Annotated in this window: 363 protein-coding genes, 1 tRNA gene, 1 other RNA gene, 5 pseudogenes and 2 riboswitches (1 of these 372 cut by a window edge); of the genes and pseudogenes, 136 read left to right on the forward strand and 234 right to left on the reverse strand. The window is 51.3% G+C overall.

All coding sequences use genetic code 11. The features are described from left to right. The 5 genes from J2X61_RS03045 to J2X61_RS03065 form a co-directional block, all read right to left on the reverse strand. On the reverse strand, nt 1-204 hold the start of the coding sequence (locus J2X61_RS03045) for a response regulator transcription factor (protein WP_310185826.1). It extends 477 nt beyond the left edge of the window; 204 of the gene's 681 nt are visible here — the first part of the coding sequence; the start codon lies at nt 202-204; its stop codon lies beyond the left edge, outside the window. A 27-nt stretch (nt 205-231) separates the two neighbouring features. Beyond that, on the reverse strand, nt 232-930 hold the full coding sequence (gene queC / locus J2X61_RS03050; protein WP_274465888.1) for a 7-cyano-7-deazaguanine synthase QueC: 699 nt from the start codon (nt 928-930) through the stop codon (nt 232-234). Nucleotides 931-989: 59 nt separating this feature from the next. Continuing rightward, nucleotides 990-1,670, reverse strand: coding sequence for a 7-carboxy-7-deazaguanine synthase QueE (locus J2X61_RS03055; RefSeq protein ID WP_274465889.1), 681 nt, complete (start codon nt 1,668-1,670; stop codon nt 990-992). After that, on the reverse strand, nt 1,670-2,143 hold the full coding sequence (queD, locus tag J2X61_RS03060) for a 6-carboxytetrahydropterin synthase QueD (protein WP_274465890.1): 474 nt from the start codon (nt 2,141-2,143) through the stop codon (nt 1,670-1,672). The genes J2X61_RS03055 and queD overlap by 1 nt, the downstream gene beginning before the upstream one ends. A gap of 63 nt (nt 2,144-2,206) precedes the next feature. Beyond that, entirely contained in the window at nt 2,207-2,494 is a 288-nt protein-coding gene (locus J2X61_RS03065; RefSeq protein ID WP_274465891.1) for a hypothetical protein, read from the reverse strand. Between the two features lie 206 nt (nt 2,495-2,700). Between J2X61_RS03065 and J2X61_RS03070 the strand changes: the two genes are divergently transcribed. Further along, nucleotides 2,701-3,330 (forward strand): nitroreductase family protein, encoded by a 630-nt coding sequence (locus tag J2X61_RS03070; protein ID WP_274465892.1) that lies wholly within the window; start codon nt 2,701-2,703, stop codon nt 3,328-3,330. 56 nt (nt 3,331-3,386) lie between these two features. On the opposite strand, the gene J2X61_RS03075 is transcribed toward J2X61_RS03070, so the two are convergent. Next, complete coding sequence (locus J2X61_RS03075; protein WP_274467422.1) at nt 3,387-4,466, reverse strand: hypothetical protein; 1,080 nt, start codon at nt 4,464-4,466, stop codon at nt 3,387-3,389. Nucleotides 4,467-4,624: 158 nt separating this feature from the next. Here J2X61_RS03075 and J2X61_RS03080 point away from each other — a divergent pair, with 158 nt between their 5' ends. Continuing rightward, entirely contained in the window at nt 4,625-4,708 is an 84-nt protein-coding gene (locus J2X61_RS03080; protein ID WP_274467423.1) for a YjcZ family sporulation protein, read from the forward strand. A gap of 56 nt (nt 4,709-4,764) precedes the next feature. Here J2X61_RS03080 and J2X61_RS03085 read toward each other — a convergent pair whose 3' ends face one another. The 7 genes from J2X61_RS03085 to J2X61_RS03115 form a co-directional block, all read right to left on the reverse strand. Then, nucleotides 4,765-6,201, reverse strand: coding sequence for a glycosyltransferase (locus J2X61_RS03085; RefSeq protein WP_310185836.1), 1,437 nt, complete (start codon nt 6,199-6,201; stop codon nt 4,765-4,767). Nucleotides 6,202-6,208: 7 nt separating this feature from the next. Beyond that, entirely contained in the window at nt 6,209-7,936 is a 1,728-nt protein-coding gene (locus J2X61_RS03090; protein WP_310185840.1) for a hypothetical protein, read from the reverse strand. Between the two features lie 120 nt (nt 7,937-8,056). After that, nucleotides 8,057-8,863, reverse strand: a complete 807-nt coding sequence (locus J2X61_RS03095) for a Cof-type HAD-IIB family hydrolase (RefSeq protein WP_310185843.1) — start codon at nt 8,861-8,863, stop codon at nt 8,057-8,059. A gap of 91 nt (nt 8,864-8,954) precedes the next feature. Further along, nucleotides 8,955-15,836: a PKD domain-containing protein gene (locus tag J2X61_RS03100; RefSeq protein WP_310185845.1), complete on the reverse strand. Its 6,882-nt coding sequence runs from the start codon at nt 15,834-15,836 to the stop codon at nt 8,955-8,957. 47 nt (nt 15,837-15,883) lie between these two features. Further along, the gene (locus J2X61_RS03105; RefSeq protein ID WP_310185848.1) at nt 15,884-16,927 is read right to left on the reverse strand and encodes an S-layer homology domain-containing protein; all 1,044 of its coding nucleotides are present in this window, start codon (nt 16,925-16,927) and stop codon (nt 15,884-15,886) included. A 171-nt stretch (nt 16,928-17,098) separates the two neighbouring features. Beyond that, nucleotides 17,099-17,851 (reverse strand): pseudouridine synthase, encoded by a 753-nt coding sequence (locus tag J2X61_RS03110; RefSeq protein ID WP_310185850.1) that lies wholly within the window; start codon nt 17,849-17,851, stop codon nt 17,099-17,101. A 6-nt stretch (nt 17,852-17,857) separates the two neighbouring features. Then, nucleotides 17,858-19,444, reverse strand: coding sequence for an RsmB/NOP family class I SAM-dependent RNA methyltransferase (locus J2X61_RS03115; RefSeq protein ID WP_310185852.1), 1,587 nt, complete (start codon nt 19,442-19,444; stop codon nt 17,858-17,860). 150 nt (nt 19,445-19,594) lie between these two features. On the opposite strand from J2X61_RS03115, the gene J2X61_RS03120 reads away from it, so the two are divergent. Beyond that, nucleotides 19,595-20,104, forward strand: a complete 510-nt coding sequence (locus J2X61_RS03120) for a thioredoxin family protein (protein WP_274465903.1) — start codon at nt 19,595-19,597, stop codon at nt 20,102-20,104. Between the two features lie 69 nt (nt 20,105-20,173). On the opposite strand, the gene J2X61_RS03125 is transcribed toward J2X61_RS03120, so the two are convergent. The 15 genes from J2X61_RS03125 to J2X61_RS03195 all read right to left on the reverse strand — a co-directional run bounded on the left by J2X61_RS03125 (nt 20,174) and on the right by J2X61_RS03195 (nt 35,411). Continuing rightward, complete coding sequence (locus tag J2X61_RS03125; RefSeq protein ID WP_310185854.1) at nt 20,174-21,277, reverse strand: GerAB/ArcD/ProY family transporter; 1,104 nt, start codon at nt 21,275-21,277, stop codon at nt 20,174-20,176. 11 nt (nt 21,278-21,288) lie between these two features. Beyond that, nucleotides 21,289-21,522: a hypothetical protein gene (locus J2X61_RS03130; RefSeq protein ID WP_274465905.1), complete on the reverse strand. Its 234-nt coding sequence runs from the start codon at nt 21,520-21,522 to the stop codon at nt 21,289-21,291. Between the two features lie 4 nt (nt 21,523-21,526). Next, entirely contained in the window at nt 21,527-22,723 is a 1,197-nt protein-coding gene (locus J2X61_RS03135) for a Ger(x)C family spore germination protein (RefSeq protein WP_274465906.1), read from the reverse strand. 15 nt (nt 22,724-22,738) lie between these two features. Continuing rightward, nucleotides 22,739-24,349, reverse strand: coding sequence for a spore germination protein (locus tag J2X61_RS03140; RefSeq protein ID WP_274465908.1), 1,611 nt, complete (start codon nt 24,347-24,349; stop codon nt 22,739-22,741). Nucleotides 24,350-24,553: 204 nt separating this feature from the next. Beyond that, entirely contained in the window at nt 24,554-25,339 is a 786-nt protein-coding gene (locus J2X61_RS03145; RefSeq protein WP_274465909.1) for an ABC transporter permease, read from the reverse strand. Nucleotides 25,340-25,358: 19 nt separating this feature from the next. After that, on the reverse strand, nt 25,359-26,174 hold the full coding sequence (locus J2X61_RS03150; RefSeq protein WP_274465911.1) for an ABC transporter permease: 816 nt from the start codon (nt 26,172-26,174) through the stop codon (nt 25,359-25,361). Next, nucleotides 26,171-27,175 carry an ABC transporter ATP-binding protein gene (locus J2X61_RS03155; RefSeq protein ID WP_310185859.1) on the reverse strand — a complete coding sequence of 335 codons (1,005 nt, stop codon included), beginning with the start codon at nt 27,173-27,175 and terminating at the stop codon, nt 26,171-26,173. Before J2X61_RS03155 ends, J2X61_RS03150 begins: the two co-directional genes overlap by 4 nt. After that, nucleotides 27,168-27,593: a DUF309 domain-containing protein gene (locus J2X61_RS03160; protein ID WP_274465913.1), complete on the reverse strand. Its 426-nt coding sequence runs from the start codon at nt 27,591-27,593 to the stop codon at nt 27,168-27,170. Before J2X61_RS03160 ends, J2X61_RS03155 begins: the two co-directional genes overlap by 8 nt. A gap of 3 nt (nt 27,594-27,596) precedes the next feature. Further along, a complete protein-coding gene (yjbM, locus tag J2X61_RS03165) occupies nt 27,597-28,394 on the reverse strand; it encodes a GTP diphosphokinase (RefSeq protein WP_274465914.1) in 798 nt (265 codons plus the stop codon). Between the two features lie 26 nt (nt 28,395-28,420). Then, nucleotides 28,421-29,518, reverse strand: coding sequence for a quinone-dependent dihydroorotate dehydrogenase (locus tag J2X61_RS03170; protein WP_274465915.1), 1,098 nt, complete (start codon nt 29,516-29,518; stop codon nt 28,421-28,423). Between the two features lie 153 nt (nt 29,519-29,671). Continuing rightward, complete coding sequence (locus J2X61_RS03175; protein ID WP_274465916.1) at nt 29,672-30,505, reverse strand: PRD domain-containing protein; 834 nt, start codon at nt 30,503-30,505, stop codon at nt 29,672-29,674. An 85-nt stretch (nt 30,506-30,590) separates the two neighbouring features. Further along, entirely contained in the window at nt 30,591-32,015 is a 1,425-nt protein-coding gene (locus J2X61_RS03180; RefSeq protein ID WP_310185863.1) for a PTS transporter subunit EIIC, read from the reverse strand. A 165-nt stretch (nt 32,016-32,180) separates the two neighbouring features. Further along, a complete protein-coding gene (locus tag J2X61_RS03185) occupies nt 32,181-33,020 on the reverse strand; it encodes a carbohydrate ABC transporter permease (protein ID WP_274465918.1) in 840 nt (279 codons plus the stop codon). Between the two features lie 42 nt (nt 33,021-33,062). Then, nucleotides 33,063-33,968: a carbohydrate ABC transporter permease gene (locus J2X61_RS03190; RefSeq protein ID WP_274465919.1), complete on the reverse strand. Its 906-nt coding sequence runs from the start codon at nt 33,966-33,968 to the stop codon at nt 33,063-33,065. Between the two features lie 84 nt (nt 33,969-34,052). Next, a complete protein-coding gene (locus tag J2X61_RS03195) occupies nt 34,053-35,411 on the reverse strand; it encodes an ABC transporter substrate-binding protein (protein WP_274465920.1) in 1,359 nt (452 codons plus the stop codon). Nucleotides 35,412-35,780: 369 nt separating this feature from the next. On the opposite strand from J2X61_RS03195, the gene J2X61_RS03200 reads away from it, so the two are divergent. Continuing rightward, the gene (locus J2X61_RS03200; protein WP_274465921.1) at nt 35,781-35,915 is read left to right on the forward strand and encodes a hypothetical protein; all 135 of its coding nucleotides are present in this window, start codon (nt 35,781-35,783) and stop codon (nt 35,913-35,915) included. 137 nt (nt 35,916-36,052) lie between these two features. On the opposite strand, the gene J2X61_RS03205 is transcribed toward J2X61_RS03200, so the two are convergent. From J2X61_RS03205 to J2X61_RS03235, 7 genes are all read right to left on the reverse strand, one after another. Next, on the reverse strand, nt 36,053-37,600 hold the full coding sequence (locus tag J2X61_RS03205; protein ID WP_310185868.1) for a L,D-transpeptidase: 1,548 nt from the start codon (nt 37,598-37,600) through the stop codon (nt 36,053-36,055). Between the two features lie 794 nt (nt 37,601-38,394). Then, complete coding sequence (locus J2X61_RS03210) at nt 38,395-39,993, reverse strand: stalk domain-containing protein (RefSeq protein ID WP_310185870.1); 1,599 nt, start codon at nt 39,991-39,993, stop codon at nt 38,395-38,397. Between the two features lie 26 nt (nt 39,994-40,019). Further along, a complete protein-coding gene (locus J2X61_RS03215; RefSeq protein ID WP_310185872.1) occupies nt 40,020-41,825 on the reverse strand; it encodes a FecR family protein in 1,806 nt (601 codons plus the stop codon). A gap of 26 nt (nt 41,826-41,851) precedes the next feature. Continuing rightward, nucleotides 41,852-43,699 carry an adenylate/guanylate cyclase domain-containing protein gene (locus tag J2X61_RS03220; RefSeq protein ID WP_274465928.1) on the reverse strand — a complete coding sequence of 616 codons (1,848 nt, stop codon included), beginning with the start codon at nt 43,697-43,699 and terminating at the stop codon, nt 41,852-41,854. Nucleotides 43,700-43,862: 163 nt separating this feature from the next. Further along, nucleotides 43,863-44,096 carry a ferredoxin gene (locus J2X61_RS03225; protein WP_126141398.1) on the reverse strand — a complete coding sequence of 78 codons (234 nt, stop codon included), beginning with the start codon at nt 44,094-44,096 and terminating at the stop codon, nt 43,863-43,865. A gap of 66 nt (nt 44,097-44,162) precedes the next feature. After that, the gene (mobB, locus tag J2X61_RS03230) at nt 44,163-44,669 is read right to left on the reverse strand and encodes a molybdopterin-guanine dinucleotide biosynthesis protein B (protein ID WP_310185878.1); all 507 of its coding nucleotides are present in this window, start codon (nt 44,667-44,669) and stop codon (nt 44,163-44,165) included. 9 nt (nt 44,670-44,678) lie between these two features. Next, the gene (locus J2X61_RS03235; protein ID WP_310185880.1) at nt 44,679-45,980 is read right to left on the reverse strand and encodes a DNA polymerase IV; all 1,302 of its coding nucleotides are present in this window, start codon (nt 45,978-45,980) and stop codon (nt 44,679-44,681) included. Between the two features lie 213 nt (nt 45,981-46,193). On the opposite strand from J2X61_RS03235, the gene cimA reads away from it, so the two are divergent. Then, nucleotides 46,194-47,813, forward strand: a complete 1,620-nt coding sequence (gene cimA / locus J2X61_RS03240) for a citramalate synthase (protein ID WP_310185882.1) — start codon at nt 46,194-46,196, stop codon at nt 47,811-47,813. 55 nt (nt 47,814-47,868) lie between these two features. On the opposite strand, the gene J2X61_RS03245 is transcribed toward cimA, so the two are convergent. Beyond that, nucleotides 47,869-48,402: a TlpA family protein disulfide reductase gene (locus tag J2X61_RS03245; protein WP_274465932.1), complete on the reverse strand. Its 534-nt coding sequence runs from the start codon at nt 48,400-48,402 to the stop codon at nt 47,869-47,871. A gap of 135 nt (nt 48,403-48,537) precedes the next feature. On the opposite strand from J2X61_RS03245, the gene J2X61_RS03250 reads away from it, so the two are divergent. Together J2X61_RS03250 and J2X61_RS03255 are read left to right on the forward strand one after the other, a co-directional pair. Next, nucleotides 48,538-49,848 carry an MFS transporter gene (locus J2X61_RS03250; protein WP_310185885.1) on the forward strand — a complete coding sequence of 437 codons (1,311 nt, stop codon included), beginning with the start codon at nt 48,538-48,540 and terminating at the stop codon, nt 49,846-49,848. A 46-nt stretch (nt 49,849-49,894) separates the two neighbouring features. Beyond that, complete coding sequence (locus J2X61_RS03255) at nt 49,895-50,326, forward strand: M67 family metallopeptidase (protein WP_310185887.1); 432 nt, start codon at nt 49,895-49,897, stop codon at nt 50,324-50,326. On the opposite strand, the gene J2X61_RS03260 is transcribed toward J2X61_RS03255, so the two are convergent. Genes J2X61_RS03260 through J2X61_RS03270 form a run of 3 tightly spaced genes read right to left on the reverse strand, consistent with a single transcriptional unit; the run spans nt 50,320 to nt 53,602 of the window. Beyond that, the gene (locus J2X61_RS03260) at nt 50,320-51,054 is read right to left on the reverse strand and encodes an exonuclease domain-containing protein (RefSeq protein WP_274465936.1); all 735 of its coding nucleotides are present in this window, start codon (nt 51,052-51,054) and stop codon (nt 50,320-50,322) included. The genes J2X61_RS03255 and J2X61_RS03260 overlap by 7 nt on opposite strands. Before the next feature lie 44 nt (nt 51,055-51,098). Then, nucleotides 51,099-52,178, reverse strand: a complete 1,080-nt coding sequence (locus J2X61_RS03265; protein ID WP_310185889.1) for a DUF294 nucleotidyltransferase-like domain-containing protein — start codon at nt 52,176-52,178, stop codon at nt 51,099-51,101. 38 nt (nt 52,179-52,216) lie between these two features. Further along, nucleotides 52,217-53,602, reverse strand: a complete 1,386-nt coding sequence (locus tag J2X61_RS03270) for an ammonium transporter (protein WP_274465938.1) — start codon at nt 53,600-53,602, stop codon at nt 52,217-52,219. A 306-nt stretch (nt 53,603-53,908) separates the two neighbouring features. Between J2X61_RS03270 and J2X61_RS03275 the strand changes: the two genes are divergently transcribed. Beyond that, nucleotides 53,909-54,349 carry a MerR family transcriptional regulator gene (locus tag J2X61_RS03275; RefSeq protein WP_274465939.1) on the forward strand — a complete coding sequence of 147 codons (441 nt, stop codon included), beginning with the start codon at nt 53,909-53,911 and terminating at the stop codon, nt 54,347-54,349. Nucleotides 54,350-54,370: 21 nt separating this feature from the next. Next, a complete protein-coding gene (locus J2X61_RS03280; RefSeq protein WP_274465940.1) occupies nt 54,371-55,063 on the forward strand; it encodes a zinc metallopeptidase in 693 nt (230 codons plus the stop codon). Between the two features lie 53 nt (nt 55,064-55,116). Here J2X61_RS03280 and gltC read toward each other — a convergent pair whose 3' ends face one another. Then, entirely contained in the window at nt 55,117-56,001 is an 885-nt protein-coding gene (gltC, locus tag J2X61_RS03285; RefSeq protein ID WP_274465941.1) for a glutamate biosynthesis transcriptional regulator GltC, read from the reverse strand. Nucleotides 56,002-56,159: 158 nt separating this feature from the next. On the opposite strand from gltC, the gene tpx reads away from it, so the two are divergent. Then, nucleotides 56,160-56,678 carry a thiol peroxidase gene (tpx, locus tag J2X61_RS03290; protein ID WP_274465943.1) on the forward strand — a complete coding sequence of 173 codons (519 nt, stop codon included), beginning with the start codon at nt 56,160-56,162 and terminating at the stop codon, nt 56,676-56,678. Between the two features lie 48 nt (nt 56,679-56,726). On the opposite strand, the gene J2X61_RS03295 is transcribed toward tpx, so the two are convergent. Beyond that, entirely contained in the window at nt 56,727-57,116 is a 390-nt protein-coding gene (locus tag J2X61_RS03295) for a DUF1499 domain-containing protein (protein ID WP_274465944.1), read from the reverse strand. 149 nt (nt 57,117-57,265) lie between these two features. Continuing rightward, a complete protein-coding gene (locus J2X61_RS03300) occupies nt 57,266-58,615 on the reverse strand; it encodes an Nramp family divalent metal transporter (RefSeq protein ID WP_274465945.1) in 1,350 nt (449 codons plus the stop codon). Between the two features lie 161 nt (nt 58,616-58,776). On the opposite strand from J2X61_RS03300, the gene J2X61_RS03305 reads away from it, so the two are divergent. Then, nucleotides 58,777-59,283: a GNAT family N-acetyltransferase gene (locus J2X61_RS03305; protein WP_274465946.1), complete on the forward strand. Its 507-nt coding sequence runs from the start codon at nt 58,777-58,779 to the stop codon at nt 59,281-59,283. A 156-nt stretch (nt 59,284-59,439) separates the two neighbouring features. After that, the gene (gene xylB, locus J2X61_RS03310) at nt 59,440-60,972 is read left to right on the forward strand and encodes a xylulokinase (RefSeq protein ID WP_310185894.1); all 1,533 of its coding nucleotides are present in this window, start codon (nt 59,440-59,442) and stop codon (nt 60,970-60,972) included. A gap of 63 nt (nt 60,973-61,035) precedes the next feature. On the opposite strand, the gene ssrS is transcribed toward xylB, so the two are convergent. After that, nucleotides 61,036-61,217: non-coding RNA, 6S RNA (gene ssrS / locus J2X61_RS03315), on the reverse strand. Nucleotides 61,218-61,267: 50 nt separating this feature from the next. Continuing rightward, a complete protein-coding gene (locus tag J2X61_RS03320) occupies nt 61,268-62,110 on the reverse strand; it encodes a YesL family protein (protein WP_310185896.1) in 843 nt (280 codons plus the stop codon). Between the two features lie 209 nt (nt 62,111-62,319). Between J2X61_RS03320 and J2X61_RS03325 the strand changes: the two genes are divergently transcribed. After that, nucleotides 62,320-62,403, forward strand: coding sequence for a YjcZ family sporulation protein (locus J2X61_RS03325; protein ID WP_274467425.1), 84 nt, complete (start codon nt 62,320-62,322; stop codon nt 62,401-62,403). Between the two features lie 67 nt (nt 62,404-62,470). Here the strand turns inward: J2X61_RS03325 and cshA are convergent, their stop codons facing one another. Then, complete coding sequence (gene cshA / locus J2X61_RS03330) at nt 62,471-64,066, reverse strand: degradosome RNA helicase CshA (RefSeq protein ID WP_274465952.1); 1,596 nt, start codon at nt 64,064-64,066, stop codon at nt 62,471-62,473. 281 nt (nt 64,067-64,347) lie between these two features. Between cshA and J2X61_RS03335 the strand changes: the two genes are divergently transcribed. The 5 genes from J2X61_RS03335 (at nt 64,348) to J2X61_RS03355 (ending at nt 67,278) form a co-directional block, all read left to right on the forward strand. Next, nucleotides 64,348-64,884 (forward strand): DUF4178 domain-containing protein, encoded by a 537-nt coding sequence (locus tag J2X61_RS03335; protein ID WP_274465953.1) that lies wholly within the window; start codon nt 64,348-64,350, stop codon nt 64,882-64,884. 52 nt (nt 64,885-64,936) lie between these two features. Then, nucleotides 64,937-65,626, forward strand: coding sequence for a DUF4247 domain-containing protein (locus J2X61_RS03340; RefSeq protein ID WP_274465954.1), 690 nt, complete (start codon nt 64,937-64,939; stop codon nt 65,624-65,626). A 150-nt stretch (nt 65,627-65,776) separates the two neighbouring features. Continuing rightward, the gene (locus J2X61_RS03345) at nt 65,777-66,601 is read left to right on the forward strand and encodes a YitT family protein (protein WP_274465955.1); all 825 of its coding nucleotides are present in this window, start codon (nt 65,777-65,779) and stop codon (nt 66,599-66,601) included. Between the two features lie 162 nt (nt 66,602-66,763). Next, complete coding sequence (locus J2X61_RS03350) at nt 66,764-66,922, forward strand: hypothetical protein (protein ID WP_396135395.1); 159 nt, start codon at nt 66,764-66,766, stop codon at nt 66,920-66,922. 122 nt (nt 66,923-67,044) lie between these two features. Next, nucleotides 67,045-67,278 (forward strand): Sec-independent protein translocase subunit TatA/TatB, encoded by a 234-nt coding sequence (locus tag J2X61_RS03355; protein ID WP_310185900.1) that lies wholly within the window; start codon nt 67,045-67,047, stop codon nt 67,276-67,278. Nucleotides 67,279-67,335: 57 nt separating this feature from the next. Here J2X61_RS03355 and J2X61_RS03360 read toward each other — a convergent pair whose 3' ends face one another. Continuing rightward, nucleotides 67,336-68,496 (reverse strand): MFS transporter, encoded by a 1,161-nt coding sequence (locus J2X61_RS03360; protein ID WP_310185902.1) that lies wholly within the window; start codon nt 68,494-68,496, stop codon nt 67,336-67,338. Nucleotides 68,497-68,598: 102 nt separating this feature from the next. Here J2X61_RS03360 and J2X61_RS03365 point away from each other — a divergent pair, with 102 nt between their 5' ends. After that, nucleotides 68,599-69,783, forward strand: a complete 1,185-nt coding sequence (locus J2X61_RS03365) for a putative glycoside hydrolase (protein ID WP_274465960.1) — start codon at nt 68,599-68,601, stop codon at nt 69,781-69,783. Nucleotides 69,784-69,855: 72 nt separating this feature from the next. Then, a complete protein-coding gene (locus J2X61_RS03370; protein WP_310185907.1) occupies nt 69,856-70,815 on the forward strand; it encodes a D-2-hydroxyacid dehydrogenase in 960 nt (319 codons plus the stop codon). 57 nt (nt 70,816-70,872) lie between these two features. On the opposite strand, the gene serS is transcribed toward J2X61_RS03370, so the two are convergent. The 5 genes from serS to J2X61_RS03395 all read right to left on the reverse strand — a co-directional run bounded on the left by serS (nt 70,873) and on the right by J2X61_RS03395 (nt 75,508). Further along, nucleotides 70,873-72,156, reverse strand: coding sequence for a serine--tRNA ligase (gene serS, locus J2X61_RS03375; RefSeq protein WP_310185911.1), 1,284 nt, complete (start codon nt 72,154-72,156; stop codon nt 70,873-70,875). Nucleotides 72,157-72,468: 312 nt separating this feature from the next. Next, nucleotides 72,469-73,437 carry a 6-phosphofructokinase gene (gene pfkA, locus J2X61_RS03380; RefSeq protein ID WP_310185913.1) on the reverse strand — a complete coding sequence of 323 codons (969 nt, stop codon included), beginning with the start codon at nt 73,435-73,437 and terminating at the stop codon, nt 72,469-72,471. A 33-nt stretch (nt 73,438-73,470) separates the two neighbouring features. Continuing rightward, nucleotides 73,471-74,577 carry a tetraprenyl-beta-curcumene synthase family protein gene (locus J2X61_RS03385; RefSeq protein WP_310185916.1) on the reverse strand — a complete coding sequence of 369 codons (1,107 nt, stop codon included), beginning with the start codon at nt 74,575-74,577 and terminating at the stop codon, nt 73,471-73,473. Further along, nucleotides 74,528-75,160 (reverse strand): hypothetical protein, encoded by a 633-nt coding sequence (locus J2X61_RS03390; RefSeq protein ID WP_274465964.1) that lies wholly within the window; start codon nt 75,158-75,160, stop codon nt 74,528-74,530. Before J2X61_RS03390 ends, J2X61_RS03385 begins: the two co-directional genes overlap by 50 nt. A gap of 33 nt (nt 75,161-75,193) precedes the next feature. Next, nucleotides 75,194-75,508 (reverse strand): hypothetical protein, encoded by a 315-nt coding sequence (locus tag J2X61_RS03395; protein WP_274465965.1) that lies wholly within the window; start codon nt 75,506-75,508, stop codon nt 75,194-75,196. A 179-nt stretch (nt 75,509-75,687) separates the two neighbouring features. On the opposite strand from J2X61_RS03395, the gene J2X61_RS03400 reads away from it, so the two are divergent. From J2X61_RS03400 to J2X61_RS03455, 12 genes are all read left to right on the forward strand, one after another. Further along, on the forward strand, nt 75,688-77,022 hold the full coding sequence (locus tag J2X61_RS03400) for a multi antimicrobial extrusion protein MatE (RefSeq protein WP_274465967.1): 1,335 nt from the start codon (nt 75,688-75,690) through the stop codon (nt 77,020-77,022). Nucleotides 77,023-77,044: 22 nt separating this feature from the next. Beyond that, on the forward strand, nt 77,045-78,223 hold the full coding sequence (locus J2X61_RS03405; RefSeq protein ID WP_274465968.1) for an MFS transporter: 1,179 nt from the start codon (nt 77,045-77,047) through the stop codon (nt 78,221-78,223). Between the two features lie 25 nt (nt 78,224-78,248). Beyond that, a complete protein-coding gene (locus tag J2X61_RS03410; RefSeq protein WP_274465970.1) occupies nt 78,249-78,941 on the forward strand; it encodes an ABC transporter ATP-binding protein in 693 nt (230 codons plus the stop codon). Continuing rightward, on the forward strand, nt 78,938-80,287 hold the full coding sequence (locus J2X61_RS03415) for an ABC transporter permease (protein WP_310185927.1): 1,350 nt from the start codon (nt 78,938-78,940) through the stop codon (nt 80,285-80,287). Before J2X61_RS03410 ends, J2X61_RS03415 begins: the two co-directional genes overlap by 4 nt. 13 nt (nt 80,288-80,300) lie before the next feature. After that, nucleotides 80,301-81,401, forward strand: a complete 1,101-nt coding sequence (locus tag J2X61_RS03420; RefSeq protein WP_274465972.1) for an efflux RND transporter periplasmic adaptor subunit — start codon at nt 80,301-80,303, stop codon at nt 81,399-81,401. Nucleotides 81,402-81,481: 80 nt separating this feature from the next. Continuing rightward, nucleotides 81,482-82,129 (forward strand): nitroreductase family protein, encoded by a 648-nt coding sequence (locus J2X61_RS03425; protein ID WP_274465973.1) that lies wholly within the window; start codon nt 81,482-81,484, stop codon nt 82,127-82,129. A gap of 313 nt (nt 82,130-82,442) precedes the next feature. Next, nucleotides 82,443-83,543 (forward strand): amidohydrolase/deacetylase family metallohydrolase, encoded by a 1,101-nt coding sequence (locus J2X61_RS03430; protein ID WP_310185932.1) that lies wholly within the window; start codon nt 82,443-82,445, stop codon nt 83,541-83,543. After that, nucleotides 83,521-84,624: a DgaE family pyridoxal phosphate-dependent ammonia lyase gene (locus tag J2X61_RS03435; RefSeq protein WP_274465976.1), complete on the forward strand. Its 1,104-nt coding sequence runs from the start codon at nt 83,521-83,523 to the stop codon at nt 84,622-84,624. The genes J2X61_RS03430 and J2X61_RS03435 overlap by 23 nt, the downstream gene beginning before the upstream one ends. A gap of 2 nt (nt 84,625-84,626) precedes the next feature. Then, nucleotides 84,627-85,382 carry a 2-dehydro-3-deoxy-phosphogluconate aldolase gene (gene dagF, locus J2X61_RS03440; protein WP_274465977.1) on the forward strand — a complete coding sequence of 252 codons (756 nt, stop codon included), beginning with the start codon at nt 84,627-84,629 and terminating at the stop codon, nt 85,380-85,382. Then, nucleotides 85,375-86,391, forward strand: a complete 1,017-nt coding sequence (locus tag J2X61_RS03445) for a sugar kinase (RefSeq protein ID WP_310185936.1) — start codon at nt 85,375-85,377, stop codon at nt 86,389-86,391. Before dagF ends, J2X61_RS03445 begins: the two co-directional genes overlap by 8 nt. Before the next feature lie 54 nt (nt 86,392-86,445). After that, nucleotides 86,446-87,117, forward strand: coding sequence for a GntR family transcriptional regulator (locus J2X61_RS03450; protein WP_274467428.1), 672 nt, complete (start codon nt 86,446-86,448; stop codon nt 87,115-87,117). Between the two features lie 84 nt (nt 87,118-87,201). Continuing rightward, nucleotides 87,202-88,527, forward strand: a complete 1,326-nt coding sequence (locus J2X61_RS03455; RefSeq protein WP_274465980.1) for a GntP family permease — start codon at nt 87,202-87,204, stop codon at nt 88,525-88,527. A gap of 133 nt (nt 88,528-88,660) precedes the next feature. Here J2X61_RS03455 and J2X61_RS03460 read toward each other — a convergent pair whose 3' ends face one another. Together J2X61_RS03460 and J2X61_RS03465 are read right to left on the reverse strand one after the other, a co-directional pair. After that, on the reverse strand, nt 88,661-88,858 hold the full coding sequence (locus J2X61_RS03460) for a cold shock domain-containing protein (RefSeq protein WP_028556542.1): 198 nt from the start codon (nt 88,856-88,858) through the stop codon (nt 88,661-88,663). Nucleotides 88,859-88,985: 127 nt separating this feature from the next. Continuing rightward, a complete protein-coding gene (locus tag J2X61_RS03465) occupies nt 88,986-89,702 on the reverse strand; it encodes a methyltransferase domain-containing protein (protein WP_310185947.1) in 717 nt (238 codons plus the stop codon). A gap of 200 nt (nt 89,703-89,902) precedes the next feature. On the opposite strand from J2X61_RS03465, the gene J2X61_RS03470 reads away from it, so the two are divergent. The 5 genes and pseudogenes from J2X61_RS03470 (at nt 89,903) to J2X61_RS03490 (ending at nt 93,961) form a co-directional block, all read left to right on the forward strand. Then, a complete protein-coding gene (locus J2X61_RS03470) occupies nt 89,903-90,148 on the forward strand; it encodes a hypothetical protein (protein ID WP_274465982.1) in 246 nt (81 codons plus the stop codon). 286 nt (nt 90,149-90,434) lie between these two features. After that, a pseudogene (locus J2X61_RS03475) lies at nt 90,435-91,076 on the forward strand (TerC family protein); the annotation flags it as partial. A gap of 282 nt (nt 91,077-91,358) precedes the next feature. Then, nucleotides 91,359-91,541: a hypothetical protein gene (locus J2X61_RS03480; RefSeq protein WP_274465984.1), complete on the forward strand. Its 183-nt coding sequence runs from the start codon at nt 91,359-91,361 to the stop codon at nt 91,539-91,541. A gap of 246 nt (nt 91,542-91,787) precedes the next feature. Then, complete coding sequence (gene pepF / locus J2X61_RS03485; RefSeq protein ID WP_274465985.1) at nt 91,788-93,578, forward strand: oligoendopeptidase F; 1,791 nt, start codon at nt 91,788-91,790, stop codon at nt 93,576-93,578. 71 nt (nt 93,579-93,649) lie between these two features. After that, nucleotides 93,650-93,961, forward strand: a complete 312-nt coding sequence (locus J2X61_RS03490) for a LapA family protein (protein ID WP_310185949.1) — start codon at nt 93,650-93,652, stop codon at nt 93,959-93,961. Here the strand turns inward: J2X61_RS03490 and J2X61_RS03495 are convergent. Next, the gene (locus J2X61_RS03495; RefSeq protein WP_310185951.1) at nt 93,958-94,773 is read right to left on the reverse strand and encodes a DUF92 domain-containing protein; all 816 of its coding nucleotides are present in this window, start codon (nt 94,771-94,773) and stop codon (nt 93,958-93,960) included. The genes J2X61_RS03490 and J2X61_RS03495 overlap by 4 nt on opposite strands. A gap of 165 nt (nt 94,774-94,938) precedes the next feature. Here J2X61_RS03495 and J2X61_RS03500 point away from each other — a divergent pair, with 165 nt between their 5' ends. After that, nucleotides 94,939-96,126 (forward strand): HD domain-containing phosphohydrolase, encoded by a 1,188-nt coding sequence (locus tag J2X61_RS03500; RefSeq protein WP_310185954.1) that lies wholly within the window; start codon nt 94,939-94,941, stop codon nt 96,124-96,126. Nucleotides 96,127-96,181: 55 nt separating this feature from the next. Here J2X61_RS03500 and J2X61_RS03505 read toward each other — a convergent pair whose 3' ends face one another. Both J2X61_RS03505 and J2X61_RS03510 read right to left on the reverse strand, forming a co-directional pair. Then, nucleotides 96,182-96,808, reverse strand: coding sequence for a fumarylacetoacetate hydrolase family protein (locus tag J2X61_RS03505; protein WP_310185956.1), 627 nt, complete (start codon nt 96,806-96,808; stop codon nt 96,182-96,184). Nucleotides 96,809-96,826: 18 nt separating this feature from the next. Then, complete coding sequence (locus J2X61_RS03510) at nt 96,827-98,104, reverse strand: CapA family protein (protein ID WP_310185959.1); 1,278 nt, start codon at nt 98,102-98,104, stop codon at nt 96,827-96,829. Nucleotides 98,105-98,259: 155 nt separating this feature from the next. Between J2X61_RS03510 and J2X61_RS03515 the strand changes: the two genes are divergently transcribed. Together J2X61_RS03515 and J2X61_RS03520 are read left to right on the forward strand one after the other, a co-directional pair. Further along, nucleotides 98,260-99,036, forward strand: a complete 777-nt coding sequence (locus tag J2X61_RS03515) for a metallophosphoesterase family protein (RefSeq protein ID WP_310185960.1) — start codon at nt 98,260-98,262, stop codon at nt 99,034-99,036. Nucleotides 99,037-99,105: 69 nt separating this feature from the next. After that, a complete protein-coding gene (locus J2X61_RS03520; RefSeq protein ID WP_274465991.1) occupies nt 99,106-99,315 on the forward strand; it encodes a hypothetical protein in 210 nt (69 codons plus the stop codon). Nucleotides 99,316-99,361: 46 nt separating this feature from the next. Here the strand turns inward: J2X61_RS03520 and J2X61_RS03525 are convergent. Beyond that, a pseudogene (locus tag J2X61_RS03525) lies at nt 99,362-100,006 on the reverse strand (O-methyltransferase); the annotation flags it as partial. 111 nt (nt 100,007-100,117) lie between these two features. On the opposite strand from J2X61_RS03525, the gene J2X61_RS03530 reads away from it, so the two are divergent. Continuing rightward, nucleotides 100,118-101,257: a THUMP domain-containing class I SAM-dependent RNA methyltransferase gene (locus J2X61_RS03530; RefSeq protein ID WP_310185962.1), complete on the forward strand. Its 1,140-nt coding sequence runs from the start codon at nt 100,118-100,120 to the stop codon at nt 101,255-101,257. 88 nt (nt 101,258-101,345) lie between these two features. Here J2X61_RS03530 and J2X61_RS03535 read toward each other — a convergent pair whose 3' ends face one another. From J2X61_RS03535 to J2X61_RS03560, 7 genes and pseudogenes are all read right to left on the reverse strand, one after another. Continuing rightward, nucleotides 101,346-102,122, reverse strand: a complete 777-nt coding sequence (locus tag J2X61_RS03535) for a metallophosphoesterase (RefSeq protein ID WP_274465996.1) — start codon at nt 102,120-102,122, stop codon at nt 101,346-101,348. Between the two features lie 265 nt (nt 102,123-102,387). Continuing rightward, nucleotides 102,388-102,678: pseudogene (locus J2X61_RS36295) on the reverse strand (lysozyme inhibitor LprI family protein); the annotation flags it as partial. Between the two features lie 15 nt (nt 102,679-102,693). Further along, nucleotides 102,694-103,017 (reverse strand): hypothetical protein, encoded by a 324-nt coding sequence (locus J2X61_RS03540; RefSeq protein WP_310185964.1) that lies wholly within the window; start codon nt 103,015-103,017, stop codon nt 102,694-102,696. Nucleotides 103,018-103,512: 495 nt separating this feature from the next. Further along, the gene (locus J2X61_RS03545; RefSeq protein WP_310185966.1) at nt 103,513-104,481 is read right to left on the reverse strand and encodes a hypothetical protein; all 969 of its coding nucleotides are present in this window, start codon (nt 104,479-104,481) and stop codon (nt 103,513-103,515) included. Nucleotides 104,482-104,765: 284 nt separating this feature from the next. Continuing rightward, complete coding sequence (locus tag J2X61_RS03550) at nt 104,766-105,002, reverse strand: hypothetical protein (RefSeq protein WP_274466000.1); 237 nt, start codon at nt 105,000-105,002, stop codon at nt 104,766-104,768. A gap of 102 nt (nt 105,003-105,104) precedes the next feature. Then, complete coding sequence (locus tag J2X61_RS03555; protein WP_274466001.1) at nt 105,105-105,605, reverse strand: NUDIX domain-containing protein; 501 nt, start codon at nt 105,603-105,605, stop codon at nt 105,105-105,107. 23 nt (nt 105,606-105,628) lie between these two features. Continuing rightward, nucleotides 105,629-106,966: a DUF2252 domain-containing protein gene (locus J2X61_RS03560; RefSeq protein WP_310185969.1), complete on the reverse strand. Its 1,338-nt coding sequence runs from the start codon at nt 106,964-106,966 to the stop codon at nt 105,629-105,631. 197 nt (nt 106,967-107,163) lie between these two features. Here J2X61_RS03560 and J2X61_RS03565 point away from each other — a divergent pair, with 197 nt between their 5' ends. After that, nucleotides 107,164-107,739, forward strand: coding sequence for a CBO0543 family protein (locus J2X61_RS03565; protein ID WP_274466003.1), 576 nt, complete (start codon nt 107,164-107,166; stop codon nt 107,737-107,739). A gap of 76 nt (nt 107,740-107,815) precedes the next feature. Here the strand turns inward: J2X61_RS03565 and gloA2 are convergent, their stop codons facing one another. From gloA2 to J2X61_RS03605, 9 genes and pseudogenes are all read right to left on the reverse strand, one after another. Continuing rightward, the gene (gene gloA2, locus J2X61_RS03570) at nt 107,816-108,223 is read right to left on the reverse strand and encodes an SMU1112c/YaeR family gloxylase I-like metalloprotein (protein ID WP_310185972.1); all 408 of its coding nucleotides are present in this window, start codon (nt 108,221-108,223) and stop codon (nt 107,816-107,818) included. A gap of 72 nt (nt 108,224-108,295) precedes the next feature. After that, entirely contained in the window at nt 108,296-109,210 is a 915-nt protein-coding gene (locus tag J2X61_RS03575; RefSeq protein WP_274466005.1) for an exopolyphosphatase, read from the reverse strand. Between the two features lie 135 nt (nt 109,211-109,345). Continuing rightward, a complete protein-coding gene (locus J2X61_RS03580) occupies nt 109,346-109,645 on the reverse strand; it encodes a hypothetical protein (protein WP_274466006.1) in 300 nt (99 codons plus the stop codon). A gap of 107 nt (nt 109,646-109,752) precedes the next feature. Continuing rightward, a riboswitch (cyclic di-GMP riboswitch) is annotated at nt 109,753-109,845 on the reverse strand. Nucleotides 109,846-109,947: 102 nt separating this feature from the next. Then, nucleotides 109,948-111,174, reverse strand: a complete 1,227-nt coding sequence (locus tag J2X61_RS03585) for an MDR family MFS transporter (protein ID WP_274466007.1) — start codon at nt 111,172-111,174, stop codon at nt 109,948-109,950. Between the two features lie 477 nt (nt 111,175-111,651). Next, nucleotides 111,652-111,933 (reverse strand): annotated as a pseudogene (locus tag J2X61_RS36565) (IS91 family transposase); the annotation flags it as partial. A gap of 25 nt (nt 111,934-111,958) precedes the next feature. Next, nucleotides 111,959-112,747 carry an ABC transporter ATP-binding protein gene (locus tag J2X61_RS03590; protein ID WP_274466008.1) on the reverse strand — a complete coding sequence of 263 codons (789 nt, stop codon included), beginning with the start codon at nt 112,745-112,747 and terminating at the stop codon, nt 111,959-111,961. Between the two features lie 13 nt (nt 112,748-112,760). Then, nucleotides 112,761-113,999 (reverse strand): MFS transporter, encoded by a 1,239-nt coding sequence (locus J2X61_RS03595; protein WP_310185975.1) that lies wholly within the window; start codon nt 113,997-113,999, stop codon nt 112,761-112,763. A 57-nt stretch (nt 114,000-114,056) separates the two neighbouring features. Beyond that, entirely contained in the window at nt 114,057-114,764 is a 708-nt protein-coding gene (locus tag J2X61_RS03600) for a FadR/GntR family transcriptional regulator (RefSeq protein WP_310185977.1), read from the reverse strand. Nucleotides 114,765-114,892: 128 nt separating this feature from the next. Then, the gene (locus J2X61_RS03605; protein ID WP_310185978.1) at nt 114,893-115,939 is read right to left on the reverse strand and encodes a glycine-rich domain-containing protein; all 1,047 of its coding nucleotides are present in this window, start codon (nt 115,937-115,939) and stop codon (nt 114,893-114,895) included. Between the two features lie 163 nt (nt 115,940-116,102). Between J2X61_RS03605 and J2X61_RS03610 the strand changes: the two genes are divergently transcribed. Next, on the forward strand, nt 116,103-116,993 hold the full coding sequence (locus J2X61_RS03610; protein ID WP_310185980.1) for a TIGR01777 family oxidoreductase: 891 nt from the start codon (nt 116,103-116,105) through the stop codon (nt 116,991-116,993). A gap of 118 nt (nt 116,994-117,111) precedes the next feature. Next, nucleotides 117,112-117,606 (forward strand): glutathione peroxidase, encoded by a 495-nt coding sequence (locus tag J2X61_RS03615; RefSeq protein ID WP_310185984.1) that lies wholly within the window; start codon nt 117,112-117,114, stop codon nt 117,604-117,606. A 51-nt stretch (nt 117,607-117,657) separates the two neighbouring features. On the opposite strand, the gene J2X61_RS03620 is transcribed toward J2X61_RS03615, so the two are convergent. Both J2X61_RS03620 and J2X61_RS03625 read right to left on the reverse strand, forming a co-directional pair. After that, on the reverse strand, nt 117,658-117,879 hold the full coding sequence (locus J2X61_RS03620; protein WP_127454674.1) for a YuzB family protein: 222 nt from the start codon (nt 117,877-117,879) through the stop codon (nt 117,658-117,660). After that, a complete protein-coding gene (locus J2X61_RS03625) occupies nt 117,879-118,181 on the reverse strand; it encodes an iron-sulfur cluster assembly accessory protein (RefSeq protein ID WP_274466014.1) in 303 nt (100 codons plus the stop codon). The genes J2X61_RS03620 and J2X61_RS03625 overlap by 1 nt, the downstream gene beginning before the upstream one ends. A 247-nt stretch (nt 118,182-118,428) precedes the next feature. On the opposite strand from J2X61_RS03625, the gene J2X61_RS03630 reads away from it, so the two are divergent. From J2X61_RS03630 to ytvI (J2X61_RS03640), 3 genes are read left to right on the forward strand one after another with little or no spacing between them, the layout of a single operon-like run. Continuing rightward, nucleotides 118,429-118,788: a winged helix-turn-helix transcriptional regulator gene (locus tag J2X61_RS03630; protein WP_127454678.1), complete on the forward strand. Its 360-nt coding sequence runs from the start codon at nt 118,429-118,431 to the stop codon at nt 118,786-118,788. A gap of 31 nt (nt 118,789-118,819) precedes the next feature. Continuing rightward, entirely contained in the window at nt 118,820-119,566 is a 747-nt protein-coding gene (gene map / locus J2X61_RS03635; RefSeq protein WP_274466016.1) for a type I methionyl aminopeptidase, read from the forward strand. Nucleotides 119,567-119,587: 21 nt separating this feature from the next. Next, a complete protein-coding gene (gene ytvI / locus J2X61_RS03640) occupies nt 119,588-120,700 on the forward strand; it encodes a sporulation integral membrane protein YtvI (protein WP_274466017.1) in 1,113 nt (370 codons plus the stop codon). A gap of 50 nt (nt 120,701-120,750) precedes the next feature. On the opposite strand, the gene J2X61_RS03645 is transcribed toward ytvI (J2X61_RS03640), so the two are convergent. Further along, on the reverse strand, nt 120,751-121,536 hold the full coding sequence (locus J2X61_RS03645; RefSeq protein ID WP_274466018.1) for a helix-turn-helix domain-containing protein: 786 nt from the start codon (nt 121,534-121,536) through the stop codon (nt 120,751-120,753). Between the two features lie 124 nt (nt 121,537-121,660). Here J2X61_RS03645 and J2X61_RS03650 point away from each other — a divergent pair, with 124 nt between their 5' ends. The 3 genes from J2X61_RS03650 to J2X61_RS03660 all read left to right on the forward strand — a co-directional run bounded on the left by J2X61_RS03650 (nt 121,661) and on the right by J2X61_RS03660 (nt 124,720). Further along, nucleotides 121,661-123,907: an FAD-dependent oxidoreductase gene (locus J2X61_RS03650; protein ID WP_310185988.1), complete on the forward strand. Its 2,247-nt coding sequence runs from the start codon at nt 121,661-121,663 to the stop codon at nt 123,905-123,907. Between the two features lie 197 nt (nt 123,908-124,104). Continuing rightward, a complete protein-coding gene (locus J2X61_RS03655; RefSeq protein ID WP_274466020.1) occupies nt 124,105-124,284 on the forward strand; it encodes a hypothetical protein in 180 nt (59 codons plus the stop codon). 256 nt (nt 124,285-124,540) lie between these two features. Continuing rightward, nucleotides 124,541-124,720, forward strand: coding sequence for a DUF2524 domain-containing protein (locus tag J2X61_RS03660; RefSeq protein ID WP_274466021.1), 180 nt, complete (start codon nt 124,541-124,543; stop codon nt 124,718-124,720). Between the two features lie 45 nt (nt 124,721-124,765). Here the strand turns inward: J2X61_RS03660 and J2X61_RS03665 are convergent, their stop codons facing one another. From J2X61_RS03665 to J2X61_RS03700, 8 genes are all read right to left on the reverse strand, one after another. Beyond that, entirely contained in the window at nt 124,766-124,975 is a 210-nt protein-coding gene (locus tag J2X61_RS03665; RefSeq protein ID WP_274466022.1) for a hypothetical protein, read from the reverse strand. Nucleotides 124,976-125,040: 65 nt separating this feature from the next. After that, the gene (locus tag J2X61_RS03670; RefSeq protein ID WP_274466023.1) at nt 125,041-125,931 is read right to left on the reverse strand and encodes a M14 family metallopeptidase; all 891 of its coding nucleotides are present in this window, start codon (nt 125,929-125,931) and stop codon (nt 125,041-125,043) included. Nucleotides 125,932-126,250: 319 nt separating this feature from the next. Next, complete coding sequence (locus J2X61_RS03675; protein WP_310185990.1) at nt 126,251-126,583, reverse strand: hypothetical protein; 333 nt, start codon at nt 126,581-126,583, stop codon at nt 126,251-126,253. A 248-nt stretch (nt 126,584-126,831) separates the two neighbouring features. Then, nucleotides 126,832-127,641 carry a glutamate racemase gene (racE, locus tag J2X61_RS03680; RefSeq protein WP_274466024.1) on the reverse strand — a complete coding sequence of 270 codons (810 nt, stop codon included), beginning with the start codon at nt 127,639-127,641 and terminating at the stop codon, nt 126,832-126,834. A gap of 111 nt (nt 127,642-127,752) precedes the next feature. After that, a complete protein-coding gene (locus tag J2X61_RS03685) occupies nt 127,753-128,760 on the reverse strand; it encodes a polysaccharide deacetylase family protein (protein ID WP_310185993.1) in 1,008 nt (335 codons plus the stop codon). 86 nt (nt 128,761-128,846) lie between these two features. Further along, entirely contained in the window at nt 128,847-129,266 is a 420-nt protein-coding gene (locus tag J2X61_RS03690; protein ID WP_274466027.1) for a disulfide oxidoreductase, read from the reverse strand. A 105-nt stretch (nt 129,267-129,371) separates the two neighbouring features. Continuing rightward, on the reverse strand, nt 129,372-130,535 hold the full coding sequence (locus J2X61_RS03695) for a glucose 1-dehydrogenase (RefSeq protein WP_274466028.1): 1,164 nt from the start codon (nt 130,533-130,535) through the stop codon (nt 129,372-129,374). Between the two features lie 16 nt (nt 130,536-130,551). Then, nucleotides 130,552-132,588: a glycoside hydrolase family 15 protein gene (locus J2X61_RS03700; protein ID WP_310185995.1), complete on the reverse strand. Its 2,037-nt coding sequence runs from the start codon at nt 132,586-132,588 to the stop codon at nt 130,552-130,554. 168 nt (nt 132,589-132,756) lie between these two features. Between J2X61_RS03700 and J2X61_RS03705 the strand changes: the two genes are divergently transcribed. Further along, nucleotides 132,757-133,428, forward strand: a complete 672-nt coding sequence (locus tag J2X61_RS03705; RefSeq protein WP_274466031.1) for a helix-turn-helix domain-containing protein — start codon at nt 132,757-132,759, stop codon at nt 133,426-133,428. 126 nt (nt 133,429-133,554) lie between these two features. Further along, the gene (locus J2X61_RS03710; RefSeq protein WP_274466032.1) at nt 133,555-134,673 is read left to right on the forward strand and encodes a phosphodiester glycosidase family protein; all 1,119 of its coding nucleotides are present in this window, start codon (nt 133,555-133,557) and stop codon (nt 134,671-134,673) included. Between the two features lie 122 nt (nt 134,674-134,795). Here the strand turns inward: J2X61_RS03710 and J2X61_RS03715 are convergent, their stop codons facing one another. Beyond that, nucleotides 134,796-135,167, reverse strand: coding sequence for a YtxH domain-containing protein (locus J2X61_RS03715; protein WP_310185999.1), 372 nt, complete (start codon nt 135,165-135,167; stop codon nt 134,796-134,798). A 14-nt stretch (nt 135,168-135,181) separates the two neighbouring features. Further along, complete coding sequence (locus tag J2X61_RS03720; RefSeq protein WP_274466034.1) at nt 135,182-135,628, reverse strand: DUF948 domain-containing protein; 447 nt, start codon at nt 135,626-135,628, stop codon at nt 135,182-135,184. A gap of 171 nt (nt 135,629-135,799) precedes the next feature. On the opposite strand from J2X61_RS03720, the gene J2X61_RS03725 reads away from it, so the two are divergent. Then, complete coding sequence (locus tag J2X61_RS03725) at nt 135,800-136,432, forward strand: bifunctional 4-hydroxy-2-oxoglutarate aldolase/2-dehydro-3-deoxy-phosphogluconate aldolase (protein ID WP_274466035.1); 633 nt, start codon at nt 135,800-135,802, stop codon at nt 136,430-136,432. 47 nt (nt 136,433-136,479) lie between these two features. On the opposite strand, the gene J2X61_RS03730 is transcribed toward J2X61_RS03725, so the two are convergent. Together J2X61_RS03730 and J2X61_RS03735 are read right to left on the reverse strand one after the other, a co-directional pair. Then, on the reverse strand, nt 136,480-137,112 hold the full coding sequence (locus tag J2X61_RS03730; protein ID WP_310186003.1) for a helix-turn-helix transcriptional regulator: 633 nt from the start codon (nt 137,110-137,112) through the stop codon (nt 136,480-136,482). Between the two features lie 84 nt (nt 137,113-137,196). Then, entirely contained in the window at nt 137,197-137,628 is a 432-nt protein-coding gene (locus J2X61_RS03735) for a DUF86 domain-containing protein (RefSeq protein ID WP_274466038.1), read from the reverse strand. A 347-nt stretch (nt 137,629-137,975) separates the two neighbouring features. Between J2X61_RS03735 and J2X61_RS03740 the strand changes: the two genes are divergently transcribed. Then, on the forward strand, nt 137,976-139,214 hold the full coding sequence (locus J2X61_RS03740; protein WP_274466039.1) for a Gfo/Idh/MocA family protein: 1,239 nt from the start codon (nt 137,976-137,978) through the stop codon (nt 139,212-139,214). A gap of 100 nt (nt 139,215-139,314) precedes the next feature. Beyond that, nucleotides 139,315-140,340, forward strand: coding sequence for an acyltransferase (locus J2X61_RS03745; protein ID WP_310186006.1), 1,026 nt, complete (start codon nt 139,315-139,317; stop codon nt 140,338-140,340). Between the two features lie 11 nt (nt 140,341-140,351). On the opposite strand, the gene J2X61_RS03750 is transcribed toward J2X61_RS03745, so the two are convergent. Next, entirely contained in the window at nt 140,352-141,017 is a 666-nt protein-coding gene (locus J2X61_RS03750) for a tetratricopeptide repeat protein (RefSeq protein ID WP_310186008.1), read from the reverse strand. 174 nt (nt 141,018-141,191) lie between these two features. Here J2X61_RS03750 and J2X61_RS03755 point away from each other — a divergent pair, with 174 nt between their 5' ends. Next, nucleotides 141,192-141,458, forward strand: a complete 267-nt coding sequence (locus tag J2X61_RS03755) for a hypothetical protein (protein ID WP_274466043.1) — start codon at nt 141,192-141,194, stop codon at nt 141,456-141,458. A gap of 16 nt (nt 141,459-141,474) precedes the next feature. Here the strand turns inward: J2X61_RS03755 and J2X61_RS03760 are convergent, their stop codons facing one another. Next, nucleotides 141,475-141,876, reverse strand: coding sequence for a hypothetical protein (locus J2X61_RS03760; protein ID WP_310186010.1), 402 nt, complete (start codon nt 141,874-141,876; stop codon nt 141,475-141,477). A 59-nt stretch (nt 141,877-141,935) separates the two neighbouring features. Further along, the gene (locus tag J2X61_RS03765) at nt 141,936-143,762 is read right to left on the reverse strand and encodes an SgrR family transcriptional regulator (protein WP_310186013.1); all 1,827 of its coding nucleotides are present in this window, start codon (nt 143,760-143,762) and stop codon (nt 141,936-141,938) included. A 116-nt stretch (nt 143,763-143,878) separates the two neighbouring features. On the opposite strand from J2X61_RS03765, the gene J2X61_RS03770 reads away from it, so the two are divergent. Beyond that, a complete protein-coding gene (locus J2X61_RS03770; RefSeq protein ID WP_167060732.1) occupies nt 143,879-144,028 on the forward strand; it encodes a hypothetical protein in 150 nt (49 codons plus the stop codon). Here J2X61_RS03770 and J2X61_RS03775 read toward each other — a convergent pair. Both J2X61_RS03775 and J2X61_RS03780 read right to left on the reverse strand, forming a co-directional pair. Then, nucleotides 144,003-144,521, reverse strand: a complete 519-nt coding sequence (locus tag J2X61_RS03775; protein WP_274466046.1) for a VanZ family protein — start codon at nt 144,519-144,521, stop codon at nt 144,003-144,005. The two genes, J2X61_RS03770 and J2X61_RS03775, sit on opposite strands and share 26 nt — an antisense overlap. Nucleotides 144,522-144,537: 16 nt before the next feature. After that, the gene (locus tag J2X61_RS03780; RefSeq protein ID WP_274466047.1) at nt 144,538-144,825 is read right to left on the reverse strand and encodes a hypothetical protein; all 288 of its coding nucleotides are present in this window, start codon (nt 144,823-144,825) and stop codon (nt 144,538-144,540) included. 198 nt (nt 144,826-145,023) lie between these two features. Here J2X61_RS03780 and J2X61_RS03785 point away from each other — a divergent pair. Next, nucleotides 145,024-145,096, forward strand: a tRNA-Ala gene (locus J2X61_RS03785). 239 nt (nt 145,097-145,335) lie between these two features. Here the strand turns inward: J2X61_RS03785 and J2X61_RS03790 are convergent. Further along, the gene (locus tag J2X61_RS03790; RefSeq protein ID WP_310186016.1) at nt 145,336-146,559 is read right to left on the reverse strand and encodes an MFS transporter; all 1,224 of its coding nucleotides are present in this window, start codon (nt 146,557-146,559) and stop codon (nt 145,336-145,338) included. 168 nt (nt 146,560-146,727) lie between these two features. Here J2X61_RS03790 and J2X61_RS03795 point away from each other — a divergent pair, with 168 nt between their 5' ends. Beyond that, entirely contained in the window at nt 146,728-147,291 is a 564-nt protein-coding gene (locus tag J2X61_RS03795) for a TetR/AcrR family transcriptional regulator (protein WP_274466049.1), read from the forward strand. Nucleotides 147,292-147,355: 64 nt separating this feature from the next. On the opposite strand, the gene J2X61_RS03800 is transcribed toward J2X61_RS03795, so the two are convergent. The 3 genes from J2X61_RS03800 to J2X61_RS03810 form a co-directional block, all read right to left on the reverse strand. Then, complete coding sequence (locus J2X61_RS03800) at nt 147,356-147,751, reverse strand: ester cyclase (protein ID WP_274466050.1); 396 nt, start codon at nt 147,749-147,751, stop codon at nt 147,356-147,358. Between the two features lie 47 nt (nt 147,752-147,798). Continuing rightward, nucleotides 147,799-148,146 (reverse strand): ester cyclase, encoded by a 348-nt coding sequence (locus J2X61_RS03805; RefSeq protein WP_274466051.1) that lies wholly within the window; start codon nt 148,144-148,146, stop codon nt 147,799-147,801. A 109-nt stretch (nt 148,147-148,255) separates the two neighbouring features. Then, on the reverse strand, nt 148,256-148,801 hold the full coding sequence (locus tag J2X61_RS03810) for an NADPH-dependent FMN reductase (protein ID WP_310186019.1): 546 nt from the start codon (nt 148,799-148,801) through the stop codon (nt 148,256-148,258). A 192-nt stretch (nt 148,802-148,993) separates the two neighbouring features. Here J2X61_RS03810 and J2X61_RS03815 point away from each other — a divergent pair, with 192 nt between their 5' ends. After that, the gene (locus J2X61_RS03815; protein ID WP_310186021.1) at nt 148,994-149,752 is read left to right on the forward strand and encodes an ArsR/SmtB family transcription factor; all 759 of its coding nucleotides are present in this window, start codon (nt 148,994-148,996) and stop codon (nt 149,750-149,752) included. Nucleotides 149,753-149,841: 89 nt separating this feature from the next. Here the strand turns inward: J2X61_RS03815 and J2X61_RS03820 are convergent, their stop codons facing one another. Further along, nucleotides 149,842-150,678 (reverse strand): Rpn family recombination-promoting nuclease/putative transposase, encoded by an 837-nt coding sequence (locus tag J2X61_RS03820; protein ID WP_274466054.1) that lies wholly within the window; start codon nt 150,676-150,678, stop codon nt 149,842-149,844. Between the two features lie 179 nt (nt 150,679-150,857). Between J2X61_RS03820 and J2X61_RS03825 the strand changes: the two genes are divergently transcribed. From J2X61_RS03825 to J2X61_RS03885, 13 genes are all read left to right on the forward strand, one after another. Beyond that, on the forward strand, nt 150,858-151,133 hold the full coding sequence (locus J2X61_RS03825; RefSeq protein WP_310186023.1) for a hypothetical protein: 276 nt from the start codon (nt 150,858-150,860) through the stop codon (nt 151,131-151,133). Nucleotides 151,134-151,282: 149 nt separating this feature from the next. Further along, the gene (locus J2X61_RS03830) at nt 151,283-151,741 is read left to right on the forward strand and encodes a DUF2243 domain-containing protein (protein ID WP_274466056.1); all 459 of its coding nucleotides are present in this window, start codon (nt 151,283-151,285) and stop codon (nt 151,739-151,741) included. Nucleotides 151,742-151,874: 133 nt separating this feature from the next. Further along, nucleotides 151,875-152,177 (forward strand): hypothetical protein, encoded by a 303-nt coding sequence (locus J2X61_RS03835; RefSeq protein ID WP_310186025.1) that lies wholly within the window; start codon nt 151,875-151,877, stop codon nt 152,175-152,177. Between the two features lie 522 nt (nt 152,178-152,699). Beyond that, nucleotides 152,700-153,362 (forward strand): FusB/FusC family EF-G-binding protein, encoded by a 663-nt coding sequence (locus J2X61_RS03840; RefSeq protein ID WP_310186027.1) that lies wholly within the window; start codon nt 152,700-152,702, stop codon nt 153,360-153,362. 326 nt (nt 153,363-153,688) lie between these two features. Beyond that, nucleotides 153,689-154,213, forward strand: a complete 525-nt coding sequence (locus J2X61_RS03845; RefSeq protein WP_274466059.1) for a cupin domain-containing protein — start codon at nt 153,689-153,691, stop codon at nt 154,211-154,213. A gap of 127 nt (nt 154,214-154,340) precedes the next feature. Further along, nucleotides 154,341-156,176, forward strand: a complete 1,836-nt coding sequence (locus J2X61_RS03850) for a UbiD family decarboxylase (RefSeq protein ID WP_310186030.1) — start codon at nt 154,341-154,343, stop codon at nt 156,174-156,176. Between the two features lie 123 nt (nt 156,177-156,299). Further along, nucleotides 156,300-157,049 (forward strand): MerR family transcriptional regulator, encoded by a 750-nt coding sequence (locus J2X61_RS03855; RefSeq protein ID WP_274466061.1) that lies wholly within the window; start codon nt 156,300-156,302, stop codon nt 157,047-157,049. A gap of 113 nt (nt 157,050-157,162) precedes the next feature. After that, nucleotides 157,163-157,384, forward strand: a complete 222-nt coding sequence (locus tag J2X61_RS03860; RefSeq protein WP_310186032.1) for a hypothetical protein — start codon at nt 157,163-157,165, stop codon at nt 157,382-157,384. Between the two features lie 259 nt (nt 157,385-157,643). Further along, entirely contained in the window at nt 157,644-159,431 is a 1,788-nt protein-coding gene (locus tag J2X61_RS03865) for a cache domain-containing sensor histidine kinase (protein ID WP_310186033.1), read from the forward strand. Continuing rightward, nucleotides 159,409-161,007 carry a response regulator gene (locus tag J2X61_RS03870; protein ID WP_310186035.1) on the forward strand — a complete coding sequence of 533 codons (1,599 nt, stop codon included), beginning with the start codon at nt 159,409-159,411 and terminating at the stop codon, nt 161,005-161,007. Before J2X61_RS03865 ends, J2X61_RS03870 begins: the two co-directional genes overlap by 23 nt. An 89-nt stretch (nt 161,008-161,096) precedes the next feature. Further along, nucleotides 161,097-162,467 (forward strand): ABC transporter substrate-binding protein, encoded by a 1,371-nt coding sequence (locus J2X61_RS03875; RefSeq protein WP_310186037.1) that lies wholly within the window; start codon nt 161,097-161,099, stop codon nt 162,465-162,467. Between the two features lie 138 nt (nt 162,468-162,605). Continuing rightward, nucleotides 162,606-163,508, forward strand: a complete 903-nt coding sequence (locus J2X61_RS03880; protein WP_310186039.1) for a carbohydrate ABC transporter permease — start codon at nt 162,606-162,608, stop codon at nt 163,506-163,508. A gap of 18 nt (nt 163,509-163,526) precedes the next feature. Further along, nucleotides 163,527-164,414: a carbohydrate ABC transporter permease gene (locus J2X61_RS03885; RefSeq protein WP_310186041.1), complete on the forward strand. Its 888-nt coding sequence runs from the start codon at nt 163,527-163,529 to the stop codon at nt 164,412-164,414. Between the two features lie 1,426 nt (nt 164,415-165,840). On the opposite strand, the gene J2X61_RS03890 is transcribed toward J2X61_RS03885, so the two are convergent. Further along, a complete protein-coding gene (locus tag J2X61_RS03890; RefSeq protein WP_310186043.1) occupies nt 165,841-168,099 on the reverse strand; it encodes an FAD-dependent oxidoreductase in 2,259 nt (752 codons plus the stop codon). A gap of 203 nt (nt 168,100-168,302) precedes the next feature. On the opposite strand from J2X61_RS03890, the gene J2X61_RS03895 reads away from it, so the two are divergent. The 7 genes and pseudogenes from J2X61_RS03895 (at nt 168,303) to htpG (ending at nt 176,038) form a co-directional block, all read left to right on the forward strand. Continuing rightward, the gene (locus tag J2X61_RS03895; protein ID WP_310186045.1) at nt 168,303-169,073 is read left to right on the forward strand and encodes a helix-turn-helix domain-containing protein; all 771 of its coding nucleotides are present in this window, start codon (nt 168,303-168,305) and stop codon (nt 169,071-169,073) included. 27 nt (nt 169,074-169,100) lie between these two features. Further along, a pseudogene (locus J2X61_RS03900) lies at nt 169,101-169,616 on the forward strand (TerD family protein); the annotation flags it as partial. Between the two features lie 138 nt (nt 169,617-169,754). Next, a complete protein-coding gene (locus J2X61_RS03905; RefSeq protein ID WP_310186271.1) occupies nt 169,755-170,369 on the forward strand; it encodes a vWA domain-containing protein in 615 nt (204 codons plus the stop codon). A gap of 40 nt (nt 170,370-170,409) precedes the next feature. After that, nucleotides 170,410-171,081 (forward strand): NAD-dependent epimerase/dehydratase family protein, encoded by a 672-nt coding sequence (locus J2X61_RS03910; protein WP_274466073.1) that lies wholly within the window; start codon nt 170,410-170,412, stop codon nt 171,079-171,081. Between the two features lie 1,253 nt (nt 171,082-172,334). Continuing rightward, nucleotides 172,335-172,787 carry a MarR family winged helix-turn-helix transcriptional regulator gene (locus J2X61_RS03915; protein WP_274466074.1) on the forward strand — a complete coding sequence of 151 codons (453 nt, stop codon included), beginning with the start codon at nt 172,335-172,337 and terminating at the stop codon, nt 172,785-172,787. Continuing rightward, nucleotides 172,784-173,983: an MFS transporter gene (locus J2X61_RS03920; RefSeq protein WP_274466075.1), complete on the forward strand. Its 1,200-nt coding sequence runs from the start codon at nt 172,784-172,786 to the stop codon at nt 173,981-173,983. Before J2X61_RS03915 ends, J2X61_RS03920 begins: the two co-directional genes overlap by 4 nt. Nucleotides 173,984-174,160: 177 nt before the next feature. Then, on the forward strand, nt 174,161-176,038 hold the full coding sequence (htpG, locus tag J2X61_RS03925; RefSeq protein WP_274466076.1) for a molecular chaperone HtpG: 1,878 nt from the start codon (nt 174,161-174,163) through the stop codon (nt 176,036-176,038). 55 nt (nt 176,039-176,093) lie between these two features. Here the strand turns inward: htpG and J2X61_RS03930 are convergent, their stop codons facing one another. Continuing rightward, entirely contained in the window at nt 176,094-176,273 is a 180-nt protein-coding gene (locus J2X61_RS03930) for a hypothetical protein (RefSeq protein WP_274466078.1), read from the reverse strand. Nucleotides 176,274-176,359: 86 nt separating this feature from the next. Continuing rightward, a riboswitch (cyclic di-GMP riboswitch) is annotated at nt 176,360-176,458 on the forward strand. 50 nt (nt 176,459-176,508) lie between these two features. Between J2X61_RS03930 and J2X61_RS03935 the strand changes: the two genes are divergently transcribed. Beyond that, nucleotides 176,509-176,697, forward strand: a complete 189-nt coding sequence (locus J2X61_RS03935) for a hypothetical protein (RefSeq protein WP_274466079.1) — start codon at nt 176,509-176,511, stop codon at nt 176,695-176,697. A gap of 222 nt (nt 176,698-176,919) precedes the next feature. Here J2X61_RS03935 and nrdR read toward each other — a convergent pair whose 3' ends face one another. Continuing rightward, the gene (gene nrdR, locus J2X61_RS03940) at nt 176,920-177,399 is read right to left on the reverse strand and encodes a transcriptional regulator NrdR (protein ID WP_274466081.1); all 480 of its coding nucleotides are present in this window, start codon (nt 177,397-177,399) and stop codon (nt 176,920-176,922) included. A gap of 117 nt (nt 177,400-177,516) precedes the next feature. On the opposite strand from nrdR, the gene J2X61_RS03945 reads away from it, so the two are divergent. After that, a complete protein-coding gene (locus tag J2X61_RS03945; protein ID WP_274466082.1) occupies nt 177,517-177,741 on the forward strand; it encodes an alpha/beta-type small acid-soluble spore protein in 225 nt (74 codons plus the stop codon). Between the two features lie 88 nt (nt 177,742-177,829). Here J2X61_RS03945 and J2X61_RS03950 read toward each other — a convergent pair whose 3' ends face one another. The 5 genes from J2X61_RS03950 to polA form a co-directional block, all read right to left on the reverse strand. After that, a complete protein-coding gene (locus tag J2X61_RS03950; protein WP_274466083.1) occupies nt 177,830-178,402 on the reverse strand; it encodes a lytic transglycosylase domain-containing protein in 573 nt (190 codons plus the stop codon). Next, the gene (coaE, locus tag J2X61_RS03955) at nt 178,399-178,995 is read right to left on the reverse strand and encodes a dephospho-CoA kinase (RefSeq protein ID WP_274466084.1); all 597 of its coding nucleotides are present in this window, start codon (nt 178,993-178,995) and stop codon (nt 178,399-178,401) included. The genes J2X61_RS03950 and coaE overlap by 4 nt, the downstream gene beginning before the upstream one ends. 32 nt (nt 178,996-179,027) lie before the next feature. Beyond that, entirely contained in the window at nt 179,028-179,762 is a 735-nt protein-coding gene (locus J2X61_RS03960; protein ID WP_310186048.1) for an MntP/YtaF family protein, read from the reverse strand. Between the two features lie 104 nt (nt 179,763-179,866). Then, a complete protein-coding gene (mutM, locus tag J2X61_RS03965; RefSeq protein WP_274466086.1) occupies nt 179,867-180,727 on the reverse strand; it encodes a DNA-formamidopyrimidine glycosylase in 861 nt (286 codons plus the stop codon). A gap of 34 nt (nt 180,728-180,761) precedes the next feature. Continuing rightward, nucleotides 180,762-183,425: a DNA polymerase I gene (polA, locus tag J2X61_RS03970; RefSeq protein ID WP_310186049.1), complete on the reverse strand. Its 2,664-nt coding sequence runs from the start codon at nt 183,423-183,425 to the stop codon at nt 180,762-180,764. A 134-nt stretch (nt 183,426-183,559) separates the two neighbouring features. Between polA and J2X61_RS03975 the strand changes: the two genes are divergently transcribed. After that, nucleotides 183,560-184,309 carry an HAD family hydrolase gene (locus J2X61_RS03975; protein WP_274466088.1) on the forward strand — a complete coding sequence of 250 codons (750 nt, stop codon included), beginning with the start codon at nt 183,560-183,562 and terminating at the stop codon, nt 184,307-184,309. 8 nt (nt 184,310-184,317) lie between these two features. Here J2X61_RS03975 and J2X61_RS03980 read toward each other — a convergent pair whose 3' ends face one another. Then, a complete protein-coding gene (locus J2X61_RS03980; RefSeq protein WP_310186051.1) occupies nt 184,318-186,060 on the reverse strand; it encodes a GGDEF domain-containing protein in 1,743 nt (580 codons plus the stop codon). A gap of 193 nt (nt 186,061-186,253) precedes the next feature. Here J2X61_RS03980 and J2X61_RS03985 point away from each other — a divergent pair, with 193 nt between their 5' ends. Further along, nucleotides 186,254-187,849, forward strand: a complete 1,596-nt coding sequence (locus J2X61_RS03985) for an ATP-binding response regulator (protein WP_274466090.1) — start codon at nt 186,254-186,256, stop codon at nt 187,847-187,849. 96 nt (nt 187,850-187,945) lie between these two features. Here J2X61_RS03985 and phoU read toward each other — a convergent pair whose 3' ends face one another. The 5 genes from phoU to J2X61_RS04010 form a co-directional block, all read right to left on the reverse strand. Beyond that, nucleotides 187,946-188,605 (reverse strand): phosphate signaling complex protein PhoU, encoded by a 660-nt coding sequence (phoU, locus tag J2X61_RS03990; protein WP_274466091.1) that lies wholly within the window; start codon nt 188,603-188,605, stop codon nt 187,946-187,948. A gap of 26 nt (nt 188,606-188,631) precedes the next feature. Beyond that, nucleotides 188,632-189,399: a phosphate ABC transporter ATP-binding protein PstB gene (pstB, locus tag J2X61_RS03995; RefSeq protein WP_274466092.1), complete on the reverse strand. Its 768-nt coding sequence runs from the start codon at nt 189,397-189,399 to the stop codon at nt 188,632-188,634. 2 nt (nt 189,400-189,401) lie between these two features. Further along, on the reverse strand, nt 189,402-190,259 hold the full coding sequence (gene pstA, locus J2X61_RS04000) for a phosphate ABC transporter permease PstA (protein ID WP_274466094.1): 858 nt from the start codon (nt 190,257-190,259) through the stop codon (nt 189,402-189,404). Continuing rightward, complete coding sequence (gene pstC, locus J2X61_RS04005) at nt 190,256-191,092, reverse strand: phosphate ABC transporter permease subunit PstC (RefSeq protein WP_274466096.1); 837 nt, start codon at nt 191,090-191,092, stop codon at nt 190,256-190,258. The genes pstA and pstC overlap by 4 nt, the downstream gene beginning before the upstream one ends. 278 nt (nt 191,093-191,370) lie before the next feature. Then, on the reverse strand, nt 191,371-192,294 hold the full coding sequence (locus J2X61_RS04010; protein ID WP_274466097.1) for a phosphate ABC transporter substrate-binding protein: 924 nt from the start codon (nt 192,292-192,294) through the stop codon (nt 191,371-191,373). A 318-nt stretch (nt 192,295-192,612) separates the two neighbouring features. Between J2X61_RS04010 and J2X61_RS04015 the strand changes: the two genes are divergently transcribed. Further along, nucleotides 192,613-194,583 (forward strand): methyl-accepting chemotaxis protein, encoded by a 1,971-nt coding sequence (locus J2X61_RS04015; RefSeq protein ID WP_310186054.1) that lies wholly within the window; start codon nt 192,613-192,615, stop codon nt 194,581-194,583. 77 nt (nt 194,584-194,660) lie between these two features. On the opposite strand, the gene J2X61_RS04020 is transcribed toward J2X61_RS04015, so the two are convergent. Beyond that, nucleotides 194,661-195,500: an MBL fold metallo-hydrolase gene (locus J2X61_RS04020; protein ID WP_274466100.1), complete on the reverse strand. Its 840-nt coding sequence runs from the start codon at nt 195,498-195,500 to the stop codon at nt 194,661-194,663. A gap of 794 nt (nt 195,501-196,294) precedes the next feature. Here J2X61_RS04020 and J2X61_RS04025 point away from each other — a divergent pair. Then, nucleotides 196,295-196,615: a transposase gene (locus J2X61_RS04025; RefSeq protein WP_310186056.1), complete on the forward strand. Its 321-nt coding sequence runs from the start codon at nt 196,295-196,297 to the stop codon at nt 196,613-196,615. Between the two features lie 249 nt (nt 196,616-196,864). On the opposite strand, the gene J2X61_RS04030 is transcribed toward J2X61_RS04025, so the two are convergent. Beyond that, nucleotides 196,865-197,212 (reverse strand): Ger(x)C family spore germination C-terminal domain-containing protein, encoded by a 348-nt coding sequence (locus tag J2X61_RS04030; protein ID WP_274466102.1) that lies wholly within the window; start codon nt 197,210-197,212, stop codon nt 196,865-196,867. Between the two features lie 503 nt (nt 197,213-197,715). Here J2X61_RS04030 and J2X61_RS04035 point away from each other — a divergent pair. The 3 genes from J2X61_RS04035 (at nt 197,716) to J2X61_RS04045 (ending at nt 201,246) form a co-directional block, all read left to right on the forward strand. Beyond that, a complete protein-coding gene (locus tag J2X61_RS04035; RefSeq protein WP_274466103.1) occupies nt 197,716-198,975 on the forward strand; it encodes an MFS transporter in 1,260 nt (419 codons plus the stop codon). A 252-nt stretch (nt 198,976-199,227) separates the two neighbouring features. Beyond that, nucleotides 199,228-199,791 (forward strand): helix-turn-helix domain-containing protein, encoded by a 564-nt coding sequence (locus tag J2X61_RS04040; protein ID WP_274466104.1) that lies wholly within the window; start codon nt 199,228-199,230, stop codon nt 199,789-199,791. Between the two features lie 189 nt (nt 199,792-199,980). After that, nucleotides 199,981-201,246: a CynX/NimT family MFS transporter gene (locus tag J2X61_RS04045; protein WP_310186059.1), complete on the forward strand. Its 1,266-nt coding sequence runs from the start codon at nt 199,981-199,983 to the stop codon at nt 201,244-201,246. A gap of 460 nt (nt 201,247-201,706) precedes the next feature. Here the strand turns inward: J2X61_RS04045 and J2X61_RS04050 are convergent, their stop codons facing one another. The 13 genes from J2X61_RS04050 to motA form a co-directional block, all read right to left on the reverse strand. After that, complete coding sequence (locus J2X61_RS04050; RefSeq protein ID WP_310186061.1) at nt 201,707-202,471, reverse strand: PIG-L deacetylase family protein; 765 nt, start codon at nt 202,469-202,471, stop codon at nt 201,707-201,709. A gap of 1 nt (nt 202,472) precedes the next feature. Then, nucleotides 202,473-203,474: an N-acetylglucosamine kinase gene (locus J2X61_RS04055; protein ID WP_274466108.1), complete on the reverse strand. Its 1,002-nt coding sequence runs from the start codon at nt 203,472-203,474 to the stop codon at nt 202,473-202,475. Then, complete coding sequence (gene argH, locus J2X61_RS04060) at nt 203,474-204,982, reverse strand: argininosuccinate lyase (RefSeq protein WP_274466109.1); 1,509 nt, start codon at nt 204,980-204,982, stop codon at nt 203,474-203,476. Before argH ends, J2X61_RS04055 begins: the two co-directional genes overlap by 1 nt. An 8-nt stretch (nt 204,983-204,990) precedes the next feature. Continuing rightward, entirely contained in the window at nt 204,991-205,752 is a 762-nt protein-coding gene (locus tag J2X61_RS04065) for a creatininase family protein (RefSeq protein WP_310186063.1), read from the reverse strand. 86 nt (nt 205,753-205,838) lie between these two features. Continuing rightward, on the reverse strand, nt 205,839-208,337 hold the full coding sequence (locus J2X61_RS04070) for an NEW3 domain-containing protein (RefSeq protein ID WP_310186272.1): 2,499 nt from the start codon (nt 208,335-208,337) through the stop codon (nt 205,839-205,841). Between the two features lie 175 nt (nt 208,338-208,512). Continuing rightward, nucleotides 208,513-210,243 carry an ABC transporter permease gene (locus tag J2X61_RS04075; protein WP_310186065.1) on the reverse strand — a complete coding sequence of 577 codons (1,731 nt, stop codon included), beginning with the start codon at nt 210,241-210,243 and terminating at the stop codon, nt 208,513-208,515. 15 nt (nt 210,244-210,258) lie between these two features. Continuing rightward, a complete protein-coding gene (locus J2X61_RS04080; protein WP_274466112.1) occupies nt 210,259-211,341 on the reverse strand; it encodes an ABC transporter ATP-binding protein in 1,083 nt (360 codons plus the stop codon). 58 nt (nt 211,342-211,399) lie between these two features. Next, nucleotides 211,400-212,530, reverse strand: coding sequence for an extracellular solute-binding protein (locus J2X61_RS04085; protein ID WP_379239475.1), 1,131 nt, complete (start codon nt 212,528-212,530; stop codon nt 211,400-211,402). A 48-nt stretch (nt 212,531-212,578) separates the two neighbouring features. Next, nucleotides 212,579-213,736 carry an ROK family protein gene (locus J2X61_RS04090; RefSeq protein ID WP_274466114.1) on the reverse strand — a complete coding sequence of 386 codons (1,158 nt, stop codon included), beginning with the start codon at nt 213,734-213,736 and terminating at the stop codon, nt 212,579-212,581. A 798-nt stretch (nt 213,737-214,534) separates the two neighbouring features. Further along, nucleotides 214,535-215,101: a hypothetical protein gene (locus tag J2X61_RS04095; protein WP_310186069.1), complete on the reverse strand. Its 567-nt coding sequence runs from the start codon at nt 215,099-215,101 to the stop codon at nt 214,535-214,537. Nucleotides 215,102-215,190: 89 nt separating this feature from the next. Then, the gene (locus J2X61_RS04100) at nt 215,191-216,018 is read right to left on the reverse strand and encodes a protein-glutamine gamma-glutamyltransferase (RefSeq protein ID WP_310186071.1); all 828 of its coding nucleotides are present in this window, start codon (nt 216,016-216,018) and stop codon (nt 215,191-215,193) included. 636 nt (nt 216,019-216,654) lie between these two features. After that, a complete protein-coding gene (gene motB / locus J2X61_RS04105; RefSeq protein ID WP_274466118.1) occupies nt 216,655-217,461 on the reverse strand; it encodes a flagellar motor protein MotB in 807 nt (268 codons plus the stop codon). After that, a complete protein-coding gene (gene motA, locus J2X61_RS04110) occupies nt 217,458-218,252 on the reverse strand; it encodes a flagellar motor stator protein MotA (protein ID WP_274467433.1) in 795 nt (264 codons plus the stop codon). Before motA ends, motB begins: the two co-directional genes overlap by 4 nt. A 346-nt stretch (nt 218,253-218,598) precedes the next feature. Between motA and J2X61_RS04115 the strand changes: the two genes are divergently transcribed. Further along, nucleotides 218,599-219,462 (forward strand): aldo/keto reductase, encoded by an 864-nt coding sequence (locus J2X61_RS04115; protein WP_274466119.1) that lies wholly within the window; start codon nt 218,599-218,601, stop codon nt 219,460-219,462. 62 nt (nt 219,463-219,524) lie between these two features. Here the strand turns inward: J2X61_RS04115 and J2X61_RS04120 are convergent, their stop codons facing one another. The 8 genes from J2X61_RS04120 to J2X61_RS04155 all read right to left on the reverse strand — a co-directional run bounded on the left by J2X61_RS04120 (nt 219,525) and on the right by J2X61_RS04155 (nt 229,868). Next, nucleotides 219,525-220,271, reverse strand: a complete 747-nt coding sequence (locus J2X61_RS04120; RefSeq protein WP_310186075.1) for a LutC/YkgG family protein — start codon at nt 220,269-220,271, stop codon at nt 219,525-219,527. Continuing rightward, nucleotides 220,264-221,784: a LutB/LldF family L-lactate oxidation iron-sulfur protein gene (locus J2X61_RS04125; protein ID WP_274466121.1), complete on the reverse strand. Its 1,521-nt coding sequence runs from the start codon at nt 221,782-221,784 to the stop codon at nt 220,264-220,266. Before J2X61_RS04125 ends, J2X61_RS04120 begins: the two co-directional genes overlap by 8 nt. Continuing rightward, nucleotides 221,771-222,514 (reverse strand): (Fe-S)-binding protein, encoded by a 744-nt coding sequence (locus tag J2X61_RS04130; RefSeq protein WP_310186078.1) that lies wholly within the window; start codon nt 222,512-222,514, stop codon nt 221,771-221,773. Before J2X61_RS04130 ends, J2X61_RS04125 begins: the two co-directional genes overlap by 14 nt. 111 nt (nt 222,515-222,625) lie before the next feature. Then, complete coding sequence (locus tag J2X61_RS04135) at nt 222,626-223,393, reverse strand: DeoR/GlpR family DNA-binding transcription regulator (protein ID WP_274466123.1); 768 nt, start codon at nt 223,391-223,393, stop codon at nt 222,626-222,628. Nucleotides 223,394-223,414: 21 nt separating this feature from the next. Beyond that, a complete protein-coding gene (gene rhaB, locus J2X61_RS04140; protein ID WP_396135396.1) occupies nt 223,415-224,902 on the reverse strand; it encodes a rhamnulokinase in 1,488 nt (495 codons plus the stop codon). Further along, nucleotides 224,899-226,119 (reverse strand): L-rhamnose isomerase, encoded by a 1,221-nt coding sequence (rhaI, locus tag J2X61_RS04145; protein WP_310186082.1) that lies wholly within the window; start codon nt 226,117-226,119, stop codon nt 224,899-224,901. Before rhaI ends, rhaB begins: the two co-directional genes overlap by 4 nt. Before the next feature lie 34 nt (nt 226,120-226,153). Next, the gene (locus J2X61_RS04150) at nt 226,154-228,223 is read right to left on the reverse strand and encodes a bifunctional aldolase/short-chain dehydrogenase (protein ID WP_274466125.1); all 2,070 of its coding nucleotides are present in this window, start codon (nt 228,221-228,223) and stop codon (nt 226,154-226,156) included. A gap of 754 nt (nt 228,224-228,977) precedes the next feature. Further along, the gene (locus tag J2X61_RS04155; protein ID WP_310186085.1) at nt 228,978-229,868 is read right to left on the reverse strand and encodes a DMT family transporter; all 891 of its coding nucleotides are present in this window, start codon (nt 229,866-229,868) and stop codon (nt 228,978-228,980) included. 128 nt (nt 229,869-229,996) lie between these two features. On the opposite strand from J2X61_RS04155, the gene J2X61_RS04160 reads away from it, so the two are divergent. After that, on the forward strand, nt 229,997-230,866 hold the full coding sequence (locus J2X61_RS04160) for a LysR family transcriptional regulator (RefSeq protein WP_310186089.1): 870 nt from the start codon (nt 229,997-229,999) through the stop codon (nt 230,864-230,866). 249 nt (nt 230,867-231,115) lie between these two features. Here J2X61_RS04160 and J2X61_RS04165 read toward each other — a convergent pair whose 3' ends face one another. The 3 genes from J2X61_RS04165 to J2X61_RS04175 all read right to left on the reverse strand — a co-directional run bounded on the left by J2X61_RS04165 (nt 231,116) and on the right by J2X61_RS04175 (nt 234,156). Further along, complete coding sequence (locus tag J2X61_RS04165) at nt 231,116-231,730, reverse strand: SLOG family protein (RefSeq protein WP_274466128.1); 615 nt, start codon at nt 231,728-231,730, stop codon at nt 231,116-231,118. Between the two features lie 78 nt (nt 231,731-231,808). Further along, complete coding sequence (locus J2X61_RS04170; RefSeq protein ID WP_310186092.1) at nt 231,809-232,849, reverse strand: dienelactone hydrolase family protein; 1,041 nt, start codon at nt 232,847-232,849, stop codon at nt 231,809-231,811. Nucleotides 232,850-232,869: 20 nt separating this feature from the next. Continuing rightward, on the reverse strand, nt 232,870-234,156 hold the full coding sequence (locus J2X61_RS04175) for a Gfo/Idh/MocA family protein (protein ID WP_274466130.1): 1,287 nt from the start codon (nt 234,154-234,156) through the stop codon (nt 232,870-232,872). 149 nt (nt 234,157-234,305) lie between these two features. Here J2X61_RS04175 and J2X61_RS04180 point away from each other — a divergent pair, with 149 nt between their 5' ends. Then, the gene (locus J2X61_RS04180; protein ID WP_274466131.1) at nt 234,306-235,127 is read left to right on the forward strand and encodes a helix-turn-helix transcriptional regulator; all 822 of its coding nucleotides are present in this window, start codon (nt 234,306-234,308) and stop codon (nt 235,125-235,127) included. 129 nt (nt 235,128-235,256) lie between these two features. Here the strand turns inward: J2X61_RS04180 and uxaC are convergent, their stop codons facing one another. From uxaC to J2X61_RS04195, 3 genes are all read right to left on the reverse strand, one after another. Further along, nucleotides 235,257-236,657 carry a glucuronate isomerase gene (gene uxaC / locus J2X61_RS04185; RefSeq protein WP_310186096.1) on the reverse strand — a complete coding sequence of 467 codons (1,401 nt, stop codon included), beginning with the start codon at nt 236,655-236,657 and terminating at the stop codon, nt 235,257-235,259. Nucleotides 236,658-236,827: 170 nt separating this feature from the next. Continuing rightward, entirely contained in the window at nt 236,828-237,760 is a 933-nt protein-coding gene (locus J2X61_RS04190) for a VanW family protein (protein ID WP_274466134.1), read from the reverse strand. 504 nt (nt 237,761-238,264) lie between these two features. After that, nucleotides 238,265-239,074, reverse strand: coding sequence for a phytanoyl-CoA dioxygenase family protein (locus J2X61_RS04195; RefSeq protein WP_310186100.1), 810 nt, complete (start codon nt 239,072-239,074; stop codon nt 238,265-238,267). A 158-nt stretch (nt 239,075-239,232) separates the two neighbouring features. Here J2X61_RS04195 and J2X61_RS04200 point away from each other — a divergent pair, with 158 nt between their 5' ends. From J2X61_RS04200 to J2X61_RS04220, 5 genes are all read left to right on the forward strand, one after another. After that, entirely contained in the window at nt 239,233-240,006 is a 774-nt protein-coding gene (locus J2X61_RS04200; RefSeq protein WP_310186103.1) for a helix-turn-helix domain-containing protein, read from the forward strand. 68 nt (nt 240,007-240,074) lie between these two features. After that, nucleotides 240,075-241,307, forward strand: coding sequence for an aminopeptidase (locus J2X61_RS04205; protein WP_310186105.1), 1,233 nt, complete (start codon nt 240,075-240,077; stop codon nt 241,305-241,307). Nucleotides 241,308-241,522: 215 nt separating this feature from the next. Further along, a complete protein-coding gene (gene rocF, locus J2X61_RS04210) occupies nt 241,523-242,440 on the forward strand; it encodes an arginase (RefSeq protein ID WP_310186109.1) in 918 nt (305 codons plus the stop codon). Between the two features lie 121 nt (nt 242,441-242,561). Further along, on the forward strand, nt 242,562-243,251 hold the full coding sequence (locus tag J2X61_RS04215) for a DUF1361 domain-containing protein (protein ID WP_310186112.1): 690 nt from the start codon (nt 242,562-242,564) through the stop codon (nt 243,249-243,251). 16 nt (nt 243,252-243,267) lie between these two features. Further along, nucleotides 243,268-243,633 (forward strand): glyoxalase superfamily protein, encoded by a 366-nt coding sequence (locus tag J2X61_RS04220; protein ID WP_274466141.1) that lies wholly within the window; start codon nt 243,268-243,270, stop codon nt 243,631-243,633. A gap of 57 nt (nt 243,634-243,690) precedes the next feature. Here the strand turns inward: J2X61_RS04220 and aspA are convergent, their stop codons facing one another. Then, the gene (gene aspA, locus J2X61_RS04225; protein WP_379239489.1) at nt 243,691-245,109 is read right to left on the reverse strand and encodes an aspartate ammonia-lyase; all 1,419 of its coding nucleotides are present in this window, start codon (nt 245,107-245,109) and stop codon (nt 243,691-243,693) included. A gap of 443 nt (nt 245,110-245,552) precedes the next feature. Here aspA and J2X61_RS04230 point away from each other — a divergent pair, with 443 nt between their 5' ends. Continuing rightward, on the forward strand, nt 245,553-246,752 hold the full coding sequence (locus J2X61_RS04230; protein ID WP_310186114.1) for an ornithine--oxo-acid transaminase: 1,200 nt from the start codon (nt 245,553-245,555) through the stop codon (nt 246,750-246,752). An 84-nt stretch (nt 246,753-246,836) separates the two neighbouring features. On the opposite strand, the gene J2X61_RS04235 is transcribed toward J2X61_RS04230, so the two are convergent. The 3 genes from J2X61_RS04235 to J2X61_RS04245 all read right to left on the reverse strand — a co-directional run bounded on the left by J2X61_RS04235 (nt 246,837) and on the right by J2X61_RS04245 (nt 248,321). Next, nucleotides 246,837-247,439, reverse strand: a complete 603-nt coding sequence (locus J2X61_RS04235; protein WP_310186117.1) for a carbohydrate-binding family 9-like protein — start codon at nt 247,437-247,439, stop codon at nt 246,837-246,839. A 74-nt stretch (nt 247,440-247,513) separates the two neighbouring features. Then, nucleotides 247,514-248,008, reverse strand: a complete 495-nt coding sequence (locus J2X61_RS04240; RefSeq protein WP_310186120.1) for a DUF2663 family protein — start codon at nt 248,006-248,008, stop codon at nt 247,514-247,516. A 76-nt stretch (nt 248,009-248,084) separates the two neighbouring features. Continuing rightward, on the reverse strand, nt 248,085-248,321 hold the full coding sequence (locus J2X61_RS04245; RefSeq protein ID WP_274466146.1) for a cold-inducible protein YdjO-related protein: 237 nt from the start codon (nt 248,319-248,321) through the stop codon (nt 248,085-248,087). A gap of 155 nt (nt 248,322-248,476) precedes the next feature. Between J2X61_RS04245 and J2X61_RS04250 the strand changes: the two genes are divergently transcribed. The 7 genes from J2X61_RS04250 (at nt 248,477) to J2X61_RS04280 (ending at nt 256,887) form a co-directional block, all read left to right on the forward strand. Next, on the forward strand, nt 248,477-249,742 hold the full coding sequence (locus tag J2X61_RS04250) for an MFS transporter (protein ID WP_274466147.1): 1,266 nt from the start codon (nt 248,477-248,479) through the stop codon (nt 249,740-249,742). A gap of 127 nt (nt 249,743-249,869) precedes the next feature. Beyond that, nucleotides 249,870-252,239: a helix-turn-helix domain-containing protein gene (locus tag J2X61_RS04255; protein WP_274466148.1), complete on the forward strand. Its 2,370-nt coding sequence runs from the start codon at nt 249,870-249,872 to the stop codon at nt 252,237-252,239. 44 nt (nt 252,240-252,283) lie between these two features. Further along, entirely contained in the window at nt 252,284-252,631 is a 348-nt protein-coding gene (locus J2X61_RS04260; protein WP_310186124.1) for a hypothetical protein, read from the forward strand. Then, the gene (locus J2X61_RS04265) at nt 252,580-254,235 is read left to right on the forward strand and encodes a type 2 periplasmic-binding domain-containing protein (protein WP_310186125.1); all 1,656 of its coding nucleotides are present in this window, start codon (nt 252,580-252,582) and stop codon (nt 254,233-254,235) included. The genes J2X61_RS04260 and J2X61_RS04265 overlap by 52 nt, the downstream gene beginning before the upstream one ends. A 67-nt stretch (nt 254,236-254,302) precedes the next feature. Beyond that, complete coding sequence (locus J2X61_RS04270; RefSeq protein ID WP_274466150.1) at nt 254,303-255,232, forward strand: ABC transporter permease; 930 nt, start codon at nt 254,303-254,305, stop codon at nt 255,230-255,232. A gap of 16 nt (nt 255,233-255,248) precedes the next feature. Beyond that, on the forward strand, nt 255,249-256,124 hold the full coding sequence (locus tag J2X61_RS04275) for a carbohydrate ABC transporter permease (RefSeq protein WP_274466151.1): 876 nt from the start codon (nt 255,249-255,251) through the stop codon (nt 256,122-256,124). A 97-nt stretch (nt 256,125-256,221) separates the two neighbouring features. Next, nucleotides 256,222-256,887 (forward strand): COG1361 family protein, encoded by a 666-nt coding sequence (locus J2X61_RS04280; protein ID WP_310186129.1) that lies wholly within the window; start codon nt 256,222-256,224, stop codon nt 256,885-256,887. 71 nt (nt 256,888-256,958) lie between these two features. Here the strand turns inward: J2X61_RS04280 and J2X61_RS04285 are convergent, their stop codons facing one another. Together J2X61_RS04285 and J2X61_RS04290 are read right to left on the reverse strand one after the other, a co-directional pair. Next, nucleotides 256,959-258,716 (reverse strand): glycoside hydrolase family 2 protein, encoded by a 1,758-nt coding sequence (locus J2X61_RS04285; protein WP_310186130.1) that lies wholly within the window; start codon nt 258,714-258,716, stop codon nt 256,959-256,961. A gap of 419 nt (nt 258,717-259,135) precedes the next feature. Next, complete coding sequence (locus tag J2X61_RS04290; RefSeq protein WP_274466156.1) at nt 259,136-259,420, reverse strand: hypothetical protein; 285 nt, start codon at nt 259,418-259,420, stop codon at nt 259,136-259,138. Nucleotides 259,421-259,578: 158 nt separating this feature from the next. On the opposite strand from J2X61_RS04290, the gene J2X61_RS04295 reads away from it, so the two are divergent. After that, complete coding sequence (locus tag J2X61_RS04295; RefSeq protein ID WP_310186134.1) at nt 259,579-261,375, forward strand: DUF2339 domain-containing protein; 1,797 nt, start codon at nt 259,579-259,581, stop codon at nt 261,373-261,375. A gap of 203 nt (nt 261,376-261,578) precedes the next feature. On the opposite strand, the gene J2X61_RS04300 is transcribed toward J2X61_RS04295, so the two are convergent. The 8 genes from J2X61_RS04300 to phnX all read right to left on the reverse strand — a co-directional run bounded on the left by J2X61_RS04300 (nt 261,579) and on the right by phnX (nt 270,338). Then, nucleotides 261,579-262,412, reverse strand: a complete 834-nt coding sequence (locus J2X61_RS04300) for a hypothetical protein (RefSeq protein WP_274466158.1) — start codon at nt 262,410-262,412, stop codon at nt 261,579-261,581. Then, the gene (locus J2X61_RS04305) at nt 262,409-263,425 is read right to left on the reverse strand and encodes a hypothetical protein (RefSeq protein ID WP_274466159.1); all 1,017 of its coding nucleotides are present in this window, start codon (nt 263,423-263,425) and stop codon (nt 262,409-262,411) included. Before J2X61_RS04305 ends, J2X61_RS04300 begins: the two co-directional genes overlap by 4 nt. Nucleotides 263,426-263,474: 49 nt before the next feature. Then, nucleotides 263,475-264,263 (reverse strand): DeoR/GlpR family DNA-binding transcription regulator, encoded by a 789-nt coding sequence (locus J2X61_RS04310; protein WP_274466160.1) that lies wholly within the window; start codon nt 264,261-264,263, stop codon nt 263,475-263,477. A 46-nt stretch (nt 264,264-264,309) separates the two neighbouring features. Next, nucleotides 264,310-266,031 carry a putative 2-aminoethylphosphonate ABC transporter permease subunit gene (locus tag J2X61_RS04315; protein ID WP_310186137.1) on the reverse strand — a complete coding sequence of 574 codons (1,722 nt, stop codon included), beginning with the start codon at nt 266,029-266,031 and terminating at the stop codon, nt 264,310-264,312. Then, nucleotides 266,028-267,032: an ABC transporter ATP-binding protein gene (locus J2X61_RS04320; protein ID WP_274467436.1), complete on the reverse strand. Its 1,005-nt coding sequence runs from the start codon at nt 267,030-267,032 to the stop codon at nt 266,028-266,030. Before J2X61_RS04320 ends, J2X61_RS04315 begins: the two co-directional genes overlap by 4 nt. Nucleotides 267,033-267,155: 123 nt before the next feature. Next, a complete protein-coding gene (locus J2X61_RS04325) occupies nt 267,156-268,262 on the reverse strand; it encodes a putative 2-aminoethylphosphonate ABC transporter substrate-binding protein (protein WP_310186139.1) in 1,107 nt (368 codons plus the stop codon). 151 nt (nt 268,263-268,413) lie between these two features. Further along, nucleotides 268,414-269,517, reverse strand: coding sequence for a 2-aminoethylphosphonate--pyruvate transaminase (gene phnW / locus J2X61_RS04330; RefSeq protein ID WP_274467437.1), 1,104 nt, complete (start codon nt 269,515-269,517; stop codon nt 268,414-268,416). 23 nt (nt 269,518-269,540) lie between these two features. Then, the gene (gene phnX / locus J2X61_RS04335) at nt 269,541-270,338 is read right to left on the reverse strand and encodes a phosphonoacetaldehyde hydrolase (RefSeq protein ID WP_310186142.1); all 798 of its coding nucleotides are present in this window, start codon (nt 270,336-270,338) and stop codon (nt 269,541-269,543) included. A gap of 262 nt (nt 270,339-270,600) precedes the next feature. Between phnX and J2X61_RS04340 the strand changes: the two genes are divergently transcribed. Next, nucleotides 270,601-271,392 (forward strand): HAD family hydrolase, encoded by a 792-nt coding sequence (locus J2X61_RS04340; RefSeq protein WP_274466165.1) that lies wholly within the window; start codon nt 270,601-270,603, stop codon nt 271,390-271,392. Between the two features lie 72 nt (nt 271,393-271,464). On the opposite strand, the gene J2X61_RS04345 is transcribed toward J2X61_RS04340, so the two are convergent. After that, entirely contained in the window at nt 271,465-272,244 is a 780-nt protein-coding gene (locus J2X61_RS04345; protein ID WP_274466166.1) for a DUF975 family protein, read from the reverse strand. Between the two features lie 262 nt (nt 272,245-272,506). Then, a complete protein-coding gene (locus J2X61_RS04350) occupies nt 272,507-273,280 on the reverse strand; it encodes a phytanoyl-CoA dioxygenase family protein (RefSeq protein ID WP_274466167.1) in 774 nt (257 codons plus the stop codon). Between the two features lie 131 nt (nt 273,281-273,411). Here J2X61_RS04350 and J2X61_RS04355 point away from each other — a divergent pair, with 131 nt between their 5' ends. Next, nucleotides 273,412-274,281 carry an AraC family transcriptional regulator gene (locus J2X61_RS04355; protein WP_274466168.1) on the forward strand — a complete coding sequence of 290 codons (870 nt, stop codon included), beginning with the start codon at nt 273,412-273,414 and terminating at the stop codon, nt 274,279-274,281. A gap of 17 nt (nt 274,282-274,298) precedes the next feature. On the opposite strand, the gene J2X61_RS04360 is transcribed toward J2X61_RS04355, so the two are convergent. Beyond that, entirely contained in the window at nt 274,299-275,141 is an 843-nt protein-coding gene (locus J2X61_RS04360) for a phytanoyl-CoA dioxygenase family protein (protein ID WP_274466169.1), read from the reverse strand. Nucleotides 275,142-275,308: 167 nt separating this feature from the next. Between J2X61_RS04360 and J2X61_RS04365 the strand changes: the two genes are divergently transcribed. After that, a complete protein-coding gene (locus tag J2X61_RS04365; RefSeq protein WP_274466170.1) occupies nt 275,309-276,187 on the forward strand; it encodes an AraC family transcriptional regulator in 879 nt (292 codons plus the stop codon). A gap of 29 nt (nt 276,188-276,216) precedes the next feature. On the opposite strand, the gene J2X61_RS04370 is transcribed toward J2X61_RS04365, so the two are convergent. The 5 genes from J2X61_RS04370 to J2X61_RS04390 all read right to left on the reverse strand — a co-directional run bounded on the left by J2X61_RS04370 (nt 276,217) and on the right by J2X61_RS04390 (nt 283,220). Next, the gene (locus J2X61_RS04370; protein ID WP_310186149.1) at nt 276,217-277,299 is read right to left on the reverse strand and encodes a Gfo/Idh/MocA family protein; all 1,083 of its coding nucleotides are present in this window, start codon (nt 277,297-277,299) and stop codon (nt 276,217-276,219) included. Nucleotides 277,300-277,478: 179 nt separating this feature from the next. Next, the gene (locus tag J2X61_RS04375) at nt 277,479-278,777 is read right to left on the reverse strand and encodes a hemolysin family protein (RefSeq protein WP_274466172.1); all 1,299 of its coding nucleotides are present in this window, start codon (nt 278,775-278,777) and stop codon (nt 277,479-277,481) included. Between the two features lie 176 nt (nt 278,778-278,953). Then, nucleotides 278,954-279,670 carry a response regulator transcription factor gene (locus tag J2X61_RS04380; RefSeq protein ID WP_274466173.1) on the reverse strand — a complete coding sequence of 239 codons (717 nt, stop codon included), beginning with the start codon at nt 279,668-279,670 and terminating at the stop codon, nt 278,954-278,956. A 96-nt stretch (nt 279,671-279,766) separates the two neighbouring features. Beyond that, a complete protein-coding gene (gene pnpS / locus J2X61_RS04385) occupies nt 279,767-281,563 on the reverse strand; it encodes a two-component system histidine kinase PnpS (RefSeq protein WP_274466174.1) in 1,797 nt (598 codons plus the stop codon). Nucleotides 281,564-281,669: 106 nt separating this feature from the next. Further along, entirely contained in the window at nt 281,670-283,220 is a 1,551-nt protein-coding gene (locus J2X61_RS04390) for a fumarate hydratase (protein ID WP_274466175.1), read from the reverse strand. A 78-nt stretch (nt 283,221-283,298) separates the two neighbouring features. On the opposite strand from J2X61_RS04390, the gene J2X61_RS04395 reads away from it, so the two are divergent. Both J2X61_RS04395 and yfbR read left to right on the forward strand, forming a co-directional pair. Further along, nucleotides 283,299-284,432 (forward strand): polysaccharide deacetylase family protein, encoded by a 1,134-nt coding sequence (locus J2X61_RS04395; RefSeq protein WP_310186152.1) that lies wholly within the window; start codon nt 283,299-283,301, stop codon nt 284,430-284,432. A 21-nt stretch (nt 284,433-284,453) separates the two neighbouring features. After that, a complete protein-coding gene (gene yfbR / locus J2X61_RS04400; RefSeq protein ID WP_310186154.1) occupies nt 284,454-285,050 on the forward strand; it encodes a 5'-deoxynucleotidase in 597 nt (198 codons plus the stop codon). A 387-nt stretch (nt 285,051-285,437) separates the two neighbouring features. Here yfbR and J2X61_RS04405 read toward each other — a convergent pair whose 3' ends face one another. The 4 genes from J2X61_RS04405 to citZ form a co-directional block, all read right to left on the reverse strand. Beyond that, a complete protein-coding gene (locus J2X61_RS04405; protein ID WP_274466179.1) occupies nt 285,438-285,866 on the reverse strand; it encodes a hypothetical protein in 429 nt (142 codons plus the stop codon). A 335-nt stretch (nt 285,867-286,201) separates the two neighbouring features. After that, nucleotides 286,202-287,143 carry a malate dehydrogenase gene (gene mdh, locus J2X61_RS04410; protein WP_274466180.1) on the reverse strand — a complete coding sequence of 314 codons (942 nt, stop codon included), beginning with the start codon at nt 287,141-287,143 and terminating at the stop codon, nt 286,202-286,204. Nucleotides 287,144-287,198: 55 nt separating this feature from the next. Then, entirely contained in the window at nt 287,199-288,497 is a 1,299-nt protein-coding gene (gene icd / locus J2X61_RS04415) for an NADP-dependent isocitrate dehydrogenase (protein WP_274466181.1), read from the reverse strand. Nucleotides 288,498-288,714: 217 nt separating this feature from the next. Continuing rightward, on the reverse strand, nt 288,715-289,827 hold the full coding sequence (gene citZ, locus J2X61_RS04420) for a citrate synthase (RefSeq protein WP_274466182.1): 1,113 nt from the start codon (nt 289,825-289,827) through the stop codon (nt 288,715-288,717). A 325-nt stretch (nt 289,828-290,152) separates the two neighbouring features. Between citZ and J2X61_RS04425 the strand changes: the two genes are divergently transcribed. Continuing rightward, complete coding sequence (locus tag J2X61_RS04425) at nt 290,153-291,688, forward strand: Ppx/GppA phosphatase family protein (RefSeq protein WP_310186158.1); 1,536 nt, start codon at nt 290,153-290,155, stop codon at nt 291,686-291,688. On the opposite strand, the gene J2X61_RS04430 is transcribed toward J2X61_RS04425, so the two are convergent. Then, nucleotides 291,654-293,774, reverse strand: coding sequence for an RNA degradosome polyphosphate kinase (locus J2X61_RS04430; RefSeq protein WP_274466185.1), 2,121 nt, complete (start codon nt 293,772-293,774; stop codon nt 291,654-291,656). The two genes, J2X61_RS04425 and J2X61_RS04430, sit on opposite strands and share 35 nt — an antisense overlap. A gap of 173 nt (nt 293,775-293,947) precedes the next feature. Here J2X61_RS04430 and ytvI (J2X61_RS04435) point away from each other — a divergent pair, with 173 nt between their 5' ends. After that, the gene (ytvI, locus tag J2X61_RS04435) at nt 293,948-295,084 is read left to right on the forward strand and encodes a sporulation integral membrane protein YtvI (protein WP_274466186.1); all 1,137 of its coding nucleotides are present in this window, start codon (nt 293,948-293,950) and stop codon (nt 295,082-295,084) included. 49 nt (nt 295,085-295,133) lie between these two features. Here the strand turns inward: ytvI (J2X61_RS04435) and J2X61_RS04440 are convergent, their stop codons facing one another. From J2X61_RS04440 to J2X61_RS04475, 8 genes are all read right to left on the reverse strand, one after another. Next, the gene (locus tag J2X61_RS04440; RefSeq protein ID WP_274466187.1) at nt 295,134-295,529 is read right to left on the reverse strand and encodes an FxsA family protein; all 396 of its coding nucleotides are present in this window, start codon (nt 295,527-295,529) and stop codon (nt 295,134-295,136) included. Between the two features lie 13 nt (nt 295,530-295,542). Beyond that, nucleotides 295,543-295,998, reverse strand: coding sequence for an acyl-CoA thioesterase (locus tag J2X61_RS04445; RefSeq protein ID WP_310186164.1), 456 nt, complete (start codon nt 295,996-295,998; stop codon nt 295,543-295,545). An 831-nt stretch (nt 295,999-296,829) separates the two neighbouring features. After that, entirely contained in the window at nt 296,830-298,584 is a 1,755-nt protein-coding gene (gene pyk / locus J2X61_RS04450) for a pyruvate kinase (protein WP_274466189.1), read from the reverse strand. Continuing rightward, a complete protein-coding gene (locus J2X61_RS04455) occupies nt 298,577-299,551 on the reverse strand; it encodes an acetyl-CoA carboxylase carboxyltransferase subunit alpha (protein ID WP_274466190.1) in 975 nt (324 codons plus the stop codon). The genes pyk and J2X61_RS04455 overlap by 8 nt, the downstream gene beginning before the upstream one ends. After that, nucleotides 299,541-300,407, reverse strand: a complete 867-nt coding sequence (gene accD / locus J2X61_RS04460) for an acetyl-CoA carboxylase, carboxyltransferase subunit beta (protein WP_274466191.1) — start codon at nt 300,405-300,407, stop codon at nt 299,541-299,543. The genes J2X61_RS04455 and accD overlap by 11 nt, the downstream gene beginning before the upstream one ends. A 66-nt stretch (nt 300,408-300,473) precedes the next feature. After that, entirely contained in the window at nt 300,474-300,662 is a 189-nt protein-coding gene (locus tag J2X61_RS04465; protein ID WP_057307280.1) for a hypothetical protein, read from the reverse strand. 172 nt (nt 300,663-300,834) lie between these two features. After that, nucleotides 300,835-301,335, reverse strand: coding sequence for a phosphatidylglycerophosphatase A family protein (locus J2X61_RS04470; protein WP_274466193.1), 501 nt, complete (start codon nt 301,333-301,335; stop codon nt 300,835-300,837). Nucleotides 301,336-301,405: 70 nt separating this feature from the next. Continuing rightward, complete coding sequence (locus tag J2X61_RS04475) at nt 301,406-304,999, reverse strand: DNA polymerase III subunit alpha (RefSeq protein WP_310186171.1); 3,594 nt, start codon at nt 304,997-304,999, stop codon at nt 301,406-301,408. A 124-nt stretch (nt 305,000-305,123) separates the two neighbouring features. Here J2X61_RS04475 and J2X61_RS04480 point away from each other — a divergent pair, with 124 nt between their 5' ends. From J2X61_RS04480 to J2X61_RS04490, 3 genes are all read left to right on the forward strand, one after another. Next, nucleotides 305,124-305,456, forward strand: a complete 333-nt coding sequence (locus J2X61_RS04480) for a YtrH family sporulation protein (protein WP_274467438.1) — start codon at nt 305,124-305,126, stop codon at nt 305,454-305,456. An 86-nt stretch (nt 305,457-305,542) separates the two neighbouring features. Continuing rightward, nucleotides 305,543-305,944 (forward strand): sporulation membrane protein YtrI, encoded by a 402-nt coding sequence (locus J2X61_RS04485; protein WP_274466195.1) that lies wholly within the window; start codon nt 305,543-305,545, stop codon nt 305,942-305,944. A gap of 86 nt (nt 305,945-306,030) precedes the next feature. Further along, on the forward strand, nt 306,031-306,324 hold the full coding sequence (locus J2X61_RS04490) for a YtpI family protein (protein ID WP_274466196.1): 294 nt from the start codon (nt 306,031-306,033) through the stop codon (nt 306,322-306,324). Between the two features lie 13 nt (nt 306,325-306,337). Here J2X61_RS04490 and J2X61_RS04495 read toward each other — a convergent pair whose 3' ends face one another. From J2X61_RS04495 to J2X61_RS04510, 4 genes are all read right to left on the reverse strand, one after another. Beyond that, nucleotides 306,338-307,666 (reverse strand): DRTGG domain-containing protein, encoded by a 1,329-nt coding sequence (locus J2X61_RS04495; RefSeq protein ID WP_274466197.1) that lies wholly within the window; start codon nt 307,664-307,666, stop codon nt 306,338-306,340. Between the two features lie 190 nt (nt 307,667-307,856). Then, nucleotides 307,857-308,135, reverse strand: coding sequence for a hypothetical protein (locus J2X61_RS04500; RefSeq protein WP_274466199.1), 279 nt, complete (start codon nt 308,133-308,135; stop codon nt 307,857-307,859). A 121-nt stretch (nt 308,136-308,256) separates the two neighbouring features. Continuing rightward, the gene (gene nfsA / locus J2X61_RS04505) at nt 308,257-308,985 is read right to left on the reverse strand and encodes an oxygen-insensitive NADPH nitroreductase (protein WP_310186173.1); all 729 of its coding nucleotides are present in this window, start codon (nt 308,983-308,985) and stop codon (nt 308,257-308,259) included. 30 nt (nt 308,986-309,015) lie between these two features. Further along, nucleotides 309,016-310,014, reverse strand: a complete 999-nt coding sequence (locus tag J2X61_RS04510; protein WP_310186174.1) for an LLM class flavin-dependent oxidoreductase — start codon at nt 310,012-310,014, stop codon at nt 309,016-309,018. A gap of 171 nt (nt 310,015-310,185) precedes the next feature. Here J2X61_RS04510 and J2X61_RS04515 point away from each other — a divergent pair, with 171 nt between their 5' ends. Then, complete coding sequence (locus J2X61_RS04515) at nt 310,186-311,214, forward strand: NADH:flavin oxidoreductase/NADH oxidase (RefSeq protein ID WP_310186175.1); 1,029 nt, start codon at nt 310,186-310,188, stop codon at nt 311,212-311,214. A gap of 396 nt (nt 311,215-311,610) precedes the next feature. On the opposite strand, the gene J2X61_RS04520 is transcribed toward J2X61_RS04515, so the two are convergent. The 5 genes from J2X61_RS04520 to J2X61_RS04540 form a co-directional block, all read right to left on the reverse strand. Beyond that, on the reverse strand, nt 311,611-312,669 hold the full coding sequence (locus tag J2X61_RS04520) for an acyltransferase (RefSeq protein ID WP_310186176.1): 1,059 nt from the start codon (nt 312,667-312,669) through the stop codon (nt 311,611-311,613). Between the two features lie 123 nt (nt 312,670-312,792). Further along, nucleotides 312,793-313,365, reverse strand: a complete 573-nt coding sequence (locus J2X61_RS04525; protein WP_310186178.1) for a ferric reductase-like transmembrane domain-containing protein — start codon at nt 313,363-313,365, stop codon at nt 312,793-312,795. After that, nucleotides 313,346-314,377, reverse strand: coding sequence for an FAD:protein FMN transferase (locus J2X61_RS04530; RefSeq protein WP_310186180.1), 1,032 nt, complete (start codon nt 314,375-314,377; stop codon nt 313,346-313,348). The genes J2X61_RS04525 and J2X61_RS04530 overlap by 20 nt, the downstream gene beginning before the upstream one ends. 24 nt (nt 314,378-314,401) lie before the next feature. Next, the gene (locus J2X61_RS04535) at nt 314,402-314,761 is read right to left on the reverse strand and encodes a hypothetical protein (RefSeq protein WP_310186184.1); all 360 of its coding nucleotides are present in this window, start codon (nt 314,759-314,761) and stop codon (nt 314,402-314,404) included. 176 nt (nt 314,762-314,937) lie between these two features. Then, nucleotides 314,938-315,273 (reverse strand): YlbF family regulator, encoded by a 336-nt coding sequence (locus J2X61_RS04540; protein ID WP_274466207.1) that lies wholly within the window; start codon nt 315,271-315,273, stop codon nt 314,938-314,940. Nucleotides 315,274-315,433: 160 nt separating this feature from the next. Between J2X61_RS04540 and J2X61_RS04545 the strand changes: the two genes are divergently transcribed. From J2X61_RS04545 to J2X61_RS04565, 5 genes are all read left to right on the forward strand, one after another. Then, nucleotides 315,434-316,810 carry a YheC/YheD family endospore coat-associated protein gene (locus J2X61_RS04545; RefSeq protein WP_274466208.1) on the forward strand — a complete coding sequence of 459 codons (1,377 nt, stop codon included), beginning with the start codon at nt 315,434-315,436 and terminating at the stop codon, nt 316,808-316,810. A 9-nt stretch (nt 316,811-316,819) separates the two neighbouring features. Then, nucleotides 316,820-317,953, forward strand: a complete 1,134-nt coding sequence (locus tag J2X61_RS04550) for a YheC/YheD family endospore coat-associated protein (RefSeq protein ID WP_274466209.1) — start codon at nt 316,820-316,822, stop codon at nt 317,951-317,953. 99 nt (nt 317,954-318,052) lie between these two features. Next, nucleotides 318,053-319,417: a YheC/YheD family endospore coat-associated protein gene (locus tag J2X61_RS04555; RefSeq protein ID WP_274466210.1), complete on the forward strand. Its 1,365-nt coding sequence runs from the start codon at nt 318,053-318,055 to the stop codon at nt 319,415-319,417. Continuing rightward, a complete protein-coding gene (locus J2X61_RS04560) occupies nt 319,417-320,544 on the forward strand; it encodes a YheC/YheD family endospore coat-associated protein (RefSeq protein WP_274466211.1) in 1,128 nt (375 codons plus the stop codon). The genes J2X61_RS04555 and J2X61_RS04560 overlap by 1 nt, the downstream gene beginning before the upstream one ends. A 6-nt stretch (nt 320,545-320,550) precedes the next feature. Then, the gene (locus J2X61_RS04565; RefSeq protein WP_310186191.1) at nt 320,551-321,687 is read left to right on the forward strand and encodes a YheC/YheD family endospore coat-associated protein; all 1,137 of its coding nucleotides are present in this window, start codon (nt 320,551-320,553) and stop codon (nt 321,685-321,687) included. A 48-nt stretch (nt 321,688-321,735) separates the two neighbouring features. On the opposite strand, the gene J2X61_RS04570 is transcribed toward J2X61_RS04565, so the two are convergent. Next, nucleotides 321,736-322,095 (reverse strand): ArsR/SmtB family transcription factor, encoded by a 360-nt coding sequence (locus tag J2X61_RS04570; RefSeq protein ID WP_274466214.1) that lies wholly within the window; start codon nt 322,093-322,095, stop codon nt 321,736-321,738. Nucleotides 322,096-322,117: 22 nt separating this feature from the next. After that, nucleotides 322,118-322,966: a cation diffusion facilitator family transporter gene (locus tag J2X61_RS04575; protein ID WP_396135399.1), complete on the reverse strand. Its 849-nt coding sequence runs from the start codon at nt 322,964-322,966 to the stop codon at nt 322,118-322,120. 913 nt (nt 322,967-323,879) lie between these two features. Here J2X61_RS04575 and J2X61_RS04580 point away from each other — a divergent pair. After that, nucleotides 323,880-324,089 carry a hypothetical protein gene (locus J2X61_RS04580; protein WP_310186194.1) on the forward strand — a complete coding sequence of 70 codons (210 nt, stop codon included), beginning with the start codon at nt 323,880-323,882 and terminating at the stop codon, nt 324,087-324,089. A gap of 145 nt (nt 324,090-324,234) precedes the next feature. Here J2X61_RS04580 and J2X61_RS04585 read toward each other — a convergent pair whose 3' ends face one another. Together J2X61_RS04585 and J2X61_RS04590 are read right to left on the reverse strand one after the other, a co-directional pair. Further along, nucleotides 324,235-324,459: a spore germination protein gene (locus J2X61_RS04585; protein WP_274466216.1), complete on the reverse strand. Its 225-nt coding sequence runs from the start codon at nt 324,457-324,459 to the stop codon at nt 324,235-324,237. An 84-nt stretch (nt 324,460-324,543) separates the two neighbouring features. Then, nucleotides 324,544-325,212 carry an HAD family hydrolase gene (locus tag J2X61_RS04590; protein WP_274466217.1) on the reverse strand — a complete coding sequence of 223 codons (669 nt, stop codon included), beginning with the start codon at nt 325,210-325,212 and terminating at the stop codon, nt 324,544-324,546. Between the two features lie 243 nt (nt 325,213-325,455). Between J2X61_RS04590 and nagB the strand changes: the two genes are divergently transcribed. The 3 genes from nagB to J2X61_RS04605 all read left to right on the forward strand — a co-directional run bounded on the left by nagB (nt 325,456) and on the right by J2X61_RS04605 (nt 328,256). Continuing rightward, nucleotides 325,456-326,184: a glucosamine-6-phosphate deaminase gene (gene nagB / locus J2X61_RS04595; RefSeq protein WP_274466219.1), complete on the forward strand. Its 729-nt coding sequence runs from the start codon at nt 325,456-325,458 to the stop codon at nt 326,182-326,184. After that, the gene (gene nagA, locus J2X61_RS04600; RefSeq protein ID WP_310186199.1) at nt 326,181-327,353 is read left to right on the forward strand and encodes an N-acetylglucosamine-6-phosphate deacetylase; all 1,173 of its coding nucleotides are present in this window, start codon (nt 326,181-326,183) and stop codon (nt 327,351-327,353) included. The genes nagB and nagA overlap by 4 nt, the downstream gene beginning before the upstream one ends. A gap of 147 nt (nt 327,354-327,500) precedes the next feature. Then, on the forward strand, nt 327,501-328,256 hold the full coding sequence (locus J2X61_RS04605; protein ID WP_274466222.1) for a YdcF family protein: 756 nt from the start codon (nt 327,501-327,503) through the stop codon (nt 328,254-328,256). Nucleotides 328,257-328,269: 13 nt separating this feature from the next. Here the strand turns inward: J2X61_RS04605 and J2X61_RS04610 are convergent, their stop codons facing one another. From J2X61_RS04610 to J2X61_RS04620, 3 genes are read right to left on the reverse strand one after another with little or no spacing between them, the layout of a single operon-like run. Next, a complete protein-coding gene (locus tag J2X61_RS04610) occupies nt 328,270-328,839 on the reverse strand; it encodes a manganese catalase family protein (RefSeq protein WP_310186203.1) in 570 nt (189 codons plus the stop codon). Between the two features lie 15 nt (nt 328,840-328,854). Next, nucleotides 328,855-329,121 carry a spore coat protein CotJB gene (locus J2X61_RS04615; protein ID WP_274466225.1) on the reverse strand — a complete coding sequence of 89 codons (267 nt, stop codon included), beginning with the start codon at nt 329,119-329,121 and terminating at the stop codon, nt 328,855-328,857. Further along, the gene (locus tag J2X61_RS04620) at nt 329,118-329,345 is read right to left on the reverse strand and encodes a spore coat associated protein CotJA (protein ID WP_310186206.1); all 228 of its coding nucleotides are present in this window, start codon (nt 329,343-329,345) and stop codon (nt 329,118-329,120) included. Before J2X61_RS04620 ends, J2X61_RS04615 begins: the two co-directional genes overlap by 4 nt. 215 nt (nt 329,346-329,560) lie before the next feature. On the opposite strand from J2X61_RS04620, the gene J2X61_RS04625 reads away from it, so the two are divergent. Next, the gene (locus J2X61_RS04625) at nt 329,561-330,241 is read left to right on the forward strand and encodes a C40 family peptidase (protein ID WP_310186210.1); all 681 of its coding nucleotides are present in this window, start codon (nt 329,561-329,563) and stop codon (nt 330,239-330,241) included. A gap of 79 nt (nt 330,242-330,320) precedes the next feature. Here the strand turns inward: J2X61_RS04625 and ytvI (J2X61_RS04630) are convergent, their stop codons facing one another. The 8 genes from ytvI (J2X61_RS04630) to J2X61_RS04665 all read right to left on the reverse strand — a co-directional run bounded on the left by ytvI (J2X61_RS04630) (nt 330,321) and on the right by J2X61_RS04665 (nt 340,441). Further along, the gene (ytvI, locus tag J2X61_RS04630; protein WP_274466228.1) at nt 330,321-331,367 is read right to left on the reverse strand and encodes a sporulation integral membrane protein YtvI; all 1,047 of its coding nucleotides are present in this window, start codon (nt 331,365-331,367) and stop codon (nt 330,321-330,323) included. A gap of 14 nt (nt 331,368-331,381) precedes the next feature. Then, nucleotides 331,382-332,719 (reverse strand): hemolysin family protein, encoded by a 1,338-nt coding sequence (locus J2X61_RS04635; RefSeq protein ID WP_274466229.1) that lies wholly within the window; start codon nt 332,717-332,719, stop codon nt 331,382-331,384. Between the two features lie 30 nt (nt 332,720-332,749). Continuing rightward, a complete protein-coding gene (gene yfkAB, locus J2X61_RS04640) occupies nt 332,750-333,877 on the reverse strand; it encodes a radical SAM/CxCxxxxC motif protein YfkAB (protein WP_310186213.1) in 1,128 nt (375 codons plus the stop codon). Between the two features lie 118 nt (nt 333,878-333,995). Continuing rightward, a complete protein-coding gene (locus tag J2X61_RS04645; protein WP_310186216.1) occupies nt 333,996-336,221 on the reverse strand; it encodes an MMPL family transporter in 2,226 nt (741 codons plus the stop codon). 72 nt (nt 336,222-336,293) lie between these two features. Continuing rightward, a complete protein-coding gene (locus J2X61_RS04650) occupies nt 336,294-337,430 on the reverse strand; it encodes an HD-GYP domain-containing protein (RefSeq protein ID WP_310186219.1) in 1,137 nt (378 codons plus the stop codon). A gap of 117 nt (nt 337,431-337,547) precedes the next feature. Continuing rightward, the gene (locus J2X61_RS04655) at nt 337,548-338,360 is read right to left on the reverse strand and encodes an undecaprenyl-diphosphate phosphatase (RefSeq protein ID WP_274466234.1); all 813 of its coding nucleotides are present in this window, start codon (nt 338,358-338,360) and stop codon (nt 337,548-337,550) included. Nucleotides 338,361-338,466: 106 nt separating this feature from the next. Further along, complete coding sequence (locus tag J2X61_RS04660; protein ID WP_310186223.1) at nt 338,467-339,915, reverse strand: bifunctional metallophosphatase/5'-nucleotidase; 1,449 nt, start codon at nt 339,913-339,915, stop codon at nt 338,467-338,469. 79 nt (nt 339,916-339,994) lie between these two features. Further along, the gene (locus J2X61_RS04665; RefSeq protein ID WP_310186225.1) at nt 339,995-340,441 is read right to left on the reverse strand and encodes a hypothetical protein; all 447 of its coding nucleotides are present in this window, start codon (nt 340,439-340,441) and stop codon (nt 339,995-339,997) included. Between the two features lie 155 nt (nt 340,442-340,596). On the opposite strand from J2X61_RS04665, the gene J2X61_RS04670 reads away from it, so the two are divergent. The 3 genes from J2X61_RS04670 (at nt 340,597) to J2X61_RS04680 (ending at nt 343,477) form a co-directional block, all read left to right on the forward strand. Next, complete coding sequence (locus tag J2X61_RS04670; protein ID WP_274466238.1) at nt 340,597-341,298, forward strand: molybdenum cofactor biosynthesis protein; 702 nt, start codon at nt 340,597-340,599, stop codon at nt 341,296-341,298. A 67-nt stretch (nt 341,299-341,365) separates the two neighbouring features. Beyond that, entirely contained in the window at nt 341,366-342,394 is a 1,029-nt protein-coding gene (locus J2X61_RS04675; protein WP_274467440.1) for a ThiF family adenylyltransferase, read from the forward strand. A gap of 48 nt (nt 342,395-342,442) precedes the next feature. Further along, nucleotides 342,443-343,477, forward strand: coding sequence for an HD-GYP domain-containing protein (locus tag J2X61_RS04680; protein WP_310186230.1), 1,035 nt, complete (start codon nt 342,443-342,445; stop codon nt 343,475-343,477). Here J2X61_RS04680 and J2X61_RS04685 read toward each other — a convergent pair. From J2X61_RS04685 to J2X61_RS04750, 14 genes are all read right to left on the reverse strand, one after another. Beyond that, nucleotides 343,474-343,863: a DUF350 domain-containing protein gene (locus tag J2X61_RS04685; RefSeq protein ID WP_274466241.1), complete on the reverse strand. Its 390-nt coding sequence runs from the start codon at nt 343,861-343,863 to the stop codon at nt 343,474-343,476. The two genes, J2X61_RS04680 and J2X61_RS04685, sit on opposite strands and share 4 nt — an antisense overlap. After that, complete coding sequence (locus J2X61_RS04690) at nt 343,860-344,507, reverse strand: hypothetical protein (RefSeq protein ID WP_274466244.1); 648 nt, start codon at nt 344,505-344,507, stop codon at nt 343,860-343,862. The genes J2X61_RS04685 and J2X61_RS04690 overlap by 4 nt, the downstream gene beginning before the upstream one ends. Beyond that, nucleotides 344,504-345,700, reverse strand: coding sequence for a glutathionylspermidine synthase family protein (locus J2X61_RS04695; protein ID WP_274466245.1), 1,197 nt, complete (start codon nt 345,698-345,700; stop codon nt 344,504-344,506). The genes J2X61_RS04690 and J2X61_RS04695 overlap by 4 nt, the downstream gene beginning before the upstream one ends. Nucleotides 345,701-345,704: 4 nt before the next feature. After that, complete coding sequence (locus tag J2X61_RS04700) at nt 345,705-346,352, reverse strand: hypothetical protein (RefSeq protein WP_274466246.1); 648 nt, start codon at nt 346,350-346,352, stop codon at nt 345,705-345,707. After that, the gene (locus J2X61_RS04705; protein ID WP_274466247.1) at nt 346,349-346,570 is read right to left on the reverse strand and encodes a hypothetical protein; all 222 of its coding nucleotides are present in this window, start codon (nt 346,568-346,570) and stop codon (nt 346,349-346,351) included. The genes J2X61_RS04700 and J2X61_RS04705 overlap by 4 nt, the downstream gene beginning before the upstream one ends. A 122-nt stretch (nt 346,571-346,692) precedes the next feature. Next, nucleotides 346,693-347,772: a C40 family peptidase gene (locus tag J2X61_RS04710; protein WP_310186234.1), complete on the reverse strand. Its 1,080-nt coding sequence runs from the start codon at nt 347,770-347,772 to the stop codon at nt 346,693-346,695. 431 nt (nt 347,773-348,203) lie between these two features. Beyond that, complete coding sequence (sufB, locus tag J2X61_RS04715) at nt 348,204-349,601, reverse strand: Fe-S cluster assembly protein SufB (RefSeq protein ID WP_274466249.1); 1,398 nt, start codon at nt 349,599-349,601, stop codon at nt 348,204-348,206. 68 nt (nt 349,602-349,669) lie between these two features. Next, the gene (gene sufU, locus J2X61_RS04720) at nt 349,670-350,104 is read right to left on the reverse strand and encodes a Fe-S cluster assembly sulfur transfer protein SufU (protein WP_274466251.1); all 435 of its coding nucleotides are present in this window, start codon (nt 350,102-350,104) and stop codon (nt 349,670-349,672) included. Further along, nucleotides 350,091-351,317, reverse strand: coding sequence for a cysteine desulfurase (locus tag J2X61_RS04725; RefSeq protein WP_274466253.1), 1,227 nt, complete (start codon nt 351,315-351,317; stop codon nt 350,091-350,093). Before J2X61_RS04725 ends, sufU begins: the two co-directional genes overlap by 14 nt. After that, a complete protein-coding gene (sufD, locus tag J2X61_RS04730) occupies nt 351,314-352,609 on the reverse strand; it encodes a Fe-S cluster assembly protein SufD (protein ID WP_274466254.1) in 1,296 nt (431 codons plus the stop codon). The genes J2X61_RS04725 and sufD overlap by 4 nt, the downstream gene beginning before the upstream one ends. Before the next feature lie 91 nt (nt 352,610-352,700). Beyond that, nucleotides 352,701-353,531, reverse strand: coding sequence for a Fe-S cluster assembly ATPase SufC (gene sufC, locus J2X61_RS04735; RefSeq protein WP_274466255.1), 831 nt, complete (start codon nt 353,529-353,531; stop codon nt 352,701-352,703). A gap of 162 nt (nt 353,532-353,693) precedes the next feature. After that, nucleotides 353,694-354,266: a DUF1802 family protein gene (locus J2X61_RS04740; RefSeq protein WP_310186237.1), complete on the reverse strand. Its 573-nt coding sequence runs from the start codon at nt 354,264-354,266 to the stop codon at nt 353,694-353,696. Between the two features lie 120 nt (nt 354,267-354,386). After that, the gene (locus J2X61_RS04745) at nt 354,387-354,557 is read right to left on the reverse strand and encodes a hypothetical protein (protein ID WP_274466257.1); all 171 of its coding nucleotides are present in this window, start codon (nt 354,555-354,557) and stop codon (nt 354,387-354,389) included. Nucleotides 354,558-354,645: 88 nt separating this feature from the next. After that, nucleotides 354,646-355,086: a Dps family protein gene (locus J2X61_RS04750; protein ID WP_310186279.1), complete on the reverse strand. Its 441-nt coding sequence runs from the start codon at nt 355,084-355,086 to the stop codon at nt 354,646-354,648. Nucleotides 355,087-355,296: 210 nt separating this feature from the next. Here J2X61_RS04750 and mtnK point away from each other — a divergent pair, with 210 nt between their 5' ends. Beyond that, on the forward strand, nt 355,297-356,523 hold the full coding sequence (mtnK, locus tag J2X61_RS04755; RefSeq protein WP_310186240.1) for an S-methyl-5-thioribose kinase: 1,227 nt from the start codon (nt 355,297-355,299) through the stop codon (nt 356,521-356,523). After that, a complete protein-coding gene (gene mtnA, locus J2X61_RS04760; RefSeq protein WP_274466259.1) occupies nt 356,520-357,599 on the forward strand; it encodes an S-methyl-5-thioribose-1-phosphate isomerase in 1,080 nt (359 codons plus the stop codon). Before mtnK ends, mtnA begins: the two co-directional genes overlap by 4 nt. Nucleotides 357,600-357,648: 49 nt before the next feature. Here the strand turns inward: mtnA and J2X61_RS04765 are convergent, their stop codons facing one another. From J2X61_RS04765 to J2X61_RS04815, 11 genes are all read right to left on the reverse strand, one after another. After that, nucleotides 357,649-358,590, reverse strand: a complete 942-nt coding sequence (locus J2X61_RS04765) for an AraC family transcriptional regulator (RefSeq protein WP_310186242.1) — start codon at nt 358,588-358,590, stop codon at nt 357,649-357,651. A 30-nt stretch (nt 358,591-358,620) separates the two neighbouring features. After that, nucleotides 358,621-359,640, reverse strand: a complete 1,020-nt coding sequence (locus J2X61_RS04770) for a Gfo/Idh/MocA family protein (RefSeq protein WP_310186244.1) — start codon at nt 359,638-359,640, stop codon at nt 358,621-358,623. Between the two features lie 118 nt (nt 359,641-359,758). Continuing rightward, nucleotides 359,759-360,619, reverse strand: coding sequence for a M15 family metallopeptidase (locus J2X61_RS04775; protein WP_310186246.1), 861 nt, complete (start codon nt 360,617-360,619; stop codon nt 359,759-359,761). A gap of 185 nt (nt 360,620-360,804) precedes the next feature. After that, nucleotides 360,805-362,154, reverse strand: coding sequence for a homocysteine synthase (locus tag J2X61_RS04780; RefSeq protein WP_310186248.1), 1,350 nt, complete (start codon nt 362,152-362,154; stop codon nt 360,805-360,807). A gap of 649 nt (nt 362,155-362,803) precedes the next feature. Beyond that, nucleotides 362,804-363,010, reverse strand: coding sequence for a hypothetical protein (locus J2X61_RS04785; RefSeq protein ID WP_310186250.1), 207 nt, complete (start codon nt 363,008-363,010; stop codon nt 362,804-362,806). A 59-nt stretch (nt 363,011-363,069) separates the two neighbouring features. Further along, nucleotides 363,070-363,276, reverse strand: a complete 207-nt coding sequence (locus tag J2X61_RS04790) for a hypothetical protein (protein WP_310186253.1) — start codon at nt 363,274-363,276, stop codon at nt 363,070-363,072. A gap of 59 nt (nt 363,277-363,335) precedes the next feature. Next, nucleotides 363,336-363,530, reverse strand: coding sequence for a hypothetical protein (locus J2X61_RS04795; RefSeq protein ID WP_310186255.1), 195 nt, complete (start codon nt 363,528-363,530; stop codon nt 363,336-363,338). A gap of 937 nt (nt 363,531-364,467) precedes the next feature. Further along, entirely contained in the window at nt 364,468-365,190 is a 723-nt protein-coding gene (locus J2X61_RS04800; protein WP_310186282.1) for an amino acid ABC transporter ATP-binding protein, read from the reverse strand. A gap of 13 nt (nt 365,191-365,203) precedes the next feature. Next, nucleotides 365,204-365,851 (reverse strand): amino acid ABC transporter permease, encoded by a 648-nt coding sequence (locus J2X61_RS04805; protein ID WP_274466265.1) that lies wholly within the window; start codon nt 365,849-365,851, stop codon nt 365,204-365,206. Between the two features lie 85 nt (nt 365,852-365,936). After that, nucleotides 365,937-366,731 carry a basic amino acid ABC transporter substrate-binding protein gene (locus J2X61_RS04810; protein WP_379239629.1) on the reverse strand — a complete coding sequence of 265 codons (795 nt, stop codon included), beginning with the start codon at nt 366,729-366,731 and terminating at the stop codon, nt 365,937-365,939. 236 nt (nt 366,732-366,967) lie between these two features. Next, complete coding sequence (locus J2X61_RS04815; RefSeq protein ID WP_310186257.1) at nt 366,968-367,270, reverse strand: YunC family protein; 303 nt, start codon at nt 367,268-367,270, stop codon at nt 366,968-366,970. A gap of 173 nt (nt 367,271-367,443) precedes the next feature. Between J2X61_RS04815 and J2X61_RS04820 the strand changes: the two genes are divergently transcribed. Next, nucleotides 367,444-367,938, forward strand: coding sequence for a hypothetical protein (locus J2X61_RS04820; protein ID WP_274466365.1), 495 nt, complete (start codon nt 367,444-367,446; stop codon nt 367,936-367,938). 51 nt (nt 367,939-367,989) lie between these two features. On the opposite strand, the gene J2X61_RS04825 is transcribed toward J2X61_RS04820, so the two are convergent. From J2X61_RS04825 to J2X61_RS04850, 6 genes are all read right to left on the reverse strand, one after another. Next, nucleotides 367,990-369,837 (reverse strand): EAL domain-containing protein, encoded by a 1,848-nt coding sequence (locus J2X61_RS04825; protein ID WP_310186259.1) that lies wholly within the window; start codon nt 369,835-369,837, stop codon nt 367,990-367,992. 203 nt (nt 369,838-370,040) lie between these two features. Next, nucleotides 370,041-370,406, reverse strand: coding sequence for a DUF423 domain-containing protein (locus J2X61_RS04830; protein ID WP_274467445.1), 366 nt, complete (start codon nt 370,404-370,406; stop codon nt 370,041-370,043). A gap of 37 nt (nt 370,407-370,443) precedes the next feature. Continuing rightward, nucleotides 370,444-370,746, reverse strand: a complete 303-nt coding sequence (locus J2X61_RS04835) for a hypothetical protein (protein ID WP_274466367.1) — start codon at nt 370,744-370,746, stop codon at nt 370,444-370,446. A 91-nt stretch (nt 370,747-370,837) separates the two neighbouring features. Continuing rightward, nucleotides 370,838-371,758 carry an AEC family transporter gene (locus J2X61_RS04840; protein WP_274466368.1) on the reverse strand — a complete coding sequence of 307 codons (921 nt, stop codon included), beginning with the start codon at nt 371,756-371,758 and terminating at the stop codon, nt 370,838-370,840. 9 nt (nt 371,759-371,767) lie between these two features. Continuing rightward, entirely contained in the window at nt 371,768-372,097 is a 330-nt protein-coding gene (locus tag J2X61_RS04845) for a DUF1904 family protein (RefSeq protein WP_274466369.1), read from the reverse strand. A 35-nt stretch (nt 372,098-372,132) separates the two neighbouring features. Next, a complete protein-coding gene (locus tag J2X61_RS04850; RefSeq protein ID WP_274466370.1) occupies nt 372,133-372,576 on the reverse strand; it encodes a MarR family winged helix-turn-helix transcriptional regulator in 444 nt (147 codons plus the stop codon). Nucleotides 372,577-372,766: 190 nt separating this feature from the next. Between J2X61_RS04850 and J2X61_RS04855 the strand changes: the two genes are divergently transcribed. Further along, entirely contained in the window at nt 372,767-375,031 is a 2,265-nt protein-coding gene (locus J2X61_RS04855) for an AraC family transcriptional regulator (RefSeq protein WP_274466371.1), read from the forward strand. Between the two features lie 390 nt (nt 375,032-375,421). On the opposite strand, the gene J2X61_RS04860 is transcribed toward J2X61_RS04855, so the two are convergent. The 3 genes from J2X61_RS04860 to J2X61_RS04870 all read right to left on the reverse strand — a co-directional run bounded on the left by J2X61_RS04860 (nt 375,422) and on the right by J2X61_RS04870 (nt 378,902). Next, complete coding sequence (locus tag J2X61_RS04860; protein WP_310186262.1) at nt 375,422-376,993, reverse strand: extracellular solute-binding protein; 1,572 nt, start codon at nt 376,991-376,993, stop codon at nt 375,422-375,424. Between the two features lie 72 nt (nt 376,994-377,065). Then, the gene (locus J2X61_RS04865) at nt 377,066-377,935 is read right to left on the reverse strand and encodes a carbohydrate ABC transporter permease (RefSeq protein WP_379239630.1); all 870 of its coding nucleotides are present in this window, start codon (nt 377,933-377,935) and stop codon (nt 377,066-377,068) included. A 43-nt stretch (nt 377,936-377,978) separates the two neighbouring features. After that, complete coding sequence (locus J2X61_RS04870) at nt 377,979-378,902, reverse strand: ABC transporter permease (protein ID WP_274466374.1); 924 nt, start codon at nt 378,900-378,902, stop codon at nt 377,979-377,981. A gap of 219 nt (nt 378,903-379,121) precedes the next feature. Between J2X61_RS04870 and J2X61_RS04875 the strand changes: the two genes are divergently transcribed. Both J2X61_RS04875 and J2X61_RS04880 read left to right on the forward strand, forming a co-directional pair. Then, nucleotides 379,122-380,060 carry a hypothetical protein gene (locus tag J2X61_RS04875; protein WP_310186265.1) on the forward strand — a complete coding sequence of 313 codons (939 nt, stop codon included), beginning with the start codon at nt 379,122-379,124 and terminating at the stop codon, nt 380,058-380,060. Between the two features lie 116 nt (nt 380,061-380,176). Further along, nucleotides 380,177-380,416, forward strand: coding sequence for an NHLP leader peptide family RiPP precursor (locus J2X61_RS04880; protein ID WP_274466376.1), 240 nt, complete (start codon nt 380,177-380,179; stop codon nt 380,414-380,416). The last annotated feature ends 638 nt before the right edge of the window (nt 380,417-381,054 follow it).

The following is a 381,054-nucleotide window of genomic DNA, read 5'->3' on the forward strand; positions in this document are numbered from 1 at the left end:
CCTCAGCTCGCGGCAGAGCTCCCAACCGTCCATTAGCGGCATCATGATGTCGAGAACAGTGAGATCCACAGGTGTGGACTCAAGCACATCCAGCGCTTCGACACCATTGCCGGCCTGCAGCACGGTTAAACCTTCTCCCGCCAGATAGACGCGAATCAATTCCCGAATATCCGCATCGTCATCTACTACCAAGATTTTGGTCACGATTCGCCCTGCCTTTCTTTTGCTTGGTTACAGATAAGGAATAGGATCTTTGGCGCCCGCTTCTTCAAAGCCTTTCAATCGCAGGCGGCAGCTATCGCAAACACCGCACGCTTCCGCTTTCCCATTGTAGCAGGACGTTGTCAGCTCATACGGAACCCCGATTTTCAAACCTTCTTCAATAATCTTCGCTTTCGTCCAGTCAATCAGCGGCGTCTCGATTGTAATGCCTTTTCCTTCTACGCCCACTTTGGTCGCCAAGGCTATCACTTCTTCCACCTTATGAATAAATTCCGGGCGGCAATCCGGATATCCGCTGTAATCCAGCGCATTCACACCGATATAAATCGCTTCGGAGCCGGTCACTTCCGCATACGAAGTTGAGATCGACAGGAAGAGCAGATTACGGCCAGGTACGTACGTGACTGGAATTTCAGACTCACCGCCGCCTTCTCCGTTCATCACATTCGGCACATCGATCTTATCATCGGTCAGTGCGCTTCCGCCAAAATCACGCAAGAAATCAAGCTTAATGATTTTGTGACGGTGGCTGACCCCATAGTGCGCAGCAACTTGCTTCGCATTCTCCAGTTCAATCTTATGGCGCTGCCCATAGTCGAAAGAAATCGGATACAGCTCGTATCCCGCTTCTTGGGCTATTCCCATGCATGTGGTGCTATCCAATCCGCCGCTCAAAATAATAACGGCCCGCTTCTTATTCTCGCTCATACGGCCACCTCTACCTTAATTGATTTGTTTGTGAAAAAAGGGATTCCGTCCAGGCGCGGTTACACGCCGCGCATAGCCGGATCCCAAATGATTTTGTGCAGCTGCATATTCAGCTTAACGCCGGACAGCCCCGCTTCCAGCATGAGCTTGACGAGTTTATGAGGCGGCATCGTCTCCCAGACCGGGCTGAACATCGGCAGCGCCTTGGTCGGATGCTTCTCCAGCACGTCCACCGCGGTGCGGAAATCGTGATCGCTCCCGATCACGAACTTCAGCTCGTCCTGCTCGCGCAGCAGCGCGAAGTTGCTGACGAGCATCTGCTCCATCTCGCCGGAGTCGGGCAGCTTGAAGTCCATAATATATCGCACCTTCGGCGATGCGACACGCTCTACGAACATGGCGAGATCGATCGCGCCGTTCGTCTCAATGTGCAGGTCGTCGACCTGCTCAAGCGCTGCGAGCGCTTCGATCAATGCGAGCGATTTGTCCCCGTACAGGAGCGGCTCGCCGCCTGTCAGGCAGATATGCCGGGAGCGGAACGACGTCACCTTGCTGACAATCTCAGCAATCGTCATCACGTTCTCCGCTTCCGCCGGCGGGTAGCTGTACTTGGTATCGCACCAGGTACAGCGCAGGTTGCAGCCAAAAAGACGGACGAAGATCGTAGGGAATCCGGCACGGGTCCCTTCGCCTTCTACCGTCTCGAAGATCTCAACCATTGGAATGCGGATGTCTCGCATTACGCTTCCTCCTCCATCATGGCGCGAGTGATGGCTGCGTAGCTGGTCGGCGTCTCCCATAGGCGAATCTCTTCCAGTTGAATGGCAGGATGGAGACCTTCATCCAAGAGTGCTTGATGAATTTCTTCATACATCCAGACGACCATATTCTCCGCCGTTGTATTCATTGGCGGCAGCACATCATTCAAATATTTATGGTCTAAACGATCGACGACACGTTCTTTCGCTATACGTTTAATATCTCCAAAATCAATTGCGATCCCCCGGCTGTCCACCTTGCCGCGCATAACAACTTGCAGCTTGTACGTATGGCCGTGCAGATTTTTACATTTTCCCTCATAACAATGCAAATGATGCGCACTGTCAAACGTAAATTCCTTGGAAATCAAAACGGATTTGTGATGATATTTTAATTGGTTCTCTGTGATGTCACGCCCCAACATTTGTACATCTCTGGGGATTTCATAGCTCATATCTATCACCTCATAATTTTGAAAAAAACAGTACTCTACATTATATCACGGAGAATCCCCTTCTCACAATCTATCAATATCTGGCGTCTTGCGGCCTCGCTTCTTCTGCCAGTCCAAGTGGCTGGTGATCTCTTGTATCCGTTCGTTCTCCGAACGAAGATCCAATTCAATCATCGCCGTCAGACAAGCAATTTGATCGACCACGCTTTCCGGAAGCTCGACCTCTTCCAGCGATTTCACGATGTAGAGCAAACATTGCAGCGTTTCCTCCATCAGACTTTTCTTTTTGCCGGCAAGGACAACCTCAGTCAAAAAAATAAGGTGGTTCAGCTCTTTTTGCGCTAATTTCAAGAGGAACATCCCCTTTCCTGCTTCCATTATCCAACATTTTCCGACAACACGAAAGACCCCTTGACAATGTTAACTATAACATTTATGATTACAGTATTGATTGATGGATTCGTACACAGCTTTGCATCGCATTCAATCATTTGACAGAATGCTTTTAGAACACATCATACAAAATAAAAAGAAATCATTTTCCTGGAGGGAAACCGATGAGCACACAAGTTCAATCCGAAGTTTTGAAAGTTTTGGAGGAGCGTCACTCCGTTAAGCACTACCAAGCCGGACACCAAATGCCGAAAGAAGATCTGGAGCAATTGTTGACCGCTACTTCCTTGGCGCCATCCGCATGGAATCTTCAGCACTGGAAGCTTCTCGTCATTGACGATCAAGCGCAAAAAGAAAAACTGCTTCCTATCGCTTATGGGCAAAAGCAAATTGTTGAAAGCTCCGTTGTCATCGCGGTGCTTGGCGACCTTGAAGCGAACAAAAACGCTGAGCTTGTATTCGGACCTGCCGTTGAAGCCGGCCAACTGCCGAAAGAAGTGAAAGACAACCTCGTTGCTCAAATCAACGGCGCTTACCAATACCCGCAAGTTGCTCGCGACCAAGCGATTTCCAATGCTTCCCTTGCTGCTATGCAGCTTATGATTGCAGCCAAAGCTATGGGCTACGACACTTGCCCAATGGGTGGTTATGACGCTGCGAAATTCGTAGAAGCTTTCAACGTACCTGCACGTTATGTACCGGTTATGCTGATCAGCGTCGGTTTGGCGGCAACGCCTGCTCGTCCATCCGGCCGTCTGTCTCTGGATCAAATCACCGTGTCCAACACGTTCTAAATAGATAACGAAAAAGGCATGGCTCTCTGTTGAGAGCTCATGCCTTTTTCTATGCTTTAATGCAGCTGCTCCGTCTCGAACCAAATCTCATCGATCAGCTTATTGCGATATAGCATCGAAACGTTGAATGTTTCGTATTCCTTCTCCTTATCCAGCTCCTCGAGCAATAACGTCGCGATAAGCTCGCGATCATCGGAATCGCCGGGCTCGCGGAAATCAATGAACCCCGTCAACTGGCGGGAGCTAATGTCCACCGTAGCGGTGCCGATCGGCAAGCTGCCGTTCGATTGCTGATAAATTTCATAGGTCAGCGTATCTCCATCGTCCCTGGCCAGACTGATCGTATAATCATCCGGATTCAGCGGCGCGAACGTGTCGACTTCCATATCATCCACCAAGTCCAGCAGGTCAATATGGGTCAATTCGACCGTGTCGATGGTTTCTCCGTTATACATCATATTGAAAATGAACGAATCGGTTTCATCCTCATCGAAGTCGGCTACAACCAATTCCGTGACAGCATCCATCTCTTCATCGAACGGGTCGAATTGCCATGTGATCTCCCCGACTACATCAGAACCATAAATATGGGTGGTTACCTCAGCAACCAGCTCCGAATCTTGGTCATATACATGGTACTCCACCAAATTTCTGAATTCACCGACATTCACCAGCTCATAACCTAATTGGTGCACGCGCTGATCGACCATATGCATGCTCTCCGGTCCAGCCGCCTCGTCGATATCATTGAATCGCGTTTCATCATCATTGACCCACTCATAGTCGGCGTCATCATCATCCAAATAATAAGATTCGTCTTCATGCTCATCCTCTAGGACCATCCCCTTCTCCAAGGCATGATCCGTTGCGATCACGAAATCATAATCGCCGGAGCTCACGATCACTTCGCATTCGCCGATTCCCAATGCATCAATCACATCTTGGATATAGGACTGCACGAACTCGTAGACTTGTTCTACGTCCACTTGCGTAGCGGACTGCCGCTCCAGATGAATCGAGCCCCTGAGTCGATCCGATTCCCTGTAGACTAGCGTTAACGTACCGACAAACTCCCCATTATACATCATATCGCAGACTTCTCCGCCTGCCGTTTTCAGGTCGGGTCTAAGCATCATATCGGCCACGACTCTTTTCGCCTCCTCTACAGATCTTATGATTCTCCTGTAGATTGTCCCAACTTCGACCAAATTATGAGTATATAGGGTAAACGTCTATACACTTCTGTCCGTCAGTTCATATGCTATCCTATAGAGTCGAAAGGGAGGGATCTGACATGTCTGCTGGATACAATAATGTAGGTGCAATCTTAGTACTTTTCATCCTGCTGGTTATCATCACTAGCGCATTCGTTCTCTAATTTATTTAAAATGAAAGACTGCTCCGCCTTACTTTTGTAAGGGGAACAGTCTTTTTTTACTCGCTTGTGCCGTTAAGCCTCTGGCGTTCGGCTTCGATGTGGTGGAGTTTCGATTGGATCAAATTCGCTGTTCGCGGATGCCGCTTGGCAATATTCCGATAGATGCTCCTAGCCGTCGAGGATTTGCCGCCTCGATGAGCAATTTCTGCTAATGCATATTCGGCCTTCCACTCGGCAATTTCGTGATCTGCTGCAACGAAGCTTCTGTACGTCCGAAACGATTCTCTTGCACGCTTTAAGCCAGCCTCTGCCTCTTGATATAAAAGGTCCGCCTGCTTAATGCGGATAAGCGACAACAGATAATGAGCATCAGGGAAATCGGGCTGAATGGCCAATGCCTTTTGACAGCATGTCAAAGCATGTTCCCAATTTTGACGGCGGTAATAAATCTCGGTCAAGTATTTATACACATCGAGCATTCTTCCGAACAGTGGATTAGAAATACTTCTGCCCTCTGCCTCCATAAGCGCTTCAAGCGCCTCTTGTTCCTGGCCCGCTCCCAGCAGCTCGCGTCCAAGATAGAACCACGCCGCGGGATCTTCAGGATCTTCTTGAATCATAAGTCTCAATAATTTCACATTGCGGGCAAGCTTGTTCTTGCTCTTCATGATATCAGGTTCGTACCCGTCATGCAGAACTCTAATTTTCACCTTATGACGCCGGGCTTCAGCATTATATATACCTGTTTCCGTACTTACTTGCTCATGCACCCGCCCCCAGTATCGAAGGCCCCGACGTAGCGGAAACAAGCGCGCTTGTGCAAAATTATGTTTGACTTGCCCGTTGATGAGATTAACCTGCCATATGCATAGAATCGGAGGGATGGGCGAATGATGATAGATCGCTGCAGCTTCCCGAACATAGTGCCTGTCCTCCGTTGCCAGATATTCGTCGGCATCCATCCAGAAGACCCAGTCCGTGTTCATATGACGGAGCCCTTCATTTCGAGCTGCGGCAAAATCATCGACCCAAACAAACGGCACAATCGTGACGTTGGGATACTTCTGAGCAAGTTCAACCGTTCGATCCGTGGAACAATCAATGATCACGATCTCATCGACCGCTCCCTGAAGCGAATCCAGACAGCGCTCAATGGTAGCTTCCATGTTGTAGGTAATAATCCCCGCGGTAATGGTCACTTTCCTTGTATGCAGCAGGCCTGCAATGTCATCTCTCTCGTCGCCATCCGGTATTTTCTTTAGTGCCTCGAACACGGACACGACCCAAGCAGCTTCCGGATCGAGCAGCCAAGCGCGATTAAACACTTGCGTTGCTGCCCTCCCGCAGCCTTGATGCATCAGTGCTTCCCCTAGATAGACCCAGCTCTGAGCTTCTAGCGGTTTAACCCGAATTAGATCTTTCGCTGTGTATTCCGCTTCTTTGTATCTATGCTGTTGTAACTGCTCGATGATTGTCGCGGTAGATTGTTTCATGAGCCACCTAGTTTAAAATGAATGGTATTCTGTACACAACCGAATTGTTAGTTAATTTAATAATCGCGGTAGTACTGTTCGTATTAGAAGTATTGCTGTCTACTTCAACGATGTGGATACCGCTGTCGTATTCGTTGATTCTTAAATTAAAATCGGGTGTCGTTGAACTGACCGTAACATCTTGGCCGTCTTTGTACCAATTAAATAATGAATTAACATAAATGGACTCATTACTATAATAATTCAAAGGCCAGAGATTCACTCTATCTACATACGTTACGTGATTGGATAAATCCTTGCCAATAACCGTAAACTTATAAGGCTCTTCCTCTTCGTGATCAGCTGCATCGTGACTTGCGGCAAAAGATAACGTTTTCCCATTAGTAATCCCGTATGTCAGATAGGTGCTTCCGGTAACCGTCGGGTTAGGATTCTCATGATACACAGAGTACTGGACAGTTGCTCCCTCGTGCTGCGGGAACATTTGGTCCAAGTCAATATCCAGTGTGCTGTTCTCATAAATGGAGCTGGTTGTTAAATGATTGTCCGTTAAGTCCCAATTGTATTTAATTATGAAATAGATCGATTGCTGGACGTTGTCTGCCTTCAAATGATTTAATTTATAGACCGCTTTATGAGAAACAATCTTCACGCTGGTTCCATTGATCTCAAGCGGATCATGGGGATCTTCCGGGTCTTGATAATACTCGCCTATTTCCAAAATCTCTTTATCAAAGTATGAATTCTCATCGATATCATTAAAGTAATTATGTAAATCAAGGGTAATGGAAGCCCCGCCATCTAATTCGAAAATTTCGGAAGGCCGGACCATGAATGGAATGGTTCCTGTCGTCACCCCGCCATTGCTGTCATAGACCACAACAGGGAGATATACAGGCGTATCCGATGACTTTAGAGGGGTCAGTGTCTGTCCTGCAGACGTATTATTTACTCTTATGTACTCATTTCCTGAGGATGTAAAGACAGCATTGATATAATCGTAACTTTCGTTCTCCTCATCGTCGTCCGGATCTTCATAAAACTGTTCGATCTCAAACAAGGGCAAGTCCTCATAGTAAGCACTCACATTAATATCCTGACCAGTGTACATCTCATAAGGAGTTACATCGGTCTTGGCAACTGGAGCCTGATTGTCCGGATTGTTGAAGGGATCCTCTTTGTGAATCGTCGTAGAGGCTAGATCGATATGATCCATTAATTTTTGAATGCTCGTTTTATCCGGATACCTACTCGGGAAATTTTGGAGCAAAGAAACTATATGCTGAATAGTAAAATGTGAATTCGCCCCGGCACCAGCGTCAGGAACGATAACAACATTGAATTCATCTTCGTAAGTTCCCTCACCTTCATAAGGCGTTACGGTCACGGTAAAGGTGGCAAGTCCGGTTCCTGAATTGTCTACTAAAGGATTAGCGCTTATCTCAAGAATTCCATACCTTAACAGGTCTTCATTCACGCTGGCTATTGCAGAATTGTGATCAACTTCAAATCCTCTTGAGAAATAATACAGATTATTCAAATCAATGTATTTCTTGCCACCCGCAGGAATTACAATCGTTTGGAGCATATCTTCATGGTTAATCTCCGGAATCTCCGACTCCACGTTCGCCGCTGCAGGAACCGCCATGAACGGATACGCCATCAGTGCCGTACTCGCAATAGCCCCTACCCATTTCCCCTTCTTGCTATAGCCTTTCTTCTCTTTCCCTATCACTTTGCACCACCGCCATCTAGTATTCTTTCCCTCATTCTACCATAGCAGCCAATTGGGAAGAACCCCTCAAACGACAAAAATCCTCAAAAATCGAGGATTTTATGGGGAATTAATGGGAAATTAATATGATAAACAATACTTAACTAGGGCTTTATGCACACCCTCGTCGTTATTGGAAGCCGTCACGGCATCCGCGGCTGCCTTTACGCCTTCCGGCGAATTGTCCACTGCGATACCTAGACCGGCAAATTCCATCATTTCCAAGTCATTGTAGTAGTTTCCGATAGCTAGTATTTCGCTTGGCTCCACTTTCAAATCAGCAGCTAATGCTTTCAACGCATTCCCTTTATTCGCTTTGGCACTCATGACATCAATGAACAGGTCACCGCTGCGAATCATCCGCAGATCACCGTACAATTTGAGTTCATTCCATTCGCGCTCGACACGGTCCAACACTTCCGGCTGGCCGAATAAGGTAAATTTGACAATAGGCAACCCGAGTTCGGATACGTCCGTTACAAGCTTGGGACTAATAAGAAACTTCTCGTACATCTTCTTCTCATACTCGCCGATACGCTCAATGTACATGTTAAACGAGGTGCAGACATCGAAATGAATGCCCTCCTGTCTCACATAAGCGAGCATAGGGGCTATTTCCTGCAGAGTAAAAGAGAACTCATTGACCAGTTCCAGTCCACGCTCATCCGCATGCACCGTAGCCGCTCCATTATGCGTTATCATTGTTCCTTCTAATCCGAGCTGCTGAAGAATGGGAAGTGTACTGGCCGGCGCTCTCCCTGTACAGAGTACAATATGGCTTCCTTGGTCATATACGTCTTGAATGGTTGCAATCGTCTGCTCCGTCAATTCATGATCGTCGTTCAACAGGGTACCGTCAACATCCAGTGCGATTAATCGGTAGTTCAAGGCTCTCTCTCTCCCTCATACCATTTTTTCGACTAATTGTACCATAGGCATGCTCCGGAAAAAACAGCTATCCGAAGATAGCTGCTCTTCCTTAATGAACTCGATGAACGCCAACGGCTTTGTTCACATTACCGATGATGTTGATTGGAACTTCGTCTTGCTTCACGACGCCGTTCCGGTAACGAATCTGAAAACGGACGATCTGCAAGCCTAAAGGCAGGCCTTCCGTCAATGATTGGAATTTGGCATCAAATAATTCTCCCGTGAACAGGGTCGGATCCCCCGCCAGACCTGTTAATTTTACTGTTGCATATAGCGGTTTTCCATCCATTCCGATGGTTTCGATCCACGCCGTGACATCCTCGACGGGTGCCGGTGAGCTCTGAGCCGAGACAACGAGGATTTCTCCGGAATAAAAATCTTTAGGTGCCGCCGAGGTCTGATGCCCGCTCTTTTCATGAAAAAGTAGCCAATTATCCGTGTAAGTAACATCCGAACGTATCGTCAAAGGCATAGCAGCGATCAGCTTTGCCACCGAATGAGCAGCCCGGCCGTCCGACACGGTCAAAGTCACCTTATAGACGCCAGGGGCCAAGAAATGATGAGCAACATTTGGCGTGGAGAATGTAAGCGCAGAACCATTTGCCCGTACGATCTCCCAAAGATAGCTTAGCTGATCTCCATCCAGATCATAGGACGCATTGATGCTGTGAACGACATCCCCTTCCCAAACGGGCTTAGGCGTCCAATCAAATTCCGCAACCGGGGCACGGTTAATATAAAACCAAGTTTGCGGAGAGTAGTCCGACCAAGCTGCCCCATCATGAACCCTGACCCTTACGCGCAATTTCTGCCCAGCCGGGAGGTCTTGAGTGACTTGCCAGCTTCCGACGGAGGAAGCCGAACCTTGGTCGTGCTGCCCCGAATCTGCAACTACAACATCATTAGACTCGTTCGTAATTTGCAGCTGAAAATATTTGAAAATGGTCCCCGGATCCGAATCCGTCTGATTCCACTGAAACGTTGGCCGCAACTCGGAGAAAATCGTAGGCGCTTCCTGCGAGCCTGCCGGAATCGTCATCTCCGCTGCAGGCGGCCGATTCATCATAAACCACCCGGAGTTGGACCAATCCGACCAATACGTCCCATCGTTAACACGGACCTGCACTTGCAGAGTGTCCGTTCTGCCGGCCAGTAGGGATAACCCAAATTGTTCGCTCGGTTGAGCAGTCCAAGAGTTGGCTGCTGTTCCATAGCTGCAGCGATACCAAACGCTTGATTCACTATCCAAACTGCACCCGCGTGCATATCTACCGCTAACGAAAGCGGTATACGTGAATCCCCTGCTTTGGTAAGTAACTTGCCGGCCAGCGGCATCCAGAATTCGGTACTCATATCGACTGTACGCAGTCGGGATATCCGGATCGTTTTGATTCCAAGAAGGAGATAGCACTCCGCTTGTCACAAGTGTTGGATTAGCCTGCGTTCCATTCGGGAACGTTAGGGTTGCTGAGGGCGGGAAGCCTCTTGCGAAATATTTTTCATCCCATGCCGACCATTCGCCGTGTTCATCCTGTACTCTTATTCGTATCTTATAAGTTTTGTTTGATTGAACCTCAAGCGGATAGGCATAACTGAAAGACACGACTTGGCCATCGCTGCTCTCGTCATGCGTCCTTACCAGATTCGGGGATCTTTGACTAATCCATTTATATGGAGGATTGCTATAGGCATCAAAGCGATAATATTGAACGTCAAGTTCGGAAGCGACAATTCTGCTTTTTGCATCATAGTCTACAGCGTTCCAAGTAAATACAGGATTCAGAGCAGCCGCTCCTGAAGGTGCATTCATGTCTGTGCTCTTATGGCTCGTAATTTCAACAAAAGGAGCGTGGTTCTCTGGCGGTGCATTTAACCATAGACGGTCCTCCGCCCAATCGGACCAAGCACCATATTCGTCTTTGACCGCTACACGAAACGTGTACATCCCCATCTCCGTAGCCCTGTTTAATTTACCTCCCATCGTGCTTCCATCCGGCTTGATGTACTCGTACCGGCGTTCGGTAATGCCGCGAGTCGTTGAATAATCTATGCCCGTAGGCTCCGTGGAAAATGTTGAGCCGCTCAACCAACGATCCGGGTCATAGCTTTGATCGTCATAAGAAATACGATAATACGGATCCTGACTAACTCTTAGCACACCTACAGGTCTGCGGTGAACTAGAACATTTCTGAAATACGGTTCAGACTCTGAAATGTACGGGGCAAACGTTGGATTGGGATACTTATATGCGACTGGGGTCGGATCATCAGCGCCAATGTACGCTATCGTGTAGATGCCCACTTTATCTAATACTCTTTGCGGAGAACCTATGTAACTTTGCTGATGCAACGCCGATAACCCGCTTTTACCGTCACCTGCGTCTAGAAATTTCGAAGCGTTCGAATGCTCGTAGGTCCACTTGTCTCTACTAACCAAATGCTCGTCATTCTCAGGGTCATAGAAGTCCGTTTGGTACGTTAATTGTTCGCCTGCAATCCCCGTATCACTGATCACCGTGTTATCTATGAGCGGAATTTTCACATAAAAGTTCCGAAAATGCGAGCCATAACCGCCAATAAAGAAACCGTAAGTGCCTTCCCCTAATGTGGAATCATTAAGTTCCAGAATGGGAACCGTCCCCAGTCGAACCTTGATATTCCCTCCTCTAACGCTGACTTTCATGTTCGTAAAAGAAGTCGCAGGCAGCCAGACGGAAGTTGATTTTAATTCCGTTCGTACCCCTCCCTCGATCTTCGCAATGCTTATTTTGTTCGTTGTCATTTCCAAACGGTACATCGTATTATGGCTTGTGGCCCGAAAGATAAGACCTGAAGGGGCATTCTCATTCATATTGGCACTCGACTGAAGGAAGTCAAATACATAATCAGCATCTTTGACGTTGGCATCCTTTTTCAACGTTTGACCAATTTCGCTTGAGGCGTATCCGGCAGAATTTGCGGTGCTCCCCTTAATTTTGTAGTAATAAAATTTGCGTTCCGAAGCACTGTCATCCGAGTCATAGCTCGATACATAACTTCCCACACTGCATGCTCCGCAAGATTTCCACTTGAAATTCCATCGCCTTAACTTGTAGTGGTCTTCTTGAAGCACAACTTGAAATTCCCCGTCAGCACTTAAGCCGGCCTGTGCAATTGTATATTTATATATTTCATTTAATGTTTGATGATTGATGGTTGAATTTGTAGGCCTTAAGCTTTTGGTCGGAAAGGAAGCTAGCTGATTGGCGAATTTATCCGTTACGACGATTCGGTTAAACCCGTCTACGACATAGACATATCCGTCAGCGGAAACTGAATAATGAGCATCTACGAATGTGTCATTCGACGTATCTTCGCCGTCCCCGCGAATAATGCTGCCATCATCGATCCTGTATGTGTTCTTGTACGCAATATCCTTAAAGATAGCAAGCTTCCTCACAGCACCTGTGGACTTGTTGACGGATACCAAGTACTCGCTGACCTTACCTAAACGGTTGGCCGAGGAGCCCCAACTCCCTGAACTGTAGGTATCTGTCGTTAAAACTTTGGACTGTTCACGGTACATATAAACTTCTGAATCCTCATAGATTCCCGTAAAAGAAGGTGCCGGAATAATTGATGCTGCAGGTACCTCCAGTCCTGTTTCAACATCCACCCAGGTGCTTTTTTGGCACCAGCATAGGTAGCTGTAAGTATTCTCAACCATTACTTTCGTGCCATCATCGTTCAGCTTTAGAATGGACAGCGGAGCGCGCGTCCCCGTTTCCGTCGGGTCGCAGTCGCCTGAGCAACCATCATACGTATAGGAGCCGGACCGGCTCCATGAGACCGTACCGTCGGCAAGCTTGCGATAGAGTGTCCATGACTCCGAATAATTATCGTCATACCTCGATGTAACTAAATCAATCGAATAAGCCCCGCCTTTCGTATCATAGGCCAAGTATTTCCCAGGATTATCCGGTGTTGGTTTGACGGTGCCTAAACCGCCTTCCATACTTGTGGTTTTTCCATTAAAAAGCGGAATAGCGCCAATAGAGCCTACACCATATCTGTTACCTAGGAATTGCGTGTTGAATAACGAAGGTACAGGAAAGGAGTGCCATGCCGTATAGGCCGATCTCTCGTACTGCTCTGGTGTAATCGTCAGGCCGATCGCCGGACCGTAATATGGCTGCTTCCCATAATGGGAAGTTAGCCCGTTCGTGGCCGTATTGTAAGTAAAGCCAATGTCTTTCGCCTTATTCAGGCTTGGATTCGTTAATGAAGACCCTTGCCATTGATCCCCAAAGGCCATAAGCATCTCATTTTCTAAGATCGTATCGAACTTTGGAGGTTCAGGGTTGGAAGAGGTGACCGTGAAGGAAGCCTCGGGGGAATCGTTTTTAATATCGACGTCAAAAGTCCTTGTGTCCGTTAAGCCCCAATCTTCTTTGGCAGTAACCGTTAATTGATACTTTCCTACTTGCATAGCAGTTAACGAAGCGGAACCGCCTACCGAAATGGAGATCTCAAGCGGCATATGGTCATTAAATATCCCATCGTTATTCTTGTCATACACATAGCTAATTTTAGTTTCAACAATAACGTCGCCATCGGGACTATAAGACATATCTCGGAATGGAATATTCCCCCTCACAGCAAATAAGGGCAAGTTAATCACAGCTGCAGGAGGCTTATCTTCAACGACATTGATGTGCTTAATAGCCTTGTTTGCCGGTAAGCTTCGTACTCCACGGTTGTCCATAACCTCAAGTGAAACGGTCTCCACTCCGATGGTCGGATAAACAGAGCGTTTATTCGTCCAAAACTCCTGTACGATCGTTCTTCCTAGCGCAGCTTTACTGCAAGCGCCATTAATCGCATTTGCCGGTAGGGGTCTATGTTGAACAACTCGATTGGGGATATTGATACAAGGGATCGGTTCCGGTCTCATGATGTCGATCGTTGCCTCTTCTTCGGTACAAGCGCCTTTATCATCACACATTCGGGCAGAAATCGTATGTCTCCCTGCCGAAGTCGCGGTTAGCCATGTTAGCTTCTCCTCCCCTTTCAAATAGCCCAAAGCGGGGAAACTTTTGATCCAGGAGCTCGAACTATTCTGAAACAACCACTCGAACGTAACCGTGTCATCATCAGGGTCGTAATGATTAGGAGCAATTTCGGGAAGGAGCCTTGCATTTAACTTATCGCCGACAACGGCCTCCGCAATTGGAGTACGGCTGGTATAATCGTTTTCGGAATACCATCCGATTTCGAATTGCGGCGGTCGATTGGGCGGCCTGGAACCAATCGTAAACTTTCCCTCATAGAAATAAGAGGTTCCGCCACAGCTGTCCTCCAATTTATATTCGATATGGACTTCCCCGCTAGTTATATTTCCCGGATACCCCGTAAATCCCATCATGCCATATGCAAACAAAGACATATCACTTGTTGCCGTACTCGTTAAACGGCTCCAACCGTACTGAACGGAGGCTCCGGTCGCTTGCGACAAAATGAATCTGCCACGCACAGGGGTACAGCCCGTGGAAGGTATTTTCCAATCCGCTTTAATCCTATTGGATTCCTTCCAAGTTATAGCGGGCCGGTCTGCCGAGGTCTTCCCTATGTAGCCGCCGCCTGTAGGCCCGCACGAGGTTTGCGGGGTAATGATTGTGGTGATTGTGTTATTCGAAGCACTTGTTTCCGGAATGTCGTCATTGGCATCGACTGTGAGTGTGATGCTTTTGACCGTGTTGAATGTGTAGGGGATGATTTCCGTTAGGGGAACATTATTATTTAGTCCTGCTGTATAAATGAGGGTCTTGATAATCGCACCGTCTGCTGCTACCGTTACCGTGAATCTAGTTCCTCTCGGTATGTTGATTCCGATGTTTTTGAAGGTGATTTTCAAATCGGTGCTAATTCCTGTTTGAACACAGGGGTCTGGCTCAATGGAGAGCGCAGCCAGGTCGGCTTTGTTGGGTGGGGAGTACGTGACGTCGATAGACATTTGGTATTTGTAGGTGGTTCCACTCCATAGTCCTATTGCGTACATCGCATAGTTACGAAGCAATCCTCCTGAACCATCTGGGTCTGGGAAATCACGAATTTGATCTGGTGGTACAGATCCATCCAATAACATCATAGTACGAATCATCCCTGTGCCGGGAGTGTCACCTTTACCAAATGCCAACGGTTCAGCACCGTAGTCAGGGCTATACTTTTCAGCTTTAATGATTTGGATGCTGCTTTGATCGAGCTTATCAGGATCCGTAATATCAGCATCGGTGCCTGATAAGCTTGTAGAAGACTCCTGTAAAAACCATTTCATAGCTTTTGGTACCTCATAGGCAGTTGTGACAGCGTAACCTTCTTTATCATAATTAGTTACCTGATCGCCACTTGCACCTTTAGAGCTATATAGCGGAGATAGATACGTGTACCTTAAATCAGGTCCATAAGTGTTAACATTGTTGTAATTAAATAGAGTAGTTAAATAACGTAACCTTCCGTTCTTCGGAATACTACCTGGGTAAGGTGATGGGTTTCCTTTAACTCCATCAAACTCTACTGCAACAGTCTTACTCCCTTTATGTTCCCATATTTTTCCCAACGGTTGCCTATAAATTTGATGCATTGGATTTGTTTCGGACTTACCATAAACCTTAGTTTTAGCACCATTTAGATTGTTCACAGTTACTGAAGTTGAAGTAAAGGTCACGATTCCATTAGACTCAGTTTGATTATTTATAGTTACTCCGGTTATGTTACCACTAATTAAATCGCTTATATCTTTAGAAAATGACTTAGCCTGCGCTGAAGAATATTGAGGTAATACAGATAAGGAACTGTAGGTACCTTGTTCAAAATTATAATACAATCTAACAGTAGAAGCAGCTTGAGACCTATCAGCATTAAATAGTGGTATTAGTATTTCGATTAGAATCAAGAACAATATCACCCTATTGCTTAGTTTACGCAGTTAAGTCCATCTCCTTATCTATCTGCTAATGTAATATGTTTTCCTAGGATATCAAACATAATAGTCCGATTAGCAAATTTATTTGGCAGTGCATAAGCCACATAACCTTCATGCGTTTGAGGTTTTAAAAAACGCATCCATCCAGTTAACTCTTGGTCGGTTAGCAACAAGAAATCAGAGGTATCTAATTGTTTTAACACCTGTAAAGGTAATAAATCAGGAGCCCCAACGCCAGCTTCAGTAGCCACTACCGTAAAATTAGCCAAAATAACTTTGTTCTCTGTTTTACTGGTCGACTTTCCCCAGGTCGTCATATCAATAAGCCTCATATAAGGATCATCCGGATCGGCAGGATCAGCCACAATCAGTTGATTCATTCTGACCGTAACCCCTTCTGACCAAGTCCAAGTGGTTCCAATTTCCTTCGGAGTAAGACCCAGCATTGTCTTTACATTGCTGCCGGTCTCCGATATCTCTGCCGCACTGGCTGCATACTTATCAACCGGAAGCTTGTCCCCCTTCCTCGCAGCAAGCATACGCTCAATGATCGTAATTGCCTGAGCTCGCGTGCTGGTCCCATACATATCCAGGTCAGTCTTACTGACACCATGTATTAGCCCTAGTCCCGTGGACTCCATCATCGAGCCTTTCAAGTTTTTATTAACACTTCGCACGCTTACAACGGACATTTCAATTCTTTGCATCGGCTCATTATAGCGTTCTGGGAACTCTGCCGGGATCACGCCTTGCTCTTTCAAGCGCTCAACATAAGGTCGAAACCACCCCTCCCCTTCGACATGATTGATTTTCTCCCCTGTGGCCAAAGCCACCATTTTAATAAATTCCGCTCGGCTAATTGGCGCATCAGGCTTGAAAGTCCCGTCTTCATAGCCGTCGACGTACTCTTTATCGACTGCTGCTTGTATAGATTTTTGCGCCCAATGTTGTTCCGTATCTCTAAATTGTACCGAGTCTTGAGCAGATGAAATTATCGCATCATAACCAACGGAGAGACCACAAACTATCGATGCTCCCAGAACAACAGCCTTCTTCATCATTTAATAACCCCCCTCTTAATAAAAAATCTATTATTGACAAAATATGTATGGCCATACATGCAAAAAACCACCCAGTCATCGCCAATAAGCCGCGATAACATGGGCGGTTCTTCCGCACATTTCAAATGCTATATAACCAAAAATACCATATACTAGTAGGTTTGTAAACTTCTAATTTTGTAAGTCGTGGGCATTTCTCAGTGCTGTTAGCTCATCCGCCGTAAGCTCTCTAACTTGGCCTAAAGCCAACGTCGGGTCCAGCTCTATAGGCCCCATAGAAATTCGCTTTAAATATGCGACTTTCTTTCCAACTGCTAGGAACATTCTTTTCACTTGGTGAAATTTCCCTTCCATAATCGTCAACTCGATCTCGGAAGGTACCCCGCCATTTTTGTTACCGGGGCTTATTATTTTCAGTACACCGGGAAGCGTTTCATACCCGTCATCCAAGGTTACTCCTTTGGCAAATGCCTCGACATCCGCCTCATTAACCTCCCATTCCACTTGGGCATAGTAGGTTTTCGGAACGTGCTTGCGTGGGGAAAGCAGATTGTGAGCGAGCTTCCCATCGTTGGTGAGAAGGAGAAAGCCCTCCGTATCCTTGTCCAACCTGCCTACAGGAAAGACCTCGAATGGCGCATACGACGCATCCAACAAATCGACAACCGTACGGTCGCGATTATCTTCCGTAGCGGAAACAACGCCTTGCGGCTTGTTCATCATCAGATAAACAAATTCGCGGTAAAGCACCGTCTCTCCGTTCACCTGAATCGTATCCTTATCGGGATTGATCTGCATCCCGCTGTCTTTGATTTTCACGCCATTGACATAAATCGCGCCTTCCTTAGCCAAGCGTTTCAGCTCAGAGCGCGTGCCGACACCTACATGGGCGAGTATTTTATCGAGCCTCTGCGTTTGTTTCATGACCGATTAGGTCCACCTCCAGCCGGGCGGGTATTCGTTCTTTAGCATCCCGTCCAGCCATTTGCCCCAACCGACGGGATGCCCATCCAGGCAGACAAGGCAATAGCCTTTGGCTGCCTTCGTTTCTTGCGAATCGCGGACAATCTCGCTCTCCGCGACCTCGAGCGTCTCGCCCTTCAAATACCGAAGGGCTCGCTCGTCGCTCGAAGCCAAGCTCAGCGTTCGCTTGGCTTCGTGCATGCGCAGTCCCATAGCTAGCGCATGGGACGGCTCGAATCGGCCGCGGTGCAGCGCGCCGATGTACCAGCCCGGCCGCACGACTTTCAGTCCGTGCAGCTCGGGCAACCCCGCCGGCGACGCGTACGCGTGGTCGCCGTAGCATACGAGCCGCAGAGCGGCGAAGGGATCGCTGCGCAGCAGCTCGCCTTCGAACGCCTGCAGCGGCTCCAGACTTACGCGCGGCTCAACCGCCGCCGCGCGCCCTTTGCCCCGCAGCGCCTCCCGGCCGCTGCGCCCCGATCCGCCCCGCGCCTCCGCTCTCCACGTCTCCGACGTTTCCTTCACCGCTCTACTCCGCGCCTCCGCTCTCCACGTCTCCGACGCTTCCTTCACCGCTCCGCTCCAAGCCTCCGGCGCCTCTCCCCCCGCTTCAACGCCCTCCTTGCGAACCACGGCCACATAATGGCCCTCTCCACGCAAGCGGTGAGGCCATAATCGCGCCGTACCCGCAACCGCAGCGCGGGCCTTAGCCGAATACGACGCCTCGCACCAAGGAGCGCGGAGCCAGTCCGGCCGGCCGGGACTAAACCCCTGGACCGGTACCACGTCGAAAGCCGGATGCTTATCGAGAAATTCGGCAATTTGCGCCTCATTCTCCTCCGGAGAGAACGTGCAGGTCGAATACACAATCGTACCTCCCGGAGCCAGCATCTGTGCCGCCTGTCCGAGCAGCTCCCGCTGCATCGCAGCGAATTCCTGCACCGTATGACGCTCCCAGCCCTGCATCATTTCTTCTTCCTTACGGAACATCCCTTCCCCCGAACAAGGGGCATCGATTAAAATTTTATCGAAATAACCGGAGAACGCGGAGATCATCCGCTCCGGCCGCTCATTGAGCACGACGGCGTTCCGTACGCCGAAAAGCTCTAAATTTTTGACAAGCGCTTTGACCCGGTCCGAATGGTTGTCATTCACCACCAGCACGCCTTCGCCCTGAAGCTTCGCCGCGATTTGCGTGGACTTGCCGCCGGGGGCTGCGCATAAGTCGAGCACTTTATCACCCGGCCGTACCTGCAGCAGCTCCACCGGCGCCATGGCGCTGGGCTCTTGAATATAGTAAAGGCCGGCATGGTAATAAGGATGCTTGCCGGGACGTTCTCCCGCTTCATAGTAATAACCTTCCGAAGCCCATGGCACCGGCTCTAGCACAAACGGACTCTTATCTAAGAAGTCGCGCTTTGCAATTTTTCCTGTATTCACTCTCAAACCGAACGATCTCTCTTCATCGTAAGAGTCCAGGAATTGTTCAAATTCGTCCGGCCCTAATAAATCCATCATCTTATCCCTGAACAAGGGGGGCAGCTGCTTCGTCATCCGACATCTTCTCTTTCTTTCTTTTTATCTCCGCTATTATAGCTGAACTGTCACCAAACAGCCAATAATTTTCAAAATTCGCACAGGATATGCTATACTTTTTAGAGAAAATAGAACAAAGTAATCTAGAACATGATAGAGGTGTATGTAATGAAGAAGCTGCTTATTTACCTGGGCATTGTTGTCATTTTATTCGGGGGTCTATATTTCGTTAACCAGCAGTCTACCAAATCCACGGACAAAGCGAATGCCGGCAACCCATACGGCGTTGCGGCATCCAAGCTAAATCCGGAAACGGTCAAACAATTAACCGATCCGAACTATCAAAACCTCATTTTGCCGAAAGATCTGGACCAAAGATTGAAGAATAAAGAAACATTTTTCCAATATTACTACGCATCTACTTGTCCGCATTGCAAAGTAACGACACCGGTTCTAGTTCCCTTGCAAAAAGAACTGGGCATTGATGTGAAGCAATTTAACTTGGAAGAATTCAAGGATGGCTGGCAAAAGTATAACATCGAATCCACGCCGACGCTGGTTTACTACAAAGATGGCAAAGAAGTGGACCGGATGGTTGGCGGAGTGCCGGAACCGGGCTCGCAAGGCGGGAATACGCCGGAAATGTTTAAAGCCTTTTTCCAGAAATATAAAGGATAAATCGGCAAAGCAGCGGAAACGCTGCTTTTTTTGTTGGCCCCCTTTCCCTGTCCCCCTCTGCACCGGCAGTTAAGAGCTCCTTGTTTGCTTTTTTCGCCGGATAGCAGCCAAGAGAAGCAAAATCAAGGGAATCACGAACCCGAAGGTAGCGGAGTAGAAAACCCAAATTCTCGATGCGAACTGAATGAAATAAGCTGCATCCGGGTAAGCAACGACGGAGAGCACGACGAGACTCATTCCCAGTGGCAGATACAGCTGCCGAATCTCACTCATTCTGAATACTTCTCCCAGCGTCGTAGCCGATGCATACAAACACAACGTCAGTTTAAAGTAAATGGTTATAAACCATATCCCCGCCATGATGACTTCTAGCCGTTCCAAGAAATTGCCGATCGAAATTCTTCGTGCCAAGGAGAAGCTCGGATACATCTGTACCGATGTCAAATCATCGCCTAAGACAAGAATGGACAGCAGGGAAACGATGACGATTAAGCTGCCGCCGATCGCCACTCCGGTGAGAAATGATTTCCCCAGTTTTTTCGTTTGGCTTACGTAAGGTAAAATGGTAAAGAACAGAACAAGCTCCAAGTACGGGGTTCCGATCAAAGGGACCGAAGCGCGTACGACAGGTTTGATCCCTTGGCCGAGTATTGGCAGTATATTGCCTGCCTTCATTTGAGTCGGGAGGAGAATGAACATCAGGAAGAAGAAGGTGAGCACCCAAGGGAGAAATATTTCCGATGTCCGTGTAAACGTCTCCAACCCATTGCGTATGCCTAAAATAATGATAGCCAGGAAAAAAATATGCGTAAATTGCAGAGGTGTGTCCACGAGCACTTGTGTGGAGATGAAGTCGCCTAGGTTGCGAAGCACCAGGGCAGCAAGGATGAAAAAAAAGCAGAAGTAGAGCAAAGAGACGGCTTTGCCAAGCCACTTCCCCAACAGCTCTTCGCAATTACCGACCAATGTGTTCTGAGGCAGCTGGCGCCTGAGGAATGAGTACATGGTGACTAGCAGCAGCCCCACAATCAACCCTAAGATGGCCGCAATCCAGGCGTCCTCCCTGGCATCATAGGCAAGTCCGGAAGGCGCGATTAGGATGGAGCTGCCGATTGTGAACAGGATCGTCAATATCGTAAATTGGTGTACCCCAATCCTGCCTTTCTCAAACATGTCGACCACCTCTATTGTAGTATGCCGAAAACAAAATCACTGACAGGCTGGTAGATGTACGTTATCCAGTCCAGCGGATTCGGGATGTGAATTCTGCTGATTTGCAAAATGCTAAGTATTGTCCCGAAGATGAGCAATACCGAGAACACCCAGCTCTCGACTTTCATCTTCTTCCGCAGCATGCCGGGAAGCTCCAGCAGACCGATGAGCACGGCTACGACAAGAATCAAAAAAATGATCCCCACGCGATCACTCCTTCGGGCGTATGATAATGGAGTTGTTCGTCGTGCCAAGACGGCGGATCTGCACTTCCGTTGAAATTTCCACCGGCAGCTCGGCGAAAATATCCGGCCAATCCCGTTTAATTTTCGCCCAGGTTTTCGGTGAAGCATCTTCAATGGCCTCCCCGAAAGCAAATATATCCGTCTTATTTTCCTTTGCCTTCCGAATCACAGCATTCATGATTGACTTGAGCGTATCCGCGGCAATTTTCTCCAGCTCTTGTATCGTAGCGGGGTCCAACAAATTAACTTCACACTGTACTTCGCTAACGTTTTGTTCCAGGAAGACATGAATGTGTACTTTGGGCTTGCCGTTAATCACATGTCCTTTCACTTTTGTTTTGGAACGGATGACTTCTACCGTTAACGTCCCTCCTTGCGGGCATTGCAGGTGCCCCATTGTACTTTTTACATTTCCCTTAATATAGTTGTATCCCTTGCTTTCGTTCTCATTGAGCCAATCGACCAGCTTGTCTTGCCTAAAGAGCGCCACTCCGGAATAATGCAGCTGGGTTCTTGGCGCTGTGTCGGATAGTAACGTCTTCAACTCTCCTTTCTCCTTCGCCCCTTCGATGCGTATCCCCGTCAGAACAGCATCGGTAGACGGCTCAGCCAGGCTTGTTATGAACTGGTCGATCCTTACGCTTACGGTAGGCGCCCATGCCTTTTCTGACGTTTCCAGCGTTTTGAACATGGCATTCGCCGGAATCCGTTCAATTGGCGTCAATATTTTTAATACTTCAGCGGCAGACGTATCCCTGGCCACAATGATATAGAAGTCGGACCTGATTTCATGATCTCTCGTAAGACCGTCGAGAACCTTGGCAACGCCTTCACGGGCAAGCTCCTCGCCAATGACGACGATTCGCAAGTGGGACGAGAATAATTTGCGCGGCGCCGTTGTCGTTAACTTGCGCGCAGCCTCAAGTGTCGATATCCCCTTTGCAGACAGCGTAGTAATGGGCGTGCTGTAGCCCGCTCCTTTTTTGGATGCCACCTCGTTAGGGTTAACGATTTGTGCTGTCACCAGGTATTCGTCTCCGCTTTTATCAAACCCCACGCCGACAGTAATCGCCAAGTCATTGAGTTCATGCCGGTCCCAACACCCGGAGAGCACAAAGCCAAGTAAGATAAGCGTACAGAGCATCCCCCCTAATTTTTTCACGTGGCAGTCCCACCCTTACTTTCGTTTTGGTTTCATCGTTGGGGTGTTATTTTCACGAATGATATTGTTTTGGCTAATGAAGCGCGGTCTTGAGAACAACCCCCATTGCGGCATGCGGAATATCGTGTCTTTCTGATCATCCAAGACAAACGGCGCCATCGGAGCCATATACGGCACCCCGAACGACCGCAAGCTGCACAGATGCTGAACCATAGCGATTAGACCGACGGTGATTCCGAATAGACCGAACATAGCTGCAAATATCATTAAAATAAATCGGATGATTCGCACCGGGATGCCCATACTGAACGCCGGAATGACGAAGTTAGCGATAGCCGTAATCGCCACGACGATAACCATCGCCGGCGAGACCAGCCCGGCATCCACGGCCCCTTGGCCGATAACCAAGGCGCCTACGATAGACACCGCTTGACCGACTGTCTTGGGAAGCCTCACCCCAGCCTCCCGAAGAATCTCGAAGGTGATCTCCATAAGCAGTGCTTCCACGAAGGCAGGAAAAGGGATGCCTTCCCGCTGCGCCGCCAAATTGAACAGCAATGAGCTGGGTAACAATTCTTGATGAAACGTAGTTATGGCAATATAGAATGATGGCGCCATCAAGGAGATGAAGAAGCACACATACCGCAGCATGCGAATCAGTGTGGCGAATTCGGCCCGCTGGTAATAGTCTTCCGCCGATTGAAAAAACTGTGTAAAAAAAACAGGCGCCTCCAGCACGAACGGTGTGCCATCCACAAGAATGGCTACTCGTCCCTCCAGCAGGCCCGCCGCGATGACATCGGGCCGCTCCGTATTGTATACGGTCGGAAACGGCGTGAAGGTCTCGTCTTGAATGAGCTCCTCAATGTTTCCGCTTTCCAGAATACCGTCGATATCGATACGCTCTAGCCGCTGCCTGACCTCACCAACGATTTTGTCATTCACGATCCCCTTGATGTACATGATCGATACCGTCGTCTGCGTGACTCTGCCGATGATCATGCTTTCCAGCCAGAGGTTCGGACTCTTAATCCTTTTGCGAATGAGCGAAATGTTCGTGCCGATCGATTCCGTGAATCCGTCGCGCGGTCCTCGGACCACCGATTGTGTCATCGGCTCCTCCACGGAGCGCTGTTCCTCTGCCGCTGTATTCACAGATAGTGCTTGTGCATAACCATCGACGAAGATTACGGTATCGCCGTTCAGCAGCCGATAGCACACTTCTTTGTAATCCATCACGGCTTTCGTTTCTCCGAAGGACTGAAGCGCGTTCTTCATCAAATCCGGCAGCTCATAGAACCCGGTCCCTGCGCTCTCCATGAATTCGGAGGCTTTGGCGCCCAGATCGTTCATGATGCTTTGAAACAGCGTTTTATTGATGAGCTGCTCCAAGAAAGCGTAATTCACTTTACAATTCGTTTCTAGTTCCAGATAAAGCTCTCCGGTTATCAAATCGGCGCTATAGCCGAAGGTTGTCTTGATTTGCTCGACGTTCAGCATACCATCGTGTTGAAGGGCAATCGAGGAAAGGACGGTGTCCTGCTCCTGAGCTGACTGCGTTGGTATTTTGTCGCGATTGAAGAGTTGATGTAGCGTTTTACTCCAGAAGTTTTTGATTATCGCCACCACCAAACCGTTTGAAATCAGACATGATCCTGCTTATGGGAAGTTTTCCCTAAAGACACAAGAATTATGTAGAAACTGTAAAAAGCAAAAAGCCCCGCACCTATCGGTGAGAAGGCATGAACATCCGAGCGGATGGGGGGCTGGGTCCATCGTTCCGTGGCGTCCGTTAGATTGATCAGCACCGGCGAGACGCCTGAAATGAAATTAACTGCTTGCACTCGTATAGTGCCTAAGAGCGAATCTCCAGAGCAAGCGTGTCAGTACAAAACAGACGAGTGCAATGCCGACGCTCAACACAACCTGCCAACCGTGGATCCGGCCAATGAGCGCCGAGGCGGGGAAGGTTGTAATGAAAGCAATCGGGAACATATACGTTAACATAACGCGCAGAAAGCCTTTGTACACAGAGACTGGGAAGCGCGCCGTTTCAAAGAAAGAGCTGAACAAATAGGACAAGTTGTCCACTTTCACCGCCCAGAAGGAGAACATCATCATGCCCATCCAGAGCGAATACACCACAACTAACGATGCCAGGAAGACGATGGCGAACTGGGCCAACTCCATCAGGCTGGGCATGGCCTGCATTTGCCATAAGGCATAGGCGACCAGACCAAGTCCTAACACCACATCCGACAATCGCCAGAAGACCAGATGCCTGAAACTAACATAAAACTGGCTGTCGACGGGTTTCGTCAGAACGAAGTCCAAGGTTCCTTTCCGGATATGATTAACAAGGCGGGTCATGTTGGGCTGCAATATAAACTCAATAAACCCGTGCACGGCGTTGAATATGCCCAGCAGTACAAGCACCTCATAGAAGTTCCAGCCGCCAATCTCCTGGGTTCGATAGAAATATAACTGTACCGTCAATATAGCCATCGCCAGCCAAAATACCGTTGACAACACATTGGCGGCGAAGTTGGCCCGGTACTCGAACTCCTCGACCAAGCAGGCCCGCATAAATTCCCTGAACAGCCGCAAATATTTCATCGAAGCTGCGCCTCCTTCCTTAACCGCCGACTGCGCCATATTTTTTGATACCGCTTCTCCATAACAGACGGAATACCCCCGCTAAAATAATGACCCAACCCAGTTGAATCATCAAATAATGAAGCACAGCAGACGAACCCGCTTCGATTTTCCCCGTCAGCAGCTCAACCGGAAAGCCGACCGTTACATAGAACGGAAGCCAAGTAGCAGCATCCTCCACCCAGGAGGGAAACATGCTAAGCGGTGCGATGCGGCCGGCAAGAAACAAGTGGATGCCTTCATATAAGCTGTAAATTGCCGTCGCCCGATTCGTCCAAAAAGCAAGCAGGCCAAACTCATAGCCGATAAGAAAACGGATCGCAGAAGACAGCACAATGGCGATGAAGAAGAGCACCATTATTTCCAAGGAAATAATTAGCCTGAGCATGGGAAAGCATGCTGCCGCTATCGTCCATGCCGGGATTAATAGAAAAGCGAAAAACAGCTTGTAAACGAGATTTTGCGAGATGCTCCAATGCACGGGGTGAAAAGGGCGCACGAGCTTCGTGGACAACGAGCCGTCCTGAATGCTGGCGTCGAGCTCCCATACGTCCCATGTGCTCGTAAGCCGATCAACGAGCAGGACGCCAAGGAAATATACCATGTAGTCATGCGCATCGTACCCGCCGACCGTCTGATTGTCGCTAATCGACAGCCAAACGGCCATGGATACGAGCGGTTGAATGAAGGCGCCGATCATCCAGATGAGCGATTCGCTGCGATAGGCAAACATGACCGCCCATTCCACCCGAAGCAGCACGCGGTATTTGTGCCAAAACAGCGCGAATGCCTTCATGCGTCCTCTCTTCCCCCTTCGGTCTTCGCTTCAAACGCCTGGGCGATGACCGATTCCATTGACGGGTCTTCAATCGTCAAATCCAGCACGTTCAGCGTAGACAGCAGTCTAGCGGAAAGCTCGGAAACCTGCTCTCTCGGTACATCCATATCGACATATGGAAATTCATAGTGAACCAACGTCCCCATTCCATCCGTCAGCTCCGTGATTGCTTGCGCCTCTGTACGTCCCGCCAATTGAAGGCGAATCCGTTTGTTCGGTGCATATCGATCGATGAGCTGAGCAATCGCACCGTCATACAGCAGCCTGCCCTTGCCGATGACGAGCACACGCTCGCATAACGCGGTCACATCCGCCATGTAATGGCTGGTGAGCAGGATCGTCGCCTTGTACTTGCGGTTGTAGTCTTGAATGAACCTGCGCATCACTTCCTGCATATTCACATCAAGGCCGATCGTCGGTTCATCTAGAAAAACAATCCGCGGCCTGTGCAGCAGCGCTGCGGCCAGCTCGCACTTCATTCGCTCTCCGAGCGAGAGCTGTCGAACAGGCTTGCGGATCACTTCCTCCAATTGAAGCAGCCCTACGAGATCGCCTAGCGTTTCTTCATAAACGTCATCCGGAATTTCGTAGATCACCTTGTTCACCAGGAACGTTTCCGCTGCGGGAACATCCCAGATCAATTGGCTCTTTTGCCCCATGACGAGGGAAATCTGTTTCTTGAACTCTTTTTTATGCTGAAAAGGAACAAAACCGCCGACATTCACTTCGCCATGGGAAGGATGCAGCAGTCCTGTCAGCACTTTCATCGTCGTTGTTTTGCCCGCTCCGTTCGGCCCTAAGAATGCCACGATTTCCCCTTCAGGGATGTGAAATGAGATCTCATCAACCGCTTTGACCGTTCGGAACTTCCGGTGAAACAAGCTCTTGAGCGAAGCGGCGAACCCGGGCTCCCGCTCGTGAACCTGATACCATTTGCTTAACTTGCGTACCTCAATCATCGCCTTCCTCCTCATGCCGGGGTGGATGCTGCTTCATGTCTTGGAGCAGCAGGTCGAGCTCCGGGTCTAGTATCCGAATGGTCAGATCGTATGGAGCGAACGGCTCAACATCCATTCTTTTCAATTTGGACACATACAGCGTACTTTCTTGCATGAGACTGCCCAAATCAATACCGAGCGCATCCGCCGGATAGGGCGCCAATTTATCCAAGCCTGCGCTAAACAATTTAATGGAACCGCTTACGTTTCCATTGGCATGATGATAAAGGCCCACTGCAATCTGCAGCAGACCTTGATATAGAGGGCTTCGGCCTTCTTCCAGCCAAAGCTCCTCCATGACTTCATGGCATTCGAAATAATCGCGAAGCTCATTGAAATAATACAAGTAAGCTACGTACAAACGATCGTAAGTTGCCATAGATCAGTTTTGTTCTCCTTTTTTGGCTCTGGAGATTGCGGCTTCAATATCGGAAGACAGATCGCTTAAGCCGTCCTCCGTTTCCCAAATCTCGTTGAATCTTAGCTGGAATTGGGCCGCTTCCCGAACTCGGTGATAGAAGTACAGCTCCTGGATGTTGCTAAGCACTTTATTAACCAAATTCGAATTGTCTTCAAACATTTTCTGCGACTCGACGATTTCTCCGCGAATGCTGGACATCTCCTGATCCAGCTGGTAAGCGGCTTCCGCCGCCTTGCTCAGCCGCGCTCTGACATCAGCCGGCAGTTGTTCTTTATATTTATAATTCAACGAATGCTCGATGGTTGCCCAGAAATTCATAGCAAGCGTTCGTATCTGAATCTCGGCCAAAATATGCTTCATCCCGAGTGCCGTCTGCACCGGGTATTCGATAATAATATGAAAGCTGCGATAACCGCTGGGCTTCTTATTGGCAATGTAATCCTTCTCGTAAACGACTCTCATATCCTGCCTGCTGCGGATAAGCTCGGCAAGGCGCTCGATGTCCGCTACGAATTGGCACATAATCCGGATGCCGGCGATATCTTCAATCCCGGACTCCAATTGGTCCATCGGCACGTTCAGACGCTTCGCCTTCTCCAGCATGCTCGATATTTTTTTGACACGTCCGGTGACGAATTCAATTGGCGCATATTCTTCCCTGCTCTTGAGCTCGCCTCGAAGCGTCTTGAATTTCACTTTCAGTTCTTCCGTCGCTTGTTCGTATGGCAGGAGAAATTTCTTCCAGTCTCGTCCATCCATCGATTTATCCTCCATTCCAGATGAAGTCAGTTATGATCTGCACCGATTGCTTGGGAAATATGAGTATATCCATCCTGTTTGAGTAAATCCTGGAGGCCCTTATTAATCCGGGTAAGGATCCCGGGTCCTTCATAGATTAATCCTGTATATACTTCAACTAAGCTGGCGCCGGCTCTAATTTTGTCATAGGCGTCTTGGGCCGTGAATATGCCGCCGGCTCCAATGATCGGCAGCTTGCCCTCCGTCAATTGGTAGACGCGGCTGATGACTTCCGTGGAGCGCTTCGTAAGCGGTCTTCCACTCAGTCCGCCAGCTTGCGAACGATTCTCATGCACAAGCCCTTCTCTGCTAAGTGTCGTATTCGTCGCGATAATCCCTGAAACACCGCTGTCCTTAATCGTATGGACGGTTAATTCCAGTTCATCGTCGGTAAGATCCGGCGCAATTTTGACCAAAATAGGCTTGCCCGTGTGACCGTGCTTCTTCTGTTGAAGCTGCATCTCGGCAGTAACCGCATCAAGCAATCGCTTCAAATCATTCCCATGCTGTAAATTACGCAGATCCGGCGTATTTGGTGAGCTGATGTTGACGACAAAGAAGTCGCCATATGTATACAACTCCCGGATACAAGCCCGATAATCCTCTTCGGCCTGCTCGTTGGGCGTCGTTTTATTCTTACCTATGTTAACCGCTACGGGAATGTCGCGTCTTCCTGTTTGCCGCAGGTTGCTCGCCATCTCTTCCGTCCCGACATTGTTGAAGCCCATTCGATTGATTAGGGCCTGGTCCTCGGGAAGCCGAAATAACCGCGGCAGCTCATTGCCCGGCTGAGGCTTCGGCGTGATCGTGCCTACTTCCATGAATCCGAAACCTAATTGGGAGAAGCCTTTGACCGCCTTCGCGTTTTTGTCCAGTCCGGCTGCCAAGCCAACCGGGTTGGCGAACTCCAATCCCCAGATCCGCTGATTCATCAGAGGCGAATGCGGCACTCCGTACATCGACTTGAGCAGCTGCGTTCCGCCTGGGAAGCGGCTTACCGCACTCAGCCCGTCAATCGTCAAATGATGCGCCTTCTCTGGATCCATACGAAACAAAAATGGTTTTGCTAACTTCTTATACAGCATGTCCTATGCACTCCGTTCTCTAATGACTCTAACAGTCAGTTTAGCTGACAACGTGCAATTATGCAATCCAATGTAAGGCTTAAGCTTTATTTTCAAACAAAAAATCCCTGCTCCATGAAGGTTGCAAGGAATTCGATTCTACCTGATCATTCATTATACTTCCGAGCGCTGCAGCAGCCTCTCCAGATGCATCGTCAAATATCCCGTTTCATCATCCGGCACTTCCATCTGAAGCAAATCGCTCAACCCAAGGGAAAGAACTTTCGCCTTCACGTAAGTATCTCCGTATTCTTCTTTAATTTTGTCTAATAGCGTATTCTGCAGCGTCTTTTTCTGTTTCACCCGTTCAATGACGCCTTTCAGATGGGAGATGAATCTCAGTGTGGAGAAGGAATCGTCGAATTGAAAGCCGAGCTCTTTGGCCGCCTCAATCGTCTTGGACACCATGCGGACGACCGCCAGGGAATCCGACGCTTGCTCCTTTTTGCGGGCGCTGTTGAAGTGCATCGTCAAGAAAGCAACTTCGTCCTCAGGCAGTGTAACGTCCAAATGCTCATTCAAGAATTCGACGGCTTTCTTGGCGACTTTATATTCCTCGGGATACATGTACCCGATTTCGTAGGCAAATGGATTCGTGATGAATATGCCGCGCTTCTGCCGCTCAACCGCAAAATTAATATGATCGACTAACGAAGCGTGGATCGTCTCCGAGAAGTCGCCTTCGAGCATGCTCTGCGCATAGGCGATCACCTCTTCGGTTATACCGATGATCTTGACGTCCACCGCATTCAATATTTGTTCGTAATTCTTCAGCACCTCTGACGTATGCAGAAGAAATTCTTGGGAAATTTCCGCTTCCGCAATCGGCATGCCCGGCGTCTTCTTGAAGCCGATCCCCTTGCCGAAAGCAATCGAGTTTTTCCCGGAAGTCAAATGCGCCATCACCACATTGTGGGAGAGAACATGTACAATCGTCCGTTCAATCATAAGACACCTCCAAATCTTTGTTTCGGGGTCCCCGCAAAGTAATCGGAATAGACTTCGAAGGCATACGTCACTTTGTGGGGTAAATTTAGGCTTGTCCTGATTTGTCCTTATGCGTGTGGAGCATAGGTTTGATCCGCTCGCGAATTTGTTCCGATTCCGTTCCGAATACGACGTGTACGTTGCCCTTACCGAGTCGAATAACGCCGATCGCGCCGAGCTCCTTCAGTTCGCTGTCCGCCACGAGTTTCTCCTCGTGGACGAGCAGACGCAGCCGCGTGATGCAAGCATCGATAGAAACGATATTGGACGGCCCGCCGATATGTCTTAAAATGCTCGTCGGACGATCCTCTTGCGGAGCCGCTGCCATTGAGACGTCTTCCGCATCCGCCATGGCCGCTTCCTCGCTGGAGGAGGCTTTTATCGGGAAGAAATGTAAATAGATGCGAAACGTTACGTAATAAAGAACGAAATACCCTGCGCCTGCAAGGAGAATATAGAAGGGATGACTGGACAAGTGCCAGCTGAGCACCAAATCGATGAACCCCGCCGAGAAGCCGAAACCCATTTTCACCTGAAGCACATGCATGAGAAGCATCGAAATGCCCGTCAAACAGGCATGGATCACGTATAATCCTGGAGCTACGAACATAAAAGCGAATTCGATAGGCTCCGTAACGCCCGTCAGGAAGCTGGTCAAGCCCGCGCTCAGCATAACCGGAACGAGCAGCTGCTTATTGTTCGTAGAGGAAGAGCTTCGAATCAGCGCTAGCGCCGCGGCCGGCAGTCCGAACATAATGACCGGGTAGAATCCTGTCATGAACATACCCGCACTCGGATCGCCCGCGAAAAACCTTGTGATATCGCCATGCACGATTTTGCCCGTAGCCGTTGTGTAATCCCCGATCTGGAACCACGCGATATTATTGAGGATGTGATGCAAGCCCGTCGGAATGAGCAGGCGATTCATGATACCGTAGATGAGTACGCCGACATTGCCGTTATCCACGATCCATAGCCCGAACACGCTGATGGCCCGCTGAACCGGAGGCCAGATCAAGCCCATGAGCAGCCCCAGAAACACCATCGACATCGCCGTAAGCAGCGGGACGAAGCGCTTCCCGCCGAAGAAACCTAAGGACCTGGGCAGCTGAATGTTCTGGAACCGGTTGTAGAACACGGCTGACAACACCCCGACAAGCATGCCCCCGAGCACACCCATATCCAGCTTTTCCGCCGAAGCGGTTCCCGTGTGAAAGAGCTGTAAAACATTGTTGAACACCAGATAGCCAACCGTTGCCGCGAGCGCAGCAATCCCTTCGCCGGAAGTTAGCCCGATGGCTATGCCAATCGCGAAAATTAACGGCAGATTATCAAAGATCGCACTCCCGCCGGACTCGCATACATGAGCCACCTGCATAAGGAATGGATCGCTGAAGGTCATTTTACCTATACGTAAAAGAATGGATGCCGCCGGCAGCACCGCAATCGGAATCATTAAAGAACGTCCCATTTTCTGCAACATATACATCGATCTCATCATCTGTCACCTATCAAGCCCACAAGTTTGGCCGTTTCTTGTTGGCTTTCGCCTATCCCAATTATAGTAGAAAGAACACCCTCCCGAAAGGATAAAATCCTCTAGGTTAAGGTGTTTTTTCTATGCAAAATTATACGGTTATTTCACTGCACCGGCCGTGATGCCGTTGGCAATCTGGCGCTGGAAAATGATATACACGACCAGCGTGGGAAGCGTCGTAATCAGCAAGCCTGCGAACAATGGCCCCCACTCTACGCGGTATTGCATCTCGGCCTGCATAACGGCAAGTCCGATGGGCAGCGTATATTTCGTCGGCTCGTTCGTCAGAACAACGCCCAAGAAATACTCATTCCAGTTGTTGAGCATATTGGTGATCATCACCGTAATGAGACCTGGCTGCGAAAGCGGCAGCATGACGCGGAAGAATGTCCCGTAGTGGGAAGTTCCGTCGATGATTGCCGCTTCCTCGATCTCCTTCGGCAGCGATTTGTAGAAGCCGACGAGCAGGAAGATGCCGAACGGCAGATTGAGCGCCGCATAGACAAGAATGAGGCCCAACCACGTATTGATCAGATGCAAATCGTTCAGCAGGAAGAACAACGGAATCAGGGCAAGCGCAAACGGAATCATCATCGAGGAGATGTAAATGGTGAAAAGAAGTTTACTTCCTCGGAATTCGTATCTGGCTAAGATGTACGCCGTCATGGCGGATAAAATCATCCCTAGCAGCGTGCTCCCCGCCGTGACTACAATGGAGTTCAGGAAATACGTGCTGAAGTTGTATTTGCTCCAAACATAGGAGAAATTCGACCACAGCAGCGGGAATTTCGGCAGCGCCCATGGGGCGTTCAAGAAAAATTGCTCATTATTTTTGAGCGCATCGAGCAGCGTCCATAGCAGCGGATACAGCACGGCGACGCTCCAAATCAACAGAATGATCCACACAATTAATTTAGCTAACGGATTTTTGATCTCCATCAGGTGGTGCCCCCTCCTCTAGAATCTCTTTCTGGGATGACCTTAATGCATTTCGACGGTTTCTTGGCGCATAATGCGCTGCAGGATAAGGGTGGTGATCAACGAGACGACCAGAATCATAACCCCGATGGCTGCTCCGTAACCGAAATGATATTGTTGAAAAGCCATCCGATACAGATAAGATCCCATCACTTGGGTCGTATTGTCAGGCTGTCCGCCATTCGTCATCAATTGAACGATGACGAAGGATCCGTTCAATGTCGTGATAACAATATTGACGATGGAAACCTTAATTTGCTCCCAGATGAGCGGCATGGTAATGTTGCGGAATTGCGACCATTGACCGGCTCCATCTATATTAGCTGCTTCATAATAAGAAGCAGGAATATTCACGATTGCAGCAATCATCAAGATCATATAAAATCCGATACCCGCCCAAATGGTAGGCGGCAATAGCATCCAAATCGTATGCTGAGGAAAGCCTAACCATGTAATCTCTACTTTTTGACTTGTGAAAAGCGATAAGAAAGCATTCAGGAATCCGATTTGCGGATTATAAATGAAATTCCATAGCACACCGATAACGACAACGGAAATAACATTCGGGATGAAAAAGATGGCGCGGAAGAAGCCGGAGCCCTTTACTTTGAAACGTGTTAAAGCAACCGCAAAGAACGTCGCAAGGATCATAATGCCGATGACTTTGCCTGCTACCAGGAAATAGTCATTGCCGATGGCTCGTAAGATAATTGGATCTTTGAAGAGCTCTTTAAAATTGTCTAAGCCGATAAATGTGCTGTTCTCCGACATTCCTGACCAATCGTAGAATGACTTCTGCAAAGCCTGTATCACAGGATAAATGGTAAATACACAGAAGAACACAAAAGTCGGAATGATGAATGAAGCGATGAATAAATTCCTTTTCCACACTTTTGACTTGGCCTTCATTCTATCCTCACCGTCCTATCATTGAAATGGCGGAGAACGCCGGGGAGTTTACCCGTTCGTCCTCCGCACCGCCTCATTCAATTGCTATTTCTTTTGCTTGGCTACGACATCCGTTACGCGTTTGACCCACTCTTCCGGCGTAATCGTGCCGATCGTCAGAGCAACCGTCGCATCCTGCATCGCTTTATCTACATCAGCGGCGAAGGAAACGTTCGGTACCACAACCGTGTCAGGCGAGGACAGGAATTTCGCAGCGTCCTTAACGAAGTTAGGCGCCTTGGACGAAGAAATGTCGCCTTTAATATTCGATGGCGCGCCGCTCAGCTCAGCCCATTGGGAAGCTTGCGTTTTGGAGAAGACGAACTGCATGAACGCTTTCGCCGCATCTTTGTTTTTCGCTTTTTTCGCAATGGCGAAAGTCGATGTGGATGTATTGGCTACAACTTTGCCGCCTTTATCCTGTGTGACGGATGGAATGAAGCCGAAGTCGAAGGAAGCCGGCACGTCTTTCGCCATTTCATTCGGGAGCCACAGGCCGTTCGGGATGAACGCATCTTTGTGCTGCAGGAACAAGGACTGAGAATCCGTGTGGTTGATTTGTACGGAAGCTTTGTCGATATAGCCTTTGTCGCGCAGCTGTACGATTTTGTTCAAGCCTTTGATAATGGCCGGGTTTTTCCATGCTTCCAGATTGTTGGTCGCCATATCTTGCAGCAGCTTGTAGTCGTTGTTATTGGCCGATACGATCGCCGGATACAGCACGGAGCCATTGATGTAGTAAGGATATTTACCGGTATGGATGAATGGATTAATGCCGGAAGCTTTGATTTTCTCACTTACAGCCAGGAACTCCTCGAAGTCCTTTGGCTCAGCCCAAGCTTTCTCTTTGAACAACGCTTTGTCGTAGAAAATTCCCCACGAGCTCATCACGAACGGTATGTTATAAATTTTGCCATCGAACTCTTGCGGCTTTTGCGCCAGCAAATCGATAATTTTCTCGCCGTCAACGTTCTTCGCTTCTTTGATCCAATCCGTCAAATCTTCAAGCTGCCCGTCTGTGACCATCTGGCGGTCGAACAGCTCAGGTCCGTCGATATATACGAAATCAGGCGGGTTCCCGGCGATCCAACGGGGCTTCATTTGTTCGTTGATTTTGGGTCCCGCACTTTCTTTAATTTTCAAATCCGGATTTGCCGCTTGGAAGTCGGCAATGACTTTCTTCCACCATTTGTCGCCATAACCGCCGACAAAGTATTGGATTTCAAAATCGCCAGTCAATTTCTTCGCTCCCGCTGCTGTTGGCGCAGCGCTTGCTGCCGTCGTCGGGGCAGCCGTTGCAGCCGGTTTCGCCGTCTCCGCCGGAGCAGCCGTATTACCGCATCCTGCGGCTACAAGTGCCATGGTTGCTGCCAAACCCATTGTTGACCATTTTTTCATGTTCATGTGTTCATCTTCTCCCTTTTTTAATCGTTCTGTTGGATAGCTGGCGTAGCGCAGATCCCGGTTTCTCATCTCTAAAGCTTGGAGCTACCAACCCCTTTCGTGCTATTGGCTTCAGGAAAAAAAATAAAAGGGCATAGTTATAGAAGAGGTCTTGCATTCTTCTAATAACTAATGCCCTTACGGTAACATGTTATTAAAACTCACATATTCAATTAAATTCACTGCCTGATGTGACTAAATATTACACCAAAATAACATCATCGTCAATAGCTCATTTGAAAATTTCTTTGCTTCCGCCAACTTCTATGAAAGCCCTTACTTATGATATGATAGGACATATCGTCTAATTCAAGAAGAAGGGTGATTCCAATGTCCAAACGTAAACCAGCAGCTGTCAATCGAAAAGCCAAAGAGGAGATCAATAAGAAAGCGATCATTTGGACAGGCTCGATTTTGCTCGTTGTCATCATTGTGATGACTGTTTTGATCATTTTGGACAAATAATTGCAAAATAAATGCTTGAATTCATCACATTTCGAATTGTAATCGCTTTCTAACTAAATGTCAACACAAATTGATAAAACCCGTCTGAATCCTGTTCAGACGGGTTTACTACGATGTACTGAATATCTACGTCCACGTTAGTCCAACCATTTGTACTTTTTGCCCGGATTGCTGTCATTCGTCTGCAGCGGCAATCCGAAGGTTTGATCGGGCTTCCCTCGACCCGCACCGACACCGGGAGAGCCGCCTCCGCTTCCGTCGCCTGCGCCGGGCGTCTCTGCAGGCAGGATCCCTTTGCCGATCGTTACTTTCGTCTGATGCGTCACCATATTGTACAGCTCCTCAACGTCCGCCTGCAGCATCCGTACACAACCATGCGACTCGTCCTTCCCGATGCTGGAAGGTTTATTCGTGCCGTGAATCGCATACAGCGTATCCGACAGCGTCATCCCGCGGCTCCCGAACTCCCCGTTCGACTTCCCGTTCGGATTGCGCACTTTCTCGCTGATATAGAACTCGCCTTGCGGCGTTTTGTCACCGCCAAGTCCGACCGGATAGCTGCGTAAAATATAGCTGCCGCTGACAAGCGCCAGCCGATGCTTCTCCGTATCGATCACGATGCGGAGCGGTTCCTGCAGGGGATCCGCAGAAGCTTTAGGCTGCGTGCTGCCGGGTGCACCACGCTCTTGAGCCGCAGGCGGAGACTGGACGGATTTATCATCCGCTGCCTGGCGCCCCGCTTGGGAAGCGGCTGCTTTCACGTTACCGAGCGCTTGCGGGAACAGCTCCTGCAGCTCTGGGGTTAACCCCGGCAGCAGGTTGTCCGGATACGGCTTCGTCAGCTGCGCGGCGCTCTCCGGCGGCGCTCCGTTCTTCGCTCCATAGGCTTGGATCGCGCTTTGAAGCACAATCGCTTGCTCCCGGTCACGCATCCATTGATCGATAGCGGGGGTAAGCGCCGTACTGTCGGCGAGCTGGCAGGAGCATACTTGCGATTGGTAAACCTTCAGCGCGGCAGCTCCACCGCCTTCCGGCTGTGTCATAACGCTGAGGAGCGGACTGACCGCCTTATGCCACTCCTTCCACTTGCCGTCCGCGCTTCGCGGCGCCTGCATGATGACGGCTTCGCCCGCTCCTGAACCGGAGGAGGCAAGCACTTGTTCCAGCTTCTTCGACCAATCCCCCTCCGCGAAATACAGCCTCGTCCGTGTCGGTCCCTCCTGCTTCGCCACAGGAGGTGTTGCAGAGGCTGCGGCATTGGCGTTAAGGCCGGCCCCCGCCTTCCCGGCTTCTTTAGGCAAGCCGCTATTGGCGGAATCGATGGCCGCGGGAACCGCCAGCAGCAGCAGAAGCACCATCAGCGGCATCCACCTGCCTTTGCCCTTCGCACGGCCGGCCGCTACCGCCTCTCTGGCGCCCTTGGAGGCCGCAGCGGGATATTCGGGCAGCGTACCTTCGATCGTAATTTTCTGACGCTCAAAGGCCTCGTAAATCTCGCCAGACTGTGCGAAACAATAGGCAGCCTTGCCCTCTTTGCCTTGTGCGGCGTATTCTCGGCCCAGCAAATACCAAGCCATTTTATGATCAGGATGATCCTTGACATATTTCTTCAGGTATAGAGGATCTTCGATCGGATTATGTTGGAAAAACTTTTCCAACCGCTCATTGTCATTCTTCCTGTTCAACCCGGATACCTCCCCATGTTTTTCCAGACTCTCTTTGATTTATCGGCAGCATGGACTCGGAGGTGAAGCCTAAATTAACAAGTCTTGATTTCTATGAGCATAGCGGCCAAATGAAAAAAACAAGACTCCTGATTTTCGGGGGCTTGCGGGGCGGGCCGGGCATGCGGGGCATGCAGGGCGGGCCGGGCATGCGCAGAATGAGGCGTAACTGAATTTCTCCAGTTATTCCATCCGATTTCTCCATAATCTGAGGCGCAACTGAAGGAAAATTTCCTGCTGATTCCACGAGAATTACCCCACCGAATCGTCAATCGCAAATTTTTAACTGGAGAAATTCCTTTAATACCGTCCCGAAGGCTACCAGGACCCTGGATTAACTGTTTTTTTCCAGTTATGCCACCCCAGCGCAGCACCAGAACAAACAAGTACATCCTTACGCTATCCAGTGGGCAGCAGCGGGCAGGTGCGGGCACTGTCGTACGATAAGGGGTACACCGCACCACTCACCAGTAGGTTAGCGGAAATACGATGCGTTATTTAGCCCTAAGAGGGCTCTTTGGGGGAAGATGCGGAAATACGATTCGCTATCTCGCGGTTGTGCCTTCAATTTCAGCGAAAAACCACTTAATAGCGAACCGTATTTCCTCTTCGTTCGCAGAATGGATGATTTTCGGCGAAATAGCGCACTGTATTTCCCTTGCGCCGATGGACGTACGACGTGGGAGCTTGCGGAGCAGAAAAGCCTGCCCCAATAAAATAAAGCCTGACAAGGTTCCCCTTGCCAAGCTCATTTATTACTTATATGTTTTCGTACGCACAATTGCCGTCTGTGTGCCGGCATCCCACTGCACGTCCAAGCCAATTTGCTCGGCGAAGAAGCGAATCGGCACATAAGTGCGGTCCTGCTTCACATAAGGCGAAGCGTCCGTAGCCTGCTTCACGTCAGCCTTCCCGGCTTGCTTGAGCACGACGCCTGTTTCCCCGATAGCCAATTCTACGGTTGTATCCCCTTTGACCAGCTGTACCACTTTGCGGCCGTCCAGCTCGTCATATTTCACTTCATAGCCGAACGTCTCGCTGATCGCACGAACGGGAACCATCGTCCGTCCATCTGAAAGCTCCGGTTGTGCGTCGAAAGCGATCGCTTGGCTGCCGTGAACGACCTTAATTCCCTCTTTGGCCAGGCTGGCAGGAAGCTGATATGGCGCTATTTTGCGCACTTTGTTGTTCGAGGCATCCGCCACGACGATATTGCCTTGTTCGGTCACAAGGACGTCTTCCGGGCTATAGAACTGCGCTGCACGCTCGACACCGTCCGCCTCCCCCGTCTGAACGGTCCCGGCAATCGTCGTAACCTTGCCGTCGAACAAATAGCGAACGGCATGATTCAAACTGTCCGCGATCAAGACGCCGCCTTCGGCTGTCACTGCGAGCCCTTTGGGGAAGTCGAACTTCGCCTTCGCCGCCTCGCCATCCGCATAGTCTCCGGCCGCGTATAATTCGTTAGCGCCATACGCTTGGGAAGAACCGGCGACGGTCTTCACGGTGCCAGCCTGCAAATCAACGTAGCGAATCAGCTGGTTGCCCGTATCGCTTACATAGAGATTACCTTTGCCATCCAGCACGAGACCGGAGGGCTCATTGAATTTCGCTGCGCTTAATGCGCCATCTCGGAATTCTCCTGCGAATGACGCCTCGCCCGGCGTAAGCCGCACGGCGCGGTTCGCAGGCGCACTCAGCGTAGTAACCGTGCCGTTCGCCGTAATCTTGCGAATCACATGGTTGAGCGAATCGGCAACATAGACGGTTCCATCCGCCGTTACGGCCACATCGCTCGGATGGTTGAAGCTGGCTGCCGCCCCTTGGCCGTCCTTATTGCCCGGCACGCCGTTACCTGCCAAGGTCGTCACTTGGCCCGCAGCGTCTATTTTCCGAATGGCGTTATTCCCGGAATCGGCGACATATACATTCCCTTGGCCATCGACAGCCAAGCCCTTCGGCGCGTTGAAGAACGCTTGAGACGCTTTGCCGTCCAGAAGCCCCCCTGTCGGGAATCCTTGCGCATTCTTGGTCACCACGACTTCAGGGCCAGCGAACGTCGTCACTTGGCCGTCTGCCAATCGGCGAATGAGGTGGTTGCGGGTGTCCGCGATCAGAATGCTGCCGTCCGGCAGCTGCAGCGTGCTGCCTGGCGCGCGGAAACCGGCCTTCAAGGCGTCGCCGTTCAAATCTTCGAAGTCGCCGATCCCGGCCAATGTCGTAACATCGGCAAGTATGCGCCCGCTATCCGAACGCAGCGCATCTCCCGATAAGCCTGCCGCCCAAGCGGACGACCCTCCCATTAAAGCAGCTGCCGCAAGGGAAGAAACGAGAATATGTTTGAAAGGTTTCATTGCTATCTCCTTTTCCTATCTATAGATTAAACGCCCATATCAATATTCAACGTCACCGGCTCAATGCTGGTTTCGGAGAACGGAATCGTTTGTACCGATGTCCCGTCTTTGCGGACAATGACAATTTTGCCTACCGATATCGCTTGTTGCCCGAAACCACGCAGCGGAATCGTAATCAGCTTTTGGGAATCTTTTACATCGATATTGCCTGCATTGCCGAAGTTAGTGACCGTATATACTAATTCTTTCTGCTCAGTACCTTCGTATTCTTTGATATAATCCGCATAATTAGTGCTGCTGTCTCTACCGAAGATTGAGCCGTTAATGAACGGCATGTCGTCGCTATAGAACGTATTATCGCCATACAGCAAATGAACTTCTACGGCATAAATATTTTTGGTATCTTTGAAATTGCTCATAAGGATATCCAAATTGTATTTATTCGGTGTATCACTAGTTCCAGCCATCGCAGCTTGCAAACTCACGGCAGGCACCGGTGCCGGCGGCGTTCCTGGATCCCCTCCGCCTGGGTTACCACTGCCGGGATTACCGCTGCCAGAGTCCGAACCGCCGCTCCCCGGATTCGTCTGAGGCTGATTCCCAGTCGTAGTTTGATTCAGATTCTTCAAAGCGTCTTGCTTCGCCTTCTCTTCGGCTGCCTTCACCGCTTCCAGCTGCTTCTTATTCTGCTCCTCGAGCAGCTTAAGCATCGCTTCCAGCTGCTTTTTCAACTCAGCTTCCTTCTTCTCGCGCTCCAGCTTATTTTTGAGCTTCGCAGCTTCCAGCTTTTTCAGCTGCTCCTGCTTCGCTTTCTCTTTCTCAGGATCGACTCCCGCCGTCTTGTCCAACTCTTTGACTTTACCTAAATCTAACTTCCTGTTATCCAGCGCAATTTTCTTATTCGCTTCATTGATGACTTTATCCATGTCCGATTTATCGATTTTATTTTCTGACAGCGCTTTTTTGGCGATATTGCCGACCAAGTTATCGAAATTTTGCTGCACCTTGTTCAGCTCTTCCAAGCTTTTGATAACAAGGTTCCCATCTTCGGTGACGATGCCTTGGCTTAATTCCTGCTTCTTCTTCTCAATAAATTCATCGTTCTCTTTGTCAATCTCCGCTTTATTCAGGATGAATGCTTTGATGACTTCCGGGGAAGCCTGTGCCACGAAATCCTCCAGATCCAGGAAATCCACTTTCAGCGCAAGATCGTCCGTTTCATCCCGGGAATCCAGCTCAATCTGCTGCGTCGGATACAAATAAGTAATCGTGGTATGCTGTTCGTTGTCAGTGCCAGTCGTTACTGTAGATGCAGATACTTTACCTGCCCCGACCGCCATTTTGATAGCCCCTGTTTTCGGATCGACGGAAACGAAAAACTGCGTTCCACGTACGCCCATTACTGCCGTTGGCGTTTCTACTTCAAATTCATCGTTCGATCCGGCCAGCGATTTGACTTTGACCCACATGGAGCCCGCCCAAACCTTCAGCTTGGACTTTTTGTTTCCATCGGACGAATTGAGATCGGATACGTTGATTTCCGCATTCTCGCCTAGCGTTACATCCGCATCCCCGCTGCTCAAATTCAAAGTAACCGACGAACCGGACCCCGTATACACGGTATCCCCTTGATTCAAGCTCATACTCTCGTAAGCGTCGTACGATTTGGAGCCTCCGCCTTTCTTCACGGTGACATCCCCGGATAACGAAGCAATGACGGCCACCCTCACCGTTTTGGCATCCGCCGGACTTGCGAACAGCCCGGAAATCAAGCTGACGACCAAACACAAGCTTAAGCATAATGAGACAAATGATTTCTTGGAAACTTCCACTCCGAATTCCTCCCCAATTTTCATTCTTACAGATTCCCGATCACTTCGTAGACAGCAACGGGCTTTTCTTTGCCTTTGACCTTAATTTCACCTATCGACTCTATGACGAAAAGATGCTTGACCCTTTCATAGGTTTGCTCGCTAATGAGAATTTGGCCCGGCTTGGCATTGGATTCCAAACGCGCAGACAAATTCACCGTGTCGCCGATAGCGGTATAATCCAAGCGTAAGTCCTCGGATCCGATGTTGCCGACAACAGCAGGTCCGCTGTTAATGCCGAGACCGAATTTCACGCCGATCCCATACTTCTCAATCAGCTTCTGCTCCAAAATGTTCGCCTGGGATTTCATTTCGATCGCAGCCCGAACGGCCATCTCCGGATGGTTCTCATATTCAATCGGAGCGCCGAACATCGCCATCACGCCGTCCCCAATGAATTTGTCGAGCGTTCCGTTAAATTTGAAAATCGCCTTCGTACATACATCCAAATATTCGTTCAACACTTGAATGACCTGCTCGGGCTCAAGCCGCTCAGACATAGGCGTAAACCCGCGGATATCGACGAAAATAAGCGAAATGTCCTTCCGGCTTCCGCCGAGCTTCACATCTTCACCGGATTGCAGCAGTTCATCGACAACGGATTTGGATACGAAGCGTCCGAAAATCCCCGTGACCCGGTTTCTTTCCTTGCGTTCTTCTAAGTAATGACTGACAAGCGACCATATGTAAATTAAAACAAGGGCAAACTGCGGATAAACAAGCGGCGCGAACGTAGAGCCCGCGATATAGAACGTTAACCAAACGCCGCCATACAGCACAAAGATGCCGATGAAAATGAACAGCGCGGTCTTTCCTCTGAATCTCTCAAATAAGAAAATAGCAAGCAGCGAAATAAGCAAAATCAAGCCAATCCCTACAGGCTTACTCGAATCTTGGTAAAACTTGCTCTCCAGCAGCGTTTGAATCATATTGGCATGGATTTCGATTCCGAACATTTTGACCGAAGAAATCGGCGTCGGATATTCATCCTGCATGGCCGTGACGAAAGGCCCTACCAACACGATGCTGCCCTGCAGAGGCAAAGGATTTTTGCTGTTCATCACATCCACGAACGAAAGCATCTCATAACCGGAGGTCGCATCCACCTTCTGCCTGGGCAGTGTGAAAAACTCTGTCGTCACTTGGTTTCTCTCATTGGTTGGCATGACGACATTCCCGCGCTTCCATGCTCCCGTCGTGTCATCTCTCTTGATTCTCTCGTGGTCATCCAGTACTAGATTCGCCAGAGCGACACTGAATGCAGGTATGTAAGTCCCGTTCTCATCCGGCAGTCCAACGGGCAGCTTGCGCGCTTTGCCGTCTTTGTCGACGAACACATTGATATGCGCCATCTGCTGCCGGTCGGTCGTTATTGTCGATGTCGGGTAATCGATTTTGTCAGGCACCAGATCTCCTGCCTGCTGCTGCTTGGAGGGATAGTTAATTTGTATGGGCAAGATGACATTATCGTATTTGGCCATCACATCAGCCAATGCCTTATCGTCTGAGGGGTTTTTGGAAGGTTCGGCCAAGACCACGTCAATGCCGATCGCCGCCGCACCGGATTGTTCCAGCTTCTCGATCAATTGCGCATATATCGAACGGTCCCACGGGAACTTACCGATCGCTTTCAGAGATTTCTCATCAATCTTGACGATTTTGATTCGGTCTTCGGGCTGGCGTTCTTCTACGGACTTCGCCTTGCGCAAAACATCCTGCAGAGGCCCTTCCACAAAATAAAACAAACCGCTCGAGTTGACCGTGTAGAAATATGTCGATAGCAGCATAATCAAAAGTCCTGCCACTACCGTCTTGATCCACTTCTTTTTACCCATATGAACCTCCTTATACCTACTAGATTCATTGTAAGATGGAGGTAGACAAATGGCAATGAATTCTTACATTTATATACAAATTGTAGCAAAAAAAAGCTCAGTTCCCGGTCAGGAACTGAGCTTTTTCGACATTTCGCAGATCGCCTCTACGAATAAGGTATGATTAGTTAAAAGGTGAATCCGCAACTTTGATGGAGTCTGTTGGGCAGCCATCTTGTGCATCCTGCAGATCATCGTACAGATCTTCAGGGATTTCAGTTACCCCTTTGTTGCCGTCTCCATCAAAAATCACTTCCGCCAAGCCTTCATCATCGTAATCATAGATGTCTGGTGCTGTAGCTCCGCAAGCGCCACAAGCGATGCAAGTATCTTTATCAACGAATGTATACTTTGCCATGATTCTACTCCTCCTCGAATTATCCTCATTGTAAAATATAATATAAATGAGGACAAAGTTCAAACCTTAATATTGATCTCCCTCAAAATACCTCTGAATAAAGTCGGCCAGAGCAGAAGCGTCGTTTACATCAAAAATCGGATAAGCCAAACCAGCCATTCCTTCCGCTTCCAGATCGGTGGCAATCGCGATAGGCTCCGGCTCTAGAACATGAACAATTCCTCTCTGCTCTATTGTACGGAAAATCGCGATCTTTGGATGCTTTTCCCTTTTAAAACCTTCAACAAAAACATAATCCAAATGATTCCATGCGCGGACCTGCTCTTGCAGATCGGGCTGCTGCTTCCTTTCGTAGACGTGAACCCCACCCGGGGATAAGGTCACAACCGCATCGGCCCCGGACTCGGCGAAAATAGTTGAATCCGCTCCTGACGCTTCTTTATAATGTCCATGCGCGTCATGTTTCATAACCGCAACCCGTTTGTTGCGCCGCTTCATCTCAACGACGAGCTTAGCGATTAACGTTGTCTTGCCGCTGTTCGAGTACCCCGCAAAGCCGATGCAATGCGCCATAAGCTGCCCTCACTTCTCCTCTTCTTGATGAAGGGGGTTGTTCCTCAAATGGTCCATTTGCAAGGAAGTCCCTCTTGCCCTGTGATTGCGGATGAGTGCGGAAGGATCGTCACTCACCATCCCGGCGGTCAGAATCGCATTCTCGCCGAATTTATCCCGGAGTTCATCCATGATCTTATTCAAGTTCTCGCGTTTGGGCTGTTTCTCGTAGTCAAATAAATCGAGCTGAACGAACGTCTCTTCCTTGCTCGTCAGATTTTGCAGGGTAATGCCCAGCAGCCTTACCGGGTTCCCCTCTTCCCACTGATGATCGTACAGTTGACACGAGGTTTTATAAATATCGTCCATGTGCTCCGTAGGTGTAGGAAGCGTTACGGATCTCGTAATCGTTCGCATCTCCGGATCCCGGATCGTGATTTGAATCGTAGAGGCCATCAATTCCTGCTTGCGCAGTCTTCTGGCCACCTGATCGGCAAGATTCAGAAATACGCGGTGAACGTCTTTTCTTTCTATATAATCCCGCGGCAGCGTAGTTGTGTGTCCGATCGACTTGCTCTGTTCTTGTTCCGGATTGACGGGAGCATGATCGATACCGTTCGCAGCCCGCTTCAGATGAGGACCTAGTACGCCGAAATGCTTCGATAATAAAGCCTCGTCGCCGGCCGCCAGCTGACCTAGCGTATGAATCCCGAGCCTCGTAAGCTTAACCGCCGTTTTCTTCCCGATACCAAATAAATAATTGCACGGTTTATCCCATAACATCCCCGGCACATCCCGCAAGCGCAGGACCGAAATGCCGTTAGGCTTTTTCATATCGGAGCCCATCTTGGCCAGCAGCTTATTAGGCGCAATGCCGATGGAGCAGGGCAGCTGGAGCTCTTTCATAATTCTTTGTTGTATTGCATTCGCAATATCCACAGGCGTACCGAACTGCTTGGATCCTGTAATATCGACGAAGCATTCATCGATCGACATGGATTCGACCATCGGCGAATAGCTGTAGGCAATTTGCATGAACCGCCGGGAGAAGCTGCGATACAGCTCGAAATCCGGGCGGATGAGGATCAAATCGGGGCATATTTTCAGCGCCTGCCTGACCTGCATGCCTGTCTTGATCCCAAGCGCGCGCGCCACATAAGATGAAGTCACGATAATGCCTTTGCGCAGCTCGACGCTGCCTGCGACCGCAATGGGCTTTCCTTTATACGTTTCCGGCTCCACAGCTTCATGTACCGAGCAGTAGAAGGCGTTCATATCGATATGCAAAATGACTCTCCCCGACTTGGGATAATGATGCTCCACCGTCACCATTTCACATTCCCCTCCTAGAACCAAAAACAAGTGTGAAAGCCATTTTCAGCATACAAAAAAATAAAGATTCAAGCAAACGCATTTTTGCGATATGATGACTTTATCCGTTGTATTATGGTATAATCGTAAATTATACATTAGCGCTTTAAAGCAAGCATATTCACCCGTACACAAGCAACTAAGTCACTTTGCTAGCTTTTGAAGGAGGAAGCCATGTCAACATCAGTCAAAATCTTCGATACTACATTAAGGGACGGAACTCAGGGAGAAGGCATCAGCCTATCGGTTGAGGATAAAATCAAAATCGCCCGCAAGCTCGACGAGCTCGGGGTTCATTATATTGAAGGCGGATGGCCGGGCAGCAACAGCAAAGATATCGAATTCTTTGAGCGTGTCCGCGACATGAAGTTCAACAACGCAAAGATTACGGCTTTCGGAAGTACAAGACGCAAGGATTCCGTCGCTTCGGAAGACATCAATTTGAATAGACTTGTGGAATCGGGCGTTCAAGTCGCGACGATTTTCGGGAAGTCGTGGGATTTCCACGTACATACCGCGATCCAGACGACACTCGAAGAGAATTTGGCGATGATTTACGACTCCGTGCACTATTTGAAAAGCTGCGGACTTGAAGTCATTTATGATGCGGAGCATTTCTTCGACGGTTACAAAAATAATCCGGACTACGCGCTGCAAACGATCACCAAAGCACAGGATGCGGGAGCGGATTGGATTGTGCTGTGCGACACGAACGGCGGCTCGCTTCCCGGCGAAGTAACCGCGATCGTGACAGCCGTCAAGCAGCATGTGAAGACGCCTGTAGGCATCCATGCGCATAATGATTGCGAATTAGGTGTCGCCAACTCTCTGGCTGCGGTGCAAGCAGGTGCCGGACAAGTTCAGGGTACGATTAACGGATACGGCGAGCGCTGCGGCAACGCGAATTTGAGCTCCATCATCCCGAATCTGCAATTGAAGCTCGGCTATCACGTCATCACGGAGGAACAATTGGCGACCCTAACGCCGGTTTCCCGTTATATCAGCGAGATCGCCAACATGCATATGCCGAACAATCAGCCTTATGTCGGCAACGCGGCATTCGCGCACAAAGGCGGCATTCACGTCTCTGCGATCCTCAAGGATGCCAGCACTTATGAGCATACCAAGCCGGAGCTGGTCGGCAACAAACAGCGCGTCCTCGTCTCCGAATTGGCCGGACAAAGCAACGTGCTGGTGAAAGCGCAAGAGCTGAATCTCGACTTCAACAAAGAGCACCAGAAGACCAAAGAAGTCATCGAGAAAATCAAGGATCTCGAGCACCAAGGCTACCAATTCGAAGGCGCGGATGCGACGCTGGAGCTGCTGCTTCGCGAAGCTTTCGAAGGACTCGAAGAGATTTTCACCCTGGAATCGTTCAAAATGCTGGTAGAGAAATCGGCGAACCAATCCGTCGTTTCGGAAGCAATCGTCAAAGTGAAAGTGCACGGAGAGACGATCTATACCGCGGCGGAAGGCAACGGCCCCGTCAACGCTTTGGACAATGCGCTGCGCAAAGCACTGATTCAGTACTATCCGGACATCAAGAACATTCACTTGTCCGATTATAAGGTTCGCGTCCTCGACGAGAAAGACGCCACCGCAGGCAAGGTCCGCGTCTTGATGGAGACGACGGATTTCAATTCAACCTGGAACACGCTCGGCGTATCCAGCAACATCATCGAAGCAAGCTGGTACGCACTGGTGGACAGCTTGCGCTACGCCCTCATTGGCAGACAGCGCGTCGAGCCGGCGAACAAAGACCAGAACGAGCGCCTCGGTCTCGTCAACCACTAATAAGCCAAAAGCTGCAAATCAGCCCGTTCTCGGGCCGATCTGCAGCTTTTCTTGTTTATCCCTTGATAAGCCCGGCAATCTTTTTATCCAATTCTTTGGGCGATACGACGTGGATAACTTCGCGAACGACTCCGTTCCGATCAATCAGGAAGCTCGTCGGAATCGCCAAGACACGATAGGCATCCGCATTCGTACCTTGTTTGTCAAGCAGCACCGGGAAAGGGTATTTATAAGTGTCCACGAACTTCTTAATATTCTCCATTTTATCTCCAGGCGTTACGTTCACCGCATAAAGATCGAATTGCCCCTGATATTTGTTATACACATTCACCAGATCCGGCGCTTCTTCCTCGCACGGACCGCACCAGGAAGCCCAGAAATTCACGAGCAGCGGCTTCTCTCGGGGACCGCCGATCGAGTATGTCTTACCGTCAAGTCCTGTCAACGTGAAGGATGGCGCCAAATAATTCACCTGGGGCGCCTGTTCGGTAGGCATAAGAGTTTGCTTATTCTCGCGCTGGGCGTTTTGATAGATCGCAATCCCTGCCAACACAAGGACCAAAGCGATCACAATTACATTTTTCTTCAAAATGCCTGTTCACCTCCACTCTGTCTATATTATCTCCAATTCGCCGAAATTTCCAACATCGGTTGTTCCCAAGTATGCTTTCCCCTCAATGGGGAAAAGTAAGGTCTGACAAACACATGGAAAGGAAGCCAACAGGTGAACAAAGCAGCCACAGCTAAGAAAAAATTCAAAAGCGGCTCCAATAACTGGACCAGCCATAACAGCACTAATTCTTCTAATAAGCCGAATTCCAAAGAATCATCCGGCAATGGGTCCGTTTGGCAATACATCGCCATTGCAACGATTCCCTTGGTGCTCGTGCTGGGCAACTCCATGCTGGTCCCGATCTTGCCGGATCTTCAAGACAAAATGGGCATCTCCCGTTTCCAAAGCTCGCTCGTTATCACCTTGTTCTCCATCGCAGCAGGCATCGTCATTCCCGTCTCCGGCTATTTATCGGATCGATTCACACGGAAGGCCGTCATCATTCCATCACTCATCATCTATGGCGCTGCAGGCATCCTGGCAGGCTTCGGGGCGGTGTGGAACTCCTACACCATCCTTATCATCGCCAGAGCCATACAAGGCCTTGGAGCGGCCGGAACAGCCCCTATCGCTATGGCGTTAGTCGGCGACCTCTACAAGGGAGGGGAAGCAAGTAAAGCATTAGGATTGATCGAAGCTTCCAACGGTACCGGCAAAGTTGTGTCTCCAATCTTGGGCTCCTTGATCGCCATGATCGTCTGGTACGCGCCTTTCTTCGCCTTCCCTGTGTTCTGCCTGCTTGCCCTGCTCGCCGTCATCTTCATGATCAAGGAGCCCCCCAACAAGAAGAAGGCCGATCGGCTCGGTGTCTACCTGGGGCATATTCGAGATATTATGAAGCAAAAAGGGCACTGGCTCATCCCCGCCTTTTTCGCGGGATCCATCACACTGTTCATCCTTTTCGGCGTACTCTTTTATTTGTCGCAAATATTAGAGGAGAAGCCGTACAACATCGACGGCGTTCGCAAAGGTCTTGTGCTGGCGATTCCATTGTTATGCATGGTCATCACCTCCTACACCACAGGCGCGAAGATCAAACAAAACGGCACCCTGATGCGCTGGTTGATGAATATCGGGCTGGTCATCATGACGATTTCACTAACGCTCGCCATCTTTCTGAACACCAATCTATACGTCTTCATCGGCTTGCTTTCTCTCAGCGGTATTGGAACAGGCCTTCTGCTTCCTTGTTTGAACACCATGATTACCGGTTCCGTCGAACGCGACCAACGGGGTATGATTACATCGCTATACAACAGCCTGCGTTTCATTGGCGTGGCTTTCGGGCCGCCTTTATTCGGTTGGCTGATGAACATGTCGCACAAAACTTTATTCATTACCGTTTCAGCTTTGGCGCTGCTCATGCTGGGTCTCGTTTTCTTCTTCATTAAACCGGATAAGCAAATGGGTCAGAAAGCATGATATACTAACCTTCAAACGAATGTTGCGCAAATTGGGGGGGATGCAGATGATCGTGCAATTTAAGAAAGAACTATACGAGCATCTGCTTTCCCACAGCTTGCAAATGCTGCCCGAAGAAGCTTGCGGCCTCCTGCTTGGTGAATCAGAACCAAGGCGGCATGCAACAACCCTTCGCGCCCAACGTTTCGCCCCATTAACCAACCATGCCGCCAACCCGCAGCGGCATTTTGAATTAAACCCTGCAGAGCTCCTTCCTTACCTCATGGATCGCAAGCATCCGGTCATCGGGTTGTTTCACTCGCATCCTGCAGCTCCCGCCATCCCGTCTCAGGACGATCTGCAAACGCTCTGGCACTCCCTCCCAAGCTATTGGATCTTATCCTTGCAGCAGCCGCACAAGCCGGACCTTCAGCTGTTCCAAATAAAAAAAGCCACATCGACCACGTATCACAAACTCGCGTTTGCAATCGATCAATGATGGCTTAATAAAGCGTACAAATCCCCTAATGTATCTACATTCCTTGCTTTGATCTCTTCCATGAACCTGGACCACAGCTGCGCCGTCATCAAGGAATCTTCCAGGGCGTGATGGCGTTGCGTAATCGGAATCTCATAAGCATGAAGCAGCGCATCCAAGCTCAAGTCTTTCCGTTTCGGCATCAGCCATTTGGCAATCATCATCGTGTCGAGCACGCGATGCGACAAGCTGACTTTGGACGTCCGCCAAAGCGCCGAATTCAAAAAGTTTTTGTCATGCCCGGTTGCATGAGCCACCAAAATCCGCTGCTGAACGAACTCGAGGAAATCGCTGAGCACACCGATCAGTTCAGGCGCATCCGCGGCCATTTCATTCGTTATGCCTGTCAATTCAACGATGTCGTCCGGGATTTTACGCTTCGGATTCACCATACTATAGAAGGTGTGATCTCTTTGAATGTCACCGCCAATGACGGAGACGCCGCCGAAAGAAATAATTTCATCGCCGTTATAAGGTGAAAACCCCGTCGTTTCCAAATCAAAAACGACAATTTCTATAGAGTGCAGCGGTATTTCAAACAGGGAATCTTTCCGCTGTTCTTTCAACATGGAGCGAATAAAAGCCATCTGCTGAGCACTTTGCACATCAAACATGGAAGTGATGGCAGGAGTAAGCCCCCCCATTTTGTACAAATGCCACATACGTCCGGCCGGCCGCATATCCTTCATCCCATTTCACCTCTCCAGCACAAGAAACATGCAATCCGATTTATCTAACCTTTTCTCTCTAAATGTGAAACAATCGACTTTTTCACATAACGCTGAAGCTCGACCCCCGCGCGCAGACATTGTTTTAACTCAAGCTTAATGTCCTTGGATAATTGATCGGCCGCTAACTTCCCGCGGGTCGTGTATAGATCGCCTTCAAGCTGAAACGGCGTCAGATCTCGGAGCTTAAGCGCAACGCCGAATGCTTCCCGCCATTCATCCGCCAGCCGCTCCGGAATGAACGAGCTTGCTTTGAGCCGTTCAATTCTTTCGAACGTTGAGGAGCTTGTGATTCCCGCTTGGATCGCCAACAGCCGAATGCCGTTTACGATAGGAATATAAGCGCCATATTTAATGTCGAAGCCGCCTGCGTCCTCGCCGTATCTTTCGGTAATCAACTGCCCGAATACACCAAGCGATATTTTGTGATGAAGCGTATTGGATAAGAGCTGATTCAAAATAGCTGGATTCTGTTTCACATAATCAAGAAATGTCTTATTGAGCTGTTCCACTAACACTGGCGAACCATATATACAGCGCATATCCGCCATGATGAGCAGATAACGCACATTTTCCCACACCGGTTCCTGCAGCCATTGCAGCAGCATCGCCTTATACTCCGCTGCCGGCTTGCGCCATTGCTTGTTGCTGGATACGACATTCCCCTCGCAAGGCGGATAGCCCAAAGCTTCGAGACCACGCAGCGTGCAATCTACCAATTTCGCAAAATAATCTTCAACTTCTTCCATAGTATGCTCTGTGCTTTCGCTGAAAATAAGACCGTTATCCTGATCGCTCCAAAGCGTCTGCTCGCTTCGTCCTCCGCTGCCGAATAACATAAAAGCATAGGGCACGGGCGGCTTGCCATGACCTTCATCCTCCAGCATATGTTCCGCCAGTTCGATCGTTCGCCGGATGAATGCGTCGTGTATCGCGTTGATGGTGCGGTTCATGTCAGGCGCATGAGCGAAAAGGAGATGCTCCCGAAACATCTCATGCACCTGATCTCTGGTTATCCGCATCTCATCGAACTGTTCCGATTGGTAGATACGTTCCAGGATCTGTTCCATTGAGAGATGTTTCATGTTGCATCCCCTTTGCTCAAGTAGAAAGTAATGTGATTTTAAACGGACATGCCGTTTTGAGCGGCTTTCTTCATTTGCTCCGGATAACCGTAGGAACCATGTTCAGACAAGTCCAGACCAATGATTTCTTCTTCTTCCGTAACGCGAAGACCGATTGTAGCTTTCAGAACTCCCAAGATAATGAAGGAAAGAACGAGAACGAATGCGAAAGCTCCGAACAAGCCAAGCGCTTGAACGCCTAATTGGTGCAATCCGCCGCCGTAGAACAAGCCTGCGCCGCCGATCCCGACTTTAGCCGAAAGTTCAGGCGTTGCGAAGAAGCCTGTGGAAAGCGTACCCCAGATACCTGCGATACCGTGTACGGAGAAAGCGTAGATCGGATCGTCGATACCGGCTCTTTCAAACCATTGCGCCGTGAAGAATGTAACGATACCTGCCACTGCGCCAATAACAATCGCCGCCCATGTATCTACGAACGCACAAGCTGCCGTAATCGCAACAAGCGCTGCAAGAACACCGTTCAACATACTAGGAATATCCGCCTTGCCGAAGTACATCCAGGAGATCACAAGCGCTGCAACACCGCCTGCCGCAGCAGCCATGTTCGTTGTCAAAGCGATGTATCCGAAGAAACCGTCGCCCATTGCGCTAAGCGTACTGCCCGGGTTGAAGCCGAACCAGCCGATCCACAGAATGATAACACCGAGTACGGACAACACTTGGTTATGACCAGGAATCAGGTTTGGCGTTTTATCTTTATTATATTTGCCAATACGAGGTTTCAACAAGATGGTGGCTACAAGCGCTGCTGTCGCACCTTGCAAGTGAACAACGGTCGAGCCCGCGAAATCCTGCATGCCGAGCTTGCTCAACCAGCCGCCGCCCCACACCCAGTGAGCTACGATCGGATAGATCACAACTGTAAACAAAATACCGAAGATGAAGTAAACCGGAAGCTTCGCTCTCTCTGCGAAACCGCCCCATGCAATCGCCAGGGATACACCCGCGAATGCTAATTGGAACAAGAATTTAATGCCGATCGGCACGTCGGAGAAGGAAAGCGCGCTGAACGACGCGGCCGCTTGATCTTCCAAACCGGTTACGAAGAACCCTGTCGTTCCGAAGAAAGCATTGCCGTCACCGAAGGCGAACCCGAAGCCTACTGCCCAGAAGGCGATGGCACAAATCCCGAACGTTAAGATTGTTTTACCGGCTACGTGACCGGCATTTTTCATTCGGGTAGAACCTGCTTCCAATAAAGCAAAACCCGCTTGCATGAAAATAACTAAGATGGCGGCTAACATAACCCAAACAGCATCGATTGCTCCTGTCAATTGGGGAATTGTCGCTTCATCCGCCGCGAATGCGAGAGTAGGAAACAACATCGACATGCCCCCAAAAGCTAACAACAATTTCTTTACCATACGACCACTTCCTTTAATGTTAGATTAAATAACATGCAATGCAACTCTTAATGTCATTATATACAGGTTATATGGGTTTGACAATAGGATTTTCGTTAATAAAATGAAAAAAACGAAAAATAACCTGACATCGAACAGGCATAATTCGTGTTTTCATTCATATTCGATTTAAAATGTTAAGATTTCTATCTCAGATACTTTTACCAACTAGTCCAAGCATCACGTTTGACTGTACGGTTTGGAATCAGTTATCATTACTGTAGAAGAAATTCGAAGACATGAAATTGAAGTAGAGGTGGATGACATATGGGGAATGAGAAGCTATATAAGATCGGGGAACTCGCAAAGCTTGCCGACGTCAGTTCTCGAACCATTGATTACTACACCAAGCTGAATCTGATTGAACCCGAGAAGAGATCCGATACGAATTACCGATTATATAGCGATGAAACTTTGCATCGACTTAAACGTATTGAATCTATGAAGAACGAGAAGTATACCTTAGAGGAGATCAAAGCAAGCTTGCAGCAGTGGAACAAAGTGTCCCAAGACGATGAAGTGAGAGATAAGCTGACATCGATCCAGCTTCATCTTGAACAGTTGAAGAAGGAAGCGAAGGAACTTGATCCGATTATCCAGCAGCTGAAGCCGAATCAACTCAAAAAGCTTTACCGAGTATTAACGCAGCCAACCGCGGCATGCATTGAAGCGCTAATCGTCCTGCTAGGTAAAAATCCGTTCTCATAACGAATTACGGAGGCGTGTGCAATGTTCTTTTTTCACCCAATGGATTTTCTCATTATTATTGCGTTCGTTCTTTCTTTGTGGGCTTCGTTTCGAGTTCGGGGAACATTCAACAAATGGTCGAACGTTCCTGTATACTCCGGCATGACCGGCGCGCAAGCGGCCAGACGGATGCTCGACGCCAACGGGCTCTACGATGTTCCGGTAGAAGCCGTACGAGGAACGCTAACCGACCACTACGACCCGATGGCCCGTGTAGTACGACTCTCAGAGCCTGTCTACTACCAGAGCTCCATATCGGCCGTCTCCGTCGCCTGTCACGAAGTCGGTCATGCCATTCAACATAAGGTCCATTATCCGATGCTTGTAGCAAGGCACTATATGTTTCCGGTCGTCAATTTCGCATCCGGCGTCGCGCCGCTGCTGATCCTTGCCGGCTTCATATTCCAACAGATTCCTTGGCTTCTCGGACTCGGCATTATTTTCTTCGCAGCCGCCGTCGCTTTCCAGCTGGTTACGCTGCCGGTCGAATTTAACGCAAGTTCCAGAGCCCGCGATTTGATGATCGCCGAGGGATTCATCTCCAACCAAGAAGAACGCGGCGTAGCCAAGGTCTTGAACGCAGCAGCGCTTACGTATGTTGCCGCCGCGCTTATCTCCGTCCTTGAGCTGCTGAAGTATATTATGATCTTCTCCGGTCGCAATAGCGACGACTAAACGACACAAGCTCTCCAATGCTGCGACTTTCCCGCAGACACGGAGAGCTTTTTTTATTGGAAATATTCATGCAAGAACCGCCTGAACACCTCAGCCACCAGCGGCAGCTTCTCGCCCTTGCGGCTGATTAACCCAACCGTACGGGTAACCTGCGGATCCGTAACGCGGATTTTGGCCGGCTGCATCTGTCCGCCTTCCATAAGCGCCATCGACGGCAATAGGCTGACCCCCATGCCCGCGGCAACGAGTCCGCGAATCGTATCGGTTTCTTCCCCCTCGAACTCGATCTTCGGCACGAATCCCGCCTTCAGACAAGCTTCCATGACAATCGTGCGGAGCGTGTATTCTTCGCTGAACATGACGAAAGATTCGTGCTTGAGCTGCTCGAGCCGAATGGACGTATAATCAGCCAAAATATGATTGGACGGTATGATCGCATACAACTCTTCGGTCAGTAAAATTTCCCCCGTCACATGCTCGTGCTTCTCCGGGAAAGGTGAAATGAACGCGAGGTCGATCTCTCCCCTGGTCACGTCGCGTATAAGCGACGTATACGTTCCTTGGCGCAGCCGGAACTTCACATTGGGGTGATCCTTCTTGAAGGACGCCACCACCGCCGGCAGCAAGTTGATAACAAGACTATGCGGGAATCCGATACGAATCTCACCGGCTTCAGGATCGAGAAACTCATGCATTTCCCCGACCGCCCGCTCCAAATCCGTTAAAATCCCTTCGATGCGGCTCAGGAACAAATGTCCTACGGAAGTAAGGTGCAAATTTCGCCCTTTTTGAACAAACAAATTAACGCCTAATTCTTGTTCCAACAAGTGAATTTGTCTCGAAACAGCCGATTGCGCCACATGCATTTCCTCTGCGGCCTGCGTCACGTGCTGCTTGCGGGCAACTTTCACAAAATATTGCAATTGTCTTAATTCCACTTGGTAAAATCCCCCGACTTTATCTCTCATAATGACGAATCCGGCAACTTGATGCAATTAAATTATAGCCTCACAGCATCAATTGGACAACCTTAGAGCAAAAAGCTTATAATAAGTAAGTTGTTATATCGATGGAAATTAAAGGAGGAACTGTTCACATGGCACAAGAACGTACTGGTGTTGCTACACTCAAAGGCAATCCAATCACCCTGGTAGGACCCGAAATCAAAGTAGGTGACAAAGCGCCTAACTTCACAGTTAACAAAGATTTGATGACACAAGTATCCCTGGCAGACTATGCAGGCAAAGTTAAGCTGATCTCCGTCGTTCCTTCCTTGGATACAGGCGTTTGTGACGCACAAACTCGCCGCTTCAACGAAGAAGCAGCGAAATTAGGCGACAATGTCGTTGTTCTGACAATTTCCGTGGATCTTCCATTCGCGCAATCCCGTTGGTGCGGAGCTGCCGGCATCGACAAAGTCATCACTTTGTCCGACTACAAAACGAAATCGTTCGGCGAAGCATACGGCGTATTGATTAAAGAAATTCAATTGGATATGCGCTCCATCTTCGTAATCGATGCTAACGATACGGTTCAATATGTAGAGTACCTGGGCGAAATGACAGCTCACCCTAACTACGAAGCTGCCGTTGACGCTGTACAAAAATTAGTGTAAGCCAAACAAATAAAACAGCAAGGAGGCCTAGCTTCCCTGCTGTTTTTATTATTGTTCGGTTTTATATTGAGCTAGCTTCCGGTCTAATTGTTTATAGATATCGATAATCGTGCGGTAGTTGGAACCCAGATCGCCCATAGATCCCCGGGAAGCCGAATAAATATCCACTGCGGTCTTCACGGGATTAATCGCGAACAACGTAAGCGTGACATCTTGCGTGCGTCCCGTCATGGTTTTGCGTTCCGCCAAAATTTCGCCGACATTTTGAACTTCGTGGAGCAGCTTATATCCCGGTGTTTTCTTCAGAACGGCAGTGACTTCTTCCCAAACTTGGTCCTTAGGAAGCTTGTAATATCTTGTTTTAAGCAAAGGATCTTTGGCTTTATCTCCGGTCGTTTCGTGACTGCGAAGTAATCCGATTAAAGTTCTCTTAAGCAAAAGCCTTTTCCCCCTTCAATGAAGTGCATTTAGACCGCTTGCCATCTCTACACTGTCCTCTATATTACCATTGTTTAGGCGTAAGAAAAAGAGGGAAAATGAAATCAATGGATAAGCCTCATTGAAAGGGGCAGATTGACACCCTATATTTAGCCAAAAAATGTGCTGTATAAGAGATAAGCATTTAACCCAGCAATCAGAACGGCAACGAACCAACTGAGCACGATCATCCACTTAGGGGTTACCAGCTCACCCATCTTCTTACGATCCGAAGTGAACTTCACCAGCGGGATGACGGCAAAAGAAAGCTGCAGCGACAAAATCACTTGGCTTAAAATAAGCAAATCCGTAGCTCCGCTATCCCCGTAAATACCGATTACAATGACTGCTGGCACGATGGCAATAATTCGCGTAATCAAGCGGCGCAGCCATGGCGTGAGCCTGATATTCAGGAAGCCCTCCATCACGATCTGGCCGGCTAGCGTACCGGTTAGCGTGGAATTCTGGCCGGAAGCAAGCAAAGCAACCGCGAATAAAATACTGGCCGCGCCTGTACCGAGCATAGGCCCGAGCAGGTGATAGGCATCCTGTATCTCAGCAACTTCACGGCCCGCCGAATGAAAAGCGGCGGCAGACAGGATAAGAATGGCTGCGTTAACGAACAAAGCCAGCATTAAAGCAAAGCTTGAATCAATCGTTGCGAATTTGATCGCTTCGCGTTTTCCTTCGATCGTCGGCTCGATTTTACGCGTCTGCACAATCGAAGAATGCAAATACAAGTTGTGCGGCATGACCGTTGCTCCAAGAATCCCGAGCGCAATATAGAGCATCGCAGGATTAGTAACGATCTCCGCTCTCGGAATGAAGCCGGAGGCGACTGCCGCTACATCGGGTCTTGAGAATATCAGTTCCATAATAAAACAGCCTGTAATAATGGCGATCAAGCTGATCACCATCGCCTCAATATAGCGGAAACCGCGTTTTTGCAATAAAAGGACTAAGAGTACGTCGACGGATGTCAAAATAACGCCATACACGAGCGGGATGCCAAAAAGCAAATTCAATGCGATCGCGGCGCCGATGACTTCCGCCAGATCACAAGCGGCAATAGCGAGCTCGCACAGCACCCACAAGACAAAAGAAACGGGTTTGCTATAGTGATCCCGGCAAGCCTGCGCTAAGTCGCGGCCTGTCACGATACCCAACCGCCCAGCCAGGGCTTGCAGCAGTATTGCCATTAGATTAGAAATTAAAATAACGGATAACAAGGTGTAACCGAACTGCGAGCCGCCCGCCAAATCCGTCGCCCAGTTCCCCGGATCCATATATCCTACGGCGACCAGATACCCGGGACCGACGAAAGCGAGCAGCTTCCGGAAGAAGCCGGCTTTCTTAGGTACGCGCATGCTCTGATGGACTTCAGGCAGGCTGGGCATCGATGAATCTCGTCTCCAACCTTTGCGTTCGGGTTTCTCTGACTCTTTGTATGCAGCTTCCATATCTAAATCCCTTCTTTCATCGGACCAATAAAGTTGTGTTAAGGAAACTTCTTGTTTAGAATTATACTATATAACGCTATACTATGCTACAGGTAAACACTTATGTGCTGGTGAAATAAATTTTCCCATGGGAAAAACTAAACATCAAGGAGTGAGATGACGTGCAAATACGTCCTGTTGCGAATGATCATGAAGTGCTGGAGGCTTATCATATTGAAACGATGGTTTATCCCGCACAAGCAGCCGCTACCCTGGATGCCTTCCGGATGCGGAAGGAAGTATTCGGCGGCTATTTCCTGGTTGCCATGACTGAAGCCGATTCCAACGGTCATCAAGAGCTCATCGGAGTGACGAACGGGGTGAAGCTCGAACATAAGGATTTGGCCGATGAAAGCATTAAACAAGGCGTCAGCCAAGCTGTTGACGGACGTTACTTCTGTGTGCTGACGATTGCGGTTCATCCGAGCTATCAGCGGCAAGGCATCGCTACGCAATTACTGGAGCAAATTATTGCGAGAGCCCGAGAAGACGGACTTGCAGGCATCGTGCTTATGTGCGAGGAGCATTTGATCTTATTTTACGAAAAGCAAGGATTTCGATACATCGCACCATCCGCCTCTGAACACGGAGGAATTCAATGGCATGAGATGCATCTGATATGGAAATGAATAGAAGCTGTAACCGCACGCCGAAAATCATCCGCGCAAGAAGAAGGAATTTCGCTTTTTCTTGCGAATATAATAAATGAATTATCTTTGTATATTTAATAAACAAACAAAGATTAGCGCAAGATTCCATCATAAACAACAAAGGGTGATAATATTATGTCGTATTTTATGGGTTTGGACTTAGGAACATCTGCCGTCAAGTGTATCCTGGTCGATGATTCCGGCGCCGTCGTCGGCAGCCACAGCGTTGAATATCCGCTCCAGCAGCCTCATCCCGGCTGGGCTGAGCAGCATCCGGAGGATTGGTGGAACGGCACGGTCGAAGGAATCCGTGCGCTCTTGGCCAAAACCGGCATCCCCGGCAGCGAAGTGGCCGGTATCGGCTTCTCCGGCCAGATGCACGGGTCGGTATTCCTCGATGAAGCGCAGCAGGTGATCCGCCCTGCGCTGCTGTGGTGCGATCAGCGCACCGCGGAGCAGTGCGCATATATCGAGGCGACCGTCGGCGAAGCCGAACTCGGCCGGCTGACGGGCAACCGGGCGCTGACAGGCTTCACAGCGCCCAAGGTCATCTGGCTCCGGCAGCACGAGCCGGAGAATTACGCACGCGTTCGGCACCTGCTGCTGCCGAAGGACTACGTCAGGCTGCGCCTGACGGGCGCGTTCGGCATGGACATGGCCGACGCCAGCGGCACGCTGCTGCTCGATGTCGCGAACCGCAGCTGGTCGCAAACCGTCGCCGCGCGCCTGGAGATCCCGCTCGCGTGGCTGCCACCGCTGTTTGAATCCGGCGACGTCGCCGGGCACCTGCTGCCGGAAGCGGCCAGCCTCACCGGCTTAACCGCCGGGACGCCGGTCGTAGCGGGCGGCGGCGACCAAGCCTGCGGCGCTGTCGGCGTCGGCGTCGTCCGCCAAGGCATCGCGTCCGTGGCGCTCGGCACGTCCGGTGTCGTCTTCGTACACGACGACACGTATCAAGTGGATGAAGCATACCGGCTTCATTCGTTCTGCCACGGTGTGCCGGGCAAGTGGCACCGCATGGGGGTTATGCTGGCCGCCGGAGGCTCGTTCCAGTGGTGGCGCAACCACTTCGCGCACGAGGAGCTGGAGCGTGCGCAGCAGGAAGGCAAAGACGTCTATGAAATCCTGACGTCGGAAGCCTCCACCGCGCCGCTTGGCAGCGAAGGCTTGCTGTTCCTGCCTTACCTGTCCGGCGAGCGGACGCCGCACCCGGACCCGAAAGCGCGCGGCGCTTTCATCGGTCTGAACCTGCGGCACGGCAAAGCCCACCTGACGCGTGCCGTCCTCGAAGGCATCACCTTCGGGCTTCGCGATTCGCTTCAATTGATTCGCGAGTCCGGGGTCGAAGTGACGGAACTGCGCGTGAACGGCGGCGGCGCCAGAAGCCCGTTCTGGCGGCAAATGATCGCCGACATCTTCGGCATCCCGGTCGTGACGGTGAACTCCACAGACGGCCCGGCATACGGCGCAGCGATCATGGCGGCGTCGGGTGTCCTTGGCGAAGAGATTACAACGCTCTGCGAGAAGTGGATTCAGGTCACGGACAGAGTCGAGCCCATCGCCGCCAATCAGCAGCAGTATGAGGCTTATTATCAGGTTTACCGCGGCTTATACGGCACGCTCAAAGATACGTTCCATCAATTAAGCGACCTTGCCGGTCACGCATAATCAACGCTAAAAAGCGGTTGAACAGGAAACCTCCTGATCAACCGCTTTATTCATGTGGACATAAAGAAACCCGCATATGCCGTCCGGTTTCTGTGCTTCAAACCCGCTCTCGCAGGTGGGTGTCCGCAGAAGTGTATTTGAGGTCCCCTTTCGAGGGCATGTCAGCCACACTTCGATATAGGTCTCCCTAGAAACAGTCATTGGTTTAAAACAACTTAAAACCGTTACGAACATCGCAGGATTCTTTTTGTATTCTTATTATAGTGCTGTACCGGTTGAAGATCAACTGGTAGGTTTATTCTTTATTCTTTTCGTCGTTTTTATGCAAAGAGATTTCAGTCCGTTTAGTCTCGGCATCCTCTTCATCCGATTGTTCCGAACCCTCTTCCAGACCTTCACCTTCCGCTTCTGCAAGCTTCTGCTGTTCCTTCTCCTCCAGCTCCTGCTGTTTGATTTGCAGTTTCGTGAAGCTGCGGTTAAATTGCCAGAAGGAGAAAGTCGCCATGATGCTTCCCATGAAGAAAACAACAAGGAAGAAGTTAAATTTAGTCACGCAAATGTAGAAAATGACGCCATTGCACAGCAGCAGGACGATCGAATTGATCGGATTGCCGATGGAGATCAGGACGGAATTTTTCAAGATTTGAAAAATTTTCATATGCAAGTGAACCATGATCGAGAAAAAATTAAACAAAGCGATAACCATAATGACCGTGAATGCGATAAAAAGTACGGCCAAAATCTTAAGTGTACTGCCCTGCTTCAAATAGAAGAAGTAATTCACGCTGATGATGACGAAAATGATAACGAAGAAAATGCCGCCAACCATGCTCTGTACGTAATTTTCTTTGTACCCGCGGAAAAATGTTTTGAGCAGAGGAACATCTTCTTCTCCTGTGACCCATTTGCGGGCAACGGTGAACATCGCCGCGGTTGCGGGGAACAAAGTAAACGGTGCCAAAATGGATATCAGCGGCAGCATTGCCTTCAATCCGTCAGGCGTTTGGCTGACCAGCCCCATGAACGCAAAAAAGAAAACCGGAATTGAGCATAACAGCCAAAGCAGATTAATCACCGATAAACGCATGATCCATTCCGATATTTTGTAAAGCCCACCCATTACTCCTCTAAACTCCAAAACCGCTTCCTCCTTAGCGTTTCCATAGCGGAAACTTTCTACGTTGATTGTCCATGTTATTGGGGTATAGCTTGTCCCGCATATATATAACTTTAATTATAGCCTATTTTCGAACATATAGGTAGCCGTCTAGTCATACTAGGTACTCCGGCATAGGATAGTATTGGCGATCCCAACGTCGCTAAATCTTGACCCGGGAGGTAGATACTATGTCAGCAGTCGGTACGTCCGCAGGTGCTGTATTGGTTCTGTTTATCCTACTCGTCATTATAACTAGCTCTTTCGTCCTCTAATACACGTATTTATTGCAAAAAGGCGGAGATCCTTCAAGGATCTCCGCCTTTATATGTTGCCAGACTCTTATTTATTTACCAAAGTGTCTTCGCTTTTGCGCGGAGCTCTGGAACGGTCACGATCGCGGTTAGCCGGGTTATTGCTGCCGTACTCGCGGTTTTTGGAAGAGTAACGACCTTCTCCGCCTTCGCGGTTCGAGCCGTATTCTCTGCCGTCTTTACGCGGATAGCGGGAGTTCGAGCTGGAACCGTAACCGCCTTGACGACGATCGCCGGAACCGGAACCGTAGCCGCCGCCAACACGTCTGCCTGCGCTGCGAACATCGAACTTTTTCTTTCTTGCACGGATCGGATCTTCCGGAGTCAACTCGATGACCGCTTCTTTCTTATCGCCTGTCAGAAGCTTCATTGCGGCAGCAAGCAGATTCACGGAATCATATTGCTCCAACATTTGAATCGCCAAGCCTTTGAACTCGGTGTGCCCATCGTTCTGCAGCATATCGAGAATGCGCTCAGCTGTCATTTTTTGTTTGCCTTCGATCGCTTCCGCCAAGCTAGGAAGCGGCTTTTTGCTAATTTTATGACGAGTAACTTTCTCGATGAAGTGCAGGTGGTCGATCTCTCTAGGTGTTACGAATGTCCATGCTGTACCCTCTTTACCGGCACGGCCTGTACGGCCGATGCGGTGAACGTAGCTCTCAGGATCCTGAGGCAGGTCGAAGTTCACAACGTGCGTTACACCGGAAACGTCGAGACCGCGAGCCGCAACGTCTGTTGCAACGAGCACATCGATGCTGCCGTCGCGGAATTTTCTCATCACGTTATCACGTTGATTCTGGGACAAGTCCCCGTGAAGACCTTCTGCTGCATAGCCTCTCTTCTGAAGAGCTTCCGCAAGCTCGTCTACGCGGCGTTTCGTACGGCCGAAGATGATCGCCAGCTCCGGAGCTTCCATATCAAGCAAACGGCTAAGCGCTTCGAACTTCTGTTTCTCATGCAATTCAATGTAAGCTTGATCGATCAGCGGCGCGCTGACTTGTTTCGGGATGACCGATACATGCTCAGGATTGCGCAAGAATTGTTGTGCCAATCTTTGGATATTCGCCGGCATTGTTGCGGAGAACAGCATCGTGTGGCGTTCTTCCGGAACGAGCTTCAAGATGGATTGGATATCGTCCATGAAGCCCATGTCCAGCATTTCATCCGCTTCATCCAGAATGACCGTTTGGACATCGTCAAGCTTGATCGTTTTGCGGTTGATGTGGTCAAGAAGACGTCCTGGCGTTCCGATGATGATTTGCGGCTTCTTCTTCAGAGCGCGAATTTGCTTCACAATGTCCTGTCCGCCATAAATCGGCAAGGAACGAATGCCTTTGAAACGGCCGAGCTTCTCAATCTCTTCCGCAACCTGGATGGCAAGTTCACGTGTCGGACACATAATAAGAGCGGAAATACGCTCTTCCTTCATATTAATTTTGTGAATAAGGGGGATACCGAACGCCGCCGTTTTACCAGTACCCGTTTGTGCTTGACCGATCAAATCCCGGCCTTCCATAGCCAGCGGAATCGTTTTTTCTTGAATAGGTGTGGATTCTTCAAAGCCCATCTCCGTAACCGCGCGTAGAATTGCTGGCTCTAAACCAAACTCCTGAAATGTTTTCAAATATATTCAATCTCCTTTTGTACAGGGCAGGCTAATGCCTTGTATCTTTTTTACCCTTAAGTACGACTTCCTATCCGTGTCTATAGTTTCTTGGTGGATTACACTTTCGATTCATCATCTTCCATGATCCAATTGGCCGCCCTTAAGAACATCTAAAGTATTATAACACAAGTCATACACACATTTCCAGAGGCTGCTTTCATTGATGAGAACGAAACCTTCCGCATAAGCTAAGCGTATTACTGAGTAGAACAACATTCGGAACAGAGGAGAGTTTTTCAATGTCCATTTTCAAACGAGTTAGCAGCATTTTACGGAGTCAAAAAGAAATTCCACCGACAGCGCCAGCCGGAAATCCGCTTGAAGATGCCAAAGTTGGAGATATTGTTAACGTGGATCTTGAAGAGTATGTGATCTCCGGCAAAGTGATTTATTTCGACCGCGGGTTTGCTCCACACCGCTACGCCTATTATTTGCAAAGCGGCAAAAATATTCAGTGTTTGATTGTGGAAAAAGGACGAACCTATGATTGTTTCCTTTGCAGCTTCATCGAGGGGGCCTTGGACGATCCTAATGATGTGCCTACGCGATTGGAACTCGACGGCGACGTAGCCTTCGACCTGGAATTCCATCGCAATGACGTGACGCGGACGGAAGGCAACACCGATTTCCGCAGCGGAGACGACGTCATTTTCTGGCGCTATTTCGGACCGGACCGCAGATTCTTCTTCCTCCAATGGCAGGATGGCAAATTTATCGCCATGGAAGGCGAACGCACGCCGGGCAACCAGATCAAATTTTTAAAATCGACGCACTAAACAAGCCTATGCTATCATGGAGTCATACCCCAAAAGGAGGGTTTACTGAAAAGTGAAAAGATGGACTTCCTGGCTTTCCTTCTTATTGATCATCGCCCTTCTGACCGGGTGTGGCGCTGATACCGTCCGCTATATTAAAGATGAATACCCGCTTGTTAGCGTTGAGGGCAAGGGCACGAATATGTCCAAGGTTTATGTGGCCGAAGGGAAAACCGTCCCTGCCGTCGCGAACGAGCTGGCCGCGCAAGAAACGCCGCAAGAGAAGAGCAAGGAATCGAACGACCAAATGTTCCTTGTTTATAACGATAAAGTGATCAACATCCAGAAAGACCCGAATGAAAGCCAGAATACGCTCATTCAGGTTGACAGCATCGAGTATGCCAGAACTCATTACGATTCTTCGTTCTTGCAAGGCTTTGTGACAGCGGCGCTGCTCCAAAACTTGTTCGGCGGAAGCTGGTATAATAGTAAGAAATCTTACGATTATCGCGGCTATACCCGAACGCCGACTTATAGCGCCGGCAGCGGCAAAGCGGCGACGCCGACCACCGACGTCTCCAAAGACAAGAAGCCGACGACATCCGACCGCACGGGAACGTTCAAAGGCGGAACGGCCAACCCCAGCTCGGGCAGCTCCTCGACAACCCGGCGCAACGACGGTTCGACGCCGAATAAGGTCACGAAGCCGTCGGTCAGCAAGCCAAGCACATCCAAGAAAACAGGCTCATTCAAGAGGCGTTAGCCCCTCTCCCTAAGCTGTTGTCCATCATTTGGACACAGCTTTTTTATTTCCGCATTCTTTTAATTAGACACTGGTTAAATAATGATTGAAGTTTTGAAAGAATGAATTATACTTGCATTATGCTGCATACTATTTTAGAGGTGATTTTTTTTGAAAAAAGCGCTGGATGCCGTCATCATTTTCGTTGGCGCTCTGCTCGTCGCGGTCGGCTTCAACATGTTTCTCATCCCTCACCAGCTGCTTAGCGGCGGGGTGTCCGGATTCGCCATGATCATCGGCTATTTCACGAATTGGAACATCGGCTTTTTATATTTATTTTTCAACATGCCTTTAATGATCTGGGGCTTGATCTCCATCGGCCGCAGATTCATCATGATCAGCGTCGCATCCGTCATTTTAACGACATGGCTGATGCAGATACTGCCCACCAACTATGTGGCCCAGGAGCCGATACTTGGGGCGGTATTCGGAGGTGTGCTGATCGGCATCGGAAGCGGAATCACCTTAAGAATTGGCGGATCCAGCGGAGGCTTCGACATCGTTGGCTTAATTTTGACGCGCAAATTCGAGTTCCCCTTAGGCACAATTCTTTCCGGTATGAACGGGATCGTCATTGTAGCTCTAGGTTATTTCAAACACAATTGGGACCTTGCCCTTTACTCCATGTTAGCGATTTATATATGCGGCAAAGTCGTCGACACCGTACATATCCGGCACGTTAAGGTAACGGCTTTCATCGTCACGAAGCAGAAAGAAGAATTGACGCAAGAGCTGCTGCAGCTTCCGAGGGGGGTTACGCTCCTCAAAACGGAAGGCGCTTATACCAAACAGCAGCATGATATGCTGATGACCGTTACAACACGCTATGAGCTAGCAGAGTTAAAACGAATTATTAAGAAAATAGATCCAAAAGCGTTCGTAAATATCGTTGAAACCGTTGGGATCGTTGGCGAATTCCGCAAGCTGAAGTCGTAAATCGTGAAACCAGCCTCTTTCATCCGGGTCGATTTGTGTTATAATGATTGTAATTTCATATAGTTCTGGCTTCATCGTGAGTGGTTCAGGCGTAGTTCTTATTCTAATCTTATGATTGGAAGGGTGATGCTTGTGGAGACAGTCAAATTATCCAGGATTGTAATGAAATTAACACCCGAGTTGTACCCCTTCTTAACCAGCTGCGAGCTGGACTCCGAGATTGTCCTCATGTTCGGTCTCGAGGCGCTTGAAGCGGAAGATGTCATGGAGATTATTCAGTTCAGCATTACGGAACATCATAAAGACGCCCTTTATCATTAAGGGCGTCTTTTTATCCATGATTGACATGCAAAGTTATTGAGTTTGTAATAATTAGGGACTATAGGTTATGATAAGGTCATGGTATAATAGACAAATAAGATAATCTACTGGAGGTGTCTAATATGGGAGCTCTATCTCCTTGGCACATCATCTTGATTGCAATAGTGGCCTTGCTTTTATTCGGGCCTAATAAATTGCCTGAACTTGGCAGAGGTTTTGGCAAAATGTTTCGTGAATTCAAAGATGCAACGAACGGGAACGGAAACGCAAACTCGGATGATCAGCCTGTACCGCCACGCAAAGAGATCAATGCTGCGGAAGTAACGACTACGGAATCAGGACAAGTTCACAAATAAGAACTAAGCACCCTTAGCAGGTACTTGCTGCCGGGTGCTTTTTTCATTACCTGATTTTCAGACCTTGCCGCGCATGACCGCTTGCGTACCAAGGAACATCACGGCGGCTATCGCGGACATGACCGTCGCAAAAACATACATACTCGCTCCACCCCACTGCTCACTGAGCCATCCCCCTACCGAGCCGCCGATAATGCCCGCCAATCCCATGAATACCATAGCCAGGATCGACTGCCCCGTCGACCCGAATTGCTCCGGCAGCAGCCTCACTACATACTGAACAGCCACGATCCATAGTACGGCGAAAGTAAGCATCTGCGTCACCTGCAATCCGATTAATACCCACGGATCGGTAATGACGGCATACAAAATCCAACGAATCGTATAGATGACGGCAACAATGCCTAGAACCGTCAGTTCGTGATAGCGATGAATGTATCGGTTAATGAGAGCAAACACCGGAATTTCACTGCACGCCGCTATCGCCCACGCCCAGCTGACCATCGCGTCTGTCGCTCCCAATTTATTGAGATACAGCCCTAATAAAGCATCGTTCATCCGGTGAGGAATGGAGATGATGAGGACCATCAGCATAAACCATAGAAAGCTTTTGCTGCGGAAAATAATGCCAATTGCATTCAACGTTATCCGCTGTTGTCCGCTGCTATGCTCGTCCTTAATGAAAGCAAGCAGCACAAACGGGAAAATCCACAGTACCCAGTAGAAATAAGGAATCCTGGCCACTCCGCCCAGTTCGTCGAGCAGCAGGCCCGAAATTAAAGCTACGCCCGAGAAGCCGATAGACCCCCAGACCCGCACGGAGCCATAAGACAATCCGCGGGATGCCGTTGACTTGACGACCAGATTGTCGATTAGCGGAATGGAAGGCAGCAGAAAGAAATACAAGAGCAGAATAAAGCCCAGCGTCAGGGTAAATCCGCTCGTCAGGAAGAGTCCGAAGCTTCCGAGCAAGGATAGCACCCACAGCATAAATACAATGTTCTTGACCGAGTTGAACCGGTCGCTGACATAGCCCCAGAAAGGTTGGGCGAAGATCGAAACGAACGGGCCGATCATCATTAACAGACCGATTTCAGCGGCGGTATAACCTTTTGTCTGCAAATACAGAGGTAAGTACGGCATCAATATGGCACTGGAAGCATAGTAAAAAAAGTTAACACCGGACAAAGAAACAATTTGCTTGTCGAGCTTCAACAACGTCTACCTTCTTTCTACATTCCTCTACAAATTTCCTCTGTGCGGAGTTTACCGCTTGCTTTATAATAAAGCTAGCACTACATAGGAGAGGACTTATACTTCATGGAAATTTTACTAGCTTCACTTGCCCTCATTTGGGGCAATGTTACTGCCGCTAACCCGGACGCCAGCTTCGAGCAGCTCGTCCAAGCCTCTTTGGACGCCAAGAATGCCGTTGCTATCGTCCAACCCGCTCCATCCCAAGATCCTGCTGATCCTCTCGCTCCCGTCAACAAGCAAGATCCGCAGAAAGACGCCCCCAAAGTCAAAGGTGTCTATGCCACAGCGCACAGTGCCGGCGGCTCCCGGCTCAACACCCTGGTTAAACTGATGGACGACACGGAACTCAACTCACTCGTCATCGATGTCAAGGATGATTGGGGATACATTACTTGGGAAACAGGCAATGCAGATCTTGATGCGATGGGCACCACACAGAAAATCATCGGCAACATGCCAGGTTTGATGAGCACTCTTACTGAACATAACATTTACCCGATTGCGCGTATCGTCGTTTTCAAGGATACGATCCTCGCGAAGAAGAAGCCCGAATGGTCTTTCGTGAATCCGGACGGCTCCGTATGGGGCAACAGCAAGAACCCGCCAGACAGCTTCGTCAATCCTTACAACAAAGAAGTATGGGACTATAATATCGCCGTTGCTAAGGAAGCGGTGAAAGCCGGATTCAAAGAAATTCAGTTCGATTACGTGCGCTTCCCGGAAGGCTTCGAGAAGAGAGCGGATACGCTCAAGTACACCAAGGACGAACGTCCCCGCATCGATGCCGTCGCATCCTTCGTCAAGTATGCCAAAGAACAACTGCAGCCGCTTGGGGTCCGCGTGTCCGTAGATATTTTCGGCTATGCGGCTTCAGTCCCTGCGGCAGAGGGGATCGGACAGGACTTTGAGAAGATTTCCCAGAACGTCGACGTCATCTCGCCAATGATATATCCGAGTCATTATAGCACAGGCTGGTTCGGTGCTAAAGTGCCAGATGCGGCTCCATATGTTACAATTAACGGAGCGTCCAAAGATACGACGAAAAAGCTGGAAGCCATTGACAAGAAAGGCTGGAAGCCGATCGTTCGGCCTTGGATTCAAGACTTCACCGCTTCTTGGGTTCCCGGTTATATCAAATACGGCAAACATGAAGTGGAAGAGCAGATTCGCGCGCTCCATGATAACGGAGTCGACGAATACCTGCTCTGGAACGCCAACAACAATTACACGGCGAATGTCAATTACTGAGCATACCTGCACCCTGAGGATCCGCATGCCTCAGGGTGTTCATGCATGAACCGCCGAAAGGAGCCAGAACAAATGAACATTGTCGCCATCACGGACATGGACCTGTCCCCGATGCAGGAGGGCATGCCGCAAGATTTGAAGGAACGCTGCCAATTTCATTGGTTCCGTTCGTCCAAGGAAGCGGAGGCGCATATCGCAGACGCCCATGTCATCATGACAGCCGGCCGCATGAATCCCGCATTCGCCTCCGCAGAGCGGTCACCGCAGTTGAAATGGGTACAAACGTTATCCGCCGGTGTGGACAAGCTGCCGCTTCAGCTGCTGGCTGAACGCCAAATTCCGTTAACCAATGCGCGCGGCGTACATACGATCCAAATGAGCGAATTCACGCTTAGCCTCATGCTGCAATGGGTCCGACGCTCGAATACGCTGCACGAATGCCAGCAGCGCAAAGAGTGGTTCCAAAGCATCCGCGTCGGCGAGCTGCACGGCAAGACGCTGGGCATTGTCGGCGCAGGCGCCATCGGAGAGGCTGTGGCCCGCAAAGCCAAGGCCTTCGACATGTCGGTCATCGGATTCAACCGATCCGGTTCGCCTTCGGCCGGCTGCGATGCCACGTACAGCGGCGACGAAGGCTTGCGCCGCTTATTCTCCGAGAGCGACTTCGTCGTTCTTCTGCTCCCCAGCACACCTAAGACGCGCGGCATCGTGACGAAGGAGCACCTCGCCTTGATGAAGCCGAGCGCCTTCTTGATTAATCTCGCTCGCGGAGATGTCATCGATGAAGGCGCATTAATCCGAATGCTGCAGGAAGGCACGCTGGCCGGCGCTGCGCTCGATGTGTTCCAGCAGGAGCCTCTGCCGGAAAGCTCGCCGCTATGGGCGATGGAGAACGTCATCCTTACGCCGCATATCGCCGGATCCTCCGCACATTATACGGAGCGCGTATCGTCTATTTTTTACCACAATTTACGGGCTATGCTGGACGGCGGCGACATGATGAATGTCGTTGATATCTCCGAAGGCTACTGAAACACGGCAACGCACCTTACCCAAGCGGAGTACCGCTTTGCGATAAGGTGCGTTTAATTATTTGCCGGGGATCGCTTCCAAGCCTCTCATATACGGGCGAAGCGCCTTCGGTATATAGATGGAACCGTCCGCCCGCTGATGGTTTTCCAATAATGGGATCAATATGCGAGGGGTGGCTACGGCTGTATTGTTGAGCGTATAGCAGTAACGAAGCGCATCTTGCGAATCCCGGTAACGCAACCCGCTGCGTCGCGCCTGGAAATCCAGCAGGCTCGACGACGAGTGCGTCTCTCCGTACGCTTGACGGCTGGGCATCCACGTCTCAATATCGTATTGCTTGTAGTTTTTGGCCCCCATGTCTCCGGCACAGACGGCAACGACGCGATAGGGCAGCTCCAGCAGGTGAAGGATATGCTCAGCGTTGCGGGTGATCTCATCCATCAAGCGATCCGCTGTATCCGGGTCATTCTCACAAACGATGACCTGTTCGACCTTCGCGAACTGGTGCACGCGGTACAAGCCGCGCACATCCCGTCCGGCCGAGCCGGCTTCTTTGCGGAAGCAGTTCGAAACCGCAGCCAATCTCAGCGGCCCCTCCGACAGGTCGACAATCTCGTTCGCGTAATACGAGATGAGCGGGCCTTCCGACGTGCCGACGAGCCATTTGTTCTCTTCCTGCAGCTCATAGGTTTGATCGCGCCCTCCTGGGAAGAACGCAGCGTTCACCAGCGTCTCTTCCCGGACCATCAAAGGCACGTCCATGACGGTAAACCCGCGGTCGTTCAACACATCAATCGCCAACTGCTGAACCGCTCTGTGCAAATACAGCCCCATCCCTTTGAGGTAGTAGTTGCGTGTCCCGGCCACCTTCACGCCTCGCGGCACATCAATGATGTCCAGGTCTTCGCCGATCTGCATATGATCGCGAGGCACGAAATCGAATGAAACCGGCTCACCGACGACTTTCACAACTACATTATCCCGATCCGTAAGACCTGACGGCGTCTCGGACGAAACCACGTTCGGCACCGCTAGCATAAGCGCCTTGAACCGCTCCTCAATCTCCCCGAGCTCCGCTTCAGCCGCTCCCAGTTCACCGTTCCAAGCTCGAACCCGGTCTTTCAACACCTCAGCCTCCGCCGGCTTGCGTTCTGCCATAAGCATCCCAATCTGAGGCGTAGCCCGATTCCGATCAGCACGCAGCAGGTCCACACGATGCTGCAGCCGTCTCTTCCGCTCATCGGCATCCAGCAGCTCTCCGAGCGGGAGGTCCACCCCTTTCCGAATAGCTGCCTCTGTCACTGCTTCCTGATTGTCACGAATCCATTTGATATCCAACATACGCCGTCACCGCTCCTTTTCATTATCGATAAAAAGACAAAGAACGCCCCTGTCCGAATTGGGACGAGGAGCGTTCTGCTCGCGGTGCCACCCAACTTGATGATCGCCTTGTACAGGCCATCATCCGCTTGGTTCCGCGATAACGGGCGGTGCCGGTCTATTTAGAGAATGGTCCGGGTCGTACAACAAACTCATTCCGATCATAAACGTCTCCGAGTTGGATGCTCTTCATTGACATAATGCCGATTTGTATATTGTTCGCTATTATAGACGAAACCCTTCGCCCGGTCAATAGGCGACCCTCACGTCACTTTATTGGGACAGACGGCTTGCCAGCTCGTACAGCTCTTTGTTAAACTCGCGCTTCGTATTGACAACCAAGTCGATGTCCGTAGCGACCAATTCGCCTTTGATCACGCCGCAAGCTTTGGAGGAATCGCCTTCCATCAGTCGACGAACCGCGAAATCGCCAAGTCGGCTTGCCAAGATCCGGTCGTTATGTGTCGGCGCGCCGCCGCGCTGAATATGGCCAAGCACCGTAACGCGCGGTTCGATGCCGACAGCTTCGGTAATTTGCTTCGCCACGCCTTCGCCCGTACCCGCACCTTCAGCGACCAGGATAATACTGTGGCGTTTGCCGTGTGCGAAGTTATCTTTCATCCGGTTCGCTACTTCGTTGATATCATACTCGACTTCCGGTACGATAATCGTCTCAGCGCCGCTGGCGAGACCTGCATAAAGGGCGATTTCGCCGCAATGGCGGCCCATCACTTCGACAACGGAAGAACGTTCGTGGGAAGTCATCGTATCGCGAAGCTTGTTGATCGCATCCACAACGATGCTGACCGCCGTATCGAAACCAATCGTGAAATCTGTGAACGGAATATCGTTGTCAATCGTTCCCGGCAAGCCCATCGTTTTGATCCCCAGCTTGCTCAGTTTATTCGCTCCCTGATAGGACCCGTCTCCACCGATGACGACCAAACCGTCGATCCCGCGTTTGCGCAAGTTCTCGGCGCCGATTTGCTGACCGTCCGGCGTCAGAAATTCTTTGCAGCGCGCCGTCTGCAGAATCGTGCCGCCGCGTTGGATGATGTCGCCGACGCTGCGCAAATCCATCTTGCGAATATCGTCGTTGATGAGACCATGATAACCGCGCTGTACGGCATAGACTTCAAGACCATGGAATAACGCGCTTCGTACTACCGCACGAACGGCCGCATTCATCCCCTGGGAGTCCCCACCGCTTGTTAATACTGCAATTGATTTTACTGCTGACATTTCATTTCCTCCTTCATTTCTTGTGAATGACATTCATGATGTCGTGCGGATAAACATGCTATTAATCCAGAAAAACAACCGGGTTAACGGACTATTTTTCATTAGACGCTTGGATACGTTCTTAACTTGTTGTTGTCCATTCACTTTCGGATCCGACAAATATAACGCGAGCAAACCTTCGATTATCATACGATGAAATCGCGGATGTTCCAAGAACAAAATTTTACTCCGCGCTTCCTGCACGATGAAGGCAATTCGCTCCACCGTATCGTCCATCGAATCGTAATAGCTGCAGAAATTCAAATCCCCGCCCTGAATATCTTCCTCTTGATCGATCAAATAGTCGAGTAAAATGTGCAATCCGCACACATACGGGAAATAGGCCTCCCGGATCGACGCCACTTGGTTCTCGCTTAAGTGGGGGTCGCAAGCGGCCAGAAACAGCATAAACATCCCTAATGTCGAGCCTGTCGCTGCTGCAAATTCATTCCAGGCAATTTGGCTGTACCGGTGATGATGAAGATTCCACCACGCCTGCAGCTCAGGTTCGCGCATATCCTTGCGAATATGCTTGTACACTTGCAGGTCGCAATACAGGGCAACGAATTCGCGCACCTGATCCGCCACCTGCCCATACGAAGGCAAGGCATCGATACAACGCTGGCAAGTCAGGACGAGATCTTGGAGATAATCCCCGTCCTCCTTCTCCTGCCGGTAAGCGTAATAGTCATGCAACGGCTTCGAAGGATCGACCGCATCAAGCATCGATTGGTGCAGCTGCCGAAAATCTTGAGGGTCCAGCGACGTACTGCGGTCGCACAAATTATCCAGATAATCGCTAATCGTCTGGAATGAGACAATCAGCGGAATTAATAGATGCCGCATCTGCAGGTTGGCAGCCGCGTACACCGCACCGCCCTGGCAGTGAAACTTCTTAGTCGCTATACTGGCTAGCGCTTGCGTTCTTAGCTCAGGATCCGGAATCCGCTCCGCTCTTGCTTTCCAACTGGAAAGGTGGGCGCCGACCTCCGGCAAAATATAGCGGTACACTCTGACCATCAACCGAAACGGACCTTGCGGAACTTTCGTGCTACTTCTGTCCAATTGCTTCAAGCAGACTTCCTCCACAACTTTGTTCATAGCAATATTGCAGCAGCAGCTGCATTTCGTACCGCTGAATATGCCTTAACCAGCTATCCACCGTCCCATTCTGAACAAGTGAAACCTGCAGCTCGACCACGTCAATGAACACGCAAGGGTTCCAAACCGGAGAAGTAATCAGCACTTCCAGCTTATGACGCATCGCCTCGTTATCCAGATCAGCCAAATCTTTGACAGTCAAATAATCCCGAACACACGCAATTAAATTGGAAAAAATAGGATGAGGGCCGACATCGTTGAACCAATATTTGGCGTTGCTGTAGTCGCCTTCCATCCGGTGCATAAGACCATGCCAATAACTGCCTGTCGCATTGGTAATTTCCTGGGCAATATCGTGAGATTTATCGAGGCTCTCATTGAGCAAATAAAGCCCCGCTTTAATAGCCAGGAAGTACATCTCTTGTTCCGGGCTGCCCTGGGCCAGCTTCGCCGGGAGCATCTCTTCGATTCTTTCATCCATCGCGTGATCCCATTCTTCTATCGGATACAGCGCCGGCAGATGCTCCAAGAGAGGCTTCGCAATAGCTTCCAACCAATTGGTTCCATCTTGATTGCTATGCATGTAACCCGTCACTCTCCCTTTCATTAAACATCCCTAATGGTGGGTCTTCGATTCCAGATCCTGATTGATCCGGAACCACAGGTGAAGATCATTTATGATCGATGCCAAATCAGCAATTTCGGAATTCAAACGACATGAAGTCAGGAAATCGTCCTCTTGATCCAACTGGTTTTGTTTCACAATAATCGAGGATTCCAGCTTCAAGATGCGATCGGGTATCGTGCCGCGGATTTGTTCCCATTGAAATAAAATATCTACCCGTATATCTGCAGGATACGTTTCCCAATCGTGCTCCAGAGCGGGAGTCTCTATGCCGAGTCTGGCATCATATTGAAAATAGCAGCTCATTCTTCTGAATTGCCTCCTTCCAGTAAAACACGCTGCGATAGTTCAAGAAACATTCTACCTTTAAATGTATCACTTCAAACCTTGGGTTTCCAGTTAAAATTGTATGTCATCTAGATTTCATTTTCTGGTATACTTAAATAACGTTTTTTAGCAGGGACATATAGTTAGGAGAGATACAGATGGCAGCCTCATCAATGAAAAGCACAATCTCATGGAAACAGCTTATCTCCTTTTTTCTCCCCCTCGGACTTTCTGCAACGCTCGTAACCCTCTCGCACGTAATCATCAACAGCACTTTGGCCCGGGCGGACAATCCCGAAGTCGTCATTGCCAGCTACGCGCTCCCGCTCAGTTTGTTAGGCTTAACCGAAAAGCCGGTCGTCCTGCTGAGGCAGGCTTGTTCGGCTCTCGTCAGAGACCGGATCTCTTTTCGCGCCATGGCGGCCGTGAGCTCCTATGTATTCGCATGCATCATTCTTATTGGTCTCATTATATGCTATACGCCGCTCGGAGAGTGGGTATTTCTTTATTTCTTTGGCGTCGAACCGGAGCTGCTGGACAGCACGCTCAGCGTGTACCGCATCCTGATGTATGTAAGCATCTTTTCCGGGCTCAGGTGCTTGTTCCACGGTATCATCATCTTCAACATGCGGACCAAATGGCTAACGATCGGCATGGGTGTGCGAATCGCCGCCATGTACCTGTTATCGCTTTACTTCATTACAACCGACAACGTAACGAGCGGCCGTGTTGGGGCCATTATTTTCCTGCTGGGCATGGTCATTGAAGCGGCCGTAGCCATCTGGGAAGGCTCCAGTCTCCTGAAGAAGGTCATCCCCGAGAAGGCGCCCAATCACGAAATCGAAACGAAGCGGCAAATTTTCACTTTCTACAGACCCCTCCTGTATTCTTCCGTCATTGCCGTCATCATCGGTCCTGCGATCAATGCAGTTTTGGGGAAAACGATGCAAGTCCATCTGGCGATATCGTCTTTTGCCATTGCCGGTTCCTTAACCCAGCTGGTCATCAGCTTTTTCTCCTATATCCACCAAATCGTCCTTAACTTCTACAGGAAGGATGCGCGGACCGTTGTCCGTTTCGTCTTGCTGCTTAGCTTCATTCCCGGCACTCTTATCGCTATTCTTGCTTATACGCCGCTTGGACCCTGGTTCATGTACCATGTGATGGGGGTCAACGCCGAACTGATGCACGCAAGCCTGCATGCGATGCGAATCTTCATGATCATGACGCTTGTCTTCCCTTGGCTGGATTATATGAACGGCATCATCATGCTTCGGGGACAAACCAAAATCATGGTTATCTCACAATCTGCGAATGCTGCCACGACGGTGATTACGTTGTTCATCGCCATTCTGACCGTGCCCGGCTGGAACGGGATGATCGGTGCTCTGGCCCAATCCGTCGGCCTCCTGGCAGAGCTGCTGGTCGTCGTTTATGTCCTCAGACGAACGTCTGAAATCAAACAACCGAGCCTGCCTTCAAAAAATTTGTAACGAAAACGAGTGATTACCCTTTATGCGTACGTCTAAATCTATACAGTCACAACATCAGCTGCTTCGTCTGTTCACATTTTCTTTTTTCATGACGATGGGGATCGTCGTTACCTTCTTCCCCCTGTATTTCGATTACAAAGGATATTCGAAGCTGCAAATCGGCTTGCTGTATGCCATTGGCCCGTTAATCGGGATCGCCACGAATTTGCTGTGGGGCTTTCTGAGCGACCGCTTCCAAACGGTGAAGAAGATTATGATCATATTGATCGCCGGACAATTGGTCACGGCCATTCTGGTGTTTACGGCCGGCTGGTTTTCCTTGCTGTATGTTTGCTTGGCGATGTTTTTCTTCTTCCAGCAGCCTGTCAATTCATTGAACGACAGCCAGCTTATGCTGAGCCTCCGGGCCAGCGGCAAAAGCTACGCATCCTTCCGCGTATGGGGGTCCATCGGCTTCGCCGTCTCCGCCGGAGGCTTCGGCATGCTGCTTAAGCATTATGGCACCGGGCTTACGCCAATCCTATGCTTGCTAACCATATCCTGCTCGCTGGTCATCGTCTTCTTCTTGACGGATGCCCGTCAAGGCGGCAAGAAGATGGCTTTCGGCGGCATGCTGAGCATGCTGAAGAATAAGAAATTCGTCTGGTTCCTGCTGCTGGTTATCGTCATGTCCGTTTCCCACCGTTTCAACGACGGCTTCCTGGCGCTTTATATGCGTGAGCTTGGCGCATCGGACTCGTTGATCGGCTATGCCTGGATGGCTTCTGCGCTAAGCGAAATCCCGGTGTTCTTCCTTCTTAGCAAGCACGGTCACCGGTTCAAGGAGCTTCCGCTTCTCGGCTTTGCCGGAATGATCTATGCTTTGCGCTTCTTCATGATGGGTTCCATCCATAACCCTGCCTGGATCATCGGAATTCAGCTGCTGCACAGCTTAACCTTCGGGGTATTCCTGATTACTGCGAACCGCTACTTAAGTCAAATTATTCCGGATGAATACCGCTCCTCCGGTCAAGCCATCTTCGCCGTAGCCTGGTCGAGCATCGCGGGATTGATCAGCGGAACGGCTGGCGGCTGGATCTACGATGCGGCGGGAGGAAGCACCGTCTATTTCATAGCGGCATGTTTATCCCTCGTTGCGACCGCCGGCTTCTTCGGCTCGCATCTGTTAGGGCAGGAGGGGCGTCTCCTCGGCCGCAAATAGGTTCTAGAAAGAAAGGATTGATAACGTGTTAGCCATTGAACGGTTATCTCACAGTTTCCGCACAGGGCAAGAAGATACCCCCGTTCTGCATGAGCTCAGCTTCCGGGTCGAGCAAGGCGAGATGGTCGCCCTGCTCGGCAGCTCCGGCTCCGGAAAGTCGACGCTGCTTAACTTGATGGCCGGCTTAATGAAGCCTACGCAAGGAAGTATCCTTATCGCCGGACATGCCATAGAACAGATGAGCGAAAACCGCTTGGCGGAATTTCGCCGGTCTCACATCGGATTCATCTTCCAATCTTATGAATTAATACCACATTTGACCGTTCGCGAGAACGTTGAGCTGCCACTTGTCTTCCAGAGCGTCTCCGGCGCTGAGCGCCGAGATCGCGCGATGGCTCTCCTGCAGCAGGTCGGCATCGGCGATAAGGCGGATCTATTTCCGTCGCAGCTATCCGGAGGGCAGCAGCAGCGCGTCTCGATCGCCCGTTCCCTCATCACGAAGCCGGCCATCGTCTTTGCCGATGAACCTACGGGCAATCTCGATACGAGAACGGAAGCGGAAATTATCGACTTGCTCATCGATTTGAATCAGAACTCCGGCATCACCTTCGTGATCGTCACCCACGAGCTCGAAGTCGCCCGCCGAACGCAGCGTGTGCTGCAGCTTCGCGACGGCCGCTTGCTGGAAGAGAACCTGCTGGCGGGTGAAGCCGGATGAAGCTGAAGGATTACGTTCGGCTGGGCTGGGACCAGCTGCGGCGCCGCAAGGTCGTAACCGCGCTCTGCACGGTCGGGATTGCCATCGGTTCCGCCTCCATTATGGTGGCGCTCGGCTTCGGCGAATCCATCCAGCATTACAGCCAGAAGCAGATGAGCTTCTATCTCAAAACCGATGAGATCACGATCATGGACCAGAGCGGCGACCCCAACAGCCCGGCGAAACTGACGGCAAATAAGCTCGATCTCATTCGCACGTTCCCCCATGTGAAATCCGTCGCCAGTTTTCAAGAGCTGGGACAATTCAGCTTCACCGTCGACGACGGCAAACAAAGTTATCTGCGTCTCGTTGCAACGGAGCTGAGCGAGCTGGAGGCCTTCGACTCCAAGTACCAGCAAGGCGGAGCCAATGCGCAGGAGAGCAGCATCGTGCTGAATTACGGCACTACCCTCGGTGTGCTTGACGCCAAAACGATGGAAGTTCGCAATAAGCTTATGCAGCAAAATCCGACCAAGGAGCAGGCGGAAACGTACCGCCAAATGGGCGCCATCCCTTACCCGCTTTATCAGAAGCATCTGCTCTTGAAGCCGAACGACTTCCAGGGACAGCCTGGGGGAACGAATCAGACGAATGCCGTGCAGGCCCAAGAAATCTCTCTCCGCGTTACGGGCATTCTGAAGAAACCGGAAGGGCTGCCGGACGCTATGCTCCAAGGCAACAAAACGGCCTATGTCTCGCCGCAAACCGGGCGGAACATCCTGGAGGCGCTCAATAAGGCATCGACCGACGGCCGGGTTCAATATTCCGAAGTAAAGGTCAAAGTCGACAGCAGCGCAAACGTGAAGCAGGTCGATGAGTGGATTAAGAAACTGCAGCTGCAGACGCAAACCAATCTCTATCAAGAAGACCGGATGAAAGGCGAATTCGTCATCGTCCGTTTGCTGCTTACAGGTGTCGGTCTCTTCGTCCTATTCGTCGCCTCCATCTCGATTGTCGTCGCCATGACGATGTCCACCCATCAACGCCGCAGACAGATCGGGATCATGAAAGTGCTGGGGGCGAACCTGAAGCAAATCCGCAATATGTTTATTGTGGAATCGTCGCTTCTCGGCCTGTTAGGCGGTCTTGTCGGCATCATTTTGTCGTATTGGGTCATCTGGGCCATCAACTTGCTCATTATTACGTTCGATTCAGGACCCGGAGAGACGGTCGAGATTCTCTTCCTGTCGCTGTGGATTCTCCCTGTCGGCATGTTCTTCGCTGTGATGACCGGCGTGCTGTCCGGACTGTACCCCGCCATTAAAGCATCCCGTACCGATGCATTGACGGCCATTAAACGAGAATAGGAGCTTGCTTAGCATGAGGAAAAAGAAATTCTGGATTCTGCTGGCAACCGGCATCGCCGTCTGCGGAATCAGCACTTTTTTATACATAGCCAGTCACCCCAAGGCGCCGAACCGGGCGGACGCCGATGCGGCGGCTGCCATGAACGCTCTGCAATTCAAGGTGACCAAAGAGGACTTGACGAACAACGTCGAGGTCAAAGGCAAGTCCTCTTACGAGAAAGAAACGCGAGTCTACGCTCCCTTCGGCGGCGAAATTAAATCGTGGCAAATGGCCGACGGCGCGCAGGTCAAAAAAGGACAGCTGCTGTTCGAGCTTGACGCCACCCCGCTTAGAAGCGAGATCGCCTCGCTGCAGACGACGCTCCGCAAGCAAAAGCTGGAAGCGGACCTCGCCAAATTCAAGGCTGCCGGCCCCGCCGGGGATACTGCCCTGCCGGCAGGCGCTGTCGGCGAGGACGACGCCCGCACTCGCTTCGCGGCAGCCGAAGAACGCAAAATTCAAGAACAGTTGAGTGAAGTGAATGATGAATCGATTCAACTGCAGTTGGCGAAGAAGCAGGAGAAGGTGGAGCAGGCGGCTTTCCTGGCGCCGGAGGACGGCATCTTCTTGTTCGAGGATTCCGCCAAAATTCCGAAATCGGTTGAGGAAAGCGAGCGAATCGGCAAAATCGTCGATTTGACGAAGCTGCAGTTGGTCTGTACGGTCGGTGAATTCGACGTCTTCCGGATTAAGCCGGGCATGCCCGTTCAAGTCAAGGTAGACGCCCTGAAGCAGAAAAAACTGCAAGGCAAAGTTGAAAAGGTGTCCAAATTCGCCAAAGCGGGTACGGAGCAAGGCACCGCGGCAGCTCAATTCGAAGTGACGATTTCACTGGAGCCGGACGAGCAGCTTATCGCCGGGCTCAGTCTGTCGGGTACGATCGAGACGGAGAAGAAAGCCGGAGCCGTCGTCGTTCCGACGCTGGCCGTCATGCATGAGAAGGATGTTTATTATGTCATGCTGCAAACGGCACAAGGCGTGGAGCGCCGCGAAATCGAGATCGGGATGGAAACACCGGAGAAAACCGAAGTGCTTAAGGGTCTACAGGACGGAGATACGGTTGTGCTGCAGTAGCAACTGCTTTATAATATAGTCTTAGTACCAAGTATCAAGTTTGACGACTATGAAGCAGCAAAGGCAGGTAATTGTTTTATATGAATTATGAGGATTTCAAGTCCGTCGTACTCGAGCGCCGCAGCGTTCGGAATTTTACTGAGCAGGAAGTCGCTACCGAAGATATTCGTGAAATTATCGACTGCGCCCGTTATGCGCCAAGCGATACGAATTCCCAGACGTGGAAATTTATTGCCATCAGAAATACAGAGAAGATTAAACATATCGAGAAATTGACGTGGGAGCAGCTGCACCTGCGTGCGGAAGCCGCCGAGCAGAAAGGCCTTTCCCGTGAGGCGCGCCTGCTGGTGAAATCATTCGGCCCGTATGCGACAGCCTTCTCCGACGCTCCCGTACTGATCATCTGCTTGGCAACGCCATATGAATCGAAATTCCGCGAACGGATCTTCGATCCGATTGAGCTTGTCGAGGATGCCGTCTGGGCGGAAGAAGGCATCAAGAGCTCTTGCTTGGCCTCTCAGAACCTCATGCTGGCCGCACATGCCAGAGGTCTTGCCACCTGTCCGATGACAGGACCGGTCCTGCTCGCCCAAGACCAGATTCGCGAGTATCTCAACATTCCGGGCGAATACCAGATCAATATGGTCATCTCCCTCGGCCATCCGAAGGAACGTCCGGGCAAATTGGCCCGCAAAGAAATTGATGATATTTTGCAAATCATCGATTAATAATGAAGGAGCTGCCGTGGTTCACGGTCAGCTCCTTTTCTATGATGAATTCGCCGCATATGCGGCGTTTTTTTATTTGGCAATAGGCTGACCGCTCTTCTGTGACCGCCTGCGAGGTCCGGTTTGGTTTCCAGCAGTTTTCTTCGTAAACATTATAACGTTATATTTACTTGGAACTTACTTTGTGCTATCTTAACATTATAACGTTATACATTTTACGAAACGTTTTATCCCTCTCCTACATAGTTGGAGGGCCATTCAGGAAATCTTAGTGAAAGCGTAACTAAAACGGCTTACAGAGAAGGTGACAGGCATGCAAGAGCGTTACGTCCTACACAATGTTAAGCATGTAAATGGAGAATCGGTTGATATTGTTATCGAAAACGGCAAGATTGCCGAATTGGCTCCTCCCGGGCAAGGACAAGGAAAGCCCATTCGGGATTATGCCGGCGCCTACGTCTCCAGCGGCTGGATTGACATGCATGTACATGCCTTCCCCGCTTTCGACCCGTATGGCGATGAAATCGATGAGATCGGAATCAAGCAGGGAGTGACGACGATTGTTGACGCAGGCAGCTGCGGAGCGGACCGCATAGCCGATTTGGCCGCCAGCCGGCGGAGCGCCGCAACGAATGTGCTCGCCTTCTTGAACATTTCCCGCATCGGCCTGCAGCGCATCGACGAACTCTCCGATATGTCCTGGATCGATAGCGCTGAGGCGGCCCGTGCCGTTAAGACGTATCCGGACATGATCGTCGGTTTGAAGGCGCGCATTAGCCAAAGCGTCGTTCGCGACTCCGGCATAGAACCGTTACGAGCTGCTCGAGAGCTGTCGGGGCTAACCTCATTGCCGCTAATGGTTCATATCGGATCAGGTCCCCCAAGCATCGAGGAAGTCGTTTCCTTGCTGGAGGAGAAAGATATCATTACCCATTATTTGAATGGGAAAGCCAACAATTTGTTTGACCAGAGCGGCAAGCCGCTGGACGTGCTGACCAAAGCGATCGCCAGAGGCGTTCATCTGGATGTCGGGCACGGTACGGCCAGCTTTTCGTTCCGAGTGGCGGAAGCCGCGAAGCGGCATGGGATCCATTTCGACACGATCTCGACGGACATTTACCGCGGTAACCGGTTGAACGGCCCCGTGTATAGTATGTCCAACGTGCTGGCGAAATTCCTGTATCTCGGCTACCCGCTCCAAGAGGTCATCGACGCCGTCACGAAGCGTGCCGCCGCATGGCTGGGCAAACCGGAGCTTGGGCGCATCCAGGTCGGCGATACGGCCAATCTAACACTTTTCGCAGTGAAAGATGAGCCGGTATTGCTGAAGGATTCCGAAGGCGATACGCGGACCGGAGAACAACTAATCCAACCCAAAGGAGTCGTTGCAAATGGCACACTCATTACATGCTAAATACGGTCTCAAGCGCGTCATCAACGCAAGCGGGCGCATGAGCATTCTCGGCGTTTCCGCACCGACGGACACCGTGATGGAAGCTATGAAACACGGCGGCCAGAATTATGTGGAGATCGCCGATCTCGTAGATAAAGCAGGCGATTATATAGCAGGCATCCTCGGCTCCGAGGCTGCTGTCGTCGTCAATTCCGCTTCCAGCGGCATCGCCTTGTCCGTGGCTGCAGTCGTTACCCGCGGCAATCGCCGTCTAAGCGAGAAGCTGCACCAGGAGCCTATTGCCAAGCGTGAAATTATTATCCTTAAGGGTCATAACGTTCAGTACGGCGCACCTGTAGAGACGATGGTGTACCTCGGCGGCGGCAAGCTGATTGAAGTCGGCTACGCCAACGAAGGTAAGGCCGAACACATCGAAGATGCGATTAACGAGCATACGGCGGCGATTTTATATGTGAAATCCCACCATGCTGTTCAGAAGAACATGATTTCCGTCGAGGAAGCCTGGGACATTGCACAGCGCAACCAAGTGCCTCTCATCGTCGATGCGGCGGCGGAAGAAGACCTCCAGAAATATGTGAAATACTCGGATCTTGCCATTTATAGCGGGTCCAAAGCCATTGAAGGTCCTACGTCAGGCATCGTCGGCGGCAAGCGCACCTATATCGAGTGGCTGAAAGTTCAGCTCCACGGCATCGGTCGCAGCATGAAGGTCGGCAAGGAAACGACTTTCGGCTTGCTGCAAGCACTGGATGAATACGGCGTCAAAGAAGACAGAAGCGAGCAGGAGAAAGCTTCCCTGCAAGCCCTCATGCCGCTTAACGAGCTGAACGGCGTCAACGTAACGATTGTACAGGATGAAGCCGGCCGCACGATTTATCGCGGACGCATTCATATCGATGCCGCTCGAGCAGGAACTACAGCCAAAGAAGTGAACGACGGGCTGCGTGAAGGCGAGATTGCCATCTATACACGCGACTACGGCGTAAGACAAGGTTATTTCGATATCGATCCGCGTCCGCTTCAAGGCGACGATATTGAGGTCATTGCCGCACAAATACGGAAACTTGCAGGGGGTAACTAAACATGTCTACTATGACCAAACGTCTCTATAAAGGCCGCGCCGCACTCAATGTGCTGGCAGGCAGCGTGGAGAATGCCAAAGAAGTATTCGAGGCTGCGGAAGGCTATGTGCTTGTCGGCGTGCTTTCCAAAGATTATCCGACCGTCGAAACGGCGGTAGCGGCGATGAAGGAATACGGCCAAGCGATCGACGAAGCCGTATCGATCGGTCTGGGCGCAGGCGATAACCGCCAAGCTGCCGTTGTCGCGGAAATTGCCAAGCATTATCCGGGGACACATATCAATCAAGTGTTCCCTGCAGTTGGCGCCACACGTGCGAACCTCGGCGGACAAGACAGCTGGATCAACTCGTTGGTATCGCCGACAGGACGCGTCGGATACGTGAATATCTCGACAGGTCCCGTAAGCGCAGCCCAGCCTGAGCAGGCCATCGTCCCTGTCAAGACAGCCATCGCGCTGGTGCGCGACATGGGCGGCAATGCACTGAAATATTTCCCGATGAACGGCCTTAGCCGGGAAGACGAGCTGCGTGCCGTTGCACAGGCTTGCGGTGAAGAAGGGTTCGCCCTGGAACCGACCGGCGGTATCGACATGGAGAACTTCGAAGCGATTGTGCGTATCGCCTTGGAAGCCAAAGTTCCGCAAGTCATCCCGCACGTCTACTCTTCCATCATTGACAAAGCGTCCGGGCATACAAGAACTTCGGATGTCCGCGAGCTGCTCAGCATCATGAAGAAGCTGGTTGATCTGCATGGCTAAACGAATTGCTGCTTTCGGAGAGGTCATGATGCGCCTGCAGGTGCCAGGGTATGAACTCTTGTCCCAAGCCAGCTCTTTGAACTACTCGTTTTCCGGAACGGGCGTGAACGTCAGCTCCGCCCTCTCCCGATTAGGCCATGCCGGGTACCTGATCTCCAGCCTGCCTGCCAATCCCGTGGGCGATGCGGCGGAAGCTTATCTGCGCAAGTTAGGCATCCGCACGGACTTTGTAGGCCGCGGCGGCAGCTACGTCGGCATGTATTTCCTAGAAAACGGATTCGGTGCGCGAGCGAGCCGGGTCACGTATTCCAATCGTCAAGAAAGCAGCTTCAATACCGCTCCCCTTGACGCTTATAATTTCGCCGAAATAGCTAACCATATCGATATCGTTCATTTCTGCGGCATCACGCTCGCGATGAACGACCAGGTGCGTCAGCATATGAAAGAGCTGGCCAAGGAAGTCAAAGCCCGCGGCGGCACCGTCGTATTCGACTGCAACTACCGGCCTGCCCATTGGGGAGAAGGCGGTTACGCCAAAGCCAAGCCTCATTATGAGGACATGCTGCACCTCGCCGATATTGTGATGATGAATGAGAAAGACGCCATGTACATTCTCGGCATGCCTACGCAACAGACGGACCGGCAGGAGCAGCTGCTCGAACTGATCCCGGCCGTCGCGCAGAAATACCGGATTTCCGTCATAGCGGGCACGCACCGGCACATCAACAGCGACAACACGCATTCTTTGCGCGGTTATATGTACAAAGATCAAACCTTCTTCTTTTCCAACCTGCTCACCTTTTCCATCTATGATAGAATTGGTGCAGGAGATGCCTACACAAGCGGTATCGTACATGGGGAAATCCAAGGCTTCCCCCCTGAACAAACCGTCGGATTTGCAGCTGCCGCAGGCATGCTGGCACATACGATCGTTGGCGATACGCCCATGTCGTCGGAGAGCGAAATCATGCGCGCGATGACGGAGGCTGTGGGCGATGTAGAAAGGTAGTGAAGAGTTCCGGTGAATTTATCCCGCAACAAAAGACCCTTATATATACAAATCATGAATATCCTAAAGGATCGCATCCTGCACGGTGTGTATCCTTTGGGCACCAACATTCCTTCCGAGCCGCAGCTGGAGCAGGAATTCAACGTCAGTAAGATCACCGTGCGCAATGCCATCAAAGAACTGGCGCAGGAAGGCTACTTGGAGAAAGGCAGCGGCAAAGGGACGAAAGTGATCCGCAACGCATCGCTGTCCAAGCTGTCCAAATGGAAACGGTTCACGGAGCTTCTCGTGGAAGAAGGCCACCAAATCCGTAAGCAACTGCTGCGTGCCGAAGTGATCCGCAATGAAGAAGGTACATTGCCTTACCGGCTAATGGGCGAGCAGTGCTTCTATATCGAGCGCCTGTATCTTCTGAATGAGAAGCCTTACATTCACTTCGCCAATTACTTATCCTTACGAATGGCCAAGCTTGAGCCCGGCGATTTGAACGACCAATCCTTGTACGAGCTATTGGAGGAGCAAGGGATTACCTTGGAGAAATATCGCGATGAGTTCGCAGCGGCTATTGCGCCTCCGCACGTAGAGGACGTTTTGCGCGTAAGCGCAGGAACGCCTTTGTTGAAAAGATTGCGGTACTCCTATGACGAATTGGGGAATTTGATCGAATTCAGCACAGGGCACTACAGCACGGACATGCACAATTATGTAGTTAACTACGACACCTAGGAATAATGAGTGTATACTCGGTTCCTTTTCTCGTCCAGACATTGATAACGCTTACTACACAATTATGAGAAGAGGGATTCTACCATGAATTTGTATTTGCTGACGGTCACATTGCTGGCTATCGTTATTGTCATTCTCGGCGTTGCTTGGTGGAAATGGCATGCTTTCATCTCCTTAACGGTCGCCAGCTTGTTCTTGGCGCTGATGGCCGGACTATCGATGGACAAAATCGTAAGCGCCTACGAAACCGGCGTTGGCGCCGTACTCGGGCACTTGGTGGGTATCTTGGCCCTAGGTACCATTTTGGGTAAAATGATGTCCGATTCCGGAGCCGGCACACAAGTCGCCAACTTCTTCATTCGCGTCTTCGGCGAAAAGCGGCTGCCCTGGGCCATGCTGCTCTCCGGCTTCATTATCGGCATTCCCGTGTTCTTCGACGTCGGGATCGTCATGCTGCTGCCTCTCGTTATCTCGATTCATAAATCGACAAAGCAAAATATTTTGCTCATCGGTCTGCCGGTCATCGCCGGATTATCCATCGTGCACGGTCTGGTACCGCCGCATCCCGGTGCGATGACGGCCATCGGGATTTTCAAAGCGGACATCGGCAAAGTGCTGATCTACTCGCTTATTATCGCGATCCCTGCCGCCGTTATAGCAGGTCCCTTGTTCGCCCGATGGGTCAGCAAGCGCGTCGTTCCCGAGAACGAGCCCGAGCTGCTCGATGCAAGCGAAGAGCCCGCGAAGCTGCCGGGCGCCGGCATTTCCTTTTTCATCATCCTGCTGCCCGTTCTGTTAATGGTCTTGTCCGTCATAGCGCCGTACTTGCCGGTTCCGGCCGGCATCCAGAAGTTTCTCGTCTTCATCGGAAATTCCGTCATTGCGCTGCTGATTTCCTGCTTCGCCGCCTTCTACTTCCTGGGCATCCGCCAAGGCATGAACAAAAATTATATCAATAAGCTTTCGCACGAATGCTTGCTGCCCGTCGGTTCGATCATTCTGATTATCGGTGCCGGCGGCGGCTTCAAACAAATTCTTATCGCCAGCGGCGTCGGAACGTCCATCGCCCAGATGTCCGAGAATATTTCCCTCTCGCCGATTGTTCTGGCCTTCATGGTCGCGGGACTGATTCGCGTCGCGACGGGTTCCGCCACAGTCGCCCTCACGACGGCTGCCGGTATCGTCTCGCCGATCGTTGAACATATGTCCGGCGTCAATCTGGAATTGCTCGTCATCGCGACGGGTGCAGGATCGCTGATGCTGTCCCACGTGAACGATGCCGGGTTCTGGATGGTCAAGGAGTACCTGGGCCTAACGGTTAAGGAAACGTTCAAAACCTGGACGGTGCTCGAAACCTTGCTGTCCTTCATCGCCTTCGGCACCGTGCTGATCGTCGATATGTTCGTATAAAGAAGAAGCCTGTACCTCTTCCGCAGAAGACAAGTACAGGCTTCTTACCACTGCAAAAAAGCAGCTCCCAGTAGGAGCTGCCTTCGTTGTTTGTGCTATGACACTCTATTTATAAGTGGGAAGACCCAGTTTCTTATAATTTTGTGACGTTAGCTGCTTGAGGACCACGGTTGCCTTGAGTGATATCGAACTCAACGGATTGGCCTTCTTCTAATGTTTTGAATCCTTCGCCCTGAATTGCGGAGAAGTGAACGAATACATCGTCGCCTCCATCAACGGAAATGAAACCGTAGCCTTTTTCTGCGTTGAACCATTTAACTGTACCTTTCAAGTGAACAACCTCCTAAAAATATCGCCATCTATGACGAATAAGGAAATTATACCATCAGATTTGGGATAAATCAACGCATAAAACGCAGTGGGCAAGCTAAAATTTGTTGATGTACCAACGTTTTCCACTATGCAGGACCGTGTTTCATTATGCTTAAATATTGATGAGAATTCGGCAAAAAAGGCAGCTTTGCCTCCCTTTTATCCACCAAATGCCCCTCGGTTGCCAGCTCATTCATCAGTTCGGAGAGCCTGCCGTACTCTTCCGTCCGGAAGCTGAGCAGCGGATAGATCCGGACTTGACCGCCCGGCTTACAGACGCGAAGCAGCTCCCGTACGGCGTCCAGATGAAACGTATAATCAAACTGTTCTTCATATAGAAAAAGGAAATGGCTGCAGCAAACGAAGTCAAAGCTGTCGCTCTCCAGGGGCAACGCCGGCAGTCCTGCGGCATGGTATCTCGAAGCACCTTCGGGACTGGAGAAATCCTCCAAGAACCGGTCCAACGCTTTCAATCGGCCCGCCGTGTGATTCGCCAAGGAACCATAGAACGTCCAGTCGTACACGTCCACCAGCTTCTCCATCTTGGCAGCGACAATCCCGATCTCCTGCCTGCCGTGCTCACCAATCGCTTCAGCCGTCAAAGCATACAGCGGATCGGCCGCTTCCGCCAGTACGCCGCGGCTTCTAGCTTCCATCGTGAACGAAGAAGCGCCCCCCGCAACATCCAGCACACGCTTGCCTCTCAGTTCATCCGTGTGCAGCATAAACATATTCTCATACTCGGCATACGATCTCGAGGTCATTGCGACCCCAACCTGCTCATAAATACGCTTAGTCTCCATGCTCAACTCTCCTCTTCTCGGCTCATTACATACGCTCAACTCATCTGTTCGCCCTTTCCCTCTGGAAAGGATTAGGAGAATTCTAACACGTCTTATTCCCTTGCGCAACACCGTTTTTCATGTCAGCTTGTTTGGAAATCCCCTGTTTTTATGATACGATGTCTTATATCTATAGCTTACTGCAGAAACGAGGAATTCCCATGTCCAAACAGCCCTTCAAGAAACATACGATCTACAAAAAAGATAAATGGAACATGCTCAATGTGGAAGTGCAAGGCTCCAAAATCGTCCTGACGGAAATTTCCGAGCAATGGGGAGAAGAATGCCACACATTCATCGGCAGACCGGCCATGATGCACTGGGCGAATGAGCGGTTCGCGAAAGACAAGTTCGAAGGAACCGAGGAAGAACGGCAGGCCATTATGGATGCTTTCAACGCTGTTTAGACAGCAGACAAGCTCTCCACTTTCATACCTTGACTTCCTGCTTGTCCTGTGTCTATAATAAAATCAATCTTATAGCACCACTCCAAAGGGGAGTAGCTGTTACAATAAAGTCGTCAATTCGGATCCTCATCAGGTCCCGGCTTTATTGGCAACGTCCAACGTTGTTAGCAAGACCTTTGCCAAAGTTTATTTGGTGAAGGTCTTTTTTGATGAATTAGAGCCTTCACCGGTCATCGGTGTTGGGCTCTATTTTTTTTCAAAAAAAATTGCTAAAGGAGTGTTGGTTATGGAATGGTTATCTGCTGGTTTTTTCGTTTCGCTGCTCACTATTATTTTGATTGACTTGGTACTTGCCGGAGACAACGCGATTGTGATCGGCATGGCGGCGCGCAATTTGAAGAAGGAAACGCAGAAGAAGGTCATTCTTTGGGGAACCGTCGGCGCCATCGTCATCCGTGCACTGGCCACGATGCTCGTTGTTTATCTATTGAAAATTCCCGGTCTGCTGCTTGCGGGAGGCATCCTGCTCCTCTGGATCTCCTATAAGCTGCTCAGCGAGAAGAAAAATCATGAGCAGATCGAAGCCAAGAACGGCATGTGGGCGGCGATTCGGACCATTATTATCGCGGACGCGGTAATGGGACTGGACAATGTCATTGCAGTGGCTGGCGCTGCGCACGGCGACTTCCTGCTCGTCATCATCGGTCTTCTGGTCAGCGTACCGATTGTCGTGTGGGGCAGCACGCTGTTCATCAGCTGGATAGAGAGGTTCCCGTGGATCGTTTATATCGGCGCAGGCGTACTGGCGCTTACAGCAGGCAAAATGATTACCGGCGAGAAATTCCTTGCCCCGTATTTTGAGTCCAATCCGCTTGGCAAATGGTTATTGATCGGTTTGTTGATCGTCATCGTGCTTGCCGCCGGCAAATGGACCAAAATGGTCGGGTACCTGGTGGAAGTCGGAGACCGCGGTCAATTGACGCTGCCCAAAGAATTAAGCGAAGAAGCGCAAATCGAACCCGAAGACCGGTTTACGGTTAAGATGGATTCCCGAGGCAAGCTGATTCTAGTTAAATCCGAGGACGACGAAGAGACCAATGAAACGATGCAGCATGCCGGGTAAAAAAGGAGTTTGCCGCTGTGCAGCGAAACTTACTATCATGCATTCGTTAGCAAGCGTCATACTCTATAGGGATAAGGATGATTCACCATGACCCAATCCGGTTCTATACTCACATTCATACTCGTATCCTTCTGTCTGGCCATCATTCTGATCATAAAAAAAGACAGTCTCCCTGCACCAATGAAACGGTACCTCGCCTTGCTGGCGATCGTCATGGTCTCACTGTCCTTCGTGCTCATCGTGGTGTCCTTCTTCGGAGCGGGAATGTAAATTTACTTCCCTCCAGCTTTTTCTTATAATCATAAATGAATGGGTTAACGGTCATACTAGGTGAAAACCATGATATGGGATTCGTTCCGAACCCTGACATGGGTACATGCCGGGAGCGTGACCGCAATGCGCTGGATCTATGTGACGGCCGCAATGGGGCTTCTGCTAAGCTCTGTTCCAGCAGCCGATCTGCATGCCAAGGAAAACAGGCTACCCCAAATTCAGAACAAGGACAGGAGGGCTCCGATGGCTCAACTATTGGAACGCAAGCAAGTACCGGCCGAACACCGTTGGAAACTGGAAGATCTATACGCCGACGGGAAAGCATGGGAGAAGGAATTTCAGGAAGTTAAGAGCTCGCTTGGCAAAATTAGCGCCTTCCAAGGAAAACTTAGCGATGCCGCTACGGTGAAACAATGTTTCCAGTTGGAAGACGAAGTCTCTCTCAAGACAGAAAGATTGTATGTGTATGCCAACATGAAGCACCATGAAGATACAGCCGAGCCCACTTACCAGGCCTTATCCGATAAAGCGAAAAAAATCAGCGTTGAAGTCGGCGAAGCGCTTTCCTTCATCTCTCCGGAGATTTTGAGTTTATCCGAAGAAAAGCTGCAGCAGCTGGTGAACGATCCTTCTTTATCGTTCTACAAGGACACGCTCGAGGAAATGATCCGGCAGAAGCCGCATACGCTGAGCAAAGAGCAGGAAGCGCTGCTGGCCCAGGCCGGTAATATGGCGGGAGCGCCGAGCACCATCTTCGGCATGCTGAACAACGCCGATTTGAAATTTCCCAAAATCAAAAATGAAAAAGGCGAAGAAGTCGAGCTGACGCACGGAAGCTACATTCAGTTCTTGGAAAGCCGCGATCCTGAAGTGCGCAAAAATGCATTCCATGCGGTGTACGAAACTTATCGCAGTCATCGAAATACGATCGGCGCTACACTAAGCGCGAATATCAATAAGAACATTTTCTATGCCAAAGCGCGCAATTATCCTTCTGTCTTGGAATCGACGCTATTCGGTGACAACATCAAGAAGGAAGTTTACACGAACTTGATTTCTACGATTCACGACTCTCTGCCGCAACTACAGCGTTACCTCAAGCTGCGCAAAAAGCTGCTGAAAGTCGATGAATTACATATGTACGACCTGTTCGCACCGCTTGTTGAAGAATTCAAAATGGATATCACCTATGCGCAAGCCAAAGAAGAAATCAAGAAAAGCTTGGCTCCGCTTGGTGACAACTATTTGAAAATTTTACAAGACGGCTTCGATAACCACTGGATCGACGTATATGAGAACAAGAATAAGCGCAACGGGGCGTACAGCTGGGGAGCTTACGGCACGCATCCTTACGTGCTGCTGAATCATAAAGACAACTTGAACAGTATGTTCACGCTGACGCATGAGATGGGCCATGCCATCCATTCGTATTTGTCCGATGAGAATCAAGAGTACCGCTATGCGCAGTATACGATTTTCCTGGCGGAAGTCGCCTCTACGTTGAACGAAGCGCTGCTCATGGATTACTTGCTGAAACGCGTAACCGATCCGAAGGAGAAGCTGTATCTGCTGACCTACTATGCCGATCAGTTCCGGACCACGGTATTCCGTCAAACGATGTTTGCGGAATTCGAAATGATTACGCATGAGAAATCCGAGCAAGGCGAGTCCTTGACACCGCAGGAATTCAGCGAGATCTACTATGGCTTGAATAAGCTGTACCATGGCAACGATATGGTCGTAGACCAGGATATCGAGATGGAGTGGGCTCGTATTCCTCACTTCTATAACAGCTTCTATGTATACAAATATGCGACAGGCTTCTCTGCCGCAACCTCTTTTGCCAAACAAATTTTGGATGAAGGCCAGCCTGCCGTCGACCGTTATCTCGGCTTCCTCAAAAGCGGCGGCAGCGATTACTCGCTGAACATTCTGAAGAAAGCCGGCGTCGACATGTCGACACCGGAGCCGATCAAGCAAGCGATGAGCGTCTTCAGTTCCTTGCTGGATCAGATGGAAGAACTAACGAAGTAAGAGCGAGCATGGAGGTTGAAGGCGAAGGCCTTCAACCTCTTTCTCCATTGAAATGAAAGGAGGCATGCCGGATGAAAATGCAATGGATTCTGATCTGCGCTTTATTATTCGCCCTGCTTACAGCCGTGTTCGCGGTCGTTAATGTCGAACCGGTCCAAGTGAATTTCATCTTCGCGCAGACATCCATCCCGCTTATTCTCGTTATTATCTCTTCCACGCTGCTTGGCGGCGTTATTGTCGCTCTGTTCGGCATGGTCCGCCAGTATAAGCTCCACCGCAGGGTGAAGCATTTGGAGAAACAGCTGCATGATGCCCTGCTCCCTCCCGTTGCGCCGCAGCCGGCACGGGACACGGCGGGCGAAGCCCCGCCGACCATCCACTAGGCTTGTCCCAGAAGCCATAAGAGGAGGCACACGATGCCTCCGGCCAGCGAAGACAAGGCATTGACCCCATCGTTGGTCATGAAGCTTATACCGCGTATTTGCAAGGCTCTCTGCTCGCAGTGAGTCTTTTTCTCTATCTCTTTGCCGCAAACTTGGCAGCGATACATAACTTGGAGCGTCGCGCCCAGCCAGGAATCCGTCAGCGAGCCCGCCAAGCCGGATATCGCTCCGAGCGCAGCCAGCACCGGCCAAGCTGCCGTTTCGTAGCCCAAGCCGCTCAGCGTACTCAACCATCCGCCGATTCCGCCGATACATGCGCCTCCAGCCAGCGAAGCCAGCAGCCCAAGCAGGCTGACACCGCCTGAAGTCCCTGGCGGAACACGCTTTCCGTTCACGATCGACCTTGGTGCAGACTTGCTCATCCCACCGATTTCCGTGGCCCAAGTATCCGCCGTCACCGTTGCCATCACCCCGACGAACAGCATCCACCAGACCGGATCCGGCCATATCGCGTTGCAGGCGCACAGCGCCAGACCCAGCCCGCCATTGGCCGCAACCTGTCCGGCATCGCGCTGGTCGCCTTTGGCATACCCGCTCTCCGCGGCAGCCTTGCGCTCATGCTTCAGCTTCGATAATACGCTTGAAGTGATGAAGAAGGCGATTAGCATCCCGAACCAAGCCAAGCTGCCCCATACAAACATCAAAGTGCCAAGCACTATGGCCGATAGCAGTCCCGATCCGGATAACGACCTGCGTAGATAAGCCGCTCCTGCAATTATCAGGCTTCCGCCGAGCCCCATGATCCATTCCATTCGCAACACCTCATTTCCCACTTTATTGTAGCACAGTGCGAACAGGCGCATCATCTTGCGCCATTTTCGACAAAATCAAGCAATCTTCGCGCAATCTTAGCAGGAACTTTATCTATTAACTAGAAATATATGATAAAATAGAATGCGATTAGATAGGAGGCTGACATGAAGCACGATCACATCCACAACAAGTCCCAGATGAAAAAAGACTTGGATCCGCAAGAAATGCTGCGCGTCATTTTCGATTACGCAGCCAAAATTGCCAATGAACGCGTATTGGAAAAAGTCCTCATGCTGATGGCTGATATGGGTCGTGAAATGATTGTCTCCGATCGTTGTACCGTATGGCTGCTGGATACTAGCCGTAACGAACTCTGGTCCAAGGTGGCCCACGGTTTGGACGAAATCCGTATTCCAAGCAGCGCCGGTCTTGTCGGTTATGCGGTTACCCACGACAAAGCTGTATTTATTGACGATGCTTATACGAACGAAGAATATAAAGAGTATTTGCAGAACGGCGCTCTGCGCACCGACCAGCAGACGGGCTACCGGACGAAGGCGCTGATGGTCATTCCTTTCCGCAACTCCCAAGGCGAAATTATGGGGGCCTATCAAGCGATTAACAAGCTGACGGCATGCGAGCAGTTCTCGGATAAAGATATGGAGTATTTAACCCTCGCCTCCTCTTACGCCGGCAAGTCGCTGGAATCCGCGCTGCTCACGAACGAAATCGAAGAAACGCAGAAAGAAATCATTTTCAGAATGGGCGAAATCGGCGAAAGCAGGTCCAAAGAAACCGGCAATCACGTGAAGCGAGTCGCGGAATATTCCTATCTGCTCGCTCTCGGCCTCGGCATGAGCCAGGAAGAAGCCGAACTGCTCAAGATGGCGTCGCCCATGCATGATATCGGCAAGGTCGCCATTCCCGACAGCGTGCTGAACAAGCCCGGCAAATTAACCGACGAAGAGTTCCGGTTAATGCAGAATCACACGCTTATCGGATATAATTTGCTCAAAAACTCCAATCGCCACATCCTGAAAACCGCCGCTATCGTCGCTTACGAGCATCACGAGAAATGGAACGGCCGCGGGTATCCGCGCGGGATCCAAGGCGAAGACATCCATATCTTCGGCCGTATCACAGCGATAGCCGACGTATTCGATGCACTTGGAAGCGAGCGCGTCTACAAGAAAGCCTGGGAGCTCGAACGCATCTTGCAGCTGTTCCGTGAGGAGCGAGGCGAACATTTCGATCCCGCGGTCGTGGATACCTTCTTCCAGCAGCTTCCAGATCTCCTTCGCGTGCGCGAGCAGTACGCCGATACGGCTCAAGAGGATCCGGCCGATGTATAAATAGAAAGGGCATGTCTCCCAAGTCATCGCGACTTCTGAGAATGCCCTTTTCATTTTAGACGTGAACGGTAACCGATCCGAATACTTCTTCGCCCCAGACCAGTTCCAAAAGATCCCCGTTCGCTACGGGCCCGACGCCTTCCGGCGTACCTGTGTAAATGATATCGCCGGCTCCCAGACCGTAGTGCTTCGCTATGTAGTCAACGATCGTCTGCAGATCGAAGATCATGTTGCTGATTCGGCCATTCTGAACCTCTTGCCCGTTCTGAAGCAGCTTGAAGTTGTTCTCCGCCAGCTTGGCAGCCCCTGGAAACGGACGGAACGAAGTAATCGGCGCCGACCTCAGGAAGCCTTTGGCAGGCAGCCACGGCTGGCCTTTCTTCTTAATGACGGACTGCACGTCCCGCAGCGTGAAATCGATGCCCAGCGCATACTTGTCGACAAGCTCGTCGACCTGAATCCCTTCGCGGTACGGCTTCGCAATGTGAAGGACAAGCTCCGCTTCATAGTGAATCTCGCCCTGGTCGCCAGGCAGCGTCAGTTCGCCGCCATCCATAGCGACGAGCGCGTGCGTAGGCTTCGTGAAAATCATCGGCTGATCGGGGACATCGTTCCCGAGTTCTGCGGCATGCGCCTGGTAATTGCGTCCAACGCAGTAAATATTGCGAATCTCTTGTGTCATACGGATAACTCCTCGCCTTTATTTCTTACTGACATTGCCTTGTGCGTCAATCTTCGATCCGATAGAAATCTGACTGAGTCTCTGGAACAGCTTCGTGCCGTCTTCCTCATTCATCGGTGTCGGCAGCGCAAATTTGGTCAAGACCGGTACCAGATGAATATCGCATGATTGATCCTTGGAGCATGATGCTTCCATTATAACCGTTTCCCAAGTTTTGGGATTATGATTCGTTGTAAATATGAAGTTGCCGAGGCTGTACGCGATCCATTTGCCTTTGTATTGTTCGATGCCTTGCAGAACGTGCGGATGACCGCCAACGACCAGATCGGCTCCCGCATCGATATACCGGTGGGCCAAATCCGTTTGATTCTTGTCCGGACGATCGGCTCTCTCAACGCCCCAGTGCGCGACGACGACGACGAGATCGGCTTGCGCCTTGGCCTTCTGGATCGCTTCGACCGGCAGCTTGTAGCTGTAGGTTTCCGCTACGCCGACATGTCCGGGTCCGGCCTTCCAGGAGGCCTCGGGCACGACACGGCTGAAGCCGAAGAAAGCGATTCGGAGCCCGTTTTTCTCCACGATCACAGGCTTGTACGCTTCTTCCGAATCTTGGCCCGCACCCATGCGTTGAATCCCCGTCTCATCGAGTGCGTCCATTGTATCCAGCAGACCTTCCGGTCCATAATCCATCACATGGTTATTCGCCAAATTGACCAGATCGACGCCTGAAGCTTTCAGTGCCGGCAGGGCCAGCGGTGACGAACGGTACACATAATCCTTCGTTTGAACCGTACCTCGCGTCGTTACAGGTGTCTCCAAATTGGCAATCGTCACATCCGGCTTGCTCAAATAGTCTTTCACATTCATATAAGGATAATCATACCCTTTGACCTTCAAAATATCTTCCACTTTCGAGGCCATGAGCACATCTCCTACAAAAGTCATCTTCACTTGCCCGCTGCTGCTCCCCGGCTTGTCCGGTTCGGTCGACGGAATTGCGGCAATAGCCGTAGAAGTCGGGCTGGGCTTGACACTCGGCTGTACACTTGGCTTAGCGCTAGCTGCCGATGTCGGTTGAGACGTTTCGGCTGCCACAGACGACGCGCTGGACGGATCCTGCTCTTCAGCCGACTGGCTGTTCATCGCCATATGGGAGATGCCCACTCCGATAGCAAAGCACACGATAGCAGCCAGCGTGAAGCCTCCAAGCACTTTCAGCGGAGTCTTCTTCTGCGGATTCTTCTGCGAAGAGTGCTCTTTCTTCACCCTGCGGTGACGCTCCTGTCTGGATTCCATTTCAAAACCTTCCCCTTTCCCCCTACAAATTATAGCAGATCAATCTATCAGAAGGTAATAGTCAAAGGCTCTCATTTTCATCCGGGCATCTGTATGGTATAACTGAAGAAACAAGGCGGTACGCCGCATGCGGCACAAGAAAGGGATACACGAAGATGGATAAAATCGCAATCATTTCCGATATACACGGGAATTTACCGGCACTGGAAGCCGTGCTTGACGATATCAAACAGCGTGGCATCGAGCGCATCTATTGCTTGGGCGATCTGGTTGGCAAAGGGCCTGATTCGGCTGCCGTCGTGGACGTCATCCGCCAGACATGCCAGGTCGTCATCCAGGGGAATTGGGACCTGGGGATCAATTTGCCGCAGGAGCTCCCCGCGGGCATCTGGCAGCAGCAGCAATTGGGAGCCGAGCGCCTAGCTTATTTGAAGGAGCTGGCTTTCTCCACCGATTTCTACTTGAGCGGTAAGCTGTTCCGGCTGTTCCACGCCTCCTCCCGAAGCGTGTACCATCGCGTGAAGCGTAAAGCTGACAAGAAGGAACGGCTGGCCATGTTTCATAATACCGAAATGACCGGAACGCCGGCCGGCGGCAAGCGGCCCGATATCGTCGGTTACGGGGATATTCACATCCCTTATCTCATCACGATGAAGAACCCTTCGGAGAAGCAGACTGCGCAGCGGACGGACAACGGTCTCATGCTATTTAACGTCGGAAGCGTAGGAATCCCTTATGATGGCATTCCACAGGCCTGCTACTGCATTCTGGAAGGTTATGCGGACCGGACGGAGTCAGCCGGTTTCTCCATTCAATACGTGCGCGTACCTTACGATATCGAACGAGCCGTGAAACAGGCATATACCGTCGATATGCCGGAAGCCGAGCGTTATGAGCTTGAAATTACGACGGGCTTGGTTCATAAATCGTAAAAATCATCATGGAAATGCTTTCCATTCTATGATAATATAGGTGTATCATTGAAAGTGAGGATGCCATCCATGAAGTTGAACTGGCGTAAAATTGCAGTTATCGTCTTATGTGCGGAGCTCCTGCTCATCTATTGGCACGTGATGTCGGCTGTACCTTTCAAGCAGCAGCGCCATGACTACCCGATTGCCTCCCCCAAGCCCCCGCTTCCACTAAACGACTTCGAACAGGCGGCACCTTCGCAGCTTAGCGAACCCATATCTTATCAAGTGCACAGCTAACGTAAAAAAGCTGCCTGAATGCCCAAGACATTCAGACAGCTTTTTTTCATCCCTTTACTCGTGCTAGCGCCAAGCCGTCGTAGGCCGGCAGAATCGTGCTCTCGAGCCGCGGATCGGTGGCGATAAGCTTGTTGAAGCTGCGCATCGCTTGAACGGAAGCTTTGGTCTGGGCGGCATCCACGACCTTGCCCCTCATCAGCGTATTATCTCCTGCGATCATGGCTCCAGGATTGGCCAGTTGTATCGCCAGCTCCAAATAATTCGGGTAATTCACTTTGTCCGCATCGATGAAGAAGAAATCAAACCGTTCGCCCTGCGCAAGCAGTTCCTTCAAATGGTGGAGCGCTTCGCCGATCCGGTACTCGACGAGCTCACCAAGGCCTGCCTCTGCGACATTGCTCTTGGCGACATCCGCGAACTCCTGCTTCAATTCCAGCGAGACGAGCCTTCCTCCCTCTTTCAGCCCCCTTGCCAAACAGATGCCGCTATAACCGCCCAGGGCACCGATCTCGAGCACTTGGCCCGCGCCAATCATCTTGACCAGCATGGTAAGCAGCCGGCCATAGCCCGGGGCAATCGAGATTTCGGGCATATTGTTAGCTCGTATCACTTCTTGGACCCGCTCCAGCACGGGATCATGCTCATATAAACTTTCCATATAGCTTTCAGGTGTTAAAGTGTCCATGCGCTTCCTCCTGCGCGATTTGCGCCTTTCGTTTGTAAGTGATTCCTATTTGTCCTATACTTGTTAATTGTATGAGTTTTATGAACGAAGCACAACCCGGATGGAAGGAAACTGAACATGTCACAACATATCGAACTACTTGCAACATGCCCGATGGGACTTGAGGCCGTCGTTGCCCGCGAGGTCCGCGATCTCGGCTATACCGACGTTACCGTCGAGAATGGCCGCGTACGCTTCATGGGAGACGAGCTCGCGATCTGCCGGGCCAATCTGTGGCTGCGGACAGCGGACCGGATTCTCGTGCTCATGGGCCAATTCAAAGCCGTCACCTTCGACGAGCTATTCGAAGGCACGAAGGCACTCGCATGGCCGGATTGGATTCCGAACGACGCCGAATTCCCTGTCCAGGGCCGCTCCCATAAATCACAGCTATCCAGCGTTCCCGCCTGCCAAGGCATCGTGAAGAAAGCCGTGGTGGAGAAGCTGAAGCTGCGCTACGGCACCGAATGGTTTCCCGAGAACGGCGCCCGCTACGTGATTGAAGTCGCGCTTCTGAACGATATCGCTACGCTTACTATCGATACCACCGGCCCGAGCCTGCATAAGCGCGGCTACCGTAAGCTCGTCAACGAAGCGCCGCTGAAGGAGACCATGGCCGCAGCCATGATCCTGCTCAGCCGCTGGTCGGTGGACCGGCCGCTGTACGACCCGTTCTGCGGGTCGGGTACGATTCCGATCGAGGCGGCGATGATCGGCTGGAACATTGCGCCGGGCTTGCGGCGCAGCTTCCCTAGCGAGGCGTGGGGCAGCGTGCCGCGCAAGCTGTGGGATCAGGCGCGCGACGAGGCGTTCGACTCCGTCCGCGACAACGTGCCGCTGCACATCGTGGGCAGCGACATCGATCCCTCGGCCATTGAGGTGGCCGAGGCTGCCGCGAAGTCGGCGGGGCTGACCAAGCAGTTCCAGCTGCGCGTGGAACCGGTGGCCAAGGCCCGCCCGCGCGGCGACTATGGCTGTTTGATCACCAATCCGCCGTACGGGGAGCGGCTTGGCGAAGCCAAGGATGTCGAGGTCGCGCTGCGCGAGCTTGGCGCGCTGACACGGCCGATGCCGTCGTGGAGCTTGTTTATTCTGAGCCCGAGCACACAGCTCGAGCAGTATATGAACCGCCGCGCCGATAAGAAGCGCAAGCTGTTTAACGGGCGGATTGAGTGCAACCTGTATCAGTATTTAGGGCCGTTTCCTCCGCGTCGGTAGGAAATCACGAAAACAGCGGCAGCTGAGACTTGTTAAAAAGTCTTAGCTGCCGCTGTTTTCATGTCCCGCAATGGGTGATGGAAAGTATTCACAAATAATGCATTGTTATTTCGCTTCTGACAAATAATCTGGCATTGATTCCTGTTTGCCCAATGCCTTTCGAAATATAGTAAGTCCCAAATTCGTTCTTATGGGATCCCTTATATATCCCCATTCTAGGCAGCTTACCTGCGTTTTTGATCTGAAAGAAAAATGGAATATTGAATTGCTTACCGTGGAGATGCCCGGCCATCAAATAATCAAAATCTTTGTTTAAATGTAGTACAATGTTAGGATCGTGGGTAATAATGAGTTTAGTTCTACGATCATCTACTGCTTGAAACGCAGCTTCAATGTTACTCTTGCCTGAATCGAAATCATCAATTCCAATTAGCTCAAATTGTTCCAAATGCAGCGACTCGTTTCTTAACAAATGAAGCCCATATTTTTTTAGAAGTTTCACAATATCTTTCACATTTTTCTGTTGATAATCATGGTTTCCAAGGACACAATATATGGGCACGTTACAGATCGTCATTGCTCTTAAGTACTCTTCCAGTCTAGGAAGACTTTTTCGGTGTTTTGTAAAATCACCAGTAATAAATATATAGTCGGGTTTTTCATCATTAATAATCGCAGCTATTCGGGATGGACTAATTCTTAATCTTTCAACATGCAAATCACTTATTTGCAAGATTCTCAAATTTAAATTAAGCGGATATTTGATGCGCTCAATTTTTAGCCATTGTGTTGGTAAAATAAAGCTTATGTAGAGAATAAATATGACTAAGAGTACGTAAAGGCAGTTCAATAAAATTCCTTCCACTCGCATCCTCCTTTTCAAAAAAGTCCTCGTAACGCGAATCAAATAACCCCATTCTATTCATGTACTGTTCAAAAATTATTTCTGGGATTTTAGACGGGAACGAATTTTTATTATAGGGTTAATATGTTAATGCCAGATGAGTATAAGATTTCAATTTGGTTACATTTAATTAACTGCGTTGGACAGTAGCACACGGTCGTGACCTGGCTCTTGCTCTCATATCATGATTATGTCATGGGCATGAAAATAACAACCGCATGCGTTTTTATACTTGGGATTTATAATTAAATTCAATTATCTCATCAAGCAAAAAATAATACTCATATAGTTGTATTGTCCGTTTTTTTATTCTATTCTTTGCGGCAATTTGTGTAGTTACATAACCTTGTGTACCTAACAATGGTCCTTTCTCTTCTGGAAAATTTATAAAGTGTTCAGCGAACTTTATTTCATTTGTTTGATATTGCAACCAGCCTCTCTGTGCTTCAACTAGTGATTCTTTGTTCTCTGAATTTAACTTAACTAGTAGTTTTTTATAAATGTAATTTAACTCATCATCCCAGGCTTTGGTTTACTTTTTTTCTAGCTCTAGCCAAGTAGAAGTATTAAAATCTTTAGAATTTTGTAGTTCATTATTTTCTTTTGCGTAATCCATATCTATAGGATTATCTTTGATAATTGTTGAGAACCAACCTATTGATGAACCAGATAAATAATCACCATAGACTGAGTTGACATCAACACTTTCGTTTTTATTACTACTTTTATCGATTAGAATATTACTTTCAACCGCTGAACTTTCCATAGGAGCAGAACTTACACGTCCCTTATCCAGACTAGCCTTACATGCAGTTAATAAAACTAACAATAAACTAAGTACAATTAATCTATTCATTTATTGAACTATCCCTCCAGTTACATTTGTTCTTTTATATTAGACGAGTTATCTTACGTTTTGTTAAAATACCCACTGTTTTTTACCATAGCCTACCAACCTGTACCAATTTCTCTTGCCGTTTCCTCCGCGTCGGTCGAGGACAACACAAAAAACAGCGGCAGCTGAGACTTAATGTCTTAGCTACCGCTGTTTTTGGATTGCATATACACGGGTATCCGGTCTAATGGACACAGGAGCCCTTAATCGGCAAAATGTTACCGATTCAGAATTCTAACGGACACCAGAGCCTCTATTCGTCCATTTCGAATGAGTTTTGCCCATAAAATGGGTAAATAAGAGCTCTGGTGTCCGTTAGACGCGAAACCAAGCGAATAGCCGAGAATAAGAGCTCCTGTGTCCGTTAGCTCCATTTTCATCGTACATGTGACGCTCACTCGTCTTCCACTAACAACCGATAAGCCCTTCGACATATCGAACGAAGGGCTTATCTGGTTATCCGGAAACCACGCGCAACCCGCCCGCTTCCGTCCAATGCACATAAGTCGTGCCGCCTTGCACGCCCACCTCCAGAATGTCCCGCTCAAGCGCGAGTCTCACAGGCGAAGCTCCCGCCCGGTACGCGTGCACAAACCGGGCGCCCTGTCCTCGCACGCGGTGCAGAAGCCCGGTCAACCGCACGCTCGGATCCGTGGAAAGCCCCGGCCTCTGTACGGCCAGAAGCTCTTGCCCCGGCATGACCCAAGCCGTATGCCACACGGTTGAGCCGCCCGGGAGCCGATACTCAATCGGCACAGCCTGGCCCGCCTCCGGCGCGAGGCTCCCCGTCACGGGCAGGTCGAGCGTCGACTCGCCGAACGGGACGGCGATCGGCGGCCGGCTAACTCCGCCTGCAGCCCCCACTTCCTGCAGCCTCCCGGAGAGAGGCGGCACGACCGGATGCAGCCACCAGTCGGTCAAGGACTCGACGCTGCCCTCCGCCTGCACAACCTCGAACCAATCCAGCATCCAATCGGCGGTCAGAAGCAAATGGCGGTCCAACCGGCAGCCCGCATAAGGATAAGCGGCATCCGATTGGAGCCATACATACGTGCTGCTCTGGCCGTCGCCGCACATAAACTGAACGCAGCGCCCCGTATGCTCCGCCTGCGACTGCCCGTTCAGCGAGACGGTGACGAAACCGCCTGGCGCCTCAATAAGAGCCACTAGCCCCTCACGTGCTCCCTGAGCCGCATACACACAGGCGAGGGACGCATTGAGCCAAGCGGTATAATTGTTCTCCGGATTCCCCCGCTCATGAATGAGAATATGCCGGTAAGCGGACATGCTCTCCTCCAGCTGATTGCGCAGCTCGTTCATCATCAGCGCCAGTACAATCGAAATCGGGAAGGCGAATACCAAGGTATACACGCCGATCGCCATCGTATTCTTGAGAATGCGCCAGAAATCCGCGTACTCGATCATTCGCCGGAAATTGGCGAGACCGACCCAGTCGCTTTTCCAAATCCCCGTGAAATGCTGTAATCCTGGAACGCCATCACCGAGTTTAGCGCCGGCTTAGCCTCGGAATAGTTCATATGCTTCATCACCCTATCTTCGTTGTTATGCTTGCAGTGTACGCAGCGGAAAAGAGGGATACCGTGACTTAAGGGCGCTTATCTTTTTTTAATATAGGCCGTTGAAAACAAAAAAAATGCCGCCTTGGTGTAGGCAGCATGGATAAGGCAATATCTTAAATTCATAAATCATTATTTCACGAAATTTCCGCCAAACTGTTTCACAACTTCTTGTACTTCCCCTAATTTTTCCGGTTTCAGCAAGCTGATCATCTTCGGGATAAACTGCTGAACATCCTCTAGCGAGAACGTGCCTTCAGCTTGTTTCTTGAAATTAATCGTAAGAATTTCTCTCGCTTCTTCCTCTTTACCTTCTTGCACTCTTTCCAAAATAAAATTCAAAAATTTGTCTTGACTTTGCTTGTCCATATTCGTTGCCTCCTGAAGCCATTTTACGAAACCTTTTGGTTTCGCATTTATTATAACACCTATAAGTTTACTGTCAAACAGTCTCTCCGTTGGAACTCCGAACTATTCCAATCTCAATGTCCCATCATATGCCATCAAGTCTTGAAACACCCTTGTGTGATGTCTTGCAAATAGTTCATTTGAAGCCTCAGGCAAACAATCGACCGGAAAGAACGCAGCGTCTACGCTCTCCTCGGTCTCCCGTTCAATTGTCCCCAACCACTCATCCACTCGAAACAGATATTCGATGACTTGATGCTCATTCCCCCAGCGGTCTGTATAGGTTTGTGTCTGGGGTGAAGAATAAATGGCAATTAAAGTCGCCCTTCGCACGTCAAGTCCTGTCTCTTCTTTAACTTCACGCTGCATCGCTTCGAATACGGATTCATCCAGCTCCATGCTGCCTGCAGGCATGCCCCACTTTCTATCGCCAGTTCGCTTAATGAACAGAGCATGCCCTTTATCGTCAAGAATAATTGCTCGTACGGCGTTCACGATCACCTTCTGCGTGCCGATGACTCTACGAAGTTTGCCCAAATAGGAATCCTGCCAACCACCGCTCATGCATACCACCTCATGTACTCAACCTAATCCATCCGCTCGCCAAGCCATGCCTTGAACAAGTCATAGTCTTCCTCCACCTGATGCGCATAAGAATGGGCCCAGCCAGCGATATGGTCGCAAAACGCATCCGTATCCGTTCCGATCGCGCGATGAATTTCATCCTCGCTATGATAGGCGATCAGCCCGTGCTCCACATCCGCATCCGCCCGCGCATGAAGCTTCGCCGTGATCTTCCCCATACACTCCAACACCGGCATTAGCTCCTCCAGTCGCGTTATCTTGTCCGCCTTCAGCCGCTTCTTGTATGGAGAGCGTTCCCGCACGTAGAAATCGCGGCCGCCGATCGTCAAATAACCTAGAAAAGGGTCTGCCTCATGATGCATCGCTTGCTGCGTAGTCATAACCCGTTTGCCTTGATGGCTGAAATGTGTCCAGAACGACTCTGAATACGGCATGAAATATGCCGGTACCGGTGCTCGAACTTCCTTCACCTCGAGGATTCTATCGTCAAGCGCATGCTCGCCGCCTTCCCCTTCAATGAGCACATAATAGCGGTCCAAACCGATAGATGCCGTACCCGAACCGTGCTTAACCGCAACGTCCTTGATTGCGTAGTACCCGTCAGGACGTTTCGTGCTTTCCGCAAGCGATGCCACATAATGCGGCCAGCTTTCCTCCAGCTTCCTGCGCTCTTCTGCCGTAGGCGGAACGATCTCATCCGATTTCGCAAACCTTCTTGCCGTGCGCGTAAGCGTAGTAACGCCCTCCAGGAACTGAGAAGCTACCCGCTTCTCCGTCTTTTTCAACAGCTTGCGGAGGAGTCCTGCCGTCCTGTCCTTATCGAAGACAAGCGTACGCGGATCATCCTTCCGTTTCGCAAACCTGCGAATCTGATTCACATAGGCTTCCAAGTACGTGGTGATCGCATGGGCTTGTCCTTCTTCTTCGATCTGCTTGGTTCGGCATACCAACGCAATGCTGACCGACATCCGAAGCAGGTCATACAAGTAAGAGCCCAGATAGCCTTCATCAAAGTCGTTCACATCATAGACGATCCGGCCTTCTTCGCTGCGGAACGCCCCGAAATTCTCGAAATGCAAATCCCCCTGAACCCATGTCGGCCTCTCTGGCGAGCTGTGATAAGGGAACCATTCCCGGCTGACGTCAAAATAAAACAAATAGGCGCTCCCCCGGTAGAATGAAAACGGACTCCCCGCCATCTTCGCGTATTTTTGCAGTCGCTTCGCTTCGGACAGCCCCATGATCTGCCCGTCGAACTCGTCGAGCACACGGCTAAGCAGCTCTTTGCGCAGCCGCTTGTGCGTAATTCGGACGCGTTCGGTTAGCAGCTCCGCCTTCATGCGCAACACCACCTTACTTCTAATAAAATTGGTTATTTATTCATCGTAGCCTGCGCGCCGACAACATGTCAACGCGGCTGTCGTCCATGCCTGCGGCCGCAGGCAAAGGCAGCACCATTCCAATTTTTTCACATGGATCTGTGTAAAATCCTGCAAAATGCACATATTAATAACAAAAACATGCAGGGAGATCTCCAATGACGCCAGAGCAACAGCATGTATTCGAGGAGTTACTTACAAAAGAGAAATCCATCTCAACTTCATGGGTCGATTATTGGCATCAGTTTTCGAACGCCCAGACGTGGCAATTCTGGTTCAACCTAGCTCTACTCCTCCTGCCGCTGGTCGTTCTATGGTTCGCTCTCGACCGTAAGAAAGCATTGCAAATAGGCTTTTATGGGTTCAGTATCCACATGATGGCGACCTATATTCATATGTTTGGCGAAAGAAATTATATATGGGCCTTTCCATACAAAATTGTGCCATACCTGCCGACAAGCATTACGCTGGACGCATCCTTTAATCCGATTGTACTTATGCTGGTATATCAGTGGACCCTGAATCACAAAAAAAATTATTACCTATACAGCGCGATCATGTGCGCTCTCTTCTCGTTCGTCTTCAAACCGCTCCTATCCGTGTTCGACTTGTTTCATCTGTACGGCAGGATGAATTATTTCTACCTGTTCCTGCTTTATTTCCTGGTGACCATACTCGCCAAACTGATTACCGACCTGTTCGTTTCTTTCCAGAAAAACTCGCACCATGCATAGGCACCTATACAAAACAGGGCTATCTGCGCCAGATCATCATGATCTGGCGCAGATAGCCCTTATTATGATCTTGGACCTATGTTGCGTGCCCGTCTGTATATTCCACCAGCTCCAGAGGAAGCCCGTCCGGATCCGCAAAGAACGTATACCGGTCGCCGGTTACCGGATCGATGCGCACGGGCTCGACCGATATTCCTTTGCTCTCCAAGTCTCTCACGCTATCGTCCATATTCGCTACCACGAACGCCAAATGCCGCAATCCCCGCGCCTCAGGCCGGTTCACCCTTAACGGCGGATTCGGGAACGAAAACAATTCAATCTGCTGCTCCGACTCGCCTATCCGCAAATCCAGCTTATACGAATCCCGCTCCGCCCGGTACGTCTCGGCAATCACCGTCATGCCCAGCAGGTCGACATAGAAATGCTTGGAACGCTCGTAATCCGAGCTAATAATGGCTACATGATGAATACGTGCAATGTTCATTCGTTCGTCCTCCCGACTTCGGCAAAAAACCGCATTCCGGGACTCCCCCTCCTGCGGTTCGTTTTACTTATTTTAACCGTCTGCTCTCATCGTTTCAACGATTTTCTGCAGAATGTCCTCAGCTTGCGCATAGTCAACCTGGCAAGTGCCTGCCGCATGGTGGCCTCCGCCGCCGTACTGGAGCATTAACGTTCCGATGTTCGTGTTCGACGAACGGTTCACGATGCTGTGGCCGCAGGCGAATACACAATTTTGTTTGTTACGCCCGTCCACGATCCAGATGGAAACATTTTGCTCCGGATATAACGCATACACCATGAAACGGTTACCCGGGTATATCGTCTCGACGCCGCGAAGGTCGGTAATGACTACATTCCCCTCTGTCCGCGTATAGGTATGCAGCATGTCCCGGTACAACGCATCCAGCTCATAGTACCTGGTTACACGCTCTTTCACATCCGGAAGCTCCATGATTTGATCGACAGTCATGACAGCACAGTGATCCACCAGATCTTCCATCAACTGATAGTTGCTGATCCGGTAGTCGCGGTACCGGCCAAGCCCTGTCCGGGCATCCATAATAAAGGAGAGCAGATCCCAACCTGATGGGTTCAAAATATCGTCTTTGCTGAACTGCGCAGCGTCCGCTTTGTCCACGCCCTGCATAATGTCATCAATATCGCCGAATGTTTCCTTGCCGCCGTAATAATCATAGACAACGCGCGCCGCACTCGGTGCAATGCGGGTTTCCCCTTTGAACGCCACCTTCTCGCCCATCCGCTCCAGCTCGCTGGAGTGATGATCGAACCATAATCCGCAGCCCGGAACGTACGGCACATTCGCCAAAATATCATTCTCCGTTACTTCGATGAGACCGTCCTGCATATCTTTGGGATGAACGAATTTCATTTCATCGACCATTTTCATTTTTTTGAAAAGCATCGCACAGACTAAGCCGTCAAAATCAGAACGTGTGATTAATCTCATCCCATGAATCCCCCTAATGGATAGTGCTTAAGCACTATTCAACCTTATAGAATCCCATTATATCAGCACCTGCCGATGGGTGACAATGATTTTGTCGGATATACGATACAGACGCAAAAAAAAGAACGGCCCGCCCTAAAGAGGCTGTGCCGTTCTCAATTTGAACGTTAATATTTGATAAAGTCTTGTCATGAAGGCTTCGATTTGCGGCATCGCCGGCATTTTCACCGACAGCTTAACTTCGCCTTTCCAATAGAAAATCAAGATGCTGCTGCTTCTTCCATGAAACATTTCAACATCCCAGCAAGCTTCTTTCAGAGAATATTCTTCACGATTAATTAATAGCTTGGGCCCATCTGAGGATGGTACCAAACGGGCAACATGGTTGCCGCAAAGCGATGTTACTTTCTGCTCTTCCTGCAATTCGAACTGCATGCTGCTTGATCCTCCTTTGTAAGATTTGTTGTACGATTCGTTATCACAGCGAAAAACCCCACCTTGGTGAACCGATCGCAGGGGGGTCTAAGTTGAGTACCCAATCGTTCGGCAACTGGCTGGCAACGAGTCCGTTTCGGAACAAGGAAGCCCCTTTAGCTTTGCGTCACTGACTTTCGCCAGCTTTGCCATTTCGAGATGTAATGTGAAGTCTTTTGACATGAAAATGAACTACACTCTCAAGGATAAGGGAAGTTGTTTCGAAAACGTATAGTTCAAAAGAACTAATTTTGCAATTTTATTCATAAAATTTCTTTTTTCGACGTATTTTTTAGGTGCATTTGTAGATTTGTGGCACCTTTCCAGTAAAACAACGATCCAGCCATGATCACAACCGCCATAACCAGATACAAGGTACTGCCGCCATAAGCGACAAGCAGGAAACCGCCCACCCAAGGACCCATGAAATGACCGATATTCGTTAGGGTTTGAGCCCCAAAATAAGTGCCGCGCATATGCTCGGGAGCTAGTTTATCGATCAGCATGTTAGCCGCCGGATAATTCAATATTTCCCCAAGTGTAAAAATCGCCATAGATCCAATCATCCAACCCAGGTTATGCGAGAAGGCGAACCCGATATCCCCGAGAGCGAACATCAGATTACCGGCAACGATCGTCGCAAGGGGCGTATACTTGTCCGAAATCCGCGTGAGCGGAATTTGCAGCGCAATGACAACAATCGCATTCACACTCATGAGGATTGCAAACATATTGACGCCTTCGGCGAAGTTTTGCTCCAAATACTGAGAAAGTGTGACCATCACCTGCGAATAACCGATGGCGCCGATAATGCCGCCGAGGATATAGAAGCGAAACGTAATATCCTTGTGTACGACCCGCAAGGCAGAGACGAATGTCACCGGCTGCTTCTTCTCGCCTTCAATTTGTTTAATCCCGAATACGATAAGCAGAACATAGAGCGTGACCGCATAGATGAAGTAGACAATGCCAGTGAGCAGAAAAGGCAGCGCCCCATCCATCGTTGCAAAAAATGCCCCCAATAGCGGCCCTACGGCAACGCCCACATTGATTGCCATATATCTCATTGAGAACACGCGCAGCCTTTTGGCCGGCTCCGTCAAGTCCGCCATCAACGCCTGCGACACCGGCTCATAGAACGAGCGGCATAAGCCGTTCAACATATTAAGCAGCATGAACAGAATCGGCAGTTTCACGAGACTGAACCCGACGAATACGACCGCCCATCCGAAAAGTGCCGCTAACATAATGATGCGTCTGCCGAACCGGTCGGATAAATTGCCCCCGATGAAGCCCCCTACGGTCCCAGCTAACGAACCCATGCCGATGACGATACCGATCATAACCGCACTCATCGATGTATGCTTGGCCAAATAAATCGCCAGAAAAGGCAAGCTCATGGAAGATGCCGCTCTGGCCATGACCGTTCCAAGTATTAACGTATGTACAATCGGATGATACGAACCAAGAAAACCGCGCAATCGATTCATCAGGATGGACTCCTCTAGCTATTAATTTACCTACGGTCAAGACATCAAAAACCCATTATACACGAAAAACGGCGTTCCGTGTTCTTTTTTGTCTAAGATTGTCCGTCAGGAAAACCCTGATTCAAGTATGAAGAATCTATACAAGAAAGCTCGGCTCCTCTAAGAGAGCCAAGCCTCTACCGAGAGTCCCGCCCATAGTGGGAATTTCTCCTGTTACATGCAGCCTGGCGAATCCTCGAATGCTGAATAACAGGAATTCCTCCCGTTATTCAGCCCGTACTCGCAGCCTTTACGCGAAATGGGGATGAATGAACGGGAGGAATTCCCTTTATTCGTACAACTGGGCTAAATTCCTCGCGAATAACGGGAGAAATTCCAGTTACGACCTGCGGCTGACCAAGAAAAGCTCGGCTCCCTCAACGAGAGAGCCCCGCCCCGCCGCAGTTTAAGAAAAACCGTCAGGGAATATCGCCCTGACGGTCCGATCTTATGCTTCTTCTCAAAATGTTCTTTAATCATCCGTACGGCCTCGTCCATGAACTCTTTCAACATTTTTCTATCCAGCAAAAAAGATTCCACAGCCCTTCATCGATTGTAAATACCGCATGTCGATGATTCACCTGGAATACATCCTTTGTTAGTAATCGGCTCCATTCTTCCGTTTCGGGGATCTCCGCAGCCACGAAATTTCTGTACTTCTTTCACTGCGTTAGGTCGAATAATGCCGTTATAGGTGCCTCTACACAGGCGGCTTGACATACTGATCCTATTGCGTTGTTCAAGCTCAATCGCTAGAAGGAATAGATAGCCATGGGCGCTCGCCCCTCCAGTTAACCTCGACTTCCGTCTCGAAAAAGGCGGATAAGCCTGCGCTCGTCAACACATCGCGCGACAACCCTCTGGCGAACACCTCGCCGCGCCGAATTAACAGCGACCGGCTGAACACAGGCAAAATCTCTTCGATATGGTGCGTGACGAACAGCAGTGTCGGCGCATCCGGCCCTTGAGCCAATTCATCGATGCTGGCCAACAAGGCTTCCCGGGACAGGAAATCGAGCCCGTTCGTCGCTTCATCCAGGATCAGCAGCTTCGGCGAAGCCATGAGCGCCCTGGCAATAAGCAGCTTCTGCTTCTCCCCTTGCGAGCAGGACTGATACGTCCTGTCATAGAGATGGAGACAGGAAAGTCGCTGCATCCAATGTCTCGCCTGCTCGACATCCGCCTCGCTCGGCTTCTCGTACAGACCGATGGACGCGTGCTTGCCGCTAATGACGACATGCTGTGTCCGGTCGGAAGCATACAGCTTTTCCTGCAGGGAGGAGGATACCCAGCCGATCCTTTTGCGCAAATCTCTCAGATCCACGCTCCCGAAAGGATGGCCAAGAACGGAAATTTGCCCTTGGGTAGGCCACATATAGCCGTTGATCATGTTCAGAATAGTCGTTTTTCCCGATCCGTTAAGACCCAGTACAGCCCAATGCTCGCCTTTGTTTACGTGCCAGTCGATTCCTTGCAGGATCGTTTTATCGTCACGCTGCCACCAAACATTGCTCATTTCTATTATCGATGTCATTGGGTACTCTCCTTTATGCGTTGACAGCGGCAGGTGCCGCCTCAGGCTGCTGTACGTTCAGCTTCTTATCCGACGGCAGCAGCGCCGCCAGCAATCCGATCAGCGGCAGGAAGGCGCAGAGCTTGATGACGTAGGAGATGCTCGTCGCATCAGCCAGGTTACCCAGCACAGCGGAGCCAATCCCTCCTAAACCGAAAGCAAGGCCGAAGAATAAGCCCGAGACCGTCCCCACTTTGCCGGGCAGCAGCTCCTGCGCGTAGACGACAATGACGGAGAAGCCGGATAGCAAAATAAATCCGATACATGCGCACAGCACGCCAGCCCAGAACAGATTGGCATACGGCAACAGCAGCGAGAACGGGGCAGTGCCCAAGATGGAGAACCAAATCATGTTTCTTCTGCCGAACTTATCCGCCAGCGGTCCTCCCATGAATGTACCGACCGCTCCGGCGGCAAGCAGGGTGAAGATGAACAGTTGGGCTTTCTCTACGGAAAGCTGATGCTGCTCGATCAAATAAAAGGCATAGAAGCCTGTCATGCTTGCGACATAGACGAATTTGGAAAATAACAGCAGGATCAGGATCGTTATGGCGTAAGCTACCGTCTTGCGGGGCAGCGGCTGCTTGGCGGCTGCCGCCTTGCCGGTTGAGCGGGAACGGTTTTTGCCCGCGTTGCCGTACCATTTGGCTACGAAAAATTGAACGACAATCGCCGCTGCAGCGACGAACGAGAACCAAATGATGCCGAATTGGCCGAAAGGTACGAAAATCAAGGCCGTGAAGACAGGAGCCAGCGCCTGCCCAATGTTGCCGCCCGTCTGGAAAATCGACTGCGCGAGCCCTCTGCGGGGCCCTGCCGCCAAGTAGGCGACACGGGAAGCTTCCGGGTGCAGAACAGAGGAGCCTATCCCAACAAGAATGACGGCGCCCAGCACTTGAATGAACGAAGAAGCGACGGCGAGCAGAATGACGCCAAGGAGCGAGAAAAATACGCCTGCAGGCAGCAACAGCGGCTTCGGCCTCGCATCGGTGTATAAGCCGATTAGCGGCTGGAACAAGGAGGCTGTCACATTCAGTGTAAACGCGATCCATCCGATCTGCGAGAAGCTCAGCTGCAGGGAGCTATGCAGAATCGGGAAGACAGCCGGAATGACGGATTGAATCGCATCATTCAACAAATGGACCAGAGAGATGGAAAATAAAATGGCATAAACGGTTTGATTGCTAGCTGATTCTGATTTCGATACTGACATTGCAAACAGCCCCTTTCATCATATCATCTGATGTTTAATAACAGAGGAGAGATCAAGCTACTCCTGATTGATATATTTCTCCAGCTGGGACACGGTTTCATCGAGGTTTTTCATCGTCCAGTACTCTGCTCCCGCGACGTCTTTATCCTTGATCGCCAAGTACATATTCTCATGGTAGAGATGATGGGGATCATGAATGGTTTCGACGCTGACCAATTTCTGCGAAGCTTCCAGAAGCGCCGACGTGAAAGACCGGTACAAGTCGACGACGACGGAGTTTTTGCTCGCTACGGCAATGGACAGATGGAATTTGACATCGAAATTCAAATAGGTGTTCATGTCGCCTTTCTCCAGCGCCTCTAAGCGCTGATCGAGCGCACTGCGCATTTGCTCGAGATCGTGCTCATCGCGCCGCTCGGCGGCAAGCCGGGAAATCTCCAGCTCCAGCATTCTTCGAACCTCGTAGACTTCGAGAATCTCCGCTCTGCGCAGCCTGTGATCCAGCGGCTCCTGCATGCCGGATTGAGCCTTGAGGAACGTGCCGAAGCCCTGCTTCTTCTCCAGCAGTCCGGCGTGCACAAGCACCCTGACCGCTTCGCGGATCGTCGAGCGGCCGACGGCGAATTGCTGCATGAGCTCCGGCTCCGTAGGAATTTTATCGCCCGGCTTAATCTCTCCTTCCGAGATTTTCTTTTGCAGCTGATTCACCACATCGTCAACGAGCTTGGGACGATTCAGCGGTTGAAAGGACATTTTGGAATTCATCAGATCATCTCCTGTTTGGAAAGAGTATAGCATAGGCCCTCTTCCATTTTCCATCTATTTTTTATCATGCCCCGCATGAAGAAAAACACTTCCCCCGTTCGCTTAGGAAAGTGCTGATGGACAATGATTCAGCTGGACCCGCAACCGGATCCGCAGCTGGATCCCGAAGAACAGGATGACCCTGAAGAACACGAGCTTCCGCTGCCAGAGTCGCCTGAGTCGCCTGATTGGCCGGAATCGCCGGAATCACCGGAATCACCGGAATCACCGGAATCATCGGAGTCGGAGCCTCCGAAGCCCCCGCAGCCTGAAGATGAGCAGCCGCTCTGCTTATCTCTCGGATCGACCGGAGCGTTCTCCGGGTAATGGTCGTTCATCTCGCTGGCATAGCTCTCCGGGTTATGGATGGAGAAGAACATCATCGCACCTGCCAAATAAACCATGGAGGCCGGATTGATAAGCGGGTCGTTCCACCCTGTATCCTCCATCTTGCGGCTTGCCGCCGCCTGCCTGGCCTCCTGAACCGCCTGCCGAATCAATAGGTCGATCGTTTCCGCAACCTCCGGATACCGCCGTGCCTGTTCCATATTGAACAGCTGCTCGGCAATGATATCCGGCTGGCCTGCGCGCAGCAGCTCCGTGAGCTGCGCATCCAGCGGATTGCGGAAGAAGCCGTTCCAGCAGCGTTTGCTGCTCGGCGCGAACTCGAATAAATGCGCGTATACCCAATCGAACCAAGCCCGTTCTCCCGGTATCATTCTCGGCTCGCGCTCCGGAGAGTGATGGATGACGCCCCCTGCGAATTGTTCCCCGAACCGCTGGTATTCTCTGGTGAACATCAACATCTCGTGCCAGATATCATCGATTTCGCTGCTGAACATCGGAGTCGATTTCAGGATGAGCGTCATCAGGAAATAGCGCTTCAGCTCGAACCATTTGCAAGCGAACTCATCGTCGGTCATGCGCGGATGCTCGGAACGGACCCGGTATTCGATTCTTTCCGCATAATCGGCCGGAATCGAACGGTTCAGCTTGGCGACTATTCCCTCTAGTGGAATACCTTGAAGAAGCCCGGCACCTTGAGGCAGATCAGCGGCCCGGTAGACCGGTTTGCTTGCCGCTTGCCGGCTCCGCTTTGGCTTTTTCGTTGATTTGCCGAATAAAAAACGAAACATAGGCATCCCTCCTTTTATCCAATATACCATTTGTTTCCTTAACTGTGTCAATGCCAAAAATCCCGCTCCGCACAGCGCATACCGCCCCTGCTTCACGCAAATGGAATATTCGCTGGGCATGCAAATTTTGTAAATGATATAATGCGTTTATGGAGGTGTTTCGATGAAAATAGCAGTCACCGGCGGGAGCGGCTTTATCGGCAGACGCTTGATCGCCCATTTCCTGCGGCAGGGTCATGAGGTTATGACGATCTCTCGCTCTTCAGCTACCGTCGTGCCTGGCGCACGCACGGTAACCTGGGAGCAACTCCGCTCACCGGAAGCGTATACGGACGGTCTGGATGCCATCGTCAACCTGGCCGGAGAGTCCATCAGCCAGCGATGGACCGCAGCCGCGAAGTCCCGCATTCTGGAATCGCGCCTGCAAGCCGCCCGCCAAGTAGCTCAGCTCGTAGAACGGATGGACAAGAAACCGCAGGTCGTCATCAACGCATCGGGCATGTCGGTCTACGGCACCTCGGAGACGGCGACCTTCGATGAGCGCAGCCCGCAGAACGAGACGGATTTCTTATCCCGCGTAGTCGTGAAGTGGGAGCAAGCGGCGGATCAAATTCGCGGACCGCGTATCGTGAAGGTTCGGGTCGGCTTAGTACTCGACGGCAAGGAAGGCGCCTTCCCCAAGATGGCTATGCCCTATAAGCTGGGCGTCGGAGGCCCGGTCGGCAGCGGCAGGCAATGGCTGTCGTGGATCCATATCGACGATATGGTGAGACTGATCGATTTCTGCCTACACGACGAGTCAATAAGCGGTCCCGTGAATGCAACCGCACCCAACCCCGTCACGAACAAACAATTCGGGGCTGCACTGGCCCGTGCGCTGCATAGGCCGAATCTTTTTCCGCTTCCCGCTTTTGTCATGAAGCTCGTCTTCGGAGAATTGTCCGTCCTGCTTCTGGAAGGGCAGAAGGTGCTGCCCCACGTGCTGCTTCAGCATGGCTTCTCCTTCTCGTATACGACCGTCGAAGCTGCGCTGGCGGATATAGTGAGCCCATAAACCCGGACTTCACGAGGGCTTCTCGTTGTGTTCGGGTTTCTTTTTCAAAAAACACTTCACAATCCATTTAAATTTGTGTACAATTAATTCGTTTGAAATATAAATAAGGGTGATGTTAATGAGCATCTATCAATTTACAGCCCGGACCATCCGCGGCGACAATAAATCGTTATCCGACTATGAAGGCCAAGTGCTGCTTATCGTCAATACAGCGTCCAAATGCGGGTTCGCCCCTCAGTTCCACGGCCTTCAAGAGCTGCATGACACCTACCAAGACCAAGGCTTCAGCGTCCTAGGCTTCCCCTGCAGTCAATTCAAAGATCAGGAGCCTGGCGACGATGCCCAGGTCGAGCAGGTATGCCAGCTGAATTTCGGCGTCAGTTTCCCGTTATTTTCCAAGATAAATGTGAACGGCCCTGACGCTCATCCGCTTTACCGTTATTTGAAGAAGCAGGCTTCCGGCCTGTTCGGCTCCGCCATCAAATGGAATTTCACGAAGTTTCTCGTCGACCGGAACGGCAAAGTGATCCGGCGCTTCTCCCCTACGACCACACCGCGCAAAATCGAGAGCGAAATCCGCAAGCTGCTGGCGAAATCGGCTGTGCACGCCTAAACAGGGCAAAACAAATAAACCGTCTGGGTCCATTACCCAAACGGTTTATTGTTATTTGACATATTTTTTTGCCTTTTCGATCGCTTCGTCTTCGGTTGCCCCTGTCACATAGCGGCCATTAATGAATATGAAAGCAAACCGGGAACAAGGTCCGCAATAGGACTTACACGCCACCTTGACTTCAGCGTCCGGAGCTATGACTTTAATTTTGGAAAGTGCGCTTTTCACCTTCATGTGTTTGCATTTGTCACAAATGCGGATATCATTGCGCATTAGTGATCTCCGTGGTTCCCCTTGCTCGGGTTCGTGATCATGAAGCCTTCTTCCGGCGTGTAGAAATAGTCGATACGGATACCGTCCAGCAAAGGTTCATTTCCGTCCAGCAGGACATCGATCCCTTTGTCCGTGCTTACAACGACATCGTTCTCGGATTTATCGTCAAGACCCAAACCATAGTGCGCATGATCGCCATGTTTGTGAGTCACTTGGACGCGGACCAGAAGGCCTTTGTTTTCTTCTTTATCAAGCTCCAATTGAAGTACTTTTGCTGCATTGCGCGAAATTTTGACTTTCATATGTACACATCTCCTGAAACTATAAATTTTATTTCTTATTGTAAAGAATCTAGGTCTCGAAATCAACCTTTGTGCATAGCGGGATTGAAAGCGATTGTAGGAACGCCGTTACGCCCTGCTATTGCTAATTAGCCGCACGAACTTTAAAATACATAGTAGTGAAATTATTTTCCCCTTATTATATGACGGTAACTTACTTACTTCTTGGATAGTAATGTACAACACAATTGGAAAGGATGCGTGCCTGATGTCAACTCTTGAAAATGAAAAAGTCGCTCCCCTCAGCAATTATGTACCCAAAGTGCCCAAAGTAATCGAATGCTCCATTGAACGAACGCTTGAGGTCATCGGCGGAAAATGGGCGTTTCTCGTACTACGGGAACTGTTCTGCGGAACAAAGCGATTCGGCGAGCTGCAACGTCAAGTGACAGGAATCAGCCCAAAATCCTTAACCGACATTCTGCGTCATCTGGAAGATCACGGCGTTCTGGAGCGTACGGCTTATCCGACCGTTCCCGTTACCGTCGAGTATACCTTGACACCGAAAGGCCAGGATTTGCATCAAATATTAAAAGAAATGAAGCTATGGTCAGCAAAGTGGACATAATGAGGAATATCACCTGAGGAGTTGGACGTACATGATTACCATCAAGACAAAGGAACAAATTGAAAAAATGGGCGCAGCCGGGCGTATTCTGGCGGATTGCCACAAAGTGATTGCGACTATGATCCGTCCCGGCATCACGTCCTGGGAAATCGATCAGTTCGTCGAAGGATTTCTGGCGAAGCACGGCGCGACACCGGAGCAGAAAGGCTATCACGGCTATCCGTATGCCACATGCGCATCGGTCAATGACGTCATCTGCCACGGTTTCCCGAAGAAGGAAGCGTTGAAGGACGGCGATATCGTAACGATCGACATGGTCGTGCGCAAAGATGGCTGGCTGGCGGATTCCGCTTGGTCGTACGCGGTAGGCAGCATCTCGCCCATTGCGGAGAAATTGCTCCAAGTGACGAAGGAATCGCTGTACAAAGGCATTGAACAAGCCGTTCCCGGCAACCGCATCGGCGACGTGTCGCACGCCATTCAGGTATATGCGGAGTCGCACGGTTTCTCCGTGGTCAGAGACTTCATCGGCCATGGCATCGGTTCCGAGATGCACGAAGAGCCGCAAGTCCCGCATTACGGACCTGCAGGCAAAGGGCCGCGCATCAAGGAAGGCATGGTCTTTACCATTGAACCGATGCTGAACGTAGGCAAATACCATTCCAAAGTCGATGCCGACGGTTGGACTGCAAGAACCTACGACGGCAGTCTGTCCGCTCAATATGAGCACACGATTGCGATTACGAGTCAAGGACCGGTTATTCTAACGGAACAATAACGCCGCCCCCGGAGGACATGCATGATTTCTTTTTACAAGAAATATTGGAGAACTGCTTTTGACATTGCTCTTATTGTTCTAACGGTCTACTTATTCATGCTGCTGTTCAGCTACTTGTACCGCATCGCGACGCCTATCTTCCTGGCTCTGATCATCTTCATGATGATCGAGCCGCTGGCTAGGTTTCTGAACCGCAAAGGGATGCGCAAGTCGATAGCGTCCGCGATCTCCACGCTGATCTTCGTCTTGATCATCCTCGGCGCGCTAGCGGGGGCAGCCGTTATTTTCACCAGCCAGATCATGAGTCTTGTCGATAAAATCGACGATTACCAAGCCGTCTTCAATGATCAAATCGTACATAGAATCAGCGAATTAAATGAACGGTTCCAAGCGCTTCCTCCTGAAGTCATTATCAAAGCCAAGGAATATGCCGGACAATTCGCTGGCAAAGCCTCCAAATTTATCATCGGTTTCTTATCTGGACTCGTTACCTCATTGACTTCCTTTTCCACTTTCATGTTCAACTTCATTGTCGGAATCATTTTGGCTTACTTCCTCAGTATAGAAATCGATGCCTGGAAACGGCTGGCCAGCGAGAAAACGCCCAATACGTTCAAGTCCGTGTTCTTCTTTCTCAAAGAAAATGTCGTCAAAGGCATTGTCTCCTATGTGAAAGCGCAGCTCAAGCTGATTACATTAACGTTCATCGTGGTGTTCGTCGCTCTGCTGCTGCTCGGCGTCAATAACGCGTTCTCGATCTCCCTGCTGTCGGCCATCTTCGATGTCCTGCCGCTGCTGGGCGTATCGACGCTGTTCATCCCGTGGATCGTCTACTTGTTCATCGTCGGCCAAACTGCACTGGCGATCTGGTTAAGCGCTCTTCTCCTCGTCGTCATCCTTGTCAGACAAATTATGGAGCCCAAGATTACCGGGGAATCGCTTGGCGTTTCCGCTTTCACCACGCTGGCCTTCATGATCGTCTCCCTCTCGTTGTTCGGGGTTGCCGGCGTCATTCTGTCTCCGGTTCTGATTATCTTGTTCAAGGCCCTTTATACGCAAGGCTATTTCCAGCGGTGGATCCGCAAGCCGGAAAACGAATATACGCCAGGAAGCTCGCCTTCCTCCGGCACTTAAGCTTCAAGAAGCTCCGATCCGCACCTTGTGGATTCGGAGCTTCTTCCTTGTTAGACGCGATACATGCTGCGGTATACCGAAGGAGGCATCCCGATCTTCTGTGTAAACACGCGGCTCAAATAAAAGCCGTTCTCATATCCGCATCTCGCCGCGATAGCGTCCAGCGTCAGCGTCGTGCCTTCCAACAGATGCCGCGCTCGCGTCAACCGCATCTCATTGACGAATTCCGATGGCGTCTGACCTGACGCTTTGCGGAATCTGCGGGTGAATTGCACCGGCGTAAGCCCGAGGGAGACAGCCAGCTCCAATAAGGAAAGACTGGCATAGGCATGATCCATCATGTATTTGCGTGCCGTATCCATGAGCGCGTCACTTTCGGTATCGGACTCGTCCTTGCGGATCTTCTCGATTTGGACCAGCCGGAGCAGATCGTTCACCATATGCTGCTTATGCAGCGTGCTCTCTTCGTCCCAACCGGACAATTGTTTCAAATAATCATAATTCGAAATAAGCCGCTCTTTATTGTGGACCGTCACTTTGCCCCGCCAGCCCTCTTCTTCCTCCGCAGATCCAGGTTCCGATAGCCATAGGAATTGTACAAAATGAAACGACAGCGGCTCCAGCGTTCTCCTCTGGAAGCCCGCATGCGGCGGACACAGAACGATATCGCCGAACCCGGCTTCTCCCTTCTTATCGCCGATGCCATAGCAGAATCTTCCGTCCTCCACCGCAAATAAAGTCCAGCAGGGGTATTGGTCTTCGTCATACATAAACTGTTCTTTGCGGTGCCAATACACATGAGAAAGGAGCTTCACGGCCACATCGCGATAGGTCATGGAACGCCCCTCTTTCATTTTGAAATAAAGTATATGCTCATTGTAACTGACTGCATGTTCAAAGGAAATAGAATCTTCTACAATGAAATCAAAGATATTCTAATAACCAGTGAGGTGCATGGTAATGAAGCATGAAATTGTGACATCCGATATCACCGTCATAGGCGGCGGCCTGGCAGGCGTATGTGCGGCAATCGCAGCTGCCCGTCTGGGTCAGACCGTTTCCCTCGTTCAGAACCGCCCTGTTCTTGGCGGCAATGCCTCCAGCGAAGTTCGCGTATGGGTATGCGGAGCTACTTCCCACGGGGTTCATCGCAATGCTCGTGAAACCGGTATCATGGGGGAACTGTTCATAGAGAATCAATATCGCAATATCGATGGGAACCCGTACATTTGGGATCTCGTCGTACTGGAGAAAGTAAAAGCCGAGAAGAACATTACGCTATTCTTAAACTCCGACGTGCACGAAGTCGAGGCTGACGGGGATGAGAACGCCCGGACGATCCGCTCCGTAACGGGCTGGATGATGGGCTCGGAGCGCCGGATTCGCTTCGACAGCCAAGTCTATCTGGACTGCACGGGCGACGGATTGGTCGGCTTCCTGGCCGGAGCCAAGTTCCGGCTCGGCCGCGAAGCGCAGGAAGAATTCAACGAGGAATGGGCTCCGCTCGTTCCGGATGATATTACGTTAGGCAGCACGCTTCTATTCTATACGAAAGATGTTGGCCGGCCGGTCAAATATATCCCGCCAAGCTTCGCCAAAGATATTACGCAGACGACGATTCCGATGCGCCGCGTCATTCGCAGCGGCGACAACGGTTGCTCATATTGGTGGATTGAATGGGGCGGCGAGCTGGACACCGTTCATGAGAATGAACGCATCCGCGATGAACTGTCCTCGGTCATTTACGGAATTTGGGATTATATCAAAAACTCCGGCAAGTTCGACAGCGAGAACCTCACCCTCGAATGGATCGGCTCGATTCCAGGCAAGCGGGAATACCGCCGTTTCGTAGGGGACTACGTACTGAACCAGAACGACGTCATCGCGCAGAAGCTGTTCGAAGACCGCGTCGCCTTCGGCGGCTGGTCCATTGACCTGCACCCGCCGCAAGGTATGTACGCCACCGAGAGCGGCTCCAAGCACATGCATATGGACGGCAGCTATCATATTCCGTTCCGCTCCCTCTATTCGTCCAATGTGACGAATATGCTCATGGCCGGGCGCAATATCAGCGCGTCCCACGTCGCCTTCGGCACGACGCGCGTCATGGCGACTTGCGCCGTCATCGGCGAAGCCGCGGGCACAGGCGCCGCGCTGTGCGCCGCGAAGGGCATCTCGCCGCGCGAGCTGCACGGCAGCCACTTGAGCGAGCTGCAGCAAACGCTGCTGCGGCAGGATGCGTCCGTGCTCGGCGTCAAGAACGGGGACGCAGCCGATCTTGCGCGCAGCGCATCGGTGAGCGCCTCCAGCACGCTCACGATGCTTGCGCTCGAGACGACGGGATCGGTCTTGCCGCTTAACGTGCATGCAGCGCTGCTCGTGCCCGTAGATCCGTCTCTGAACGGCGTTGAGCTGCTGCTCGATGCCGCGGAACCTACGGAGCTTACGGTAGAGCTGTGGAGCACCGGCAAGCCGCAGAACTACGTGCCCCACACGATGATAGCGAGCGTTCAGGTGGCTGTGGCCGAGGGCAGCGCACAGTGGGTTCAAGCTCCTCTGAGCTGGGAGCCGAATGAAGCGCAGAACGCGTTCATCATCTTGCGGAGCAACCCGGCCCTGTCCGTGCATCTGTCATCGAAGCCGCAATCCGGCGTGCTCTCGTTCAAGAAGATCGATAAAGACACTTCCGCCGACTTCGGAGATATGCATCACCACCAGCCGGTCATTGACTGGAACGGCAAGGAGTTCGTTCGCAAGCCGCTATGCTTCCGCCTGCTCTCGCCTACCTACGCGTTCACGGCCGATAAAGTCTTGAATGGCTACAAACGCCCGTACGGCGGACCGAATATGTGGTCCTCCACAGCGATGGAAGCCGGTAAGCCGGAATGGCTGGAGCTCAATTGGCCGAAGGCTGTGCCGATTCGCAGCATACACCTTACGCTCAATGACGACGTGCATGAGGATCTCATCAACCTGCACCACCATCGGACAGAGTTCGAGATTATTCCGGAGCTGGTGAAAGATTATAAGCTGCAAGCCTATGTCGGCGGGGAATGGAAAACCGTTGCCGAAGGCAGCGACAATCATACTCGCCATCATACGCATGTGCTGTCCAATACGGTTGAAACCGACCGTCTGCGCGTCCTGATCGAATCGACGAACGGTTCGCAGCGGGCAGAAGTTATGGAAATCCGCTGCTACAGCTAACCAAAACCAAGCACGCCAAACGGCAGAATTTGCAGCCGTTTGGCGTTTTTTGGGTTGACGGCTTAGCGGGATTCCCGACAATATTTTGCGATAAATAGGTCTTCGTTACTCTTGCGTAACCTTACATGGTGTGTTATATTAAAAGTGCGACAAATCAAGGTTTCCTCTTCAAAAAGTTGACATAGGAGTGATGAAAAATGGATCAGAATTCCGTTCAAATTCGTCAAGGCGAAGAGATTATTTATGTAGAAATGACTGTTAAGGAAGCGCTTGCATTAACAGGGGCCAAATTTAACCTCAACCAAAAGCTGGAGAGAGACGCGATCAAGAAGGTTAAACAGCGCCTAGAAGATAAACTGCTCCCTCCCAACCATTAATTTGCCCACAGAGCCTGGTGAACGGTGCGAACCGTACGCCGGGCTTTTTTATTTTTGGCTCTCCGCCGTATCAAAATCCGCTAACGGTTCATACTAATCTCGCAACTCATCAAATCATACTGCCAAGGAGTGAACGACATGTCAGAGAGCCACAAACAGCAAGGACACGGAAGACAAAATACGACGACACGCACGCAGGATCAAAAGAGCAACAAAGGGCACAAATAACGATAGCGGAATCTAAGGAGGGCCATCTATGCTGGACAATTTAGAGAGCAACTACGATTGTGCGAATGCTGGCACCGATTTACACAATTTGATCCAGGAGCTGGAGCAGTTCGAAGGTCCCGATGAGCAGCGCAACCGGCTGGAGAACCAGATTCATTGGATTCAGAACAAATGCTCCATCCCGCACGAACATTTCCGTTACAGGTAACATACAAAAAGTCCATGCCTCCTAACCGGGCGTGGACTTTTCATTTTAATTAATTTTTCTTCTTGTCAGAATACACGGAACCCCTTTACCTACTGCCCCTGGCTTCTCCATCAAAGCCAAGTAACGAAGCCCTCTCGTGCATGGCGTTTTGCAAACCGAGCATGTTGCCGACTCCACGATTCTCATGGTGTACTGCTCGATGGATGAAGCAATCTTCTTCTTCGCGACCTTGCCCTTCCCTTTCGGTGGTGCCATAACCTCGCCTCCCAGCTCTTCCTTACTTCAGTATATGAAGTCCGGGAGGATCGGTTCTTGAAGATCTACCCCCTGATGGTCTGCAAATCCAGCGCCGTCAGGAGGATCGGAACGATCTCGGCGTAGAGTCCGGCAAACGACTCGGGAGGCAGCGGATTAACGCCAAGGCCCACCTCGACGGTAAATCCGGGCCTGCGGAAATGCTGAATGAACCAATCTTTGTAGCCCGCATCGCTGTCCGTCAACTTGACGGCCTGGTACCCGCTGGCCGTCGCCAAATGCTCGGCAAAGTCCTCGGCTTCCGGCGGTTCGTACCCGCGGTAATTCCAGTAGATTTCCCTCCCTTGCGTATGCAGCGCAATGACCAGCTCGAAGGGGTGGCATTCGGTGAAACGGGCGATCGCCGCGGCTTCCGGCTCCGACAGCGGCTCCGGTCCGCCGTAATCCCGCGCTCCAGGCCCCAGCTGCCCTCTGCGAGCCACTTCCTCCTCCCAATGGGCCGGAAACTGGTCGTTCAGGTCGACGCCTCTTATATTGGCCTTCCAGGCGCTGAAATCCGCTGCTCCGCCGTTCCATTCCAGCAGTTGATCCCGGTACGGATGTTCCGGACTCACGCCGTTCAGTACGAGCTCCACGCCGTCCGGATTCACCATGGGGACGATCCAGAACGAATACTCGGAGAACAGACGTCTGATATTTCTTCCTTGCCATGCCGTTCCTCTCGCAAACGAACAGGCTACATCCTCCACGAATTGCATGATGAGGGGTGTCGTAATCCATTCGTTGGCATGAAAGGCTGCGTTCACATGAATTTCTCTGGCGCCTTGGCCCAGCCGCACCGCCGGTATGCTTCTTCCCATCACACTTTCGCCTATAGTTTCGACACACAGGAAAGGATAAATCTTCCCGAGCCGATTAAGCTCACAGCATAACGTGTCATACCCGTATCCTAACATACGACCACCTCGCACCTCTGTAATCTCTTACGTAGGTTATGAATATGCCCGCCGCAGCGGATTCATGCGGACGCGGGGGCGGCGGCGGTTCGGGTCAGGGCGCCTGGGCGGCTGTCCTGCCGCACCCGCGGGGTGGGGTTACCGCCATGCACCGCGGCGGTCTGAGCCTGGAGCCTGTCTTGCCCCCCGCGGTGTGCATTTACCGCCATGCACCGCAGCGATCTGGGCTCGAGCGGCTCAAAAGCCGCTTCTAACGGACACAGCAGCCGTTATCCGCACTGCATGCAGCCTGTGCCGCCGCTAACGGACACAGGTGACCTTATTTGCCGATTTCGAGCCGAAAATCGGCCCCCCGAAGGCAAATAACGGCACTGGTGTCCGTTACATGCTGGAAGCGGCCCGATATCAACGAATAAGGGCCGCTGTGTCCGTTGCAAGCCGCGCGACCTTGCCCATGAACATAACGGACGCAAAAAAATGACCCTGCCGGGTCATCTTTCGTCATCGCTATTAGAAAGCGGTGTGGATTTACCGCCAACTCTGCGGCAGTCTGAGCCTGGAGCCTGTCCTGCCGCACCCGCGGTGTGCATTTACCGCCATGCACCGCGGCAGTCTGGCCCCGCGCGGCTTCAAAGCCGCTTCTAACGGACACAGCAGCCGTTATCCGCGCTGCATGCAGCCTGTACCGCCGCTAACGGACACAGGTGAACTTATTTGCCGATTTCGAGCCGATAATCGGCCCCAGAGGGCAAATAGCGGCACTGGTGTCCGTTACAAGCTTCAAGCGGCCCGATATCAACGATTAAGGGCCGCTATGTCCGTTGCAAGCCGCGCGACCTTGCCCATGAACATAACGGACGCAAAAAAATGACCCTGCCGGGTCATCTTTCGTCATCGCTATTAGAAAATGGTGGGCATCTGCCAAACAACGGGTGTCATCGCAATCTGCTCCTTGAGCCAGTTCTCGGTAATCCGTTTGAAGCGGTCAGACTCACCGCTGCAGAAAAATTGGTGAATCGGCAGACTGCCTGAAGTCTCCATCATTTCACGGTGATATAAAATCGTGCTGATTTCTCTCGCCGTTTCATCCGCCGATGAGATTAGCGCGACGTCCGGGCCCATCACCCGTGCTATCGGCTCCATCAAAAACGGGTAATGGGTACAGCCGAGAATCAAACAATCGATCGGCTTGCCGACCAGCGGGCGGAGGGATTGCTCCACAATCTCCTGCTCCTGCTCCGCGCCGAACAGCCCCTTCTCCACGAATGGCGCGAGCAGCGGACAAGGCTGGCTGTACACCTGCACGTTAGGCGAAATTAACCGCAGCGCTTGCTCGTAAGCCTTGCTGCGGATCGTCCCGTCCGTACCGATCACGCCGATAACGCCGCTTCGCGTTTGCTTGATAGCGGCTCGCGCCCCGGGCGAGATAACGCCAATCACAGGAACGGATACGCGTTCGCGGATATCTTCGATAGCAACGGCCGTTGCCGTATTGCAAGCAATGACAATCATTTTCGGATGGTATTGAATCAAATAATCCACGATTTGCCGAGTGAAGGTACGTACTTCATCCGCAGAGCGCGGACCATAGGGGCTTCGGGCAGTATCGCCGAAATAAATCACTTTCTCTTGCGGCAGCTGTCTCATAAGTTCTTTGACTACAGTTAATCCTCCGACTCCCGAGTCCAGTACGGCTATCGCTTGCTGCACACCTATCCGCTTCCTTTGCCGGTTAATGAATTACGCGGGTCACATGGATAGAATATGAACGTACAAGCTGAAAGGTACCTAAACTAGCGGCTTAGAAGAAGGGCTTTTTACCTATTTTGGTGGCTGGATGTCGTTAACAAGCGCGAACTCGTAGCCCTTTTTCTTGATCTCTTTGCAGATGCGCGCCAGCGCCTGCATGTTCTCAAGCGATCCTTGGTGCATCAAAATAATGTTCCCGTCATGCAAATTATTCATGATATCGTTATAAGGGTCCTCCGCGCCATTCGCTCGCGGCTCCCAATCCCGCATGGCCGTCGACCAGAATACGGAGGTGTAGCCCATGCTGGATACCAGGCTCAAATTATGCATGTTGTAATGACCGTAGGGGAACCGGAAATATTTCTCCACTTCTTTCCCCGTCAGTTTTTTGTACAGCGCTTCGAAATCCGTAATTTCCTTGCGAATCTGGTCGTCGCTCAGCTCGTTGAAATCTTTGTGCGTCATTGTGTGATTGGCTACGAAATGGCCGTCAGCCACGACTCTTTTCAAATACTCCGGATTCTGCTTAATGTTATTCCCCGAGATGAAGAAGTTCGCTTTCACACCGTTATCCTTGAGCGATTTCAGCATCAAATCCACTTCGATCAGCGGGCCTCCCGCATCAATGGTGAGGTATACCTTCTTGCCCGTGCCTACCCAGACGGCTTTCTGGTCGGCAGTGAACGATTTCGTTTCTTTGGGGAAATCGGGAACTTGTCCCGTTTTCTTCTTCATGTAATACCACGAATAGGGCGTCTTGTCCCCGGTTGTCGTTTTGATTTTGCCGCTGTCGGCTGTCGCGGTCGGCTTGCTTGTAGCCTTAGGCGATGCGGATGGCGATGAAGGCGAAGGGAATGGTGCAGGTGCTGCCGTCGATTTCGGCGTCGCTGTCGGTTTGGGCGTTGCGGCCGGAGCTGCAATCGGTTTGGTTGTAGGCGCCGGCGTCGCCGCCTTGGCCGCAGCCTGCGGGCTTGGCGTGCCTGCTTCGGAAGCAGGGGCCGTTAGGCTTATGTCTGCACAACCGACCAATGTTGCGCTAAGCAGGATCAGCAGTGCAGCACTTTTGGTAATTGGTGTCATTGTCGGACCTCGCTTCCGAAAGAATACGTTCGGTATTCCTTTCGACAGCGCTAGACAAATTACCTGCCTAATTTTGGTGCGTGGTGTTATTTCGTGGCGCGGTACGTCAAATATTGGAGAATGGTGATCAGAATGAAAGCTGTTCCAGCCAGCATCGGGATCGTAATAAAGCCCAGCCAGTTCAAGTAGTCCACATCGCAGGGAACCGGGCCGCAGCCTGTGGCGGATTCGTGAAACACGCCGGACTGCAGCAAAACATGATAGACGGATATGCAGGCTCCCCAGATCGTGAGCGGCATGACATAGATCGTCAGTTTGTAATCTCTGCGCACCGCGGCGATTCCCAGAATGACGACCAGCGGGTACATCAGAATGCGTTGGTACCAGCACAATTTGCAAGGTATGAAATGCATGATTTCCGAGAAGTACAAGCTCCCCAATGTGGCGATTAGCGCAAGCAGCCAGGATAGGTGCATACCGTTCTCTCTAAAAAATTTTTTTGACATTCGAGCTCGTCCTCCCCTTTCCCACTATTATAGAAAAATATAGCAGGGAAGTCTAACGCTCCAGTCGCAAAAAAGCCAAGCAGGCAAGCGCCCGCTCGGCTTCATTCATACCGAAAAGCTGTACACGACTTCTTCCGTCTGCTTAACAAGCCCGCTCCATTGTTCCACAGGAACAAGGTCGACGACAGCCTTGATCGGGATGCTGGCGAAGTCCAGCTGCGGCACGGCATCCAGCTTCATCCGGTTGGTGACCAGCCGGTCCAGCCAGCCGGGATATTCCTTCTCCATCTGCTGCAGCCGGTAGATGGCCGTTTCAAAGTCCTTGCGCGACGCGTTCACCGAACCGATCACGCATTTGTTCTCCAGCACCATGCTCTGGTTCAGCATATCAGACGGAATCTCCAGTTTCCGGTCCGCCGGCGTCACCCCAAGCAGCGCCAACACACCGTTCGGCGCCAGCACCCCCATCGCCTCGAACGCAAGGGGGCTGAAGCCCGTGCATTCGAGAATGAGATCTATCGGCTTGCCGAGTTCCTCGGCGTAAGCCGTCAGAGTGTCGGTGCCGCCTTCGTCGGCCCCGGCCTGCCGGTACGCGCCTCCGCAGTCTTTGACCAGCTGCGCTTGCAGGCTGTCCTGCGGGGATCTGGACCATACGTAGACGTCCAGCCCCAGCAGCCGGCAGGTCATCGCCGCGAGCAGCCCGAGCGGTCCCGAGCCGAGGATGAGCGCCGTCCTCGGCTCCCAGATCAGCCTCTGCTGCACGCGCAGCACCTGGTCCCACACCTTCTCGACGATGCTCTGCGGCTCAACCAGCACGCCTTGATGCAGCAGTCCGGAGGGCACTTGCACCAGGTACCGGCCTTCCTCCTTGTAATACTCGGAGAGGAAGCCGTGCGCTCCCTTGATGCCGCGCTCGACGAACTCGCCGCTCTGGCAAAAGTCCGAATGGCCGTTGCGGCAATTGACGCAGCTTTGCTTGCGGCAGGGGCGCCGGACGATCGCAGTCACGAGATCTCCCGGGGAGAAGCCGCTCTCCGCCCCCGCCTCGGTCACGACGCCCAGTGATTCGTGACCTGTCGTCAAGTCGTCTTCCCCTTGAGGGGGGACGCCGTATTTCTCCTGCAAAATCTCCTTGTCCGTGCCATCCAGGCCGACAGCCAATACCTTCACGATAACTTCCTGAGGATGACGAATAACCGGATCCTCCACCGTTTCCAGCGCAATGGACGGATTCCCCTGCCGAAGCTGTTTCACCCGTATCGCTTTCATCTCTCCATCTCCTCCTTTAATGATGAGCGGGTTCGAGCACTTGGTCTTCGCTTGCGTCCGCCGCCTGCATCGAACCTTGGGACGTGAGCTGCTTCAATTTGGTCAAATATTCCTGCGTCACCTTGATGAAGGAAGCATGTGACCACGTAAGCGGCGAAACGGAGAGCGGCGCTCCGGTGAACGGATGCACCTGCTCCGCCATCGTTCCCGAAGGCAGCGCGTGACGAATAGCCCATCGCATCAAGTTCTCGGCTTCCTGCAGATCAGCCGTCTTCGCCGCCGAGGCCACCAGCCATTCCGCGTACCACAGGGTACAGATGAACCAAGGGTTGCCCGGCACTTTCGCCACATCGTTCGTCACTTGATGGTAGTAGTCGTTCTCATATCGGGCAATGCCTCCGATATCCGTATTTACCCACAATTTCTCTCTTAGAATCCGCAGCGTGGCAGCAACCCGGGGATCCTCCCGCTCGAACAAACCGAAATCGAACAGACCGTACATACTCATATCGAGCGTATAGTCCGGCACATATTTATTGTCCTCGTAGCTCCAATACAGAGCCCGCAGGAAACGATTGCGGTCAGAGGCGTAGAGCTGCTGATCCGCGGCTTTTTTCACTTGACCGGCAACATCCGCATAATAGACGGAACGGGCTTTATCATTGTGATATTCGGCGAACCGCGCCGCAGCGACCAGGCCCGCGTATACCGAGGCGACGGTAAAGGCCAGCACGCCGTACCGCTCCTCCCACAGATCGTACGAAGGCAGCGGAAGACCGGACGCATCCCGGTAATGCACGAGAAAGTCGGCCGCCGGTTTGACGAACTTCTCATAATCGTCCCGCGACTTCTCCAGCGTCCCCGCCAGCTTATGGTGATGCCACAGCGTGTACAGAACGAGGGCTGTTTCGTCCTCCTGAATGGCCAGCTGCTTCTTCCCCTGCCCGTCCACCCATGGGTGCCAGCTGGAGCCGACGGAGCTGTCCGGGTTGTATTTATGCATGAGATAGCCTTCGGGTGTTAACACTTTCATACAAAAGTCGAAAAATTTGCGCGACAATTCGGAATAGCCGGCACGGTCCAGCGCATGCGAAACGAGCGCTCCGTCCCGCGGCCACATATAGGAATACGTATCTTTGGCAAATTTCAAAATATCGGAATCGTTCGCCGCGATAATCGCCCCGCGGTTGTCGATGTTCGTTCTGGTGATCAGCAGACATCTTTTATAGAAAGCAGCGATATCCTGCGGAAGCAAAGACAGCTGATGGGCATCCCGATTGACCCACTGCACCCAATGATCATGCGTACGCTGCAGCAGAGCCTGCGGCGTCGATGTGCGCAGAAGCTGCTCCATGCGCTCTACCTCCTGCTTCGTATGGCCGAAGCAGATCCAGAACCAGGCTTCTTTGACCCCTTTGGGCGGCAGCGTCACCGTTAATTCCAGCGTTCCGTCCACAGACCCTTGCGCGATCGGATTCCCGCCCAATGCGCCGTCCTCGGCGTCGCGCCACGTTCCTTCGAGGCCGTGAATCCCTTTCTGCCCCGTCGCGTAGCCGCTTGGCGACGGCCGGTCGGCATCCGGAGATAAGCCGGACAGAGACATATAGCGATGGCCTTTATAGAACACAAGCGAGTTCAGTTCGGGATCGTAATAGATCGTATCCCCGACGCCGTTTCCATAAATTTGCAGATCCAGATGAAAGTACAACTTTATCTCTCTTTCTGCATCAAAGCGGTTTTCGATCTTGATTTTGCGCAGAAAAATATTTTGCTGGACGTCAACCCCATCGCGAATGAGCATGCTAAGTCCAAGCCTGTCGTGGGCGCACTGCACGTTCGTAACCAGCGAATCGTCCAGATAATTCAGCTTTTTGGACACCTCCGGATGGTCGATCCAGAAGAAGTCCTGCGCGCACCAAATGCCGAAATGTGAAAGATGATCGCTAGATTGATTCTCCTGCCCTACTAAAGGGTAATACATGTCACGAATATTATAAGCAGCGTCGAAATTAATGAGCACATTCCCATTCCCAATGGGCAAATCCCTTGCCATGCAATCAGCCTCTTTCCATGATGTTGCTACTACTTTTCCAATCGAGAAGCTTAAATATGCATGCAGCGGAGCAGACAGGAATTACAGGTAAATGACACCAATCACTCTTCAAACATTTTCAATTGCGCAAAACTCAATTACAATTAAACCATACGGAGGGATTTATCTATGAAGCAATTAGAAGGATTCGGTAAATTTTTGGAAAGCTTGCGCGGCAAAATGTCCTTGCGCGAAGCAGCTAACAAAAGCGGACTTTCACATGCGTACATCAGAGATCTGGAGTTGGAGCGGAACCGCTCGACCAATGAGAAAATCAACCCATCGCCCGTCACCCTCAAAAAGCTGTCGGATGCCTACAACATTCCGTATACGGACCTTATGGAGAAAGCCGGCTATTTGGAGCTCGACAGCGTACCTGCGGCGACCGCAACCTCGGACCTGTCGGACCCGGTATCGATGGCAGACACTCTGTATATTGAAGTCAGCACGAAAGAAATCACTTATCATACACGGATCGAACGAATGACCAAAAGCGTGAATTCCTTGTTGGACTTCAGTCTGTTCTTGGACAAGCTCGAAGAGATGGGCTATAAGAAAATGGACACGGATCTATTCGTCAACATGAACCAAGTTCAGAAATATATCGAGAGGGAAGGCAAGCTCTATTTCGATCCGCTCGGCATCTCCAAATTTGTCGTCATTGCTGCGATTCGCCAGAAAAAATATCATGACCTCATCGTGCGCAGCGTAGCCCGCAATACCGGCATGGGCCTGGAGTTCCACTATGACCGCGCCGCATCGGACGGGTCCCGGATTTCCTCCGTCAAACGACCGATTTAGCGTAAAATTACAAAAAAAGGAGCAAAGTTCATCAAAAATGAAACTTTTGCTCCTTTTTTTCGTCCATACATAGAGAATAGAGAATGAAAACTTCATTTTTCGGTAGAGAGGGTTGGTAACGGGCACATGGCGGTACAGCAAGCTACTACCACGCCGCAATCTCGGCGGGCGCGGGCAAGAACGAAGCGGTCTGCGGGGTTGCGCTTTTTTATGTATACGATAATAAGCTTTACGATTTTGTCTCTTCTGTCTTTATGTTGGTTTTTTCTTACAGCGTCAGGCACGAGCGTCAGGCTCATGATGGCGGATACCCTCATTACGACCCAGCATAGGGACTGGGCCAAGTATTTGATCGGCTCCGAAGAGCTCCAGAAACGCGTAGAAGCGTATTGGAAGAAGTTCGACGAGATGGGCGATGAGAAGGATCAAGGGATCGTGCAGCTCGAGCCTGTGAGCTCCACAGCGCCTGTGGCGCCTGTCAAAAAAGAGCTGGTCAAGATCGAACCGATTTCCGGCTCCAATTACAAAGGGTACCTCGTCACGATATCCGATCCGAAGAAGCTGCGTATCGCCGTTCCGGAGAAGGTGGGCAAAGGGGAGAAGGTTTCTTCTATGGTCAAGCGAACGGGAGCCCTACTCGGCGTCAACGGCGGCGGCTTCATCGACCCGAACTGGGAAGGAAACGGATTCCAGCCGGAAGGCATCGTGATGTCCGGCGGCAAGATCTTCTATAATGACAAAGGGATGAACGGTACGGTGCAAGTCGTCGGGATCGACAAGGAAGGCCGGATGATTGCCGGGAAATACAAAGTTTCCGAGCTCGTGGAGATGGGCGTGCAGGAGGCGGTTTCCTTCTCCCCGCGGTTTATCGTCAACGGTGTCGGACAGATCAAGAGCCAAGCGGACGGCTGGGGCATCGCCCCGCGCACGTGTATGGCGCAAACGAAAGACGGATCCATTCTGTTCGCCGTCATCGACGGCAGACAGAAGCACAGCATCGGGGCCACGCTGTATGATATACAAGAGATTTTCCTGCAGCACGGCGCCATCACCGCCGCCAATTTGGACGGGGGAGCCTCTTCAGTTCTCGTCCATAACAATGCCATCGTCAACAAACCGTCAAGTGAATACGGCGAAAGATACCTTCCAACGGCATGGCTGATCTTCGAGCATCCGGAGACCGCACCGATCAAGAACGTCTGGGAAGGGCTCGACATTCGCAAGATTGACCCTTCGAAGTGGTAACGTGCCGACTGGACGCCAGTGTCCGTGAGCGTCGCACGGGACCAGGGGACTTGTCCAAATGGACATCACACAAAGAGCTAAGCATTCAAACTGCTTAGCTCTTTTCTATTTTACCGTACTCTCTAGCGGTTGCCCAGAATAACCAAATCCTCCGCTGCTTCGGAAGCTTCGAGTTCATCCAGCGCTTCCATATCGTCCTGTTTGGACTCTTTCCAGGAACGGACCGTACTGGCCACGTTCGCCGCCGTATCTTTCGCTTTGCCGACCAAATCGGAAGTCGTCGTGCTTACGCTTTTTGCAACGTCTTGCGTTTTTTGCGATACCGTACTGGCGATTTGTACCGTCTTGTCGCTAACCGCCTTCGCATTATCGGCGATGTCGCTTCTCAGCTCGCGGCCGGACTTCGGTGCGAACAGCAGCGCCGTCGCTGCGCCTAGCAGGCCTCCGACTACGGCACCGATGAGGAGATCTTTCGCTTTTTTCTCGTTGGACATGTGTCATCCACTCCTTAATGGTCTGATTTGGCATTGCGGCTTGCCTGCCATCGCTGCCACAGCTCATACCCGGTCGTTGCCCACTCCATGACGTCCTGTATGCGCTTCTGGTGGGTATGTACAACCTTTTCCGCACCATGAAGCGAATCGTTCATCATTCGTGCTCCTTTGCGAAGGACAGAAGCGACGTCCCCTATAGCTGCTCCTGCCTTCTCGATGGATTGGACGCCAGGCTCTAACGCCAGGACCTGCATGTGCACCTCTTCGGTCAACTGCCCGGCCTGCTTCAACAGCTGCTCGGCTTGCCCTGCGGTCTTCGCTACATGCTGTTCCGTCCGGGCTGCCGTAAGGCTGAGCTGGTGAAGCAGCTGCTTCGCTGCGATCAGCACGCGAATGGCGAAGCCTGCGAGCACAAGGAAAGCAGCGGCGATACTAACGACACTAATCTCCATCCAAGTCATGACGGGCACCTCCTGGGGCTGTAAGCTGTGGGGAATTTCGGCGGCTTCTAGACGAATGCCTATGAATTACTACAGTATAGATCGGAGAGGCTTGACTTGACACAAAATAACTGGAAAAATTTCCGGGACCTTGTCATAATGAAAAACAAAACAACCATCTGGAGGAGTAAGATGAACCGAGAGCAAGGATTGAAGGAAATCGAGCGTACCCGCATTATCGCCATCGTTCGGGGCGTGAAGGAAGCCCATATTCTGTCCGTGGCGGAAGCGCTGCGGAAGGGCGGCGTCACGGTGATGGAGGTCACGCTCAACACGCCTGGCGCGCTGGAGATGATCGGCGAGCTGCAGGCGAAGCTTGGTCAGCAGATGTATATCGGCGCAGGAACCGTGCTGGATGTCGAGGACGCACAGAAGGCCGTCGGCGCCGGCGCTTCGTTCCTGGTGACGCCTAATCTGGACGAGGACGTCATTCGGTACGCGAACCGGGAAGGGGTTCCGGTGTTCCCTGGGGCAATGACACCGACCGAGGTCGTCAAAGCTTGGAAGGCCGGGGCCACGGCGATTAAAATTTTCCCAAGCGCAAGCCTGGGTCTGACATACATCAAGGAATTAATGGGACCGCTTGACCATATTCCCATGATGGCCGTTGGCGGCGTCACCGAGGCGAACATTAAGCAGTTTCTGGACATCGGCTGCTATGGGCTGGGCATCGGGGGCTCGCTGATCAACCTGAAGGAAATCGAAGCCGGGAATTTCGAATGGGTGACGGACAAAGCTTCCCGTTTGCTGGCCGCCTCGAAATAACGCGTCAAAACAAATAACCATCATCCTCTGAGTTGTGGAGGTGATGGTTATTTGTTCTGGCTAATGATATAGACACACTTGCTGGCGCCCTTGGCCAAGCACTCGGTCCGTTCGACCTTCGCATCCAGCAGATTCCGAAACAAGGCGAGCTCGCATTGGCAGGCCTGCCCGTAATCGTTAGCCACTTGAGCTATGGGACAATTATGCTCGTTGAAAACATAAGCATCTTCCCCCGACGGAGCCCAATCGACCATGTAGCCGTTCTCGTTCTGAATCGTCGCAAGCTCGGCGATCCGCTCCTCCAGAGTGAGCCCCTGCATCCGCGGTTGATAGCGGGATTCAAGCTTACCCTGACGTCCTTCGAACAGTCGTTCAATGGTGTCTTGACCTTGATCTTCGAGCAGCTCACCGAGCAAGTCTAACGTTAGCTGCATATATTTCTTCGGAAACAGTTCATCCGCTTTGGGAGCCAGCGCATACACGTTCGTCGGTCTCCCCATCGCTTGACGGACAAGCGTCGTTACAAGCAGATCTTCCTTCTCCATGGAATGAATATGACGCCTGACGGCCATTTCCGTAATTCCGAGCTGTTTGGACATCTCATGAACGCTTAACGGTCCCTGAGTTTTGAGCATAGCAAGAATCACTTTACGCGTCGACGTCTCAAGTGCCGGATTCATGTGCTCACCTACCCTCGGAACAGTCATTATGTCTCATTTTACAGCATGAATGTTCAGAAGTAAATTAAGAAACATCTATGTATGTTATTCCAATTCACTCTTAATGAAGGCCCGCACACTGCCGGCAAACTCTTCAAAAGCCGCCGGAAGCTTAGGCAGCACCGGATGCAGCTCCTCGCGGTTCCACGCTACATAATCCTGCACGAGCGGTTTTCTGAGCTTCACAAGCTCCAGCAGCGTCTCCTTAAGCGGCTCTGAATACGCCCCTTCCCCGTGCACAATGTCCACGATATCCTCATACGAGCTGGCATCTCTCAGAATAAAGGCGTCGATCAGCAAACTGCCGACATCGGTTACGGTTTCAATGGCCAGATGCAGAACCCGCTCCTGCGCCAATTGCCAAATAAGATCGTGCGTCCCTTGCGCCCACTGCGCTTGCAGCTGATTGACCGCCTCCGCCAAAGCTGAAAGAAACTGAATTCGTTGATCGATTTGTTCATGATTGATAAAATACATTGCCTATCTCCGTCCTCTTTTTCGCCATTTCGTCCAAATCATCATTGCAAAAAATGTCACGATAACTAAAAAAATTAACAATACGGCTTGCATGACATATTCATAGCTCACGTGCGTTCACCCTCTTGGCTTTCACAGTATTCACTTCTATACAGTTTATCGTTCCAGCTTGGGAGCGTCAAGCAAGCGATCTGTGTCACAAAGCTTTCTCCGTCCGGATTTCCTAGGCCTCCAAAGTGATTTTGGAAACCATATTGTTGTTTTGGACTAAATACACTTGAGTGACGGCTTTTTACAATATAGATGACCGCGAAATATATCCGACAAGCCGTATAGGAGGAATATCCATGGGAATCAAAATCGGTGTTGCAGGCGCAGGGCAATTCTCCCAATGCTTCATTCAGCTTTTTCAAGCACATCCTTATGTGGATGACGTCGTATTGGCCGAGCTGCGGACGGACCGCCGCGAACAATTCGCCAAAGCTTTCTCCCTTAAAGAAACATATGCGTCCTTAGAAGAAATGCTTGCCAGCGATGTGGACGCCGTAGCCATCTTTACCCAAAGGCATCTCCACGGGCCGCAGACGCTTCAAGCTCTGCAAGCGGGCAAGCATGTGTACTGTGCCGTTCCGATGGCGCAGAGTTTGGAGGAAATTTCCGCCATAATCGAAGAAGTCAAGTCCTCCGGGTTAATCTATATGACTGGGGAGACGAGCTATTATTACCCCTCCACCGTTTACTGCCGGGACCAGTTCAAAGGGGGCCACTTCGGCCGATTCGTCTACGGCGAAGCGCAATATTTGCACGATATGGCGCATGGGTTCTACGATGCCTTCAAGTATTCGGGAGGGCCGGATTGGAAGAAGGTGGCCGGCATTCCGCCGATGTACTATCCCACGCATTCCGTTTCTATGGTGCTGTCCGTCACGGGCGCGAAGGCTGTCAAGGTGTCCTGTCTTGGCTATGTCGACCGGCATGAAGACGGGATTTTCCGGGAAGGCGCCAATCTATGGGACAACACGTTCAGCAATCAAAGCGCCCTGGTCCGAACATCGGACGGGGGGATGATGCGGCTCAATGAATTCCGGCGGGTCGGCTGGGGCGGCGGCAACAGCGTTTACTTAAGCATGTTCGGAACGAACGGCAGCTATGAAGAGCACGCCGGCGGTCAGGTATGGACCTCGCTGCAATGGGGGGATGTCCGGGATTTGACTCCGCAGCTGGCTTGCAAGGACGAATATGTCCAATTGGGTGACAAGGACTTGAACCCGACGCTGAGCCATGATTTCCACGCTGCGCTAGCCAAGGTGCATCACAGCTTCCGGCTGCCGCAGACGTTCAAGGGCTTACCTAATGGGCATCTGGGATCCCATCAATTCCTTGTCGATGATTATTTGAAAGCGATTCATACGAACAAATTGCCGCCTAACCACGCGTGGCGGGCTGCGGATTATTTGGCACCGGGACTCGTCGCCCATGAATCCGCCAAGCGGGAAGGCGAGATGACGGACGTTCCCGACTTCGGCACGCCGCCATCCGGCTGGCAGGAGCTGGATCCCGACGGTTTCGTCGCTTATCGAGAGTAGAAAGCTGCGTTCCGGCAAGTATTGTTCTCCTTTTTCATTCATGTTACAGTGTACAAAGTGATTAAAGGAGAAGATTGTCCGCATGCCACCCAGGCCCAAATTGTCCGAAATCGATCTCGTCCGCGGGATCGCCATCCTTGCCGTCGTTGTCATCCATGCCACCTCGGGAGCTACGCTTCTTCCGATAGGCAGCGTCTCACAAGGCGTCTTTTTCTTCATCAATAAAGCCAGCTTGTTTACCGTCCCTCTGTTCATATGGATCAGCGGCCTCGTTCTCTTCTATTCCTATTATGACCGCTGGGAGCCGGGAATGACGCGCGGATTCTGGACGAAGCGCCTGCGAAGGATCGTCGTCCCTTATGTGCTCTGGTCCTTGTTCTATTATTTATACAATCAAATAATGTTCCACGGGACAGTCCGCTGGGATACCGTTCATTTCGTGAAATTGCTTATATCCGGAAATGCCAGCTATCATCTCTATTATATGGTCATTATCGTGCAATTTTACATCCTGTTCCCGCTGCTGATGACCGTAGTCAAGCGGTTCGCCTGGCTTCGCCAAGCACTCATTCCGCTCGGTATCGGCGTTCAGGCGCTGTTCTACGTCATTCATAACGAGGTTTACCCGCTTGCGGAATATGCCTCGCTCTTTGTCGGTTATGCGTCGCTGTTCGCATTTGGCGCGTATACCGGCATTCATTATGAAGAGCTAACCGCCTGGGCGAGCCGGCATCGCCAATGGATTCGGGGCCTCACCGGGCTCGCAGGCGCCGCGTTCGCAGGCATGATGCTCCTCCACCAATACGGCCTGATGCCCGTTCGGCACACTTGGTTCGAGCTCGTGCTGCTCGTTTATTGCATGGCGGTGCCGCTGTGCAGCCTCCGCTGGTCGCAAGTACGCATAGCGCACGGCACGAAGCTCAGCTCGCTGCTCGCTGCTCTCGGCGCGGCCTCATTCGGCATCTACCTTGCGCATCCTGCGCTGCTTACGCTGTGGGACCGCTTGGCTCCGCCGCTGGAGCGCGTCTGGCTGTTCGATCTGCACACGCTTGCCGCGCTGCTCATCGGCGTGCTCGGCTCTTGGCTGCTTGTCCGGCTATACGCGAAGAAGGTTCCGCCCAAGTAGCGGAACCTTCTTTATTTCAAGCGGGCCAGCAGCGCCCAGCGCCGCTGCTGTCTGCGGCTGTACCACGGGAGGCCGCGGTATATATCGAGCGCCTCGCGGAACGTACGCTTGGCCTCATCGTCCCGGCCGAGCTGCCGGTACAGCAGTCCGAGCCGGTAGTACGCCTCCACCGAGGAGGAATGCAGATCGCGGAACTGCTCGATGAACTGAACGGCCCGGTCCGGTGCGATGCGGGCCAACGCTTCTCCAAGGCGCAAATAGGCTTCGCCGTATTTGACTCGCGGGTTCAGCTCCACAGCCTTCAGCATGTAGCGCTCGCCTTCCTTCAGATTGCCCAGCTTCAAGTGAATGAGCCCGATTTCGTAGTGCACATCGGCGGAATCCTCCATAACCGGCAGCGCTTGCTCCAGGTATGGCAATGCCTCCTGATATTTCTTACGCTCCAGCAAATTTCTGGCCAGCTCCAGCTTGGCTGACGTGTTGTGCGGGTTAGCGTGCAAGTCGCTGCGCAATCGCGACGCTCGGCGTCTTAAACGGATCGGCCCGAACAGACTCGGCGTTAATCCGATAAATCTTCTATCCAGGAGATAGAGAATAATTAGTAGAATAAGAAGAGCGAGAAAAGGATTGCCGACGATTCTCCATAACAGGCCAAAAGCAAGAATTTTGAGTAACAATATGAAACCTCCTTTCAACTTCCTTATACTACCATAATATGAGGGGATTGGTCATCATTTCCATAGAAAAAACACCCGTCTATGACTATCCTATGAACGGGTGCTTCGGATGAATCGCGTATTCGAGATTTATTTCTACCCATGCTATAATAAAAAGAAAAAAGGGAGTTACACATGAACGATCTTGATCCGCGCAAGGCCAAATGGCTGAAAAGAAAGCAGCTCGGCAGAACCCAATATCTAATCCGATTCGGTCTGATTCCCTGGGGCGCCGGACTAACGGTATTATTCAGCATTATTGAATTTCTTAACACGCAGCAGCTCTCTCTCGTCTGGGTGCCCATCCGCATTGTGCTCTTCTTCTTCGTAGGCTTCTTCGTTGCGAACGCCAGCTGGATGTCCATGGAGAACCGTTATGAACCTAGTAGCCGACGACCTTAGCGGGTCGTTTTTTTTATTAGTGCAAGTAGGTCTGATCTTCCACATCGTCGGCATGAAACAGCGAAGCTGTTCGGCTAAGCCGGTAATGCTCGGTCAACTCTTCACGAATCGAGCCGAAGGCAAGTATGCCTTCTATGAACTCTTCGCGCGATCCCCATTTGGACTTGTTCGACGGCTGTCCGAACAGCTCCTTGGACACGTTCTGATACGCATCGTGCAAGTTATTGTCATACCAGTCAATTTCCCGGGAAGCATCCTTCCGGTATACGTGACGCAAGTCGAATTCATCGCTCTTCGTCGCTGCGAATTCGGCAATAAGCGTCCCTTCCACGCCTTCCGCCTTGACTTCGACATCTGCGCACCAAACGTCGTTTCGTTCCGTGAACCGGGCAATAGCCGCCTCTTTAATTGTTATCATGCCCCTACCTCCTGGCGAATGGTTGTTACCATGAGTATTTCCAGGGAAGGATGGAATTATCAGGAGCTTGGGGTGAACCATATTTTGCGAAAATCAACCCAACCCAGGTCATTGATGCAGACGCCTTTGATGGAATCGTGATACGTCGTTTGCTGTGAGCGGTGAAGGACGAAAAGAAACGGTTTATCCGCTTGCAGCCTTTCCACGATCTCATGAAGCTTGATGATCCGCTCTTCCAGATTCGGAATCGTGAGCACACGATCGATTTCTTCATCAATCCAAGCCTGCTGCTCCTGGCTCAAATGAGCGCGGACATAGCTGTTGCTCTGCTTCAATGTCTGAATAATATGGAGATCGTACTCGCTTTCCAAGCAAATGTGGTAGAAAATCAGATCCGCTTCGTGAATCGTATCCAGCTTCATCATATCCCCCATACTTCGGGTGATGAGTTCGATGCGGATGCCCGCTTTGGCGCACTGCTCGCAAATCCAATTCGCATCCTCGCTATTCGTGCTGTAAATATACATTCGTACAAGCTCGCCGCCATACCCCATCTCATCGAGCAACCTTCTAGCCTCCGCCAGATCGGTGCGGTATTCAACCGATGTATTCTTGAAATTCCGTGTCGGCAGGAAGGAACTTGCCGGCGCTTCCCTGAAGCCTCCCAACTGCTCGATCATCCGTTCCCTGTCGATCAGGAGGTCGATCGCTTTCCGGAAATGAGGATGACTTTGGGGCCCGTTCTTCCCCTGATTAAACGTTAACAAGCTGCATCCGAGTACCGACTGCTCGATCTGATGCCACTCCGTATCTTTCCCGACCGCCCCCGACGGCTTACGAGAATTCGTATGGTCGCAAAGCACCTGTACCGTATCCCAGCTGGGGCCCGCCTCTGACAGCTCCTGCGGCAGCAGCCAGATTTCCAGCTGGTCCAGGTGCGGCCTGACGCCAAAATAATTATCAAAAGCGCGCAGCTTACATATATAGTCGTCGTTCCGCTCCAGTCTGAACGGCCCTGTTCCGATCGGCATTCTGCCGAAAATGCTTTCGTTATCCCGGCAAATTTCTTCCGGCAATATCGCGAGCGAAGGGTGCGCCATCTGCTGCAGGAAGAGTTCATTCGGCTGCTTCAGCTCAATCGCAATCGCACTCCGGTTCAGCACCCTCATATTCTCAACGCTTTCCGTTATCCAGCCTTGACAGGCCTTGGAGCCTAGCTCCTTCAGCCTTGCAAAGGAGAAATACACATCGTTCGCCGTCATTTCTCTGCCGTGGTGAAACATGACGCCTTTACGAAGGTAGAACGTATAATGCAAGCCGTCCTCGCTCTTCTCCCAGTAATGCGCCAGATGAGGCTCCGCAACCATCTTGCTAGGGTTATATACAACGAGCGTATCGAAGATCTGGTTCATCAAATGCGTGTCGAATGCGAAAAACGAATACGCCGGATCCAGCGATACGAGCCACTTATAAACCGGGAAGCGCAGCGTATCTTTGTAGCGCTCCTCCTGCACAACCGTTCGGTAGCCGAAATAACTAAACAGCCAATCCACGAAAGAATCCTGCAAAGCTTCTCCCTTACCCAGTTGGTGAATCAGCTCGATCGTTCCTTTATAATCACCCTGGGCCGCAAGCTCCATCGCTTGTTTGGATACCATGTCTTCCGCAGAAACGAGAAATGTCAGCTCGGAGACGTTCCCTCTGCCCCTGCCGGGCTTCCAGGCAATCCACTCCATATCCATCATTTTCTTCAATAAAATTTTAACGTTTCGCGTCGTACAGTACATTCTCTCCGAAAGCTCTTCCAAAGTAATCGGCTGCGGCTTATGCTCGACGCCATGGGCGAAACCCGACCGAAGCTCCAAGAAATGAGTCAGAAGCTGCATGATTCACTTCCTCTCCTCAAAAGGGGAAATAGTTAAAGAGAATTATACACTTTTTGTTCCCCTTATTCTAGATGTAAGATAGACCTAACAGGAAAAGAAAGGAAGGTGATTCCGATATGCAACCATCCAACTTATATGTATCCGAGAAATTAATGCAATGGCAGCAGCACGATTTGGAAGTCGAAGCCCGCGAGCTTTGGAAATTCAAATCCATCAAAAAACGCAAAGTGTATATGATGATTACCAGCTTATTCTTCTTCGTTTAATGCGAGCGCGGATGCCAAGAACCGCCAAAACCACGAGAACGGCTAGAAGCACTCCTATGGTATCGACGACAACATCAATCGCATGACCCGTACGACCATCCACGAACGTTTGATGCCATTCATCGGACGCTGCGTACAGCACCGAAATGATTGAGGAGGTGACAAGTGTCATGATCACACGCACAGGCTTCGCAAGAAGCGCAATAATCCAGAGCAGGGCTAGGATAGCGTACTCGCTAACGTGCCCTGCTTTTCTTATGAAGAATTCAATGACGCCGACCGGATCCTGCCACGACACCAGCTGCCCGTCGTAAGTGAACGACAATCGCGGAAAGTGTCTGAACAGTGCCGAACCGCCTAGCTTCGCTTCCAATAACGGTCTGAGCGTCTGCTGCTGGTACGTCTCTCCGGACTTAAAAAAAATAAAGGCCATCCATAGGACGGCTGCAACAGTAAAGGCATAAAAATAAAACTTGGAAGAAGATTGCTGCATGTAAGAACCATCCCCTCTATGAATTCATCTTCTTGCGGATGCTGAATAACGCGAAAAATTCAATGACCATCAGATTGACGGACGAAACCCCGTAGAACGCCATCCCGAACATCATGCGGAAAGGATCCTCCTCCACCGACTTCCACCAGAACGCTGCAGCCAAGGTTAAGACGATATTTAAGGCAGTCGTTATCCAGAATGAGAATCCAAGCCGATTCGTTCTCCGCATCAACCACACACCGATTACAAACGGCAATGCAAACGCGATTCCCAAGAAAACCCAATACCATACCCCGTTCGACACGCTTTCGTCACTCCTACCAAATCAACTAGTTTCTGTACTAGGTTAGCATGAAAGCGCCGCTGAAAACAACGTTTGCACCCGTTCGCAACAGAAACGTCGCAGGCGGAAACCATGAAAAAAAAATCTTCACATTAGGGCTTGCCCGCCTGCGATAATTCATGTATAATACAAAAAGTCGACGTTGATCAACGACATTTCGGGGCCTTAGCTCAGCTGGGAGAGCGCATCGCTGGCAGCGATGAGGTCAGGGGTTCGATCCCCCTAGGCTCCATATAGAACGCGAAAAAGAACATGTCTTTCTGACATGTTCTTTTTCGTTCATGGAGCCGTGGGGAGAGAACCCCCGCAGGTTCGCCCGCGCGGACGGAACGGATGAATCTACCGCTAAGTTTGTCTTCGCCCGAGTTTACTTCGTCAGCCATTTCAATCGAGATTCATACATCCCCCTAGGCTCCATAGTAAGAAAGCCGACCTTTTGGTCGGCTTTTCCTTTTGATCCCGGGATCTCATTCAACTATCAAGAGTTGTATGTTCAATCCGTCCAGTTGCCCTTTTTTCGGTGAGAAAGTAACCCAAAGCCAAGAGCGGCAAGATCGTTCCAATCAGAGATGTGAGGCTCCAGCCTCCCAGGGTATACGACCAGCCTCCCAAAGATGAACCAATGGCTCCGCCTACGAAGAATATGGCCATGAAAAGTCCATTCAGGCGTCCTCTCGCTTCACTTCCCAATGAATAAATCGTACGTTGACTAATCACCAGGTTCCCTGATACGGCCATGTCAAGAGTTATGGCGGATGCAAAGAGAAGAATCAGAGCAAAGGCTGAAGAACCTTGGAATAGATGGATGATCAAAAAAGACAATACGGCTACAACGATGGCTATTCCCGTCAACATTTGACTCCAGCCTTTATCTGCTAATCTCCCGGCAATCGGTGCAGCTATCGCCCCACCCACACCTACTAACGCAAACCATGCAATTCCTATTTGGGACATTCCGAAATGATCCGCTAAATGTAAAGGAACAACCGTCCAAAATAAACTGAAAGCACCAAACAAACAAGCTTGATACATTGCGCGACGCCGTAACGAGGGGGTTTGTTGTAATATAGCGCCTAAAGAAAGAATTATTTTTTGGTAGCGTACGGCTGGCAATGGCTTGCGAACCGGAAGTGCAAAGGATAGCAGGACAGTCAATAAAGAAATAACAATGGCAGACAAAATAAATATCGCCCTCCAACCCCAAAGACTAGTTACGAAGCTTGCCAACGGCCGGGCGAACATAATACCGAGCAAGAGGCCGCTCATGACATTACCGACAACGCGGCCGCGCTGATCTTCGGACGCTAAATAGGCGGCGAATGGTACTAGAATCTGGGCGACTACCGATGCAATGCCAATGAATAAGGCTGCAATAAAGAACAACGGTGCATTGGGCGCGAGTCCGGCAGTTAACAGTGCCCCAACTGCAACCATAAGCATAATCTTCGTGAGACGCCGATTCTCCATGACGTCGCTTAGCGGTACGATGAACAGCAGCCCGGCTACATAACCGATTTGGGTCACAGTAACAATGAATCCCGCCGCTGCAGCACTCAGGCCGGTTGCAAGGCGGATAGGTCCCACTAGGGGTTGAGCGTAATAAAGATTGGCAACGATAAGTCCGCATGCGGCTGCCAACAGAAACATCATCCAACTTGATATACGGTTGTCTTGATTACCTTGTTCGTTAACCATATAAATCCTCCTCCAAATAAATACTGAACGTTTAGTTTACTAAATCTATATTGAAATAATATACTGTGCGTATCGTTTTGTAAATAGGCTTTTTATAAAATGATTTATTTTGTATACTAAACGTATCGTTTATTTGGAAAAAGCGGATTTTGACAAAGGAGGATTCATGTGCAGGGAAAAAGAGGGCGTCCACGCAATATGGAAACACAAAGCTCCATCCTTGCCGCTTCATATGCATTATTGTTGGAAAGCGGCTTTGGAGCTGTTACGGTAGAGAAAATCGCTGAACGTGCCCAGGTAAGCAAAGCCACGATCTATAAGTGGTGGCCAAACAAGGCTGCAGTGGTGATGGACGGTTTTCTATCCGCCGCGACTGCCAGATTGCCTGTGCCGGATACAGGTTCGGCGTTTCAGGATATCCTGGAGCATGCCAAGAATATGGCCCGGTTTATGATAAGCCGCGAGGGGTCTATTTTTCTGCAGATTATAGGAGAGGGACAGGTTGATTCTGCATTGGCCGAGGCATTTCGGACCCGCTATATTCAGCCTCGCCGGCTGGAGGTTCGTACAATAATGAACCGGGGGCTTCAGCGTGGAGAGTTGGAGAACCATCTCGATATCGCATTATATACAGATCTCATATACGGCCCGATTTTCTATCGCTTACTAGTTACGGGGGATCCGATTGATGATAACTATGTTGAGCAATTAGTAACTCAAGTTTTGAAGTGAGACAGCCCTACCTGAATATAAAATCCCCTGCTGGCCGTCAATGGCTGGCAGGGGATATTTTCGATCAGTGGCCCCGAATTTGGTGCCACATGGTCACCATATCGATCCAGCCGCGGTGCTCGATAATTTTACTTTCTTCTAAACGATACTGCCGGTACAATGTAACATCAATCCGGTTGCCTGTGGGCTCAGTTCCAAAGAACATGCCCTGATGGGTCCCTCTTACGGTCATTCTCACGAGTACTCGATCGCCCTGTCCGACGATTTCTTCCACCGTATATTGTTTATCGGGAAATGCCTCCAGGATCGTCGCAGCGAATTTCTTCAAGCCCTCTTTGGACTGATAAGACAGCTCCCGATACGCATCTGACAGAAACTGATCCACACAATCCAATTGATTTTTGTTCCAAAATGCATCAATAAACTCGCGAACTCTTTCAACATTGTGCTGCTCTCTCACACTTCATCTCTCCTCTGATTGAAAATATAGACCGGCCTGCCCCGTAATTACGGAGTCTTGATTTGGGGCAAAAGTGTGCTCGTATCCAACCAGCCGCGGTGCTCTTGAATGACCCCGTCGATTACGTGAAACTCGTGAAATTGAGTAGCCTTTATGGTATTGCCTGTAGGTGCATGGCCGGCAAAGTGGCCGGAATGAACAGCCGTCACGAGCACCCTGGCAATAACCTTGTCACCCTGCGCGATAGTATCATCCACGGTAAAGTACCGGTTCGTGAAGGCGTCCATGAATTGGGGGAGGAAGAATTGATCCGTCTTCTCCAAAAACCGCCAGTTCGCCGTGTCCTCGATAAATGAGGTGACGGTTTCCGCGTTCTTTTGTTCCTTGGTATGCATGCGAACATCTCCTTATAAGGTCTAATTGGTATAGCCTTTAACTGCATAAATCGGATTGCACCCCATCAATATGTTACCTAATGGTAACATTTAAAAGAAAAAAATAACGTTAGTTTGCAGCGGCGGAACCAGCCGCAAGCCTCCGGGTCAAATCCACAAAGCTATGCACGGCATCTTCGATCCTTTTCCTAAGCACATCATCCATGTCATCGGCTCCGACAATTGTGGATGCATGGCCGAGCGAGATCCATTCCGAACAATTAATCCCGTGCAAATTGCGCACAATAGTCTGCAAATGCGATAACGAGCTCACTCCCAACGGTCCTCCCGCGGAGCTGACAGCAAGCACCGGCTTACCTGCCATTTGGCCGCCTGTTACATAGTCCAGGGCATTTTTCAACGTTCCTGAAACGGAGCCATGGTATTCCGGAGTAGCGATGATCAAGCCGTCTCCGTCGGCGACAGCTTCCAATACCCGTTTCGCATTAGGATGGAACTCCCAGTTGTCGGGTGAAAATAGCGGTAATGGCAGTTCGAATAGATCAACAAAGGCAACGGAAATATCCCGCTCTGTCAAAAGGTTTTCGATATATTGCAAAAGGGATGTGCTCGTGGAATTTTTGCGGTTGCTTCCTGCTATCAATGTTACTTTCATGTTCCGTATCACCTTTCTTTTTTGAGTGTATGGGTGGTGCTTGAACGGACTTGAATGCCGCCGGCTGACAAACAAATCGGTTTGTGCTAACATGTGACTATATAGTCACTTTTGTTACTATAATACGTTACCCAATGGTAACATGTCAAGCGATACTTTTATTTCTATCCTGTTGAGAAAGGAGGACCTTGCGTGGAAAATGATATCTTCAAAGCGCTCGCAGATCCAAGCCGCCGGAAGCTGTTGGATCTGCTCCGCGCTTCCAATGGACAATCGCTGAACGAGCTCTGCACGCCCCTAGACATGTCCCGTTTCGGCGTTATGAAGCATCTGAATATTTTGGAGGAAGCTGGACTTATTACGACTAGAAAAGCTGGCCGCGAAAAGCTTCACTATTTGAACGCCGTACCTATCCGTCAAATTTACAAACGATGGGTAAGCAAATATACCGAGCCATGGACAATCGGATTATCCGAACTACAAAACGAATTGGAGCGTGAAACACATATGGAAAAGAAGCCCGTTCAAGTTCATCAGATAGCGATTAAAGCAACGCCTGAACAAGTATGGCGAACACTCACCGATCCGGTCAAAACGTCAAAGTTCTGGTTTCATTGCGCGATCCGATCCACGTGGGAGATCGACTCTCCATTTGAATTATGGAACGGTGAGGAGAAGAAAGCCGAAGGGATCATTCTCAGCTTCGAGCCTCCCAGTAAACTCGTCATGAGTTGGCGCTTTACTTCGTTACCTGGTACGGAGAACGATAGCCCGTCACGTATTACGTGGGAAATTGGGGCACATGCGGAGCTTCAAGGTGTCACCCTCGTAACCGTTGTGCATGATGAATATGAGCAAGCGGCTCCAACTGCCAAAATTCTTTCGAACGGCTTGCCCATTGTACTTTCCGGCATGAAAACATTTCTCGAGACTGGGGAAACACTTGTCTAAGCTCCATACAAATAAATAAGAACAGCCATCCAATGGATGGCTGTTCTTATTTGTTTGTGCCCAAGGGGAAGTTTCTGACAATGTGTATTTCATTGCGCTTGAGCTATTTTTTTTAACTCCTCGATCGAAATCCCAGTGAGCTCGGAGATGGATGCCAAATCCATCCCTTTGGCAATCATTTTAATGGCAACATCAAGTTTACCTTTCCGTTCGCCCTCTTCTCTTGCTCCTTCTCTCAGAGATGCCTCGTCATGCAAAGCCTTTTGCCTCAATTCATATATCCGGCGCGCATCTTCGTCTTGACTAAGAAATTCCAGAACAGTCATCGCTTTGCCAAGTTCAGGTTCTTGCATCTTCAGCACCTCCCAATTATCTGTATTGTCACTTTTCAAGAAAAGTAACCAACTTAACAATCCGCCAGAAGCGGTTGTCTGATTGTGGCTCAGCTTGGACAACTCAAGGAAATGGATTTCAAGATCATCCGTCAATGAAATGCCGCTGCGATCTTCTCGTAAATGAAATACGTTGTGATACCGATCACTCGGTAGGATGGAGAAGTTGAGAATATTTATTGTAACGCACTTCTTTAAATTCTTATAGGGTTGTCCTTCCTCAAGCTGACTAGCGTATTGCTTACTCCAATAATACAACGTCCGCTTCTCATTGTCATAGCGGTTAAAAAGCTGCATTTCAATATTTATTAATTTGCCTTCCGCTGTCTTGGCTTGAATGTCGAATATGGACTGCTTATCCTGTGGAGAGTCTTTATCGGTATAAGGGTTCATGAGGATAATTTCGGATAGTTGCGGCTCACCAGCTTCTTGGAATGTTCGGTTGAGAAATGCCAACAGCACATCTTTATTCTCCTCACTCCCGAATATTCGTTTAAAGACAAAATCATTCTTTGGGTCAAGCAAATCTCTCACTGAAATCAACTCCCCTCGTTTTCTTATTATATCATGAAGCCTTTACATACAAGGATTTTTCTGGTTACCGAACCCTCAAAGCAGCTTATCAAGAAAGTTCAGCATACTATTTTCCCAATTCATGACATATGATCTTTTAAAAGCTGCATAAAATCGAACCGTTGGGAGAGTGATGCACAATGAAATTCCTGAAAACAAAGCTCATTCTGGCAGTTGCCTGTTCCAGCTTAATGGCGCCGAGCGTCATAAGCGCAGCAACCGAGACTGCGACTTCGCCTTATACGTATAAGAACGGCTTTATTCATACCTTTGTCCACGGTATTTATGTACCTGGCAGATATATCAATGTGGATGAAAATACAAGGGCTGTGTATGTACCCGGCGGCGTGGGCGTCATTGCGGTCGATAAGGATGCCGTTTTACCGGAAGGCTCCAAAATCTTAGAGTCAAAATAAAAGATTCATCCCCCAGACGGCAAAAGCAGAGGCATCACAACCTGCCGGTTGCGGTGCCTCTTTCTACTGACCTGTTCATCGTTTATCTCCTATTCATTTTGGCGATAACTTAATAGTGATAGAATATGGTCAGGATGGAGAGACAATGGATGATGAATAGGGAAACGAAGAATCTAGTTGTAAGTTCAGTCATACTTGGAATGGGGCTCATGGGGGCATTGGATGGGATCGTCTTTCATCAATTTTTGCAATGGCACCATGTGATCGATCATCACAATCATCGCATAGAGCTTTTCTCAGACGGAGTGTTCAATTTATTCGTTACTTTGCTTCTGTTTTATTCGTGTGTGAAAATATTTAGAGATGCGGCCAAAGAAGCTTTAAGCTTTCATACCCGGGCTTTTGCAGGTTCGATCGTTATTGGAGCCGGAGCTTTTAATTTATTGGAAGGGTTAATCGACCATCAGATATTAGGACTGCACCACGTAAGGCCGGCTAGTGCAAATTGGCTGATATACGACATGGTTTATTTATTGTCAGGCATAGTTCTCATTGTTGCGGGCTTCAGTTATTCCAACCTTAAGCTCCAAAGGAAGTCAAAAGCGTAACAAGCGTTCTTCACTGTGCCTAAATGTTCAAAATATTTCCTTCCAACATTACACTATAGTGATGACGCAGGCATAAAATTGTACTATTGACTATTGGAAGATGGAGGATCCCTAAATGTATGCAAGATTGTGCATGTTCAGATTGAAACCGGATACCCCCCTCTCATTCGCCGTGCAATGGGCCGAGAAAACGCATGACGCTCATCGGACGTTACCAGGTTTTCGAGGCATCACATTTTTGGGCGAAGTCATAACGAGTGAATTTGGCTCCATTAGTTTTTGGGAATCCCGAGAGGATGCATTTGCAGCCGGTGAAACCCTGTCGGCCAAAGTTTATTCTTCCGCAGAACGAGCCTACATCGAAAGCCCGCCTATCGTTACGGTTTATGAAGTCTATAACCATCCCGCGGAGACATTAACCGGATCATATCCATAAGCGAAAGGCTCAGGGGCTCCTGCGGGAAGGAGCTCTTTTACTTTTAGCCAGGTAGATTGCATACTACGTCCCGTTTATACCGACAATATTGGATATCCCTAGTATTCTTCTCCTATGCGATCGAACCGCTGTTTATAAAATTTGACATGTTTGAACTGATGAATTGGAAACATTCGTACTCGTTCATTTCTTTCTCTGTTTTCGGGCTTCTCATCCGATGGATCATTCTCGGTTTTGTGAAAATGAATCTGACGAACCGCAAGAAACATTTTATATAACTATTTTTGGAATGGCGTTAAAGCCGGAAACCTTCTATAATGTCAGGGAAAGGTGGTCGGTACCAATGGCAAACGTTTATGCCGGAGCAAGAAGCAGCTCATGCAAAGCCTGCAGATAGGGCGATACTTTGCATGGGCGGACAATCTCGATGAGCATGTCGCCCCAATAAGCTTATATCGTTTCTAATCGAAATGGGCTTTGCACCTATTTTTATGAACCAGTAAAAATAAGGAGCTGAAAGCAATGAACCAACCATTCATTAGAAACCATCAATACAACGAAGTCAAAAAGCAGATCCGCCTGCTGCAGCAAGCCACAGAAACGATTTCTGACCCGAAGGTGGTCGAATCGGTGCGCTACAACACGCAGTTAAAAATATCCGAAACGTTTCCAAATGCCTCCGAGCACCACGCCCGAATGCTGAACGAATGTTCAACGCTGCGTTCAGCAGAGCAATTTCAGCATTATATGAAAGCATTGGAGCCTTATCTGGAGCCGTTTCCGCAAGTGACTGCCAAGCAGCTGAATAAGCTTTTTCCCAAAGTCAAAAAGTTAAAGGCCCCCGACTTCACCGAAACCGATTTCCGATACGTCAGCTATCTAGGCTGGCTCGATATCGCGACGAATACGATGTTCCTTGTCTATCAACTGCACGGAGAGCTGGTCGGCATCACCGGCAGGTACACACCCGCGAATAAAGGTGTCTGTTTCATTTGCAACAAGCATGAGGAAGTCGCCTTATTCTCCGCGGCCACGAAATGGAAGCCGGCCAACGCTTCGTCTGATTACTATAAAGCGATCGGGAATTACATGTGTGTGAACAGCGAAGTATGCAACAAAAATATGACGGATCTCACCGCATTGGAGCGGTTCGTTCAAGAGGTTGCGGGTCCCCGCAAAGCTTGAATGGCAGCGAACCGTCATTCCCATGAAGAGCTTGCCGCTTGCGGCAGGCTCTTTCGCTTTTTCTTTCTTCTTATATCCGTTAGCAGATCAGATTTGTCCAGTTCGCGAATCATATTCCTCTATGGCGCAGTGCCTGGAATCGCAATAACGGATTATTCCCGTCAGTTCAAACGGATGACCGGTTTTTCCCCGAAGGATTACATCTTTCATCTGCGGGTTAATCAAGCGAAGAAGCCTTAATCACGCTTGACGAATTGAATCCGTACCGCTGCTAGATTATAATACTAGTTTATATATCTTATTTTTTAGCAGAAGGAACTGATAGCATGGTAACGAATCGTCCCGAATATTGGATATCGAAGCTCGGATTAACCGCTCATCCCGAAGGCGGTTATTACAAGCGCACGTATGAATCTCAAGAACAAATTACCGATCAAGAGCTGTCCGTGCAGTTCAGCGGTCGGCGGTTGCTGTATACGAGCATTTATTTTCTGCTGCAATCTCATGACGTCTCCCATTTCCACCGTTTGAAATCGGATGAATTATGGTACTACCATGCCGGGAGCCCGCTGACGATCCATGTCATCCATGAGAACGGCGTTTACGAAGCAATCAAGCTCGGCATTAACTTGGATAACGGCGAAGTGCCGCAGTATGTCGTTCCCAAGAATGCAATATTCGGTTCCTCGGTCATGGAGAAGGATACGTTCTCGCTCGTCGGATGCATGGTATCGCCAGGCTTTGATTTTCAGGATTTTGAGCTGTTCACCCAAGATGAGCTGCTGCAGCAATATCCGAATCACGAGGACATCATCCGCAAGCTAGCCTACAAAGAGCTGGTTACCGTATAAAAAGAAGCTTTCAAGAACACGTCGGTTTGACGTGTTTTTTGTTTGGTTTCATTTGACAAGTCTCCTTACTTCATATTAACTATTGGTAAATAGATTTTAGGAATACGTATCGGATTGGAGCAAAGGCATGATATATCGCAATCTTGAAGAATGTATCGTCGATTTGGAGAAGAATGGCCACTTGATTCGCATTCACGAAGAAGTGGACCCCTATCTGGAAATGGCCGCCATTCATATGAAGGTCCATGAAGCTGGCGGTCCCGCCCTGCTGTTCGAGCGTGTGAAAGGGTCCAAATTTCGCGCCGTGTCCAACCTGTTCGGCACTGTAGAGCGGAGCAAGTTCATATTCCGCCAGACGTGGGACAGCGTGCAGAACGTCATCGCTCTGCGCAGCGACCCGATGAAAGCTATGAAGCATCCGTTCCAGCACGTCGGATCAGGGCTTGCGGCTTGGAAGGCGCTGCCGTCCAAGCAATCCGGCGGGCTGCCGGCCGATTTCCAGGAAATCAGCATTGCCGACCTGCCCCTGATTCAACACTGGCCGGATGATGGCGGTGCATTCGTCACCCTGCCCCAGGTATACTCGGAGGATCCGGACAAGCCCGGTATTATGAACTCCAATCTGGGGATGTACCGGATTCAGCTGAGCGGCAACGAGTACGAATTGAATCGAGAGATCGGCCTGCATTACCAGATTCACCGCGGGATCGGCGTTCACCAAGCGAAAGCGACGAAGCAAGGCGCTCCGCTGAAAGTAAGTATTTTCATCGGCGGTCCTCCGGCCCATACATTATCCGCCGTCATGCCTTTGCCGGAAGGGATGAGCGAGATTACGTTCGCAGGCTTGCTGGCGGGACGCCGCTTTCAATACAGCTATATCGACGGCTATTGTGTAAGCCATGATGCCGATTTCGTCATCACCGGCGAGATTTACCCCGGCGAGACGAAACCGGAAGGACCTTTCGGCGATCATTTGGGCTATTACAGCCTGACGCATCCTTTCCCGCTCATGAGGGTGCATAAAGTATACGCCAAGCGTAACGGCATTTTCCCGTTCACGGTCGTAGGCCGGCCGCCTCAAGAGGATACGGCGTTCGGCGCCTTGATTCATGAGCTGACGGGGGATGCCATCAAACAGGAAATACCCGGTGTGAAAGAAGTGCATGCCGTCGATGCCGCGGGCGTGCATCCATTGCTTTTTGCGATCGGCAGCGAACGGTACACGCCCTATCAGCCAACCAAGCAGCCGGCAGAGCTGCTGACGATCGCCAACCGCATTCTGGGGACAGGACAAGTCAGCTTGGCCAAGTATTTATTCATTACGGCCGAGGAGAACGAACCCGTGAATACCCACGATATCGAGGCGTTCTTCACCTATATACTGGCACGTATCGATCTCCGGCGCGATCTTCACTTTCATACCAATACGACCATCGATACGCTGGATTATTCGGGAATGGGACTTAATACCGGCAGCAAGATCGTTGTCGCCGCGGTCGGCGAGCGCAAGCGGGAGCTGTGCCGGGAAGTTCCCGAAGCCTTCCATAAGACCAATGGCATTCACCAAGCGCGCCTGGTCATGCCCGGCGTCGTTGCCGTCCAGAGCAGGCCCTTCACAAGCTACGCGGAAGCGGAAGCGGAAATGAAAGAGCTCTGCGATGCGCTTGCCGCACATGGGCCGCTGCCTTCTTGCCCGATGATCATCGTATGCGATGACAGCCATTTCCTGAGCGAATCGCTCGACAATTTCGTATGGGCAACCTTCACACGGAGCAATCCTTCGCATGATATATACGGCGTGAACAGCCGTTTTGAGTTCAAACATTGGGCTTGCGACAACGTCGTCATCGATGCCCGTACCAAACCGCATCAAGCGCCGCCGCTCATCCCGGATCGGATAGTTGAGGAGAACATCCGGCGATTCTTTGCCGAAGGCGCGAGTTTAAGCGGCATTGTGAAATAAATGAAGGGGACTGCATGCTTAAATGCCAGTCCCTTTTTGGCATTTATATTAATAACGGAGAATACGCATTGACTCTCCCCTTAGGGCAGCCGCTACACTCATTGTTGAAAGGAGATGAACCCCATGTATACCGTGAAGGACGTCGCTCAGCTGTCCAAGGTCACGATCAAAACCCTGCACCACTACCACAAGATCGGCCTGCTCCTGCCAAGCGAAATTACGGATGCCGGATACCGGCTCTACGGCAGGAATGAACTGGAGCGCTTGCAGCAAATTCTGCTGTACAGAGAGTTGGATTTCACCTTGGATCAAATCAAAACGCTGCTGGACGAGGAGCCTGACAGGCTGTCCCTGCTGGCCCAACAAGAAAAGCTGATGCTCGTTCGCAGACAAAGGCTGGACGACGTCATCGGCACACTTCGTCATACAATAACTAGCGAGAAAGAAGGAGAACCTATGGACGCGAAGGAGCTTTTCAAAGGATTGGCAACCGAGGAAGCATGGCAAGAAGCTCTTCATGAGCACAACGAACATTTGAAAGCAGCTTATCAGTACGAGCCGCCCGTCTCCTCCCCGCTGAACGTCGAGGAAATGAATGCGATGGCAGCCGAAGCCGCATCGTTCATGGCTGCGATGGCGGAGGCTCTGCGCAGCGGCGTGAAAGTCAATGACGGGAAGCTTCGCGGGCAGATGGACGCTCACCTTGCCTTCTTGAATGCGCATGGCCACGCGACGACGCCTGCCGATTTTGCAGCGCAGACCCGCTTCTTCCTCAGCGACGACTTTCATCTCGGGATGCTTGAATCCCAGCAGACCGGGCTGGCCTATTATCTTGCCGCTGCAGCGGAAGCATACGCGGCGGCAGCCGCATAATCCTTCGATCCGCAGCCGCCTACAGGCTGCGGATCGATTTATTTACAATAAGACTGTTCTACCTTCATTAAATGTGATAGATTGAATGTATCATCCAATGGAGGGATATCATTTTGAAGCCAGTCACCGAGAAGCTCATTAAGCAACATCAACAGCATTTGTCGGATAACCCTCATGAACTTCAAAATTACAGCTCCGTCTACGAACACATGCTCTACTACTTTACGACTATACTCGGAATGGACGAGCAGCAAGCCTGGCAGCACATCCAAGATTTCAAATCAGATCTGACCTGCGACGTCATGAAGAACGTTGTGAAGTCTGACATCATCTGAGTTATGTATACGCTTCCATATCGGGAGTACCACAGTGTCTGAAGCTCTTTTGCGAAATCCCATGAGATTAAGCCTCAGGGGATTTTTTTACAGTCATTGTCGTCTCCAGCTGACAGACTAGCACGATTCTTTGCTCTTTATTGCATATTCTTTGTTGTTTACCGGCCGTTTGCCGGCACTATAGCGTCCCTCAGAGCTTCCGTTGTATGATAGAGATAAATTCATGCGTATAGGCCATATACAGGGAATGGTGACCCCAATGAACCTTCTGCGCCGTCCGTTCACAACGCTTCGTGGAAAAATCCTCATTTCCGCCTTGTTTCTCATTATTTTACCTGTCGTAGTCATCCTGTACCGCTTCTATAACTCCTCCGAGCTCATCGTCCAAACCCAGCTGAATCAATCCAACCAAGCGGCCGTCATGCAAAAGGCGGAAACCATGAACGATCTTGCCGTACGTATTATCAAAGCATCGAGCCTCGTCATCAACGATCCGGAAACGGAAAAATTTCTAAGAGAACCTGCCAACTGGTCGGACAGCTACGATTCGTTCGTTAAACTGACCAGCCTGCAAAAGAAGCTCTCCAATGTCAAAGATCTGCTGCTCGATAGCGATGCGTATCTGGGCCTGTATGACAACCGCGGATTCACCCATACCACATGGTCAGCCGTTACCAAAACGGACATTAACGCTTACCGGCAGGAAAGCTGGTACGAACCGACGCTCCGCAAGAGCGGATCGCCCTACTGGTCGGTCCCCTACACACTCCGCACAGCCGGCAGCAGCCAAGAGCTCATCGTCATGACGCGGCAGGTGAACGGCGAGTATAAGAGCAACTATGGCTTTTTCCTGATCGGGGTGCCGATTCCGATATTTTTCTACAATGCCGATGAGCTGCGCAAGCAGCAGGAAGCCGGGATGACGTCCCTGCTTCTGGATCAGCAAGGGCAGCTGCTGCTTGGCCATTCCAGCTCGGAGGAGCTCCAGTCCGCGCTCCAATCGATGCGCAGGGACGCGAGCGGCATTCAGCGAATAACCATGAACGGCCAGGAGTATTTCGTGAACGACGCCTACGTGCCCCAACTGGGCTGGCGGCTTCTTCAGCTCATGAATCAACAAGATTTCGCCACACAGCTGGGACGGGAGAAAGACAAATCCATCGGCTGGGTCGTCGCTTGGTTTTTCTTATTTGCGATCGCTTTCATTATTCTGATGCTCCGTGTTACGAGCCCGTTCAAGCTCTTGGCCAAATCGATGAACAGAGTCGGGAAAGGCGAATTCAACACGATGGTCGCTATCAAAGGGGACGACGAGATCGCTGTCTTAGGGAGCAATTTCAACAAGATGGTCAGCCATCTCCAAGATTTGATCGCGAACTTATATGACGAGCAGCAGCGCAAGCAGAAGGCGCAATTCCAGGCTCTGCAAGCGCAGATCAATCCTCATTTCCTGCTCAATACGTTGAATTCGATCAAATGGATGGCGATTCTGTCCGGCAGCGAGCACGTCAGCGACATGATTACGAAATTGGGCAAGCTGCTCAACTTCACCATGCGGAATGAACAGGAATTCGTCACGCTTCGCGAGGAGCTTGACTATATCGGGGTTTATCTATCGCTTCAAGAAATTCGCTATCATGATCAAATCAAGTTCACTTATGACATTCCGGAACCGCTCCTGGACTGCGAAATTTTGAAATTTACGCTGCAGCCGGCCGTTGAGAACAGCATCATTCACGGTAACCGGTTCCCCCTGCACATTGAGCTTCAAGCGAAAGAAGCAGGAGGCCATTTACATATCATACTTCAGGATAACGGAGCCGGCATGAGCCTGGAGAAGATCCAGCAGGTCGAAGCCGAACTCAACCAGCCTCACGCCAAGTTCAGCGGCATCGGCATCCGCAACGTCAATGAGCGGATCAAGCTCCATTTCGGCGTCCAATACGGGATGCAAATCGCCAGCTCACCGAACGAGGGCGTTCGATTGACATTGCTACTCCCACTTAACAGGAGGACTGAGGAACATGCGCATACTCATCGTGGATGACGAAATATTGGTCCGCATCGGTTTAAAAACGATTATTCCGATGGATAGCGAAGAATTCCAAGTCATCGGCGAAGCCGCGAACGGCGTCGAAGCTCTATCCATCCTGGAGACTCAGCCTTGTGAAATCGTGCTCACCGACATCCGCATGCCTGAGATGGATGGTCTTGCCCTGCTCAAAATCATCCGCGAGCGCTGGTCGCAGGTGAAATGCCTTATTTTATCCAATCATAGCGACTTTGCCTATGTGCAGCAGGCTCTCAGACTTGGTGCGACGGAGTATATTACGAAGCTGGAAATCAACCCTTCCGAGCTCATGCAGAAGCTGCGGGCCATTAAGGAACAGCTGCTGATCGAGAAACAGGGGCAGAACGCCTATACGAAGCTGGAGCAGAAGGTGAACCTGTACAGCGGCGAGGTGAAGGAGAAAAGGCTGCGCGAGCTCGTGCTGGGCCACTCCTCCCGCCGGGAAGTCGAGCAGGTGTTCAGCGAGTTTCAGCTCGGTCCCTTCCCTGCACCGCTCTCGGCCGTAGCCATCCAGATCGAAGCGTACGACGAGCTGATTCAAAACAACCGGTTCCAAAGCGATCGGCTGCTGAGCTATACCGTCAAAAATGTCCTGAGCGAAATCCTGAAGAAACACGGCAATGGTGAGCTGGTCGAGATTGGTGGGGGCAAATTCGGCCTGCTGACCGGTCAGTTGAACACGGAGGTTCTGCGAGAAATGCAGAGCGCCGTGCAGACCTTCCTGAGAATCTCGATATCCTGCGGCGTGTCCCCCGCCTTCGAAGATGCCTGCCAGCTTCATCACGCCTTCGAGCAAGCCGATCATTCCCTCTCCTACCGATTCTATGGCGGACGGGCATGCATCGTTCATTACAGCGAGATTCCTCCCGTCCCTCCCAGGCTGTCCGAGCCATGGAACGAGGATGACCTCAGCAAACGCATTGACGAAGGGGATGCAGACGGAATCACGCAGCTGCTGCTCGCATGGACGGAGGATTTGCTGGCCAAGAAAAACGTGCCCCCCCTTATACTCCGTGAAATGTGGCTCAGCCTCCTGCATATGTTCTCGCGCAGCCTGAAGGCCGAGGGCACCGACATTTATTCCGTGACGCTCCACGAGAATCAATATCCGTACCCTGTGATCCGCGGCGCGGAGACGCTGCAGGACTTGGCCGATTGGTTCGTCGGCTGGATTCCCGTGTTCATGGCATACAAACGCCAGCACGGCAAGGATAAGCTGCGCCCTGAGATTCAAACCGTCATCCGCATCATTACGGAGCAATATCATTTGCCGATGAAAGTGGCCGATTTGGCAAGCAAAGTCGGATATACGGAAAACTATTTGAGCATTTTGTTCAAAAAGGAAACCGGCAAAACGATTACCGATTATATAACGAACATTCGGATGAAAAACGCGCGCGAGCTCCTTAAAAATCCGGATTACAAAATTTTTGAGATTTCAGAGCGCATCGGTTATGCCGACCCCAATCACTTCTCCCGCAGCTTCAAACAGCTGGAGGGCATGTATCCGACCGAATTTCGCAAAATGTATTTCGGCCACCGAACATCGTAGAATTATGCTGATCTTGGAATGAATCGTCCGTGTCCTTTTCTTGAGGATTCCATTACGATTTAGATACCAAAAGAAAAGGGGATGAACACATGAGAAAAGTTTTTGGGGTAAGCGCATCGCTAGCTTTGGCTGTAAGCGTTTTCGTGTCGGGATGTGCCAAAACCGAAGTCGCACCTGCAGCCTCCTCATCCGCAGCGCCAGCAGCCACGGCAGCAGCCGCATCGCCAACGCCTGAAGCGCAGAAGCCGGTTTCGCTTAAATTTTGGGGAGGCGTTCCGCCGGAAAGCGGCCCGCAAGAAGCGGTGGACAATTGGAATAAAGCGAATCCGAACATCAAGGTCGAATATATCCGTTTCGTCAATGACGATCCCGGCAACCTGAAGCTGGAGACCGCCCTGCTCTCCAACACGGACGCACCGGACATCTACATGACTTACGGTGACGATAGAATGACGAAGCGCCAAGCCGCCGGCATGGCGGAGCCGCTCGACGATCTCATTGCCAAGGCCGGCTTTGACGTGGAAGGCATTATCGGCAGCACGAACATCAAGAAATTTGCCGACGGCAAATATTATTACCTGCCTGCCAACAAGAACGTCGGCGCTGTCCTGTTCAACAAGAAAGCGCTGGACGAAGCCGGCGAGAAGCTGCCGACCACGTGGACTTGGGACGACTTCAGCGCCTTGGCGGCGAAGCTCAATAAAGGCGAGCGCAAAGGCACGATGCTCGATCCCGCTCTGTCGACCTTCGGCGAGCTCGTTCTTCAAACCGGCAAAGCCAAAGACGGCTATATCGCCGATGACGGTACCTCCAACTTCAACAGCCCGGCTCTGAAGAAAGGTCTGGAGCTGCAGCAAAGCTTGGAAAGCAAAGGCATAATGATGAAGTATTCCGAAGCGGTCGCGGGCAAAATTACCGTCCAGAACGAGCTGCTAACCGGTAAAGCGGCCATGGCGCCTTCGGCTATCTATATTATCCGCTACATCAAGGATACGAAAAGTTTCCCTCACGACTTCAAAGTCTCTTTCGCTCCCTATCCGCAATTCACGGCCGGCGGCAACGTAAACCCTGGCGGCGGTATGGGCGACTACATGGCGATTAACAAAAACAGCAAGAACAAAGAAGCGGCTATGAAGTTCATCTCCTGGTACTTGCAGGAAGGCAATATGTCGATGGTTCCGGGAGGACGCATTCCGACGAACAAGAAAGCCGATGCCGGCAAAATCGCCTCCATCCTGATCGGCGACGCCAAAGATCTGATCGACGAAGAATCGCTGAAGGCGCTGCTCGCCGGCAGCTATACGTTCCCGACCTCGTATAACGTCCCGGTTCCAACCGAGTTGAAGGCGATTTACAAGGACGAAATGGAGAAATATTTGCTCGGCGTGCAGCCGATTGATAAAACATTGGAGACGATGAAATCCCGGGCGGACACAACGCTTAAAGGCGCCAAAAAATAACCTGTCAAGCCTCCGGCATGATCATGCCGGAGGCTTTCTCAATCAAACTACAGAAACGTTCAATCTCATGCTATGTGCTTTCGATTCAAGCGTTGGTAAAGTTAGCCTTACATCTCAAACGAAAGGGTGAACTTGCCCATGAGACCATTTTGGCAAACCGCAAAATTCAGGGAAAACCTCGCAGGTTACCTGTTCATTTTGCCTAACCTCTCCGGGTATCTCATTTTTATTTTACTCCCGATCCTGTTCAGTCTTTATCTGGTATTCGTCGATTGGGAATATCTCAAAGGATTTGCCGGCATTTCGTGGGTCGGCTTTGACAATTTCAAAGCGCTTCTGGATGATCCCAAGTTGATCAAATCACTGCAGAACAATACCATTTTCACCGTGGTCAGCGTTCCCGCTTCGATCCTGTTCGGGCTCATTCTCGCCGTTATTTTGAATCAATATGTGTTTGCCAAAAACACGCTGCGCACGCTGATCTTCCTGCCGTACGTATCCTCCCTTGTCGCCGTATCCGTCATATGGAGCATCATGTACCGCGCGTCGAACGGACCGATTAATCAGTTCCTGTTGTCCATCGGCATCGAACATCCGCCAGGCTGGCTATCCAGCCCGAAATCCGCGCTGTTCGCGATCATCATCATGTCGGTTTGGGTGACGATCGGCTATGCGATGGTCATATATTTGGCCGGCTTGCAAGGCATCTCCAAGGATTTGTATGAGGCCGCCCAAATCGACGGTGCGTCGAAGCTGCGGCAATTCATTCAGATCACGGTTCCGATGCTGACGCCTACGACATTCCTGATCGCCATCACGCTCATGATCTGGTCCTTTCAGGTATTCGGTCCCGTCGCCGTCATGACGCAGGGAGGACCGATCGATTCGACGATGGTGCTCTCCTATCACATCTACCTGCTGGCATTCCGCTTCTACAAAATGGGCTACGCCGCAGCCGTATCATGGGTGCTCTTCACCATTATTTTCATCATTACGCTCATTCAGTGGCAAAGCCAGAAACGATGGCAGGATCACTTCTAAGAGGGAAGGGGATTTACGATGGACATAGAAACCGCTTATTCCGCGCAGACTGCACAGCGCAGATCGCGAGTGAGAAGAAAACCGCTTCCGCTGCTCGTCAAATCGCTCCTGACGGTTGTGATGGCGGGCTTCGCGCTGCTGATGATTCTGCCTTACGTCTGGATGCTCTCTACCTCCTTTAAGGTCAATGGCGAGGTATTCCAATATCCGATCGATTGGATACCGCAGACGTGGCATTTTGAGAATTACAAGCAGGTATGGGCCGGCCCCAATCCGTTCTATCTGTTTTACTTGAACTCCATCAAAATTACGGTCATCACCGTGCTCGGCAATCTGCTCACGAGCGCCATGGCGGGCTATGCCTTTGCCAAAATCCGCTTCAAGGGCCGTAATTTTCTGTTCCTGCTTTACCTGGCGACGATGATGATTCCGAACCAGGTGCTGCTCGTTCCGCGCTTCATTCTGTTCGATTCGCTTAAGCTGATTAATACGCACTATTCGCTCATCTTGCCCGGATTGTTCACCGTCTTCGGCACCTTCCTGATGCGGCAGTTCTTCAGCACGCTGCCCGGAGAGCTTCTCGAAGCCTCGCGCGTAGACGGAGCCGGCTACTGGCGCACCTTCTGGCAAATCTGCCTGCCGCTCACGAAGCCTGCGATCGTCACGCTGCTTATTCTGTCATTCACTTGGCATTGGAACGAATACGAAAGCCCGCTCATCTTCCTGCGCGACAAAGAGCTTTATACGATTCCACTCGGCCTGACCAGCTATGTCGAGGAATTCGGCACGAATTATGTCCTCACGATGGCGGCCTCCGTCTCGGCGCTGCTGCCTCTGCTCATCGTCGTCATCACTTGCCAGAAATGGGTTGTGGAGGGGTTTGCCAGCTCCGGATTGAAGGGGTAGGGCCCATTCGTTGACGGCAATCCGAGGGATGCGAGCCTTGTAGATGCTAAGCCTTCAATAGCCCCCTGTGCGAGGGAAATGAGATACGCTATTTCCGCACAATACGCCGAATTCGCTATCGAAAGGGAAATTCGGTACCTTATTTGGTCGTCACGAGCCGGATTACGGCCTCTAACAGCCAAATAGCGTATCTCATTTCCCCGAAGGCGCACAAATGATCGCTTTTCACGGAAATAGCGCACCCTATTTCCTTTAACCCGTCACAAGGCAGAAATGGGTTGTGGAGAGGGTGCCAGTTCCGGATTGAAGGGGTAGGTGGCGGTGCGGCTGGGTTGGGAGCTGGTCCTGCCGGGCCCATTCGTTGACGGTATCTCGAGGGATGCGCGCCTTGCGGATGTTAAGTCTCCACACCCCCCTAGGTGAAGGGAAATGAGATACGCTATTGCTGCACAATACGCCCATTTCGCTATCGAAAGGGAAATTCGGTACCTTATTTGGTCGTCACGAGCCGGATTACGGCCTCTAACTACCAAATAGCGTATCTCATTTCCCCCAAGGCGAACAAATGGTCGCTTTTCAAGGAAATAGCGCACCCTATTTCCTTCAACCCGTCACAAGGCAGAAATGGGTTGTGGAGGGGGTTTGCCAGTTCCGGATTGAAGGGGTAGGTGGCGGTGCGGCTGGGTTAGGTTGGGCTGGGCTGGGCTGGGTTGGGCGCTGGTCCTGCCGCGCCAATTCATTGACGGTATCTCGAGGGATGCTCGCCTTGCGGATGCTAGGCCTCCACAACCCCTAGGTGAGGGAAATGAGATACGCTATTGCTGCACAATACGCCGAATTCGCTATCGAAAGGGAAATTCGGTACCTTTTTTGGTCGTCACGAGCCGGATTACGGCCTCTAACAGCCAAATAGCGTATCTCATTTCCCCGAAGGCGAACAAATGATCGCTTTCCAAGGAAATAGCGCACTCTATTTCCTTTAACCTTAGCCCGTCACAAGGCAGAAATGGGTTGTGGGGTGGGTTTGCCAGTTCCGGATTGAAGGGGTAGGTGGCGGTGCGGCTGGGTTGGGTCGGGCGCTGGTCCTGTCCCATTCGTTAACGGCAACCTAAGGGATGCGCGCCTTACGGATGCTAAGCCTCAACAGCCCCTTAGGTGAGGGAAATGAGATACGCTATTGCTGCACAATACGCCGAATTCGCTATCGAAAGGGAAATTCGGTACCTTATTTGGTCGTCACGAGCCGGATTACGGCCTCTAACAGCCAAATAGCGTATCTCATTTCCCCGAAGGCGCACAAATGGTCGCTTTTCACAGAAATAGCGCACCCTATTTCCTTAGCCCGTCACAAAGACCGGCAGCCGGGCAATCCCACAAGATAGGCATCGCTCCCAACGGCAGCGCCGCCCAGGAGTGCTCACCGGTCTCACCCGTACACCCGCACCTCTATGACTTCGGCGCAAGGACTGCCGTTCGTCGACTCCACGACCAGTCGCAGCCGCCCGGTCTGAACGGTCCGCCGCAAGTCGTGCCGGCGCGTCCGCTTCCGGTTATTCGTCTCCCGGTGAAGCACCTGCCATTGCCCATCCACCAGCACTTCAAGCCGGTAGCCCTTGGCAAGTTCCGGCATCACGTCGAAGGACGTTCTGAACGCATGCAGGTTAATTAGATCCTGATTCACATTATCGTTGAAGGTCACCTGCACTTGCGCGATGGCCACTTCCTCTGCCCACGACAGCTCCAGCCACTCCTCCCCGCCTGCAGCGAGCAGCGAAGGCTCCGACATCCACAGATGCGGCGTCCCGTAAGGACGTAAGTAACCGTCCGTCACCTTATCCGCCGAGAAGGCATGCGTAGCGCCCACAGCCCGGAAGCAGATCGGCTTGCGGTCAAGGCCGCCTCGCATGCTCCACTCTACGACAGGCTGCTCCGGCTGGTGATCCTCCAGCTTCGGATCGACGACAGGCTGCTTGCCGCGCACGAACGCAAGGATACCCGTTTGCGGCTCATCCGCATGGTACACCGTCACATGCCGATTCGCCCGGACGATGACCACTGCGTTCTGCGCCTCATCCGGCCGCCAATGCAGCTCGAACGGAATCCACTGCAGCCTGCCGGCAGCCGCATGGGCTTCCGCCGATGCGATCCGGCGCTTCGGCACATAATTTTCCGCGCGTCCGGTATCCCACAGCTCGACGGCGATCGTCGTCGCTTCCTCGCTGTCGACCAGCAGCTCGAATCCGTTCAGCGCCGGCGCAACCGGGAACAGCACAGCGACGTCGGCATCCAGCCGCCTGGGCTCCACAGGCCGCTCCACGCACAGCTGCGTCAACGTGCTGGACGCCGTAATTTGCGCCCGGCGCGCCAAGTCCGACGCATCTTCGCTGCGCAGCCCGATGATCGAAGCATCCTGCCGCAGCAGCATCTGCTGCAGCTCCTGCAGATGCTTCCGGTACAGCTCCCGTGGCGTCGCCTGCTTCTGCACGCACAGCGCTGCTCCCGTCCCCGCCGCTTCGCCGATGACCGCGCAGGTCGCCATAACGCGCGTCGTGCCGAAAGCGACATGCGAGGCGCTGATATTGCGGCCGGCCATCAGCATGTTGCTGACGTTGACCGAGTACAGCGAACGGAACGGGATATGATAGATTCCATCGGCGTGCAGATGCTTCGAGCCGCTTTCCGCCGAGTATACGCCCTGCGGCGGATGCAAATCTATCGACCACCCGCCAAAGGCGACGCGGTCATCGAACGGCTCCTGGGCCATAATGTCGTTTTGATTCAGCACGTAATCACCGACAAAACGCCGATACTCCCTTTTCCCAGGCAGAGCCCCCACCCACTCCAGCGTCATCTGCCCGGCGTCGAAGTTGCCCGAATTTTTGATATAATCCCATATCCCGTATATAACGGCCCACAACTCATCGCGAATCCGCTCATTCTCATGCACCGTGTCGAGCTCGCCGCCCCACTCGATCCACCAGTAGTGACAGCCCGAGTCGCCGCTGCGGATCACTCTTTTGATCGGAATGGACGTTGTCGTAATATCCTTGGCGAAGCTTGGCGGGTTGAATCTCACCGGATGGCCGGCATCTTTGGTATAAAATAAAATCGTGCTGCCGAGCGTTATGCGGTCCGCAATCTCAGGCGCCCACGCCTCGCCGTACTCCGTCCTCGCTTCCCGGCCGATCCGGTATTTCGCCCCGGCGAGAAAGCCGATGAGCCCGTCGCCCGTACAGTCGAGATAGATCTCGCTCGCGAAACGAATTTTCCGCTCGGACCCCATCATCCACCCCGTCACGCTGCGGATCGTCCGGTTCTCCTCGTCGCCGTCCGCCTCAACCTCATGCACATCCGTGTTGAGGAACAGCTGTATGTTACTCTCCGCACGCACCGACTCCAGCACGGTCAGATCCCATAAATACGGATTGCCATCCATATTTTGATATTGATTCTCGACGAACAGCTCGCCCATGATACCCGTTTCCCGTGCATGGCGGTTGACCCCGTGCCCCGTTGCGCCGCATACCCATACCCGCACTTCGCTGGACGAATTGCCGCCCAGTACAGGCCGGTTTTGGACGAGCGCCACAGTCTGCCCCAGTCTGGCTGCGGCGATCGCCGCACAGACGCCCGATAAGCCGCCGCCGATGACGGTAATATCCGTTTTTACCAATTCCTCTTGCATTCGTTCCCACTCCCTTTGAACATGCGTTTTGATCTTATTTTAATGCACGGATAGCGCTTCAAACCATGCACGCAAGCATCATCCCCATATACAAAATTTCACGAACCGTCTTCCCCCGCCCAGGCCGTTCGCTTATGATACAGATAGCAAACAAAACGATGAAGAGCGAGGCGTGTGCCGTGCGAATACACGAGGAAATCTTAATGAAACCGTCTGTTCTGAGCCACGTATATTGGAAGGATAAGTCGGCCTTTCAGCTGCAAGAGGATACGAATGATTTCTGGGTGGTTTTTGCCGTGGAGGAAGGCAGCTTCGCCTACAAAATCGGTTCGCAGGAAGGAACGGCGTCCTTCGGTGATCTCGTGTTTTGCCCGCCTGGGGTCGCGTTTCGGAGAGCGGTGCTCCAGCCCTTGTCTTTTCATGTCATCTTGCTGCGGTGGGACTCGGCAGACGACGGCATCCCGGCCGGCAAGGTCACGCTACACGATTTGCACCGGCTCACGTCCAGCTACACCTATTTGAGAAAATGGGCGGAGCTGGGCTCCGATGCATCCGCCGCGCTGCGCCACCATTTTATTATGGATATATGGATGCAGTTGGCTGAAGAGAAACATTCGGCGTACAGGAATCCAAGCACGCAGCATGGCACCAGAGACAGCCTCATCGAGAAAGCCGTGCAATATCTGCAGGAGCATGCCGCCGACCATTTTAGCCTGAAACGTCTCGCTAAAGAGCTGGGGCTTACCCAGGTGCAGTTTACCCGCCGGTTCAAAAAGTCAGCCGGTATGCCGCCGCTCGATTATCTCACTTCGCTCCGCCTGCAGAAGGTGCAGAAGCTGCTGCTCGAAAGCGACCTGACGCTGCAGCAAATTGCCGGCCAGTGCGGGTTCGAGAATGAATTCTACTTAAGCCGCGTGTTCAAAAAAAGAATGCACATCCCTCCTACCCAATACCGTAAGCTGCATCGCCTATAATTTACTTAAGTGAAGGAGTTGTGCGCTATGAACCTGACGAAGGGTCAAAAAATAGACATCACCAAAGGAAGAAGCCTATCCAAGCTTCAATTGCATTTTGGGTGGTCCACACCCGTTTCCGGCATGAGCGTCGACGCCGCCTGCTTCTTGTTGTCGGCTTCAGGCCGCTGCGAGCGGGATGAGGACTTTATTTTTTACGGTAACGCTGCGGGACTCCATGATGCCGTTACGCATCAGACGCTGAATGGACCGGATCGGGAAGCTATCCGCATCGAGCTTGCCTGCGTGCCGGAGCGCATCGCCAAAATCGCTTTCACCTTCACGATTCATGAAGGCGATCAGCATGCATACAGCATGCAAGACATGAGCCAGCTCTATGTTCGATTGCTCCATGGGGATGGCGGCGAGGAGCTGTTCCGCTATGATTTGGGGCCGGATTTGACGAAAGAGACGGCGATTGTCGCCGGCGAGCTGTACAGGCATCAAGGCGAATGGAAATTCAGCGCTGTCGGAAGCGGCTTCTACGGCGGATTGGCCGCTCTGTGTACAAGCTTCGGTCTGGAGATTGAAGAGGACGCGGAGCCGGAGGTTGCGGCGGCGGCAGAGCTTGTGAAACCGCCTGTTTTATCGGCGATAGATTTGCGCAAAAAGACCGTCCAGGTCACTCTGGAGAAGAAGCAAATGACAGGAGTGATGGCGAGAGTCGGCTTAGTACTCGACATCTCCGGGTCGATGCGCACTTTGTACAAGAACGGCACCGTCCAGGAAGTGGTTGAACGCATCTTGGCCGTTGCGTGCCAATTCGACGACAATGCGACGCTGGACATTTGGATTTACGACAATGAATTCAGCCGGCTGCCTTCGGCAACGGAGAGTGACTTTGAAGGGTATGTGCAAAAGCACGTGATGACGAATCAACGTATTCACAAATTTGGTTATAATAATGAACCGCCGGTCATGCTGGACGTCATCCGCAAATATACGGTGGAGGAAAGCTCGCCGCTCCCGGTTTTCATCGTTTTCATTAACGACGGCGGCGTCGTGAAGCCGATCAAGAAGGTGATCACGGAAGCAGCCGTTCAACCCATTTTCTGGCAATTCGTAGGGATCGGACATGCGGACTTCGAGGTGTTGAGGAAGCTGGACGAAATGGAAGGCCGGGTTGTCGACAATGCGAATTTTATATATATCGAGGATATAGCCCGGGTTTCGGACGAAGCGCTCTACGGGATGCTCTTGAACGAATTTCCGGTATGGTTGAAAGAAGCGGCGAAGCAGCGAATTATTCGGCCATGACCTGAAGCTGTCACTATCTATATCGAAAGGTGTGATGAACATGAACGTCCTTCTTTTCGGAGCGACCGGGATGGTCGGACAAAGCGTACTGCGCGAGTGTCTCCTTGAGCCCCAAGTGAACCGGGTCTTAACCGTCGGCCGCAGCTCTACGCGCCAGGTGCATCCCAAATTACATGAGCTCGTACATGCGAACCTTCTCGATCTGACCGCCCTCGAGCATAAGCTTACAGGCTATGATGCTTGTTTCTTCTGCTTGGGCGTATCGTCAGCAGGCATGAGCGAAGAGAAATATTCGGCGATTACGTATGATTTAACGCTCAGTGTCGCCAAAACATTGGTCCGGTTGAACCCGGATATGACATTTGTATATGTAACCGGCGCAGGCACCGACTCCTCCGAGAAAGGCCGCAGCATGTGGGCGCGGGTTAAGGGCAAGACCGAGAACGATCTGCTTAAGCTGCCGTTCCGGGCGGCGTACATGTTCAGGCCGGGAGGCATTCTCCCGCTGCATGGCGTCCGATCCAAAACCCGGCTGTATCAAGCGGTGTACACGGTCATGAAACCTTTCTACCCCTTGCTGGAAAAATGGTTTCCGAATGCCGTCACGACCTCCGAGAAGGTCGGCCGCGCCATGATTCATGTTGCCTTGCACGGTTATCACAAGCCGATTGTTGAGAGCAGCGATCTGAACAGCATGCGTACAGGGCAATAGAGCTGTAGATGCTACAGGAGAGTCCGCCGCTCACTCCGTAAAGCTCTAACGGACACAGCGGCCGTTATATGCACCTTTTGCGCACCGTGCCGCGGCTATCGGACACCAGAGACCTTATTTGCTGATTTGCGGGCAATATCCAGTCCCAATGAACAAAATAACGTCGCTGGTGTCCGTTACATGTTGAAAGAGGCCCTTATTCATCGAATAGGGGCCCTCTGTCCGTTAGCGGGCAGCGAGGCGTGATGACGTCTATGATTGCGTTTGCGTTTGCGTTTGCGTCTGTTCGCCGGCTTTGCCCCGCTGCCTGCCTAGCAAAGCCGAACGCAAAAGCTGGAATTCCGCTTGCAGTAGGCAGTGTCATCCCTTTTTCAGAGCACGGATATGGCTCCACGTCACGTTCCCGCTGAATCTGTATGAAAAATCATATACTGCCGGGGTTGGGTGCTGCTTGGGGCTGATTGGTACTGATTAATGCTGATTGCTCCTCATCACTACTCGTTGATTCTATTGCTGCTTTTTGCTACTTGTTGCTACTGGCCGGGGCTGGGTACTGCTTGGGGTTGACGGGGTGCTCGGTGCTACTTGGGGCTGATTGCTGCTGGTTGATACCGTTTGCTCCTTAACACTAATCGTTGATTCTGTTGCCGCTTGTTGCTACTAGTTGGAACTGGACGGTGGTGCTTGCGGTGCTTGCGGTGCTTGCGGTGCTTGTGCCGCTTGTTACGCTTGTTGCTACTGACCGGGGCTCGCTGCTGCTTGGGCTGGTCCCCCTTGCTCATCCCCCACAACAGAACAACAGAAAAAGGACTCCTCGCGGAGTCCTCTTCGACGGTGACGGATTGATGGTACTTTTGCCATGAACCTTAGGCTCGGTTAACTACCTCATCACAATTTCAGTAGTACTAGACCACTTGAACAGTTCTGCGGCACATCTCCTCGCTTCTAGGTAGATTCAATAACAACTTCCCTGGTATTTACGCCTGCATGATAATATGCGACACAACACCTCTCTGAATCACCGTCGAAAATTAGTATGTCCGATATGAAAGCAACTATACAGTCAGCCGTAAAAATTTAGGCGGCGGATATCCCGAATTAGCCTCGGCTATCGTGGCATGCTAACATTCTGTGACCTGGACCCGATCCGATCCGATCCAATCCAATCCGCCCCGCTTCCGCGATAACCATTGACGAAAATAGTTGCCAATAATATAATTGCTATAGCAACTAAATTTGAAAGGAGGCTTCCCATGCAACTGGATCATTCCTTGGGATTCATTCTCAACCATGCCGGCCGGCGAATGACACAGCTGTTAAGTCTGCATTTCCAGCCTTACGATATGACGACAGAGCAGTGGGTCGTGCTCCATCGCCTGGCTTGCGAGGACGGGATCTCCCAGAAGACGCTCGCCATCCGCGCGGAGAAGGACCAGACGAATATTACCCGCATTCTCGACCAATTGGAGCGCAAGGGCTTGGTTGAACGCAAAGCCAACGAGAACGACCGCAGGTCGTTTCTGACGTTCATTACCGACCAAGGCAGAGCCATGAACGATAAGCTCAACCCCATCGAGCAGCAAGTCATCGCATCGCTGCTAACCGGCTTTACGGAGGAGCAGGTGTCCCTGCTAAGGGAACTGCTGCTCAAGATCACCGAAGCGGCCAATACACGCGTGAAAGAAGTGGAGGATACACCATCATGAACGATGATCAGAAATTGTGGAACCGCGATTTTGTTGCTGTATGTCTCAGCAGCTTTTTTTTATTTATGACTTTTTATATTTTGGCCGTAACGCTGCCCATTTTCGTCACCGATACGCTGCACGGCGGACAGCAGCAGATCGGGCTTGTCATGACGGTCTTCATTATATCTACCGTTATTTTACGGCCGTTGACAGGCAAATGGATGGACGAGTGGAACAGGAAGAAAATCATTTCGTTTGCCCTGATTGTATTTATGATATGCACGGCCTTATACCCGCTTATTCATCAGTATGAACTGCTGCTCGGACTGCGCTTTCTGCACGGCATCGGCTTCGGCATGGCGACAACGGCCGCCGGAGCGGTTGCCGTCGAGCTTGTGCCTGACCGGCGCAAGGGGGAAGGAGTCGGCTATTTCTCGCTTTTCATGAGCCTAGCCATGGTCGTCGGCCCATTCCTCGGCCTCTCCATCATGCAGACTCACAATAACACGCTGCTGTTCAGCGTGTGCATCGGCTTCTCCGTCTTGTCTCTCCTGTTCGGATTGTCGCTGCGCATTCCGCAGCGGGTCGTACAAGCCGCGGCACAACCGGAGAAGGGTTGGAGGAAGTTCATCGAGCCGCGTTCTATCCCAATCTCATTAACGGGAAGCGTGCTCGCCTTCTCTTACGGAGCGATCACGACGTTTCTGTCCGTTTATGCCAAAGCGAACGGTTTGGAAAGCTATGCAAGTTACTTTTTCATGGTGTTCGCCTTGATGATCGTCATTTCCAGACCTTTCACCGGCAAATGGTTCGACCGCTCAGGTCCCAACGGCTTGGTGTATCCGGGAGTCGTGCTGTTCACCGTCGGGATGATCGTCCTCAGCCTGATGTCTTCGCCCGTACCGTTCCTGATTGCCGGCGGTTTGCTCGGACTCGGCTTCGGGGCGATGCTTCCGAGCTTCCAGACGATCGCCATTCAAGCGGCGCCGCCGCATCGCAGAGGTCTTGCCACAGGCACGTACTTCCTGCTCTTCGACTCCGGCTACGGCATCGGCTCTTATGTGCTCGGAGTTGTCGCATCCAAATCCAACTATCACACGATGTATTTGGTAGCCGGTATCGTGGTAGCCTGCTCGTCTATCTTGTACTACGTGCTTCACCATCGTAGAGCTGCGGCATCGACGAAGACAAGCGCTATTCCAGCCATGAAGTAAAAGCAACAAGCCGTTTCCGCGAGCACATCGGCGTGCAGCTGCGGGACGGCTTGTTTTATATGCAGCGAATCATTGACTTTAAATGACAGGGATGTTATAAAAATAATGTGTAGCACTCAAGACTAGAGAGTGCTAATATCTGAAATCTTCGTTACATATTCGAAAGGAGATCTATCTGTGGAAAAGAAACAATTTCAAGCTGAATCCAAACGTCTACTCGAAATGATGATTAACTCCATTTATACGCAACGAGAGATCTTTTTAAGAGAGCTCATCTCCAACTCCAGCGATGCAATCGATAAAATTTATTACAAAGCGCTAACGGACGATTCATTGGTCTTTGACAAAGACAGCTATTTTATTAAAGTGATCCCGGACAAAGCAAACCGAACGCTGACCATTCGCGATACCGGTATCGGGATGACCAAAGAAGAGCTGGAAAATAATCTCGGCGTCATTGCGAAGAGCGGATCGCTGGCGTTCAAGAAAGAGAACGAAGCCAAAGACGGCCATAATATTATCGGCCAATTCGGCGTAGGCTTCTATTCCGCCTTCATGGTAGCCGATGTGGTTACGGTAACGAGCAAAGCGCTTGGCAGCGATACGGCCTACAAATGGGAGTCCACCGGCGCAGACGGCTACACGATTGAACCGGCTGAGAAAGATGCCGTGGGCACGGAAATCGTCCTCGCCATCAAAGCGAATACGGAAGACGACAACTACGACGAATACCTGGATGAATACCGCTTGAAAGCGATCATCAAGAAGTATTCGGATTTCATCCGCTACCCGATCAAGATGGACGTTGCCGGCAAAAGGCTGAAAGAAGGCACGGAGAACGAGTTCGAGGACTACTCGGAAGAGCAGCAGCTGAACAGCATGGTGCCGATCTGGAGAAAAAACAAGAGCGAATTGACGCCTGAGGATTACGAGAAATTTTATCACGAGAAGCATTACGGCTTCGACAAGCCGCTGAAACATATTCACGTAAGCGCGGACGGCGCGGTCGTGTATCAGGCCATTCTTTTCATTCCGGAGAATATGCCTTTCGACTACTATTCCAAAGAGTATGAGAAAGGTTTGGAGCTCTATGCCAACGGCGTTCTCATCATGAACAAATGCGCAGACCTGCTTCCGGACTATTTCAGCTTCGTGAAAGGGATGGTCGATTCCGAGAGCCTGTCCTTGAACATTTCCCGGGAGATGCTGCAGCATGACCGTCAATTGAAGCTCATCGCCAAGAATATTCAAAGTAAAATCAAGAGCCAGCTGCAAGCCATGCTCAAAGACGAGAGAGAGAAGTACGAGCTCTTCTACAAATCGTTCGGCCGCCAGTTGAAATTCGGCGTATACAGCGATTACGGAACCCACAAAGAGGTTCTGCAAGATCTGCTCATGTTCCACTCCTCCAAGGAGAAAAAGCTTGTCACGCTGGACGAGTACATCGCCAGAATGCCGGAAGACCAGAAGTATATCTACTACGCTTCGGGCGAGTCCATGGAGCGCATCGACAAGCTTCCACAAACGGAGCTCGTGACGGACAAAGGCTATGAAATTCTGTACTTCACGGACGATATCGATGAGTTCGCGATCAAAATGATCATGACGTACAAGGAGAAAGAATTCAAATCCGTATCCAGCGGCGATCTGGGGATCGAAGCGGATGACAAAGCGGAGAACGAAGCCGATCAGAACGACAACAAAGAGCTTTTCGATTATATGACTAGCCTGCTGTCCGGCAAGGTTTCCAGTGTGAAAGCTTCCAAACGTCTCAAGAAGCACCCGGTTTGCTTATCCACGGAAGGCGACGTGACGATTGAGATGGAGAAAATCTTGAATGCTATGCCGAACAATCCGAATGTGAAGGCGGAGAAAGTACTGGAGATCAACGTAAACCATGAAGTCTTCGGTTCGTTGAAAGATGCCTTTGGTCAAGATAAAGAGAAGCTTAACCTGTATACGGCTCTCTTATACAACCAAGCGCTCTTGATCGAAGGTCTGCCGCTGCAAGATCCTGTTGAATTCACGAACGATATTTGCAAAATCATGGTGTAACCCCCAGAAGCCATATGAAGCCCTGTCACCGGAACCGGTAGCAGGGCTTCTTTGATTAAGTCAGATCTTCCAATTCCAGGAGATGTGCGGATCTATGCTCACTTCCCTTATTAGAGTCAGTGCCATCATACACATAGGCTAACAAACGGTCCTGATCGATTCCGAGAGAACGAGCCACTTTCACGATGTCGAGTTCATAAGGGAAACCTGGAATTGGATTGGATTTGACGGACATATTCTTCTACCATCCTTCGAATAAATGTAATAAATCAGAACATTGCGCTTAAAAATATGATATAGTTTTGTTACAAGCATGAATCGGTACGACAAAGGCAAAACCATTGAAAAGTGGTGACGCAAAGCTATAGGGACTAAATTGGCCATATTGCATCATGTCCAAAATGTCAGCCAGCTGCCAGAAGCGCCTCCGTCCGATTCGTGTAGAATGACCAAAGGAGGAGTTAAATAGAATGGGGAAAATTGTTTTAGACGGTAGCATGAGCTTGGATGTTGAGCACTTGATTGCTAATTTGCATCTGCCGGAAAATGATATTTTGAATATGTTCTCCTTTAAGTTCAATAACAATGTGTTATCCGTTGAGGAGTCGATTCGGTTTATTCATTTTCTAAGAAGCGAACTGGACAAACGTACCCAATAACAGCATTATGCATGAACACGCACAAAAATGCAGTCGGTTGATGTCTATAGAATTTTTTTTTTTGATAAGGTCACAAATCGCGTATTGATGCGGTTTATCTTCCCTAACAGCCCAAGACAGCGGAAATGCTCCGCTGTCTTTTTATTATTTTTTGTCAGATTTAAGGTTTAAAGTTTAGCATAAAAAAGCCGGTCAGACTCCCATGAGTCAGACCGGCTTATCTTATTTATCCCGGAGAAGACCGGGGTCATGCTTGCCCAATATTTGTGTGAGCTCTTTGAGAAACATATTGATGTCTTTGAACTGCCGGTAGACGGAGGCGAAGCGAATGTACGCCACTTCATCGACCGGGTACAGCTGCTCCATCACAATTTCCCCGATGTGCAGGCTGTCTACTTCCGCGTGTGCGGTCGTCCGAAGCTGCATTTCGACCTCGGATACGAGCATTTCCAGCCTTTCCATCGAAACCGGACGCTTCTCGCAAGCTCGAATCAAGCCTCTCAGTACTTTCTCTCGACTAAATTCTTCCCGGCTTCCATCCTTCTTAATCACGATAAGCGGCGTTTCTTCCACCATCTCGAAGGTTGTGAATCTGCGCGCGCATTTCTCGCATTCGCGGCGGCGGCGGATCGATTTATTCTCATTCGCCGAACGGGAATCAAGCACCTTCGTACCGGAATAATCACAGAATGGACACTTCATTCGCTCTTCTCTCCTTTCTCTTCTTCTATGTAATGATCTATTACCATATGTTACAAGTCATGAACTCCGGAGAAGTGCGCACAATACTAGTACCAACCGACAAGGAGGTGAACAGACATGGGCGCAGGCAGCAACAGCAATAGCAACACTCTAGTTGTTCCTCAAGCTAACGCAGCACTGGATCAGTTGAAATACGAAGTGGCTCAAGAACTGGGTATCGCTATCCCACAAGATGGATACTACGGTAACATGGCTACTCGTGATACTGGTGCCATCGGTGGTCACATTACTCGTCGCCTGGTACAAATCGCAGAACAATCTTTGGCTGGTCAATTCAAGTAATCTTGAAGAGTTAGCCGGGTGACTGCACAACAGGAAGTATTGGACGCTAGCCCCCACAAGGAGCTGGTCCAATGCTTCTTTGTTTATGTCAAGTTTCCCATTGCTCGGAATACAGCTTCGTGTATTTCTCGTAATAATAGATCACGCGTTGTACATAATGCCGGGTTTCACCGAATGGAATCTGGTCGATGTGTTCTTGCGTGCCATCCCAAATTTCATTTTGCTTCCATTTATTCACATTCCCCTGTCCTGCATTGTAAGCCGCAATCGCATAAATCAAGTTTCCGTTGTAATGCCTCGTCAGCCAGCTCAAATACCAAGACCCGAGATTAATGTTTACTTCCGCTTTTAATAAATCCGCTTGCGTATGAGGCCCTAAATTCGTAGACTCTACGATCCATTCCGCCGTGTCCGGCATTAGCTGCATGAGACCGAGCGCTCCTTTGCTCGACTCCAGGTGATACTTATAATTCGTCTCTACCCGAATGATGGCTGCGATCAGGAAAGGGTCTATATTGTGTTTCGCCGCACTTTGCTTAATCTCCTGCTGAAAATAAATCGGATACAGCTTTCTTCCTATAAAAGAGCTATTCATAAAGAGAACCATAATGAAGCAAATGAGCAAGAGAGCAAACACTCGCTTTTTGCGTAGAAACTTCATGAAAGCCCCTTCCCTAGCCAAAATCGTTCGACCTCCGCATAGGTGTCTTCCTGCGTTCCGCTGTTGTCGATCACGATATCCGCTAGTTTGCGTTTTTCTTCAATCGACATCTGCGCGTCTATCCGGTTGTTGGCTGCGCTTTCCGTCAAGCCGTCCCTCACCATCAAGCGTTCCAATTGAACATGGCGGGGCACATAAACAACCATCACCTGTTCAAACAAATGAGCTAAATTCGATTCGTACAGCAATGGAATGTCCACGACAACCAGCTTGTCCGGATACTGACTTTCGTAAGCTTCCATTTGCTCCCGGATTTGCTTGCGGATCGGCGGGTGCAGAATGCTTTCCAGCTGCTTGCGGGCTTCGGCATCGCCGAAGACAATCTGCCCGAGCTTCTTCCTGTGCAGAGTGCCGTCTTCCTGAAGAACCGCTTGTCCAAAATGGGCAGCAACCTGTTCGAGAACAGGGCTGCCGGGCTCGACAACGTCGCGGGCTATTTGATCTGCATCTACCAATAGAGCGCCGCGGCCTACCAGCATGGCGCTAACCGTGCTTTTGCCGCAGGCGATTCCTCCTGTTAACCCGATATTCATAAGCTTCTTCTCTCCTAAGCGTATTCCTGGCACTATAACATTTTCAATAAACCCATAAGAATAAGCACACAACCTGGAAGAATCGATAATTTCTTCATCCAATTCATTTCCGCATACCGAAAGCCTACTCTTAATCCTAAAGCAATGAAAGAACCGCTCGAAATCGAGATGACCGAGGCTGTTAACAAAGGGACGAAGCCGATGAGCGCCGCACCGATCCCTGCCCCGAACGCATCCAGAGAGAGAGCCAAGCCGAGCAGCGTCGCTTCAGAGGCCGAAATGTTGCCTGATTTGTCAACGTCGGCTATGGATGGCGTGCGCAAAATCTGAATGACCAGACCGAACCGCTTCAGCTCGATATTCAAAATTTCCTTCGTCCTTTGCAGCGTATCCATGGTGACAAGCTCCGTGCCCACAGAGCCGGCAGTGCCGGCAGTGCCTACAGAGCTAAGCATAGCTTGCTCCTCGCCTTTGGCCGTATCCGCAGAATCATGCGACTTCTGCTGCCTCAGCTGTGCCAGCGCCCAGATGCCGATTCCGATCAGAATGAGCGCTCCGATTCGTTGCGCCATAAGCGGCGACATGAATGACGACATCAAGACGCCAATTTGCATGGAGCTATAAATAATGATACCAGACCAAAGCGATATGATTCCAATTGAGAGGATCGGAATGCGTATTTTGCGTAAACCATACATGACTCCGACGCCGAAACCGTCCAAGGAAACTGCAAAAGCCAGTATAAGCAGAGAAAACACCGGAAGCATATTACCCCTCCTAAGAGTATTGCCGCATACGGCCGAGAGCTGGTGCCAGCTGACGGTCTGGGCTAAGTACTCCATATCATATGGGAAGGGCGGGCTTCACGTGCCTAATCGGCTAACTTCTTTCGAATTCTCTTCCGCTTGAGCGGCTGGCAGGTTGGGCATATGTGCGTCCCTCTGCCGCCAACGACGGTTTTGTAAATTTCGCTGCCGCATGCCTTGCAGGATTGCGACTGCCGGCCATAGATGTTCAATTGATGCTGGAACAAGCCAATTTCACCTTGGCCGTTCACATACGATTTGATGGATGAGCCTCCCACCTCGACGGAGTCGCTGAGCGTTCGCACGATCGCTTCGTGCAGCCGCTGCAGCTCCTTCCTGCTGAGCGACGAGGCTTCGCGTTCCGGATGGATACCGGCTAAGAAAAGGGACTCGTCTACATAAATATTACCGATGCCCACAATATATTCTTGATTAAGCAGCAGGGGCTTGATCTTCGTCTTCTTGCCGGCTATACGGTCCCGGAACGCTTCGAACGTGAAGCTTTCGTCAAGCGGCTCCAGCCCCAGCTTATGCAGCGGAGCCTGCGTCAGCTCCTCGCCGCGCGGGAACAGATGCATCGTGCCGAATTGCCGGACGTCCTTGTAGCGCAGCTCCGTGCCGTCCGTGAACCGGAATAAGACGTGGGTATGCGGCTCCAACGGATCTTCGCCGTCGTACAGCCCATAACGCCCCTCCATCCGCAGATGCGAGACCATGCAGTAGTCCGTGAGCAGAAAGCGAAGAAACTTCCCCCTGCGCTCGATAGATTCAATCGTCTGCCCCTGAAGCAGCACTTCAAACTGCTGGATATCGTCCGGCTTCTGAATGATGCGGGGCAATCTGACCTGAACTCGCTCGATCGTTTTCCCGGCGATCAGGTTATTCAGTGTGCGCTTGACCGTTTCCACTTCGGGTAGTTCAGGCACGGATGTTCACCTCTTCTGTCAGTTGATTGAGAACTTACTTCGCGTCATACCAAGTCGTGCCATAGTCGACGTCCGCTCGAAGCGGCACGTCCAGCTTCAGCGCGCCGGCCATCACTTCCGGCACCAGCTGCTTCATCGTCTCGAGCTCCTCTTCCGGGACCTCGAAGACCAGCTCATCGTGTACCTGCAGCAGCATGCGGCTCTTGAGACCGTCCTGCTTGAGCCGCGCCGCCATCTGCACCATGGCCAGCTTAATGATGTCCGCTGCTGTTCCCTGAATCGGCGTATTCATCGCCGTGCGCTCCGCGAAGGAACGCAGATTGAAGTTCGAATGCGTAATCTCCGGCAAATACCGGCGGCGCTGCAGCAGCGTCGTCACGTAGCCGTTCGCGCGCGCATCCTTCACGATATCGTCCATATATTTGCGAACGCCCTGGAAGACGGCGAAATATTGCTCAATGAATTGCGCGGCATCCCGGCGGGTAATGTCCAAGTTCTGGGACAAGCCGTAGTCGCTGATGCCGTAGACGATGCCGAAGTTAACGGCTTTCGCCTGACGCCGCATATTCGCGTCGACGGCGCTCTCCTCCACCCCGAAGACGTCCATCGCCGTCTTCGTGTGGATGTCCATATTCTGAAGAAACGCTTCCTTCAGCTTCTCATCCTGCGAGATATGCGCTAGCACGCGCAGCTCGATCTGCGAGTAATCCGCAGCGAGAATGTACCATCCGGGCTCGGATGGCACGAACACCTTGCGGATCTTGCGCCCCTCCTCCAGACGAATCGGAATGTTCTGGAGGTTCGGGAACTGGCTGCTGAGCCTGCCTGTGGCCGCGATCGTCTGCCGGTAATAGGTGTGCACCTTACCGGTCTCCGGCCGCACCTCCTTCAGCAGCCCCTCGACATACGTCGATTGAAGCTTCGCCAGCTGACGGTAGTTCAGAATCTGCCCGACCACTTCGTTATAAGGCGCGAGCCGCTCCAGCACCTCGGCATCCGTCGAGTAGCCGGTTTTGGTCTTCTTCCAAGCTGGCAGTCCCAGCTTCTCGAACAGAATCTCGCCAAGCTGTTTCGGCGAGTTGATGTTGAACTCGACGCCGGCGAGCTTGTAAATGCTGGCCATAATCGTGTCCAGCTTATTGACAAGCTCGACGCCGAGCGCTTTCAACCCGTCGGCATCCACGGCGATGCCGCGCAGCTCCATCTCCGCCAGCACGCCGGCCAGCGGCTGCTCCAGCTCGTAGAAGAGGCGGTGCATCTCGCTCTTCTCCAGCTCCTCCGCCAGCACCGGCACGAGGCGGGCGGTCGCCATCGCTTTGCGGCCCAGATGGTCGCTAAGCGCAGCCAGTTCCGGCAGGCGGAACTTCGCGCCTTTGCCGAATACTTCGTCGTCCGCCTTCAGCCCCGGCAGACTGTACTTCGCCGACAGGCCGCTCAAGCTCAGATTCGACTCAGTCGGATCCAGCAGATAGGCGGCCAGCAGGACGTCGAAATCGACACCCTTCAGTTCGATCCCCTGCCAAGCCAGCGCGAGCAAGGAGCGGTGCAGATCGAATACTTTCTTCTTCTTGGACTCGTCGCCGAGCCAAGCGCGCAGCGGCTCCCCCGCTTCGCTCTGCAGCAGCTGGAAAGGCACATAATAGGACTTATTCGTATCCCCGTCCTGGATAAACCAGACGACACCGACATTCACCGCCTGATGCGGGTTTTCGCCCACGGCTTCGACGTGAATGACCGCGTCGTCGTTTAAGCTGGCGGTCAGCAGGCTCATATTTTCTTCCGTTACGACAATCGGCTCCAGGCTTTCCACCGTCTGTCCCAGCGCTTCCAAATCCGTGGTGCCGAAGTCCATCTTCTCCAGCAAGGATTTGAACTCCAGCTTGCGGAACATCGAGGCAAGAGCTTGTCCGTCGAAGCCGTCATAGCGGAACGTCTCCCATTCCGTCTCCATCGGCACTTCGCGGAAAATCGTAGCGAGCTCTTTGCTCATTAGCGCGTCCTTGGCATGCTCCTCGACCTTCTCCTTCATCTTGCCCTTCAGGCTTGCCGTATTGGCCAGCACTTCCTCTACCGTGCCGAACTCGTGCAGCATTTTGAGCGCCGTCTTCTCCCCTACCCCGGGAATGCCCGGAATATTGTCCGACGTATCGCCCATCAAGCCTTTGAGATCGATGATTTGAGCAGGCGTCAGGCCGTATTTCTCCTGGATGCCGGCCGGATTGTACAGTTCCACTTCCGTGATCCCTTTGCGGGTGATCGCTACGGTGACATGATCGGAGGCGAGCTGCAGCATATCCTTGTCTCCGGAGACGAGCAGCACCTTCTCCCCTCTGGCGTCGGCGGCTTTGGTCAGCGTTCCGATAATATCGTCCGCTTCATAGCCGGAGAGCTCGAATTGCGGGATTTTGAACGCTTTCAGAAGCTCCTTGATAAGCGGGAACTGCTCGGACAGCTCCGACGGCGTCTTCGCCCTTCCGCCTTTGTATTCCGTGTATTCCTTATGTCGAAACGTGATTTTCCCGGCATCGAAAGCGACCAGGAAATGAGTTGGCTTTTCTTCCTCAATGAGTTTAAGCAGCATCGTTGTAAAACCGTAAACGGCGTTCGTATGCAGGCCGCTCGAATTGCTAAGAAGCGGCAGAGCATAGAAAGCCCGGTTCGCAATAGAGTTACCGTCAATAATTATAAGCTTATCCATAAGTTCGCACCCCGATTTTAGACATACTTCCTTCATCATAGCATACGAAATTAAAATAAAAAAACGTTGCTGCACATAAACATAGAAGGAGCCCTAAGTTTTGATGCTCCGGTCTTCAGAAGGAGGTTCTCCGAATGAGCCCTTTTTTTTCTCCAGTACGCAAAAAGGTTATTTTTTTCGATATGAATAATACGATTCTGGATCGCAGGCAATGCTTTGACTCGGCCTTTCTGGAAGTCATGAACGATTACACGGCCAGGTGGGAGCCGGACGAAGCGCTCTTCACCGCCCAAGATGTGCTGCAAAGCTATAAAATGGAATGGAGCCGCCACCGCAAAGCGCCGGTGCGAAGTCCGATCTCACCCGACGAGCTCAGGCATATCTGTTTGCGCAAGGCGCTTCAGCCTTTGCCGGTGAATGTAAGCCCCGCTTTCACCAGAGCTTTCTTCGAGGGGGTCGAGGAGCAGGAAGACAATTTTGTCGCTCTCTTTCCCGGCGTAGAGGACACGCTTGAGTCTTTGTCCAAACATTATAAGCTTGCCATTATCAGCAACGGGAACCGCAGAAGGCTGCAGCATAATTTGGAGAAAATGAAGCTGACCCGGTGGATAAGCCAGGACCGCTTGTTCAGTTCGGAGAAGGATGGACCGCGCAAACCGCACCCGGCCATATTCGAGAAGGCGCTTAAGGCTATGAACGCAGCGGCCAGCCAAAGCGTCATGGTGGGGAATTCGTGGCGCAACGATGTGGTTGGCGCCGCATCCAGCGGCTTGGACGCCATCTGGATACATCCGGGGAATATGAAGAAAATATCGGAACGCCGCATCGGCAAACAGAAGGTCATCATCATTCGCTCTTTCAAGCAGTTGAATTATACCTTCTAATGGGCTTGTCATCCGATATTTTGAAAATAATAAATGCTGCCTGGATAGGCCTTGGCCTTCTTCTTGAGCCCAGCCGCCGTTTGAGAAATGTCTTCAAGTGAAATGGGAGATTCACAGCTGCAGACGACTAAAGACAGCGACAATGTGACTCCCTCGCTCTTCACCTTGTTCCCGCTCCGGTCCCATACATACTCCCATTCCTCGTCTTCATAGAACATCTGCACGCCCTGCTCGAATCTGCGAATCATCTCCTGGCACAGAAGCTCCGGCTCCGCCGCCACCGAGATGGCGATGAAATCGTCGCCCCCCACATGACCTACGAAATCAAGAGGCGTTCCGCACACGCTGATGGCCTGCTGCATAATATCGGCTGTATATTGAATCAGCTGATCCCCTTTCTGAAAGCCGAAACGGTCATTAAACCATTTGAAATAATCCAAATCCGCATAGACGACATGGAACGGTTTCTGCTCGTGAATGCGTCTGTTCAGCTCCCGGTTAATCTGCAGATTGCCCGGCAGCCCCGTCAGCGGATTGGCCACGCGCGCAGACTCCATCCGGACATTCGTGATGCTTTCGAGAATCGATCGGATGGAAGCAATCCCTGCCATTTTGCCATTCGTCGTAATGATCACCAGATCGTATAGATGATGGATGGAGCGCGACGTCGCCATTTGCGATACCTGCTCAACCGACGTGAACTCGTCTACAATGAGCGGCGTTTCATCCATAATAGACTCAATCGTCCGATTCCAGAACAAGGAGAACGCATATTGCCCGGCCAATTGCTGAAACAGCCGTTCTCTCATCATTAAACCGACAGGCTCCTCGTTGCTCACGATGACGGCGCCGACCGCTTCTTGATTTTTTTTGAAATAGTCCGCAACTTCCGAGATCGGTGATTTCTTGTCGAACGTTTTGACAGGTGTCTTGAGATCGCCGATATGCCAGTTCATATGGCCTCCTTGCACCTTGCGATGCTGCCCAATGAGCATTCTTAAACTGTCCTGAATGTCCGCCGGCACCTTCTGCGGCTTCCCTAGCAGAAACCCTTGCGCATAATGAACGCCAAGCCGCGTCAATTTGGCCAGCTCATCCGGAATTTCGATACCTTCGGCAATAATCGAAATGTTCATTTTGTGAGCGATCGTGACGAACGTTTCCAAGATGTACTCTTTCACTTTGTGCTTATGTATGTTTTCAATGAGAGACCGGTCGATCTTGATGAAATCCGGCTGAAGCTCCGCGATCGCCTGCAGGGAGGAGTAGCCGGCCCCGGCGTCGTCGATGGCGATGCGGTAGCCCTGCTTGCGGTAATGCTCCAATATTTTCTGGGCGAGAGTGAAATCCTCAATGGACGTTCTTTCCGTAATTTCGAAAACGACATTGCTCGGCTTCAGACCGTATTTCAGCAAAATGTCCAGCGTTTTACCCGGAACGAACCCGGGGTCATAGAGCACGTGGGAGGATATGTTAATGAACAGCAATTGCTGCGGGTGCTCCAGAATCGAACCCTGAATCGCTTTCTCGCGCGCCAACTGTTCGAGCTTATACAGCTCTCCGTTCTGTTCGGCGAATTCAAACATGGCGATCGGAGATTGAAACATGCTGTCTTGGGGGCCGCGGATCAGCGCTTCATATCCCATCACCTGTCCGTCCTGCAGAGAGACAATAGGTTGATAGACCGAATGTACCGCCCCCGTGGCGAGTATATCTTGAAATAAGGTTGTTGCTTCTGACTGACTGTTCATGTCCATCATCCCTCATGTCGTTTTATGTATATGTATAGTCTATCAAAACAAATGATAGTCTTTATTATCGATGTGTAAAATCTATGTAAAGACTTTAAAATAAAAAGAGGGAAATGCCTCTCCGCCCACGAAAAAATAGAAGGACGATTGCTAGGTGCGTACATCCTTTGTACAAGCACGGAAAGGAATTGAAATGGAACAACAAGTCAAAATCTTGGCGGTAGATGACCGCTACGAGAACTTGCTGGCTCTGAATAGCATTTTAGCCTCATCCCACTATGACGTGATCTCGCTGCAATCCGGCGAGGAAGTTTTACGATATTTATTGAAAGAGCCCGCTGACCATATCGCCGTCATCTTGATGGATGTGCAGATGCCTGGTTTAAGCGGCTTTGAAACCGTAGAGCTCATCAAGCAGCGCAAAGCTTGTCAGGACATCCCGATCATTTTCCTAACAGCCCTAAGCACATCGATTGAGCATGTTCTGAAGGGGTATCATGTCGGCTCGATCGACTATTTGTTCAAGCCTGTACACCCGGAGATGCTCCGAATGAAGGTGGATGCCTTCGTCAATATGCACCTCAATCATCAAAAAATCAAATACCAGAGCGAACTGCTGCACAAGCGTACGCTCGATCTCGAAGAAACCAACCGGAAGCTGGCGGAAGCCGAAGAGAAGCTTAAGCAGCAGAATACGCTGCTCGAGCAATGGGTGGAGGAGCGCACCTCGGAGCTCGTGGACGCTCATGAGAAGCTGATGAAATCCCAGGATCATTTCAAAAAAATGTTCATGCTCTCTCCCTCTCTGATGGCCATTCGCCGCTTGCCGGACTTGTCGTATATCGAAATTAACGAGAGCTGGAAGCAATATACCGGTTATGGCGACGAAATCATCGGTACGAACTTGGACCTTCTGCGCAAGGAATCCGGCGAGTCCACCTCCTGCGAAGAAGTCGTTCATAACTGCAAAGTCCGGTATGAAACCAAGTCCAAGGAGATGCGGACAGCCTTGCTGTCCACGGAAATCATCGATATTGAGAATGAGAGCTGCCTGCTTCAGGTCGCCGTGGATATTACCGAGAGCTTGCGGTTTGAAACCGAGATGGCGCGTCTCGCCCAGCTGAACCTGGTCGGCGAAATGGCCGCCGGGATCGCCCACGAAATTCGCAATCCGATGACGACGATCCGCGGCTTCCTGCAGCTGTTCCGGGAGAACGACCGGAATATGCAGAAGGAATATATCCCCATTATGCTCGAAGAGCTGGACCGTGCGAATGAAATCATTACCGAATATTTATCCTTGGCCAAAAATAAACAATCCCACCAGCAGCCCGATAACATGAACCGGATTATCGAAATGCTGCTGCCGCTCATTCAGGCTGAAGCCGTCATGTCCGGCAAGCATGTTCAGTTCCAGTTCACCGAATGTCCCGATATTCATCTGGACGATAAGGAGCTGCGCCAGCTCATTCTCAATATGTGCATGAACGGTCTGGAAGCGATGTCTATTGGCGGCACGCTGACCATACAGACCTATTTGGAGAACGAGCATCTGGTTCTACTTATCGCGGATCAAGGGACGGGCATCGATGAGAAGCACCTGGAGAAGCTGGGACGTCCTTTCTTTACCACGAAAGACGAGGGCACGGGTCTCGGCTTGGCGATCTGCTACAGCATCGCGGCGAGGCACCATGCTTCGATTGAAGTGCAGTCCAGCCCGAAGGGGACGACGTTCCTAATCCGGTTTCCGGTGCCTCAGGCTGTCGGAGAGCAGACAAGCCTGGCGTGATGACGCTAGGCTTGTTAGGCGTTTGTCGTCCGGTATATACGCGAAGAGGCCCTTATTCCGTCGAATAAGGGCCTCTTCACTTACACTATAGTCAGCTTACACGTTCAAATCTTTCCGCTTCCCGGTCACCATATAGATCACGGCTTCCCCGATATTCGTCGTATGATCGGCCACCCGCTCCAGGAAATGTGCAACGAGGAGCAGATGCGTCAACTGGCGGTTCCGGTTGTAATCGGAATTCATCATGCCCATCAGCTCAGTCATCACTGTGCTGTACAACTTATCTACCCGGTCGTCCTTCTCCGCTAACGCCGCAGCTCTATGCACATCGCGTTCCGTGTAGGAAAGCAAGCTTTCCTGCAGCATCACAATGGCGATTTCCGCCATTTGCGGGATCGTCTCCAGCGGCTTCACCAGCTCTTCTCCTGCGAAACGAATCGTAATCTTTGCGATGTCCACCGCATGGTCGGCGATTCGTTCCAAGTCGGTAGCGATCTTGAGCGCTGTGCCGATGATGCGCAAATCGCTGGCCATCGGCTGCTGCAGCGCAATAAGACGCAGGGACAGTTCGTCGATTATGGTCAAATAATCATCGATCTGGTCATCGTTTTTGATTACTTGCTGCGCCGTTCTCTCGTCCAAATTAGCTAGCGAGTGTACGGACTTCAGAATCAGCTCCTTGACGCTTTCCCCCATATTCAATAGCTCTTCCTGCAATAAGGATAAAGATTGGTGAAACCCTGGTCTTGCGTCCATGTAAACGTTGCTCCTTCCAGTTGTAGTTAACCGAATCTGCCCGTGATGTAATCTTCGGTCCGTTGGTCGTTAGGATTGGTAAAGATTTTGTCAGTTTTATCGGTTTCCACCAAATATCCGTTCAGGAAGAAAGACGTCATATCCGAAATCCGAGCGGCCTGCTGCATGTTATGTGTCACAATAATGATCGTATATTTGTCTTTCAGCGTTTGGGTCAACTCTTCAACCTTCAGCGTCGAGATTGGATCGAGTGCCGATGTCGGCTCATCCATCAGCAGCACATCGGGTTCTACCGCGAGCAAACGGGCGATGCATAGACGCTGCTGTTGGCCGCCGGACAAGCCCAGTGCGGATTTGTGCAGGCGGTCCTTCACTTCGTCCCACAGCGCGGCTTGCACTAGGCTGCGCTCCACGATTTGATCGAGCAGCGCTTTCTTCTTGATGCCGTGAATGCGCGGTCCGTAAGCAATGTTGTCGTAGATGCTCATCGGGAAAGGATTCGGGCGTTGAAACACCATGCCTACGCGCTTGCGCAAGGAGACGACATCGGAGTCCCCGCCATAAATATTTTGGCCGTCAACGGATACGCTGCCTGTAATACGAACGCTGTCGATGAGATCGTTCATCCGGTTGAGCGTCCGCAGGAACGTCGATTTCCCGCAGCCGGAAGGTCCGATCAACGCCGCGATCGTTCCTGTTTCGATCGTCAAATCAATATCATGAAGCGCATGGTTTTCGCCGTAAAACAAATTCAATTTCTCTGCTTTGATTTTGGTCATGGTCGCGATCGCCATAATTATTTCCCCCCGGAAAGTCTTTTTTGTAGGATTCGGCTTGGTATGGACACGAGAAGGTTAAAGATAAGAACGACGATCAGAAGCAGCGCGGCGCTTCCTTTGGCAATTTCTTTGGCATCCGGAACAAGCGCTTCAGCGCCGACATACCAGAGGTGAACGGACAAGGTCTCCCCCATGTTGAGCGGGTTGAAATCCGGGAAAAATCTCGATACCGACAAGCCTGCCGTATAAATCAGAATCGCGGATTCACCTAATGCGCGTCCTGCGATCAGCGTGATGCCGGTGATCAAGCTGGGCAGCGCCGCCGGAATCAGCACCTTGCGGATCGCCTGCCATTTCGTTGAGCCGAGCGCCAAGCTCGCTTCCCAATAAGATTCCGGAACGGTACGAATCGATTCCTCTGTGACCCGAACCATGACCGGCAGATTCAGAAGAGCTACAGTCGCCGCGCCGCCGAGAATGGAGAATTTCAGGCCGAGCAAGTTGGCGAAGAGCAAGAAACCGAACAAACCGAAAACGATGGAAGGTACGGAGGATAAAGCTTCAACCGAGATACGAACGAGATCCGTAAACCAATTCTTTTGTGCGTAAATCGCCAGGTAAATCCCAGCGAACAATCCGATTGGAACCGATATGATGAGAGAGAGAATCAAGACATAGAAGGAGTTGAACAGCTGAGGTCCGACCCCCCCGCCAGCCTTGATTTCTTCCGATTTGCCGAAAATGAAATGCCAGGATAGATGCGGCAGTCCGTCACCCAATATCCGGATGAGGAACCAGGCCAGAATACCGATGATCGCAATGCCCGCGGCCCAGAAATATACCGTCGCGATCCGGTCTGTCGTTTTACTTGTCATTTCACTTCACTCCTCTTCGCGACGATACGAATGATAAGAATTAAGGCTAAGGAGATCACGAGCAGCAGTAGTGCCATTAAATAGAGGGCGTTGTTCCATGTGGATCCGTAATTCGTATTCCCCATATCTTTCACGATCGCTGTTGTTAGTACCGTAGTGGAATCCAGCAGCGACTTCGGCATTTGCGGCGAGTTCCCGATGACCATGAAGACGGCCATCGTTTCGCCGATCGCACGCCCCATTCCCAAAATGATGGCCGTCAAAATGCCCGGTCTGGCTGCCGGCAGCAGCACGCGCCACATCGTCTGCCAGCGCGTTGCTCCAAGAGCGAGCGAGGCTTCTTCCAAGCGGCTCGGCAGAGCGCGGATAGCATCCTCCGAAATGGACAAAATAGTTGGAAGAATCATAATCGCCAAAATTATAGCGGCAGGCAGAATCCCGTATCCGACTCCGTTTGTGAGCTTACCCAAAGCAGGCACAATGACGGTCATCCCGATAAGACCATATACAACGGACGGGATACCGACGAACAAGTCCGTTGCCGGACGCATGATTTCCCGCATCCATTTGGGAGCGATCTTCGCCATGAACAACGCTCCCGATAAAGCGAGCGGTACCGAGATCACGACCGCTACCAGCGTCATTAACAGCGTGCTGTATAGAAAAGGGAAAGCTCCGAATTTATTTTGGCCCGGCGTCCAGTCGGTGGAGAAGAAAAACTCCAGCGGGCTAACGCCTTGAAAAGTTTTCAATCCCTGCATACCTACGAAAACGATGATTGAGAAAATAATCGCGGACACAAGAGCCGCGCTGGTGACAAACAACCATCGCATGATGCTGTCTTGTCTATGTTGTCCTCGGGTCCATTTGGAAACAACTGGACGGCTTCTTTCTGAACTCGCATTTGATAGTTTGTCTGCTATGGAATTCACTGGGATAATCCCCCTTCACTTATTACCACATGCGTTCACATGTCATGCTTTCATGATAGGACATGAATGTCATTGGATCGTTAATGAATTGTAAAGGCAATGTAAAAGTTTCATAACCACCGTTTAAAAACCTAAAAAGAGCACCCACAGATTGTGGGCGCTCCAAGAAGTTATTGCTATTATTTTTTGAGCAGGTCAGCCGGCAAGAATTTCAAATCGCGAACTTGTTTGCCTTGGAAATCTTTGCTTTGGATGTACTCGATGAATGCTTTTGCCGGATCTTTAGCTTCACCTTTCGTATACATGTGCTCAACACCATACAATTTGTATGTGCCGTTTTTGATGTTGTCTTCGGAGAAAGCTACGCCGTCAATTTTCAAAGCTTTAACGGTATCGTCGATGTAAGGAGTATCTACATAACCGATGGAACCGGATTGACCGGCAACGGCAGTTTTCATAGCGCCGCTGTTTTCTTGTGTGATTCCGTCTTTCGTAAACTCTTTGCCGTCAAGAATGATTGTTTTAACAAGTGTACGGGAACCGGAGCTGTCCGGACGGTGTACAAGTACGATTTTGGCATCGTTACCGCCGACGTCTTTCCAGTTCGTGACTTTGCCCATGTAGATATCAGCAGCTTGCTGTTTCGTTACATTATCTACTTTCACATCTTTGTTTACAATCAATGCAAAAGGTGCGATTGCAACTTGGTGGTCGACAAGACCTTTGTCTTTATATTCAGCAGCTGGTTCTACGTCGGAGTTACCGATGTCGGAAGTACCGTCAGCTACGTTCTTAATACCTGTACCGGAACCGCCAGCTGTAACGTTGATCGTTACTTTAGGGTTTTTCTCCATGAACTCCGTTGCCGCTTGTTTCACCAGTGGAAGCAGTGCGCTTGAGCCGGAAGCTGTGATTGTGCCGCTAAGCTCTGTTTTTGGCGTGTCGGATGGTTTAGCAGAAGCTGATGCCGCTGTTGTGGCAGCAGGTGTTGTAGAAGCGGCGCCATTCGTCTCTGTTTTAGCTCCGCAACCAACCAAAGACCCCATCATGAGTACCGCGGAAAGTGTAAATGTAATCCCTTTTTTCGACATGAACTTGAACATTGTCAGCATGTCCTCCTTTTATTGTATGTTGCTATCTCTTGTTAGTTTCGATTTCCTCTGTGTGCCTCGAACTAACTTACACATTCATCGTAACAACCGAATGTAAATTCCAAACCCGTGAAACGTAAACGTAATGTAAAACTTTTAATCGTACTTTTTCCATAGTTTTGTCTGGTTTATTTTACATTTCATTTACATACTTCGACGCTTTAGTTAATAGAAGCCTCCTATATTTATAAGTAGAAACAAGAACTTTATCAGATCTTGTCTATTTTTGGGGGGATGAGTGTGAGAAAATTCAGCATTAATAATTTGACTATGCGCACCAAGTTAATCGTCAGCTTCAGCGGTGTACTCCTGATCTTCCTGGCCGTAGCTTTCTTTAATTTGTATCAAGTCAGTCAAATCAAACAGAGCTTGACCGATCAGAATGATAAGGTTGAGCTCAAAGTGCTGGCGTTGGAATTAAAAGAAATGGTGCAGGAAATGAATATTATTGCTTCCGGTTTGGAGATTTCCAAAAAACCCATATATATTGTGAAGTACAACGCTTTGCGAAACCCATTCAATGACCGCATCAAGAGGATTGGCGATACCGCGGTTACAGATGAGCAACGAAAATGGCGCAGCCAGTTGATCCAGGCTTCCGTCGACTACATAAACAATTTCGATTCTGCTGCCGCGATGATTCAGGGCAATGGAACGAATGCGAAAGATTTGGAAATGAATTTGCTGTATCTGTACAATGAATCACAGGATTTGAAAACCGTCATTTTCGAACTCGTCGATAAGTTCTATGTGACTTACGCCGGGGAGGCGGACCAAGCGATTCAGTCGTCTACCAAAGCGTTGGACAGCACCACGTCGGTTATGATATACGTATCTATCGTCGTGCTCATATCTACTGTCTTGATCGCCTTCTTCCTTATTCGTTCCTATATTCGACCGATTCAGAAGCTGCAGAAAGCCGTTTCGCTTATTGCCTCCGGTAATTTGACTCACACGATCAACGCGACCTCGAACGACGAGTTGGGTCGGCTTAGCCACAGCTTCGACCATATGATCCTTCAGGTTCGCCAAATGCTCCATGCCACGAAGCAGATCGCTTCGTCCCTAACCGGCCATTCGCATGAGTTCCACCGGTTCTCGCAGGTAACGGCTTCGGCGAACACGGACATTCTCAAGGCGATCCACGAAATCTCGGGCGGTGCCGACGAGCAAGCAACGAAGACCGAGATGTCCTCCCAGATCATCGCCGAGCTGGAGGCGGAGATTCGCGATATTACCGCGTACACACATGAAATGATACGCGCCAGCGATGAAGCCGCAGCGGGCACGCTGCAAGGCACGGGCTATGTCCGGGCGTTGAAAACGTCGTCCGAGCAGTCGCAAGCGGTGCTGCACAAAGTGGATGCCGCGATGCAGACCTTAGCCGCCAGCTCGAAGCAAATCGGCGCTATCACACATTCGATCACGGAGATCTCGACGCAGACGAATGTGCTTGCACTGAATGCCGCGATTGAAGCGGCAAGAGCGGGTGTGCACGGCCGCGGCTTCTCCGTCATCGCGGACGAGGTTCGCCAGCTGTCGCAGCAGACGAACGACTCGTCCAAAACGATCAGCGGCATCACACAAGCGCTGCAGAAGCAGATCAAGGAGCTGCAAAGCTCGCTGCTCGAAGCAAGGGAATCGGCCAATGCGCAGAGACACCGTGTTGCCGATACGCTGGGCTCCTTCGAGAGCATTGACCAGTCCATGAAGGGCATCAAGAATCAGATCGAACAGATTCATCTCAAGATCGAGCAAGCCCGCTCCAAGAACGATACGCTGGTCGATTCCGTTCAATTCGTTGCGGCGATCGCACAGGAAACTGCGGCAGGCGTGGAGGAAGTCAATTCGACGTCGATCCAGCAGGATGCCTCCATTCGCCGGATTGCCGAGCAATCGGATGACATTCTATCGTTGGCGGAACAATTGTTTATGGAGATCAGCAAATTCCGGATTACCGAATCGGATGAGGATGAGGATGCGCACGAAATCGGAGAATTGGGAAGTCTTCCTGACCGGGAGACTGCGGCTGCCGCTGTGGCTGCGCTCGATCGCATAGGAATTGCGGTACCTCAGGCTCATGCAGAGCTGCAAGCAGATGACGGGCAGATGGCAATGGATCTCGCCGGGGAGGAATTTGCGGAGAACGCGCCTGGTTCTGCAGATGAAGCCGAACCTTCGGAATCAACCGAGTCCAAGGACATCAAGCAGGAGAAGAAAGAACCTGTACTTATAGGTTAAACGAGCAGGACCTGAGGAATGCATGCGGCATGGTTGTATGCCGTACATTCCCCAGGTCCTGTTGTTTGTATTACCGGCTAGTGAACATACCGGCCTTCCTTCGGCACAGCCATTTGCTCGAAATGGTCAGCCAAGCTGCCGAGCTGAAGGGTCAGCTCATCCCCGCGCATAGGCGTGCCATGCCCTGTTACCGCCAAGCTGGGCTTCAGCTCGTTGAGCTTCTTCACCGATTGCTCCGCCGCTTCCCAGTCGGTCGTAAAATATTTCGGCGGCCCGCTGATCTCCTGCGTCTGCAGGATGACCCGGTAAAGCGATTCCTGCTTGACCGTTACGAAAGCGTCCCCTGCGATAAGGGAGCGGTCCTTCTCCCGGAACAGCGAAATATGACCCGGCGTATGACCCGGTGTATGTACCCACTGCCACTCCGGCAATCCGGGGATGGCGCCGCCTTGCGGCAGCGGCTTCACATGACTGGCGATGTTGATGCCGTGATTCGGGAATAGCGGGGAAAGCTCGCTAATCAAGCCGCCGTTCACGGTAGAGTCGCCCTGGGGATAGTTCGCTTTTCCCGTCAGATACGGAATTTCCAACTCATGCGCATATACGGGCACGTCCCAATGCTCCAGCAGCTCCGTGAGCGCCCCGACATGATCGAAGTGACCATGGGTCAGGATAATCCCCTCCGGCTTCGTAAGCGGGCCGTAGTGGTCCTCGGCAAGCCGTATGATCTCATTTGCGGATTGCGGCATGCCGGCATCGACGAGATACCAGGTTTTCGCTTTGCTTGTCGGGTTCCCGATCAGACATATATTCACGAATTGAATGCAGTAACAATAAATATCGATGCTGACTTCCTTGCCCTCGCCGCTCGAAACGGACGTTAAGGGAATGTACGTATGCTCATAAGTAGAATCCACTTGCCATACTCCTCCTCGGATAATGTCTCTGATAGCATCCCCGGTTTCTTGACGGATTATATGGAAATTCTCTGATAATCCTGTGCAGCGCTTCGGCATAACGAGGATCCCTGGTTCAGGTGGGAGGTAGTAGGCACAGGTGGTAGCAGAGGTGGTAGGTAGGAGCCGATCCTAGCTTAGGGAGCGCGGGTAACGATCCTAGCCTAAGGAGCGCGGGTAACGGGAATTTCTCCTGTTATTTCGGCTGAATAGAGCCGATCCGGGTAGGATAACTGGATAATCTCCCGTTAATTCTACACAAAATGGCCGCAAGAGGGCATTCTTCGCCATTTTAACGGGAGTAATTCCCGTTATTACTCCCGAAAGCCTATACGACATAGGAATAGCGGGAGTTTTTCCTTTTATTCTGCGCTCAGGTGGGATTTCGACGTGCAGCGCTGTATACGAAGACTCCTGGTTCAGCAGGAGGCAGGAGGCAGCAGGAGCCGATCCTAGCCTACGGAGCGCGGGTAACGGGAATTTCTCCTGTTATTTCGGCTGAATAGAGCCGATCCAGGTAGGATAACTGGATAAACTCCTGTTAATTTTGCACAAAATGGCCGCAAGAGGGCATTCTTCGCCATTTTAACGGGAGTAATTCCCGTTATTCCTTCCCAAAGCCTATTCGGCATAGGAATAGCGGGAGTTTTTCCTTTTATTCTGCGCTCAGGTAGGATAAACCTCTTAGACCCCTTAATTAAACTGGAGTCCTCCCAACCAATAAATTAAACTAAAAGCAAGGGAGATGATCCAGAATGAAAAAGAGGTTTAAAGAGGAAGAAAAACTTAAAATAGTTAAGGAAGCATTAGCCGGTGTTAAGATTGGGGTGCTCGCCCGCATATATGACACACACCCTGAAACCATCCGTTTATGGGTGAAAGATTACCGTGACTCCATCGCAGAATCGGGGATTCCTCGAACAGATGAGAATATAGAGGAATTACGGCGACTGCAGGAGGTGGAGGAGCGCTATGAAAAAGCGGTGAAGGTTCTTGGTGAGAAAGAACTCGAAATAGAAATCCTCCGAGAGCTATTAAAAAAGAAAAACCCCGCTTATCAGAAAAAGTTGAAGTAGCAACCCGTTCATTAAGCGGGGTGAGCCAGCAGCAGTTGTACTGCGCATCCTTGGGTTATCGGAGTCAACATACTACGAACGTAAAAAAGAGCGGCTTGTAGGCAGACCGAACATCTAACAGAATGTCACCGCCGGGGACGCCCTGTTTCAGGCTACTCTTCTACAGTAACAGGTGAGAAAGTTAGCGATGAGCAAATACAACTGGGACAGATGGATATAAATTATCTCGAATAGGCGAGAATACCCAGTTTATTTTCCTATTTTTAAATCCCCGGTATTCCGAATATCCACTACCGTTCGAAAATCAATAACTAGCTTAGGAAACAGTTGATTTTCCCATTCATCGACTTGACTCTGCGTGAGCTTCCTTCGAAAGATCTCGCCGGTCATCAGAATGTCCGAATGTTCCTGTTTTAGCTTGCTGAATAGCAGTTGAAACCGCTTTTCAAGGAGCTGTTCCAGTTCTCGCTTCAAAATCCTGTTGTCCAAAACGTCCTTCTCTTTGGCCTCCAACACGATTGCTTTCAGATCCATCGTACTTTTAAGTTTCGGGGCCCCGCCTTCCCATGAAGTCCGATTTTTGACATGGGCCCCCACAATTTGTAAACTTGAGGACTACTCCGTGACCTCGACGATTCCGCTTATGAATCGGCCGCGAAATAAGTTATAGAGCATTGTTTCTTCTCCGATCCGGTTGGGCTGATATTATGATTACCATTGCCCTCAAGAATTATTTTCCAAACTGATATCAGCTCTGCAGCACATCAGATTAATATTGGAAAACCGCTAACTATTCTTACCATGAAAAAATGGAGTATTGTGATCCTGTGAAGAATAATGGGCCTGTCTCAATTCTGAGACAGGCCCACTACTAAAGTAACTAAAAAAGACGCTTCTGATAGAAGCGTCTTTTCAGTAACAAACATATGTTCGTTTTTTGATACAATTTGAATAGACCGGTCTGCATTCGAATTCCATAATATTATTATAAACCATCCGTAATTATAAGTCTATATTTTATCAGGATAATATTCTATATTTTGTATACCCGACTGGGTAATCTAGGTACATTCAGATGCCTGTGGAAAGAGGAGGATTTTGTGAAAATCCGCTTATGGAATAACAATTTAAAAGTCCGGTTAATCGGTGAAGGACTGTTTAACATGCTGTTCTGGATGTACTTCCCGTTTATTACCGTATATTTCGGTACTGCATTGGGCAATCATATCGCCGCCATTATGATGTCAGTCCCTCCGATCTTCAGCTTGCTTGGAAGTCTACTCGGAGGAACTCTAGCCGACAAGATAGGGCGGCGGCCCGTTATGCTGCTTGGCGCTTTTGTTCAGGCAATGATGTTTATTTTATTTGCGATGTCTCCGTCCCATTGGTTCGATTATATCGCTTTTATCGGCATTGGTCTGGGGGGGGCCCTCTATAGTCCCGCAAGTTCGGCAATGGTTGCAGACCTGGTCCCCTCGGGGCACCTTCGGCAAATATACGCAACGTTTACGACGGCCAATAACATTGGTGCCGTGATTGGTCCAGCACTTGGAGCCGTTTTCTTCTTCCACTATCGGCAAGAGCTACTGTGGATCTGCGCATTAGTCTTGCTATTGTATTTTATCGCCATTTATTTTATCGTTCATGAAACATTACCGCATTCGGCACAATGTACGAAAAGTTCAACTTCGATTAGCCATGCATTCAAGGAGCAATGGAAGGGTTATGGCGTTATTTTTCGCGATAAAGTGTTCCTACTCTATATTTCAGCAGGAATCTTTGCTCTAGTGCCCATTATGCAACTGGATTTATATTCATCGGTATATGTGATCAATGAAGTCCCAGCCCAGTTTCTCTTGGCGTGGAACGGCGGCGAATCCCTGAGGCTGTCCAGCAAGGAGATTTATGGATGGTTACTGGGGTTCAACGGAATTTTATTTGTACTGTTTATCCTTCCTGTTACGAAATGGTTCCGCGAATGGAATGAACGAAATGTATTCATTCTGTCATCCCTATTGTCTGGAATTGGGACGTTCGCTCTCGGAATAAATTCCAATATATGGTTCCTATTTTTTGTTACGGCCATTTTCACTTTTGGGGAAATTGTCCGTTCTCCAGTGGCACAGAGCTTTATAAGCGGCTATGCGCCAGAGAACGCAAGGGGGCAGTACATGGGAGCCAACAGCTTGCAGAACACGATCGGCAAATTTGTAGCACCAGTGACGGTATTCCTATCGAGTTGGGTTCCGCCAATCGTCATTTTCACCATTATTTTGGCATTTGCATTCATTAGTATTGTTTTATATATTCAGTTATTTCGGATATATGTGAAGCGGCCTGAGGCAGCGAATATAAATTGATGGAAGCCCTGCAAGAACGATCGCCGGTTGGTGATGTGTATATACGTCCATTCCCTTTACCGGATCTTTCAGCGCGAAGTATAAGTTCCGTGTCCCAAGTGCCAATTTCTGCGCTCTGAATTTCATTTGACGAATAGACGGGCGAGATTATTTTTCATAGGAGTGTAGTCCACCATCAAATACTACTCGTATGGAAAAGAATCTAAATAAATAATATACTGGCTATAACTGTTTTTTGTTGAGGTGAATCTAATGGATGAAATCAATGAATCAAAAGAAATTGTATTACAAATCGGTGTTGCCTTGAAAAAATACAGAAAAGAAAAAAACATGAGCTTAGACGACTTATCGGAACTAACGGGCGTAAGTAAACTTACTCTGGGGAATATTGAACGTGGCGAGACAAATCCAACTTTGGCGATTATATGGAAAATTTCAAAAGGTATATCTTTACCGCTATTGGCTTTGTTCAAATCAGACGCCTCCTCTGCTAGTTTGTATCGGGCAGGTGAAGGACTGCGGTTTTCTAATGATCATAAAAATTGGGTCATTGAACCAGTCTTTAAAAGTAACGATATTGAGATGTGTAGGGCTTACTTACAGCCAAATAGCTTGTATCAGCCTGAAGGGCATCATGTCAATACAACTGAAATTGCAACAGTCATGACTGGTTCCATTGAAATCCAAGTCAATGGAGAGATTTACACATTGAATCAATATGATACTATCAGTTTTCGTGCAGATTGTCCTCATTCTTATACCAATCATACGGATAGCGAAACAGTGCTCCATATATCCTTAAAATACGATTTCTAAAGTCGAAAATTCAACTTATTAAATACAACTCTGAATTCCATGACGGGAATTTCAGAGTTGTATTTTTGTTTCTAGATGAATTTCGGTATATTATAAATTACTTATTGATAAAAATAATATACTATAATATACTTTGTTTATTCGCGCGGATGTATTGTCTTTTCAAGATTCAGGAAGGAGAAATTAAGAATGCCGAACAAACAAAATAATAAAGCCGTACCATCCTCTATAGGGCTGATCATTCTCGGCATTATTGTTATTGCAGCTAATTTACGTACTCCCTTAACATCAGTCAGTCCTTTAGTAAGTCTAATAAGGGATGACATTCATATTTCAAATACATTAGCAGGCCTGATCACAACGGTACCCTTGCTTGCATTTGCTTTATTATCGCCTCTAGTACCAAAATTAGGGCAAAGGTATGGGGTTGAACGGATCATAATGATTGCCTTACTCTCTCTCACTGTAGGTATTGTAATACGTTCTTTATCTGGCGCAGCTAATCTGTTTATTGGGACAGCAATTCTTGGATTTGCAATTGCGGTATGTAATGTATTATTGCCAAGTATAATCAAAAGGGATTTCCCAAATAAAATTGGTGCCATGACAGGTGTTTACTCCATTTCAATGAGTTTATGTGGAGCAATCGCATCGGGAATCAGTGTGCCTCTAGCCGCGAACGCAGGTCTAAAATGGCAGGGAGCATTGGGAATATGGGGGGTTCTAAGCTTTGTATCGGTCCTCTGTTGGTTACCCCAAATAAGAATTCAAACGAAGCAAACAACCACGGCGAGTCAACAAATGGCCAGCAACGATGTGAATGTTTGGAAATCCCTCATTGCCTGGCAAGTAACCTTGTTTATGGGTATACAGTCCATGGTTTTCTATGTGTTGATCGCATGGTTGCCTGAAATTTTAAAGCAGCAAGGAATTCATCCAAATCAATCAGGATGGTACCTCTCGATCATGCAGTTAGTTATGCTTCCATTTGTCTTTATAGTCCCCGTTATTGCTGGGCGCATGTCTAGCCAACGGTTGTTAGTGGTCATTACAACCATTTTGCTTTTGATGGGAACGATTGGACTTCTTTACGGAAGCTCCAATATGATTCTGTTGTGGATCATCATGCTCGGAATTGGTGGAGGCTTCGCCTTTAGTTTGTCCATGATGTTTTTCGGGTTACGTACTGAAAATGCGCATCAAGCAGCGAAACTGTCTGGCATGGCGCAATCGATCGGATATCTTTTTGCCGCAGTCGGTCCTGCTCTTATAGGATATCTGCATGATGCGACAAATAGTTGGAACCTGCCACTTTTCATTCTGCTTGGTGCTGCGGTATTGCTCTTTTTAGTTGGTATAGGAGCAGCAAGAAACCGTTTTGTAGATAGCAAAATAGTTGCGAGCTGCCACGGAAAGGATGATAAATATGTTTGGCAAAATTATGGTGACCATTGATAGTTAATGTCAGCCAGGAATATGTGTCGGATGGCATGACAAGTGTCAGCCACAAGGTTTCACAGCTATCAAGATGCCCAGTCCTCATTGTGCATTAACTCTTTCGGGGACTGCAGAGATGATGCGATGTTATACTGAAGGGTACGTTATTTGAATGACTACAGCGGCAGTCTAAGGCTTTTTATCCAAGTCTTGGTCTGCCGCTGCTTCCTTTAAGGGATCAGTCTAAAACTTATTTTCACCGACCTGCTTCCTTATACATCGTATTCGGCTTTATGACAGATTCGTCTTGCGTTTTTTTGAATGAACGGCAGATTAACTACGCAAGGGTAAGCCAACATAAGGTCTATTCAATGTTTATTCTGCCCAATATATTGTGCAACGTAAAAAGGATCCGCCGCGACGAATCCTTTTGTTGTTTTTATTCAACGTGAATATGGTATGTTATCGTTAATTCCGTTTAGAAGCTGGATTTATCAACTAAGTCGATGAGTGGTAATTCGTTTGAGAACTTTTCTGCGACTAGATCAACCTGCTTACCGTCAGCGCGAATTAAGGTGTAGTATTCATAAGCCCCTATGACCGTAAAATCGTTCTGCATCACACCCGGGTAGGCCCGGTTTACGGAATAAACTTGACTTTTATAGGCTTGCAATGCCTGTCCCTTCAACAATCTATATTCACTGATGTCCACTTTTCCTGTAATCATGCATGTATCCTTGGGCCCAGCGTCCTGACAATGATCATAATAGTGGGGAACGGATATATAATAAAACTTAGGCAACCGAGCCGGGGAATAATATGGCTCCGATAAGATTACGGCTTTTTCTGCTGCATGGGAGACGGCAATATGATCCGGATGTCCGGTAACCCCATCCATCGGAAACGATAGGATTACATCTGGTTTTAAAGCAATAATCGTTTGACTAATCCGCTCGGCCAGTTTATCCGGATCTTGATCCTTAAGGCTCCCGTCTGGGTATCTATATAAAATTAAGTCGGTAACACCCAGTATGGTACATGCCATCCGTAATTCTTCCTCGCGGTGCATGGCTAACTGTTCTCGCGAGTTAAATTGAAACTCGCCGGATCTCCCTTTGCAGCCCGAAGTGACGCATATTAAAAACACCTCGTGCCCCTGTTTATGGGCTTTAGCCATGGTTCCTCCAGCAGCAAAAGATTCGTCATCAGGATGAGCAAATACGAATAATAACCTCTTGCTCATATCACTCAGCTCCTTCCTTCAATTCGCTGATCGAGTCCTTTAGATAAACGAGGCCCATCGAAGTCACGTTGTTTATCGGTTCACCCTGCATTTCAACGATTTGAGCTTGGGGTGCATATTCCTCAACTTGCGAAATCAATTGTTCCCGAACGAGGCTAATATTTTGCAATACGCCGCCTTGCAGGATCAGTTTAAACGGTTTATCCGTAAGCATTAATTGCTGAATGATAGCTCGCACACTTACAAACAATTCCTCACTGGCTGCGGATAAAATACGTTTAGCTACAGGATCCCCGGCTATCGCCGCTAAATTAACCGAATGAGATAATTCTCCTAATTTATCCACTGAGTAGTCCGAACTATAGACCCAATTGAACAGGTCTTCTACATGGCTGATGCCCATGTGCGGCAGAACCCATTCATGTAGTCTAGTTGCGTCCCCCCGACCATCATGCGTCCGAAGAATCGCTGTCACGGCCTGCTTGCCGATCCAATACCCGCTTCCTTCGTCCCCTACCCGATGCCCCCATCCGCCAGTCCTGCCCGTTTGGCCTAACTCGTTTATGCCAAATACGATCGACCCTGTTCCTGCAATGACGAGCACACCGGGCTGGCCTTCGGTTGCACCTAACAATGCGGCTAATCCATCGTTATGGACCACTAAGTGCCCTACTTGGATCGTCAGAAGGCAGAGGGTCTCCTTCACCATTTCCATAATCACTTTCCTATCATATTCCGTATCCAACCCGGCGATTCCAAAAACGGCGCAGCCGATCTCGACTGGAGGGAGCGTCGCGGAATCTACGGTTATCCCGAGATCCACTATCGCCTCGCGAATACCATGAGCGATTTCCCGCAATGCCCTCTTCTTACCAACCCCTTGATAATTACATGGACCTGCTTTTCCTTGTCCTAATATATTTCCTTCCTTATCTGTGAGTACAACGCGGCTTTTGGTACCTCCTCCATCAAAAGCAAGCAGGGGAATTTTTATTTTCCTCATTAAGCTTCACTCCATAAAAGAATGACTTCATCCAGATGCTGAATGGCACATCGGCTCTTTTCCCGAGCCTCTTGCAGCCATTGAAAATGTGACGAGTACTGGAGCCTGCGGTCATCAATGATTCTTTTCATTTCTTTCGGATTTGGGCCCCCCGGCAACGTACGGATGTCTACAAAATGAACGGGGTCCATCGCTCTGTGCAAGGTTTCTTCATTCAAGGACACGTCACGGCCAATAACTTGTCTTGCAGCGTCATTCACCAACTGAAGTGTGATTTGATTCGCGTTTAACCCGCTAGCAAGCGCTTTTTTGACTACTTCACTGACGATATGATGGGCTTTTCTGAATGACAGCGCATCCGATCTTACTAACGTATCCGCCAGCTCAGTGACTGTTGCGAAGCTTCCTTCCGTCCTCCGGCGAAGCACTTCCTTGTTGACCTCCATCGTACCCATGACGGCAGCTAACAATCTATATAACTTATCCATTATATCTAAACTTTTCCAAGCATACGGCTGCATATCATCCTCGGTATCTACAATATCTCCGAAGGGCGTGTTATGAATCATGGATAGAATTGTATTGGTATTCCCTACGCAGCTCGACAATAACGCCCGCATATGCTCCAAAGAGACGGGGTTGCGTTTCTGTGGCATGATGGAACTGATCTGTACGTAAGGAGCTCCTACCTTAAGCACCGCAAACTCTTGCGTACACCACAAGAGAAGATCTTGTACAACCCGCCCTAGATTAATTGCCGCCAGCTGAATGGCCGTCGCGATTTCACCTAAATAATCAGCGCCGCCTATCGCATCATATGAATTTTCAATAAGTTCATCAAAAGCAAGCAGGTTCATCATACGTTCCCGGCTGATCGCAAATCCGGAGGTCGTCAATGCCGCTGCCCCCATACTGCTTCGGTTACAGTTGGCATAAGCCGCCTTCATGCGTCGAATATCCCGATTCAGGGAATCGATAACAGCCGTCATGTAGTGTGCGAGAGTCGTTGGCTGAGCCTGCTGTGTATGTGTATAGCCTATCATCACCGTGTCCAAATGTTCCTCTGCAAAATTCAGTAAATGGTCCTTTAAGAGAAGTGCAGAAGACAGTGTCACCGCTAATTTCTCTCTGAGCACCATTCTATAGATCGCAATTCCCATATCATTGCGGCTTCTCGCAAGATGCAAATTGCCGGCAATATCCCCGGCATGTTCCAACAGCTGATGTTCAACCTGAAAGAATAAATCTTCGAACTCTCCGGTATAAGCGCTATGGCGCAGAGCCTCCACATCTAGACTCTGAATGGCTCTAGCAATTTGTTTGCATTCTTCTTCCGTGATCAGTTTTTGCTCACGCAGCATGATCAGATGTGCTTTATTGATTGCCATCATGGGGCCTAGCAGATTTTCTTTTGCTTCATTAAAAGCCGGTTCCAAAACAACCTCCGTATACGTTTTACCCGGAAAAGAAGCTCCTTCCGATTCCAGCAGCTGTTCACGATATCCCATTGTGCAGTTCATCCTTTCCTTTCATTTTTTGCTCTCATTTCTAGCCAATTCGCGATTAGTCGATTCATATTCCGAGCAGCTTCCTCCACGATCGACTCCCCGGCTTCATAGGAAGTTTGCTTGATTTTACCTGTGTATCCATCCCATCCTTGGGGCGTACCCTCCACTAAAACATAGGGCATTGTAGTTAATAGCGGATATGAATCTAATTCCAAGTCTGAATCCTGTACGGAAACCAAGTCCGGTCGAAAAGCCTTAACGGCAGACATTTCGTATGGACCCCCATGGCCTCTGCCCGCAGTCCCTTGAAATAACCCCATTTGCTCAGGAAAATCCGCCGCAACCATTTGCCACCAGTTGATTAACAAGAAGCTCGCGTCTTTATATACACCGGTGATGGATTCGGCTACGGTCCGGGAAGGCCCCATATTGCCATCGTGAGCATTGAGTAAGACAATATTTCGAATTCCCAACTGACAAATTCCGTCTACGATGTCTGATAAGTAATCTATAAAGACAGATGGGCGGACCGAAACCGTACCAGGATAATCTTGGGTTTTGCCTGGACAAGGCGTATACGAGATGACAGGATAGATTAAGGGCTTAAGAGCAGAATCTACCATTTGTGCAAAGCCCTCAGCCAAGATAACATCCGTACCCAACGGTGAATGTGGTCCATGATACTCTAAAGAACCGATTGGAACCACAGCGAATTGCGCTGTATTCTTAACTTCATCTACCTCTCGCCCATGAACATTAATTACATTCATATCCCCTGAACAACCTCCGAATTCATGATACATCCGGAGGACACCGATCGTGACCTCCAGATGTAATTGGTTAGCTAAATGCTAGACTACTGTTTTTGGCTAATCATATTAACGAACATACGAATAGCGCCAGGAACTAGATTTGGAATTTCACGATACCATACCAGCGAGCTGTATGTGTAAACACCTTTTCCATAAGGAGCTGATAAGAAAGAACCTGTAAATTCTTTTTCACCCGGATCTCCGTTAGAAATCAGCTGCGTATACTCATTGCCCCATTCTGCAGGATTATAAGCGGAACGGTCCTGAATCCACGAATCCCAATCCGCATCTGTAATTTTATTAGGGTAATTGAAGATCGGATGATCCGGGGCCAGCATCGTAACCTTGGAATTCTCATCGGTTACCCGCCATTGAATAAGCGGCTCCCCAATCTTGATTGGATAAGGCGCAAGATCAGGCTTCCATTTATCCTCAGGCTTGTGATATTGAACCACGAGGTTCCCGCCGTTCTTCACATAGTCCAATAGACGTTGATTACTCGGAATCAGCTCCGGACGGAATGCGTATGCGCGAATGCCAAGAACAATCGTATCATATTGAGAGAGATCGCCGAATTGGATTGCCTTGTCATCCAGCTTCACAACATTAACGCCTACTTGACGCAAATATTCATCAATGTTATCGAAACCGCTTGACACGTATCCAACTTTCAAGTTTTGCGGAACTGCCAGATCAAACGCTTGAACCTTTAGTCCGGCAGGCTGAATCAAATATGTTTTACCGATATGCGGGTATGAAATCACTTGAACGCCTTCATTGCTTTGAACATTTTCATTCCTAGCTACTGCCGTAATTGAATACATGCCTGTAGCCACCTTGGAGGAGCCTTTGACCGTGAAAGAAACGGATTTGGTTTCGCCTTTAGAAGCGAAACTTATCTCTTCTACAGCCGGCTCAGCCGTCCAGCCCTCCGGCAAATTCAAGGAAATGGATGCTTTCGAAGCGCCTGGCGTATAGTTGCGCACGGTAACCTTAACCGGAATCGCCTCATCCGCTTTCAATGTATTAAATACTGTTGCACTAGGGCTAAGCGACATCGCATACGCAGGAAGAACGGCAACCGCATTTTGCGGAACTGCTCTAACCGTACTGGACGTATCAAATGCCTTGTATGTAACGTCAGCCGTTAGGTTCGGTGCCGCATAAGGCTTGAACTCAGCAGCGTCCTTAGGTACGGTCACATCGTACGTAACAGATACCGTTTGATTATTGCCAATCGAATCGAAGTTAACCGGCCCTGCAGCCTTTGTTGCCCAGCCTTGCGGAACATTCAAGTTTAGCTGAATGTTTTTCAGGTCGACATTGCCGCCGTTGAAGGCAGAAACCACGACCTTGGTCGTTTGCCCAGCTACCAGCTCACCTGTATCCGGCTTAACTTTAACAACCAGCGAAGTAGCTTCCATGCTAGCTTTGTTCAATTGCGCGTCTTTCACATTCAAACGATAGAACAGGTCATCCTTCACGGCTTGATCCAGACTGGAAGACTTCACATCGGCCAAGGCATTTTGGACATCCTTTTTCATTTCGTGAACTTCCCGAGCCACTTCCGTGAAGTTAGGATACGCCTTAATAACCTCTTCACTGTCTTTTTGCAGCTGCTGTAGGTCCTTCGTTACTTTGTTATCTTTGCCTTTGGTCTCAACCTCTTTAGCCAAATCGGCAAAAGTAAATGCAATGCCTTCAAAGAAACTTGCTTCCTTATCACTCGTTTTTACCGTACTTGATTCAAGTGTATAGTAATTACCGGAGGGACCTTCATCTACGACTCTGCCCATACCTTGACTCTTATGCATAAAACGTGATTCCTCACCCAATTGCACATAAGAGGCGCCGTAGATGTTATCATATTCGCCGACTGGAACCATGACGTTATATTTCTTGGCGTCTGCTGGCAAATATAACTTCTTAACCTGCCAAGGCTGCAGACCTTTCTTTAGCTGCTCAGGGAATACATTCGGGTCAGCGGCATCCTTATAAGCCCGAACAGTAAGAACGTTAATCGTTCTATGATGGCCATGTGTCGAATCTTCATTCAGGAATGATGGGATGATGACATCCGGACGATCCTCACGGATCTTACGTATCAACCTTTCGTACGCAACGGACTCTCCCCAATGTTGAAGCGTTTCTTCTACACTTTTGGAAAATCCGAAGTCAAAAATCGGATCATTGATTTCCTCGCTAAGCATACCTAGCGTTACGTTAGTGATTTTAGAAGCTTCCTGCAGTTCGCGCGTTCTGATGATGCCCAAGGGATTTCCCAGCTCGCTGCCGATTTCATTTTGCCCGCCCTCGCCACGGTTTGCAATAACGCTGAAAGTATTGACTCCTTTGCCCAGAGAAAGATAAGCTAGCATAGCACTATGCTCGTCATCTGGATGAGCACCGGTGTTCATGGCACTTGCAATCGTCGTTAACGGTTTGATCGATTTCCATAGATCTACTACGCCTCGCTCCGCATAAGCAGGACTTGCCATTGCAGGTAAGAGCATACTTCCCGCGATCGCAACGCTTGTCATCATGGATACTAATTTGGGGCTTGATTTCGACTTACCACTCAATTGAACTCCTCCTTTGATCATCACTTTCTCACACGGCAAGAAATGGCCAATTTCCCGCTGTATATCATGACGTGGTTATGAACTCCTAGGTGTTCCCACGATATGACCGAACCTGCTTGATATGAAACAGTGATCGTCACAATGCGCTACCCGCTTTATCCCCTGTAATCTTACGCGAAATAAAGAGAACAATGATGATCAGGACGATCTGCAAAACGCCGTATGCACAAGCGGTGCCGAATTCGAATGAGTACATCCTCTGAAATATTTCTACTGAGATGGGAACGGTACTTGTTTTAAAAAGCAAAATGGATGCCACGAATTCGCCAATGCCATCCACGAAGGCAAGCAGTGTCCCGGCCAGTATGCCGCTTAAGGCCATCGGGAACACGACGCGCCGGAAGCTGTACCACCAGGTAGCCCCCAAATTGCGTGCTGCCTCTTCCGTGGAGGCGTCCATCTGTATCAAAGTGGCGGACGTCGAGCGGAAAACCAGAGGTAAATGGCGAACAAAATAAGCGATAGGCAAAATCCAAAAGGTTCCTACCAACACTTGGTTAAAGCTGAATATTGAAGGCGTACTGAATGCAGCTATCAGATTAATACCTACAACCGTACCCGGCAGCGCCCATGGAAGCATAATAAATATGTCCATTAACGACTTTCCTTTGAATTTCATACGAACCATCGCATAAGCTGCCGCTACGCCAAATATGACATTACCTAATGTGGCTATGGAGCTCATTTTGAAACTGTTAACCACCGGACGCCACGTTTTACTTTCCGTAAAAAGCTCCACATAGTGCTTAAAGGTGTACTCCGGAGGTAATATTTGCGTAGTCCATTTGCCATCTGCGGAAAAAGAGATCAGAATGATCACGAAAATCGGCAGAAGCAGAACAATGACACCGAGGAAAGAAAGCAGCATCGCCAAATACCGGCCCCACACCGTTTTCACCTCGGTCCTGTGCACAGAGACGCCTTTACTCATATTTTGATAGTTCCGAAGACTTTGATACCAGCGCATTAGAATCAAAAACAAAATGGAGACGAACGATAAAATCGTCGATTGCGTCGCAGCCATATCCAGATTGCCATTCGTACGCGACAAGTAAATCTGCATTGTCATAGTTCGTTCTATTCCAAAGATGAGTGGTGCTGTGTAAGAAGCCATAGAAACCATAAAAACCAGCAGAGAAGAAGCGATAATGGCCGGCGTCAGCATCGGAAGGATAACCCGCCGCCAAATATACAATCTTCCGGCTCCAAGACTGGAAGCCGCTTCCTCCAGGGATGGATCCAAGCCTTTGATAGCGGACGAAGCTGTCATGTAGAAATACGTATACATTGTAAACGTATGGACAACGAGGACTCCCCACACACCTTTAAGTGAAAAAGGGACGTGATCCATGTGAAACAGAAGCTTCAGAGCTCGGGGAATGATCCCGCTCTCACTATATAAAAACGTAAAAGAAAGCACACCGATTAACGGGGGCAAAGCCATTGGAACCATTACGAGCACGGCTAATATTTTCCGTCCCGGGAATTCATAGCGCTCAAGCAAGAATGCCATGGCGATACCAACGAGTGCGCACGTTATCACACTAAGGACCGATAAATAAATGCTGGTCCATAGCGCTTCCAGATTTGCAGTGTGCTCCAAGCTAAAGAACTTGGCGTAGCTTTTCATCGAAAACTGCCCATCCACGAAGGCACTTTGTAAAAAGGTCTGACATAAAGGAAATAACACGTATGCCAGTAATACAAGAAATAGCGGTGCTACTAGTACATAAACGAAATTGGGTGAATGTACGATCGAACGTTTACGAGTGACAGGCTGTGTATAGGATTGCATCTCTGATTTCATCGTCGGATCCCTCGTCTACCCCAGCAGGTATACGCTTTCTTTGGGAATATAGATAAACAACTCGTCCCCGCGCTGCTGGACCTGTGTTTTGTGATTGACAAACATGGCTTTCAGCGAAAGCGCCTGCACCTGAAGTAAATAATTGACGCTGATACCTGTAAATTCTGAAATCATCACCTTACCGGTCACCGCATTCGTTTGAAGCTGCTCCTCCGGCAGTGCTTCACGAATGGATTCAGGACGTATGGATACCGTTATTTTTGTCCCAACGCTCAAAGTTGTGTCCGGCGAACAATTACGGGCCAAAGCCGTTAGCACGAGGCTAGGGGCAACTCGGATTTTGACTTCCTCCCCATGAATCTCTTCAATAACGCCTTCCCACAAATTCGACTCACCGATGAACGAAGCTACGAACCGATTAACCGGACGGTGATACACTTCCTCGGGGGTCCCGATTTGCTGGACGACACCGCCATGCATGACCATAATGCGGTCTGACATCGACATCGCTTCTGCTTGATCATGGGTAACGTAGATCGTAGTTATTCCAAGCTCCATCTGCAGACGCTTGATCTCTAGGCGTGTTTCTTCTCTAAGCTTAGCGTCTAGATTGGATAAGGGTTCATCCAAAAGTAATATTTTAGGCTCAATCACGAGGGCTCTTGCTAGAGCAACACGCTGTTGCTGACCTCCTGACAATTGGTCAATTCGTCTGTGTCCGAAATCACCCAGATGTACCTGTCTTAAGGCTCGCTCTACCTTCTCGGTGATTTCCGCTTTGGACTTTTTTCTAACCTCCAGACCGAACGCTACATTTTCAAATACGGTCAAATGCGGAAAAAGCGCATAGTTTTGAAATACCATCCCCGTATTACGTTTATTCGGAGGCAGAATCGTCACATCTTCATGCCCGAAGACAATACGTCCTGCGCTCGGATAATAGAATCCGGCGATCATTCGGAGCGTCGTTGTTTTCCCGCATCCGCTCGGACCAAGAAAAGTGAAGAACTCTCCTGGCTTAATTCTGACATCTACATTTTGGACACCTTTCACTTTGCCGAACTCTTTACTTACATGTTCCAAGGCCACATCAATCAAGCAGGCTACCTCCCTTGTTGTAATCAGGCGGAGGGAATCCTCCGCCATCAAATCCGACTTATTTGCCGCCTTTGCCCCTGATGTTTTCGTCCCAGTACTGCATCCAGTCTTTTTCCTTATTCGCCATAACTGTCCAATCCAACTGCATAGGCTTTAATTCAACACCCTTCAACCAAGCAGGAAGCGTATCTTTGCTAATATCCGTTCTGGTAGGAATCTGGAATAGCTTCTCGGCTAATTCCACTCGCAGCTTGGCGTCAAATAAGAATTCATAAAACTTCTTAGCCGCGTCCATGTTTTTGGCACCTTTAACAATACCTACACCATCTACCAGAATCGGCGCACCGCTCTTCGGATAAATAAAGTCAAATGGCTGCTTCTGCAATTCCTTCTGAATCATGATATCTTGCATGTTCCACAGAGACAGAGTTCCTTCTTCACGCGCCAGCTTCAAATATAAGTTTGTAGGATCCTGCGCATATTCTTTCGTATTCGCATCCAGCTTCTTCAGCCATTCGTAGCCTTTCTTCGGATCTGTTGCTCCACCTTCTTTAAACACCATCGCTGAGTAAATTGTTCGCATCGTACCGGAAGCGAGAACACCGCGAATGATGATTTTCCCCTTGTATTTAGCATCAAGCAGATCATCCCAATCCTGTGGAGCATCTTCCTTTTTCAGCGCTTTAGAGTTATACATAATAACCTCAGGCAGCAGCATTTCACCGTACCAACGGTCCTTCGCATCCTTATAGAGCGCCGGTATGCTGTCGCCGAAGCTAGGTTTGAAGCTTTCGAGGAGTCCTTCATCCGCCGCTGTCATGAGCGAGGACTGGGTTCCACCCCACCAGAAATCCGCTTGCGGATTAGCTTTCTCTCCACGGACACGTTCCATAATCTGCTGAGCGCCCATCGTAAGCACTTCAACATCAATATTTGGATTTTTCTCTTTAAACTTTGGAATAATCTCATCCACAACGTTTTTATCTCTAGCTGTGTAAATGACGAGCTTTTGCTTCTCAGTGGACTTTGGAGTTTCGGCAGGTTTAGCCGATTCTGCCGGTTTATCTGTGGGACTGGTTGTTTGCCCACCACTAGGAGTCGCGCTCCCACACGCTGTAACCGCTGTCATTACAGTACAAAGAAGCATGCTGGTAACCCATTTCGATACGTTCCCCTTTATCATTCTCATCGTTTAAATTCCTCCAGTAGGTTATTTTTGACGATTCGTTATGTAGGTTTATGTAAGGGCTTCCAAAACAATTTGAATGGCTCCGATAATTCCTGCTTTAATGCCTAAGGCTGCAACTTTGACAGGCGGTACAAAAGGAACCCATTCTGCAAGAAGCTGGTTTAACTTCTTTATCCCCTGTTCGCCGATGTTGACCATTTCTCCGTTAATGATTAACAACTCTGGATCTAAGACACTAATCATATTGACCATGCCATGTGCCCAGTGAACGTAAATGTCTTCCAGAAGCTGCTCAGCTTCCCGATTTCCGCCCTCTGATTGCCTCATAAGTTCGGCGATCACACTCGTATCTTCATTCCAGCCTGTAAGAATCAGCCTTGCTTTTTCAGTGATGCCAGAAACCGAATAATTTCTTTCGAATACGCCATATTCACCGCGTCGAGTTCGTCCGACTGGCCCAATCATCATATAGCCGATCTCGCCAGCAGCTTCACGAAAGCCACGATAAAATTGGCCATCAACAATAATTCCTGCACCGATCCCTGTACCTACATACATATGAACTTGATTACGAACACCAAAGCCAATCCCCTGATGAAACTCACCAATCGTCATTAAATTAACGTCATTCTCGATGAATACCGGAATACGCAATCTTGCTTCCATTTCTTGCTGAACAGGCAGCCCCATCCATCCTGTGCTTGGCGCATAACTAATCGTTCCGTCCGTGCGTTGCGTGATTCCCGGAAGTCCGATCCCAATCCCTAGAAGGTGGTCTTTATCAAAACCACTTTGCTTCAGAAGGACATCCACACCCACTTCCAGTGCACGGATCGCCGTCTCTCCGTTAGTCGGTTGAGATAACCGGGTCCCATAATTGAAGAGCAATTCACCGCTAAGATCCGCTATGGACATATGGAGGGTACTACCCTCAAATACAGCGCCAATCACACCTTTAGCTTTAAAATTGTACTCAAGTAAAATCGGTTTTCTTCCTCCTTTGGATTCACCGACGCCGACCTCGTTGATGAGGCCTTCACGTATCATTTCATCCACTAAAGAGGAAACGCAAGGACGACTTAATTCAGTGAGCTTAGCCAGATCCGCCCGGGAAACACGCTTGTATTCCCTGAGCCGACTTATAAGGAGATGTCGATTCATTTGTTTAACTAGCTTGGTATTTCCAGCTTGACCATGCCCAAGCACTTTCTCACCCCCTTTGATAGTTAAGATGACTAACAAAGTGTCTTGATTCAAATTCTAAAACCGGAGGGAATATTTGTCAACGAATTTTATGGAAATATTTTCCTTCAAATTTCTGCTTTTTTCTCCTTATTAAGTGTCCGATATTATAGGCTATGGGCTGATTGTAGCGAATGAAATCATCGAAGAAGGTTCTGATTCCTTCTTCATCATTCGAGAAGATTAAGGATTACCAACGAGGAATCAACGGAGGTTAACTGCACGTACAACATGCGTTTGTTGAACGATGTCGATCCCTACAACTAGATTTTGGGTTTTATTTTTTTAATTGTCATGCGACTGCATATCCGCGAAATCCGCTGCTTATAGATTTGTTAACGATTGGCCCCTAACTCTATAAAAAGAACGTTCACCCACAGTAGATGAGTGAACGCTCAACGGGACACGTTTCGATCTAGGTAAAGATCTAGGTAACCAATGCTGTCTGTAAAGTGTGCCTTCTGCCTAGCAGTCTTTCAAATCGCTCTTACTCAGCCTCATCTTGGCGCAGTCAAAGATATCTATCAGACTCGTCACTAGAATAAACTCAATGAAACCCAGCAAATGCTCCAAATCCACACAATAAAATAACCGGTCTTATTTGACCGGTTATTTATCTAAAGATTATTATGTTCGAAAACGTCGGTTACTGACATCTTCGCTTAAGACATTCATTTTATCTACAGCGGCTTCTGATATGATTGGGGCTGCAGCTCTAGAAACTTAGAGCCTCTAGGGATTATTTTGATATTAGTGACTTCATTAATTCAATTGGGTAGGTGTATGATGGTGGTGCACTTGCGTAGTATGTTGGTGCTGCCCCGTGTGGTGGTGCTGCCCGGTATGTTGATTGTGATGAACAGCATGGTGTTGATGGTGGTGCATGGGATGATGATGCATATAAGGATGGTAAGGATGTGGACCATAGGCAACATAATGATGCATAGGATGGTAAGCAACATGATGCATGGGATGATAGGCATGGTGGTGTGGGTGATACACGTGCGGATAATAAACGTGATGCGGCTGTGCATAGTGGGCTTGAGTGTGATGTGTTTGCGCTGGAGAATGAGCCACTGGCGCCACTATAGGTTGTTGGTAGATCGGGAGATTATCTCCAGTCCATTTTGGAGCTTGTTGCACCGGTTGAGTTGGTTGAACTGATTGAATCGGTTGAATCGGTTGAACTGGTAGGACTGGTTGGACTGGTTGGACTGGTTGAGCTGGTTGAGCTGGTTGAGCTGGTTGAGCTGGTTGGAGTTTCTCCGTTCTTGTTACAGTTTGATAAATTGGTAAGCTATCTTCCGATGATACATTGTATTTAAGCATTTGTTTGCTCCTTTCTAGGGTAGGCATCTGTCAATACGCCATCCTATGCATCGTTTCGGATTTTGGGTATATGTCTACAGAAATTGGGCTCATGTATCATGATTTGTGAAAACTCCAGCTTTGCGAACATGAATCCAGTCTCCTATCTTCGCAATAATGGGTTTCTCCCATAAAGGATGCTGGAATTGTGAGAAGTAGGAGAAATCAGGATGAACATAATGATCCGTCAGAAATGCTGATTTCGTACTGCCGGACATTCTATGTTTATTAAGCACATTAATAACTTCTTCCCCAGAAGCTATACCGAGCCCATGACCATGCCCATAATAAAGATCGTTGTCCAACAAGACGACGTTCTCCCCTTTCCACCAAGGCAGCAATTCCTCGAAATCGGGATTTTCAAAATAAAGCACATCCCCCACTACAGCCTCCGCGTTATTGGTTTGGTTGATGAGATTCAATTTGCCATTGGAATGCCAATCAAATAATAAAAGATCCGCAAATAAGAGGTCAAATTGACCAGGATCTATCGATTGTAAAAGTGCATGATACAAGACGACGATGACAGCCATTGAACACTCGAATCCGTAAGAGCTGCCATTTGCGAATATATCCTTTATCGCATCCTTTGGTGCAACTCCACGATTCAGTTGGAACCTGCCTTCATTCGTTAAGTGCCAATATGCCGGGTTGCAGAGTGTTCTTTCGAATCCTGCAAAATAGACACCAGCTCTGCTCAGCTCTTTCGCGGACTCCATAATCTGCGTTCGCATGTACAGCTCAAACAACAAGGAATGCATAGAGTTATACCGATACTCATAAGGGCTGGTCTGCTTCTTTTCAAAAATGGATAATTCTAACTCAGACAGCGTACCTTCTCCAAAGGATATATAGCTGGTGCCTTCGATTAGGATCATAGCTTCTCCCCATTATGAAGTAAGTTTGATTCACCTATTTTTATATGTGAGGTTTTGGGGTTGTGTGAATGAGAAAGCAAAGCTGTTATTTCATGAACCGTTATCAGTATTAGGACACTTTTATGGGATCATATAAAAAGTTAACCTCCTAGCCGAAACTCCCGTTAATTCTGCACAAAATGGCCGCAAGGGGGCACTCTTCGCCATTTTAACGGGAGTAATTCCTGTTATTCCTTCCCAAAGCCTATACGGCATAGGAATTGCGGGAGTTTTTCCTTTTATTCTGTTCTCGAGTAGGATTTCGACGTGCATCTCTGTACGAAGATCCCCGTTTCAGCAGGGAGGTAGGAGGTAGTAGGAGGAAGTAGGAGGAAGCAGGAGCCGATCCTAGCCTAAGGAGCACGGGTAACGGGAATTTCTCCTGTTAATTCCGCAGAGTCGAGCCGGTCCGGGTAGGATAACTGGATAAACTCCTGTTAATTCTGCACAAAATGGCCGCAAAAGGGCATTCTTCGCCATTTTAACGGGAGTAATTCCCGTTATTCCTATCAAATGCCTATTAGGCGTTGGAATAGCGGGAGTTTTTCCTTTTATTCTGCGGTCAGGTGGGATTTCGATCTGCTGCGCTGCGGCATATCACTTGGCAATTTCATCCGTCGCTTTAATGTTGCGCAGGATGCTGACTTCGACCCGGCGATTCTTCGCCCGGCCTTCCGTCGTATCGTTAGACGCGATCGGACGGTACTCCCCGAAGCCGACGGAAGAGTAGGAGGTCGGATCGATCCGGCCGTTATTCAGCAAAATCTTCATGAAATTAACAGACCGCTTGGCGCTCAAGTCCCAGTTCGTCTCGAAATCGGCCCGGTGGATCGGAATATTGTCCGTATGCCCCGCCACCTCCACTTGATAGCCTGGATAGGTAGCCAGCATCTCCGCCATCGAAACGGCCAGCTTCTGCGCATCCTGCTTGATCGTGGCCGAACCCGAATCGAACAAGGCGCGATCACTGATCGTTATCGTCAATTTCTCGCTGTCCAGCTTCGTCGTCAGCTGCTCGTTCAGCTGATTCTCTTTAATGAAAGCGTCCATGCTTTTCTTTAATTCCTCGAGATCCTTCTCTTCCTTCTGCAGCTTGGCGGCCAATTGGCTATCCGTCTTGCTCTCTACTTTGGTCGGCGGGTTCTGGTTATTGTTATTGTTCTTCGTAGAATTCGCCGCGTCATCGATCGGAATCAGATTGGACATCTCGAAGGGCGCTTGACCGCCGGTAAAAGCATTATTCAGCGACCGCATGATCGAGTCGTATTTCTTCGAATCCATCTGGCTGGAGGCGAACAGGATGATGAAAAGAGCCAGAAGCAAGGTAAGCAAATCCGCATACGGAATCAGCCAGGATTCATCAACGTGTTCTTCATGTTCCTCATGCTTCTTCTTTTTACTCACTCTGGGGAGGCCCCTTTCGCTTCTTCGTCAAAAGCCAATCGATCGCCGTTCGCGATGAAGATCATCATTTTTTGCTTCACAGAGTTAGCGGAAACGCCGGATTGAATGGACAGCAGCCCTTCAACCACCATGAGCTTGATTTCTACTTCCTTCTTGGACTTCTGCTTCAGCTTGTTGGCGAACGGGTGGAAAATAACATACCCGAGGAAAATCCCGAACATCGTCGCGACGAATGCCGCCGAAATCAAGTGCCCCAGCTTCTCTACTTCGCTTAAGTTACCGAGGGCCGCAATCAACCCTACTACGGCGCCCAGAACGCCAAGGGTCGGTGCATATGTACCGGCTTGTGTGAAAATACCTGCATACTTCTTATGGCGCGCTTCCATCTCGGCAATATCTTCAAGCAGTACGTCACGGACGAAATCCGGATCGTTGCCGTCAATAATGAGACGCATACCGCTTTTCATGAAAGGGTCGGACAGCTCTTCCGCTTGTTTCTCGAGCGACAGCAAGCCTTCGCGGCGCGTGATGGATACCCAGTCAACGAACGTATCGATCAGTTCTTTTTTGGGCATTAATTTTTGTTCCGTAAAAATGATTTTCAATAAGGTCGGAATCTTCTTGATTTCTTCCAAGGAAAATGCGATGAACAAGGCCGATGCCGTACCGCCGAAAATGATCAGCGCCGCCGCCGGATTTAACAGCGCAGCCAAGCTTGCTCCTTTCAGCACCATCCCCACACCGATGGATATTAGTGCTAAGACAATTCCAATTAGCGATGATTTTTCCATATTCAAGGCACCCTCTTCTCCTATGATGATTGCTTCATACGTACATGTGTAATTTCCAATATTTCGACAAAAAAATCAGTCCATATTCTTAATAATAGGTTTGATCACCGCAAATTACAATCGTTTTCGCCGAAAATCTAGGACTATAGTCATGTATATTTTGTGAATTGTTACCAAGGAATGACGAAATCCGACTTTCCTCTAATAGCTTATTTAGACCCCGGGCAGGTCAATTCCTTCTAAAAGCGATCTCTGGCGGAACTATATGGATCTGGTATGATCTGGTATACTTTGTGGAAATGATAGGAAAAGATTTTACAGCCTTGAACATGAAGGAGCGATGAGCATGGAAAAACGGAATTTCGGTTCGACGGGGCAGCAGTTTCCCCTGCTGAGCTTCGGGGCGCAGCGCATTGTGGACGAGCACAATTGTACGGAGGATGAGGCCATTGCCATTGTCAATCGGGCTATTGACGAAGGGATTACTTATTTCGATACGGCGCCCAGCTACTCCAAGGGACAATCGGAAGAACGCCTGGGCAAGGCGCTGGCATTGAGAAACCGCAGAGAGAACGTCTGGATTGCGACGAAGACCCACGACCGCACGAGAGACGGTTCGATGAGGCTGCTTGAGGCGAGCTTGAATCGCCTGCAGACGGATCATGTCGAGGAATGGCGCCTGCACAACATCATGACGATGGAGGAGCTGGAGCAATGTTTCGCCAAAGGAGGCGCCCTGGAGGCATTGATCGAAGCCAAAGAACAAGGCATGATCAAGCACATCTCCATCAGCGGGCATACGAACCCGCGCGTCCAGTTGGAGGCGATCGAACGTTACCCGTTCGACAGTGCGCTTGTCGCGCTATCCGCCGCCGATCATCTTGTGTACAGCTTCGCGCACGAGTTTCTGCCGAAGGCCAATGAGAAGGGCGTCGCCGTCATCGGCATGAAGGTGATGGCGCTCGGTAAGCTTGCTCCCTGGTACGAGAAGGCGCTGCAATATACGTTCTCATTGCCCATATCGACGGCTATCGTCGGAATGGAATCGATGGAACAGCTCGAGAAGAACCTCGCAATCGCAGCAAGCTTTAAGCCGATGACCGAGCTGGAGCAGCTCGCCTTCCTCAAAGAAATTATGCATCTGGCGAACCCGGATGTGCTCCGCTGGAAGTCTACCGACTGGGTGTCGGGAGAATGGTACGTTCGCTAAAACAAATAAGCAGCCCCATAAGTGATCCCTCACTTGTGGGGCTGCTTCATTCATCCGTCCGTTTATTCGATGATCAATGCATATACGATCCCGGGACCATGCACACCGATGGTCAAATCGTTCTCGATATCGGCAGACCGGCTCGGGCCGGAGATGAAGTGGATGCCGGCAGGCCGCTCGCCGAGCGCCAGTTCATCGAACGGACGCAGCACTTCGCCGAGCTTCGTCTTCAAACGATCGACCGGAATGATGGCGATGAACGTCGTCGGGAGCAGGCTGACGCTTCGGCCTCGCGTACTGTCCGACGTGACGACGAGCGAGCCCGTATAGGCCACGGCATGCTGTACCGCCACGATGCCGATATCCGCGCCCGCTGCCTTAGCGACAAGCTCGTCTTTGGCCACGCTATCCGCACCTTGCGAGTTCCAAACGGTGATGTCCGTATCCGTGCCGGCCGATAGGCCTTCCCGAAGTTCCTTCAGCTCCGGCTGATCCTGCATAATCAAATGCTTCGCCTGCGTCTGAGCGATGAAATCGGCAATGAACGCCTCCGCCTCCGCCATGCCCTGCAGGCGCTTGGTATGCCCGCCGGCCTTCTGCCAGTTCGACATGAACAGCTGGATGCGGTCTTCCATCGGGAGATCCACTTCGGCCCAGAAGGCCGGAGCGCCCTTCATCGGATGCGCCGGAGCGGAAGCCAGCGGCTTCGAACGGCCGAGGCGGTTCGAGATATTCGCGAAGAACGCTTCCTGCTTCTTCAGCGCATGTTCGTGCAGTCCCTGGAGAAATGCTGCATCTGATTTAGCCATGATGATGTCCTCCTCCGCCATTTTTGCGATCCGCCACAAGCTTCTCCATGCGCGCTTTCATCGCAGCGTCAAGCTCCGGGAACGTCCCTTCCAGCTCCTGCTCGATGTCTTTCCACGATTCGCGGAACGTCTTCTTCGCCAAGCTCGGTGCATAGCGGTACGAATTCCAGCCCGAGAGCGGTCCGACACGCGCCTTGATGTGACCGTCGCGCACAAGCAGCTTCTGCCCCACACGCCCGATCTTAATCAGAGCTTTCACACGCTTCGAATCGGACATCAGGAATTTGAAGCCCTTCATGCCCACTTTCTCGGCCAGGTCGGTCGAACCGCGGTTCACCTTGCGCTGACGCAAATAAACGAGCATATCATGCAGCGGAATCTTCACCGGACAAGCCTCGTAGCATGCCCCGCAGAGGCTGGAGGCGTTCGCGATGTCGTCCCACTGATCGACGTTCTTATTTAGCGCCGGTGTCAGCACCGCGCCGATCGGTCCGCTGTACACGCCGCCGTAAGCATGACCGCCGATATGGCGGTAAACCGGGCAGGCGTTCAGGCATGCGCCGCAGCGGATGCAGTTCAGCAGCTCCTGGAACTCCGGATCGCCGAGCTGCAAGGAGCGCCCATTGTCGAGGATGATGATGTGCATCTCCTCAGGGCCGTCCCCGTCCTGCTGACGCTGCGGTCCGGAAATGACGGACATATACACCGTCAGCTTCTGTCCGGTCGCCGAACGCGGCAGCAGCGTCGCCATCACTTCGAGATCATCCAGCGTAGGAATAATCCGCTCCATGCCCATGAAGGTGATTTGCGTTTTCGGAATCGTGCTGACCATCCGGGCATTGCCTTCATTCTCGAAAAGCACCATCGAGCCTGTCTCCGCAATGGCAAAATTACAGCCCGTCATGCCGATATCGGCCTCAAGGAACTTCTCGCGCAGCTTCCTGCGCACATAGCCGGCCAATATGCCCGTATCGGGCTCCAGCTTCTCCCCGGCGTCTTCCGAGAGCAGATCCGCGATCTGGTACCGATTCTTGTGAATCGCCGGGATGATGATATGCGACGGTGTCTCGCCGGCCAGCTGAATAATATATTCACCCAGGTCCGTCTCGATCGCTTCGACGCCGATCTGCTCCAGCGCATGGTTGATGTGCAGCTCCTCGGAAACCATCGACTTCGATTTCACGACGCTCTTCGCTTTCTTGTGCTCGGCGATCTGCATCGTCAATTGGACGGCATCGGCCGCATCGGCGGCAAAGTGCACGTGCACCCCTTGCGCCCTTGCATTTTCAACGAATTTGCTCAAATAATAGTCGAGATGCGCAATCGTATGGAGCCTGATTTGCCGACCCCGCTCACGCCATTCTTCCCAGTTGCCGTGCTCGGCGGTCGCCGCCAGCTTGCCGTTCTTCAGCCGCTCTGTGGTGAACTTCACCGCATTGCGCAAAAAGTCGTTATTCAAAGCAATCTTCGATCTTTCCTTGACGGTACTGCCGCCGGATTTATGCTCGCTCATGGGCCATCTTCACTCCCTCAGCCAGTAATTCCGCCAGATGCATCACCTTCACAGGCTTCCCACGGTACGATAAATTACCGGCAATATTCATCAAACAACCCATGTCAAGCCCGACGAGCACCTCGGCTTCCGTCTCCAGCACATGGTCGGATTTCTCCGAAACCATCGCCCCGGATATATCGCACATTTTCACAGCAAAAGTACCTCCGAACCCGCAGCAATCCTCCGCATGCGGAAGCGGCACGAGCTCCAGTCCGCGGATATTCTGCATCAACTGCATCGGTTCCGCTTTGACGCCGAGCAGCCGTGTGCCGTGGCAGGACGGGTGATACGTAACTTTATGCGGGAACGACGCTCCCAGATCCGTCACACCGAGCACCTGAACCAGGAACTGCGTGAATTCATAGGTCTTCTCGACGAGGCGGTTGGCACGCGCCAGATTGGCCGGATCATGCTCGAACAGCTTCGGATAATAATGGTGAATCATGCTCGTACAGGAGCCCGAAGGCGAAATCACAAAATCGCTGTCTTCAAAAGCATCCAGCAGCGTCAGCGCGGATCCCTTCGCCTCATCCCAATATCCGCTGTTGAAAGCGGGCTGGCCGCAGCAGGTTTGCGTCGCCGGGAAGTCTAGCTTTACTCCGTATTTTGCCAGGATATGAACGATGGACTCGCCAACCTTGGGATAAACAAGATCGCTTAGGCACGTAATGAACATCGATACTTTCATGTTGCAGCTAACTCCCTTCCTGCATCGTTCCCTCCACAGAGGCATTGTGGCTATACAAAAAACCATCCTCAGTACGAGAGAACATACTGGAGATGGAAGGAACAATGTCGATTACTCTTTATCTAATTGAATGACGTGCACACCTTTGTCCCGAATCCGGTCCACATCTTCCTTAGGGGTCTGTCCGTCTGTGATGACATGTTTAATTTCCGGCCAGCTTGCCACTTGGGTCAAGGACTGCATGCCGAATTTGCTGTGATCCGCCAGCAGGTACGTTTCATCCGCGATGGAGATCATTTTGCGCTTGATCAGCGCTTGAAGCTCCGTCGACTCACTGATTCCGCGCTGAATATGAACCCCTTTGCAGGACAGGAACAGCTTATGGACATGGTACATGTCGAGCGATCTCTCCGCCAGTGGTCCTACGTAGGACAACGAGCGGGGAGATAACAGGCCCCCGGTGGAAATCACTTGAATCTTCTCCTTGCCGCTAACTTCCAAGGCAACTTTCATGGAGTTCGTAATGATCGTCAGCGGCATATCGGGAATCAGCTTCGCCATATACCAAGCCGTCGTGCTCGCATCCAGAATGATCCGGTCGCCTTCGCGAATGTGCGATACCGCTTCCTTGGCGATGCTGTTCTTGAAGTCGGCATGCGCCGTCTCCCTCTCCAGGAACGGCACCTCCGACTGCGCTTCCTTCACGCTGACAGCGCCGCCATGGCTGCGCATCAGCTTGCCTTCGCTCTCCAGCCGGTCCAGATCTCTCCGGATCGTCTCTTCCGTCACCTGACAGAGCTCACTGAGCTCCGTCACGCGAATACTTCCTCTTTCATTGACCAATTGAACGATTCTCTGCCATCTTTCCGCTACCAGCATCGTCTTCCCTCATTTCACCCTCTATAGGGTCGCCACCTGACAAAATGTTGCATACGCCGCCTGCCAACCCGCCACGTCCTCGGGGACGTACGTCTTGACCGGGAACGAATTCCGAATCAGCTTCCTGGCTTCGCGCAAATCCGCGATATACCCTAGTGCTATCCATTGTACTACAAGGTTCCCCAAGGCACTACCCTCAACAGGACCCGCCCAAACCTCGCGCCCTGTCGCATTGGAAGTGAATTGGCACAGCAGCTCGTTCTGGATGCCGCCGCCAACAATATGAAGACCGGAATACGTTTTCCCCGTCAACTGCTCTGTACGTTCCAGCACGAAGCGGTATTTCAAAGCCAGGCTTTCCAAAATGGTGCGTACGATTTCGCCTTCGGACTGCGGTACGAATTGCTGTGTATCCCGGCAATACTGCTGAATTTGCTTAGGCATATGCTTCGGTCCCAAGAACATGTCGTGGTCCGGATCAATGAACGCTTGGAACGGCTTCGCCTGCTGAGCAAGCTTAACCAGCTCGGAGAAGCTGAGGTTCTTGCCTTCTTTGTCCCAGGTGCGCTTGCACTCTTGAATTAGCCACAAGCCCATAATGTTCTTCAGCAGCCGGTTGGTCCCGTACACGCCGCCTTCGTTCGTGAAATTCCAAGCCAGCGCCTGCTCGCCGAGCACGGGCTCCTTCGTTTCCGTACCTAACAAAGACCAAGTGCCGCAGCTAAGGAAGGCAAAATCTTCCTCCAGCGCAGGGACGGCAACCACGGCGGAAGCCGTATCATGCTCGCCTACGGCGATGACCGGAATCGGAACCACGTCAAGCTCTTCACAAATGTCCTGCGTTAATGAGCCTACGCGCGAGCCGGACGGCACCGGAGGCAGGAATAAATCGGCCGGAAGATCCAGCTGCTCCAGCAGCTCCGGATCCCACGTCTTCGTCGTTGCGTTCAGAAGCTGTGTCGTCGTAGCGTTCGTGAACTCGCTGTGCTTCTCGCCGGTCAGGAAGTAGCGCAGCAAATCCGGAATCATCAGGAACGTTTCGGCCCGCTCAAGCAGCTCCGGGTTTCTCTCCTGGATGGCTGCGAGCTGAAAAAGTGAATTGAATTGCAGAAATTGAAGCCCCGTCTTGGCGTACAGCTTCTCGCGTCCGACGACGGCAAACACTTTCTCCATCGTATGGTCGGTCTGATGATCGCGGTAATGATAAGGATTGCCGAGCAGCTCGCCGTTCTTGGCAAGCAGTCCGAAATCGACCGCCCAGGAATCGATAGCCAAGCTCTCAATATCGGTGTAACCCCGGTGTTTGGTCTGTAAAATGCCTTGTTTCAACTCATGAAGCAATCGCAGAATGTCCCAGTGAAGGCGGTCGCCCACCTTCACCGGATCATTCGAGAAGCGGTGAATCTCCTCGATCGTCACTTGGCCCGCTTCAGAATCAAGGCTTCCGACGATCGCTCTGCCGCTGCTTGCTCCCAAATCAAAGGCCAGGACGCGCGAAGGTTGACTCACCAGCTCGCACCGCCTTTGCCGCGAGCGTTAATGCTCTCGTCGTAGCCGCTCTCGAGGTAAGCTTTCATCGGATCCACAGGCACACCGATTTCTTCGCGAACCGCTTGCAGAAGCGGAGCCACATCGAATTCGAACGCTTTGCGAACCGCGTCTTCAGCTGCAAGAACATCTTGGCGCTCTTGAGCAGCTTTCACTTCATCCAGGTTGATCAGCAGCGCTTTCGCATACTGGGTTTGCACGTTCAGCACGGAACGCAGCATCGCTGGGATTTTGCGCTCGATATTGTGGCTTTGGTCGATCATGTAAGCAATGTTATTAGCCGCTTGACGGATTTGCGGGTTTTTGTCGTTCGCCGCGTCAAGGATTTGGTAGAAAATCAGGAACAACTCATATGGATTCACGGAGCCCACGATCAAATCGTCATCCCCGTATTTGCGGGAGTTGAAGTGGAAGCCGCCGAGTTTATTTTCATCTAACAGGTAAGTCACGATATGCTCAATGTTCGTTCCTTGCGGATGGTGACCTGTGTCAACGAGCACTTCTGCTTGAGGACCCAGCTTGTTAGCCATGTTGAACGCCATGCCCCAGTCGGCAAGATCCGTGTGGTAGAACGCCGGCTCGTAGAACTTGTATTCAATCAGCATACGCATGCTTGGTGTCATCGCATCGTACATTTCTTTGAGCGCTTCGTACATCCAAGTTTTGCGTGCGCGAATGTCCACTTGACCCGGATAGTTGGAGCCGTCAGCGAACCAGAGGCTCAGAATGTCGGAGCCTACGGTTTTGGCGATATCTACGCACTCCAGCAGGTGGTCCGTCGCTTTGCGGCGAATCGCAGCATTCGAGTTCGTCACGCTTCCGAAGATGTAATCGTCCTCTTGGAACAAGTTGGGATTGACCGCGCCGATGGATACGCCGAGATCAGCCGCATGCTGCTTCAGCTTCGCATAATCGTCTACTTTATCCCAAGGAATATGGATCGCAACCGACGGGCATACACCCGTCAGCTTATGAACCTGCGCTGCGTCCTCGAATTTCTCGAAAGGATTGCGCGGCACGCCGTTTTGCTTGAACACTTTGAACCGTGTTCCGGAATCCCCGTAACCCCAAGATGGAGTTTCAACTTTGAGGGCTTTCAGCTTCGCTTTGACAGCAGCCAGATCAATGCCTCTATTTGCTTGCTGTTCTTCGAACAGCGCATATGCTTTATCGCTCATCGGATAATAGCCTCCTTTTGGATATGGAACGAAATTAGCGGGTGAATGCAGCCGGAACGCCGCCGTCTACGGTCAGCATGCAGCCTGTCGTTTTCTCCGCTTTGGAAGATGCAAAGTACACGATCGCTTCCGCAACGTCTTTCGGGAAAATGTTAACGAGCAATGTCGTTCTCTTCCGGTAGTGCTCTTCCAGTTGATCCGGCTCGATGCCGTAAGCCGCTGCACGCTCATTGCGCCAGTTGGAGTTCCAGATCGCGGAGCCTTGCAGAATCGCATCCGGCAATACGGAGTTCACGCGAATGCCGTACTCGCCGCCTTCCGCTGCGATACAACGCGCCAAGTGGATTTCCGCCGCTTTGGCTGTGGAGTATGCGGAAGCATTTTTCCCTGCATATACCGAGTTTTTGGAGCCGACGAATACCATGGAGCCGCCGACGCTTTGCTGCTTCATAATTTTGAACGCTTCTCTGGCAACCAGGAAATAGCCCGTGTTCAACACGTTCATGTTCAGGTTCCATTCTTTCAGGGACGTTTCATCAAACGGACTGGACGTCGCAAGACCTGCGTTATTCACGATAATGTCGACACCGCCGTAAGTAAGGATGACTTCGCGGTATGCCGCTTCGACTTCCTCTTCTTTCGTAACGTCGATTTTGACAGCGATGGCTCTGTTCTCGCCATATTGCTCATTCAATTCTGCCGCCAGCTTCTGTGCGCCTTCCAGGTTCAAGTCAGCCAGCACGACGTGTGCGCCGTCTCTGAGGAATTGGCGAGCCGTCACGCTGCCGATACCGCCTGCTCCGCCGGTGATGAACGCAACTTTGCGGGAAAATTCCGCTTCTGCCGGAGCCAGTGTCAATTTATAGAGTTCAAGCGGCCAGTATTCCACGTTGTAGGACTCGTTCTCGCTCAAGGAAACGAAAGTTCCAAGCGCAGTCGCGCCTCTCATCACGGAGATCGCACGGTGGTAAAGTGCGCCGCTGACTTGCGCCATCGCCCAGCTTTTGCCTGTGTTGATCATCCCGATTCCTGGGATCAGAATAACGCGAGGAGCCGTTTCGAAAATAACGTCGCCTTCATTTTTGTTGCGCTCGAAGTACGCTTTGTACTCTTCTTTGTATGCGGCAATGCCGGCTTGCAAAGCTTCAGTCAAGGAAGCCGCATCTCGGGAGTTAGGGTTCCAGTCGATGTACAGCGGCTTCATCTTCGTGTGAACGAGGTGATCCGGGCAAGCAGCGCCTACTTGAGAAAGGACGGCTGCATCTTTGCTGTTCACGAATTTCAGCACATCGTCAGCACTGTCGACGGTAAGGATCATTTTCTTCTCTTGGGAAACGGCACCGCGAACGGTCGGCAGCACTTTCGCCAAAATATCGTTGCGCTCGGACTCGGACAGAGATTCGTATTTGGAGCCGCCGTACAGGTTGTCCTCATCCACGCGGGCTTCGATGAAGCTTTCCGCTTCATTAATAATAGCAAGTGTTTTGAGGTAGCTTTCTTCGGACGTTTCGCCCCAAGTAACCAGACCGTGCTTCTCCATCAGTACGAGCTCGGCCTTCGGATTGTTTCTTACGCCGTCGGCGATCATTTTGGAAAGGGTGAAACCAGGACGTACATAAGGTACCCATACGAAGCGGTCGCCGTAAATTTCTTTGGCAAGCTCACGGCCATTGTGTGCGCAGCACAGCGAAATAATGGCGTCTGGGTGTGTATGATCCACGTTCTTGAACGGAAGGAACGCGTGCAGCAGTGTCTCAATCGAAGCACGCGGGTGCTTGCTGTCGATCATGCAGTTGGCCAGGTAGGCGACCATTTCTTCGTCGGACATTTCGTCTCTTTCATAAAGCGGACGGATGTCTTCCATGCGCAGGCCTGTGAAGTTTTTGGCTTTCATTGTCGCAAGGTCGGAGCCGCTGCCTTTGACCCACATGACTTCAACGTCGCGGCCGCGGAAATCCTTCTCGATCGTTTTGTAAGAAGTGTTGCCTCCGCCCCAGTTTGCAACGGCACGGTCTGTTCCCAGTAGGTTGGAACGGTACACCAGTTCCTCTACGCCTTTCGATACTGTACTCGCTTTCTCTGCATCCCACAAATTCGCAACCATAAGTACCCTCCTAAGTTTTACATCCCATGTGTATGTGTTTGTTTTTGATGGATTCATCTTATCACATCTTTGTTTATTTTTGAATCATTATTTTTGTCTTTGTTTTTGTTTGGGAAAAACAGATAAAAAAACACCTCCTGGGTTGAGACCCATGGAGGTGTTTGGTGGAACAGCGCCGGGCTGGCCGCAGCTAACGGACTGAGCAGCCGCTATTGCCGCAAATTGCGGCGCGGCTGTCGTCTAACGGACACCATGGCTCCTATTCGCCGTTTTCCACCCCATTTCCCATTGGAAATGGGCGAATAGCGGCACCGGTGTCCGTTAGCATTCCTTCGCGGCGCATCCTGCGCGAATAAGCGCCGCTGTGTCCGTTAGCCCGCCGCGGCAACGCGCGGGCATGCTTCGCGCCGGCTCGGGCGCGCGAACGGGCTGCCTTGTTAGCCGGGCTGGCCGCGGCTAACGGACTGAGCAGCCGCTATTGCCGCAAAATGCGGCGCGGCTGTGGTCTAACGGACACCAGGGCTCCTATTCGCCGTTTTCCACCCCATTTCCCATTGGAAATGGGCGAATAGCGGCACCGGTGTCCGTTAGCATTCCTTCGCGGCGCATCCTGCGCGAATAAGCGCCGCTGTGTCCGTTAGCCCGCCGCGGCAACGCGCGGGCATGCTTCGCGCCGGCTCGGGCGCGCGAACGGGCTGCCTTGTTAGCGCCTCACCCCGCTCTGCCCATTGCCAGCCCGCCCCAGGCGCCACCCTCAGCGCAGCTCCCGAACCTGCGCCATCCTGCCTGCCGAACTGCCGCGCCTCTCCCAGTTCACCAGGAAAATGCCCGCGCAAATGCACGCGCCCCCAAGCCCTGCATACCAGGCAACTTTCTCGCCGAGCAGCAGCCAGCTGGAGAGCAGCCCGAAAACGGGCACGAGAAACAGGAACGCGCTCGTTTTGGCCGGGTCGCCGCTGCGCAGCAAATAGAACCATAGCGAGAATTGAACGATGGATCCCATGATGACAAGCCACAGCAAGACGATGACTGAAGTTGAAGTAAAAGCGAAATATGGATGCTCCGTAGCCGCACCCAATACCAGCAGGGCGATTCCGCCGGCAAGCATTTGATAGGCGGCAAGCACGTTCATATCAAACCCCGTTCCCCACCGTTTAATGAGCAGGGTGGAGCCGGCGAAAAACACAGCGCCAAGGAAGCCGATCCATGTGCCCGGCTGGAAATTCATTTGCAGCCCGAACGTTATGACCACGCCGATAAAGCCCAGAACGACGCCGAACCATTGGCGGCCGCGATACTTGGCACCGGCGAACAATGTGCCCAACACGATGACCACCAGAGGGTTCGTGCAAGTGATAATCGCGGATTCCCCGGAGGAGATCCAGTGCATGCTGTAATAAGCGCAGCCCATCACGCCTGCGGATTGCAGCAAGCCGATCAGCGCCGCTTTCCCCCACATCGCCCAACTGGAAGGCTGCGGCTTTCTTCTCACGATAACCGCCAACACCGCTCCGGCCAAAGCGAATCGAATGCCCATCAAGAAGAACGGCGTCGAATAGGACAATCCTACTTTGCCTACAGGGAAGGCGACTCCCATCACGAAAGTTGTAAAAAGAACAAGTGAGATGTATTTATATTTGTTCATCCCATATTACCTCCCATCCAATTAGATGATCTCATTGTACTGGAGGGTTGGCATTATGTATAATGATTGCTATAGATACCTGTAATCATATTTTATGATACCAAATCACGGACAAGGAGGTCTCCCGAATGGAAAGCCCGGATCTGCGAATATTTCAAATGGTTGCCCGCGAAGGCTCCGTCACGAAGGCGGCGCAGCGGCTCGGTTATGTGCAATCCAACATTACCGCACGGATTCAGCAGCTGGAATCGGAGCTGCAGACGGTCCTCTTCTTCCGGCACAACCGGGGCATGACTTTGACATCCAGCGGCAAATCGCTATTAGCTTACGCGGACAAAATCATCGGGCTGCTGGATGAAGCCGTACTTGCGCTGTCTTCGACCGGCGAACCGAGCGGCCCGCTTCTCATCGGCTCCACGCAGACCGCAGCGGCGGTCCGGCTTCCTAAGCTGCTTGCTTCATATTACAGCAGACATTCGAATGTGCAGCTGTCTCTCACGACCGGACATACGCAATTTCTCATGGATAAAGTGCTGCATTATGAGCTGGACGGCGCCTTCATCGGCTGCACCTGCAACCATCCCGAGCTGCAGGCGGTCACCGTTTTCGAGGAGGAACTGGTCGTCGCTGCTGGGCCTGCCGTAGCAAGTCTGACGGAAGCCTTAACGAAACCCATCCTGGTCTTCAATCCAGGCTGTTCATATCGCGACGTATTGGAGCAATGGCTGCAATCCGTCGGCATCCCGCAGCCCGTCATGATGGAGTTCGGCATGCTCGAAGCGATCGTTGGCGGGGTTTCGGCCGGGCTGGGTATCTCTCTGATGCCCAGAGCCGTCACGCAAAAGCACGAGGAGGAAGGCTTGATCCGCACCTTCGACATCCCCGAGCCGTACCGTTATATCAAAACGGAATTCATCACGCGCAAAGATGCTTTCGTCAGCTCCTCGCTTAACGCATTCATGGGGATGCTGGCTCCCGGCCTGTCATCCCCGTCATGAGGATCATACCCGTGTATCCTCATGCTTCCATTCAATGAAGATCTGCTTGTAGACATCTGCGAGCTGCGCCATCTTCCTTATTAACCCAGTCGTAATCTTGGCAGCTTCTTTTAATCCCCACAGAAAACACCCCTAAGAATACATCGGATTAACCATAGGTTTTTCCAATGTCTATTCTAAGGGGTGCACATTTTTCATCGGACTAACCAGTGGTTTTTCCAATGTCTTCTCTAAGCGGTACGGATCTATCTAGATCTCATGATCATCATTATAATTGGCAGGTTCGTCCACCATATCCGTCCATGAATCGCCATAGGCATCCTCGTGGTCCTCTTCGGCGGCATTTTGCAAATCGTTGGCGTTGATCGTGATGATCGGATAGTCGTGATTGGCGGCCAGCTGCACCGCCTGCATCTTCATATACTTCGGGGAGCCTTCCGTATCTTCGTCATAGACCAGAATGATGCCGTCCGAATTGCGCAGCAGGAACTTGTCCCGCTCCTTGAACTGCCAAGGCCCTTCATATTTGGTCTTCGTAATGCTATTGACATAGTTCGCCCTGTTGAGAACACTCGTATAGCAGCCCTTTTTCTCGTCGCTCCAGTTCTCTTCCTGTTCCAGAAATGGCGTGATGACCGCCAGCTTCAATTCGGGACAAGCTTTGGCCTGTAGCTCGAGTACCGCCTCGGCCGCCCACAATTCAACGCCCCATCCGCCGCTGACGACGACCCATTCGAGACCTTCTTCGACAAGCGGAATGAGCCGCTTTTGGATCGCTTTTTTGATAATCGGGATCCCCTGATGTTTCAGTGAGAAAATGCCAAGCTCCGAAGCTTTGTACCCTGTGATTAAAACACGTTTCAATGGAAGTTCACCGCCTAATACGCACTACTGACAGGTTAGCATAGATTTATCGCGATAGAAAGCACAAAGAGCCGCCGGTTATATACCGGACGACTCTATAGCCATCATGCGGGCAAGCCAAGGGTAAGCCTGGCTCCCATTCACTTGATGTCCGCCCTCATAGAGATGAGAGCCTAATTTCTCCGCTGCGCCCGCTTCTGCGTACAGCTCTTGCAGATAGCCGATCGCGGTTTCGACCGTAGCAACCGGGAAAATGCGATCCTGTTTGCCCGAAGCAATAAATAACGCACGCGGCGCGATCAACCCCATCAATTCAGGCAGCTCCCCATACGCAAGCGCCCCTGGCAAGTAATTGTCGATGCAGTGGCGGACATGCATAATACTGCCTTTGAACGTATTGGGAAAAGCGCAAAGTACAGTCGCTTTAATCCGTTCATCCATTGCGGCCGCATACGAAGCGACCAGTGCACCGCCGGAGAAGCCGAAGCAGCCTACTCCGTCGCCTTCGACATCTTCGCGCGACAACACATAATCGACGGCCCTCAGCGCCTCTTGAACGCGCAGCCCTGCGATCGATATGCCGTACAGCATCAGATGGGAAGTGAGCGCTTGGCAGGAGGAATTGTTAACTTTCCCATCCTGCTGATCCTCGGCCAGCCTGCGGTCGCCGAAGCCGAAGAGTTCCGGCACCACGACGAGAAAGCCCTGTCTCGCCAATTCCAACGCATAGTTGCCGTGGGAATCCGGCTCTCCGGTTTGCTGGGAACCGTCAGGAAGCATACCGGAAATTTGTCTGCTCCCGTACCCGTGACCATGCAGCGCCAACGCCGCCGTGTACCGTTCCTTATTCCCTTTCGGAATAAGGACGTAAGCGGGAACGCAGAACCCGAGAACGGTGCCGAACTCGACCCGTTCCCGGATATGATCTTCGAACTCCAGTCGTTCCAGGAGAACGGGACGAAGCTCTTCCTGAGGCAGCTTGCCCATCTGCAAGGAGTCGGCTAAGCCTTGTTTCAGCCTGTCCCGCGTTTGTTGCGCATTCTCCTGCTCCCTCAGCTGTGCCCGCTGACGGTCATAGGAGCGGTACAACTGTTCCATCAGATCATCTGGATTCCACATAGGCTTCTCCTTCTCGCGAATTAGAATTTAACGAGCTTCTCAACGTTAACCGGTTGTCCCGTACGAATGGAGATATTGCCAGCAATCCCCGTAAGAATGGACATCGCACCGTCGACATGGGATGCCGCTCTTTGGAAGCGGTCATCGGAAGGCGTACCGAAAATGTCGTTCAACAGAATCGGGTCTCCGCCGCCATGGCCGCCAGCCCGTTCTTCAATTTCAACATCGTACGGAGCCGCGAACATCGGGAATACTTTGATCGATTTCTGCTTCAAAGCGCCTTCATCTTCTTTTTTACCGCCGGAGTTAACATAGGATTGTTCCACGACTTTCATCTCGATACGGCCCTTGCTGCCGTTAATATGCACATTAAAGCCTTCCCACGGCATATAGGCATTCAAAGAATAAGTCAGAATCGCTTTATTTTTGTAACGAACCATGACACCCATCGTATCTTCGATATTAATACCGTCGCCGAAAACGCTTTGATCGCGCTGATAACCGTCTTCATGCTCCGCGTCCAAATATAAGCCTTTCAGATGCTCGTTCTTATCCAGGTGCAAGGCAAATGGATCGCCTTTCGCGTTCTCGTTGCCCGTTGCGCGCTGATAGAACTTCGTTTCGCCGCGTTTCTCGGCATTTTCTCTGCCGTAGAACATCAAACCGCCCATCGCATAGACCGTATCGGGGCGCGTGCCCAGCCAGAAATTCACGAGGTCAAAATGGTGCGTCGACTTGTGTACGAGCAAACCGCCGCCATTGCGTTTATCCCGGTGCCATCTGCGGAAATAGTCAGCGCCATGCTGAGTGTTAAGCAGCCACTCGAAGTGCACGGAATGCACGTCGCCGATCGTACCGTCCATGATCAGCTCACGGATTTTGGTATTGTGCGGCGCATAACGGTAGTTGAACGTTACGCGAAGCTGACGACCTGTCCGCTCGATAGCGTCGATAATTTCTTGGCATTTCTCTTCGTCAACCGTCATCGGCTTCTCCGAGATCACATCGCAGCCGAGTTCCATCGCCTTGATGATATAGGTGTGATGCGTGCGGTCAACCGTTGTCACAATGACATAGTCCGGTTTCTCGGTGCGGATCATTTCTTCGAATTGATCGGCTTTATACGTAGGAACCGCTTTGTATTCGTATTTCGTTTGCAGCAGACGATTTGTAAAGTTCATTCTCGTTTGATTGATATCACAAATGGCTACCAGCTCTGAAGTTTCCTGGAAATCTCTAACGATCGAGCCATAGAAGAATTCGGCCCTACCTCCGGTACCGACGAGAGCATAACGTTTTTTTGACATGATAGTTGAACCCCTCTCAGAAATAAAATTTTGTTACCTCAAGATTAATACAATATTTGTTGCGTTTCTAATCAAATCTTATCTATCGTCTTTCAATCCTTGCATATTTTGCTATAATAAAAGTACAATTTCTGGTGAAGAGGTGTCCTGTGGTTCAATTTGATATAGAACGACTGCGCAGAGATGTTCCCTACTCCATGCAGGTGAATCATTTCCACGATCATTATGAAATTTATTATTTGCTCAGCGGGAAGCGATACTATTTCATCCAGGACCGGTCCTATCTGATTCAAGAAGGCGATCTCGTCCTTATCGATAAAAATGCCCTCCACAAAACGCGAAATGTCGGCACCGAGCCGCACGAACGCATTTTGCTGAGCTTCGACGACAAGTGGATCCGCTCCATCGGCGAGGATGCCGCCGCGCATCTGCTTGTGCCGTTCCAGCAGAAGCATCAGGTTTTCTCTTTATCCGGCGCGAACCGCACGGTGGTGGAGAACCTGCTGTTTCAGCTGCTTCGAGAGCAGCAGCAGGCGCTGAGCGGCTGGCAGCTGAACAGCAGAGCGCTGTTCACCCAGCTGCTGATATTTTGCACGCGGCTAACCGATAAGCTGAGCTCCGCGCAGGAGCATCCGCAGGCGCACAATCCCAAAATCTTCGAGATCGTCGCTTACATCAACGAGCATTACCGGAGCCGGTTGACGCTGGCTTCGATCTCGGAGACGTTTTATATCAGTCCGAGTTATTTTTGCCGTTCCTTCAAAGAAACGACCGGCTTCTCATTCGTCGAGTATTTGAACAATGTGCGGATCCGGGAAGCGCAGCGGCTGCTGCGCGAAACGAAGCTGAAGGTGATTCACATCGCCGAGCAATCCGGCTTCGACAGCGTGGCCCATTTCGGCCGCGTGTTCAAGCAGGTGACGTCGCAGACACCGCTGGAGTGCCGGAAGCTGATGCGCCGGAGTCAGTAGCTTAAGCTGGATAGGCCGTGGGACGGCCTTGTGGGAGACGGGGGTTGGGGGTTGATGGGGATGGACCACGTATAGACCGATAACCCCGCAGAAATGAAAAGGCTGCCCGATGGGCAGCCTCTTTATGATTTAAAATCCGAAATATTGTTTCGCATTATTGTAGGAAATACCTTGAACCAATTGCTTCAACAGCTCTTGGTCGTTCGGGAACTCGCCGGCTTCCACCCATTCGCCGAACAGGTTGCAGAGAATTCTGCGGAAATACTCGTGGCGCGTATAGGACAAGAAGCTTCTGGAGTCTGTCAGCATGCCGACGAAACGGCCGAGCAAACCGAAATTGCCGAGCGATTTCATTTGGGCGATCATGCCGTCTTTCGTATCGTTGAACCACCATGCGGAGCCCAGCTGAATTTTGCCCGGGATGCCTTCGCCTTGGAAGCTGCCCATCAAGGAAGCGAGAATTTCGTTGTCGCGTGCATTCAATGAATACAGGATCGTTCTTGGCAGGGAATCGGCAACAGCCAGGGAAGACAGCAGACCTGTCAAGGCGCTAGCTACGAGACTATCGTTGATGGAATCAAAGCCTGTGTCCGGACCGAGCTTCGCGAAAGCTTGTCCGTTGTTGTTACGGGACGCGTTGATATGGTACTGCATCGCCCAATCGAGCTTTTTGTAAACGCCGCCCAAGAACAAGAGCGTGAACGCTTTATATTTTTTCTCGTCTTCCAGGCTAACCGAATTACCGGCTAATGCAGATTTGAAAATTTGATCGACTTCTTCTTTGGTCGCCGGTGCGAACGGCACATAATCCAAAGCATGGTCGGACACTTTACAACCTACGGAATTGAAGAATTCCGCTCTGCTCTCAAGCCCTGCAAGCAGGTCGTCGTAAGTGGAAACCTTAATTCCGGCCGCTTGTTCCAATTGAGCGATCCACGGCAGGAATGTCGCGCGGTTAATTTCAAGCGCTTTGTCCGGACGGTAGGATGGCAGCACTTGTGTGTTAAAATCTTTGATTTCTTTGATTTTGATGTGGTATTCCAAGGAATCCACCGGATCGTCCGTCGTGCAGATGACCGTTACTTTGGAATTCGTAATCAAGTCTCTGGCGCGGGATCCGCCCTCTGCCAGCTTCGCGTTCACTTTCTCCCAGATTGCAGGCGCGTTTTTCTCATTGATCAGGTCGTCCACGCCGAAAAAGGTGCGCAACTCCATATGAGACCAGTGGTACAGCGGGTTGCCGATAGCCATCGGCACCGTGCTCGCCCATGCTGCGAAACGGTCGTAGTCGCTGGCTTCGCCGGTTACTTTGCTCTCGTCAACACCGTTGGCGCGCATCATTCTCCATTTATAGTGATCGCCATACAGCCAAGCTTCCGTAATGTTGTTGAATTGTTTATTTTCATAAATTTCTTTCGGACTCAAATGGCAGTGATAGTCAATAATCGGCAGATCTTTGGCATATTCGTGAAACAAATGAATGGCAGTCTCGTTCGTAAGCAAAAAGTTTTCATCTAAAAACGGTTTCATAAAGCTGGTTTCCACCCTTCTCAACCTGAAGATTCTGCCTTCTATTGTAAGCCAAGCCGTCACTGAAGTCTTGTGATTTTTTGCTATAATTTTATGAAATATGCATATATTGACCTCCTTCCCGAATACTAAAAGCCCCGAATCCACATACATGGACCCGAGGCTCTACGTTACGGAACGGATTTGCCGACATCCGTGCCTGCAGATATTTCTTCCGGCAGCAGCTTGGATGCGCCAGGTACGTGCCGCGGCTTATGCTGGATGTTTTCAGACGAGTAGATGGTGACGTATATGCGCCCTGGCAGCGCTTGTGCTCTAATAAGGATCGGCTGGTTGTAGTCGTTCTTGAAGCTGAAATCCGGCCCGCCCCAGTTGACCGTAGCATCCCTGCCCGCAGGCACATACGGCACGGAGCGGCTGTGCGAGTATCTTTCCAGGATCGTAAGTCCCGCCCGGTCCGCTGCATTAAACAACGTGGAGGATATTTGGCAAATGCCTCCCCCGATGCCTTCGGAGAATTCTCCCCTGACAATCACCTTGGCGGGCATATAGCCCCTGCTGCGCGTACGAACGCCAACGACGCCGTTGAAAGAGAACGTTTCGCCCGGAAGAACGACATGATTATTGATGGCTTGTGTCGCCAGCTTAATATTGGTATAACGGTGCTTGTTGTTCGAATTAAAATACGTGACATAATAGCCGATCGGATGTGCACGAATGCTCGCCATCAACTCGCTGTCAACCTTGGGATACACCGGTGTAACCGGCACTTCGAAGGTCATCGGTCCGCTCCGGTAGAAATGCTCATAGAACCGCTCCACGAACGCCTTCCGGTTCAATCTTGCGCCCGGGACCTCCTTCACTATACTGCCTGAATCGTTAATTGTGGCGTTGACGGGTTTCCGGTACGATTTCTTCTCTATTTCGGTCATGAGACGGTTCAGTTGCTCGGTATCGATTATCGGCAAATTCACATAATCGAGCATATAGGCCTCACGCTGAATATTCGCTTGAAGCTCGGTTTTCTCGCCTTTCATCGCTTGGTCCGGTGCAAAAGTTTGCTGCAACAGAAGCATGCAGATGGCTATCCATCCTTGCATCATGAATTCAATCACCCCTCCCCTATTGTGAACAATTGCAATTTTTCCATACCTTTATCGTGCGAACTATAAAAAGCATCTCAAATTACAGCGTTTGAGCTGGGTCACGCGTGAATTGGACGAATGGAATTACTCCCGGTATTCCACTGCCCAATCGGCGTGTGAGCGGGATACCATGTGAGACCGATAACAGGAATTACTCCCGTTAAAAAAGCGAAGAACACCCTCTTGCGGCGCTTTTACTCTGAATTACAGGAGATTATCCTGTTATCCTGCTCGCATCGGCTCCATTCCGCGAAATTAACAGGAGAAATTTCTGTTACGCACTCCTTGGGCCAGGATCGCCACCTGGATCCTGACTGTTACCGCACTCCTTTGACCTGGGGTTACACGCGAGCTCCTAGCAGATCATCCAACTCTGCAAGCCGCGCCCTCCCCCCGTGCCCGCTCCAAAAGAAAAAAGGACTGCTTCCCGCCATCCGGCAGAGAACCAGTCCTTGAAACTTTTTAATGCGGATAAACGACCTCGAACTCGTCACCGCACGGGCCGCCGCTCGGATTGACATCGAGATCGACAGGCTCCCCGTTCTGACGGTAGAGCGGCCTGTAATAGTTGCTGATGTGGGTCGCCGACTCGTTCGCATAATGGCAGATGAACGCCCTGCGGAACCGGTCCTTCGTCTTATTGCGGTAGGAACCGTGAATCAGGTTCCCGTTAAAGAAGAGCACGTCGCCTCTCTCCATAACGACAGGCATCGCCTTCTCGTCTTTGGGCGGCTTCACGTAATGCGTCGTGAACGATTCCTTGCTGTCGGCGAGGTCCGGGCAGGATAGCGCCAGCGTATTCGTTTTGGGAACGACGAGCAGTCCCCCGTTCTCCTCGTCGGCGGCATCGATGGCCGTCCACGCGGCGATACAATTGCCGGGCTCAACTTGCAGATAGAAGTTGTCCTGATGCAGCGCCTGCCCCCTCGAACCGGGCGGTTTGAAGTAAAACATGCTCTGCGCAGCCAGTGCCTCCTCCTCATACAAATCGGCTAGCACCTGCATGACCGGCGGGTGGATCATATATTTCTTCGCCGTCTCGTTAAACCGGTGCGGATGCATAACCCGCGGGTAGCGCCTCAACGGATCTGAGCCGTCCGCCTCCCAGTCGGGCTCGAAATGCCCAGGCACCGTATGCCGGCTGATTTCTTCGAACGTAGCGTCGATATCAGCCAGTTCTTCCGGCGAGAACAAGCCTTTGACAATCAGATAGCCTTCCTTCTCAAAATGCTGCTTTTGCTCTTCCGTCAGTTTCAATAGTGTCTTAGACATCGTGTCTCTCCTCCATGTTTCACTTGATCTTTCTTGCTTTCAGCATACCGGAAACAACCATGTCATAGAAGTAAGAATGTTGCTAATTACTCCTACAATTCTGCTGTTGCTGTTATACTGTCGATAGGATCAATCCAGAGACGAAAGGAGCCTAACGCATGAGTATTGACGACAAAACGTTCCTGGCCGGACAGTTCAAGGAAAACGACGCCTATGTTACGATCCGCCCGGAGGGGCGTGCGGACTGGCTCTTGTGCTTCACCCTGGAGGGAGAAGGCTACTTCATGCAAGACGGCCGCGAGCACGTCTGCCGGGCGGGCGACCTTACGCTGCTCGCTCCGGGAACGCCGCAGCACTACGGAACGCGCAAGGGGCACGTCTGGCATTTCGTCTGGGCTCACTTCCCGCCTGTGCTCACCGAAACGAATCTCCTGCCGCAGGAGAATCTGCTGCTGCTGACGGTAGAGAGCGATTCGCTCCGTGAGCGCATTCATCAGGCATTCATACGGATATTGAATGATTCCAGGGAGCGCGGCGATTATTGGTTTGAACTGATCTGCTGCTCATTACGGGAAATTGTGCTGATCATGGCGCAGAAATGGAGCCGCACAATGGATCCCCGCATCGAGGAGGTCCTCCATCTGCTCTCACAAATGATGCGGGAGTCCGTGCGGATCAAGGAGCTTGCCGAGCACGTCGGACTCTCGCCATCACGGCTTGCCCATCTGTTCAAAGACAGTACGGGCTACTCCATCATCGACACCCTGAACCGGATGCGGGTTCAACAAGCGGCTCTCCTGCTCGAGCATACGCAGCGCAGCGCCTCGGAGGTATGCTACGATGTCGGCTTCCAGAATTACAATCATTTCATGAATCAATTCCGCAAATGGCAGGGGACGACCCCAAGCTCTTTCATAAAAAATAGACGGTAAAAATTATTTGACAGTTGACATGGGGCAGGATAAACTTGCTAGCAAGATGAAGAAAGAGGAGGATTTCTATGACCTTTGCAACCAATCTTGAGAAATATGCGGAGCTGATTGTCCATGTCGGTCTGAATATTCAGCCAGGACAGACGCTCTGGGTCAACGCACCCATTCTTCAGCCGGAGCTTGTGCGCCTCATCTCGCGCAAAGCTTATGACGCCGGCGCCAAGCATGTACATATCGAATGGCAGGATGAAATCTGCACACAAATTAAATATAAGCACGCCCCGGACGATTCGTTCAACGAATATCCGGCATGGCGGGCGCAAGCGCTGAATGAACTGGCGGATAAGGGAGGCGCCTATCTGTGGATCGACGCCGACGATCCCGAGCTGCTCAAGGATGCCGATCCAGCACGCATCGCCGCCTATTCCAAAGCAGGCGGACCGCTGCTCGTGAAATGGCGAGAAAGCATGTCCTCCTATTTCATGACCTGGTCGATCGTCGCCGCACCGTCCCCGGCCCGGGCCCGCAAAGTGTTCCCTCAGCTCGAAGAGACCGAGGCAGTGCAGGCGCTGTGGGATGCTATTTTCAAAGCTACCCGCGCGGATCAAGACAACCCTGTTGAGACGTGGCTTAACCATAACGCTGTACTGCGCAGCAAGAGAGAACAGCTCAATGCGAAGCAGTTTCACAAGATTCATTACCGGGCTCCGGGAACCGAGCTTACCGTTCAATTGCCGGCCAACCACATCTGGCGCGGAGGTGCCGCCACCAACGGGACAGGCGGCTTCGAATTCAACCCGAACATACCGACCGAAGAAGTGTTTATTTCGCCCAATCGCGCTGGAACGTCGGGAACGGTTTGCAGCACGAAACCGCTGAGCTATCAAGGGAACTTGATCGACCGTTTCTCCCTCACCTTCGAGAATGGACGCGTCGTCGACTACCAAGCCGAAGTCGGCTACGAGTCTTTGAAGGCGCTGCTGGAGATGGACGAAGGCGCCCGCCACCTGGGTGAAATCGCCCTCGTGCCGCACGATTCCCCGATCTCCAATTCGAACCTGATTTTCTTCAACACGCTCTATGACGAGAATGCTTCGAACCACCTGGCTTTGGGCAGAGCGTTCCCGACCTGCATCGAAGGCGGCACCGCTATGACCAAGGCGGAGCAGCTGCAAGCCGGGCTCAACGACAGCCTGATCCATGTTGACTTCATGATCGGATCTGCCGAGATGGACATTGACGGCGAATATGCGGACGGCCGCATCGAGCCTATTTTCCGCAAGGGCAACTGGGCGTTTTAACCTAACACATGAACACCTGATACCCGATAGATAGAGAAAGAAACCTTCTTTAACCGCTCGCGAGCAGTGGAAAAGAAGGTTCTTTTTTCATATAGTAAAGAAACAACCTATTCAGACTCAACCTGGGGCAAATTCGCAGCGAGCCCGAGCATGGTTCCGGCGAATTTGGGAATGTTAGACATTGCAACCCCATCCAAACAAGAGGAGTTGATCGTATGAGTACCAAACCGACAATCGCTGCGATTAGCGTGCCATTTGATCTTGGAGCAGGCCTCCGTGGGGCTCGCAAAGGACCCGAGGCGATCCTGCAGGCAGGGTTATTGCAAGGATTGCAACAAATAGAGATTACCGCTGAGCATGTGGCGGAGATCCGGCTGCCGGACGATAAGGCAACACCACTGCCTCCTGATGCCGATACGAAAAATTTGAAGTTTCTGGCGGAGGTCATCGAAGTCAACAAGCTTCTGGCCGCGGAGGTTTCCAAGGCTGCCGGGCAGGGGCGCTTCCCGCTTGTTCTCGGCGGCGATCACTGCATCGCCATCGGCACATTGGCCGGACTATCCGCTCACTATAAGAACCTGGGCGTCATCTGGATCGACGCGCATTCCGACTTGAACACGGCGGACACCAGTCCCTCGGGCAACATTCACGGGATGTCGCTGGCGGTCAGCATCGGAATGGGGCATCCTCTGTTAACGGCCATCATGGGCGATCATCCGCGAGTGAAGCCGGAGCATATCGTCCTGATCGGCTGCCGCTCGCTCGACGAAGGCGAGAAGAAGCTGATTCGTTCGCTCGGCATCAAATGCTATACGATGTATGATATTGATCGCAGGGGGATGGCGGCCGTCATGCAGGATGCGATCGATTACATCAGCGCCAAAACCGACGGCGTTCACCTCAGCTTCGACGTCGACTCGCTCGACCCCCTGGAAGCGCCCGGCACCGGCACGACGGTCAAGGGCGGACTCCATTTCCGCGAAGCCCATCTGGCTGTGGAAATGCTGCATGAAGCCGGCATCGTGACATCGGCCGAATTCGTTGAGGTCAATCCGCTGCTCGACGACAACAACAAAACGTCCCAACTGGCTGTCGGGCTGATTTCCTCCTTGCTGGGCGAGCAAATTTTATAAGGGCAGCCAACAGGAAGAGCGGACTCGCAGACCTTATGGAATGCGGGTTTTTCGGCTTGTTGCGGAAGACATTCCAAGTTAAAATATGGATATAACCTATGCCACGCTATTAGGAGCCCCAATGAGAACATTGAATCTATGGTACACGCAGCTTATGCTTGTCGTGCTTTCGCTCGTGACGATTGCCGTTTACCTGCTTTTCAAAAACCAGACGTATTACGAATTCCTCCTCTGGAATCTATTTCTGGGCTGGCTGCCGAATCTGTTCGCATTGGGCGCTTATTGGGTACATACAGGCCGAACAACGGTTTTGGAGAAAACGCTTATCTTCCTTCTGGGACTTGCCTGGCTGCTGTTTCTGCCCAACGCGCCATACATCTTGACGGATTTCATCCACTTGACGATTCTGAAGGATACATACGTGCACAACGAATTGTTCTTGGCTCCGTATTGGCACGATTTCTTCATCGTCTTCCTGTTCGCTTGGAACGGATTCATGCTCGGAAGCAGTTCCATGTACATGATCCAAACAATCGTCCGGAAACATATTGGCCGCGCATGGTCATGGCTATTGGTTGTCGTTGTCTCCCTGCTCAGCGGGTACGGCATCCTTCTCGGCAGACAATATCAATTGAATTCGTGGGACGCCCTGATGAACTTGAGAATCTTCGAGGTTATCCGCGACAGCTTGAATAAGGAGGATCTCCTCTTCTCCGCATTGGCCGGTTTAGTCGTTCTTGTGGTCTATGTAACTTTCTATATGTTGATCAATGGTGTTGCAGGATCGAAGCTGCAGGCCAACCGAAGATAAGGAGGAGGTGCACAGGATGAAAACGGTAAGCATAACACCGATTTTTCGGATATTCGATGAGCACAAGGCCAGGGAGTTTTACGTGGATTATTTGGGGTTCACGCTCGATTGGGAGCACAGCTTCGAGAGCGATATGCCGCTGTATCTGCAAGTCAGCCTCGGGGATCTGCGCCTCCACTTATCCGAGCATTATGGAGATTGTAGTCCGGGATCTGCGATTCGCGTAGAAATAACCGGCATCGAAGCTTTTCATCAGAGTCTGACCGATAAAAAGTATAAATATTTGCGTCCCGGCCTGGAACAAAGCCCGTGGAAAACCAAGGAAGTCTCCGTTACCGATCCGTTCGGGAACCGGATTACGTTCTTCGAGCCTTTATCATAAACGAACGCCCCCTGTTCATCTTGTGATGAGCAGGGGGCGTTCGCCTTGTACCGCCTGCTAGTCGGCAGGCTGGAGCAATCGCTCGCCGGCGATGCCCGGCGTCGTCATCTGGATCGGGTTGAGGATTTCTTCGATCTCCTCAGGTGTCAACAGTCCGCGCTCGAGAATCAGCTCCTTGAGCGTCATTCCCGTGCGCACCGCCTCTTTGACCAGCTGCGCGGCCACTTCGTAGCCGAGGTGCGGGTTCAGAGCCGTCACAATGCCGAAGCTCTGCTCCACGAAGGTGCGGCACCGCTCGCGGTCGGCTTCCAAGCCTTCGATCGCGAAGCGCTCGAAGACATCCGCCGCGTTACGCAATATTTTCAGCGATTGCAGCAGGTTGAACGCAAGAACGGGTCCCATGACGTTCAGCTCGAACTGTCCCGCTTCGCAAGCCAAGCAAATCGTATGATCGTTCCCGATCACTTGGAATGCGACCTGGTTAACCACCTCCGGCATGACCGGATTCACTTTCCCCGGCATGATGGACGATCCCGGCTGCCGAGGCGGCAGCTTCAGTTCGCCAAGCCCTGCGCGCGGACCGGACGCCATCAGGCGGATATCGTTGCATATTTTGGACAAGTTCACCGCGCAAACTTTCAAGGACGCCGAGAGCTCCGTGTAGGCATCCATGTTCTGGGTGCCGTCAACGAGATGCTCGGCATTCTGGATCGGGATGCCGCATTGATCCTTCAGGTGGAACATAACGCGGTCCACATATTCCGGCTTCGCGTTCAGTCCTGTACCGACCGCCGTCGCCCCCATGTTCACCGTCAACAACCCTTGGGACGCTTGACGAATCCGGTTAATATCCCGCTGCAAGACGCGCGAATAAGCGCCGAATTCCTGCCCGAGGCGAATCGGAACGGCATCTTGCAGATGCGTTCTTCCCATCTTGATCACATCGTCGAACTCCTTCTCCTTCCGGGCGAAAGCGGCCTGCAGCGAGCTCATCGTCTCGAGCAGCTGCTGTGACAGGCGATAAGCGGCGATTTTGATCGCCGTCGGGATGACGTCGTTCGTCGATTGCGACATATTGACATGATTGTTCGGATTGCAGTGGAAATAGCTGCCCTTCTGCTCACCCATCAGCTCGAGCGCCCGGTTCGCCAATACTTCGTTCATATTCATATTGATGGACGTTCCTGCACCGCCCTGAATGGAATCTACGATGAACTGCTCCAGCAGTTTACCTTCTCTTACTTCTTCCGCTGCTTTCACCAACTGCTCGCCGATTTTTTTGGGCAGCATATGGGTCTCCATATTCGCCAGCGCGGCCGCCCGTTTGACCTCCGCCAATGCGGTTATCAGCTCGGCGTGGATCTTCACGCCTGTAATCGGGAAATTTTCCAGCGCCCGCATCGTTTGAATCCCGTAATAAGCGTCCACCGGAACTTGCTTCTCACCTAGAAAATCTTTCTCAATGCGATAAGTCATCGTACACACCGTTCCTTTTTGTCAATAAAGTAACTGCTCGATGTAGATGTTTCAATTGAAGAATTCGCTTTCACAAGGGTACAATCCTGCAATATGTGACACGCCTTGTAATAAATTTATTTGACATGAAACATCCCTTCTTAGCATGAGTGAAGCCGTATCTCCCCATACTATGTCCCAATCTGCCCATTACCATGATTGAACTTGGCCCATTTCGTGAAAACTTGTAGCACAGACTATCGCTCAGTACTTATATATGCAGGCAAGCGCGCAAACGCAAAGGACATTTCGCTCATGCCGTCGCCCGATTATGAGGATGCCGCCGAGGAATGTAGGTCGCAATGCCGGCCGGCTGCGAATACAATGGATTACAAGCCCGCTATATGCGACAATGTAGTTGTCACTGATCGTTTGGCCAGGTTGAACTCCGAGGAGGAATACTAATGGATAAGCAAAGTTCAATGATTATTGCACAAACAGAAAAATACGGCGCTCATAACTACCATCCGCTGCCGATCGTCATCTCGAAAGCGGAAGGGGTATGGGTGGAAGATCCCGCCGGCAACCGCTATATGGATATGCTAAGCGCATATTCGGCGCTCAATCAAGGACACCGGCATCCGCATATTATACGGGCGCTGCATGAGCAGGCGGAGAAAGTCACGCTGACCTCCCGCGCTTTCCACAGCGAGACGCTCGGGGCGTTTTATGAAAAGCTGGCGGCTTATACGAATAAACCGATGATTTTGCCGATGAACACCGGCGCGGAAGCGGTGGAAACGGCTGTGAAGGCGATCCGCCGATGGGGCTACGACGTGAAAGGCATCCCCGCCGATCAAGCGGAAATCATCGTCTGCGAAGGTAATTTCCACGGCCGGACGGTGACCGTCACCTCCTTCTCGTCCTCGCCGGAATATAAGCGCGGCTTCGGGCCGTTCACGCCGGGCTTCCGCATCATCCCTTACGGGGATGTGGAGGCGCTTCGCGCGGCGATCGGGCCGAACACGGCCGGCTTCTTGTTCGAGCCGATTCAAGGCGAAGCCGGCATTGTGATCCCGCGGGACGGCTACCTGCGGGAGTGCTATGAGCTGTGCAGCGCGAATCGGGTGCTGTTCGCCGCGGACGAAATCCAGACGGGATTCGGCCGCACGGGCCGCCGCTTCGCTACGGACTGGGAAGGCGTCACGCCGGACCTGTACATTATGGGCAAAGCCCTCGGCGGCGGTGTGTTTCCGATCTCGGCGGTGGCCGGTGACCGCGAGGTGCTGGCGGTGTTCGAGCCCGGTTCCCACGGCTCCACCTTCGGGGGGAACCCGCTCGGCTGCGCCGTCGCCATCGCGGCGATGGAGGTGCTCGAGAACGAGCGGCTCGCGGAGCGCTCGGATGAGCTTGGGGCGTATTTCCTGAAACGGCTTCAGGAAATAAAGGCGCCCCACATCGCCGAGATCCGGGGCCGCGGCCTCTTCATCGGCATCGACCTTACGGTTCCGGCCCGCCCGTTCTGCGAGCGGTTGAAGGAGAAGGGCTTATTGTGCAAGGAGACGCATGAGCACATTATTCGGCTCGCTCCCCCTTTGACGATTACGAAGGAGGAGCTGGATTGGGCCTGGGAGCATGTGCGGGACGTACTGATGACCGTCTAAGCCACCCGGCAATAGGATCATACTCTTTCCTGCAAAGCAAAAGGCTGTCCGCCAGGTCGCTCCAGACCCGCAGACAGCCTTTCTCTATGCCTTCACGAACACCAGCGTCCCGAACCGCTGCGGGATGTGGAAATTCACTTTGCCGGTCGGCGACCAAGCCCAATAATGCCGGTTCCCTTCGACGTCGTCGTCGATCCGGTACACGTTCCAGCCCCAATCGGTACCAGGGAGAGGGGAGCCTTCAAGCAAATCCGCAAACGGGATCTGCAGCTCATAATGCCGCCACCCATCCGCCGCGTCGCTTACCGAGGTGTGCAGCCCTTGGGCGTCCCAAGCAATATCGGCTTCGATCCGCCCTTCCAAATCGTTGCGAATCAACGCATCGAACTCCACGCCCCGGGGGCTCAGCTCGAACTCGTAATACTCCCGCCCCGTGCCTTTCGGATCCAGGAACACTTCTACGACGTCTTCTTCATAGATCGGATCGTCCCGCCGCACCATCGTTGCCACGACATGATCATCCTCGCATTCGAACCGGACATGCAGTGCATCCGTCGTCCAGCAGGCTCGGAAGCGAGTCTCCAGCCGGGGCCGGCCGCCGGTCACAACCTCCACCAGCCTCCCGCTTGGAATATTCCCCCAACTTATGTTCTCAACCGCCCGGATATAACGACATTCATACCTCATCCCGCTGCAACGCCTCTCTCATCTATTTCACGCTATCACCATCGCCATCGCTCGCGCAATCTGCTAGTGGCGTTTCAACTCTTGTACACAATATTAATATCATATTCTTGGTCCATAAAGCTAGAGATCTTATCCCGATCCTCGGACTTCACATCCCTTAACCAATCGGCGTCCAGACGCTCGACCGCTTCTTTCCTGAGATCCTCGTATTTGCCTTTCGCTTTCTCAATACGCGCCACGCGATTTCTAGTAAACATGAATAAGGAGATTCCTGCCACTAGCGAACCGGACAATACTTTGTTCGAGGTTAGGTGATCCAGAATGGCAATTGCATTGCCTCCGGAAACCACTAACACCTTGTGATAGAAGTTGACGATGAAATAAAAAATGATGCCGCCGGTCAGGAGAACGAAGAACCACTGCGTTTTCTTCAGCTTGTCCCAGTCGCGCTTCTTCTCGATCAGCTTATCCAGCATTCTTCTCGTATCATTGCTTACGTTCACGTCCGGCCACTTCATCGGCAGTCCCCCCCTATCCATCGTATGCTTGTCTATGGCTAATCTTGACAAAAAAAAAAGACCGAAAGCATCACTCTTCTTGCGTGGCCGAAGATGCTTTGGTCTTTGAATTTTCCGTCATAGTCATTTAGAAACGCTTTTTGCCAACCAGAAACTTTTTATTCCCTTTTTTCGCCGTCACAGGTACGTGCTTGTAGCTGCGAATCATCGGATTTTTGCATAGAGGACAAGTCGGTAAAGCTTCCGTAACGAATTCTTTGCGAACCCATGCTTTACAATCCGCCTCTTTACATTTCCAGATCTCAATTTGTTCGACTTCCGGTTTCTGTTGTTCTTCCGTTATGGTACTCGTTGGTGTAGACATTTGAATAGCTTCTCCCTGTTTCGTAGATTAGACTACTTATTATTATACAGATCCCTTGGAATATCAAGTCTTTCCCGTGTTCAAATTTATTTACCAGTGGTAAAATGAGAAGGGCGGCTACAAATTAGACACACTTGCAAAGGCAGGAAACTTGCATGGCAAATTTGCTTCATGAATGGAAGTCACAGTTTCAAGGTTACAGCCGAAATATTATGCTGTTTTTTTGGTTTAACTTCGTTTGGAATTTAGGATTAGGCATGTTTGGACTCGTTTATAATCTATACGTCAAAAGTCTCGGCTACGGGCAGACGACGGTCGGCAGCATCGTCGGCATGACCTCGCTGGCCGCAGCCCTTATTCTGATTCCGGCCGGCATCATGAACGACCGGTTCGGGCCGAAGCGCGTCATCACAACCGGACTCGTACTGACCATTGCCGCGCTTACGGCGAGATCGCTCATTGAAGCGCAAGGCGGCATGCTGGTCTCCTCCTTCTTCGGCGGTATGGCGCTGGCCGTCGTATCGGCGACGATTCTGCCGTTCATGGCCAACAACTCCACGCCGCAGCAGCGTGTTCATCTGTTCAGCTTCAACATGGCGCTGGTTATGATTGCGAATGTCGTCGGCATCGCCTTGGGCGGCGTGCTGTGCGATTTTTTTCAATACGTAATGAACTTGGAGCCGATCGTAAGCCTGCGTTTCACCTTGATGACCGGTGTCTGCATCGCTGCGCTCGGCATTATCCCTGTCGCGCTGTTCGAGCCGAGCGAGGTTGAATCGCAGCCGCGTACCGAATCGATCAGCATCAAGGCGTCTTGGCGCGCTCACCGGTCATCTCTGCAAGTCATCGCCATTTTCTGCTTGCTGGGCCTGCTCTCCTCTATCGGCGGAGGCATGATAGTTCCTTATTTGAACGTCTATTTCGAAGACCGTTTCCAAGCTTCGAAGTCGGCGATCGGCCTGGTCGTCGCCCTCGGACAAGGCGCAACCGCCGTAGCCTTTCTCATCGGTCCGATGATCGCCAGGCGCTTCGGGGAAGTCAAGTCCGTGGTGTATCTGCAGCTATGCTCGATCCCGTTCCTGCTTATAACGGCATTCTCGGCCAACTTCTACTTATCGTCGGGCGGCTACTTGTTCCGCCAGGCGCTGATGAACGCAGCGAACCCTTTCTACAATTCCGTCAAGATGAGCTATGTCGACCGCTCGCTGCGCGGGCTCGCTTCCTCTTCGGGAGAAGCGGTCTTCAACCTGGGCTGGTTTCTCGCGGCACCTGTCAGTACAGGCCTCGTCGAACGGTTCGGGTCTTATTACGGCTATGCCTACGCCTTCTGCATTACGGCCGTCGTCTACTCGGTCATCTCGTATTTCTTCTATTTCTTCTTCGGCAAGAACCGGTTCAAGCCCGTGGAGGAAGCCCGATAAAAAATGGTTCTTTTCTATCGTTGACGCAGACGATAGAAAGGAAATACAATGAAATGAGAGCGCATTCATAGCATCGCCTTAGAGCTCCTAATCCTAATCGACTCTTGATGTGAGGGGATTGCTAATCATGAAGAATAAAATCATCTTTAATGGACAAAGTATTGTTCTGACGTGGATGATCTCCTATATCGTCATTCTCCTTTTACCCATTGCTATCGGCTTACTATTGTATGTGGAATCGAGCAAAACGTTAAAGGAAGAAATTCAGCAAGCGAACGATTCCCTGTTGAAGCAAGTGCGCGAAGTGATGGACAACCAATTCAAAGCGATGGAGCAATTGAATTTCGAGCTCACTTGGAACGTGAACATGCAGGAACTGCTGTATTCCAACAAGTATGAAGCATTTCCCAAAGAGTATCTTTATGATATCTCGCAAATTGCCCGTAATCTTTCCCTGTACAAAACCTCTTATCCGTTAATCGATTCGTTCTATGTTTATTTGTACAAAGATCAATCCGTTATCCTGCCCACTACCGTTCGTTCTAGCGCATTTGCCTACCAGACTTTGCATATGAGTGACGAATTCCCCTTCTCCGCATGGCAAGAAATTATGACACGCCCTAATTTCAAAGGCTTCATCCCGATGTACCGGATCGGCGACGACAATAAGCTGCGCAAGTCAGTCGCTTACGTCAGCACTTATGCCGTCGAGCATAATCAGCCACTCGCTACCAATGTCATCATGATCGATCAATCCCGCATCCTTGGCGCCATTCAAAATATGGAAATCTTTAATAAGGGCCACGTGCTTATTTTAAATAATGAAAACCAAGTGCTGGCATCCAACTCGACCGGCCTGCTTCCCGCCGATTTCCCTTATGACCAATTGACGGAAGCCACCAATCTCTATTACACCGGCTCGGACGGCGAGAAATATGAGATTTTCACCATTCAGTCGCCAATGTCGAAGCTGAAGTATGTATCGATCATGCCCAGCACGGTTTATTGGCAGAAAGCTTCGCATATCCGCAACTTGACTTATATGAGCATGGCGATCTCGCTGCTTGGCGGCGGTATCTTGACGATATTTTTTCTGCGCAGAAACTATAACCCGGTCAGACGTCTGGTGCATGCTTTCTCCAAAAAGGAGGCGATGGCCTCCGGCCAGAGGTACAATGAGTTTCACTTCATTCAGGAAGCGGTTGACAACACGCTGCTCGAAATCGCCGATTTCAAGACCATAATCGAACAGCAGCGCCACATGGTCCGCTCCCACTTCATCGAAAAGCTGCTCAAGGGCAAACACGACCGGCATATTCCGATCTTCGAGGCTTTGACCGCCTTCGATATGAAGCTGGACCGCAACGAATTTGCCGTCATGCTGTTCGTTGTCGATAAGCACGCTCCCTTCTTCAGCCGCATCACGCATAAGTCCGATGAGGACAAATGGAAGCTGCTGCAATTCATTATTATGAATGTCGTAGAAGAGCTGCTCTCCAAGCGGCATCGGGGCTATGCGACGGAAATTGACGATTCTGTGGCCTGTCTGGTCAATATAACGAGTGATGAGGGTGAAAGCGCCAAAGAAGAGCTGCTGCGCATCGCCGAGGAGACGCAAAATTTTCTGTCGGCGACTTACGACATTCACCTCACGATCTCGATTTCCAGCGTTCACGGACAGATCGCAAACGTGCCCCAAGCCTTCCGGGAAGCTCTGGATTCGATGGCTTATAAGCTCGTTATGGGCGGAAGGGAAATCCTGGCTTACGACGATTTGCAGGCCAACAGGGCCTGCGAGCCCGTTTCCGGCTATTATTATCCGATGCAGGTCGAGCAGCAATTCCTGTACGCGCTGAAGTCAGGCGAATTGGAAGAATCGCAAACGATCCTGGCCGACATTATGACCAAAAATTTCGAGGTTCGCGGCATTTCCGTTTCTTTGACCAAATGCCTGATGCTGTGCCTGATTACGACGATGATGAAGAGCATCAGTGAAACCGGCGACATGCAGGAAAGCATTTTCACCCGGAATCCGAAGCTTATCGACCGGCTGCTCAACAGCAAAACGTTGGAAGACATGCACCGGCAATTGAACGAAATGCTGGCCGGCATCTGCGAATACACCTCGGCGAAGCGGCAGGCCACCATGTCTCAACAGCGGCAGAAGGCGCTGCAGCAGCTCGTTGAAGAGATTTCCACGTTCATTGAAGATAATTATTCCGACGCCAATTTGAATGTCTCGATGATCGGCACTCATTTTGACCGCAAGGCCACGTATTTGTCGAAGCTGTTCAAGGATTATGCAGGCGAAGGGCTGCTCGACCGCATTAACAAAGTGCGGATCGACAAGTCGAAGCAATTGCTTGGCAAACAGGAACAATCGGTTGGCGACGCCGCCAACGGGGTCGGCTTCAACGATATTAACGCCTTCATCCGCGTGTTTAAGAAAGTAGAAGGTATTACCCCCGGGAAATACAAGGAGCTTATACAGAAATAACGAAAAGGGCAGCCGCTCGGCTGCCCTTTCAGCTTCCTTTCTTCATGAACAAACCCGGCCAGACGGAAGGTTTGCCCGTCGAAACGTCCTATTTCAGGCTCGTTTCGCCCCATTTTGGCTATTTTGAAGATAACATTGGACATTTTGTAGAGCATTTCACAACAATTCGAGATGCATTTGGACCTTTTGCAGATAGCTTTGAATGTAAGCGTTATCATATAGTGAAGGTGTACCACATAAGCACCTCTACCCGCATCGGCTTAACGGTTTATGTCAGCGAAAAACTCGGTAACGCTTTCAATTCCGGTTTTTCAATCGAAAAACGCTTAGGAGGTCTAGTATGCAAAAAAACAGAAAAAAAATGTTCACTGTGCTTGTCGCAACGACGTTAATGGGAAGCTTGACCGTCGCTTGTTCTACATCGAACACGCCGTCTACCAGTTCCAGCGAAGCACCCAAGGCAACGGCCGGAAGTTCGGCGGCGCCGGCTGGCAGTGCGGTTACGTATCCGCTTAAACAAGACAAACCATTAACGTACTGGGGCGAGCTTCCCGGCAACTTAACCGGGGTGAAGGCTGCTCACGCAGACGTTCCGTTCTTCCAAGAATGGCAGAAAAAGACCGGCGTTCCGTTGAAATTCCTGGCTCCTCCTACCAACCAAGGATCGCAAGCATTGAACGTTCTGTTGGCATCGGGCGATCTCCCTGACATGATCGAATTTGACTGGCAAGGGGCTTTCCCAGGCGGACCAGAGAAAGCGATCAAAGACGGTTATATTCTGAAACTTAACGATACGATCGATAAATTTGCGCCCAACTTGAAAAAGTATCTCAAAGAACATCCCGAAATCGATAAGCAGGTAAAAACCGATAACGGAAGCTACTACTCCTTCCCGTTCATTCGCGGCGACGATTATCTGCGTGTGTACCAAGGCCCGATCCTTCGGAAAGATTGGCTTGATGAGCTTGGTCTGCCGATGCCGGAAACGATTGACGATTGGTATACGACACTCAAAACGTTCAAAGAGAAGAAAGGCGCTACGGCCGCGTTCTCTGTCATCTCTGTACCAAGACCTTTCAATGAGCTGGGCAACGGCGCTTTTGCCGGCGCATACGGCGTAACCCGCGATTTCTTCATTGATAACGGCACGATCAAATTCGGTCCAGCTGAAAAAGGCTATAAAGATTTCCTCGCTACCATGCACAAATGGTATGAAGAAGGGCTGATCGATAAAAACTTTGCAACGACAGACGGCAAAGCCTTAGACGCCAACATTGCTTCCGGCGCAACAGGCGCAACCGTCAATAATGCCGGCGGCGGTATCGGCAAATGGCAGCCGCTCATCTCGGCGAAAGATCCGAAAGGCGTGCTGGTCGCAGCGCCGTATCCGGTGCTCAAAAAAGGCGACATTGCGATGTACGGCCAGAAAGATCCTGCCTTCTCGCCGGGCGGTATGGTCGCCATTACGGCAAACTCCAAAAATGTGGAGGTTGCTGCCAAGATGCTTGACTACGGCTACTCCGAAGCAGGACATAATTATTTCAACTTCGGAACTGAAGGCGTTTCGTACAAAATGGAAAACGGATATCCGAAATATACGGACCTTGTAATGAAGAATCCGGATAAATTGGCTCCGGCACAAGCGCTCTCCCTGTACGTTCGCGGTAACTACAACGGTCCTTTCGTTCAAGATAAGCGTTACGTCGAGCAATATTTGGCTCTGCAAACGCAGCGCGACGCCGTTACGACCTGGTCGAAAACGAACGTCGACAAATACAAATTGCCGCCAATCACAGCGACACCGGAAGAAAGCACCGAGCTCGCCAAAATCATGACGGATCTGAACACGCTGGTCGATGAAATGACGGTCAAAATTATTTTGGGCACCGAGCCTGTCGATTCCTTCGAGAAGTACCAAGAGAAATTCAAGTCCGTTAAGCTGAGCCGCGCGCTCGAAATCAAGAAAGCATCGCTGGACCGCTTCAACAAAAGATAGATAACACGCCAGGGGGGAGGGCAGCCGCTCTCCCCGTTTTTACTAACCAGGCGAAAGGAGAGATATCATGCGCAAAGAGGGACAAGCTGCGTTCCAAGTCCGGTTTAGACGCGATTTTCTGCTCAACAAATATTTGTACTTGATGATGGTTCCTGTTATCGCCTATTATGTCATCTTCCATTATGCGCCGATGTACGGCGCGCTGATTGCCTTCAAGGAATATACGCCGGCCAAAGGGATTTTGGGCAGCTCATGGGTCGGCTTCGATCACTTCAAAGACTTTTTCGGTTCGTATTATTTCTGGCGCATTCTCAAAAATACGGTCATCATCTCGCTCTATACGTTATGCTTTGAGTTTCCGGCGCCGATTATTTTGGCGATATTGATTAACGAACTGGTGAACAAAAAGTTTCAGCGTTTTGTGCAAACGGTTACGTACATGCCTTATTTCATTTCGCTTATCGTCATCGCCGGGATGATCAAAGATTTTACGAATAACGGCGGGTTAATTAATAACTTCCTGACTTACTTCGGCGTCAGCGATACCGCGTTCTTGCAGAGACCGGAAATGTTCAGGACCATCTATGTTTTATCGGAAATTTGGCAAAAGATCGGTTGGGAGTCCATCATCTACTTGGCCGCACTCATGGGCATCGATCAGGAGCAATATGAAGCTGCGAGAATGGACGGGGCCAGCAAGCTTCAACAAATCTGGAACATTACGCTGCCGGGCATTCTTCCGACGATCGCCATTATGTTCATTCTGCGGATGGGGAACTTGCTTAACGTCGGCTTTGAGAAAATTATTTTGCTGTACAATCCGAGCACCTATGACACGGCCGATGTCATCTCCTCCTTCGTTTACCGGAAAGGGCTTATCGAATTCGGATGGAGCTACTCCTCAGCCGTCGGCTTGTTTAACTCAGTCATCAACTTGGCCCTGCTTATTGCCGCCAACAAAATCAGCAAAAAAGTAAGCCAAAGCAGCTTATGGTAAGAAAGGAGGGACTGCAATGAAAACGAGCGTCTCCGACAAAGCCTTTACGATAACCAACCATATTCTATTGCTTCTGCTTGTTGTCATTACTTTATATCCGCTCATTTATGTCGCCTTCGCTTCCATCAGCGACGCTGGGCAGTTGATTACGCACAAAGGGTTTCTATACAAGCCGCTGGGCATCAGCTTCGAAGCTTATAAGAGCGTTTTTGCCAATCCGGCTATTCTCCAAGGTTACCAGAATACGCTGTTCATTCTAGTATTCGGTGTCACCACGAACCTGATCGTCACCTCGCTTGGCGCTTATGTGCTCTCGCGTAAAAATGTGATGTGGAACAACGTATTTATCTTTGTCGTCGTCTTGACGATGTTCTTCAGCGGCGGCTTGGTCCCGCTTTATCTGGTCGTGAAGGGCGTAGGTCTCATTGACTCTCTCTGGGCTACGATATTGCCGTTCGCCGTCAACACTTTCAATCTGATCATTATGCGCACCGCCTTCATGGCCGTTCCCGAAAGTCTTGAGGAGTCAGCCAAAATGGACGGGGCGGGCCACTTGGTCATTCTGTTCCGCATCGTCATCCCGCTCTCCATGCCGGTCATTGCCGTCATGATCCTGTACTATGCCGTTGAGAAATGGAACGGATGGTTCTACGCCTCCATCTTCCTGAAGGATCGCGAGCTGTATCCGCTGCAGCTGATCTTGCGGGAAATTCTCATCGCGAACAATACCGATGCGATGTCAACGGGGGCAAATGCCGCCGACCAGTTCCAGATCGGAGAAACGATCAAATACGCGACGATTATGGTCGCTTCCGTGCCGATTCTCATTCTGTATCCATTCGTGCAAAAGTACTTCGTCAAAGGCGTCATGATCGGCGCCGTCAAGGGATAACAAGCTTCGCCGTGAAAGCACCGTCTGCCTCATATGCTGAGGAGGCGGTGCTTTCGCATAGTTTTGCCAGGGATGGCTTATGGCGTGACAGTTGCGAATGACGGCAATATCGCCGCCGATATTTGGCTGTCCGGCCTCATCCCGGAAGGGGGATTCGCCGCTGACCAGCTCCCTGTATGTCGGATCGCTTCCGGCGAAAAGCCGATTGACCGTTACCTTCCAGGTAACGGTCAATTCATCGGCGGATCAAGGGCAGCTGACGGAACGGGTTGCCGTGCTGTTCACGTTCAAGCTGCCGGACGATCAGACCGTCTCGGATTCTGTGCTGACCAATGCCGTCAGCACGCAATTGCTGCAGCCTGTGCCCGCGATAGGCATCACGGCGACCCCGACGGTTACGGAGCCCGAATCGCCCGTTCACTTCCGAATCCGGGTGTCCAACGCGGGAAACCTGTCCGCGGACAGCGTAACCGTGCAAAATTGGATTTCGCCGCTGACCACGCTGCTGCCGGGTACACTGCGCATAGGCGATGTGCCGGTGAATCTGACAGCACCGGTAACTCAGCCCCTCGTCTTATGGGCAGTCCCGCTGAACGGTTCAACCGAGATCACCTATACCGAAGCGGTCGTCTCACGGCCCAATACAAGGCGTATCCCGCTAAGATCGGCCGCACAATATGCCTATCAAGTGAATGATCCTGTCCACACGGGAACGGTCCTCTCCAATGAGGCTATGATCTGGGTCGAGCAGGCGGATGAATAAGGAAAGGGAAAGTCGTCGAGGCCTGTTTCCTAATTTGAAAAAGCCGGGGCCCTGAATGGCCCCGGCCTCTCTTATTTACGATCGTTAATCGCTTTGATCACGTCTAGCGGAATTTTCGGCTCCCGGTCATACGTCAGCAAGCCGTTGATTTCCTGCTCCACATCCGTTAATTGCGTATAGCAATATCCTTGGACCACGCCCGAGTTCAGCAGCGGACGGATAACGGCGCGCAGCCTTTTCTCATAGTCTTCGTCATTGTCGGCGCCGGAATATCCCCAGCCTTCCCAGTCGCTCTTCTTGTAAGCGATGCCGCCAAACTCGGTAACGAGAATCGGCTGGCCGGCATACGGGAACCCTTCGACAGACAGACGGCGGTTAGCCGGCATGGCGTGTACGGCCTTCTCAGCCGTGCTGTAGCGATCCTGCAGTACCTCTTCGCGCCATTCGTAGTCGTGTATCGCGAACAAGTCGGTTTGGACCATTTCCCAGCCGTCATTGGAAATGACCGGACGCATCGGATCCAGCGACTTCGTCAAATGATACATCGTCAGCGCGTGCTGCTGCTGCCGCTTGTCGATTTGAATATTCGGCACGCCCCAGCTTTCATTCAGCGGAACCCACGCAATGATGGAAGGATGGTTATAGTCGCGCTCTACGGAAGCCTGCCACTCTTTCGTGAAACGTCCGACATATTTCTCCGAATATTCGTATGCGTTAGCCGCTTCGCTCCACACGACCAGCCCAAGCACATCGCACCAGTATAAATATCTGGGGTCCTCCAGCTTCTGATGCTTGCGGGCGCCGTTAAAGCCCATCGCTTTCGTCAACTCCACATCCCGCTTGATCGCTTCATCGCTTGGCGGTGTCAAGTTGCCATCCGGGAAATACCCCTGATCCAGTACCATTTTCAGGAAAAACGGCCGGTTGTTCAGACACAGCTTGCCATTCTCAATTGAAACCTTGCGCATACCGAAGTAGCTCGTTACTTCATCCACAGCCTGGCCATCGGTGAGCAGCGTAAATTTGACGTCATACAAATTCGGTTTATTCGGTGACCACCAGCCGCCAAGCCCATGGTCGTTAAAATCGTTCAAACGAACCTTTCTCGCACCCGAACCGCCTTTCAGCAGATACGTGTCTTCCGCAACAAGCTCGCCTTTAAAAGCAATCTCAACCTTCACCTGTTGTTTAGCTTGCTTGTTGTCGCTCTCAATGAAAAATTGGAACTCCACCTGCTTCTCGTCAATGTCGGGGGTAATTCTCACTTTATCCAAATAGGCCTCGGATGCAACAGCCTCCAGCCAAACCGTTTGCCAGATTCCAGTCGTACGCGTATAAAAAATACTAGCCGAATCCTTCAGCCAATACTGCTTGCCCCGCGGCAGCGTAACCTCTTGGCTGTAATCGACCGCCTTGACGACCAACGTATTCATTCCGTCCTGCAAGGCATCCGTAATATCGGCGTGAAACGGCGTGTGCCCGCCTTCGTGCGTCGCTACCAGGGAGCCATTCACCCAAACCGAAGCGTCATAATCAACAGCCCCGAAATGCAGCAAGATGCGTTTGTTCTTAAAAGCATCCGGAATCGCCAGCTCTCTGCGGTACCATACGACATCGTGAAACGTGTTATCGCCGATGCCGCTAAGCTTGCTTTGGAACGCGAACGGTACCTGAATCGTTTTGGATAGCTTCCTAGTTCCGAGATGCCACTTCTCTCTGCCCCCGATGCGCTCGTCGTCGAATTCAAATTCCCACTCGCCGTTCAGGTTCATCCAACTGTCTCTTACGAATTGCGGTCTTGGGTGCTCAGCACGAGGTTGATTCGTCATAGCTGAAAATTACCTCCATTAAATTAATTTGTAAGTTAATTAAATAAGTTCATTTTGCCTAAACCTATTATCGTCCCAAGTTTATTATCTGTCAATATACGTTATTCAATTAACTTTATAGTTAATGTTAATTTACTTTGTTATATATTCATGGCTTGTCTCTGGCACGGTTTGCGATGATACCTTGTAAACGAAACGGGGCGGAACCATACGCGGCGGAACAAGTCTGGCTGTACGCTGGCGTAGCAAGTCTGACTGTACGCTGGAGTAGAAAGCCTGCGCAAACACTGGCTTAGCAAGCCTACCAATTGTGCTTGGAGGGAGCCGCATGCGCGACATCGATACCTGGAGTTATGCCCAGCCAGGTCTTCTGCGCAAAAAAAGCGACGCAGGCATAACCCCCTGCATCGCTCATTTCATTAATCGATATAGCCTGCGAAACCATGCTTCATCAAATAATCCATTTCCGCCTCCAAAATGGTGTCGACCGCCAGCTCCGTCAGTTTCACATCCGGCCTGCTCAAAATGTGATCGATCAGGTCATCGCTGTCGATGTCGACCTCCCCTTTGGCGTTCTCCTCGGCTTTGAGAATATACGCTTTTTCGTACTTCAGCACGAGTTGAATTTGTTTTTCATCCGCATTCGACTTCTCTGCGATGAAACGGATCAGTTCCTGCTCGTTTAATTGTTTGTTATTACTCATGATTTATCATCTCCTGCTCCATTGACTTCTTCCGATTATTGTAGCACAGTTGTCCGGATTTTATTTTTCTCACCTGATACCGCGTATCACCTTGGTCATGTTAACATAGAATGGCTTGGAAAAACATACCTAAAAAACAACGCTACAAGGGGGTATCTATGAATCTGGAACGACGCGTCGCCGCACTTGAGAAGAAAGTCCAAGAGCTGGAACAGCTGCTGCACCATACGTTGGAACGGGACAACGCTGCGAAAGCCGGCCGGCCCGATTGGCCACCGCCGCCGTCAGCTGAACATGCCGCCCAACCCACTTCCGGGCCTCAGCTGCCGTCTCTGCCTGACCAACAACTTAACGCACCTCAGCACTCATCTCAGCCTGAACAACCACTCACCGGCTCACAGCTCCCGCCTTCGCCCGATCGGCAGCTCCCCGCCCAGAAGGAGCCTGCCCCGCAAGCTCCCCCAACAGACTGGGAGCATCTGATCGCGCGCGTCTGGCTGCCGCGCATCTTCATCCTCGTCTTCCTGCTCGGCGTGCTGTGGGGCTTCACCGCTGCCGTCAATGCCGGCATCATTACCGAGCCCATCCGGTGCTGGCTCGGAGCTGCCGCAGCCTTCCTGATGTACTGGCAAGGGGAGGTCCAAATCCGCCGCAACCGCGCGGCGCTGGGGCAAGTCCTGCTCGGCGGGGCAAGCGGGGTGCTGATCCTGACGCTGTTTGCCGCGCATATGCTGTTCGAGCTGATCCCGGCCTCCATCGCGTTCTTGCTATACGTGATCTCTCTCGCAATCAGCGTATACACAGCGATCCGCCATCGCTCGCAGGCGCTCATGATTATCACGCTGCTAGCCGGCTATCTCGTTCCCTTCCTCATCGAGACCGAGCAGCCGAACATGTGGACCTTCGCGGGCTATGAAGGCCTCTTCTCCATGGCGATGCTGCTGCTATCGCTGCGCTATTCGTTCCGCGGCGCTTATTTCACCGCATTCGGCGTGCTTCATCTGCCGCTGCTCATTGCAACGATTGCCGGCCATGAGGATAGCGATCGGCCCGCGCTGCTGGCTGTTGTGATTGTTCAGCACTTGCTCCTCTTCGCCGTTTCGCTGCTGCGCTCACAAGACAGCCGGATCGGACAGCGAATCGCCTTGTTCCTCAGCTTCGGCCTGCTCGCAGCATGGAGCTACGGTCTGTATGGCGCTTCAGGTGTCGATCGGCTCTTCTACGAGTCGATGCTGGCGTTGTGGTCGATCTTATATATCGGCACATCCATCTGGCTGTATAGGAACAAGCGCAATATGTCCACCCATCTCGCTATCGCAACGTTCGGCGTTTTCCTGTGGCTGATCTATGTGCTGCGGGCCGATCAAGCGGGAGCGGCGCTGCTCGTCGAAGGCAGCCTGGCGCTTGTGCTGGGGACCCGCTTCCGGAGCCGGCTGCAGCAAGTTAGCGGCGCACTGACTTATTTCATCGGGATGCTCATCGTATTCGATCATGGGATCGATCGCATCCTATCCAGCGAGACATTCGCCTGGCTTTTGCTTGTAGTGACCATCGGCGGTCTTTATGCGTTTTACCGTAAGCAAGCGAAAGCGGACCTTGTACACCCGCAATTTCCAATGGTTTTACTCTGGTTGGAATTCGTCCTGCTGCTCGTTTACGTCTCCCAATTGACGAATGTCATGACGAAAGGCTTGGACAGCGATTATCAGCATCTGATCCTCTCGGGCGTTTGGGCGGTCTACGCCGTACTGCTCATCATCGCAGGGCAGTTCGTCCGTAAAGCCAAGGCGAATTGGGTCGGCATCCTGTTCTTATTCATCACTTTGCTCAAAATCATCTTCATCGATCTGCCAGACGTATCCACAGCCGTTCGCGCGATCCTCTTCATCGGACTTGGCGCGATAGGCGTCGGTATTTCCAGACTGTTTTACAAACGTAAAGAACCGAACGAATAAGGCCCCTCAACCTTAACCTTCAGCACCCGCTTCGTCGCGGTGGCGAAGGTTTTTTTATTAGGTTCAGGGTGACCTGGAATGTGAAATGGTGTAACCGCTAATGAAATTGAAACAACGGAAAGCTCATTTTGAACCCCGTCGCAGCATTTGACGCAACAATAACGTCCATGTTAAAAAAGCCTACGGCATCAGCCGCAAGCCTATCAAGGCACTTGAACGATATAAGGGACAATCAACACTTCGCCCCGGTGCTGAAACTGGCCCCAAATTTTGTAGATGCCGCTCTTGGGAAAGTTAATTTTGAAGGCGGCCACAGGCCCTGACCCCGTCTGGTCGTTCGGATGTACATGCACATAGTCGCTGCCATCGGCGCTGATCGCGACGACATGACCCAAACTTCCCAGATAGGGCTGCAGATCGGTGATGCCCTGCTTCGTCTCAGCATCCTTGATCGTAAAGACCATATCCAGATCCATCCCCGCCATCAGGTGGTCGAAGGCCAGCGTCACTTGCCTGCCTTGCACCACCTTCGCGAGCGAAGTGTCGGGTTTCAGCGAAGGCGGTTTGGTATCCTTGCTCCCTCCGCCGATCGTGACCCAATGCGTTTGCACGGTCTCCCCCATCCCCTGCGGAGTGAAATCGGCAATGAGCTGATAGTAGCCGTTCGCCGGGAACTTCGTTCTGACTTCGAACTGCCCCTTACCGGTATGCTCGGGATGCAGATGCTCGAAGTAAGCAAGATCCCGGCTGACGACGATCACATGCATCAGCTTCTCATGCACGACGTCGAACGCATCAATGGGTTTATTCCATTTATCTTGAATCAGAATCGTGATCGTTGCCTCTTCATTCGGTATGTAGCGGTCGGCCGTTACCGCGAAATGAGCGATCGCATCGCTGCTATGGGCATGCGCGGATCCAGCCCCTGCCATTCCCGCCATCCCCGGCATCTCCATCCCCTCTTGCAGGGAGGACGCCCTTCCGCAACCGCTGAGAAGGATCGTCAGCCCTATGAGCAGGATGGCCAACTGTTTCATTGGTTTCTCCCGGGCCGGAGCGGTGCCGTCATGATGCTAAGCCCCAACGATGCGAGACCGCAGATGAACATGGTGCCCCCCCACAGCTCCGGAGACCAATCCAACGTATGATACAGCTGCAGATCGGCGAAATACAAGCCCCAGATCAACACGGGAAGCAAGAAGAAAACAAGCCGGTATTGCCACGCGTCCGCCTCTTTCCCGCTCAGCATATAGAAGAGCCAATCGCCAACGATACCGCTTATGAGCAAAATGACGATCGAGCCGTAATGGTTGAATCCGTCGAGTCCGGCCATTAAGACGGCTTCAAGAACGAAGAAATAGGTGACCGTGCCCAGCGGCAGCCGCCATCTTCTCATGACGAGCATGACGGGGAGGACGAGCAGCAGAGTCGTCACCAGGAAATCGACCACGGCTCTCGCGACGGCATCCTCTTCCCTGGCCATCCACAGGTTTTGCCGGAAAGACCAAGCATACATAAGGAAGAAGGCCAAGACCGCGAACGTTAAGGCAATCGAGGTCAGCGCCGGCAGCAGCCTGCGAAATGTCGGAGACGTCTCCTCCATACTGCTCATGGCGCGGTACGGACTGGTCAGAATCATCAGCGCGCCGGTCAATAGGACGAGATGCGAAGGGCTGAGGAGCGCCTCGATGTTTTTCTCAATGCCGAAAATCGTGTGCCAGAACATATCGCCAAGACCGCCGATAAGAAAAATGATAACGCCCGCAATCCCGAGCTTATATCCGGCCGGTATCGCCTCCGCCCATGTGAGATGCCGGTTTGCCGCTTTGTTCCGGTACGTGATGCTGAGTATCCACACCGCACAAGCCAAATATCCCGAATACAGAATGGCATGCCAAGGCGTAAAGAACGTTTCGACCGCTCCATGATTATGAGCGAAGCCATCGATAAACAGACCTGTAATGAGCCACACGCCCATCAGCATCGTGACGGCATGCTTCATGACGCTCATACTTCGAGCGGCCTGCGCTCTTTCCAGTTGAACGGACAACAGGATCATCCCCTCGCATTTGTCATTATCACTGTACTATCATACACAGCTACTCACTTGCTGAGACCCAGACGACACCCTTTTTCTCCAACTCGGATTCCCACTCTTTCGGTGCGGGAACATCGCTCACGATCATATCCAGCTCTCCGAGATCGGCAATTTTGTAGAATTGCACAAGTCCGAATTTGGAGTGGTCGCAGAGCGCAATGCTTTGCTTGGCATATTTCATGAACTGCTGGGTCATTTGACCTTTGCCCACCTCGAAACCTGTAATGCCTTTGCCCAGCATCATGCCGTCCACGGAGAGGAACGCCTTGTCCGCATGAAAGTTCTCCACCATTTTCTCCGCCAGCGTACCGGATACCCGGGAATGCATCGCATTCACTTGCCCCCCCAGCAAATAAATATCGCCCGAGAACAAGCCTTTGTTTTTGTAATCGATCAACAAGATGAGTGCCGGGATGGAGATGGTGAGCACCGTAATATTTTTCTTATTCAGCAAATAATCGATGATATGCAGTGTTGTCGTGCCGTCGTCAATGAAGAGAACGTCATTGTCTTCCACAATCGTTGCCGCCGCCCGGCCGATTCTGCGCTTCTCGTCCGCATGCAGCACCTCCCTCTTCAGATGGGATGGCTCGTCCCGGGACAGATTGATTTTGACGGCGCCGCCGTAGACCCGTTTCAGCTTCTTCTCCTCTTCCAGCTCCTCCAAATACCGGCGTATCGTTTCCGATGAAACATTCAAACGCTCCACCAGATCGTTCGTTGTTACTTTCCCCTCCAGATTCAACTGGTTGAGGATATAATCCTTCCGTTCTTCACCGACTAATGACATGGGGCAAATCCTCCAGTTATAAGCATTCTACAGCCATTATAGGGTTTTACTTGGCCGTTTGCCAAGGAGCCGTTCCTTTTTTTACCCGTTTCAAAATAAGTTCATACCCGAGACGAACGACGATGTTCGTCACGACGATCAATGTCGACATGGCAGCGGCGGCCGCGACGTCTCCGGCATCCTCCATATTCACCAAAGCGACAGCCGCCAAATTCATATCGGCCGACCGGAGAAATACGACCGCGGAAACCGTGACCATGGCATTGACGAAAAAGTACATCGCCATTTCGATAATGGCAGGCATGGACATCGGGACCGTTACCCGCAGAAAGGTTCGGTACAACGGCACGCGCATCGACTCCGAGACAAGTTCGAAATCCTTGTCCAGCTTCTTCAGCGCCGTCGTGGCCGTAATGAACGGGACCGCATAATAATGCGTGATGTTCGCAAGTACGATAATCGCCATCGTCCCGTACATCCAATGAAGCGGATTGCCCGGCTCATTGAAGAAAAAAATGTACGCAAGGCCAATGACCATCCCCGGGAGCGCAAGCGGCAGGATGGACAGGAAATAACCGAATTGCCGGAGGAGCTTCAAGGATCTCATTTTCTCGATGATATAGGCAAAAACAAATGTCATCACCGTACCGGCAACCGCCGTAACGAACGCAACCCGGATGGAATTCCAGAACGGCTCGAGCCCCGACCCCGCAACACTTGAGAAATTATAATGCTTGAATCCGAGTGTTAAATGATATGGCCACACGTTCACTAATGAAGCAAAAACAATCGTAGCCAGCGGGACCAAGATTCCGACGGATACCAGCAGGCAGAACACGCTGTAGAACCGGTCCCTGTCGCGTCCCTCCGGTATGCGGTATGGCGTGGATTTGGAAGAAAGCATCGCCCGCTGCTTGCTTGCGACAATCCGGTCGACGATGAATGCGATGACCGCCGGAACGGTCAGCAGGATGCCCACCGTCGCGCCCATCGATAAATTTTGTTGGCCGATCACTTGTTTATAAATATCCGTAGCGAGAACGTTAAATTTCCCCCCGATTGCCTGAGGCGCCCCGAAATCTGTGAAACTGGCCGTGAAACAGACGAAAATAGCGCTAATGAGACCATATTTAACGGACGGTATCGTGACCGTAACGAATGTTTTCCATTTCTTCGCGCCAAGCGACTCCGCAGCTTCATACAGCCGTTGATCGGTCATCGACAAAGCGGTTATAAAAATTAAAAAGGCTTGTGGAAATAAATAAATCACTTCCGAGATGATAATGCCGACAGGTCCGTAGATGGGAACACGCACCCCCGGCAGAAGTCCGAAGAAACCGTGCGTAACCATCCCTTGATTGCCGAATAAATACGTCAGGGCGATGCCGTGCATCATCGTAGGCTCGAAGAGCGGCAGCAGCGCTACATAGCGCAAGTAGCTTTTGCCGCGAATGCCCGTACGGCTAACGCCGTATGCGTACAGAAATGCTAACGATACGGCAAGCACCGTAGATAACGCCGAGATCCATACCGTATTCGTTAACGATTGCAGCAAGGAAGGTGTAGAAAAATAGGTGATGAAATTGGCGATACCGGTATATTCCCCATGTTTGTTCAGCAGCGCTTTACTGAATAAGAGCAGCAGCGGAATAAGCGTGCTGACCAGGAGGGTCGCGACGAGCAGCAGGATCAAGCCGTTCTGCAGCGTGAACAAGGCTCCGAAGCGGCGGCGGATCGGCGGATTCATGCTAATGGCTGCCTTACTCATCGGACACCCGCCAGCGCTTCCGCCGGGAAGCCGATCAATTTATCCTGCGGGAATTCAACGTCAACTTCCCCATTCCTTGTAAGGCGAAGCTCGTGTACAGCTTGCGGAGACACATCGACCGTCAGCAGCTCGCGATGCGTCCCTGAGCCGCCTGCCGGCTGCAGCAGCAGTCTGTAGAAGGCGCCCCGAAATTCACTGTGTTTCACCGTACAGCGCAACCCGCGGCTGGAACCCGGAGCCGTGAGGCGAATATGCTCAGGGCGAATCGCACCGGCGTCGAGGAAATTAATCGATCCGATAAAATCGGCGACGAACGGGCAATTCGGTTCGCTGTAGACCTGTTCGGGCGTTCCCATCTGCACGACTTCCGCATTGCTCATCACGACGATCCGGTCGGCCATCGTCAACGCCTCTTCCTGATCGTGCGTGACCATCACCGTCGTGATGCCCAGCTGATCCTGCAATTGGCATATTTGCTCGCGTATTTTGACGCGCACTTTGGCATCCAGCGCAGAGAGCGGCTCGTCGAGCAGCAGGAAATCAGGCGAAAGCACGATGGCTCGAGCCAGCGCCACGCGCTGCTGTTGACCTCCCGACAGCTGCGCCGGGTAGCGGTCATGCAGATGCAGCAGGTCGACCAACGAGAGCACTTCGCGGACCTTCTCGCCGATCTCCTTCTTCGGAATTTTTTTGCCCTGCAGGCCATAGGCGACATTCTCATAAGCGGTGAGATTCGGAAACAGCGCATAAGACTGGAACACCATACCGAAATTTCTTCGGGCCGGAGGCAGATCGGTGATGTCCTTACCGCCGACCACGATGCGCCCCTGCGACGGCTTCTCCAGTCCGGCAATGATCCGAAGCAGCGTCGTTTTGCCGCATCCGCTTGGTCCGAGCAGGCAGATAAATTCATTTTTGTGAATATCAATGTGAATGTCTTTCAAAGCGCTGAAAGATCCGAATGTTTTATGTATCCCTTGAATGGATAAGTACGCCTGCAGCATGATCAAGCAGCCTCCTTCGTCTTAATAGCTCTAGTATAAGCTTGATTTGTTATCGAATTATTAATGGAAAAAGACTGCTGCAAATCAAGGTTCGCAGTCAGCCTTTTCCTTGGACCGGGCTTATTTCTTCGGTTCGCTCTTGCCGTTATAACGCTTGTCCCATTCGGCCAAAATAGAGTCGCGCTTCTTGGCAGCGTCGTTCAGATCGTTCTTGATCAGCTGTTTGACCGGATCGACCGTATAGCCTTCGGGAATTTGAGCTGCATCGGTTTTGATCGCCAGAATCGCATAGTTTTTGTTATATTCCTTCATCACATCGTCGGTTATCGCCCAATCCAGGAAGTCTTTGGCCACTTGCTTCACGACCGGCTTCTTCATCAGCGCATTGGCTTCTACATCCCAACCCGAGCCTTCTTTCGGGAAGACGACCTCCACCGGCGAGCCGTTCTTCTTCTCTTGAATTCCGCGGTACCCGAACGAGATACCGATCGGGTATTCGCCCGTGCCCGCCAATTTCGCCGGCTTCGAACCGGAGTGAACGTACATCGCTATGTTGTCATGCAGCTTGTTCATATAATCCCAAGCGGCATCATAGCCTTTCAATTGAACCAAGCCGGAAACCGTCAAGAAACCGGTGCCTGAGGAAGACGGATTCGGCATTGTGATCAGCCCTTTGTACTCCGGCTTCACCAAATCCTCATAGGAGGCAGGAATCGGCAGCTTCCGCTTCTCCATCTCCACTTTGTTCACGATAAATGCCGTCTCCCAGGCGTCGATACCGACCCAGTGAGGTACCGGATTCTTGTCCTTGAAGTCGGGGAGAATGCGATCCACACCTTTGGGTGCGTAAGGAGCCAGCATGCTGTTCTGGTCCAATACCAGCAAGCTGGTTGCTGCCAAGCCCCATACGACGTCCGCCTGCGGGTTCTCCTTCTCGGCGAGCAGCTTCGCTGTCACGATTCCCGTCGAGTCACGCACGATATTCACTTTCACATCCGGATACTTGGCTTTGAAAGTCGTGAGGTACGTCTTGATCTGATCGTCCTCCAACGCCGTATATACGGTCAAATCTTTGCTTTTCGCGTCCACTCCAGCTTCTGCGCTTGCTGCCGGCGCCGGTGCTGCGCTCGTCCGTGCTCCGTCTGTGCTTGCCGCTTTACCGCCGCAAGCGCCTAACATGATTGCGACTGTCAATAACAGCGCTGCGCTTCCTAGTGATCTCTTCATCGTCTTTACTCCCGCCTTTGTTTGGTTTCTATCGGTTGGTTCTTTTCAACCTGATAAGGTTAGTATAAAGAAGATTTGTAAAATCAGCATTAAACACATGTAAAATATATGTTTTTAGTAATTTTTAGTTTGTTTTACGTTGTTTTCGGTGTTAATCTATCCAGAACAGCTGTTTTTCTATGCCTTCCAGCAAGCGTTCGATATCTGCAGGATAAACATCGCCGATGTTGCCGATTCGGAACGTAGCGGAAGCTGTTATTTTGCCTGGATAAATAACGAACCCTTCCTGTTTCATGCGCGAGTAAAACGCATCGAACGAAAACACAGGCGAATCCGGATACAAGAAGGAAGTGATGATCGGCGATTGCAGCTCGGCAGGCAGCAGAGGCTGCAAGCCCAAGCGCTCCATACCGGCCACAAGCAGCTGCTGGTTGCGGCTGTACCTCGCGAATCTGTGCGCGACGCCTCCTTCTTCCTCCAGCTCCTGAAGCGCTTGATCGAAGGCTCGGACCGTATGCGTCGGTGACGTATAACGCCATTTGCCGTTACCGTTCTCCATCGTCTCCCACTGATCGTACAGATCGAGGGACAAGGAGCGCGCTTGGCCTTTGCATGCCTTTATAGCTTCTCTGCGCGCTATGATGAACCCGAATCCGGGTACGCCTTGAATGCATTTGTTCGCGCTGCTGATTAAATAATCAATACCGAGTGCGTCCACATCGATCGGAATGCCGCCGAATGAACTCATGGCGTCGACGATCAACGTTTTGCCGTACCGCTTGGCAATACGAGCGACGTCCGCGACAGGATTTACCATCCCCGTGGTCGTTTCCACATGAACGACCGCTACGTGCGTGATGGAGCTGTCGATCCTCAGCACTTCCTCCAGCTGCCCCACATTCACGGGTTTCGTTTCCCCGCTGTCCAGCACGATGGAGTAGATGTCCAGAACATCAGCCATCTGTGCGATCCTTGTGCCGTAAGCACCGTTCGTTAGTACAAGCAGCTTGCCTTTCTTGGGAATGACGGAGCCGATGACCGATTCCACGCAGAACGTCCCGCTGCCTTGCATCAGGACCGCCGTATAGTCGTCCGGCTTGCTGGAAGCCATCGCGACCAGCCGGCTGCGAATGGACTGCACAAGTTCGTTGTAATCCCGATCCCACGTGCACCAGTCGCGCAGCATCGCCGACTTCACCTTTTTACTTGTCGATAACGGACCTGGCGTTAGCAGCAGGTAGGGGTTATCCGGCATTTGATTCACATTCGTTCCTGTCGTCATGGACGTTCGCCTCCCAGAAGTCTTTGGTTAATTGCAGGGATGAGCTGATCGAGCTCGCCAATAGACGCAATCACGTAGTGAGCGCCTTCTTCGCGGAACTTCGCTGCGACCGCCTCCATACGCGCCTTCAGCACGTCCGGTGCGCATGCTTCTACTTCCGCTTCGCTCATACCCAGCTCGCTGCTGCCTAGAATAACGCCGACGGTCCATACGCCTGCATGGACGCCTTCTCTCATATCGCTCACCGTATCTCCGACCTTCATCAAGCTATGCATCGGGTAGACGTTCAACGCTTCCGCATTCCTGTAGATCATCCAAGGATACGGGCGTCCGGCCGGCACTTCGCTAGGCGTGACAAGATGGTCCGGCGCATAGCCGCGTTTGTTCGCTTCAGCGCTGACGATCGCCATCATCTCCGCCGTATAACCCGTCGTGGAGCCGATGCGAATGCCGCTTTGGCGCAGTCTCCCGACAAGCTCCACAGCACCGGGTACCGGTTCGGCATATTGATGCACGACAGCCAGCATCTTCGGTTCAAAATCGGCATAAAGTTCATCGATGTCCGATGTCTGCGGAAGCCTGCCATAACGTTCCTCCCATAAGCCGGCTACTCTTGGCATATTTAAAATAGCAGCGATATGATCCCGTTTGAGCAACCCCATCGGCTCTCTGGCTTCTTCCAGCGTTATCTCTATTCCTTGCTTTCGGAAGACTTCCATAAACACATGCAGGGGAGCAAAGCACCCGTAGTCCACCATCGTTCCCGCCCAATCCAAAACAACTGCTCGTATCATCGACATTTCCTCCTGTTTGACTGAATCGATTGTTACCTCTATTAACTCAACCCAACTTGGATTTGGTTGCGTCTATATGTATATCATACTAGGGTTTTGTAAACTACGCGTTAAAACCATGTAAAATTTGTGTTTTTAATTTGATTTGGTTTGTTTATTCATTAAAATAAACAAACAGCGAATGAACGTTATGCATTTTCTTGTTGACTTCCTTGTCATTCTGTTGGAAATTAAGTGTGTACATAGAGGAGGAATGATGGAGATGGAGCAGGTCCAAGCGGTAATTTTCGATTTAGACAACACGCTTTTGTGGGATGAGAAGAGCATTCAAGAAGCGTTCGAGGACGTCTGCGGGAGGGCGGCCGAATCAACGGGCGTCGATCCTGCTGCTTTAGAGCATGAGGTTCGGGCGGCATCGGAGCGCCTGTTTCGGCAGCTGCCTTGTTACGATTACGCGAAGATGATTGAACTTACGAATTTGGAAACGCTATGGGGGCGCTTCGACTCCGGCGGACACCCGGCGCTTCTGGAGCTCCGGCAGCTCGCCCCCCTTTATCAGAATCAGGCTTGGACCGAAGGTCTGCTGAAGCTGGGCATAGACGATCCCGCGTTAGGGAAGATGCTGGCCGCACGCTTCGCGGTGCAGCGGCGGGAGCGCCCGCTGGTATATGAGGATACATTCGAGGTGCTGCAGGCTTTGCGCCCTCGCTACCGACTGCTGCTGCTCACGAACGGCGCGCCGGATCTGCAGCAGGAGAAGGTCGATAGTATCCCCGGGTTGGCGGGCTACTTCGACCACGTCGTTATATCCGGCACATTTGGCCGTGGGAAGCCGGATCCCGCTATTTTCGAGCATGCCCTGGAGCTGCTCGGTCTCTCCGCCGAGGAGGCAGTCATGGTCGGAGATAATTTGGATACCGACATCAGCGGGGCCTTGGCGGCCGGTATCCGGAGCGTCTGGATCAATCATCATCAGCGGATGGCGCCTGAGCATAAACGGCCCGCTTACGAAATCCGCAAGCTGAAGGAGCTCCTAGACCTTTTGCACAAGTAAGCGGAGCCGCATGAGAAAAGGACTGTCTCGGAAGACCGGTTCGGCCTTCAAGAGACAGTCCTTCTTGCTTCATCATTCAGGAAGCCGGAGTTCCTTGCTGCTGGTTTGGCCATCGTAGAGCGCCTGCCGGCGAAGCACCTTATACAGCTCCGCTTTCGTCGAGTGATCGTATGGCAGGACGAACAATATGCCGATGCCAAGCGCCAGCGTTCCTAATAGGTACCACCCCAGGAACGAAAGATCCAGGACAAACATCTTCCACTTGTGGCCATAGGTCATTTGCGTGCTCAGCCGGACGGCTCTCTTCGTTCCGATTCCCGGATTATCCGCGAGAATGAAAGGCACCATGCTGTAGGCATACGACTTCACGATGCCCGGAATGATCAGCAGCAAGAACCAGAGAAACGTAAGCACGTTTTTCCAGAGCATCCCTTTCACGATGGCCATATATTGGCCTCTCTGGAACGAATACACCATATAATTCATGTTCACATCATCGTGCGCAGCCTGTTTGAAATATTGCATGCCGCCTACTTCGAACGGAGCCACGACAAATATTTGAAAAGCGATCGAGAGCAGCAGGATAAAGAGGAACAGCAAAATGACGCCTGCGATCACAGCCATGAACATGGGGCTGTTGCTCATCTCCTCCCAGCTGCCGTTCAGACCGGGCAAGCTTGCGGAGGTGCCGCCGCCCGAATTATACGAACAGCTGGATACTCCGCCCCCCAGCACGGCGAGCAGCAAGCTGACGAGAAACGCTTTCCAGTAGGAGGTTCTTAATACTTGCTTCGCACGATCTTTTAACTCTTTGCGCGTCCAATCCAAACGACCACCATCCCGTTCCTGCATATTTACTATTCATCCTACAACAGAATGTCCCAAAGTAGAACCTTAAAATGGGACAGACCCATCTAACGGACACAGCGGACGTTATACACGGGCAAAAAGCGTCCTATTCTAATTGTAACGGACACAAGAATCGTTATTTGCCGATTCTGTCGCATGACCAGCCTGAAATGCACCAGTAATGGCGCCCGTGTCCGTTAGCGAGGTGGCATCCCGCCAGCGCCCCTTACGAATGCCAAAAGGCACCCCAAGGGCGCCTTTCTATTTAAAGAATTTTAAATTCCGGTTTCACCTGCTTGAAATGCGGGTTCTTGCCCGTTACCATCAGGCCCATGCCCCAGTCGAAATGCGTCTTCTCCGTCGGGAAATCGCTCGGGTCGCGATACTGAAACAGGACGTTTCTTCTCGTTCTGGAGCTGCGGTTCGCTTCCGATCCGTGAATCGTCAAATAATTGAAGAAAAGCACATCCCCCGCCTCAGCCACGCAGGGCGTTCCGTCTTTGACCGGATACTCCTTGTGATTCAAATAATGCTGCCCGACGTGCTTCAGTGTCCCGCTCCGGTGCGAGCCCGGAATGACGCGCAAGCAGCCGTTCTCCTCATCCGCATGATCCAAATGAACGCTAGCTGCAAGCATCGTATGCTTCTCGTGCGGGAAATACGGATGATCCTGATGCATCGGGAAGGCGGCGCCGTTTTCCGGCGGCTTCACGAGCATTTTGGAATGGTGCAGCAGCACATTCGGGCCGATCAGTCGCTTCAGCACAGCGGCCATGTTCGGATGAATAACGGCGCGCATGAACGCGGCGTCATGATAATGCACGTCATGGAACCCCTTCAGGACGAGCTTCTTCAACTCTTCCGCAGGAAGGAAATCACCCTTCCATTGATGATTGTGGTCGGACTTCGCTTCCGCAGCGCGCTGGATGATCTCCTCAACCGCTTGTCTCATTTCCTCAACTTCCTGCTGATTGAATACCCCTTTGACGAGCAAATATCCATTTTCTTTGTAAAAATCGGCATCCTTCTGAGTAATCACTGGCCATTCCTCCATCGAACTATTGATAGTTAACCGCTTACTTATCTATAATTATAGGGAATCCGGCTGCAATCTGTCTTTTGCTCAGTAGGACAGTTTTTTGCAATATAAGGACATGATGGAGGATGCATATGTATTTGTGCAAAGAGACCAACGCCATGCTGAATGAAGCGGTTACCGTCATTCACGGCCCTGCGGCCTGCTTCAAAATTCAATACTGGGGCGTTAATCCATGCCTGTTCGATAATCAGCCCCATAAGCATTCCTTCTTCGAAGTATGTTACATTATCGGCGGCGAAGGAGAATATACGGAGCAAGGCGTTCTTTATCCGCTGCGGGCAGGCACCCACTTCATCTCCAGGCCGGGCATCACACACCAAATCCGCACACAGAAAGGCCTGTTCATCATGTACGTCGCTTTCGAGCTGGATGAATCCCAATGCGACGAATCGATGCGGAATGCCTTTAACGATTTGGCTGAGCATGCCGAAGTGTGCCTGTATGACGGAGACCATCATCCGACCGCGCTCTTGTGGAGGTCGATGCTGATCCGGGAAGGGCATGGCAGCCTGCCGATTACAGCCGTTCCGACACTTGCTTATACGCTGCTCGTTTCTTTTCTCAGCATGTTCGGTAGAGCCGGCTCCCAGCCGTTCATCCAACGCAAAAATACGAACGTCCTGCTGCAGCGCGCGAAGCTCTACATCCGCGACAATCTTGCCGGTCCCCTTCAACTAGGTGACGTGGCGGCCTATCTGAATGTGTCGGAGCGCCATTTATCCCGCCTATTCTCGGAAGGGATCCACGAAACCTATACCGACTTCATTCGCAGCGAGCGCATACGCCAAGCAGCCCACCTGCTGCTGACCAGCGAGCTGTCGATCAAGGAAATTGCCGAAGCAACGGGCTTTTCTTCCGTTCATTATTTCACCCATACATTCACGCAAGAAAAAAGACTCCCCCCCGGCAAGTTCCGCAAGCAGGAACAAACCGGCAGGTAGCCTTAACATAAGCTAAGCTATTGGCGCTTGTAAACTAAAGGATTCAGCTCCGTTGCCGCCAAATCCCCGGGCTTGGCCCCAGGGAACCACGTCTGCAAATCATTCTCGCGGGCTTTGCTGTCCGGCTGCGCAATAGACAGTCCGTCGGCATAGTAGATGACCGTCATCACTTTGCGCATCGAATCCGTCGGATTGCCCGGTGCGCTGTGCAGCGTCCACCCCGCGTGAAAAGTCGCGTCTCCGGCGGCCATAGCGCCGTACGAGACCGTTTCGAATCCTTTGCCTTCAATATATCCGGCAAGCGTTCTGTGCGATTCGTCGGAAATGACCATCTTATTGATATAGCCCAGCGCATGGGAGCCGGATGCGAAGGTCATCGACCCGACTTCCTGCGAGATCGGCACCAGCGGCATCCACATGGTAATCGTTTTGTCCGTATCCAACGGCCAATAGATCTGATCTTGATGCCAAGGCGTATGTCCGCCATGCGGCTCTTTATACAGAGCTTGATCGTGATAAATGCGCACGCCGTCAACGCCCATTAAGTCCGCTGCGATTTTGGCAAAGCGTTTGGCCAGCACGAACCGGCGGACCGCCTCGCTTTTTTCCCACAGATTGGAGATTTGGATGAAAGCTTTGCCATACGTATCCCGCTGCTCAAGCGGCTTATCGTGATAGTTCAGCGCCTTCACCATGCCGGTGATGATAGGCTCATAGGCATTGATCTCCGCCGTATCGGCTACCTGCTTCAGCCGGATATGCCCCTTCTGCTTGTAGCTTTCCAACTGCTGCTCGGTGAGTGCGTAACTGTCTTCCAAGGCGGGTAATGAATCGATTGGGGTTGTTTCGTGCATGCTCATCTCGGATCACCTCTAATTTGTATAATTACAGCTTTATTATAGTGGCAGAATCCCGAGAATTCTTTGTCAAACAAGGTTATATTATTGTCAAAAACAACTGGATTATGAATACGCCTGAGGTTTAGAATAGAGGAAAATAACCTGCCTTAAACGCCGAAAGGATCCCTATGCTGAGCGATAAATTAAAGCTGCATCCGATTGTCCCCTTCGTTAGAGAAAGCGATTTTGCCGTCCGCAAGCCGTGGTCATACCCGGAGCGGAGACTGCTCGATTATTTGCTCGTTTATATTCAAGAAGGAACGTGCCGGTTCTGGGTCGATCAGGAGACATACATGTTCACCGCAGGGCAATTTTGCCTGGTTCAGCCCGGCAGCTTGCTCTCGTTGGAAGGACTAACGAACACGGTTACGCCTTACATTCATTTCGATCTCTGTTACAACCGGCAGCGAGAGCTCAGCTTTCCGACTCGTCCCGGCCAAATTGATTTGTCCGCGTACCGCCATCTGATGCAGCCGACGATCCGCGAATTGTATGGCCTCGACATGCCCGTGCACGTACAGCCCGCCAACCCGCTTAAATTGAAGGAAACGCTCCTGCAGGTGATTGAGCAGGCCGAGCAGCAGGATCCGCTCATCCAGCTGAAAACCCAGCATTTCGTGACCGATATCGCCATTTCGCTGCTCGAAGCGTATTACCAGGGACCGAGCACCCGGGGGCATTCGTTCGACTGGATTACCTCTTACTTCTCCCATCATCTGCGCGAGCCAATTTCACTGGAGGACATGGCGGCCAGGGCGAATCTGTCCGTCTCCCGCTTCAGCATCATGTTCAAGCAGCGGTACGGCATCTCTCCCCATCAATATTTGATCAACATGCGGGTGAATCATGCCAAGGAGCTGCTCACCAATACCGAGCTCAGCCAGGAAATGATCGCCGACTATTGCGGTTTCGCCGACCTGCACCATTTCGCCAAAACATTCAAGAAACGGACCGGACATACCCCCGGCGAGCATCGCAAAAGCAAAATCCCCTTGACCCGAGCTTAACGCTCGAACCAAGGGGATACCGGATTCACTTACTCGAAATAGACAGCTTTTCCCGTTCTGGCAGACTCATAGATGGCCTCTAAAATCTCGGAAACGACGCAAGCCTGCTCCGGCGTTACGACCGGATCCGTATCGTTCTCGATCGCTTCGATCCACAGGCGCATCTCCAGATCCGGCGCGCTTTCCGTCTCACCGTCGTAGAACGCTACGCCGCCGGACTTCAATTCCACGTCGGTCGTGTACAAGCGGCTATGTTTCTCGCCGTTAATGCGCAGACCGTTCTTCATATCGGCTCCGCCTTCCGTACCGCTAAGCGTACATTTCGCCTCGTCGACTTCCAGCGTATTCAAAGCCCAGGAAGATTCAAGAATAATGGTCGCGCCATTCTTCATTGTGATCATCCCGAATGCGGAATCTTCCACGGTGAATTTGGAAGGATCCCATGGACCCCAGGCATTCGCTGCATTCTCGCGCTGCGAGAGCTTATGATAGGACGTGCCGAGAACAGCCTTCGGCTCGTAGTTGTTCATCATCCACAACGTCAAATCAAGCGCGTGCGTACCGATATCGATCAGCGGGCCTCCGCCTTGCTTCTCTTCGTCGAGGAATACGCCCCAAGTCGGCACCGCGCGGCGGCGAATCGCATGCGCTTTGGCGAAATAAATGTCGCCCAGCTCGCCATCGGCGCACAGCTTATGCAAATGCTGGCTGTCGCTGCGGAAACGGTTGTTGTAGCCTACGGTCAATTTCTTGCCCGTACGCTTCGCCGCTTCCACCATCCGGCGCGCATCAGCGGCCGACTTCGCCATCGGCTTCTCAGACATGACGTGCTTGCCTGCTTCCAGCGCGGCAATCGTAATCTCCGCATGGGAGTCGTTCGGCGTACATACGTGAACAATATCGATAGAAGCATCCTTCAACACCTCGCGGTAATCCTCATAAACGCGAGCCTCTCCTTTGCCGTACTTAGCGGCCGCTTCGTGCGCTTTGTCGGCAATGATATCGCAGAAGGCGACCATTTCTACATTTTTCAGCTTGTTCAAGCTCGGCATATGTTTGCCATTGGCAATCCCGCCACAACCGATAATAGCAATACGATACGTTTTGGACATGAGTGTCCTCCTTAAAATAGTGTTTATGTACTTCTCTATCGTTCTCACATTTGATCAGGACTAGTACTACATCACCGTATTATAACAAATACCTGCAAAAATAAAATTTCCAATCTGGCGGTAATTGTATGCGATTGTGGCATCGCCGAACTTGCCCGGCCTAAGACGCTCATTTTCGTTTAGCTCAGCTTGGAGCTTTCTTTTTTCTTGATCTCAATTTTACGTATCCGGTGATCGTCCCGTTCACGCACAATGAAGGTCAGAGATTGATAGTGCCATTCCTCTCCAATCGCTATCTCCGGGAGCTTGCTGTAGAGCCACCCGCCGATGGAGTCAACATTCTCGTCGGAGATGTCGGTACCCAGCAAGTAATTCAACTCGTTAACCAGCACGATTCCGTCAACCAGATAATGATTGTCGCCTAAATGTTCGATTTCCTTCTTCTCGTCTTTATCGAACTCATCTCTGATCTCGCCAACGATCTCTTCCAGAATATCCTCGATCGTAATGAGACCGGAAGTTCCTCCGTATTCGTCAAGCAGCAAGGCGATGTGAACATTCTCTTGCTGCATCTTCCTTAACAGCACTTTCACGAGCATACTCTCCGGAACGGTCATCATCGGTTGAAGCAGCGTATGCAAATCAAAAGACGGATTTTCCATGTAGCGCAAGAAAAACTGCTTCGTGTTAATGAAGCCGATGATATGATCCTTGCTGCCCTTGGCCACAGGGAAACGCGTATATTGCTCTTTCATAATGATGCTCTTGTTCTCCGCCAACGACTTCTCGGCATAGAGGCAAATCATATCTGTCCGAGGCACCATAATCTCGCGCGCCAGCAGCTCATCGAACGAAAAGATCCGGTTCACATAGCCGAACTCGGTCTTATTGATTTTCCCGCTCATGTAGCTGTCTGATAAAATGATACGAATCTCTTCCTCCGAGTGGGCTTCTTCATGCTCCGTCGCCGGCTTCATGCCGAACGCTTTGACCAGTTGATTGGCCGAGCCGTTAAGAATCCATATAAACGGGTACATCACTTTATAAAAATAAATAATGAGCGGCGCAGTAAAGATGGAGATAGCCTCCGCTTTCTGGATAGCTAAGGTTTTGGGAGCAAGCTCGCCGAGTACGACGTGGATATAGGTAATGGATACGAAAGCAATTGTGAAAGATAAGAAGTGCGATAAACGTTCTCCTGCGCCGATCCATTCGAAGAAGGGATGCAGCATTTTCTCGACTGTCGGCTCGCCAAGCCAACCTAACCCTAATGCGGTTATCGTAATCCCTAACTGACAGGCCGATAAATAGCCGTCCAAATTGGAGACGACCGATTGTACCGCGCGGGCATTCTTGGTGCCTTCCGCGACCATTTGATCGACACGGCTCGGGCGGATACGAATGACCGCGAATTCGGTTGCAACGAAGAAAGCAGTGAGCAGGATAAGGAGCGCAATCACAATCAAATTAATAACCATAACGACCTCTTTTCGTACGATTTTCTAGGACTCTTTCGTTCCACGATTTTCGCAGTATACAGTCCTTATAGTTAACTATAACCAGTATTTGCTATTCATCAATCAACTATTACCAAGTTTCATCATTCGGACACAAAAATGAGCCCGGGCAGCTCGTTAACCAGCACCCAAGGCTCTCATTTCTTGACAATCGTTGCTACCAGTTTGTATCCGACCCCGCGAATCGAATCGATCTGAACGGATTGTTGATTCATTTCCAGCTTCTTACGCAGCGAGCTGACATGAACATCAACCGTCCTCTGGCCTCCGATATAATCGAAGCCCCATACGATGTTCATAAGGTCGTCCCGCGTCACGACGACGCCGGGGCGCTGAACGAGATACAGCAGCACCTCGAATTCCTTCGGCCGCAGAGGGATCGACTCCCCGTTCAGCACCACTTCATACTTCTCCGGGTAAATGAAAAGCTCTCCGGCCTGAATCACCTTCTCATTCGTTCCGTGCTTGTCTGCCGCCGTTTCTTCCGATTGCGTTCTGCGCAGCACGGCAGAGACTCTAGCCAGCAGCTCCGCAACGCCGAAAGGCTTCGTTATATAATCATCCGCACCGTGCTTGAGACCTTGAACGACCTCATCCTCGGCATTGCGGGCCGTTAATATGATAACGGGCGTTGTATTCCCTTTTTGCCGCAGCTTGCCCAACACTTCAAAGCCGTTCAAGCCAGGCAGCATAATATCCAGAATAATCAAATCATAGGATTGTTGAAGCGCCTCTTGCAGCCCGTCACCGCCATGATCCACGACCTTCGTGTGATATCCTTCCTGGGACAAATTATACGATAGCAGGCGAGCTAAGGTCGGCTCGTCTTCAATCACTAAAATTTTTTGTGCCATGGGAACCCCCGCGTTTACAGTTTATTAACATTGCACAGCCTTATTTTAACACATGATTGTAAAGAGAATGTAAATATTACATTATCCGCATGTAAATTAGTGAATAACCGGCAGCTCGATGGTGAACTTCGTACCGACTCCGACTTCGCTGTCCACACGAATCGTGCCCTTATGCAGCTCCACCAAATGCTTCACAATGGATAAACCGAGTCCGGTACCGCCTGAACTGCGGGAACGAGCCTTGTCAACCCGATAGAAGCGTTCGAAAATACGCGGCAAATCTTTCTTCGGAATGCCCATCCCTGTGTCGGACACGATCAGACGCAGACGCTCATAATCACCGTCGCTATTGATGTCCAGCGGTTCGACGCGCAGCTTGACCTTGCCTCCGTCCTGCGTATATGCGATACCGTTGGAAAGCAAATTAATCATAATTTGGCGCAGACGGTCTTCATCCGCTTCGATATACACGTCGTCGTCAACCTGCATCGTCAGCTCGATATGCTTCTTCTCCGCCTCTTTCTTCAGTACATTCAGCGATCTCTCCAGAAATTCCGGCAAATAGATCGGAGAGAAATTCATCGGTATCCGCTTCGATTCAATTTTGGACAGCTCCAAAATGTCGCCGATCAGACGGTTGAGCCGCTCGCTCTCATCGAAAATAATCTGCAGAAACGAAACCGCCGTTTCCTTATCGTTCAGAGCGCCGGCCAGGAGCGTCTCGGCGAACCCTTTGACAGCCGCAATCGGCGTCTTCAGCTCGTGGGAGACGTTAGCTACGAACTCGCTTCGCATCCGCTCGAGCCTGCGCACGGCCGTAATGTCATGGATGACGATGAGGACGCCTGACCATTCCTCGTCTTCATGCGCGATCGGACTTAAATGAATGTCCAAAATCCGCTCAGCCGGATAATAGAAAATCATCTCGTCCCGAATCGATTCTCCCGTTTCAATGCATTCTTGGATGAGCTTCGTAAACTCAAACTGCTGTTTGGCTTCATTATATTTCTTGCCCAGCAGCTCCTGCGAGGAGAAGCCCAGAATATATTCCGCCGAAGGATTCAGCAGCATAATCCGCTCGTCGCGGTCGATCATCATAATACCGCTCATCATATTTTCCATCACGCCCTGGAGCCTGCGTTCATTCTCGCGTATCCGCGCCATCTGCTGCTGCAAGCTTTCGGACATGCGATTGATGGCAAGCCCCAGCTGCCCGACCTCATCATTGCTGTAAGCGGGCACGCGCGATTCATAGTTCATATTCGTGATTTGTTGAGCGACTTTCGTCATTTTCTCGATCGGGTGCGTAATCCCTTTGGCAATCCGGTAAGAGACAAGGCCCGCAATCAAGAACAGCAGGATTAACCCCAGGATGAGGAAATACCACAGGTTGCGAATCGATTCGCCCACCTGTTCCAAACTCATCGATATGCGCAGGAAGCCGATCGTCGTCTGGGCATCGTTCTTCACCGGAATGGCAGCGTACAGCATTTTCTCTTTGATCGTATCGCTATACCGGGTCACGTAACCGACACCGTTCGCCGCTGCGGCCACAATTTCCGGCCGACTCAAATGGTTGTCCATTTGCTCCGGGTTCTGGTCGGAATCCCCAATCACCTTGCCGTCTGTGCGTACATAGGTCAAGCGCTCTCCCGTAACGGACTTGATCCGCCTCGCTTCCCCGGTGTAATAGGCAATGAGTTCGGCCTCCGTTCCCGTCCTGTTCCAATTCCCCATGGCTGAGAGGACTTGGAGCTCACGTTTCATGTTTTCCTCTAAGGATTGGATGTGCGAATCTTCCAGCACCTTGGCCATGAAGACCCCGGCAATCCCCATCGAACAACCGATCAATACAATCATAATAATCGTCAATTTGGCACGGAATTTGGTCATATGAAAGTTGGCCTCCGATAGACTTATGTCTGTGAAATAAAAGAAAAGGGCTACTCTACATAGTAACCCTTTCTTCCGTGCCTAATCCAGTTTTTATTTGTTAAGATTATTTAAAGACCGGTTCTTTCAAAGCGGACAGCTTCTCCAGGGCATTCTTCTCAACGTCGGCATGAAGGCTGTTTCCGTGGGCATCCATCGTCACGATCGCTGCGAAGCCTTCTGTTTCCAGATGCCACATCGCTTCCGGAATACCGAATTCCATGAAGTCGACGCCTTCAACCTTCTTGAAGCATTGCGCATAGTACTGGGCAGCACCGCCAATCGCATTCAGATAAACAGCGCCGTGCTCTTTCAATGCCGCCAATGTTTTCGGCCCCATGCCGCCTTTACCGATTACCGCCCGAATGCCGAATTTCTTGATAATATCGCCTTGGTAAGGCTCCTCGCGAATGCTCGTTGTCGGACCGGCCGCTTTCACATGCCACTCGCCGGCCTCATCTTTGCTCATAACCGGTCCGCAGTGGTATATTGCCGCCCCGTTCAAATCCAGCGGTGCATCATGGTCCATCAAATATTTGTGCAAAGCGTCGCGACCTGTATGCATCGTCCCGTTAATAACGACGACATCGCCGACTTTCAGGCTGCGGATCTGCTCTTCGGATATCGGCGTCGTCAAGACGATCTCGCGACGGTCCTCTTCCTTCACATTCTTGGCCGCTTCGGCGCTTGCCTCGAATGCTTCTTGGAACGAAACCTCAGTGCCTCTTGGATACGACCAGCCGTTGATTGCGCCCGTTTCCGCATTCAGAATGACGCCTTGGCGGCGGAACGCCCAGCAGTTATACGCAACCGAGACGAAGAAGCTTGCCGGCAAACGGTTCATCACGCCGACTTTGCAGCCGAGCAGCGTGACTTGGCCGCCGAAGCCCATCGTGCCGATTCCCAGCGTGTTGGCGTGCTCCATTACGTACTCCTCCACCTTGCGAAGCTCCGGATGCGGGTTCACATCGTCAACATGGCGGAACAACTGGTGCTTCGCCAGCTCGTAACCGCTCGTCCGGTCGCCCCCGATGCCCACACCGATAAAGCCGGCGCTGCAGCCTTGGCCTTGGGCTTGGTACACGGCATGCATGATGCATTTGCGAATCCCGTCAAGGTCGCGCCCTGCTTTGCCTACGCCTTCGAGTTCAGCCGGCAAGCTGTATTGAATGTTTTTGTTCTCGCAGCCGCCGCCTTTCAAGATCAGCTTCACCTCGATATCGTCACGTTCCCACTGCTCGAAGTGGATGACCGGCGTTCCGGGTCCGAGATTGTCCCCGCTGTTGGCACCGGTTAAGGAATCAACCGAGTTCGTGCGAAGCTTGCTGGCTTTGGTCGCGTTGGCGACAGCTTCGAGGATGTGCTTCTTCATAATAAGTTGGTTTGCTCCAACCGGACAGTGTATAATAAACGTTGGCATACCGGTATCCTGGCAAATCGGGGATACGTTGCACTCGGCCATATGAATGTTATCGGCAATACGGGATAGTGAAAGCGCTGAGCGGGTTCCTTTGTCTTCTTTCTCGCTTGCCGCTTGAACCGCACGGCGTACATCACCTGGTAGATTGGTAGACGTTTCGACGATCAAATCGTAGACGCTTTGATAAAAATGCTGCATGACTGAAAATGGCTCCTCTCTCAACTAGCAAATAATAATCATTATAATCAATTATATCATATAAGGAGTAACGCTGACATGTCCAAAAGAATCGGGATCACGATTCTGCTGTGCCTAGCAGGCCTCACGCTGCTGCTAACGCCGCTGCAGGCCAAACGATCTCAAGATATCTACTATCAGGATCAAGTTGCAGTCCTCATGTATCATCATATTCATGACACGGATACCAGCTCCAGCACGATCACCTCTGCGCTTTTCCAAGAGCAGCTCCAATACTTGCTGAGCAAAGGGTATCATTTTATTTCCTTGCCGGAATTCAAGCAGTTTATGGCGGGAGCGTCAGTCCCTTCCAACGCGGTCCTCATCACCTTCGACGACGGCTATCAGAGCTTCTATACGGGCGCTTATCCGATTCTGACCAGTTTGCGCGTTCCGGCGGTCAATTTCGTGATCACGCATGACTTGGCCGATCCCATGGCATCCTATATACCTTCGATGTCCAAAGACCAGATCCGCGAGATGACCCGCGCGACGAACTTTATCGACGTGGGCTGCCATACGGACAGCTTGCACAACAAGCTCCCCAGCGGCAAGGCCGCGCTCGTCGGCCGGCTTGACGCCGAGAGCGACGACGCGTACAAGCAGCGGGTGCTGCAGGATACGCAAGCTTGCATCGGCAAGCTTGCTGACCTGACCGACGCCCCGCTCGACACGATGGCGTACCCGTACGGCATCACCTCGCCCGAGGCGACGGAGCAAGTGAAGAAGGCGGGCATCCGCTTCGCCTTCACGATCTCGCCCGAGATGGCCACGCGCAGCGCGGACCATCTGCTCATCCCGCGGATCAACGCGGGCAGCCCCGGCATTACGCCGGAGCTGCTGCACCGCTCGATCCAGCGCAGAATTATGGCGCAGCCGGGCGAAGCCCCGCTGCGCGTGGATGCGGCTGCCGCCATCGCGCAGCTCGGCGGCAGCTCGGAGGCGGAAGGCGGTATGCTGCGCCTTCGCCTTGGGCAAGAAGCATTCACCCTGCAGGTGAATGCGGCAAGCGCTGCGCGCGGCGAAGCGCGCGTGAAGCTGCGGGAGCCCGTGCTGCGCCGCAGCGGGCAGGTGACGATCGCGCTGGACGATCTCAGCGCGTTGATCGGGCAGCCGCTTGTCTACACCCCTGCCACAGGCGTGGCTGTGCGGGTGGCGCCAAGCGTCAACTAATCTGAAGGAGTGCACGACATCATGAATCATCATTTTTTTGCTTATTTATACCGGCTCAAATATATCGATCGCTGGAGTCTCATGTGGAACATGCGAAGAGATACCGTGGCCGAGCATTCATTCTATGTATCAACGATCGCGCACATGCTCTGCACCATCGCCAATGAGGTGTATGGCCGCAATGTGCCTACCGACCGCGTCGTCTCCATTGCACTATTCCATGACGCCTCCGAAGTGCTGACCGGCGACATTCCTCAGCCCGTCAAGCACAACAACGAGCAGATTCTGCGCAACTTCCGCGAGATCGAAGATGTAGCCGTAGAGCGGCTGCTCGAGACGATTCCGGCGGAAATCCGCGGCATCTACCGCAATTTGATTCAGGAGCCGGATCCTGAGCTCTACCGCTGGGTGAAAGCTGCGGATCTGCTCGAGGCTTACATCAAATGCTTGACGGAGCTGTCGGCGGGCAACCGCGAATTCGTCGTCGCCAAGCAGCAAATTCTGGAGAGCCTCCGGAAGATGAACATGCCGGAGGTCGACTACTTCCTTGAGCATATGAGCGCTTCGTTCGAGAAAACGTTGGATGAAATTACGCTGCATCCGAATCAAGAAGAATAGCATGGCGGTGTCCGTGCGGATTAGCCCGCGTCTCACCGACGCGCCAGAACCGCGGGAGCTCGCTCTGCTTGCTAACGGACACAGGTGCCGTTATTCCTGCGATGCGCTCCGCGCTTCGATTCTAACGGACACCAGCGGCCTTATTTGCCGATTCCAGGGCTGAACACAGCCCGGATGAAGCAAATAACGGCTCCTGTGTCCGTTACATTTTGAGGGAGGCCCTTTTTCATCGAATAAGGGCCTCCCTGTCCGTTAGCGCAGCTCCAGCCCCCGCTAACGCCTATGCTGCCTGCTCGACCGGCGGGGTCCGAACGGAGCTCCATGGCCCCCCTACCGCAAACAAAAAAGCTAAGCGCAAAAACGCTTAGCTTTTTTTATTTCCCGGCATTATGCCAGCAATTGCGGATTCGTCATAATCAAAATGGCGATGATGACGGCAACCGCTGCGATCCACGAAAACGTTTTAATTTTGGCAGCATCCGTTGCCGTGTTTGCGCCAGCTTTGCTGTTTGCAACAAGCTTCTTAATTCTTCCGCCGATCATACCTGTCACAGCCCCGACGATAAGCAGCAGAACGACCGCAATGATCATCCACAACACGGACACTTCCACTTTGGAAACCATAGCGCCCCCTGTAATGAAAGTAACGATCAATGAGAATTGTCCAACGCGGTTTAACGATGACAGCAGCCCCATGAAGCCCTCTAAGGCAGCACCCGACAGCGAAGCTGCACGTCCGGCAATGAACGGGAACACGACGTAGGCGCCAAGCAGCAGGGCACTAATGACATGTAAGAAAATCATAACTTGATACATTCTACAACCTCCGCAATTTTCAAATTATAATCTTTCTTATGTAGTATACCGAATACGTTTCATGGGGACAAGAAAGCGATGTCATCATTCTGAGGTTTTCACCATTTCTACATATAAATGTGACTAAATCTGTCATAACCTGATGCAAGGATTGCTCTGCACGTTCACCATCTTCTCGTCGTGTTCGCTTGCATTGGCCGCTTAACATGCAGTTGGAGTTGACGCGGTATGCGGATGGCCGCGAGTCGTCGCTGTTCTCCATTCTGGCGGTCAGGTCCGTTCAGCCAAACAAAAAGCCAGCCCCTACATCCATAGGAGCTGGCTTTTCTCACTTCTTACCCTGTAACAACTTTGATCACGTTGCGAACGGAATTTGCCGTTTTGTCCAGCGCGGCTTTCTCTTCAGGCGTTAACTCGATATCCATGATTTTCTCGATACCATTGCCGCCAAGAACGGTCAAAACACCCATAAACAAGTTCTCATAGCCGTACTCGCCTTCAAGAAGGGCGATTGTAGGAATAATCCGCTTTTTATCTTTCAAAATCGCTTCTGTCATTTGCACAAGGGAAGCTGCTGGCGCGTAGTATGCACTACCGTTACCAAGCAGGTTAACGATCTCTCCGCCGCCTGTACGCGTACGCCCCACGATGGCTTCGATCCGGTCGGCTGGAATCAGCTTCTCGATCGGCACCCCGCCGGCGTATGTGTAACGAACGAGCGGAACCATGTCATCGCCGTGACCGCCGATAACAACCCCTTTGACGTCTTCAACGGAAACATTCAGCTCTTGGGAGATGAATGTCAGATAGCGAGCCGTATCCAGTACGCCGGATTGACCGATCACGCGGTTTTTGGGAAAACCGAGCGTTTGGTAAGCCACATAAGTCATGGCATCGACCGGGTTGCTCAAGATGATAACGATGGAGTTAGGAGCTACTTCTTTTACGTTTTCACAAACGGATTTCACAATACCTGCATTGGTATTCACGAGGTCGTCGCGGCTCATGCCCGGCTTACGGGCGATACCGGCCGTAATGATCACGATGTCGGAATCAGCCGCATCCGAATAGCTGGACGTACCTGTGATTTGCGCATCGAAGCCTTGAACCGGACCTGCTTCAAGCATATCGAGCGCTTTGCCTTTGGTCGGGTTTTCCAATTGCGGGATATCGAGAAGAACGACGTCACCGAGTTCTTTTTGAGCGAGCATAAGTGCGGTTGTTGCGCCTGTGAAACCCGCGCCGACAACGGTGATTTTATTGCGTCGGATTGCCATTGTGAATACCTCCTAATGGTTTATAGATATCCTTAGCCTTCCCAATATGAAACAATTAAGCCATGTTCTTGATAATTTCGTTCGCGAATTCGGAGCATTTGATTTCTTTCGCGCCTTCCATCAAACGAGCGAAGTCATAAGTAACGGTTTTGTTGTTGATGGATGCTTCCATACCTTTGTAGATCAGCTCAGCCGCTTCCAACCAGCCCAGGTGCTCAAGCAGCATAACGCCGGACAGGATAACGGAACCAGGGTTAACAACGTCAAGACCAGCGTATTTAGGCGCCGTACCGTGTGTAGCTTCGAAGATCGCATGGCCAGTCAAGTAGTTGATGTTAGCTCCCGGAGCGATACCGATACCGCCAACTTGTGCAGCCAACGCATCAGACAGGTAGTCACCGTTCAGGTTCAATGTTGCGATAACGTCGAAATCAGTAGGACGTGTCAATACTTGTTGCAGTGCGATGTCCGCGATTGCGTCTTTCACGATGATTTTGCCGGCAGCTTCAGCGTCTTTTTGAGCTTTGTTCGCCGCTTCAACGCCTTGCTCTTCTTTGATTCTGTCGTATTGAGCCCAAGTGAACGTTTTGTCGCCGAATTCGCGCTCAGCCAGCTCGTAACCCCAGTTTTTGAACGCGCCTTCCGTGAACTTCATGATGTTGCCTTTGTGTACCAGTGTAACGGTCTTGCGGCCATGTTTGATGGCATACTCGATAGCAGCGCGGATCAAACGCTCGGAACCTTCGGAGGATACAGGTTTTACACCGATACCGGAAGTTTCAGGGAAACGGATTTTCTTAACGCCCATTTCGTCTTGCAAGAATTTGATCACTTTTTTAACCGCTTCGGAACCCGCTTCCCACTCGATACCAGCGTAAATGTCTTCTGTATTTTCACGGAAAATAACCATATCTACGAGTTCAGGGCGTTTCACTGGGGAAGGTACGCCGTTGAAGTAACGAACCGGACGGGAACAAACATACAGATCAAGCTCTTGGCGAAGAGCAACGTTCAAAGAACGGATACCGCCGCCGATTGGCGTAGTCAGAGGTCCTTTGATGGAAACGATGTATTCGCGCATAGCTGTCAAAGTATCGTTAGGAAGCCAGTTATTGAATTTGTTGAATGCTTTCTCACCTGCGAAAACTTCGTACCAAGCGATTTTCTTCTCGCCTTTGTAAGCTTTCTCTACAGCTGCATCCAGTACGCGTTGGGAAGCCGCCCAGATGTCAGGACCTGTACCGTCACCTTCGATGAATGGGATAATTGGGTTATTAGGTACTTGCAGAACACCGTTCTCGATCGTGATTTTTTGACCTTCTTGTGGAAGCTCATAAGTTTCGAATTGTGGCATGATAGTTCCTCCTTAGATTTATGTACATTGCTGCCATACACTCCACTAGTTACTTTACTACAACGAGGTCACTTAAAACAATCAACACCTCGCAGCAAGCAGCGGTGAAACGCATTTGAACACACAAAAAGTGACGGGAGTTGCGGTATGCCCCGGGACACCAAGTCCTGAAGCCGGCTACCGAACTGCCCGCACCTTGAGCTTATCTCTATACCGATTAGCGAGCGCTGATCGGAACGTATTTCTGATTAACCGGACCTGTGTACTCGGCGCGAGGACGGATCAAGCGGTTGTTCTCATACTGCTCCAGAATGTGGGCAGTCCAACCGGATGTACGGGAAATCGCGAAAATCGGCGTGAACAAGTCGCGTGGAATTTCAAGCGTTGTATATACGGAAGCCGAGTAGAAGTCTACGTTCGGTTTCAAGCCTTTCAGGCCGGTTACCAATTCGTCTGCCTTCACGGACATTTCATACCATTTCAGGTTGCCAGTCAATTTACCGAGCTCATATGACATTTTTTGCAAGTGCTTCGCGCGTGGATCGCCGTTCTTATAAACGCGGTGTCCGAAGCCCATGATTTTGTCTTTACGCTCTAGCTTACCGTTGATGTAAGGAACGACGTTCTCAATCGTGCCGATCTCTTCCAGCATTGCCATAACCGCTTCGTTCGCACCGCCGTGAAGAGGCCCTTTGAGCGTGCCGATTGCGGAAGTGATCCCGGAGTAGATGTCAGTCAACGTTGCAACCGTAACGCGCGCCGCGAACGTGGAAGCGTTCAGCTCGTGGTCGGCATGCAGCACCAGTGCTTTGTCCAACGCTTCGATTGCTACTTTATCCGGCTCTTTGCCTGTCAGCTGGTACAAGAAGTTGGCTGCCACGGAAGAATATCCAGGGGAAGCCAGCGGCTCTTTACCTTCGCGGATACGGGCGAAAGCAGCGATGATGCCAGGGATTTGCGCCTGCAGCTTGATCGCTTTGCGCACGTTGGACTCTTGGCTCAGGTCGTTCGCTTCTTCGTCATAAAGCGCAAGCGCCGAAACAGCCGTACGAAGAGCCGCCATCGAGTTCACGCCTTTAGGGAATGCTTTGAGCTGTTCGATCACCGCATCAGGCACCTTGCTGTACGCGTTCAGGTCGCTTTGCAGCTTCTCAAGCTCTGCTTGGGTAGGCAATTTGCCGAACCAGAGCAAATAAATTACTTCTTCAAATGTCGCATTTTCTGCGAGGTCATCAATATCAATCCCGCGATAAGTTAGCACTCCGTCTACGATGGAGCTAATCGACGAGGTCGTGGCTACAATACCTTCCAAACCTTTGGTTGCAGTCATGGGAATCTCTCCTTAGCTACTCTATTAGCAAAAAATTGCTTTTTTCCTAACTTCAATAATAAAGTATTTTACCCTGTAAGTGAACAAAAGGGGACATAAAACTTCATTATCACTACCATAAAGATATGCTATCTCTCCCATAAACAATCTTTGTGGCGTTTACATCGCCATTCCTCATCGCTCCTCATCTTGAAAACACACGATACAAGTTTTTGTTTATTTCCCCGAATTATGCAGTCCCTATGTAAAAGTTTGTCGAGAGGGTCCCGGATTGATACAATGTAGGCAATGCAACAGAGATTTTCTCGGAAAAAGGAGCAATGCCATGAGCAGCTGTACGAAAATCGGTATCATCGATATCGGGTCCAACTCCATCCGGCTCGTGATTTATGAAATCAATGCGCTTGGCGCCTACCGTGTCGTAAGCGAGCATAAAGATTCCGCAAGACTTAGCGAACGGATCGGATATGACGGCACTTTACATAACAAAGATATCCTTTCTATCGTTCCCGTCCTATCCCATTATGCGCTGCTGTGCCGTGTACATGAAGTCCAGACGGTAAGAGCGGTAGCGACGGCGGCGATTCGCAGCGCGGCCAATTCCGCAGAAATCGTGCGTTTGCTGGAGGAGCAAACGGGCCTGCGCATCGAGGTGCTGAGCGGCGCCGAGGAAGCGCGTTACGGCTATCTGGGCGTCGTCAACTCGATTGACATTCGGGACGCCTTCATCATCGATATCGGCGGCGGCAGCACGGAGGTCACGCTGCTGCGCAACCGGCAGGTGCTAAGCAGCGTCTCCTTCCCCTTCGGAGCCGTCAACACGACAAGGCAGCATATGAAGAATGCGAATCTGACCGAGCAGGAAATCGCGGACATTCGCCGCATGGTTGAAGAGGCCGCTGCCGCCCATCCTTGGATCAGGAGCTCGCCGAATTTGCCGATGATCGGTCTGGGCGGGACGATCCGGACCTTGGGCAAAATGAGCCAAAAGAAGGCCAAATACCCGCTCCAGCTTGCTCATAACTATGAGCTGAAGCCTGGAGAGCTCCGCTCCTTCGTCACTACGCTGTCCCAGCTGCCAATCGAGAAGCGCAAGAAGGTGGAAGGGCTCTCCAAAGAACGCTCGGACATTATCGTGCCGGGGCTTCTTATTTTGGATACGCTCTTCGGCGCTGCCGGCGCATCCCGCTGCGTCATCAGCGGATCCGGCCTACGCGACGGTCTGTTCTTCGAGACGTTCGACCCGAAGCAGCCGGTCTATCCGAATGTTCTGGAAGCCAGCCTGCATAATTTGCTTTCCCTGCATCCTAATGCTGCGGAGAAGCATGTTCGGCGCGTCGATCAACTCGCGATGCAGCTGTTCGACAAACTTGGCTCTCCAGCGGAACAGGATGACCGCAGCCGGCATTGTTTGCATGCCGCCGCGATGCTGCACCGAATCGGCGTCTCCGTTCATTATTATCATTACCAGAAGCATACGCAGTATATGATAGCGAATGCCCGGATCGACGGGTTCTCGCACCGGGAAATCGTCATGGCCTCCCTGATTGCCACATACAAAACAAAAAGCCGGACCCATCAACAAGCCCTTGTCTACAAGGACCTGCTGAAGGAATCCGACGAAACGGCAATCGTGAAGCTGGGCACGCTGCTCAAACTGGCCATCGCCCTGGATTTCAGCGAGACGCAGCCTGTGCAGGAGCTGCTCTTAACGCAGAGCGATGCGAACTTGACGCTGAAGCTCATGTGTGTCCATAATCCGATCCTCGAGCTCAAAGAGCTCGCCAATGTAACCAAAGATTTCGAGAAAGCCTGGGGACTCAAGCTTAAGATTCAAGCCGGAGTTTTTTCCAGGAAGTGATCTTCATCGCTTCGAACTGGCTCCGGTACGGGGTCAGTTCATTTTTGATGCGGGTATACATACCGTTGGGCATGAGCTCGCGCGCTTTGACATTGTCATGCAGGCTGACGCTCAGAATGGAAATCATCAGTTTATTCATCTGCGGATCGGTCACAGGACACATCAATTCAATCCGTCTCGTCAGATTGCGCGTCATCCAGTCGGCCGACGATAAGTAAACGTCATCCAGCCCGCCATTTTGAAAATAGTAGATCCGGGAGTGCTCCAGGAATCTGTCAACGATACTTCGGACGGTAATATTCTCGCTGAGTCCCGGCACACCGGGACGCAAGCAGCAGACGCCGCGGACGATCAATTCAATCTTCACGCCGGCTTGCGAAGCGGCATACAGCGCATCGACGACTTCCTGATTCGATATCGAATTCATCTTGGCCACAATCTTCGCCGGTCTGCCCGCTCTCGCATGCTCCGCCTCCCTGGCGATCAGCTCGAAGAGCTTATCCTTCAGATCAGTTGGAGCTACGGCGAACGACTGCCAGTCATGCGGGGCCGAATAGCCCGTAATTTCGTTGAACAATGCGGAAGCATCCTCACCGATTACGCTATTGGAAGTGAAAAGCCCTACGTCGGTATATAGCCGTGCGGTGATGTCGTTGTAATTTCCCGTGCCTACGTGCACGTACCGGCGGAGCGTATTCTCCTCCTGGCGGACGACGAGCGTAATTTTGGCGTGCGTTTTGAGCCCGACCAAGCCGTAGACGACGTGACAGCCCGATTTCTCAAGCATTCTCGCCCAAGCGATATTGCGCTCCTCGTCGAATCGCGCCTTCAGCTCCACGACGACCGTGACCTGCTTGCCGGACTCCGCTGCGCGGGCCAGCGCTTGGATAATCGGCGAGTTGCCGCTTGCCCGGTACAATGTCATTTTGATCGCGAGCACTTTGGGGTCGTAGGCCGCATTCACAATGAAATCCGTGACCGCGTCGAAAGATTCGTACGGATGGTGTACAAGAACGTCCCGCTGCTTCAGCACGTCGAAGAAATCGCTCGTATCTTCGAACTCGACCGGATATTTCGCATTCACCCGCGGGTAACGCAAATGATCGAAACCGTTCAGCGTATTGGCCAGCTTCATGAAATACGTGATGTCCAGCGGCCCGTCAATTTCGAAGATCTCTTCGATTTCGAATTCATCCTGCAGCTGGGCCAGCGCATAAGGATGGATCCCTTCTTGCACCTCAAGCCGTACCGGAGCGCCCCAGCGCCTGCGTCTAAGCTCTTTCTCGATCTCCTCAAGCAGATCTTCCGCCCCTTCTTCATTGAGCGTTAAATCCGCATTGCGCGTCACTCGGAAGCCATGAACGGACAGCGGAATATAGCCGCTGAACAAGGATTGGATATGATGCTCCATTAATTCTTCCAGAAGAATGAACTCCTGCTTCTTGCTGTTCGGTCTGGTCGGGACCGGAATATAGCGGGACAAATTGCTCGGTACCTGAACGATGGCAAAATAAGGCTCATCCTCCGGATCATCCCCTTCCCGGACCAACAGAACAGCCAAATAAACCGAATGATTATGTACAAGCGGGAACGGACGGCTCTGATCCACCGCCATCGGCGTCAATACCGGGAAAATAATATCATGATAATACGCGTCCATGGCTTTCTTCTGCGTCGTATTCAGGTCCTCGTATTCGGTAAACACGATGCCTTCCTTCGTAAGCAGTCTCGTAACTTCACGGTACGTTTTGTACTGTTCGTTCACCATTTTGGATGTGCGTTTCATTATCCGTTTAATTAGTCCAGCAGGGGTGTATCCCGTGAAATCTTTCTTGGTATATCCGGCCTTCAATTGATCTTTGAGTCCTGCGACGCGAACACTCATGAACTCGTCGAGATTGCTGGACACGATAGCCAGAAATTTCACACGCTCCAAAAGTGGAGTACTTGGATCCTGAGCTTCTTCCAGAACGCGCCAATTGAACTCGATCCAGCTTAAATCGCGATTTAAGTACTTGGTCGAAATCTCTTTCTGTTCCTTCAGCTCTTTCACATCTTTCAGATCGGGTTCTCGCGCAATACTCATAAAGCCTCCAGTTTAGTTCGTTTTTATGTTTTCATTGTACTATGCGGCCGGAGTACCTACAATGCAGGCCCCCCTCTTTTAATATATTAAGATTTTGTAAAGGCATGTTGGTTTCCGCATTTATCCATATTCATGGTACAATACAAACAACTGAACCAAGGAGAGAATAAACGATGGGAATCCTCAATCCGCGCTTAGTTCATCAGATTTTCCGGGGTATCTGGGTGGCTTTGATTATCATCGGAATCGCATACGCCCTCTACTATATCGTTCCGCTCATTTATCCGTTTATTTTCGGCTGGATTCTGGCGCTTATGCTCAATCCGCTTGTGAACTTCTTCCAGTTCAAGCTCAGACTTCCGCGGTGGCTGTCGGTCACTTTATCGATGCTGCTGTTCGCAGGTTCCATGGCTGCGGCCATCACTTTGCTAGTAGCCAATATTATCGTAGAGCTCGGTTCGCTGGCCGACAATCTGCAGCTGCAGATCAACCGGTGGGTGGAACAGTTCAACGTATTCATCAATTCCACCGCCTTTCAAAGCTGGATTGAGAAAATCAATGAGTTTTTCGAGAACAACCCGAAATATCAAGAGACGGTCAACAATAACCTTTCATCTACCGCTGGCTCCATCGCCGACGTAAGCAAATTCATTATCAGCTACGTGTTCGATACGCTCAGACGCTTCCTGACCTCCCTGCCGAATATTGCGACAATAACGATCATCGTCATGCTGGCTACGTTCTTTATCAGCAAAGACTGGTACCTTCTCATCCAGCGGTACAAAGGTATTTTCTCGGACATGATTGTCAAAACGACGCAGCTGATCCGCAACGATCTGCAAAAAGCGCTGTTCGGCTACATGCGAGCCCAACTGATTCTCGTCTCCTTGACAGCGCTCGTCGTCATCATCGGTTTGCTCGTACTGCGCGTTGACTATGCTATAACGATCGGACTGTTGACCGGCTTGGCCGACTTGATGCCTTATCTGGGAACAGGCGCTGTTATGGTGCCCTGGATTTTGTATGTATTTTTCGCTCAGGGGGACATCTTCCTAGGCATCGGGCTCAGCGTGCTATATGGCGTCATCGTCATAGCCCGACAAATCATGGAGCCGAAGGTACTCGCTTCTTCCGTCGGTCTGGACCCGCTCGCTACGCTCATCGCCATGTTCGTCGGATTGAAGCTGTTCGGTCTCCTCGGATTGATCGTCGGTCCCGTATCGCTCATACTCATTTCCGCCTTCTACAGGGCCAAAATTTTCCACGATATCGCTTCTTACATACAGAAAGGCTCGGCGCCTCCCAAATGAGGGGGACCGAGCCTTTTATTACGTTTGTCCTGCCAGGCGGGACAAGGTTTTATCTTCGGTTAATCCAATGAATGCGGCCTTTGCCGATTTGGCGTTGAATGATAGCAAGCAGCAGCGCTTTGAAGATCGGCCTTGTATACGGAAATACAAGCAGGAAACCGAAAATGTCCGTGATAAAGCCAGGTGTAATCAATAAAATACCGCCGAGGAATATGCATATGCCGTCAAGCAGTTGACCGGCCGGAAGCTGGCCTTGCGACCATTCGAATCGCGCGTACTCCAATACTTTGCGCCCTTCCCTCCGGGCGAAATAAGCCCCCAGAAAACCGCTCAAAATAATAAGGGCAAATGTCAGCCAGCCGCCTACGAGATGTCCCATCATTATAAGAAACGTAATCTCGATCGCCGGTACAAGAATGAAGATCGCCAGAATGATTCGAAACATAAACTCATCCCCTTCAGGAATACTTGGATAACAGCTGCCATAATTCCGGCGCTTCCTTATCTATACGTATGGGCTTCCAAGAAGGATTCACCCAGACGTGACGAGTTGTTCCCGTTACGAGAAGATCCCCTGGCCGCTCATCCGGCGCCGAAGCTGCCGCCCCCTCGTTCTCCCTGCGAATTTCGTACGTAAAATGCAGCCTTACACTGCTCTTCTCGAGCACGCGCGTGTAGACCGTGACCAGGTCGTCATAGCGGGCAGGTTTAAGAAATTTTATATCCGCCTCAACGACAGGCAGCAGCAAGCCTTTATCTTCTATTGTGCGATATGGATAACCCAATTCCCGGATAAGCTCGGTCCGCCCGATTTCGAACCAGTTCAAATAATTGGTATGGTACACGACGCCCATCTGATCGGTTTCCGCGTAGCGGACGCGCATCTGGTGCCCGAACCATTGTACTTCAGTCATGGTCTTTCCTCCTGAGAGATCGTTATGGTTCTAGTATACCATAGTGTGTGGCGGAAACTCATTTCCTGCGGAGGCGGGGTGATGAGGGCGCTGACTGGGGATGAGGGACACTGTCGGCGAGTAGCGGTGTGGGTGAAGATACTGGGACTGGACTGTGAGAGCGAGGGACTGTAGCGGATATTGCGGCTGGATTGCTGGGGGTGAGGGATTGTGGCGGATATTGCTACTGGACTGCTGGGTGAGGGGCTGTGGCGGATATTGCTACTTAACTGCTGGGGGTGAGGGACTGTGGCGGATATTGATACTGGACTGCTGGAGTGAGGGACTGTGGGGGATATTGTCACTGGACTGCTGGGGTATTGAGTGAGAGATACTATGCGCCGACGACCTGACTGTAAAAATGTGTGACGTGTAAATTAGGCAATTGCCGCTAGCGGAGGGTGCTGCGGGATAATGACAGGAATTGGGATGCGGAGGCTTAAGGTATGAGTGTATATGAAAAATCGTATAGATTCTTCTCGAAGCAAGTTAAAACGATAATTGTATATGAAAAATCATATACATTCCTCTCTGAACCAGCTAAATCCGTAATTGTATATGAAAAATCATATACATTCCTCTCTATGCCCGCTCGACCGGTAATTGTATATGAAATATCATATACAATTCCTCTCTGAACCAGCTAAATCGATAATTGTATATGAAAAACATACACATTCATTCTCCTCAGATCCGTTTAAACCGGTAATCCATACAATGAAAATTCATCCATAAAAAAAAGCCGCCCTCGAAGTCATTACAGACTTCTCAGACAGCCTCTCTCTTCTATGCTTACAGAACTTTCGCTTGTCCGGAGTAAATAATACCCACTTCCGGATAAATCGATACTTCCGTTCCGTCTTTAATAATTTCCACTGCGTTCTCCACGCCCACGATCACCGGAATGCCCAAGCTCAGCGCTACAACCGCCGCGTGAGACGTAATGCCGCCCACTTCCGTAATCAAAGCGGAAGCTCTTTGCACAGCCGGCATATATTCCTTGTCCGTCGTGACGGTAACAAGCACAGCGCCATCCACCATCTTGGAGTTCGCCTCTTCCGGCGTACGTGCGGTGACGACGATACCTGTAGCGGTTTGCATCCCGATACCCGTACCTTTGGCAAGCATTTCGCCCACTTGATGAACTTTGATCAAGTTCGTCGTTCCGGAGCGACCTACCGGTACACCAGCCGTAATCACCACGATATCGCCCAAGGCGACGATACCTGTCTTAATGGAGCTGTCTACCGCAAGATTGAACAGCTCGTCCGTTGTTTTCGCTTGCGAGCTCAACACCGGAATTACGCCCCATACAAGGGACAGGCGGCGAATAACCTGCTCGCTAGGCGTGATGGCAATGATCGGCGATTTCGGACGGTATTTGGATACCATTCTCGCCGTATAGCCGCTTTCCGTCGCCGTCAGGATCGCTTTCGCCCCGAGCTCAAGCGCGGAGTTCGCGACCGCTTGCGAAATCGCTTCAGTGACAGTCACCTGCTGAGCCTGAGCTTGACGCAGGAAGATTTCTTTGTATTCCAGAGCCGCTTCAGCGCGCTCGGCAATACGTGCCATCGTTTGAACGGATTCAACCGGGTATTTCCCCGCAGCCGTTTCACCGGACAGCATGACAGCATCCGTACCGTCGAATACGGCGTTCGCAACGTCACTCGCTTCTGCGCGCGTCGGACGCGGGTTACGCTGCATCGAGTCCAGCATCATCGTCGCTGTAATAACCGGCTTGCCGACGATGTTACATTTCTTGATCATTTGTTTCTGTACAACCGGTACGTCTTCAGCCGGGATTTCAACACCGAGGTCACCGCGCGCTACCATTAAGCCGTCGGAAACTTCGAGAATTTCGTCCAGGTTGTCGACACCCTCTTGGTTCTCGATTTTGGAAATGATTTGGATGTGAGTCGCATTGTGCTTCTCCAGCAATTCACGAATTTCCATAACGTCGCTTGCTTTACGAACGAACGATGCGGCAATGAAATCTACGCCCTGCTCGATACCGAAAATAATATCGTTCGCATCTTTCTCCGTGATGCCAGGAAGGGAAATTTTAACGCCAGGCACGTTAACGCCTTTTTTGCTTTTGATCGTTCCGCCATTGACGATACGGCACTCGATTTCCGTTCCGCGAATGTCAACAACTGTAAGACCGATCAGACCGTCATCGATCAAAATGGTGGATCCGATCTGAACGTCGCGCGGCAGATCGGAATAAGTGACGGAGATACGGTTCGCATCCCCGAGAATTTCTTCAGTCGTCAGAACGATGTGCTTGTCTTGCACAAGTTCAATCGGTTCTTCTTTCAACTTGCCGGTACGAATTTCTGGCCCTTTGGTGTCAAGCAAAATGGCCGCTACTTTGCCTGTCTCAGCGGATGCAGCGCGAAGGTTGCGGATACGTGCGCCGTGCTCCTCAAAATCTCCATGGGAGAAGTTAAGACGGGCGACGTTCATTCCCGCTAGTAAGAGCTTTTTCAAATTCTCTTGTGATTCGCTTGCTGGTCCGATGGTACAGACAATTTTCGTTTTACGCATGGTTACCCTCCTGAGTGAATGTGAACCGTCCAATATCTCTAAATTTACGGTAACGGTCCTCTAACAGCTCCTGTTCGGTCAAACTTAGCAATGGCTGAAGCTGTTCCCAGATCGCTGTTTTGATAAATTCTGCTTGTGCAGCCGGATCACGGTGCGCGCCGCCCTTAGGCTCCGGTACGATGCCGTCGATGACGCCTTGCTCCTTGATATGGTCGGCTGTAATCTTCATCGCTTCTGCCGCGTGCAGCGCTTTGGAAGCATCTTTATATAAGATGGAAGCTGCGCCTTCGGGGCTGATGACCGAATAAATCGCATTCTCCAGCATCAACACTTTATTGCCTACGCCCAAAGCAAGCGCACCGCCGCTGCCGCCTTCTCCGATGACGATACAGATGATCGGCACAACAAAAGAGGCCATTTCCAGCAAGTTTCTGGCAATCGCTTCTCCCTGACCGCGTTCTTCTGCAGCATTCCCCGGGAATGCGCCTTTGGTATCGATAAACGTAATGATCGGACGCTTGAACTTATTCGCTTGACGCATGAGACGAAGCGCTTTGCGGAACCCTTCCGGGTGCGGGCATCCGAAGTTACGGGCAATATTGTCCTTCGTATCTTTCCCTTTTTGGTGACCGACAACCGTGACCGGGATGCCGTTCAGTTTGGCCAAACCGCCTACAATCGCGAGATCGTCCCCATATAAACGGTCGCCATGGAATTCTATGAAATCGGTAAAAATCGCTTGAATATAATCAATCGTCGTCGGCCTCTGCGGATGACGCGCCAACTGCATTTTCTCAGCGGAAGACATCGTTGCGTAGAGCTCATCTTCCAGTTGAACGTATCTTTCTTCCAAACGGCGAATTTCCTCGGAAAAGTCGATTTGCTTCTCAGCCCCAAATTTGCGCAGTTCGGCAATTTTACTTTTCAGCTCCGCCAGCGGCTGTTCGAACGGCATTTCACCCGCCATAAGTCGCCTCCCCCTTCATTCCGTGCATGTCCAGCAGCTTGATTAACGTAGATCGCATATCCTTGCGGTTCACGACCTTGTCGAGCTGACCATGCTCGAGATTGAATTCAGACGTCTGGAAATTGTCCGGCAATTTTTGTTTGATCGTTTGTTCGATAACGCGGCGTCCCGTAAAACCGAACGGCGCTGCCGGCTCGGCCAGAATGATGTCGCCCAGCATGGCGAAGCTCGCAGAGACACCGCCGAAGGTCGGATCCGTGATGACGGAGATGAACAAGCCGCCCTCATTGCTCAGCTTCGACAAAGCTGCGCTTGTTTTGGCCATTTGCATCAGGCTGAGAATACTCTCCTGCATACGCGCGCCGCCGGATGTGGAATAAATAATGATCGGACGCTTCTTCTCGATCGCCGCTTCCACCGCTCTTGTAATCCGCTCTCCTACAACGGAGCCTAGCGATCCGCCCATGAAGTCAAAACTCATGGCCGCAATCACCACCGGATACCCGCCGATGGTGCCCTCGCCGGTAATAATCGCATCCTGTAATTTCGTTGTGGTCTTCGCTTTATCTAATTTCTCTACATAATCGGGAAAATGCAAAGGGTCCTCAGAAATCATATCCGCATCGTATTCCAGAATCTGGCCTTCATCGAGCGTTAATTGAATACGTTCCAATGCGCTTAAACGATAATGATAGCCGCAAGCTGTACACACTTTCAGGTTTTTCTCTAGCTCTTTACTCGTTTGAATGGTTCCGCATTTCGGGCATTTATTCATTAACCCTTCGGGAATTTCCCTTTTCGTTTTCTCGGAAGGAATCGTTGCGTATTTACGCTTTTGAAATAAATCCTTTAGCACATTTCCACCTCTAATTGGCTGTTATCGTGAACCTCTGACAAGCCACGTTACTTACTTCTACTTTAACTATCTATGTAAAATAGAGTTGAGCACTTCCTGCACTTCTTCGACTTCCCCGGCGGGGACGACAATTTCGAACTGGTTCTTGGATAAGGAGATACCCCTTACTTGTACAAGAAATCCTTCTTCCGTCAGCCTTTGTTTAATCCGCTCTGCAATTTTCGCGGTAGGAGCTATGTATATCACCGTCCACATGAAAAAAAACCTCCTATGAAGTGCTGCAACATGGATTAGGGCAATTTAGTAACGATGATAATAAACATCCTGTATAAGCATAGGCGCACACAATGGAATAATGATATCATAATTTCTCTTTTTCCCGCAACAAAGCACGATTATGAAAAAAATTGAAGTCTGAACTAATTGCTTAGTCCAGACGTAATTTACTGCTATAATCATGCGCATGCTCATTCTGATGAGCGATTCTGGCCGATGCAGCGGCGGCCAAGCCGCAGATCAAATCGTCCAGGAATACGTGCACGGAGCTTTTGTCGTCGTTCAGAGAGCGGATGATGCCCATCTTCTCTTTGTCCAGATAGCCGAAGGAAGTCAGCCCGATCATCCCGTAGACATGAACAATTCCCAGTGCCAAAGTCTCGTCGACGCCGAACAGAGGTTCATCTGCCTCAAGGATCGATTGCAGCGGTTCGGGCAGCAGCTTCTTCTCCGCCAGCTCATCCAGCGCAATGCCGGTGTACAGCGTATACTGCACTTCCCGCTTGGCGAGAACGGCCAGCACGCTGTCGACGCACTCTTCCTCCGTCAACTGGTCGTTATAAGGCCTCTGCAGCTTGAACACAATCTCCGAGATTTGTTCAACGTTCACACCGCGTTTTTGCAGCAATTGAATCATGTATTGTTCGGTCATACGTGCTCCTCCTACACATGGAATGCCCCTGAAAGGCCGGGTTCCTATTCATATGCGGAGGAATGTTGCTTTATTTCACCCTTACGGAATCTTTACCCATGATCGTTTCGATCATCCGAATCAAATCCTTCGATGGATCCACCAAATATTGGTCGCTCAGGGCCAAAAGCTTGTTGCTGCTTTCGTAGAATAGCGCAACCGCGAGAGGCCCTTTATGCAGCTTCAGCAGCGCCTTAAGCTGCAGGAGCTTATCCGGCTGCTCACTGTCAGCCGGGATCTTGACGAACACCCGCTGCGGCTTCTCCGCAGCAGGGGCCTCACGCGCCGGCTGCGCAGCCCCGGCGCGAACGTCCCGGCGTCCCGCGGGCGGGGACGCCGTCCTTGCACCGGCGCCGCTGCTGCGGGCGCCGCCGGATGCGGCAGCCGCACGGGGCTGCCGGCGCAGACGCTGGACGGCCGCAGGGTCGTCCAGCGGGGCAAGCTGCTCCGCGAGCAGCTTGGGCGGGTCCTCGTCCTGCAGCTGCAGCTTCGCCCGCACGAGGACGAGTCTGCCCTTCTGCACGAGCGGAGCCGCTTGCTTCCAGGTCTCGGGGAAGAGCACCACCTCGACCTTGTCGATACGATCCTCGAGCTCCATGAAGGCCATCGGCTGGCCTTTCTTCGTGACGATCGTCTTGTTCGAGAGAATCATCCCGGCGACGAGCACCTCGCTGTTATCCGGCAGCTCGGCGAGCTGGTGCAGCGGTGCCGCATCCATCTCCGACAGCAGCTGCGAATAAGCGTCCAGCGGGTGGCCCGAGATATACATCCCGAGCAGCTCCTTCTCCAGCTCAAGCTGCTTGCTCTGCGGCATGACCGGAATATTCGGAACCTCCACTTCCCAGTTCGGCTCCTCCACGAAGCCGAACAGGTGGAGCTGAAGATCGTCCCGCTCCTTGCGCCATTTGGTCGCCGAGGCAATCGTCTCATCGAGGATCGCCATCAGTTGGGCCCGGTGATGCGTTCCCAAGGAGTCGAAAGCGCCGCCTTGGATCAGCGATTCGACGACCCGCTTGTTGCAGATGCGCAAGTCCACGCGCCTGCAGAAGTCGAGCAGACTCTCGAAAGGAGATTGCCTGCGCTCGCTAAGAATGGCGTCGATCGCTTGCGTGCCCACATTCTTGATGGCGGCAAGCCCGAAGCGGATCGCTCCCGCCTGCGGGTCAGGCGTAAACACCGTTCCGCTGCCGTTCACATCCGGAGGAAGCACCTCGATCTTCATCCGCCGGCATTCATCCACGTATTCGGCTACCTTGCGGTGATTGCCCATGACGGCCGTCAGCATCGAGGCCATGAAATAGATCGGATAATGCGCCTTCAAGTAGGCGGTCTGGAACGCCAGCACCCCGTAGGCGGTAGCGTGCGCCCGCGGAAAACCGTAATCGGCGAAGCGCACGATCATATCATAGACGCGATTGGCGTCCTCCGCCCGAAAGCCTTGCTGCAAGCTGCCCTTGACGAAGTGAGTCCGCTCTTCATCCAGCACTTCCCGCTTCTTCTTGGAAACGGCTCGCCGCAGCAGATCCGCTTCTCCCAATGAGAAGCCGGCCATGCTTGAAGCGATCTGCATAATTTGTTCCTGGTACACGATAATTCCGTACGTATCCTTCAGAATCGGCTCAAGTAGCGGGTGCGGATAGTCCACCTCCACCTGACCGTGTTTCCCGTATATATATTTCGGAATAAACTCCATCGGACCCGGACGGTACAACGCGAGAACGGAAATGATGTCTTCGAAGACAGACGGCTTCAAATCCTTCAGCACCTTGCGTACGCCGGTGGACTCCAGCTGGAACACCCCGGTGGTTTCTCCTTTGCTCAGCATGCCGTAGGTAACGGCATCCTCGTCCATATCCAACCCGTCGAAATTAAGGCGCACGCCTTCCATCTGCTTGATCCAATTTACGGTTCTTTCGATGATGGACAGCGTCCTCAATCCGAGAAAATCCATCTTCAAGAGCCCGATCGACTCCAGATGCTCCATCGTATACTGCGTAAGCGCCGTCTGTGTCGTTCCTTCCTGAAGCGGAACGTACTGCGTGAGCGGCTCGCGCGAAATCACGACCCCTGCGGCATGCGTCGAGGCATGGCGGGGCATCCCTTCCACCCGCATAGCCATATCCAGCAGCTCCGACGTTTTGGGCTGTCTGGCCACCAGCGTCTTCAGGTCGGAGCTGATTTGCAGCGCCTCCGCAATCGTCACGCCGAGCTGATTCGGAATCGCCTTGGCCGCCCGGTCCACGTCCCCGTAAGGCACGTTCAGCACACGTCCGACGTCCCGTACAGCCGCTTTGGCCGCCATCGTTCCGAACGTGATGATCTGCGCCACATGCTCATGCCCATACTTCGCGACGACGTAATCGATGACTTCGTCCCGGCGCTCGTCGCTGAAATCGATATCGATATCGGGCATCGTAATCCGCTCCGGATTCAGGAAGCGCTCGAAGAGCAGCTTGTACTGCAGCGGATCCACATTCGTGATGCGCAGTACGTAAGCTACGAGGCTGCCGGCGGAGGAACCCCTGCCCGGTCCGGTCATAATCTGTTTCTCGTGGGCAAAACGGATAAAATCCCATACGATCAGGAAATAATCGGAAAAGCCCATTTTCTCAATAACGCCGAGTTCATAGCCAAGACGCTCTTCCGCCTGCTTCTTCAGCGGGGAGCCGGCTTGCTGCCATTCCGGTTTGTGCGCATACCGCTGCTCCAAGCCCTGCAAGCATAGCTCCCGCAAATAATCGGCGGCCGCCAGGCCGTCCGGAATCGGCCGGAATTTCGGCAAAATCGATTTGCCGAACTCCAGCTGCAGATCGCAGCGCGAAGCGACAACCTCGGTGTTCGCCAGCGCCTCGGGCACATGGACGAACAGCCGCCGCATCTCCTCTTCACTTTTCAAATACATTTGACTCGTGCCCATCTTGAGCCGGTCCGTATCTTCAACGGTTTTGCCGGTACCGATACAAATCAGAACGTCCTGGACGACGTGATCGGGCTCCGTGACATAATGCACGTCGTTCGTGGCAATCAGCGGTATCCCCGTCTGTTTGCTCAGCTCAATCATGGCAACCATCACTTTTTTCTGCTCGATCATGCCGTGATCTTGAATTTCCAGAAAGAAGTCGTCGCCGAAGATCGCTCTGTACCGCTCTGCGGCTTGTCTCGCCTCATCCGTCCGGTTGTGCAGCAAATGCTGCGAAATCTCGCTGCCCAAGCACGAGCTCAAACAGATAAGCCCTTCGGCATATTGGGCTAGATGCTCCAGGTCGATGCGCGGTTTATAATGAAAACCCTCCAGATGCCCGATGGAAACGAGCTTCATGAGGTTCTGATAGCCCCGATCATTTTTGGCAAGTAAAATAAGGTGATAAATCGGCTGTTCCTGCCTGGTCCCTTTGTCGCGAAGGGAGCCTGCGGTGAAATAAACCTCGCACCCGATAATCGGTTTGATCCCCCGCTGCTTGCACGCCTTGTAGAAGGCAATGGCCCCGTACATAACGCCGTGATCCGTCAAAGCCAGAGAGGTCATGCCCAGATTCGCCGCTTGTGAGACAAGCTCCTCCATCCGTGCGGCCCCATCCAATAAACTGTATTCACTATGCACGTGTAAGTGTACAAACGAACTCATCAGCATTTCCTCCCTGCTCTCATTTTATTCCTTACATCTTATCATAATGTAGCCTTGCATTCCCATACAGTAAGTATAGAGAGTTTGTCCTCACAACTTAGCTGGAAAGGAAGCGGTAATGGCCATGGGTGTCTTCTGGGCGAATATTATTGTATACTTCTGCATTGCTTTCGGAGTGGTCTTCGGAGGCAGCATGTTAAGCGGTATCGCAGCCGTGCTGACGATGCAATCTCCGACCGAGAAAATGTTAACCGTTGCGGAAAACATTAAGATCTGGGCCATGGTGGCAGCCGTAGGCGGCACGATTGATCCGATACGCTATATAGAAAGCCATGTAGCCGTTGGGCACTTGAATCCGGCCATCAAGCAAATCATCCTCATCGTCGTCGCCTTCGTTGGCGCGCAGATGGGCACCTCGCTGATCCAAATGATTTGCAAAGGAGGCCATCAGCCTTGAGGATTCCTCCCTTTTCCCGATATCAGGGCCTGCTTGCGAGCTTCGGACTGATGGTTTCGGGAGCCATCATAGGGAGCGCCGTATATATGAGCATTCATCAGCACACATACACACAGCTCTACGTGGAAATGCATAAAGTTTTGGAAGAAAACCGCGAGCTTCGCACCGATATCGACAGCCTGCACAAAACGCGAAACAAGCAATCGTTAATTAATGTCGTCAATGTGCATTTGACGCCGAAGACGCAGGACGACATCATCAGCGAGGATATCCAGAAAGAAATCGAAGGCGACGTGAAGAACGAGCTTAAGCTCGTGATCGGCCAGAGGGCCACCTATGTCAAAGATGCCCAGCCGCTCTATGAGCGGCTTATTACACAGAGAACATATGTTCTGCATGATAAAAAATATATCGTCGAAGTCAAATCCATCGTGCTCATTCAAACGGAATTGACGGTCTGGGTCACGGCGCAAGAGAAACGAACCTAGAAGCGGCATAGAGGGCAGGATTGCAATCTCGTCCGGAAATCGCTAAAGTAAACAGTAAACTTGCATATAAAGGACGGAGTAACCCTATGTTCGCGATTCAAGCCATATTATTTACCGTTATTTGTGTATTGCTGGCCTTATCCGTATATTTCAGCTTTCGGGCGCGCCGTGCGGGAGAGCCCGCCCAACGCGGCCTCTATGCGGCCCGCATGAATATATGCATGGGCCTTATGCTCGTCATGATCGCAATCACCCAGCTGTTCTTCTTCAACGATTCCAGCTTCCGGCGAATTTTCGGCACTGTGCTGGTCCTGCTCGGACTGTTCAATTTCTTCGCCGGCGTTCGCAATCACGGGCATTTCAGCCGCATGCTGGGCTAATAAGAGCGACAGTCTAGATGACTTGGGCGGTCAGCATCGCCTTGGACACCAATGCTCCCGCGTGATAAATTTCCACATCGATTTTCCCGAATTTACGGCTCACCTCAATGATGGTGGGCCGTATTTCTATTTTGGAATCGATCTGCAGCGGCTTCAGGAAATAGGTCGACATGTTGTCCATGACGAGATCGCCTTTCTTGAATTCCTGTACGATCCGGTAAGCCGCTTGGGTCATCAGCGTTGTAAGCACGCCCTCGGATACCGTGCCCAGATGATTCGTCATCTGCGGCGTAATGACGCCATGGAATTGCAGCGAGCCGTTCTCGTCCCTGACTTCCTCCAGGCCGGACCAGATCAAATCCTCGAACGTCTCTCCGTTCTGCGGCTGCTTCTGAATGTACTGCATCGCTTTGAGCACGTCGCTGCGGTTCAACACGCCCACCAACTTGCGGTTCGTATCCACAACGGGCAGCAGCTCGATGCCTTCCCACACCATCATGTGGGCTGCGGAGGCCACCGATGTCTGCGGGGTGACCGTAAGCGGGTTGCGCGTCATAAGCTTATCGACGCTCTGCAGCGGACTCGCTCCTACCATGTCCTTGGAGGTAACGACGCCGATGATCCGATTCCACTCGTCAACGACCGGAAACCGGCTGAAGCCCGTATCCTCCGACAGGCGCTGCCAATCCTTCAGCGTGCTGTTCGCCTTCAGGGCGTATAGCGAAGTCCCCGATGCCAAGATATCGTCGACAAGCATGATCTTCTTCTTGATCAGCCGGTCGTAGATCGCTCTATTGATCATAGAAGCCACCGTAAACGTATCATAGCTGCTCGAGATGATCGGGAGCTCCAGCTTGTCCGCCAGCAGCTTCACTTCCGCGCTCGTATCGAAGCCGCCTGTGATCAACACGCCTGCGCCTTGTTCCAGTGCGCAGATATGCGCCTCGTTCCGGTTGCCGACGATAAGCAGGCTGCCGGCCTCGATATAACGCATCATGGCGTCCTGCTCCATCGCGCCGATGACGAACTTGTGCAGCGTCTTGTGCATCCCGCGCGAGCCGCCGAGCACTTGTCCGTCCACCATATTGACCACTTCCGAGAAGGTCAGCTTATCAATGTTCTGCCGCAGCTTCTTCTCCACCCGGACGGTGCCGATCCGTTCTTTGGTCGAAACCAGACCTTGATTCTCCGCCTCTTTAATCGCCCTGTAAGCTGTGCCCTCGCTAACCTCCATGTTCTTGGCGATCTTCCGAACCGAGATCCGGCTGCCCAGCTTCAAGCTTTCGATATATCGCAATATTTGTTCGTGCTTCGTTAGCGCATCTGCGGATTGTGTATCCAACTGTTACACCCCATTCGCTTGATCCTGTACTACTCTGTACTACTAGTATAAACGTTCACCGGATCAAGAACAATGCGGCTATTCAGCAATTCACAATGAAAACATCCAACCCTATTGGATTGGATGTTTCATAAACTCATTATACCAAACATATGTTCGTTGTCAAAATAGTAAGGCGAAGCCTTGCATGTTATTTGCGGAATTGCAGCATTTTCCGGCGGCCCTGAACGAGCTGTTCCATCTGCCACTTCTTCATCCGGTTAATGCGCCGCAGCTCTTTGCGCTGCTCTTCGTCCACACCGAGGATCTGGTGCAGATGAGACGCAATGACGAGCAGCGCCATCGCGATCCAAATACAGCTGAAAATCATCGGCAGCGAACCGATTTCCCGCAGCTGCAGTTGGGGCACGGAATAAATCAGCATGCCTAGCGCTACGCTCATATAGACGACATTTTTAAAGCCTTTCAACGGGATCGATCTCCTTTCGGCGGATAATGACTTTGCAAGCCAGCCTTGCCATATTCCATTGTATGAGACAAGTACTCGCGATATGAGTCATCCGCCGAAAGTTTCGCTGGTTATCGGCTTATCAAACCTCACCGAAGCCCTGAGCGTTCAGGAACGCTTTCATATGCTCGCGCGGCCGCAGCGCCTTGGCCGCCATCTCCTTGGACCAGGTCGTATCGACTTTCCCCCCGGTCCGCGAGTGCATGTATGCACGGACCGTCTCGTCGTACTTGCGAACGGTATCCGCTTTATACGTATACCGATTCTCATGGCATACGGCCTCTTGCGGGAGCCGCGGGCGCTGCAGCGGCTCCTGGTCCGGCATGCCGATGCACATGCCGAATACCGGATACACCAGCTGCGGCAAGCCCAGCAGCTGGGACACTTCGGCGGGCTTGTTGCGCAGCCCGCCGATGTAGACGACGCCGAGACCGAGCGACTCGGCGGCCACGGCTGCATTCTGCGCAGCGAGTGCAGCGTCGACGGTGGCAATGACGAGATTCTCGGCATTGCCGGTCACAGGCGTGTCCGCGTGCAGGCGGACCGCTTGGGCGTAGCGGTGCAGGTCCGCGCACCAGACGAGAAACTCCGGGCATTCGCTCACATAGGCCTGATTGCCGGCAAGCTCGGCAAGCCGTTCCCTCAGCCCGCCGTCCGTAACGCGGATGACGCTGTATGCCTGCATATTGCTGGACGTCGACGCCGCTTGGGCGGTGAGCAGAATCGCGTTCAATTGCTGAGATGGCACAGGCTCATCTTTAAACTTGCGGATCGAGCGATGATTTTGCAGCAGCTGGATCGTCTCGTTCATAAGCAACAACCTTCCTTGGCTCTATGGATTTTACAACTCTCTCATAACTTCGGCTACGATTTGGAACGATCTCAACCGGGCATCATGATCATAAATCTGCCCGGCAATCATCCATTCGTCCGCTTTGGTGCGTTCTCCAAGCGCTTGCAGCTTCTCCTTGACGGTATTCCTGCTGCCGATGATAGAGAAGCTTAATTGTTGCTGCACGTAAGCTTTCTCTTGAGGGGTCCACAGCTGATCCATATCATCTACGGGAGGGCTCATCAGCATGCCGGTCCGGCCGCGGATCATATTAAGAAATTGCTGCTGCTGCGAGGTAGCCAGCCGATGCGCTTCCGCATCCGTGTCAGCGGCGATAATATTGATTCCTACCATGGCGTAAGGGCGTTCCAGCGCCTCGGAGGGGCGGAAGCCGCCGCGGTATAGCTCCAGTGCCGGAAGCAGGAAATCCGGAGCGAAATGGCTGGCGAAAGCGAACGGAAGCCCCAGCTGTCCTGCCAATTGCGCGCTGAAGCCGCTGGAGCCCAGCAGCCAAATCGGAATGTTCGCCCCTTCTCCGGGGACTGCCCGCACGCCCGGCATACCGGTTCCCAGCGACGGATCCAAATAGCCGCGAAGTTCGCTGAGCATTTCGGGAAAGTCATGTCCGTCGCTCCCCAGCCCTCGCCGCAGCGCGCGCGCTGCCAGCTGATCGGATCCCGGGGCTCTGCCCAAGCCCAGATCGATGCGGCCCGGGTAGAGAGCATCCAACGTCCCGAACTGCTCGGCGATGATAAGCGGAGCATGGTTGGGCAGCATAATACCACCGGAGCCGACACGAATGGTCTTCGTACCGCTTGCGACATGTGAAATCACCAGAGAGGTGGCGGAGCTGGCGATTCCCGGCATGTTGTGGTGTTCAGCCAGCCAGTAACGGCGGTAGCCCCACTCCTCAGCATGCTTGGCCAAATCCAGCGAGCGCCGAAAAGAATCTCTTGGCGTCCCGCCTTCGATAACGGGCGCCAGGTCCAGAATCGAGATTGGAATCATAGGGTGTTCCCTCCATTGTATTCAACATATTTTTCACGACATTTGTACGGTATACTTTTTGATACTATCTTACAAAAAAGTGGGTACTTGTAATTCATACTATAACACACCATAATACTTTGTAATAGCCGAGCGCTATTGCAGGTTTAATTTCATGAGGAGGTACTTCGCTTGAAAAAAGATTTGTTCTCACCTTACGATCTCAAAGGTTTGCATATACGAAACCGCATCGTCATGGCGCCTATGTGCCAATATTCCGTAACTGCCAAGGACGGGAAGCCGAATGATTGGCATTACGTCCACTATCTCTCCCGGGCCATCGGCGGCACCGGACTCATCATTATGGAAATGACCGACGTGCATCCGGACGGCCGAATCACGGACATGGACCTTGGCTTATGGTCCGACGAGCACATTCCTGCCTTCGCCAAAATCATCGACGGCGTCCATGCGCACGGCGCCAAAATCGGCATCCAAATCGCTCACGCCGGCCGCAAAGCCGAGGATGCGGAGGTGCCCGTAGCGCCTTCGGCCATCGCGTTCCCCGGCTATCCCAAAACGCCGCGGGCGCTGACGACCGCTGAAGTGCGGGAGGTCGTACAGCAGTTTGGCGCCGCCGCCCGCCGCGCGGTGCAAGCCGGCGTAGACACGATCGAGCTGCACGGCGCCCATGGCTATCTCATCCACCAATTCCAATCGCCGCTCACGAACCGCCGGGACGATGTGTACGGCCAAGATCTCGCCCGCTTCGGCACGGAAGTGATTGCTGCGGTGAGAAAGGAAATGCCGGCGGATATGCCGCTTATTTTCCGTATTTCCGCCGTTGAATATGCCGATGGCGGCTACGATATCGATCACGCCATCCATTTGGCGCATGCTTACCGCGCAGCCGGCGTCGATGCGTTTCACGTAAGCTCCGGCGGGGAAGGCCCCGCCGGCGTTAGGAAACCGGGCAACTTCCCCGGTTATCAAGTGCCGTTCGCCCGGCAGATCCGCGAAGCGGTGCAGGTGCCGGTAATCGCTGTCGGCATGCTGGAGGATCCGGAGCTCGCCAACTGCATTATCGGCAATGAAGATGCCGATCTCGTGGCCGTTGCCCGCGGCTTGCTGCGCGATCCGTACTGGGCGGCGCATGCGGCTGTGCAGTTTGACCAGCGCGAACAGGCGCACATCCCGCCGCAGTATACGCGCGGGTATTGATGCCGGCAGGCTGCCGCTAAGGCCTTGAAGCGCATTATCGCACCTCCGCTTCTCGCTAACGGACCCGGCTGCTCTTATTCCATGGATTTGAACCGTTTAGAAATTCTAACGGACACCGGCGCCGCTATTTGTCAATTTCGGCCCGTTTTCGCGCCGAAACCGGTAAATAAGATCGTCTGTGTCCGTTAGATTCTGTTCCATCCGGGCCAGCCGACAAGGAGATGCAACGCCACGGGAGGTCGTCCGATCCGGGTCACCGCACCCGAAGCCGGCTCTTCCATGGGCAATCTGCATGTCTCGGGTAGCGCAGCCTCCGCAGTATGCGCAGCTTGACATACCGCCTTTAACACCAAAAAAAGGTGTCCCCAGCTATCACAGCTTCGGGACACCTTTTTTTCATCTCAAACCCAACATTTTCCGCGCTTTGCGGTACAGCAGCGTCAGTCCCCAAGGAATGACGACGATCAGTACGAGCACCAGGACGTTATACAAATGAAACATCACGATCGAGCCCGGCATTTGAATGGTATACTTCCACATGGAAAGCAGTGCCGGATGCATCAAATAGACGCCAAACGACACGGAGCCGAGAGAAACGAAGAAGCTCGCGACCCGCGGGGCGTGCTGCAGCAGCCACTTCCCGCACCAGATGAAGCTGACGCCGATGCCCACGCTGTAAAGCAGCCACAAGAGCTCAAACCACGTGTTCTCGAAGGTATACCCTTTGAGCCCCAAGAGATAGAGTCCTGTGTACACAAGTCCGGCAAGCACCGATGCCGGCAGTACCCACCCTTTGTTCCTCTCCAGCCAAGCGCGGAAAGCTCCATAATTCATCCCGATGGCGCCGCCGATGAGAAAATAGCCGAAGTACGTGACGCACAGCTCCGGTTTATGGGCGATCGAGCCGAACCAGTGGCTGTAGACGTAAACGCCTGCTTGAATAGCTAGTCCCCACAGGGCCAGCGTTTTGCGGAACCATGCCGCATTCCTGACCGCCCAGACGAGCAGCGGAAACAGCAGATAGAACTGCACGATAATAATCATGAAATACAAATGATAACCGGAATCGGCCCATTTCAGCTGCTCCAGGAATACGCGGATATCGATCTTCACCGGATGTCCCGGCGTCCAGAGCCACGGGTTGTACATATAGTAGAAAAACGACCACACAATGTAAGGGACCAGCACCTGTCTGACGCGCTTCCAATAGAACACGCCGGCCTGCTTGGCGCTCCAATTATCCGTATAAATGTAGAACAACACGATGCCGCTTAAAAAAATGAAAACGGGCACAGCGAAATAGCTGATTTTGTTCAAAAATAAAATGAGCAGCTGCGAGCTGCTTCCCGCAAGCGTCGGGTCCACGGTCCAATCGGCCGTTACGTGAATGGTGACGACAGCCAGAATGGCAAGCGCTCTAACGATCTCGAGCTCCGTAATCTTTTGTTTGGCCATAACGGTTTCAAATCCTCTTTTCCTATTCAATCCCTTTAACTATAGACAGTTTAGACATTTTTCGCAACATCGCCTGTCATGTGCAAAAAGGCCCCTATTCAGCGAGAATAGGAACCTTTTGGATTAAACAGGACGGGTCTCTTGTTTCAGTGTTTGACGTTTGCGCGGTCGCATTGCGGCGCGAACGACGGTCAGACCGGCCAAAGCAAGTCCCGTCAATATATACATCATTTTGATCATAGGGTTCGAGCTGTCGGTGCCTAGATATAATCCGTGTATCAAGGCCATTGCGAAGACCGGATAAGCGAGCAAGTGCAGCGCAAACCAAAGCTTTCTCTTCAGCTTCTGGCGAATATCCGTCGTGAAAATAAGCAGCAGCAAGCCATATAAAGCCAGCGAACCGATCCCGTTCAAGGCAGGTGACTGCTTGGCAGCGAAAGGAACCCAGATCTCCCTCGACTGAAAGGGCATGTACGTATCGATAACCAAGAGAACCGCATGCAGCAAAGCCAAGCCGGTTCCCAGCTGATTCGCAGACGTATGCCATCGCTGCATCTGCGCTTTGGTACGGCCCTTCCACTGCGGGAAGCTGTACAAAATGCCAAGCGCCATCCCGATAAATAAACTGAGATAGGCTAGAATACCGAACAGCCGGATCAACGTCCAACTCGGCAAATCAACGAGAAATTGAATCATAGCGAATCCCGCTCCTTTCTTCTTCCGCATCGTATACATAGTCCGCTTGAAGTCCCACCCACCTGCCGGTGGATGTGCCGGCGAGAGGCTTCGCATGATGAAGCGCTCCATCCGCCGTATAGATAAGAGCTTCCAGCCGCGGCGCACGGCTGCGCAATAGCGGCAGCCCTTCCTCTACCCCCAGGATACACATCACTTTGGCCCAAATCTCGCATTCGATCAAATCCCCGCCAACGACCGAACATTGCAGCACCGCGGAACGGCTTGGCTCCATGGTACGGGAATCGATAAGATGATGCATACTTCCCTTGGATGTCTTCCAGCTTCGCTTCTGCGTGCTGGACGTGGCGACCGCTCCGGTTTCCAGCAGGAGCATGACTTCGTCGAACGGCTTATCGTGCGCCACTTCGGGCGGATCGATCGCAATCACCCAAGGCTGCTCGCCCGTGGCGCCACCCCATGCTTGCATATCGCCCCCGGCGTTCACAAGCCCCCTTGCCGCTTGGCCCTCCCTGCGAAGACGGTTAGACAATTCGCGAACCGTCCAGCTTTTCACAATGCCTCCCAAATCAATCTGCTGATGGGCCGGCATCTGTACGGACAGCATGGCTTGATTCAAGTCCAGCTGCAAGTCGTCCGGACGGGAATAAGCGAGTCTCGGCGCTGGATCTATCTGTATGTCTTCTGCATGTTGAATGGATTCGAAGGTACGCCGGTACCCGGCATGTGCGAGGGCCGGAAGAATACCGATATGGAAAATGCCTTCCGTTACTTCATAATAATGCCGGCAAAGCTCAAGCACGTTCATCATGTCCTGCGATATCATACACCTGCTGCCTGCCAACCGGTTCAATGAAGAGCATTCGCTCTCAGGCAGGAATCTGCTGAATCTCCGTTCGGCGTTTGCGAAGTAGGCACGGATTTCCTGCTCTAGCAAAGTCCCGCCGTTCTCCCCGCTCAGCAAAACTTGAATATCCGTGTTCATCGAACGAAAGCTGATCTCCTCAAGCATGGCGCTTCACCCCCTCATCCATTTCTAAGAAGCATGACTTCTCGCGTGCGGCGTTAGTTGCGACTGTGAGGAACTGGAACTTGATCCTGAACTTGATCCTGAACTCGATCCTGAACTTGAACTTGATCCCGAACCGGAACCGGAGTCCGCCATGCCTCCCGCTATGCGGGAATGATTCCTGCCCCTTCGCTCTCCGTTCGGCTGAATCCGATTCGTATTGGGTGAAGCTTCCTTCTGAGCGACGACAGGAGCACTCTTGGCTGATGCTGCCGCGACGACCGCCTCCTGGAATTGAGGGCTCTCTTGCACCTCTTGAAATAAATAGAAGAGAAGGACGCCTATACCTATACCGAACTGCCATTTCGTCCATTTGGATTTTCTCATTGCCTTCGCCCCTCCTTGTCTGCCTGTATGATCTCATTATAATGGCACAACAGCCCGGAAGCCTGAGCACTGCCTTAGCGTAAACTGAAAATACACTGAAAAATAACCGTTCCTGAGCAAAAAAAAAGACTATCCGGCCATCGTATAAGTACGATTCCACCGAATAGTCTGACTTCCTAATTCATCATCGCTTGCAGCGGCTCCGCAATGATCCGCTGAACGTCCTCCAGGACGACGGATAACCGCCGCTCCGCATCGAACAGTTGCTTAATGCCGGGATTCAATGCCAGCGTGTCATACAGCTTCTGCAGCTGTTCCAATTCTTCTTGCGGCGGCATGCCGCCTGCAGCCATCTTCTGCTGAAGCTCGCTTTGCCGCTGACGGAAATTGTCCAGCAACTGGCTGCTGGCCGTATCCCCATTGATTTTGGATCTTATTGCCAGCATATCCTGATACTCGCTGCTTTCTCTGATCGCTTTGGCCAGCTCGTAAGCCTTGTCATGTACATTCATTGCGTTTGCCTCCTTATTATACTTCCATACGGTTGGGCTTTTCCCAGTGCAGTTTCGAACATATCCCTAAGAACCATTAGATATATGTCCTCATATGATGGAGTAGTTTACTTTGCTTAAACAGCAATGCCATTTTTGATGCTGGAAGGAGTGTTCGCTATTGACCAGGACGAAAGTCGGAATATCCATTCATGGCACCAGCATCTATTTGGATGATCGGACCGTTGTTCTAAGTGAAGCCATTGCAAGAAAATGGAAAGTTCCGTCCAACCAATCGATGACCCTGCGTTTTGGCTCTGCCAAACAGGATGTTAAAGTCATCACCGCCGCTACATCGAACAGTTTGCGGTTCAATCCTGTCCTCGCTACCAAGATCGGTATTCATCAAGGGGCTCGGCTTAATCTCCATTATAGGCAAAATGTGGGCACCTTGTCGATTGGACCTTTGATTGGCGTAATGATCAGCCGTGTTTATACGAGTTCGCCCGATCGCCCATTTGGTGCTATTACCGCTTTTTGTAAAGAAATGACGGATGCATGTGAACGTTATGGGGCCGTCGTATGCTTCTTCCCGCCAGGTGAAATGCATGCCAATGCCAGCTCCATTTCTGCGTATTCGTATTCCAATGGTTCCTGGAGCAAAAAAACGTTTCCGATTCCCAATGTGATCTATAACCGGCTCACCTCGCGCAAGTATGAGAACCTGCCGAACGTTCAACAATTTCTGAAAGATGCCAAAGCCCGTCACGGGACGGAGGTTTTCAATGAGAAATATTTGAACAAAACGGAAGTGTTCGACGCCCTGCGCAAAGAGAGCTCTCTGCATGGATATTTGCCGGAATCCTACCTCTTCAAAAATTATCAAATGCTCAAATCGATGGCTTCCCGCCATCCCGTCCTGTTCCTCAAGCCGATCACCGGCTCCCTGGGGAAAGGGATCATTCGGATTCGCCGGGAAACCGGCGATGCGTATACGTGTCATTATACGAACCTAACCGGTGTGCGCAAACAAACCTTTCCGTCCCTTACCGCGCTATTCCAAGCGATCTCCGGCAAGCTCAAGACCCAACGCTATCAGCTGCAGCAAGGACTTGATCTGATTACAACCGAAGGGAAGTCAGTCGATTTCCGTTCGCTCGTTCAGCGGGGGGCCAAAGGGGAATGGGGCGTCACTTCCATCGTTGGACGGATTGCGGGCAGCCAGCACTTCGTCTCCAATCTGGCAAGAGGCGGCACACTCACGAATGTGACAGGAGCGCTGGCCAAAACTTCGTTCTCGTCCGCCGCCCGCGTATCCATTATGGCACGCTTACGGAAGGCATCGCTCGAAATCGCTAAGGGGGTCGAGAACCAGATTCCGAGCCATTTCGGCGAACTCGGCATCGATCTGGCCGTCGACCGTAACGGCAAGGTTTGGCTGCTCGAGGTGAACTCCAAGCCTTCCAAAGATGATAATACACCGCTGAACAATGAGAAGAAGATTAGACCGTCCGTGAAACAACTCGTGCAGTATGCAAAATATTTGGCGAAAATCTGAGGTGAAACCATGCGTTTAAGCACCGAGCGGCCCTTATTGGGGATTATGGTTACCGAATTGCAGCGGGAGCGGGAGCTGCCCTTTGCCAGTGCGGATTTCTACCGGCATCTGACATCCGTCGGGGCTAGCCGGGGCCTGAACGTCATTGTGTTCTCACCGAATCGCATCGATTGGCAGCAGCTGACCGTGCGAGGTTACAGTTATGTCAAAGAAACCAAGAAATGGGTCTCCAAGCTATTCCCTCTGCCATCGCTCATCTATGACCGCTGCTTCTTCAGCAGCAAAAGCAGTTATGAGCAGTACCGTTCCTATGCTCGGAAGCTTCATGAACTCCCTCATATTCGTTTCTTAGGCTACGGCTTGGGCGGAAAGTGGGATGTGGGCCAAATGCTGCTGCGAGATAGCGCCATACGTGCCTACTTGCCCGAAACCGCCTTGCTCGCAAGCGGCAGCGACCTGAGGAACTGGCTCCAAACAAGGGACGATGTTTTCCTTAAACCGCAGGGCGGCAGCCAAGGCAAAGGCGCTCTGCATCTTCGCAAAGTAAACAGCGCAAACGGAAGCTGTCTCTTTCATATAAAAGGGCGCAATGGCCAGAATCGCTCCTTCGAGCGATCCTTCCCCAATTGGAACGCCTGTTGGCATTGGCTTCGCCGGCAGATCGGCAGCCGTCCTTATTTGCTGCAGGAATATTTGCACTTGCACTCCTCAGACGGAATGGCTTATGACGTAAGATCGCTTATGCAAAAAAACGGCCATGGCTTATGGGAGAATACCGGCATGGCGGTTCGGATCGGCAAGCCCGGCAGCATTACTTCCAATCTGCATGGCGGCGGCAGCGCCGAAGAGGCAGCCGGCTTCCTCGCCAGGGAGTTCGGCGACGCCAAAGCGGGAGAGCTTTTGGCAACGCTCGGCATGCTTTCCGCCCGGATCCCCCCGCTGCTGGAGAACCACCACGGACGATTGGCCGAACTGGGCATCGATCTGGGGATCGATACCTCCGGACGGGTATGGGTTCTGGAAGTCAATTCGAAGCCGGGCCGCACCATATTTGCACGTTTGCACAATGAGAGGGCGCGTGTGAAATCGATGGCTAATCCTATCTACTATGCTGAGTTTCTGCTGCACAAAAAGCTGGGCTAAGCTCGGCTTGCTGGTAAGTGCCCGGGTAGGCAGACGGACACGTCTGTCTGCTTTGACACGGAAAGCCCCGTAGGGCAACAAGTTTAGGAGGGTAACCTAATGAGTTTGACAACGTGTATGCTCCACGCCGTACAACGAACAGATAGATCGGTCTACTTAACAAGTGAACTCGTCAAAGCTTTACGGTTAACCGGGAACAAAACGATTACTGTAAAGGTCGGCAGCAAAAGCGCCACCCTACCGGTCCGCCTGATCAAAAAAAGTGGCCAGCATATGTACATTCCGCTTTCCCTGATGGCTTCCTTACGCATCCCTCGGTCGGGTAGCGTCTTGGCGGCCAGCAATAGCAATAAAGAATTGCGCATCGGGCCCGTCATCGGCGTAATGACGAATATCGTCGGCGGCTCGTCGCCTTTCGGTACCAAGACCGGTTTCATTCGCCAAGTACTGAATACAGGTTCGAACAGATCGTTTCTATTCGCTTTCAGTCCTCGCAGCATCAACTGGGTTCAGGAAACCGTGACAGGCGTTATTCCCAAAGAAGGCGGCGGCTGGACCCGCAAAACGTTCCCGCTGCCCGATGTGGTATACAACCGGCTATCCAGCCGTAAAGCCGAGAAGACAGCCGGCATGGAGAGCTTTAAGGAACGGTTCGTTCGCCGGGGTATCCCGCTGTTTAACTGGAGCTTCTTCGACAAATGGGATGTCTATAAAATGCTGGACGGTGACGAAGCTTTCAAATACGTCCCCGAATCCCGAATCAACCCATCCGCCGAGCAAATCAAAGAAATGCTCGACAAGCATAAATTCATTTATTTGAAACCGACTGCCGGCAGTCTCGGTATCGGTATTTTCCGGGTGACGTTTAACCCCAAACGGGGCTATTTCGTCCGCTACCGCAAAGGCGGCAAAAATGTGCTCATCCGTTACGGCAAATTCGAAGGACTGATGCAGATGCTCGGAACCGGACGCGGCCGCCTGACGAACTACGTCGCACAGCAGGGCATCCGTCTCATCGAAATCGACAATTGTCCGATCGACTTCCGCTTCCACATGACGAAGAACGGCAGCAACAACTGGGTCGTAGGCGCCATCGGCGCCAAGAAATCCGGCAAGGGCAGCGTCACCACCCATATCCGCAACGGCGGTCAGCTCATGACGCCGGAGCAGGTGCTTCGCCAAATTTATGGCAGCCGGGCGGAGCAAGTGCTCACCAATGCCAAAGAAACGGCGATCAAGCTCGCGGAAGGCATCGAAAACAATTACAATCATTTGCTCGGCGAGCTGGGCTTCGATATCGGAATTGACCAAAACGAGAAAATCTGGATGTTCGAAGCGAACGCCAAGCCGGGAAGATCTATTTTCAAACATCCGTCCTTGAAGGAAGGCGATCTTGCCACATTGCAAAATATTTACGAGCACTGCCTCTACTTGAGTCGATTCCGCGCTAGGAGGGAGAACTAATGGGTTTCTTCCTGCACAATCGAGGTTCAAACCCGACGATGGCGATCTTGACCGTCAAAGACAGCAATCGGGTGTTTCGTGGAAATTTGCACAATTTCCTGGATTTAATCGAGACGGGGGAGCGGCTCGGGGTGGACGTCTACGTCCTGACGACGAAAGATTTTAACTTATCGGCAAGCGAGCTTTACGGTTACCGGTATAACGCGGCTAAGAAGAAATGGAGCAGGGAACTCGTTCCCTCTCCTCAAGTCGTCTACAACCGGATCCCTTATCGCAAAATGGAGATGAAGTCCGAGGTTCAGCAAACGATTCAGGCGTGCAACCGCAGCTCCAGCGTCCATCTGTTCAACCCTTCGTTTTTCAACAAATGGACGTTGTACAGCTGGTTAAACAGCTCTAAGGAAAGCAAGCCCTACATCCCCGACACCAAGCAGCTCAGCTCGGCCGAAGATCTCAGCTCCTTGCTGCGCAAGCATGCCGTTCTTTATTTGAAGCCGGTGAAGGGCAAAGCAGGCAAAGGAATTATGCGCATCGACCGGCTGACGGCGAAGGGCAGCGGTACGCAATACCGTTTAAGCCGCCAAGTCGATAAACAAATGCTGTACACGGTTCATAACTCTCCTTCGGAAGTCTGGAACGAATGGAATAAGCACCGCGGCTCCCACGAGTACATCGTCCAGCAGGGGATCGCGCTGACCCGGTATAAACAGCGGGCGTACGATTTACGAGCACTTATCCAGAAGACGGGCAAAGGGGAATGGAGCGTATCCGGCATCGGAGCAAGGGTTGCGGGGAAAGCAAGCATCACTACGCATGTGCCGCGGGGCGGCTCCATTGACGAACCGCTTAAACTGCTGACGCACGGCTTCGGGGCGAAAGAAGCGAGAAACATTTTGAAACGGGTGGAAACGGCTGCCGTCACGCTGGCGACACAAATTGAGAAATCATCGGGCAACCAACTGGGCGAAATGTCCATGGATATCGGCGTCGATGTCGGAGGCCATATATGGTTCTTCGAAGCCAACTCCAAACCGATGAAATTCGATGAACCGAAAATTCGCAAAAAATCACTAGAACGCATTATTCGCTACAGCTTGTATTTAATGAATAACGGAAAAAGAAGGTGATTATGCTTGTCTTCACAACGACTGGGCGTACTCGCTATTTATTTAAGCAAATCCCGGCTTGAAGAGCTCTCTTACTTTCAACGCCTCAGTACAGAAGGAAGAAAACTGGGTGTGCAGGTCGAGGTGTTTACGCCGAGCGACGTCGAGGGCGACAACTCCGTGCGCACCTTAACGTATGATGCGGACCTTGGCAAATGGAAACGACGCCGCACCTCCATGCCGCCGGTCATTTATGATCGCTGCCGCTACAAGGCTGCAGCCAATTATCAAATGCTCAAAGCGTTCCGGGCCCGCCATGCCAAGCTGATCTTCCTCAGCAGGCCGCTTGCCAACAAATGGTCCATGCATCAAATTCTTTCGGAGAATGAGAGCATTCGCCCCTACTTGCCCGCTACCGTGCGGTTCAGTTCCGTTCTGGAGCTGATGAAATTTTTGAAGAAGTATAGACTCGTGTATGTCAAACCGAAAAACGGTACGGGCGGAAGAGGCATACTCCGCATTGAGCAGCTCGGACCCGATCTGTATTTGCTGCAGGGGCGCAATCAACAAAGAACCATCATCGCTCCGTACCGTGCCAGTGAGAAACAGCTGCTTGTTAAGCTGCACGCCTTGAAACTGAGTCCGGACTATGTGGTTCAACAGGGGATACAGCTGACGTTAAAAGACGGACGCGTACACGATTACCGGCTGCTCATTCAGAAGAACGGCAGCGGTGAGTGGGAAGTGACCGGCTGTGCGGGAAGAATCGGTCCCCACCGCAGCATCACCTCGAACCTGCACGGAGGCGGCAGCGCGGTTTCGCAGGATAGACTATTGTCGTACCGCTTCCCTTCGGCTGAGCAAAAGGAAACGATCAAAAAGGAAATGAACAGCTTCGCTTACAAGCTGGCCGGTTATCTGGAGACGAAATTCGGCAAGCTGTGCGAGCTGGGGATGGATATAGCGGTTGATCCGCAGGGAGACGTTTGGCTTCTTGAAGTCAATCCCAAGCCCTCCCGGGAAGTGTTTCGCAAAATCGGCGAAAACGCCACGTACCGGAAGGCGGTTACAAGACCGATTGAGTATGCCGTTTGGATGCTGAAGCAAAGCAGACGGCAACCGCTGGAACCGCCGGAGGACGAGGAATCGAGCACAACGGATTAAACAGGTTTATTCGGAAGCGTCAGCGACTGACTGCAGGAAGCTTCCGAGCTACATATGGTGGAGATGCCCCATCGTTTGGACGAATATTTGTTCGATATGACTGTCGTCCAACGAATAAAACACGGTTTTGCCCTCTTTCCTCCGCTTCACAATATGCAAATCCCGCAGATAGCGCAGCTGGTGCGAAACCGCCGACTGCCCCATATCGAGAAGCGTGGACAAATCATGCACGCAAAGCTCCTTGCCCAGCAGGAAAAAAATGATTTTGACCCTTGTCGGATCACCCAGCGCTTTGAAGACCTCCGCAATACCCGCCGCCTGCTCTTCCGAAATGTGAGATGGCTCCCGGCGTGCGATCTGAGATCCTGTACAAGCTTCCTCGCATGTGTCCAGCCATACTTGATCCATTCGGCACCCCTCCTTTTGCCCGCTACACCTTCAACTCGGAATGTGAATTGGTTGAATTCTCAATCTGAATCGTCGTATGGCTGATTTGAAAACGGTCTTCGATCCGGTGAATCGCCTCTTGCAGAATCGCCTGGCCATCGCGGTCGTCCGCTATCAGCAAGTGACAGCTGAGCGCATCAAGCCCCGACGTGATCGTCCAAATGTGCAGATCGTGTACATTGATGACGCCATCGATGCCTTCCAGCGCCGTTCGGACATCGCCTAAAGAAACGGCTTCCGGCGTTCCTTCCATCAGAATGTGTACGGTGGATTTCAGCACCGCCCATGCTCCCCGCAAAATAAGCAAAGCCACGATTACGCTGATAATCGGATCCGCTGCGTACCAACCGAATAAGAGCATGACGGCACCTGCGACGATTGCGCCTACGGAGCCGAGCGCATCGCCTAGAATGTGCAGATAAGCGCTGCGCAAATTCAGATTGCCGTGCACATCCCCTTTGCGCATCAACGACCAGGCGCTGAGCAGATTGGCGAGCAGCCCGATGCAGGCAATCAGCATCATCTTACCGCTGGCTACGGCTGGCGGCTCAAGGAACCGTTCAAACGCTTCCCAAATGATGAACCCTGCAATAAGAAACAACGTGACGGCATTAAAAAGCGCCGCTAAAATTTCGATGCGGTGAAAGCCGAACGATTTGCTGGCGGAGACGGGCTTGGCTGCGAACCACAGCGCGATGAGGCTGAGCAGCAGCGAACCGGCGTCGCTAAGCATGTGGCCCGAATCCGAGAGCAGCGCCAAGCTGTTCGTCCACAGCCCGCCGATGAACTCCAGAACCATGATGCCTGTCGTTATGCCGAGGGCAATCAGCAGGCCCTGCTTGTTGCCCCCGTGGCCATGATGATGATGGCCATGATGGTGGCCATGATGCGCATGGCCGTGGTGCGCATGGCCGTGGTGCGAGTGCGCGCAGGAGCCGCCATGCGCATGGTCGTCGTGCGAGTGGGCGGCGGTGCTTCCGTGAGCGTGACCCTGGTGCGAGTGCGCAGCGGTAGGACCTTCGTGGGCGTGGTCCTGGTGCGAGTGCGTGCTGGTGCCTTCGTGCGCGTGGGCAGCGGTAGGACCTTCGTGGGCGTGATCTTGGTGCGAGTGCTCGCCGGTGCCTTCGTGCGCGTGATCCTGGTGCGACTGCTCGCCGGTGCCTTCGTGGGCGTGATCCTGGTGCGAGTGCGCGCCGGTGCCTTCGTGCGAGTGGTCTTGGTGCGAGTGGTCCTGGTGCGAGTGCTCTGGCAGCTCCTTCGCTTGACCGTTTGGCTTCTCGCCTCCGTCTCCGCCTGACGCGCGTTTTTTATGAGAATGTGTGTCCTTTGGTGATGAGTGTAGATGCATAGCGTTCCCTCCCTGTTGCTCTGCCACTAGAATGGCGTGCCGCTCTTTTCTTTATACATGATGCAATAACATATGAGTACTTATTCATATATTAATGACTCGGACGTCCCTCTGTCAATAACGTTTTGCCTAAAATGAGAATATATGGGCGTGCTCACGGGCATTTCCTGAGTCAAGGGGAGAGTGACGGTAGACATAGCACGAAGGAGTATGGGGAGAGTGAGGAGAAAATGCACGAAGGAATCATTGGAAAAGTGACGAGAGAAAGCGCGAAGGAGTCTGGCGGGTTAGCGCTTTTCTCCCCGGAGAATTGCAGTGACTCATAAGGTGGTCGCAGCGGCTAGGCGGCACGAGGGGCAAGGGGGCGGTTGGTGGTGCGCGGTGTGCGAGTTGCGGTGTGCGAGTTGCGGTGTGCGGTGTGCGGTGTGCGGTGTGCGGTGTGCGGTGTGCGGCGTGCGGCGTGCGGCGTGCGGCGTGCGGTGTGCGGCGTGCGGTGTTCCGCAGCCCCCGCCGCGCTAACGGACTGAGCAGCCCTTATTTCGGCAGATTGGGCTGCTCCAAAAATGTAACGGACACCAGCGCCGTTATTTGCTCATTTCGGGGGTGAATTCACCCCAAAATAGGCAAATAAGGTACCTGGTGTCCGTTACATTGAAAAAACGACGAATCTCACAACAATAGCGGCCGTGGTGTCCGTTAGACGGCTGGACCACCGGCTCCATCAGCTTCATCGGCGTTATCGTGCGAAGCCGCTACGTGCCTGTAGCTACCTTATTCGCACCTGCCTCGACAGCGTCTGGATCAAAAGTAATCGTAGCGCTGAATAATGACGTAGACAACGTGAAATCCCCCGTAATGCCGCCGCCGCTGCCGGAGTACGATTTGGCTGCACTGGTCGGGGCGATGACGAACGTGTCTCCGTTCACCAGGCTTCCCTCATTTCTGACAATGTTGAATATTCCTACAAAAGAAGGCATTCTGATCAGCACCCTTACTGTCATTTGTGCTACAGTGTATGCCCATTAAGCACAGTTTGCGACTACTGCCGGCACAAACAACGGCTAAACATGTTGCAGCAGCTCCGCAAAGCTGCGAATCCGAATGTGCGCGCCCTCCAGTTCACCGGCTTCGCGGAAGCCGGCATAGTCGCAAGCGGCAACCGTCAAGTTATTTTTCAATCCGGCCTCCACGTCGGAGGAACGGTCGCCTACCATCCAAGCGGAACGGATGCCGTGCGTATCCAGAGCGATTTTGACCAAATCGACTTTGGATCTCGTCCGGTATTTCCCCGCGCTGTACAAATCTTCAAATAGATGGCCGATTCCTTGAGCCTCTACGACGTGCTTCACATAATCCTCCAAGCCATTGCTCGCGACAAAAAGTCGAATCCCCTTATCATGCAGCGCTTGCAAAGTTTCGGCGACCCCTTCATAGAGAACCCCTTGACCTTGCTGGAGTCCCTCCATTTGAAACTTCAGCAGAAGCTCATCCGCCGCCCTGCGAGCCTCTAACGAGGCTTCCGGCATCACACGCTCCCAGATATGCTCCAGCAGCATGCCCAAAGCTCCCAGGATCCGCTCTTCCGGAGGTGTCTCCCCTTCGTAAAGCCCTTTCTCCCGGAGCACATCGAAGGTTGCATAATAAGCAGGCAGCAGCAGCGTCTCCGTTTGAAATAACGTCCCATCCAAGTCAAAAAACATCGCATCAGGCCGGTTTCTTAAAGTACTCATCCTCTAGCTCCCTCTCCGTCAAAAAAAATGTCTACTTCTAGTCATGATCTTCATTAAGAATGGCAAACATACCCATGTAAGTCAATGTCCATATTTGGGAAAATGCCTGTTGCCGTAAGGATAAAATTCAGTTATGATTGAAATGAGTATAATTCAGTTAAAAAACGACTATTTTATGCAAAATTATTTCATAATTCTTGATTATTATTTCTTTTTATCATCTCGAGAGTGAGGAGCACACATATGAATCTTCATATTTTTCAAAATCAACAAGAGCTGAATGAGGCCGGAGCCGGGATTATTACCTCGCTTGTCCAAATGCAGCCAAAAGCCGTTCTCGGCTTAGCCACGGGGGGCACTCCTGTCGGTATATATGAAGAACTGGTCAAAGCCTACAAGAAAGGCCGGGTCAGCTTCAAGCAAGTGACGACGTTCAATCTGGACGAATACGTTGGTCTGCCGACCGACCATCCGGAGAGCTATCACGCTTACATGCAGCAGCATCTGTTCTCCCATATCGATCTGCCGGCGGCTTCCGCCCATATCCCGAACGGCAATGCGCCGGATTTGGAAGCGGAGTGCGCAAGATTCAATGCGCTTCTGGATGACGCGAAGCAGATCGATTTGCAAATCCTCGGCCTCGGCCACAACGGGCATATCGGCTTCAACGAGCCTGACGATTCGCTCGTCAGCGGCACCCATCCGGTTGAGCTGAAGCACGAAACCCGCGAAGCGAATGCCCGTTTCTTCAACTCCATCGATGAAGTGCCGACACATGCCCTGACGATGGGCGTAGGCACGATTCTCAAAGCCAAGACGATTCTGCTGGTCGTTCGCGGAGCTGACAAAGCCGAAATCGTGCATCGCGCGCTCACCGGTCCGATTACAACCGAAGTGCCGGCTACACTGCTGCAAACTCACCCTCACCTAGTCGTACTGCTGGACGCTGACGCCGGGAGGTTGTTCGAATGAGCGAAACGATCATTACCGGTGCCAAAATCGTAACGGAGCAAGGGATCATTGAACAAGGCGTCGTTCATATCAAAGACGGCGTCATCGCATCCGTCCAAGACAGCGCCGACTGGAACGCCGGTGCGGCCAGCCCGGAAGCCGTCACGTTGGATGCCCGCGGCAGCTGGCTTCTGCCGGGATTCATCGACGTTCATGTGCATGGCGGATACGGCGCGGATTTCATGGATGCGAGTTCCGAAGCGCTCGATACCATTACGCGTTTCCACGCGCAAAGCGGCACCACGGCCATGCTGGCGACGACGATGACCCAGACGCGCGAAGCGATCGATCGTGTGCTTGACGAAGTGAACGCCTACATGCGCAAGCCGATGCCCTACGCCCAGCTTCTAGGCGTACATATGGAAGGCCCCTTCATCTCGCCCAAGTGGGCAGGGGCGCAAGATCCGAACCTGATGCTGCCGCCGCAGCTATCCTGGCTGCAGAGCTGGGACGAGCGCTATCCGCAGCTCGTCAAACAGCTGACCCTCGCGCCGGAAGGCGAGGGCGCTCACGCCATGATCGCATGGCTGCGCGAGCATGGCATCGTAGCCGCATGCGGCCATACCGACGCCTCCTACGCCGACATCCAGTCGGCGGTTGACGCGGGGCTCTCGCATGCGGTGCACACCTTCAACGCGATGAAGCCGCTGCATCATCGCGAGCCGGGTACCGTCGGCGCCGTGCTCACCGACGACCGCATCAGCGGCGAGGTCATCGCCGATGGCATTCATGTGCATCCGGCAGCGATTCGCCTGCTGGTGAAGGCGAAGCAGCCGCATGGATTGCTGCTGATTACCGACGCCATGTCCGCGGCAGGACTTGGCGATGGCCAGTACGATCTCGGGGGGCAAGCCGTAACCGTTCAAGGGGGCGTTGCCCGCTTGACGGAAGGCGGCGCCCTCGCCGGCAGCACGCTGACGATGATCGAGGCGCTCCGTTATATGGTGCGCCACGTCGGGGTCAGCGTGGAAGAGGCGAGCCGGTTCGCGAGCGGCAACCCGGCGCGGCTGCTTGGACTCGAGGCGTCGCACGGCTCGATCGAGCAGGGCAAGCAGGCCGATCTGCTGTTGATCGGCCCGGAGCTGGAGCTCGAGCGCGTATGGATTCGAGGCCAAGCCCTAGGCGCATAAACATAGAGGCTGACCGCAAGCTTGAGAGCTTGCAGGTCAGCTTTTTTTGCGCATTTTTCACGGCGGTTCGGCAGGAGATCCCGCGCCTGTGTCGAAAATCCACACAAAGAATCCTATGCCTGTGGCTCAAGAAAGGGTGAAACGCCTATGCTCTATTTGATCAAAATCGCCTATACGCTGCTGCTCCCTCCCGGGATTATCATCGTACTGCTCCTCTGCACCGCCTTGTGGCTGCAGCAAAAAAAAGAGTACCTAGGCACTCTTCTCGTGGGCTTATCCGCCATTCTCTTATGCGTGTCCGCGATGCCTTATTTCGGCAATGCCTTGCTTCATTCCATCGAGCGCCGCTATGTGATGCCGGATCAAGTGTCAGGCGACGTGCTGGTTGTGCTGACAGGCGGCGCCACCTTAGGCACGCCCGATCCCTTGACCAAAGGCGCCGGCTACTTGACGGGCAATACCGCTGCGCGCGTGCTGACCGCGGCGGAGCTGCATCGCACCACGAAGCTGCCGGTTCTTTTATCGGGCGGTCAAGTGTTTCCCGACTCCGGCAATGAATCGCAAATCGCCAAACGGCATCTGCTGGCGCTAGGCGTGCCTGAATCGTCTATTGTCATGGACGATACGAGCCGCAATACCGAAGAGAACGCGCAGCATACGGCCGCCATACTCGCAGAGCGAGGGTGGAAGCGACCCGTTCTCATAACGTCCGCCTTCCACATGGCCCGCTCCGTGAAGCAATTCCAGTCTTTGAAGGTGGACGTCCTTCCATACCCGACCGATTATATGTCGGAGCCGAATCAGCTGGCGCGGACCGGCAATTTCATTCCTTCCGCCAGCGGTCTCGCCCAAACGGCGACGGCATTGAAGGAATATATGGGACTGCTAGCCGCCGGAGGCTAGCCGGTCATCCTCCTCAGAAAAATTTCTTCGTCTCCCGATCCTCCTTCAAAATTTCCACAGCCTCCCTGAACCGAAGGGAATGTATGATTTCGCGCTCGCGGAGGAACTTCAGACCATCCTGAAGATCTACATCGTCGGTCAGGTCGATCAACCACTGATAGGTGGCTCTCGCCTTCTCTTCGGCGGCAATATCCTCATAGAGATCGGCAATAGGGTCTCCCTTCGCCTGTATGTAGGCTGCCGTCCAGGGCACGCCTGAGGCGTTCTGATAGAAGAGCGCCCGATCATGCGCCGCATAATGATCATCGAGACCCGCTGCTTTCAACTGCTCAACCGTGGCATCTTTTGTAAGTTTATATACCATTGTCGCAATCATTTCCAAATGAGCAAATTCCTCTGTGCCAATATCCGTAAGAAGCCCTATCACCTTGTCGGGAATCGAATAGCGCTGGTTCAAGTAGCGCAGCGCGGCGGCAAGCTCGCCATCCGCTCCGCCGTACTGCTCCAGCAGCAGCTTCGCCATCCGCGGATCGCATTTGCTGACTCTGACGGGATATTGAAGCTTTTTCTCATAAACCCACATACGCTCCCTCCTTCCTTATACCTGCCAAGGCCACGGCGTATCGATCCATTGCCAAGGATGCTTGCTGTAAGAATGGCCGAATGGCATCAACGGTCCGAATTCAAGTTCAAACTCCTGGCTCATCATTTTTCTCTTATGTGCAAATTGATTGTACTGTTGGATGGCTGCCACATCGTCTGGATGCGTATCCAGATAGAGCGTCAATTCCACCAAAACGAAATCGACCGCTTGCAGATCGTGCAGCTGCTTGTAATAAGATTCCGGCACTTGCGGTGGATTCATGTTCTAGGGCTCCCTTCTTCAACAATTTTGGATTCATAAGGACCGAAAAGAGCAGGCCATAGCGTCCCTTTTTTCAAGGCTTCGTAAGGGCTGAACTGCGGCAAGCCGGGCGGCTGAAAATTCATATAAAGCTGCGGCGGCGTATTATACAATTTCACAAGAATCGGCGGACACGGGTCGAACGGTCCAATGTAAGGGAAATACTTTTTGAATTGTGAATGCATGCTTCTCCTCCTCCTTTTCCATGCTTCGACATCCAATTCATTAGAGGCCTATAAGCACGTATATGCGCATGAACTTGGCCAAAATCACTGATCTTCCAAGATTTCCATATGGTCATGGAAGGCTCGGAGCGTTTACAATAAGGACAAGTTCATTCATATTCATCCATGTGGTACCTAATCTTACATAATCTAACATCATCTTAGGAGGAATCACATTGATCCGATCCAAACGCTTGCTCATTGCTGCTGTCGTCATTTCTGTAACCGTTTCCACGGGTAACTTCATTCCCGCACCTGCCGTGGCAGCCGCTACCGCTTACACGACTTTAGCACAAGGAATGTCTAGCTCCACCGTTTCCAATTTGCAGCAAAACTTGAAAACACTCGGCTTTTTCACGTACCCGACCGTTACCGGTTACTTCGGCACCATCACCGCTCAAGCTGTGAAAGATTATCAGAAAGCCTACTCTCTTCCGCAAACCGGCATCGCCGACGCGGCGACGCAAACCAGCATTGAACACTCTCTGAAGAAACGCGTGCTGCTGAACGATGCCATGAACTATTTGCACGTACCTTACTTATGGGGCGGAACGACACCGCAAGGTTTCGATTGCTCCGGCTTTATCTACTTCATGTTCCAGAAACACGGAATTCCAGCCGTTCGCACAACCTCCAAAGGGCTGTACGATTCCGGTACTTCCGTAAGCCAGGCCAATTTACAGCCGGGAGATCTCGTCTTCTTCGCCATCGCGAATCCAGGTGTCGTGGACCATGTCGGTTTCTATATGGGCAATGGGCAATTCCTCTCCGCTACTCGTTCCGCAGGCATTTATCCGCAGAGCCTCACCAGCTCGTACTGGGGACCTAAGTATATAGGAGCCAAGCGCGTATATTAAAAAAAGTCCCTGCTTCATAGCCGCCTTCGGCAATGAGCAGGGACTTTTGCGGCTTTGTCGAGGCATGTGACACCGTCATTTAGTCCAAATGAATATTCAGCTTCAGCAGTCCGGCTCTGCGCATCGCCTGATAGATGATGACGACAAGCGGACCCAGGAACAACCCGGCTACGCCCAGCAGTTCGAAACCGACGTAGAGCGAGATCAAGGCGGCCAGTGAATTGATGCCTACCGCGTCGCTGAGCACCTTAGGCTCGACGATACGGCGGAAAATCGTTAAGGCGAGGAACAATACCAGCAAGCCGATCCCCATCCCCGTATGTCCCGTCAGGAACTGGTAGATGAGCCACGGAATGAAGACAAGCCCGGTGCCGATAACGGGAACGAATTCCATCACCATGACGAGCAAAGAGATCGCAAGCGGATATTCCGCTCTTAAGACGAGCAAGCCGATGAAGGTAACGAGATACGTCAAGATCGCCATGATCAATTGAGCCCGGATGAAGCCGAAGATGCCTTCCCGCAAATAGATAAGAACCGTTTCCATCTTCCTCCGGGTCTGTTCCTCGAAAATGGACAGAAACGCCAATTTGAGATTAGGCAGACTGAACATCACCAAGTATAAGGCGATCACATAGGCGATCAGAATGACGAATAAATTCGGAATTTTCCCGGCCATATTGAGGAAAAATCCGGAGATGCCGCTGAACACGTCCGTCAAAGCTCCCGTTAACGTTTCCGTGCTGCGCTCCAGCCAAGCTTGAAATTGCTCAGCCATTTCCGGCGACAAGGACTCGTAGAACACTTGGGTTTGGCTTACGGCGGAATCGACATATTTATTGACTTCGTCCATATAATTAGGCGCGTTCTTCCCTAGATCGATCACTTCGGTAACGACGTTAAACCCGATGAAATAAAACAAGGTCAACGTCAGCAGCGTAAATAGCGTAGAAACGATAGATGCGGCAATCAAACGCCTGACCCTGATCCCGCGCATGAGCAGAATAGTCAGAGGATCCAGGAATATCGCGGTCACCAAAGCGAGCAAGAAAGGTAACCCTATCGTAAACAGCCCATACAGGAGCAGCATGCCGAGCACCACTATGATTGTCGTCCTAGGCGACATAGGAATTCCTCCGCTTATTCATTTCCAGGTTGCACAGGGTTGATTTTGGTAATATGTATGCGAACGATACGCAATCGATCCACTTCGGACACTTCAAACAGATGATTGCCGAAGGTGATATTTTTTCCGTTGACAGGTGCCCCCTCCAGCTTCTTGAACAACCATCCGCCGATGGAATCCACATCCTCGTCCTCGATGTTCAAATCCAGTAAATCATTCAAATCTTCAATCAAAACACGGCCGTCCACGGACGTATATTTCTCTTTCACTTCCACGCCGGGACGTTCGTCAATATCGAACTCGTCATGCAGCTCGCCGACGATTTCCTCCATAATATCTTCTAGAGTCAGCAGCCCGGCCGTGCCTCCGTACTCATCGACCACGATGGCTAACTGGGAATGCTTCTTTTGCATAAGTTTCAGAACGCGGCTAACTTCCATCGACTCCGGCACGTTCAGAATCGGGCGGATGAAATTTTTCAGATCCTGTTCGACATCCGGGTCGGCGGTCAATAAGTCCGTAATATGGACGAAGCCGACAATTCGATCTTTATCCTCATCGGCGACCGGGTACCTCGTATGCTTGGTTTCATGCACCATGCGCAAATTCTCGATGAAGCTCAGCTCCATATACAAGCAATCCATATCGGTACGAGGCAGCATCACTTCGCGGGCAATCCGTTCCGAGAATTCAAAAATGTTATCGAACAAAACCATTTCGTCTTGGTCGATATGCCCGCTCTTGACGCTTTCATCCATCAAGATCCGGATCTCTTCCTCCGTATGGGCAGCCTCATGCTCGCTTGCCGGCTCTACGCCAATCCAGGACAGAAACTTCGTGGCTGCGCCATTCAACACCCAAATGATCGGACGGAACACCCTGTAGAAGAACAGCAGCGGTGCGGACAGCCACAATGAAGTGACTTCCGGCTTCTGAATCGCGAACGATTTGGGCGCTAGTTCCCCGAGCACGATATGCAGGAATGTAATAAAGCTGAAAGCCACAATGAAAGACGCAGCGTGCGCATACACCGAATCGCCCAAGCCCATCGCGTGGAAGAGCGGCTCCATGATCAGCTCGGAAACCGCAGGCTCCCCGACCCAGCCCAGGCCCAGAGAAGCCAGGGTGATCCCCAGCTGAGTTGCGGATAAGTACGTATCTAATTGCGACGTCACCTTGCTCGCATACTTGGCCTTGCCGCTCCCCTCGTTAACCAGCTGCTGGATACGGGAGTGCCGTACCTTCACAAGGGCGAACTCCGCGGCAACGAAGAAGCCATTCAGCATGACGAGAAGAATGACCAGTATTAGATTGAGTACGATAGGCCCGATTTCAAAGGAAGTATGTGGCAAGTGCGGATATCTCCTTCAGATTGAATGATATTAAATAATAGCTTTGCGGCTTTTGAAATCCACCGTACGGTAATACGAATCAGCGACCAATAAATTCGGTCCGCAGCAGGAAGCGGCGTTGCAGAAGCAGTTTACTTTCTGGTTAAGGGGATTGTGCTCCCATCTGGCGAATATCGTATCCAGCTTATCATCATGGATGCTGCCGAGAGGCGGCTCGTCGGCAAAGTCGGTGACGAACACTTCACCTGTGAACGTGCTGACGTTCAAGCGGTTGCGTCCGTCCGGATCGTTCCGAACCGTAACGTTCGGCTCTTCCCGCAGTCTTCGGACCAAAGCCCTGTCCTCTTCCAGCTCGTTGCAGGCAAAGAACGGCAGCGTTCCGAACAGCATCCACATCGCTTGGTTCCGGCTGTCCAGCAGCCTATGGATGCTCTGCCTTAACTCGTCCAAGGACACCATAGGCAGATGCGAGGCGAAAGAGCTGGCGTACATCGGATGCACCTCATGCCTTCTGCAGCCCATCTCGTCGATCAGCTGATGGATCTGCGGCAGCTTCTCATGCGTGCGGGTATTAATCATCGATTCCGCCGATACGTAGAGCCCGCCTTTGCTAAGCGCTATCGTATTCTCGACCATACGCTCGTACATGCGCGCCGCGGTATCCCGGCCAACCGGGTGCTGCGAATTTACGAAGCCGACCTGATGGAAATCGTCTGCATGCAAGTAATTGAACGAGATGTGCATCACGTCCAAATAAGGTGCCAGCAGCTCGTAGCGCTCCAAATCCAACGTCAGATTCGAGTTGATTTGCGTTCGGATGCCGCGTTCACGCGCATATTTGAGGATCGGCAGCATGTAGTCTTTCACGACCTTGATATGGTAGGATGGCTCTCCGCCCGTCAAGGAGATCGTTTCCAAATGTTTCACCTGATCCAATGTGTTCAAAATAACCGGCAGCGGGATGCGAGGCCCCTCCGTCATCGTCAACGAATCTCCTACCGCGCAATGCTCACAGCGCATATTGCACAGATTCGTTATGGTTAACTCTACACTTGTAAGCACATGCCTGCCGTATTTTCGATAAGACCTGATGGGGTCCCAAGGATCGTACGCGGGCGTCAGCTCCGGCATAACGGAGCGGGTTTCATTCATATTCATGCTGTTTGCACCTGACCTATCATTCCTATTCAATAACTCTTTGCTGCTATCTTGCCTATACCTATGCCCTTTATTGTAACTTATGATTCATAAAAAAGGAAACCGCCCCGCCCGCTTCCTACTCGTTATCGGCTAGAGCGGCTCGTTTGCCGCGCAGCCACTTCGGCGCCCACCAGTTCGCGTTCCCCAGCAGCTTCATCAGCGCCGGTACAAGCATAACGCGCACAATTGTCGCGTCGATCAGGACGGCAAGCCCCAGCCCAAGGCCGAGCGCCTTCATAATTTCAATGTCTGTGAAAATAAACGAACCGACGACGACCACCAGAATGAAGGCAGCGCTTGTAATCAGGGAGCCTGTTTTGGCGAGCCCTTCCGCCGTGCTTTGATCATTGTCGCCGCTGGCTTCATACTCCTCCATAATGCGGGAAATCAAGAAAACCTCATAATCCATAGAGATGCCGAAGACGACGCAGAAAATAATGACGGGCAATGTCGCGCTCACATATCCGATAGACGTAATATGAAGCAGATCCGCCATATATCCGTGCTGGAAAACCATCACCACACAGCCCAGACTGGCTCCGAGACTGAGCATATTCATCAGAACGGCCTTCAGCGGCAGCAGCACGGAGCGGAACGCAAGCAGCAGGACGATATAAGTAATGCCCATGACAAAAGAGAGCACCCACGGGATTTCATTTTGAATGCGGTCTATGATGTCGAGCCTGTAAGCCGGACCGCCTGTTACCGTGGCCTCGAGACCTCCGGGATCTAACCGGCGCAGCTCCCGCACAAGCCCGTCCGTAACCGGATCGTCGGGATCCTTCTCGGGAATAACGACCAGCAGCGCCGTATGCCCCTTGGCCAGCTTCCCGCCTTCGATCTTCTCTTTGATGCCGGGGGCCTTCAGCATAGCGGCTAGCTCAACATCCGTATGCACCCCGAATGAAGTTAGATAACTTTGAATGTCTTGCACGCCGGATACGCCCTTCACTTGCTCACCGTATGCGCGAATTTGGCGTATCGCCGCTTCCTCCCATACCTCTTCATCCGTATGAAGCACGATTTGTATGGGTCCCGTCATCCTGGGGTCATACGCCTTCTTGAGCAGATCCGAACCGTACCGCGATTCATAATGCGGAGGCAGCACCTCAGCGTTCGGCACACTCAGCTTCATTTGGCCGATAGGCAGCATCGCATAGATCAAGGCGCCGCCGACGAGGACGACAAGCACAACCGGGCGTTTCATCACCGCATAAGCGACTTTCCCCCAAAAGCGGGAATTCCCCTGCTTTCTGAAGCGTTTGGGCAGCACCTGCAGGGAGTTGATCCGCTCGCCAAGCAGCCCTAACAGCGACAGCAGCATCGTATTGGCGACAACGACCGAGATCGATACGACAATGATGCCGCCCAGACATAGCGAACGAAAGAAGGTCAGATCGACGAACAGCATGCCGAGCAGGCCGATCAACACCGCGATGCCGGAGAAGAAAATCGACTGCCCGGCGGTTTGGCACGTCATCGCCACAGCTTCGGCGACACCCGGCTGCACCTTCAGTTCTTCCCGGAAACGGCTGACGAGGAACAGCGCGTAATCGATGCCGACGGCAAGCCCGAGCATCGTAACCATATTCGGCAGAAAATTCGACAAGGACTGATGCTGTGCAATGAAATAGGTGATGCCCAAGGTCAACGTGACGCTCATCAGTCCTACGATCATCGGCAGTACCGCGGCGACCAAGGTGCCGAAGACGATAAGCAGCACGATCAGCGCAATAGGCAATCCGATCGCTTCCGATTTGGCAATGTCATGCTTGCTCGCCACCTGCATATCGTGTAAGATGGCGGGTCCCCCTGTCACATAAACCTTCATCCCCGGCGGTGCCTGCACGAGACTTTGCAGCTCCGGAAATTTCTCCAGGGCGGGGTCCGTATCCAGATCGAGCGCTATCGTAACGGCTTGCACGTTCGTCTGCCCTTCACTGCGCGGCGCAGTCATGAAATTGACGCTTGTCACATACGGAAGCTGCTTCAGTTCAGTCAAGGAGTCCATGATGGCCGACATCTGAGCCGGACCGGTCAGATCGAGACCCTCATCCCCCGTGTAGACAAGGTTCAGTGTCGTAAGCGGCACGCCGAGCTCATCCCGGAGCTGGAGCAAGCCGCGGTCGGATTCGCTGCCCTTCGGAGTGAACCCGTTATCTTTGAGGATGCCGGGCGTTTTCTGAGCAAATAGGGCAAAGCTGAGTAGCAGCAGCACGCCGATCGTCACGACAAGCCACCGGTACCTGTGCATGGCATACCCCCATCTCCAGAATTTACCTTTCACCGCTGATTCTTTCACCGAAACATCCTCCTGATCTGCAAAAAGAACCTGGGGTCCCAGGTTCTTCAAAGTTGTTATCTATATTTTATCTCAAAGTAACGTTGGCATACCCGATTCGGTATCAATCCGGTCCTCTACTTTGATTTCGCCGATTTCGGTGATGAGAACAGACAGCTTCGTGGATAAATCGATCTCGAAAGGCTCTTTCAATTCTTGACCGGACTCATCCGCCAAAATGCGCACGACGGGCCTCTGCGGAACGTTCATATTCAGCTTGGAAACGATGCCGTATTCGCCCGTATTCAATTTAACGGTAATCCCGAGCGGATAAATGGCAATTTTGTCACGGAATAAGGCGATTTGACTTTGATCGTACATCGTTCCCGAACCGGCGAACAGCTGCTCCATGGCTTCGTGCGGCAGCAATGGCCTGCGGTATACCCGCGTCGTCGTCATCGCATCGTACGAATCGACAAGTCCGATCCATCTGGCGAACTCATTGATGTCTCCGCCGGACAAGCCGCGGGGATAGCCGCTTCCGTTCATCCGTTCATGGTGCTGGAACGCACAGTGAGCGGACAGCAGCGGAATGTTCGGTTCTTCTTTCAAAATTTGGAAGCCATAGTTCGTATGGTTCTTCATCTCCGCGAATTCCTGCTGGGTCAGTTGTGACGGCTTGCGCAAAATGCCCAGCGGGATCTTCGTCTTCCCAATATCGTGCAGGAGCGCGCCAAGTCCCAATGTCTCCAGGTTTTCACGGCTGTATCCGAAGCTGATGCCCAGCATAATGGCGTAAATACTGACATTGACCGAGTGCTGGAACAAATAGTTGTCTTTGATATTCATATTATTGAGCATGACCATCGCACCTTCGTGAGCGCTCAGATCGTCAATAATCATATTCATCACATCGCGGAAGTTGCGTCCGATATCGTAGTAGCTGACGGAACCGCGCTTATTGGAATCCTCCATCACCTTCTTGAAGGTGTGCCTGATTTCGTGTACGGCCCGGCTTCGCGTTTCGTCTTGAATAATATCGACCTGAACAACGTCATCGGTCCTGGGATCGGCTATATAGATATAGTCGATGCCGTAGGAAAATAACCGATCAATGAGTCTTTGAGTCAGTTCAACGTTAACAGCTAGCAAAACCATGCCATCTTCGTTGTAAATATTCTTGGCCAGCCTCATACCAGGTTGGCACTTGTTGATCGGCATTAACAGCATGTCAGGACCCCCGTGTAGCTGAACGTTATTATCTATCTAAATGTAATAGATTTCATCTAAAAGTTCAATAAAAAAAACCGCATCATTCGACGCGGTTCGCAACATAAAATTTCATCCTTATTTGAAGAACATGTATAGAGCGAATACGATAGCTACTGCAAAACGATAGTAGGCAAAGTAAGTCAATTTCATATTTTGAACGAATTTAATGAAGGAAACGACGGCCAGCAGCGCCACGATGAACGCTACGATGAAGCCGACGGCGAAGAATGCCAGATGCTCGGAAGTAATGGCCTCATAGTTCTTCAAGAAGTAGACGGCGGAAGCCCCGATCATAATCGGAATCGCCATGATGAACGTGAAATCGGCGGAAGCGGCACGGCTGACGCCGGAGAGCATTCCCCCTGCAATCGTCGAACCGGAACGGGAGAAGCCCGGCCAGATGGACACCAGCTGCCATAACCCGATGTAGAAAGCCTGCTTGTACGTCAAATCGTCCAAAACCTCGACTTGCGGCTTCTCTTTCTTCTGCTCGGCGATGATGAGAAGAATACCGCCCAGCACGAGGCCGATCAGCACGGTAGTCGAGTTAAACAGCTTCTCATCGACAATATCGTTGAACAGCACGCCGATAATGCCGGCAGGCAGGATGCCGATCAGAATGTGAAGCAGGTTCAGTTTCTTGCCTGTACGGCTCTCACTTTGCCTCTTGGCGAGGCCGAATAACGACAAGATTCGTTTCCAATAAATAATGACGACAGCCAATATTGCGCCTAGTTGTATGACGAAATCGAACGTTTTCGTGACTTCGTCGTTCTGGGTGTTCAGCAAGCTTTGGGCCAAAATCATATGCCCGGTTGAAGATACCGGCAGAAATTCGGTCAAGCCCTCCACGATCCCAATGATGATCGCTTCAAAAATAGTATGCATGATTGCCTCCTAGTCCTAATAGTTTGTTTGTCGGACTCTACTCCAATTATTTATTCTACTTCCAAGGGGATGAATCTGACAACTTTCATTGACGAAATAGAGAGGCTTACGCCCTCGCCGCCTGCGGAGATTGATCGATGAACCTGGCGGCATGGCACTCCGCGATCGCTTCCTGATCGCGAAGCTCGCGCGCGAGCACGTCGCGAATGAACTCCGGAAGCATGTAGACGATCTCTTTCCCTTGACTCAAGGACAAGTAGCCCGATCCGAACGTAAACATATCAATCGTGCCTACGACATAGTCCCGCGCACGGTCCAGCGGTTCCCCGCCGATCTGCACGGCGACGACGCGCTCATAAGGTGCCCGGGAGCTGTCGATCTCGACGGTCATCCCGTCGACGCTCAGCACGCCCAGCACCTCACCCCGGAAGCCGAGTCCCCGGATCGGCTTCTCCATGAATTCGCGCTGCAGCGACTCTTCGAGCGCCTGCAGCAAATCGCTGCCCCTGAGCAGCAGGCGGCAGGGGTTGATCGGCCCCGGGCAGATTTCCAGCAATCTGCCGCGGGTCAGGCGGCCCTCCTTCAGTCCCTGAAGGAGCTGGCCGCTGTTGACCAGCCCGATATCGGCGCTGGTCCAGCGGCGAATCCCGGCGGCAAGCAAGTTGCCGAGCGGGGATTCGCCGTACCAGTCCAGGCGCAGCGGCTCCCGCAGCTGCGCCACTTCCTCATCCAGCGCTGCGGCGCCTGCGATGCGAAAGCGTTCCAGCAGCGCCGAGACGCTGCTGTCTTCTTCGGCGTCCTCCGTCATCGGGACGACGCGGCTCCGGAACTCGGCGATCCGGCGCTGCGCCCGGTCGTAGCCGAGTTCGATGTGGCCGGCGTATTGGCCGAACTTGCCGGCCGCCGCCAGATAGGTGCCGCCGATCAGCAGCGGCTCCTCCAGCACGTGATGCGTATGTCCGCCCAGGATGACATCGATGCCTTCGATCTCCTCCGCCAGCCGCTGGTCCATCCGCAGTCCCAGATGAGATAAGACCACGATCAGATCTGTCTGCGGCCGCAAGAGCGCTGTATGGGCGCGCACCGCCTCGATCGGATCCGTCACTTGCCAGCCCAGCAGCTCATAATAAATCGGGTAAGCCGCCGTAACGCCGATTAAGCCGATTCGTAAGCCCGATTTCTCGAGCGTCACAGAGGGTACGAGCCAGTCCGGCGTCTCCATCGTTGCCAATTCCCTAATATTGCTGCCGAGAATGGGAAACTTGGCATAGGTCTGCACGGCTTCCCGCAGTAAGTCGGGTGTGAACGTCAGTCCTTCGTTATTGCCGACGACCATCGCATCGTAGCCGGTTGCGTTCATGATCTCCAGGTTGGCAATCGCATTCGTGCCTTCCGTTTCCGGACTCATCCGGTCCATATGATCGCCGATGTCCAGCGTCAGCACTTGATCCGCCGGGTAACCGTCCCTGACACGGTTGAAATATGCGCTGATTTTGGGCATCATTTCGAAATGGCTGTGTAAATCGTTCGTATGTAATATAACAAGTCGTTGCAAGGGCTCAGACACGCCTCTCACCTCTCTTTCGCAGACAGCATGTCTAATCATTCGCCATATACGTATGTTCTTATTGCGGTTACTTCTTCATTTTCAATTCATCGAGCGTCACTTTGTTCTTAAAGCCGAAGGTCGCTTCCTCGCCTAACGCCGCATCATGCAAAAACCAGATATGTACGACACTCTTCACATTGAGGCATTCGCTGCTGCCGTCTGGAACGTAAAGGCGGATCGGATATCCCTTCTTCAGCGGTTCCCCGTCTTGGGCATACAGAAAGAACGCCGTTCCCATTTGATGCCACGGCATTAACGCTTGAAATTCATCAACCGCCTCGACTTTGACGTGCGTAGGATCGCCCTGCTCCGTCCCGCCTCTGCTGCTTCTCCAGCTCTCGTACCACGACTGTAAATCAAAGCCTTCACCCCGCACGTTCGGCACGCGGTCCTCAACGGCCAGCGTCCCGTTTGCCAGATGAACCATGTCCAATACCGTAAGCGATTCTTCTGTTATATATGGATCTGACACGTGTATGCGCAACTCTGCTCCCATCGTAACCTTTCTCCCTTCATCTCCCAAGCTCGGGCTTGCCAACGGCACAGCCCTACCCATTATACCATTTTCGCGCCAAAATATGATATGCTGTAAGGGATTCTACCATCAAAGTGTTTAGGAGCATAGCCGTGAACCTACATATCCAACTTTTCGCAGGACTCGTCGATCTGTTCGGGACTTCCGTCCTACATATATCACTGGAGCAAGAGACTGTTACGATCGAACAGCTCAAACAACGGATTGCGGACGACTATCCGCATGCAGCGCAGCAGCTCGTCTCCTGCTTCTTCGCCAAGAATCAGGCCTATGCCGGCGATGCCGATGCCGTAACCGAGCAGGACGAGCTGGCGCTCATCCCGCCTGTGTCGGGCGGACAGCCTGAGCTGTACGAGATTACACATGAAGAAATCGATGCCGGGCAAGTCGCCAAGAAAGTCAATCACCCGAATCATGGCGCCTCGCTGCTCTTCATTGGGACAACGAGAGAGATGACTCATGGACAGCGCACCGTCCTCCTGGAATATGAAGCCTACATACCAATGGCGGTCAAAACGATGGCGGCGATCGGTCAGGAAATCGGCGAACGATGGCCTGGCACGCTTTGCGCGATTACTCATCGTCTAGGTAAGGTCGCTATCGCCGAGGCCAGCGTCGTGATCGCCGTTTCGTCCCCTCACCGGCCCGATTGCTACGAGGCCAGCCGGTATGCGATCGAAAGATTGAAACAAATTGTGCCTATTTGGAAGAAAGAAATTTGGGAAGACGGCTCAGAGTGGAAGGGCAGCCAGACCGGCCCTTGGAACCCGCTCCTTACACCGCAATCGGATTAAAATCGGATCGGAGATGATGTTCGTGGATACACCTTTACATACAGGAACCGTTCAAGAAGTAGCGGAGGTGGACGCCCGTTATTCCAGACAAGTGCTCTTTTCCCCTATCGGGCTGGATGGCCAGCGCAAATTAAATGCCAGCCGTGTCGCCATCGTCGGCATGGGCGCGCTCGGTACCGTTCTCGCCAACCATATGGTTCGCGCCGGTGTCGGCTATGTGCGTTTGATCGACCGCGACTTCGTGGATGCCAGCAACTTGCAGCGGCAAATGCTGTACGACGAAGAAGATGCGGCGACGACGACGCCCAAAGCAATTGCTGCGGCCAGAAGACTGCAGCTTATCAATTCGCAGATCACCATCGAGCCGCACGTCACGGATTTGAATCCGACGAATGCCGAGGAGCTGCTGCGTAATGTAGATCTGATCCTGGACGGCACGGATAACTTCTCGGTCCGCTTCCTCGTTAACGATGTCAGCATCAAGTCGGGCATTCCGTGGATTTACGGCGGTGCCGTCGCTTCCAGAGGCGTGTCGCTGACGATCCTGCCGGGACAGACGCCTTGTCTGCGCTGCCTGTTCACCCAAGCTCCCGCTGCGGGAACAACGGAAACGTGCGATACCGCCGGCGTAATTGGCGGCATTATTCACGTTGTCGCTTCGTTCCAAGCGACCGAAGCTTTGAAGCTGCTCGTAGGCGCTAACGAGCATTTGAATCTCCGCATGCAGCAATGGGACTTATGGTTCAACCAACAGTCCTCCATTAGCGTTGCCGGCGCTCGCAAGCCCGATTGTCCCGCCTGTGCGATGCAGCGGTATGAGTATTTGGACGCAGACGTGGATAGCGACACGATCCAGTCGTTATGCGGCCGTAACTCCGTGCAAATTCACCCGGTCGTACCAATGGCGAAGCCTCTTGAATACTGGGAAGAGCGCTTGAAGCCGCTAGGGCCCGTCGAACGTAACCGGTTCCTCTTGAAATTCCAGGCTAATCCTGAATTGCAAATGATTATCTTCCCTGACGGGCGTGTGCTGATCCAAGGGACCGACGATTTAATTCAGGCCAAAAGTCTTTACAGCCGCTATATCGGGATGTAATATTATTACAATATACCTACACGATCATAGGACTGGGAGAGGAACTCAATGCGTATACACGTGCTTCAACTAATTGTTGGTGATAAACTGTTGTCCGATTCCTACAATCACGTAGGTCTGCATCTTTTATCTGCAGGAACCATAGTGGATGTGAGCGATATTAGAATGCTTAACCGCCACAATATCGAATATGTAGATATTGCCCCCAGACTTACGGAAGAACCGGTGCAGGTCCCGGCAGCCAGACAAGCACAGTTAAACTCGTTTCATGATGCGATCGAAGGAATTAAGGAGATTTTTCGCTCCGCCGAACAGGGGAGCTCCCTTTCCAATGAATTTATAGAATCCGCTTTCAATCCGCTCGTCGAGAGCTTCGAAGAAGAGAAAGACGTGGTTTCTCTGCTGCTTTCGCTGAACAGCCAAGACGATTATACGTTCCAACATAGTGTACAAGTAGGCATGCTTTCCTTCTACATAGCCAAGTGGATGAACAAGAGCTGTCAAGAAGCGCTCTATATCGGCAAGACCGGTTATTTGCACGATATTGGCAAATGCCGAATTTCTCGCGACATCCTTGACAAACCCGGCAAGCTGACCAATGACGAGTACAGTGAAATACAGAAACATACGATCTACGGGTACGATATTATTAGAAAGACGCTTCAGGACGACACGCTTGCGACCGTAGCTCTCCAGCACCATGAGCGTATGGACGGCAATGGCTATCCCTTGCGCAAAAAAAGTACGGAAATTCATTCGTACTCGCGTATTGTATCCGTTGCCGACGTATATAGCGCGATGATTTCCAACCGCGTCTATCAAGAAAAGCGCGATCTTCTGTTCGTGCTGAAAGAGCTCCATCGCATGAGCTTTGGTCAGCTGGATCCGAAAATCACGCAAGTGTTCATCCGCCATATGATTCCTAACTTTATCGGCAAAAAAGTATCCCTGAGCGATGGACGAGCCGGAACGATCGTAATGACTAACCCTTCCGACTTCTTCCGTCCGCTCATTAATATCAATCATGAATTCGTGGATCTCTCTCAGCTTAGCGGCGTCGAGATTACAAGCATCGCAGTCTAGATAATGAGCGAGCTGACGGCTAACGCAATTCCGATATAGACGGCCGCCAGCAGGGTACCGACGGCAACATTGCCTCCTTTTAACTGATCGGATAGTTTAACCCCCGGTGTCAGCCAGTCGAATACCCAGTACGTAGCGATTAAACAGACGTACCCTACCGCAAACCAGAGGCTCATATGCCAGATAGAGGAATTCGTGTAGGCAGCAATCGCCAATATGATCGCTGTCGCCACGAATTTGCCGCCCATCGTGATCCCGACGGCAACATTGCCTTTATTGATTTCTTCCATATCGCGGTAGGGTGTCATTAGGCTGAAAATATACATCCCTGCAAATTGCAGAAGGACAATTACAAATAAACTGATAATAAGGTTCAATACGATCATTCTGCCCACCCCCGAAATTTCGCCATCGATTGGTCATAATTGCTATAATCGTGCACTTCCTCCAGCACTACGGTAACTTCCTTCTTATCTTTGAAGCTCGCGTACCGTTCTTCCGGAATCGGCTGCTTCACTTTCTGCCCCGTCGGGAGATCGGCTACCGCAAAATAGCGGAATTTGCCGTCAAGCTCCGTTTTGTAGACCCCGATCAATTTCACATCCGTTTTAATTTCAACCTTTAGCTCCGCCAAATCTTTATCCGCTTCTTCTTTCGTTTTGAACGTTTTGATCGGCTTCCATTGCGACAATGTAACATCGTTCTTACCTTGGCTATCGGTTCTCATCGTCGCCTGCATATAACTGAGGACATAAATTTGATCGCCTGTCGCAAAATTTTGGTCATTGGATATCCGCTCGTTGCCCGGCAGCAGAACCATATCCCCATCGATCAAATCTCCGACTTTCGCCTGCTGCACTTGATAATCCCAAGGCACTTCGCCGCCGGCGCCGCTGATGCTTGCCGAGCTGCCCGCCGTAGACCTGCTTAAGACCGAAGGCTTGCTGCCTACCGCTTTGGTAATGCCCCATATGACCAATATGCCGATGAGGACGACCGCCGCGAACAGCCATAATCGATTTCGTTTCAAGTTGCTTTCACTCCAATCGCTACAAATTGACTTGCATTGCCTGTGATCATGCCGCCTGCCCGGCCCAGAAGCCCGCAAGGCGTTCCGTTCAGCACGAACAGTCCCGTTAACAAATGCCTCCTGCCATGGGCAAATTGCAATTCAGGCAAATCGGCCCGCTGCTGATATACTCTTTGGAAAAAGACACTCGTATCAAACCCGGCCTCGTCCTTGATCTCCAATTGTCCAGCGGCGTCATAGAGCTCTACAGAGCCGCCTTCTCTACCGAACATCGATTTGGATACATAATCTCCAGACAGCTCCGGGGTAAAAAACGTCGGCAGCATGTACTTCTCGATCGCTTTATGCTCATCATCCGTATAAAATTCCGAATTCTCTTGATGCAAGCCCCAGACAACAGCTTGCAAGCCTTTGGACTGCAAGATAACCGCATGCAAAGGATTGAACAATCGCACGAATTGTTCCTCAATGGCATAAGAGAGTGCTTCTCCCCCGTCATCAATCCCCATCCATTCCTTCGGATAGAGCGCGAACATGCTGGAGATGATCCGGTCTTCTCCTACTTTGACTACACCTTCGTCGATCCACAAATCCAGGCAATCGACGCAGGTCATCTTTCTTCCGCTATGCGCAACCAGTGCGTCAATCGTTCCCGTGTCCTCCAGATGCTGCCCATACGCGATGCAGGCCGCATAATCCGGCGCTTCTTCTTCCCATGCTGCGCGGACCAGCTCTTTCATCGGCTTATTGGGTGATAGCACTCCGGCCTGCTCGCATAACCACGGGGTCGCTATCGAAGCTTCCACATAACCGGTCGGCGTATCGGCATTCAGCTCCAGAAGCTTAATATCGCCCTGCTGATTCACCGTGAAATCAAACCGGGCATAGCGGCTTATGAGGCCCTCGCCGTTCAACTCCAAACGATCCAGCCCATCCCACAGCACCTCGGGAATCGACAATTTCTCATACATAGCTCTGTTGCCCGTTACATAGCGGACCGTGTGATCGAACACACGCCAAAGCAGTCCTGCGGCATGAATCAGCTCATCGTAAGATGATTGTTCCATCAGTACGATCTGATCCACCCAGTAAGCTTCATCCTCCAAATTAGCCCAGGTAAATCCAAGCTCAGCTAACTGCTGCACGCGGTGTTCTCGGTTGGGCGCAGGTGTGCCGGTGACTTCGAATACCAATGCCTTAACCTCCTGAACTGGATGAAGAGCTGAAGCCGCTTGATTTGCCACCGATGCTGCCTGTAGACGCAGAGGTCGATTTGGAGCCGGAAGTCGAACTGCTGCTTGAACCCGAGCTGCTTACGCTGCCCGTAGAGCCTGTGCTTGATTTCGTACCGGAAGACGACTTGTTCGTCGTGAAGCTGCCGGTTCCGCTGGATGTTGTCGGCGCTTTGGTTGCGGACTTGTTGGAGAAAGAGCTTGCTTGGTACGTTTTGGTCACATAGGGTGTATTCGAACGATAATAATAAGATTTATGACTGCTTCCCCAACTGCTCGAAGAATAAGGACTAGGGCTGTTGAAAATAAGATGGTACAGCAGCAGGTCATCCCAACCGAAGCCACTGCCTACGTGGTTGATAACGACCGGTGCCGTGCTTCCGCTTCCACTGCCGCTTGCCGCTGGCGTTGGGGTAGGTGAAGCTGCAGGCTGTACAGGCAAGTTCCAGTCTACCGCTGGGTCGAAATAAGCCTTCACCTCATCCGTGGACCATTCAACCAGCTTAGCCGAAGCCGCATTCGGCGTATCTGCCGCATGCGCGGGGAGCAGCAGCAGTTGACTGACGAGCACAAGACTTACCGATGCGGAAAATACTTTGAGCGGTCTCTTCACTCCCGGTTCCCTCCTCCTTCAGCGCCTACGGTTACAAGCAGCAGCTCAAACACATTCGAATCCAGGTTCAATCGTCCTTCAATCATTTCATATTCTTTACCGCCGACCAGCACATAGTTTGCTGCATCCAACGCTTGAATCAGCTTTTCATCCCATGGGCGCTCGCTAATTTTCTGAAGATGCCCACTGGCTAATTTCTCATATAGAGCAATCATCATTCGGCTTTATCCTCCTTCAATCCATGACTTCATACTAGATTTAAACGCATGAACTTCCCATTTGTTTCATTCTGGAAAAAAATAATAAAAAAGGCCTATCCCTAAGGATAGACCGGAATGGCTTAATAGACAACTCGTTTTGCGCGCAGGAATGTTTTTTTCCAATACGCTTTATTAATGTTGCTGATCTGAACCCCGTTTTTCGGCTCAGGGGAAGCATGAAGCATTTTCATATTCCCGATGTAGATCCCTACATGTCCTACCGTTTTATTCGTTTTGAAACGGCCCGGCACATAGAAAAACATGAGATCGCCTTTGCGCAGCGACTTGCGGCTGATCAGGTTCCCCACCGCCGCCTGCTGCCGCGCAAGCCTAGGCAGCTTGAAATTATACTTTCCATAAACGTATTGGGTGAACGTCGAGCAGTCAAATCTGCCCGTTTGCGGATAAGGGCCTGTGCCGAATTTATATTTGACCCCCAAATATTGTTCACCTTTGTTGATCATCGAGTTGACATTGATGTTTTTGAGAACCGGAACGGCTTCATCCGCATTGCCGCCAGAGCGCGCCCATACCTCCAGATCCTGCAAAGCCTTCGCGTCTTGAGCTGAAGCCGGATTGGCCCCTCCCGTTGCCTCCCCCTTGAAGGGGTCATTCGGATCGTCCGCAAAGGCCAGCTCCGGCGTATCCGCGCTAGGATCAGGCGAATCCTCGTTCTCTAGCGCGGCTGTTGGCGAAGGATGAATGTTCAATTGGCTATCTCTAATGTCATAAGCCATTTCGTCTTGGAATAGGTCGGCTATCGCGGAGACCGGTAAATACACGGCATCTCCTTCCTTGACAAAGGGCTGGCTCACATGAATATCGGCCCCGTCTTTCGAAGCTTTCTGAGTGTTCACCGACAGCTCGTAGCTGGCGTCATTGTCGCCGATTAACAGTTTCTGAGCGGCAGCGTCCCATTCGGACTGAAAGTTGAGCGTTTGGATAAGTTCACGAGCGGATACGTACTTCACATTGTTGATGACTTTAATAGGCAATACGGCATCGCCATTACCTAACGGGGTCATTCCATTCCCGCCCTGGGACAAAATACGCGGGGAGGAACTGCCGCTGCCTGTCACAGGGCTCGGCGTCGGCGATGAGGGATTGGGAGTTACGTTATTCTTCCCGCATGCCGTTGTGGCTGCCAGTACGACAACCATGCTCCCTATTGCTGCTAATTTCAGCCTTTTCCACATACCTTCACTTCTCTCCTTTGGGGACACATTATGATCCTTAATAGAGTGAGGTTCACGGGAAATAAATATGCATTTGTATGAGGTTGAACGGGTTGGAGCTTATTGGAAGAGAATGCTCTCGGTTCTTGTCCTGATCAGCATGAAAAATCGGATACATTTGCTATTTTCATTCTGCCTGACCATTGTATTCGATAAATCATATAAATTTTGCTATAAAGGCTGATTTCGATAATTCTGTATGAAAAATCACATATATTCGTGCAATTTTCGTTTATTCTGATTATTGTATTCGAACAATCATACAGATTGCCGGGGACCGGATAGGCGCGCAGGTAAGCGCAGCGAGCGTAAAAAAAAAGCATGCCTGCAAAGCAGGCACGCTTGTGTTCTTCATATTAACCGATCGAGCCTTCCATCTCAAACTTGATGAGACGGTTCATCTCAACCGCATATTCCATCGGAAGTTCTTTGGTGAATGGCTCAATGAAGCCCATTACGATCATTTGCGTAGCTTCCGCTTCCGTCAAACCGCGGCTCATGAGGTAGAACAATTGGTCCTCAGACACCTTGGATACCGTAGCTTCATGCTCCAGCGTAATGTTGTCGTTCATGATCTCATTGTATGGGATCGTATCGGACGTCGATTCGTTATCCAGAATCAGCGTATCGCATTTGATGTTCGCTTTGGACCCTTGGGAGTTGCGCCCGAAGGAAGCCAATCCGCGGTACGTTACTTTACCGCCATGCTTGGAGATCGATTTGGATACGATGGTGGATGTTGTATCCGGAGCCAGATGCGTCATCTTAGCGCCTGCATCCTGGTGCTGTCCTTTGCCGGCTACTGCGATGGATAGAACCATCCCTTTGGCGCCGCGGCCTTTGAGAACAACAGCCGGGTACTTCATCGTCAGCTTGGAACCGATGTTGCCATCGACCCACTCCATCGTAGCGCCTTCTTCTGCAACCGCACGTTTGGTAACGAGGTTGTAGATGTTCGGTGCCCAGTTCTGGATCGTTGTGTAACGAGCGCGGGAGTTCTTGAGACATACGATCTCAACAACCGCACTGTGCAGGGAGTTCGTGCTGTAGATCGGAGCCGTACAGCCCTCTACGTAGTGCACGAAGCTTTCCTCGTCGGTGATGATCAACGTACGTTCGAATTGCCCCATGTTCTCGGAGTTAATACGGAAGTAGGCTTGCAGCGGAACTTCACATTTAACGCCTTTCGGTACGTAGATGAAGGAACCGCCGGACCATACGGCACTGTTCAATGCAGCGAATTTGTTATCGCTTGGCGGAATAACCGTTCCGAAATATTTTCTGAAGAGCTCAGGGTACTCGCGAAGTGCGGAGTCCGTATCCATGAAGATAACCCCTTGATCTTCCAGCTCTTTCTGCATGCTGTGGTAAACGACCTCGGATTCGTACTGTGCGGATACGCCTGCGAGGAACTTTTGCTCCGCTTCAGGGATACCCAGCTTGTCGAAAGTTTCTTTGATTTCCGTCGGAACTTCTTCCCACGTCTTCCCTTGCTTCTCGGACGGTTTCACGTAGTACTGAATGTCATTGAAATCAAGATCATCCATGTTCCCGCCCCAGCGCGGCATCGGCATTTTGAAGAATTGCTCCAAGGATTTCAGACGGAATTCCAGCATCCATTCCGGCTCGCCCTTCATTCTGGAGATTTCTTCAACGATTTCACGAGTCAAGCCTTTTCCCGATTGGAAAATCGCTTTGTGCTCATCTCGGAAACCATATTTATAATCCTCGAGATCTGGCATTTGTTTTGCCATGGTTAATTCCTCCTTCATTTTGTTGGTTTACTGCCTGCGTTCCAACGTTCTATGCTATCGCTAATGCGTTAGTTATCGGTTTTTTGGGAATGTTCAATACCTTTGCGCAGCGCGTTCCATGCCAGTGTAGCACATTTAATCCGCGCCGGGAACTTATTGACCCCAGATAAAGCTTCGATATCTTCATATTCGAATTCGACCGGCTCGCCCTTCATCAGGCTGGAGAAATCCTCAGCCATGCGGAGCGCCTCATCGACCGTTTTGCCTTTGACGGCATCCGTCATCATCGAAGCGGAGGACAGCGAGATCGAGCAGCCTTCTCCGGTAAATTTGGCCTGCTTCACGATACCGTCTTCCACCTGCATTTGCAGCGAAATTTTGTCGCCGCAAGTCGGGTTGTTCAGATCGATGGTAACCGTTTCGCCGGACTCGAATTTGCCGCGGTTGCGAGGTGTCTTATAGTGATCCATTATGACTCTGCGGTATAAATCATCCAATTGCATGGCCAAAGTACTCCTTTGTTTTTTGTAAGGCCATCACAAGACGGTCAATATCCTCTTCGGTATTGTATAGATAAAAGCTTGCACGGGCCGTGCTGCTTACCTCCAGCCATCTCATCAGAGGCTGAGCGCAGTGGTGGCCTGCACGAATGGCTACACCTTCAGCATCCAGTACGGTCGCGACATCGTGCGGATGCACATCGCCAAGATTGAACGTGACGAGTCCTGCACGATTCGTCATCGGACCATACACCGTCAGATCTTCGATCTGCGTCATACGCTCCAGCGCATAATTCGTAAGCTGAATATCATGTTTGAAAATATTGTCCATGCCGACTTCCTGCAGAAAATCGATCGCCGCGCCAAGACCTACAGCCCCAGCGATGATCGGAGTCCCGCCTTCGAACTTCCAAGGCAGCTCCTTCCATGTCGATTCATACAGATCCACATGATCGATCATTTCGCCGCCGAATTCAGCCGGCTCCATGCTCTCCAGCAAGGCCTTCTTGCCATACAATGCCCCAATACCGGTCGGACCACACATCTTATGGCCGGAAAGCCCATAGAAATCGCAATCCAAATCCTGCACATCCACGCTCATGTGCGGCGTGCTTTGCGCGCCGTCAACCATGATTTTGGCTCCGTGCTTATGCGCGATTGCAGCGATTTCCTTGACGGGGTTAATGACCCCGAGCACGTTAGACACATAGACGACCGAAACGATCTTGGTGCGGTCCGTAATCGTGTTCTCGACATCTGCAAGCGCAATGGATCCGTCAGGTTGTAAAGGGATATATTTTAACGTAGCGCCAGTCGCCTTAGCGGCCTGCTGCCATGGAATCAGATTGCTGTGATGCTCCATCGGCGTAAGGACGATTTCGTCGCCTTCGCGCAAAACCGCTTTGGCGTAGCTGCTTGCTACGATATTGATAGCCGTTGTCGTGCCTCTGGTGAAAATGATTTCTTGCTCGCTGGAGGCGTTGATGAACTTGGCGATCTTCGCTCTAGCTCCTTCATACGCATCCGTTGCCCGGGAACCCAAGGTATGAACACCGCGATGAACGTTCGCATTGTCCCATTCATAGTAATGCTTCAGTGCCTCAATCACCTGAATGGGCTTCTGGGAAGTTGCAGCGCTGTCCAAATACACCAGTGGATGACCGTTCACTTCTTGCTTTAGAATGGGAAAAAGTTCACGTATCTCGGCAGTATTCATTGTCCCAGCTTCCTCTCCACTAAGCTTTGCAGCTGTTCTTCAACGCTCTTGATCGGAATCTCGGAAACGACTGGCGCCAAGAAACCGTAGATGATCAAGCGCTGAGCTTCTTCCTTCGTAATCCCGCGAGACATCAAGTAATGCACTTGCTCCGCATTCACTTGGCCGACGCTCGCCGCATGGCCTGCTTTAACGTCATCTTCATCGATAAGAAGAATCGGGTTAGCGTCTCCGCGCGCTTTGGGGCTGAGCATCAACACTTTCTCCGTTTGCTGCCCGTTACAGCCTTGTGCGCCTTTCTCGATCTTCGTAATGCCGTTGATGATTGCTGTCGCGCCATCTCTCATAACGGCACGCGTAATCATATCGCTTGTCGACGCTTTGCCCCAGTGTACGGCGCGTGTCGTTAAGTTAAGCTTCTGTTCCTGCGTACCTACACAGATGACCTTGGCATCGGAATCGGAGCCTTTGCCGTGCAGGATCGAGGTCGTATCGGACATTGTGTTACCATAGTTCATCTCGCCGACAACCCAAGCGATGCTCGCATCGTTGTCGAGAATGGCACGGCGGTAAGTCAGATCCGTGACGGAAGCCTCCAAGTTGTGCACGGACGCGTAGTTAACGCGGGCACCCGGCTTCGCGAATACTTCGACGATGCCGTTTTGAACGAGTTCCGCACCCGATACGGAGGATACGAAGTTATCCACGTAAGAAACGGAGCTGAACTGCTCAGCCACGATCAATACGTGCGGAGCGAATGTAGCTTCGGCGTCGTCCGTCAAGAACAGCGCTTGAAGCGGAGACTCGACGCGGACGTCTTTGGGCACGTAGATGAATACGCCGCCGTTCCAAAGTGCGGCATGAAGCGCCGTCACTTGGTTCTCGTTCGCCTCGACAGCTTTCATGAAGTAAGGCTTCACAAGATCCGCGTGATCGCGAATCGCTGTTTCCAGATCCGTGAAAATAACGCCTTGCTTCTTAAGCTCTTCGGATACTTGCGTGTACACAATCCCGGAATTGCGCTGAACAATCAGGTTATCCGAGTTGGTGAGTCCTTTTGCCGCTTCCGGAAGAGCATCCAGGGAAGCCAGCGGGGCTTGCGATTTATATGAACCGTAGGAGGAAATGCTCCAACGATCGATTCTTGTTTTTTCTAAAACCGGTAATTCCAAAGAATTGGCTAACGCTACCGCTTCCGTACGAAGAGCAGTCATCCACTCCGGCTCCTGCTTGCTGCGTGAGAGCTCGGCGACAGCGCCTAAATCTATGGAAAGTTGTGTTTGAGTATTCATGTTTTCCTCCATTTATAGGGATCTTTGACCGGAGATCTAAGCCTCTCCTTCCCGGGAGTTCCGATCCTTCAGATCAAAGTCTCTCCTTTCTTTAGTACTTCGGCGCTGTCGTGTTCATAGGAACTTTGAATTCTTCCTCGTCTTGACCAACCGTTTCGTCGACGATACCCAGTTCTTCTTTGACCCAGTCGTAGCCTTCCGCTTCCAGACGCTCAGCCAGTTCCGGACCGCCGGATTTCACAATACGCCCCTGCATCATAACATGTACAAAATCAGGTTTAACGTAGTTGAGCAAACGCTGGTAGTGCGTGATGATCAAGAAGCCGCGCTCTTCGCTGCGCATGGCATTAACGCCTTCGGCTACGATACGTAAAGCATCGATATCCAGACCGGAGTCAATTTCGTCAAGAATGACAAATTTAGGCTCAAGCAGAAGCATCTGCAGAATTTCGTTACGTTTCTTCTCACCGCCGGAGAAGCCTTCGTTCAGGTAACGATGCATGAACTCAGGGTTCATTTCAAGCTGTTTCATCTTCGCTTCCATTTGGCGGATGAACTTGATTAAGGAAATCTCGTTGCCTTCGCCGCGGCGCACGTTGATCGCGCTGCGCAGGAAGTCAGCGTTCGTCACGCCTGTAATTTCGCTCGGATATTGCATCGCCAGGAACAGGCCTGCGCGTGCTCTCTCGTCAACGGCCATCTCCAGCACGTCTTCGCCGTCCAAAGTAACGGAACCCTCGGTCACTTCATATTTCGGATGCCCCATCAACGCGGAAGCCAGCGTACTTTTACCAGTACCGTTCGGTCCCATGATCGCATGCACTTCTCCGCCTTTGATCTCCAAGCTTAGACCTTTCAAAATTTCCTTTCCTTCGACGTTCGCTCTAAGACCGTCTATTGTAAAAGTTGGTGAATTTGCCATTTTCATTAAGCCTCCATAATGTTTAAATGTACTAAATAAATGACAATCTTAAGGTGATTATCATTGATTCTCATTAGAATAATTCTATTATAACTTACATTGTCAAATCAAGAAAGGGCAATCGGATGAAAAAGGTGGGCATTTTGTGAAAATGCAACAGATTTATTCCGACAAAATGCGTTTCATTTCCTCCACCTTCACCGTGAATTCCTCATCGCTCAACACGGGAATTAAGGACGATTCGGGCGGTGTTTCCGCACCAAGGCCGATCCAAGATTTGCAGCCGATATAGGCCTGTTCAATCGGAATATGTAAGGGCTGAGCAAGCTTATATACTCTCAGAATCATAATATGCAGCGGATTTTTGCGCTTCCACTTCAATCTTTCTTCCGTGAAATTTTCCGTCCAGATATGATAAGGATACAGCTTGTTCAACTGCTCTTGATCGCTGATCTCGATATCCTCCACCATCCGCGCGTACGAGGTGATCCGGACCTGCTCATCCTGCGGGCTCCACCCGATCAGCGTGTCATCGATGACGCCGCGGTAATCTTCCTTCAGCAGCTCTTTTCTCTGATGCTCGTAAGTCGGATAAAGATAGAAATCGCCCGAGACGACGTGAAAATCTCGCGTTTCCTCAACAATACCCCCTTTGCGCATAATAAAAATTTGTGTGCCTTCTTCCAATGCTCGAATAGCCGATGCCCACTCTTTCAAGGCCTTTGGTCTTTCCATCCCTACCAACTCCTCGGTCTCCCCATAATCCATCTATTATAAGGAAAATCCAGGAGCAAAACAACCGGCCTCGGGAATGGCACAAAGAAAAGGATGGCTCTCAGGCCATCCCGAAGTCATCTATTTTACATCATCGGCGTAATACGTTTGTTGTATACGGGTAAACTGATCTTGATTCTGTTTCATCGGATTCGGCTCGCTCTCCTGAGACGGAGGGTCCGCTTCGAAGGCTATGAAGAGCAGGAACAAGCAAGCGGCGATTACCAGCAGCACATTCAGGATTTTCATCATGATCCGAATCCTCCATACACGGTTATGCAACCAGTATAGCGGAAGGACATCAGACGGATGTTCGCATGGCTTGAAGATTTTGTAAATGTTAGCCCAGGAACGACTGGAGCATCCAGCGGTGCTTCTCCAGCGAGGTTTGGATAGCGAGCAGCATGTCCGAAGTCGTTTCGTCCTGCGCTTCCCCGCATGCCTGCATGCCGGCCTTGAGCTCTTGCGTCAAGATGGTGAAATCTTCAATGACCGCTTCGACCATTTTGGTCGCCGTTTCGGTGCCTGAAGCTTCCTTCAGAGAGGATTGCTCGATGTACGCTTTCATCGTCGCCGCCGGCTGTCCGCCGATCGAGAGCAAACGCTCCGCCAGCTCATCGATGTGCAGGGCCGCTTCGTTGTACAGCTCTTCAAATTTCACGTGAAGTGTAAAAAATTGGCTGCCCTTCACATACCAGTGGAAGTTGTGCAGCTTGACATACAGCAACCCCCAGTTTGCAATTTGCTTATTGAGGATCGCCTGAACCGATTGAGCTGTCATTGTCACCATATTAAAAGCCTCCTGTTGTTATGATCTCATACAGCTTGTACACGCTAATTTACGTTATTTCATCAATTTTTATGTAATTTGTGCAACAATTCCGAAGAGAGTATTTCAAGTGGAACCTTTTTGTCTTATACTAGGAACAGATCATTAATACACAGTAATTTAGTTGGAATTAATTCCAATGAACTTATAGGAGGCTAAGCCATGTCTACATATCACCCTTTAAGTGAAGCTCAAGCGATCGAATATGCCCGCCGCATTCCAAACTTGTTCCAGCCCGGCTCGGAGCTGACCAGCAATGAAATCGGCGACGGCAACCTGAATCTCGTATTCCGCATATCGGAGAAGGGCACAGGCCAAAGCATTATTTTGAAGCAAGCGCTGCCTTATGCCAAAGTCGTCGGCGAGTCCTGGCCGCTGACACTCGACCGGGCGCGTATCGAAAGCGAAGCGCTGCTCATCGAAGAAGGACTGGTCCCCGATCTCGTTCCTCATGTCTATGCGTATGACGCCGATCTTGCGCTGACGGTGATGGAAGATTTGAGCGACCATGTCATCATGCGCAGAGGATTGATCGAACGGAACCAATATCCGTTATTCGCTGAACACATCGGCCGCTTCTTGGCGCACACACTGTTCTTCACTTCTGACTTAGGCAAGAACCAGCAAGAGAAGAAAATTCAGCAAGGGCGCTTCATCAACCCTGAGTTGTGCAAAATTACCGAGGATCTGATCTTCGACGATCCATACCGCGACGCGGATACGAACAGCATCGAGCCGCATATCCGCGACGCCGCCGAGCAGCTGTGGGCCGACAGCGAGCTGCATTTGGAAGTGGCGATTCTCCGCCAGAAGTTTTTGACGAATGCGCAAGCTCTGCTTCATGGGGATCTTCATACGGGCAGCATCTTCATCAAACCCGATTCCACGAAAGTGATCGACCCAGAATTCGCCTACTATGGGCCAATGGGCTTCGATATCGGCGCCGTGCTGGCGAACCTGATCTTGAACTATGCCGGCCAGGAAGGCTGGAGCCAGGATCAAGAGAGCCGCAAAGCTTACCGCGCGTACCTGCTGCAGACGGTGAAGGACGTCTGGACGCACTTCGAAGCCAATTTCCGCGCGCTCTGGAACGAACACGGCGTGGACCGCGTTTTCCGGACTCCGGGCTACCAGGATCACTTCGTTCAGCAGCTGCTCCAAGATACCGTCGGCTTCACCGGGGCCAAAATGGTGCGCCGCATCGTAGGTCTCGCGCACGTAGCGGATATCGACAAAATTGAAGACAGTGCGGCTAGAGAGCGCGCTCAGCGTTTGGCGTTAGCGATCGGCACCTCCCTCATCCGCACCCATCGTCAAGTGAGCTCCCTCGATGAGCTCCTGGCCATCGTCACCCAAGAATCAACTGTAGAAAGAGGATTTGTGCTATGACCCAACAACAAACAAGTCAGACCCTTGAGAACCAAGGCGCATTGCAGTCCTTGAAATGGAACGGCCAGCAGCTGGATCTGCTCGATCAACGCTTGCTGCCGGAAGAGATCGTGTATTTGCCGCTGGAGACGCCGATCGAGGTGTGGGAAGCGATCCGGCATTTGAAAGTGCGCGGCGCCCCGGCGATCGGCATCGCCGCTGCGTACGGCGTGTACCTCGGCGTTCGCGGCGTGGATGCCGGCGTGGAGGAGCTTCTGGCGGAAGTCCGGAAGCAGGCGGATTATTTGGCGACGTCGCGTCCGACGGCGGTGAATCTGTTCTGGGCGCTTGACCGGATGAGAGCGCAAGCGGACGCTTTGGCAGCAGCGGGTGTCAGCCCGGCTGACTTCAAGGCGGCGCTGCTCGAAGAAGCGCAGAAGATTCAAGCGGAGGATGAGGAGACGAACCGCTTGATCGGCGAACATGCGCTGACGCTGTTCGAGGACGGCTTCGGCGTGCTGACGCACTGCAACGCCGGCGGCTTGGCCACAGCCAAGTACGGCACGGCGTTAGCGCCGTTCTACTTGGCGAAGGAGCAGGGCATGAACCTGAAGGTGTTCGCGGACGAGACTCGTCCCGTGCTGCAAGGCGCGCGGCTCACAGCTTTCGAGCTGCAGCAGGCCGGCGTCGACGTGACGCTGATCTGCGATAACATGGCAGGCGCCGTCATGTCTAAGGGCTGGATCCAGGCGGTCATCGTCGGGACCGACCGTGTAGCCGCTAACGGCGATGTGGCCAACAAGATCGGCACCTACAGCGTTGCCGTCTTGGCGAAGGCTCACGGCATTCCGTTCTACGTCGCCTGCCCGCTCTCAACGATCGATCTGAATACGCCGACCGGCGGAGATATTCCGATCGAAGAGCGTCATGAAGACGAAATTACGCAAGGCTTCGGCAAGCGCACCGCGCCGCAAGGCGTGAAGGTGTTCAACCCTGCGTTCGATGTGACCCCGAACGAGTATGTGACGGCGATCATTACGGAGAAAGGGATCGTGCGCGCTCCTTATACCGAGAACCTGCGCAAGCTGTTCGAGTAATGAATAAAGGCTGTTCCCGGCGCCATATGGCGCGGGAACAGCCTTTTTGTTATCCGTGCATGCGGTCACGGTACCGGTTCGGCGTCACGCCGTGTGCTTTCTTGAATACATAATGCAAATAATTGCTGGACGCAAACCCATTCTTTTCTGCGATCTTCTCAAGCGTCAGCGAGGTTTGCAGCAGCTCGGTGCATACGTGCTTCAGCCTGACTTGCTCCAGATATTCGCTGAACGAGATATTCGCCTGTTCCTTAAAAATACGCTGCAGCTGTCTGGAGGAAATTTGCAGCCTCTCGGCAACGCCCTCCAGGGTCAGCGGCCGGCGGAAATTGTCCTCGATGAACTGCACGGCAAGCTGATACCGGTAGCTCTTCATATCGCGAGCGGGCAGGTTCGGACCGTGCCGATCCGCTTTGTAGGCGCCGATCGTTCTCAGCAGCATCTGGATAATTGACTGCTTGATGAGGGTGTACTGGCCGAGCGGGTTGTCCCGCCACGCTTCATACGCGACCAGAAAGCATTTCATCGCTTCCTGCCGGTCGAAGGCAGGCACATGCGGCAGCTCGCTTAACTGCCGGATGCACGCATCCGCTTCCTGCAGCTCCCACGCTTCTCCCCACCCCGTGGCGCCATTCTCCGCGTCCCCTGCTTCGTCCAGCTTCACGAAATCGACATGCAGGCACAGCTCATCCATCTTCTCCTGTTCATCCGCTTCCTGGCGATGGGAGACTCCCGGCGCCGTGACATACAGCATTCCTTCTTGTAAAGGATAGGTGACGCCGTCCAGGATGACTTTGCCTTTGCCGCTGGGAATATAATGGATTTCAAACTCGGAATGATGATGGAAATCAATGATCGTACCGGCCGGAAAAGAGGTCAGATGGCAGCGCAGCACATGGATCCCATAAGAACCCCACCGAAACCGCAGATCCAGGCGGTCCAGGGCCATCGGATTTTCTAGCATAGGTTCGAAATAAAAGGGCTGGCTCATGCTGTTCCTCCTTACTTGTCCTGCAGCCTGCTACTGAACCAGAGAGTCGATGCGTACCTGCTGCTTCGACTGTGCGGAGCGGTTGGACGCTTCCATCAGCTTCGTTAAATCCACCGCAAGTTGAATATTCTCTGTCGCTTTGGTGCCATTAAGAATATGGGAAACCCATTGGCTGAATGCCGGCGGTTTGGCTGCCGGTCCGTTCTCGTAGACGATCCAGCTCGCGCTCGCTTCCGGCAGCTTCTTCGTGCGTAGCATCACTTTGCCGTCATGCTCGGAGAACAGTACGCTTCCATCCGTGCCGTGAACTTCAATAACGAATGGGGAAACCGCATTGACGAAGCCGGCTTCTACGACGCCCAGCGCACCGTTGGCATACTGCAGCGTAGCCACGGCGTTATCTTCAACCTCGCGGCCTGTGACATAGCCGTAAGAAGCGCTTACAGCTTCCGGCAGCCCCAGGAACAGACGTGCCAAATACATCGGGTGGCAGCCGAGGTCGATCAGCGCCCCGCCGCCGCACTGCTCGGCATTATAGAAATGCTGCGGCAGCCAACCGTTGGGGTTCGCTTCCGTAGAGATACCGCCATTATGCGATAGACGGGTGCGAACGAGCGTAATCGGCCCCAGCAATTCCTTCTCGATAATTTCTTGAATCGCTAATGTATACGTTGGATTCAGGCGCGGCAATGAAACCGTCAGCGTGACGCCCGCTTCATTCACCGCGTCCAGAATCTCATTCACTTCATGTAAAGTCGGAGCAATGACTTTCTCCGTGAAAATGTGCTTGCCCGCTTTGGCAGCCGCAATCATCACATCACGGTGCATGTTGGTCGGCGTGTCGACGACGACAGCGTCAATGTCCTTATTGGCCAGCAGTTCATTCAGATCCGCATAGAAGGCAACACCGCGCTGCGCCGCTTCCGCTTGGCCGCGCTCCGGAATTTCATCCCATACGGCTACGATTTCCGTATCTTGGTGCTCCGTAACTTCTCTTGCATAGTCCTTCGCGTGCACGTGCCAAAAACTTAACATCGCTACTCTAATCATGTTAACCTCCAAATAAGTGACTTGGCTTCATTGTAACATGCCATAGCAGCCTGATAAATTTCGAATTAGCGACAGGCAAAGGTACAAAATAGCGACATCGTTTCGGTTCCATTCGGAATTACTTGGCGACAGGTACGGCGTTGTAGTACTCTTCCATCGTTACTTTTTTGGCCGCCATCTCCTTGGCTGCATCTACCCCAACATATCGAATATGCCAAGGCTCGTATTGATAGCCGGTAATTTTCTCTTTCCCCTTGGGATATCGGATGATGAATCCGTACTCCGGCGCATGCTTCTCCAGCCAGACGGCTTCCTTCGTTCCGCCAAAGCAGTCGGACGCCGCACACTTCCCGTCGCTCCCCGACACATCAATGGCCAGTCCCGTTTCATGTTCACTCGTTCCAGGGACGGCGCTGTACGTCTTGGCTTTCTCCTCGCCGTCCTGCTGCACGTAGCGTTGGAACAACGCTTTCTGTGTTGCATACGAGCGGTAGGCCGATACGCCGGCAAGGTTGATACCGTCCTTCTTCGCGCCCTCGAACAGCTTCTCGATCGCCTCAGCCGCGACACTGCGCATTTTGCGTTTCTCCACCTTCTCCTTGAATGTAAACGGAATATCCGGATAGACGAGATCCGTCGGCTCGTAGCTCGAAGGCAGAGCGAACTGCTTATTCACCAATACCGTTACGCTCTCCGGCTTCGCAATGACCTGCAGGCCATCGTTCTTGGCCGGTGGCTTTGCAGATGCAGCCGGGCTCTGAGACGGCTTGCTGCTCGCCGTGATCTGCGGCGATGCCGATGCTCCTGCGGACGGGGCCGGGCTGGATGTCGCAGGCGGCATGGTTGCCGCAGCGGTAGGGACTGGCGTTGATGTCGCCGCAGGGCTGTTTGCCGCGTTCTCCTTTTGACTGCCGCAGCCGGCAGCTAATATCGATATCGCCATCAGGAAGATTAGCGATAGTTTAGACTTTGTGCTCATGTTCGTAAAATGCCTCCTCAAGTTAACAAGCTATTCATGAAATAGACTTCATGCACGGATGAAAAGTTTCAAAACAACGTAAAAAAGGCTGCGTTCAGCTTATGCGCCTAAATCGCAGCCTTCTCATATTTTATTCGCTATGCTGGATCGATACAAGTTATAAAGTGCTTAATGGCAATTGCCCCCTAGGCTTGGCTTGCCGCAATCGCTTGCTCCAGATCGTAAATGATGTCTTCGACGGCTTCCGTCCCGACCGATAAACGAATAAGTCCAGGCGTTACCCCCGTGGAAATTTGTTCCTGCTCATTCAATTGGGAATGGGTCGTAGACGCAGGGTGAATGATCAGCGACTTGGAATCACCGACATTCGCCAGATGCGAGAACAATTGCACGTTATGAATCAGCTTTTTGCCTGCATCTACGCCGCCCTTGATCCCGAAGCTCAGAATAGCGCCCTGCCCCTTCGGCAAATATTTCTGTGCCAGCTTATAGGACGGATGGCTTTCTAAACCTGCATAGCTCACCCATTCAACCGCCTCGTGCGATTCCAGGAATTGCGCAACCTTCAGCGCATTAGAGCTGTGCCGCTCCAACCGGAGATGCAGCGTCTCAAGTCCTTGCAGCAGCAGGAAGGCGCTGTTCGGCGAGAGCGAAGCTCCCAAGTCGCGCAGCAGCTGCACGCGTGCCTTGATGATGTAGGCGATCGGTCCGACCGCTTGCGTGTATACAACGCCGTTATAGCTCGGATCCGGCTGCGTTAGGCCTGGGAATTTGCCGCTGGCTGCCCAGTCGAATTTGCCGCCGTCGACAATAACGCCGCCGATGGTCGTGCCATGGCCGCCGATGAATTTGGTCGCTGAATGGACGACGATATCGGCACCATGCTCGATCGGTCTCAGCAGGTATGGACTTGGGAACGTATTGTCCACGATCAATGGAATGCCGTTCTCGTGAGCAATCGCCGCTACGGCCTCGATATCGAGCACGTCGCCTTTCGGATTGCCGATGGATTCGGCGTATAGCGCTTTCGTTTTATCAGTGATTGCACTGCGGAAATTTTCCGGGTTGCTCGGATCGACGAACTTCACGGTGATGCCCAGCTTAGGCAAGGTGTTGGCAAACAAGTTGTACGTTCCGCCATACAGCGAAGCCGCAGAAACGATTTCGTCCCCGGCGCCGGCGATGTTCAGGATGGAGAACGTGATCGCCGCTTGGCCGGAAGCCACAGCAAGTGCCGCAGGGGCGCCTTCCAAAGCAGCAATCCGCTTCTCAAACACATCCGTCGTCGGATTCATGATCCGTGTATAGATGTTGCCGAACTCTTTGAGCGCGAACAAATTAGCGGCATGGTCCGTATCGTTGAAAACGTAGGACGTCGTTTGATAAATCGGCACAGCCCTCGACTTGGTTGCAGGGTCTACCTCTTGGCCTGCGTGGATTGCTAATGTTTCCGGTAAGTACTGGCGTTTGGAATCTGACATTGAACGTGCCTCCTCGGAATGGGGATGAAATAGATGAGTGAAACGAAAACCCAAAACTCGATAATTCCTACTGGAATAGTATGTAATACATTCTAATGGAAATATCTAGCTATAGTCAATATATCACAGTGGGATATTTTTCTATACTAGTCTCGCTATTCTTTCTATAAATCTATTAGGCGGTGTCACGGCTAACGGGGTAACGGTGTAAGGTCGGCGATCACTTCAGCTAACAGACGGGTAACGAGCAGACGGCGGTCACGTTAGGCTAACGGACACAGCGGCCGTTATTCGGTCGATTTGGGCCGTTTTGGAATTGTAACGGACACCAGTAACGTTATTTGCTCTTCTGTGCTGCCATTTCGCCGAGAAATCGGCAAATAAGCGCACTGGTGACCGTTAGATCGGTAACGGGGCTGGTTTCACTGTTTTAACGGCTTTGGTGTCCGTTAGCATGCCCCGTTTCCCGGCTTGCCGGGCGTGCTGCAGGACGGATCTGCCCGGCGGCTGTTCGTGCCAGGGCTAACGGACACAGCGGCCGTTATTCGGTCGATTTAGGCCGTTTTGGAATCGTAACGGACACCAGTGACGCTATTTGCTCTTCTGTGCTGCCATTTCGCCGAGAAATCGGCAAATAAGCGCACCGGTGTCCGTTAGATCGATAACGGGGCTAGTTTCACTGTTTTAACGGCTCTGGTGTCCGTTAGCATGCCCCGTTTCCCGGCTTGCCGGGCGTGCTGTAGGACGGATCTGCCCGGCAGCGGTTCGTGCCAGGGCTCGTGCCACGGCTAACGGACACAGCGGCCGTTATTCGATCGATTTGGGCCGTTTTGGAATCGTAACGGACACCTGTGACGCTATTTGCTCTTCTGTGCTGCCATTTCGCCGAGAAATCGGCAAATAAGCGCACCGGTGTCCGTTAGATCGATAGCGGGGCTAGTTTCACTGTTTTAACGGCTCTGGTGTCCGTTAGCATGCCCCGTTTCCCGGCTTGCCGGGCGTGCTGCAGGATGGATCTGCCCGGCGGCGGTTCGTGCCAGGGCTCGTGCCACGGCTAACGGACACAGCGGCCGTTATTCGATCGATTTGGGCCGTTTTGGAATCGTAACGAACACCAGTGACGCTATTTGCTCGTCCGTGCCGCCATTTCACGGAGAAATCGGCAAATAAGCTCACGGGTGACCGTTAGATCGGTAACGGGGCTGGTTTCACTGCTTTAACGGCTCTGGTGTCCGTTAGCATGCCCCGTTTCCCGGCTTGCCGGGCGTGCTGCAGGACGGATCTGCCCGGCAGCGGTTCGTGCCACGGCTAACGGACACAGCGGCCGTTATTCGGTCGATTTGGGCCGTTTTGGAATTGTAACGGACACCAGTGACGTTATTTGCTCGTCCGTGCCGCCATTTCACGGAGAAATCGGCAAATAAGCTCACGGGTGACCGTTAGATCGGTAACGGGCTGGTTTCACTGCTTTAACGGCTCTGGTGACCGTTAGCATGCCCCGTTTCCGGCTTACCGGAACAGGCTTGCAGGACGGATCTGCCCGGCAGCGGTTCGTGCCACAACTAACGGACACAGCGGCCGTTATTCGGTCGATTTGGTACCGTTAAGGACCAACCCGTCTTGCCGGACTACAAATATAAAAAAGGAGCCAGCCGGCTCCTCCTCCATTTGCTATATTTATTCACCGTACTAAAGCAGCATCCAGCGCGAGAGTGTACTATAGAGCACTTCGAGCACTTAGTCACTTAGATCACCTCAGCCACTTACAGCACTCATACACTTTAGATCACCTCAGCCACTTATAGCACCCATCACTTCAGATCACCTCAGCCACTTATAGCACCCATTCACTTAGATCACCTCAGCCACTTATAGCACCCATTCACTTCAGATCACCTCAGCCACTTATAGCACCCATTCACTTCAGATCACCTCAGCCACTTATAGCACCCATACACTTTAGATCACCTTAGTCACTTACAGCACTCATACACTTTAGATCACCTTAGCCACGTACAGCACTTTATACACTTTAGATCACCTTAGCCACTTACAGCACTCATACACTTTACATCACAATAGCCACTTACAGCACTCACACCTGCTTTAGATCACCGTTTGGCACTTGAAGCACTTTGGCACTTTGGCACTTTGGCACTTTGGCACTTTGGCACTTTGGTACTTTGGCACTTTGGCACTTTGGCATTTCGGCATTTCGGCATTTCGGCACTTTGGCACATCGGCATCTTGGCACTTTAGCACTTCGGCATTTCGGCACTTGGAACACTTAGTCACTTTGATACCCTAGCCACTTACAGCACACATACACATTAGATCACCTTAGGCACTATGAGCACTTCAAGCACCTTAAAGCACTTTAGATAAAAACGCCTTCGTCCGCTCCTGCTGCGGATTCTCGAAAATTTGTTCAGGTCTGCCTTCTTCTACGATGATGCCCTGTTCCATGAACATGACCCGGTCGCCAACTTCGCGGGCGAAGCCCATCTCATGCGTAACGACGACCATCGTCATCCCTTCCTTGGCCAGCTGCTTCATGACCGCCAGCACCTCGCCGACCATCTCCGGATCAAGCGCCGAGGTGGGCTCATCGAACAGCATAATCTTCGGCTCCATCGCGAGCGCGCGGGCAATCGCCACACGCTGGGCTTGACCGCCGGAAAGCGAATCCGGATAAGCTTCAGCCTTGTCGGCCAATCCTACTTTGTTCAAGAGCTCCAGCGCTTTCTTGCGCGCTTTGTCCTCCGGCCACTTCCTTACTTGCATCGGCGCCAAGGTAATGTTATCAATGACTTTCATATGCGGGAACAAATGAAAACGTTGGAACACCATGCCCAATTCCATGCGCATCTCGTTGATTTTGTTGGCGGGGTCCATAATATCTTTGCCTTCAATCTTGATCGAGCCGCTGTTCGGCTGCTCCAGCAAGTTCAGGCAGCGAAGAAACGTCGATTTCCCCGAACCGGAGGGTCCGATAACGACAAGCACTTCCCGAGTCTGAATATCCGCGGAAATATCCCGCAGTACGACGTTGTCGCCGAACGCTTTTTGCAGATGTCTAACTTCAATCATCGCTGTCATATCTCTACACTTTCCTTTCCACATAGCTAAGCAGCTTGCTTAGAGAATAAGTGAGAATGAAATAAATAAGAGCTGCCGTCAAGTAAGGCTCCCACACTTTGAAATATTGGCTGCGCATCGCATTAGACCAATACATCAGTTCCGGAGCTGCAATAATTGCAAATAAGGACGAATCTTTAATCAAGACGATAAATTCGTTCCCGAAAGGAGGAATCATCCGCTTGATCGCCTGCGGTAAAATAACATTCTTCATCGTTTGGTAGTGTGTCATCCCCAAAGAGTGAGCGGCCTCCGTCTGTCCTTTATCGATGGACTGGATACCGGCTCTGAAGATTTCGGCCATATAACCCGCCGAGTTCAGAGATAAAGCCACAATCGAAGCGACGATGGCGTTGGTGGTGCCAAGAAACAGCGGAACGACCCCGAAGTGCACGAGCAAAATTTGCACGAGCAGCGGCGTGCCGCGGAAGAAGTTAACGTATATGCTAGTGGGCCATCTCAGATAGCCGCGGTGCGACATTTTGCCTAATCCAACCGCAAGTCCGAGCACCGAACCGAAGCAGATGGAGAGAATGGAGATGCCGATGGTCCATGCGGTACCTTTCAATAAGAGCGGTATATACTCAACAATAATGTCAAAACGAAAATCCATTCCACACTTCCTTTCTCCATGGTATTATGCGGATAACAGAACAACAGCATGCGCAAGGATGAAGTCACGCATGCTGCCTGTTTTATTATTTTTGCTCAAGCAATTTTTTGGTGTCGGGCTCTTGACCGAACCATTTTTTGTACACTTTGGCGTAAGCGCCGTTCTCGATCACTTTCTTGATCGCCGGATCGAGCTTCGCTTTCAGCTCGCTGCCTTTCGGAAGCAGAATGCCGTAGTACTCGGATTCGAAGTTCGTCGCGTCACTGATCGTTACGAACTTTTTGTTCGGATTATTTTTCACGTATTCACGAACAATAGCAATATCGGCTACAACCGCGTCAACGCCGCTGTTCTCAAGCTCCATGAGCGCCAGCGTGTTGTTGTCCAGACGCTTCAGGTTTTTGTTCGTTTCGCCCATGATTTTGCTCATCAGCGTGTCGGCTGTCGTGGAAATTTGCACAGCGACTTTCTTGTCCTTCAGGTCCGTTGCGCTTTTGATCGGGCTGCCTTCTTTGACCAGAATCATGTTCGTGGACTCGAAATAAGGAATGGAGTAGTCATAAGTTTGCTTGCGCTCATCTGTAATCGAAACGGAAGAAATACCTGCGTGGAACTCTTTGCCTTGCTGAACGCTCGTCAGCATCGTGTCCCAACCTGTATTCGTGATTTCGTAGGAAAGTCCTGCTTCCTTCATGACTTCAGCAAGAAAATCGATGTCAAATCCGGTCATCTTGTCTTTGTCCATATATTCCATTGGTGCGTATGCAGCATCCGTTGCGAACTTGTATTTCGTGCCGCCGGCGCTGTCTTTAGCTCCGCAGCCTGTTAAACCGATAACCAGCGCTGCCGCTACTACAAAAAAAGATAATTTTTTCAAAATAATTCCCCCCGTTCTATGTATTGAACGAATCATATTTTAACACTTGGTCAATAAAATGACAACGCCTCTCTATAGAAAATATCGAAGGAAATTGCAGGTAACAGCGATTTTTGTTCATTTTCGGATTGGCGCACAATAGAGCGGCAGTCCCTTTGTACGCTTTGCCTATAAGGAAATAGAAAAACGCCCCGGATCTCCACGATCCCGAGCGCTTAAATTTCCGTAAGTATCGACAGCTACATCATTCTTAAAATGGCTTCCCTGCCGGTCATGCCGGCTACAATGCCAAGGTCCTCCGCCGTGTAAGTCACCGATTCCAGCGGTGCTTCCAGCAGCTCCTCAATGGTGCGTACGCCCGTTGCCCTGGCCGCGATGATGTTGCGTTCTCTCAGCCGCTCGTTCAAAAGTCCCACATCGAGCGCACCGCACATGATATAACCTTTATCCGTCGTCACCACCAGCAACGTCGTCTTGGGCAATTTGACCTCTATGGCAATTGCAGTATGTCCCTCCAGAGTAATGGGTTCTACGCGCATCATGCTCTGCACAGCTCCTCTTTGCAGTCTTACGGTAGTATATGCGCGTGCGGCTAGTACGGTGTGATAGTTCGCGGAAAAGAATTTAACCACGTCGCAAAACGAATCTATATTTGGGTACCATATTCTGATATAGTTAGATGACGAGCAATTTTTCTAGGCTGCAAGGAGGCCATATGAGTCAAGGAAAACCAAACCACACAGGTCATTTATTTACCGTTGAAATTCTAGTCGAAGAGGCCACGAACGGTCTTGCCATGGAAAAGCTCCTTCATCTCTTGAACACCCCGTCGGTCAAAGATTATCGAATCGTCAAAGGCATCGAGCTCGGCAAATTAATTGAACTGAACACGACTAAAGAGAGCACGCCTCCCTCACATACAAGCAAAAAGGCAGCAGCAGCTCCCCCTCCTGCCGCTCCGGCGCCGCCCGCAGCAGTACCCGCGGCTAGCGAAGCCGCCGATCTCATCATTAAGCAATTGGAAGGCTTCAAAGCGAACAACACGCTGATCCGGCTTACGGTCATCAAGGGCCAGGGCATCAAGCTGAATCTTCCTTGCCGGATACTCAATTACGACAGCAGCAACCAGAACGTGACCGTTTATCACGTGGACGAGAAGAAAGTGTATTCCTTCAAACTGAACGAAATTGACGACTACGTCGCCTTCTAGCCCACGCATAAGGTGAGCCCAATCCGTATCGGATCGGGCTCACCTTATTTGTTATTTGGCCGGCGCAGCAACACCTTCAGCCAGCATGCTCTCCAGCTCCTGCGCGTTCACAGGCGGACTGAACCAATAGCCCTGCACTTCGTTGCATCGGTTCTGGTGCAGGAAGTGCAGCTGCTCCTCGGTCTCGACGCCTTCAGCGATAACCTTCAAATTCAGATGGTGGGTCATCGCGATGATCGTTGCGACGATCGCCGCGTCATTCGGGTCCACCATAATATCGCGAACGAAGGAACGGTCGATCTTCAGCTTATCAATCGGGAATTTCTTCAGATAATAGAGAGAGCTGTACCCCGTTCCGAAATCATCGATACTGACGTGCACGCCCAGCTCCTTCAGCTCCAGCAGGGACTGAATGGCGTGGTCGACGTCCATGGTCATGCTCTCGGTGATCTCCAGCTCCAGATACTGCGGGTCCAGCCCGGTCTGGTCCAGCACGTGCGATATTTTACCCTTGAGATTATGCTGGAAAAACTGTCTCATCGACAAGTTCACGGATATCGGCATCTTCGGGAAGCCCATGTTCTGCCAGGCTTTGTTTTGCTTGCAGGCCGCGCGCAGCACCCATTCGCCGATGGGCACAATGAGTCCGGACTCCTCGGCGAACGGAATGAAATGGTTCGGAGAGATCAGCCCCTTCTCCGGGTGCTGCCACCGGATCAACGCTTCGGTGCCCACAATGCGTCCTGTTTCGATGTCAACCTGCGGCTGATAAAATAGGACGAACTCTTCTCCGGCAATCGCCCGGCGCAGTTCATTCTCCAGCTTCAGCCGGTTGAGCGAGACGGATTTCATGTCGGTGTTGAAGATTTGGAAATCGTTGCGGCCCTTCTCCTTGGCCCTGGCAAGCGCAATGTCAGCATATTTCATCAGCATATCGGCATCTTCCGCGTCTTCGGAGGAAATGGCGATTCCGATGCTTGCCGTAATATGTACTTCGTACTGTTCCAGCAGAAACGGCTTTTCCAGTACGCGGTTAATCTCTGCGATGACGGCGATAGCATCGTTGGAGTCCGCTACATACGAGTAGAAGAACGCGAACTCATCACCTTCGGTCCGCGCCAGATAATCGTTCTCCTTCACACAGCGCATGAAGCGCTCGGCCAGCTGCAGCAGCAGCATGTTGCCGTAATCGTAGCCGAAGCTGTCGTTCACCAGCTTGAAGCGGTCGATGTCGAGGTAGAAGACGGCCACCTTAAATCCCATTGATTTGCTCATGCCGAGCCGCTCGTTCAGCTGGTCCCGGAACAAGCGCCTGTTCGGCAGACCCGTCATATCGTCATAATAAGCCATATACCGGACTTGCTCGTCTCCGCGCTTGCGCTCCGTAATATCCTGGCAAATCAAAATATAACCATGGACACCGTTCTGCAAGTCAACGGGCACGGCCGTCGCCTGCAAATCCACGCGATAGCCGCTCTTATGCGAGACCGTCGTTTCGAAGGAAGCCGAGGTACCGCCATTCGCCTGCTGAAGTTGCTTGCAGGTCAGATCAAGCTGTTCTTGGGACACGAACCGGCTGAAGGGCTGACCGATCAAATCCGCGGCGGAGTAGCCGAGCATCGTTTCGGCCGCTTGATTGATCCGAATGAAGGTCCCCTCCTGATCGAAGATCCCGATCGCATTCGGATTGTGTTCGAATAAAGAATCCAGCACATGATGGTACGCCGGACCTTGCATCACCGGTTCTGACGGCGGCCGGGGTTGCCCGGTCGTCCTGAGCAGCTGCACGACTAGCGGCATTGATGCAATCAAGCAGATCCATGCGGCATACGGCTTTACATAAAGGCTTACGAATATGGCCACGAGTACATACGCGCCGATATAGAGCCTGTTTCTCACAAGATTGCCTCCTCTTGCTGTCTCCCTTAAAGGAATAGGAAGCGTCACACTGACTACAGTTCCTTATCCATATGGCGTGTGATCTATTCGACACACGTCCGTATCTTCGAAACCTTATTTCTACATGAGTCGAGCTTTTTCCTGCATATCTGTCATGAATAAAGAAAAAAGAGTCGGATTTCCCAGACTCTTTCCATTTCTTTTTATTTTAGCGCAGCAATCGCCAGCAAAACCCAACCGACAAGGAAGCTTACGCCGCCAAGCGGGGTAATCGGTCCAAATATTTTGAGCCCGGTCAGGCTCAAGGCATACAAACTGCCCGAGAACAAAATAATGCCGATAAAGATCAGCCAGCCGGATGCATTCACCAAGGAAGTGCTGGCCAGCTTGTCGGACAAGATGGCAATCGCCAGCAGCGCGACCGCATGAATCATGTGATAGTGGACGCCGGTCTGAAAGACATCCAGCTTCTCAGGCGTTAGTTTCCCTTTCAAAATATGCGCTCCGAAAGCGCCAAGCGCGACAGAGAGAAAAGCGTTCAAACTGCCGAGCAATACAAATAGTTTCATCATGCTCGTTTACTCCTTTTCCTTACGGCACTCGCAATCATTCCACTTCGCCGATATCATGTTGGCCGACGATCAGGCGAACCGGCTCCAGATAGACTCTCGTGACCGACGGTTTTTTTATCAAATCGATTTCAATATCTACAATTTTGTTGCGCGCGGTTTTACCTTCTCTGCGATCGTACACGACATCGAACTGTTTAAGACCCAATTGATTCATGAGAACAGAAGCGCCGATGGACAAGCTGATGCCTTCAAATTCCCCGTGCTCGAACAACACCTCGGATAAAATCTCTTCATTCATGTCCACGATCGTAACATACTGGCAAAATTGGTATTTCATCAAAAGCTGCCCCCTTTGAATAATAGCTGAAATAACCATTTCGCCGAAAAATGTCGAAAGTCCTGCTCTTTTCAATTATTACCCGAAATGTTCACAGAAAACCCAATAAATAGATGACAATCGGTATCGTAAACATACTTAACAGCGTGGATGTAAACACGGCCTGAGACGAGAACTCCGCTTCGTTCTCATACTCAATGGCGAGCAGCACGCTGCTGAGCGACGTCGGTACCGCACATGAAAGAATAAGCGCCTTGGCCGTCAATCCGTCGATCCCAAGCAGCCACACAACGAAGAATCCGATTAGCGGCGCAGCGGCAAGCCTTAATACGAGCGAGACGGCCACGTTGGAGAAGTGAAACTCCCACTTCATTCCCCCCAGCTGCACGCCAAGCGTAAGCAGTGCCGTAGCCATGAACGCATTGGCAATATACGTCAGCGGCAGATTGATAGAAGAAGGCACCGGCAGGTGGAAGTAGCGCAGCAGCAGCGCAAGCGGAATCATGTAAATGACCGGCAAGGACAGGATCGTCTTCATCGTGGCCTTCCAGTTTGATCTATGGGCATTCAGCGTATAGATGCCGTACGTGTTCGGAAGCAGCGTCTGCATAATCATGATCACGATTTGGATCGACAGCGTATACGCATTCCCGCCGAAAACGGTCTGGTTAAGCGGCAGCGCATAATTCGCACTGTTATAGAAAATAACGCTGTTGCGCATCGCAATGCGCATTCCGCGCTGCAGCTTGCGAATCCGTATGTAAATCTCAATCAAGGCAAAAAGAAGGCTAAAGAAAAGGACGAAAAACAAGAGAACCTGCAGCAGAACGTGCAAGTTCATCTCGGATTCATACAGCTTGACGAAAACAAGAGCCGGTGAAAACACATAGAAATTGAGCTTGGATAATGTCTTGATGTCAAGATGAAAAGCACGATACATCACAGCCCCGATGGCGATCATAATCGAAATCGGCACGATGTTGTTAACTAAGATGTAGACAAAATAACCCATTTCAATTCCTCACTTAAATGAAGTTCCGTTACTGTAGTAGGCCTCTTTGGCGTAGGTCGTGAACGCAACCTCAACCTCCGGAATGCCCAGGCCAAGCACATGGTCGGTAATCGCTCCGGCCACGCCATCCCGGACCTCGTCTCCTCGTTCGAACCACGCGACTTCAACGAACGGGTACGCCTCTACCTGTTTCCCGCCGAAGACGGCGGCATGCTGGATACATTCCAGCGTGAAATTATCACGGTCACAGCTGCAAACAACTGCAAGCCGGTCGACCAGTGATTCGCTGATAGCGCAGAGCTGTTCGACGGTGATTCCTCTGAACGTTAATCTTGGCATGCTTCTAGCTCCAATCCTCTCAGCCGTGCGGACTGCTACGTAGTTGATGCGTTGACGCTGTGGATGATGCGTTTCAACTGTACATTGAAGTTGTGAATTTCCTCCGGCGACAATCCGCTGGAAGCCAGCAGCGTCTGAGGAATGCAGAGCGCTCTCTCATACAAGGCAAGACCGGCTTCGGTAATGACAATGTTCACGACGCGCTCGTCTTGCGCGGATCTCTTCCGCTGCACGAGCTGCTGCGCTTCCATCCGCTTGAGCATCGGCGTGAGCGTGCCTGAATCCAGATCAAGCTTCTCGCTCAGCTCCTTGACCGTGCTCTCCTTCTGCTCCCACAGAACGAGCAGGACCAAATACTGCGGGTACGTAATGCCCAATTCTTCAAGAAAGGGGCGGTACATCCGGGTAATCGCTCTGGAACTTGCATACAAGCTGAAGCACAGCTGATTCTCTAGTTTTAAAAGTTCACTGCTGTCCATAACGAAGCTCCTTTCTCTTTGAGTCTTATTGCGAACAATCGATTTGCTTCCAATGTATATAAAAATACCCCCTCTGTCAATTATGAATAGTCAGATAAGTTCATAAATGTTGCATGATTTCATCTTGTGCCCTTTTGCGCGGGGGTGATATGGTAGTAATACTGTTAGTCCGCGTGGAGGAGGCATGCCTGTGAATGCAAACAATTCGGGAGATAACCGTAAGCTGTATATCAAACTTTTATTGAGCACAATTCTGTGTACTGTCCTCACTCTGTTAGTATCCTCCGCCATTTACTTCGTCAATTACCGGAACATCAATTTGAACCAGGTGTATCAGACCGATTTGGAGAATCTCACCCAAACCAGCCGGGAAGTCATCTCCATGACGGAAAGCGCGCAATCGCTTACATTCCAGCTGTACCGGAACGGGAACATCAGCAAGCTGATGTTTTACGAGAACCCGGATATTTACGATACGACCGCGGCCATGAGGGAATTAAGCAATTACTTGAATTCCATGCCTTACATCGATTCCATCTACGTATACAATCCCAAAGCCAGTTATGTATATATCGCCTCGAACTCGGGTCAGAACGGTCTCATGACCAAGGAAGAGCTGGCGGACAAAGACATTTTGAACGTACTGGACCATTTTCAGGAATTCAAGCCTTTCGTGCCCATCCCCAGAACTTATCTGAAAAGCGCTTCCAGCGCGGAGAAAAGCAAGGTGTACACCTATCTGTGCTATGATGCGATCGGCAACAATAACGCTTTGAACTCCGCGATTATCGTCAACATCTCCACCGATTGGATCAATAAAGATATCGGCAAGCCCAAAGGCAAGGAAGGAAGCAGCTCCTTCATTATCGATATGAAAGGCCGAACGCTCGCCGGCGACCTCCCCGACTTCGCCCAGGCGCTGACACCGGATTCGGCCATTACCAAGCAAATTATGAGCAATAAAGGCTCCGGCTACTTCATCGATCAGGTCGGAGGACATAAATCGTTGATTTCTTACACGGCCCCCGACTCGCTGGAATGGCGGTACATCCGCATAACGTCTTATGCAGCAATCATCGAGAAAATCAACAACATACGGACAACGACCATTTACATCGGATTTGCTATCCTGCTGGCCGGTCTGCTCGTATCCTGGCACTTGTCCCGTAAGCTCTATGTACCGATCGATCGAATCGTAACGAGAATGAAAGCGTTGGAATCGGATAAACGGAATTCACTATTTACGCTGAAACAAGATGTCCTGCGGAAGCTGCTTCAAGGGCAAGAGCCCGTTACGGCCAAAATGATGCGGGATAAACGCAGCGAGCTTGGCATCTCCTTCGATTTCCAAAGCGATTACCGGTTGATTCTGCTGCGGATTGACGGGTTTGAGCCTTTCATGCACAACCATCAGGACGACCTGCACGTTTATAAATATGCGATTATGAATATTTCCTCGGAAATAGCTTCGCAAGCGTTCCAGGTGGAAACGGTGGATATCGGCAGCGATAGCACGGTGCTGCTCGTGAATGCGCAGAACACGCCGACGGGCGGAGATCAGAGTATGCTGCAGGCGCTTCTGAAGCAAATTCAGAAAGCCGTCAGCGAGCTGCTCAAAATCAGCTTGTCGATCACCTATAGCCCGCTCAGTTCCCAGCCGCAGGATCTTGTCCCTCTGTACCGCAGCGTTGTCGAGGCTTCGGAGCATCGCGTGTTCCTCGGACCGGGCTGCCTGATCGCCTCCTTGGATCACCAAATGCGGGAAACGGACGATTACTTATTCACCGTGGAGAAAGAGAAGAAGCTGATTGATGCGTTAATGGCCGGCAAGGTTGCCGAAGCCAAGAAATTGTACAGCGTTATTATTGAAGAAACACGGCCTTATCCGATCAGCGTCTTTCAAGCAACCTTATCGCGTTTAACGATCACGTTGAATGGCGTCCTGCATACGATACTCAAGAATAACGCCCTCGATGTCCCCGCGGGACTGCAGTTATCCCGTCATTCGTTAGCCAAACTCGAAACGATCGAACAGATTGAAGCCGTCGTCTTCGAAATGTTCGATGACATCAAGCGGCGGCTGGACGACAAGCGGAGCATGAAGCAGGACGATCTCATCCGTAAAATTAACGATATGATTGAACAGCACTGCGGTAACCCCAACCTTTGTCTGAACTGGATAGCCGATGAGCTGGATATGTCGCCGATCTATTTGAGCCGGGTCTATAAGCAAAACACCATGAATGCCGTTGTCGATGTCATTAATACGATGCGGATGGAACGCGCCAAAGATCTGCTCAAGCATTCCGATTTGCCGATTGCCGATATCGCCGAGCGGATCGGATATACCAACAGTTCCTATTTCTACCGCATGTTCAAGAAAAATTTTGGCGTTACGCCTACCGATTACCGCAAAAGCGAGCTGCTCGAGCCCGGCAACCAAGCCTCGACCTAAAACAGGTGTCCCGGAAGTGGGACACCCACTTTAGGTTTGGCGGGAGCCTGCTGATTCAATTCGAAAAATCATACACATTTGTTGGTTTAACGGCGGATTTGATAATTTTATATGAAATATCATACACATTCCCGCTTAGGGAGAGATTTCTGATGATTGTATATGAAAAATCATATATAATCCCATATTTGGTAGGAGCCTTCGGCCAGATCGCTAAGCTTGACGCGAGGTGAAGTCTGCTCCGCACATAACGCACAGCGGACTAACCGCACGACGTGGCTCCAAAAACCGCCGAAAGAGGGTGTCCCAAAAGGCACCCTCTCTCAATTCCGTCATCTGCCCCAATTTACAACTCGCCGTTACATTTACTTTGGGGACAGCTCCGGTTCCTTATTTAATACCTTTCTCACTCACATATTGCAGCCATTGCTTCTTGTACTCGGCTTGAACCTTCTCTAGTCCGGCCTGTTTGGCCTTCTCCATGAACGTTTTCAAGCCTGCTTCCACATCCGCTACAAGCCCCATCTGCAGAGGCCACAAGTACTGCTTCTCCACTTGCTCCAGCGCCGCCTTCTCCGCTTGATAGGAGCTGTAATCTTCGGCAAAGCCCGTGAACAAGTCCGGCTTCTGGATTTTATCCAAATCATTATAGATCGCTTTCACGCCATCAAAGCTCTTCTCGAACAACATAAACTGCGGATTGCGCCATGCCCAGGAATTCATGGACTCGCGAGGAAAGCCGTTCGAGTTGTTATCGCCGATCATTTTATAATAGCCGTTTTCAACCTGGAAGTTTTTCCCTTCAATGCCGTAAGAGGTTAGCCAGTTATACGTTTTATCCGTAACCATTTTCTCGTAAAATTCGAGCGCACGCTCCGCATTTTTACTGCTTTTCGGAATGGCGAAGCCATTGTGGATCGGATGAACCGGCGTCGCATACCCTTTGATAACCGGGAATGGGTAATACTCCAGATTCCAATCCGGATGCGTCGACTTCATTTTGTTCAGGGAATCGTTGAAGCGCGCCGGGTTATCCCCGAACTCCGCCGCCGCTTTCCCGCTGACCAGTTGGTCCCAGGTGGAATCCTTCACGTTCAGCACGTTTTTCGGAATGAAGCCTTTATCCATCCAGCGCTTGGCGATCTTGATGTCGCTCAGATGCTCCTCGGAGCCCCAGTAAGAATAGACCTCGCCAGGCTTATTGTAATTGATGCCAATGCCATAAAGCGGCGAGCCAATGCTGTTATGGACGACGTCTCTCAGCCCGTTAATAATCAAGTTGCCGTCACCGCCGCTGGCGAATGGCAGCATGTTCGGTTCATTTTTCTTAATGCCGTCCATGTAGGCTTCGAAGGTTTCCATCGATGTCGGCTTCGGCAAATTATATTTCGCCCTCAAATCCTCGCGCCAAACGAAGCCGTTAGTCACATATTCTTTGAAGGTCGCCGGTACGGTGTAGATTTTGCCGTCGATTTTCACGGCGTCCCACATGTCCTTGGGGACATACCGGTTCAGCGTCGGGGCAGCTTTCGGCAAAATGTCGTCAAGCGGCAGGAAGGCGCCCTTCTTGGCATACGATTGATACTGCGTCCAGTCTGCTGTGAAGATCAAGTCCACTTGCTGTCCGGAGGAAAGCAGCAGCTTATATTTCTGATCCCAGTCGGTCCAGGTGGTGTAATTGAATTTGACTGTCGTATTCAAATCTTTCAGCGCCAGCTTGTTCACTTCGTCCTGAATGATTTGCAGATCTTTGGGAGCATTGCCAAGCATATAGAATTGCAGCTCGACCTTCTCTCTTTTGGGCGCTTCCGCCTTGGCTGTAGCCGCCGGGGCTGCCGCACTCGCTGCCGGTGCTGCCGTTTCCTGTTTAGGCTCCGGGGCGCTGCTGCAGCCTGTTAGAGCCGTAACAACCAGCGCTCCGGACAGGATGGCCGAGAATCGGGGTGATGATGGCTTTTTCATGTGAATCCTCCCTTTAGTGTGTAATGATATGTCAGCCGAGAAGGTGGACGCATGCTTGCTCCTTCTTCGGTTCTAACCTTTGACAGCACCGATTGTCAATCCCTTGACGAAATATCGCTGCACGAACGGATACAGGAACAGGATCGGCCCTGTGACGACAATGGCCATCGCCATCTTCGTCGATTCCGTCGGCATTTCGCCCGTCATGACGACACCGGTGCCTGCCCCCATCTGCGAGATGAAGCGCATCGTGTTGATCACGTTGTACAAATAATATTGCAGCTCATACTTGTTCGGATCATTGATGAACAGCGAGGACATGAACCAGCCGTTCCAATAATGCAGCGCCAGGAACAAGCCGACGGTTGCGATGCCGGGCATCGACAATTGCAGCACGACGCTGTAGTAAATTTTGAAATCGTTGGCACCGTCAATCTTGGCGGACTCGATGAGTTCTTCGGGAATGGCGGATTTCATGAAGCTGCGCATCAGAATGATGAGAAACGGGCTCATCAGTCCCGGCAGCACAAGCACCGCATAAGTGTCCGTCAGCTTCAGATAGCTGGCCAGAAGAATATACCAAGGGACCAAGCCGCCGCCGAACAGCGTAGTGAAATAAATATAGAACGCGAATTGATTGCGGTAGCGAAAATCTTTGCGCTGCAGCACGTAGCCCGCCATCGTCATGAAGAACAAGCCGAGCGCCGTTCCGACAATCGTGACCAGAATCGTTACGCTGTATGCCTTAAGTACCTGTTCAGGGAAGCGGAACACCGTTTTATAGCCTTCAATCGAAAACACCTTCGGGAAGAAGTGATAGCCGCTTCTAAGAATCGACTCGTTTTGCGTGAAGGACGCTGAAATTATCATCAGGAAGGGAAACAAACACACCAGGAAAGAGACGATAATGACGGCGTAGGCCAGCGTTTGAAACAGCAGCATATAGTTCTCATCCTTGACTCTCAAGCTCTTAGCACCTCTTTTCCTAAAATAAAGCGTAATCGTCGTTGATTTTGCGAATGATGTAATTCACCGTCACGATCAGAATAAAACCGAACAGCGATTGATAAAGCCCGGCCGCCGTCGCCATCCCCACATCGAACGTCACTTTCAAGGAACGGTACACATAGGTGTCGACGATGTCCGTGGCATTGAACAACACGCCGTTATTTCCAATTAATTGGTAAAATAAGTCGAATTGCCCTTTCATAATACTCCCTAACGCGAACAATAGCAGGACAACAAAGGTTGGCTTCAGCATCGGGATTGTAATGTGCCAGACACGTTGAAAAATGTTAGCGCCGTCGATCTTGGCGGCCTCGTAATATTCATCGCTGATCCCGGTTATGGCAGCCAAATAGATGACCATGCTGTATCCGAGATTCTTCCACAGGTAAAACAAAATAATGAGGAAAATCCAGGCCCACGGCGTGTTGTACACATCGACCGGCTCATAACTGAACTCTTTTAACGTCGTATTCAGAAATCCGCTTTCGTAGTTAAACAAGTTGTAGACAATAACGCTCAGGATAACAAAAGAAATGAAATACGGCAGGAACATGACCGATTGCGCCATCTTCTTGAACCAGGCGCTGCGAATCTCGCTTAGCAATATAGCGCACATAATGGCGAATACGTTGCCTAATATAATGAAAGCCAAATTATAGCCAAGCGTGTTCAGCGTCAATCGCAGCAAAATGCCGGATTTCCATAGAAATGAGAAATTATCCAGGCCGACGAATGGGCTGCCGAACAGTCCGGCGTTGAAATCGAAGCGCGTAAACGCATAATAGATGCCCACCATTGGAATGTACGAGTTAATGAAGAAGAAGATCAGCGTGGGGAGCAGCATGAGAAACATAATTTTGTTCGTCACAATTTCATACAGTAAACCTCTTCGTTTGACCATGTTCCGTTAGATCCTCCTTGGGGCGATGTGTCTTAGGATGATCATAATCAGCGGCTGTGCTTCTGGGTAGTGAAGCCTCGCTACGTCTGTGAACATAGTGGTGAAACGGGGTATGAACTATCTTAACTTCCGTGAACTGGTGATAAAAATCGATTGCCACCCGAAAGATTTCATGCTAGGCTTATTTCAAGAATATACCAATAAAGGGGAAATTGACCTATGTTGTGGTTGAATGCACATCGAGCCGATCTGGACGAGGCATTTGCCGAAGGGGAACGTATCATCAACATGTTTCCTGACGGGTTGAATCGTCTCGGACTTGCTTATTTCGCCAAATTTGACATGCGCCGGGAAGATAGCACCAAGAACTACATCTGTTACCTTCTTCCCTATTGGATGAAAGAAATCGTAGCTGTGCCTGACTCGGCTGCCCGGAAGCTGTGCTTGGCCAATGTCTTCGTCATGCTGTATTACTTCGTCGTGGACGACGTTATGGATTCCGCCACTGGAGAGCACCGGGACAAGCTGCCGCTGGCCAATCTATTTCAACTGCAGTTTCAGTCGATCTATCGGGAGCTGTATCCGCCGCACTCCCCTTTCTGGCACCATTATGAATCGTATGTGCGGGAATGGGCCGATGCGGTTGCAGGCGAGTCCACACGGGATCCCTTCTATACGGATCGCAAACAAGTGGCTTGGAAGGCCAGTCCCGTCAAAAACGCCTCTACCGGCGCCCTGCTGCTTGCAGGCCGGGAAGATCTTGTGCCCGTCGTGACGGAAGCGGTCGATCAAGTGCTCATCTGTTTGCAAATGCTGGATGATTGGGTCGATTGGGAGGAAGACTTGGCGGAAGGAACGTATAACTGCTTGTTGGCTTTCTTGCGAAGGAGTGCGGATCGCCCCGGAGAAGAGCCGATGACGGCGGAGTGGGTCAAGCAGCAAGTGTTTGTCCAAGACCGGCTTGAGGGCTTCAAGGAGATTGCCGCTTCGCATCAGGAAGATGTGCGGAGGCTGGGACTGCCACTGCATGAACTCGCTCAGTTTCAAAGCGGACTCGTGAACGACCTGCAGGCGGCTGCGGATGAGATCAAAGAAAAGCGATTAAAGTTACTTTCCGGCGGTTTCTACTATTTTATGTCGGAAACTAGCAATTTTTGATAGAAAATTTTGAATATTCGTGCTATAATGATTTTGCAGGAAAAATTAGGAATTTATCCTGCGAATGACGGACTATTTTACTAGTCCGTTCAACTAAAAAAGGGGAGTGATCTGTTATGTCAACGAATGAACAACTCAAAGCGAAAATTATTCAAAAAGCCTGGGAAGACGAAGCTTTCAAAAACCAACTGTTAGCGAATCCTAAAGCTGCGCTCAAGCAAACTTTCGGTATCACCATTCCGGATGACTTCCAAGTGAAAGCCGTCGAAGAAACTTCTACCGATTTTGTACTCGTGATCCCTGCGAACCCGGCCAAGGTGCTGGTAACTGCGGGACCATCCAACCCCAACTGGTAAACTACATAAATAGAAAGGAGTTGAGCAGCTTGCTGCTCAGCTCCTTTTTTTGTTTGCATGTTGGGAGCACGTGATCGCGCAAAAGCGGGGACGGGTGAGGGGTGACGGGAAGCGAGATGAGCGGGCTGTGGCCGGCTAGGCTCGGGCGGCTAACGGACACAGAAGCCGCTATTCGGCGGTTTTGCGCCGATTCCGGGTCCTAACGGACACAGTGGACGTTATTTGCCTCGATCGGCGCGATTCTCTCGCGGAAATTGGCAAATAGCGGCTCCCCTGTCCGTTAGAGCGCAAACCGGCCGCGTTCCCCGGCATTAACGGCCGTGGTGTCCGTTAGAGCGGCGTACCTCGGATCGGCAGTTGTGGGCCACCGACACAGCTCGGCTCCGGTGTTCACGGCCGCGCCTGTTCACGGCGCACGAAGCTCCGCGGCCGAGGCCCGGAACCGGCTAACGGACACAGAAGCCGCTATTCGGCGGTTTTGCGCCGATCCCGGACCCTAACGGACACAGCGAACGTTATTTGCCTCGATCAGCGCGATTTTCACGCGGAAATTGGCAAATAGCGGCTCTCCTGTCCGTTAGAGCGCAAACCGGCCGCGTTCCCCGGCATTAACGGCCGTGGTGTCCGTTAGAGCGGCG

Origin of the sequence: Bacillus sp. 3255, assembly GCF_031456485.1 — a bacterium.
In the GTDB taxonomy this organism is placed as follows: Bacteria; Bacillota; Bacilli; order Paenibacillales; family NBRC-103111; genus Paenibacillus_E.

Excerpts from the sequence above, each read along its gene's own strand:
- queC (WP_274465888.1), bottom strand. The coding sequence starts at position 930 with ATGAGCGAGAATAAGAAGCGGGCCGTTATTATTTTGAGCGGCGGATTG.
- J2X61_RS03055 (WP_274465889.1), bottom strand. The coding sequence starts at position 1,670 with ATGCGAGACATCCGCATTCCAATGGTTGAGATCTTCGAGACGGTAGAA.
- queD (WP_274465890.1), bottom strand. The coding sequence starts at position 2,143 with ATGAGCTATGAAATCCCCAGAGATGTACAAATGTTGGGGCGTGACATC.
- J2X61_RS03070 (WP_274465892.1), top strand. The coding sequence starts at position 2,701 with ATGAGCACACAAGTTCAATCCGAAGTTTTGAAAGTTTTGGAGGAGCGT.
- J2X61_RS03075 (WP_274467422.1), bottom strand. The coding sequence starts at position 4,466 with ATGATGCTTAGACCCGACCTGAAAACGGCAGGCGGAGAAGTCTGCGAT.
- J2X61_RS03080 (WP_274467423.1), top strand. The coding sequence starts at position 4,625 with ATGTCTGCTGGATACAATAATGTAGGTGCAATCTTAGTACTTTTCATC.
- J2X61_RS03085 (WP_310185836.1), bottom strand. The coding sequence starts at position 6,201 with ATGAAACAATCTACCGCGACAATCATCGAGCAGTTACAACAGCATAGA.
- J2X61_RS03105 (WP_310185848.1), bottom strand. The coding sequence starts at position 16,927 with ATGATGAAGAAGGCTGTTGTTCTGGGAGCATCGATAGTTTGTGGTCTC.
- J2X61_RS03110 (WP_310185850.1), bottom strand. The coding sequence starts at position 17,851 with ATGAAACAAACGCAGAGGCTCGATAAAATACTCGCCCATGTAGGTGTC.
- J2X61_RS03115 (WP_310185852.1), bottom strand. The coding sequence starts at position 19,444 with ATGACGAAGCAGCTGCCCCCCTTGTTCAGGGATAAGATGATGGATTTA.
- J2X61_RS03120 (WP_274465903.1), top strand. The coding sequence starts at position 19,595 with ATGAAGAAGCTGCTTATTTACCTGGGCATTGTTGTCATTTTATTCGGG.
- J2X61_RS03125 (WP_310185854.1), bottom strand. The coding sequence starts at position 21,277 with ATGTTTGAGAAAGGCAGGATTGGGGTACACCAATTTACGATATTGACG.
- J2X61_RS03145 (WP_274465909.1), bottom strand. The coding sequence starts at position 25,339 with ATGAAATATTTGCGGCTGTTCAGGGAATTTATGCGGGCCTGCTTGGTC.
- J2X61_RS03150 (WP_274465911.1), bottom strand. The coding sequence starts at position 26,174 with ATGAAGGCATTCGCGCTGTTTTGGCACAAATACCGCGTGCTGCTTCGG.
- J2X61_RS03155 (WP_310185859.1), bottom strand. The coding sequence starts at position 27,175 with ATGATTGAGGTACGCAAGTTAAGCAAATGGTATCAGGTTCACGAGCGG.
- J2X61_RS03160 (WP_274465913.1), bottom strand. The coding sequence starts at position 27,593 with ATGGCAACTTACGATCGTTTGTACGTAGCTTACTTGTATTATTTCAAT.
- yjbM (WP_274465914.1), bottom strand. The coding sequence starts at position 28,394 with ATGGATGGACGAGACTGGAAGAAATTTCTCCTGCCATACGAACAAGCG.
- J2X61_RS03170 (WP_274465915.1), bottom strand. The coding sequence starts at position 29,518 with ATGCTGTATAAGAAGTTAGCAAAACCATTTTTGTTTCGTATGGATCCA.
- J2X61_RS03175 (WP_274465916.1), bottom strand. The coding sequence starts at position 30,505 with ATGATTGAACGGACGATTGTACATGTTCTCTCCCACAATGTGGTGATG.
- J2X61_RS03180 (WP_310185863.1), bottom strand. The coding sequence starts at position 32,015 with ATGGGACGTTCTTTAATGATTCCGATTGCGGTGCTGCCGGCGGCATCC.
- J2X61_RS03185 (WP_274465918.1), bottom strand. The coding sequence starts at position 33,020 with ATGGAGATCAAAAATCCGTTAGCTAAATTAATTGTGTGGATCATTCTG.
- J2X61_RS03190 (WP_274465919.1), bottom strand. The coding sequence starts at position 33,968 with ATGAAGGCCAAGTCAAAAGTGTGGAAAAGGAATTTATTCATCGCTTCA.
- J2X61_RS03195 (WP_274465920.1), bottom strand. The coding sequence starts at position 35,411 with ATGAACATGAAAAAATGGTCAACAATGGGTTTGGCAGCAACCATGGCA.
- J2X61_RS03200 (WP_274465921.1), top strand. The coding sequence starts at position 35,781 with ATGTCCAAACGTAAACCAGCAGCTGTCAATCGAAAAGCCAAAGAGGAG.
- J2X61_RS03210 (WP_310185870.1), bottom strand. The coding sequence starts at position 39,993 with ATGAAACCTTTCAAACATATTCTCGTTTCTTCCCTTGCGGCAGCTGCT.
- J2X61_RS03220 (WP_274465928.1), bottom strand. The coding sequence starts at position 43,699 with ATGGGTAAAAAGAAGTGGATCAAGACGGTAGTGGCAGGACTTTTGATT.
- J2X61_RS03225 (WP_126141398.1), bottom strand. The coding sequence starts at position 44,096 with ATGGCAAAGTATACATTCGTTGATAAAGATACTTGCATCGCTTGTGGC.
- mobB (WP_310185878.1), bottom strand. The coding sequence starts at position 44,669 with ATGGCGCATTGCATCGGCTTTGCGGGGTACTCGAACAGCGGCAAGACA.
- J2X61_RS03235 (WP_310185880.1), bottom strand. The coding sequence starts at position 45,980 with ATGGTGACGGTGGAGCATCATTATCCCAAGTCGGGGAGAGTCATTTTG.
- cimA (WP_310185882.1), top strand. The coding sequence starts at position 46,194 with ATGTCAACATCAGTCAAAATCTTCGATACTACATTAAGGGACGGAACT.
- J2X61_RS03255 (WP_310185887.1), top strand. The coding sequence starts at position 49,895 with ATGATCGTGCAATTTAAGAAAGAACTATACGAGCATCTGCTTTCCCAC.
- J2X61_RS03260 (WP_274465936.1), bottom strand. The coding sequence starts at position 51,054 with ATGAAGGATATGCGGCCGGCCGGACGTATGTGGCATTTGTACAAAATG.
- J2X61_RS03265 (WP_310185889.1), bottom strand. The coding sequence starts at position 52,178 with ATGAAACATCTCTCAATGGAACAGATCCTGGAACGTATCTACCAATCG.
- J2X61_RS03270 (WP_274465938.1), bottom strand. The coding sequence starts at position 53,602 with ATGGTAAAGAAATTGTTGTTAGCTTTTGGGGGCATGTCGATGTTGTTT.
- J2X61_RS03275 (WP_274465939.1), top strand. The coding sequence starts at position 53,909 with ATGGGGAATGAGAAGCTATATAAGATCGGGGAACTCGCAAAGCTTGCC.
- J2X61_RS03280 (WP_274465940.1), top strand. The coding sequence starts at position 54,371 with ATGTTCTTTTTTCACCCAATGGATTTTCTCATTATTATTGCGTTCGTT.
- tpx (WP_274465943.1), top strand. The coding sequence starts at position 56,160 with ATGGCACAAGAACGTACTGGTGTTGCTACACTCAAAGGCAATCCAATC.
- J2X61_RS03300 (WP_274465945.1), bottom strand. The coding sequence starts at position 58,615 with ATGGAAGCTGCATACAAAGAGTCAGAGAAACCCGAACGCAAAGGTTGG.
- xylB (WP_310185894.1), top strand. The coding sequence starts at position 59,440 with ATGTCGTATTTTATGGGTTTGGACTTAGGAACATCTGCCGTCAAGTGT.
- J2X61_RS03325 (WP_274467425.1), top strand. The coding sequence starts at position 62,320 with ATGTCAGCAGTCGGTACGTCCGCAGGTGCTGTATTGGTTCTGTTTATC.
- J2X61_RS03335 (WP_274465953.1), top strand. The coding sequence starts at position 64,348 with ATGTCCATTTTCAAACGAGTTAGCAGCATTTTACGGAGTCAAAAAGAA.
- J2X61_RS03350 (WP_396135395.1), top strand. The coding sequence starts at position 66,764 with ATGAAATTAACACCCGAGTTGTACCCCTTCTTAACCAGCTGCGAGCTG.
- J2X61_RS03355 (WP_310185900.1), top strand. The coding sequence starts at position 67,045 with ATGGGAGCTCTATCTCCTTGGCACATCATCTTGATTGCAATAGTGGCC.
- J2X61_RS03365 (WP_274465960.1), top strand. The coding sequence starts at position 68,599 with ATGGAAATTTTACTAGCTTCACTTGCCCTCATTTGGGGCAATGTTACT.
- J2X61_RS03370 (WP_310185907.1), top strand. The coding sequence starts at position 69,856 with ATGAACATTGTCGCCATCACGGACATGGACCTGTCCCCGATGCAGGAG.
- serS (WP_310185911.1), bottom strand. The coding sequence starts at position 72,156 with ATGTTGGATATCAAATGGATTCGTGACAATCAGGAAGCAGTGACAGAG.
- pfkA (WP_310185913.1), bottom strand. The coding sequence starts at position 73,437 with ATGTCAGCAGTAAAATCAATTGCAGTATTAACAAGCGGTGGGGACTCC.
- J2X61_RS03385 (WP_310185916.1), bottom strand. The coding sequence starts at position 74,577 with ATGAACAAAGTTGTGGAGGAAGTCTGCTTGAAGCAATTGGACAGAAGT.
- J2X61_RS03390 (WP_274465964.1), bottom strand. The coding sequence starts at position 75,160 with ATGCATAGCAATCAAGATGGAACCAATTGGTTGGAAGCTATTGCGAAG.
- J2X61_RS03395 (WP_274465965.1), bottom strand. The coding sequence starts at position 75,508 with ATGAGCTGCTATTTTCAATATGATGCCAGACTCGGCATAGAGACTCCC.
- J2X61_RS03400 (WP_274465967.1), top strand. The coding sequence starts at position 75,688 with ATGGCAGCCTCATCAATGAAAAGCACAATCTCATGGAAACAGCTTATC.
- J2X61_RS03405 (WP_274465968.1), top strand. The coding sequence starts at position 77,045 with ATGCGTACGTCTAAATCTATACAGTCACAACATCAGCTGCTTCGTCTG.
- J2X61_RS03415 (WP_310185927.1), top strand. The coding sequence starts at position 78,938 with ATGAAGCTGAAGGATTACGTTCGGCTGGGCTGGGACCAGCTGCGGCGC.
- J2X61_RS03420 (WP_274465972.1), top strand. The coding sequence starts at position 80,301 with ATGAGGAAAAAGAAATTCTGGATTCTGCTGGCAACCGGCATCGCCGTC.
- J2X61_RS03425 (WP_274465973.1), top strand. The coding sequence starts at position 81,482 with ATGAATTATGAGGATTTCAAGTCCGTCGTACTCGAGCGCCGCAGCGTT.
- J2X61_RS03430 (WP_310185932.1), top strand. The coding sequence starts at position 82,443 with ATGCAAGAGCGTTACGTCCTACACAATGTTAAGCATGTAAATGGAGAA.
- J2X61_RS03435 (WP_274465976.1), top strand. The coding sequence starts at position 83,521 with ATGGCACACTCATTACATGCTAAATACGGTCTCAAGCGCGTCATCAAC.
- dagF (WP_274465977.1), top strand. The coding sequence starts at position 84,627 with ATGTCTACTATGACCAAACGTCTCTATAAAGGCCGCGCCGCACTCAAT.
- J2X61_RS03445 (WP_310185936.1), top strand. The coding sequence starts at position 85,375 with ATGGCTAAACGAATTGCTGCTTTCGGAGAGGTCATGATGCGCCTGCAG.
- J2X61_RS03450 (WP_274467428.1), top strand. The coding sequence starts at position 86,446 with ATGAATATCCTAAAGGATCGCATCCTGCACGGTGTGTATCCTTTGGGC.
- J2X61_RS03455 (WP_274465980.1), top strand. The coding sequence starts at position 87,202 with ATGAATTTGTATTTGCTGACGGTCACATTGCTGGCTATCGTTATTGTC.
- J2X61_RS03465 (WP_310185947.1), bottom strand. The coding sequence starts at position 89,702 with ATGGAGACTAAGCGTATTTATGAGCAGGTTGGGGTCGCAATGACCTCG.
- J2X61_RS03470 (WP_274465982.1), top strand. The coding sequence starts at position 89,903 with ATGTCCAAACAGCCCTTCAAGAAACATACGATCTACAAAAAAGATAAA.
- J2X61_RS03480 (WP_274465984.1), top strand. The coding sequence starts at position 91,359 with ATGACCCAATCCGGTTCTATACTCACATTCATACTCGTATCCTTCTGT.
- pepF (WP_274465985.1), top strand. The coding sequence starts at position 91,788 with ATGGCTCAACTATTGGAACGCAAGCAAGTACCGGCCGAACACCGTTGG.
- J2X61_RS03490 (WP_310185949.1), top strand. The coding sequence starts at position 93,650 with ATGAAAATGCAATGGATTCTGATCTGCGCTTTATTATTCGCCCTGCTT.
- J2X61_RS03495 (WP_310185951.1), bottom strand. The coding sequence starts at position 94,773 with ATGGAATGGATCATGGGGCTCGGCGGAAGCCTGATAATTGCAGGAGCG.
- J2X61_RS03500 (WP_310185954.1), top strand. The coding sequence starts at position 94,939 with ATGAAGCACGATCACATCCACAACAAGTCCCAGATGAAAAAAGACTTG.
- J2X61_RS03505 (WP_310185956.1), bottom strand. The coding sequence starts at position 96,808 with ATGACACAAGAGATTCGCAATATTTACTGCGTTGGACGCAATTACCAG.
- J2X61_RS03510 (WP_310185959.1), bottom strand. The coding sequence starts at position 98,104 with ATGGAATCCAGACAGGAGCGTCACCGCAGGGTGAAGAAAGAGCACTCT.
- J2X61_RS03515 (WP_310185960.1), top strand. The coding sequence starts at position 98,260 with ATGGATAAAATCGCAATCATTTCCGATATACACGGGAATTTACCGGCA.
- J2X61_RS03520 (WP_274465991.1), top strand. The coding sequence starts at position 99,106 with ATGAAGTTGAACTGGCGTAAAATTGCAGTTATCGTCTTATGTGCGGAG.
- J2X61_RS03530 (WP_310185962.1), top strand. The coding sequence starts at position 100,118 with ATGTCACAACATATCGAACTACTTGCAACATGCCCGATGGGACTTGAG.
- J2X61_RS03540 (WP_310185964.1), bottom strand. The coding sequence starts at position 103,017 with ATGAATAGATTAATTGTACTTAGTTTATTGTTAGTTTTATTAACTGCA.
- J2X61_RS03545 (WP_310185966.1), bottom strand. The coding sequence starts at position 104,481 with ATGATCGAGTACGCGGATTTCTGGCGCATTCTCAAGAATACGATGGCG.
- J2X61_RS03550 (WP_274466000.1), bottom strand. The coding sequence starts at position 105,002 with ATGGACAAGCAAAGTCAAGACAAATTTTTGAATTTTATTTTGGAAAGA.
- J2X61_RS03555 (WP_274466001.1), bottom strand. The coding sequence starts at position 105,605 with ATGAGCGGTGGTTGGCAGGATTCCTATTTGGGCAAACTTCGTAGAGTC.
- J2X61_RS03560 (WP_310185969.1), bottom strand. The coding sequence starts at position 106,966 with ATGAAGGCGGAGCTGCTAACCGAACGCGTCCGAATTACGCACAAGCGG.
- J2X61_RS03565 (WP_274466003.1), top strand. The coding sequence starts at position 107,164 with ATGACGCCAGAGCAACAGCATGTATTCGAGGAGTTACTTACAAAAGAG.
- gloA2 (WP_310185972.1), bottom strand. The coding sequence starts at position 108,223 with ATGAACATTGCACGTATTCATCATGTAGCCATTATTAGCTCGGATTAC.
- J2X61_RS03575 (WP_274466005.1), bottom strand. The coding sequence starts at position 109,210 with ATGAGATTAATCACACGTTCTGATTTTGACGGCTTAGTCTGTGCGATG.
- J2X61_RS03580 (WP_274466006.1), bottom strand. The coding sequence starts at position 109,645 with ATGCAGTTCGAATTGCAGGAAGAGCAGAAAGTAACATCGCTTTGCGGC.
- J2X61_RS03585 (WP_274466007.1), bottom strand. The coding sequence starts at position 111,174 with ATGAATCGATTGCGCGGTTTTCTTGGTTCGTATCATCCGATTGTACAT.
- J2X61_RS03590 (WP_274466008.1), bottom strand. The coding sequence starts at position 112,747 with ATGACATCGATAATAGAAATGAGCAATGTTTGGTGGCAGCGTGACGAT.
- J2X61_RS03595 (WP_310185975.1), bottom strand. The coding sequence starts at position 113,999 with ATGTCAGTATCGAAATCAGAATCAGCTAGCAATCAAACCGTTTATGCC.
- J2X61_RS03600 (WP_310185977.1), bottom strand. The coding sequence starts at position 114,764 with ATGAATTCCAAAATGTCCTTTCAACCGCTGAATCGTCCCAAGCTCGTT.
- J2X61_RS03605 (WP_310185978.1), bottom strand. The coding sequence starts at position 115,939 with ATGTTTCGTTTTTTATTCGGCAAATCAACGAAAAAGCCAAAGCGGAGC.
- J2X61_RS03610 (WP_310185980.1), top strand. The coding sequence starts at position 116,103 with ATGAAAATAGCAGTCACCGGCGGGAGCGGCTTTATCGGCAGACGCTTG.
- J2X61_RS03615 (WP_310185984.1), top strand. The coding sequence starts at position 117,112 with ATGAGCATCTATCAATTTACAGCCCGGACCATCCGCGGCGACAATAAA.
- J2X61_RS03620 (WP_127454674.1), bottom strand. The coding sequence starts at position 117,879 with ATGCGCAATGATATCCGCATTTGTGACAAATGCAAACACATGAAGGTG.
- J2X61_RS03625 (WP_274466014.1), bottom strand. The coding sequence starts at position 118,181 with ATGAAAGTCAAAATTTCGCGCAATGCAGCAAAAGTACTTCAATTGGAG.
- J2X61_RS03630 (WP_127454678.1), top strand. The coding sequence starts at position 118,429 with ATGTCAACTCTTGAAAATGAAAAAGTCGCTCCCCTCAGCAATTATGTA.
- map (WP_274466016.1), top strand. The coding sequence starts at position 118,820 with ATGATTACCATCAAGACAAAGGAACAAATTGAAAAAATGGGCGCAGCC.
- ytvI (WP_274466017.1), top strand. The coding sequence starts at position 119,588 with ATGATTTCTTTTTACAAGAAATATTGGAGAACTGCTTTTGACATTGCT.
- J2X61_RS03645 (WP_274466018.1), bottom strand. The coding sequence starts at position 121,536 with ATGACCTATCGCGATGTGGCCGTGAAGCTCCTTTCTCATGTGTATTGG.
- J2X61_RS03650 (WP_310185988.1), top strand. The coding sequence starts at position 121,661 with ATGAAGCATGAAATTGTGACATCCGATATCACCGTCATAGGCGGCGGC.
- J2X61_RS03655 (WP_274466020.1), top strand. The coding sequence starts at position 124,105 with ATGGATCAGAATTCCGTTCAAATTCGTCAAGGCGAAGAGATTATTTAT.
- J2X61_RS03660 (WP_274466021.1), top strand. The coding sequence starts at position 124,541 with ATGCTGGACAATTTAGAGAGCAACTACGATTGTGCGAATGCTGGCACC.
- J2X61_RS03665 (WP_274466022.1), bottom strand. The coding sequence starts at position 124,975 with ATGGCACCACCGAAAGGGAAGGGCAAGGTCGCGAAGAAGAAGATTGCT.
- J2X61_RS03670 (WP_274466023.1), bottom strand. The coding sequence starts at position 125,931 with ATGTTAGGATACGGGTATGACACGTTATGCTGTGAGCTTAATCGGCTC.
- J2X61_RS03685 (WP_310185993.1), bottom strand. The coding sequence starts at position 128,760 with ATGACACCAATTACCAAAAGTGCTGCACTGCTGATCCTGCTTAGCGCA.
- J2X61_RS03690 (WP_274466027.1), bottom strand. The coding sequence starts at position 129,266 with ATGTCAAAAAAATTTTTTAGAGAGAACGGTATGCACCTATCCTGGCTG.
- J2X61_RS03695 (WP_274466028.1), bottom strand. The coding sequence starts at position 130,535 with ATGAAAGCGATACGGGTGAAACAGCTTCGGCAGGGGAATCCGTCCATT.
- J2X61_RS03700 (WP_310185995.1), bottom strand. The coding sequence starts at position 132,588 with ATGGCAAGGGATTTGCCCATTGGGAATGGGAATGTGCTCATTAATTTC.
- J2X61_RS03705 (WP_274466031.1), top strand. The coding sequence starts at position 132,757 with ATGAAGCAATTAGAAGGATTCGGTAAATTTTTGGAAAGCTTGCGCGGC.
- J2X61_RS03710 (WP_274466032.1), top strand. The coding sequence starts at position 133,555 with ATGGCGGTACAGCAAGCTACTACCACGCCGCAATCTCGGCGGGCGCGG.
- J2X61_RS03715 (WP_310185999.1), bottom strand. The coding sequence starts at position 135,167 with ATGTCCAACGAGAAAAAAGCGAAAGATCTCCTCATCGGTGCCGTAGTC.
- J2X61_RS03720 (WP_274466034.1), bottom strand. The coding sequence starts at position 135,628 with ATGACTTGGATGGAGATTAGTGTCGTTAGTATCGCCGCTGCTTTCCTT.
- J2X61_RS03725 (WP_274466035.1), top strand. The coding sequence starts at position 135,800 with ATGAACCGAGAGCAAGGATTGAAGGAAATCGAGCGTACCCGCATTATC.
- J2X61_RS03730 (WP_310186003.1), bottom strand. The coding sequence starts at position 137,112 with ATGAATCCGGCACTTGAGACGTCGACGCGTAAAGTGATTCTTGCTATG.
- J2X61_RS03735 (WP_274466038.1), bottom strand. The coding sequence starts at position 137,628 with ATGTATTTTATCAATCATGAACAAATCGATCAACGAATTCAGTTTCTT.
- J2X61_RS03740 (WP_274466039.1), top strand. The coding sequence starts at position 137,976 with ATGGGAATCAAAATCGGTGTTGCAGGCGCAGGGCAATTCTCCCAATGC.
- J2X61_RS03755 (WP_274466043.1), top strand. The coding sequence starts at position 141,192 with ATGAACGATCTTGATCCGCGCAAGGCCAAATGGCTGAAAAGAAAGCAG.
- J2X61_RS03760 (WP_310186010.1), bottom strand. The coding sequence starts at position 141,876 with ATGATAACAATTAAAGAGGCGGCTATTGCCCGGTTCACGGAACGAAAC.
- J2X61_RS03765 (WP_310186013.1), bottom strand. The coding sequence starts at position 143,762 with ATGCAGCTTCTGACTCATTTCTTGGAGCTTCGGTCGGGTTTCGCCCAT.
- J2X61_RS03770 (WP_167060732.1), top strand. The coding sequence starts at position 143,879 with ATGCAACCATCCAACTTATATGTATCCGAGAAATTAATGCAATGGCAG.
- J2X61_RS03775 (WP_274466046.1), bottom strand. The coding sequence starts at position 144,521 with ATGCAGCAATCTTCTTCCAAGTTTTATTTTTATGCCTTTACTGTTGCA.
- J2X61_RS03790 (WP_310186016.1), bottom strand. The coding sequence starts at position 146,559 with ATGGTTAACGAACAAGGTAATCAAGACAACCGTATATCAAGTTGGATG.
- J2X61_RS03805 (WP_274466051.1), bottom strand. The coding sequence starts at position 148,146 with ATGCATACCAAGGAACAAAAGAACGCGGAAACCGTCACCTCATTTATC.
- J2X61_RS03810 (WP_310186019.1), bottom strand. The coding sequence starts at position 148,801 with ATGAAAGTAACATTGATAGCAGGAAGCAACCGCAAAAATTCCACGAGC.
- J2X61_RS03825 (WP_310186023.1), top strand. The coding sequence starts at position 150,858 with ATGAAATTCCTGAAAACAAAGCTCATTCTGGCAGTTGCCTGTTCCAGC.
- J2X61_RS03830 (WP_274466056.1), top strand. The coding sequence starts at position 151,283 with ATGATGAATAGGGAAACGAAGAATCTAGTTGTAAGTTCAGTCATACTT.
- J2X61_RS03835 (WP_310186025.1), top strand. The coding sequence starts at position 151,875 with ATGTTCAGATTGAAACCGGATACCCCCCTCTCATTCGCCGTGCAATGG.
- J2X61_RS03840 (WP_310186027.1), top strand. The coding sequence starts at position 152,700 with ATGAACCAACCATTCATTAGAAACCATCAATACAACGAAGTCAAAAAG.
- J2X61_RS03845 (WP_274466059.1), top strand. The coding sequence starts at position 153,689 with ATGGTAACGAATCGTCCCGAATATTGGATATCGAAGCTCGGATTAACC.
- J2X61_RS03850 (WP_310186030.1), top strand. The coding sequence starts at position 154,341 with ATGATATATCGCAATCTTGAAGAATGTATCGTCGATTTGGAGAAGAAT.
- J2X61_RS03855 (WP_274466061.1), top strand. The coding sequence starts at position 156,300 with ATGTATACCGTGAAGGACGTCGCTCAGCTGTCCAAGGTCACGATCAAA.
- J2X61_RS03865 (WP_310186033.1), top strand. The coding sequence starts at position 157,644 with ATGAACCTTCTGCGCCGTCCGTTCACAACGCTTCGTGGAAAAATCCTC.
- J2X61_RS03870 (WP_310186035.1), top strand. The coding sequence starts at position 159,409 with ATGCGCATACTCATCGTGGATGACGAAATATTGGTCCGCATCGGTTTA.
- J2X61_RS03875 (WP_310186037.1), top strand. The coding sequence starts at position 161,097 with ATGAGAAAAGTTTTTGGGGTAAGCGCATCGCTAGCTTTGGCTGTAAGC.
- J2X61_RS03880 (WP_310186039.1), top strand. The coding sequence starts at position 162,606 with ATGAGACCATTTTGGCAAACCGCAAAATTCAGGGAAAACCTCGCAGGT.
- J2X61_RS03885 (WP_310186041.1), top strand. The coding sequence starts at position 163,527 with ATGGACATAGAAACCGCTTATTCCGCGCAGACTGCACAGCGCAGATCG.
- J2X61_RS03890 (WP_310186043.1), bottom strand. The coding sequence starts at position 168,099 with ATGCAAGAGGAATTGGTAAAAACGGATATTACCGTCATCGGCGGCGGC.
- J2X61_RS03895 (WP_310186045.1), top strand. The coding sequence starts at position 168,303 with ATGAAACCGTCTGTTCTGAGCCACGTATATTGGAAGGATAAGTCGGCC.
- J2X61_RS03905 (WP_310186271.1), top strand. The coding sequence starts at position 169,755 with ATGACAGGAGTGATGGCGAGAGTCGGCTTAGTACTCGACATCTCCGGG.
- J2X61_RS03910 (WP_274466073.1), top strand. The coding sequence starts at position 170,410 with ATGAACGTCCTTCTTTTCGGAGCGACCGGGATGGTCGGACAAAGCGTA.
- J2X61_RS03915 (WP_274466074.1), top strand. The coding sequence starts at position 172,335 with ATGCAACTGGATCATTCCTTGGGATTCATTCTCAACCATGCCGGCCGG.
- J2X61_RS03920 (WP_274466075.1), top strand. The coding sequence starts at position 172,784 with ATGAACGATGATCAGAAATTGTGGAACCGCGATTTTGTTGCTGTATGT.
- J2X61_RS03930 (WP_274466078.1), bottom strand. The coding sequence starts at position 176,273 with ATGTCCGTCAAATCCAATCCAATTCCAGGTTTCCCTTATGAACTCGAC.
- J2X61_RS03935 (WP_274466079.1), top strand. The coding sequence starts at position 176,509 with ATGGGGAAAATTGTTTTAGACGGTAGCATGAGCTTGGATGTTGAGCAC.
- nrdR (WP_274466081.1), bottom strand. The coding sequence starts at position 177,399 with ATGAAGTGTCCATTCTGTGATTATTCCGGTACGAAGGTGCTTGATTCC.
- J2X61_RS03945 (WP_274466082.1), top strand. The coding sequence starts at position 177,517 with ATGGGCGCAGGCAGCAACAGCAATAGCAACACTCTAGTTGTTCCTCAA.
- J2X61_RS03950 (WP_274466083.1), bottom strand. The coding sequence starts at position 178,402 with ATGAAGTTTCTACGCAAAAAGCGAGTGTTTGCTCTCTTGCTCATTTGC.
- coaE (WP_274466084.1), bottom strand. The coding sequence starts at position 178,995 with ATGAATATCGGGTTAACAGGAGGAATCGCCTGCGGCAAAAGCACGGTT.
- J2X61_RS03960 (WP_310186048.1), bottom strand. The coding sequence starts at position 179,762 with ATGCTTCCGGTGTTTTCTCTGCTTATACTGGCTTTTGCAGTTTCCTTG.
- polA (WP_310186049.1), bottom strand. The coding sequence starts at position 183,425 with ATGGATAAGCTTATAATTATTGACGGTAACTCTATTGCGAACCGGGCT.
- J2X61_RS03975 (WP_274466088.1), top strand. The coding sequence starts at position 183,560 with ATGAGCCCTTTTTTTTCTCCAGTACGCAAAAAGGTTATTTTTTTCGAT.
- J2X61_RS03980 (WP_310186051.1), bottom strand. The coding sequence starts at position 186,060 with ATGAACAGTCAGTCAGAAGCAACAACCTTATTTCAAGATATACTCGCC.
- J2X61_RS03985 (WP_274466090.1), top strand. The coding sequence starts at position 186,254 with ATGGAACAACAAGTCAAAATCTTGGCGGTAGATGACCGCTACGAGAAC.
- phoU (WP_274466091.1), bottom strand. The coding sequence starts at position 188,605 with ATGGACGCAAGACCAGGGTTTCACCAATCTTTATCCTTATTGCAGGAA.
- pstB (WP_274466092.1), bottom strand. The coding sequence starts at position 189,399 with ATGGCGATCGCGACCATGACCAAAATCAAAGCAGAGAAATTGAATTTG.
- pstA (WP_274466094.1), bottom strand. The coding sequence starts at position 190,259 with ATGACAAGTAAAACGACAGACCGGATCGCGACGGTATATTTCTGGGCC.
- pstC (WP_274466096.1), bottom strand. The coding sequence starts at position 191,092 with ATGCGATGGTTGTTTGTCACCAGCGCGGCTCTTGTGTCCGCGATTATT.
- J2X61_RS04010 (WP_274466097.1), bottom strand. The coding sequence starts at position 192,294 with ATGTTCAAGTTCATGTCGAAAAAAGGGATTACATTTACACTTTCCGCG.
- J2X61_RS04015 (WP_310186054.1), top strand. The coding sequence starts at position 192,613 with ATGCGCACCAAGTTAATCGTCAGCTTCAGCGGTGTACTCCTGATCTTC.
- J2X61_RS04025 (WP_310186056.1), top strand. The coding sequence starts at position 196,295 with ATGAAAAAGAGGTTTAAAGAGGAAGAAAAACTTAAAATAGTTAAGGAA.
- J2X61_RS04040 (WP_274466104.1), top strand. The coding sequence starts at position 199,228 with ATGGATGAAATCAATGAATCAAAAGAAATTGTATTACAAATCGGTGTT.
- J2X61_RS04045 (WP_310186059.1), top strand. The coding sequence starts at position 199,981 with ATGCCGAACAAACAAAATAATAAAGCCGTACCATCCTCTATAGGGCTG.
- J2X61_RS04050 (WP_310186061.1), bottom strand. The coding sequence starts at position 202,471 with ATGAGCAAGAGGTTATTATTCGTATTTGCTCATCCTGATGACGAATCT.
- J2X61_RS04055 (WP_274466108.1), bottom strand. The coding sequence starts at position 203,474 with ATGAGGAAAATAAAAATTCCCCTGCTTGCTTTTGATGGAGGAGGTACC.
- argH (WP_274466109.1), bottom strand. The coding sequence starts at position 204,982 with ATGGGATATCGTGAACAGCTGCTGGAATCGGAAGGAGCTTCTTTTCCG.
- J2X61_RS04065 (WP_310186063.1), bottom strand. The coding sequence starts at position 205,752 with ATGAATGTAATTAATGTTCATGGGCGAGAGGTAGATGAAGTTAAGAAT.
- J2X61_RS04070 (WP_310186272.1), bottom strand. The coding sequence starts at position 208,337 with ATGATGACAAGCGTTGCGATCGCGGGAAGTATGCTCTTACCTGCAATG.
- J2X61_RS04075 (WP_310186065.1), bottom strand. The coding sequence starts at position 210,243 with ATGAAATCAGAGATGCAATCCTATACACAGCCTGTCACTCGTAAACGT.
- J2X61_RS04085 (WP_379239475.1), bottom strand. The coding sequence starts at position 212,530 with ATGAGAATGATAAAGGGGAACGTATCGAAATGGGTTACCAGCATGCTT.
- J2X61_RS04095 (WP_310186069.1), bottom strand. The coding sequence starts at position 215,101 with ATGCTTAAATACAATGTATCATCGGAAGATAGCTTACCAATTTATCAA.
- J2X61_RS04100 (WP_310186071.1), bottom strand. The coding sequence starts at position 216,018 with ATGATCCTAATCGAAGGCACCAGCTATATATCCTTTGGAGAAGGTACG.
- motA (WP_274467433.1), bottom strand. The coding sequence starts at position 218,252 with ATGGAAAAATCATCGCTAATTGGAATTGTCTTAGCACTAATATCCATC.
- J2X61_RS04115 (WP_274466119.1), top strand. The coding sequence starts at position 218,599 with ATGGAAAAACGGAATTTCGGTTCGACGGGGCAGCAGTTTCCCCTGCTG.
- J2X61_RS04120 (WP_310186075.1), bottom strand. The coding sequence starts at position 220,271 with ATGGCTAAATCAGATGCAGCATTTCTCCAGGGACTGCACGAACATGCG.
- J2X61_RS04125 (WP_274466121.1), bottom strand. The coding sequence starts at position 221,784 with ATGAGCGAGCATAAATCCGGCGGCAGTACCGTCAAGGAAAGATCGAAG.
- J2X61_RS04130 (WP_310186078.1), bottom strand. The coding sequence starts at position 222,514 with ATGAAAGTATCGATGTTCATTACGTGCCTAAGCGATCTTGTTTATCCC.
- J2X61_RS04135 (WP_274466123.1), bottom strand. The coding sequence starts at position 223,393 with ATGCTGGTAGCGGAAAGATGGCAGAGAATCGTTCAATTGGTCAATGAA.
- rhaI (WP_310186082.1), bottom strand. The coding sequence starts at position 226,119 with ATGAGCGATAAAGCATATGCGCTGTTCGAAGAACAGCAAGCAAATAGA.
- J2X61_RS04150 (WP_274466125.1), bottom strand. The coding sequence starts at position 228,223 with ATGGTTGCGAATTTGTGGGATGCAGAGAAAGCGAGTACAGTATCGAAA.
- J2X61_RS04155 (WP_310186085.1), bottom strand. The coding sequence starts at position 229,868 with ATGAACAAATATAAATACATCTCACTTGTTCTTTTTACAACTTTCGTG.
- J2X61_RS04160 (WP_310186089.1), top strand. The coding sequence starts at position 229,997 with ATGGAAAGCCCGGATCTGCGAATATTTCAAATGGTTGCCCGCGAAGGC.
- J2X61_RS04170 (WP_310186092.1), bottom strand. The coding sequence starts at position 232,849 with ATGTGGAATCCAGATGATCTGATGGAACAGTTGTACCGCTCCTATGAC.
- J2X61_RS04175 (WP_274466130.1), bottom strand. The coding sequence starts at position 234,156 with ATGTCAAAAAAACGTTATGCTCTCGTCGGTACCGGAGGTAGGGCCGAA.
- uxaC (WP_310186096.1), bottom strand. The coding sequence starts at position 236,657 with ATGAAACCGTTTTTAGATGAAAACTTTTTGCTTACGAACGAGACTGCC.
- J2X61_RS04190 (WP_274466134.1), bottom strand. The coding sequence starts at position 237,760 with ATGATGCAAGGATGGATAGCCATCTGCATGCTTCTGTTGCAGCAAACT.
- J2X61_RS04195 (WP_310186100.1), bottom strand. The coding sequence starts at position 239,074 with ATGTCTAAGACACTATTGAAACTGACGGAAGAGCAAAAGCAGCATTTT.
- J2X61_RS04200 (WP_310186103.1), top strand. The coding sequence starts at position 239,233 with ATGAGTATTGACGACAAAACGTTCCTGGCCGGACAGTTCAAGGAAAAC.
- J2X61_RS04205 (WP_310186105.1), top strand. The coding sequence starts at position 240,075 with ATGACCTTTGCAACCAATCTTGAGAAATATGCGGAGCTGATTGTCCAT.
- rocF (WP_310186109.1), top strand. The coding sequence starts at position 241,523 with ATGAGTACCAAACCGACAATCGCTGCGATTAGCGTGCCATTTGATCTT.
- J2X61_RS04215 (WP_310186112.1), top strand. The coding sequence starts at position 242,562 with ATGAGAACATTGAATCTATGGTACACGCAGCTTATGCTTGTCGTGCTT.
- J2X61_RS04220 (WP_274466141.1), top strand. The coding sequence starts at position 243,268 with ATGAAAACGGTAAGCATAACACCGATTTTTCGGATATTCGATGAGCAC.
- aspA (WP_379239489.1), bottom strand. The coding sequence starts at position 245,109 with ATGACTTATCGCATTGAGAAAGATTTTCTAGGTGAGAAGCAAGTTCCG.
- J2X61_RS04230 (WP_310186114.1), top strand. The coding sequence starts at position 245,553 with ATGGATAAGCAAAGTTCAATGATTATTGCACAAACAGAAAAATACGGC.
- J2X61_RS04235 (WP_310186117.1), bottom strand. The coding sequence starts at position 247,439 with ATGAGGTATGAATGTCGTTATATCCGGGCGGTTGAGAACATAAGTTGG.
- J2X61_RS04245 (WP_274466146.1), bottom strand. The coding sequence starts at position 248,321 with ATGTCTACACCAACGAGTACCATAACGGAAGAACAACAGAAACCGGAA.
- J2X61_RS04250 (WP_274466147.1), top strand. The coding sequence starts at position 248,477 with ATGGCAAATTTGCTTCATGAATGGAAGTCACAGTTTCAAGGTTACAGC.
- J2X61_RS04255 (WP_274466148.1), top strand. The coding sequence starts at position 249,870 with ATGAAGAATAAAATCATCTTTAATGGACAAAGTATTGTTCTGACGTGG.
- J2X61_RS04260 (WP_310186124.1), top strand. The coding sequence starts at position 252,284 with ATGAACAAACCCGGCCAGACGGAAGGTTTGCCCGTCGAAACGTCCTAT.
- J2X61_RS04265 (WP_310186125.1), top strand. The coding sequence starts at position 252,580 with ATGCAAAAAAACAGAAAAAAAATGTTCACTGTGCTTGTCGCAACGACG.
- J2X61_RS04270 (WP_274466150.1), top strand. The coding sequence starts at position 254,303 with ATGCGCAAAGAGGGACAAGCTGCGTTCCAAGTCCGGTTTAGACGCGAT.
- J2X61_RS04275 (WP_274466151.1), top strand. The coding sequence starts at position 255,249 with ATGAAAACGAGCGTCTCCGACAAAGCCTTTACGATAACCAACCATATT.
- J2X61_RS04280 (WP_310186129.1), top strand. The coding sequence starts at position 256,222 with ATGACGGCAATATCGCCGCCGATATTTGGCTGTCCGGCCTCATCCCGG.
- J2X61_RS04285 (WP_310186130.1), bottom strand. The coding sequence starts at position 258,716 with ATGACGAATCAACCTCGTGCTGAGCACCCAAGACCGCAATTCGTAAGA.
- J2X61_RS04290 (WP_274466156.1), bottom strand. The coding sequence starts at position 259,420 with ATGAGTAATAACAAACAATTAAACGAGCAGGAACTGATCCGTTTCATC.
- J2X61_RS04295 (WP_310186134.1), top strand. The coding sequence starts at position 259,579 with ATGAATCTGGAACGACGCGTCGCCGCACTTGAGAAGAAAGTCCAAGAG.
- J2X61_RS04300 (WP_274466158.1), bottom strand. The coding sequence starts at position 262,412 with ATGAAACAGTTGGCCATCCTGCTCATAGGGCTGACGATCCTTCTCAGC.
- J2X61_RS04310 (WP_274466160.1), bottom strand. The coding sequence starts at position 264,263 with ATGTCATTAGTCGGTGAAGAACGGAAGGATTATATCCTCAACCAGTTG.
- J2X61_RS04315 (WP_310186137.1), bottom strand. The coding sequence starts at position 266,031 with ATGAGTAAGGCAGCCATTAGCATGAATCCGCCGATCCGCCGCCGCTTC.
- J2X61_RS04325 (WP_310186139.1), bottom strand. The coding sequence starts at position 268,262 with ATGAAGAGATCACTAGGAAGCGCAGCGCTGTTATTGACAGTCGCAATC.
- phnW (WP_274467437.1), bottom strand. The coding sequence starts at position 269,517 with ATGCCGGATAACCCCTACCTGCTGCTAACGCCAGGTCCGTTATCGACA.
- phnX (WP_310186142.1), bottom strand. The coding sequence starts at position 270,338 with ATGATACGAGCAGTTGTTTTGGATTGGGCGGGAACGATGGTGGACTAC.
- J2X61_RS04340 (WP_274466165.1), top strand. The coding sequence starts at position 270,601 with ATGGAGCAGGTCCAAGCGGTAATTTTCGATTTAGACAACACGCTTTTG.
- J2X61_RS04345 (WP_274466166.1), bottom strand. The coding sequence starts at position 272,244 with ATGCAGGAACGGGATGGTGGTCGTTTGGATTGGACGCGCAAAGAGTTA.
- J2X61_RS04355 (WP_274466168.1), top strand. The coding sequence starts at position 273,412 with ATGTATTTGTGCAAAGAGACCAACGCCATGCTGAATGAAGCGGTTACC.
- J2X61_RS04360 (WP_274466169.1), bottom strand. The coding sequence starts at position 275,141 with ATGAGCATGCACGAAACAACCCCAATCGATTCATTACCCGCCTTGGAA.
- J2X61_RS04365 (WP_274466170.1), top strand. The coding sequence starts at position 275,309 with ATGCTGAGCGATAAATTAAAGCTGCATCCGATTGTCCCCTTCGTTAGA.
- J2X61_RS04370 (WP_310186149.1), bottom strand. The coding sequence starts at position 277,299 with ATGTCCAAAACGTATCGTATTGCTATTATCGGTTGTGGCGGGATTGCC.
- J2X61_RS04375 (WP_274466172.1), bottom strand. The coding sequence starts at position 278,777 with ATGGTTATTAATTTGATTGTGATTGCGCTCCTTATCCTGCTCACTGCT.
- J2X61_RS04380 (WP_274466173.1), bottom strand. The coding sequence starts at position 279,670 with ATGGCACAAAAAATTTTAGTGATTGAAGACGAGCCGACCTTAGCTCGC.
- pnpS (WP_274466174.1), bottom strand. The coding sequence starts at position 281,563 with ATGACCAAATTCCGTGCCAAATTGACGATTATTATGATTGTATTGATC.
- J2X61_RS04390 (WP_274466175.1), bottom strand. The coding sequence starts at position 283,220 with ATGCAGCATTTTTATCAAAGCGTCTACGATTTGATCGTCGAAACGTCT.
- J2X61_RS04395 (WP_310186152.1), top strand. The coding sequence starts at position 283,299 with ATGTCCAAAAGAATCGGGATCACGATTCTGCTGTGCCTAGCAGGCCTC.
- yfbR (WP_310186154.1), top strand. The coding sequence starts at position 284,454 with ATGAATCATCATTTTTTTGCTTATTTATACCGGCTCAAATATATCGAT.
- J2X61_RS04405 (WP_274466179.1), bottom strand. The coding sequence starts at position 285,866 with ATGTATCAAGTTATGATTTTCTTACATGTCATTAGTGCCCTGCTGCTT.
- mdh (WP_274466180.1), bottom strand. The coding sequence starts at position 287,143 with ATGGCAATCCGACGCAATAAAATCACCGTTGTCGGCGCGGGTTTCACA.
- icd (WP_274466181.1), bottom strand. The coding sequence starts at position 288,497 with ATGCCACAATTCGAAACTTATGAGCTTCCACAAGAAGGTCAAAAAATC.
- citZ (WP_274466182.1), bottom strand. The coding sequence starts at position 289,827 with ATGACTGCAACCAAAGGTTTGGAAGGTATTGTAGCCACGACCTCGTCG.
- J2X61_RS04425 (WP_310186158.1), top strand. The coding sequence starts at position 290,153 with ATGAGCAGCTGTACGAAAATCGGTATCATCGATATCGGGTCCAACTCC.
- J2X61_RS04430 (WP_274466185.1), bottom strand. The coding sequence starts at position 293,774 with ATGAGTATTGCGCGAGAACCCGATCTGAAAGATGTGAAAGAGCTGAAG.
- ytvI (WP_274466186.1), top strand. The coding sequence starts at position 293,948 with ATGGGAATCCTCAATCCGCGCTTAGTTCATCAGATTTTCCGGGGTATC.
- J2X61_RS04440 (WP_274466187.1), bottom strand. The coding sequence starts at position 295,529 with ATGTTTCGAATCATTCTGGCGATCTTCATTCTTGTACCGGCGATCGAG.
- J2X61_RS04445 (WP_310186164.1), bottom strand. The coding sequence starts at position 295,998 with ATGACTGAAGTACAATGGTTCGGGCACCAGATGCGCGTCCGCTACGCG.
- pyk (WP_274466189.1), bottom strand. The coding sequence starts at position 298,584 with ATGCGTAAAACGAAAATTGTCTGTACCATCGGACCAGCAAGCGAATCA.
- J2X61_RS04455 (WP_274466190.1), bottom strand. The coding sequence starts at position 299,551 with ATGGCGGGTGAAATGCCGTTCGAACAGCCGCTGGCGGAGCTGAAAAGT.
- J2X61_RS04465 (WP_057307280.1), bottom strand. The coding sequence starts at position 300,662 with ATGTGGACGGTGATATACATAGCTCCTACCGCGAAAATTGCAGAGCGG.
- J2X61_RS04470 (WP_274466193.1), bottom strand. The coding sequence starts at position 301,335 with ATGACCGAACAATACATGATTCAATTGCTGCAAAAACGCGGTGTGAAC.
- J2X61_RS04475 (WP_310186171.1), bottom strand. The coding sequence starts at position 304,999 with ATGAGTTCGTTTGTACACTTACACGTGCATAGTGAATACAGTTTATTG.
- J2X61_RS04480 (WP_274467438.1), top strand. The coding sequence starts at position 305,124 with ATGGGTGTCTTCTGGGCGAATATTATTGTATACTTCTGCATTGCTTTC.
- J2X61_RS04485 (WP_274466195.1), top strand. The coding sequence starts at position 305,543 with ATGAGCATTCATCAGCACACATACACACAGCTCTACGTGGAAATGCAT.
- J2X61_RS04490 (WP_274466196.1), top strand. The coding sequence starts at position 306,031 with ATGTTCGCGATTCAAGCCATATTATTTACCGTTATTTGTGTATTGCTG.
- nfsA (WP_310186173.1), bottom strand. The coding sequence starts at position 308,985 with ATGAACGAGACGATCCAGCTGCTGCAAAATCATCGCTCGATCCGCAAG.
- J2X61_RS04510 (WP_310186174.1), bottom strand. The coding sequence starts at position 310,014 with ATGATTCCAATCTCGATTCTGGACCTGGCGCCCGTTATCGAAGGCGGG.
- J2X61_RS04520 (WP_310186176.1), bottom strand. The coding sequence starts at position 312,669 with ATGGCCAAACAAAAGATTACGGAGCTCGAGATCGTTAGAGCGCTTGCC.
- J2X61_RS04525 (WP_310186178.1), bottom strand. The coding sequence starts at position 313,365 with ATGATTCAATTTCTCGTTGATTTGCCGAGTTGGACGTTGATCCGGCTG.
- J2X61_RS04530 (WP_310186180.1), bottom strand. The coding sequence starts at position 314,377 with ATGCTTGAGGAGATCAGCTTTCGTTCGATGAACACGGATATTCAAGTT.
- J2X61_RS04535 (WP_310186184.1), bottom strand. The coding sequence starts at position 314,761 with ATGAGAAAATCCAAATGGACGAAATGGCAGTTCGGTATAGGTATAGGC.
- J2X61_RS04540 (WP_274466207.1), bottom strand. The coding sequence starts at position 315,273 with ATGAATGTACATGACAAGGCTTACGAGCTGGCCAAAGCGATCAGAGAA.
- J2X61_RS04550 (WP_274466209.1), top strand. The coding sequence starts at position 316,820 with ATGCGTTTAAGCACCGAGCGGCCCTTATTGGGGATTATGGTTACCGAA.
- J2X61_RS04555 (WP_274466210.1), top strand. The coding sequence starts at position 318,053 with ATGAGTTTGACAACGTGTATGCTCCACGCCGTACAACGAACAGATAGA.
- J2X61_RS04560 (WP_274466211.1), top strand. The coding sequence starts at position 319,417 with ATGGGTTTCTTCCTGCACAATCGAGGTTCAAACCCGACGATGGCGATC.
- J2X61_RS04570 (WP_274466214.1), bottom strand. The coding sequence starts at position 322,095 with ATGGATCAAGTATGGCTGGACACATGCGAGGAAGCTTGTACAGGATCT.
- J2X61_RS04585 (WP_274466216.1), bottom strand. The coding sequence starts at position 324,459 with ATGCCTTCTTTTGTAGGAATATTCAACATTGTCAGAAATGAGGGAAGC.
- J2X61_RS04590 (WP_274466217.1), bottom strand. The coding sequence starts at position 325,212 with ATGAGTACTTTAAGAAACCGGCCTGATGCGATGTTTTTTGACTTGGAT.
- nagB (WP_274466219.1), top strand. The coding sequence starts at position 325,456 with ATGAATCTTCATATTTTTCAAAATCAACAAGAGCTGAATGAGGCCGGA.
- nagA (WP_310186199.1), top strand. The coding sequence starts at position 326,181 with ATGAGCGAAACGATCATTACCGGTGCCAAAATCGTAACGGAGCAAGGG.
- J2X61_RS04605 (WP_274466222.1), top strand. The coding sequence starts at position 327,501 with ATGCTCTATTTGATCAAAATCGCCTATACGCTGCTGCTCCCTCCCGGG.
- J2X61_RS04610 (WP_310186203.1), bottom strand. The coding sequence starts at position 328,839 with ATGTGGGTTTATGAGAAAAAGCTTCAATATCCCGTCAGAGTCAGCAAA.
- J2X61_RS04615 (WP_274466225.1), bottom strand. The coding sequence starts at position 329,121 with ATGAATCCACCGCAAGTGCCGGAATCTTATTACAAGCAGCTGCACGAT.
- J2X61_RS04620 (WP_310186206.1), bottom strand. The coding sequence starts at position 329,345 with ATGCATTCACAATTCAAAAAGTATTTCCCTTACATTGGACCGTTCGAC.
- ytvI (WP_274466228.1), bottom strand. The coding sequence starts at position 331,367 with ATGTCGCCTAGGACGACAATCATAGTGGTGCTCGGCATGCTGCTCCTG.
- yfkAB (WP_310186213.1), bottom strand. The coding sequence starts at position 333,877 with ATGAATATGAATGAAACCCGCTCCGTTATGCCGGAGCTGACGCCCGCG.
- J2X61_RS04650 (WP_310186219.1), bottom strand. The coding sequence starts at position 337,430 with ATGCTGTTAATGCCGATCAACAAGTGCCAACCTGGTATGAGGCTGGCC.
- J2X61_RS04655 (WP_274466234.1), bottom strand. The coding sequence starts at position 338,360 with ATGCATACTATTTTTGAAGCGATCATCATTGGGATCGTGGAGGGCTTG.
- J2X61_RS04680 (WP_310186230.1), top strand. The coding sequence starts at position 342,443 with ATGCGTATACACGTGCTTCAACTAATTGTTGGTGATAAACTGTTGTCC.
- J2X61_RS04685 (WP_274466241.1), bottom strand. The coding sequence starts at position 343,863 with ATGATCGTATTGAACCTTATTATCAGTTTATTTGTAATTGTCCTTCTG.
- J2X61_RS04705 (WP_274466247.1), bottom strand. The coding sequence starts at position 346,570 with ATGATGATTGCTCTATATGAGAAATTAGCCAGTGGGCATCTTCAGAAA.
- J2X61_RS04710 (WP_310186234.1), bottom strand. The coding sequence starts at position 347,772 with ATGGTTGTCGTACTGGCAGCCACAACGGCATGCGGGAAGAATAACGTA.
- sufB (WP_274466249.1), bottom strand. The coding sequence starts at position 349,601 with ATGGCAAAACAAATGCCAGATCTCGAGGATTATAAATATGGTTTCCGA.
- sufU (WP_274466251.1), bottom strand. The coding sequence starts at position 350,104 with ATGCAATTGGATGATTTATACCGCAGAGTCATAATGGATCACTATAAG.
- J2X61_RS04725 (WP_274466253.1), bottom strand. The coding sequence starts at position 351,317 with ATGAATACTGCCGAGATACGTGAACTTTTTCCCATTCTAAAGCAAGAA.
- sufD (WP_274466254.1), bottom strand. The coding sequence starts at position 352,609 with ATGAATACTCAAACACAACTTTCCATAGATTTAGGCGCTGTCGCCGAG.
- sufC (WP_274466255.1), bottom strand. The coding sequence starts at position 353,531 with ATGGCAAATTCACCAACTTTTACAATAGACGGTCTTAGAGCGAACGTC.
- J2X61_RS04740 (WP_310186237.1), bottom strand. The coding sequence starts at position 354,266 with ATGGAAAGACCAAAGGCCTTGAAAGAGTGGGCATCGGCTATTCGAGCA.
- J2X61_RS04745 (WP_274466257.1), bottom strand. The coding sequence starts at position 354,557 with ATGATGAAAATCCTGAATGTGCTGCTGGTAATCGCCGCTTGCTTGTTC.
- J2X61_RS04750 (WP_310186279.1), bottom strand. The coding sequence starts at position 355,086 with ATGACAGCTCAATCGGTTCAGGCGATCCTCAATAAGCAAATTGCAAAC.
- mtnK (WP_310186240.1), top strand. The coding sequence starts at position 355,297 with ATGTCTACATATCACCCTTTAAGTGAAGCTCAAGCGATCGAATATGCC.
- mtnA (WP_274466259.1), top strand. The coding sequence starts at position 356,520 with ATGACCCAACAACAAACAAGTCAGACCCTTGAGAACCAAGGCGCATTG.
- J2X61_RS04765 (WP_310186242.1), bottom strand. The coding sequence starts at position 358,590 with ATGAGCCAGCCCTTTTATTTCGAACCTATGCTAGAAAATCCGATGGCC.
- J2X61_RS04770 (WP_310186244.1), bottom strand. The coding sequence starts at position 359,640 with ATGATTAGAGTAGCGATGTTAAGTTTTTGGCACGTGCACGCGAAGGAC.
- J2X61_RS04775 (WP_310186246.1), bottom strand. The coding sequence starts at position 360,619 with ATGAGCACAAAGTCTAAACTATCGCTAATCTTCCTGATGGCGATATCG.
- J2X61_RS04800 (WP_310186282.1), bottom strand. The coding sequence starts at position 365,190 with ATGATTGAAGTTAGACATCTGCAAAAAGCGTTCGGCGACAACGTCGTA.
- J2X61_RS04805 (WP_274466265.1), bottom strand. The coding sequence starts at position 365,851 with ATGGATTTTCGTTTTGACATTATTGTTGAGTATATACCGCTCTTATTG.
- J2X61_RS04815 (WP_310186257.1), bottom strand. The coding sequence starts at position 367,270 with ATGATGCGCGTAGAACCCATTACTCTGGAGGGACATACTGCAATTGCC.
- J2X61_RS04820 (WP_274466365.1), top strand. The coding sequence starts at position 367,444 with ATGAGTCAAGGAAAACCAAACCACACAGGTCATTTATTTACCGTTGAA.
- J2X61_RS04830 (WP_274467445.1), bottom strand. The coding sequence starts at position 370,406 with ATGAAACTATTTGTATTGCTCGGCAGTTTGAACGCTTTTCTCTCTGTC.
- J2X61_RS04835 (WP_274466367.1), bottom strand. The coding sequence starts at position 370,746 with ATGAAATACCAATTTTGCCAGTATGTTACGATCGTGGACATGAATGAA.
- J2X61_RS04840 (WP_274466368.1), bottom strand. The coding sequence starts at position 371,758 with ATGGGTTATTTTGTCTACATCTTAGTTAACAACATCGTGCCGATTTCG.
- J2X61_RS04845 (WP_274466369.1), bottom strand. The coding sequence starts at position 372,097 with ATGCCAAGATTAACGTTCAGAGGAATCACCGTCGAACAGCTCTGCGCT.
- J2X61_RS04850 (WP_274466370.1), bottom strand. The coding sequence starts at position 372,576 with ATGGACAGCAGTGAACTTTTAAAACTAGAGAATCAGCTGTGCTTCAGC.
- J2X61_RS04860 (WP_310186262.1), bottom strand. The coding sequence starts at position 376,993 with ATGAAAAAGCCATCATCACCCCGATTCTCGGCCATCCTGTCCGGAGCG.
- J2X61_RS04865 (WP_379239630.1), bottom strand. The coding sequence starts at position 377,935 with ATGCTGCTGTTTCAAACGCTGGCCTACGCCGTCATTATCGTCTCTTTC.
- J2X61_RS04870 (WP_274466374.1), bottom strand. The coding sequence starts at position 378,902 with ATGGTCAAACGAAGAGGTTTACTGTATGAAATTGTGACGAACAAAATT.
- J2X61_RS04875 (WP_310186265.1), top strand. The coding sequence starts at position 379,122 with ATGTTGTGGTTGAATGCACATCGAGCCGATCTGGACGAGGCATTTGCC.
- J2X61_RS04880 (WP_274466376.1), top strand. The coding sequence starts at position 380,177 with ATGTCAACGAATGAACAACTCAAAGCGAAAATTATTCAAAAAGCCTGG.